Source organism: Sphingomicrobium aquimarinum, assembly GCF_039655735.1.
GTDB lineage: Bacteria > Pseudomonadota > Alphaproteobacteria > Sphingomonadales > Sphingomonadaceae > Sphingomicrobium > Sphingomicrobium aquimarinum.
In genome coordinates this window covers 57,672-509,103 of the sequence record NZ_JBBYXH010000002.1, presented here as the reverse complement: position 1 = coordinate 509,103, position 451,432 = coordinate 57,672, and the positions used below count along the sequence as shown (strand labels likewise).

The following is a 451,432-nucleotide window of genomic DNA, read 5'->3' as shown; positions in this document are numbered from 1 at the left end:
TCTTCTACGTCGACCCCGCCATCCTCGAGGACGAGGACACCGCCTTCATCGACGAGATCACGCTTTCCTATACGTTTTTCCCGGTGGAAAAATGAGAACGCTCGGGCTAAGCCCCGCGCAAAGATAACCCACGAGGACGTTTCATGGCCGGCCAAGTCAATCACGACTATCACATCCTTCCCCCCAGCATCTGGCCGCTGGTGGGTGCCTTTTCCGCCATGTTCATGCTCGGCGGCGCCGTCTTGTGGATGAACGACCTGGCGTACGGTTCGCTCGTCTTCGGCGCCGGCTTCCTCGGCGTGCTCTTCACCTTCTTCTCCTGGTGGTCGGATGTCGTGAAGGAAGCCAATACGGGCGATCACACGCCCGTGGTGCAGCTTCACCACCGCTACGGGATGATCCTGTTCATCGCGTCGGAAGTCATGTTCTTCGTCGCCTGGTTCTGGGCCTATTTCAACGCCTCGCTCTTTCCGCCCGCCGTCGACGGGATCGGCGGCATGTGGCCGCCCGAGGGGATGACGCTGATCGATCCATGGGGCTATCCGCTGCTCAACACGCTGATCCTGCTCTGCTCGGGCACGACCGTGACCTGGGCGCACCATGCGCTGATCCACGGCGACCGCGAAGGTCTCAAGAAGGGCCTGCTCGCCACGATCGCGCTCGGCATCCTGTTCAGCTGCATCCAGGCGTATGAATATATCCATGCGCCGTTCAACTTCTCGACCGAGGACGGCGGCAACATCTACGGTTCGACCTTTTACATGGCGACCGGTTTCCACGGCTTCCACGTCATCGTCGGCACGATCTTCCTGATCGTCTGCTACCTGCGCGCGGTGAAGGGCGACTTCACGCCCAAGCAGCATTTCGGCTTCGAGGCCGCCGCCTGGTACTGGCACTTCGTCGACGTCGTGTGGCTGTTCCTCTTCGCTACCATCTATGTCTGGGGCGGCTGGGGCGCCACCTATCACTAGGCACCAATCGCCCGGGCTGGCCGCGGCCAGCCTCGGCGGCCTGTGTCCGCGCTGCGGCGCCAAGACGCTGTTCGACGGTCCGGTGAAGCTCAGCGACACCTGCGCGTCATGCGATCTCGACATCGCCCGCTACAATGTCGGCGACGGTCCCGCGGCGTTCCTCATTCTCATCATCGGCACCATCGTCGGCGTCGGCGCGATCTGGCTCGAGCTGGCGGCGGAGCCCCATTGGACGGTGCATCTCGTCTGGGTGCCGATCCTCGTCGCACTGACGCTGCTCGGGCTGCGTATCGGGAAGGCTGCCTTGCTCTACCAGGAGGTCGTCCACGACGCGCGCGAAGGCGGGCGGGCGCGATGAACAAGCTCGTCATCGGCGGGATCGTCACCGCGCTGGCCGTCGCCACGATGATCGGCCTCGGCATATGGCAGCTCGGCCGCGCGGCGGAAAAGGATGCGCGCATTGCCTCCTATGAGGCAGCGGCGGGCAAGGATGCGGTGGCCTATCCGACCATCGTGCCCGAGGAGCCGCCGCTGTTCCGCCGCTCCGGCCTGACCTGCCTCGAGGTCACCGGCTGGCGGCACCAGGCCGGCGCCAATCGCAGCGGCACGTCCGGCTATGCCCATGTCGCCGACTGCCGCACGAGTGTCGAAGGCCCCGGCGCGGCGGTCGAGATCGGCTGGAGCCGCGAACCCGTGGCCGGCACCGACTGGGAGGGCGGCACGATCGAAGGGGTCATCGGTCCCGACGAGAAATACGGTTTTCGCCTCGTCGCCGACGAAGGGCAGGCCGGGCTCGAAGCGAGCGCCCCGCCCTCGCCCGACGCGATCCGCAACAATTCGCGCAGTTACGCCTTCCAGTGGTTCGCCTTCGCTGCCATCGCGGCGATCATTTTCATGCTGGCCGCGCGCAAGGCACGGCGGGAAGCGGCATGAGCGACCTTCTCACCCTCGTGACCGAGCCGTGGGACGATTACGCGCTGATCGACTGCGGCGATGGACGCAAATACGAACGCTTCGGCCCCATTCGCACCGTGCGCCCCGAACCGCAGGCCATGTGGGCGCCCGCATCCAAGGACTGGGACGCGCACGCCGAGTTCGTCCCCGCGAGCGATGCCGACGGCAAGGGTCAGTGGCAGCAGTATCGCGACGTCCCCGAAACCTGGGAATTGTCGCGCGGCGCGGTGAAATTCAACGCGCAGCTCACCCCCTTCCGCCACCTCGCCTTCTTCCCCGACATGGCGCCACAATGGGATTTCGCACGCGCGCGGCTCGGGGAGGGCTCCAGCGCGATGAACCTGTTCGGCTACACGGGCGTGGGATCGTTGCAGATGAGCGATGCCGGGGCCGGGGTCGTCCACGTCGACGCTAGCAAGAAGTCGGTCGAGGGCGCGCGCGAGAATGCGGCGTTATCGGACATGGCGGATCGGCCGATCCGCTGGCTGGTCGAGGATGCCGGCAAGTTCGCCGCCCGCGAAGTCCGGCGCGAGCGTCGCTACGACGGCATCATGCTCGACCCCCCCAAATTCGGGCGCGGCCCCAAGGGAGAGCGGTGGGAAATCGAGACCGGGCTGGCCCCGCTGGTCGCCGACTGCGCGGCCTTGCTCGATGCGAACAGCCGTTTCTGCATCCTGACCGTCTATGCGGTGCGGATGAGCGCGCTCTCGATCGGCGAACTCTTGCGCCAAGCCACCGCGCATCTGCCCGGCACCGTCGAGATCGGCGAGATGGGCGTGCGTGAGGAAGCGCGTGGACTGATACTTCCCACTGCCATCTTCGCGCGCTGGGTGAACGACCCCGCCTAGCTCCGCTGGCGCAAGGCGGCCCCGACGATGAAGGGGCTGATGACGCCCAGGAACAGGCTGACTGCACCGAGCAGGGCCAAGGCGCCGGCCTCGCCGCGCGCAGCCGACACGCCGAAGATGAGGACGGGAACCGCAAGCGGCAGCATCAGCAACCCGCCGAGCGAGGCGGCGCGTTCGAGGTTCGCCGCGATGGCGGCGATCGCCACCGTGAGCCCCGCCAGCGCGGGCGTCGCGATGAACAATGCCAGCGCGATCTGCGCAACGTTGTCGCCCGATAGCGCGAGCAGTGCACTCGCGGGCAGCAGCGCCACCATCAGCGGCGGCCCGAAGCTCAACCAATGCGCGATGCCCTTGGTGAGGCCGATCCACTCGGGCGACACCCCGCGCAGCAGCAACTGGTCGATCGTGCCGTCGACAAGGTCGGGCTGGACCAAGCGGTCGATGGGGAGCAGCGAGGCCAGCAACGCAGCGATCATGATCATGCCCGGCCCCACGCGTTCGAGCAGGACCGCGTCGGGGCCGGTCGCGAAGGGCACCAGCATGATCGTCATCAGGAAGAAGATGATCGGCAGCCAAAGCGCGCGCCCTGCCCAGCGCTTGAGGTCGCGCATGATCAGCGCGCCGGTCATTCGCCGAGTTCCAGCTCGCGCCATTCGCCCTCGAGCGGCTGGTGCGAGGCGGCGAGCACCGCGCCACCACGCGCACGATGCTCTGCGATCAGTCGGTTAAGGCGCCCCCGCGAGATCGTATCAAGACCGTCGGCGGGTTCGTCGAGCAGCCACAGGGAGGCCCCGCTCGCCGCCAGCCGGGCGATCCCCGCACGGCGCCGCTGGCCGGTCGATAGGAAGCCCACGGGCACGTCGTCGAGATCCGTCAGTCCGAGTGCGTCCATCGCGCCAGAAAGCGCCTCCATCCGTCCGTCGAGCCGAGCCCAGAAGGCCAATGCTTCGCCGAGCGGCTTGTCTGCGTCGAGGGCCAAGCGTTCGTCGGCCAGCGCGCGCTCCCGGCTGACGACCGTGCCCGCGCGCGGCGCGAGCAGGCCGGCGGCAACCCTCAGCAGGGAGGATTTTCCGGCCCCATTGCGGCCCGTGACCCGCATCGCCTCACCCGGTGCCAGCTCGAAGCTGAGCTTTTCGAACAGAGTTCGCCCGCCGCGCTGACAGGTCACGGCGTCGAATCGCAAATGCGGAATCACGCCAGGTCTTCCAGCATGTGCATATCGTCGTCGGACAGGCCGAAATGGTGGCCGATCTCGTGGACGAGGACATGATGGACCAGATGCTCGAGCGTCTCGTCGCCCCGTTCGCACCATTCCAGGAGGATCGGCAGTCGGAACAGGCGCACCTTGTCGGGCATGGTGCCCGAATGCTCGACGCTGCGCTCGGTGAGCGGCAGCCCTTCGTAGAGGCCGGTCAGCTCGTAGGGTTCTTCCATCCCCATGAGCCGCAGCGTCTCTGCATCGGCGAAATCTTCGACCAACAGGACGATGTCGCCGAGATGCTGGCGGAATTCGGCGGGCAACCGCTCTAGTGCCGCTTGCGCGAGCGCTTCCATTTCTTCCCCTGTGGGAGCGATGCCGATCGTGCGCGTCATGGCTCTCGCGCTTAGTCGAGCCGATGGCTTGCGCCAAGGGCGGCTTGCCGCTACGCCCGCGCCTTCGCGGAGCGGTGGCCGAGTGGTCGAAGGCGCACGCCTGGAAAGTGTGTATACGGTAACCCCGTATCGTGGGTTCGAATCCCACCCGCTCCGCCACTTTCACGACCCCGGGATCGCATCGATGGACATTCTTCTGGCAAGCGGCTTCGGCGACCTACTCGAGCGCACCGCCTCCACCCCCAGGGTTCAGTCGATTCTCCAGTTGAGCCTGGCGCCCGTGTTCCTGCTGGCGGCCATCGGCGCTTTTCTCAACGTCATGAACATCAGGCTCACCTGGCTGGTCGAACGCATCAACATCCTCGAAGCGGCGCATGAGCGCGACGGCGCGGAGGGCGACGCGCACGGTCTCCCCGTGCTGCGGCGGCGCCAGCGCTACGCCCACCATGCCGTCAACCTGTCGACCGCCGCCGCGCTGATGATCTGCGCCACCGTGGGGCTGTTGTTCGTCAGCGCCTTCATCCGCACCGCGCTCGGAACGCTCGTCGCCATGTCGTGGATTGGCGCCATGGCGTTGATCTTCGCCGCGCTCACCTTCTTCCTTCGCGAGACCTCGCTGGCGACGCGCAACCTTGCCGACACGCGGCGCCTTTCACAGCGAATCAGCGAACAGGAAGGCGATAGCGAGGACAGCTAGCCGAGCGGTGACGCTTTCAAAGCGTCGGCGTGGAGGCTATCGCTCGCTCCCGCAGCATGAATCGTCCTTTTCTCTCCCGCGACCGTCACTGGTCCCCCAGCCGCTGGCGCAAACGCGATGCGCACCAGCTTCCTTCCTACGAGGAGTCCGCCGTGCTGGAAGCGGTGGAGCGCCGCCTTTCCGACGCCGCGCCGGTCGTTCGGACCGAAGAGATCGACGCACTCCGGGACTCCCTGGCAGCCGTTTGCCGGGGCGAGGCCTTCCTGCTGCAGGGCGGCGACTGCGCGGAAAATTTCGACGATGCCATCGCCAGTCGCGTCGCGGCCTTGGCGCGGCTGTTCGACGCGATGGCGGTCGGCATCGAGACGGCCACGGGCCGCGAAGTCCTGCGTCTCGCGAGGATAGGCGGACAGTTCGCCAAGCCCAGATCGGACGCGACCGAAACGCGCGGCCGGGTAACGCTTCCGGCCTATCGCGGCGACATCGTCAACGCGCAGGGCTTTTCCGCGGCCGAACGACGCCACGATCCGGCGCGGATGACCCAGGCGCATGTCCAGTCGGTCGGGACAGCCGCGACCTTGCGGGCCGCGCGGCATCACCTTCCGCCCATCTACACCAGCCACGAGGGGCTGTTGCTCCATTACGAACAGGCGCTCACCCGGCAGGCGTCCGACGGAGCCTGGTGGGCCACGAGCGGCCACCTGTTGTGGCTCGGCGACCGGACGCGGCAACTGGACGGTGCGCACGTCGACTATCTCTCTGGCATCGCCAATCCGGTCGGCGTCAAATGCGGGCCGAGCATGACGGGCACCGAACTCGGCGCGCTGTGCGATCGGCTCGATCCCGCCGATACGCCGGGCAAGCTCGTCTTGATCGTCCGGATGGGGGCGGATGCGGTCGAAGACCGGCTCCCGCCACTTCTTTGCGCGGTCGGCGACCGCAAGCTGGTCTGGATCGTCGACCCCATGCACGGCAACACGGTCAAACAGGGCGGACGCAAGGTGCGGCACTACGATTCCATCCGCGCCGAAACCCGCGCCTTCATGGCGATATTGCATGATGCGGGGATGACGCCCGGCGGCGTGCATCTCGAAATGAGCCCCGACCCCGTCACCGAATGTATCGGCGGGGGTGGCCCCGAGACACTGGAAGCACTCGACCGCGCGTATCGCACCGCCTGTGACCCGCGGCTCAACGGCGAACAGGCGCTGCGCCTCATCGCCGACATGGAGGGCCACTGGTGAGCCGCCTCGAAGCCCGCCCTTCGCCCGGTTTCGGTGGCGATGCCGACTTGCCCGGCGACAAGTCCATCAGCCACCGGGCGCTGATCCTCTCGGCCATGGCCGATGGAACCTCGCGGATCACCGGCCTCCTCGAGGCGGAGGACGTGCGCGCCACGCGGGCAGCGGTGGAGGCTTTCGGCGCCACGATCGTCGAAGACGGGCCGGACCTGCTCGTCACGGGAGGCCCGTGGCGGTCGCCCGGTGCGCCGATCGATTGCGGCAACAGCGGGACATCGGCACGGTTGCTGATGGGTGCGGCGGCGGGATGCGAGGGACTGGAAGCGCGCTTCGTCGGCGATGAAAGCCTGTCGCGACGTCCCATGGCCCGCGTGACCACCCCCTTGTCGCGGATGGGCGCGCGGTTCGAGGGCGGCGATACGCTGCCTCTCACCCTCCACGGCGCCGCGCTCGGCGGGATCGACTATGAGAGTCCCGTCGCTTCCGCGCAGGTCAAGTCGGCGATCCTTCTCGCGGGGCTGCGCACCGATGCGCCCGTGCGGGTGATCGAACCTGCCCCGAGCCGCGATCATAGCGAAGTGATGCTCGCGCAGTTCGGCGTGGAAGGCGCGGCGGAAACGGTCGGCGAGGGTGTCGCGGTGAGCCTGGGCAGCCAGCGACGACTGACGGCGACCGATGTCGCGGTGCCGGGCGATCCTTCGTCCGCCGCCTTTCTCTGGGCGGCAGCGGCGATGATCGAGGGGGCGCGGGTGACGACGCACGCTACCCTCGTGAATGCGACGCGTACGGGCTTTCTCGAAGCGCTCGAGGCGATGGGGGCCGACGTGCAGTTGTCGAACCCGCGCGTGCAGAGCGGCGAACCCGTCGCCGACGTGACGGTCGCGCACCGGCGGCTCGAGCCTCTTCACCTCGAGGCGGCGCGCGTCCCGTCGCTCATCGACGAAGTTCCGATCCTCGCCTGCGTGGCAGCGATGGCGGACGGGGAAAGCGTCTTCGAGGGGATCGGCGATCTCAAGCATAAGGAAAGTGACCGGATCGGTTCGACGGCTGCTGGGCTCGTCGCCAACGGGGTGAGCGTCTTCCCCGATGCCGATCGCCTCACGATCCTCGGGCGGGGCAGGGTCGCGGGAGGCGGCGAGGTCATCTGCCATCACGATCACCGCATCGCCATGGCCTTCCTCACGCTCGGCCTTGCCGCACGGGCCGCAATCCGCATCGACGACGCCGGCCCCATCGCCACCAGTTTCCCGTCCTTCGTCGCGATCATGCGCAGCCTCGGCGCCGATATCGGAGAGCCCCAGTGAGCATCAACCGGTTCGGTCATCTCCTCACCCTGACGACATGGGGAGAAAGTCACGGCCCCGCCATCGGCGGTGTCCTCGACGGCGGCCCGCCGGGGATCGCCTTGTCCGAAGCGGACATCCAACCGTTCCTCGATGCGCGCCGCCCGGGGACGGGCCGGAACGTCTCGCCGCGGCAGGAACCGGACCAGGTGCGCCTTCTCTCGGGTCTCTACGAAGGACTGACGACCGGGACGCCCATCTCCCTCATCATCGACAATGTCGACGCGCGTTCGAAGGACTATCCCTCCGACGCTCCCTATCGCCCCGGTCACGCCGACTATGGCTATGACGTCAAATATGGGCGGCGCGATCCGCGCGGCGGGGGTCGCGCGTCGGCCCGCGAGACGGCCGTACGGGTCGCCGCCGGCGCCATCGCCCGCAAGATCCTCGGCAGTGTCGCGATCGAGGCGCGTGTCGTTGCCATCGGCGGACAGCGTGACAGTTCCAGATGGGACGCAATGCTCGACCAGGCGCGAACCGATGGGGATAGTCTCGGTGCGCTCGTCGAATGCGTCGCGCGCCATGTGCCTGCGGGTCTCGGCGCGCCTGTCTACGCCAAGCTCGACGCCGAACTGGCGGGGGCGATGATGTCGATCCCTGCGGTCAAGGGCGTGGAAATCGGCGAAGGCATGGCGGCGGCCGGGCTCAAGGGAAGCGAAAACGCCGACGCGATGCGCCGCGATGGCAGCGGCGTCCGGTTCGGGACCAACCACTCGGGCGGCATCGCCGGCGGCATCTCGACGGGGCAGGAGATCGTCGTTCGCGCCGCCTTCAAGCCGACGAGCTCGATCCGGACGCCCGTGCCGAGCGTCCGCCCCGACGGAAGCGAGGCCGACGCCGTCACCAAGGGTCGCCACGATCCGTGCGTCGGCATCCGCGGCGCGCCTGTGATGGAAGCGATGATGGCGCTGGTGCTGGCCGATCATCTGCTGCTCGACCGCGCCCAGACCGGCGCCGCGCGCTAGTCCTCGCGCGAGGCGATCGCGCGGCGCGCCATCGGCATCGTCAGGAGCGTCGAACCGACCGCCATCAGCAGGAGCGCCGTAAAGGCCGTCGAACTGATGACCATCCGGTCGAGCAGGATGTTGGCGAAGATGATCATGATCAGCGCCTTGGTCTGAAGCAGCCAGCCGACCAGCCGCGCCTCTCCTTTCGCCCATCGTCCGATCCGCGCGGCGAGCTCGACGCCCGCGCGCTTCCCGGCGACCCCCGCAAGAAGCAGCAGCGCGGCGACACCGATCACATCGAGCCCGCCCATCTCCCAGCGCGTGCGCAGGCCGGTGGACAGGAAGAATACCGGCATCAGCCACAAGAGGATGCGATCGCGCGCCTGGTCGATGGCGGGAAAGCCGAAGCGCTCCCCGTCCAGCACCGCCCCCGCGAGAAAGGCGCCGACCATATAGTGAAGATGCGCCCAGTCCGCGCCCAAGGCGACGAGGAGCAACCAGCCCAGCGCCAGCGGCCAGCGCGCCGCCTCGTCGCAGCGCGCAAGAAGCCGCCGGGCCGCGAGGCTGGCGCCGACCAGCGCCACCGCGAAAACGAGTTGTCTCCCGAGCATCTCGCCATCGACCAGGATGAGCGCCAGCGCGATCCAGACGAGAATATCGTCGAGACTGGCGTAGCGCAGCACCCGCTGCCCCAGATGGGTCCGCAGGATTTTCAGCCGTTCGAGGAACAGGACGAGGATCGGCAGCGCGGTGACGCTCGCGGCGAGGCCGATCCCGAGCACGAACTGCCAGCGCACCGTGCCCGCTCCCATCCAGACGGGATCGCGCATCGACAGGAGCGCGACCAGCGCTCCGAGCGCCAGCGGCGCGGCCAGTGCGCAGGCCGCGGTCACGGCGCTGTCGCGCCGCTCGCGCCATGCATGACCGATATCGAGCTCGAGCCCCGCGACGAAGACGAACAGCATCACTGCCCAGGCCGCGATACCGCCCAGCGCCTGTTCGACCGCCGGCGTGAACAAGGCTGCGTGCGCCCCCGGGTACGCGGCCCCGAGTACGGCCGGGCCGGCGAGGACGCCACCGACGATCTGCACGACCACCAGCGGCACGATCCGGTCGCCGCCCATGGCCCGCCACGCAAGCCACGGCAGCGTGAAGATCGCGAGCATGACGACGAGAAAGGGCGTGACCCCGCTCATCGGTTCAGCCCGATCGCCCTAGTGGCATTTGAAGCGGTCGAAGGGTTCGAGGCATTGCTGGCACTGCCACTGCGCCTTGCAGGGCGTCGAGCCGAAACGGCTGATCTCCTTCGTGTCCGCCGAGCCGCAATTGGGGCATTCGGCGGTCTCCGCGCGGCTCGGCGGGGCGATCCCGTAGGCGCGCAGTTTCTCCTTCGCCTCGTCGGTCATGAGATCGGTCGTCCAGGGGGGGAACAGCTTATTGACGATTCCGACATCTCGGTAGCCGCTGGCGTCCAACGCCGCGCGGATGGAATTCTCGATCTCGACGGTCGCGGGGCACCCCGAATAGGTCGGGGTGATGATGACCGCCGGCCCCGAGGCGCCCTCCTCCAGCCCGCGCACGATCCCGAGATCGACGACGGAGACCACGGGGATCTCGGGGTCGGGAACCTCGGCCAATACCGCCATGATGCCGGCTTCGTCGATCACACGCGCTCCATCGCGAGCGCGATTCCCTGTCCGACGCCGATGCACATGGTCGCGAGCGCGCGCGCATGGCCCTCGCGCTGCATTTCCTCGACCGCGGTCAACGCGAGGCGCGTTCCGCTCATGCCGAGCGGATGACCGAGCGCGATCGCACCGCCGTTGGGATTGACCTGCGGCGCGTCGTCGGGAAGCCCCAGTTCGCGCAGCACGGGAAGCGCCTGCGCGGCAAAAGCCTCGTTCAATTCGATGGTGCCGAAATCGTCGATCTTGAGGCCGAGGCGCTCCATCAGCTTCGCGCTGGCGGGCGCGGGGCCGATGCCCATGATGCGGGGCGGAACGCCGGCCGCGGCGCCGCCCAGGACCCGCGCGCGGGGCGTCAGGCCATGGCGCTTCACCGCATCTTCCGAGGCAAGGATCATGGCACCCGCACCGTCGTTGACGCCGCTGGCATTTCCGGCGGTGACCGTGCCGCCTTCGCGGACGATCGGGCGCAGCTTCGCCAATGTTTCGAGGTCGGAGAGGCGCAGATGCTCGTCTTGCTCGAACAGGATGGGATCCCCCTTGCGCTGCGGGATCGACACCGGGACGATCTCCCCCGCCAGCCGTCCGCTCTCCTGCGCCCGCGCGGCGCGGACCTGGCTCTCGTGCGCGAAGCGGTCCTGGTCCTCGCGGCTGACGTTATAGGCTTCGGCGACATTCTCGGCGGTCTCGGGCATCGAATCGATCCCGAAATCGGCCTTGAGCTTGGGATTCACGAAGCGCCAGCCGATGGTCGTGTCGTAGACTTGGTTGTTGCGATCGAAGGCCTGGTTCGCCTTGGGCATGACGAACGGCGCGCGGGTCATGCTCTCGACGCCCGCGGCGATCACGAGATCGGCCTCGCCCGCCTTGATCGCGCGCGCGGCCATGGCGATGCAGTCGAGGCCCGAGCCGCACAGGCGATTGACGGTGGTGCCGGGCGCGCTTTCGCCGAGACCCGCGAGCAGCGCGGCCATGCGCGCGACGTTGCGATTGTCCTCGCCCGCCTGGTTGGCGCAGCCCATGATCACATCGTCGAGCGCGTCCCAGTCGACGCCGGGATTGCGCTCGCGGAGCGCCGCCAACGGAATGGCGGCAAGATCGTCCGCACGGACGGGCGACAGGGTCCCGCCGAAGCGGCCGATGGGGGTGCGGATGGCATCGCAGATATAAGCGTCGCGCATGAAATCTCCTTTGCGTCTTCAACTGGCCTTCCCGCGCGGCGGTTGCAACCCGCAGGCCCGCCCATCGGTTGAGCGGGCATGACGACACATGCCTGGACACGCGAGGGCGATGCCCTCACCCGCCATCTCGAGTTCGACGATTTCAGCGAAGCGTTCGGTTTCCTCGCGCGGGTCGCATTGCTCGCCGAGGCCCATGAGCATCATCCCGAGATCCGCAACGTCTACAACAAAGTGGACCTGACGCTCACCACCCATGACGAAGGCAACAAAGTGACGGATAAGGACGAGAAGCTGGCGGCTGCGATCGACGCGCTGCTGTCCTGATCCATATTGGTCATTGAATCTTCATCCAAACCCGCTAGCGTAGACGCCATGACCCAGACGACCGCCCTCATTCGCAAAGCCTATCGCGTCATGACGCGCGGCTACGCCTATGGGCGCGCGGTGGATCGGGGATAGAAGCACCTTCTAACAAAACCAACCCGAACCACCGCCCGCCCGGCCACCGCCCGGCGGGTTTTTTATTGCCTGCAAACGACCCACACCAAGGAGACCGACATGTTGGAGACCAAGATCGCCGCCCCCGCCCCGTCCGCGGATTGGCGCGACTATCTTGTCGACGAGCAATGGACGCGTTTCACCCGCGCCGATCATGCGACGTGGGACCGGCTCTACGCCCGCCAGGTCGCGCTCTTGGCGGACAAGGTGGTCTCGCCCTTCCTTGCGGGGCTCAAGCGCCTCGGTCTCCACGAACCCGGCGTCCCGCGGCTCGAGCGACTCTCGGAGCGTCTTCACCATGCGACCGGCTGGCGGCTCGTCGCGGTCGCGGGGATCGTGCCCGACGCGGCCTTTTTCGCGATGCTGCGCGACCGCGTGTTCCCGATCGGCAATTTCATCCGCGACGGCGGCAATCTCGACTATCTCGAAGAGCCCGACTGCTTTCACGACATCTTCGGCCATGTCCCCGTGCTCGCGCACGAGCCGATGGCGCGACTGATGGAAGAACTGGGGCGCCTCGGCGTCACGGCCTGCGCCAACGGCGACACCGACATCATCAGCCGCATCTACTGGCACACGGTAGAATTCGGCCTGGCCCGCGAGGACGGCGAAACGAAGATCTGGGGCGCGGGCCTCGCCTCCAGCTTCGGGGAAGCACAGTTCAGCCTCGACGCCGACGTGCCGCGCCCGCGCTTCACGGTGGATGACGCCGCCGCGACGCCCTATCGCTCGGACCGCTTCCAGCCGCTCTATTTCGTCTCGGACAGCCTCGAAGCTTCGTCCGACGCGCTCGCCGCCTTGACGCCCGCGCGGCTTGCGAGCCTTGGCGATGGGCAAGGGCGCGGCTACAGCGCGGAGGATGAGCGACTGGCAGCAGTATGAACCCGGCGACGATCCGCGTGTCCTTCGCAACGCCTTCGGTGCATTCGCCACGGGCGTCACGGTCGTCACCTGCGCCGATGCGGACGGCACGCCCCACGGGTTGACCGCCAACAGCGTCACCAGCGTCAGTCTCGACCCGCCGCTGATGCTCGTCTGCCTCGCCAAGGCTGCGACCAGCGCCGAGCCGCTGACGAAGGCGGCGCATTTCGCCTTCAACATTCTTACCACCGAGCAGCGGCCCGCCTCGATCACCTTCTCGACGCGGGTCGAGGATCGGTTCGGCCAGACGAAATGGGAGCAGGGGCAGCACGGCGCGCCGCTTCTCGTGGGCAGCCTTGCCCATTTCGAATGCGCGCGCCACGCCGTCCACGACGGGGGCGATCACTGGATCCTCGTTGGCGAGATCGAACGGGCGCGGTTCGAGGAGGGGCATGATCCGCTCCTCTATTTCCGGGGCAAATACCGGCGCCTGCACTTCGATTAAGTTCATGGCTCTACTGATTAAATAATCGTTAACCATGATGGAACTAACAGAAGTTTACCTCCGTTAGGGGCCATGCGCTGCCAGTCGGCGGCGCGGCGTTTTCCGTTTCGAACGGAAAGACCGGGCCAACGGGGTGGCTCATCGCTCCGTTGCTCGGATTCCGGCAATCGCCGGACGTCTCGATCGAACGGAGACAGCTTCATGAAAATGTTCAAGACCGCGCACCTTCTGGCACTGATGACGGGCGTCGCGACCTTCACGCTCGCCGCCCCCGCGCAGGCGCAGGAATGCCTGCTCGACACCGAAGACGACGATAGCGCGACCCCTGCCGATACCGACGCCGATGCCGAGGCCGTCGGCGACGAGGAAGCGCTTGCTTGCGGCGCCGACGCCAGCGCGACCGGCGACGACGCCATCGCGATCGGTCATCGCGCGACGGCGGACGGCGGCGACGCCATCGCGATCGGCGGCAATCGGGCCTTCGTCGATGCCGACAACAATGGCATTGCCGACGTCAACGAGGACGATGATCCCGACAACGACGTATCCGACACCATGGCGATCGGCCCCTCGACCACGGCGGTCGGCGGGCAGGCGCAGGCCATGGGGCCCGGTGCCACGGCCTTCGGTTGGCGCTCGGTCGCCGATGCCGAACGCGCGACCGCGCTCGGCCATCTCGCCAACGCCAATGGCGTCCGCAGCCTCGCGATCGGCGAAGCCGCGGTTGCCTCGAGCGACAATTCCACTGCCATCGGCAACGAAGCGATGGCCGACGGGATCGACGCCCTCGCCGTCGGCGACAATGCCAGCGCGATGGGCAACTCCACCACGGCCGTCGGCGGCGAAAGCGTCGCGATGGGGCCCGGCGCCAGCGCGTTCGGCTGGCGCTCGGTAGCGGACGCGGAACGCGCGACCGCGCTCGGACATCTCGCCAATGCGAACGGCGTGCGCTCGGTCGCCATCGGTGAAGCCGCCAGTGCCACCGAGACCAACGCCATCGCGATCGGCAATCTCGCGCAGGCCAATGGCGGCGACGCGATCGCCATCGGCGGCAACCGCGACTTCGTCGATGCCGACGGCAACGGAATCGCCGACGTCAACGAGGACGACGATCCCGACAACGACATCACCAACACCATCGCCAGCGGCCCTTCCACGACGGTCGTGGGCGGTCAGGCCATGGCGATGGGTCCCGGCGCGACCGCTTACGGTTGGCGCTCGGTCGCCGATGCCGAACGGGCCACCGCCCTGGGTCACCTCGCCGATGCCAGTGGCGTGCGCTCGGTCGCGGTCGGTGAGGCTGCCAATGCGTCGGGCAACACCGCCGTTGCGGTCGGCAACCTCTCGGTCGCCAGCGCCGACAATAGCGTCGCGCTCGGGAACGGCTCGGTCGCCAATCGCGCCGACACCGTCTCGGTCGGATCGGCGGGCAATCTCCGCCAGATCACCAATGTCGCCGCAGGCACGCAGGACACCGACGCGGTGAACCTCGCGCAGCTCAACCAGGCGATCGCCGATGCCGGTTTTGCCGGATCGATGCAGATCGATCAGAACACCGGCGAGCTCGTCTATTTCGAGGTCAACAGCACCGGTGATGCCGCCGACGCGCAGGGCGCCGAAGCGGTCGCGATCGGTGGCGATTCCGTCGCCAATGGCGTCGACGCGATCGCGATCGGTTCCGAAGCGAATGCGCAGGGCAATTCGACCGTGGCGCTGGGCGGCGAGTCCGACGCGACGACGCCGGGGGCGACCGCGCTCGGCTGGCAGAGCCAGGCCACCGGCGCGATGGCGACTGCCGTCGGCCACCAGACCACGGCCAGCGGCGCGCAGAGCTTCGCCGGTGCCGAAGACGCGGTGGCCAGCGGCGACCAGTCGGTCGCGCTCGGCAACCTGTCCAACGCGAGCGGCGACAATGCCATCGCCATCGGCAACATGGCTACCGCTTCGGGCGGGGATGCCATCGCCATCGGCGGCAATCGCAACTTCGTCGATCTCGACGGCAACGGCGTTGCCGACGTCAACGAGGATGCGGATCTCACCAACGACATCTCGAACACGGTCGCCAACGGCCCCTCGACCACCGCGGTCGGCGGGCAGGCGATCGCCGACGGACCGGGCGCCACGGCCTACGGCTGGCGCGCCGTTGCGGACGCCGAGCGGGCAACGGCTCTGGGTCACCTCGCCAATGCGAACGGCGTGCGTTCGGTCGCGGTCGGCGAGGCGGCGGAAGCATCGGGTGACGGTGCGGTCGCGATGGGCAACCAGGCGGTTGCCAGTGGTACGAACAGCGTCGCCATCGGGAACGGCGCCACCGCAACCAACGATGGCCAGGTCGTGATCGCCGGGCTCGGCACGTCGACGCAGAGCCAGGTCGGACCGCTCAATATCGTGACGGCCGACAATAACGGCACGTTGGGCGTGAGCGCGCTCGACCTCACCGGGTTCGCGCGGCAGACCGACGTGACCGCCAATGCCATGGCGATCATGGATAATGCCAATGCGATCGGCGGACTGCAGTCGGGGCTTGCCGCGCTGCAGAACGATTTCGCGAGCGTTGCCAACCTGGCCGAGGAAAACCGCGAGGGCATCCTCAATGCCAATGCGGGCATCGCGCTGGCGATGTCGATGGAATCGCCGATGCTCTACGAGGGCACCAGCTTCGGCCTGTCGGGCGGGGTCGGCTATTTCGACAATGAAGTCGCGGCCAGCGTCGCCTTCGCCGCGCGCGCGAGCCAGAACAGCTCGTTCAACGCCGGTGTCGGCGTGACGGGCCGTGAAGGCAAGGTCGGCGCCCGCGCCGGCTTCCAGATTGCCTGGTAGTTCTCCCGTTCGATCGACCAGGTAGAAGGGTCGGGCGCCTCCTCCGGCGCCCGGCCCTTCGCTTTTCCGGAACCCGCCGCGCCGACTTCCGGTTGACCTCCCATGAAGCTCCTCGATCCCCAGTCCTTCGACGCCCCCGATCCGCCCGCACCTGCCGATCCCGTCGGTCAGTTGCGGCTCCGCTTCAAGGGCGACCCCGAGGAGGACGGCGATCATCCCGTCTTCGACCTGTCCGCCTGCGCGACGCACGGCCGCGCGATCTTCGTGGCGGGCGATGAATGTCATTCGGTGGAACGCCTGATCCTCGGCGATGAGGGCGAAGCAAGCGACCATCGCCGCTTCGAGCTCAGCGACTATCTCGACCTGTTTCGCGGTGGCGAGGAGATGGATATCGAAGGGCTCGCCGTTGCCGATGACTGGCTCTGGGTCTGCGGCAGCCACAGCCGCACGCGGCCCGACCCTAGGGACGACAGCGACGACGACGGGCGCATCGACATCGTCAAGGTCGGCGACCTCAAGGATACCCGCGCGCGCTGCGTGCTGGCGCGCATCCCGCTCGTCGCCGACATGGACGGCCACGCCAAACCCGTCCGCAACGACGGCGATCGACGGGCCGGCCTCATCAAACAGAAGGGCGGAGAGGGCTCCAAGCTGCGCCGCCTGTTATGCGAAAATGCCTTGCTCGGCCCCTCCTGCGCGATGGCGGCCAAGGAAGGCGGCCTCGATATCGAGGGCATCGCGGCCGCGGGCGAGGACCGGGTCGCGCTGGGACTGCGCGGTCCCGTCATCCAGACCTATGGCGTGCTCGTCGAACCCGACTTCAAGTTCAAGAAATCGGGCCGCCTCCACTTGCACCAGCCGCTGCGCATCCGGCTCGTCGAACTGGGGGGCCTCGGCGTGCGAGACCTGTGTGTGCGCGGCAAGGATCTCTATCTGCTCGCCGGACCGGTGGGCGATCTCGACGGGCGCTGCGTGCTCTACCGCTGGGAAGGATGGGCCGACTGCCCACCCGAGCATGACGAGAAACTGCGCGTCCACTGCCCCGAGCGTCTGTTCGACATTCCCGTGAAGGTCGGTGCCGACCATCCCGAGGGCATCGACTGGATCGGCGATCCGGAGGACGGCCGCCTGCTCGTCGTCTACGACAGTCCCGCCAAGGGGCGGCTCGATCTATCGCAGGCTACCATCATCGCCGACGTCTTCGAGGTCTAGCGCCCGAGGCCGTACCCCGCCGCGCAGGCGCCGAGCGACAGGAAGATCGACGCGGCGACATAGGCCAGCGCCGTCCCCGCCTCGCCGCGCTGCCACAATGTCAGCGTATCGAGGCTGAAAGCGGAAAAGGTCGTGAACCCGCCGAGCAGTCCGGTCACGAAGAACAGTCGCGCGGTCTGGCCGATACCGTCGAGCGCCCCGATCGCCAGCCCGATGGCGAGGCTCCCGACGACGTTGACCGCCAGCGTCCCGAACGGAAACCCCGAGCCGAACCAGGCGAGCGTCCACTTGCCGACACCGTAGCGCAGCAATGCCCCCAGCCCGCCGCCGAGAAAGACGGCCAGCGCGTGACTCAATGCACGGCGCTTTCGTCGGGCCCCGCAGCTGCGGCGGCATCGTGCGCGGCGCCATGTCCGAACAGCTTGGTGATCACGAAGGCAAGGATCGCGCCCCACACGAGCCCGACCAGTGCCGCGCCCAGCGTGTGCATGATCCACGAACCGACCGCATTGTCGCCCGCCACCGCTTCCGCCGCCGCCTCGTTCCAATAGTAGAGAAATTCCAGCACGTGCAGCTCGTGGAATCCGTGCAGCATGATCGACCCGCCGACCCACAGCATGGCGGCGGTCCCGACGATGGTCAGGGTCTTCAAAAGCTTCGGCACGAAATTCACGAGCCCGCGTCCGAAGGAAGCCATTCGGCCACCACGTTTCGCCAGCGCGAGCCCGATGTCGTCGAGTTTGACGATCAATCCGACCGTTCCATACACGAACACGGTGACGGCGACCGCGACGATCGCCAATGCGCCCGCCTGCATCCAGATGCTCTCGAGCTGCCCATCCGACGTCAATTCGTTGAGGGTGATCGCCATGATCTCCGCGGACAGGATGAAGTCCGTCCGCACCGCGCTCGCCACCTGCCGCTTCTCGAGTTCGGCGGGAGTTTCGACCGCCGCCAACTGCTTCTCGCCGTGGTGGTCGCCCGACACCCACTCGATGATCTTCTCCGCGCCCTCGAAGGCGAGATAGGATCCGCCGAGCATCAGGATCGGCACGATCAGAAACGGTGCGAACTGACTCAGCAGCAGCGCCGCGGGAAGCAGGAACAAGAGCTTGTTCCGCAGGCTCCCCAATGTGATCTTCCAGATGATGGGCAGCTCGCGGCTGGGGTCGAGCCCGGTGACGTAGGACGGCGTCACTGCCGCATCGTCGATCACCACGCCAGCCGTCTTGCCGCCCGCGCGTCCGGCCGCAGCCGCAACGTCGTCGACGCTGGCGGCAGCGGTGCGCGCGATCATCGCAACGTCATCCAATAGTGCGACCAGTCCTGACGGCATGAAAAACTTCCCTTGTGTGTTCGGTGAGGCGACTAACGCCGTTCGATCGTGATCCGATCCGCTTCGAGACCGTCCGCGAGCAGCGCCAACGCCGCGGCCGACTTGTCGACATAGGCATCGAGGAAGGCAATCGAGGCGGCAAGGACCGGTTCGGTCAAACTCTCGTCGAGAAACCGCGGTAGGCTATGTTCGCCGTCCTCGACCACGAGAAGATATTTGTCGCCCGCCACAGACCGGTCGAAGGCCAGCCGGTGCGCTTCCCACTGTGCGAAGGTCTGTCCGCCGACGTCCTTTGTCCCCGTGACCATCATCAGCGGCAGATCGATCGTTGTGTAGCTCGTGTCCGAAACGAGCATGGGGACGTTCCCCGGCGATGAGTAGGTCAGCACGGCGTCGATGTCCGGCCCCGGGATCGGCCCGAATGCCCAGCTGCCCTCAGCATGCGTCAGTGCGACGAAACTACCGAAGCTGTGGCCCGACAGGACGACGGGCATCTCGGGCATCTGAGCCTCGAACCAGTCGCGCAGCGCCACGGTCGCAGCCATGCGATCGGTGATGATCGCCTGTGCGCCGGTCATGCCGCTGAAGTTTTCCTGCGAATAATCGGCATGCTGGCGGCTATCGAGCGTGACGGGCGCGTAGACGGCATAGCCCGCTGCCGAGAGGCCCTCCAGAAGGGTCGAATAGTTCGAAGGACTGCCGCCCCAACCCGATCCGTAAAGAATGACACCCTTGGGCGTGTCCCCCGACGCATCCCAGATCTCGACCTTGCTCGCGCCGTTGGTCGTCTCCAGTTCCATCGAGCGATCCTGTGCCGCGGCGGGTACCGCCGCGATCAGCGTTGCCGCCACTCCGATGATCCAACGTGTCAGCACCGTTCTTACCCCCAACCGTTCACTTCGAGACACTGTGAGGCGGCCACGCCATCCTGCCAAGCTCTTTCTCGCTCTTGCGCCTCTTGCAATGCGGCGGGCGATCCGCGAGGGAAAGCGCCATGCTTTCCATGGACTTCATCAAGGCCAACCGCCCCGCCGTGCGCGACGCGATCGCGGCCAAGAATGTCGAGCTCGACCTCGACCGCCTGTTCGCGCTCGACGCCGAGATCCGCGCCGCCAAGACCGAGATCGACCAGTTGCGCGCCGAGCGCAATCGCATCTCTGGAATGTTCAAGGACGCCGCGCCGGAAGAGAAAGCCGAGCTGGGCGCCAAGGCGAAGGCCGCCGGCAAGCGCGCGGGCGACCTTGAAGGCGGCCTGAGCGACAAGCAGGCCGAGTTCCGCGCCATGATGCTGCGGATGCCCAACGTCCCGTACGAGGGCGCGCCCGTGGGGCCGGACGAGAACAGCAATGTCGTGATCCGCACCGAGGGCACCCCGCGAAGCTTCGACTTCACCCCGCTTGACCATGTCGAACTCCTCGAGAAGAACGACTGGGCCGACCTGTCGCGCATCACGCAGGTGTCGGGCAGCCGCACCTACTGCCTCAAGGGCCGGCTCGCGCTCCTCGAGCAGAAATTGATGGCCTGGGCGCTCGAAGAAATCATGGGCAACGGCTTTACGCCCATCACCCTGCCCGCCATCGCGCGCGAGGATGCCTTCGAGCGACAGGGCCAGTTCCCCGGCCACCGCGAAGAAACCTACGAGCTCGAGAAGGACGACCTGTTCCTCGCCGGGACCGCCGAAGTCGCCCTGACGGGCCTTCACTCGGGCGAGATCCTCGAGGCCGAACAGCTGCCCATCCTTTACGCCGGCTACAGTCCCTGCTTTCGCCGCGAAGCGGGCAGCGCGGGGCGCGACGTGCGCGGGCTGTTGCGCGTCCACCAGTTCGTCAAGGTCGAGCAATATGTCATTTGCGAGGCCGACGATGCGGTCAGCGCCGACTGGCACCAGCGCCTGCTGGGCGCGGCCGAGAAGCTCCTTCAGGCGATGGACGTGCCCTACCAGGTCATCGAGACGTCGACGGGCGACATGGGGCTCGGCAAATATCGCATGAACGATATCGAGAGCTGGGTGCCGTCCTTGAACAAGTATCGCGAAACGCACAGCTGCTCGACGCTCCACGACTGGCAGGCCCGCCGCGCCAACCTTCGCTACCGCAACGCCGAAGGTAAGGTCGTGTTCGCGCACACGCTCAACAATACCGCGCTGGCGAGCCCGCGCATCCTCGTGCCGCTGCTGGAAAATCATCAGACCGAGGACGGGCGCGTCAAGCTGCCCGAAGGCATCCGACACCTCCTCAATGGCGACGAATATCTCTGATCCGCTCGAGCGCGTGCCCGGCTTGGGGCGCAAGCTCGTCGAGGTCGTGCACAATTTCGCCCGCCTTCCGCATCGCATCGGCCATCTCGATGGGCGTGGCCCCGAGGACGGGCCACCCGCGCTGGTCATTCCCGGCTTCCTCACCACCGATCGCACCACGCTGACGCTGCGCCGCGGGCTCGCCGACGCAGGCTGGCGCGTGCACGGCTGGGGGCAGGGCCGCAACGAAGGCGCCTATGCCGAGGTCCTCGACGATATGAACGCGCGGCTCGATGCCATCCGCCATGGCGACAAGGCGCTGCTCGTCGGCTGGAGCCTCGGCGGCGTCATTGCGCGCGAGCTCGCACGGGCGCATCCCGACAAGGTTCGCGCCGTCGTCACGCTTGCCTCGCCCTTCTCGGGGGACCGCAAGGCCAACAATGTGTGGAAATATTACGAGAAGATCGCCGGTCACCCGGTCGACGATCCGCCCGTTGCGCAAATTTCCGACAAGCCCCCCGTTCCAACGCTCGCGCTCTATGCCGAAAACGACGGCCTGCTCGCGCAAGGCTGCCAGCGGGGCGGGGCGGGGGAAAGCGACCGACGCGTCGGCATTCCCTGTGGGCATTTCCGTATCGGCATGTCGCGCGGGATGGTGCGCCGCGTCGTGGCCGAAATCGGTGATTTCGTCGACGCCACCTAACGCTTCATCGGAACTTCAGTCTCGTTTCGCCATTCTTCCAGTGAAGATGGAAGCCGCCAACGCCTTGCCCAGCGATACGCTCTCCGAACTGGCCCCGACGGGCTGGGACAGGGTGCGCGAGATTGCCTGGCAGTTGCCGCGTCTGGCGGGGTTTCGCGGACCCGACGGTGCCGACGGCCCCGAGGACGGGCCGCCCGCGCTCGTCATTCCCGGCTTCCTCACCTCCGATCGCGGCACCCACCTCATCCGCCACGCGCTCGGTCGCTACGGCTGGCGCGCGCATCCTTGGCAACTGGGGACGAACAAGGGTGCCTATGCGGGCCTGATCGATGCGCTGGAAGAGCGGATCGACGCTATCGGCGAGGGCAAGCAGGTTCTCGTCGTCGGCTGGAGCCTCGGCGGTCTCTACGCGCGCGAACTGGCGCGCCGCTGCCCCGGCAAGGTGCGCGCGGTGGTCACGCTCGCGTCGCCCTTTTGCGGGGACCTCAAGACGAACAATTCGGCGCGCTGGGTCTATGAGTGGGTGGCCGGCCATGACGTCCACGAGCCGCCCTTCCCGCGCTTCGAGGAAAAGCCGCCCGTCCCCACCATCGCGTTCTGGAGCCGAAAGGACGGCGTCGTCGCGCCGGGCGCGGCGTGCGGCAAGGGCGAGATCCATTGCGACCGTGCGGTCGAGATCGACACCCAGCACATGGGGTTCGCCGTGTGGCGGCCCGCGCTCAGTCGCATTGCGCGCAACATCAATCGCTTCGTTGCCGAAGCCGAGGGCCAGTCGCCGACGATGGACTGGCGCGAACGCCGCCGCGCCAGGCGGCACAACCGCAAGGAGCGCCGGGCGGCGATCCGCGCGGCGAGTTGAGCCGAGTCGGGGGCGTCCAGGCCGCTCTCCAGCCCTGCCGATCCGCGATTCTTGACTCCGGCCCCGGACTCGCGCGAATAAGAACAAACGAAGAACAAAGTGATTGCGAGTCGTGTGGCGAACAGGTTTCCCCTGCGCCCCGACGACCGCTCCGTGGCGCCGTGCGAACGGTCCGCGGGCGATGTCGTGCGGGCTGTCGAACCGTCCTTCCCCAAGCGGGATGACGGCGAGGGGGAGGCGCGCTCGCAAGGAATGCCGGGACGCGGGCCGCTGCTGCCGTCATCGCCCACGCTCGCCGAACTCTTCGCCGTCCATCCGCGCGATGCGGGCTGGACCCGTCTGCTGGCCGCCGCTCTCCCCCGGGCGGGGCCCGTGCTGTGGGTCCAGGAACGGATGGCGATCCTCGAGGCCGGGCGCATCCATCCCCCCGGCCTCGGGGACTTTCCCTCGATCATCCATGTCACCGTGCCCGACACCCCGCGGCTGCTCTGGGTCATGGAGGAGGGCCTCCGATGCAAAGGACTAGCCGCCGTGATCGGCGAAGCATGGGGCGCGCATGCGCGGATGGATTTCACCGCCACGCGCCGTCTCGCCTTCGCGTCCGAACGCCAAGGCGTGCCCTGCTGGCTCGTCCGGCTGGGCGCGGGGCAGGCCAACCTCTCGGGCGCGCGCTGGCGCTGGCGGGTGGAAAGCCTGCCGAGCCTCGCCCATCCCTTCGACCCCAAGGCACCGGGCACCAGCCGACTGACGCTCGACCGGTTTCGTGCGCGCGGCCATCCGCCGGGCGTGGAGGAATGGGCCGATGAGCGCGCGGCCTATCCGTCGCCGGATCGTGTCGATCTGGCTCCCGCGCCTGTCGATCGAGCGATGGGAGAAGCTTGATGTCGAGCGCGATCCCGACGCGCGCGTGGCGCTGACCCGCGAAGGCAGCCACGGGTTGCTCGTCCATGCGGTCAGCGATCCTGCCGCCGCGATCGGAATCCGCGCGGGCATGCGCCTCACCGATGCGCGCGCGCTCGATCCGGCGCTCGACGCCGTACCGTGCGATCACGAAGGCGACGCGGCGCTGATGAAGCGGCTGGTGCGCTGGGCGGGCCGCTGGTCGCCGACGGTCGAGCAGGACGGGCCCGCCTCGCTTCGCCTCGACGCGACCGGCGCCGCGCACCTGTTCGGCGGCGAGGAGATGATGCTCGACGATGTGGAGCGGCGGCTGGACGCGATGGGCCTCACCGCCCGCACCGCCGTCGCCGATACCGCGCTCGCCGCCTGGGCGCTGGCGCATTACGGGACCGGAAGTTCCCGCGAGGGGTCGGGCCCGAATTCCCGCGAGGGGTCGGGCCAGTATCCCCGCAAGGGGTCGGGGAGGGGCGAACTTGGCTCGGCACAGCTCGGCGCTCCTCCCCGCAACACGATCGAACGCAAGCTCGCCTCGGGCGCGCTGGCCGCGCAGCTTGCCCCGCTACCCGTTGCCGCGCTGCGCCTCTCGCCCGCCGTCGTGCAGACGCTGAACCGCCTCGGCCTCAAGACCATCGCCAGCCTGTCGGGGATCGAGCGCCGCAGCCTCGCGCGCCGATTCCGCAGCCCCGACAACCCGTTGGACGCGCTCGACCGCGCCCTGGGCCGCGCCGAGGAGCCGCTCACAGCCACGCGCGACACGCCCCCACCCCGCGCGCTCCTCAAGCTGAAGGAGCCGGTCGCCGATCCGTCGGCCGCGAGCCAAGCCCTCGACCTGCTTGTCCCCAACCTCGCCCGCAAGCTGGAGGCGGAACGCCTTGGCCTGCGCGGAATCGAGCTGGCCGGCTATCGCGTCGACGGGTCGGTCGCCGCCATCCGCGCCGGCACCGCGCTCGCCACGCGCGAGTCCAAGCACCTCCACCGCCTGCTCGCCGAGAAGACGGGCGAGATGAACCCCGAGTTCGGCTTCGACGCCTTCACCCTCACCGCGCTGGCACCCGAACGCCTCGACGCCGCACAGGATGCGCTCGACGGCGGCGAACCCACGGGCGTCGCGGTCGGACGGCTTGTCGATCGCATCGCCACCAAACTGGGCTCCCACGCGGTCACCCGCCCGCGCCGCCGGGCCAGCCACATGCCCGAACGCTCGTCCGGCTGGCAGTCGGCGCTCGCCGACGCGCAAGGTGAGGAGGCTATCCCTGTCCAGGCCCCCCGCCCCGAGCGCCTGCTCGACACGCCCGAGGCGATCAGCGTCCTCTACGCCACTCCCGAAGGCCTGCCCCGCCGCTTCGTCTGGCGCCGCGCGGTCCACGACATCAAGCGCGTGCAGGGCCCCGAACGGATCGCGCCCGAATGGTGGCGTGAATATCGCCCCGCGCGGCTGCGCGACTATTATCGCGTCGAGGACCAGGCCGGCCGAGGCTACTGGATTTTTCGCGAGGGCCTCTTCGGCGATGGGCGCGGTGGCGAACCGCAATGGTACATTCACGGCCTGTTCGGGTGACTCATGCCTGACGCCAGTCCCGCCTCCTTTTCCAAAAAACGCCTGCTCGCGGGCGATGGCCCCGTCGTGGCCGTGCCGCCTGCCGATTATGTCGAGATGGCCGTCACCACCCCCTTCACCTTCCTCACTGGCGCCTCCGATGCGATCGAACTCGTGCTCACCGCATTGGAGAAAGGGATGCACGCCATCGGGGTCGCCGATCGCGATACGCTCGCGGGCGTGGTGCGGGTGCATAGTGCAGCCAAGGCAGCCGGGCTGAAGCCGCTGATCGGGTCCCGACTGACCTTCGATCGCCCGCCCTCGCTGGTCGAAAAACCCGCCGCCAACTGCAATCGGCCGGACAGCGACCCGGCGCGCTTCGAACTTCTCGCCTACCCGCTCACCCGCGAGGGTTATGCGAACCTCTCGGTGCTCCTCAGCCTCGGCAAGATGCGCAGCGAGAAAGGGGAATGCGACCTCACGCTCGCCGAAATCGCCGATCATGCCGCCGACATCGCCTTCATCGCCATGCCGGGGGAGGATCTGGACGCCTTCGAACAGACCCTGCCGACCCTCGTCTCCCGCTTACCGAGTATGAACCATATCGGTGCATCCTATCTCTATCGGGGTGACGATGTGGCGCGCATCGAGCGATTGGATCGCCTTGCCCGCGCCCATGGCCTCTCGATCCTTGCGACCAACGACGTGCATTATCATGCGCCGGAGAAACGCCCGCTGCAGGACGTCATGACCTGCATCCGCGACAAGGTGACGCTCGAAACCGCGGGCTGGCGGCTGCACGCCAATGCCGAGCGTCACCTCAAGAGCCCGGGCGAGATGAAGGCGCTGTTCGAGCGCTGGCCGCACGCCATTGCCGCTACCCGCATTTTCGCCGACGCGATCCGCTTCAGCCTCGACGAACTCAAATATGAATATCCGCAGGAAACCTGCCCCGGCGGGCGCACGCCGCAGCAGCACCTCGTCCATCTGGCTTGGAAAGGCGCGAGCGATCGCTGGCCCGAGGGCGTGCCCGTCCGCGTCATCAAACAGATGGAGAAGGAACTGGCGCTGATCGAAAAGCTCGACTTCGCGCGCTACTTCCTGACCGTTCACGACATCGTCGCCTACGCACGCGGGCTCGACCCGCCGATCCTGTGCCAGGGCCGCGGGTCGGCCGCCAACAGCGCCGTCTGCTATTGCCTCGGCATCACCGCGGTCGATCCTTCGACTACCGACCTCCTGTTCGAACGGTTCATTTCCGAAGAGCGCAAGGAGCCGCCCGATATCGACGTCGATTTCGAGCATGAGCGGCGCGAGGAGGTGATCCAGCACATCTACGCCAAATATGGCCGCGAGCGCGCCGGCATCGCCGCGACCGTCATCCACTACCGCCCGCGCATGGCGATCCGCGAGGTCGGCAAGGTGATGGGCTGGTCCGAAGACGTGTGCGCCGCCATCGCCGCCACCTTCTGGGGGTCGATGGAAAGCGAGATGCGCGAGGAGCGCGTCGCCGAAGCGGGCCTCGACCTCAGCGACCCGCACCTGAAGCGCACCGTCCACCTCGCCGAACAGTTGATCGGCATGCCGCGCCATCTCTCGCAGCATGTCGGCGGGTTCATCCTCACCGAGCGCCCGCTGACCGAGACCGTGCCGATCGGCAATGGCGCGATGCCCGACCGTACCTTCATCGAGTGGGACAAGGACGACATCGAGGAGCTGGGCATCCTCAAGATCGACGTGCTGGCGCTCGGCATGCTGACCTGCTGCCGCAAGGCCTTCGACCTCATCGAAGCGCATCACGGCGAGAAGTGGGACCTCGCGACGCTGCCCAAGGAAGAGCCCGGCGTCTACGACATGCTGTGCGAGGGGGACTCATTAGGCGTCTTCCAGGTCGAGAGCCGCGCGCAGATGAACATGCTGCCACGCCTGCGTCCCCGCGAATTCTACGATCTCGTCATCGAGGTCGCGATCGTCCGCCCAGGTCCCATCCAGGGCGACATGGTCCACCCGTTCCTCAAGCGCCGACAGGGCAAGGAGCCGGTCTGCTACCCCTGCCCCGACCCCGATCATGGCGAACCCGACGAACTGGAGCGTATCCTCCGCCGCACGCTGGGCGTCCCCGTCTTCCAGGAACAGGCGATGAAGATCGCGCTCGATGCAGCCAAGTTCTCGAGCGCGGAGGCCAACCAGCTCAGGAAGGCGATGGCGACCTTCCGTAGCCGCGGCACCATCGACCTGCTTCAGGACAAGATGGTCGGGCGCATGGTGGAGCGCGGTTACGATCCCGAGTTCGCCGAGCGCTGCTTCCACCAGATCCGCGGCTTTGGCGAATATGGCTTTCCCGAAAGCCATGCGGCCAGTTTCGCGTTGCTCGTCTACGTATCGAGCTGGCTCAAATGGCGCTACCCCGCCGCCTTCGCCGCCGCCTTGCTCAACAGCCAGCCGATGGGCTTCTACGCCCCCGCGCAGATCGTCCGCGATGCCAAGGAGCATGGGGTCGAGGTGCGCCCCGTCGACGTCAACCATTCGCATTGGGACTGTACGCTCGAGCCGACCGACGCCGAGCCGGTCGCGCAGCGCCGTAGCTGGGGTTCGACCGCGCTCCCGGCTGACGCCTGGGCGCCCGACAGCCTGCCCCCGCCCAGCCCGCGTATGGCGCTGCGACTCGGACTGCGCCAGATCGACGGGATGCGTTTGGACGACGCCACCCGCATCGTCGCCGCCCGCGCGTCGGTGCCTTACGAAAGCGTGGAAGACGTCAAACGCCGCGCGGGCGTCGGGGTCGCCGCCGTCGAACGGCTCGCCGAAGCCGATGCCTTCCGCTCGATCAAACTCGATCGCCGCGCCGCGCTTTGGGACGCCAAGGCACTGAAGGGCGCGCCTGCACTGCCGTTGTTCGAAGCCGCCGACGCGCGCGACGAGGGCTGGGAAGTCGAGCAGGTCCGCCTGCCGCAGATGCCTTTGTCCGAACAGGTCGTCACCGACTATCAGACCACGCGCCTCAGCCTGAAGGCACACCCGATGAGCTTCCTTCGCCAACATTATGCCGCGATGGGCTGCGTGACCGCGGGCGAGCTCCGCTCGATGCGCTACGGACGCCGCGTCCGCCTCGCCGGCCTCGTCCTCATCCGCCAGCGCCCCGGCAGCGCCAAGGGCGTGTGTTTCACCACCATCGAGGACGAGACGGGCGTCGCCAACCTCGTCATCTGGCCCGACGCCTTCGAGGCCTACCGCCCCATCGTCATGGGCGCGCGGCTCCTGAACGTCACCGGCATCGTCCAGCACGACGATGCGGTCGTCCACGTCATCGCGGCGAAACTGGAAGACGATACCGCCTTGCTCTCCAGCCTCTCCGACCGCCTCCTCGCCCCGGCGGCCGGACGCGGCGACGGTGGCGGGGCGTGGGCACCGCACGGCGGGCGCGGCGACGAGGTGGCAGGCGGCGGCAGCGGGACGATGCCCGAACTGCATCAGGGCCGGACGACGGGCGTCCATCCGCGCAACGTCGACTGCATCCCCAAGGGCCGCAACTTCCGTTGATAACGGGCGTGGTTACGCAACGTTAACCCCAGCCGTCTAAATCGCGTTACCGAGACACTCGTTTACGTGCCGGAGAGGACGAAGAATGACCCGACTGAAGACGATGCTCGCCGACACGCGCGGCGCCACCGCGATCGAATATGCGATACTGGCCTCGCTCATCGCGGTCGCCTGTGTCGGCGCCTTCATGACGCTGCGCGAAGCCAACGGCGAGCAGTTCAACGAGATCGAAAACAGCATGTAAAATCGAAGCGGGGCCGGACTTTCCTCCGACCCCGCCCATGCAGATTGCTCGTTCCTAGTGGCCGACGCCCGGCGGCGGCCCGCGGTCGATCGTGCCGTCGTCGCCTTCCTTGACGATCTTCTTCAGCTCGTGCGTCGGTCCCGCATCGCGTTGGCCCTTGGCGAGTTTGAAGACGACGCCAGACAGCAGCGCCAGCGCCAGAAGGTTCGGCAGCGCCATCGCGGCATTCGAGATGTCGCCCATGCGCCAGACCAGCTCGAGATCCACGCTCGCGCCGACGAAGATGACCACGCACCAGAGCAGACGCCACAGGAAGTGCAGCACCTTCTCGCCCTTCACGCTCGCGCCCGGGGTGCGGTCGTAGATGAAGGTGATCGCGCGCTCGCCGTAATAGCTCCACGTCAGGAGCGTCGTGAAAACGAACAGGATCAGCGCGACCGACACGATGAAGGTACCGATCGGAATGCCGAGAATGGGCAGCGGGAACGCCGCGCCATAGGCCGCCGAGGTCATCTCGAAGCCGTTGAGACCCGACTGCCAGGCGTGCCGCACGGGCTCGCCGTTATAGTCGAAGTCCCCCGCTACGGTGAGAATGACGAGCGCGGTCATGGTGCAGATGACGATCGTGTCGATGAACGTGCCGAGCATCGCCATGCGGCCCTGCTGTTCGGGATCGTCGGTCTGCGCGACCGCGTGCGCGATCGGGGTCGAACCCTGCCCGGCCTCGTTCGAGAAGAGGCCGCGCGCCGCACCGGCCCGGATCGCGATGATGATCATCGCGCCGAGGAAGCCGCCCGAGGCGGCCTGCGGACTGAAGGCGCCACCGAAGATGCGACCGAAGGTTTCCCCGAGATCGCCAAAGTTGAGGATGAGGGCGAGCAGCGCGAGCAGGATGTAGGCCACCGCCATGAAGGGAACGACCTTTTCCGCGACCGAGCCGATCGACTTGATGCCGCCGACGATGACCGCGAACACCGCAACCGCGACGATGATGCCCGAAAGCCATTCCTCGAAGCCGAACAATTCGCCGAAGCTGTCGGCGATCGAGTTGGACTGGATCGAATTGCCGGTAACGACCGCGCTGAACAGCGTGCCGATGCAGAAGAGGATCGCGAGCCACGTCCACTTGGGACCCAGCCCCATCATGATGTAGCTCATCGGCCCGCCGCGATAGGTACCGCCCGCCGATTTCTCGCGGTAGCGGATAGCCAGCGACCCTTCCGCGAAGGCCAGCGCCATGCCGATCAACGCGGTGATCCACATCCAGAAGATGGCGCCGGGCCCGCCCAATGTGATCGCCGTGGCGACCCCCGCCAGGTTGCCCGTGCCGACCTGGCCCGAGAGCGCCGTCGACAAGGCCGCGAAGGGCGAGATCTCGCCCGCGCCTGAACTCTTGCGCCCCGCGAACAGCCCCGAAAAGGCGCTGCCGAGCTGGCGAAGCGGATAGAATTTGAGCCCGACCATGATCCACAGGCCGACGCCGAAGAGGATCAGCACCATCGGCGGGAGCGGAATGACCTGGTCGCCGTTCCACACCCCTCCCCAGATAAAGCCGGAGATATTGTCGATCGTTTCGAAATTCATGGTTCAGCGCCCCCCAGGCACAGCGAAATGGATGGAGGGCGAGACTAGCGGCACATCGTCGAAGCGCAACCCGCCTCGCGGCCGCGCACGAAAAAGGGCCACCGTCTCCGATGGCCCTCCTTCCTATTGCCGTCGCGACGAGGTTCAGGCGTACTTCTTGTACCGCAGGTCGAAGCGGTCGGCGTCCATGACCTTCGTCCACGCGGCGACGAAGTCCTTCACGAATTTCTCCTCGTTGCCCTTCTCGGCATAGACTTCGGCGATCGCGCGTAGCTGCGAGTTCGAGCCGAACACGAGGTCGGTGCGCGTGGCGCGCCACTTCTCGGTGCCCTGATTGCGGCACTTGCCGACGAATTCCTCGTCGCCGCTCTCGTCGACCACTTCCCAGATCGTGCCCATTTCCAGCAGATTGACGAAGAAGTCGTTGGTCAGCACGCCCGGACGGTCGGTGAGGACGCCGATGCGGTTGCCATGCTCGGAATGTTCGCTGACCGCGCCCAGCGCACGCATACCGCCCAGCAGCACCGTCATTTCGGGCAGCGACAGGTCGAGCAGATGCGCCCGGTCGATCAGCATGTCCTCGGTCTTCACGCTGGCCTTGGTCTTCAGATAGTTGCGGAAACCGTCGGCGAACGGTTCCAGCGGCTCGAAGCTCTCGGCATCGGTGTCCGCGTCGGTCGCGTCGCCGCGGCCCGTCGTCACGTCGACATCGACCTTGAAACCACCGTCGGCGGCTGCTTTCTCGATCGCCGCCGCGCCAGCCAGCACGATCGCGTCGGCCATCGACAGGCTGCCGCGCATCTCGTCGAGCCTGGCGAGCACGCCCGACAGTTCCTCGGGGTCGTTGACCGCCCAATCCTTCTGCGGAGCGAGCCGGACGCGCGCGCCGTTGGCGCCGCCGCGATGATCGGACTTGCGATAGGTGCTGGCCGAGGCCCAGGCCGCCTTGACGACCTCGGGAACGGTCATGCCGCTCGCCTTCACCTTGTCCTTGAACGCCTTGACCGTGGAGGCCGAGGCTTCCTTGCCCTCGGGAACATGGTCCTGCCAGATCAGCGTTTCCGACGGCACTTCCGGGCCGAGGTAGCGAGCCTTGGGCCCCATGTCGCGGTGGGTCAGCTTGAACCACGCGCGGGCGAAGGCATCGTCGAGCGCGGCCTGATCGTCACGGAAACGCTCCGAAATCTTGCGATAGTCGGGGTCACGCTTCAGCGCCATGTCGGCCGTCGTCATGATCGTCGGCACCTTCTTGGACGGATCGCGCGCGTCGGGGGCCATGTCGGCTTCCTCCGGGTCGATCGGGGTCCACTGGTTGGCACCTGCGGGCGACTTGGTCAGCTCATATTCGTACTTGAAGAGCAGGCGGAAATAATCGTTGCCCCACTCGGTCGGATTGGGAGTCCACGCGCCCTCGATCCCCGAGGTGGTGATGTGACCCTTGCCGATCTCTTCGGGATCGGTGAGCCAGCCGAAGCCCATCGAATGCAGGTTCTCGCCTTCGGGCGCCTTGCCGAACGTGTCGGCGGGCGCGGCGCCGTGGCACTTGCCGAAGGCGTGGCCGCCCGCGGTGAGCGCGACGGTTTCCTCGTCGTTCATCGCCATGCGGCTGAAGGTCTCGCGCATGTCGCGCGCCATGCCTTCGGGATCGTGCGGATTGCCGCCCGGGCCTTCGGGATTGACGTAGATGAGGCCCATCTGGATCGCGGCGAGCGGATTATCGAGCGCCTTGCCTTCGTCGGGGTTGATACGCGTCGGCACGCCTTCGTCGACCCACTGCTCTTCGGTGCCCCAGTAGACAAGTTCAGGTTCGAACACGTCGGCGCGGCCGCCGCCGAAGCCGAACACGGGCCCGCCCATGTCCTCGATCGCGATGTTGCCGGTGAGCACGAAGAGGTCGGCCCAGCTGATATGCTTGCCGTACTTCTGCTTGATCGGCCACAGAAGGCGCCGCGCCTTGTCGAGGTTGCCGTTGTCGGGCCACGAGTTGAGCGGGGCGAAGCGCTGCTGGCCGGAGGACGCACCGCCGCGCCCGTCGCCGGTGCGATAGGTGCCCGCCGCGTGCCACGCCATGCGGATGAAGAAGGGTCCGTAATGGCCATAATCGGCGGGCCACCACTCCTGGCTGTCGGTCATCAGCGCCTTGATGTCGGCCTTCAGCGCCTTGTAGTCCAGTTTCAGGAAGGCGGCGGGATAGTCATAGTCTTCGCCCATCGGGTTGGCGGCCTTGCCGTCCTCGGTGAGGATTTCCAGGTTGAGCTGGTCGGGCCACCAGTCGCGGTTCGTGCGTCCGAGCAGCGAACGCATCTCGCGGTCGCCATGCATGGGGCAGCCGCCCCCGATCTTGCCTTTTTCGATGTCCATGAAGGGACTCCTCTCGCGTTTATGGGAAACTCGTATGCTCCCAATGATGCGGGACGCGGCCCCGTTCCGTCCAACGCTTTGCGTTCATGAGTTCAATCGACTGGGTCAATCGAAGAGCGCGCCGACCGTTGGCCCCATCGATCACTCGGTCGCGAAAATCCGGTCCGCGCTGGCAAAGGCCTTGAATTCCAGCGCGTTGCCCGCCGGATCGCGCACGAACATGGTGCGCTGTTCGCCGGGTTGCCCCTCGAACCGCGTGCGCGGCTCGATCAGGAAGCGCGCGCCTTCCTTCTTCAACCGTGCCGCCAGCGTGTCGAAGGCGTCGAAATCGAGCACCAGCCCGAAATGAAAGATCGGCACTGCGTCGCCATCGACGTCATTACGCGCCTGTCGGTCATCGAAATCGGGATCCAGATGCGCGACGATCTGATGGCCGAACAGGTCGAAGTCGATCCACGTCGCGCTCGATCGCCCTTCGCGAAGGCCGAGCACGCCGCCGTAGAAGCTGCGCGCGGCCTCGAGGTCGTCGACCGGAAAAGCGAGATGAAACGGCGGCGGTGCACCCGCGCTCACGCGGGTTCTTCCACCTTCAGCGCGCCGCGCTTGATCTGGTCGCGCTCCATGCTTTCGAACAACGCCTTGAAATTGCCCTCGCCGAAGCCCTCGTCACCCTTGCGCTGGATGAATTCGAAGAACACCGGCCCGATCTTGGCTTCGGCAAAGATCTGGAGGAGCAGCCGGGGTGCGCCGTCCTCGATCGTCCCGTCGAGAAGGATGCCGCGCGCTTCCAGTTCGCCGACCGGTTCGCCATGGTCGGGCAGCCGTTCATCGAGCATCTCATAATAGGTCTTGGGCGGCGCAGTCATGAAGGGGACGCCCGTTTCCTTCAGCTTGTCCCACGCGGCGTAAAGGTCATCGCAGATAAGTGCGATATGCTGGATGCCCTCGCCGTTGAACTGCTTGAGATATTCCTCGATCTGGCCCTTCCCGCCGTCGCCTTCTTCGTTCAAGGGGATGCGGATCTTGCCGTCGGGCGCGGTCAGTGCCTTGCTGGTCAGCCCGGTATATTCGCCCTTGATGTCGAAGTAGCGGATTTCCTGGAAGTTGAAGAGCTTCTCGTAATAGTCCGCCCAATAGGACATCCGTCCGTTGTAGACGTTGTGCGTGAGGTGATCGATCCGCTGGAAGCCGGCACCTTCGGGGTTTCGATCGACACCTTCCAGATATTCGAAATCGATGTCGTAGATCGTGAGGCCCTCGCCCGCCTCGTCCTGATAGCGATCGATGAGGTAGATATAGCTCCCGCCGATGCCCTTGATGGCGGGGATGACCAGTTCCATCGGCCCCGCATCGGTCGGTACCGGCTGCGCGCCCTTCTCCATCAGATGATCCCACGCCGCGGCCGCGTCGCGCACGCGAAAGCCCATGCCGCACGCGCCCGCGCCATGCTCCTGCGCGAAATACCATGCCGGGCTTTCGGGCTCGTAATTGGTGATGAGGTTGATGCCCCCCTGCCGCCACAACTGCACGTCCTTGGAACGGTGGTCGGCGACGTGGGTGAAGCCCATCGCTTCGAACACCGGCTCGAGCATACCCTTCTCGGGCGCGGTGAACTCCACGAATTCGAAGCCGTCGAGGCCAGCGGGATTGTCGAACAGGTCGGGCATGATGAACCTCTGGGTAGGAGTGAATGTGGTCGCGCGGGTATCGCCCCTTTCTAGCACAGGGCGCCGCGCCCTACCAAGCAACGCATGTGCCGGTAAAGGGTTCGCGCTGCCGTGCTGCGGCACCCTTTACCGGATAGCAACGAGAGCGCGGTATCGCACGTCCCACCCTTCGCTTTTGGAGCCTGTCGGATGTCGATCAAGTCTGCGTTTGTCTGCCTTTCCTGTCTCGTTCTCGCCGCGTGCGGCGGCGAGGGCTCGAGCCCGCCGCCTGCTTCGGGAGGGACACCGCCCGCAACGCCGACACCCACCCCGCCGCCGACCCACTCCTCGTCGATCGTACCGATCTCCTATGAGGAGGGGTTCGAATATGAATCGCTCTTCGCGATTGCCGCGACCAGCACCGAATATTCGCTCGACGGCCGCGTCCATGTCGAAAGCCGCAACCATGGCTGGGCGGACGACCCCGTCATCGGCTTTGAACCGTCGCCCGAAGCCGCCTCCTGGGCCGGCCCGGGTGGAAGCCTCGACTTCGGCGCCGCGGAACGGCTGACGACCTCGCCGATGCGCATCTACATGGGGCAGGGCGAGCGGGCCGGATACAGCTACTCGCTCGGTCATCACGAGGGCGCGGGCGCGCTCCGATACGTCAGTCTGGCATGGCTCAAGCAGCCCGCGACGCCAGCCCCTGACCGCGGCGGTGAAACCCGCCAGACGGTTACCGCCGCCTTCGGCGCGATCAGCGACGATACGCGCAGCCTGACCTCGACGCTGCGCTACGATGCGACCGCCTATATCGGCGGCGGCACCACCTTCACCTCGAGCCGCCTTTCCGCGCGCGCGGCCACCGTGTCGGTCGCCGCCGGGAGCGACGGCGTGAGCGGAACGATCGTCCTCAGCCGCGTCGAGAACGGCGCGGAACGCGAGCATGCGCGCCTCCAGCTGAAGGGAACGCTCTCCACCGGCACCAACAGGATCAGCGGCACGATCGTCGATGCATCGACCGGCTATGCAGGCACGTTCGAAGGCGCGCTTTTCGGCCCCGAGCGCAACGAAATCGCGCTGGCACTGCTGTTTTCCCGCGATGGCGACGCGGCCGACTATCACGGCTTCTACCTCGCCCCGCAGAACTGACGCGAAAGGGTGGCAGCCTTCCTTCGACCCGCCTACCATCAGCGGCGAAGAAGGAGAGATGCTTTGGCCGAGGCCTATATCGTCGCCGCGAGGCGGACCGCGGGCGCGAAGAAGAACGGCGCGCTGCGCGACTGGCACCCCGCCGATCTCGGCGCCGCCATCCTCGATGCGCTGGTCGCCGACAGCGGGGTCGATCCCGCCGCGATCGAGGACGTCATCATGGGCTGCGTCAGCCAGGCGGGCGAACAGAGTTTCCACATCGGGCGTAGCTGCGTGCTCGCCTCTTCGCTCCCGCAATCGGTCCCCGCCGTCACCATCGACCGGCAATGCGGCTCCTCGCAGCAATCGCTCCATTTCGCCGCGCAGGCCGTGATGAGCGGGACGCAGGACATGGTCATTGCGGCGGGCGTGGAAAGCATGACCCGCGTTCCGATGGGCACCCCCTTCATGGCCCCCGCGAAGGCCGGGCTCTCCTCAGACCCCTTCAGCCCCGCGATCAAGGAGCGCTTCGGTGTCCAGCAATTCTCGCAGTTCAGCGGCGCGCAGATGATCGCCGACCGCTACGCCATGACCCGCGAACAGCTTGACGCGTTCGCGCTCGAAAGCCACCGCAAGGCCGCCGCCGCCACCGAGGCGGGCGCGTTCGACGAGGAGATCCTCCCCCTCGACGGCCTCGACAAGGAAGGGAATAGCGTCCGCCACCACCGCGACGAAGGCATTCGCGCCAACGCGAGCATGGAGGGCCTCGCAGGACTCGATCCGCTCGCGCCGAACGGCGTCATCACCGCGGGCAACGCCAGCCAGATCTGCGACGGCGCCTCGGGCGTGCTGGTCGTGTCCGAACGCGCGTTGAAGGACCACGGTCTGACCCCGCTCGCCCGCATCGACGCGCTCGCCGTTACGGCGGGCGATCCCGTCATCATGCTGATGGAGCCGATCCCCGCCACGGCGAACGTGCTGGAGCGCGCGGGCCGCAGCCATGCGGACATCGACCTTTATGAAGTCAACGAAGCCTTCGCCCCCGTCCCGCTCGCGTGGCTGGCCGAAACCGAGGCCGACCCCGCCAAGCTCAACGTGCGCGGCGGGGCGATCGCCTTGGGCCACCCCCTGGGCGCCAGCGGCACCAAGCTGATGACCACCCTCGTCCACGCGCTGCGCCAGCGCGGCGAACGCTTCGGCCTCCAGACCATGTGCGAAGGCGGCGGCATCGCCAACGCGACCATCGTCGAGGCGCTCTGACTAGAGCCGAAAGCCCTTCCGAACCTCGTCGATGAGCGCGGCGGGGCTTTCGTCCTCGGTGCTTTCCTTGCGAGCGATGAAGGGGGTTTCGCGCACATGCAGCCCCTCGCTCGCGCATTTCAGCATGAAATCGGCGAGGTCGGCGCGGGGGGTGCGGAAGGCGCTCTCCGGCAGATCGTCCAGCCCGACGCGATAGTCGCCGGTGTGCGGGCGATCGAGCAGCCAGCCGGGCCGCACGGCGGTCCAGTCCAGGTCGTCGGCGACGCGCAGGACGCGCTCCATCTCCCCCATCTGACGGAACTGGCGGCGCAGCGGCATGATCGCGGCCTTGAACCAGTCGGGGATCGAAACGTCCTTGTCGACGAAGGCGGCGCTGATCACCACCAGCCGCTTGACCCCCGCCTTGCGCATCCCCTGCACGATCCGCACTGCGCCCTCGGTAAAGAGCGGCGGCGGGTCGGCGAGACTGCGGGGATCCCGCGGCAACCCGACCGCGCTTACCACCGCATCGCTGCCCTCTACGACATCGGCCAGATCATCTTCCAGGAGATTGGCATGCCGCGCCTCGAACGCGGGGTGATCGCAAAAGCCTTCCGGAAAGTCCCGCTCTGCCCCGCGCACCTCGTGCCCCGCTGCCAGCGCCTGGTCGAGCAGCAGTTTTCCCGTCTCGCCCGTGGCGCCGAACAGCGTGAGCTTCATCGTGCTACTGCCGCTCGAACGCGGCGGTGATCATCAGGTCGACTTCGTCCGAAATCGCCGGAAGCGCATAATTCACCCCGAAGTCGGACCGCTTGATGCGCGCACGGCCGGTAAAGCCGATGGTCTGCGCTTCGTTCATCGGATTGGCACCCGCTCCCGTGAAGTCGGCCGCGATCGCCACGGGGGCGCTGTGGCCGAGCATCGTCAGCGTTCCGTGGATGGTCGCGCTGTTGGGACCCGTGCGGCGAACCGCGTTCGAGACGAAATGCGCGTTGCCCGGGTTCGCTCCGAAGAAATCGGGCGCGGCCCCATCCTCGCCGTCGCGCAGCAGATGGTCGCGTAACCCTTCGCTGACGACCGCGACCGACCCGATGGGAATTCGCACGTCGAGCTCGGCGGCTTCGATGTTCGCCGGATCGATCTCGAGCGTGCCCTCGACATCGCCGAAGCTGCCCCAATAGGGATTGAAGCCGAAATGGCTGACCGACCATTGGACGAGCGTATGCGACGGATCGGTCGCATAGCTGCCTGCGGCGACCGCGCTCGCGTCTTGCGTCCCCGGCGCGCCCTGCGGCTGGGCCGTCAGCGGTACGGCCGCCAGTGCGCAGGCGGCTAGAGCGGCGGTGAAAAGCGGTTTGGCGTGCATGGATCGTCCCCTTGGTGGCTTGTGATACGATCACAAACCATTGGAGGCACCAAAGGGTCAACCCGTCACAAAGTGAACATCGGGGGCGGTGCGGTGTGGATCTGGTAGCCGACGAGCAGACTTCCCGCGGCAATTGCGATGCCATAGGGCAATGTCTTCTGCTTCATCAGCGGGACCTTCTCGGCGCCGTTCTCGCCGGCGCCGCGATTGCGCATCATCTTCAAAGGCAACCAGACGAGCAGCAACGCCGCGCCCGCCAGCACGATCGCGATCAGCAGCCGGGGAACGTCGCTCGCGGCGAACCAGAAGGCGCTGGCCGCGATCAGCTTCACGTCGCCGCCCCCGAGGATTCCCGCCGAGAAAAGAGCGGTTCCGAGGATGAGGAACGCCACCAATATCCCGATATTCTGGAGAAGGTCGGCATCAATCCCGATCGCAAGCGCCGTGGCGACGCCGGCGACGAGCAGCCCCAGAACGATGAAGTTCGAGATCTTGTTGGTGAGCATGTCCTGCATCGCCGCCAGAAACATCAGCGCCGCGAACAGTCCGAACGACCACAGGGGCCCCGCAACGAGGCTCATCGACGCGCCTCGACGGCCTCGAGGTTATGTGCGGCTCGTTCGTAATAGACGGGCCGCGCCGCAATGGCTCGCGTAAAGGCCGCGACCGCACGCTTGGTATCGCCGCGCACCGCCGCCGCGACGCCCGCGTCGTTGAGGCGGGCGGCAAAGTCGGCATCGGTCTCGCCGCCCGTCCGGAGCGGGAGGTCGGCGGCGGTCAGATGGTCGAGCATCGCGAGATTGGCCCGTGCGCGCGCATGGGTGGGATCGAGCTGTAAAGCTCTCCCGAGCGGTGCGCGGGCGTCGGCCCAGCGTCCTTCGAGCATCAACGACCAGCCCAGATTGGCGACCGGAGTGGCGCTCGACGGCGCTAGCGCCGAAGCGCGCGCATAATGCTCCCGCGCCTCCGCGAACCGCCCTTGCCGATCGGCCACGACCCCTGCGGCGTTGAAGGTCACCCAACTGGCACCCGGCACCCGCACCGCGCGGGCCAGCAGCGGGCCTGCATCGTTCATCCGGTCGGCCTTGAGCGCACTTAGCGCCGCCCGTTCGAGCATTACGCGATTGTCGGGGAAGGTCAGCAGCTGGTGATGATAATAAGCGAAAGCCTGCGCATAGTCGCCGCGCAGGAAGGCGACGTCCGCAGCCAGTGCCTGCACCGCCGCCGTGTCCGCGCCTTGCGTCGCGGCCCGGCGCATCAGCAGGTCGGCCTGCTCCACGCGCCCCGCGTCGAGCGCGATGTGCGCCTCGTCGAGCGTGCGTTCCGGCGCGGGCTGGAACAGCAGCATGGTCATCAGCGCGGACAGAATCATTCGGCGAGCGCCGCGATGCCGCGCATCGCCCCCATCGGCAAGATGCGCGGCGCCGACCCGGCCCGCGAGGCTTGGGCGAATGCTTTCAATTGCGCGCGCGTCCCCAGTCCCTCGTCGGCCAGCAGGTCGATCAGCATGTCGTCGAGCAGGAAGGTTTCGACGAGCCGTTCAAGATCGATGCGCGCCTGTTGCTCGTCGGCTTCCGCACCAACTTGCGCAAACGCCGCCGGCAGCGTGACCGTCGTCGGAGCATCCAGAACCGCCGCCGTGTCGATCCGCGTCGCCTCCGCGATCAACTCCGGAGCCCGGTCCGACAAGCTGCCGCGATCGATCGGGGCGCGTTCGATCGACGGCACGGGAACGACCGTGATATCCGGGCGCGCGGTCTCGGGTGCCAGCGTCGCGAGACGCAGCGGCCGGTCGTCGAGCCGTTCGCGATCGAGCGGCACGGGAGGCGCGGGCGCATTGATCGCGACCTTCTCGAGCGTGATCGCATCATCCTCGAGCCGCTCGGCGCGCGCCGCAAGGCGAACCGGCTGGTCGGCCAGCGCAGCACGGTCGATCCGTAGCTCCTGCACCGCCGGAACTGCCGGCGATGGCGACGCCGATGCGACGTCTGGCGCCGGAGTGGTGCGCGGTGCCGCGTCGGCCTGTTCCCAGGCCGGCGCGTTCGTGGTGCGCAACAGGACCTCGCCGCGCGCCATGCGCTCGAGCCGGGGACCCCGCTCGCGCGTATCGGGTGCAGACCGCCTGACGGTCACCGCGCGCGCGCGCGCTGCCCGTTCGCTTTCGACAAGCGCCGCCTCGACATGGACGCGCAGCTCATCCGCCGCGTCGTTCTCCCGCGCGTACTCCTCGGCGTCGAGCAGGGCCTGCCGCCGCTCCGACTCCGAGAGCACCGCCCGGGCCTCGGCATGTCGTCCCTGCCGCGCCAGCGCGCCCGACAGGGCGACGTAGAGGTCGGGCCGGTGCGGGGCGAGCGCCAATGCCTGTTCGTAGTTGAGGGTCGCAAGGTCGCCGCGCCCGAGCCGGTCGTACGAGGAGGCAAGCATCACGTAGACGTCGGGATTTTCGGGATCGTAGCGCCGCGCTTTGCGGAACGCCTCGATCGCGAGCCCGATATTGCCGAGCCGCAGCATGGCATTGCCTTCTGCCAGCCGCTCGTTGACGGGCAGCCGCGCATCGCTGATCGGTCGTTCGATCATGCGCACGTCGGGTCCGGCTGTCGTGCAGGCGGCGAGCCCCGCGCCCAGCATCGCGATCGTCAGTTTCGAGGTTCGTGTCGTCATGATCCTCTCCTCTTGCTTCTCATCCCAGTGCCGGCACGATGCTGCGAATGACGCGGATGACCGCAGGGATCATCAAGACGCCGATCATCGAGGGCAGCATGCAGCCCACCAGCGGCATCGACAGCAGCACCGGAACGCGGTGCGCCCGCTCTTCCGCGCGCAACCGCCGCTTCTCACGCATTTCGGCAGCATAGGTCCGCAGCGTCGCGGCGATCGAGGAGCCCAGCTTGGTCGACTGGACGAGCAGGGTCGCGAAGGCGCGGATGTCGTCGACGCCCGAGCGATCCGCCAGCCGCCGCAATGCATCCTCGCGGCTCCGACCCGCTCGCATCTCGAGCGTCACCATGGCGAACTGTTCGGCCAGCAGCGGGTGCGAACGGGCCATTTCCATGCCGACGCGGTTGAACGCGCTTTCTAGCCCCAGCCCCGCCTCGACGCACACCAGCATGAGGTCGAGCGCGTCGGGAAAGCCGTTGAGCAACTGCTCGCGTCTCCGGTCGCCCTTGATGGTGACGACGAGGCTCGGGACGTAAAGGCCGAGCAGCGCCGAGATGATGCCCGCGAAATAGAGTTTGATCAGGCTGTCCTGACCCGAGGCCCAGGCCAGGATGATGACGAGCGCGGGCAGGCCGAGCACCAGCACGAAGCGCAGCAGCGTATAGACGCGCGGCGCGACCGGGGAGGTGTAGCCCGCGGCGATCAGGCGCTTGCGTAGCGTGGCGCTGCGCGTATCGACCAGCGACAGGCCCGCTTTCTCGATCCGGTTGACGATATCGACCCAGCGGCCCTGCGCCGCATCGGCGCGAAGGTTGGCGGCGGTCCGTCCCTTCTCGGCAGTTCCGTGCGGGGTCAGCCGCTCCTTGACCGCCTGTCGCTGCGACACGCGCCCACTGACGATCATCGTGACGATGACGACCGCGAGGAAGACCAGCGCGAGGATGAGATATCGCGCGAGATCGTTGTTGGCGAGCAGTTCGAGCATGATGACGTCCCCCCTCGCTCCTCAGACCTTGATGTCGATGATCTTGCGCATGATCCATACGCCCAGCATCCACAGGACGGTCAGCGCGACGAAGCCCGGAACGAAGATCGGATCTTCGGCCACTTCGAGATAGAAAACGGGCTGGATCATGAAGATCAGCATGAAGGCACCGACGGGCAGCGCCGACAGGATCAGCGCCGTCATCCGCCCTTCCGACGACAGGGCGCGCACCTTGAGGAACAAGGCGTGGCGATCGCGAATCACCTTGCTGAGATTTTCGAGAATCTCGACCAGGTTGCCCCCCGTCTCCTGCTGGATCGACAGGCTCACCACGAACATCCGCATGTCCTCGAGGTCCCAGCGGTCCGCGCAATCGTCGAGGGCATCGCGCAGGTCGCGGCCATAGGTGACCTCGTCGACGATCAGGCCGAATTCGCTCCCCAGCGGGTCGGTCATTTCCTGCGGGAGCAGTTCGAGCGCGGCCGCGATGGGATGGCCTGCACGAAGCCCGCGCACGAAGATGTCGAGGGCGACGGGGAATTGCTCCTCCATCTTCTTGCGACGTCCGCGGGCGCGAAAGCGCAGGATGAACAATGGCAGTACCACGCCGAACGCCAGCGCCACGCCGAGAAACAGGACGATGCGCCCGAAGACCATGTCGATCCCGAAACTGAACCCCGCGAACAGCAGCAGCAGGAACAAGACGATCGGCAGCGCCAGCATCAACATGACGAGTTGCGCAGGAGAGGACCGCAGTCCCGCCTGATACATCAGCTTTGCCAGTTGCTGCGCCGGGCGGGCGAGAAACGTCGGGAGGTCGGCGAAGCTGTTGTTCTGGTCGCGCCGCAGGATCACCGCGGCTTCCTCGCGGCTCATCCCGCGTTCGATCAGTTCGAGCCGCTTGTTGATCGCCTGTCCCGCACCCCGCTGGCGCGCGACGATACGCGCGATATATTCGGCGAGGATGAAGGTCGCGCCGAAGATGAAGACGAGGACGATCGCCTTCAGGATGGCGGGCGCCATCATTCGAACGACCTGTCGGGACGAAAGAGGTCGCTCGAGAGGTTGACGCCATAGGCCGAGGCGACGTCGAGAAAGCGCGGCAGCACGCCCGTCGCCTCGAAATGACCCTCGACCATGCCGTCCTCGGCAACGCCCGTCTTCTTGAAGCGGAAGATCTCCTGCATCTGGATGATCTCGCCTTCCATGCCGGTGATCTCGGCCACGCTGGTGAGGCGGCGTCGACCGTCCGAAAGGCGCGAGACCTGGACGATCATATTGACGGCCGAAGCGATCTGCGCACGGCTCGATCGCTCGGGAATGTCGATCCCGCTCATGCCGATCATCTGCTCCAGGCGCGAAATGCTGTCGCGCGGCGTGTTGGCGTGGATCGTGGTCATCGACCCGTCGTGGCCCGTGTTCATCGCCTGGAGCATGTCGAACGCCTCGCCGGCGCGCACCTCGCCCACGATGATGCGGTCGGGCCGCATGCGCAGCGCGTTCTTCACGAGGTCGCGCGCCGCGATTTCGCCGCGACCTTCGATATTGGGCGGGCGCGTTTCGAGCCGTGCGACATGGTCCTGCTGCAATTGCAGTTCGGCACTGTCCTCGATGGTCACGATCCGCTCGCTGGCGTCGATCGACCGCGACAAGGCGTTGAGCATGGTCGTCTTGCCCGAGCCCGTGCCCCCCGAGATGATGATGTTGCGCCGCGCGACCACCGCCGCCTGCAAGACTTCGGCGACTTCGGCCGGCAGCGACCCGATCTCGACCAGTCGATCGAGACCGATCGGCACCTTGGCGAACTTGCGGATGGACAATAGCGCCCCGTCCAATGCCAGCGGCGGGACGACGGCATTGACGCGGCTTCCGTCGGCAAGACGCGCATCGACCATCGGTGAACTTTCATCGATCCGACGACCGACCGCCGAGACGATCTTCTGGATGATCCGCACCAGATGCGCTTCGTCCTTGAAATGCACCGGCGAGGGTTCGAGCTTGCCGTAGCGCTCGACGAAGACATTGTCCGCGCCGTTCACCAGGATATCGGTAATCGACGTGTCCTTGAGCAGCGGCTCCAGCGGCCCCAATCCCAGCAGTTCGTCGAGGACGTCGTCGGTCAGCGCCAGCCGCTCGGCATTGTTGAGCGCGTGGCTCTGCTTGGCGAGTTCCTCGGCAACGATCGCGCCGATCTCGTCCTTGACCTGCTCGCGGCTCATCGTATCGAGCGCGGCGAGGTTGATGAGGTCGAGCAGCCGCTGATGCAGTTCGACCTTCAGCTCGATGGTCTTGTCCCGTACATTCGCCGCAGCGTCCCCAGCCTGGAGAAGCTTGCGTGTCTCGTCGGACGAGGCGTCGGCCGCGATCTCCGGTGCCGGCGCGTCCGCATCGGCGCGCGGCGGGTCCTCGGGATAGCTCTTCTTGATGTTCCACATCGCGCTCAGCCCTCCCGCACCAGAATGTCGGCGAGGCTGTCGCTCATCTTGTCGAGATCCTTGCCGAGCGTCGAGCGTCTGCGCACGTCGCGCATCGGGATGCCCTGCTCGATCGTCTCCTTCATCGTCTCGTCCTCACGGTGGAGGAGATAGTCCGCCGGACGGCCGAGGACGCGCTCGAGGTCCGACTGGTCGACCAGCTTGAACAAGCCCTTCTCGAACCGGTTGACCACGACGCGAAGATCGAGCGATCCCAGATCCTGGCTGTGGATGAGATCCAGCTGCCGCCGCGCGCGATTGAGGCTCGACACGTTCAATTCGGTCATTAGGAGGACGAGATCGGCGCGAGCGAGGAGCGATAGCGACCAGTCGGTCCAGTTGGACGGAAGGTCGAGGAAGACCGTCCCGAACTCGCGCATCGCCAGTTGCGCAAGCATCAGCGCACGTTCGGGCGAGAGCGTATCGAGCGGCGTGATGTCGCGCGGCGCGGCGATGACCTGGAGGCCGCTCGCGTGACGCTTCGCGATCGTGCGCAGCAGGTCGCCATCCGCGCGCGCGCCCGCAGCGATGAGATCGGTGATCGTCAGTTTGGGGCTCAGCCCGAGCTGGAATGCCGCATCGCCGAATTGCAGGTCGAAATCGATCAGACAGGCATCGAGACCTTCGGCGGCGCGCCTTTCCGCATAACGCGTCGCGAGTTGCGTCGTCAGTGCCGTGGCGCCGATCCCGCCTTCGCTGCGAATGGTGCAGACCAATCGTGCGGCACGGCCTGCCCGCTGCTCGCGCGCCGCTTCATGCGCGGTGCGGACAGGCGCGAGGCTTCGTTCCAGGTCGGCCTTGTCGAGCGGCAGCGGCACGACGTCGTGGGCCCCGGCACGATGCAGTTCGCGCACGCGCGCCAGCGGCGGCTCGTACATCGCCGCCAACAGCGCGCGATCGGTCGAAGCGGCGAGCTTCTCGAAGGCCCGCACACCCGCATCATCGTCGGGATTGATCTGGATGACCGCCGCGACCGCGCCCGCCAGATGCTCGGGAGCGAGCTGTTCGATGGTCTCGATCGAAAAGAGCTCGACCGGAAACCCTGCAAGACGCCCGCTCCCGACCTCGCCCGCCGCTTCCCCGGGGTCGAACAGATACAGTTGGACCGCATTGCCCGTCACGGTCGAGCGGAAGCCGTTGTCATCGGTCTGGTGCGGGTCCAATTTACTCACGTCCGTTCCGTTTCGATCAGTTCGACTGCGCGCCGACCATGTCCTCGGCGGTCACGGTCGAGTTCAGGTTGGGAAGGGTTAACGTTCCCAGGCCGAAGAAGGTCAGCGGCCTGAACGAAATACCCGTCAACTCCACCGTAACGGCGGGCGAGACGTCGGCGCCGTGCGGATTGCCTGCATAGCCCAAACCCGACCCGGAATAACGTATGATAACATTGCTGTCCGAAATCGGGGCATAGAGGTTCGTCATGCGCCCAACCACCGTATCGAAAGCAGTGTCGTCATAGGTGCCTGCGGTCGGGCAGGGCCCGGTCTGGCAACTGCATTGCGTGGTGTCGCACCGAACCGTCCCCAGCGCCTCCTTGGGAATACGATCGCCTTGGAACAGCGTCCGCGTCGTCCCGCCGCTGTCGGTGTAGGTCTTGCCGAGATACGATCCCGCCAGCCCCGGCTCGACGAGATTGGTCACCGCCGCCACGCGCGCGCCGACCTGCGTCGCCTTGCGCGCCTCGTTGATCTCGAAGAACATGCGGCCGCTATCGATCATCCCGAACAGGAGCAGCAGCAGCAAAGGCAGGACGAGCGCGAATTCGGCCGCCCCTGCCCCACGCCGATCGGCCAGCATATGGAGAAATGCGCGCGCCATCTAAAAACCGATCACCAGCGCTTCCTGCTCGGCCCGCAGCGTGAGGCTGAGGACGGTCGAGCCGGTCATCGCACCGAGGATGCTCCGATAGGGCACGCTCGCATCGATGTTGACGACCGGCGCGCCCGTCGGACTGGTCTTGTAGATTCCGCCGATCGCGACCGTTGCCCCGGTGGTGGCGTCGGGAGTGACGCTCGTCGTGCAACTGTGCGTCACGTTGATGTAGGCGGCCTGATCGTCATATTTGGGCAGCAGGTCGACGGTTCCCGACACGGTCCCCGTCCGGACCACCTTTTGCGTAGTGGTGACGAGTGTTGCATTGGTCGAGCCTGCACAGGGGAAATTGGCGAGGTCGGTGCGCGCCGCGAAGCGTGCGCCATCGCGCACCGATTCCACCAGCCGGTGCTCGCTGTAGACATAGTTGCCCATCTCGATCGAGACGAACAGCAGCGTCAGCAGCAACGGCAGCGACAACGCCATCTCGGCTCCGGCGCTGCCGCGAATGTCGCGGATCAAGGCGGCGACCCTTGTCATCGGATCAGCACCGGAACCTGGCGCACCGTCGACTGGAGCTGCGCCGAGCCCGCACCCGCGGGCCCGATCAGCTCCATGTAGATGCTGTCCTTGACCTCGCCATTATATTCGGCGGGCTGAAGATCGACGACCGGCTCGACGAGGAACATGTCGACGAACTCGCCAATCACGACGTTGGTCGAACTTCCCGACAGTGCCGCGCAATTGTTGACCACGGCGACGGTCAGGACGCGGCGGTCGAGGCCGGGTGCCGGCGTTCCGATCGAACAGCTGTTGGCGCCCAGCGCGGTCGGCGTCTTGCCCGCCAGTCCGGTGACGGTGAGCTTGCCCTGCTCCCACATGTAGGTCTGGTAACGTGTGATGTTCGAGGGCGGCGTGCTGATGCCGTGGACATGGTTGAAATAGTCGACGCGTCCCCAGTTGGCGTTGCCGACCTTGCCGTTGTACCCCGACGGGCAGGACGCGCCGTAGCTGTTGTAATGGCAAAGATCGCGCGGATAGCCCATCTTGCCGATCGACGCATATTTCGACGTATCGTGCGTGGCGCCGCCCGTGGTGATGTTCGAGTGCAGCTTGGGCCAGTAGGGGCTCGCGGGAAGGTCGAACCCGTTGTTGCTGTTGCCCGGCGACAGTCCGCACTTCTTGTTCGATCCACCGAGCGTGCTGTTGACCAGCCCCATCCGCCAGTTGGTCGCCGCGGGGCAGTTGCCATTCTTGCACTGGTCGAGATCGCCCCCCGCCGCCGTCAGCGAGAAGTCATAGATGCCGAAACGCGTATTGATGGCGTCGTAGAGGCCCTGCGGGTTGCCCGTGTTGGGGCGCTGGTTGAGATCCTTGAGACATTCGAAATCGAGCTGCTGATAGGCGAGCGCCTGCTTCAGCTGCTTGTTCGATCCGTCCCCGATCTCGAGAAAGCCGAAATCGCCCGGCGCCCAGGCGGTGACGTTGCCCGCGCAATGCAAATCGAGCGAGCCGTCGCCGTTGGTGTCGATCCAATATTGATCGTTCGTCCCGTCGCCATCGCTGTCGTAGTTGAATTTCTTCGATCCGCTCCCGGCGCCCTGACACTCCTTGGTGTTGCCGTGCCCCGTCACGCGAAAGCCCGTTCCGACCGGCACCGAGGCGGTCAGCTTGTCGGTCGCGGTCGGGCTCGCCTTGGGATTGCAGATCATGAGCGGCGGCGCGTTGCAGATCGCGCTTTGCAGGCTCGCGACCGCGGCGGCCTTGATATCGCCGCTGTTGAGCGCGCCGACCACCGGCGTGAGCGCGAAGTTCACGCGCCGCGCATCGACATAGACTTCGACCACATTGGCGTTTTCATCGCTCGTCGCGGCCGAGCCGTAGGTGTCGGTCGTCTGGTTGTAGCTCTGGTAGAAACGGATATCGCCCGTTGCGTCGCAGGTCACCTCGTTGGCGACGTCGATCTTGTATCCGCCACCGTCGTTTGCGAGCCGCGTTCCGTTGTCGAGAAGCGCCACCGCCGCTGCCGCCGCGCGCTGGCAGGCGCCCGTGCCGCCATCCAATTGGCTGGCCGCAGCGAGCGCGGCCTGGTCGGCGGCATTCTGGAGTTCGCTGTCGAGCGTCGCCATACGCGAATAGTCGAAGGCGATGCCCGCGACCCCAACCAGCGCGAACAGGCTGATTCCGATCAGCGGCGCCACCGCGCCGTCAGTGGATCGAAACAGTTCCTGTCCGAACATCCTTCATCTCCTAGCGAGGTGTACCGCCGCCGCTGCCGGTTCCAAGACCACTTCCGCCCGACGCACCGCCGCCGGCACCCGTCGAGACGGTGCGCCGTTCGACGCGGCCCTCGCGATGCGCTGCGGCCGCTTCCGCCGCCACTTCGGCATTGTCGCCGGGCTGGGCGCCGTCCTCGGGATAGACGGGATCGGGGTTTTCGGTCTGGACCGCCTTGTTCCAGGCGACCGCTTCGCCGAACTGGTGGTTGACCGGCGCGCAGGCCGACAGCCCGATGACGGCCAGCCCCGCAATGGCGATGTTCCTAATAGTCATGCCCCACCTCCAGTTCGATCGCGTTCGTGTCGACCATCGCCATCCCGCCGCTCGCCGCACCGCCGCCCGAAGGCGCGCTGCCGCGATAATCGGGCGAGGCGGGCGTCGGGCGCTCGCCGATCGGGTTCCACACCGGCGTTACCGGCGCCCCGGGCAAGGGCACGGGTGCCGTCGCGCTGTCGGTCCGTCCCAGCAGGAACAGGTCGATCTCGTCGGGCGGCCCCGCATAATCGGTCGGATAGCGATAGCTCCCCGCCGGTTGCGGCCGCACCAGCCGCGGCGTCACGACGATCACCAGTTCGGTGTCGTTGCGCTGGAAGCGGGTCGAGCGGAACAGCGTCCCGATGATCGGCAGGCTGCCGAGAATGGGGAATTGCTGCACCGTCGTCTGGAAGTCGGATCGCAGCAGCCCCGCCAGCGCGAAGCTCTCGCCGTCGCGCAGTTCGACGACGCTTTCCGCGCGCCGCGTCGAGAGGCCGGGCACCGTGATGCCGCCGATGGTCACCGAGGCGGTGGGGTCGATCGAGCTGACTTCGGGCGCCACCACGAGGTTGATGACCCCGTCCGCCAGCACCGTCGGCGTGAAGGCGAGGCTCACCCCGAAGGTCTTGAATTCCACGGTGATGGCGCCGCCGTCGCTGTCGCTGCCCTGCTGGGCGACCGGAATGGGAAACTCGCCGCCCGCAAGGAAGGTCGCGGGCTCGCCCGACAGCGTCACCAGCGTCGGCTCGGCGAGCGTCGTCACCAGCCCCTTGCTCTCGAGCGCGTCGAGGATCGAGGTGATCTGCGCGCCGAACAGCGCGAAGCTGCCCGTAAAGGTGCCGAAGCTGCCCACCACTTCGCCGATCGTGGTGACGATGCCGTCGTCGCCCTGGCTGACGCCCGCACCGGCGCCGAAGGCCGAGCTGAAATCGCTGTTATTGACGAACAGGCCGGACCCCAGCTCCTTCAGCGCGCCGCGGCTCACCTCGGAGAAGGTCACCTCGAGCATCACCTGCTGTGAGGAGCCGACCGACATCATGTTGATGACATTGCCCTCGCCCGCATAGACCGCCGCCAGCCGCATCGCGCGGTCGGCCGCGACCGAGGAGGAGACGATGCCGTCGAGGACGATATTGTTGCCGACCATCCGCGCGCCGATCGCGTCGGCGCCGAGGCTCTGCGACAGCTCGCGCCGCAGCGAGATGACATCGGGCCCCACCGACACGTCGATGACGGCGATCAGCCGGTCGCGCGCATCGTAGAGCGTCAGGCTCGTCGTCCCCATCTGGCGGCCGAGCACGTAGAGGCTCTGGTCCGACAGCGGGAGCACGTCGGCGATCTCGGGATTGCCGACCAAAGCGCGCGCGAAGGGGCGGTCGAGCCGCAGCACCTCGCTCTTGTTCATCGCGACATCGAGGTTGCCCGCATGGACATCCTCGCCCGATGTATAGACCTGCGCGGCGGCGGGTGCGGCCATCGCGGCCCCCGTCAGCGCCAGCGCGCTTGCCGTCAGTGCGGCCTTCATCCTGCTAGCGATCATAGTCCCCCACCTCGTAGCTCTGCGATTCCATGCCCCGTGTGACTTCGACCTGCGGCTTGGGCGGCGGTGGCGGCGGGCTGGGGCGCGCGGGCGCGCTCGCCGTCCGGTTGACGCGCCGCTGGGGACGCGTGACCCGGGCCGCGGCGCGCGTCGGTTCGCCCGCTTCGCTGCGCCGTGTCACCATCTCGCCGGTCATTTCGTAGCGAAGGTCATCGAGGCTGATGGTCCGCAGCATCCCGCTGTCATTCTCCATCCCAGGCTTACGCAGCACGAGGCTGAGGCTGCCGAGCGACTGGCCGAGCGCCAGCTTCTGCGCCTCGATCGGCGTCACTTCCAGCGTCGTGGTCGAGCTGACCGCAGGCTGGTCGTTTCCGCCCTGCGCATCCTGGTCCATCGCGATCACGCGGATGTTCTGGAGCAGCAAGTCAGTAATCTGTTCGGTCTGCGTGTCGTTCGAGCGGGTGACGAGAACGTCGACCGTGTCGTTGGGCTTGATGAAGCCCGCCACGCCCGAGACGGCGTTGATCTGGACGGTCGCCGCGCGCATCCCGTCGGTCAGCGTCGCGGCTAGCGAAGCGCCTTCGCCTTCGCCCGTGATGTCGCTGGCGAGGAGCGGCTGGTTGACCTGGATGGTGCGCAGCGCATGGCGCGTCTGCCCATCGGGAAAGAGCAGATCCTCGCTCGCGAACGAGCCGGGCGGCAGGCTGTCGGTCGGGAAAGAGGCGAAGCGGATGCGGTCGGGCGTGATTTCCTGCCCGTAGGCGAGCGGCACGGCGGCCACCGCGACCTGCGTCATCGCGACATCGGAGCGATCGATCGCCCCCTCGCGCGCAGTGAAATAGCTGTTGGCAAGATAGACCGCGACGAGCCCTAGGACGAGCGCGATGGCAATGGCGATAACCGATTGTCTTCTCACGTCGATACCCCCGGAATATGCGTTACGCGGTCGTTATATCACCATTATGGTGTTTGACCTAATTTCATTTCGTCTGGAATCTCAAGATGAGGCTCCGAGACGAAACGGGCGGCTCACACCCGAAGGCACGAACCGCCCGATCCGATTAAAGCGATCGTGCAATTAGCAGGAAACGCCGTCGGTCTCGATGCAGTTGGCGGCATCGTTCATCGCGTTTCCAACAGCGCCGCCGAGCGCGATTGCGGCGACAGCGATCGCCGAACCGACGATGGCGAGAATGAGCGCATATTCGGCCGCCGAGGCGCCGGCTTCGTCGCGAAGCATGTTAATGAAATTGGTCATGTTCAGTCCCCTAATGTCTCCGGCACCCCCCATTGTGGAAATGCCTTCCAATGGCCGAAGAGCGAGACAGGGGACTGAGCGAAAAGACTTTTCCGACAACCCCTTGCGCAAAAGCATTCGCGCTCCGGATGTCCATAAGAATGCCCGCTATTAACTTTGCGTCAACTAGATTTATTGAAGTTGCGTTATACGACCTACCATCGCGGGAGGTTCATAAACCGCTGGAATCTAACGATTTTAGCCGTTTCAGGAGAGGGCTCATAAAATTTGGCCAGTCGCTTTTTGTCCTGATGTGGAACAAATACAACGATTTATATGACCTAGATTAGGCTTCATCGCAGCGCGAATCGGGGAATCGATGCGTCGAGCTTCAGGCTTGGAGAAGCGAATCAGGCGGGCAAACGATGCCGGTAGGTCACGTTCACGCGGGTCGAGAGCAATAGGTAGGGCGTCCACAGCGCCACGCTGATCAGCACCTTCTTCACATTGGCATCGAGCATCGGCAGCAGCGCCTCGCCGACACCGGGCGGCAGCGGGTTCGCCGACACCATCGCCGCGATCACCAATTGCATCGTCAGGTCGATTGCCCACACTGTCACGAGGATGCGCGGGAATAGCGGCACCTTGCGGAGCGCCGCCACGAAGGCGATCACGTAGAGCGAGGACAGCAGCACGACGTCGAGCGTCATCATGAAATGCAGGGTCGCCAGCCACGCGGGCAGTGCGCCGCTGACCGCAGGGATGGCGAGGAAATATTCGCCCGCGCGGAACGGCAGGTTCATCAACATTCCGACGAGCAGGCTGACCATCAGCCCCGTCGGCCCGTAAAGCGTATGCGCGCGGGCTTCTGCGGCCTCCACGGTGCGCCACTTGCCGGCCCGCGCGAACCGAATCGCCGGCTGCGGCAGGGGGTTGCCGTCGCGGAACCAGTGCAGCGCCAGCGCCATCGAGGCGAGCGGTGCGCCGATCACCAGGAAGTAGGGCGTCAGCGTCTTGAGTTCGATCGTAGAGCCGCCCACCGGCCCGACCGCGAGACGCGCCGCCGTCCCCAGCATGGCGATCGCCACCCACGCCAGCATCACCGTCCCCAGATTGTCGCGCAGCGCGGCATGCAGGGCCGCAGCGCGGAGCGACAGTCGATGGAAATGGGCTGCAAACATGAAGGTTCGTCCTCGTGGCTACGCGACTGCGATATCGCGCAATGGTTAACGCCACCTAAAGTCGAACGGTCACCTGCTCGGTTGGTTGCTCCGGAACGGCGCAATCAGACGGCGCTTGGCGCGGACCCCTCCAGCGGTTAACTTCGCGCAAAACAGATAAGCGGAGCGCAAGTATGGACAGTCACGGATCAAGCGCCTCGCAGGGCGCCCCTCCCACCCGCATCGGCACCGTAGCCGACGTCGCGGGTGCCTCCTCCTCGATCCATCTCGATGCCGCCGCGATCGCGCGATTGAAGGAGCATGGCGATCCCGCCATCGCCCGCGCGGGCCAGGTCGGCGCCCAGGTGAAGATGCGCGTCGGCAAGGACTGGGTCGTCGCCAACGTGCGTGCGCTTCACGCCGACGCCGACGACCGGCTCGTCGCCGAGATCGATTTCGTCGGCGAGGGCAAGTCGGGCGACGGTGGCACGCTCGAACGCTTCCAGCAGGGCGTGACCTTGTACCCCATGCCGGGCGATGCGGTGCACGCCGTCTCCACCGACGACATGCGCGCTATCTACGCGCCCGACACGCGCACCCACGTGTCGGTCGGCACCGTCTACCCGACCAGCGAGATCCGCGGCACGCTCACCGTCGACCCGATGCTCGGCAAGCATTTCGCCATCCTCGGCTCGACTGGAACGGGAAAGTCCACCGCCACCGCGATGATCCTCCACCGCATCTCCGACCTCGCCCCCAAGGGCCATATCGTGATGATCGACCCCCACGGCGAATATGGGGCCGCCTTCGGGTCGAACGCCGCCTTGTTCAACGTCGACAATCTGCAACTGCCCTATTGGCTGATGAATCTCATCGAACATGGCGAGGTGCTGCTCACGAGCGAGGGAAGTGAGCGGATGCGCGATCTCGACATCCTCGCCAAGTGCGTGCTCGAGGCCCGCGTCCGCAACGCGCGCGCCAAGGGACAGAATACCCAGCGCATCACCGCCGACAGCCCCGTCCCCTACCTGCTCTCCGACCTCCACCAGATCCTGATGGACGAGATGGGGCGTCTCGACCGGCCGGGCGATGCGGCACCATACAAGCGCATCATCAAGAAGCTGGACGAGCTGCGGCTCAACCCGCGCTACCAGTTCCTGTTCGCGGGCATGATGGTCGAGGACAATATGGGCGAGGTGCTGCGCCTCCTGTTCCGCCTCCCCGCCGAGGGCAAGCCGCTATCGATCATCGACGTCTCGGGCGTGCCGTCCGATGTCGTCCACACCGTCGTCTCCATGCTCGGCCGCCTCGCGCTCGACTATGCGGTCTGGAGCCGCGCGGAAGACCAGCACCCCTTGCTCTTCATCTGCGAGGAAGCGCATCGCTACATCCCCAAGGACGAGCATCAGAACGAAGGGCAGGCGGTGCGCCGCGTGCTCGAGCGCATCGCCAAGGAAGGTCGCAAATATGGCGTCAGCCTCGGCCTCGTGACCCAGCGCCCGTCCGACCTTGCCGAGGGCGTGCTCTCGCAGTGCGGAACGATCATCGCGATGCGATTGAACAACCACCGCGACCAGGCGGTCGTCGCCGCCGCCATCCCCGAAGGCGCCAAGGGCTTCGTCGATGCGATCCCCGCGCTGCGCAACCGCGAGGCGGTCATGAGCGGCGAAGGCGTCGCCATCCCCGTGCGCGTGCGTTTCGACACGCTCGAGGAAGAAAAACGCCCGTCCTCGGAAGATCCTGAGTTCGCCAAACTCTGGCAGCGTGAGGGCGGCGAGGTGGAGATGATCGACCGGACGATCGCCCGCTGGCGCGACGCCAGCTAAAAGCGCTAGGCTGCGCGGGCTGTCAGGAGAGCCCGTAATGTCCACCACCGTCCCGCCCCCGTCGATCCACCCCGACACGCACGCGCGCGCCGAGGATTACGACCGGCTCTACCGCCGCTCGGTCGAGGAACCCGATGCCTTCTGGCTCGAGCAGTCCGAGCGGCTGGACTGGGCGAAAGCGCCCACGCAAGCCGGGGACTGGTCGTTCGATCCGGTGGAGATTCGCTGGTATGCGGACGGGCGGCTCAACCTTTGTCACAATGCCGTCGATCGTCATGTCGAGGCAGGGCATGGGGATGAGATCGCCTTCATCCTAGAACCCGACGACCCGTCGCAGCCCGCGCGCCACGTCAGCTACGCAGAGCTCCAGCGCGAAGTGGTCGCGATGGCCAATGCGCTCAAAGCCGTCGGCGTGCGCAAGGGCGACCGGGTCACGCTCTACATGCCGATGATCCTCGAAGGCGCGACCGCGATGCTCGCCTGCGCCCGTCTGGGCGCGGTCCATTCGGTCGTGTTCGGCGGCTTCTCGCCCGAGGCCCTCGCTGGTCGGCTACGCGATTGCGACAGCCGGTTCGTCATCACCGCCGACGAGGGGCGGCGCGGCGGAAAGACGGTTCCGCTGAAGTCCAATGTCGATGCCGCCTGCAGGCTCGACGGCGTCACCGTCGACGCCGTCCTCGTCGTCAAAAGCACCGGCGGCGCGGCCGACTGGACCGAGGGCCGCGACCATTGGCTGGACGATGTGCGGAGCGATGCGGACTGCCCCTGCGAGGAGATGGCGGCCGAGGATCCGCTGTTCATCCTCTACACCTCGGGCTCCACGGGAAAGCCCAAGGGCGTCGTCCACACCACCGGCGGCTATGGTGTCTGGGCCGCGGCGACCTTCCATTACACCTTCGACTATCAGCCGGGCGAAACCTATTGGTGCACTGCCGATATCGGCTGGGTGACGGGCCACAGCTACATCGTCTACGGTCCGCTTCTCAATCGCGCGACCAGTCTCCTGTTCGAAGGCGTGCCGACCTGGCCCGACGCAGGTCGCTTCTGGCAGATCGTCGAGCGCCATCAGGTCGCAAGTTTCTATACCGCACCCACCGCCATCCGCGCCTTGATGCGCGAAGGCGATGCGTTCGTGACCGCGCACGACCGTTCCTCGCTCCGCATCCTCGGCACGGTCGGCGAACCCATCAATCCCGAAGCCTGGCGTTGGTATTATGAGATCGTCGGCGAGCGGCGCTGCGCGATCGTCGACACCTGGTGGCAGACCGAGACCGGGGGTCACATGATCACGACGCTCCCCGGCGCGCACGCCATGAAGCCCGGCAGCGCTGGCCTGCCCTTCTTCGGGATCCAGCCGGCGCTGAAGGATGCCGACGGCAACACGCTCGAGGGCGCGGCCGAAGGCAATCTCGTCGTTACCGCCAGCTGGCCCGGGCAGGCGCGCACCGTTTACGGCGATCACGAACGCTTCGTGCAGACCTATTTCAGCGCCTATCCCGGCACCTATTTCACGGGTGACGGATGCCGCCGTGACGCGGACGGCTATTACTGGATCACCGGCCGCGTGGACGATGTGATCAATGTTTCAGGCCACCGCTTGGGCACCGCCGAAGTCGAAAGCGCGCTGGTTTCGCACTCGCAGGTCGCCGAGGCCGCGGTCGTCGGCTTCCCGCACGATATCAAGGGGCAGGGCATCTACTGCTATGTCACGCTTATCGCCGACGCCGAGCCAAGCGACGCGCTCGCCGCCGAGCTTCGCGCGCATGTCCGCAGCGAAATCGGACCGATCGCGACCCCGGACAGGATTCACTTCACCCCGGCGCTTCCCAAGACGCGGTCGGGCAAGATCATGCGACGCATCTTGCGCAAGATCGCCGGGGGCGAACCCGACCAGTTGGGAGACACCTCGACGCTCGCCGATCCCGACGTCGTGAAACGACTGATCGAGGGCCACGCGCGGCTCTAGGCGTCGTCGTCCGCGACCAGGAAGCAGGACGCTCCCGCGTTGGGAACCAGATCGAGCGGGCCCTCGAGGCGCATTTCCTCGCCGTCGATGACGATGTGCATTCTGCCCCGGCCCTCGACGCGGACGCGGGGGAGTTCCTCCCGGCGGAGCGCTCCATCCTCGAGCAGCAGGCCACCGAGCCACGACCAGGCAAGACGGAGCGCATGAAAGACACCGCCTTTGCGAACCGGGTCGACTGCGAGCAGGTCGCCGCTCTCGGCATGAACCATCACCGCACTCAGCTTCGCATCGTCCGTGTCAATCCGGACGTCCGCCGCGAACATCAGCTTCCAGACCAACCTCAGCGCGCGCCAGGCACGGCGGAAGTCCCCGTCGCGAACGCCTTCGCGCACGCTGACGAGATGCGCCGCGGGGCCGGCGATGATGCGCGCGTAGGAACGATGCTCCCCGACCGAAACATAGGGTAGCGCCGTCCGCTTGGGGCGGGCGAGCACGCGGTCGAGCACCGCGAGCGCGTCGGTGTCGCCGTGCAGCTTCTTGGGAACGAGGTTCATCGTTCCGCCAGGCAGCGCGAGAATAGCGCCGCCCCATTCGGAGAGCGCGCTTGCCGCACAGGTGATGGTGCCGTCTCCGCCATAGGCGATGAGAACCTCGGCATCGGCAGCCTCGAGCTCGTCGATCTCGGGAATGGGTTCGCGGGGAAAATCGGTCTCGCCCACGATACGCGCCCCAACGCTAGCAATCCGCTCTCGGAAGGCGGCTACCAGCGCCTCGTCGGTCGAATGCGATGCCTGGTTATAGACCAGCCAGAAGGCGGTCGGGGAGAGGTCGGTCTGCGCGTTCATCTGTCCAGCCACTGCGGCGAGAAGCGCCGTCGAGGGTTCAACGATCTTGTTGCACCAAGGGTGCATGTTGCGCAGATGGCGTAGCGGTTGCGCGTCGCCAGAGCCCGCATCTCAGGGGTAGAATGGGAACGCGTGTGGCGCGAGGGATGGAGATAAATCGCCCGGCTCTTCGGGTTTGCGACGCAAGCCCTTCGAAAGCGCGACAATAAAAAAGGCGCCCCGAAGGACGCCTCTTGTAAATCTGTTGGTGGTTGCGGGGGTTGGATTTGAACCAACGACCTTCAGGTTATGAGCCTGACGAGCTACCGGACTGCTCCACCCCGCGTCACCGGCGGATCCCTGTAGAGGACCCGAAATGAAAAAGCCGCCGCTCAGGGAACCCCGGCAGCGGCTTTTCATGAATTGTGAATGGGCACTTCATACGGCGATCGCAAAGCCTGGCGACGACCTACTCTTCCGCAGCTTAAGCTGAAGTACCATCGGCGCTGTCCGGTTTCACGTCCGAGTTCGGGATGGGATCGGGTGGGTCACGGACGCTATGGTCACCAAGCTATGGGATCGTCGTATGAAGTATTCCAGAAATCGAAGGGCGTTATCTTGCTGAGATATACCGCATCATGATCAATCCAAAGGACTGTCGATGATGGTGGGACTCTCAAGCGCGAAATGAGTAATTAGGACCGGTTAGCTCCACGCATTACTGCGCTTCCACACCCGGCCTATCAACGTGGTGGTCTTCCACGACTCTATGATACCTTATCTCAAGGGAGGCTTCCCGCTTAGATGCTTTCAGCGGTTATCCCGTCCATGCATAGCTACCCTGCTGCACCGTTGGCACGATGACAGGTCCACCAGAGGCATGTTCACCCCGGTCCTCTCGTACTAGGGGCAACTCCTTTCAAGTATCGACGCCCACGGCAGATAGGGACCAAACTGTCTCGCGACGTTCTGAACCCAGCTCACGTACCACTTTAATTGGCGAACAGCCAAACCCTTGGGACCTGCTCCAGCCCCAGGATGTGATGAGCCGACATCGAGGTGCCAAACAACCCCGTCGATATGAGCTCTTGGGGGTTATCAGCCTGTTATCCCCGGCGTACCTTTTATCCGTTGAGCGATGGCCCTTCCACGAGGGACCACCGGATCACTATGACCGACTTTCGTCTCTGCTCGACCTGTCAGTCTCGCAGTCAGGCAGGCTTATGCCATTGCACTCTTGCAGACGGTTTCCAACCGTCCTGAGCCTACCATCGCGCGCCTCCGTTACTCTTTAGGAGGCGACCGCCCCAGTCAAACTACCCGCCACAGAGGGTCCCTGATCCGGATAACGGATCGAGGTTAGACTGTAGAAAACATCAGGGTGGTATTTCACCAATGGCTCACATCCAGCTGGCGCCGAATGATCAAAGCCTCCCACCTATCCTACACAAATGTTTCCCACAGCCACTCTGAAGCTGCAGTAAAGGTGCACGGGGTCTTTCCGTCTAACCGCGGGTACTCCGCATCTTCACGGAGAATTCAATTTCGCTGAGCAGGTGTTGGAGACAGTGGGGAAGTCGTTACGCCATTCGTGCAGGTCGGAACTTACCCGACAAGGAATTTCGCTACCTTAGGACCGTTATAGTTACGGCCGCCGTTTACTTGGGCTTCAATTCGGAGCTTGCACTCCTCCTTTTAACCTTCAAGCACCGGGCAGGCGTCAGACCCTATACGTCGTCTTGAAGCCGACTTAGCAGAGCCCTGTGTTTTTGATAAACAGTCGCTACCCCCTGGCCTGTGCCCCCTGAAAAGACTTGCGTCGATCCAGGGCCTCCTTCTTCCGAAGGTACGGAGGCAATTTGCCGAGTTCCTTCAACACCCTTCTCTCAAGCGCCTTGGTATACTCTACCTGCCCACCTGTGTCGGTTTCGGGTACGGTCTTAATGGAGAGGCTATTTCCTGGCACAACTTGGCTGCCCTTCCAATCCGATAAGGAAGAACAACGTCCGCCATGCGTCACACATCTCCAGGTACAGGAATATTAACCTGTTTCCCATCGACTACCCCCTTCGGGCTCGTCTTAGGGGCCGACTCACCCTGCGTTGATTAGCATTGCGCAGGAACCCTTGGGCTTTCGGCGAGAGGGCATCTAACCCTCTTTATCGCTACTCATGTCAGCATTCGCACTTCTGATATCTCCACCGTCGGTTACCCTTCGGCTTCACAGACTTACAGAACGCTCCGCTACCGCTCGTGATAAATCACGAACCCTAAGCTTCGGTGCATCACTTTAGCCCCGATACATCTTCGCCGCAGGAACCCTTAATTAGACCAGTGAGCTGTTACGCTTTCTTTAAAGGATGGCTGCTTCTAAGCCAACCTCCTGGTTGTTTTGGGATTCCCACATGCTTTCCCACTTAGTGATGACTTGGGGACCTTAGCTGTAGGTTAGGGCTGTTTCCCTTTTGACGACGGACCTTAGCACCCGCCGTCTGTCTCCCGGACTATACTCTCAGGTATTCGGAGTTTGGTTAGAATTGGTACCACTCGCGCAGCCCGCATCCATCCAGTGCTCTACCCCCTGAGGAAACCATCCGAGGCACTACCTCAATAGTTTTCGCGGAGAACCAGCTATTTCCCGGCTTGATTGGCCTTTCACCCCTAGACACAGCTCATCCGAGCATTTTTCAACATACAACGGTTCGGTCCTCCAGTGCGTGTTACCGCACCTTCAACCTGGCCATGTCTAGATCGCCGGGGTTCGGGTCTACTGCATCGAACTTATTCGCCCTATTCAGACTCGCTTTCGCTTCGCCTACACCTAACGGCTTAAGCTTGCTCGATACAGTAAGTCACTGACCCATTATGCAAGAGGTACGCGGTCAGACCATAAAGATCCTCCCACTGCTTGTAGGCAACCGGTTTCAGGTACTGTTTCACTCCCCTAATCGGGGTGCTTTTCACCTTTCCCTCACGGTACTTGTTCGCTATCGGTCATGTACGAGTATTTAGGCTTCGAGGGTGGTCCCCCGATATTCAGACAGGATTACACGTGTCCCGCCCTACTCAAGTCCATTAAGATCATTTTCGCATACGGGGCTATCACCCACTCTGGCGGATCTTTCCAAATCCTTCTGCTAATTCACTTAATGGCACTGGCCTGGTCCGCGTTCGCTCGCCACTACTAACGGAATCTCGGTTGATGTCTTTTCCACCGGGTACTTAGATGTTTCAGTTCTCCGGGTTTGCTTCACCAAAGCTATATATTCACTAAGGTGATAACTTTCCCATTTATCTTCGAGCGACCACGAGGGTCGAAAGAAAATAAATGGTGAAGTTGGGTTTCCCCATTCGGAAATCTGCGGGTCAAGGGTTGCTCACACCTCACCGCAGCTTATCGCAGCGTGCCACGTCCTTCATCGCCTGTACATGCCAAGGCATCCACCAATTGCCCTTACCTCACGCTTGAGAATCCACACCACCATCGACAGGCCTTTTGCATAACAAGGCGTCGATTGAAGTCGGCGGTGCGGTATAAATCTGACCACCCCTCAAACTCGGCGGGGATGGTCAGCTCAGCTAGATAATCAATTAATGTTGTGTACGAACATTCTCAAAGAGAATGCCGTCCACGGCATCGATTTCTAGAACCCATTCACAATGTCAAAGACGGTGCGCAAACCGCACCTACCGGCTAGGCCGGATTTCGGATCTTCATAACGGAACTGTCTGGCAATCACTGGTGGAGCCTATCGGGATCGAACCGATGACCCCCTGCTTGCAAAGCAGGTGCTCTCCCAGCTGAGCTAAGGCCCCTGACCAGAAATTGCTGGTAGGTCCGAGTGGATTTGAACCACCGACCTCACCCTTATCAGGGGTGCGCTCTAACCAACTGAGCTACGGACCTATACCAGTCCTGACCGGCATTGAAGCCGCAGGCGGCGTAAGCCAGCTCAGGCAAACTCCCCCGAAGGGAAGCGTTCCGAAATGAAGGGACATGAGGACGGCGGCAATGTTCTTTGGACAGGAGGAGAGTAGCGTGAGCTAACTCTACCGCCATGATCCTTAGAAAGGAGGTGATCCAGCCGCAGGTTCCCCTACGGCTACCTTGTTACGACTTCACCCCAGTCGCTGATCCCACCGTGGCTGGCTGCCTCCTAAAAGGTTAGCGCACCATCTTCGGGTGAAACCAACTCCCATGGTGTGACGGGCGGTGTGTACAAGGCCTGGGAACGTATTCACCGTGGCATGCTGATCCACGATTACTAGCGATTCCGCCTTCATGCTCTCGAGTTGCAGAGAACAATCCGAACTGAGACGGTTTTTGGGGATTTGCTCACTCTCGCGAGTTTGCTGCCCATTGTCACCGCCATTGTAGCACGTGTGTAGCCCAGCGCGTAAGGGCCATGAGGACTTGACGTCATCCCCACCTTCCTCCGGCTTATCACCGGCAGTTCCTCTAGAGTACCCAACTGAATGCTGGTAACTAAAGGCGAGGGTTGCGCTCGTTGCGGGACTTAACCCAACATCTCACGACACGAGCTGACGACAGCCATGCAGCACCTGTCACTCTGCCCCGAAGGGAGGAAACTGTCTCCAGTAACCGTCAGAGGATGTCAAACGCTGGTAAGGTTCTGCGCGTTGCTTCGAATTAAACCACATGCTCCACCGCTTGTGCAGGCCCCCGTCAATTTCTTTGAGTTTTAACCTTGCGGCCGTACTCCCCAGGCGGAGAACTTAATGCGTTAGCTGCGCCACCGAAACCCTATGGGCCCCGACAGCTAGTTCTCATCGTTTACGGCATGGACTACCAGGGTATCTAATCCTGTTTGCTCCCCATGCTTTCGCACCTCAGCGTCAGTACTTGTCCAGTGAGTCGCCTTCGCCACTGGTGTTCTTCCGAATATCTACGAATTCCACCTCTACACTCGGAATTCCACTCACCTCTCCAAGACTCTAGCGATCCAGTTTCAAAGGCAGTTCCGGGGTTGAGCCCCGGGATTTCACCTCTGACTTGGAAAGCCGCCTACGCGCGCTTTACGCCCAGTAATTCCGAACAACGCTAGCTCCCTCCGTATTACCGCGGCTGCTGGCACGGAGTTAGCCGGAGCTTATTCTCCAGGTACTGTCATTATCATCCCTGGTAAAAGAGCTTTACAACCCTAAGGCCTTCATCACTCACGCGGCATTGCTGGATCAGGCTTTCGCCCATTGTCCAATATTCCCCACTGCTGCCTCCCGTAGGAGTCTGGGCCGTGTCTCAGTCCCAGTGTGGCTGATCATCCTCTCAGACCAGCTATGGATCGTCGCCTTGGTAGGCCTTTACCCCACCAACAAGCTAATCCAACGCGGGCACATCCAAGGGCGATAAATCTTTGGACCGAAGTCATTATGCGGTATTAGCAGTCATTTCTAACTGTTGTTCCGCACCCCAGGGCAGTTTCCCACGCGTTACGCACCCGTCCGCCACTCACCCCGAAGGGTTCGTTCGACTTGCATGTGTTAGGCATGCCGCCAGCGTTCGTTCTGAGCCAGAATCAAACTCTCAAGTTGATGACCGATCGACAAGGCCGGGGGAATAACCCGACCAGTGCGACCGGCTGACTAGGAGCCGTTCCTGCACAAAAATCACAATCTGGTGTGTTTGCGTTTTTGGACATGCGTACCATTGATCCAACGAGGTCGAAGAACCCCGAAGGTGGCACCCAATTGGAACGGCTTATTATTTACCGACAGACCCGAACCTAGTGTTCCGGATGCCGGGCCGCCGCCCGCATGTCCCTTCATTCTAACCGACAATGTCAAAGAGCAAAAACGCTTTCCTGCCCGGTGCTTGTGGTACCGGGCGTCGTGTTACCGACTAGAGAGAAGCGCCGCGGTGGCGGTCCCGAGTGGGCGCCGCCGCTGCTGTGAGGAGGCATATATGTGGGACCTCCAAATCCGTCAACGGCTTTTTTGAAAAAAGGTGGCAATTTCTTGACTGATCGCCCCGTCGACGAGAATTTATCTAGCAAATCCGCCATTACTGCGACCTGAACAAAGTGGGCGCCGTCGAGCCCGCGAGGTCCCGTTTCGAATGTCTCTCAAGTGCCCCAACCGCAGAATCGGTTCAGAATCATCTTTCGGAGAGGTGATTCCCGGCGTGAATCGAGGCGCAATGCAGCGAAGACGGCGTCGGAAATGATGATTCCGACCGGTTCGGCGAACAATGATTCCCGCCGCCGATATGATCTCGCGCAAGGCATCACCGCATAGTCCCTATATATAAGGTATTGGCGTAGCAGCGCTTGGCGGGGGATCCGCAGGCTTGTCAGCGATGCACTCAAACGCCATCTCGGCCTTCATGCCCGCACCCGAACCCGAATTGACCGCACACCGTTTCAAACGGCTGCGCCGCACGCTCAAGCGGATGGCGCTTCTCAGTCTCGCGATCGGCGTGGCAGCCGTGGCTTATGTCGTCTCGATCGACGCATCGCCTTCGATCCATCTCGTCATCGCGACCTTCATCCTGGCGGGCGGGACCATGCTGACCGCGACCTTCCTGATGACGCTTCTCTATTTCAGCGCGCAGGCCGGCTACGACGCCGACGCCCATGACGCCAATCCCCTTCACGCCGACAAGGACAGCGAGCTTCCATGAACACCGACGATCTCTCTCCCATTCTGCGGGTCGTTCCGCGACCGAGCGACATCAACGCCAACGGCCATATCTTCGGGGGCTGGGTGCTGAGCCAGATGGACATCGCGGGCGGCATCGTCGCGGCGCGGCGTGCTGGCGGGCAGGTAGCGACCGTGGCAATCGATTCGATGGAGTTCATCGCCCCCATTCTTCTTCACGACCTCATCAGCGTCTACGCACGGGTCGAACGCGTCGGGCGCAGCTCGATGGCCATCCGTATCGAGGTCGTCGCCACGCGCGAGGGCGGGAAACAAGAGGTAAAGGTCACCGAGGCGATCTTCACGTTCGTCGCCATCGACGAGGACGCCAAGCCAAGGGCGATCGGGCCCGAATAGGCCGCTTCCGGACTTCTCTCCGTTCGTCAATGACTTGAGGGCGCGCTGTCATCGTGCCGTCATTGCCCGGACGGTTCGCGGTCATCGAAACGGCACGTTCCCGTCGCCAAATCTTCGCGCGCCGGTCACCCGCACCACATCATCGCGTCAATTGCACCGCCTAGGTCGGAGTGGAGACCGGGGGGACGGGTCCACTGCGTGACCGCTCCTCGTGACGACCATTCGAGACCTGAGCGGAGACTTCCCGATGACCAATCTCAAGATCCTTCGTAACACCCTTTTCCTGACGGCAGCGGCCGGCGCCCTCGGCGCTTGCGGTGCCGACGACGTCGCCTCGCCCGGTGAAGGCGTGATCGTCGTTCCGACGCCCGTCCCCACCCCGACCCCGACCCCCACGCCGACCCCGACCCCCACGCCGACCCCCACGGGCGGCCCGGCGGCGAGCTGCCCGATGGGCACCGCCAACGTCGGCACGATCGACGTGCTCGGCAATTCCGACGACGAGCGCCGCGTCTGCCAGATCGCGGGCACCATCACGAGCAACCTCTTCCTCGAGAACCTCGACGGCGTCATTTATTCACTGTCGGGCAAGGTCCAGGTCGGCACCGATGCTGGCGGCGACGCCAACGCCCCCACCGGCACCTCGGCCACGCTCACGATCGAGCGCGGCGTCACCATCTTCGGAGCCTCGGGCGCCGACTTCCTCGCCGTGAACCGCGGCTCGCAGCTCGTGGTCGACGGCCGCGCCGATGCCCCTGTGGTCATGACCAGCCGCGCCAATATCGTCGGCGGCAGCGACAACATCTCCGAAAGCTCGACCGGCCAGTGGGGCGGCGTCGTCATCCTCGGCCGCGCGCCGATCGGCGATTGCTTCACGGGTACGCCCGCCAACCCCGCGACCTGTCAGTCGCCCGTCGAAGGCACCGCCGGCTCGACCTACGGCGGCAACGCCCCCAACGATAATTCGGGCCGTATCGAATATCTTCAGATCCGCTACGCGGGCTTCGAGGTCGACACCGACAACGAACTGAACGGCCTCACGTTGGCGGGCGTCGGCTCGGGCACGATCGTCGATCATGTCCAGGTCCACAACAATTCGGACGATGGCATCGAATGGTTCGGCGGACGCGTGAACAACTACCACCTCGTCCTCACCGGCAACGAAGACGAAGCGATCGATTACGACAGCGGCTACCAGGGCCTAACCCAGTTCGTCATCATCGACAATTCATCGGGCCGCGGCGACAAGCTCATCGAGATCGACAGCTCGGACAAGCCGATCGACAACACGCCGGCGACCGACGTCGAAATCCTCAACATGACGGCCTATACGACCCAGTCGGGCAAGGTCATCAACCCGCGCGCCGGCGCCGACATGTCGATCTACAATTCGGTCATCGTCACCGGCGGCGACGTGTGCATCGACATCGACAATGCCGAAACCCTCGCCAACATGACCGACGAGGAAGCCACGCCTTTCCGTTCGGTCGCGCTCGACTGCGGCGTTCCGGCGTGGGCCGAGAGCAACGGCGGCGTCACCGGCGCCCAGATCGCGGCGCTGTTCGATGCCAACAGCGACACGGATTTCGACAACAGCCTCGCAGCGAACTTCATCAACGGCAGTGCCGAAATGGCGCTTACCGCGACCACCGATTATTCGGCGCTCGACAATGCCGGCGCGGCCATCACCGCCAATTATGTCGGCGCGGTCGAAGATGGCAACGACACGTGGTGGCAGGGCTGGACCTGCGGCCTTCAGGGGCAGCCGAGCTGTCTCGATGTCCCGGCCGCGGGCGACGGCAACAGCTAAGGCCCGCCTCTTCACGACCTTTCGGGGAGCGGCGGCATGGGCTGCCGCTCCCTCTTTTCCTTCACACCGACCGATGGAAGACTTTCCGATGACCAAGCTCAAGACGCTCGCCGCGCTCCTTGCGACTACCGCGATCTTCGGCCCCGCGCAGGCGTTCGCGCAGGATACCGCGCCGCCCGCCTCGCCCTCGGCGAGCCAGGTCGGCGATCCGCAGGACGAGAATCAGGAGCAGGATACGCTCGAAGCCGCCAATCCCGGCGCCGACGACCAACCCCCCGAACAGTCGGTCGAAATCTCGGGGCCGGGCGCCGATAGCGACGAGCCGATCGTCATCCGCGGCACCTACATCCCGAGCCCGGTCCGCGCGACACCCGAGGTCGTGTCGGTGCTGTCGGCCGAAGACATCGCCCGCACCGGCGACGGCGACATCGCGGGCGCGCTCCAGCGTGTGACCGGCCTCTCGGTCGTCGGCGGCCGGTTCGTCTATGTCCGCGGGCTTGGCGAGCGCTACAGTTCGGCGCTGCTCAACGGCGCGCCCCTGCCCAGCCCCGAGCCGCTGCGCCGCGTCGTCCCGCTCGATCTCTTCCCGACCTCGATCGTCGCCTCGACCGTGGTCCAGAAGAGCTATTCGGCCAATTTTCCCGGTGAGTTCGGCGGCGGTGTCATCAACCTCACCACGCGTTCGGCGCCCAGGGAAGGCTTTCTCTCGGTCGGCGGCGGCCTCGGCTTCAACAGCGAAACGAGCCTCAACCTAGGCTACACTTACTTCGGATCAGACACGGATTTTTTGGGATTCGACGACGGCAATCGTGACGCCCCGCTCCTGTTTCGCGAGGCACTCGATAGCGGCAACCGGATCATTCAAGGTGCCGACTACAGCCGCCAGCAGATCGCCGACATCACGTCGAGCCTCGACAATGCCTCGACCTCCCTCATCCAGAAAACCTACGACGTCCCCGTCAACTGGTCCGCGGACATCGGAGCGGGCGAAACCTTCGAACTGGGCGCGCTCGATCTCGGCGTGATCGCGGTCGGCGGCATCTCCAACAGCTGGCGCACCCGTTCGGGGCAGCAGCAGGCCGGCACACGCAGCGGCGACAACAGCCTCGTCGCCTCGAGCGATTTCGATTATCTTTCCACGCAGAACCGCGTCGTCGTGAACGGCATGGCCAGCACGGTCTTCAAGCTCGACGACCAGACGCTCCGCCTCACCGGCCTCTACATCCGCGACGTGCTCAAGGAAGCGCGCGCGTCGATCGGTAACAATTTCGATTCGGTCCAGCCCTCCGCGCTGCGTCCCGACGAGACGATCCAGACGGGGAGCACCAACTGGTTCGAGCGCGAACTGTATGACGCGCAGGCCGTCGCCGAATTCGAGTTCGGCGACTTCAATCTCGACCTGCGCGGCTCCTATGCCAAGACCCGCCGCGATGCGCCCTACGAGCGTAGCTACAGCTACCTCTTCGACGACGGCATCGAGGATTACGTCAACGACCTGCGCTCGCCCGCGCAGAACGCGACCGTTTCCTTCTCCGAGCTCGACGACGAATTGTGGTACGGCGCGATCGACGCGGCCTACTATGTCGATGTCGGCGTCCCGGTGACGCTCTCGGCGGGCTATGCGCACAGCGACAACAGCCGTGCCGCCATCCGCCGCGACTTCCAGTTTCGCCCCAACGCGACCCTGCCTTTCGCGGTCGCGCAGGAGCGCATCGACTATCTTTTGAGCGATTATAACGTGAACACGTACGACATCCTGCTGCGCGAGACGACGGGCGGCTTGGGATCGGCAGCCTATGAGGCTGCGCTGGTGGTCGACGGCGTCTACGGCATGCTCGAGATCGAGCCGACGCGCGACATCCTCGTCAACATCGGTGTCCGCTACGAGGACGCCGAACAGTCGTTGACCCCGCAGATCCTCTTCGGTCAGCCCGCAGCAGACCAGACGCAAATCCTGGCCGACTATCTGCTCCCCGCCGGCACGCTCACGTGGAACTTCGCCGACGACATGCAACTGCGCATCGGCGCGTCCAAGACGATCGCCCGTCCCCAGTTCCGCGAACTGGCGCCGCAGCCCTATGTCGATTTCGAGACGCAGCGGACCTTCTTCGGAAACCCCTATCTGACCGACAGCAAGATCCTGAACCTCGATGCGCGCTACGAATATTATTTCGGTCGTGACGAGATCTTCAGTCTCGCAGGCTTCTACAAGAAGCTCGACAACCCCATCGAGACGATCGCGGCCAATGTCGGCTCCTCGCTCATCTCGACGTTCGCCAACGCGCCGGGGGCCGAACTGTACGGCGCCGAGGTCGAGTTCCGCAAATATCTCCCCTTCTACGACATGGGGGTCGAGAGCGGCTTGCTTACCGACCGGCGCGTGACCTTCATCGCAAACTATACCTACACCCAGTCGGAACTCTTCTTCGACGAAGGCGAGACCACCGTGCTCTTCTCGAGCCCCACGCCGCTGCCGGTCGAGCAGATTTTCGACACCACGCAGACCTTGGGCCTCACCGGCCAGTCTGAGCATGTCGCCAATCTCCAGTTCGGCTTCGAGCATGAGGACCGCCTCTCGCAGCAGACGCTCATTCTCGCCTACGCATCGGACCGCTCGACCAACCGCGGCCCCAACCGGACCCCCGATTTCATCGAGGAACCGGGCCTGCAACTCGACGTCGTCCTGCGCGAGGGCGTGGACGTGGGCGGCACCGAACTCGAGATCAAGGCGGAGGGTCGCAACCTGCTCGACACCGACTACAAGGAAGCGCAGAGCTTGGGCGACAGCGAGCTGATCATTCTCGATTACGAGCGCGGTCGCACCTTCAATCTCTCGGCGACGCTCACCTTCTGACGATCGTCCGACATTTCACGATGGCAAGAGGCCGACGCTCTCTCGAGACAGGGCGTCGGTCTCTTGGCTTTCACAAAAGCGTCAAAAACAGGTCTTGAGATCGTAATCGATCCCGCCCATCCTGCTGGAAGGGAAGGGAAAACGCCATTTTCGGACGAGTGATTCTCCGGCTGCGTCGTTCGCGGCGCGATCGTTTGGCCTTCGCCGAACTGCATCTTCTCGCGCGCGCCATCCTTCTGGCCGTTCTTGCCGCCTTCGTCGCGCGCTTCGTCTGGGTGCTCGTCACGCCCGTCGGCCCGCTGGGGGACTGGCGTGCCGCGACGCCGCGCTATCTCAACCAGTCCGCTCAGAGCGAACTTCTCACCCGCTACGACCCCTTCCCCGCCGCGCAGGCGAGCGCCACCAGCGTTGTCGGCGGCGAAGCGATCACCGACCTCGATCTCGAGCTGTTCGGCACGCGCGAGAATCGCGGGTCGGGCGTGGGCAGCGCGATCATCGCGGGCAGCGACGACAAGCAGGCCAGCTTTGCGGTCGGCGAGGAAGTCGCGCCCGGCGTCATCCTTGCAGGCGTCGCCTTCGACTATGTGGTGCTCGAGCGCGGTGGCATCCGCGAGCGGCTCTATATGGAGGGCGCCGCCCCGACCGAAGGCGTTCAGCCCGACGGCGCGGGGCCGGCGGATACGCCCACACCCACGGCGTCGATGCCCGACCTCGACTTCCAGCCGCGCTCGTCGGGGGGCAAGATCACCGGGATCCGGCTCCCGGTGAGCGCGGAACCCGCCGTCATGGCCACCTTCGGCCTCCAGCAGGGCGACGTGATCGTCGAAGTCAACGGCGTTCCCGTCGACAGCCAGGCCGACATCGCCCAGTTCAAGTCCGCGCTGAAACCCGGCGCATCGCTTTCCGTCACGGTCGAGCGCGGCGCCAATCGGCTGCCCATCGCGATCCGTCTCTAGAGCTTACTCCAGCAGGTTCCGCATCCCCATGAAGAAATCTCTCCTTCTCCTCTCGGCCGCGATGCTGATGACCGCGCAGCCCGCCGCCGCGCAATATATGCTCAACTTTCGCGATGCCGACGTGCGCGCCTTCGTCGACGATGCCGCGCGCGTGACGGGGCTGACCTTCGTGGTCGACAGCCGCGTCAACCAGAATATCAGCGTCGTCTCCAATCGTTCGCTCAATCGCAGCGAATATTTCGAGGTGTTCCTCTCGACGCTTCGCGCCAACGGGCTCGTCGCGATCCCCATCTCGGGGGGCTATCGTATCCAGCCCTCACAGGGCGCCGCCACCCAGCCCTCGCGCACCGGCCTTCGCGGCGCGGCGCAGAACGAGTTCGTCACCGAAATCTTCCGCCTGCGCACGGTCGATGCCGCGGGGGCGCTCGAAACGTTGCGCCCGCTGGTGAGCGCGGAAGGCTCGATCACCGCCAACCGCAACGCCAATTCGATCGTCGTCGCCGACTTTGCCGACAATGTCGCACGCATCCGTGGCCTCATCGGCCGCATCGACAGCGACAATGCCGCGACCGACATCGTCTATCTCGAGAATGCCGGTGCGCGCGAAGTCGCCGAAGCCTTGTCTGGTCTCAACGGGCAGGGCGATACGATCGCCGCGCCGGTGGCGGTCAGCGCCATCGACAGCGCCAACGGCCTGGCCTTGCGCGGCCCCGCCCCCGCGGTCGCGCAATATGCCCGTCTCGCGCGCGAACTGGACGCGCAGGCGGCTGGCGGGAGCGACATCCGCGTCTACTTCCTCGAACATGCCGACGCCGAGGCGATGCTCCCCGTCATCCAGCAACTGCTCGGCCAGCCCGTCACGCTCGAGAGCGATGCACCGGCCTTCATCACGAGCCAGGAAGGCGAAGGCACCGGCGCCGGCCCGACGCCCCAGCCCGTCAACCGCGGCATCCCCGGTGCGACCAACACCAATCATGGCAACGGCATCGCCCGTTTCGGTCCCGCGGTCGTCACCCGCTACACCGGCACCAACGCCATCATTGTCGCTGCCAATTCGAGCGTCCAACGCCAGATCGGCGAGATCATCCGTCAGCTCGACACCCGCCGCGAACAGGTGCTCGTCGAAGCGATCATCGTGGAGATCGGGGACAATGCGGCACGGCAGCTGTCCACCCAGTTCCTGCTGGCGGGTGAGAATACCCCGATCCTCGGCACCACCTATTCCAACGCCCAGCCCAACATCGTCGCCATCGGTGGGGCGGTCGCCAATTACGAACTCGGACGCCAGACCAGCGTCTCCGACGACGGCGTCGTCACGACGACCTACGACAGCCCCTTGGGCGACGGAATCGTCGACGCCGCCGCCCAGTCGGTCCTCGCGACGCGCGGCGGGATTGCGGGCGGGGTCATCAACCTTGCCGGCAACGCGTTGTTCGGCGCGATCATCAATGCGGTCGAGGCGGACAATGAGAGCAACCTCCTCTCCACCCCCTCGATCATGACTCTCGACAATCAGGAGGCGAACCTCCTCGTCGGGCAGGAAGTGCCGATCACGACGGGCGAAGCGCTCTCGAGCAATTTCGACAACGCCTTTCGCACCGTCCAGCGCCAGAACGTCGGCATCCAGCTCGACGTCAAGCCGCAGGTCAACTCGTCGGGCTCGATCAAGCTCTTCATCCGGCAGGAAGTCAGCTCGGTCGCCGGCCCGGTCGCCAGCGGCTCATCGGACCTCGTCATCAACAAGCGCGAGTTCAAGAACGTCATCACCGTCGACGACGGCGAAATCGTCGCCATCGGCGGTCTGCTCGATGACAACGAGCGCAACACGATCGAGAAGATTCCGCTCCTGGGCGACATCCCCGTGCTCGGCGAACTGTTCAAGTCGCGCTCGCGTTCACGCTCCAAGACCAACCTCATGGTCTTCATCCGCCCCACGATCATCCGCGACCGCGCCGATGCGCAGGCGATGACCGCGCGGCGCTACAATTACATGCGCGCCGCGCAATGGGCCAACGATCCCAAGGTCGAACCGTCGCTCGACAGTCTGGTGCGCGATTATCTTGGCGCACGCCCGCCGGTCGCCGCCCCGCTCGCGCCCGGCGACGTATACTACCGTCCCCCCGCACTGGTCGAACCCGTCGCGGTCCCGCCCGCTTATGACGAGGGAGACGCGCAATGATGATCGTTCGGCGCGACAATCGCGCTCCGGTGGAGGACGAACAGCACAAGCTCCCCGACGACCTCGGCCCCGCACCCGGCGACCTCGCGCTCGACGAGCCGCGCCCGACCATACCGATGGCCGACATCATAGACATCCCCTACGCCTTCGCGAGGGCGCACGGCGTGGTCATCCGTCCCGACAGCGGCGACGACCTCACCGTCGCGATCAAGGAGGGGTCCGACCCCTCGATCCTCGTCGAAGTGCGCCGCTACCTCGCCCGGCCTTTCGCGATCGATTTCGTGGAGGACGGCGAGTTCGATCGGCTGCTGCATGGCCGCTACGCTGGCGCGACCGCGGACGGCATCGACACGATCGGCGCGGGCGACGAACTCGACGCACTCGCGAGCGGAATCCCCAGCGCCGAAGACCTGCTCGACACGTCCGACGATGCCCCCGCGATCCGCCTTATCAACGGCATCATCGCCGAAGCGGTGCGCCTCGGCGTGTCCGACATCCATATCGAGCCCTACGAAAGCGGCCTCGTGGTGCGTCTGCGCCGCGACGGCGTGCTCAAGGAGCATCTGCGCATGCCCGCGCACGCCGCCCCCGTGGTGGTCAGCCGTATCAAGGTCATGGCCCGCCTCGACATCGCCGAACGCCGCGTCCCGCAGGACGGCCGCATTGCGTTGAAACTGGGTGGGCGCCAGCTGGACGTGCGCGTCTCGACACTTCCCGGCCGCGCGGGTGAGCGCGTCGTCATGCGTATCCTCGACAAGGAAAGCGCGGGCCTTTCGATCGAGCTGCTCGGCATCCACGGCGCCGCCGACGAGGTACTTCGCGAAGCACTCTCCGAACCCAACGGCATCATCCTCGTCACCGGCCCCACCGGCTCGGGCAAGACCACCACGCTTTACGCCTGCCTCCAGCATCTGAACGACGGCCAGCGCAACCTGCTCACCGTCGAGGACCCGGTCGAATATTCGATCGACGGGATCGGCCAGACGCAGGTCGACGCCAAGGTCGGCATGAGCTTCGCCGCGGGACTGCGCGCCATCCTCCGCCAAGATCCCGATATCGTCATGGTGGGCGAAATCCGCGACAAGGAAACCGCCGACATCGCCGTGCAGGCCTCGTTGACCGGCCACCTCGTCCTCTCGACGGTCCACACAAATGACGCCGTGGGTGCGATCACCCGCCTTCGCGACATGCGCATCGAACCTTTCCTTATCGCCTCGACGCTGCGCGCCGTCGTCGCCCAGCGCCTCGTCCGGCGTCTGTGCATGAACTGCCGCGAAGCCGTCCCCGCCGACCGCTCGGTCGCGGCATTGCTGGGATTCGACGAGGGCGAAACCGTCTACCGCGCGCAAGGCTGCGCCGAATGTTCGAACACCGGCTTCAAGGGCCGCATCGGCGTGTTCGAGGCGATCAAGGTCGATTCCACCATTCGCCGCCTGATCGCCGACGGAGGCGACGAAGCCGTCATCGCGCGCCACGCCTTCCTCAACCACCCCAATCTGGGTTCCGCCGCCAGAAGCCTCGTCCGCTCCGGCGAGACGACGCCCGAAGAAGCGATCCGCATCGCGCGAAGCCAGGACGGGGAAGGAGCGGGCGAAGCCGCCTGATGCCGTCCGATTTCGCCTATGTGGCGGTCGACGCCAAGGGCCGCGAGAAGCGCGGGACCGTTCGCGCGTCCGACAAAGAGGCGGCGCGCGCCAGTCTCCAGCGTCGCCGCCTCGTCCCCGTCACGCTGACGCGGGGCGGCACAAAGGCTCCGTCATCCGACGGCATTGCATCGAGATCGATCAGCCTCTCGCGCGAGCCGAAGTTCAACGCCAAGCAGCGCGTCCTCTTCACCCGTCAGCTCGCAACCCTCATCAAGGTTTCCCCCATCGAAGAAGCGCTCCGCACCATCGCGCGGCAGACCGACAAGGACGGTGTGAAGGCGATCGTCACCCGGGTCGCCGACCGCGTGGTCGAGGGCCGCCGCCTCGCCGATGCGCTGGGGCAAGAACCCAAGAGCTTCGACGGTCTCTATCGCGCGATGATCGCGGCCGGCGAAAGCTCGGGCACGCTGTCGGACCAGCTCGACCGCCTCGCCGCGCTTCAGGAGCGACAGGCCGAAATGCGCTCCAAGCTCATCAGCGCCTTGGCGTATCCCGCCGTCCTCACGATCGTCGCGATTGGCGTCGTCGCCGCGCTGATGATCGCGGTCGTCCCCAAGGTCGTCGAACAGTTCGACGATGTCGGCCAGCAGCTCCCGCTCCTCACCCGCGTCGTCATCGGCATCAGCGATTTTCTCGCCAGCTTCTGGATCGCCATCATCCTGTTCTTGGGCGCGGCGGTGTTGCTCGTCATCGCGGCGCTTCGGAACGAGCAATTCCGCCTCAAATTCGACGGCGCGATCCTTCGCCTGCCCTTCTTCGGGCGCCTGCTGCGCGACCTCAATGCCGCGCGGATGGCGCGGACGCTTGCCACGATGGTCGCCGCCCGCCTGCCGCTCGTCGAAGGGTTACGCCTTACCGCGCGCACCATTTCCAACCGCAAGCTCGCCGCCGCGACCGCGCAGATGGAAGCCGACGTCCGCGGCGGGGGAAGCCTGTCGGGCGCGCTACGCCGCACGCAGATGTTTCCGCCGCTCCTCGTCCACCTCACCGCATCGGGGGAAAGCGCGGGCCAACTCGGCCCCATGCTCGGCCAGGCCGCCGACTATCTCGAGCGCGAGTTCGACACCTTTACCACCAGCGCACTGGCCTTGCTCGAACCGGCGATCATCATCATCATGGGCGCGATCGTGGCCGCCATCGTGCTCGCCATCCTCATGCCCATCCTGCAACTGCAAACCCTGATTGGAACCTGACGTGACGACACCGCCTGAGAAACGCCGCAAGAACGGCTTCACGCTCATCGAACTGATGGTCGTCATCGTCATCATCGGCCTGCTCGGTACGGTGGTCATGCTCAACGTCCTTCCCGCGCAGGATCGCGCGCAGCGCACCGCCGCGCAGGCCAATATCGCGCAGCTCGAAAATGCGATGGAGCAATATCGCATCGACAATTTCACCTATCCGCCCACGATCGAGGCGCTGCGCACCCCGCCCGCGGGCCTCGCGCAGCCCGACCGCTATCGGCCGGGGGGCTACGTGCGCGACATTCCCGAGGATCCGTGGGGCAATCCTTTCCAGATCCAGGCTCCGGGCCGCGACGGGCGCCCGTTCGACATCTACAGTTTCGGCGCCGACGGCCAGCCGGGCGGCGAAGGCGAGAATGCGGACATCTACGCGGGCGAATGATCCGCGAACACGAGGCTTCACCCTCGTCGAGCTGATGGTCGTGCTGGTGGTGATGGCGATCGCCGCCACCGCCGTCGTGCTGACCTTTCGCCCCGCCGACAAGGCACGCGAGGAAGCCGTCATGCTCGCCGGACGGATCGCCGCACTGCGCGACGAAGCGGTCATGCGCGCACGCCCCACGGGCATCTGGGTGACGCCTTCGGGTTTCACCTTCGAACAATATGCGAACCGCGAATGGCAGCCCTTGTCGGGCCAGCGCTTCGACGGACGCAGCGCGTTCCGTTCGGGCGTGACGGCGCGCGGCAGCCGCACCGGTATCCGGTTCGACAATCTGGGCCTTCCCTCGGGCCCACAGGTCATCACGCTGGATGACGATAATGGCCGCACCGCCACGATCACCGTCGCCGCCAATGGCGCGGTCGAGGCACGCTGATGCGCACCCGCGGTTTCACGCTCATCGAGATGCTCGTAGCCTTGAGCGTCTTCTCGATCGCCGCGCTCGCGCTCCTGCGCATCGACGCCTACGCCGTCGGCACCGCGTCGAACCTGCGCGAGAACGGCATGGCGCGGCTCGTCGCCAGCAACGAAGCCGCGCTCATCGCCTCCTCCCCCGCCGCGCCCAACCGCGGTTCGGAGACGAAAACCGTCGTCAACGGCGGTCAGCAGTTCGCCGTCATCACCCAGACCGATCCCACCGACGATGCGCGCTTCCTGACCGTCGTCATCACCGTGCGTCCGCTGCCGTCGGGGCCCTCGCAGCGACTCGTCACCGTCAAGCGGATCGAGCCATGAGGCAGCGCGGCTTCACCCTCATCGAGATGCTCGTCGGCCTCTCCATCTTCGCCCTGCTCGCGAGCGCAGGTGTCGGCCTGCTCGCCGCCAGCGCCGACACGCAGGCCGCCGTGGACACCTCGCTCGGCGAACAGGCCCAGATCGAGCGTATCGCCCGTCTTCTCGAGGCCGACCTCGCCCAGGTCTCCGACCGTCCGACCAAGGATTCGGGCGGCGAGGAGCGCCCAGCCTTCCTCGGGACCGCATCCTCGATGCAGTTCGTCCGCACCGGCGTGGTCTCGCTTGACGACGCCCAGCGTAGCAACCTGCGCCGCATCGGCTGGGGCGTCGAGGACGGCGCGCTGGTACGCACCACCTTCGCCGAGATCGACGGCAGCGATGCCCGCCTTCCCGATGCGCGCCTCGTCGATCCTGTCGGAAGCGTAACGCTCGCCTATCGCGCCGCCAGCGGCGACTGGCTCGAAGTCTGGCCCGACGGTTCGGGCGAGCCACTCCCCCGCGCCGTCCGCCTCAAGGTATCGGCGGAACGGATCCCGCCGACCGAACTCATCTACGCGCTGCCGCAACTGTCCTTTGCCGTGCGGGCAACACCATGAAGGAGCGCGGCACCGCCCTCCTGTCGGTCCTGCTGATCGTTGCCGTCATGGCCGCGATCGCCGCCACCGCCTTGGATCGTCTCAGCTTGTCGACCCGCCTCGCGGGCAATGCCGCGGTCGCCACGCAAGGTCGCCATTGGCTCGCCATGGCCGAGGAGTTGGCGCAGGCCCGCATCGCCGATGCCGCCGAGCTTTCGGGCGCCGACCAGGCCGCACTGCTGGGCGTCGAACGCTCGATCACCCTTCCCGACGGCCAGACGGTGACCGCGCGCCTCGACGACGCGACCAACTGTTTCAACGTCAACAGCCTGGTCGTGCGCCGTCAGACGGGTGTATTGCAGAGCCAGTCGCGCCGCGTTTTCCAGCTGCGCGACCTGTTGGGATTGCTCGGTGTCGACGCGGGCCGTGCCCAGCAGATCGCCGACAGCGCAGGCGATGCGATCGACGATGATTCCAATCCGCGTCCCATCGGCTCGGAACGCCTCGCCTCGGGAGCACCCGTTCCCGACCGCCTGCTGACCAGCGCCGACGAACTGTCGGCCATCAACGGCATGGATGCGCAAATCTGGGCCTCGATCAGTCCTTATCTGTGCGCCCTTCCCTCGACCGAACCCACCTCGATCAACGTGGAGACGCTGAGCCCTGAACGCGCTGCGCTTATCGCGATGCTCGCTCCCGAGACGATCAGTCTGGAGGCCGCACGCGCACAACTGGCCGCGCGCCCCGCACAAGGCTATGGCTCGGTGGCGGAATTCTGGAATATGGGTCCGCTTCGCGATTTCGAACCGTCGGGATTGCGCGACAATCAGATCACGGTCGAAACGCGGTTCTTCCGGCTGACGACCAGAGTGGGCGAGGGGGATAGCGAATTGCGTTCAGAAACGCTCTTCTCGGTCGAGGACGGCCACCCGCGCCTCCACGCCCGTCGCTGGGGGAGCGCCGGATGATGCGCGCGCTGTTCGTCCTTTTGCCCGACCGCCCCGATGTCTCGGCCCTCAGCTGTCCGTGGTGGGAAGTGGCCGAGGGCAGCATCCTGGCGCACGGCCTCGACGGGGCATGGCTCGCCCGTGCCTTCGACACGCGCGAACCGGTGGTGACGGTGGGGCTCGTCGGCCCCGAACAGGTCCGTCTCGAACGCCGTGACGCGGCGGCACTCGCTTCCCCGCAGGAACGGGGCGTCGCTCGTATCGAAGTGCAGCAACAGGCGCTCGGGCCCGAGCCCCATGTCGCGGTCGCACGCGACGAGATGAACGGCTGGCTCGCGACCGTCGATGCGGCAGCCATGCGGCGCTGGCTCGACTATGGCCGCGCGCAGGAGATCGAGTTCGACCAGCTTGTCCCGCTCGCCAGCCTGCTTCCTGCCGACGGAAAGTGGCATGAAGCGCGGATCGGCCCGACGACCGTCATCTCGCGTGACGGCATGGCGCTCGTCGACGGCGATCCGTTGGTCGACGCCCTCGTCGGCGACGAATTTGTCGACACGCTCGATCATGACACGCTGATGGCGCGGCTCGCCGCCGCCGTCCCCGTCCCGCCAATCGACCTGCGACAGGGCATTTTCGCACGCGCGCGCCGATGGGCGCCGGATCCGCGCCGCCTCAAGGAATTTGCCGTCGTCGTCGGACTGATCCTCCTCTTCGCGTTGTTCATTCCCATCGCCAAGGCGGTGCGCTGGGACAGCGAGAGCGACCGTCTCGACCGCGAGACCGCCGCCATCGCAACCGCGGCGCTCGGCCAGCCTGTGGAGGCCGAGGGCGCCGAGGCGGCTCTCCTTGCCGCGATGGGTAGCGGGGCGACGGGCCGCGGGGCAGGCCAGCTTCTCGCAAGTCTCTTCGCCGAGATGGAAGCCGAAAGCTCGGTCGAGGCCGCCATGCTCGGCTGGGACGGCTCGGGCGCCCTCGCCGCCCGTCTCGTCGCCAACGATGTCGAGGCGATCAATCGCCTGCTCCTCGGCCTGCAGCGCCGTGGCTGGAGCGTCAGCGCAACGCCGCTCGCCGATGGGCAGGGCCGTGCCATGGTCGACCTTCGTCTGTCGGGGAATTCCGCATGAACGCGGTGCGCGACTGGGTGCGCGGGCGGACGCGCCGTGAGCAGATTCTCCTCGGCGTGATGGCGCTTCTGGCCGTGCCCATCATCGTCTGGTTCCTCATCATCGCACCCGCAATCGGCTGGCACGACGAGGCAAGGAACGATTATGTCGAGGCGAGCGACCGTTATGGCCGCGTGAAGGCGCTTGCCGAACAGATGGCCGGCGAGACGGGCGGCACGACCGCGCGGATCGAGGGTCCGCTCGACCAGTTCGTCGCCGCGTCGGCGGACCAGGCAGGCTTCGCGCTGACCGCAAACGTCGCACAGGGGCCCGAACGCGCCAATATCTCGATCGCGCAGGCCCGCTCGGCCGCGGCGCTCGCCTGGTTCGACCAGCTCCGCGCGGCAGGGATCCGCATCGAAGCCCTGCAGATGACCGACAATGGCGAGGGCGGGGTCGCGCTCGAGCTGACCCTCGCAAAGGCAAGCCCATGACCCGCCGCTGGATCGTCTGGACCCTCGCCGCCTTCCTGATCGCGCTGCTGCTGCTCTTTCCGCTGCGGATCGCGATCGACATGGCGCTCGGGCGCGATGCACTGCTGTCGGCGCGGCAGGTCGGCGGAACCGTCTGGTCGGGCCGCATCGGCAACGCGATGCTTGGCGAGGAACGGCTCGGGACCTTCGATGTCGCGCTCGCGCCGCTGCCGCTGGTCATCGGCCGCACCGAGGTTCATGTCGTCCGGCTGGAAGACCCCGACGGCCCCTTGGAAGGCCGTTTCTTCCTGTCGGGCCCGAGCGAAGGGGTCGCCAGCCTCAATGGCCGCGTCAACATCTCGGGTCTCGTCGCTCCGCTGCCGATCGACGCGCTTTATTTCGACAATGTCGACGCCTTGTTCGACGGCACCGCGTGCAAGCGTGGGACGGGAACGATCAACGCGATCCCGGCGGTCGCGGTGCGGTATTTCTCAGGGGAGATCAGCGGCCCCGTTACCTGCGGCGAGGACGGCCGCATCCATGCGCTCCTCGAAGGACCGCGGGGCGGCCAGCGCGTCGATCTTGCGGTGGATGCGCTGGGCAATGTCGAGGCCACGCTCGTGATCGAGGGTGCCTCGCCGGTGATCGGCGATCTTCTGCGAGGTGCAGGCTTCGCGCCCGATGGCGACCGTTACACGCTCACGAGTCGCGGCCGCCTACGCTGATGGCGGCACCCTGGGTCTGGAGTATCGGCGGCGGGATCCTCGGGCTTATCGTCGGCAGCTTTCTCGCGACGATCACGGTCCGCTGGCCGCAGGGCAGAAGCGTCGTCGCAGGCAGATCGCGCTGCGACACTTGCGGCACCACCATCGCCTCGCGCGACCTCGTCCCCGTCCTCAGTCATATCCTTCTGCGGGGACGATGTCGCTCGTGCGATGCCGCGATCGGGAGCGACCATCTGCGCATCGAACTGGCGAGCGGCGCGATCGGCGCCCTGTCGCTGGCGATTCTTCCCGGCGCCGCGGGCGTCGCACTGGCGTTGATGGGATGGCTGCTGCTCGCAAGCGGATGGATCGACGCGCGGCACCTGATGCTCCCCGACAGCCTGACGCTCGCCCTTGCCATCCTCGGGCTCGGCGTCGGAGGACTCGTCACGGGCGCGAGCCTCGAGGCCCGAATGATCGGCGGGGTGGCAGCGTACGGGACGCTCGAAGCGATCCGCCTTCTCTATCTTCGCCTGCGTGGCCAAGACGGCATGGGCGGCGGGGATCCCAAACTTCTCGGCGCTATCGGGCTATGGACCGGCTGGACGACGCTTCCGTTCGTCCTGCTCGCCGCCAGCCTCGCGCTCCTCGCAATCGCACTGGCCACCGGACGCGCAAGCGAGCGCGCGCACGAATATCCTCTCGGCACCGCTCTTGCAGCCGCGGGCTATGGTGTCGCCGCCGCGATGGCAGCGCACCTCGTCTAGGCCGCGTCGGCCTCGTCGCCCGAGATTGCGGGCGGGAGCGCGTCTGCGATCGAATCCCCGTCTTCCTTCTTGGGACGTCCGCGCTTGCGCGGCTTGGGAGCATCGTTCGCGCCGTCCTTGCCGTCGGCCTCCGCCTTGGGCTTGCGCTGGCGCTTGGGCTTGGGCTTGTCTTCGGCCTGCGCTTCGTCGTCGCGGTCGTTGTCCTGCTCGTCCCGCTCGTCCCGATCATCGTCGCGCTGCGATTTCTTGCGCGGCTTTGGCTGCTGGTTCTGCCGTTCGTCCTTCTGCGCATTATGCTCCTCGAGCACGCGGAAATAATGGTCGGCATATTGCAGGTAATATTCGGCCTGGACGCGGTCGCCCTGCATCTGCGCATCGCGCGCAAGGCCTTTGTACTTCTCGAGAAGCTGAGCGGCATTGCCGCGATTGGGCTGGCCACGGTTCTGGTTTCCGCCGCGCTGGCCGCCGCGTCCGCGACGCCGGTTCTGTCGATTGTTGATCAAAAATCTAAGTCCCTTGTTCAACTGTAGCGCCGGCCAACACAAGGCGGCACCGGGGTCCGGGACGGGGCAAGGGGGCCCGCGGCCCGTGTCGAAAATGTCTCTCCGCTGCCGTTTCGATCGAACCGTGCCGAATGAGGGCGCGGCGAGAAGGACATGCGGCGGGAGGGTGAAACCGGGAAGTGTTGCGGGACCGAAATCCGATGCGTCCCCCGTTTCCCCACCAGATGTAGCGAAGCGCGGCGCCGATTCCAACCTTTTTTAAGACCTGCCGTCCGCGACGTGCGAAACGGCCCGGTCGCGGCCCGCCAGATCGCGGTGCACGCGCGGGTGCATTCCCGCCTCCTCGAAAAGCGCCGCGACGTCCGCCGCCTGCCGATGGCCGATCTCGACGATTGCCAGACCGCCACGCACCAGAAGCGACGGCAGCCGAGGCACCAGCCGGCGATAATCGTCCAGACCGTCGGCGCCGGCGATCAGCGCTTCGCGCGGTTCGTGCGCCGCGACATCGCGCGACAAATCGGGATCGGCCTCCGCGATGTAGGGGGGATTGGAGAGAACCAGATCGAACGTTTCGTCGATTCCTTCCGCCCAGTCGCCCTGCACCAGCGCCGCCCGCGCCGCCATGCCCAGCCGCTCCGCATTGCGACGCGCATAGCGTAAGGCCGCCCCGGACGCGTCCACCCCGACGCCCGTCGCCTCCGGCCATTCGTCCAGCGCCGCCAGAAGCAATGTCCCCGGCCCCGTGCCGAGATCGAGCACGCGTGTCGGCGCTCGCTCGGCGAAATGGGTCGCCGCCGCATCGAGGAGCGTCTCGCTATCGGGACGCGGGATCAGCACGCCCGGCCCCACCTCCAGATCGATCGTCCAGAAGCCTCGGCGCCCGGTAATATAGGCAATGGGCTCTCCGCCGGCGCGCCGCTCGATGAGGGTCTCGAAAGTTTCGGGAAGGGCGCGCGCGGTATCGAGCAACCACGCCTCGCGTTCGATGCTGAGGCAATGCGACGCCAAGAGTTCGGCATCGAGCCGCGGCGTGTCGCTGGTGCTCGCCAGCCGCGCCGTCGCCCGCGCCAGTCGCGCGGCGCTCACGCTTCCTCTTCGAGCCCCGCCAGCCGCTCGGCCTCGTCCTCGGCAATCAGCGCCTCGATGAGTTCCGACAGCGCGACCCCCTCGAGCACCGCATCGAGCTTGTGCAGCGTAAGGTTGATCCGATGGTCGGTCACGCGCCCTTGCGGGAAATTGTAGGTGCGGATGCGCTCGGATCGGTCGCCCGAGCCGACCATCGACTTGCGTGCGCCCGAACGCTCGGCGTCGGCGATCGCGCGCTCATGCTCGTAAAGGCGCGTCCGCAGCACCTTCATCGCCTTGGCCTTGTTCTTGTGCTGCGATTTCTCGTCCTGCTGGCTGACGACGATCCCGGTCGGAATATGCGTGATGCGGACCGCCGAATCGGTCGTGTTGACCGACTGACCGCCAGGGCCAGAGGAGCGGAAGACGTCGATGCGCAAGTCCTTCTCGTCGATCTGTACGTCGACTTCCTCGGCCTCGGGGAGCACCGCGACCGTTGCCGCCGACGTATGGATCCGCCCGCCGCTTTCGGTCGCGGGCACGCGCTGCACGCGGTGCACCCCGCTCTCGAACTTCAGCTTGGCAAACACGCTGTTGCCCTTCACGGAGGCGACCGCTTCCTTGTAGCCGCCGACATCGGACGCGCTGGCGCTGATCAATTCGACCTTCCAGCCCTGCTCCTCGGCGAACCGCTGGTACATGCGCAACAGATCGCCCGCGAACAGCGCCGCCTCGTCGCCGCCCGTACCGGCGCGCACTTCGATCATCGCAGGCTTCTCGTCGGCCTTGTCCTTGGGCAGCAGCGCCACCGCCATGCGCCGTTCGACTTCGGGCAGCGCCTTGTTGATCGCCTGCAATTCCTCCTCGGCCATCTCGCGCATCTCGGGGTCGGCGAGCATGTCGGACAGGTCCGCCTTCTCGGTGCGCAGCCGCCGCAGTTCAGCAGCATTTTCGGCGATCGGCTCGATTTCGGCATATTCCTTCGACAGTTTGACGAAGTCCTGCGGGTCGAGATCGCCCGCGCTCATGCGCGTCTGGAGATCGTCCTTCTTGGCGAGAATCGCGTCGACGCGCTCGGGGGAGATGGTGGCCATCGTCTATTCCTCCTCGTCGCTGCCGAGGACGGCGCGCATCTGGCGATCCACCGCCAGTTCGGTCAGCCGCTCGACGGCCGCGGCGGGCGCCAAGGCCATCTGTTCACCCGTCGCCAGCACCTTCACCTGCAGTTCGCCCGCATCGATCTCCTCGTCGCCGATGATGATCGCCGCCAGTGCGCCCGCCTCGTCGGCGCGTCCCATGCGCTTGCCGATCTTGCCGCTCGCATACAGGTCGCCAGCGAGGCCCGCTTTGCGAAGGGCCGTCACGACCGCGACCGCCAAACCCTGCGCTTTGTCACCCATCGGGAGCACCGCGGCATCGATCTTCCGCGTCGCATCGCCGTCGAGCAACATCGCCAGCCGCTCGATACCGGCCGCCCAGCCAACCGCAGGCGTCGCCGGCCCGCCCAACTGCTCGATCAATCCGTCGTAGCGGCCGCCCGCAAGGACCGTGCCCTGCGCGCCCAGCTGGTCGGTGACGAATTCGAACGCCGTGTGTCGATAATAGTCGAGCCCGCGCACCAGATGCGGGTCGAGCTCGTAGGCGACGCCTGCCGCATCCAGCCCCGCCTTCACGCGGCCGAAGAAATCCTCCGCCTCGCCCGACAAGTGCATCTTCGGCGCGCTGTCGGCGAACGGGCGGTCGCGTGGGTCCTTGCTGTCCAGGATGCGCAGCGGATTGCGCTCGAGCCGGTCCTGCGAATCCTCGCTCAGGTCCTCACGATGCGCGCTGAAATGCTCGACCAGCGCCGCACGCCATCTGTCGCGGCTTTCCGCATCGCCCAATGTATTCAGCTTCAGCCGAACCTCGCCGATGCCCAATTCTTCCAGCAGCTGCGACCCCATCGCCAGCAGTTCGACATCGGCCAGCGGATCGGCGCTTCCGATGATTTCGGCGTCGAGCTGGTGGAACTGGCGATAGCGCCCCTTCTGCGGCCGCTCGTAGCGGAACGCCGCGCCATGGGTCGCGACCTTCATCGGCGCATGTTGCTGCCAGCCCTCGGACAGATAGGCCCGCGCGATTCCGGCGGTGAATTCGGGCCGAAGCGTGACCGAGCCCTCGCTCCGGCTCTCGAACGACCACATTTCCTTGGAAACGACATCGCTCGTCTCGCCCATCGTCCGCGCGAACACGCCCGTCGCCTCGAACATCGGCACTTCCACGCGGCTGAAATTGTAGAGGCGCCGCACCCTGTCGAAGGTCTCGACGACATGGTGGAAGCGCTCGGCCTCCTCGCCGAACAGGCTCTGCGTGCCCTTGATGGGTCGTAACTTGCTCATGGCCTGAGCGGTTAGTCGCTAAGCCCCGCGCTTTGAAGCCCTTTTCACCTTGGCCCGCCGCGCCCCCGGCGCTAAGGCGCGCGCCATGAACATCGAGCTTATCCCCGTTGGCGACAACCCGCCCGAAGAACTCAACGTCTTCATCGAAGTCCCGATCGGCGGCGAACCCGTCAAATATGAATTCGACAAGAAGTCCGGCGCGATGGTCGTCGACCGCATCCTGCACACGCCGATGCGCTACCCGACCAATTATGGCTTCATCCCGCAGACGCTCTGCGACGACGGCGATCCGTTGGACTGCCTCGTCATGACCCGCTGGTCGCTCTTGCCCGGCACCGTCATCGCTGCGCGCCCCGTCGGCGTCCTGCATCTGGAAGACGAGGCCGGGGGTGACGAGAAGCTCCTCGCCGTGCCCGTCACCCGCGTGTCGCCTTATTACGACAAGGTCGAGAACTACACCGACCTGCCGCACATCGTGACCGAGCAGATCGAACATTTCTTTACCCACTACAAGGATCTCGAAAAGGAGAAGTGGGTGCGGATCGGCCGCTGGGGCGGCCGCGACGATGCCTATCAGGTGGTCCGCGACGCGATCGAGCGGGTAAAGCGCTAGCCTCCGCGTGCGCGTTGGAACTGCTGGCGCAGGAAACGCGGCGGCACGAACAGCTTGCGGATTTCCAGCTTGATGACCCGCCCCTCGGGACGGAGCAGCGCCGACTGGTAGTTGGGCGGCGTGAAGCCGTCCTGGTCGGTCACCCGCGGGCGCTCGTTCAGCACATTGTCGATGCCCAGCTGGAGCGAGGTGCCCAGCAGCCAAGGCTGACGGCTGAGCAGGTCGGGCTGTTCGCCGAGGTTGGCATAGAGATTGATGTCGAACGTACCGTAATCGTCGAAATCGAGGCGCCCGACGCCGGTGTCGACGCTGGTCGCCGACTGCCAGTCGACATTCACCCGCGCGCCCCAGCCGTTGTTGAAGAGCCCGAAGCGGCCTTCCAGCTTGTGGCGCGAGCGACCGCCGAGCCCGCCTGCGGCATCGCCATCCAGATAATCGAGCAGGGGTCCGCCCTCGGCGATCAGCAAATCGTCCTTGAAGGTGATCTCGTGCGTGACCGAGGCCCAGAGGCGCCCGCCGCGCGGACCCTGCGATCCGCCGAAGCCCCGCGGACCACCACCGCCCCGCTGCCCTTGCCGACCTTGCTGCTGGCCTTGAGGCTGTCCCTGCGCCTGCTCCTGGTTTTGCTGCTGGCCCTGCTGATTCTGGGCCTGCTGATTTTGGGCCTGCTGCTGTCCTTCGGCCTGCGGCTGTCCCTGCCCGGCGGCCTGCTGTCCAGATGCGGGCGGGCCCTGCCGTCCCTCACCCAGCCCACGCTCGCCGCCAGCCTGCGCCTGCCGTTGCTGGCGGAACCGGTCGCGGAAACGCTGGATCGTCTCCGCGCTCGGCGGTTTGGGCGCGATCGAATGGCGCAACGTAAAGCCGTAGCGCAGCGAATCCCGGCTCGCGCGCGCGTAATTCGTCGGCGTGAAATCGGCCGCGACAAGCTGGCCAAGATCGTCGCGCACGAAGCGGTCGGGGAACGCAGCTTCGATCTCGGGCGAAACCGACGGGAAGCCACCTTGCTGGTTCTCGATCCGGGCCGATACGAAATCAGCGCGCAGGTCGATCCCCAGATCGTCATTATCGATCGGCAATTCCCAGTTGGCGCCAAGACTCCACAGTGCGCGCGTATCGGCGAGAAGGTCGGGATTGCCGCCCGTCGTGACCGGAATGAACACGGTGTCACCGGTGGTGAAGTCGAAGACGCGCGCCAGCGGCTCAACCGTGCGCGGATCGCCAAGCTGCGACAGCGACGGCGCACCCTCTTCGCGCGTGTAATTGCCGCGCAGCGAAAAACGCCGTGTCGGACGCCAGTTCAGCCCCGCGTTGAGCACGGTGAGCGTGCCGAAGTCGGAAAGGTCCTCGACCTCGCCCGCAAGGCTCGCGCCGAGATCGCCGATGGCGCTTTCCTCGAGCAGCGGAATATCGAGATTCGCGGTCGCGAACAGGCGCGTCCGATCGAGGAACACCTCCTCGAGCGCGCCGCCGAAATTGTCGCGGCTGTCGATCGAGAGATAGTTCACCCCGCCTCGCAACGTCGTGCGTAGGTCGCCTGCCGGAAGCTCGAGCAGCGATCCGTTGAGCTGCCCGTCGAGCACCGCCTGCAGGCTCGTCGACAGCGCCTCGTCGCGCGGGCGCAGATCGAAGGCCAGCGGCCCGAACGGATCGAAGGTCGCGTCGAGCGCGTCGATCCGGTCCTGGAAGACGTCGATCACGGCGCCGCGATCGGTGCGCGTGCGCGTTTCGGAGACGTCGAGTGTGCCGTTCGACGACCAGAGCCAGTCGCCGGGCGCTGAGTTGACGATAAAGGCCAACGCTCCCGAACGTGTGCGCCGGTCGCGCTGCAACACGCCGAAATCGGTGTCGCGGATGATCTCGAAGGCCGTCCCGTCGGCGAACGGGCTGTCGGCGGGGACGTCGAAGCGCGCTACCGCGGGCCCGTTGAGACTCTGGCCGACCTGCTCCTGCACTTCGGCGTTGATGGTCGCCGTCGCGCTGCCCAAGGGACGCTTGATGACGGTGCCGAGCTGCAATTGTTCGCTGCTGCCGACCAGCGTGCGGAACGGGCGCGGGTCGATATCGCCTTCCAGCGCCTCGATCGGCTGGAGCGCTACGTCACGCTCGTCCTCGGTGATCGCGCCGTCCGTTTCATAGTCGAAATTGAAGGTCGTGCGCTTGCCGGGTGACAACATCAGCCGATCGACCTCGAATTCGCCGCCCGCACGACCACCATCGGTCGGCGCGCGTGCCTCCATCTCGATGGTGGTGGAGAAGAAATTCTCTCGCAGCACGAAATTCACGACCCGTTGGTCGGCGCGGTAGCCGTAGGACAGCGCCACTTCCTCGGGCAACACCTCGACACGCTCGATCGCCTCGCTCGGCAGGTCGCGCAATTCGCGGAAACCCGAAATCCGTCGTCCGTCAACCAGCAACACGGGTCGGCCGCCCCCGCGCCCGCGGTTGGAGCCGATCTCGGGAGCGAGCGCCTCGAGCAGTTCGGACACGTTGCGCGCGCCCGTTGCGCTGATGTCGCGCGCATCGAGCGTGGTAATCGGCTCGACATCGCCGATCACCTGCCCGCGCAGCTGTCCCGTGATGACGATGGTGTCCTCGTCCGCCGGGACGTCCTCGACGGGCGCTTCCTGCTCGGGTTGGGGCTGAGCTGCCTGCGGCTCCGGCTGCGGCTGGTCGGCCACGGCGGGCGCCTCCTGCATCAGCATCGCGGCGATCGCGCCGAGCGCGGTCTGGGTCAGGAACATTGGGGGCAATCCTATTCGATGGGGAGCATGGCGTCTGGTCTTTTGCCGCGCGGCCTGCAATCGTCCCCTTGTAACGTTATGTCGTTGGGGTTGGTGCCATGCAGCAAAAGACACTTCTCGCCGCTTTGTCGTGCGGACTTCTACTAACGGCCTGCGCATCGGATGAACGACCGATGGTCGAACGGCAGGTCGTCGCTCCAGCAGGCGACGGCGCGATCGCTGCGGTGTCGGGCGCGCTGGCCCGCATCGAAGCGCGCGATGCCGACTTGCAGGCCGTGCTGGCGATCGACCCTACCGCAATGGACCAGGCCCGTGCCATCGAGGCTCGCCGTGCCGACGCTCCGCTCCGCGGCGCTGCCGTGCTTCTCAAGGACAATATCGAGGCTGCGGGCCCCTTGCCGACCACCGCGGGCAGCCTCGCGCTCGCGGGGAACGTGGCCGGACGCGATGCCCCGCTCGTCAGCGGGCTTCGTGAGGCGGGCGCCGTCATTCTCGGTAAGACGAACCTGTCGGAATGGGCGAACTTCCGCAGCGAGAATTCGAACTCGGGCTGGTCGGGCGTCGGCGGTCAGACCTTCAACCCCTGGGCCATGGACCGCAGCCCTTGCGGCTCGTCCTCCGGCTCGGGTGCTGCGGTCGCGGCGGGCTATACCGATTATGCCGTCGGCACCGAGACCAATGGCTCGATCACCTGCCCCGCCGCCATGAACGGGATCGTCGGTTTCAAGCCTTCGGTGGGCATGATCAGCCGCACCCATGTCGTGCCGATCAGCATCACGCAGGATACCGCCGGCCCGATGACGCGCACGGTGCGCCAGGCCGCACAGATGATGGACGCCATGGCCGGAAGCGACCCGGCCGACCCCGCCACCGCGCCCTCCGACCGCTACAAGGGCACATTCGTCCCCGCGCTCGCGGGCGCGAGCCTAGCGGGCAAAGGACTCGGCGTGCTCGAATTTGCGACCGGCTTCGGCACCGACGCGGCGTTCGCACAGGCCAAGGCCTTGCTCGAAGCACAGGGCGCGATTCTCGTCAGCATCGAGGAAATCGGCGCGGAAGAACTGGAAGGCAGCACCAGCTACGATATTCTGCTCGCCGAGTTTCGCGACGGCATCAACAGCTACCTCGCCTCGACCGACGCCCGCCAAGTGCCGACCCGCACGCTCGCCGATCTCATTGCCTTCAATGCCGCCAACGGTCGCGAACTGTCGATCTTCGACCAGTCGATCTTCGAGAAATCCGAGGCGACGCGGCTCGACGAGGCCTATCGCGACAAGGTCAAGGCCAACCTCGAATGGTCGGGCAAGAACGGCATCGACCGGTTGCTCGCCGCGAACGACCTCGACGCGCTCATCTTTCCGACAACTGCGCCCGCGATGCTCATCGACCATGTCCACGGCGACTCATGGCATGGCGGCGGCGCCGGCTATCTGGCGGCATGGGCAGGCTACCCGCATCTTACCGTCCCGATGGGGCTGGTGAAGGGCCTGCCTGTCGGGCTCTCCTTCGTCGGCACCAAGTGGGACGACCCCGCGATCCTTGCGCTCGGCGCAGCCTATGAAGCCGCGCGTGGCCCCTTCGCCGAGCCGACGTTCGCGCCGTCGAGCTTCGAGCTCGCGCCGATCGCGCCCAGCCTCGAGCCGGCGCGCTAGGTCTCGATCATCTCGTGTCCCGCCGGTGCGGGGCGCGAGGCGAGCCAGACGCCGAGGATGATGGCCGCTCCGCCCGCGACGGTCCAGCCCAGCGGGATTTCGCCAAAGAGGACGAAGCCGAACAGCGCTGCCCAGAGAAAGCCCGCATATTCGCTCGCGCTCAGATAGCTCGCGCTTGCCCGTCGATAGGCCCAGGCGAGCAGGATCGACCCCACCACCCCCGTCACCGCGCTTGTCGCGATCGCGACTTCGGTCCCTTGCGGATAGGTCACGCCCCCGCGCAGCCCGCCGATCGCCCAGAAGCCCGCCGCCATGAAGGCGTAGAGGAAAAAGCCGACTTCGACGGGGTCCGCCTCCTGCGCCTGCCGCCGCATGAGAATGATGTTGATGCTGTAGAAGAGCGCCGAACCGAGGATCATCGTCGCGCCCCAGAAGGCTTGCGGCCCCATGTCCGCTTGCGATTGGCCGAAGAAGATCGCGAGCGTTCCCGAAAAGGCGACGAGACTTCCCACGACGCTACCGCGACCGACCTCTTCGCCGAGGAAGAGCCGCGCCCAGAATAGCGCGAACAGCGGCGCGAGGAACGCGAGCGCGATGGCCTGCGCCATGGGAACGCGCTCCAGCCCGGAGAAGAACAGAAGCGCCATCGGGACGCCGATCGCGGCGCGCATGAGATGCAGCTTCATCGCCGCGCGCGTCGGTGCCTGTTTTCTGCCGAACAGGTAGATCGCCCCCGCGAGCGGTAGCGAGGCGAGCAGCCGCCAGCACAGGGCATCGAACGCCCCGACATCGAGGCTGATGGTCTTGACCGCGCCGTCCATGCCCGCAAGGCAGCCCACGCCGAGCACGGCGATGATGAAAGCGATCGGCGGATTGGCGGCGCGGGACATGGCGCGCGGGCTTTGCCGCAAATGACGTCGTCGCGCCAGCTAGCGCAGCACCATTTTCTCGCCGTCCATCTCGATCTTCCCGGCGCGCGTGAGGAAGCTCTGGCCCAAGAGGTTCATCGTCGCTCCCTCGATCACCACCGCATCGACGTCACGCACGTTCTTCGGGCCGACCCGCACTTCTGGAAGGACGACCATCTGCCCGCGCACATGGCCCGAGACCTGCCGCCCGACGATCCGATACTGCGAGGGATTGAGCGCGATGCCGATTGCGCGTGCGTCCTTCTCGGTAAGCGCGATGCCCGTCGCGCCCGTATCGACGAGGAAGCGCACGCTCGCGGCGCCGATCTGCGCATCGGTATAGAAATGCCCGCCCGCACCGCGGTCGAAGGTGACGGGGCCGGTCGAATAGGCCGTGCTCGCGCCCGCCGAGGACGTTTCCTTGGCCTCGGCGCGCGCCGCAGCCCATGCATCGACGACTTCCACGTCCGCCGCTTCTTCTTCGCCTGCTCCCAGCTCGACCTCGCGCGCGCCGAACGCGACCATCAGCGCAAAGAGGATAACGAGGACGGAAAAGCCTTTCATCATCGCGCGTCCTACGCGGTGGGGCGTGAAGAAATGCTAAAAGCGCGCGTTCTCGTCCGCCATGGCGATCATCGAGGCCGCGTGGCGATCGGCGACCCTGCGCGCATCGTCGCCATAACCCCCACCCAGCGCACTGGCGACAGGGATGCCCCGTCGCCGCGCCGCATTCACGACGAAGCGGTCGCGCGCCTCCAATCCCCGGTCGCTGAGCGCCAGCCGGCCGAGCTTGTCCTGTTCGTGCGGGTCGACGCCCGCCTGATACAGCAGGAGATCGGGCCTGAAGGTGTCGAGGATGGGTTCGAGTTCGCGCTCCAGCGTTTCCAGAAAGGCACCGTCGCCCGTGCCGTCGGCCAGCCCGACGTCGCGATCGCTGGCGGCCTTTCGCACCGGAAAGTTCTTCTCGGCGTGCATCGAAAAGGTGAAGATATCGGGCCGGCCGGCGGTAAGGCTTGCGGTCCCGTCACCCTGGTGCACGTCGAGATCGACGATCAGCACGCGGTCGGCATCGCCTTCGGCGATCAGCCTGTTGGAGGCCACCGCGAGATCGTTGAAGACGCAGTAGCCGGCGCCCGTATCCCAGAGCGCGTGGTGCGAACCCGCCGCGCTGTTCGCGGCATAGCCATGGTCCATCGCGAGTTTCGCCGCGGCCCAGGTGCCGCCATTGGTGTGCGTGACCCGGTCGCGGATCCGCGCCGTTACCGGAAAACCGATCCGCCGCTCCTTGTCGCGTGGAACGCGAACCTCGAACACTTCCGCCACGTAGGCAGGATCATGCACCGCCTCCAGCCACGCGCGCGTCATGGCGGGAGGGGCATGCTCGGTCATGGCGACGCCGCTTTCGCGCAGCGCCACCATGACAAGCTGATACTTGTCGAACCGGAACGTCCCCCGCTCGGGCTTTGGCTGCATATAGTCGACATGATGGACGACGTGCAGCAGGGCGGTTCGCCTTAGACGGGCTTGTCGGCGAGCGCGACCAGCTCGGCGTAGATCGCGTCACCCGAACGCTTCTCGGCATTGCGCCACGACTTCGCGCTCTCGCCGTTGACCAGCGTGCCGTCGGGCGTGAGCACCAGCAGGTTCGGGAGACCCGCGACGCTGTCGAGGCCGTACCGCTCGGCGATATCCAGATTGCGACCGCGACCGTGACCCGGCGCGCCGATATCCACGAACACCAGCTCGTACTTGTCCTCGATCAGCGCCTGGAAGCGCGGACTTTCGAGCCAGCCGGCCAGCGCACGGCTGTCGGAGCACCAGTTGGCCCCCATGGCGAGCAACACGCGCTTGCCCGACGCCTGCGCGCGCGCCAACGCCGCTTCGACATCGGCCGAGGCATCCGCGGATTCTTCGTACATCGCCGCCGAGGGCGCCGAAGCGGAGGACACACCGCTCCCCGCGCCACCACATCCCGCGAGCGCGAGCGCGCCTGCAATTCCGATCACGATACGCTTCATGATTTCATCTCCTCGACGCTGGTTTTTCCTCAGTGCGCGGGAACGAAGGCTTCCGCCTCGCCCGCCTCGATCTTCGCCGCCTTTTCCTCGACCAGCTTCACGATATGATCGACCATGCTCTCGTTCTCGATGTGATGGTCCTTGACGCCGGAGAGATAGACCATGTGACTGCCGTTGCCGCCACCGGTCACTCCGATGTCGGTCTCGCGCGCCTCGCCCGGCCCGTTGACCACGCAGCCCAGCACCGACAGGCTCATCGGGGTCTTGATATGCTGCAGGCGGCTTTCCAGTGTCTGAACCGTGCGGATGACGTCGAAGCCCTGCCGCGCACAGCTCGGGCAGCTCACCACCCGCACGCCGCGGCTGCGCAGCCCCAGCGACTTCAAGATCTCGAAACCCACCCGAACCTCTTCCTCGGGCTCGGCCGACAACGACACGCGGATCGTGTCGCCGATTCCCGCCCAGAGCAGCGAGCCGATGCCGAGCGCCGATTTGACCGTGCCGCCGATCAGCCCGCCCGCCTCGGTGATGCCGAGGTGCAACGGGCAGTCGACTTGGCTGCCCAGTTCCGAATAGGCCGCCACCGCGAGCATCAGGTCCGACGCCTTCACCGCCACCTTGAACTCGTGGAAATCATGGTCCTGCAGAATCTTGATATGGTCCATCGCGCTCTCGACCAGCGCTTCGGGACAAGGCTCGCCATATTTTTCGAGCAGATGTTTCTCGAGGCTTCCCGCATTGACGCCGATGCGGATCGCGCAGCCGTTGGCCTTGGCCGCGCGGATGACTTCTTTCACCCGCTCGTCCGAGCCGATGTTTCCGGGATTGATGCGCAGGCACGCCGCCCCCGCATCGGCCGCTTCGAGCGCGCGCTTGTAGTGAAAATGGATGTCGGCGACGATCGGCACCTCGGCGGCCCTGACGATTTCGGTCATGGCCGCGGTCGAATCGGTATCGGGACAGCTCACTCGGATAATGTCGGCCCCCGCTTCCTCGCAGCGGCGGATCTGGTCGATTGTCGCCTTGGCGTCGGAGGTCGGCGTGTTGGTCATGGTCTGCACCGAAATCGGCGCATCGCCCCCGACGGGGACCTTGCCGACCATGATCTGTCGGGACTGTCGGCGCTCGATCTGGCGCCACGGACGAAGTGAGGACATGGGGATGATATAGACGTCCTCGCGTGGCAGTCCAATGACGCTTGCCAATCCTTGCACGCAATGCGCATTTTAGGGCGCATGGACGCAACCGATCATCGCGACGATCAGGACGGGCCGCTGCTGTTCGGGCGCGTGCTCGATGGCAAGGGCGGCGGTCGTCCCGTGCGCTGGGAAGAGGCGAAGACCTGGGTCCCCGAGCACGCGGGCGAGGTGTTGTGGCTGCACATCTGTCGCACGCACGAGGAGGCAGAGCCCTGGCTCGAGAAGACGCTGGGCCTGCCCGAACCCGTCGCCGAAATGCTCACCGACGACGGTAACCGTCCACGCGCCTATCGCGACGGCAACCAGCTCGTGGCGGTGCTTCGCGGAATCAATTTCAATCCGGGTGCCGAGCCCGAGGACATGATCTCGATGCAGCTCTGGTCCGACGGCAGCCGCCTCGTCACACTCCGCCGCGAACCCCTGCAGACCCCGCGCGACGTCCTCGCCGAAGTCGATTCGGGGAGCGGCCCGACCGACGCGGGCGCGCTCGTCACCGAACTCGTCGAACAGATCATCGCCCGGATGAACAAGTCGATCGTGGACATGAACGACGTGATCGATCACCTCGAGGATGCCGATATCGACGACGAACGCGATGTGATCCTGGCGCGCACCAGCGCCATCCGCCGCAATTGCCTTGCCTTGAAGCGCCACATGGGCCCGCAGCATGGCGCCCTCGAGGCGATCGCCAAGGCCTCCCTCCCCTGGTTCGAGGAGCATGATCGCCGCGAGATCGCCGAGACGATCGAGCGCCTGCGCCGCTATCTCGACGATATCGACGTCTCGATGGAATCGGCCGTCGTGCTGCAGGACGAACTGCGCGCCCGCGCGCTCGCCAGCAGCGACAAGACCAACTACCTCCTCACCCTCGTCGCCTCGATCTTCCTGCCGCTAGGCTTCCTCACCGGCCTTCTCGGCATCAACGTCGGCGGCATTCCGGGTACCAACGACATCCACGCCTTCTGGATCGTCGTGATTACCTGCGGCGCGCTGCTCGTCGTGCAAATCGCGCTGTTCCTCGTCTGGCGATGGTGGTCGCAGCGCCGCTGAGGGACCTATCGCCCCGCCCGCCCCGTTCACTGCCTCGAACCACTCATTCAATTTCGGGGAGAAACCATCATGCCCACCGTCCTTATCACCGGCGCCAGCCGCGGCATCGGCCGCGAACTGGCCGAACAATATAGCGCCGACGGCTGGGACGTGATCGCGACCGCGCGGGACCAGGGCGACATCGCCGACCTCAACCTGCTCGACAACGTCCGCGCCCACCGCCTCGACGTGGCGGACTCGGGCGAGGTCGACCGCTTCCTCGCCGAAATCGGCGATGACCCCATCGACGTTTTCATCAACAATGCCGGGATCTACGGTCCGCGCCAGCCCGAACGCGACGGCTGGCTGAACCTGTTTGAGATCAACGTTATCGCCCCGACCCTGCTCGCCCAGCGTCTGAAGGACCGCGTCGCCGCTTCCGACAAGAAGACGATGGCGGTCCTCACCAGCAAGATGGGCTCGATCGCCGACAACGGTTCGGGCGGATCGATCCCCTATCGCTCGTCCAAGGCCGCGGTGAACGCCGCGTGGAAGAGCCTCGCCATCGACATGAAGGACGAGGATATCGCCGTCGTCATGCTCCATCCCGGCTGGGTGCAGACCGACATGGGCGGCCAGAATGCGCTGATCGACACCGAGACGAGCGTCAGCGGCCTCCGCGAGCGCATCGAGGAGACGAGTGTGGAGAACACGGGCCGCTTCGTCGCGTACGACGGCGAGGATATTCCCTGGTAACGGTCATGACTGGCTTTCATCGGCAGGCGCGCTAGGCTGCGATCCATGATCCGCACCCTTCTCGCGCTCGCTGCGCTCCTCGCCCATCCCGCTGCCGCACCGTCGACGGCCGTCGCCCAGGACAGTGCTCGCGAGTGGAGCCTCGTCATCCACGGCGGCGCAGGCACTATCCGGCGCGAGAGCATGACGCCCGAAATGGACGCCGAAATCCGCGCCAAGCTCGCCGAGGCGCTCGCGGCGGGAAGTGCGGTGCTCGAAGCGGGCGGCGAGAGCATCGATGCGGTGCAGGCCGCGATTATGGTGCTGGAGGACGATGCGAACTTCAACGCCGGCAAGGGCGCGGTCTTCACCTGGGAAGGCACCAACAGCCTCGACGCCTCGATCATGCGCGGTGACACGCTCGCGGCCGGCGCGGTCGCGGGCGTCTCGACTACGAAGAATCCCATCCTCGCTGCGCGCGCGGTGATGGAAGATAGCCCCCATGTTCTGCTCTCGGGCGAAGGTGCCGACCGATTCGCCACCGAGCGCGGCATCGAGCAGGTCGATCCTGCCTATTTCGCCACCCCCGAACGCCGCAACGCGCTCGAGCGCTTCAAGGCGGCCACCATGGAGCGCGAAAAGGTCAGCCAGCTCGAGATCGACCACAAGTTCGGCACCGTCGGCGCCGTCGCAATGGACAAGAACGGCGTCATTGCCGCGGGCACCTCGACCGGCGGCATGACCGGTAAGCGCTGGGGCCGGATCGGCGATGCGCCGATCATCGGCGCTGGTACCTATGCCACCGATCGCTGCGGCGTCTCGGCCACCGGGACGGGCGAATATTTCATCCGCCTTGCCGTCGCGCACATGATCTGCTCCGAAATGCAGGCGACGCGGCGCATCATGTCGGTCGAGGCCGGCAATGCCACCGGTCCCTGCCCCGCCGACGCCGTCTGCAAGACCGAAGATGCACGCCTCGCCCTCGAAACCGTGCAGGCGATCGCCGACAGCGCAATCACGCAGGTCCGCGACCTCGGTGGCTCGGGCGGCGTCATCTACCTCGGCACCGACGGCACGCCCGGCTGGAGCTTCGACACCCCTGGCATGTACCGCGGCAGCGCCACCAGCGAAGGTCAGCGCCGCGTCGCCATCTACGGCGACGAGGACTAGCGCGTCTTCACGAAGGCTGCGATCGCGTCGGCAATCGCCGGGTCGATCTTCAAATGCGCATCGGCATAGGTCGCTACGTTCGTCATCCGATCCGCACCCGCCGCGACCGGCTTGAATGCATGGTTCACGCCCGGAAGATCCACACGCGTCGCCCCGGGTTGTCCCGCACTGAGCGCGTCGGCGTCGGCTTCCACGACCTGGATGTCCTCATCGAAGCTGAGAATCAGCATCGGCACGGAGATCTGCCCCGCCAAGTCGGCTGGATCGGTGTTGCCGACATCGATCAGATAGGGCTGCACACCGGGATTGAACATCGCGCGCAAGGGGGGCGCGAGCGTTTCGACGTCGAAGGTCTTGCCAGCGCGAAGGCTTTCCAGCCCGTCTCCGACCGGGCCCATCATCGCGGGGGGAAGCTGCGCCGACAATTGCTCCTCGAGCACGTCGAGCAGGGGACGCCCCGGTGTCGCGAGCAGCAAGACGCCGCACAGGCCCTCCGGGTTTCGCGCCGCTTCGGTCAGTGCCACCACTCCGCCTTCGGAATGGCCGGCGAGCCACACGCACTCGCGCCCCTGCTCGCGCAGCAGGTCGACGAACCCGCGCGCGTCATCGGCATAGGCGCCTAGCGTCACGGCATTGCCATCTGTGATCGCCGCACTCGATCCGAACATGCCGCGCTTGTCATAACGCAGCACGGCGATGCCCTGTTCGTTGAGCGCCTCGGCGAGCTGGACGAACACGCCGCCCGTCAAACCCATGGGATTGTCGCCGTTCCGGTCGGTCGGTCCCGAGCCGGGGATGAGGATCATTGCGGCCCCGTCGGCGGGTCCGCTCAGCGTGCCAACGACCGGCCCTTCCGGCCCGGCGATCTGCACCTCTACCGGCTCGCTCGCCGCCATCGCCATTCCCACCATCGCTGCCATCATCACCATGTCTCGTCCTCCTTGCCCCAACGCCATTTCCAACCGCCGCTTGTCGTCTTCCATGCAATCACCATGAACGCGACCACCCAGGGTACGAACAGGGCGGCGAAGAGCAGCGGATCACGGTCAGCCAGCAGCACTCCCATCGCTATCGCCCCACCGATGAATATCACCGTTACAAGCCAGCCCTGCCACGTGCGCGGCGGCCCCGAGCCGAAACCGTATCGCTTGGCATAGAACCAACCCTCGTCCGGTCCGGGGCTCATCGCGCGAGCGCCGCAGCGAAAAGGCCGGCAATCAGGATGAGGCCGAACAATCCGACCATCAGTCGCTTCTTGGCGGGGCTGAAATCGCGCGCCATCCGGTTCATCATCATCCGTCATTCTCCTTCTTGGGCGGTCGCCCGCGTTTCACGGGCTTGGGCGGCTCCAGCGTGACGCCGCGCGCCTTCAACGCCTCGCGCAGCAGGATCTCGATCTCGGCGTTGGCCGAACGCAACTCCGTCGCCGCAAGCCGCTCGATCGCCGCGTAGAGCGCGGGATCGAGACGAAGCGGAAAGGCCTTGCGCTTGGATGCCATCGAACGGGGTTCCCGAACCCTAGCTGTACAGGCTGCCGGCGTTGACCACCGGCTGCGTATCGCGTTCGCCGCACAGCACGACCATCAGGTTCGAGACCATCGCCGCGCGCCGCTCGTCGTCCAGCTCGACCACGTCCTTGGCCGACAATTCCTCCAAGGCCATCTCGACCATGCCGACCGCACCATGCACGAGAGTCTGCCGCGCCGCGACCACGGCCTGGGCCTGCTGGCGCCGCAGCATCGCCGAGGCGATCTCTTGCGCATAGGCCAGATGGGTGAAGCCGCATTCGTCGACGGTAATGCCCGCGACCATCAGCCGCTCGCGCACTTCCTTCAAGAGTTCGAGACCGACTTCCTCCAGATGCCCGCGCAGCGTGATATCGTCGGTGTCGAAATCGTCATAGGGGTGGCGCGAGGCGACCGTGCGGATCGCGACTTCCACCTGCACGCGCACGAATTCCTTGTAATCGTCGACGTCGAACACCGCCTGCGCCGTATCGACCACGCGCCACACGACCTGCGCCGCCATCTCGATCGGGTTGCCCCGCGAATCGTTGACCTTGATCCGGTCCGAGATGAAGTTGTTCGCCCGCACCGACACCTTGTGCTTGCCGAGCCACGGCCAAACCCAGCGCAACCCGTCGGTGCGGTCGGTACCCTTGTAGGTGCCGAAAAGCGTAATGACCGACGCCTGGTTGGGCTGCAGCATGTAGAAGCCGATCGCGACCGCGATGAACAGGATCGGGAAGACGACGAGCCCGATGTGGGTCATCAAGTTGCCGCCCCAGCCGACCACCTGGCTTACCGCCCAGGCCTCCGCGGCGGCCAGTGCCAGCAGAACGATCAACACCGGATATCCGCTAAATGTCGATGCGCTGCGCTCATCGCTCGCAACCAGCCGCCCTTCTTCCATATGTGCCATCAGAATCTCCTTTTTTCTGATATCATTTTTATATCGGTTCGATATGGTCGTCAAGATCTGCGCTTTACGAAAAGCGGGGCGAGCGCCTAGTCCGGTCCGCATGTGGAAACTCATGATACACGGCGGCTCGGGCGCCATGCGACCCGGCCATCTCGATCCTGCTCAGGAAAAGGCCGCGCGTGCCGGACTCGCCGACGCAATCGGCGCGGGCGAAGCAATCCTCTCGAAAGGCGGCAGCGCGATCGACGCGGTCGAAGCCGCCGCGCGCGTGCTGGAAGAAGATGCCGCGTTCAATGCGGGCCACGGCAGCGTGCTCGCCGCCGATGGCCATGTCGAGTGCGACGCCGCCATCATGGAAGGCGCCAAACGGCGGGCTGGCGCGGTCGCAGGCCTGCGCTCGACCCGCGCGCCCATCAGCGCCGCGCGCAAGGTGATGGAGGACAGCCCGCACGTCCTCATCGCCAAGGCAGGCGCCGACGAGTTCGCACGCGAGGCTGGGCTCGAGCAGGTGGCCAACAGCTTTTTCGTGACCGCCGAACGCCGTCGCCAATTGGACGAACTGCTCGCCAAGGGCCACGACGCCTTCGATGCGGAGATCAAATATGGCACAATCGGTGCGGTCGCGCTCGACGAGCGGGGCCATGTCGCCGCCGCCACGTCGACCGGGGGGCTGACCGCCAAGCGCTGGGGCCGCATCGGCGATTCGCCGCTGATCGGCGCGGGCACCTATGCGGACGACCGCGCCGCGGCCGTCTCCGCGACTGGATTGGGCGAGGTCTTCATCCGCGCCTGCGCTGCGCACGAAATCTGCGCCCGCATGCGCTTTTGCGGCCACGGACTGCAACAGGCACTCGACGACGTCCTCACTGAGATCGGCACGATGGGCGGCACAGGCGGCCTTATCGCCGTCGCACCGACGGGCGAGGCGGCGTGGAGCTTCACCACACCCGGCATGTACCGCGCCCGCGCGGGCAGTGACGAAGAACGCGAAGTGTCGGTGTTCGGCGAGGAGTGAAGCTCAGCCCTGCTTGTAGGGCAGGGCCTCGCGCGCCCACTCCATCTCCCGCGCCACCGCCTCGCGTTCGCCGTCGAGGAAGCGCGCCACCGCGTCCCTGAACCCCGGATCGGGCAGATAATGCGCGCTGTACGTCCGCACCGGCTCATACCCCCGCATGAGCTTGTGCTCACCCTGAGCGCCAGCCTGCACGGTGCGGAAACCGTGCGCGATCGCCCAGTCCATCGCGCGATAATAGCTCAGCTCGAAGTGCAGCCCCGGCCGATCGATCAACGTTCCCCAGTAGCGACCGTAAAGCGTATCGCCGCCGACCAGATTGAGCGCGCCCGCTACCGGAACGCCATCTTCTTTCGCCAGAAATAGAAGCAACCGGTCGGCCAGCGCCGCCACCATCCCGTCGAAGAATTCCCGGGTCAGATAGGGATGCCCCCATTTGCGCGTGCCCGTGTCCTGATAGAAGGCCCACATCGCCTCGGTCGCTTCGTCGTCGATCGCCTCGCCCCGCAGCGCGACGACCTCGAGCCCCTCCACCGCCCGCGCGCGCTCCTTGCGGATCGCCTTTCTCTTCCGGCTCGAGAGGGCGTTCAGGAATGCGTCGAAGTCCCCATAGTCGCGGTTGAACCAGTGGAACTGCAGCCCCTCGCGGATCAGCCAGCCGCGCGCCTCGAAGGCCGACCGATCCGCATCGTCGATGAAGGTCGCGTGCGCGCCGGACAAGCCATTCTGCCGCGTCACGGCTTCCAGCGCCGCGATCAGCGTCGCCTTGTCCTCGCCGAGGAGCCGCGGCCCCGGGCAGGGGGTGAAGGGCGAGGCGACCTGCAATTTGGGATAATAGGCCCCGCCCGCCCGCTCGTAGGCATCCGCCCAGCCATGATCGAACACATATTCGCCCTGGCTGTGCGATTTGAGATAGGTCGGCGCGACCGCGATCAGCGCGCCGTCGCGCTCGACGCTGATATGCAGCGGCGACCAGCCGGCCTCGTCGCCGACGCTGTCCGATGCTTCCAGCAGTCTCAGAAAGTCATAGGAAACGCACGGATCGGTGCCCGCCAGCGCATCCCACGTTTCGCGGTCGAACGTGCCAATCTCGGTGACGAGCCGGGCAATGGGATCGGAGGCGCTCTGGTCCATCGCTCCTATGTGGGGCGTGGATCGACCCGCCTCAAGCGCGCCCTCTAGTCGCGGACCTTCACGATGGCGTCGATTTCCACCGCCACGCCGAGCGGAAGCGTATTGACGCCCACCGCCGAGCGCGCGTGGCGCCCCGCTTCGCCGAAGACGTCCTGCATGAGGTCGCTGGCGCCGTTGATCACCTTGGGCTGGTCGGTGAAGTCGGGCGTCGAGTTCACGAACCCTCCGAGCTTCACGATCTTCTCGACCCGCTCGAGATCGCCGAGCGCCGCCTTCATCTGCGTGATCAGCATGATCCCGCAGCGGCGCGCCGCCGCCTGTCCACGCTCGACATTATAGTCCTCGCCCAGACACCCGACGATCAGGTCGCCATTCTCCTCCATCGAGATTTGACCCGAGATGTGCAGGAAACCACCGCTCTCCACGTAGGGCAGATAGCTGGCGACAGGTTTGGCGGGAGCGGGCAGCTTGATGCCGAGCTCGGCGAGGCGTTTGTCGATACTCATGGCGCGAACGATTAGGCGTTGCAGCCGCGGGCGGTCAAGATTGCCGCGCGACCGCGAAGCCCGCGAAACTCTGCCGCGTCGGCATCAGCTCGAGGCGATTGATGTTCACATGGGGCGGCAGCATCGCCACCCAGCGGATCGCCTCGGCGATGTCGCCCGCCGTCATCGGCTCCATGTCGGCATAGAGCTGGTCCGACGCCTCGCGGTCGCCACCGTTACGCACGAGCGTGAATTCGGTCTCGACCATTCCGGGTTCGATGCTGGTCACGCGCACCCCCGTCCCGGCAAGATCGCTCCGCAGCGACAGCCCGAACTGCGTCAGGAAGGCCTTGGTCGCTCCATAGACCGCACCACCGCGATAGGGGTAACTGCCCGCGACGCTCGACAGGTTGATGAGGGCCCCCTTCCGCTCGGTGAGCGTCGGCAGCAGCGCTCGCGTGATTGCGATCAGTCCGTCCATGTTGGTGTGCATCGCATTGAGTTGCGCCTCGAGGTCGGCGTCCTGGAAATCATCCATCGGCGGCGCGAGGCCGGCGTTGTTGAGCAGCAGGTCGACGCCTTTCCATTCTTCCGGCAACTGACGCACGATCCGCTGCAGATCCTCGATATCGCGCATGTCGCCGATGATGGCGTGGAATGCCTCGCCAAGCTCCTCGCGAAGCGCCTCCAGCCGGTCCTTGCGCCGCCCGAGCCCGATGACGCGCCAACCTTCGGCGGCGAGCACACGCGCGGTCTCCGCACCGATCCCGGCCGTCGCGCCCGTGATGAATGCCGTCTTGGTCATGAGATACTCCATTGTTCGAGGATCCAATCGGTCGCGACGCCCCAGTCGTCGATGCGCACATGCGCGTGCTCGGCAGGCGGAATAGCGGGCGCCATCCGCGGTTCGGCGACCATGTGCAGGCGCTTCACCTCGGGCGCGTGCTTCGCGACCGAGGCGTGCTGGTTGGGGAGATCATCGACGAAGACCACGCTGCTGGCGTCGTGCCGTTCGATGAGGTCGACCGCCCTGGGGCCCTTGCCGCCGCTGTTGCAGACGACCTCGTAGTCGAGCCCCAGGCCGCGCAACTGGTTCACGCGCATCCGGTGCGCCGCTTCGTTGATGTTGGTGAGAATGACGATGTCGCCGTGCGCCCCCAGCCGTTCCAGCGCTTCCGCCGCGCCCGGGACCAGCGTCTGGCGATGCATCTCGCCCATGAAGAAGTCGCCCAGCAGCGGCCACACATGCTCGCGGGGGACGAGTTCGCCATTGTCGGTAAAGGTCAGCGCCTTTTCGAACTCGCCCGTCTCGAAGGCGAAATCGATGCCGCGCGCTTCGCCCAACCAGTCCTGGAAATGCGCGACCATGTGCAGCAGCACTTCGTCGCAGTCGCAGATCAGCAGCGGGCGGCTCATCGCTCCAGTATCTCTCGCGCTGCCACAAGCCGCTCGGGACGGACCGATATCGCTTCGGCTACGGCGATCAGATCAGGCTCGTGCGCCTCGAGAAACGACAACATCGCCGCCAGTACAGGCGGCGTATCGGCCCGTTCGCGCAAATCGCTCGGGGTCAGTCCCGTCGTCGCCAGCAACCGCTCGGCGCGGCGCTCGTCTGCCAGCGTCGCCGCCAGCGCTTGCAGCCCCAAAAGCTGCGCATCGGTTTGATTTTGTTCGCCCATCGCCTATGGCCTAAGCTCTGACGTCACACGGGGGTTCCACATCATGGCCAAGATCATGGTCGTCGAGGATAATGCCCTCAACATCAAACTGTTCTGCGACCTGTTGAAAGCGCACGGCCACGACACGCGCGGCGTCACCGACAGCCGCGAGGCGATGGATACCGCGCGCGCGTTGGAGCCCGATCTCGTCATCACCGACATTCAGCTGCCATACCTCGACGGCATGGAACTGATGCGTCAGCTGCGGGCGGACGAAAAGCTCTGCCGCGTTCCGATCATGGCAGTCACCGCCTATGCCGCCGAGGGAGATGACGAACGGATCCGGCAGGCGGGCGCGCAGGCCTACGTTTCCAAGCCGATCTCGGTCGCGCGCTTCGCGCAAACGGTCGATGAATTGCTCGCCGCCGGCCCCGTCGACGCGGAGACGCAGGCCGAAACGCAAAACGGGGCCGTAAACGACCCCGCGTGAAGCGTCACCAAAAGCCTCGAAAAAGGCTTACTTGATCTTGGCTTCCTTGAACTCGACATGCTTGCGCGCGATCGGATCGTACTTGCGAAAGGTCATCTTCTCGGTGATGTTCCGCGGGTTCTTCTTCGTGACGTAGAAGAAGCCGGTGTCGGCGCTGCTGACGAGCTTGATCTTGACGGTTGCGGGCTTCGCCATGGTTCTGGGTTTCCGTATCGAATCGGGTGAAAACAAAAGGGCAGCGTCAACCGCCGCCCCGGATCGCGCGCTTCCTGCCGAGGAGGCCGCCATTTGTCAAGTGAGCGAGCCGATCACATCGAGCGAAAAGGTTCGCAGAACCAATGGATGCGCCTGCCGTTGGGATGGCAAGCCGACAATGGAGATACGATCATGGCCAACGAAAAGCTCGCCACCCCCACCGACCTCAAGTCCAACGACATCAAGGACGTCGCCTCGGGTCTCAACAAGGTGCTGGCCGACAGTCTCGCGCTTTACATGAAGACCAAGAATTTCCACTGGCACGTCTCGGGGCCGCATTTTCGCGACTATCATCTGATGTTCGACGAGCAGGCCGCACAAATCCTCGGCACGACCGATGCCATCGCCGAGCGGGCGCGCAAGATCGGCAAGACCACGCTGCGCTCGATCGGCGACATCTCGCGCCACCAGTCGATCGAGGATAACGACAAGGACTATGTCGCTCCTGCCGCGATGCTCAAGGAATTGCGCGACGACAATCTCTCGCTCGTCGAGACGCTGCGGGTGTTGAAAGACCTTGCCGACGACGCCAAGGACAATGCCACCAGCGCCATCGTGGATGAATGGACCGACGCCGCCGAAGAGCGCGCCTGGTTCCTCTTCGAAGCCGCGCAGAAGGGGTGATGGAGACATTGGCGCGCATAGACGGTTGAGACGTCATGCGCGCTTTCTCCCAGCTTCTCGACGATCTCACCTACACGCGCTCGCGCAACGCCAAGCTGCGGCGGATCGGGGATTATCTCAAGAGCGCTCCCGATCCCGATCGCGGCATCGCACTGGCAGCGTTGACGGGCACGCTCGATATTCCGCACGTCAAACCCGCGGCGGTGCGAGCGCTCGCCGAAGAGCGGATCGACCCCATCCTGTACAAGATGAGCCGCGACTATGTTGGCGATTCGGCGGAGACCATCTCGCTGCTCTGGCCCGACGCCGCCGACGGCTGCCCCGACATCGACGATGGCACCGTGGGCATTGCCGAGGCGGTCGAGCGACTGACCGGCGCAAAGAAGGCCGACGCCCCACTCGTCCTAGCCGACATGCTCGACCATCTCGATGCCTCGGGTCGTTACGCGCTCTTGAAGCTGGCGAGCGGCGCGCTGCGCGTCGGTATTTCCGCCCGCCTCGCCAAGGTCGCTTTCGCCGAAAGCTTCGCGCTCGATGTGGATGCGGTCGAAGAGGTCTGGCACGCGATGGCGCCGCCGTTCACAGAGCTGTTCGACTGGGCCGAGGGTCGGAGCGAAGCGCCCGATGTCGCGGACCTGCCCGTCTTTCGCCCCTTCATGCTCGCCCATCCCCTCGAAGATGACGAGACCGTCGATCTTGCGGACTATGCCGCCGAATGGAAATGGGACGGCATCCGCGTCCAGCTCGTCCGCGCGGGCGGCGAGACCCGGCTCTACAGCCGCACCGGCGACGATATCGGAGCGAGCTTCCCCGACGTGTGCGAAGCGTTCGACGTCGAAGGGGTCGTCGATGGCGAATTGCTCGTCCGGGGAAAGGACCAGGGGGGGCAGGCGGGCAGCTTCAGCCGCCTCCAGCAGCGGCTCGGTCGCAAGACCGTCAGCGCCAAGATGCAGCGCGACAGTCCCGCCTTCGTGCGACTCTATGACATCCTCATCGACGGGCGCGAGGACGTTCGTGCCCTGGGATGGCAGGACCGCCGAAAAATACTCGAGAATTTCCTGCCCCGCCTCGATCCCAACCGCTTCGATCTCAGCGAACGCGTCGAGGCCGACAGCTTCGACGCGCTCGGCGAGCTGCGCGAAGAAGCGCGCGAAAGCGGCGTCGAGGGCCTCATGCTCAAGCGCAAGGATTCGCCCTACGTCGCGGGCCGCAAGGTGGGCCTGTGGTACAAGTGGAAACGCGATCCGCTCACCGCCGACTGCGTCATGATGTACGCGCAGCGCGGCTCGGGAAAGCGCTCGAGCTTCTTCTCCGACTATACCTTCGGCTGCTGGACCGAGGACGAGCAGTTGCTCCCCGTCGGAAAGGCCTATTTCGGCTTTACCGACGAGGAATTGAAATGGCTCGACAAGTTCGTGCGCAACAATACCGTTAACCGCTTCGGGCCCGTGCGCGAGGTGGAGAAGACACTGGTGCTCGAGGTCGCGTTCGATTCGATCCACAAGTCCGCGCGCCACAAGTCCGGGCTCGCCATGCGTTTTCCGCGCATCGCCCGCATCCGCGACGACAAGCCCGCACATGAGGCCGACACGATCGCAGGACTTGAGAAACTGGTGACATGAGCGACGGCACGAAGCTGATGCTCGCCGCCCTGCTGGGGTGGGCGGGATGCCTTGCCGGGCTCGTGATCTCGGATGCCATCCAACTGCGGCACGTGCTGATGGCCCCCTCCATCGCATTGCTGGTCGCAGCCCTGCTCGCCACGCTATTCTATCTGCTCTTGTCCCGGTGGATCGGCACATCGTGGGTGCGCCTTTTCCTCCCCCTTTTCGTAGCGATGATCGCGCTGGGCCTCTTATCGGGCAAGATCCTGTGGAAAGGAGCGCCCCCCGGTGCCTGGGAGACGCTCCTCGTCTATTCCTTCGGCGCCGCCTTCGGTGCGGCGACGGGTTTCTGGGCAGGTCTTATACTGACGCGTTTCGAGCCTAGCGGATTGCGCTAGCGCGCACCCGCGGCGGGAGCCCCGTCGGCGCCGCTGGCCGCGATCCGGTTCAGCCGCGCGCCCGCGGTGCGGAACGTCTCGGTGCAGGACTGGAAGACGGGCTGGATGTCCTTGCCAGCGAATTCGTTCGAGATCGCGCTCCCGGCTTTGCGGATGGCATCGTCCGAAACCGACCGCGCATCGATACGACCGATGTAGAAGGTCGACAGCGGCATCAGTTGCCCAGCCTTGTCGGTATTCTGCTGCACCGCGGCCGAAATGACCGAGACGCAGGCGACGTCATAGTCGAGCGTGTCGTCCTTGGGGACGACGGCGGGGGTGGCAGCGGCCTGGACGGCCATTGCGAGCGTAAGCGTGAACATCAAAAAACCTCGTGATTGAAAGGAGTTGCCGGGCGGGATCCGCCCATTCGGTGGACCGCCGCCCTAACATGAGAGGTGGGGGACCGATCAACCCCACTGCGACGCACGGTGGTTCGCGAGCGCCGGACTCGCCCGGGTTTGGGGGTCGAGATGTGCGAACGCCGCCGACACTCCGAAGAGCGTCGACGGCGTCACATGTCACGCCGGAGCGTCAGGTCGTCAGCTGGCGGGCTTGAGATTGACCGCCGCATATTTGCCGCGACGATCGACCTCGAGGTCGAAGTCGAAACGGTCGCCCTCGTTGATCGACTGGAGGCCCGCACGCTCGACCGCACTGATGTGCACGAACGCATCGGGCTGGCCGTCGTCACGCTGGATGAAGCCGAAGCCCTTCATGGAGTTGAAGAACTTGACGGTGCCGCTGGCACTTTCGCCCGTCAGCTCACGGCTGTTGCCGCCACCGGCAGGGCCGCGCTCTGCCGCGCCGCCGCCACGTTCGACCGCCATCGGCTCGCCCTCGATGACGAGGTTGGTCGCGCTGACTTTGCCGCCGCGATCGACGAGCGTGAATTCCAGCGGCTGGCCGTCGGCGAGGTCGGACAGACCCGCCTGTTCGACCGCACTGATGTGGACGAACACGTCCTCGCCGCCGTCGTCACGGACGATGAATCCGAAGCCCTTTTGCGGATTGAAGAATTTGACGACGCCCTTGCCTTCGCCGACGACCTGCGGGGGCATGCCCCCACCGCCGCCACCGCGATAGCCACCGCCGCCACCGCCGCCGCCGCGATAGCCACCGCCACCGCCGCCGCCGCCGTAGCCGCCGCGATCACCGCCGCCGCCATAACCGCCGCCACCGCCACGGTTCTGGTAGCCACCGCCACCACCGCCGCCATAGCCGCCACGGTCTCCGCCGCCGCCGCTGCGATCGCCGCCGCCACCGCCACCGCGATAGTTGCCGCCACCATAGCCGCCGCCTGCATTGCGATCGTCGAATTCACGACCCGCGAACGGATCGCCTTCGCCGAACATATTGTCTCGTTTGTCGCGGCCGCGCCCGCCGCGATCGCCTTTACGCCCTCTATCGTAACCCATGCCCGTCCAGACTCTTCATCACGCCCCGTATTCACATCCAAAGGGCCAGCCTCACACCGGGCGAGCGAAACCGACCTGGCGCATGGAATCGGCCCATACGCGCTTGCCCCTATATACCATCTTTCGGCCCGCTCCTATAGATTCCTAGAAAATCCGCGATATTCACGCTCTGGCCAGCCTGCACGGCTATCGCTAGAAGCGCGGCAGCCCCTCTGGAGCCTCACGAGAAGGAATTGATATGGCAGTGCATTTCCACGAGGAGGACCTGCCGTCGGACGTGGTCTTCGCCGACGGTCCGATCGCGGTCGATACCGAAGCGATGGGCCTTCATCCGGGGCGCGACCGTCTTTGTCTCGTGCAATTGTCGGACGGTGGCCCCGACGAACATCTCGTCCGATTCTCGCCCGACAGCGACTATGCCGCACCCAACCTCAAGGCGCTGCTCGCCGACGAGAACCGCCTCAAGCTCTATCATTTCGCGCGCTTCGACATCGGCATCATGGCGGCCTATCTCGGGATAATGGCCGCGCCGCTCTATTGCACGCGCACCGCGAGTCGCCTGATCCGTACCTATACCGATCGCCACGGGCTCAAGGAGCTGGTCAAGGAAGTGCTCGGAATCGACATTTCCAAGCAGCAGCAGTCGAGCGACTGGGGCGGCCCCGAACTCAACGACGCGCAACGCGAATATGCCGCGAGCGACGTACGCTACCTCCATCGCCTTAAGGAAGAACTCGACAAGCGGCTCGAGCGCGAACAGCGCGTGGCCCTGGCCGAGGGCATCTTCGACTTCCTCCCCACGCGCGCCTTGCTCGATCTCGAAGGCTGGGAGGACGTCGACCTCCTCGCGCACAGCTAGGCGGTGAGCCGCGCCGCCCGCCAGCAGCGCGCCACCAAGCGCGCGTGGGCCGAGCCGGGCGGCAGCCACGACAGGCTCGTGCGCATCGCCAAATGGCTGGTGCCCGCCGCCTTCATCGGGGTGTTCGCCTGGTTGACGGTCATTCCGTTTCTCGCGCGCGATGACGACAGCTTCATCCTCGACAAGACCGAGGTCGACCAGGCCGAGGAGCGGATGCGTGTCGAAGAAGCGCGCTATCGCGGCGAGGACGATCAGGGCCGCGACTTCCTGATCGTCGCCGAGGAAGCGGTGCAGGAAACGAGCCGCGTCCCGATCGTCGTCATCCGCGGCATGGCTGCAAGGCTGCTGACCGATGATGGTCCCGTTACCGTCGTGGCCCCCCGGGGGCGCTACGATATCGACGAGAAACTGATAGAGGTCATCGGCCCCTTGGAGCTTCGCGGCCCCGACGGTTACCGGCTCGACACGAGCGACGTGACCGTCGATCTCGACACCAACACGCTCACCGCGACGGGCGGCGTCGAGGGTGCGATGGCCTTGGGCACCTTCCGCGCCGGACGGCTCGACGCCGATCTCGACGCGCGCACCATAACCCTTTCGGGCCGTGCGAACTTGAATATCCGGCAGGGAGCCGTCAGATGAGCAATATGCGTGCCAAACCGCTTCTCGCCTTCGCGGCCCTGATCGGGATCGCCGGAACCGCCTCCGCGCAGCAGAGCCGCGGCAACCCGAGCGCGCTTGCGGGGCACGATATCGGCGCGCCCGTCGATGTCGCCGCCGACCGCATCGAAGTGCAGGACCGCGAGGACCGAGCCCTGTTCGTCGGCAATGTGGTCGTCCGTCAGGCGAATTTGACGCTCAATACCGCGCGGCTGCGCATCGCCTATGCCTCCACGGGGGGGCTCGACATCCAGCGGCTCGACGCTTCGGGCGGCGTGACCCTCACCTCGCCGAGCGAAACCGCGCGCGGTGATTATGCGATCTACGATCTCGACGGCGGCATCATCACGCTCGTCGGCGATGTCGAGCTGCGCCAGGGCCCGAACCAGATCAACGGCTCGCGCCTCACCATCGATCTCGACAACGGGCGCGCGGTCATCGACGGCGGGCCCCGCGGGGTCGATCAGTCGGGCGGACGCGTCACCGGGCGCTTCACGGTCCCCTCTCGCGACTGATGGCGGAAGCGGACACCGATACCCGCACCGACCTGTCGGACATCCCCGACGAGGTCGCCTATCGGGGTCTACAGGTCCAGTCGATCGCCAAGAGCTACGACAAGAATGTCGTGTTGAAAGACGTGTCGATGGCGGTCGCGCGCGGCGAAGTCGTCGGGCTGCTGGGCCCCAACGGCGCGGGCAAGACGACGAGCTTCTATTCGGTCATGGGCCTCGTCAAACCCGATGCCGGCCGCATCATCCTCGACGGCAACGACATCACCGGCCTGCCCATGTATCGCCGCGCGATCCTCGGGCTTGGCTACCTGCCCCAGGAGACGTCGATCTTCCGTGGCCTGTCCGTCGAGCAGAATATCGAAGCCGTCCTCGAAATCTCCGAACCCAACCGTCAGGCCCGTGCCGAGCGGCTCGAACGATTGCTCGACGAATTCGGCCTCACCCGCCTGCGCACCAGCCCCGCCATGGCGCTGTCGGGCGGCGAGCGGCGCCGCTGCGAAATCGCCCGCGCATTGGCCGCAAGCCCGTCGATCATGCTGCTGGACGAGCCGTTCGCGGGTATCGACCCCCTGTCGATTTCGGACATCCGCGATCTCATCATCGATCTGAAGCAGCGCGACATCGGCGTGCTGATCACCGACCATAATGTCCGCGAAACGCTGGAGATCGTGGATCGCGCCTGCATCATCTACGACGGGCAGGTGCTCTTCCAGGGTACGCCGCAGGCGCTCGTTGCCGATGCCGAAGTCCGGCGGCTCTACCTCGGCGAAAGTTTCGCGCTCTAAGGCCCCGTATCATGGCCCTCAGTCCCGCCCTCCACATCCGCCAATCGCAGCAGCTGGTCATGACCCAGCAACTGCAGCAGGCCATCAAGCTTTTGGCGCTGTCGAGTCTGGAGGTCGAAGCGGTCGTTGCAGAAGAACTGGCGAAGAACCCACTCCTCGAGAGCGGCGACGACGAAGCGGCGCCTTCCGCTTCCGACCACGAGGCAGACGGCTTCGATGCCCCCGATCCCGCCGGTGCCGACGAGCGCATCGGGGACGACAGCGCGCTGGACTATGACAGCGCCGAAGCCGCACGCGATACCGACAGCCTCCCCGATCTGCCGATGGGCGAGGCAGGCGAGGCGTTCGATTTCGATCGGCTCGAGCACAAGCCGCACAGCCTCAAGGAGCATCTGCTCGACCAGCTCGCCGGCACTCCCGGAACGCTGGGCGCGGCGGCCGAAGCGATCGTCCATTCGCTCGCCGACACGGGCTATCTCGAACGCTCGCTCGCCGAGATGGCCGACGTGCTCGGTGCGCCGGTCGAGGAGATGGAAGCCGCCTTGCTCCTCGTGCAGGACTGCGACCCGGCGGGCGTGGGCGCGCGGTCGCTGGCCGAGTGTCTCGCGCTACAGGCCAAGGCCGCCGACCGCTACGATCCCGCGATGGCGCGACTGATCGAGAATCTCGGACTGCTCGCCAAGGGCCGGATGAAAGACCTCCTGCGCATCTGCAAGGTGGACGAGGACGACCTGGCCGACATGGTCGCCGAACTGCGCGCCTACGATCCCAAGCCCGGCTGCCAGTTTCTCGACGCGCACGCCGCCGAGATCGTCCCCGATATTCTCATCCGCGAGGGCAAGGAGGGCTGGGACGTGACGCTCAACCCCGACGCGCTTCCCCGCGTTCTCGTCAACCGCGCCTATCATGCCGAATTGAAGGCAGGCGCAGATGACAAGGCTTCGAGGAAATGGCTCGCCGAACATCTCCAGAGCGCCAACTGGCTGGTGAAGGCGCTCGACCAGCGGGCGCAGACCATTCTCAGGACGGCCATCGAGATCGTCCGCCAGCAGGAAGGCTTCTTCCGCGACGGCGTTTCGGCGCTGAAACCGCTTACCCTCGCGCAGGTCGCGGAAAAGGTCGACGTCCACGAAAGCACGATCAGCCGCGTGACGACGCAGAAGTATCTCTTCTGCGAACGCGGACTGTTCGAATTGAAATATTTCTTCGGCTCGGGCGTCGGGTCGGCCGATAGCGACGAGGGCGCCAGCGCTCGCGCGGTCAAGGCGGCGATCAAGAAACTGATCGACGAGGAAGACAAGATCCTCTCCGACGATGCGCTGGTCACCGCGCTCCGCGAGCAGGGCTACGATCTCGCCCGCCGCACGGTCGCGAAATATCGCGAGGCCATGGGCATCGGCTCCAGCGTCCAGCGCCGCCGCCAGCGCAAGATGGAGATGGGGCGCTAGAAGCGCACCTCGGCCCACACCGGGAAATGATCGCTCGCCGACTTCGCCAGCGCCGTCTGGTGAACGCCTGAATCCGCGATGGCCAGACGCTTGTCGACGAAGATCTTGTCGAGCGGCGCCAGCGGGCGGCGGGTATGATAGCTCGGCCCGCAGGCTGCGCAGGCAAAATCTTCATCGAACGCGTCGAGGGTGTTGGGCGAGGCGCGCCACTCGTTGGTGTCCGCCGCAACGATCGTCGGCATATCCGTGCCCAGGGCCTGCACGGTTCGCAGGATCTCTTCCACCTGCCGCCGCCGATAGAGCCCCGACAAATCGAGATGCGTCCCGATGATCCGCACCCGCGTTTCGCCCATCTGCACTTCGGCAACGATCGCGCCACGCGGTTCGAGCTGCGGCAGATCGACGCATAGCGCGTTGGTGACGTGAACCGGATCGCGCACGAGAATGGCATTGCCGTGCCACCCGAGGTTGCGCGTATCGAGCGTGTCGAGAAAGCGGCGCGTAAGCGCATGGTCGGGGACCAGGTCGAGAAGCTTTTCGTGACTCTGCCCCGTCGGCACCAGTCGCCAGCCGTGCGCCGCGAGCATTTCGGGCGGGATCGCTCCGCCGCGGGTTCCGACGCGCTTGTCGGCTTCCTGCAGCACCGCGACCTGCGCCTTTGCCTCATCGAGAACGTCGAGGATGCGCTCGGGTTTGCGCCGCCGGTCGGTGCCGATGGCCTTGCGGATATTGTAGGAGACGACACGCAGCGACATGGGGCGCGACCCTAGGCGCTGTCCGCTCGCTTGGCCATTGCAGACGTATGCAGTCTTGCCGTCGACACTCCGGCACTCTCTACTCGCATCGGGCGACAGGAGAGAGAGCCGCGATGAAGAGATGGGCGCCGACGATGCTCGCGCTGCTGCTGGTGATGACGGGCGGCTGCACCACCCCTCGCGTCGCCGAGGCCCCGCCGGCGCTCGGATTGCCGCAAGCGGTCATCCTTCCGCATCCCGAGATGGCCGAAGCCCATTGGCTGGCTCCCGACCTCTTCGCTTGGGACGCGCCCGCTGACGACGTCGTCTTGGTCGCGGACGGGCAGCGTCATACGCTTAAGAGCGCGGGCGAACTCGGCGGCGATCTTGCCGCGTCCAGTCCGCATCTCGCCGGGGTTCGCTTGTGGCGGGCGGAAGATATCGACGCTCCTACCGCCGCTCGTCTGCTACGCGGCCAGGCCTTCGTCGAGGCACGCCGCGGCGACGGCTCCCTTGCCGCGACCGGCCTCCAGGTGGGGGCTGTCCTCGATGCGCTCTATGCGGATACGGCACGCGACCGTCCCCTTGGAGCCAGCGTCGCTGCCGACGGGCGTGTCACGCTCGCGCTGTGGGCGCCGACCGCGCGCTCGGTGTCGCTCCAATTGTTCGATGCTTCCGAAGGCGGCGAAGTCGAGACGCTCGACATGGCCCGCGATCCCGCGACCGGGATCTGGATCGTCACGGGCCCGGCCGACTGGAACCGCCGCTATTATCTCTACGAGGTCGAGCTATTCGTTCCGCAAACAGGCCGCATCGAAACCAATCACCTTACCGATCCCTATTCTCTCAATCTTGCCCCTGACAGTACCCGCTCGCAGATCGTCGATCTCGACGATCCCGATCTCAAGCCCGTAGGATGGGACGACCTCGCGCGTGACCTTGCGGAGACTCCCGTCGACCGTTCGGTCTACGAACTGCACGTTCGCGATTTCTCGATGCAGGCCGAAGAGGCCGCGTCCAATGCGCGCGGCGGCTATCTTGCCTTCGCCGACCCTAGGCTGCCCGGCAGCCGTCACCTTGCAGCGCTCGCCCGGGCGGGCCTCAGCGACGTGCACCTGCTCCCCGTCAACGATTGCGCGACGATCCTCGAAAAGCGCGACGATCGCGAGGAGCCTTCAGGCTTGGAGGCTCTACCGCCGAACAGCGAGGAACAGCAGGCGCGCATCGCCGCCGTCACCGCGCGCGACGGGTTCAACTGGTGCTACGACCCGTGGCACTTCCTCGTCCCCGAAGGGAGCTACGCGTCCTCGCCCGACGGGACGGCCCGCATTCTCGAATTCCGACAGATGGTGATGGCACTCGATGCCATGGGGCTCGGCACCGTGCTCGACGTCGTCTTCAATCACACGACCCGGCACGGCCAGGACGCGAAGTCCGTCCTCGATCGCATCGTACCCGGCTACTACCACCGTCTCGATGTGCAAGGGAAGGTCGCCACCTCGACCTGCTGTTCCAACACCGCGACCGAGCGCGTCATGATGGAAAAGCTGATGCTCGACGCACTCGAAACGTGGGCGCGCGACTACAAGGTGTCGGGCTTCCGTTTCGACCTCATGGGCCATCACAGCCGCGCCAACATCCTGGCAGCGCGCGATCGCCTGTCGCGTCTCACGCTCGCTGAGAACCAGGTCGATGGGCGCGACCTGCTGATCTACGGCGAGGGATGGAATTTCGGCGAAGTCGCCGACGATGCGCGGTTCGTGCAGGCGACGCAGTTGCGGATGGCCGGTACGGGCATCGGCACTTTCAACGACCGTTTCCGCGATGCGCTGCGCGGCGGTGGATGCTGCGACAAGGGATCCGCGCTCGCCGAGGCACAGGGGGTCGCGACCGGGCTTCACACCGCCCCGAATGCCGTCAATGGTGGCAAGAACACGCGCGCCCGTGCGCTCGAGCTGTCCGATCATCTTCGCGCGGGCCTCGCTGGGAGCCTCGCCAACTTCACGTTCGCAACCGCCGACGGCTCCGTCCGTGCGGCGCGCGCGCTCGACTATGGCGGGCAGCCCGTCGGCTATACCGCCGCTCCGTCGGAAAGCGTCAATTATGCCGCCGCGCACGACAATCCGACGCTCTTCGACATCGGCGTGTACAAACTCCCGCGCGACCTCACCAAGGACGAGCGCGTGCGCTGGCAGAACATGGCGACGAGCTTCGTGCTGCTGGCGCAAGGCATGCCCTTCATCCACGCGGGGCAAGACCTGCTGCGCACCAAGAGCCTCGATCACAACAGTTACGATTCGGGCGACTGGTTCAACGCCATCGACTTTTCCGGCCAGCGCCACGGCTGGGGTCGCGGCCTTCCGCCAGAGCGCGACAACAAGGAAGATTGGCCCGAAGCGCGGACGCTGCTGGCCAGAGATGCTTTCGCGATGGAACCCGAGCATATCGCCAGAACCGCCGCGCATCTGCGCGAGCTCTTTAAGATCAGGATGGAGTCCGGCCTGTTCCGCCTGGCTGATGCTGAGGCAGTGCAGCGCAATCTCCGCTTTCTCGCGGCCGGCGCCGACCAGCAGCCGGGCCTGATCGCGATGGCACTGGGCGAGGCGGGCGCGGAACAACGCCTCGTCATCTTCAACGCGACCCCCGAGCGCCGCACCATCCCGATCGCCGACGCCCGGCGCTGGGAGCTCCACCCCGTCCAACGCGCGAGCGACGACCAAATGCTATCGGCGACCGCGATCAATGCGGGTTCGATCGAAGTGCCGGGCGTGACGACTGCGGTGTTCGTAAGGCGTTAGCCCTTCAGCTGATCCATTGGATGTTGGAGCGCTCGATCCGCCAGCCGGTGAGCGTGCGCTGCATCGTCACATTCGTCCCGCCCGCGCCCATGTTCGCGACGTAGAAGCTGACGCTCGCGAAACAGCCGCGCCCCTCCTGGCAGTCGAAATCGCCCACGGTGAGAATCTCACCACTGCCCTCGACCGCGTCGCTGCGCACGAGACTGTCGTCGTCGATCCGGCAGGCGGAAGTGGGCAGTACCGTCTCCTCCCACTCCTCATCGAGCAGCGCCACGATGTTGGCAGGCGGGTCGTCCGTGCGCCCGTCGCGATTCAACGCGAGGCAGAAAAAGGCTTCCGGCCCGCCTTTCTCGATCGTGCGCGCCTCCTCGTAGAAAAGCGGCAAGGCGCGGCGTTCCAATGCCTCGACCGACGTGTCGCCGACGCATCCGCTGAGCGGCAGCGCGAGGAGCAGCGGCAGCCGCGTCACACGTCCAAATTCGCCACGTTCAGGGCATTGTCCTGGATGAATTCGCGGCGCGGTTCAACAACGTCGCCCATCAGGCGGGTGAAGATTTCGTCGGCCACGTCGGCCTGGTCGACCGCTACCTGCAGGAGCGCGCGATTGTCGGGGTCGAGCGTGGTTTCCCACAGTTGGTCGGCGTTCATTTCGCCCAGCCCCTTGTAGCGCTGGATCGCCAGACCCTTGCGACCCGCGCCCAGCACCGCATCGAGCAGCGCCGTTGGGCGATCGATCAGCGTTACCTTGCCGCTATCCTCCTCGCCCGCTTTCTTGAGCGTGGCAGGCGTCTGGTAGGTGGCGACCATTTCGCCCGCGAGCTTGTGCAGTTTGCGCGCTTCGGCCGAATTGAGGAAGTTGGCATTGACGCGCACGGCATCGGTCACTCCGCGCCAGTCGCGTCTTAGGATGAGGTCGTCGCCGTCGATCTCGCTCGACCATTCGGCTTCCCCATCGATCAACTGCATCCGCCCCGCGGCACGCCCGGCCGCGTCGGCCAGGCTCTCGCCCGACAGGTCGGGATCGAGCGCGCCGGCTAGCGCAAGCGTTTCGATGATTTCGGGTTCGTAGCGGCGCGGCGCGTAGCCCAAAAGCGTGCGCATGCGCCGCGCCTGCGTGACCAGATCGTGCAGGCCGGGACCCGTATGCTGGCCGTCGGATGCATCGAGCACGAGACCCTCGATGCCCGCATTGACGAGATATTCGTCGAGCGCCGCATCATCCTTGAGATAGACTTCGCTTTTGCCGCGCCCGACTTTGTAAAGCGGCGGCTGTGCGATGTAGAGATTTCCCGCTTCCACCAGCTCGGGCATCTGGCGGTAGAAGAAGGTCAGCAGCAGGGTGCGGATATGCGCGCCGTCGACGTCAGCGTCGGTCATGATCACGATCTTGTGATAGCGCAGTTTCTCGAGGTTGAAGTCTTCGCGCCCGATCCCTGTTCCCAAGGCCTGGATCAGCGTGCCGATCTCCTTCGAGGACAACATGCGGTCGAACCGCGCGCGCTCGACGTTCAGGATCTTGCCCTTCAACGGCAGGATCGCCTGCGTCTTGCGGTCGCGGCCCTGCTTGGCTGAGCCACCGGCCGAATCGCCCTCGACGAGAAACAGTTCGGACTTGGACGGATCCTTTTCCTGACAGTCCGCCAGCTTGCCCGGCAGGCTCGCCACCGTCATCGCGCCCTTGCGGGTCATTTCGCGCGCACGCTTCGCGGCCTCGCGCGCGGCGGCAGCGTCGATCACCTTCTGGATGATTGCCTTGGCGGGCTCGGGATTTTCCTCGAGCCATTCGCGAAGCTTGTCGCTCATCAGGCTTTCGAGGGGCTGACGCACTTCCGAGCTGACGAGCTTGTCCTTGGTCTGCGATCCGAACTTGGGATCGGGCAGCTTGACCGAGACGATCGCGGTCAGCCCCTCGCGCATGTCGTCGCCCGTCAGGCTGACCTTCTGCTTCTTCAACAGCCCCGTCTGCTCGGAATAGCCATTGAGCGTGCGCGTCAGCGCCGAGCGAAAGGCGGCAAGGTGGGTGCCGCCGTCGCGCTGGGGAATGTTGTTCGTGAAGGCGAGGACATTCTCATAGTAACTGTCGTTCCATTCGAGCGCGACTTCGATGCCGATATCGTCGCGCTGGCCGGTGATGGCGATCGGTTCGATCAGCGCGGTCTTGGCGCGGTCGAGATACTCGACGAAGGCGGCGATCCCGCCCTCGTAATACATCTCGACTTCCTTGCGCTCGTCGTGTCGCTCGTCGGCGAGCAGGATCCGCACGCCCGAGTTTAGGAAGGCGAGTTCGCGAAAGCGGTGCTCGAGCCGATCGAAGTCGAACTCCGTCGTCTTGAACGTCTCTCCCGACGGCAGGAAGGTGACCTTGGTGCCCTTCTTGTTCTCGGCATCGCCCACCACGCGCAAGCTCTCGACCGCATTGCCATGCTCGAAGCGCATCCAATGCTCCTTGCCGTCGCGCCAGACGGTCAATTCGAGCCATTCCGACAAGGCATTGACGACCGAAACACCCACCCCGTGGAGCCCGCCCGACACCTTGTAGGCGTTCTCGTCGCTGGTGTTCTCGAACTTTCCGCCTGCATGCAGCTGGGTCATGATGACCTCGGCGGCGCTGACGCCTTCTTCCTTGTGCATGTCGACGGGAATGCCGCGGCCATTGTCCTCGACACTCACCGACCCGTCCGCATTGAGCGTGATCAAGACCCGGTCGCAATGCCCCGCCAGCGCCTCGTCGATGGCATTGTCCGACACCTCGAAGACCATGTGATGAAGCCCCGACCCGTCGTCGGTATCGCCGATATACATGCCCGGCCGCTTTCGGACCGCGTCGAGGCCTTTGAGCACCTTGATGCTGTCGGCGCCGTAAGCGGATTGGTTCTGTTCGTTAGCCATATGGATTTCGTTTGTTTTTCAATGAGATGAGAGAGGCCGGAGAGGGCACGATCGTGCCGTGTCGATATGGGGATCGGTGGCCGGGATTTCCATCCACGATATATGGCAGAATCGAGCCCTCCGGCCAAGGCTTTTGGCCCCTTTTCGCCGGCTTTTGTCCGCGAAAAAAGGGCGCAATGCGGCCAATCCTCATCCGGCGCGTTAATGGCGACGAGAAAGGGGGCAACAAACGATGCCACAATGGCGCTTCTTCATCGCCCGGCTGGGCCGACGCATTTGGTTTCGTGCCGCACTGATCGGCGCTTTGTCGGTGCTGCTCGCGCTGATGGCCCCGTTCATCGCGCCGCTCATTCCCTACGAATTCGGCAAGATCGGGTCGAGCGCGGTCGACAATATCCTGACCGTCCTCGCCTCCTCGATGCTCGCGGTGACGACCTTCTCGCTGACCGCCATGGTGACCGCCTTCTCGGGCGCCAGCCAGTCGGGAACGCCGCGCGCCACCGAACTGCTGGTCGAGGACGCTGCCGCGCAGAACGCGCTCTCGACCTTCCTGGGGGCCTTCCTCTTCTCCATCGTGGGCATCATCGCGCTCAAGACCGGCTTCTACGGCGTCCAGGGTCGCGCCGTCCTCCTCATCGGTACCATCGGCGTCATCATCTGGATCGTCGTGGTGCTGCTCCACTGGATCGGCCAGCTCACCCACTTCGGCCGGATGGCCGACACGATCGAGCGCGTCGAGGACAAGGCACGCCACGCGCTCGACCTTTATAAGGGCCCGCTCGACATCGAGGGAAAGAGCAATCGCCACCCGCCTTCCGATGCCGTCATGAGCGTCTGCCCCTCGCGCACCGGCTATGTTGCGCACGTCGATCGCAAGCGTCTCAGTGAAATCGCGGATAAATGCGACATCGACGTCCATCTCGTGGCCCCCTCGGGGACCTTCGTCGATCGCACGCGCGCGCTGGTCTGGCTCGAAAGCGAGCCCAGCGACGAAGAGGAATGCAAGGAGATCGCCGACAAGCTGCGGAGCCGCTTTACCGTGTCGGATGCACGCGACTTCGATCAGGATCCGCGCTTCGGGGTGGTCGTGCTCGGGGAGATCGCAAGCCGTGCGCTGTCGCCGGCCGTCAACGACCCCGGCACGGCCATCTCGGTCCTGTCGTCGGGCTTGCGCGTATTCGACACGTTCATCGACCACCTGAATGCCGACGACGATGAAGAGACGGCGGTGGAGCGCGGCCTCGACCGGCTCGTCGAACCGGGCCTCAGCCTCGAGGAAATGGTCCGCGACCTCATCGTGCCGATCGCCCGCGACGGTGCCGCGCTGGTCGAGGTGCATTTGCGGGTGCAGGAGGTTCTCGGCGCCGTTCACGCGCGGCTGGACGGACGGACCGATGCCTTTCGCAACATCGCACGCGAGGCATTCGACCGGTCGATGAAAGCCCTCGACGACGAAATCGACGAGCAGCGGTTGCGCGACGCGCACGAGCGCGCGTTCGGCGACACTAATCCCGCAGGACCGTTCCACCGCGCACGGTAAAGCGCGCCGCCTCCTCGCCGATGGCGTCGAACAGCGCGGCCTCGGTGCCAGTCAGGAAGACCTGCCCCCGACCCGAGAGGCGCGCGAACAAGGTCGCGCGTCGCTCGGGATCGAGATGCGCCGCGACCTCGTCGAACAGGAGGATCGGCGCCATGGCCCGCCGTTCCTCGACCAGCGCGGCGTGTGCCAGCACGATGCCCAGCAACAGGGCTTTCTGCTCGCCGGTCGAACATTGCGCGGCGGGTTCGTTCTTGGCGGCGTAGGCAACCGAAAGATCGACGCGGTGCGGACCGACGAGCGTGCGACCCGCCCGGGCATCGCGCTGGCGTCCATCGCGAAGCGAGGGCCGCAGCGCCGTGCCATCGAACCCGTCGAGCGCCAGCGCCGCACGGGGGAAATCGGGATCATCCTGCTGGGCTTGCGACAGGGCGTCGACCGTCCGAAGGCGCGCATCGTGAAGCGCGTGACCCGCCTCGGCCATACGCGCTTCGATGGCCTCCAGCCACCGCGCGTCGGGCGCTGCCTCCTCCGACAACAGCCGGTTGCGCTCGCGCATCGCCTGTTCGTAAGCGGTCGCGATCCGCCCGTGGCCCGGCTCCAGCGCCAGCGTCAGCCGGTCGAGAAACGCGCGCCGTCCGCTCGCGCCCTCGAGGAACAACCGATCCATCGCGGGGGTCAGCCACAGGATCGCAAGGCGTTCGGCGAGCGCGGAAGCGGGGGCATTGGCCTCGTTGATCCGCACGATCCGCCGGTCGGGATTGGCAGCCTGTGTTCCCACGCCGACCTGCGTGCCGTCGTCGAGGCGCGCCGCGATCGCAAAGCCGCCCGTCCCGCCGTCGCGCGCCATGGTCGACAAGGCCGCCCGCCGCATCCCCCGCCCTGGGGCGAGCAGCGAAACGGCTTCCAGAATATTGGTTTTGCCCGCGCCGTTGGGGCCGGTGAGAATGGTGAATCCTCGCGCGGGCTCGAGCAGGGTGTCAGCGTGGTTGCGAAAGTCGGTGAGTGCGAGGCGGGTGATCATCCGATGCACCATCGCGAGGCGGCGCGGCACGGCCCGCGCCGTCGGTCCTGCCGATCGATGAGCGCAGGCCGTCCGGTCTGTGCTGTATCTTCGCTCAAGCCGAGCTTGCTTCGCGTCGCCTGCCTTGAGCTCGGCAGCTTAGACTCGCATCGGCATGACGACGTAGAGCGCGGGGCTCTGGTCGTTTTCGCGCAGCAGCGTCGGCGCAGCCGCATCGGCGAAATGCACCTCGACCGTGTCGCCTTCGATCTCGTGAAGAATGTCCATGAGGAAGCGCGAGTTGAAGCCGATCTCGAGCCTGTCGGCGCGATAGTCGGCGGGCACTTCCTCGGTCGCGACGCCATTTTCGGGACTGGTCACCGACAGCGTCAGCTTGTCATCCTCGACCGCCAGCTTGACCGCACGGGTCTTCTCGTTGGCGATGGTCGCGACGCGATCGACGCCCGAGAGGAAGCTCTTGGGATCGATCTTCATCAGCTTGTCGTTCGCGGTCGGAATGACGCGATTATAGTCGGGGAACTTGCCGTCGATAAGCTTGCTGGTGAGCGTCGCCGATCCAAGGCCGAAGCGGATCTTGCTGTCCGACAGCGAGACTTCGACGCTGCCCTCGACCTCGTCCAGGAGCTTGCGCAGTTCGGCGACGCACTTCTTCGGCACGATGATGTCGGGCATGCCGTCCGCACCGTCGGGCTTGTCGACCGTCACGCGCGCGAGACGATTACCGTCGGTCGCTGCGGCTTTGAGCTTGTCGCCGTCGACGTGAAAGAAGATGCCCATGAGATAATAGCGCGTTTCCTCGGTCGAGATTGCGAAGCGCGTCTTGTCGATGATCTGGCGGAGCGTCGCGCCCGGGAGTTCAAACCGGGTCGGCAGTTCGCCTTCGGCGATGACCGGGAAGTCGTCGCGCGGCAGCGTCTGGAGATTGAAGCGCGCACGGCCTGCAACGACCTGCATCTTCCCGTCGGCGGCGGTCAGCTCGACCTGCGCGCCGTCGGGCAGCTTGCGGACGATGTCGAACAGGGTGTGCGCGGGCACGGTGGTCGCGCCCGACTGGCTTACGCTCGCCTCGACGGTCTCGTCGACCTGCAAGTCGAGGTCGGTGGCCATCAGCCGCAGGCCGCCACCCTCGTCAGCCTGCAACAGCACGTTGGAGAGGATGGGGATGGTGTTGCGTCGCTCCACCACCGATTGAACATGGCTGAGGCTCTTCAGGAGAACCGCCCGTTCCAACGTCGCTTTCATCGCGTAACCGCCCCCGAATTCTGGTCGAAAAAAGAAGTGAGCCACAGGTTATAACGAGGCCGCGCGCGCACGCTAGTGCAAATCCTGCGCGTTCTCGGCGAGTCTCCCCAGTTGCGGGCTTCGGCCGGTCGATATTGGAGCCGCCATGGCGTGATCGATCCCGCGCCCACCCAGCAGCGCCATTGCCGTCCCAAGTCCGGCATGGCGCAAGGCAGGCCGCGCGATGCCGGGCACATGATCACGCCTGTCGCAAGACGACCGGGTCGCTCCCGAGCAGATCCTCGATGGCGGCCAGCGTTGCGATGGCGAGTGTGTCGAGACGGTCGAGCAGGCCCGGCAGGCTGACAGGCTCGTCCTCGCTCTCGATCCTTGCGGCCAATGTGCAAACGGCGCTCGCCCCCGCACTGGCGGCTGCACCCTTGAGGCTATGCGCCTCTGCGCGCACGCGATCGGTGTCCCGCTCGTCGAAGGCCGCGCGCAGTTGGTCGGGACGCAACTCGAGCTCGACCTTGAGAAGTCCGATCAGATTTTCGAAACGCGCTGCGCCGAGGACGCTCCGCAATTCATCGATGCGGTCTTGGTCGAAGAGGACAGCGTCTTCCTCGGCTGCGTCCCCGGCGTCCGAGGCCGCTCCACGATAGGGACGAACTGATTCCGCGCCCTCCGTTCTCGCGCGGTCTTCCGCCCGGGAAGGCGACGTCAGTTCAACCAGGGTGCGCGCCAGCCGCCCGCTATCGACGGGTTTTGTCAAAAAGGCATCGAGCCCTGCGCTTTCGTAGAATCGCCGCCGCTCGGTCGACGCGTCCGCCGTCAGTGCAATAATCGGCACACGTTTTCCCTCCCCCGCATCCCGGCGGATCTGACGGCTTGCCGCGACTCCGTCCATCTCCGGCATCTGCATGTCGAGAATGACCGCGTCATAAGCATCACGCCGCGATGCCCGCACCGCCGCGCTTCCGTCCCTCACGGCCTTCACGCGGTGGCCGAGTGTCTCGAGCATGGTCACCAGCATGTTGCGGTTGAGGGGATTGTCTTCGGCCACCAGCAGATCGAGCGAACGGCCATCGCGATTGTCATGCATTTTCGGGCTGCTACTCTCCAGCGAAACGGGAAGGTCGGCGACCGGAAGCAACAGTTCGAAAGCGTAGACGATCCCGCCTCCCAACGCGCTGGTGGCCGACAGTTCACCGCCCATCGCCGACACGATCCGGCTGGCGATCGCGAGACCGAGCCGCCCCCTCCCGGGGGTCCCGCAATCCGCCGACTCTTGCGAGGAGAATGCGTCGAAAAGACCGCAAAGCTCCTCGTCTTTCATGGCCGAACCCCGCTCGCGGATTTCGACGCGCCATCGCTGCAGATCGATCCGCGAGCGCACGTCGAGCGTGACCTGTACCAGGCCCGCCGGCGAACGGTCGACAGCATGCGCGAGCAGATTGCCGATTGCCTGCCGTAGTCGAACGGGATCGCCTCGCACGGCCACCGGCGCGCCGATCGCCTCCTCGACCTTGAGGCACACCCCCTTCTGCCGAGCTTTCGGTTCGACGATCGACACCGCCTCGGCCACGACGTCCTCGAAACGGAAGCCGCACGAGCTAAGGTGCAGCTGGTCCTGATCGAGGGCGGTGAGATCTTCGAGGTCTTCCAGCAGCGCCGCCAGATGCTCGGCGCGCCGTTTGAGCAAACCATGGTTGTCGTCTCGCTCTTCGGGATCGTCGGTCGCACGGAGACGATCGACCGTCAGGATCAGATCGTCGAGCGGCGTACGGATCTCCTCGACGAGACTCACGAAAAAAGCGGTTTGCGCGTCTACCGCCGCGCGCGCTTCGTCGCGGGTGCGGACAAGCTCGGCATGGGCTTCGGCAGCCCTGGTCTCGTCATGAACGATACCGTGATAGCCGGTGACGGTGCCACTACGGTCGCGTTCCGCCTGCATTCCGATGCGCAATTGGCGGTCGCCCGGCCCGGGCGCTTCGAGATGGATCGTGCAATCGATCGCAGCGCGCCGAAGTCGCGTTTCCCGAAGCGCCGCGAGGAGTTTCCTGCGATCGCTTGCGCTCAGCTTTCGCAACAGGTCGCGCGATCGGAGCGGGCGGCCCGGGATGCTACCACTCATCCGGAAAAGACCGTGACCGTGGTCGAACCCGCTGTCTTCGATGGACAGACGCCAGTGCGCGATCTGTGCCATCTCTTCGGCAAGCGCGAGATAGCGGTTGCTCTCGCGCAGCTTGGCGGTGCTTTCGAACACGATCTGCTCGGCAAGCTGGCGGCGATGGATGTTGCGCACCGTCGCAATCACCTCGCGCGGTTCACCGCTCTCCTCGAACACAGGCTGGAATGTCGCCTCGAGCCAGACCCAGTCACCGCTCGCCCGTCGCTGGCGAAACCGCAATTCGGGAAGTTCTCCTCCGATCGGGAGTTCGCCGAGCAGCCGCTCGAACATGGTCCAGTCACCGGGATGCACGCTTTGTCGCAGGCTACGACCGACGAACGCGGCGGGCGGAGCGCCGAGGACGCGTTTCACCGCGCTCGAGACGAACAGCGGCACGCCATCGAGGGAAAGCCGCATGATGATGTCGCGCGTATTCTCGGCGACCAGACGATAAAGCGCCTCGCTGCGGGCGACCGCCTCCGCGCTGCGTTCGTCTTTCGTCTGATCCGTCAGCGCGACCAGATAGCCGGTGCATCGGTCGTCGGCGATCAACGGGTCGATCCGCGCCCGATAGCGGCGCGCGGCGCCACGGGCATCCGCGCGCACGAAGCATGCTACGGCCTGCTTCGTCGCGCGAACGCGCGCGAAGGCGCGATCGAACTGTTCGGCATCTTCAAGTTCCAGCCGTTCGGGCCAGCGCGCCAGTCGCTCGCTACCGATCGCCCCACCCGCCAGCGCGACGAAGGCGGCGTTTGCCCATCGAGGAATACCCTCCAGATCGCAACGCAGCAGCGCGATCTCGCAGGGCTCGGCGATACGGTCGAGCGTCATATGGAGCGTCGCTGCATCGCGGATCGCGGCGCGTGCACGCGACCGGTAATAGAAAGCGCCGCCGCAAGCGACGAAAAGGACGACGGCCAATCCCGACGCGCCGAAAAGCGGGTCGATACCAAAAAGCGCGTTGGCAAGTTCTTCGATCAGGCCAAGGCTGAAGCCATCGCTGCCTGATCCCGAAGATCCGTAGCGTTCAAGAGAAGCGCCATATCGAATGTCCAACGAACCCAAGAGCCGTCTCCTCCACGTTCAGGGGAGAGACGATCATAGCGCGTTTGGCCCTCGGCAGTGCGCGCAATCCCCTCCGTTCTGGAGGGAATTGCGCGTCTAGTTCAGCCTGTAACCAGCAGTCCGTCGATGCGGTGGAGGGCGCCATTCTCGAGCGTCTGTTCGCCCGGAACCAACCGCACTGCCTCCCCGCCGTCGACCGCAACCATCAGCCCGCCCTCACCCGAGGTTACCGTCAGGTTCGAACCGCCGTAGGTGGGCAGTTCGAGGCTCGCACCTTCCTCGCGATCGAGCGCCGCCTGGATGTCCTCGGCCAGAATGGTGCCCGGCAAAATGTGCATCGTGAGGATCGAAGCCAGTTCCTCGCCGTCCTCGGGCAGTTCCTCGGGGAAGGCGTCGTCGGGCGGGAGGAGCACCGTATAGGGCTCGGGCCCCTCGAACAGCGTCGCCAGCCCCGCCTTTTCGAGAGCGGCGGCAAAACGGCTGTCGGCGGGGATCGCGCCCGTCAGCGTGGTCGTCTCGACCTCGGCCTCGGTGACGCTTTCCTCTTCGCCCGCGTCGTTATTGCAGGCGGCCAGCGAAAGCCCCGCCGCGGTCGCGAGGAGCAGGGGAGTAGAAAGTAGCTTCATTAGACGATCGCCTTGATGATTTCGGTGACGAGCATGGTGGTGGGGTCGGCCCGGTAGATATAGCCGTCGCTGTAGCGATAGTAATTGTCCGGGCTGTCGTAATATTGGCTGCGATAGCGCGAGGGCACGTTGTAGACCGAGTAGGTGCTCGGCAGCGGCTGGCCCACCGCTACGTCTCCCGTCAGCAGCGACACGACCGACTGGATAAGCTGCGTCTGCGGATCGATCCGATAGATCGCGCCGTCGCCGTAGCGATAGTAGGGATCGTCGTAATAGCCGCGATACTGATACGGCAGATTGTAGCTGTCGTAGGCCTGCGGATAGCGTGATCCGACGGGATAGTAATAGCCCCGACGATCGTAGAGCGGAATGAGGCCGTCGATGAGGTCGCCCGCGCCGATCCGGTAGAGGAAATCGTCCCCGATCCGGTAGCGATAGTCGTTATCGCGGCCGTACCAGTCGCGATAGGCACCGAAGAGTTCGCGATCCGCATAGCGCGTCTCGAACCGCTGGCCGGTCAGCTTCTGCGCCTGTCCCGGCGGCAGGCAGCCATTGTTCTTCTTGGCGAGGCCCGGCGGACAGTCGCTCCGGTAATTGCTGTCGTAGCGGTCGCCGTAGCGATAGATCGGGATGTCGCGGTTGACGACGCGCTCGACGATGCGGTCGTTGCCGCCGCCCCGCCGATCGCGATAGACCTCGCGCACATCCTGACGCCGCTCGCGCGCATTGTTCTGGACACGCTCGCGCTTTTCCTGGCCGCGCGCGCGCATTTCCTGTCGTGCGTCCTGCCGCTGCGCCTTGACGGCCTTGCGGACATCCTGGCCGGCATTGCCGTTGCCGCGCCCGTTGCCGTTACCGTTTCCGTTGCCGCGCGCTTTCTGGCCACCATTGCCGTTGCCGCGCTCGGACTTCTCGGGCTTGCCCTTGCCTTCCGGCTGGGCGAGCGCGGGGGTCGAAATCGCGAGCGCCGCAACGCCCGCCGCCAATACGATACTCTTCATGGCATCTGTCTCCTTCAAGCGGGTTCAACCGCGTGAGGAGCCATCCGGTTCCTTGATCTGCGTCAGGCGGGAAGCGCTGTATCGTCGACCCAGTCGCGTGAGATCCGGCGCGAGGCCATCCACATGAGCGCCGCCGCAACGAAGTAGAAGAGAAGCACCACGAGCGCGGCATAGCGCAGCGAATGGGCGCCATAGGTCTCGCGCAGTGCGTCCGAGATCGCGCCGATCAACAGCGGCCCCACGCCGAGGCCGATGAGATTGTTGATCAGGAGAAACGCCCCGCTCGCGGTCGCGCGCAACGGCTGCGCCACGATGTGCTGGATCGCGGTGGTCACCGGCCCGAGCCAGAGAATGTTGAGCGCATTGGGAATGAGCAGCAGACACCAGATCAGCGTCAGATTCTCGCTCAGCAATCCCAGGGCATAGAGCGGCGCGGTAATCAGCCAGGCGATCGCCGGCAGCTTGGCGTACCACGCCTTGTCGCGCTGTCCGAGCCGGTCGGCCAACCAGCCGCCGAGGAACACGCCCGCGGTGCCACCGACGAGCAACAGCGAGCCCATGAACTGGCCCGCGCCGATCAGGCTCATGTCGAACGAGCGGATAAGCACACTCGGAATCCAGATCGCGAGCCCGTACCCGCACAGGCTCGACAGCGAGGCGCCGAACGCCAGCAACCAGAAGGTCGACTTGCGCGCGATCAGCGGAAAGACGCCCATCAGTTCGCCGAACGTCGATTTCTGGCCGCCGACGCGCGGCGGATCCTTCACTACCAGCTTGAAGATCGGCGCGAAGACGATGCCCGCGATCCCCATGACGATGAACGCCGTCTGCCAGTTGACCGCTTCGGCGATATAGGCGCCGAAGATGGTACCCGCCCCCAGGCCCACCGGCACTCCCAGCGAGAAGATCGCCAGCGCCCGCGCACGGCGTTGCGGCGGGAAATAATCGGCGATCAGTGCATAGGACGGTGCCACGCCGCCTGCCTCGCCGATACCCACGCCGAGCCGATAGAGAAAAAGCTGCGAGAAATTGGTCGCCGTCCCGCACAAGGCGGTAAAGCCCGACCAGACCGTCAGCGCACCCGCAATCACGCCCGAGCGGCTCGTGCGGTCCGCCAGCATCGCGAGCGGGATGCCGAGGAAGCTGTAGAGTAGCGCGAAGGCCAACCCGCCGACCGCACCGAATTCAGCGTCGCTGAGCCCGAGGTCGTCCTTGATCGGCTGGGCAAGGATGCCGAGGATCTGCCGGTCGAGGAAGTTGAAGATGTAGGCGATGAGCAGCATGCCCAAAACGACGTTGGCGCTCGGCCCTGATCTTCTGTCGACCGCTTCACTCATCACGCATCCCCTCCCCAAAAACGACGGGCCGCGCGCCTCGATCTGGGAGACGGCGGCCCGCTACTCTAAGCCCATGGTGGCTAGAAGCGATAGCCCACCGTTGCCATGACCTGACGCGGATTGCCGTAATAGGCCGTCAGCGTCCCCTCGGTGCCCAGCGTCGGGATGTAATTGCCCGCCGCATTACCGAGCAATTCGCCCGTATCGGGATCCTGCGCGAGGAAGTTGTAGCCCGAGACGATATAGCGCTCGTCGGTGAGGTTCTTGCCGTAGACACCGAGCGTCCAGTTGCCGCCCGGCAGCTCGTAGGTGACCCCCGCATCCCACAGCGCGAAGCCCTCCTGATCGAGCGGCGAGGCCAGCTCGAACTGCTGGCTGTCGCCGCGGTAGGAGACCGTCGTGTTGGCAATCAGTTCGCCATCGCCGATCGGCTGAAAGTAGGTCAGCGTCCCGCTCGCAGTCATGTCGGGCGTGTTCTGGATGGTCCGGTTGTCGGCCACGTCGATGCCGCGCGCATCGATATATTCGAGGAAGTCCGCATCGAGCAGGCCCAGCGACCAGCCGAAATTCAGGCGGCTCGTCGTACGGTCGCCGAACAGCGTCGCATTGCCCTCGAATTCCAACCCGCGGATGCGCGCTTCGGCGGCATTGGTCGTGATGCCGATGAAGTTCTGATTGCCGAGCGCATCGGTCACCCCGATCGACCCGGGAATCTGGATGTCGTTGTAATCGGCCTGGAACACCGCGATCGCCGCATAGACACGATCGTCGGCGAAGGAGCCCTTCCAACCCAGTTCGTAGCTTGTCACTTCTTCCGGCGAAAAGGCGAAGAAGTCATAGACTTCCGCACCGCTCACCGTGCCGTCGCCATCGAGGTCGGGCGCGGCGCTCGACTGACCACGCGGGTCGAACCCGCCGCCCTTGAAGCCCTGCGAATAGCTCGCATAGAAATTGTGGTTGTCGTTGGGCTTGAAGCTGATCGAGGCACGCGGCGTGAACGCCGTATCGGTGCGCTCGCCGGTAAAGTCCGAGGTCGTCGCGAAGACGATCCCGGCGCCGCCGAAGATCGGCGAACCGCCACCCAGATAGGTTTCGCGGAACACCGTGCTGTCGCGGCTGTCGTCGGTGTAGCGTGCACCCACCGACAGCGCGAGCTGCTCGGTGATGTCGAAGGTTACGTCGCCGAAGACCGCCCAGGTCTTGGTGCCGACCTCGCCCTGCGTCAGCGCGGTGAGACCGTTCAATGCCGTGAACAGCCGCACGTCGAAGACCGTGTAGGCATCGGCATCGAGATAGTAGCCGCCGATGAGGCCGTTGATGCGATCGCTCTCGAACAGCAGCTGCAATTCCTGGCTCAGCTGCTCGTTCTCGTAAATCGCGGGGACGTCGAGATCGACCGCGGGCAGGGTATCGAAGTCGATGGGCGTGTAGCTCACATCCTCACGCCATGCGCTGATCGAACGGAACGTGAGATTTTCCGACAGCGGAATTTCGAGGTTCCCCGACACGCCCTGCGCCGACACTTCCTGCAACGGATCGGTCAGGCCGCCGCGGCTGTCGTAGACGTCGTCGAGCAGCGGAGCGCCCGACACGAGGCCCGGGATGAGCCGCGAGCCCCCGCGCGCATTGCTGTCGTCGTTGGTGTAATCATAGGCGATGCGCAGCAGGAAATCATATTCGCGCCCGAACTCGGCGCTCGCGCGAATGGCGGCGATCTCCTTGTTGTAATTCTCCTCGCCCGTGGTGAGGTTGGTGCCGAAGCCGTCGTTCTGCAAGACGGCGGTGCCGAAGCCGAAACGCGCCCCTTCGGTGCCGTAGCTGAACTTGCCGACGAGGTCGGTCTGCCCATAGGTGCCGATCGTCGCGCGCGCCGAGAGGGCCGGCCCCTCGGGCAGCCGCTTGGTGACATATTTGACCGCGCCGCCGATCGTGTTGCGGCCGTAGAGCGTACCCTGCGGGCCGCGCAGCACCTCGATCCGCTCGACGTCGTAGATGTCGAGCACCGCTCCCTGGGGGCGGTTGAGGTAGACGTCGTCGAGATAGATGCCGACGCCCTGCTCGAAACCGGCGACCGGATCCTGCTGGCCGACGCCGCGGATGAAGGCCGAGAGCGTCGAGTTGGTCCCGCGCGAGGCTTCCAGCGTCACGTTCGGTGTCGTGTCGGCAATGTCGGTGATATCGAGCGCCGCCTCGCGCTCGAGCGTCTCGCCCGTATAGGCGGTGACGGCCAGCGGCACGTCCTGCAGGCTCTCGGCGCGGCGGCGCGCGGTGATGACGATGGCGCCGCCATCCTCGTCCTCGTTGGCGACCGGTGCCCCGTCGGCATCCTCGTCGGGCTGGCCCGACTGCTGCGCCTGCGCCGGCATCGCCAGCATCGCCAAGCCCGCGGCGCCCGCAAACAGCCCCGCACGAATCGTCGTGATCATCGTCATCTCAAGGTTCCTCCCCTGTTTTCTCCTCGTCCGCGGCCTGACTTCCACGAACGACATGCAGCCCTCCTTACTGAAAGTTGAACCATCTTTCAACTTCGGTTATGCGGACGGTATGGGGGAGCGAGAAAAGCACATGGCCGAAGGCGCATCATCGGGGCGGAGCCACGGCTCCGCGGGTCCCAAGACCCCGCGGACCGCACGCGGCCAGCGCACCCGCGCCAAGATCCTCGACGCGGCACGAATCGAGTTCGGACAAACGGGCTTTTCCGAAACCTCGATCGTCGCGATCACGGCCCGCGCCGAGGTCGCGCTCGGCACCTTCTACACCTATTTCGACAGCAAGGAGGAAGTGTTCGCCGCCTTGGTGGCGGACATGTCGCAGCGTGTCGCGGACGCGGTGGCACCTGCGATCGCAGGCCTCGACGACGCCCTCCGGCGCGAGGAAGTCGCGCTCCATGCTTTCCTCGATTTCGCGGGCGAACATGCCGAGGTCTATCGCATCATCGACGAGGCCGAATTCGTCGACCCCGACGGCTTCGAGCGTCACTACCGGGGGACGGCCGCGCGCCTTCGTGACCGTTTGTCGGGCGGTGGGGGGATCGCGCCGGCGGACAGCGATATCGAGGCCGAAATCCGCGCCTGGGCGGTGATGGGAATGTACGTATTCCTCGGTCTTCGGTTCAGCGTCTGGGAGCGCGAGGACCCGGCCAAGGTCGCCGCGATCGCCCGGTCGCTCATCGCGGACGGGCTCCGGAAAGGCTAGAGCGCCCGCACGAGCGCGACGAACGCGTTGATATCGTCGGCGTCATGATAGAGGCCAAGGCCGACCCGCAGTACATCGCCCCGCACGTCGGTCAGGCACTGCTCGTCCTTGAGGGCCGCGCTCCATTCGGCGGCCTTCTCGTGCCGAAAGCCGAGAAAGCGCGCATGGTCCGACGAACCGAGCGGATTCAGCAGCTCGGCCGCACCCAATACGGTGCCGTCCAGGGCTTCGACGAGTTGTTGCTGCAAGCCATCGACCTCAGCCGAAATGGTTGCGGTATCGAGCCCCTCGTCGGCCAGCATCGCGCGAATCGCGTTCCAGCGGTAGAGCGCGCTCGGGTCGAAGGTCGCCCCCATGAAGCGCATCGCGTCGCGCGCATAGCCGACCATCCCGGGCGGCAGGTCGAGATCCTCGAACTCGGCGAACCAGCCGGTGACCGGCGGGCGCTCGCCGAAACCCGGCGGGCAGGACATGAAGCCCATTCCCTCGCCCGCCATCGCATATTTATAGCCGCCACCGAGGAAGAAGGCCTTGTCCGACCAGGCAGCCGGAAACGGCGCATCGAGCGCCATGAAGCTGTGATAGCCATCGATCACCACCCACGGACCCTCGGGGTCCGCAAGGGCGACGATGTCGTCCAGCCCCGTCACGACGCGCCCCGACCCGAACAGTACCTGGCTGCACATGATGAGGTCGAAATCGCCTGATCGCGCCCGTTCGAGGAACCGCTCGGCGAACGTGCCGAACGGATCGACCGCGACCGTCTCCAGCACGATCTGCTCGGCTTCGATCCAGCGCAGGAACTGCCGCCGCGCGCTATGGAATTCGCCGTCGCTCGCGAGGATGCGCAAGGGCCCGCCGGCGGGACGCGGACAGGCCGCGCCGAGCCGGACGATGAAGTCGTGCGTATTGGCGGCAAAGACGATGCGGTCGTGCGCCTCGCGGCCCATGCCGAGTTCCGCCGCGACATGGCCGGCGGCCTCGGGCCACACCTCCCCCATGACGCGTGCCCACTTGGAATCGGCCAAGCGTGCCGCGTCGGCCCAGCATTCGACCTGCCCCTCGAAGCTCGCGTCGGGCCACAGATGATGGCTGTGCGCCGCCATGTGCAGACGCCCCGGCGCGGCGGTCAGGCTTCGCGAGAAAAGGCGTTTATGGCTCACAGGCTCGTCCTCAACGACCAGAGGGCGGGAAAGGCGCGCTTCTCCAGCGTCGAGCGGAGATAGGCCGACCCCGACGATCCGCCGGACCCCTTTCGCCCGCCGATGACCCGCTCGACCGTGATGACATGCTTGTGCCGCCACATGGCGAGCGCATCGTCGAGATCGACCAGTTTCTCGGCAAGGCCGTAGAGCCCCGAATACGCCGCGGGATCGCGATAGATCTGCGTCCAGCTCGCCTCGACGGCGGCATCGTCCGACACGTCGAAGCCCGCCCGTCCGAGCGCTGCGACTGCCTCGTCCCACAGGCTCGGCGCCTCGAGCGCCCGCTCGAGCTTCGCCCGCTCCGCGCTGCCATCCTCGTAGTTCGACAGGAAGCGCTCGTCCTTCAATCCCAAGCGATACTCGACCGCGCGGAACTGCGCCGACTGGAAGCCGGAGGCCGACCCGAACACATGGCGGAACTTGAGGTAATCGGAGGGTGTCAACGTCGTGAGGATGTCCCACGACAGGGTCATCACCGTCTGGATCCGGCTGACCCGCGACAAGGCCTTGTGGACGAACATGAAGGCATCGGCGCGCAGCTGTTCGCACGCATAATCGAGCTCGTAGAGGATTTCCTTGAGCCACAATTCCTTGGTCTGGTGGATGACGATGAAGAGCATCTCGTCATGCACGTCGCTGTGCGGCTTCTGGCTCGCCAACAGGGCATCGAGCCCCAGATAGTCGGCGTAGGTCTGGTCTTCGGGGATGGCGGTCATGCGGGGCTGGCTACTATGTCGCCCCGCCGCCGTCCATCGCTGCCATGCTTATTGCTGCGGCGGCTGCTGTCCCATCCCGCCCTGGCTGACCGAGCCGATGTTGCCGAACAGCTCCTCGAAGAAGCTCCGCTGGCGGCCGAGCGTCGGCGTCACGTCGCCTTCGGGATCGATCGAGGCGACGCGCTCCTCCCCGGTTTCGGTCACGGCGGCGACATTGCCCGCTTCGTCGAACGAGACGCGGATGACGCGGGTGTCGGTCAGGCGCGGCTGGCGAAAGGCGAACGTCGAGGTGCGGCGGCTGACATAATACCAGTCCCCTTCCTCGAACTGGCTCGTGAAGGTCGGCTCGCCGAGGGTGGCGCGCACCGAGTCGCGGTTGTCCACGCCGGGGGCGAGCGATTGGGTCAGTTCCTGATTGTAGACATAGCCCTCGTTGTCGCGGATGCCCGCACAGGCCGAAAGGCTGCTGCCGACGAGGGCGAGAATGGCGATACGGCGAAACACTGTCATCGAGCGGGCAACCTTCTTATTCTGGAACCGCGAACCCTTGCGGGCCGCACATGCGCGGGACTATGCGGCTAGAGAAGAAAGCGCGCAAGCCTTGTCGCCCCCTGCGACGCGATGGATGAGCGCGTGCTGAACCGGATCAGGAGCCGGATATGAAAAAGCTGCTCGACCTTTTTCGCGCCCCTCCCGGGGCTGCCACCCAGAGCCTCTACGCGGCGCTCGTCCGCGAGGCGCGCGACAAGCATTGGTATGTCGAGGGCAAGGTACCCGACGACATGGACGGGCGTTTCGCGCTCCTGTCGAGTATCGTGGCATTGACGATCCTGCGCCTCGAAGAAGGCAGCGAGGAAGCGGTTCGCGCCAGCGTGTCGCTCACCGAAGGGTTCATCGCCGACATGGATGCGCAGATGCGCGAGATCGGCTTCGACACGACGATCGGCAAACAGGTCCGGGGCCTCGTCGGCGCGCTGGCCGCGCGGGTCGACCGCTGGCGGCGCGCCAAGGAGGACGGATCGAGCGACGCCTGGACGGCGGCGACGCGCTTCAGCGTCTATCGCGACGGCGACATCGAGGAACCGGTGCTGACCTATGCCGCCGAACAGATGCGCCGTTTTTCCGAACGGATTGCGGGCGAATCCGATGCGCTTTTGCTGCGAGGTGACCTGTGAGCGATCCGCTCGCCCCGGTCTCGATCGCGACGATCCAGGATGGTCAAAGCGTGGCACTGCGTGGCGACGAGGCGCTGCGCCAGAAGATCGCTCAGCGGCTCGGGCTGCTGTCGCTCTCCCGCTTCGAGGCCGATGCAACGCTCGAACGCGACGGCGATACGATCGCCGCCAAGGGCACCGTCCGAGCCGAGCTCGAACAGGCCTGCACCGCGACCGGCGATCCCATCGAAGAGCGCGTGGACGAGCCTTTCTCGCTACGCTTCGCGCCGCAACCCGAGCATGGCGAGGACGAGGAAATCGAACTTGCGTCGGACGATCTCGACACGATCTTCCACGACGGGCGGCAGATCGGCTTGGGCGACGCCATCATCGACACGCTCGCGCTTGCCCTCGACCCCTATCCGCGCGTCGAAGACGCCGACGAGCGGCTGCGGGCGGCAGGCGTCCTCACCGAGGAAGAGGCCGGTGCCTTCGGCGCGCTCGCCGAACTCAAGAAAAAGATGGAAGGCGGAGGCTAGCCCCGCCCTTGCGACCTAGAAGGGCACGTCGTCGTCGAGGTCGTTGTCGAAGGTCGCAGGTTGCGGGCGCGACTGGGGGGCGTTGCCGCCACCATAGCCGCCGCCGCTCTGCCCGCCGCTGCCGCCATAGCCGCCCTGGCTTCCCCCACCATAATCGCCGCCGCCGCCGCCGTCGCGGCTATCGAGCAGCACCAGTTCGCCGCGATAGCGCTGCAGCACGATCTCGGTCGTGTACCGATCGTTGCCCGTCTGGTCCTGCCACTTGCGGGTCTGGATCTGACCTTCGAGATAGACCTTCGAGCCCTTGCGCAGATAATTCTTGGCCACGCGGCCCAGATTCTCGTTCCAGATCACGACCTGGTGCCACTCGGTGCGCTCCTGTCGATTGCCGTCCTTGTCCTTCCAGCTTTCGCTCGTGGCGACGCGAAGGTTCACGACCTCGCCGCCATTGTTGAGGGAGCGGGCTTCGGGGTCGGCCCCGAGATTACCCACCAGGATCACCTTGTTGACGCCGGCCATCGATTTTCTCCTCTGATGCGATTTTGACACGGGGATAGAACGGCTGGGACGCATTGGAAACCCGCCATGCCGACATGGCCCATGCGACGGCTTTTCAAGGTCCGCTTCATCGGCCATGGCGCGCACCGTGACATCCTTTCTTACTCTCTCATCCGCAGTGCTCGTGGCCGCATGCGTCCTGCCCACGCCCGTCGCTGCGCAGGACGCCGACGCTGCGCGTGGCGCGCGAATCTACACTCCTGCCGACCTTGCCCGCTACGCACCGCAGACCGCGCTCGACATGGTCCGCCGCATCCCGGGCTTCTCGCTGGAAAGCGGCGATCAGGGCAGCCGCGGTCTGGGGCAGGCCAGCCAGAACGTGCTCGTCAACGGTCAGCGCATCTCGGGCAAGACCAACGACGCCATCTCGACCCTGTCGCGGATCGACGCGGACCAGGTCGTTCGCATCGAGATCCTCGACGGGGCGACGCTCGACGTCCCCGGCCTGTCGGGCGAAGTCGCCAACGTCGTCTACGAGGGTGGCGGCGTCAGCGGGACGTGGCGCTATCAGGCGACGTTGCGCGAACGCATCGCTGACAATTTCATCGACGGGTCGGCGACCCTGTCGGGCGGCGATGTTGCCGAGCGCTGGTCGCTGGCCGCCGAAACCAATCGCCGTCGGCAGGGTAATTTCGGCCCCGAGCTGCTCTTCTCGCCCGACGGCACCTTGCTCGTCAGCCGCGAGGAAGTCGCGCGTTACGACAGTTTCCGCCCGCGGGTGTCGGGAAGCTACACGCGCCGTTTCGCGGACGGCAGCGACCTCTCGCTGAGCGGCGCGGGCGGGCTGGGCGTCCAGCGCAACCGCACCGACGGCACCATCGCCCCCGTCGAGGGCGACGCCTTAAATGAGCGCTTCGAGGGCAGCGAGGACGAATGGAACCTCGAAGTGGGCGCAGACTATGCCTTCGACCTCGGTGCCGGTCGCCTCAAGCTCATCGGGCTCCAGCGATTCGAACATTCTCCCACCAGCGACCTGTTCGGCGTGATCGGCGCGGACTTCGCGCGGTTCGAACGGGTCGTGGACGAAAGCGAGAGCATCGCGCGCGGGGAATATGGCTGGGCGACCGGCGGGGCGGACTGGGGGCTTTCGCTCGAAGGGGCCTTCAACCAACTCGACTCCGAAGGGGTGTTCATCGACCTTCCCGTCGATGGCCCCGAAATGGCGACGGACTTTGCGCCCAACACGATTGCCGAGCAGCGGGCCGAGGCGATCGTCAGCTTCTCGCGCCCGCTCGGCCCCCGCGTGTCGCTTCAGGCCAACGCGGGCGGCGAAGTATCGCGGATCGTCGCCGACGGCGGGGAAGCACGGACCTATGCGAACCCCAAGGGCTCTGCGGCGCTGAGCTGGCGCGCGAGCGACAGGCTGACGGTCGACGCCTCGGTCGAACGCGTGGTCGACCAACTCAATTTCTTCGATTTCCTCGCCACCGTCGATATCCAGAACGACGCCGATCGCGCGCGTAACGATGCCATCCGTCCGCCGACGCGCTGGGTTGGCCGCGTGCAGGGAATCGTCAAGCTGGGCGCATGGGGAAGCGTGACGCCCTTTCTCGCCGGGCAACGGATCGAGGGCATCATCGAAGCCATTCCCATCGATGACGACCGCGAAGCGCTCGGCAATGCGGGCAACGCCACCCGCTGGAGCGCGGGCGGGGAAGGAACGCTGCTGCTGGCGCCACTGGGACTGCCTGGCGCACGGCTCGATTTCGACGTTTCGTTCGGCGACAGCCGCTTCGTCGACCCGCTGCTGCTGACCCCCCGCGCGCTCGGCGGACAGACCTATTCGCGGTTCAATTTCGACTTCCGCCACGACCTGCCCGGCACGGCCATCGCCTACGGCGGCAGCTTCTATGCCGAGGACGAGGAAGGCAATTACCGGCTCGACCAGTTCACCAACCGCTTCAATGCCGGGCCGCGCGTTTCCATCTTCGCCGAGCATAAGAACCTGTGGCGCGGCATGCAGGCCAACCTCGAGATCTCGAACCTCCTGCAGACCAACGACCGGTTCGACCGGATCGCCTACGTCGATCGGCGCGACGGCCCGATCGCCTTCATCGAACGGCAGGATCGCGCGTTCGGCCGCGTGGTACGCTTCACGCTGTCGGGCAGCTTCTAACCCCTTCCCCGCCGCCAATTGTCGTCAATCCGTGCCGTTCGTCGAAACGCGATGGCGGATTGTCGGAGGCTCGGCGATTACTGTTGTAATTGGTTAAAACAGCAGGATCCCGATCATGCGCTTCACCACCGTTTCCTTGCTCGCCCTCGGCGCCAGCCTCGCCGTTCCGACGACCGCCCATGCGCAACAGGGCGACGAGCCGAGCGCGGTCGCCACCGATGGCGATGCCGCGAAGAGCGCGCGCGTCTACACGCTCGACGACCTCAAGCAATATGCGCCGCAAACCGCGCTCGACATGGTCCAGAGCATTCCGGGCTTCAATCTCAGCGGTGGCAACCAGGGGCGCGGACTGGGGCAGGCGAACCAGAACGTGCTGGTTAACGGCGAGCGCGTTTCGGGCAAGTCCAACGACGCGTTCGACGCGCTGAGCCGCATTGCCGCCGACAAGGTCGTTCGAATCGAGATCGTCGACGGAGCGACGCTCGACGTTCCCGGCCTGTCGGGCGAAGTGGCCAATGTCGTCTACGAAGCCGGCTCCATCAGCGGGACCTTCAATCACAATATCCAGCTGCGCCCGGGTCTCGAAGATACCTGGTTCAACTCCAACGCCAGCGTCTCGGGCGGGGGGAGCAACGACAATTGGTCGGTGAGCCTTGCCACCAATCATTTCCGCAACGGACACTGGGGCCCCGAAACGGTGTATTCCGCCGCCGGAGACCTGTTGGTCACGCGCGAGGAATATGGCCGCTACAATGGCGACCAGCCGCGCTTGACGGGGGCCTACGGGCGCACCGCCTCCAACGGTAACGTGCTCAATCTCAATTTTGCCGCCCAGATGGTCGACTTCCGTTCGAGCGTGGATGGCGACGTTCTCACCGCCGACGGGATCACCAGCCGGGAAGTCTTCCGCGGCGGTAGTGATGGTTGGAACGCGGAGGGCGGACTCGACTATGCCTTCGACCTCGGCGGCGGACGCCTCAAGCTGATCGGGCTGCAGCGTCTCGACCATTCGCCGAACTACAGCGAGTTCGGTGTCGTGGGCAGCGACTTCCAGCGCTACGAGCAGGTGACCGACCAGAGCGAGAGTATCCTGCGCTCCGAATATGGCTGGAAGATGGGCAAGAGCGACATGGAGATCGCGGTGGAGGGCGCCTATAACAGCCTCGAATCCTCCGCCGTCCTGTTCCGCCGCCCCGTCGGCGCGCCCGAACAGCAGATCGGCCTTCCCGACAACCGCATCGAGGAACTGCGCACCGACGCGATTGCGAGCCTTTCGCGTCCGCTTTCCGACACGCTGTCGTTACAGCTCAACGCGGGCGCGGAATATAGCCGGATCACGGCTGGCGATGCCGAATCGCGCGGCTACTTCCGTCCCAAGGGGTCCGCGGCGCTCAACTGGCGCGCGAGCGACACGCTGACGGTGAATGCCCAGCTCGAGCGGATCGTCGACCAGCTCGACTTCTACGACTTCCTCGCGTCCATCGACGTGCAGGACAACAACGATCGCGAAAGCACGTCCGACCTCGTCCCCTCGCAGCGTTGGCGCGCTCGGCTCGAAGCGGTCAAGAAGCTGGGGCCATGGGGGTCGCTCACCACCTACATTCAGGGCGAGCGGATCGAGGACGTCATCGATTTCGTGCCCGTCGATGAATTTTCCGAGGCGCTCGGCAACACCGGGGACGCGACCGCCTGGATCGTCGGCGCGGACGGCACGCTTCTGCTCGCGCCGCTTGGCGTCAAGGGCGGTCGGCTCGACATTCATGCCCATACGGGGAATTCGAGCTATACCGACCCGCTGCTGCTCACGCGTCGCCCCCTCAACCATCAGGAATATACCCACGCCCGCGTCCAGTTCCGGCATGACATTCCGGGCAGCATGATCGCTTACGGGGCGTCAGTGAACGTTTTCCACGTCAACGGCAGCTACCAGCTCGATCAATATTCGCGCGGCTATCAGAGCCAGCCCAACGGCGAGGTGTATGTCGAGCACAAGGACCTGCTCGGCCTGCAGGTCCGCGCGGGGGTCGCCAACCTGTTCGACACGCGCGATGCCTACGAACGCATCGTCTACGTCGATCGCCGCGACGGACCGATCGCGTTCATCGAGGAACGCGCCCGCGAATATGGGCGCATCGTCTATTTCAACTTTTCAGGGAAATTCTAGGGAGGGTCAGCCGAGGCCGAAGGCAACCGCGGTCCAGTAGGTCGCGCCGGCCGCGACATAGGCGATCGCGAACAGGTAGCCGACCATGAAGAGCGGCCATTTCCACCCGTTGGTCTCGCGCCGCGTGACCGCGATCGTCGAAACGCACTGGGGCGCGAAGACGAACCAGGCGAGGAAGGCCAGCGCGGTCGCGAGGCTCCAGCGGCCCGCGATCCGTTCTTCCAGTGTCTGCAACCCCTGATCGTCTTCGGCATCGAGTGCGTAGACCGTACCGATCGCCGCGACCGCGACTTCGCGTGCCGCCATCGCGGGCAGGAGCGCGAGACTGATGTCGCGGTTGAACCCGATCGGCTCGACCACGACTTCGATCCCGCTCGCGATATGCCCCGCGATCGAGGCCTCGACCTGGCTCTCGCCGGGGCCCGCCTTGGGATAGCTCGCCAGGGCCCACAGGATAACGGTCGTCGCGGCGATGATGGTGCCCGCACGCTTGAGGAAGATCCACGCCCGCTGCCAGAGACCGATCAGGACGTCGTCCAGTCGCGGCATCTGATATTTGGGCAGCTCCATCATGAAGTTGCCGCCCTCGCCCTTCACGACGCTGCGGCGAAGGACCGCCGCGACCGCCATCGCGCCGAGAACGCCGGCGAGATAAAGACCGAACAGCACCAGCCCCTGCAGCCCGATCGCGGGCGCCACGAGCGTGTCGGGAATGAAGGCGGCGATGATCAGCGTGTAGACCGGTAGCCGCGCCGAACAGGTCATCAGCGGGGCGATCAGGATGGTCGTCAGCCGGTCCTTGGAATCCTCGATGGTGCGGGTCGCCATGATGCCCGGCACCGCGCAGGCGAAGCTCGAGAGAAGCGGAATGAAGGAGGAGCCGTTGAGCCCCACCTTGCTCATCAGCCGGTCCATCAAAAAGGCGGCGCGCGCCATGTAGCCCGACATTTCGAGCATCAGGATGAAAAGGAACAAGAGGATGATCTGCGGCAGGAAGACGACGACCGAGCCGACGCCCGCGAACAGTCCGTCGACGATCGCCGAGCGCAGGATGCCGTCGGGGAGCGCGGTGCCGACCCAGGTGCCGGCCGCGACCACAAGGCCTTCGAGAAGATCGGCAGGCGGGCCCGCCCAGGCGAAAACGGCCTGGAACATCACGAACAGGATCGCCGCGAGGATGGCAGGCCCGATGATCGGGTGAAGGAACAGCCCGTCGAGCCGATGCGACCAGACGCGGGTCGGCGTTTCGGACACGATCGCGGCCATCGCGATCTCGCGTGCGCGGTTCTGCAAGGACAGCGGATCGGTTTCTGGGGCGTCCCATTCCTTGGGGCGCGGAGCATCGGCAGCGCGTCGCAGCGCTTCCTTGACCTCGGCGATCCCGCGCCGGCGAACCGCGACGGTCTCGATGACCGGCACGCCCAGTTCGCGTTCGAGCGCGGCGGCGTCGAGTTCGAGCCCGTCGCGCTTCGCGAGGTCCATCATGTTGAGCGCGACGACCGTCGGCAGCCCAAGGTCGATCAGCTGGAGCGTGAAACGAAGGTGATTGTCGAGGTTGGCGGCATCCACGACCACGAGAAGCGCGTCGGGCTTGCGCTCGTATTCGCCCTCGCCGAGCACGACGCTGCGCGTGACGAGTTCGTCGGGACTGCTGCCGTCCAGCGAGTAGGTGCCGGGAAGATCGACCAGTTCGGCGAGGCTCCCGTTTTCGAAACTGAAGCGTCCCGCATGCCGCTCGACGGTCACGCCGGGATAGTTGCCGACCTTCTGTCGCGCGCCGGTGAGCGCATTGAACAAGGCGCTCTTGCCGGCATTGGGGTTGCCGACGACTGCAATCAGCGGTGCCTGGTTCACGCCGCTTGGCGCACTTTCACCCGCACGGCGGCGGCATGGGCGCGGCGGATCGCAACGGTCATCCGCCCGACCTTCACGGCCAGCGGGTCGGCGCCGAAAGGCGCACGGTGGAGCGGGCAGACGGTGACGCCGGCATCGAACCCGAAGTTCCGCAGCCGCGCTGCGTCACGGGGCGACAGCGTCTCCCAGTCGATACCCGCCACTTCCGCCGAAGCGCCGGTCGTCATCTGGTCGAGCGTGGTCATGGGGTCGTGCTTGCTCATTATTGCGACTGATTATCAATAAAAAGAAGCCGACGCGAGTCTTTTATCGGATCAGGCGGCGGGCGGGTAGCGAAGACGCCCCAGAAAGCGCGACATGCTGAACCGGCGCGTCGGGTCGCCCCGCAGCTTCGCCTTCACTTTTTCGATCTGCATGACATCATCGATACGGCGGTCGAGGAACGCGGCGGTGTCGCTCCAGCCATCGCTGTCATCGTCAAGCCACGCGTAAAGGGTGGAAGCATAGACGCCGATGAGGGTCGCACGCTTGGTATAATGGTTGAAGTCGGTCGCGGTATCGCCCGCGAGCCGCCACATCAGGTCCGCCGTGTTCCACGCGGTCTTCGCCGCGAGCGGCACGTTCTTGGGCAGGCTGAGGATCGACAGACCCGTCCGCACCGCCTCGCGCGCCGGCCCTGCAATCTCGAGGCGCGCCCAGACCAGCGCGCGGATGCGTTCGCGGATCTTCATCGTCGCGATTCTCTCGGGCGGGAAGGCGGCGACCATCGCCGCATCGACCCCCTCGATCCACGCGGCGACCATCTTCGCCGGATCGTCGGGAAAGGCGAGCCGCGCAACGTCGCGGTCGATATCGAGCTGGTCGGCGGCGGCGAGCACCGCTTCCTCGCCCCATCCGTCGAACACGGCATTCTCCGCCACCGCGAGGGAGAGCTTCAGGCGAGTCGCGTCGAGCGGGGTCATCTCGGTCATGGGGATGAATGTGGGACGATCGGTTGTTCTTCGCAACCGCCATCCCCAGTTGGCGTTCACCCCTCGCCCCTCCACGAAAGGATCCCATGCCCGACCTGTTCGACCCCATCGACCTCGGCGCGATTGCCGCGCCCAACCGCATCGCCATGGCCCCGCTCACCCGCGGCCGCGCCAGCGAAGACGGCGTTCACGGCCCGCTCGCGGTGGAATATTATCGCCAGCGCGCCGAAGCGGGACTGATCATTTCGGAAGCCACCGGGATTTCGAAGGAAGGGCTCGGTTGGCCCTATGCGCCGGGGCTGTGGACCGACGCGCAGGTCGAAGGGTGGAAGCCCGTCACCGAAGCGGTGCATCAGGCAGGCGGGCGGATCGTCGCGCAGCTGTGGCACATGGGCCGCCTCGTCCACCCCGACATGGGCGGCGGGGCGCCGGTTTCCGCGAGCGCCACCACCGCGCCGCAGCAGCTCCACACCTTCACGGGCAAGCAGGATGCCGTCGAGGCGCGGGCGCTACCGATCGACGAAATTCCCCGCGTCGTCGCCGACTATGTCCACGCCGCCGCCAACGCCGTCCGCGCGGGCTTCGACGGCATACAGGTTCACGGCGCGAACGGGTATCTCATCGACCAGTTCATCCGCGACGGCGCCAACCATCGCGACGACGATTATGGCGGCTCGGCCGAAAACCGCTGCCGCCTGATGCGCGAGGTCTGTGAGGCGATCGGCGGCGAAATCGGCATGGATCGCACGGCCATTCGTCTTTCCCCGATCGGCCCCGTCCAGGGCGTCGATGACAGCAGTCCCGAAGACACGTTCGTCACCGCCGCACGGATCCTCGGCGAGATCGGCGTTCCCTGGATCGAGATGCGCGAGCCGGGCGAGAATTCGTCCTTCGCTCCCGCCGACCATGCCCGTGTCAGCCCCGCGATGCGCAAGGTCTACCCGGGCAAGATCGGGCTCAACAGCGATCTCGACAGGGCCTCGGGGCAGAAGCTGCTCGACCAGGGCATCGCCGATTTCGTCGCCTTCGGCCGACCCTTCATCGCCAACCCCGACCTCGTCCGCCGGATGCGCGAGGATGCGCCGATGAACGAGCCCGACCGTTCGACGTTCTATACCCGAGGGCCGCAAGGCTATGTCGATTACCCGCAACTGGAAGAGACGCGCGCATGAGCGAGACGAAGAGCAGCAAATGGAAATGGATCGCCGGCGGTGGTCTCGTCGCGGGTCTCGCGATCGCGGGGGGCCTTCGATATTACCTGCGCGAGCGGGCGACGCCCGAACCCGATTTCCTCACCTATGAAGAAGAAGGCCGCTTCGCCCTTCGCGACTATCTCGATTTCTGGGTCGCCGAGACGGTTGCCTACGGCGAACGGCGCGAGGCGATCCGCTCGGGCTTCCGGATTCTCGCCGACTATATCTTCGGGCGCAGCCATGAAGGCGATACGATCCCGATGACGTCGCCCGTGCTCGAGCAGGCCGACGGTGAAGACCGCTGGCGCGTGCGGTTCGTCATGCCCGAGGGCGAAAGCGCGGACACGCTGCCCGCTCCGCCATCGGGCGTGAAGCTCCATCACGTGACAGGTCGGCGCTACGGCATCATCCGATTTGCGGGCGCACCGGGCGACTATGATCTGGAAACCGAGGAACTGGCGTTGCGCGGATGGCTCCGCGAGAAGGGCGAAGAGATCGACGGCGAGCCGATCTATGCCTTTTACAACAGCCCCGCCATCCCCGGGCCGCTGCGCCGCAACGAGATCTGGCTCCCGGTCGTGCTGGAAGCGCCGGTCGGATACTGATCCGCGCGGACGTCAGCCGAACCGCTTCACCAGGTCCATCATCGCGATCGCCGCGCGGGCGGCCTCGCCGCCCTTGTCCTTGCGCGCGGGGTCGGCGCGCGCTTCGGCCTGGTCGCGGTTCTCGACCGTGAGGATCGCGTTTCCGATGGCGAGGCCGTCCATGGTCAGCGCCATCAGTCCACGCGCGCTTTCGCCTGCGACGATCTCGAAATGGTAGGTCTCGCCGCGGATCACCACGCCGACCGCGACATAGCCGTCATAGGCACCCGACTGGCTTGCCAGCGCCACCGCTCCGGGCAGTTCGAGCGCACCCGGGACCGTGATGGTTTCATGCTCGAGCCCCGCCGCGTCGAGCGCAGCGCGAACACCCGCAAGAAGCATGTCGTTGAGGTCTTCGTAGAAGCGCGCTTCGACAATCAGCACCTTGGCCATCAGGCGTCTCCCGTCTCGATCGCGCGTTCCTCGACGATCCTCAGCCCATAGGCATCGAGCGCGACCGGCGAATGGCGCGTGTTGGTCAACAGGATCATATCGCTGATCCCCAGGGCCGCGAGGATCTGCGCACCGACACCGTAGCTGCGAAGCCCGTCCTTGTTCTTGGGCGGACGACCCGAGCGAAGATCGGTCGCGCGGCTGAGACTCCCCGGCGCGGCGGCGTGCAGGGCCACGAGAACGCCGCGCCCTTCGCCCTCGATCATCCGCATGGCCCCGTGAAGAAGGCCCGCGCGCTCGCCCGCTTCCCCCAGCACGTCGGCGAAAAGGTCTAGGCTGTGCATGCGCACCAGCGTCGGCTCTTCGGGATCGACGCTCCCGTGCACCAAGGCCAGCTGCTCCTCGCCGCTGGCCTTGTCGCGGAAGACGCGTGCGCGCCACGTCGCTCCCGTACCGCTCTGAAAGCTGCTGTCCGAGACTTCCTCGACCATATGGTCGCGGTGAAGGCGGTAGGCGATGAGATCGCGGATCGTCCCGATCTTGAGGCCATGCTCGGCGGCATAGTCGATGAGATCGTCGAGGCGGGCCATCGACCCGTCTTCGCGCATGATCTCGCAAATCACGCCCGAGGGATTGAGCCCCGCGAGGCGCGACACGTCGACCGCGGCCTCGGTATGGCCGGCACGGACCAGCGTCCCCCCCGGCTGCGCGGTGAGCGGGAAAACATGGCCGGGCGAGACGAGGTCATCCGAGCTTTTGGACGCGTCGATGGCGACCGCGATCGTGCGCGCCCGGTCGGCGGCGGAAATGCCCGTCGTCACGCCCTCGCGCGCCTCGATCGATACGGTAAAGGCCGTCTGCATGCTCTCGCGGTTGACCCGCGCCATCGGCTCGAGACCCAGCTGATCGACGCGTTCCTTGGTGAGCGCGAGACAGATCAGCCCGCGCCCGTGCCGCGCCATGAAGTTGATCGCATCGGGCGTCGCCATCTGCGCGGGAATGACGAGATCGCCTTCGTTCTCGCGATCGTCATCGTCGACGAGAATGAACATCCGGCCGTTGCGCGCCTCGTCGATAATGGTTTCGGCATCGACCAGCACGTCGGCCCGCCCCAGCACACGTTCGAGCCGCGACAAGGTATCGGCCGTGGGATTCCATTCCTCGGTGCCGAGCTTGCGCAGGCTGTTGGGGTGAAGCCCCGCCGCGCGCGCGAGGCCGGAGCGGGTCATCTTGCCGTTGTCGACAAGCGATGTGATGCGTTCGAGAATTTCGGTAGCCATGCGGGCGGCGTATCACACTGAAATGTGAGGCCGCAACCGCAAAGCTCACATTCTGCTGGCGAGCATCCGTTCGAGATAGCGCGCCAGAACGTCGATCTCCACATTCAGCATCCGGCCTTCTTCGATGGTCGCAAAGGTCGTCTTCTCGGCGGTATGCGGAATGAGATTGACGGTGAAACGCGTCGCGTCGTCGCCATCCTCGACGCTGTTGACGGTCAGCGAGACGCCGTCGAGCGTGACCGATCCCTTCGGCGCCAGTCCGCCGCCGAGCGCCCGCGGAACGGCGATGGTCACGACCTTGGAGCCGCCCACCTCCTCGACCGAAAGTACCTCCGCAACCGCGTCGACATGACCGGTCACGATATGGCCGCCCAGTTCGTCGCCCATGCGGAGCGCCCGCTCGAGGTTGAGGCGCGCCCCTTCCTCCCACAGGCCCGCCGCGGTGCGCGAGACGCTTTCCTCGCTGACGTCGACCGCGAACCAGTCGTCGCCCTTGTCGACGACGGTCAGGCAGGCGCCCGAGCAAGCGATCGACGCGCCCATCGCGACCGTGTCCATGTCATAGTCGCATTCGATGACCAGCCGCCGGTCGCCGCGCTGCTCGACCTGGCGGACGGTGCCGATGTCGGTGATGATGCCGGTGAACATGCAGGCGCTCCTATCGTTCGCGGATGCGCTCGTAGACTTCGAGCCGATCGATGCCAAGGCTCTCCCCGCGCGCCCACTCCCATTGCCCATGCGCGTCCGCGACCGCGTCCAGCCCGATATAGCCGACCGACGAGCGGCCATCGCCGATGAGGATGGGCGCCCGGTAGATCATCAGCCGGTCGACGAGATCGGCTTTGAGGAACGCGCTCGCCGCGCCCGATCCGCCCTCGACGAGCAGGTCGTTGGCGGCAAGACCGGAGACCTCCTGCGGGTCGCGCAGGATCGTCCAGCCCGCGATCGGGTCGGCGGTCGAACTCAGCAACAGGCGCTGGGGGCTGCGATCCTCTAGCCCCGGCAGCCGCACGTCGAGCCGTGGATCGTCGGCTTCGTAGGTGCCGCGTCCCACGAGGATCATGTCGCTAGCCGCACGAAGCCGGTGGACATGCGCGCGGGCCGCTTCGCCAGTCAGCCATTTCGATTCGCCCGACGGCAGCGCGATCTTGCCGTCGATCGACAGCGCGAGCTTGAGCGTGATGCGCGGACGCCCGAGCGCGAGACGCGTGAAGAACCCGCCAAGGCTTTCCGTGGCCGCCTCAGCCTTGCGACCGACCTTCACCTTGATGCCGGCGGCTCGCAAGTGCGCGATGCCCTGGCCGGCGGTGCGCGGGTCCGGATCGCGGCAGGCGATGAGGACGCGGCCGATCCCTGCCTCGACGATGAGGTTCGCGCAGGTCGGCCCGCGCTCACTGGGATGGGCGCATGGCTCCAATGTCGAGACGAGCGTCGCGCCCGCCGACGCACTGCCTGCTTTTCCAAGCGCCACCGCCTCGGCGTGCGGGCGCCCGCCGGGCTGCGTCGCGCCCTCGCCGATGCGCTCGCCGTCCTTGATGATCACGCAGCCGACTGCGGGATTGGGCGCGGTGGTGCCGCGCGCCTCTTCCCCCAACTCGATCGCGCGCGCCATCGCGCGCGCGGGAGTCCAGCGCTCGCTCAGAGACCCGCCCTTTCGAGGGCGTCGTCCACCTTCTTGAACTGTTCTTGGCGTTCCTTCGCACGCGCCTCGATCGCTTCCTGATCGGCTTTCTGCCGGGCCACGATCTCCTCGTCGGTGCGATCGCTTTCATAAAGTTCGACATAGGTCACCGAACGCCCCGGCGAGGTGTTCACCTTGCTGTCGACCATGATGATGACGACGATACTGCCCGTGACGAGCAGCGCGAGCGTGGCACCGATGACGTGATCGCGGTCGGCGCGGCGGACGAAGGCGCCGAAGTCGCGGATCGCCCCCAAGGGACTGAAAGCGCGGAAGAAAGACATGGATCGAAGATAGGGGCCGACGCGCCAATACGCCAGCCCCTACGATCCGCTACTGCAATTCAAAGCGCAGCGTGACGGTGAGGCTGGTGGCAACGGCCTTGCCGTCCCTCGTCGCGGGCTCATAGCGCCAGACGCGCTTCAGATGCTTCTCCGCCGCCGCGACGAAGCGCGGATCGGCATCGTTGAGCGGAGTAACCGCGACCACGCGCCCGCGCGCATCCACCTCCAGCCGCAACCTCAGCGCGGCTTCCTCCCCGCGCCGCTGAAGGGCGGCCGGGTAAGGCGGCTTGAGGTCCGCACCCGACGTGATCAGGCTTGCCGATGTGGGGGCGATCGGCGGGGCCGCCTCGACGGCCGGGCTGCCCGGTTGGGGCGCCGGCACGCGGGGGGCGGGAACGGGGTTGATCGGAACGTCAGGCGCCTCGAATGTCGGCGCTATCGGGCCATTGAAGGTCGGCACCTCGATGCGCGGGGTCGGCACCGTATATTCGGGCTGTGGGGCCGGCGGGGGAGGCGTCTCGCTCGGCGGCGACGGTTCGACGGGCTCGGGAGGCACTGGCGGAAGGGGTACGTTCGTCACGACGGTCGGCGGCGTCTTGGCCGGCATCACCAATTCGGACCGCATCGTCAGCACGGCGGCGAGCGCGACGCCGTGGAGCGCGACCACGACCGCAAGCGCCTTGGGCGACAGGGAATTGGCGGGACGCGGGGCGTAATTCAGCATAACACGACTCCTGCTTGGGACTGTCATGTTACAACATTACATTCTTAATGCAAGTTGGTGGCTGTGCAGTCGCAGCATTCGCCAGACCGACCGCAGTGCTAGCCCGCGAGCCGCGCCAAGGCGCGCTCCTTCTCGATCAACGGGAGAAGTGCCGCCATCTCGGGGCCCGAGGTGCGGCCAGTAAGCGCCAGACGCAGCGGGAGAAACAGCGCCTTACCCTTGCGTCCCGTCCGATCCTTGAGCGTGGAGGTCAGTTCCGACCATGTGTCCGCCGTCCAGGGAAGCGCGCCGGCGAGCTCGGCGGCCTCGGCGAGATACGCCTCGTCCTCCGGCGGGAAATCTGGGCGCTCGATCGAGCCGGCCAGCACCTCGGCCCACGCCTCGACATCGCCGAGACGTTCGATATTGCCGCGCAGCACGTCCCAACGCGCGGCGTCGATCGTGTCGGGCAACCGGTCCTTCACCGCCTCATGGTCCATCGCATGAAGGAGTCGTGCGTTCACATGTCCGACCTCTTCCCAGGAGAAACGCGCGGGCGCCCGTCCGAACGTCGACAGGTCGAACCCTTCCGCCAGCCCCTCGAGCGTCTCGACCGCCTCGACGGGTTGCGACGTCCCGATCCGCGCAAGGACGGACAGGAGCGCCATGGGCTCGATTCCCCGCTCCGCGAGCCCGCCGACGCCCTCGGCGCCGTCACGTTTGGAAAGCTTTCCGCCTTCCGCGACGATCAAGGCGGTGTGCGCTAGGGACGGGCGGTCCGCGCCCAGCGCATCGAACATCTGCAGTTGGATTGCCGAATTGGTGACATGGTCCTCGCCCCGCACGACATGGGTGATGCCAAGCTCGGCATCGTCGATCGTCGAGGGCAGCATGTAGAGCCACGATCCGTCGGCCCGCCGAATCACGGGATCGGAAAGCTTCGGCGGCTCGAAATGCTGCGGTCCGCGCACGCCGTCGTCCCATTCGATCGCCGCCGAATGGTCCAGACGGAAGCGCCAGTGCGGTGCGCGGCCTTCGACCGGCGCATTCTCTGCCTCCGGACGCTCGTAGATCGGCGGCAACCCGCGCCCCAGGAGCACCTTTCGCCGAAGCTCCAGCTCCTCCGGGGTCTCGTAGCAGGCGTAGATCCGCCCTTCTTCCCGCAGCCGCTCGAACGCAGCCTCGTACCGGTCGAACCGGTCCGACTGGCGGACCTCCTCGTCGGGCGCGAGACCGAGCATGGCCAGATCGTCGCGAATGCCTTGCGCAAAGGCCTCGGTGGAGCGCTCGCGATCGGTATCATCGAGCCGCAGCAGGAAGGTGCCGCCCCCCTTTCTGGCCAGCAGGAAGTTCTGCAGCGCGGTACGGATATTGCCGACATGCAGCCGGCCCGTCGGGGAGGGGGCGAAGCGGGTCTTCATGATGTCGGCGCGCTACTGCGCTGCGCCGCCCGAACGGCCGATCAGCAAATTGCCGCCGGGCCCCGAGAAGCTGAGGGCTTCCTCGCCGCGGGTGACGATGACGTTCAGCTGCGGGATCGCCTCGTCGAGCTGCTGCTCGCCGCCCGACAGGCCGCGCGGGCAGGCCGTACCGCTGAGCTTCTCGGGCGCGATGATGTTGCCCGTGCGGTTGAGCGCGTAGACATAATCGATGCACTGCGAGGTAAGCTGCATCCGGCCCTCGGGGAAGGTGACCGTGATGGGGTGCGTCGACAGGTTGGTCTGACCGTTGAAATTGCTGATCGACCAGCTGCCCGAGAGGTCGAGCTCGGGACGCGCTGCCGTCTCGGCGTCGACATTCTCGCCGGCATTCTCGTCGAGCGCGGCGGGATCCTGCAGGTCGGGATCTTCCGGCGCGGAACTGTCGGCACAGGCGGCCAGCGCCAGCGGCATCGCGATCATCAAGGCAAATCGTTTCATTTTCCGGTCCTGAAAGTGTTGGTGATGGGATAACGGCGGTCGCGGCCGAAATTGCGCTGGCCGATCTTCACCCCGATGGGGGCCTGGCGGCGCTTGTACTCGGAATGCAGGATGAGTTTTTCGATCTCGGCGACGAGTTTCTCGTCCGCGCCCGTCTTGCGTGCGGTCTTGGCCACGGCATTCTCGTCCTCAATGAGGCTCTCGAGAATTCGGTCGAGCAGCTTGTAGGGCGGCAGGCTGTCCTCGTCCTTCTGGTCATGACGCAGCTCGGCACTGGGGGGCTTGGTGATGATGCGCATCGGCATCACCGCGCCGTCCGGCCCCTTCGCCCGCCGGGGCTTGTGCCGGTTGCGCCAGCGCGCGAGCGTGAAGCACGTCGTCTTGTAGGCGTCCTTCAGCACATTGTAGCCGCCCGCCATGTCGCCGTAGAGCGTCGCATAGCCGACGCTCATCTCGCTCTTGTTGCCCGTGGTCAGCAGCATCGGTCCGAACTTGTTCGACAGCGCCATCAGAATCACCATCCGCAGCCGCGACTGGATATTCTCCTCGGTCGTATCCGCCGGGTGGCCCTCGAAATGCTCGTTCAGGATCGACGTCATGGCGTCGGTCCCCTCGCCGATGGGAATGATGTCGTAGCGGCAGCCGAGCATCTCGGCGCATTGCTTGGCATCCTCCAGACTGTCGTCGGACGTATATTGGCTCGGCAGCATGACGCACCAGACACGGTCCGCACCCAGCGCATCGACCGCGATCGCCGCGGTCAGCGCGCTATCGATCCCGCCCGACAGGCCGATGAGCACGCTCTTGAAGCCGTTGCCGTCGACATATTCCTGCAGCCCCTCCATCATCGCGTGATAGATGTCCTCGGGGAACGGATCGAGCGCGGCTTTCTCGCCGTCGGCGCAGACCCAGCCGTCCTCGGTCTTCTCCCATTCGGTAACGACAATCGTCTCGTTCCAGTCGGGAAGCTGGATGGGGATCGCGCCGCCCGTATTGACGACGAAGCTCGAGCCGTCGAACGCCAGCTCGTCCTGCCCGCCGACGCGGTTGAGGTAGACGAGCGGCAATCCCGTCTCGCTCATCCGCTCGCGCACCATCTTCGTGCGCGTCTCGTCCTTGTCGAGTTCGTAGGGGCTGCCGTTCATCACCAAGAGGATTTCCGCGCCCTCGTCGGAGAGATGATGGCAAACGCGCTCCTGCCAGATGTCCTCGCAGATCGGCAGGCCGAGCTTGATCCCGTTCCATTCGACCGGGTCGGGCAGCGGCCCCGCATCGAAAATCCTATGCTCGTCGAAGGTGCCGTAATTGGGTAGTTCGTGCTTGGCGCGCCACGCGGAGATTCCGCCTTTCTCGGCCAAAAACACCGCATTGTAGACGCTGCCGTCATGCGCATGGATCCCACCGAAGATGATCGGCGGGCCGCCGTCCGAGGTCGCATCGGCGACATCCTCGTTCGCTTCCATCGCGCGGCGCACGAAACTCGGCTTCAGCGTCAGGTCCTCGGTCGGGTAGCCGGTCACCTGCATTTCGGGGAACATCACGATATCCGCCCCCGCCTCGGCAGCGCGCCGGCGCCACTCGAGCATACGTTCGACGTTACCGGCGATATCGCCGACCTTCTGGTTCATCTGGCAAAGCGCGAGGCGGAATTTCATGGACATCCGTTAGCTATCGCTTCGAGTGGCCACAAGGTTGCGCTCGTCGCGCACGCGCCGCTAAAGGAAACGCAGATATTGCATCACAGGGGACCCCACGCGCCATGAAGCTGCTCACCGGCAATTCCAATCCGCCGCTCGCCAAGGCCGTGGCCGACTATCTCGAGATCCCGCTGGTCGACGCCAGCGTCAAGCGGTTCGCCGACGAGGAAATCTTCGTCGAGGTTCACGAGAATGTGCGCGGGCAGGACATGTTCGTGCTCCAGTCGACGAGCTACCCCGCCAACGATCACATGATGGAACTGCTCATCATGATCGACGCGCTGCGCCGCGCGTCGGCCAGCCGCATCACCGCGGTCGTCCCTTACTTCGGCTACGCGCGGCAGGACCGCAAACCCGGCCCGCGCACCCCGATTTCCGCCAAGCTGGTTGCCAATCTCATCGCCGAAGCCGGCGCCGACCGCGTGCTGACGATGGATCTGCATGCGGGGCAGATCCAGGGCTTCTTCGACATCCCGACCGACAACCTCTGGGCCGCGCCGGTCATGGCGGCCGACATCCAGGCGCGCTACGGCGACAAGAAGATCGCGGTCGTCTCGCCCGACGTCGGCGGCGTCGTGCGCGCGCGCAGCCTCGCCAAGCGCCTCGACAACGCCCCGCTCGCCATCGTCGACAAGCGCCGCGAGCGCGCGGGCGAAAGCGAAGTCATGAACATTATCGGCGATGTCGAGGGCCATGCCTGCGTGCTCATCGACGATATCGTCGATTCGGGCGGTACGCTCTGCAACGCTGCCGCCGCCTTGAAGGAACAGGGCGCAACCGACGTGATGGCTTATTGCTCCCACGGCGTGCTCTCGGGCGCGGCGGGCGCCAAGATCAAGGCGAGCGTCCTCAACGAATTGGTCGTGACCGACTCGATCCACCATGAAAATCTCGAGGATGACGAAAAGATTCGCAAGCTGACCATCGCTCCCTTGTTCGGCGAGGCGATCAGCCGGATCGCGGACGAGAGCTCGGTTTCCAGCCTCTTCGACTAGGCGCCATCGATGGTCGCCGTTGTCCTGCTGGCGCTCGGGCTCGCGATGGATGCCTTCGCGGCGTCGATCGCTCGGGGCGCCGGGGGAATTTCCCGGCGCGACGGCGTCCTGCTCGCGCTTGCCTTCGGACTGTTTCAGGGCCTGATGCCGTTGATCGGACTTCTCCTCGGCGACGCCTTCGCGGGGACGATCGAAGCGTTCGACCATTGGATCGCCTTTTTCCTCCTCGGTTTCATCGGCATCCAGATGATCCGCGAGGGGCTCGACCCCGCCGAGGCCGTCGAACCGTCCAGGCGCCTGACCCTCGGTGCCATTGTGACGTTGGCGGTCGCGACCAGCATCGACGCCGCGGTGGCCGGTTTGACATTGCGTTTCTTCGATCCCGCGATCGGCACCAGCCTGCTCCTGATCGGCGGCGTGACCTTTGTCCTGTCGATCGTCGGCTTCACGCTTGGCGCACGGCTGGGCATGCGGATCGGCAAACGCGCCGAAATGGCGGGCGGGACGGTCCTCGTCCTCCTCGGCGCGAAGATTCTCGCCGAGCATACGGGACTGCTCGCCGCTTGAGTTCGCGTGCCTTCACCTCTATAGGCGCACACGACTTTTCCGAATCGTTGGAAAATCCGACCGGTCCGGCCACCAAGGCTGCCGCGGCTGGTCGCAATCGTCGCTGCGTTGACGCGCAGCTTCAATAGGAGACGAAAATGCCGAAGATGAAGACCAAGAGCGGCGTCAAGAAACGCTTCAAGATGACCGCTTCGGGCAAGGTCAAGCACGGTGTCGCGGGCAAGCGCCACCGCCTGATCAGCCACAACGCCAAATATATCCGCCAGCAGCGCGGCACCAAGGTCCTCCCGGACTGCGACGCCAAGCGCCTCAAGCAGTGGGCGCCCTACGGCCTCTAAGATTCAGGGAGTTTAGACTATGCCTCGCATCAAACGCGGCGTGACCACGCGCGCCAAGCACAAGCGGATCCTCGACCAGGCGAAGGGCTATTACGGCCGTCGCAAGAACACCATCCGCATCGCCCGTCAGGCCGTCGAAAAGGCCGGCCAGTACGCCTACCGCGACCGCAAGGTAAAGAAGCGCAGCTTCCGCGCGCTCTGGATCCAGCGCATCAACGCGGCGGTCCGCCAGGAAGGCCTCACCTACGGCAAGTTCATGCACGGGCTGAAGCTCGCGGGCGTGGACCTCGACCGAAAGGTTCTCGCCGACATCGCCATGCACGAGCCGGAAGCATTCTCGGGCATCGTCGCGCAGGCGAAGAAGGCACTGCCGGAAGAAGCCACCGCTTAGGCCTCGCGCATCTGCAGGTGACCTGAAAAAGGGGCGTCGGGGGCAACTCCGGCGCCCCTTTTCATGACCGGGCCCCCGAAGCTCTCTTCTTGCAAAATCGCCCGCCCTGCGGCACCGCCCCTCGCGAACTGAAGGACGAATAATGGCAAGCGCTGACGAACTCCAAACGCTCTATACCGACAGGGTTTCATCCGCCGGCGACCTCGCCGCGCTCGATGCCGTGCGCGTTGAGGCGCTGGGCAAGCAGGGGCAGATCACCGGCCTGTTGAAAACACTCGGCAAGATGTCGCCCGACGAGCGCAAGGTCGAGGGCCCCAGGATCCACGCCGCACGCGAAGCGGTGCAGGGCGCCATCGATGCGCGCAAGGCCGCGATCGAAGCCGATGCGCTCGAAGCGCGGCTCGCCACCGAGAAGATGGACCTCTCGCTTCCGGTCGATGCCGCCCCGCAGGGAAGCGTGCATCCGGTCAGCCAGGTCATGGACGAACTCGCCGAAATCTTCGCGGATCTGGGCTTCCAGGTCGCCGAAGGCCCCGAGATCGAGGACGACTGGCACAATTTCGGCGCGCTCAACATTCCCGAGGCCCATCCCGCTCGCGCCATGCAGGATACCTTCTACGTGCGGACCGAGGGCGATGAGGCACCGCCGGTGCTGCGCACGCACACCTCGCCGGTGCAGATCCGCACGATGATGCGCGAAAAACCGCCGCTCCGCATCATCGCGCCGGGCCGCGTCTACCGCTCGGACAGCGATGCGACCCATACCCCCATGTTCCATCAGGTCGAGGGGCTCGTCATCGACCGGAACATCCACATGGGGCATCTCAAGTGGACGCTCGAGACGTTTCTCAAGGCCTTCTTCGAGCGCGACGACGTCGTGCTGCGGCTGCGCCCGTCCTACTTCCCCTTCACCGAGCCCTCCGCCGAGGTCGATGTCGGCTGGTCCGAAGTGAAGGGCCGCCGCGTGGTCGGCGGGGCCGAAGGCTGGATGGAAGTGCTCGGGTCGGGCATGGTCCACCCCAAGGTCATCGCCAATTGCGGACTGGATCCCGACGAATGGCAGGGTTTCGCCTTCGGCTGCGGGATCGACCGTCTCGCGATGCTCAAATATGGCATGGATGACCTGCGCGCCTTCTTCGACGGCGATCTTCGCTGGCTGCGGCATTACGGATTCGGGATGCTCGACACCCCCACGCTTTCGGCAGGAGTCGGCGCATGAAGTTCACCCTGTCGTGGTTGAAGGACCATCTCGATACGACGGCGTCGGTCGAGGAGATCGCCGAGAAGCTGACCGCCATCGGGCTGGAGATCGAGGACATCGTCAACCCGGGCGATGCGCTGCGACCGTTCAAGGTCGCGAAGGTCGTCGACGCACGTCCGCATCCCGATGCCGACAAGCTGCAGGTGTTGACCGTCGATGACGGCATCGAAAAGAAGCAGGTCGTGTGCGGCGCGCCCAATGCGCGCGCGGGCATGAAGGGCGTGTTCGGCGGGCCGGGCACCTATGTGCCGGGCCCCGACTTCACGCTCGGCGAGGCGACCATCCGCGGGGTCGAAAGCTTCGGCATGATGTGCTCGGCGCGCGAACTGCAGGTCGGCGAGGGCCATGACGGCATCATCGAACTGCCCGAGGACGCGCCCGTCGGCACCAGCTATGCCGATTATGCCGATCTCGACGACCCCGTCTTCGACGTATTCGTGACGCCCAACCGGCAGGACTGCATGGGCGTGCATGGCATCGCGCGCGATCTCGCCGCCGCGGGGCTCGGAACGTTGAAGCCGCTCGATGTGCCGTCGATCGAGGGCAGCTTCGATCCCGCCATCGCCGTCCATATCGAGGACGAGGAAGGGTGCCCCGCGCTCTACGGTCGCACGTTCCGCGGCCTCAAGAACCCCGCCAGTCCCGACTGGATGCAGCGGCGTCTCAAGGCCATCGGGCAGAACCGGATCAGCGCGCTCGTCGACATCACCAATTATGCGATGATCGATCTCGGGCGCCCCAGCCACGTCTATGATCTTGCCAAGGTGAAGGGCGACCTCATCGTCCGCCGCGCCGCCAACGGCGAGGAATTCGAGGCGCTCAATGACAAGACCTATCCACTGACCGGCCGCATGACGGTGATCGCCGACGATGAAGGCGTACATGATCTTGGCGGCGTCATGGGCGGCAATCGTACGGGTGTCGACGACGACACGACCGACAGCTTCCTCGAAGTCGCTTATTTCGAACCCGAGCGGATCGCCAAGACGGGCCAGAAACTCGGCCTCGTCAGCGACGCGCGCAGCCGCTTCGAGCGGGGCGTCGACCCCGCCTTTCTCGAAGACGGCGAAGCGATCATTTCCAAGATGATCCTCGACATCTGCGGCGGTGAAGTCAGTCACCCGGTCCGCGCGGGCCAGCCGCCCCTCGAACCGCGCTCCATCGCGTTCGACTGGAACCGCACGGCTGCGCTCGGCGGCGTCGGTATCGCGCACGACGAACAGGCCGCTATCCTCGAGCGCCTCGGCTTCGGCGTGGACGGCGATACCGTGACCATTCCGAGCTGGCGGCAGGACGTGGAAGGCGCCGCCGACCTCGTCGAGGAAGTCACCCGAATTCACGGCTTCGAGGACATTCCCTCGACCGCACTGCCGCGGCCCGATGGCGTGGCTCCCCCCGTCGCGACCCGCACGCAGAAGGCCGAACGACGCCTGCGACGTGCCGCTGCCGCGCGCGGCATGAACGAAGCGATCACCTGGTCCTTCATCAGCGAAGCGCAGGCCGAGCCCTTCGGAGCCGGTGCGCACGTCCTCGCCAACCCGATCAGCGAGGACATGAAGGTCATGCGCCCCTCGCTGCTCCCCGGTCTCGCTGCCGCCGCGCGCCGCAACCTCGATCGCGGCGCGGACAGCGTCCGCCTGTTCGAAGTCGGCCGCCGCTATCTCGCCGACGGCGAGCGCGCCACCGCGACCGTCCTGCTCATCGGCGACAAGGCGCCGCGGAACTGGTCCGACGGCAAGGCGAAGCCGTTCACGCCCTACGACGCCAAGGCCGAGGCCATCGCGCTGCTGGACGCCGCGGGCGCCCCGACCGGCAACCTCACGCTCTTCGCCGGCGCGGGGGATGACTGGCACCCCGGGCGCAGCGCCGCCCTCGGGCTCGGTCCCAAGAAGATTCTCGCGCGTTTCGGCGAATTGCACCCGAGCCTTGCCAAGGCGCTCGATCTGCCCGCTCAGGCGATCGCCGCCGAACTCTATCTCGATGCCATCCCCGAACCGCGCTCGTCCGAGCGGGCCCGGGTGGCCTATGCGCCGCCGCCGCTGATGGCGGTCAAGCGCGACTTCGCCTTCCTGGTCCCCGAAACGCTCGCTGCCGCCGATCTGGAACGCGCAGTCGGCGGCGCGGACAAGAAGCATATCGTCGCGACGCGTGTCTTCGATCGCTTCGAGGGCAAGGACGGCCTCAGCCTCGCGGTCGAAGTGACGCTTCAGCCGAAAGACGAGAGTTTCACCGAAGAGCAGCTTGGCGAGATCGCGCAGAAGATCATCGCGGCGGCCGAAGCCAAAGGCGCGCGGCTGCGCGGCTAGGCGTCGATCGGCGGCGAGGAGCACGCGAAGCGGTTGATGGCCGCATGAACCAGCTCCTCGACCTCCTCGCGGCTCAGACCCGCCGGGATGGGCTCGCCGACGTGGAAGCGGATGACGCCTGCCTTCTTGACGAAGCCCTTCGGCCACAGGTGCGCACTGTCATGCGCGATCGGAATGACCGGAAGCTTGAGCGCGCGATAGAGGCCCGCAAAGCCGGGGCGCAGCGGCGGGGCCGCGCCTTCCGGGACGCGCGTTCCTTCGGGGAAAATGACGATGGGGCGACCGTCGGCCTTGGCGCGCTTGCCCTTCGACATCATGTCGCGCAGCGCCCTTGCACCCGCCGAACGATCGACGCCGATGACCCCGTAGATGCGCGTCACCCAGCCCCAGATGGGCAAATCCACCAGTTCCTTCTTCATCACCACGATCGGCGTATGGGCAAAGCGCAGCGTATCGACCGCCTCGACCATCGCATGATGCTTCACCGCGACGATATAGGCCCCCTCCGGCACCTCGCGGTTCCACTCGAAGCGGATGCGCAGGACATGATGGACCAGCCAATGGTGGAAACGCGCCCAGAAATGCACGACGCTGCGGATGGGCGCACGGCCGAAGGGCGCGACCAGCAGTCCCGTCAGGCACACGAGCAGCGTGCCGGGGTAGAACAAGAGCGCGAAGAGGGCCGAGCGCAGTGCGTTCATATGCCCAGCAGCAGCCCGATGCGGCGCAGCACATATTTGTTATATTCGCCGAACAGCGTCATCAGCCCCGGCGAGGTCGGCACCGCGTCGAAGATGATGGGAAAGTCCTCGCCCAGTTCCTCGCGGAATTCGAAGGTCGCGCGGCGCATGTGCCAGTCACTGGTCACCAGCCGCACCGCATCGAACTCGTTTTCGGCCAGCCATGCTTTCGCCTCGACCGCATTGGAGCGCGTATCGACCGAATCCGATCCGATGGTCACGCAGCAGTCGTAGAGCCGCTCGGTGCCGCCCACCACTTCGACCAGATCTTCCGCGCGAACCGCAGGGTCGGCGCCCGAGATCAGCAGCCGCTCGGCCTTGCCCTCTCCAAGTCGCTGGAGTGCCTGCTCGATCCGCCCGCTCTCGCCCGTCAGCACAACCATGGCGGGAGTCTCGGCAGCATCGGCGGGCGCAGGCTCGCCGAGATCGACCGAGAACAAAGCGAAGCCGAGTGCGTACAGGCCGACGACGAAGAAGAAAAGGCGAACGATCATAGAGCGGCTCGCAAATCGCGCAGGATCGTCGCGCGCGCAACTACAAATGCCATTCCCGCGGCGAGCAGCGGCAGGAGAGCGAGGAGCGCCAATTCACCGATGCCGATCAGACGCGCGTTGCCCGACAGGAAGTCGAGACTGTCGCCGCCGGTGGTGGCCAGCACCAGGAGGAGCGCGATCGCGAGTGCCGTTCCGAAGCTGCCGCCGACGAGGGCGTCGCGCGCGATCGCGGGGGTGAAGTTCTGCGCGATCTGGGTGTCGCTCGCGCCCATGCCGTGGAGGATCGAGATCGTCGATCGGTTTGCGGCGATCGCGGCACGGGTCGCAAGGATGATGCTCGCCGCGGCGGCAAGCGCGATTCCGAGCACGAGACCCAGGCCGACCAGCGCGACGGTGGCGAGCGCGTTCAGCACGGGGGCGAGCACCGAGCGGTTCGAAACGAGCCGGGCGTCCGGAAAGGCGTCGGTCAGCGCGGCGCGCAAGGCCGGGGCCGCGCGCTCGGAACCGAGTTCCACTTCGACGAGCGCGGGGAGTGGCAGGTCGGCACGGCGCGCTGCGGGGCCCATCCACCGTTCCATCGTCGCGCGGGTTTCCGATGGCGGCACCGCGCGCACCGCGTCCACGCCATCGGCCTGCGCCACGAAGTCGGCAAGGCGGTCGGTCTGCTCGATCCCGCCCGGCAACTGCACCATGTGCCGCGCCGCGGCCGCCTGCGCGACCGAGCGGTTGCCGTTCCAGACCATCAGGCCCGCCGCCGCGGTAATCGTCATCACGAACAGCATGATCGCCAGCAGGTACGCGCTCGCGCCCTGCGCGCGCCGCTTGATCAGCGTTCGCCGCCGCGCGATCACGAGAGGCCCTCGCGCCGACCCGGCGGATAGCGCAGCGCACCGGTAGGGTCCCTGAGCGTTCCGCCGTCGAGGCGCAGCAGGGCCGCACCCTGCGTCTGCTTGATAAGCGAGAGATCGTGCGTGGCGATGAAAATCGTGGTCCCGAGCCGGTTCATTCCGGAAAACAGCTTCATCAGTCGCGCCGCCATGTCCGCATCGACATTGCCGGTCGGTTCATCGGCGATGAGGAGATCGGGTTTGGCGATCACCGCCCGGGCGATCGCGACGCGCTGCTGTTCGCCGCCCGACAGGGTCGGCGGCCGTGCGGATGCGCGCGCCGACAAGCCCACCCAGTCGAGCATTTCGTTGACCGGCTCGGCCACCGCCTCCTCGTCGTGGCCCGCGATCCGCAGCGGCATCGCGACATTGTCGAAGGCGCTCAACTCCTCGATCAGCCGAAAGTCCTGATACACGATCCCGATCCGCCGCCGTAGCGCCGGAAGCGCGTCGCGCGGCAGGCTCTGGATATCCTCGCCGAACAGCCGGATCCGTCCGCGGGTCGGCGACTGGGCGAGATAGAGCAGCTTGAGAAGCGATGTCTTTCCGGCGCCCGAGGGGCCGGTGAGGAAGTAGAATCCCCCTTCGGCGAGCGCGAAATCGAGGTCGTGAAGCACCTCGGCACCCGTGCCGTAGCGCAGACCCACGCGTTCGAACGCTGCGATCATCGCGCGCCCGTTCCGACTTGCGCGATCCGCCTTGCATTCCCGCCAAAACTTGCCATTGCGGTCATGTTGCGGTTTATGCCGGGAATGTCGAGCGACAAAAGCATGATCCTGACCTGTCCGTCCTGCGCCACGCGCTACAACGTCAAACCGGACGCCGTGCCGCCCGAAGGCCGCACCGTGCGCTGCGCCGCCTGCGGCAACAAATGGCACGCGACCCCCGAAGACGCGCCGCCGTCCGACCCGGCGGAAGCGCGGGATGCATCCGTGGCACCGCCCGCGGATCCCCCGGCGCCCGCGCCCTCGGACGGCCCCGTGCCCTACCGAGCGGACGAGCCGCCTTCGGTTGCCGACGAACCTTCGGTGACGCCGCCACCGCCACCTGCCTATGACGCCGACGTGACATCGCCAGTCGAGACACCCGTCGCGCATGAACCCGACCCCCAGCCGGTGGTCGCCGCACCGCCCGAGCCCGAGGTTGCCGAAGAGGCTGCGCTCCAGTCCGAAGAGCAGGAACAGGCGATCGCCGAGGAGGCGACCGACCAACCCTTCCACGACGCGCCGACCACCGACATGGGCTTTACCGGCCTCGACGAGGATTTCATCCACGACGAGGATGGCGAAACACCCAAGCGGCGTGGCTGGCTGTGGCTGCTTCTTTTCATCCTGATCGTCGCGGCTGCGGTTGCCGCCTTCGCCTTCCTCGCCCCGCCCGACCTTCGTGATCGCCTCGGCCTTTCCGGCGCCAGCGCCGCTGCAAACGAAAGCCCGCTCCAGATCATGCTCGAACGGCAGGACCAGTCGGCGCTGGCCAGCGGAAACGAACTCTTCACCGTCAGTGGACGCGTCATCAATCCGACCGAGGAGGAACTCGACGTCCCGCCCATTCGCGCCGAACTGCTCGACGCGGCAGGCGCCGTCGTTCACCAGTGGACGATCGCCCCGCCAGCCCCCAGCCTCGGCCCGGGCGAGAGCGCGAGCTTCAACAGTGCCGAAGCCGACATCCCCGACAATGCCGAGGAATTGCAGCTCACCATCGCGGGTTGAAATTCTCCGTTGCCAGCCTCGGGAACGCTTGCTAGAGGGCGCGCCTTACCAGCATGGCCCTCTCGGGGTCATGACCCTCGGGTGCGGTCGTGGCGGAACTGGTAGACGCGCAACGTTGAGGTCGTTGTGGCCGAAAGGCCGTGGAAGTTCGAGTCTTCTCGACCGCACCATTTTCCCTCCTTTTTGAAGGCACTGGAAGACGGTCGCCGCGCGTCCTATATCGGGACGCATGTCGAACCGTCACCTTACCGACGCCGAATGGCGCGATCGCCTCACCCCCGAACAATATCGCATCCTGCGCGAAGCCGGCACCGAGCCGCCCTTCTCGGGTGCGCTCAACAGCGAGAAACGCCCGGGCGAGTTTCATTGCGCGGCGTGCGGCGAACTTCTGTTCCAGTCCGACGACAAATACGACAGCGGCTCCGGCTGGCCGAGCTTCACCGCGCCTGCGGAAGGCGAGGCGATCGACGAACATACCGACACCAGCCACGGCATGAAACGCGTGGAAATCCGCTGTTCATCCTGCGGCAGTCATCTTGGCCATGTCTTTCCCGACGGGCCGGGGCCCTCCGGCCTTCGCTACTGCGTCAATTCCGCCAGTCTCGAGTTCGAGCCCAACGCGGACGACCAGGACGCGTGAACGCGCTTGCCGGGAAGGGCGCACGGCCCTAACCGATAAGGTCACATGAGCGTCCAGCCCCGTAAAATCTTCGTCGGCCTGTTCAAATGGGGCCTCATTCTCGCCGGGGTCGGGCTCGTCGGCCTCGTGGTCGCGGTGCTCCTCGCCATGTCGTCGCTCCCCTCGTTCGAGCAATTGCGAACGCGCGGCGATCTCGGGCAGACGATCCGCGTACGGGCGGCGGATGACAGCATTCTCGTCTCGATGGGTCCCAGTTTCGGACGCTGGCTGACCTACGACCAGATCCCCTCGACGATGACCGACGCGATGATCGCGGTGGAAGATCGCCGTTTCCGGTCGCACCCGGGCGTCGATCCGGTCGGCATCATGCGGGGCATGGCGATCTCGATCCGCGAGGGCAATGGCCCCGGCGGGGCGCGCGGGGTCTCGACCATCTCGCAGCAGGTCGCGCGCAACATTTTCCTCACCCCCGACCGCAGCTTCATTCGCAAGGTACGCGAAGGCATCATCGCGCTCGCGCTGGAGCGTAAATTTTCCAAGAACGAGATCCTCGAGATCTACCTCAACCGCGTCTATTTCGGCGGCGGCGCCTACGGCATCGATGCGGCGAGCAACACCTTCTTCGGGCATGACGCGACGACGCTTTCGCTCGGCGAGGCTGCGATCATCGCGGGCCTGGTGAAGGCCCCCTCCAACTACTCGCCGACGGCCGACATCGAAGCCGCGCGCGATCGTGCCGACGTCGTTCTCGATCTGATGGTGCGCCACGGCTATCTCTCCGCTCAGGAAGCGCAGCTCGTCGACCCCGCCGAAATCAAGCTCGAGAAGCGCGCGGGCGCCAACAGTGCGCGCTATTTCACCGATTGGGCCCTGCCGCAGCTCGACACGCTCATCAGCGAAACCTCGGAGGCCATCGACGTTTATACGACGCTCGATCCCGACATGCAGGCTGCCGCTTCGGACGCCATCAACGCCCATGCCCCCGCGGGGGCGCAAGGGGCGCTCGTCGCCATCGACCGCGACGGCGCGGTGCGCGCGATGGTCGGCGGCAAGGATTATGTCGAATCGATCTACAATCGCGCCACGGTCGCGCGTCGCCAGCCGGGCAGCGCCTTCAAGCTGTTCGTCTATCTGACCGCGCTCGAGCAGGGACTGCGACCCGACGATATCGTCGTCGACGAACCGATCACCATCGATGGATGGACCCCGCGCAACTCCAACCGCAATTTCCTCGGCGCGATCACGCTGCGCGAAGCTTTTGCGCGATCGGTCAATACGATCAGCGCGCAGATCGGGGCCGAGATGGGCTTCACGACCATCGCCAACATGGCCAACCGCTTCGGCATCGACGACCGGATCGATCCATACCCCTCGATGGTCCTCGGCAGTCACGAAGTGCGGCTGATCGACATGACGCGCGCCTATTCCGCGGTCGCGCGCGGCGGCATCTCGCGCCCGCCCTATGCCATCACCAAGGTCGTGACGGCAGAAGGACGGCTGCTCTATTCGCATCAGCCCAGCGCCCCGCGCGTCCTCGTCAATCCGTTCGTGGCGCAGGAAATGACCGACATGCTGCAGACCGCCGTCCAGTCGGGCACCGGCCGCGCCGCGCAGATCGGTCGCCCGGTCGCGGGCAAGACCGGCACCACCAATTCGAACAAGGACGGCTGGTTCATCGGCTTCTCTTCGGGTCTCACGACGGGCGTGTGGATGGGCGCGGACGACAATGCTCGCGTCGCGGGCCTCCAGGGCGGCACCGCGCCCGCGCGCGCTTTCTCGGATTTCATGAAGAAAGCCGTCGCCAACCGGCCCGTCGAGCAGTTCGATACCGGTAGCGAGCTTCCCGAGTGGCAGATGGAGCCGGACGAGGAAGTGTGGATGGAGGGCGACCCGCTGCTCGATCCCTATGGCGAACCCATTACCGAGCCGCTCGACCCGCTTGCGCCGCGGCCGGACGGGGGCGACCCTGCCGCGCCCGATCAAAACTGGCTCGACCAGGTCCTCCAGCGCCAGCGCACCGAGCGCGAGGCGGATCGTGCGGCGCAGCAGGAACGCCAGCGCCAGCAACAACAGCAGGAACGACGCCCGCCGACCCCGGGCCGTGACGATCCCGGCGCGGTTCGCGTGGAACCGCTCGATCCACGCCGCCAGCAACCGACCCCGCCGCGCACGCCGCCGCCGCGACCGAGCGACGGATCAACGCCCGATCCGCTGCAGCCTCGGCCCTAGCGCGTTCAATTCTTTCGAAAGCGCGCGCACGTCGCCCTCGACCAACGCCGCTTCAAGCGCCCGGAACGCGGGTCCATGGTTCATATGCACGCGGTGCGCGACTTCGTGCGCCACGACGTAGCGCCGCACCGCATCGGGCGCGCACACGAGGCGCCATGAAAAGCGCAGCCGCCCGTCCGCCGAACAGCTTCCCCAGCGCGAGCGGGCATCGCCGACCGCCACGCCCCTGACCGGCACGCCCGCCAGTGCCGCGAAATGCGCGCTCTCGTCGGACAGAAGCCGAAGCGCTTCGGCACGAAGCCACTGTGCATACCGTCGCGGTGCGGTCTCGACGGGCCCGCCGGTCACGAGACGATCGCCCTCCAGCCGCACGCGCCGGGGCGCGTCGACTTGCCATTCCAGCAGCAGGCTTCGTCCTCTGAACGGGATCGTCGCTCCGGGCGTCAGGGGAACGGTCTCGGCGCGTCGTGAGCGCTGCCGCTCGACCCATTCGCCCTGCGTGGCCGCCCATCGAAGGCCCGCACGCTCGCTGGCGCGCTTGGGGAGGGTCAGTCGCAGCCGGTCGCGTACCGGATCGTAGCGGAGCAGAAACCGCCGCGCCCGTGCATGCCGCACGACGTCGATGTCGGGAAAATGCTCAGAGTTCACGGTCGACGAGATGATCTTCGATATTGCCGGCCTCGTCCTCGCTGATCGTCCAGCCGACAATCGACTGCCCCGCCTCGATCACGCTCGCCGCCCTCCCCGTCAGCAACGGGTGCCAGGCGGGTAGCGGCGCGTCCTCAGCCCGCAACCGATAGGCACAGGTCGCCGGCAGCCAGCGCGTCGCCTCGACCGCATCGGGTTTGAGCGCAAGGCAGTCGGGCACCTTGGCCTTTCGTCCCGCATAGTCGCTGCATCGCGCGGTCTGGAGATCCAGCAGGCGACACGCGACATCGGTGGCATAATAGTCGCCCGTGTCGGCATCTTCGGCCTTGTGCAGGCAGCAGCGCCCGCATCCGTCGCACAGCGCCTCCCATTGCCCGGCGTCGAGCGAGGCTAGCGGCTTTTCCCAGAACGGACGATCATCGGGCATCTTCAAGCAGGATTCAGCGCTCGTCGCCGAGGCTCGGGTCGAGCTCGGCCGCCAGCCGCCGCGCCGCGCGCCGCGCGAAACGGGCGCTCTCGGCCTTGCGGCGTGCGGGGGCGAGGGCGACTTCCTTCGCCTCGCGCACGCAGGCGGCATCGTACCGGTCGGCGACGATCAGCCCCGCCTCGCCCGGAGCGAAAGCCTCGCCCTCGCAAATCCGCGCGAGGTCGGGCGTCACCGCCCAATAGAAGCGGTCGCAATAGTCGAGATAGTCGCGCCATTTGCCGTCGCCCATGAGATCGGCACGCGACACCTTGATCTCGACGATCACCAGCTTGCCTTTGGTATCGAGGCCCATCAGGTCGGCGCGCCGGTGATTGGGCAGCGGAACCTCGCAGATGACGAACAATTGCTGGCGCGCGAACAGACGCGTGACGCCGCGCGCCACGTCGAGCGCCACCGCAGGCGAATCGGCAAGACAGGTCATGCGCGCGACCCTAGCAGCGCCGGAACAAAAGGCGAATGGTTGCCCGAATCCTATTGATAGAAAATATGATTTCCGATCGCGCCCATGCGCTTGAGCCGCCAGCGCGGGTTGACGTGCTTGGCGTGGAAGAAGAGGGCGCCTTCGAGATCGGTCTCGTGATGATCGGCATCGACGATCCGCGCGATCGCGACCGCGGTGCGCCAGGCCTTGCTTGCCCGCCGCGGCTCGGGAATCCGGCCACTGCGCACGAAGCTGAACTGGCGGTGCTGCTTCACGACCCCGCAATAGCTGTCGGGAAACTTCCGGCTTGCGGCGCGGTTGGCGATGACCTCGCCCACGGCAAGCTGACCCCGGAGCGGCTCGCCCCGCGTTTCGAAATAGATCGCGCGCGCAAGGCAATCCATCTGCGCGTTGCGCGGCTCGCTACCTTTGAAACGATCGACAAGAGCGGCGAGCGACAGGCCGCCGAGCGCTTCCTCCGTCTCGGCCGCGGCAATCTCTTCCTCGATTTCCTCCGCGATCGTGGTGACGGGATCGAGTGTCGCGGGATCCTCGCCCGTGAGCAATTCCCCCTGGTCCAGAAGCGAGTCGACCGCAGGCACCGCGACGCGCGGCATCGCACCGAGCGGCATGTCGGCATCGCCTGCCCCCACGGTACTGCTCATGGTCACCGCATCCTGTGCCGGTGCCACCGCATTCGTCGTCGACACCGCCAGCGCGAACAGCGCCGCCTTGATGATGATGCTCATCGTGATTTCATCCCCCTCGACGACATCCCGTTCGACCCACCGGCGCGCAAAAGTTGCGCCAAGATGCTTGCCAAAAGGTTACCCTCTCCCTGAGCGGCCGATCGTTACGGGTCCGCTCCTCGTCGGCAGGGCTTTTAACCCAGAACAGCTATTTTAGGAAATTTCGAGGATTTCTGCGGCGTATCGGGTCGGATCAGCGAGGTCGAGCTCCACCACCCACAAGTCCGGATCGATCGCGCGGCGTTTCGCGATCGTCTCGTCGACCGCCCCCGGACGGTCGGGATCCGCGCTCGCCAGAATGCGCCACCGACGCTGGCCTGCCGCCGTATATTCGCGCCCGACGAGCGCCTTCGTCACGCCGCGCTCGCACAACAGCAGGAAGATATCGCCGCGATCGCGGTCGCCCTTGGACAAGAGCATCGCGCTGCCGCCCGTCGCTTCCGCCGCGCGCATCAGGGCGCGCACTTCGAGTTCTGCAGGCAGCGTGTCGCTCACGCCGTGTAGCCGTCGAGCCCCGCCAGGGGGATGTGCGAGCGCATGAAGGTTCCCGTGCCGCGCGCATATTCCTCGCCTTCGGAATCGAGAATGCGCGCATCGGCCACCAGCACACGGCGCCGTCCCGAGATCCATCGCCCTTCGGCGAGTGCGGGACCCGCTTTCATCGGCCGGGTGAAATGGAGGTTGAACGCCGTCGTCAGCAGAAACCGATCCGACACGAGCGTATTGGCCGCAAAGAAGGCCGCGTCGTCGAGCATCTTGAAATAGACCGACCCGTGCGCCGCGCCCGCCGCGTGGAAGAAACCCCGCTCTACCTCGAACTCGAGACGCGACACGCCTTCCTCGGGCAAGGTCAGACGGCTCGCGTAGCGCCCCTGGATCGGGGCGGCGGCGTAAAGCGATTCGAGCCCGCGCAGATGCGCAGCCATGCCCGCGGGAGCGCCTTCAGGCGGCGGTGCGCTCATCGCAGCTCGTCAGGACTGCCACGAAGGCGTCTGCGTCGCGCGCGCCGCGCAGTTGGTCGACACTCGAGGCATCGCGCACCGCGCGGCTGATCGCGGCGAGTGCGCGAAGATGATCGGCGCCGCGCTCGGGCGGCGACAGGAGCATGAAGACGAGGTCGACCGGCATCTTGTCGATGGCTTCGAAATCCACGGGCTTGTCGAGCCGAAACACGAGGCCGAAAACGCTCGTCAGGCCGGCAATCTTGCCGTGCGGGATCGCGATGCCGCCTCCGAACCCCGTCGAACCCAGACGTTCGCGCTCGAGAATGGCGTCGATCACCTGCGACGGCTCGATGCCGAGCTTGAGGCCCGCAATCTGTGCCATCTGCTGGAGCAGCGCACGCTTGTCGCGGACCTGCTCTTCGAGCCGGACGCTGGAGGTATCGATCAACTCACCAAGATTCATGACGCACTTTCAAGACACGCCGCACGTGCCTTTTCCTTGTTCTTACAACGGACCGGCGGGTCTTACCCCTTGCCAGGCTCCACCCAGCCGATGGTCTGGTCGTCGCGCCGATAGACCATATTGAGCTGACCTGTCTGCCCGTTTCTGAACATCAGCGCGTTGGCGTTGCGCAGATCGAGCATCATGACGGCATCGCCCACACTCGCTTCGGGAATGTCGGTGTGCGTTTCGGCGATGATGGGCGGTGCGGTGGGCGCGGGGGCCTCATCGCTCTCGGGGGACATTTCGAGCACGCGATAGTCGGCTTCGGCGGGCAGTTCGTCCATGGGCTCGGAGCGGTGCTCCTTGAGCCGCGCGGCGTAGCGCTTGAGCTGCCGTTCGATCTTGTCCGCCGCACCTTCGAAGGCGACGTGCGCATCGGCGGCGCGGTTGGAGGCCTTGAGGACATGGCCGTTGGTCACGGGCGCCACGATGTCGCAGCGGAACTGGTCGTGGGGAGAGCGGCCGAACGTCACGCTGGCCGATACGGCGCGCGAGAAATATTTGCTCGTCATCGCCTCCAGTCGATCGCTGACGTGCGTACGAAGGGCCTCGCCGGTATCGACCTGGTGACCTGCGACACGGATGTCCATGCCTCTCTCCTTGCTGTGAACCTTTGGTGCGATCCGATATGGGGAGCGGATCGGCGCGATGCTAGGCGGCGGTCTGACGATTGTTCCAGATCGGGTCCTGCATCTTTGCGATGAAGATACGATGGCGCTCGCGCTCTTGTTCCGTCGGTTTATCGAAGCGCGGGGTCCGCCCCGAAGCGACGGGCGCGGGCGATGCGACCGCCACCGCCGTGCGCGAGGCCTCCGCTTCCGCCCGGGCGCCCAGCGACAGGCCGATCTGCCGACCGCCGGTCAGTTCGATATAGACCTGCGCGAGCAGCTGCGCGTCGAGCAAGGCGCCATGCTTGACGCGCATGGTGCGATCCACGCCGAACCGGCTGCACAGCGCATCGAGGCTGTGCTTCGCCCCCGGGAATTTCTGCCGCGCGATCGCGACCGTATCGATCATCCGCGTCAGGCACACGCCATCGCGGCTGCAAAAACCCAATTCGTGATTGAGGAAGCCGAAATCGAAGCTGGCGTTGTGCGCGACCAATTTGTCCCCGCCGAGGAAGTCGAGCAGCTCTTCGGCCTTGTCGCGGAACAGCGGCTTGTCGGACAGGAAGATGTCGGACAGGCCGTGCACCGCTTCGGCCTCGCTCGGCATCGTGCGTTCGGGGTTGAAATAGGCATGGTAGGTGCGCCCCGTCTCGACGCGGTCGATCATCTCGACACAGCCGATTTCCACCATGCGATCGCCATTGGCGGGCGAGAGGCCCGTCGTCTCGGTATCGAAAATGATTTCCCGCATGGCGGAATCTATGCGCCGTTCGGCAGGTCGAGGCAAGCAAGGATGCGCTCCACCTGCGCCTCGGTTTCTTCGAGTGAAATACCCGTATCGATGACGAAATCCGCTTTCTCGCGCTTGTCGGCATCGGGCATCTGCCGCGCCAGGATGGATCGGAATTTCTCTTCGCTCATTCCCGGCCGCGCAAGGACACGCCGGTGCTGCTCGTCCGCGCTCGCACTGACCACGATGACATGGTCGAAATTCTCCTCGCCATGCGTTTCGAACAACAAGGGAATGTCGAACAGCAGCGCCGCGGCCGCCCCGTTCTCGAGAATGAAGCGCGTGCGCTCATGATGGACGGCGGGATGGACGAGGCCCTCGAGGCTTTTCAGCTCCGAGGAATCGCCGAGCACCGCTGCCGAGAGTGCATCGCGGTCGACCGCGCCGTCGCGCGTGGTGCCGGGAAAGCGCTTCTCGATCTCGGCGACGAGCCGACCGCCCGGTCCCTGCAATTCACGCACCACCGCATCGGCATCGAACACGGGAATTCCGCGATCCGCGAACATCTGCGCCACGGTCGACTTGCCCATGCCGATCGATCCGGTGATGGCGAGCGTCTTCATCCCCGCAGCATAGCAAAAAGTTCATCGTCGCGCGCTCTTTTCGGCGGCTGACCGAAAAACAGCTCGAAGCTTGCCGCGGCCTGCTCGACGAGCATGTCGATCCCGTCAACGATCCCCAAGCCGCGGGCCTTGGCATTGCGGAGCAGTTCGGTCTCGACGGGCGCCGACACCATGTCGAAGACCCAACCGTCCGCATCGATCTGGGACACGTCGCACGACAGGCATTCGTTGCCGACCATTCCCAGGGGCGTCGCATTGACGATCCCGCTCCCGTCGGGCGGCTCGTCGAGCCCGACCGGCGCGTGCGCCAGTCCGAATTCGACGGCCAGCTTCACCGCTTTTTGCCGATTGCGCGCATGGATGACGACGCCCGGATGGTCGAGCGCCCGTGTCGCCACCAGAACCGCGCGCGCCGCCCCGCCCGTGCCCAATAGGTGGATGCGCTCCATCGGGCGTCCGCCCTCGTGAAGCCGCGCCAGCAGCAACATGACCGCACCGACGTCGCTATTGCCCGCGATCAGCTTGGCGTCCTGCGGCAGGATCATGTTCGCCGCGCCCGCCGCCACCGCGCGGTCGGTCGCCCCGTCCGCCAGCCGGATCGCCTCGAGCTTCAGCGGCATCGTGACATTGCATCCGCGCCAGTCGGGATCCTTGCGGCGCGCGTCGAGATAGGCGGCCAATCCCTTCTCTTCGACGCGCGTGCGGCGATAATCGGCCTCGATCCCCGCTTCCTTGAGCCAGAAGGAATGAATGATGGGCGACTTGGATTGTTCGATCGGGTCACCGATCACTTCGGCATAGGGGCTCACGGCGCCAATCCCCGTTCGCGCAGCGCGCCGAGAAGCGGCAGGAGCGGCATTCCGAGGATCGTGAAGTGGCTCCCTTCGACCTTCTCGAAGAGCGACACGCCACGACCTTCCATCCTGAAGACGCCCACGCAATAGCCGACCTCGGGCCATTCGGCATCGAGATAGGCCGAAATGAAAGCGTCATCCAATGCGCGCACCGTCAGTCGCGCGGTTTCGGCATGCGTCCAGACGATCCCGCGTTCGGCTGTCAGCACGACGGCGCTCGTCAATTCCATGGTCTTGCCCGAAAAGAAGCGCAGATGCTCGGCCGCCTGAACGCGGTCTTCGGGCTTGTCGAAGCGGCGTCCGTCGACCTCCAGAACACTGTCGCCGCCGATCACCGTGTCTCCGGCGCGGGCCGGGACCGCCAGCGCCTTGCCTTTTGCCAGCGCCAGCGCCAGCGACGGCGCATCGCCTAAATGGCCGGCCTTCACCGGTCCTTCCTCATAGGTCGGCGACCGCGCTTCGAAGGCGACGCCCGCCGCCTCGAGCATGGTCGCGCGGATCGGGCTGGACGAGCCGAGGATCAGCATGCCTGGAATATCCCTGTGGAAAAGACTGTGGGACGGACTAGCGCAACGTCGGGGATCACGAAACCTCTCCAATCCGTCCCCGGATCGGGAGAAGAAGCTCCCCGTTCCGTCCACAGCCGGGCCATGCGCCAATGAATCCTGTGGAAAACGGGAGTCCGCTATGGCGACTCGCCCGATCCGCGTCGTCAACGGGATTCTGAGTCTGTTGGCAAAGCGGGAAGTTCGTGCCACTCCCCGCGACCAAGCGCCCTACTACTCCAAGAATCTATTCATTATATAATATAAGAAAGAAGAAGAGCGACGATGCCCGAGGGTTCGAACCGTCCTTTGCTCAGCGTGCTCCGAGGTGAGCGGATCGACCCCGTTCCCGCCTGGATGATGCGCCAGGCCGGCCGCTATCTCCCCGAATATCGCGAGTTGCGTGCCGAAAAGGGCGGGTTCCTCGACATGGCCTACGACCCCGAGGCCGCCACCGAGATCACGCTCCAGCCGCTGCGCCGCTTTGCCTTCGATGCCGCGATCCTCTTTTCCGACATCCTCATCGTTCCCCATGCGCTGGGCCAGGACCTGACCTTCATCGCGGGCGAGGGTCCACGCCTGTCACCACCGCTCACCGACGCGCGGCTGGAAGATTTCACGCCGGCGCCCGAGCATTTCGACCCGATCTACGAAACCGTGCGCCGCGTGCGGGCCGCGCTCGACGACGACAAGACGCTGCTGGGCTTCGCGGGGAGCCCCTGGACGGTCGCCACCTACATGGTCGCGGGGCAGGGCTCCAAGGATCAGGCCGCCGCGCGCAAAATGGCCTATGGCGAACCCGATCGCTTCGGCGCGCTCATCCAGGCCATCATCGACAGCACGATCACCTATCTTTGTGGACAGATCGAGGCGGGCGCCGATGCGGTGCAGCTCTTCGACAGCTGGGCCGGCAGCCTCTCGCCGCAGCAATTCGACCGTTGGGTCATCGCGCCCAACGCGGCGATCGTGAAGGGCGTCAAGGCGCGCCACCCCGAGACGCCGATCATCGGTTTTCCCAAGGGCGCAGGCGACAAGCTGCCGAAATATGCGCGCAAGACGGGCGTCGATGCCGTGGGTGTCGATGAAACGGTCACCCCCGAATGGGCGCACGAAGTGTTGCCCGCCGGCATGCCCGTCCAGGGCAATCTCGATCCCATGCTGCTGATCGGCGGCGGGGAGCCCCTGCTCGAGGCCGTCGACCGCATCCTCGCGGCGTTCAAGGACCGCCCGCATATCTTCAACCTCGGCCACGGGATCGACAAGACGACGCCCATCCCCCATGTGGAGGCCATGATCGCGCGGGTGAAAGGCTGATGGAAAATCTCGTCGGTTGGCTCGGCGCGGCCGCCATCTGGGTCAAGGCCGCGCACGTCATCTTCGTCATCTTCTGGATCGCGGGGCTGTTCATCCTCCCCCGCTATTTCGTCCACCATCACGAGACGACGCCCGGCTCGGCCGAGGATCGCGCGTGGATCGAGCGCGAGGACCGCGCCTATACGATCATCCTCACTCCGGCGATGCTCATCACCTGGGCACTGGGCCTCAGTCTCGCATTCAACGGCGGCTATTTCCTCGCCGGCTGGTTTCACGCCAAGTTGCTGCTCGTCCTTCTGCTGACGGGCTATCAGGGCTGGGTCGGCGCCTTCCGCCGCAAGCTCGCCAAGGGCAAGCGCCCGTTCGAGGGCAAGACGCTCCGGATGCTCAACGAGGTGCCGGGCCTTTTCACGATCCTGATCGTCATCCTCGCGGTCGTGCGGCCGTTCTAGCGACCCGCCGCAGCGTGGTTGACAGCTTCGAAGCCTGGACCTACCTCCGCGGATCGTAGGCGTATGGTGACGCGTTCATCGAACTACCACCGCGCTATTTGCGATCCGCCCTGGCGTCCTGCCCTCGCGGATCGGGTTTCCCAGACCCCTCATTACGAAGACATTTTTCCATGATGCACCTGCAAGAACTCAAAGACAAAGCCCCCGCTGAACTGGTCGCCATGGCCGAGGAACTCGGCGTCGAGGGCGCCTCCACGCTGCGCAAGCAGGATCTGATGTTCTCGATCCTGAAAGAACATGCCGAAGAGGGCGAGCAGATCATGGGCATGGGCACGATCGAAGTGCTCAACGACGGCTTCGGCTTCCTGCGCAGCCCCGAGGCGAACTTCCTTGCCGGTCCCGACGACATCTACGTCGCGCCCAACATCGTGCGGAAGATGAACCTGCGCACCGGCGACACCGTCGAGGGCGAGATCCGCAGCCCGCAGGACGGCGAGCGCTATTTCGCGCTGACCAAGGTCACGCAGATCAATTTCGACGAGCCCGATGCGGTGCGTCATCGCGTCAATTTCGACAATCTGACGCCGCTCTATCCCGACGAGAAGCTGACCCTCGACAGCGCCGACCCGACGGTCAAGGACAAGTCGGCGCGCGTCATCGACATCGTCTCGCCCTTGGGCAAGGGACAGCGCGCGCTGATCGTCGCGCCGCCGCGCACGGGTAAGACCGTTCTGCTTCAGAATATCGCCAAGGCGATTACCGACAATCATCCCGAAGTCTTCCTTCTCGTCCTGCTCATCGACGAGCGCCCCGAGGAAGTGACCGACATGCAGCGCAGCGTGAAGGGCGAGGTCGTCTCCTCGACCTTCGACGAACCCGCCTCGCGCCACGTCCAGGTCGCCGAAATGGTAATCGAGAAGGCCAAGCGCCTCGTCGAGCACAAGAAGGATGTCGTCATCCTCCTCGATTCGATCACGCGCCTCGGCCGCGCCTACAACACCGTGGTGCCCTCGTCGGGCAAGGTGCTGACCGGCGGCGTCGATGCGAACGCCCTCCAGCGTCCCAAGCGCTTCTTCGGCGCCGCACGCAACATCGAGGAAGGCGGATCGCTCTCGATCATCGCGACCGCGCTGATCGACACCGGCTCCAAGATGGACGAGGTGATCTTCGAGGAATTCAAGGGCACCGGGAACAGCGAAATCGTTCTCGACCGCAAGGTTTCGGACAAGCGCATCTTCCCGTCGCTGGACGTCGGGAAGTCGGGTACCCGCAAGGAGGAGCTGCTCGTCGATCAGGCGACGCTCTCCAAGATGTGGGTGCTGCGCCGCATCCTCATGCAGATGGGCACGGTCGATGCCATGCAGTTCCTTCTCGACAAGATGAAGGACGCCAAGTCCAACGAAGACTTCTTCGCGAGCATGAACCAGTAGGGACCGCGACACGATGACCGACTTGCTAATGATGCTGGCCGCCGCCACGACCGACGGGCTCTCGCTCGGCGGGCCGGCGGATATCTGGGCCGCGATCGTCAAGGATTTCTCCAACATCACCGAGCCGGCCGCGATGGCGGCCTTTTTCCAGGTGTTGGCGATCGACCTCGTGCTGGCGGGCGACAATGCCATCGTCGTCGGCGCGCTAGCGGCGGGACTGCCGCCCGAGCAGCGCAAGAAGGTCATCATCATCGGCGTGCTCGCCGCGCTCGTGCTGCGCATCGCTTTCGCGCTCGTCGTGGTACAACTCCTTCAAATCGTTGGACTAATCTTTGCCGGGGGCCTGCTGCTCCTGTGGGTTTCCTGGAAGATGTGGCGCGAACTGCATCATTCGGGCGAAAGTGCGGGGAGCCCCGAGATCGAGGGCGACGAGCATTCGGGCGTCAAGCCGGTCAAGAGCTTCGCGGCAGCGGCCTGGGCGGTCGCGGTGGCCGACGTCTCGATGAGCCTCGACAATGTGCTCGCGGTCGCGGGTGCGGCCAAGGAGCATCCGGGAATCCTCATCGTCGGCCTCGTCCTGTCGGTCGCGCTGATGGGCGTCGCGGCCAACATCATCGCCAAATATATCGAGCGCTATCGCTGGATCGCCTACATCGGCTTGGTGGTGATCCTCTATGTCGCGGGCAGCATGATCTACGACGGTATCGTCGATCCCAATGTCGGGGTCGGCCAACTGTTCGGATAGGATTCGCCAGGTGAGCGCGTCGACGATCGTCGCGCTGTCCTCGGGCGCGCTCCCGTCCGCGATCGCCATCCTTCGCCTCTCGGGACCTTCGGCCCGCGCGGCTGCGGGCCGACTGTGCGCGCTCCCCGACGTCGGAGAGGCGCGGGTCCGAAAACTGTTGGATCCCGTGGACGGCGCGCTGATAGACGAAGCGCTCGTCCTGCGCTTCGATGCCCCCGCGAGCGCCACCGGCGAGGATGTGGTGGAGATCCACGCGCATGGCAGCATTGCGATCGTCGATCATCTGATCGCGACGCTGACGGCCATGCCTGATGTCCGGCTTGCCGAAGCAGGGGAGTTCACTCGCCGCGGCCTCCTGAATGGCAAGATGAACCTCATCGAGGCCGAAGCGCTCTCGGACCTGCTCGCGGCCGAGACTGAAGAGCAGCGGCGGCAGGCGATCGGTCAATGGTGCGGAGGCCTTACCGCCGCGCTTGAGGAATTTTCAGAAGCGCTCCTCGAACTTTCGGCGCGGGCGGAAGCGGCGATCGACTATGTCGACGATGAAGAGGAAACCGGTCAGACCGACGGCGTTCTGGCCGGGACGAGGGCGCTTCTCGCCCAAGCGCACGAATTGGCAGCACTTCCGTCGCGGCGGCCACTGCACGAGGGCATCCGTGTCGTTCTGGCCGGGTCTCCTAACAAGGGAAAATCCAGTCTTTTCAACCGGTTGGTAGCACGTGATCGTGCCATCGTTCATGCCGCTGCGGGCACCACGCGCGACGTCATCGAGCAACCCGTGCGATTGGATGGCCGCGCCTATATCTTTATCGATACGGCAGGTCTTCGAGAAGGCGAGGGTGATGTCGAACAGGAGGGAATCGCGCGCAGCCATGCGGCAATGCAGTCGGCTGACATTCTCCTTTGGTTCGATGACCCGGCAGACGCGCCCGCACATCCCCGGCGTATCGATGTTCGGGCCAAGGCCGATCTTCACAGCGATCATGACGATGGGAGCGGGATCGCGGTATCGTCTGTAACGAGGGATGGTGTGAATGCGCTTGTCGCCGCCATCCATCAACAGGCGGACACGCTTCTTCCGAAGCCACACGAGGCCGTTCTGAATGCGCGGCAGCGACAGGAAATCGTGCATATCATCACGATATTGGAGGAAGCGCATCACGATCTACCGATCCTGGCCTCTCAACTGTCTCAGATCCGACCGATTCTTCTGAGATTGATCGGGCAGGGCACGCTCGACGACGTTCTGGACCGAATTTTCGCGAATTTCTGTCTCGGGAAGTGATGTTCCACGTGAAACATGTTGAATTGGTGCCGAGCCGGACCCATTAGCATGGAATGTACGACGTTCTCGTTATCGGTGCCGGTCATGCGGGGATCGAAGCCGCTTTAGCCGCGGACAGGCTCGGTGCGCGAACGCTTCTCGTCACCTTCGCGGATGCAAACGTCGGCGTCATGTCGTGCAATCCCTCGATCGGGGGTGTCGGGAAGGGTCATCTCACGCGTGAAGTCGACGTATTCGAAGGCGCACAGGCGTGGGCCTCCGATCGCGCCGCGATCCATTACCGGCTCCTCAACAGAAGCAAGGGCGCGGCCGTTCAGGGACCGCGCATCCAGGCAGATCGCGGCCTGTTTTCGCGTGCCATTCGCGAACGGCTCCAGTCCTCGACGGTCGAGACGCATTTCGGAGAAGTGACGGCGCTCACACTCCGATGTGGGAAAGTTGAGGGCGTCGAACTCGCCGACACCACCAAAATCGCCTGCAAGACGCTTGTCGTGGCGACCGGAACGTTCCTCGGTGGGCGTATCTTCCGGGGGCGCGATTCCGCCTTGGGCGGTCGCATGGCGGAGCGTGCTGCGACACAGCTAGGGAAGCAATTTATCGATCTGGGTCTTGTCGCCGGACGACTGAAGACGGGCACACCGCCGCGTCTCGACAGACGAACGATCGATTGGGGCAAGCTTCAGCCTCAGCCTTCCGACGTTGAATCATGGCGGTTCTCGGTTCAGCCCTCTGGCGAACGCCTCCCGCAGGTCGATTGCGCCATTACGCGGACCAATCCCCGCACCCATGAGGTCATTGCCGATCATGCCGACGAAAGCCCGCTCTACAGCGGGGTGATCGATGGGCGCGGTCCGCGCTATTGTCCCTCGATCGAGGACAAGGTGCGACGCTTTGCCGATCGCGACGCGCACCAGATCTTTCTCGAGCCCGAGGGTCTCGCCACCGATCTTGTTTATCCCAGCGGGATTTCGACGTCCTTATCGCTCGATACCCAGATCAAGATGATGCGAACCATCGTCGGACTCGAGCGGGTCGAGATCGCTCAGCCGGGCTACGCGGTCGAGTATGCCTATTGTGATCCACGACAGCTGCGCTCAACGCTCGAGCATCGCAATGTCGAAGGGCTCTTTCTGGCGGGCCAGGTCAACGGCACGACGGGTTATGAGGAAGCCGCCGCGCTTGGTCTGGTGGCAGGGTTGAATGCGGCCGCCAAATCTTCCGACAAGGATCCTTTCCTGTTCGATCGGCGCGAAAGTTATATCGGCGTGATGGTCGACGATTTGACGCTTCATGGCGTGAGTGAGCCCTATCGCATGTTGACGGCCCGTGCCGAACGCCGTCTCCACCTCAGGGCAGACAATGCGATCGAGCGCCTCGCTCCGCCCGCCTATCGCGCTGGCGTCTCGGCACCGCATCGTCAGCGCCTCGAAGATCACTTGGCAGCCAAGGAAGCGCTGAAGCGCGGCCTCAACGTTCCGGTTGAGGGTGAACGGTTCGGTGTGGACGCAGCACCCAAGCCCATGCGGGAGTGGCTCGCGCGATCGGATACGCGCGAGACCGCGAGCCGCGAGCTCGGAACGTCGCTCGCAGCGGCCGAGGTCGCGAACGATGTCTATTACGAGCCCTATCTGGAACGCGAACGTCTCGAGTGGGAGGCCGTTATGCAAAGCGATGCGGTCGCCATCGACGAGAATTTCGATTTTCGCAGCGTCGCAGGCCTTTCGAACGAGATGCGAGAGCGCCTGGAGCAAAGTCGGCCGGAAACGCTAGCGCAAGCGCGGCGGCTCCCCGGTCTTACGCCCACGGCGCTTACAGCGCTCCATTTTGCGCTCCGCCATGCATAAGGCACGATTGGAAGAGAGCGTAGGAGAGGCTGTTTCACGTGAAACAATGGACGCCATCGTTGAGTACAGACGATTGTTGCTTGAAGAGAATGCGCGCCAGAACCTCATTTCCAGAGAGAGTTCCGAACATATCGACGAACGCCATCTCATCGATAGCGCACAACTTCTTCGTTTCTTCCCCGACGCGTCGACATGGGTGGACATCGGTTCAGGTCCTGGGCTGCCGGGCCTCGTCATCGCGATCCTGACGTCGGCGCACGTCGCGTTGGTCGAGCCGCGGCCCCGACGCACCCAATTTCTCGAAACGACGATCGAACAGCTTCGCCTTTCCCATCGGGTCAACGTCGTCACCGCCAAGGCCGCCGCTGTTACAGGGACATTCGATGCCATCACCGGGCGTGCCGTAGCCTCGCTCGACAAATTTCTCGCGCTTTCCCATCATCTATCCACAGAAAAGACGCGGTGGGTGCTTCCGAAAGGACGAAACGCGGCGCGAGAACTGGAACAAGCGCGCATATCTTGGCACATTGGTGGGCGGATCGAGCCGAGCTTGACCGATTCCGAGGCCGGAATCGTCATCATCGATCGCGCGGAGCGGAGGGGAAGAGCATGATCACGATCGCCGTAGCCAACCAGAAGGGCGGGGTGGGCAAGACAACCACCGCGATCAATCTCGCCACCGCGCTCGCGGCAATCGGATGGCGCGTCCTGCTCATCGACTTCGATCCGCAGGGGAACGCCAGCACGGGCCTCGGCGTATCGGCAAATGATCGCTCTTCATCGAGCTACGATCTGCTCGTCGATGGCACCGACCTGGCCGACGCTGCAGTCGCGACCAAGGTCCCACGGCTCGACATCGTTCCGGCCACTGTCGATCTTTCGGGTGCGGAGATCGAGCTTGTCGACCGCCCCGACAGAGCGCGGCTGCTATCGCAGTCGCTCGCCAAGCGTGCCGATCGATGGGACATCTGCCTCATCGACTGCCCTCCCTCGCTGGGGCTTCTGACCGTCAACGCACTCGTTGCGGCACGCCATTTGATCGTGCCGCTCCAGTGCGAGTTCTTTGCGTTGGAGGGGCTCTCGCAGTTGCTGAAGACGGTCGAGCGCGTGCGGGGAAATTTCAATCCCGAGCTGTCCATCCTCGGTATCGCGCTCACCATGTACGACCGCCGCAACAAACTGTCGCTCAACGTCGCCGAGGACGTGCGGGCCTGTCTTGGGGATCAGGTCCTGAATACGATCGTGCCGCGTAACGTGCGTGTGTCCGAGGCGCCCAGTCACGGCCTTCCCGCGCTGGTGTACGACCTGAAATGCCCTGGATCCGCTGCCTACCTGTCGCTCGCGCGAGAGGTGATCGATCGGCTTCCGATGCCGGCGGAGGCAGCCTGATGGCGCGCCCCGGGCTCGGCCGCGGCCTTTCGGCTCTTCTGGAGGATGGGGATTCCACGACGGCGTCGACGGGCGGCGTGCGGACCATCCCGATCGATCGCATCGCGCCCAATCCCGACCAGCCGCGACGCCATTTCGACGAAGACGCGCTCGAGGAACTGGCGCAGTCGATCGCCCAACGGGGTGTGCTGCAGCCGATCCTCGTCCGCAATCACGAAGGCACGTTTCAGATCATCGCGGGCGAGCGCCGGTGGCGCGCCGCGCAAAAGGCCCAGCTCCATGAAATCCCGGCCATCATCCGCCACAGCGACGATGGCAATACCGCGGAACTGGCGCTCATCGAGAATATCCAGCGCGAGGATCTCAACGCTCTCGAAGAAGCGCGCGCCTATCGTGCCTTGTCCGAAAACTACGGGCATAATCAATCGGATATCGCGCGTATCGTGGGAAAATCGCGCAGCCATGTCGCCAACCTCATCCGCCTTCTCGATCTTCCCGAAGACGTGCAGGCGATGCTGGCGGGGGGCCAGCTGAGTATGGGTCATGCCCGGGCGCTGCTCGGTGCCGATGACGCCACGGCGCTTGCAAAACAGGTCGTCGCCGAGGGTCTTTCGGTTCGCGAGGTCGAGAAGCTCGTCAAGAAAGGCGGGGCTTCTGGCACCCGATCGCGGAACGGCAAGTCGGCGGCCGGAACGCAAAGCGATCCGGATATCCTGGCGTTGCAGCGCCAACTCGGCGACGTCCTGGGTCTGAAAGTCGTGATCTCCAATTCAGGCGACACGTCCGGTACCATGACCCTTTCCTATCGCACGCTCGACCAGCTCGACATGATCTGCCAGCGGTTGACCGGCGAGCGGATCTAGGCCTTTCGCGCGCCAATCCGCGCGATCGCAAGCAATTCCTCTCCCAGTGCCGCTTTTCGCGCGGCCGGATTGAGCATCGCCGCGCGTTCGGCCGCGGCGACGCGTTCGGCCAACCGCGCAAGGCGCGGGCCGGACCAGATCTTGAGGAGACGGGGGACGATGGCCCGATCCTTTCCGTACAAGGCCCGTCCCATCGAGGCGACGACGCCTTCGGCACTCTCCCCGCGGGCGACGCGCGCGCCGAGCGGCGCAAGCATCTGAATCCGGCGCTGCAGCGCGCGCAGCACGGTGGTCGCCTCGGTGCCCTGGGGCGAGAGCGTGCCAAATGCGGTCTCGAGCGTACTCACGTCGCCGAGCAGCGCGGCATCCCCGAGACCGAACCATTCGGTATCGCCATAGTCCGCGCCGATCGCATCAAGCTGTTCGTGGGTGATCGCGTGTTCCTCGCCAGCGTAGAGCTGCAGTTTCTCGATCTCCTGCCGCGCGATGTCACGGTTGAGGTCACAGCTTTCCGCGAGCCGCGCCGCGACGCCTTCCGCTGCGACAAGGCCCCGCTGTTGCAATTGCGTCTCGATATCAGCCGTCAGCGATCGCAGGTCGGGGGGATAGCTGACGACCGCTACCGCCGCCTTGTCCGCTTCGACGCGCTTCAGGAGCTTGCTCGCCTTGGTCAAGGTCCCCGCGATGGCGATGACGGGAAAATCGGTCGTCGCCGTGCCGAGCAACGCTTCGGCGGCCCCGAGAAAGTCGTTTCCGACCGGTTCCACCCAGATCAGTTTGCCGTCCCCGAACAACCCGGCACCGGCCGCCTCGTCGACGATCCGACCCGGATCGCTTTTGAGGGCCGAGGGCTCCAGACGCGTCCTCTCTCCGCCCAGATGCTCGGCGAGCCTGGTCGCGAGCGCATGGCTGCCGGCCGTATCGGCGCCGTAGAACAGGTAGAGCCGCAGTGGATCGGAGCGACCCAGAAACTTGGAAAAACTGTCGCCCTTCGCCTTCACTGTGTGGGCTGATCTGTGAAGTACAGTGCCAGACGCGCGACGATGTCGTCGGCGACTTCGGCGGAAAGCCGCTCGAGCGCGCTCTGCTCGGCAGCGACGGTCGCATAGGGACTGGAGGTGATGTCGATGCCGGCATCGAAGCCCGCGGTGGCATCGACGAGCGTCTGCCCCGACGCGATCTCGACGAGTTGATAGCGCGCCCGCAAGGTCCGCCGCTCGCGCGTTGCCCCGGCATCGCCGCGCAGGCCGAAGCGGGTGATGTCGTCATCGAGCCGGATATCGAGCCGGTAGCGCGGATCGCTTGCCGCGCCCGGCTCCGCCAGTCGGTCGACGAGCGCGTTACGCAGCAGCCAGCCCGATTGCTCGTCGATCGGCGCTACGACGATTTGCGCCAGCGCAGCCTTGGTCGGATGATCGCCGCTCGTTCCGTAGAGCGGTCGCAGGCCGCAGCCCGACAGCGCCGCCGCCGCGAGAAGCAGGGCGACCCGCGCCATCATGCGACGATGTTCACCAGCCGGTCGGGCACGACGATCACCTTCTTGGGGGACGCGCCCTGGAGCTGGGCTTGGATCTTGTCGAGCGCGAGCGCATCGGCTTCGACCTGATCCTTCGGGGCCCCACGCGGAACAACCATCTTGTCGCGCAGCTTGCCGTTGACCTGCACCACGATCGTCACCTCGTCTTCGACGAGCTTTTCCGCATCGAGCGCGGGCCAGGGCGCGGTCGCCAACAGGCTCATCCCGCCGCGCGCCGCATGGGCTTCTTCCGCAAGGTGCGGCGCCATCGGGGCGGCGAGGCGCAGGAGCGTGTCGATGACGTCATCGCGCGTGGCGGATTTCGGGGCTTTCTCGATCGCGTTGACAAGTTCGTAGAGGGCGGCGACCGCCTTGTTGAACTGGAGGCCCTCGATCGCGTCCGTCACCGTCTTGATCGCGATGTGACGCTTGCGGTCGAGATCCTTGTCATCGCCTGCCCCGCCAGCGTCTTCGCGTGCGAGCTTCCAGACGCGCTGGACGAACCGGGCCGCCCCCTCGATCCCGCCCTCGGACCATTCGAGGTCGCGTTCGGGCGGCGAGTCGGAGAGCATGAACCAGCGCACCGCATCGACGCCGTAGCGCTCGATCATCGGATCGGGATCGACGACGTTGCGCTTGGACTTGGACATCTTCTCCACACGCCCGCGCTCGATACCCGAGCCGGTGGCCCGCTCGACCATCGCGCCGTCTTCCCCGACACCGATCTCGTCGGGGCCGAGCCAGCGCCCGTCGAGGGATTTGTAGGTCTCGTGCGTCACCATGCCCTGGGTGAACAGGCCCGCGAAGGGTTCGGGGACGTCGAGCGCGCCGACATGGCTCAGCGCGCGACTGATGAAGCGGGCGTAGAGCAAGTGAAGAATCGCATGTTCGACGCCGCCGATATATTGATCGACCGGGAGCCAGTGATTGGCGACCGCAGGGTCGAACGGCTGGCCGTCGGGCTGGCTGGCGAAGCGCAGATAATACCAGCTGGAATCGACGAAGGTGTCGAGCGTGTCGGTCTCGCGGCGGGCGGGCCCGTCGCATTTCGAGCACGTCGCGCGCTGCCACTCGGCATGGCGGTCGAGCGGATTGCCGGGGGTATCGAAGGTCACGTCTTCGGGAAGAACGATCGGCAGGTCGCTCTTGGGAACGCCGACCGGCCCGCACTTCTCGCAATGGACGATGGGAATGGGCGTGCCCCAGTAGCGCTGGCGCGAAACGCCCCAGTCGCGCAGGCGATAGACGGTCTGGCCCTCGCCCCAGCCTTCGGCCTCGGCCCGCTCGACGACCGCGGCTTTCGCGGCGCCCGTGTCCATGCCGTCGAGGAAGCGCGAGTTGACCGCGACCCCGGCATCGGTGTCGGCGCCATCGCCGACGGGTTTGTCGGCGTCTTCGAGGGAGGGGGCGACGACGCGGTTGATCGGCAGATCGTATTTGGTGGCGAACTCATGGTCGCGCTGGTCGTGCGCGGGGACCCCGAAGACGGCGCCGGTGCCATACTCCATGAGGACGAAATTGGCGATATAGACGGGAAGCTCCCACTCGGAATCGAGCGGATGAATGGCCTTCAGGCCCGTGTCGTAACCGCGCTTTTCCGCCGTTTCGATGTCGGCTGCGCTCGTGCCGCCGCGCTTCAGTTCGGCGATGAAGTCGGCGGCGCTATCGTCCTTCTCCGCGACCGCCTGCGCAAGCGGATGGTCGGCCGCGATGGCGACGAAGCTCGCGCCGAAAATGGTGTCGGGCCGGGTGGTGAAGACGGTGACCTTGTTCTCGCCGCCTTCGCCGTCCGCCAAGTCGAAGGCGAACTGCAGACCCTGGCTCTTGCCGATCCAGTTTTCCTGCATCAGCCGCACCTTGTCAGGCCAGCGGTCGAGGCTGCCGAGGCCTTCGAGCAATTCGTCGGCGAAGTGCGTGATCTTCAGGAACCACTGCGACAGTTTCTTGCGCTCGACGGGCGCACCCGAGCGCCAGCCCTTGCCGTCGATGACCTGCTCGTTGGCCAGCACCGTCATGTCGACGGGGTCCCAGTTGACCTCGCTCTCCTTGCGATAGACGAGCCCCGCTTCGAGCAGGTCGAGGAACAGCGCCTGTTCGTGACCGTAATAATCGGGCTCGCAGGTGGCCAGCTCGCGCGACCAATCGAGGCCGAAGCCCAGGCGCTTCAGCTGCGCCTTCATCGTCTCGATATTCTGACGGGTCCAGTCGCCGGGATGGACCTTGCGCTCCATCGCGGCATTTTCCGCCGGCATCCCAAAGGCGTCCCAGCCCATCGGATGAAGGACTTCGAACCCGCGCATCTTTTTGTAGCGCGCGAGCACGTCGCCCATCGTGTAGTTGCGCACATGGCCCATGTGGATGCGCCCCGAAGGGTAGGGGAACATCTCGAGGATATAGGCCTTGGGCCGCTCCGACGCGTCGTCGGCGCGGAACACGCCTTCCTCGTCCCAGCGTGCCTGCCAGCGCCGCTCGGCTTGACCCGGGTCGAAACGATCCATGGTCGCTTATCCGGTCGGCGCGATCGTGGTGCGGCGGATGTCGCGCGCACGGGTCAGGATGACATCTTCGAGCTTCTGGACCGTTGCGGCTTCGACGGGTTGGTCGACCCAGGCACCGTTCTGGTTGACCTGGCGCACGGCGGTGACGCGGATCGCGTCGGCCCGCAGGCTCGCATCGAGAATGGCGGCGGTGATCTTCATCCGCTCGCCCGGCGCCTGCGGACTGGCGAACCAATCGGTCAGCACCACGCCGTTCGTGGCATCGGCCTGAAGCAGCGGCGCGAAGCCGAGCGTGTCGAGCGCGGCCTGATAGAGATAGGAATTGACGCCGATCTGCGTCATCTGCGCGGGCGCGGTGCGTACCGGCGCCATGGTCTGGCGTCCGCCGCAGGCGACGAGCCCGAGCGCACAGGTCGAAACGAGAAGGATACGAGCGTTCATCACGGGGGGGCCCTTGCGATTAGTCTTGCCAGAAAAACGGTTGCGCCAACGCCTAAACGGTGGCGCGCGCAAAGAAAAGCCGCATCGTGGCTGAACGCGCGCTGTAGGCGTTTGTGTGATCGAGGCCACAGCTATGGCGTAAACGACTCAGTCAGGTTGGAACCTTCACGCTCGTGACGCTATATTCCAAGGCAAGCAGGAGTTGCGAGCAGTGTCAGGGGACGAGTCGAAACGGGGTGAAATGCGAGGCGCGTCGCGTCGCGCGCTCCTCGTGGCGCCCCTCGGTCTCGGCATTGCGTTGGCGACCGCTTCGCTTCCTGCCTCCGCTTTCGATGGCGTTCCCACCAGCGTCGTCTCGACCTCCGCACCGCCCACCACCGTCACCGGCAAGCCGCGTGGCTTCACGCCCGCCAAAGGCGATCCCCGCCTTGCGGCCAGCGTTGCGAAACGGTCCTCGGGCGAGCGGTTGAGCTTCACCGCTACCGGCGTCGAGAAAGCGCAAAAGAACGATGTGCGCGTCGCGGCGCATTCCAATATCACGCCGGCACGCACCAGCACCGATCGGCGCGTCGCCGATGTCGTCGACTCCTCGCGGCGCACGAGCGTGGTGCAGAGCGATTACAATCTCGGCGTCGATGTCGGCTGGAAGCGTCTCGGCGTCAGTGGCGAAGTGCGCAAGCGCGAAGGCATCGGGGGGAGTGCGCCGCTGGTCGAACGCGAAGGCGGCTCGGTCGGCATGAGCTACGACCTCGGCCGGGTTCGCCCGCAGGTCTCGGTTTCGGCCGACCGCGAAACGAGCCGGATCTCGCCCGCGCTCGAGGAAAAGGAAAATGTCTCGCTCGACGTCGGCACCGCGCTCAAGGTCGGGCGTAACGTCGCGATTACGGGCGGGGTGCGCTATCGCGTGGACCGCGAGCGACTGGCGGAGCCTGGCGCAGAGGCGTCGCGGATCGACAGCCAGGCCGTCTATGTCGGCACGAAGCTGAAGTTCTAACGCGTCGGGTCCGGCGCGAGAAACGCGTCGATGCCGGCCCATCCGGCAAAAACCTTCCGGTCCAGCCTTTCGAAACTTTGCGCATTCATGCCGCCAAGGGCAATGCGGGGCGCCGCGCATCGCCGCGCGAGGCGTTCGGCACGATCGATTCCGAGCGCTGTGGCGCCCGGATGCGATGATGTCGCGAATACGGGAGAGACGAAGACGAGCGCCGCGCCGCGCGCGTTGGCAGCGTTCGCTTCGTCGGCATCGTGCACCGGCAGCGAGATGGGAAGTCGGGTCGGGCCCGACGGGCGGTGCACCATGTCCGCGCCCAACGCCTCCGCAAGAGCGACATCTCCCGCCACCGCGACCCGCAATCCGCGCTGCCGCGCTGCCGCTACGACTTTTCCGCCGAGTGCCGCCCGATCGGGGAAAGCGTCATGCCGGAACAGGACGCCGCCCCCCTCCGGGACGCGGGCGATCGCGTCGAACAGCGCCTCGCCCATCCGCTCGTCGGTCATCAACCAGGGGGGATGGTATCGCGCCATGGCGATCCGTATAGCGCGGGGCATGACCGCACTGGAAGATGTGAAGAGACGTATCGCGAAGGCGATGACGACCGCCGGCCGGTCCGATCCGCCGGTGCTGATCGCGGTGTCGAAGAAGCAGGGCAGCGACGCCATCCGGCCTCTGCTCGAAGCGGGCCACCGGGATTTCGGGGAAAACCGTGTCGAGGAAGCCGCGGAGAAATGGCCCGCGTTACGCGCGGACTTTCCCGACGTGCGCCTGCACATGGTCGGGCAACTGCAATCGAAGAAAGCGGGCGATGCGATGGCGTTGTTCGACGCGATCCATTCGCTCGACCGCGAATCCTTGCTCAAGGCACTCGTGAAGGAACGGGACAAGGGCGCGACCTGTCCCGACCTGTTCGTGCAGGTCGACCTGCAGGGCGAAGAGCAGAAGGGCGGCATCGCCCCCGACGCGCTCGGCGCGTTTCTCGGCGAGGTCCGGGAAAAGTCTGCGCCGCTCAAGGGGTTGATGTGCCTACCACCCGTCGATCTCGAGGCCTCGCCCTTCTTCGCGCTGCTCGCGGAGCTTGGCCGACGTCATGACGTCAACGGACTGTCGATGGGCATGTCGGGCGATTACGAGGAAGCAGTGATGCTGGGGGCGACCCATGTCCGGGTCGGTACGGCGCTGTTCGGAGCGCGCTCCTAGTCGAGGTGGCCGGACCGCTTCTTCTTGGTTTCGATATAATGCGCGTTGTGCGGGTTGGTCGGAAGCCGGTGCGGCACGCGCTCGACCGCGATCCCCTCCGCTTCCAGTCCCTCCACCTTGCGGGGGTTGTTGGTCATCAGGCGGACGGCATCGATCTTGAGGGCGCGGAGCATGGCCGCCGCGAGGCCGAAGTCGCGTTCGTCGTCCGCAAAGCCCAGGCGCCGGTTGGCATCGACGGTGTCGAGCCCGCGATCCTGAAGGGCGTAGGCCCGCAGCTTGTTGGCGATGCCGATCCCGCGCCCTTCCTGGCGTAGATACAGGAGCAGGCCGCCGCCATCGGCTTCGATGGCATGGATGGCGGCGTGCAGCTGCGGACCGCAGTCGCACTTGAGGCTGCCGAAGACATCGCCGGTGAGACATTCGTCATGGACCCTGATCAGCGGCGCGCGGCCGCCGAACCCGCCACCGACCAACAGCGCGACGTGCGCGTCGCCCGCCGCCGCATCGCGAAAGGCGATCATCTGGGCGCTCGCAGCGTCGCCGATCGGGAGAGTCGCGCGGCTGACTTCAACGAGCGTACGACGCGCGTTCTCGATATCATCGCCGGACACGACTAGGGCATCGGTTTCCACGATGAAGGCCGCGGGGAGCAGGCCGGCGAGGGTCAGCAATCGGAGCGCTGCAGCGTCGCCTTTGCCGGAGGGGAGGGCCTCGAGCGGCCCGATGGGACCGCGCGCGAAATCTTCCGAGGGATCCGCGAGCCGCACGGCGGCGGCGCGATCGAGCCATGGCGCGCGGGCGATCCGCGCGGGCTCACGTCGGTCGGCCGCTGCGCGTGCATTACCAAGCCCGAGGGCGGCGGCACGATTGCCACTCGCGAGAAGCGGAGCGGTGCCGCCCGTGTCGAGAAGGTCGAGCATCGCGTCGGTTGCGGTTTCGATCGGCAGGATCGCGGGGCCCCCCGCGATGCGAACGGGTCGCCCGGCGCGCACGGCGGCGACGGCGCGGGCGACGGGGGCGGTCACGAGCAGTCGACCTCGACCAGCAGCGGCACATGATCGGACGGCTTCTCCCAACCCCGACAGGGTTCGAGCACCGTATGGCTCTTCACGCGCTCCTCGAGCGCGGGGCTGCACCACATATGGTCGAGCCGGCGCCCGCGGTCGTTCTTGGTAAAGTCGGGCGAGCGATAGCTCCACCATGTATAGCAGCGCTCGGGAGCGGGAATGAACTTGCGCCCCAGATCCACCCAGTCGTGGCTGTCCTGGAAGCGCTTCAGGGTCTCGACCTCGACGGGCGTATGGCTGACGACCTTGAGCAGTGCCTTGTGGCTCCAGACGTCACATTCGAGCGGTGCCACATTGAAGTCACCGACGATCAAAGTCGGCTCAGCCAACTTTTGACCCCACGCCGTCATCCGGTCGAGGAAGTCGAGTTTCTGGCCGAATTTCGGATTGACGTCGCGGTCCGGGACGTCGCCGCCCGCGGGGACGTAGACATTCTCGAGCCGGAACAGCCCCGCCACGCGAACCCCGATATGGCGCGCTTCGCCATTGTCCTGCCAGTCGTGGCGAAGGTCCTCCTCGAGCGGCATCTTCGAGATGGTCGCCACTCCGTGGTGCATCTTCTGTCCGTTGAGCGCGATATGCTTGTAGCCGCGCTCCTCGAAGAATTTTCGCGGGAAATGGTCGTTGTGGGCCTTGGTTTCCTGAAGGCACAGGATGTCGGGATCGGCTTCGTCGAGGAAGCGCGAGACGAGATCGGGGCGCGCGCGGACCGAGTTGATGTTCCAGCTTGCGATGGTGAGCGAAGTCATGCTGTTCCGTAATCGATGATGGGGATTGCGGCGTGGTGTAGCCGCCGCCCGCCCCCCGCGCCAAGAGGCCAAAATAAAGGCCCCCGCTCCGGGGGCGTGGAGCGAGGGCCGACCAAGCGTTCGTCACGCAAGGCGATAGAAGCGATCCCGGGTAACAGGGGGAAACCCCGGCGGTCTCCTATCTATGAGTCGTTGTAGGCCTTCGAGGCTTGCAGCAACATGAACAGTTTTAATTCGGAACGATATTATTTCACGTCGCGATAGGCGAATTTGGTGTCGGGGATCGACACGTTGTAGCGCTGGCCCGACAGCTTGATCGCCGTCTTCTTGTTCTGCGCATCGATCGCGGTCCAGCCTTCCAGCCGCAGGCCGCCCGGATAGGCGCTGTTCTTGGTGAAGGCCATGATGAGCGTGCCGAACTCGGGGCGACGCGCATCGCGGGCCCGCACGATGACGACCCGGTCGTCCTTCGAGGGCACGATCCGCGCGATCCGCTCGAGGTTGGGATTGTTCTCGAGCAGCACCGACAGCGGCGAATCCTTGATGTCCCAGCTCGACTTCTGTCCGACTTCATAATCGAGGAAATGCAGCTTGGTGCCATCCGAGACCATCAGCATATTGGCATTCTTGCCATAGTCGAAGCGCACCTTGCCCGGACGCTTGATCGACAGCGTGCCGTTGATCGAGCGGTTCTTGCCGTCGGTCTGGGTGAACGTGGCGCTCAGCGAACGGGTTGCCGACAGATGCTTTTCGACCTGGTCGATCGAGGGCTTCTTCTGCGCCGCGGCGGGGGCCGCGATGACGGCGGTCGCCGCGAGGGCGGCGGGAATGGCAAAACGATAGGACATGACTGTCTCCGATAACTTCTTTGAGCCTCTCATTAGGCGTTCGTCATTGAATACGCCTTGAACATGGAGGTTCCCCGCCGTTCAGCGTGCCGCGCCGGAGCGAGCGTCAGACGGGGTTGCCCTCGCGGTCGATCAGCACGTCGCGGCGGCCGACATGGTCGGGCGGCCCGACGAGCCCTTCGTCCTCCATCCGCTCGATCAGGCGCGCGGCGGTATTGTAGCCGACGCGAAGCTGGCGCTGGAGGTAGCTCGTCGAGGCTTTCTGGCTGGTCGCGACGATCTGGATTGCCTGCGCGAACTGCTGCGCTTCGGGATCATCGTCTCCCGGTGCGCCGTCGAGCGAGAAGCCGCCGTCCTCGGGTTCCTCGGTCACGGCCTGGATATAATCGGGCTGACCCTGCGCGCGCCAATGATCGGCGACCTTGCGCACTTCCTCGTCCGACACGAACGGACCGTGGACACGAATGATCTTCTTGCCGCCCGGCATGTAGAGCATGTCGCCCTTGCCTAGGAGCTGTTCGGCCCCCTGCTCGCCGAGGATGGTGCGCGAATCGATCTTGCTGGTGACCGCGAAGCTGATCCGGGTCGGCAGGTTGGCCTTGATGACACCGGTGATGACATCGACCGACGGGCGCTGCGTCGCCATGATGAGATGGATTCCCGCCGCACGCGCCTTTTGCGCGAGCCGCTGGATAAGGAATTCGACTTCCTTGCCCGCCGTCATCATGAGGTCGGCGAGTTCGTCGACCACCACCACGATCTGCGGCAGCGGCTCGTAGTCCAGCTCCTCGGTCTCGTAGGTCGGCTGGCCGGTCTCGGCGTCGTAGCCCGTCTGCACGCGGCGTCCCAGCGGATTGCCCTTTGCCTTGGCCTCGACGACCTTCTTGTTGAACCCCGACAGCTGGCGCACCCCGACGCTCGCCATCATCCGGTAGCGCTCCTCCATCTGCTCGACCGTCCACTTCAAGGCGCGGATCGCCTTGGGCGGCTCGGTCACCACGGGCGAGAGGAGGTGCGGGATATCGTCGTAGATGCTGAGTTCGAGCATCTTGGGGTCGATCATGATCAAGCGGCACTCGTCGGGCGAGAGCTTGTAGAGCAGGCTCATGATCATTGCGTTGAGGCCCACCGACTTGCCCGACCCGGTGGTGCCCGCCACCAGCAAGTGCGGCATCGGTGCGAGGTCGGCGATGATCGGCGCGCCCGAGATATCCTTGCCGAGGATGAGCGGCAGGCTCATCGCGCTGTCGTCGAATTCTTCCGAGCCGAGCAGTTCGCGCATGTTGACGAAATCGCGCTCGGTGTTGGGCAGTTCGATCCCGATCACGCTGCGACCCGGAATGGTGGCGACGCGCGCCGACAAGGCGCTCATGTTGCGCGCGATATCGTCGGCGAGCTGGATGATGCGGCTCGCCTTGATGCCGGAGGCCGGTTCCAGCTCGTACATGGTTACGACGGGGCCGGGCTTCACCTCGACGATGTCGCCGCGCACCGAGAAATCCTCGAGCACGCTTTCTAGGAGGCGTGCGTTGCGCTCGAGCGCGGCCTTGTCGATGGTTGCATTGATCTCTTCGCCCGGGGGCACGAGCAGGTCGAGCGCGGGCAATTCGTAATCGTCGCCGAGGCGCAGGCTCTGCTGCTTTTGTTGCGCGGGTCGCTTCGATTTCTTCGGATCGGCGGCGACCACGCGGCGCGCCGGTTCCGCCACCGCAACTTCGCGGGGCGGGGCGGCGGGGCGGGGTTCATCCTTGTCCTTCGCCTTGCGGCGCAGATTGCGCTCCGCTTTGGGCGCCCGTTCGCGGCGTTCCATCTTGGGTTTGAGCTTGGCGAGGCTCTCGCGTTCCTCGGGACGCAGCGCGAGCGCGATGGCGAACAGCGCGAGACCCGCGATTACCGCGATGGCCACGACCGACAGCCGCACGGGCCCCTCGATACCGGGATCGTTGATGAGGCCGATCGCGGCGGAGGCCGCGCCGCTGCCGCCCAGCCCCAGCAGGCCGCCATATCCGGCCGGCAGACCGATGCCTGCGCTATCGGTCGCGAGCGCCAGCCCGCTACCGACAAGGAAGAGGCTCGCGAGCGTCAGCCCGACGCTGCGCCAGGCGCTCCCGGTTTCCGCGAGCCGGAGGTGCCGCCAGCCCGCGACGAGCAGCAGCGGCACCAACAGCCATGCGGCCACGCCAAACAGCTGGAAGAGGAGATCGCTCGCATAAGCGCCAGCCATGCCGAGCCAGTTGGTCGGCGCGCCCCCGGCGGCCGTCGAAAGCGACGGATCGGTGAGGTCGTGACTGCCCAGCGCGAGCGCAAGCATGACCGCGCCCGCGGCCAGCGCCGCCCCACCAAGCCGTCGCATGGTGCGATTGGTGAAGGTGGCGATCGTCTCGCCCCAGCCCTCGCCGGTCTTCGTCCGTGTCGTCGCGCGTGTCGCCATCCTTGGCCCTTCCCCTTGCCCGTTCCCCTTTTGGCCCCGTGCCTATGGATCGGTCAACGCACTATCGGCGCGCGGCACAATTGCGTATCAGTCTTCTCATGAGCGAAATCGTCATCCTCGGCGGCGGCCTCGTCGGCCTCGCCTTCGCCGCCGCGCTCGACGAAGCGGGGCTCGGCTGCACCGTCATCGACCCCGCCGACCCCCAGACGCGGCTGACGGGCGCCTATGACGGGCGCGCCAGTGCGCTGTCGTCCTCTTCCAAGCGCATGTTCGATACGGTCGGCATCAGCGCGCATTTCCCGCAGCCCGGTAGTCCCATCGCACGCATCGAGGTGGCCGACGGGCTCGAGCCTGGCGGCCTCACCTTCGACCCAGAGGATGCGGACGAGCCCTTGGGGTGGATGCACGAGAACCGGCACCTGCGTTCCGCGCTCCTCGAACGGGCGAAGGCGGGCAAGCACATCGACCTTCGCTACGGGCGCAAAGCGACGAAGGTCGAGCGCGAGGAATCGGGCGTGCGCCTGACGCTCGACGATGGCGAGACGCTGGAGGCGCGGCTGCTGGTCGCCGCCGATGGCCGGAGTTCGCCGATGCGCGAGGCGGCGGGCATCCGCACCGCGCAATGGCGCTACGACCATGCCGCGATCGTCTCGATACTGGCCCATGAACGGCCGCACGAGGATGTCGCCTACGAGATCTTCTATCCCGCCGGCCCCTTCGCGCTGCTGCCGATGCTCGACGACGGCGATACGCATCGCTCCGCGATCGTCTGGTCGGTGAAGGCCAAGGACCGCGCCGGGATGCTCGCGCTGTCGGACGAAGATTTCGCCGCCGAGGCGCAGGCCGCGATGGGCGGTTTTCTGGGCAAGATCGAGATGCTCGCGCCGCGTTCTTCCTATCCGCTGGGCTTCCACCATACGGTGCGGATCACCGACACGCGGCTCGCGCTGATCGGCGATGCGGCGCACGGCATCCATCCGATCGCGGGGCAGGGCGTCAATCTGGGCTATCGCGACGCGGCCGCGCTCGCGCAGGTGCTGGTCCAGGGGCGGCGCAAGGGGTTGGACGTCGGAGATGCGCAATTGCTGGATCGCTATTCGCAGTGGCGCAGCCTCGACACGCTGATGGTGGCGATGGCGACCGACAGCCTGACGCGGCTCTACGGCCTGCCCGGACGGCCGGCGTCGGCGGTACGGCGGTTCGGCATGGCGGTGATCGACCGGCTGGGGCCGGTGAAGCAGCGTCTCATGGACGAAGCGCGCGGCACGTCGGGCGATCTGCCGCTCCTGCTGCGTGGACTGCCGATCTAGGCCTTACTGCAACGTCTGGTCGGCCTCGGGTCCACCGGGCGCGATTCGCTGGAACTGCATCAACTGGACGAGGAGGTCGGCGCGCGGGGCGAGGTCGCGCTCTTCGAGCAGCGCCTGTTTCGATGAAATGTCGAAAGGCGCGATCTGCGCGATGGCGTTGACGAGCGTTTCGTCGTCGACCCGCGACACCGCATCCCAGTCGACCTCGAGATCAAGCGCCGCGCCGAACTTGCGCGCTTCTTCCTCGACCGACTGGCGACGGGCGGGCCCCAGCGGATCGGGAAAGGCGCCATCGTCGAAATCGGCAAGATCGACGTCGGCTTGGCGATAATGCGTGTCGACCTGCGCCTCGCGGATCATGCGGAATCGGTCGACGCCTTCCAACACGATATTGAAGCGCCCGTCGTCCAATTCCTCGAGCGACACGATCTCGCCGATGCAGCCGACCTTGTGGAGCGCGCTCTCGTCCTGCGAACGGAGCGGCTGGATCATCGCGATCTGGCCCTCGCCCGCGACGGCGTCGCGCACCATGTCGCGATAGCGCGCCTCGAAGATGTGCAGCGGCAATTGCGCGCGGGGAAAGAGGATCGCGCCGGGAAGCGGGAAAATGGGAACGCGGACGGGCCGTGCGCCCATCATGTGAAGAGTACCGCCGATAGTCGCCGTCGCTGGGTGCGCGACCAGTCGTCTTCCAGCCCCGCCGCCTCGATCAATTCGAGAAAGGTCGTGCGCGCCTTGCCGTCATCCCATTCGCGATCCGCTCCGATGATGTGCAGGAGTTGGTCCGCGGCCGCGTCGCGCTCCCCCGCCGCCATCGCAGCCTCGGCAAGCTTGTAACGGGCGTCATGGTCGTCGGGATTGGCTTCGAGGCGCGCGACATAAGGCGAGGTGTCCACCGCTTCAGTGCCCATGCCGGCCATCTTCACCTGGGCACTGGCCTGTGCGATCGCGGGATCGGCGGCGAGCTTCTCGTCGATGCCATCGAGGAGAGCCTGCGCTTCTTCCTGCTTTCCGGTGAGCAGCAAGGCGCGAGCCAACCCACTGATAACCTTGGGATTTTCGGGATCCATCTCGCGCAGCTGCGTGAACAGGATCTGCGCCCGCTCGCCATCGCCGCTCTCGAGCACCTGCTCGCCCATCTCGATCAGCGGCCCGACTTCCTGCTCGGTCTGCTGAGCCTCTCCGTCGAGCGGCAGCTGGCGGACGAGCTGGTCGAGCGCCTGCGAAAGCTGACCCGGCGTGCGGTAGGGCGTGAGGTCGGCGGCGGGCTGGCCCTGGAAGATCGCATAGACCGTTGGCACCGACTGGATGCGGAACTGCGCTGCGATGAACTTTTCCTCGTCCACATCGAGCTTCTCGAGGATCACGCCCTTGTCGGCATAGTCCGCCGCGACCTGTTCGAGGATCGGCGAGAGCTGCTTGCAGGGCCCGCACCAGCTGGCGGTGAACTGCAGGATGACGAGCTTGGTCATCGAAGGCTGGATGATCCGCTGCTCGAACGATTCGAGCGCCTTGCGGTCGTCTTCGGTCATGCTGAGGCTGGCCATGCGCGTCCTGTTTCTCGTTGATCGGTCGATGGGGTTCGATCCGATATATGGGGGCCGCCACGCGCGCTCGCAACCGGGGCGGGAAAAGGGGTTGCAGTCCGGGGCGGCCACGGCTATCTGCCCCTCCACCCGGTCGGGATGCGCTGCCAAGCGCGTGAGTCCCGACCCGCCAGTGAGCGGGCGTAGCTCAGGGGTAGAGCATCACCTTGCCAAGGTGAGGGTCGGGCGTTCGAATCGCCTCGCCCGCTCCATTTTTCCCGCAGTCGGTTCGTGCCATACGGCCCCGCCGGACATCGCCGACGCGCGCCTCACTCCGTCAGGCGCTCGACGCTTTCCAGCAGCACATCGTCGAGCGTATCACCGTGGAGAACGCTGACATCGCCCGTCGATTCGAGCACGGCGGCCTGCACCTTCTTCAGATCGAGCACGTTCGCCTCGCGCAGCTTTGCGATCATGTCGTCGCGCGAGACGCGCGTGCGGTCGAGCGCTTCGTCGATGAAGGCGCCGTTGCGCATGAGCAGGACGGGCGCATTGCCGATCGCATCCTCGAAGGCGTCGCTCGACTTGCGTATGCGCGAGATGAGGAACTGGACGATGAAGAGGCTGGCGATCGCGACCAGCGCCTGACCGAAGCCTTCCCATCCGGTCGCCTGCGCCGCGCCGGCGAGCAACGAGCCCACCGCAACGGTCATCACGAAGTCGAAACTGGTCATCTTGGAGAAGCTGCGCAGACCGAGCACGCGGACGCACAAGGTCACGTAGACGAGCGCGATGCCCGCGAGGAGAAGACCGCGCAGCACGGTGTCGATGACGGTATCGGGATGGAACATGGCGCTTCAATGTTCCACGAACGCCGAAAGCTCCCGAGCCTCAGCGCCGCGTCGCCGCCTTCAGCGACGAGACGAGATCGCGCACGGCAGCAGCCTTGTCGCTCGCCTCTTGCGCGGCCGCGACGATGGCGCTGCCCGAAATGACCCCGGCCGCGCCCGCGGCCAGCCCGGTGCGGACGTGGTCGGGCGTCGAAATCCCGAATCCGAGGACGGGCGGCGGGGCGCCATGGGCGCGGAGCGCGGCGAACAGGTCGCCATGATCGAGGCTCATGTCCGATTGCTGGCCGGTCACGCCCGCGCGCGCCACGCAATAGGTGTAGCCCGAGCCGAGGGCCGAAATCCGTTCGATCGCGACGGGGCTCGCGTTGGGAGCCGCGATCAGGACCGGATCGATCCCCGCCTCGCGGCACGCCTGAACGTAGGGCGGGGCTTCGAGCGAGGGAACGTCCGCGACCAGCAGGCTGTCCGCTCCGGCCTCTGCCGCAGCCCGCGCGAACGCATCGCGCCCTCTGGCCGCGACGAGATTGGCGTAGGTGAGGATCCCGATGGGGACATCGGGCGCGGCTGCGCGCACGCGGGCAATGAGGTCGAAGCCGTCGCCTGGGCGCACGCCCGCGGCCAGCGCGCGCTGGCTGGCGGCCTGGATGACGGGTCCGTCGGCAACGGGGTCGGAGAAAGGAATGCCCACTTCGAGCATGTCCGCCCCGCCTTCAACGCAGGCCATCAGCAGCGCGTAGCTCGTCTCGATGTCCGGATCGCCCAGCGTCAGAAAGGCCCCGAACGCGCCCTCGTCGTTCCGCTCGCACCGCGCGAACATCGCACCGTAGCGCTGCGTGCTCACGATAACAGCTCCCGGGCCTGGCCCAGATCCTTGTCTCCGCGCCCCGACAGGTTGACGAGGATGACGCGCTCCTCGCCAGCTCGCTGCGCCGCCTCGACCTGTTTGAAGGCGTGGGCGAGCGCGTGCGCGGTCTCGAGGGCGGGGATGATGCCTTCGGTGCGCGAGAGGCGTTGGAACGCAGCGAGCGCCTCGGCATCGGTCGCGCCGACATAGCGCGCGCGGCCGGTCGCCATCAGAAAAGCATGCTCGGGGCCGACGGCGGGATAATCGAGCCCCGCCGAAACCGACCAGCTCTCGCCGACCTGCCCGTCCTCGTCCTGCATCAGATAGGTTTCCGCGCCGTGGAGAATGCCGCGGCGGCCCTTCTGGAGCGTGGCGCCATGTTCGCCGCTGTCCATGCCCTTGCCCGCCGCCTCGACGCCGATGAGCGCGACGACCGCATCTTCGACGAAATCGTGGAAGATACCGATCGCGTTGGAGCCGCCGCCGACGCAGGCGATGACCTCGTCCGGCAATCGCCCTTCGACCTCGAGCAATTGGTCGCGCGCCTCGCGGCCGATCACACGCTGGAAGTCGCGCACCATCTGCGGGAAGGGGTGCGGCCCCGCGACCGTGCCCAGCAGGTAATGGGTGTCGGCGAAGCTGGCGGTCCAGTCGCGCAGGGCTTCGTTGACCGCGTCCTTCAAGGTCCGGCTTCCGATTTCGACGGGAATGACCTTCGCCCCCATCAATTCCATGCGGAAGACATTGGGCTTCTGCCGCTCTGCGTCGAGCGCACCCATGTAGATCTTGGTTTCCATCCCGAACAAAGCGCCCGCGATGGCGGTGGCGACGCCGTGCTGGCCGGCCCCCGTCTCCGCGATCAGCTTGGTCTTGCCCATCCGCTTGGCGAGCAGCGCCTGCGCGATGACCTGGTTGGTCTTGTGCGCGCCGCCGTGCAGCAGGTCCTCGCGCTTCAAGTAAAGCCGGACCTTGTCGTCGCCGATATTGCGACAGCGCGTCAGGCTAGTGGGGCGCCCCGCATAGGTGCGCAGCAGGTGATCGAGTTCCGCGAGGAACGCCTCGTCCTCGATGGCGTCGAGATAGGCGGCTTCCAGTTGTTCGATCGCGGGGACGAGGATTTCGGGGACATAGGACCCGCCAAATTCGCCGAAACGGCCTGGTTGTTTCATGGATTAGCTCCGGCGGCTGGGGTGGCGAAGGGTGGCGAAGAGGGCGGCGACCTTGTCGGGGTCCTTGGTGCCGGGCTCGGCCTCGACCCCCGAGCACAGGTCGAGGCCATAGGCGCCGATGCGGGCGGCGTCGCCCACATTGTCGGGCGTGATGCCGCCGGCGAGGAGGGCGGTGGCGAGATCGTCGCGCTTTTTCAGCAGCGACCAGTCGAAGGGTTCGCCCGTGCCGCCCGACCGTCCCGCGCGGCTGGTGTCGAACACCATCCGGTCGGCGGCAGGATTTGAGGGGCCGATCGCACCGCCCTCGACCGGCGCGAGGGCCCAGATCTCGGTACCCGGCTTGAGGCTCTGACGGAGGCCTTCGATGCGCTGGGCATCGCTCGCCTCGTGCAACTGGACGACGTCGAGCCGCAGCGTGCGGGCGGTGTCGGCGATGGTTGCATCCTCGACATCGCGGAAGACGCCGACCGCGCGCATGCCGAACTCGCGCGCCATCATGACCAGCGTCCGCGCCCGCTCGACGCCCAGATAGCGCGGCGTACCCGGAGCGAAGATGAAGCCGACATGGGTCGCGCCCGCCCGCGCGGCGAGCGCGACATCGGCGACGCGGGTCATACCGCAAAGCTTGGTGACGCCATGCACCAGTTCGCGTGCGGAAAAGGCGATATCGTCCGCGGCCATCAGGTGCGAACCGACCAGGAAGCCTTCGACCTTCGGCGCGAGCCGCGCGGCGTCGGCGTGACCCGCGATGCCGCTCTCGCTGATGAGCGTCACGTGATCGGGGACGTGCGGCGCCAAGCGCTCGGTGACGGCGAGATCGGTCTTCAGCGTCTTGAGATCGCGATTGTTGATGCCGATCAGCGCGGCGTCGAGTGACAAAGCGCGCTCCAGTTCGGCCTCGTCGTGCACTTCCACCAGCACGTCCATCGCGAAGGTGCGCGCGCGCTCGATGACCGCTTTCGCCTCGGTATCGTCGAGGACCGACAGCATGGCCAGGACGGCATCGGCGCCGATCGAGCGGGCTTCGTCCACCTGCACGGGGTCGACGATGAAATCCTTGGCGAGGATCGGGCCGCCATAGTCGCGGCGAAGATCGGCGAGCAGTTCGGGCGAACCGCCGAAATCGGGGCCGTCGGTCAGGATGCTCAAGGCATCGGCGATCGGCCGGTAGGCGGTCAGCGCCTGCGACGGCGAGTGGCGGGCGACATGGCCCGAGGGGCTTTTCGGCTTCACTTCCATGATGAAGCGTGCGCCGGGCCGGCGGAGCGCGCCGATCAGGCTGCGACGCGTCGGCTGGGCGCGCGGCGGCTTCGCAAGCCGCGCGGCGACCTCGCCACGCTTGCGCTCGACGATGCGGGCGAGAACGTCAGCCATTGCTTGCCTCCACATAGGCGGCAAGCGTCTTGGCCGCACTGCCGTCGTCGATCGCTTTGCCCGCCGCAGCCACGCCGTCGCGCAGGCTGTCGGCGCGGCCCGCCGTGTGGAGCAGTGCGCCTGCATTGAGCGCCACCATATCGCGTTCGGCACGATTGCCCTCGCCATCGAAGATGGCGCGAAGACGCTTCGCATTCTCCTCCGCATCGCCGCCGACGAGCGCCTTGAGCGGTGCGGGTTCGACGCCCGCGTCCTCGGGCGCGATCGTCACTTCCTCGAGCGTGTCGTCGACGACCCGGATCGCGCGGCTGTCCCCGTGCAGCGCCAGTTCGTCGAGCCCGGCGCCGTGAACGACCAACGCGCGCCGCACGCCGGTCGCCTGCAACGTCTTCGCGATGCGCCGCAGCAACGTGGGGTCGGCAACCCCGAGGAGCTGAACGGGCGGGCGCGCGGGATTCACGCATGGACCCAAGAGGTTCATCACCGTACGGACGCCCAGTTGCCGCCGCACGGGCCCCGCATGGCGCATGCCGGGATGGTAGGCCGGCGCATAGAGAAAGCAGAAGCCCGTCGCATCCATCAGCGCGCGCGCTTCGGCGGCGGGCATGTCGATCCGCGCGCCCAGCGCTTCCAGCACGTCCGCCGAGCCGCATTTGGAGCTGACCGACCGGTTGCCGTGCTTGGCGACGGGCAGTCCGCAAGCGGCGGCGACGAAGGCTGCGGCGGTAGAGATGTTGATGATCCCCGAGGAATCCCCTCCCGTTCCGCAGCAGTCGGCAAACAGCGTATCCGGCGAAGGGAAATTCTCGGCCGCTTCCGCCAGCGCGCGCGCCGCGCCGATCATCTCCTCGGGCGTTTCGCCCTTCATGCGCAGCGCTACCAGAACGCTGGCGATTTCGGCTTCGGACAGCCGCCCGAGCACCAGGCGCTCGAACAGGTGCTGCGCATCCTCGCTCGGCAGGTCCTCGCCGGACAGGAGCTTGGGTAGCGGATTGGGAACGGGGCCGTGGTCGGCGGGCAGGGTCTGGATCATGGGTTCACGATGTCCTGTCAGGCGGCGCGGCGGTGGCGGGCGGACGCGGCGTCCGCCCACGTAAGAAGATTGGCGATCAGTATGTCGCCGCGCGGAGTGAGAATGGATTCGGGATGGAATTGCAACCCGAGCTGAAGCCCGTGGTCGTCGCGCACCGCCATCGCGAAGTTTTCATGTGTCGAATCGACGGTGAAATTGTGTGGGACGCTGTCGGTCGGCGTGGCGAGCGAATGGTAGCGGCCGATGGCGAGGGGGCTGGGCAGTCCGGCGAAGATGCCGTCACCCGGATGGTCGAGCCGCGTCACCTTGGCATGGTGCGGCTCGGGCGCGCGGACGACCGTACCGCCTGCCGCTTCGACGATCGCCTGGTGCCCGAGGCAGATGCCGATGAGCGGCACGCGCCTGCGCGCTGCGGCGCAAATGGCGAGGCAGGACCCCGCATCGGTCGGTGCGCCCGGGCCGGGTGACAGCAGGATCGCGCCATCGCCCGCGCGCTCGATGGCGGCCTCGGCGGCGATGCTGTTGCGCACGACGCTCACCTGCGCCCCTGCGACGGCGAAGGCATCGACGAGGTTGAAGGTGAAGCTGTCGCGATTGTCGATGACGAGGAGCGTCATGCCGCGGCACCCAAGGCTTCGAGGACGGCGCTGGCCTTGGCGCGGGTTTCGGCGGCTTCGGCGGCAGGGTCGCTGTCGGCCACCACCCCCGCACCCGCGCGCACTTCGGCCTCCCCGTCGCGAACGAGGGCAGAGCGAATCACGACCGCACTGTCGAAGGCGCCGCGAACCGTCAGGACGCCGATCGCGCCGCCATAGGGGCCGCGGGCGCTGGTCTCATGGGCGCGGATCAGTTCGATGGCACGCAGTTTGGGGGCGCCCGAGAGGGTGCCGACGTTGAGGCAGGCGCGGAGGGCGTGGATGGCATCGAGATGGGGCGCAAGTTCCCCTTCCACCGTCGACACGAGATGCATGACCCGCGCGAACCGCTCGACGCGCATCAGGCTGGTGACGCGGCGCGTCCCGGGCGTCGAGACGCGCGCGACGTCATTGCGGGCGAGATCGACGAGCATGAGATGCTCGGCGGTTTCCTTGGTGTCGAGCCGGAGGTCGGCTTCGAGGCGGTCGTCGGCGTCGTGGGTCGCGCCGCGCGGGCGCGTGCCCGCGATGGGGCTGACCGAGACGACGCGGCGGTCGCGGCCAGGGCGAACTTCGACGGCCGTTTCGGGTGAGGCGCCGAACAGGGTGCCGTGCGGCGTCTCGGCGAAGAAGGTGTAGGCACTAGGGTCGAGCGCGCAGAGGCGGCGGAAGGCGGCAAGCGCGTCGTCGCACGGCAGCGAGAAACTGCGGCTGGGCACGACCTGGAAGATGTCGCCCGCCGCGATATTCTCCTGCAGGGCGCGGACGGTGGCGGCGAACGCCTCGTCCGACGCATCGCTGGTCGCGATGGCGGGTTCGGCGGCGGCGATGTCGGGCGCGCGCGCCTGTTCGATCCGGTTGGCGAGCCGAGCCAGCCGTTCCGCTGCGAGATGCGCGAGACGGTGCGCCCGAGCCTCGTCGTCCGACCCGGCGGCCAGCGCGATCAGCCGTGCCGCTCCGCCGGGTTCGACGACGACCATCGTCTCCGCCAATGTTGCGAGCAGGTCGGGAAAGGCTCCTTCGGCGCGTGCGGGGAGGTCTTCGGCCATGTCGACATGATCGAAGCCGACGAGCGTGAACAGCGCGCCGGCATAGGGATCATCGTCTTCGGCCGCGCCCAGCGCCGCGAGCGCGCGCAGCAGGTCGAGCGGCGAGGGTGTGCGCATTCGTTCCTCATCGTCGTCGCTGTCGGGGAGCCGGAAGGAATAGGCGAGGCGATCTCCCGTTCGCGTGCCGTTCGGCAGATTTGCGTCGCGGGACAGCCGCTCTATAAGGGCCTCGCCATTCTCGCTCGTCGCGCGCACCGCCGCGTCATTTTCCCGCGCTTCCAATGTCAACGCCGCGTCGACAAGGATGAGAGCCGTGCCGCCGGTGCGACGGAAAAAATGGCGCGCCGCCCCTTCGCCGTGCAGCGCGGCGAAGAGGGTGACGGGATCGTGCGCACCGGCGAGGCGGCGGACGAGGATATGGGGATCCGTCCTCACAGCTCGCGGCCCAGGGCGCCCAGCAGCGCCGACAATTGCGCGCCCAGCGCCTCCATCTGTTCGGGGTAGAGCGACTGCGGGCCGTCCGACAACGCGCTCGCGGGGTCATGGTGCACCTCGACCATCACCCCGTCGGCACCCGCCGCCGCCGCCGCCAGCGCCATTGGCGTCACGAGGCTGCGCTTGCCGGTCCCGTGGCTGGGGTCGACGATCACGGGGAGGTGCGTCTTTTCCTTCAGGAGCGGGATGGCGGCGAGATCGAGGGTGTTGCGCGTCGCCGTCTCGAAGGTGCGGATGCCGCGCTCGCACAGGATCACGTCCTCGTTGCCGCCGGCGAGGATATATTCCGCCGCCATGAGCAGATCGTCGATCTTGGCGGCCATGCCGCGTTTGAGCATGACGGGCTTGTTCGCCTTGCCGACGGCCTTGAGCAATTCGAAATTCTGCATGTTGCGGGTGCCGATCTGGATGGCATCGGCATGTTCGCACAGGATGTCGAGATCGGCCGTATCGACCAGTTCGGTGACGATCGGCATATCCAGTTCGGCGCCGATCTTCGCGAGGAGTTCGAGCCCCTCGGGGCCCTTGCCCTGGAAGCTGTAGGGCGAAGTGCGCGGCTTGTACGCCCCGCCGCGCAGGACACGGGCGCCGGCATTCCTGGCCGCGGTGGCGCTTTTGCGCAACTGCTCCTCGCTCTCGACAGCGCAGGGGCCACCGATAAGGGCGAAGCGCCCGCCCCCGATCGTGACGTCACCGATCGCAACGCGGCTGTCATGCGGATGGAGGTCGCGCGCGGCGAGCTTGTAAGGGGCAAGGATCGGCTTGACGCTCTCGACCGAGGGCTCGGCCTCGAGATTGAGTTCGGCGAGGATGCGCTCATCGCCCAGCGCGCCCAGCACGACGCGCTCGGCACCGGGCATGTGAAGCGGCTTCAAGCCTTTTTCCTCGATCCGTCCCAAGAGGCGGTCGATCGTTTCCTGTTGGGCGTCGGGTTTCATTACGATGATCATGTCGGTCGGGTCTCTTGTCGTTCTTGAAAGCAGAAGGAAGAGAGCGGACCGTCAGATCTGGTCATGAAAAAGCCCGCTCGATGGCGGGCTGAAGGTTCACATCATGCGTGAAGCAGCGCCGCCGTCAGGACGTGCGCCACCACCAACGATTGCCGTCGGCGAGAATCGGAAGGGATGCAGTGCGAACCATGGCCTATAGCAGAACGTCCTTTTCCCTACCCGTCAAGCGGCTTCTTTCGCCGGATAGCCGATGAACCTCCGCGATGCTCGTGGCGAGAATGAACCCTGTAGAGCGACGGGGGTTGCAAAGCCGGACGGATCGACTACATGCCGGTTTCAACGTTTTAGCACGCTGTAACAAAATGAGTGAAGATGGCGGAAATGGTGGACATGATTGCGCGGGAATCGCGCGCGGAAGCCATAGCGCGCCTCGCGGTCGCCTTGGCGAAGCTGGATGATGCGGGAGACGTCGCGGCGCTGCTCGACGATCTCGCCACGCCCGCCGAACTGACCGCGATGGCCGAGCGATGGCACGTCGCGCGGCTCCTGGCGGAAGGATCGCTGACCTATCGGCAGATCCATGACGTCACGGGCGTGTCCACCACCACCATCACCCGCGTCGCGCGCTTCCTGAAAGGCGGCGATGCGGGCGGCTACCGATTGACGCTGGAGAAACTTGGAATGACGGAGCGCAGCCGATGACCACGACCATAAAGCGCCTGCGGATGGCGGTGCAGAAATCGGGGCGGCTCGCCGAAGCCTCCAATGCGCTGCTGAAATCGGCGGGGATCAAGGTGCGCTCGTCCAAGGGACAGCTGACCGCGCGCGCGATGAATTTCCCGCTCGACCTCATGCTGGTGCGTGACGACGACATTCCGACGCTCGTCGGCGACGGGGTCTGCGATCTCGGTATCGTCGGACTGAACGTGCTCGAGGAATATCGCCTCGATCCGTCGAACGAGGACGTCGATGTGCTCGCACGGCTGGGCTTCGGTGGCTGCTCGCTCAAGATCGCGGTGCCGGTCGAGGAGCAATTCGAGATCGCCGACCTCGAAGGCAAGCGGATCGCCACCAGCTATCCCTTGCTGGCGCGCAAGTTCTGCGACGATCAGGGGATCGATGCCGAGGTCGTGACGATGCATGGCGCGGTCGAACTCGCGCCCCGCCTCGGGATCGCCGACTACGTCTGCGACCTCGTCTCGACGGGGCAGACGCTGGAGGCCAACGGTCTTCGCCCCGTCCACACTATCCTCGAATCGGAATCGGTACTGGTCCGTACCCGCGCCGATATGGGCATCGAAAAGGCCGAACGTGCCGACGCGTTGACGACGCGGATCGATGGCGTCATCGCGACCCATGACAGCAAATATGTCGTCCTCAACGCGCCCGAGAGCGCGCTGGAGGCGATCACGCAGATCCTTCCCGGCGCTGAAGCCCCGACGGTAATGCCGCTTCTCGGTCGCGAGGGCCAAGTGGCAGTGCAGGCAGTCTGTCAGGAATCGGTGTTCTGGGAGACACTGGAAGCGCTGAAACAGGCCGGCGCGCACGACATTCTGGTGATGCCGATCGAAAAGATGATGCTCTGATGGACGGGGTGTTCGACTGGAAAGCGGCCGATGACGACGGCCGTCGTGCCGCACTGGCCCGACCGGCCATGCGCGAGGACGAACGGCTGCGCGACGCGGTCGCCGAGACGGTCTCGAGCGTCCGCGCGGGCGGCTGGGATGCGCTGTGCGAAATCGCGCTCCGGATCGACGGGCGGCGGCCCGAGCGGGTCGCGGTCTCCGACGCGGCCCGCGATGCGCGCGCGACGCTGCCCGCCGAGGCGGTGAGCGCGATGGAGCTTGCCCGCGATCACATCATCACCTTCCACGAAGCCAGCCGCCCCGCCGACGTGAAAGTCGAGACCGCGCCGGGTCTGACGGTCGAGAAGCGCTGGACGCCGCTCGGCAGCGCGGGCCTCTATGTCCCCGGCGGCAAGGCGCCTCTATTCTCGACGCTGATGATGCTCGCCATTCCCGCGCGGGTCGCCGGGGTCGAGCGGTTGACGGTCGTCACGCCCCCGCGCCTCGATGGCGAATTGGATCCGGCCATCGCGCTTGCTGCCGATTTGTGCGGGATTGAGGCGATCTGGACAGTGGGAGGCGCGCAGGCGATCGCCGCGCTCGCCTTCGGTGCGGGCGACATCGAGCCGGTCGCGCGCATCTGCGGTCCCGGCAACGCCTGGGTCGCCGCCGCCAAGTCGCTGGTGTCGAGCCTTCCGGGCGGTCCGGGGATCGATCTTCCCGCGGGGCCGAGCGAACTGATGGTCATCGCCGACGATGCTGCCGATCCCGCACGTGTCGCCGCCGACCTGCTCAGCCAGGCGGAGCATGACCTCGACGCTCAGGCATTGCTGGTGTCGCCCTCGAGTGACGTCATCGAGGCGGTCCTTGTCGAAGTGGCCTCACAGAAGAAGGCGATGGGTGGCGATTTCGCCGACGTGCGCGCGATCCGGTGCAGCGATCTCGAGGAAGCTGCCGCGATCGCCAATCGCTACGCGCCCGAGCATCTTTCGCTTGCCGTCGAGGGCGCGGCCTCGCTGACCAGCCGAATCACTGATGCCGGCGCCGTCTTCGTCGGCGGCGCGATGGCCGAGACGTTCGGCGACTATCTGGCGGGGTCGAGCCATGTCCTGCCCACCGACGGTGCGGCGCGCTACACGGGCGGCGTCACGGTCCACAGCTTCATGAAAGCCGTCAGCTTCCAGACGATCAGCGATGATGCGGCCGAGCGCCTCGCGCCTGCCGCCGCCGCACTCGCGCGCCTCGAAGGGCTGGAAGCGCACGCCCGCGCGGCCGATGCAAGGCTAACGCGCGCCAAGGAGGCCGCAGAATGAGCGCCGCCGATCTCGTCGCCCGCCTTTTGAGGCCCGATCTCAAGGACTTGCCTCCGGTCGACCTCGCAGGCGCGCCGGTGCCCGGAACCGCGCGGCTCGACGCCAACGAGAATCCGTTCGAACCGCTCGCGGGCGGCAAGGCCATCAATCGGTACCCCGAGCCGCAGCCCGCGGCGCTGAGGCGGCGGATGGCGGACCTCTACGGCGTCGGGTCCGACCAGCTGTGGGTGAGCCGCGGCAGCGACGATGCGATCGATCTTCTGTCGCGCGCCTTCCTGCGACCCGGCGAGGACCGGATCGTCGTCGTCGAACCGACCTTTTCGGCCTATGCGCAATTCGCGCGGATCCAGGGCGCAAACGTCGATGCGGCGAGGCTAGTCGAGAACTTCGCGTTCGACAAGGACGCCGTGCTGAACGTCTGCCGCGACGGCATCGCACCCAAGCTGCTCTACCTTTGCACGCCCAACAATCCGACCGGGACGCCTGTCGATCCGCAGCACGTTCGGGACCTCGCCGCGGCACTGCCCGAGACGTTGGTCGTGGCGGACGAGGCTTATGGCGAGTTTTCGGATATGCCGAGCCTTGCGGGCGAGGTCGGCGCCATTTCCAACCTCGTCGTGCTGCGCACGCTCTCCAAGGCGTACGGGCTGGCGGGCGCGCGGATCGGTTGCGCGATCGCGGACCCGGCGATCATCGACTGGCTGGCGCGCGTCTCGCCGCCCTATCCGCTGCCCGGCCCATCGATCGAGGCGGCGCTCGGCGCGCTGGCGCCCGAGCGGATGCCGCTTCACCGCGCGCGGGTCGAGCGGTTGCTGGCCGACCGTGCCATGCTGGCCGAAAAGCTTCGTGGAGTGGACGAAATCGAGGCGCTTTACGAGGGGGGTAATTATCTGTTCCTCGTCGTCACGGATCCCGAAGATCTGGCGAAGCGCCTTGCCGCAGCGGCGGTCAAGGTTCGGTTCCGCCCGAGAGCCGCGCCCGGTGGCGTGCGCGTCACGGTCGGGACCGACAGCGAGAATGCGGCACTGCTGGCGGTCTTCGGCGTCGACGACGTCCCCGCCACCGCCCGCCGTGCCGCCATTACGCGCGACACGAAAGAAACGCGTATCGCGGTCGAGGTCGATCTGGATACGGAAACGCCGTCGCGGCACATCGACACGGGGATCGGTTTCTTCGACCATATGCTCGACCAGGTCGCCAGCCACGGCGGGTTCGGCCTCCAGCTCGCCTGCACGGGCGACACGCACATCGACCTGCATCACACGATCGAGGATGTCGCGCTCGCGCTGGGCGCGGCGCTCGACAAGGCGCTCGGCGACCGGGCGGGGATCGGCCGCTTCGGCTTCGCGCTGCCGATGGACGAGACGAGCGCCGAAGTGCTCGTCGACCTGTCGGGGCGACCTTATGCCAAGTTCGATGGCAGCTTCGAGGCGGCGCATCTGGGCGATTATCCGACCGAAATGACGCCCCACGTCTTCCGCAGCTTTGCCGACAGCATGCGCGCGGCGATCCACGTGCGGGTCGAGGGCGAGAACGACCATCACAAGACCGAAGGCGCCTTCAAGGCGTTCGGCCGGGCGTTGCGGCAGGGGCTCGCGACGGGCGGTGGCGGGGGCATTCCCTCGACGAAAGGCAGCCTGTGACCGCGCTCGCGCTGATCGATCTCGGCTACGGCAACGTGGAGTCGGTGCGGCTCGGCTTCGCGCGGCTGGGTGCCGAGGCGGAGCGCACGTCGGACCCTTCTGTCATCTCGGCGGCGGACAAGGTGATCCTTCCGGGGGTCGGCCATGCGGGCTATGCGATGGATCGGCTTGTGGAGGCCGGACTGGATGACGTCATCCGGAACCGTGTTGGCCTTACGCTTGGGATCTGCGTCGGGATGCAGCTCTTGTTCGAAAGCTCCGAGGAAGCCGATCGACCCCTTTTGGGCCTGCTACCCGGCCGCGTCCGCGCGTTGGAGGCGGCCCCCGGCCAGCCCGTCCCGCACATGGGCTGGACGCAGCTCGAAGACTGCAAGCCCGCGCTCGGGGTCGCGGACGGCGACCATGTCTATTTCGCGCACAGCTATGCCTGTCCGTCGAGCGCAGCGGATGCCGCCTGCGCCTCCTACGGGCGGCAGTTTCCCGCCGTCGTGCGCGAGGCGAATTTCTGGGGGGTGCAGTTCCACCCCGAACGCTCGTCCACGCCGGGCGCACACTTCCTGAAGGCCTTTCTGACCGCATGAAACTCATCCCCGCGCTCGACCTCATGGACAACAAGCCGGTACGGCTTTCGCAGGGCGATTTCGACCGGCGCACCGATTATGGTGCGACGCCGGCGGAAGCGCTCGTGAGATTCCGCGAGGCAGGGGCAGAGATGGCGCATGTCGTCGATCTCGACGGCACGCGGGACAAACTGCCACGCCAGCACGATTTCATCGCCACGCTGACGGACGCGATCCCGCTCCAGGTGGCGGGCGGCGTGCGCGGCGGCGCGCATGTGAAGCAATTGCTCGATGGCGGCGCGAAGCGCGTGGTCATCGGCAGCCTCGCGGTCAACGAGCCCGACCAGTTCGCGGCTGTCCTCGAGACTTATGGCCCCGACGCGATCACGCTGGCGCTCGACGTTAATCTGAAAGACGGCATTCCGATGGTCGCGCGGCACGGCTGGGCGGAGGACAGCGGTCAGTCGCTCACGCAAGTGCTGAGCCGTTTCCCGACGATCCGCCACCTGCTCGTCACCGACATCGCCAAGGACGGTATGATGGAAGGGCCGAACGTCGCTCTCTATCGCGAGCTTGCGCGCAGCTGCCCGGACAAGGAGGTGCAGGCCTCGGGCGGCGTCGCGCGGCTCGAGGACCTCGACGCGCTCCGCGACGCGGGTGCGGCGGCGGCAATCGTCGGCAAGGCGATCTGGGAAGGCGCGTTCACCGTCGCCGAAGGAGTGGCCCGTGCCCGCGGCTAGAATCATCCCCTGTCTCGACGTGGCCGACGGCAAGGTCGTCAAGGGCGTCCAGTTTCGCGACCATCGCGTGATCGGCGACATCGTCGAGAATGCCGAGCGCTACGCCGCCGAGGGCGCGGACGAGCTCGTCTTCTATGACATCACCGCGAGCGCCGACGGGCGCAGCGTCGATGTCGACTGGGTGCACAAGGTCACTGCCGTCATCGATATCCCCTTCAGCGTGGCGGGCGGCATCACGAGCGTCGAAACGGCGGCGGCGGTGCTGGGTGCGGGAGCCGACAAGGTCAGCGTCAATTCACCCGCGCTGCGCGATCCTGAACTGATCGGACGTCTCGCCGAGGCGTTCGGGCGGCAATGCGTCGTGCTCGGCATCGACAGCTTCACCGATGAAGACGGTGTGCTGCGCGTCAAGGCGCTCACCGGTCGACCGGACAAGATGCAGGACGCGCAGTGCGAGACGGTTGCCTGGGCGCGCGAAGCAGTGGCGCTCGGTGCAGGAGAGATCGTGCTCAACGCGATGAACCGCGACGGGGTGCGCAAGGGCTACGACCTCGAGCAGCTGGGAGCGCTGTGCGCCGCCGTCGATGTGCCCGTGATCGCCTCGGGCGGCGCGGGGGCGGTGGAGCATTTCCGCGAGGCCTTTGAGGTCGGTTGTTCGGGCGCGCTGGCAGCGAGCGTCTTCCACGACCGGCGGATCGCCATTCAGGACCTGAAGGACTATCTGGCGGGCGAAGGCCTGGAGGTGCGGCGATGAGCATGGATATAGAGACCCTGGCGTGGGACAAGATGGACGGGCTGCTCCCCGCGATCGTGCAGGAAGCCGACGGTGGACGGGTGCGGATGCTCGGCTACATGAACCGCGCCGCGCTCGAGACGACGCTGGAGACGGGTGACGTCACCTTCTTCTCGCGCTCCAAACAGCGTTTGTGGGTGAAGGGCGAGACGACCGGCAACACGCTCAAGGTCGTTTCGGTCCATGGCGATTGCGACGATGACGCCATCCTCATCCTCGCCGAACCGCAAGGACCGACCTGCCACAGGGGCGATGACAGCTGTTTCGCCATCGAGACTGCACCGCATTTTCTAGCGCAGCTCGAAGCGGTCATCGCCGAACGCGGTTCGGCCGATCCGGAGGATAGCTACACCGCGAGGCTGATGAACAAGGGCATCAAGCGGATCGCGCAGAAGGTCGGTGAAGAGGGCGTCGAGACGGCGCTGGCGGCGACGGTCGGCGATCGCGAAGAGCTGACCAACGAGGCCGCAGACCTGCTTTACCACCTGCTGGTGCTGCTCCGCGCGAGCGATCTCACGCTCGCCCACGTCACGGACGAGTTGAAGCGCCGCCACGGCTGACCTACGGCGCGACGATGGAACGGTTCGACGTCATCGTCATGGGGGCAGGCGCCGCGGGGCTGATGGCGGCGTTCGTCGCGGGGCAGCGCGGGCGGCGCGTGCTGCTGATCGACCATAATGATGCGCCGGGCGCCAAGATTCTCATCTCGGGCGGCGGGCGTTGCAACTTCACCAACGTGCATACCGATCCGCGCAATTATCTCAGCCAGAACCCGCATTTCGCCAAGTCGGCGCTGCGCCGCTACACGCCGTCGGATTTCATGGCGCTGGTAAATCGTCACGGGATCGACTGGCACGAGAAGACGCTGGGCCAGCTCTTCTGCGACGGTTCGGCCAAGCAGATCGTCGGGATGCTGATGGAGGAATGTCGCGCGGGGGGCGTGACCTTCGCGTTCGGCGAACAGGCATTGATCGAGCGCGAGGGTGAAGCCTTCGTCGCGCGGTTCGGCACACGGCGGGCGGGCGCGCCCAGCCTCGTGCTCGCGACGGGCGGTCTGTCGATTCCCAAACTGGGCGCCAGCAGCTTTGCCTATGATCTCGCGCGCGCGTGGGGTTTGAAGATCGTCGAGCCCCGCCCCGCTCTCGTGCCGTTGACGCTGTCGGGCGAGGAAGCGCTGTTTCGTGAATTGTCGGGCGTCGCGGCCCCCGTCGAGATGCGCGCAGAGCAGGGACCGGTCTTTGCCGAAGCCGCGCTTTTCACGCATCGCGGCCTGTCGGGACCGGCGGTGCTTCAGGCGTCGAGCTATTGGCGAAACGGGCAGGCGGTGTTCGTCGATTTCTTCCCCGGCATGGCGGAAGGATGGCTCCGCGATGCCAAGCGATCGGCGCCCAACCGGCAGGTCGGACACGTCTTCGGCGAAGCGCTTCCCGAGCGACTCGCCAAACGGCTGGAGGAACGCCTCAGACTATGGGGACCGCTGCAGCAGCACGGCGATGCGGCGCTGCGCGAAGCCGAGGAGCAGTTGGCGGGTTGGCGCTTCGTGCCCTCGGGAAGCGAAGGGTTCGCCAAGGCCGAGGTCACCGTCGGCGGCATCTCGACCGACGAATTGTCGTCGAAGACGATGGAAGCGAAGCGGGTGCCGGGCCTGTTCTGCATCGGCGAGGCGGTCGATGTGACCGGCTGGCTCGGCGGCTATAATTTCCAGTGGGCTTGGGCGTCGGGCATGGCGGCCGGCCAGGTGGCCTAAGACAAAGTGTCGACGGCCTCTCGGTAGAGCGCCTCGCTCGCCGCGGCGATGACGTCACCGCCCGACAGATCCTCACCCCCCGACCAGTTCCCGATATGCCCGCCCGCGCCGCGCACGACCGCGACGAGCGCATCGTAATCGTGGCGCTTGAGTCCGGCGTCGAAGGCCAGATCGAGCTCGCCGCTCGCGACCTTGGCAAAGGCCATCGCATCGAGGCTGTAGCGAATGAGGCGCGCCGCCTCGCGAAGCCGCTCGAAGCGCGGTTTGTGCGAAGGGTCGAACAGATAGGGATCGACCGTCGAGATCTTGGCATCGGCAAGCGTTTCGCACCCGCTGGTTTGCACAGGGGTTCCGTTGAGCGCCGTCCTGCCATCCACCGCGATCGTCAGCGCGTCCAAGTCGGGAAGGTCGATCATTCCCGCGACATGCACGCCCTCCTCGATCACGCCGACGAGCACTGCCCAGCTCGGCAACCCGCAGATGAAGGCGCGGGTGCCGTCGATCGGGTCGAGGCTCCAGACGCGGCCCGCGCCCTCGCGCGTCCAGCCATATTCCTCGCCCCAGATGGCATCGTCGGGGAAATGCGCCTCGATCTGCGTCCGCAGCACCCGCTCGGCGGCGCGGTCGGCCTCGGTAACGGGATCGAACCCGGCGGCTTCCTTATTGTCGGGGGTGATGTCCGCGACGCCCGCGATGGTGCGGCGCGCTGCGGTGCTCAACGCCTGGAAGAACGCGGGCTCGACAGTCACCGGCCCCTGGCCTCGCGGTACCATTTGGTGATGATATATTTGGTGCCCTTGCGCACCTTCATCCCCTGGTGGAGCGTGAAGTCGTTGGGCTGGCCGTCGGGCTTGAGGTTGTTCCAGATCAGCAATTTGCCCGTCTCGGGCTGGATCGTCTTGTTCAGCGTCTTGAAGCGCGTCGCCCCTCCGGCCTCGGGCTCGTTCAGGAACAGCATGGCGGTATAGGTTCGCTGGCCCTTGTCGGCGGTGTGGCGATAATAATCGGCGGTGCCGGGATTGAAGGTGTCGGTGTGGGGCTTGAACTCCTGGCCCACGGCATAGCGCTGGCCCTGGATCTCCTCGCCGAACCGATCGTCGATTCCCACGAGGTCGGACAGGCGCGCATTCACGCGGCCTACGAGAGCATTGCTCTCGTCGAGATCGCAGGTTTCGCTCGTCCGGTAGGCGTCGTCCTTGCCGTCATGATCGGCGATTTCGCTCGGACGTCGCTTCTCGTCGATCAGGGCGCAGATTTCGGCGCATTCCTCGCCGGAGAGGAACTCGCGGACGATGAAAATCTCTGCCTTCGGCGTGGGGACCTTCTGGACGCCATCGGTGCTGGCGAGCCGCTGTGCAGTCGTGCCGTCAGACGATGTTCCCTTGGCGCTCATGATGTTCGATCACCATCCGTGTTACATCGCGCATCAATTCCTGCGCATCGCCATTCGTAGCATTGGGACAGGTCATGAAGGCAAGCGCATATCGCGATCCGTCGGGCGCGGTCAGGATGCCGACATCGTTCAATCCGCCGACGCGGCCCTGGAAATTCTGTCCGGTGCCGGTCTTGTGCGCCCATTCCCAACCCGGCCGCAGTCCGCCCTTGACGCGCAGGCGCCCGGTGCTCGTGAGGCCCATGGTGGTGAGGAACTTGGCGGTCGAGGCGGGCGAGAGAAGCTCGCCGCGCTCGAGGCGCGACAAGGCACGGGCGATCGCCATCGGCGCCGCGCCGTCGTACGGATCCTCGATATAGCGGTCCATCGCCGCCTTGCGTGCGGTGGCGGGCAGCGCCGAACGGGCGCGGTTGAAGCCGTTGTTGTAGGCATAGCTCTGGTTCCAGCTCAGCCCCGCGATCTGCGCCTGCATCTTGCGCTCGCCCTCGCCGAAACGGATCGATCCCAACGACTTGTCGCGGATCATCGCCCGCACGGCGTCGGGGCCGCCGACCGTCCAGAGGACCTTGTCGTTCGCATGATTGTCCGACTTCGTCAGCGCGTCGTACATCAGCGTGTCGAGGCTGCGCGTGTAGCCGCCCGCCATGATCTTGGACGCGGTTGCGCCCGACCAGAGCGTGACGTCATCGCGCGAGAAGTTGACCCGCTGCGTAAGCGAGAGCTTGCCGCGATCGACCTGGTCGAGCAGCGTCATCTGCACCCACAACTTGCTGACGGACTGTTGCGGGAAGAGGCGTTCGGTCTGCCAGCCCGCTTCCCAACCCTCGTCGATCGACTTGACCGCGAGTCCGCTCGCCCCGTTGAACCCACGGACGCGCTCGAGGATCTTCTCGTTGAGCGCGGCGACGTGGGCCGGCTGTGCACTGCGGATCTCGGGGAGGGTGATCTGGAAGCTGTTGACGTCCTGTCGCGGTGCGATCCCGCGATCGTTGTCGGCAGCCGTCGGGTCGAGCGCCACGGTGCGCGGCGCCTGCTGCACGTCGCCCCGCTCGTCGCCGACCAGCTGTGCACTGGCCACCGAAGACAAGATGAACGCGCTTCCAAGCGCCAATTTACCGAGCGTCGTCGTCATAACAGACTTTTCCCCTAACCCCTTAATTTGCTTTGGACTTTACCTAGCAAAGCCTTGCTTAACGCGCCCTGTATTCGAGCGGAATCACTCTGTGCCGCGACTGGTCGCAATATCGGCACGGCTCATCACAGTTGAAGTCGGTTTTCGCGAAGGTCGGCGCCTTCTTTCGGTCGCCCAACGAAGAGGAAGCTGTGCCTCGTTATCGTGGATCTTGTACGAGCCGGCGAACCGCGCGCAGCAGGCTTCGGTCTGTCGGATCGTTCGCGATCTCCACCGATGCCCATCCCTCGCCGACATCGCTGGCTGCTTCCTCGCTGATCGCGACGACCGCGATAGCGGCGCGTTCGTACCCCCGCTCATCGACGAGGGTGGCAAAACGACGACCCGCGCGGGGCGAGTGAATGCAGGCGATCGCGCCTTCGACCGCAGAAAAACCCTTGGGCTCCTCGCGCGCGACGCTGGTGTAGACGGTTACCGGGACGATCGTCTGGGTCGCGTCTTCGGGCATCCGTCGATGTCGGCCCGAAAGATGGAGGAGTCGTGCGTCGGAGGGCAGTATCGCAAGTAGGTCGTCGACCCCGCCCTCGCCGACCTCGCCGACCATCATTCCCGCAGCCCGCGCCGCCGCCGCCGTCGATTCGCCGACGGCATGGACCGGAAGGTCGCGAAGCGCCGCGAGCCCTTCGCCACCGTGCCGCGCCGCATTGGCGCTGGTCATCAGGATCGCGTCGAACCGGTCGGGTTCGGGCGGCGTCCAGTCGGCCGGCCGGACCTTGAAGAGCGGCACGGCGTGAACGTTTTCCAGCCCCATGTCGGCAGCGCGGCTGGCAGAGAGACTGGCGCCCGGTTCGGGCCGCAGGATCACGATCGGGCGCGTCATGCGTCGAAGAGCCCGGCAATGGAGGACGGGGCGCCCGCGAGCATCGCGCGTGCGAGATCGGCGGCATCGCCAGTCGCGCCGCGCGACAACGCCCTGCGTTCGCAAATCCGCTCGGACCCGTCTTCGCTGTAGAGCTCGGCCTTGAAATCGAATCCGTCGCCATCGGGCGATGCATGGGCTGCGACGGGCGAATGGCAGTCGCCGCCGAGCGCGGCGGTGAAGGCGCGTTCGAGCGCGATGGCGGCGGATGTTGGGGCATCGTCGATGCCGGCGAGGAGAGCCGCGGTCTCCTCGTCGTCGGCCCGACAATCGATCCCGATTGCTCCCTGAGACGGGGCGGGCAGCAGCGTATCGGTCGAAACCGGAGCGCCCTTGTCGCTCATTCCCAAACGGTTGAGACCCGCCATTGCGAGCAGGGTGGCATCGACCTTCCCTTCCCCGACCGCGGCCAGGCGGGTCGCCACATTGCCGCGTAGCAGTGTCGTCTGGAGGTCGGGGCGGAGCGAGCGCACCTGCGCGGCGCGGCGGGGGCTGGCGGTGCCGATGATCGCGCCCTGCTTGAGATCGTCGAGCGACTCTGCGCCGATGAGGCAGTCGCGCACGTCCTCGCGGGGGAGCGTCGCTGCGATGCGGACGCCGTCCGGCCGCTCGCTCTCGACGTCCTTCATGCTGTTGACGCTGATCTGCGTATCCCCCGCCAGCAGGGCGCGGTCGAGTTCCTTGGTCCACACCGCCTTGCCGCCCATCTCGGTGAGCGGCGCGGTGCGGTTGCGGTCGCCGCGGGTCGAGATGGTGACGATCTCGACCTGTTCGGGCGCCCAGCCGTGCGCCGCCAGCAGCGCGGACTTGACCATTTCGGCCTGGATGAGGGCGAGCGGGGAACCGCGCGTGCCGATGCGGAGGGTCATGGATTGGGGGCATGGCAAAGCGCAGCGCCGCGCACAAGTGCTGGCCTTTTGGGGTGGGCCGAGGGTAGAGCCTTGACGCAATGGCCGTGATCCTCGCCCTCGAAAGCTCCTGTGACGACAGCGCCGCCGCGCTCGTCTCGTCCGACCGGCAGATCCTCGCGCAGGCGATCGTCGGCCAGGCCGACCGCCACCGCCCCTTCGGCGGGGTGGTGCCCGAGATTGCGGCGCGCGCGCACGTCGAGATTCTGCCGGGGCTGGTGAGGCAGGTGCTGCACGAGGCCGACATGACGGTGGGAGAGGTCGATGCGATCGCCGCCACCGCGGGTCCCGGGCTGGTCGGCGGCGTGATGGTCGGACTGCTTGCGGGCAAGGGGCTGGCGCTGTCGGCGAACAAGCCGCTCGTCGCGGTCAACCATCTCGAGGGCCATGCCCTCAGCCCGCGTCTCACCGATGCCGAGCTTCGATTTCCCTATCTCCTGCTGCTGACGAGCGGCGGGCATTGCCAGCTTCTGGAAGTGCGCGGGGTCGGCGACTACCGGCGGCTCGCGACCACGATCGACGATGCGGCGGGCGAGGCGTTCGACAAGTCGGCGAAACTGCTGGGCCTTGGCTACCCCGGCGGTCCGGCGGTCGAGCGGCTGGCGAAAGACGGCGATCCCGAAGCGATCGCCTTTCCGCGGCCGCTGGTCGGCTCGGGCGAACCGCATTTTTCCTTTGCGGGCCTCAAGAGCGCCGTCCAGCGCGCGGTGCAGGCCGGCGCGCATGACGCCGCCGATATCGCCGCCAGTTTCCAGCAGGCCGTCGTCGATTGTCTCGTGGACCGTACCCGTCTCGCCCTCGAGGAGAGTGACGCACCGAGCCTCGTCGTCGCGGGCGGGGTCGCGGCGAATGCGTCGGTTCGTGCGGCGCTGCAGGCGCTGGCGCAGAAGAACGGGCGGCATTTCTCCGTGCCGCCGATGTGGCTGTGCACCGACAATGCCGCGATGATCGGATGGGCAGGTGCGGAACGGTTCGCCGCGGGCCTGACCGACGATCTCGACGTGCCGGCGCGCGCGCGCTGGCCGTTGGACGATACTGCCGACAAGGTGCGCGGAGCAGGGGTGAAGGCATGATCGAGAAAATCGCCGTGATCGGGGCGGGCGCCTGGGGCACCGCGCTGGCGCAGGTCGCCGCGACGGGGGGACGCGAGGTGCTGCTCTGGGCGCTGGAAGAAGACGTCGCCCGCGCGATCAATCGGATCCACCAGAATCCCGTGTATCTTAAAGATATTGCGCTCCATGAGAATATCCGCGCGACCGCCAATTTCAGCGAGTTGAGCGAGGCGGACGCCTGGCTGGTGGTGACGCCCGCGCAGCATATGCGTGCCGTGCTCGGACGCGCGCCCTGCCCGGGAATGCCGCTGGTGCTCTGTTCCAAGGGCATCGAGGAGAAGTCGGGCGAACTCCTGCACCATGTGGCGAAGGACGTGTGCGGCACATCGCCCGTGGCAGTGCTGTCGGGGCCGTGTTTCGCCCACGAGGTGGCGCAAGGGCTGCCGACCGCCGCGACGCTGGCGTGCGAGGACGAGGCGCTGGGAAGCGCCCTCCACGACCGCCTCTCGCTCCCGCAGTTCCGCCTTTACTGGAGCGACGACGTTGCCGGCGCCGAGGTTGGCGGTGCAATAAAGAACGTGCTCGCGATCGCCTGTGGGATCGTCGAGGGCAAGCAATTGGGACAGAATGCGCGCGCGGCACTGATCGCCCGGGGGTTTGCCGAGATGAAACGCTTCGGCGCAGCGGTCGGCGCGCGCGAGGAGACGCTGGCCGGTCTATCGGGCCTCGGCGATCTGGTGCTGACCTGTTCCTCGACGTCGAGCCGGAATTTCTCGCTCGGCAAGGCCATTGGCGAAGGCGAACGGGCCGAGACGCTGATGGCCGACCGCACGACGGTGGCGGAGGGGGCGTTCACGGCGCCCGTGCTGGCGCGCATTGCGAAGGAGCGGGGGATCGACATGCCGATCGTCGATGTCGTCGCGGGATTGCTGGCGGGGGACTTCAGCGTGGACGAGGCGCTCGCGAACCTGCTCAGCCGTCCGCCCCGGGCGGAGACGGTCTAGGCGATCTATTATGGCTATAGGGGTCGGGGCGGCCCGACCCCGTCAGTCGGGTTCGCAAGGGCGACCCGCTGGCCGTTGCTCGCTGTCTCTCTCGCAACGTCGCTCGCTCCGCTCCACTCCTGTTGCGTTCGGCAGCTCGCTTAAAAATCCCAGGCGATGCCTTTTCGCTCCCAGTCGCCGTAGCGCGTGGGGTCGGGCTTGTCCTTTTCGCCGACGGGGCCGTCGGGCGTCTCGACAGGTTCCGGCTCGGGAACGGGCGGCGAGGGAGCGAGATGTTCGGGCGGGTCGAGTTTCTTGGGGCGTTTCATCCTTCGGAGATGGGCGCTAGGGGGAGACATGCCAAGACCTGCCAACGACGGTACTGCCAGCCGCCTCGCCGCGCTGAAGATTCTCGACGCCGTGCTGCGCCGCGACGAAACGATCGAGGCCGCCGCGCGCCATGCGGCGCGTGGCCTGCCGCCGAGCGACGCGGGGCTCGCGATGGCGATCGCGGGCGAAACGCTGCGCCGCCTTCCCGATCTCGACGCGCTCATCGACGGCGTGATGGAGCGCCCGCTTGCCGACGACGCGAAGGCGCGGATGGTGCTGCGGATGGCGCTTGCGCAGCGGATCGCGCTCCGAACCCCCGATCATGCCGTGGTGGCGACCGCGCTGCCGTTGGTCGAGGGCGGACCGCGGCGGCTGGTGCACGGCGTCCTGTCGCGATTGCTCAAGTCCGACCTTCCGACGCTCGATGCGCCGCATCTGCCGGAAACCATCGCGGAGCGCTGGTCGCATTGGGGGCACGACGTCATCGCGGCGGCGCGAACGATGCTCGGCCAGCGCCCGCCGCTCGACATCAGCCTGAAGAACGAAGACGTTGCCGCCCCCGAAGGCGCGACGCTGGCCGCACGGCACCGCCGCGTGACGTCGGATGCGAGCGTGACCGATCTCGACGGCTTTTCGGTCGGTGGCTGGTGGGTGCAGGACTTGGCCGCCTCGATCCCAGCCCGTCTCATTCCCGCTGAGGCGCGACGGGTGCTCGACGCGTGCGCTGCCCCGGGTGGCAAGACGCTCCAGCTCGCGGCGGCAGGCCATGACGTCACCGCGCTCGATCTGTCGGCAAAGCGACTGCGACTGGTGACGGAAAATCTCGAGCGCACCGGCCTGTCGGCACGGATCGTCGCGCACGATCTTCGCCACCATAAGGACGATGCGTTCGACGCGGTGCTGCTCGATGCGCCCTGCTCGGCGACCGGCACCTTCCGGCGCCACCCCGAGACGCTCTACCGTGCCCGCCCGCGGATCATCGAGGAAATGGCGTCGCTGCAGGCCGCCCTCCTCGACGCATCTGCCCGGCTGACGCGGCCCGGCGGTACGCTCGTCTACGCGACCTGCTCGCTGGAGCGCGAAGAGGGCGAGGCGCAGATCGAGGCCTTCCTCGAGCGCACGCCTGGCTGGCGCATCGAGCCGGCGGAGGTTTCGATCGACGGCATCGTGCCACACGAACGCGGCTGGCTGCGGATCCTTCCAGGCGACCTCGCCGGGGCGGGCGGGGTCGACGGTTTCTTCATCGCATCGCTTGTCCGCGCGGGCGATTGACGGCACAAGGGCACGCGTCATGACGATCATCTCCCCAAGCATCCTGTCGGCCGATTTCGCCAAATTGGGCGAGGAAGTGCGGGCCATCGACAACGCGGGCGCGGACTGGATCCATGTCGATGTCATGGACGGGCATTTCGTGCCCAACATCACCATCGGCCCGGCGGTCGTGAAGGCGCTGCGCCCGCACACCGACAAGCCGTTCGACGTCCATCTGATGATCGCGCCCGTCGACCCTTATCTCGAAGCGTTCGCCGAGGCGGGCGCGGACATCATCACCATCCATCCCGAAGCCGGCGCGCACACGCACCGGACGCTCCAGCGGATCCGCTCGCTCGGCAAGAAGGCCGGCATCGTCGTCAACCCGGGAACGGGCATCGAGGCGATCGATTATCTCACCGACCTGGCCGACCTCGTCCTCGTGATGAGCGTCAATCCGGGTTTCGGCGGGCAGAAGTTCATCACCGACCAGCTGCGCAAGGTCGAGGCCATCGCAAACCTCAAGGAACAGCGCGGTCTCGACTTCCACATCGAGGTCGACGGGGGGGTCGATCCCGACACCGCACCCCGCTGCGTCGATGCGGGCGCGACGGCGCTGGTCGCGGGAACGGCGGTCTTCCGCGGCGGGCCCGACCATTATGCCGACAATATCGCGGCGCTGAAAAACGGGCGATGAGCAAGGGCCACGGCGGACTCTCCAAGAAGCTGATCGGCCGCCTGCTCAAACAGTCGGGAAAGCCGCTACGCATTTCCGCCGTTCCGCGCGATCATGTCGAGGGCGACCGCGAGGCGGGCGAATTGCTGTTGAAGGGCGTGCTCACCTATCGCGGCGAGAGGATGAAGCTCGCCAACCTCGATTTCGCCGATCATAGCATCGAGCGGCCCATCGTCCGTTATCTGCACAGCTTTGCTTGGTTGCGCGACGTGGCGGCCGCTACCGGGCGTGAACAGGGCGCCAAACTGGGCGAGGCGGTGGCGCGTCGCTGGTTGGCGCGCCACGGCGAAAAGCCCGACGCCGCCTGGGCGCCCGCGCTGCTTGGCGAACGACTGCTGTTCCTCATCGCCTACGCCCCGTTCGTGCTTTCGACGAACGACCCCGACTATCGCCGCGTGCTGCTCAACGTCATGGCGCGCGGTGCCCGAACGCTGGATGCCGAAGCCGACAAGGCGACACCGGGGCTCGAGCGCATCACGGCATGGGCCGGGCTGACGGTTGCCAGCCTGACGCTGTCGGGCAATGTGCCGCGCATCGCCAAGGGCGAAGCGGGCCTCACACGGGCGCTGGCGCAGGGACAGCATGACGACGGCGGACTGATGGCGCGCCGACCGTGGGAGCAGGCGCTGCTGGTCGACCGTCTGGGGCTGACGCGAGCGGCCTATTTCGCGGCCAAGCAATCGCTCCCCGATGCGGTCGAGGAAGCGACCACCGCCGCACTCGCCGCACTGCACGGCGTTCGCCATGGCGACGGAGGGCTTTCGGGCTGGCAGGGCGGCAATCCGGGCGATCCCGTTCATCTCAATGCCCTTGTCGAGGGGTGCGGGGTGCGCGCCCGTCCGCTTCGCGAGCCGCGCGGCTGGGGATACCACCGGCTCTCCGCGCTCGGCACCGTCGTCCAGATCGATGCCGCCCCCCCGCCGACGGGCCCGTACGCCGATGCCTCCCACGCGGGCACCCTCGGGATCGAACTTTCCGACGGCGACCAGCGGATCGTCATGAGCTGCGGCGGCGATGGCCGCTCGGGTCGCTTGCCCACGAGCCTTGCCCAAGCCTTGCGCGCGACGGCGGCCCATTCGACGCTCGTTCTGGAAGATGCCGATAGCAGCATTATCGATACGGCCGGCAAGCTGAAGACGGATATCCGCGATATCGACGTCGCGCGCCGGGAAAAGGACGGCGCGAGCCAGATCGAGGCCGGTCATGAGGGCTATGCGAAACGTTTCGGCCTGTCGCACCGCCGCACCGTGAAATTGAGCGATACCGGCAAACAGGTCGACGGCATGGACGTGCTCGAACCCGTGGGTCGTCGGTTGCGCCGTCCCGAACGCGCCTTCGCGCTGCGGTTTCACCTTGCCCCCGGGATCGAAGTGACGCCGACCGCCGACGGGCTCGGCGCGCTGCTGCGCTGTCCCGCCGCGCCGCCTTGGCAGTTTCGCTGCGATGGCGCGACGCTGGGGATCGAGGAAAGCCTCGTCGTGAATGGCGTAGGCCGCCCCTTGAAGACACAACAGCTTGTCATCGCGGGCGCAGCGGGCAAGGAGGGCGCGCACGTCCACTGGCACTTCCGCCGTTCAAGCTAGGAGTTGTTCTTCCCCATGGCCGACCACAAGCCGATCGCCCGCGCATTGCTGTCCGTTTCCGACAAGGCGGGGCTCGAGCCGCTGGCCGCCGCGCTCGCGAAACATGGGGCGGAGCTGGTGTCCACGGGTGGCACGGCCAAGGCGCTGCGCGCGCCTGGTCACGAAGTACGCGACGTTTCCGACCTGACGGGTTTTCCCGAAATGATGGACGGGCGCGTCAAGACGCTCCACCCCACGGTCCATGGCGGCATCCTCGCGCGGCGCGACAAGGACGATCATCTCGCCGCGATGGAGGCGCATGAGATCGGCCCCATCGATATGGTGGTGATCAACCTCTATCCCTTCGAGGCGACCGTGGCGAAGGGCGCGGACCGCGAGACCATCATCGAGAATATCGACATCGGCGGTCCCGCGATGGTGCGTTCGGCAGCCAAGAACCATGCGAGCGTGGCGGTGGTGACCGACCCCGACGACTATGATGCCGTCATCGGCGAAATCGAATCGCACGGCGGCCTGACGCAGGAGTTCCGCACCATGCTCGCCGCCAAGGCCTATGCGCTGACGGCGAGCTACGATGCGGCCATCTCGAGCTGGTTCGCGGATGTCGATCTGAACGAGGCCTATCCCGACACGCGGGTGATCGCGTTGAAGAAGGCGGACGAACTTCGCTACGGCGAAAACCCGCATCAGAAGGCGGCGCTCTACATTCCGCAACGCGCCGAAGCGGGCCTCGCGGGTGCCGAACAGGTGCAGGGCAAGGCCCTGTCCTACAACAATCTCAACGATGCCGATGCGGCCTACAATCTCATCAGCGAGTTGCGCGACGGGGCGCCCGCGTGCGTGATCGTCAAGCATGCCAACCCATGCGGCGTTGCACGCGCAGCGAGTCTCGAGCAGGCGTGGACCGACGCACTCCAGTGCGACAGCGTCAGCGCGTTCGGCGGCATCGTGGCGGTCAACCGTCCCCTCGACGGCGCGACCGCGCGCGCGATCGCCGACATTTTCACCGAAGTCGTGGTCGCACCCGACGCGGACGATGAAGCGCGGGCGGTCTTCGCCAAGAAGAAGAACCTTCGCCTGCTGCTCGTCGGCGAGCTGCCCGATGCGGGACGAGCGGGGCAGATGCTCAAGCCTGTTGCGGGCGGGATGCTCGTCCAGGATCGCGATATCGGACGCATCACCAAGGATGATCTTACCGTCGTGACCAAGCGCGCGCCGACACCGCAGGAACTGGACGACTGCCTGTTCGCCTGGACGGTCGCCAAGCATGTGAAATCCAATTCGATCGTCTACGCCAAGGACGGAGCGACCGCGGGGATCGGCGCGGGACAGATGAACCGCCGCGATTCGGCGCGGATCGCGGCGATGAAGGCCAAGGAGGCCGCCGAAACGCATGGGTTCGGCGAGCCGCGCACAGTCGGTAGCGCGGTGGCCTCGGACGCCTTTTTCCCCTTCGCCGACGGCCTGCTGTCGGCCGCGGAAGCGGGTGCGAGCGCGGTCATCCAGCCGGGCGGCTCGATCCGCGACGATGACGTCATCGCCGCTGCCGACGACGCCGGTCTCGCGATGGTCTTCACCGGGATGCGGCATTTCAATCATTGAAGACCCAAGCGCAGCGACGCTGGCCTGAAAGGCCGCCGGAGCAGCGCGTAGAGGGGCTGAAATGCGGACGGCCTGCGCGGCTTGGCGCGACAGGACCGACGGCGCGGGCCGCCCCGCGCCGCTACGCCGCCGTCTAGTGCGCCACGGGGGTCGGGGCGGCCCGCCCCCGTCGGTCGGGTTCGCATTGCGACCCGCCGTCCGTCAGGGTCGCGCCCTCTTCGTGCTACTCCGGCGGGACCTGCGGCCCCGGCGTCGCTGCACTCGGGCGCTCCTTCTTCATCTTGAACAGCTCGCGGTCCTCGGGTCCGAACCCCCAGCGCCAGATGACGAAGCCGAAGACGGCAAGGATGGCGGGAACGCCGATGATCAGCTGTCCCCAGTCGCGGAGCTGGACGATGAGGAGGCCCACCGGCACGGTCGCGAGCGCTGCCCAGATCATCGGCCAACGCCAACCGGAAACGGGCGCGTTGACGATGCCCGACAACAGCCACGCCTTGGCGAGCGCAGCGAAGCCGAGGGCCACGCCCAGTCCGACCGCCGCCCCTGCGGCCTGAATTTCGGGCGGATAGCCGAAGGAGCGCAGGACCAGGATCGCTGCCACACCCGCGCCAACCTCGATGGCGAGCATGATGAATCCGATGATCATGTTGCGGTGGCGCGCGAGATAGATGAGCGCCGCGTCCGATACCGCCGCCATTGCCGCCACCACTTCTGCAGCCAGCAGAACGCCGAGGATGACATAGCCCGAGCCGAACTCTTCGCCGACGAGGTTCATGACGGCCATCGCCGGGATACCGAGCGCCAGTCCGATCCCCGCCTGCGCGGCGATGATCCAGAAGCCTACCTGACGAACCTGCTGCGCGACGGCACCGTAATTCTTTGCTTCGACATTCTGGCTGATGACGGGGCCCATGATCGGTTCGAAACTGGTCTTCAGCTTGCTCGGAAGCGAGGCGACCTGCTGGGCGGCCCAGTAGATTCCGTAGATCGCTTCGGAGAAGAAGAAGCCCAGCAGGAAGAGGTCGAGGCGGCGGCTGGCCCATTCGGTCGCGTCGGCGGCGGCGACGGGTAGATTACGCCATGCCATGCTCGCGAGTTTCGAGGGGTGCGGGCGCCAGTGGGAACGGGGAAGGCCGTAGCTGCGCACGAACGGCCAGAGCGCGGTGACGAGCGCACCGATCATCGAGGCGACATAGGCGACGATGAGTCCGTCGTCGGTGTTCACGAACGCCCATCCCAGCGCGACGAGCGAAATGGTCCACGGTTCGACGATGGCGCGGCTGCGCACCGTGGCGGCGATGTTGTGGCGATAATTGCAGGCCGCGAGCGAAATTTCGGTCCAGGCCAGTGCCAGCACCGTCAGCGGAAGCCATTTCTCGAGGCCGCGCGGTGCGTCGCCCTTGAACATGATCTCGGGGACGAGAAACAGGATCGTCATGGCGACGAGGCTGCCGAGCATAGCGACGACCAGCCCGTCCCAGACGATGTCGGCGTGATCGTCCGGGTCCTTGGCCTTGGACAACTGCTGCGCCAGGCCGCGCTTGAGGCCCAATGTCGAGAGTTGCGCGGCGAACTCGACGACGATCAAAGCGAAGGCGAAGCGCCCCATGCTTTCCGCGCCGTAGAACCGCCCCGCGATGAAGAGGAAGGGGATCCGCGCCAGCAATCGCAGCACGAAGCCGAAGAAGTTGATCCGTCCGCCCCGCGCTAGCGCAGCGAGATCGCCCTTCCCTCCGTCCGCAGCCGGTGCGCTGTTGCTAGCGGATTTGCCCCCCGTTCCGCCCATCAGTGCGCCGCGCCCCAGTTCGGCCCCCAGCCGACCTCGACATCCAATGGCACGTCGAGCGCGAGCGCGGGCCTCGCCGCCTGTTCCATCACCGGCTTGATGACGGCGGCGGCCGCTTCTTCCTTCCCCTCCGGGACCTCGAAGAGCAGTTCGTCGTGCACTTGGAGCAGCATCTTCACGTCCGACAGGCCCGCGTCGGCCAGCGCCGCGTCCATGCGCGCCATGGCCCGCTTGATGAGGTCGGCGCTCGTCCCCTGGATCGGCGCGTTGACCGCTGCGCGCTCGGCGCCCGCGCGAACGTTGGGCATCTTCGACTTGATGTTCGGGAAATGCGTCTTGCGCCCGAACAGCGTCGTGGTGAACCCGCGCTCCTTGGCGTCGGCAAGCGTGCGCGCGATGAAGTTCTGGATTTCGGGGAAGCTCGCGAAATAGGCGTCGATGATGCTCTTGGCTTCGTCGCGCTCGATGTCGAGACGATTGGCGAGCCCGAACGCGCTGATCCCGTAGAGGATCGCGAAATTGACCGTCTTGGCCTTGCCGCGCGTGTCCTTGTTGACCTCGCCGAACAATTCGGTGGCGGTGCGGTCGTGGATGTCCTCTCCCTTCTGGAAGGCGTCCTTCAGCGCGGGCACGTCGGCCATCTCGGCGGCGAGCCGCAGCTCGATCTGGCTATAGTCGGCGGAGAGCAGCACGTGCCCCGGCTCGGCGATGAAACAGTCGCGGATCTTCGCGCCGATGGGGGTGCGGATGGGAATGTTCTGGAGGTTGGGGTCGTTCGACGACAGCCGCCCCGTTTGCGCGCCCGAGAGGCTGTAGGTCGTGTGGACGCGGCCGGTGACGCCATTGATCTGCGCCTGCAGCGCGTCCGTGTAGGTATTCTTGAGCTTGGTCAGCTGGCGCCATTCGAGCACGAGGCTCGCAACCTCGAAGCCCTCGCGGTCCAATCGCTCCAGCTCGTTCTGATCGGTCGAATAGGTCCCCGACTTACCCTTGCGCCCGCCGCTCGCACCCAGTTTCTCGAACAGGATCGCGCCCAGTTGCTTGGGGCTCCCGATGGTGAATTCTTCTCCCGCCCGCTCGAAAATCTCCTTTTCGAGCCGCTCGATGTCTTCCGCGAACTGCTTCGAGAGCGCTGCGAGCGCCTCGCGATCGACCTTGATGCCCCGACGCTCCATCCCCGAGAGGGCCGCTGGCATCGGGCGGTCGACCCGCTCGTAGACATTGGTCGCGCGTTCAGGCGCGAGGCGCGGTTTCAGGCGCTTCCACAGGCGCAGGGCGATGTCGGCATCCTCGGCCGCATATTCGGTCGCCTTGTCGAGCGGCACTTCGTTGAAGCCGATCTGCTTCTTGCCCGTGCCGCAGAGCTCCTTGAACGTGATGCACGTGTGTCCGAGCGCGGACTTGGCCAGCGCGTCCAGCCCGTGCGCGGCAAGACCACGCCCCGCATCGAGATCGAAGCTCATGACCAGCGTGTCGTCGTAGGGCGCGACCCTGATCCCTTCGCGCGCCATCATCGCGAGGTCATATTTGATATTGTGACCGATCTTGAGGATCGCATCATCCTCGAGCACCGGCTTGAGGGCCGCGAGCACGTCCTCTTTCGAGAGTTGCTCGGGCCGTTCGCCGAGAAGATCCTCGCTGCCATGCCCGAGGGGAATGTAGCAGGCGACATCGTCCCCGACCGCGAGGCTGAGGCCGACGAGATTGCCGGTCACGCAGTCGAGACAATCGGTCTCGGTATCGAAGCCGACGTACCCGACGTGCCGGATCGCCTGCACCCAGCGCTCGAGATCGGTCGCATCGGTGATGGTTTCGTATTTCGAGCGGTCGACGCTGATCTCGACCGGTTCGGGCGGCTCCGCGGGTCCTGCCTCGCCGCCGCCGATACCGGTCTCTCCGGCGACACCGCGCTCGGCGGACGTTTTAGAGCCGCCACCCATCCGGTCGAGCAGGCGCCGGAAGCCCTGCTTCTCGAGAAAGGCGCGAAGCGGATCGGCAGGGATGCCGTCCAGCTTCAGCTCTTCGAGCGGCTGCGGCAGCGCAACGTCGCATTTCAGCTCGACCAGCTGGCGTGACAGCCGCGCATTGGCTTCATGCTCGGTGAGATTGCGCTTCAAGGCAGGCTTGGTAATCTTGTCGAGGTTCGAGAGAATGCCCTCGAGGTCGCCATATTCCTCGAGCAGCTGCGCGGCAGTCTTGGGCCCCACGCCCGGCACGCCCGGGACATTGTCGATCTTGTCGCCCATCAACGCCAGCATGTCGCCGACCTTGTCGGGCCCCACGCCGAACTTCTCGACGACCTCGGGCGCGCGGATGCGCTTGTCCTTCATCGTGTCGAGCATGTCGACGTCCGCGCCATTCTCGCGCGTCTCGATCAACTGCATCAGATCCTTGTCGGAGCTGACGATCGTGACCTTCCACCCCTCGTCGGCGGCGGCCTTGGTGTAGCAGCCGATGATATCGTCGGCCTCCAGCCCCTCTTCCTCGATGCAGGGCAGCGAAAAAGCGCGCGTCGCCTCGCGCACCAGCGGGAACTGGGGCACGAGATCCTCGGGCGGCGGCGGGCGGTTGGCCTTATATTCGTCGTACATCTCGTTGCGGAACGTCTTGCTCGACGCATCGAAGATTACCGCGAGGTGGCTCGGGCCGTCCTCCTGATTGAGCTGGTCGGCCAGCTTCCACAGCATCGCGGTATAGCCATAGACCGCGCCCGCGGGCGTTCCCTCCTTGTTGGTAAGGGGGGGAAGCACATGATAGGCGCGAAAGATGTAGCTCGAGCCATCGACGAGATAGAGGTGGGGCTGGTCGGCCATCGGGGGGTTCTAGCAGCAAGTGCGGCGGTTGCCATGCTCTTGTGACTGGCCGATAGACCGATGCCATGATCGATCCGACGCTCCTTCTCGCCGCCGCTGCCGAAGGCGAGCATGCCCCCGTCGATTTCACGACATTGGGCCTCGTCATCTTCATCGCGACCCTGGTGGCGATCGCGACGCGGCGGATCGGCCTGCCCTATTCGGTGGGGCTCGTCATCGCGGGCTTCGGCATTGCCCTCACGCCCATCGGCGTCGATTTGCAGCTGACGCCGGCGCTGGTGTTCGAGCTGTTGCTGCCGCCCTTGTTGTTCGAGGCGGCGATCCAGATCCCGTGGAAGAATTTGCGACGCGAGCTTCCGCTGCTTCTCAGCCTTGTCACGGTAGGCGTCGTTGCCGCCGCGACCTTGGTGGCGATCGGGATGCATTATCTGGTCGGCTGGGGATGGCTCGGTGCGGCCTTTTTCGGCGTGCTCATCGCCGCGACGGATCCGGTCAGCGTCATCGCGACCTTCAAGGAGAACAAGGTCGACCACCGGCTGCATCTTCTCGTCGAGAGCGAAAGCCTGCTCAATGACGGGGTCGCCGCGGTTCTGTTCGCGCTCCTGGTCGGCGTCGCGATCGCCGGCGGGACGGAAGGGATCGGCGTCGGCACGGTCGCGCTCGACGTCGCGCGCATCGCGGGCGGCGGGGTGATCGTCGGGCTGATCGTCGCGGGGGCGCTCCTGCTCATCGCGGGCCGCACCGAAGACAAGCTCGTCGAAATCTCGCTGACCATGCTTGCCGCCTACGGCAGCTTCCTTGCCGCCGAGCATCTCGGCATGTCGGGCGTGCTGGCGACGGTGGCGGCGGGCATCATGGTCGGCAACGTCGGCTGGCTCGGCTCGATTTCGGACGAAGGCCGTGGCGCGGTCCTGAGCTTCTGGGACTATGCCGCCTTCCTCGCCAACAGCTTTGTCTTCATCCTCATCGGCGACGGTGAAGCGAGCCCGACATTGATCGCCGCCATCCCCATTGCCGTCGTCGCGACGCTCCTCTCGCTCGCGGGCCGCGCGGTGGCGATCTATCCGCTCACCTTGGGCTGGGCGAAGACCAAGCTGGCGATGCCGTGGAAATACAAGCACGTCATGTTCTGGGGCGGGCTTCGCGGCGCGCTCAGCCTCGCGCTGGCGTTGTCGATCCCCGCCGTCGTGCCCGAGCGTTCGGCGATCATCTCGGCGGCGTTCCTCGTCGTCGCCTTCTCGATCTTCGTCCAAGGCATCACCATGCCGATGCTGCTCAATCGCCTCGACCTCATCCGGGGCGAAGGTGAGGGCGACGATTGCGAGCGCACCGAGGACGAAGGCGCGCGGGAGAACTGGCACGTCTAACCGTTCGGCGTAAATCGGGCTGATCGATGTTGGATCGCTGCAACCCGGCGCGCGCCTATCTGTTGGGGCGGTGTAGGCGTCCGAGCGAGTGTGTCCGTGAATCAATTTCATCTTTTCTATTTCGAAGGCAGCAAGCTGGTCGACGGCGAGACGATCGCCTCGCGCGACCTGCTGGAGGCCATCGACCGCGCCCATCAGGATCGCGGTGACCTGAGGGTCGAAATCCGCGCCGCCAACGGATGGACGGGCAGCATGGGACTGCCCCCGATGCACGACGCGATCGACGACGACAGGGATCGTCGCCGGATTTGACCGCGATCAAAGCGGTCCGCGAAAGGCCATGGGACAAAAGGGTATCACGCAAGGAGATGCCCGATGTCCAAACCGATCAAAGCCCAAGACCTTCACGCCGCCGAGCGCGTCGCCGCGCCCCATCTCAAGCCGAACCTCCGCCAGGATATCGAGGATCGCAACTTCGGCCTTCCGGTCGCGATTCATGCGACCTTCTTCGGCCTGTTCCTCGCTTATCTCGGGGTGATGTTCGCGGGCTTCTACGAGCCGCAGATGATCCTGCCGATGGCGATCTTCGTGATCTTCACCGTCGGCTTCTACGTCGTGCCGATGATGTGGACCGGGATGGCGCCGGGCAACGAGACCCGCGCGCTCAGCATGGAAGAGCTGTTCGCCCGCGGGATCCGGATCGAAACCGGCGTGTGCAAGGGCCGAGATGCGATGGTCCAGGCGCTCATCCTGCCCGTTCTCATCCTCGGCTGGGGCATCGCCGTGGTGAGCATCGCCGCCTTCGTCTGAGAGGCCTAGCCTTCGGCAAGCGCGGTGAGCCGCGCGGGATCCTTCACCAGGATCCCGCGCGCGCCGCTTTTCTCGATAAGGCCGTCCTTCTCCAGCCTCGTCAGCTGGCGCGAGACGGTCTCGATGGTAAGCCCCAGCAGCTGCCCCATCTCGCCGCGCGTCAACGGTAGGTCGAACCGCTCGGCGGCGTGGCAGGGCGAATGGCTCGCCGCCTTGGCCAACGCGACCAGCAGGTTCGCGACCTTGGCCTGTGCGCCTCTCTTCGCATCCAGCGCGATTTGCGTGCGCGCCTCGTACAGGTCCTGCGCGGAGCGACGTAGGAGCGCTTTTGCGAGCGCGGGATGCCGCTCCATCGCGGCTTCGTAATCGCTTCGGGCAAACAGGCAGAGGCTGCTGTCGGTCAAGGCGACGACGTCATGATGCAATACGGGCGCGAACATCTCGCCCGCGAAACCTGCCGGGTGAACGAGCGACAGGATGCGCTCGGCGCCGTCCGGCTCGCTGCGTGTGATCTTGAGCAATCCAGACGTCAGCGTGGCGCAGCGATCATTGTCGTCGCCGGCATGGAAGACGGTTTCGCCGCGCTCGAACGTCCGATGCCGCCCTGCCCGCGCGAGCTGCTTCCGCTCCGCATCCGACAGCGCCGAACAGGCGGCACTGTCGCGGACGGGGCAATGGGCGCAGTCCAGCTTCACGGCGCCAGCACCGTATCCTTCGCGATCTCGTCGGTCTCGGGATAATCGAGCGTGTAGTGCAGCCCGCGGCTCTCGTGGCGTTTCAATGCGCAGCGGACGATGAGGTCGGCGACTTCGACGAGGTTGCGGAGCTCGATTAGGTCGGGGGTGACGCGGAAACTGCCGTAATAATCCTCGACCTCCTTGCGCAGCAGGTCGATGCGGTGCTTGGCGCGCTCCAATCGCTTGGTGGTGCGCACGATGCCGACGAAATTCCACATGAAGCGGCGGATTTCTCCCCACACCTGCTTGATCACGACTTCCTCGTCGCTGTCGGTGACGCGGCTGGCGTCCCATGGGCGAATGGCGATCGGCTCGGGAAGCGTGTCCCAGCACTTCTTGATATGGTTCGCCGCCGCATCGCCGAACACGAAACATTCGAGCAAGGAGTTGCTCGCAAGGCGGTTGGCGCCGTGCAGCCCGCTCATCGTCACCTCGCCTGCCGCGTAGAGACCCGGCGCATCGGTGCGGCCATGCGCGTCCACGATCACGCCGCCACAGGTGTAATGCTGCGCAGGCACCACGGGGATGGGTTCGGTCGTAATGTCGATGCCGAGCCCGATCAGCTTCTCGTAGATGGTCGGGAAATGCTCCTTCACGAAGGTCTCGCCACGGTGCGAGATATCAAGATGCACGAAATCCAAGCCGTCGCGCTTGATTTCGGCATCGATCGCGCGGGCGACGATGTCGCGCGGGGCCAGCTCCAATCGCTCGTCGTAATATTTCATGAAGCGCTTGCCGGTCTGCGGGTTGGTCAACACCCCGCCCTCGCCGCGCACCGCCTCGGTAATGAGGAAATTCTTGACCTCGAGATTATAGAGGCACGTGGGGTGGAACTGCATGAATTCCATGTTGGAAATCCGGCACCCCGCGCGCCACGCCATCGCGATTCCGTCGCCCGTCGCCCCGCGTGGCGCGGTCGAAAAGAGATAGGCGCGCCCGGCCCCGCCCGCCGCCAGCACGGTCGCGCGCGCGGTCAGCGTCTCGACGGCGTCCTTGGTCCGGTCGAGCGCGTAGACCCCCCGCACCGTGCCGTCGGTCGAGAATTCCTCCGCATTGCGTCCGGTCACGAAGTCGATCGCCGCCATGTGCGGGAGAAGCGTGATATTGTCGTGCTGCACCGCCGCTTTCTCGAGCGCCTCGGCGACCGCCCAGCCGGTCGCGTCGTGAACATGGACGATGCGTCGGTGCGAGTGCCCGCCCTCGCGCGTCAGGTGCCAGTCGCCGTCGTCGGCGAGGTTGAACGGCACTCCCAGTTCGGCGAGCCTTGCGATCGCGGCGGGCGCGCGTTCCACCACCATCTCGACGATCTCGGGATCGTTGAGCCCCGCGCCCGCGATGATCGTGTCGCGGATATGGTTGTCGAAGCTGTCGCCATCTTCCAGCACCGCGGCGATACCGCCCTGCGCCCATTCGGTCGCCCCACCGCCCAGCGCGCCCTTGGCGAGCACGCCGACATTGAAACGTTCGGCAAGATTGAGCGCGGCGGTCAGTCCCGCCGCGCCGGTGCCGACGACTAGGACATCGAAATGTTCGCTCATGCCGCCGGGTCTCGCGTCAGGCTCAGGAACACGTCTTCAAGATCGGGCTCCCGCGTGCGCACATCGACGATGTCGAACCCGTCGCGCGCGAGAATGCGAAGGACTTCACCCGCATTGATGCGGTCCTTGGCGTAGGTGATCGCGAGCGCGTCCTCCCCGATCCGCTCGATCTTCGCGAAGCGTTCGTCCGCAGGCAACGTCTGGACGGGTGTGTCGAACGTCACGAGCACTTCCTTGTCCTGCGCGCGAGAAACCAATTCGCCGGTCGGCTCGTCGGCAATCAGCTTGCCGTGATTGATGATCGCGATGCGGTCGCACAACTCTTCGGCCTCTTCGAGATAGTGTGTCGTCAGCACCACCGTGACGCCGCGCTTGTTGAGATCGCGCACCGTGCTCCACAATTGCTGGCGCAGGTCGATGTCGACCCCCGCCGTCGGTTCGTCGAGGATGAGGATGGGGGGTGAGTGGACCATCGCCTTGGCAACGAGCAATCGGCGCTTCATCCCGCCCGACAGCGTGCGCGCATAGGCTTCCGCCTTGTCGGTGAGGCTGACGGATTCAAGGATCTCGGCGGTGCGACGCTGATCCTTGGGGACGCCCCACAAGCCCGCCTGGTTTTCCAGCGCCTCGCGCGGGGTGAAGAAAGGGTCGAAGAGAATTTCCTGCGGGACGATGCCGATCGCCCGCTTGGCGTTGCGATGATCCTCGTCGATGTCGAAGCCCCACACCGAGACGGTTCCGCTCGTCTTGTTCACGAGCCCTGCGATGATGTTGATCATCGTCGACTTGCCGGCCCCGTTCGGTCCCAGGAGGCCGAAGATCTGGCCTTGCGGGATGTCGAGGCTGACGTCGTCGAGAGCCAGCTTGCCGCCGGCGTAGGTCTTGGACAGGTTGCGGATCGAAATGGCAGGCGGTTCGGTCATCGGCCTTCCGATAGACAAAGGCGGCGCGATACACCATTGCTTTTGCTGTATTAGAGTAATACATCAGCAAGACACCTACTCTGCAACGCGGGAGAGATCAGATGCTATTTGCGGTCGCACTGAGTTTGCAAGCCACGGCATTGCCGGCCCCGACTCCCCTCGATATCGCCTTGGAGAAGCTCCTTCCGGCGCGGGTCATCGCGGGCGAAGAGGGCGATACGCGTTCACTCTATGAGCTGATGGCCGAACATCACGTTCCCGCTGTTTCGATCGCGCTGGTCGACGACAATCGCATCGTCGCGGCGCGCAGCTTCGGCTGGGCGGATCCGCAAGCGCGAGTCCCGGCCCATCTCGATACGCGGTTTCAGGCTGCCAGCATTTCCAAGTCGGTCGCGGCCTACGCGCTTATGGCGCTGGCCGAGAAAGGGGCGGTGGATGTCGATGTCCCGGTCGATTCCATGCTGACGACGTGGCAGTTACCCGCCGGCGAACACGACGCGCCGACGCTTCGCACCCTGCTCTCCCACCGTGCGGGGACCAATGTGAGCGGGTTCAGGGGATATGCGAAGGGCGAGGTACTTCCCTCGGCCGTTGGCGTCCTTGCGGGCGAAGGAAACAGCGATGCTGTTTCCGTGACGATGCCGCCGGGATCGTTTCGCTATTCGGGCGGTGGCTACACGATCGCCCAACAGGCGGTGGAAGACCATATTAATGTGCTCTTCGAGACACTCATGGCGCAGAATGTTCTGGGCCCGCTCGAGATGATTCATTCGACGTACGAGCAGCCGGCGTTCGATGCAGGGCCAAGTTTCGCCCGTGCGCATGATTCCGCGGGGCGAGCAATCGAGGGTGGTTACCATGTCTATCCCGAGTTGGCCGCAGCAGGGCTGTGGTCCACTCCCAGCGACCTTGCGAAGTTTCTGATCGCGGCAAACGAGACGCTTTCCGGTGCCGACGCGGGTCCGGTGAGCACCGATGGGCTGAGGGCGATGACCGCACCTCCGGCGACACCGCCTCTCTACGGGCTCGGCTTTACCCTGCGAGGCGAGGGAGAGGATTTCCATTTCGGCCACAGCGGTTCCAACGTCGGGTTCAAGTCGCTCATGCTGAGTTTTCCGGAACGGGGCGAGGCGCTGGTCATCATGGCAAATGGCGAACAGGGACGTGAATTGCTGGTGCCGATCGTCAATGCCGTTTCGGCCCAGATGGGCTGGGGTGGGTACGACACCGAGGTGCTAGTGCCCGCACCGGCCGACACCACGGGTTTCGCCGCGATTGCCGGGCGCTATCGCATGGGGGAGGACGTCTACGTCTTCGAGATGAAGGACGGCGCCGTTCGGATGACCGGACCCGATGGCAAGTCAGAGCGGGTCACGCTGCTCGCGGATGGGCGCCTCTATCTGCATGGTCAGGATGCATTGCCGGAGGTCGTCCGAAACCCCTCCGGAACGGTCACCGGTCTGCGCTTCCAAGGACAGGACATTCCGAAGATCGATTGAGATAAACTCGGACTTGCGCAGCGTTGCCGCATTGATAGCGGCGCTCCATTTCCTTATCTCGTGCGCATGACCAACATCCCCCCGCCAGAGACGGTTCGAGTCGACACGCTCAAGGTCCATTGCGACGGCGCGACCGAGATTTCGCCCTCGCTCGGCCACCCGCGCGTCTATTATCACATCGACGACGACGGCTATGTCGAGTGCAAATATTGCGACAAGCGCTTCGTGTTGATCGGCGGCCCCGCCGACGATACCGCGCAAGAGACGGCGGCGTGATCGCGGGTCCGCGGGGCTTTCTCTATCGCGACGGCATGCTCGATCCCGACGGCGCGGCCGCGGCGGCGCGCCGGCATTTGTCGGGGCATGACGATGGCGAACTCTATCTCCAGTATCGCGCGGCCGAGACGATCGCCTTCGACGACGGACGATTGAAGGCGGCCGATTATTCGACCGATGCGGGCTTCGGCCTGCGCGGCGTGAGCGGCGAGATGACCGGCTTTGCCCATGCCAACGAATTGAGCGTTGCGGCGATCGACCGCGCCGCCGAGACGCTGCGGCTTCTAGACCCGGCCGAACAGCGCGCCGCGGCGTCGCCCGTGCGAACCAATGCGCGTCTCTACACCGACGAGGATCCGCTGGCGCTCGTTCCGTTCGAGAAGAAGCTGGCGCTCATCCAGGAAATCGAGGCCGAGGCGCGTGCACGCGATCCGCGCATCGACCAGGTCAGTGTCATCCTTTCGGGCACGTGGAGCGTCGTCGAGATCGTGCGCGCCGACGGCTTCGTCGCGACCGACATCCGCCCGCTCGTGCGCCTCAACGTCAGCGTCGTGATGGCCGATGGCGACCGGCGCGAGAGCGGCAGTTTCGGTTATGGCGGGCGCTATCTCTACGACCGATTGTTCGACGAAAAAGCCTGGAAGCGCGCGGTCGACGAAGCCGTGCGCCACGCCGACGTCAACATGCGTTCGGTCGCCGCGCCCGCTGGCGACATGCCCGTGTTGCTCGGCAACGGCTGGTGCGGCGTGCTCCTTCACGAAGCCGTCGGCCACGGGCTCGAGGGCGACTTCAACCGCAAGGGCCAGTCAACCTTCTCGGGCCGCATCGGCGAACAGGTTGCGGCCAAGGGCGTCACTGTCATCGACGAGGGCAATATCGCCGACCGGCGCGGCAGCTTGACGATCGACGACGAGGGCACGCCGACGCAGCGCAACGTGCTCATCGAGGACGGCATTCTCAAAGGCTATATGCAGGACCGGCTGAATGCCCGCCTGATGGGTGTCGAGCCGACCGGCAACGGCCGCCGCGAGAGTTTCGCGCATGCGCCGATGCCGCGGATGACCAATACCTTCATGCTCGGCGGCGACGAGGAGCCTGAGGCCCTTCTGGAGCGTGTCGACAAGGGCATCTACGCCAAGAGCTTCGGCGGCGGCTCGGTCGATATCGTCTCGGGCAAGTTCGTCTTCTCCTGCACCGAGGCCTACAAGATCGAGAAAGGAAAGCTCGGCGATCCCATCAAGGGCGCGACGCTGATCGGCGACGGGCCGACGGTCATGCAGCGGATCACGGGCATCGCCAACGATCCGGCATTGGACGAGGGCGTCGGTGTCTGCGGCAAGGCGGGCCAGGGTGTTCCGGCCGGCGTCGGTCAGCCCTCGACCCTCGTCAGCGCCATCACCGTCGGCGGAACGGAAGCCGCCTGATGTCGCTCGCTGAGGCGGGTCGCTTCCCGACATTGGTCGAGGCCGAGCTTGCCAAGCACCGGCTCGAACATGCCAACATCCCGAGCTTCATTTTCGACGAGGGGCTCAACAGCGTCTTCGGGGGCGGCGGCATGGTCTGGGTGCGGCTCATGGTGTCGCTCGAAGAGCAGGAAGCCGCCGTCGCTGTCCTCGCGCGCGAGGCCGACGCCTAGGCGTCGGCAAGGGCTGTCAGCAGTCCCGTCCCGTAGCGTTCGAGCTTTTTCTCGCCCACGCCCTCGATCCGTGCGAGCGCCGACAGCGTGTCGGGCCGCGTCGCCGCCACCGCGCGCAAGGTGCTGTCGTGGAAAACGACATAGGGCGGCACGCCCTGCTCCTTTGCCACGTCGCGGCGCCATTCGCGTAATGCATCGAAGACCGGATCGGGCGGAAAATCCTCGGCAGCACGGCGGGTGCGTCCGGTGCGCTTGGGCGGCACCGCGATCACCAGCTCCCGCTCGCCCTTGAGGATCGGTTTGGCACCGGGACCGAAGCTCAGCCCCCCATAGGCGTCGGCACGCAACGCGTCGCGGGCGATGAGCGCGCGGGAGACGGGCTGGACGAGCGCGAGCTCGTCCGCATCCATGATCCCGAACACCGACAGCGCATGATGGCCGTTCGAGCGCACCTTTTCGTTGTCGTCGCCCGCCAGGACTTGCTTGAGATATCCGACCCCGAAGCGCATCTCCGTGCGGAAGGCCGCGGAGAGCAGCTTTTGCGCCACCACCGTCACGTCGATGGTTTTAGGCGGATCGAGGCAATTGTCGCAATTGCCGCAGGTTTCGGGCGGGTCTTCGCCGAAATAGCGCAGCAGGATCGCGCGGCGGCAGGTCGCGGCTTCGACGAAGGCCGCCAGCGCGTTCAGCCGTTCGCGCTCGCCCGCGCGGCGTCCGGGTTCGACCTCGGCCTCGATCCGCTGCCGTGCCCGCGCGAAATCCTCTGCGCTCCAGAAGAGCCAGGCCTCTGCCGGTTCGCCGTCGCGCCCGGCGCGGCCCGTTTCCTGGTAATAGGCCTCGATCGATTTGGGCGTCGCGGCATGGGCGACGAAACGCACGTCGGGCTTGTCGATGCCCATGCCGAACGCGATCGTCGCGGCCATGACCATGTCCTCGCTTTGCACGAAGGCGGACTGGTTGCCCGACCGCATATCGGGCTCCATCCCGGCATGGTAATGTGCCGCGGGGCGACCCGTCTCGCGAAGGCTTGCCGCCACCGCTTCGGTCTTCGCACGGCTGGGGCAGTAGACGATGCCGGGGCCCGGATGCGCCTTGGCGAGCCGCTTGAGCTGCGTCGGCAGGCCCGAGCGCGGCACGACATGATAACGGATGTTGGGCCGGTCGAACCCCGCGACGATCATGCCTTCTTCGGGAATGCCGAGCTGAGCGAGGATGTCGACGCGCGTCCGGCGATCCGCAGTTGCGGTCAACGCGAGGCGCGGCGCGGCGAAATGGTCGAGCAGCGGGCGGAGCAATCGGTAGTCGGGACGAAAATCATGGCCCCATTCGGATACGCAATGCGCCTCGTCGATCGCGAACAGACTGATCCGCGCACGCTCGAGCATCTGGCCGAAGCGATCGGTGGTGGCGCGCTCGGGCGCCACGTACAGCAGATCGAGCTTGCCCGCCTCCAGCGCGCGCTCGACTGCAACCCGGTCGCGCGTCGCACTGGTCAGCGCGGCGGCGGCGATGCCGTTGGCACTGGCCGATCGCACCTGGTCTTCCATGAGCGCGATGAGCGGCGAGATGACGATCGCGGTGCCGTCCTTGGCGACCGCCGGAAGCTGGTAGCACAGCGACTTGCCCGCGCCCGTCGGCATCACCGCGAGGACATTGTCGCCCGCCATCACGCGCGCGACGACATCTTCCTGCACGCCGCGAAAGGCGGAGAAGCCGAAGGTCTCGCGAAGGATCCGGTGCGTGTCGTTCACCCGCGTGTCGCTAGCGGGTGCTTCGATGCCTCACAACAGGTGCTCGATGGGATCGAGCGAATAGCCAGCCGCCTCGGCGCTGTTCCTCAGTTCCGCCACGTCGCGACCCGCCTCATGTTCGGCTGCTGCCCACAGCAGCGTGGAGCGGGTGCCGGACCGGCAGAAGGCGAAGGTCTTCTTGCCCTTTGCGCGATCGAGCGCGGCGCGTTCGGCCTCGATGTCCGCAGGGCCCATGCCCCGCCCGAGCGGGACGTGCGCATAGTCGAGGCCCGCCTCGCGCGCGGCCGCTTCGATCGCTTCGTCCGAAGGTTGCCCCTCTTCCTCGCCGTCGGGGCGATTGTTGATGATCATCTCGAAGCCTGCCTCCTGTAGCGCGTTCACATCGGACGGCTTGATCTGCGGGCCGACATGGAAGTCGTCGTCGAGTGCGTTGGTCGTGAGTGCCATCGGGCGGTGTCCTTGTGATCTGGTATCGCTTGCCTGTCCTAACGCGAGGACAAGCCGCTTGTCTCCACCGCTTCGTGCCGCCACACTCGCGCCGATGAGCGTGAACGTGGACATGGGGGCGGATCCGTCGGGCCGAACGGTCGAGCTGGACCTTGGCGAACTGCTGGCGACGCGGCTACTGGTCCAGGGGAATTCGGGGAGCGGAAAATCGCACCTCTTGCGCCGCCTGCTCGAGAAAAGCGCGGGCGAAGTGCAGCAGGTCATCGTCGATCCCGAAGGCGAATTCGTCACGCTCGCCGACCGCTACGGCCATGTGGCGATCGAGGCGTCGGACCATAGCGACGGCGAGATCGCCAAGCTCGCCGCGCGCATCCGCGAACATCGCCTGAGCGTCGTCCTCAGCCTCGAGGGGCTGGAGAACGACGGCCAGATGCGCTGCGCCGCAAGTTTCCTCAACGCCTTGTTCGACGCTCCGCGCGAGCATTGGTATCCCGCGCTCGTCATCGTCGACGAGGCACAGATGTTCGCGCCCACCGGGGGCGGCGAAGTGCCCGAGGACGTGCGACGCGCGAGCCTAGGCGCGATGACCAATCTGATGTGCCGGGGCCGCAAGCGCGGGCTGGCGGGCATCATCGCGACGCAGCGGCTCGCCAAGCTCGCCAAGAATGTCGCGGCCGAAGCCTCCAACTTCCTCATGGGTCGCACCTTCCTCGACATCGACATGGCGCGCGCGGCCGACCTGCTCGGCATGGAGCGGCGGCAGGCCGAACAGATCCGCGATCTCGAACGCGGCCAGTTCCTGGGGCTCGGCCCGGCCATCGCGCGGCGGCCCGTCAAGGTGATGATCGGCGCGGTCGAAACGGGCCCGCGCGAGGGGACGCCGGGTCTCGTTCCGCTGCCGCAGGCCGCTGCGGATCCGCAGGCGCTGCTGTTCGACGGTCTTGCCGACGCGCCCGAGCCCGCGCCGGCGCCCAAGCCCGAGCCCAAGCCGTTGCCGTCCGAGCGAATGATGGCCGAGCTCGCCGAAGCCGCGCTGACGCGTCGTGGGCCGAGCGAGCCCGATACGCCAGCCCCCGCTCCTGAGGACATCGCGCCCGTGATCGAGCGCGCGCTCGCCGCCATCGTCGAGGAAGAAGCGGGACGCCCGCGGGCCACGCCCGTCGCCTACCAGGATTTCCTGACGCGCTGCCGGATGGAAGGGGTGCGCCTGCCCCCGCTCGATCTGGCCGCCTTCGCGCGCCGCCTTGCCGCCGCGCGCGCGGGCATCCTTGCCGATCCCGCCGAGGAATGGGGCGCGGCGATGGATGCGGCCGCCGACCTGCCCGACGACATGCTCGCGCCGTTTCTCCTGATCGCCAAGGCCGCGCGCGACGGCGCGCCCTGCCCCGACGAGGATATGATCGCCGCCATCTACGGCACCGCCAGCCTGTCGCGCGCGCGTCGCCTCATCGACTATATCGAGGAGAAGGAGTTGATCGTGACCCGCACCGACATGGGTGGCAAACGCTCGATCACGCTCCCTGCGCTCGGCTGGACGACGGCGGCCGCCTAGAAGGCCGAGCGATACCGCAGCGCGACCCCCCGGTCGTCGGGCATCGCGGCGATATGTCCCGGCTCCCGGCGCCAGTAGAGGTTCGCATCGAGCCTGCCGGGGCCGACGCGCGTTCCGTAGGCCGCTTCGACGTCGATCTCGCGTCCTTCGGGCGCCAGCGAGACGAGCCGGGTCCCGAGGTCCGCCGTCATCGTCGCATAATCGAAGGCCACGGGCGCCTCGACGAACAGGCCGCCGCTCGTGACGCGGAGCGGTTGTGAGACGCGCAGCGACAAGGGCCCGTTCGTGAGGGCGAGCGACCATCGTTCGCTTGCCAGGCGCGTCTGCGCGACCATGCCGTTGCCCGACATCCGGCTCCAGCCCTGCTGCCAGTTGGCAGCGAGGGTCCAGGGGCCGTGCTCGATCGCTGCGTCGAGATCGAGGAAATGGCTCGTCGCGCCCTCGTTCGAGAAGGCGAGCGAGCCGCCGAGGATCGAGGAATCCTCGTCGAGCCGCGTCAGTCCTGCGCCATAGGACAGCGCGCCGGTCTCGCCCGAAGCCCCCACCCGGATGCGTCGATAGTCGTCACGATCGCCCGCACTCCATGCATCGAGCGGTCTCGCGACCATGCCCGTTTCGACGCCGGCCTGGAACGCCATCCCGGCCATCTCGTGCGCGATCGATGCGGATGTCTCGCCGTAGGATGTGAACCCTTTTGTCTGCGCCCCCGTCTCGAGGAGGAAGCGTGCCGAGCGCGCCGTCGGCGAGGGCGCGATGCTGTCGAGGCCCTGTCCCGCACCGAATGCGATGCGGGTGGAGGGAGCGAGTGCGACATCGAGGCTCGCCGCGACCAGCCTTGGTGCCGGGCCATCGGCCAGCGAGGAGCGGTCGTCGCTGGTGACCAGTCCCATCCGGTGGCCGCCGAGATGTGCCGACCGACCTTGAATTCCTTCCTGCGCCAGCGCGCGCAAGGGCGCTGCCTGCCCCGCCCGGCGCTCGAACCCACCGAGATCGGCGCTGAAGGCGCGATCGTATCGGTCGGTGATGGCGACGCCCTCGATCCGTCCGGTCGCATCGCCCATCGCCGCCGACGCGATCCCCCCGAACAGGCCCTCGGTCGCCATGTCCGAGCCGGCAAGCACGGTCGATCCCAAGGGCTGGAAGGCGCGTTCGATATTGAGGATGCCGCGCCCGTAGATCTCGTCGGTGCCGGGCGCGCCGGCATCATCGGCGCTTTCGAACAGGATCGAGACGATGTCCGCGCCGCTGAGGTTCGGGAAGGCGCCCGCAAGCAATGTGGCCGCGCCCGTGATGATGGGAGCGGACAGCGACGTGCCGTTGGCCGTGCGTAGCCGCCCGTCGTTGCCGTAGGTATCCACCCCGACGCCAAGCGCCATCAGGTAATTGTCCTTCGAAACGCCCGCGAGGTTGGAAAAGGGCGCGGGCGTGCCGTTGGCGTTGAGCGCCCCCGCGATGATCGTCACCGTCGGCGCGAGGTCGGCCATGCCCTGCGCCATCGCGTGCGGGCTCGACAAGCGGTCGTTGCCCGCTGAAATCACCACCACCATGCCCGCCGCCTCGGCCGCTTCGGCAGTGGGGATCATCCGGACGGGGAAGCGCTCCTCCCCCAGCGAGAAATTCATCACCCGCGCCCCGAGGTCGATCGCTTCCTGCATGCCGACGCGGTAGCGCTCGAAGCTCTCCTGCCACTCAACCTCGTTGCAATAGCTGTCGAGGCAATAGTCGCCATAATCATAATAGACGATGTCCGCATCCGGGGCGACGCCGACGATCCCGCGCCCGTCGTCCGCCGCGCCGATCACCGCGGCGACCAGCGTTCCATGGTCGGAGAACTGGTCGGGCGTGTCGCTGCCCCACAGCGCTCGCGATTGCGGCGCGAGTCGATCCTCGAAGACACGATCGTCGGCATCGGGACCCGTTCCGCTGCGATCGTCGAGATTGGAAAGATATGCGAGCGCGCCGGTTTCCATCACGGCGACCAGCACGCCTTCACCGGTGTGGCCCATCGCATGGGCGACATTCGCCTTGGAAGACATCACCCCGTTGGAGCGCGCGGTCTCGGCATCGAGTTCTGCCTGCGTCGGGATATCGCGCGGAGGCGTGACGGGCGGCGGCGCGGATACGGGAGGCGGCGCGGAATTGACCCCGCCACCACCGCCGCAGGCCGCGAGCGCGGCGGCGCTCGTCGATACCATGACCGTCCGGAAAAAAGTTCGTGCCTTCAACGCCATACCAAGGCTCCTCCCGACCGAGACGATGGCGCAGGCATGTTTTTTGTCAAGCGCGTCGCAAGCCTCGCCTAACGACGCCACGCCTAGTCGGCAGCGTCTTCGAGTAGCCGCTCGGCCTTCTGACGCGCCCAGAGGTCGGCGTAGAGGCCGCCTCTCGCGAGCAGCTCGGCGTGCGTCCCACGCTCGGCGACGCGACCCTCGTCGAGCACGACGATCTGGTCGGCGTCGACGACGGTCGAAAGCCGGTGCGCGATCATGATCGTGGTGCGGCGGCGCATCACCTTGTCGAGCGTCGTCTGGATGTCCTGCTCGGTCGCGCTGTCGAGCGCGCTGGTCGCTTCGTCGAGCAGCAGGATGGGCGGGTCCTTCAGCAGCGTCCTCGCGATCGCCACCCGCTGCTTCTCGCCGCCCGACAGCTTGAGCCCGCGTTCGCCAACCGTCGTGTCGTAGCCGTCGGACAATCCGTCGATGAAGCGATGGATGGCAGCCGCCCTCGCCGCTTCCTCGATTTCGGGCGCGCTCGCCCCGGCATCGCCATAGCCGATATTGTAGCCGATCGTGTCGTTGAAGAGCACGGTGTCCTGCGGGACGATGCCGATGGCGGCGCGAAGGCTTTGCTGGGTGACATGGGCAATGTCGTCGCCGTCGATCGTGATGCGTCCCTGCTGGGGCTCGTAGAAACGGTAGAGCAGCCGCGCCAGCGTCGACTTGCCAGCCCCAGAGGGGCCGACGACGGCGAGGCTCGTTCCCGCCGGCACGTCGAGCGAGATCCCGCGCAGGATCTCGCGCTCGCCGTCATAGGAAAAATGCACGTCCTCGAAGCGGACGTGCCCGTCGCCGACGACAAGCGCATGGGCGCCCGGGCGGTCGACCACCTCGGCCGGCGTGTCGAGCAGCTGGAACATGTCTTCCATGTCGACGAGGCCCTGCCGGATCGAGCGATAGACCCAGCCGAGCATGTTGAGCGGACGGTAGAGCTGCATCAGCAAGGAATTGACGAGCACCACGTCGCCCGGCGTGAAGCGCCCCGCGCTCCAGCCCCAGACGGTATAGGCCATCGCGCCGCCCATCATCAGCCCGGTCAGCACCGCTTGTCCCGAGTTCAAGAGCGCAAGGCTCGTCTCGTTCTTGACCGCGGCGTCCGAATAGGTGTCGATCGCCTCGTCGTAGCGCTTGGCTTCGCGCTCTTCGGCGCCGAAATATTTGACCGTCTCGTAATTCAGCAGGCTGTCGACCGCCGCCTGGTTGGCGCGTTGGTCGACGCGATTCATCTCGCGGCGGATATGGTTGCGCCAGTCGGTCACCTTGCGGGTGAAAAGAATGTAGGTGACGACCATCACCAGCGTCGCTGCCGTCAGGCCGATCCCGAAATTGACCGTGAAGATGATGGCAATGCCGACCAGCTCGATCGCGGTCGGCGCGATATTGAAGAGCAGGAAATAGAGCATGGAATCGATGCTCTTGGTGCCACGCTCGACCAGGCGGATGATACTGCCCGTGCGCCGCTCGAGGTGGAAACGCAGGCCGAGGCGATGGAGGTGGCGGAAGAGTTTCTGCGTCAGCCGCCGCGCGGCGTCCTGCCCGACCCGTTCGAAGATGGCGTTGCGCACATTGTCGATGACCGTTCCGAGCATCTGCAGCGTGGCATAGGCCGCGACCGTTCCGAGGATGATCGCGACGAGCGCATCGCCGCTATCACCGCTCGCCATCCGGTCGACGATATTCTTGTAGAGAAACGGCACCGAAAGGGCGATGCCCTTGCTGACGAGCACGAGCAGCAGCGAGATGACGACGCGCGCCCGCATGGCGGGCGCGTGACGCGGCCACAACATCGGCAAAAAGCGCAGGAGGATACGGAAGTCCCCGTCGCCTTTCGAGGAAGAGCCGTCGCTAGGTGGAGCCATTCCCTGTAGATAGGCACCATTGATGACATCGACAACGCAACGGCTCATCGCATTTTCGTTACGCTAACGTATTCCTTGGAACAACAGCCCACCGATCGCAGTTTTCCGTTCAAGTTCGTTAATCATTCAAGAGACTTGCAATGGAACCCGTCAGCTTCGCCATCCTACTGTTCGCCTGTGCCGACGGGGGCAATGCCTGCACCGCCGTGCGCGCCGAACCGATGACGTTTGACAGCGTCGCGTCGTGTGAAGCAAAGCTCGACGAGGTGCTGATGCGTTCCGACGACATCGACGCTCCCTGGATCGAGGGCGAGTGCCGTGCGGTCGCCAAACTACCGGCCAAGCTGCGCGGACCGTTGGCAAAACCCGCCAACTAATCGCGGGATTTTTCACCAAGGGCGCATCCATCGGGTGCAGCCATACTGAAATCATTGGACTTTTTCATTTGGCACACCTCCTGCAATGTAGGGGGTGAGCTTGCTTTTGAGCTCGCCAAAAAGGGAAAAGAACAATGCAACGCCTCTCTCGCGATAACCTCGTCGTCTCGATCTTCGGCGCCATCCTGTCGGCCAGCCTCTTCATCGGTGCTGCCGTCTCGGGCGCACCGATCGCCTAGACGCGATGCCCTCGTCCCAACTTCAAATTCTTCGAAAAGGACCATCAATGGATCGCAAGTTTCTCGTCAAACCCACGCAGGGCAAGCTGATGGGCGTTTCCGCCGGCATGGCCGACTATTTCAACGTCGATGTCACGCTCGTTCGCCTCGGATGGGTCGCCGGTTTCTTCATCAGCGCCGGTACCGCGCTCATCCTGTATCTGCTCACGGGTCTCGTCGCCGACAGCGCGCGGTAAGCGGCGGCTGACCCACCATGCCCCTGGCCAACCACGGCCAGGGATGCGACGAGGCCCGTCCGGTTCTTCCGGCGGGCCTTTTGTCGTCTCCTACAGCCCGTAGGTGATCGACAGGATGATCGAAAGGCTGATGACCATCAGAACGACGAGCGGGATGCCGGTCTTCAAATAGTCGTTAAACTTATAGTCGCCCTCGGCCATGATCAGCATGTTGGTCTGATAGGCGATCGGCGTCGCGTAGCACAGGTTGCAGCCGAACAGCACGGCAAGCACCAGCGGCTCGACCGGTAACCCCAGTTGGCCCGCGAGACTGAACGCAATCGGCGTGCCGACGGCCGCCGCCGTCGCGTTGGAGGCGAAGTTCGTGAGAAGCGTCACGAACAGCATGATCAGCGCGAGGACCAGAGAGCCCGACAGATCGGCCATTGCGAGCGCGAGCGTTTCGCCGAGATATTGCGCCGCGCCGCTCTCGAGGACGAGCCGCCCGATCGCGATCGAGGCGGCGACGAGAACGATCACCTTTGCCGACAGGGCGCGCCCCACTTTATCGAAATGCACGCAGCCGGTGACGAACATCGCGATCGCGCCCGCGAGCGCGGAGATGGCGATGGGGACGATGCCGAAGCTGGCGAGGATGACCGCGGTGCCCATGATGGCGATGGCGGTCCAGGCCTTGCGTCGGCGGGGCAAGGGCCGGGCGCCGTCGAGCATCAGCATGGCCTCGGCGCTCGCGAAATCCTGAAGCGCCTGCTCGCGCCCGAGAACGAGCAGGATGTCGCCCTCCGCCAACCGTGCTTCGGCGGACAATTCACGCGGGGCGGCGAACCCGCGCGAGGGCGCTTGCGCGACGCCGAGGATCGCGACGCCCTTGATGCCGGCGGTCTGTAACGTGCGTCCGACCAGACGGCTGTCGGCGCTGATCGCCATTTCCGCTTCGACCAGATCCTGCCCCAGCGAGGCGCTTTCCTTCTGCAACCGCTCGACCAGCCAGCGCGGTGCGGTCGAGGCGCCGAGGCGACGGGCGACTTCGCGAAGGCTGTCGGCAGTCGCGAAGGCGGTGAGGCGCTGGCCGGGTTCGAGTTTCGCAGGTTCGCGCACGAAGGAGAAGGTATCGGGCAGTTTGTCGCGGAACGCGTCGACCCCCAGTCCCAGCCAGCCCGAAGTCATGCCCACCCGAAGCGTGGCGATGAACTTGCGTGGTTCGTGACCCGCCTCGGGGCTGTTGTCGGGCAGCAGCCGCGGCATCACCAGCCAGATGTAGGGCAGGCAGACGACCGCGGCCATCAGCACGATGGGGGTGAAATGAAAGATTGGCATCTCGGGCATGCCGAGATCGGCGGCGATCGAGACGACGAGGAGGTTGGTCGACGTTCCGATCGTCGTCGCCATCCCGCCGATGAGGATCGCGGCGTTCAAGGGAATGAGCGTCTTCGATGCGGGCATTGCCCCGCCATGCGCGAGCTGGACCATGATCGGGATGAGGAGGACGAGGACGGGCGTGTCGTTGACGACCATCGACGCCGCCATCGCGAGCACCAGCGTTACGAGGAGCCCGAGCCAGTTGTTGATCCGCCAGATCCCCGCCAATGTGCGCGCGGCAGGCTCGAGCGCTCCGGTGACGACCAGGCCCCGCCCCATGACCATCAGCGCGGAAATGGTGATGAGCGCGGTATGGCCGAAACCGCCGAACGCAAGGTCGATCCCGTCCTTGGGTGCGGTTCCCGGAATGGGAAAGAGATAGAGCAGCAGCGCGATCGCGCCGATCGTCGCCAGGCTGATGATCTCGATCCGAAACCGGTTGCTCGCAAAGGCCACGAACATGGCACAGGCCACCAGCATGGCGAGCGCGGCGTGAAGGGTGGGAAGGGTCAGTTCAAGGCTCCGGGCGGCAGCATGGAGCGATGGTAGGCGGGAGCAGCCCTCGAAACCAGCCCTTTCGCCGTGCGCGGCCTCTGGCGCCGTCCGGAAAAAGGCGTAAGATCAAGGCAACCATCGTGATCGCGAGCGGTTGACCGGATAACTGGAATTAAAGGGCATCACTCATGCATCGTGAAGGCGAAGAAGTTCATGTCACCGAAGAAGAAGCGACCGGCGCGGTCAAACCGCATATCGGGCGCTGGGTGCTGGGCATTTCGCTCGTCCTGATCGTTATCGCCATGACACTCGTCTGGGTCATTCCGGCCCTGTCCACCTAAGCACGATCGGCCGCGGCGTGACGAGCGCCGCTACCGGACGGGAAGTAGCGCCGTCATGCTGCGGATCGGAATCATCACCGGCCTGCTCGAGGAGGCAGAGCGCTTTCGCCCCGGTTCCGGCCGTTCCCGACATGATCTCCCCTTCTATTGTCGCCAGGGCGATGACGGCTGGCTGCTCGCCTGTGCGGGCATAGGAAAGGTCAATGGCACCATCGCCGCGATGCATCTCGTGGCGGAAGGATGCCGCCTGCTCGTCAGCATGGGTGTCGCGGGCCGGATCGGTCAGGGAAGCGAGAACTGTTATCGCCTCGATCGTGCCTACCAGCACGATTATGGGCGCTTCGATGCCGATCGTTTCGTGACCTATCGTGCGGGCAGCCTGCCCTTCGGCGACGCCTTGCCGCAAAGTTTCAACGCGGTTCCCGATGTGGGTCTCGACCTCCCTTCCGCAACGATCCTGACGGGCGATGCCTTCATCGCCGACGAAGGAAAGGCCAGCGCCATCGCCGAGCAGTTCGGTGCCGAACTCGTCGACATGGAAACGGGCGCGATTGCGCAGGTCGCCGACATGCACCGCATCGGCTGGGCAGGCGTTCGCGCGATCAGCGACAAGGCCGACCAGACCGGCGTCGGCGCCTTCAAAGACAATCTTCAGATTGCGGCGATGGAAGCAGCCAGACATGTCGACCGGCTTGTCGACCTGGTGCATCGCCAGCAGCACTGAATCGCCGCCCGTACTCCTAAAAAGCAAAAACGCCACCGATCCCTTTGGCAGGATCGGTGGCGCTCACATCGGGGCGCGGCTGTTGAGCGGGCGCCGCGCTCCGAATGTTTCGTCCGGGCGTTAGGCGGCCGGCATCAGGACCGTGTCGATCGCGTGGATCACACCGTTCGACGCCTCGACGTCGGTGGAAGTCACGGTCGCGCTGTTACCATTGGCGTCGGTCAGCATGACGTTGCCGCCTTCGATCGTCGCGGTCAGCGTGCCGCCCGAAACGGTCGTCAGGTCGAGGCTGCCACCGGCGTCCTCGATCTGCCTGGTGAGATCGGCTGCCATCACGTTACCTTCGACCACGTGATAGGACAGGACATTCGAAAGCTGCTCGCGCTGGCCTTCGCTCATCAGGTTCTCGAGCGTGGCGCTGTCGACCTTTTCAAACGCGGCGTTGGTGGGGGCGAAGACCGTGTAGGGACCTTCACCGCCGAGCGTCGATGCGAGGTCGGCCGTTGTCACCGCGCCAACGAGGGTCGAAAAGTTGCTGTCGCCCTGCGCGACTTCGACGATCGTGCCGCCAGCGGCCATGTCGTCATCGGCGGCCATCGTATCGTCGGCCATCATCGCCGTATCGTCTTCAGGTTCGACCGTCGTATCGCCGTCGCCGCAGGCCGAAAGGGCCAAAGCAGCACTCGAAATAGTCGCAAGAATGATCTTTTTCATCGATTTTCTCCGTCTTTACGGGGGTTTGCATTTGCCCAGTCAACAAGGGAACTGGTGCGCATGTTCCGCCGCCCCCGACTTTGGGAGAGGGGTTGAATTGATGAAACGACCCGAATCCGCCGACGAGGCGAGGCATTTCCCCGCCTCGTCGAATGCGATCAGTAGCTTTCTTCGGCGTCGACCGAATCGTCAAGACCGACATCGGTATCGTTAGGGTTCGTGCCGCCTTCATTGGCTTCGCCACTGTCGGGCCCGGGCATCGGACCGTCGCTCACCGAGTCGCCCGCGTCTGAGCCCAGCGTCGAGGGAGCGCCGGTCGTGCCGTCGGTTCCGATCGAATCGGTCGAACCGTCGACACTCGGGGATTCGCCCAGATCGACGGGCTCGCCGTTGGCATCCACGTCGGCAGTCGTGTCGATTGCCGTGTCGCTGTCGCCGCAGGCGCCCAGTGCCAGCGCCGCCGCGAAAGGAAGGATCAATGCTTTCATGTTCGTTCTCCTCATGATCGGCGATACAAACCTGCGGCTTGCGATTCCGGTTCCCGCACGAGACTTGTCAAACCGCCGCCGTCGCTGGAGAGAGAGACATGGTCGAGCCACCCGAGAACAGAAGAACGTCGTTTCTCGCCCGCCTTCTCAAATGGGGTGTGATGCGTTGGTGGAAGATCAATGGCTGGCGGGTCACGGAGTCGCTGCCCGACGAGCGCAAGTTCGTGATCGCCGGCGCGCCGCACACGTCCAATTACGATTTTTTCGTCTTTCTCGGCGTCGTCGATGCCTTCGGGCTGACGCCGCGTTTTATCGGCAAGCACAGCCTGTTCAGCTGGCCGATGGGTGATTTCATGCGTGCCATGGGTGGCGTTCCCGTCGACCGTCGCCGAAAGGGCGTCGGCATGGTCGAGCAAGTGGCCCGTAAGATCGAGGAGGCCGACGCGTTCGCGCTCGTGATCGCGATCGAGGGAACGCGCGGCGCCACCACCGAATGGCGCAGTGGGTTCTATCGCATCGCGCAGGAAGCGGGGGTGCCGATCGTCTGTGCCGGCCCCGACTATGAGCTCAAGCTCGGCATCATAGGGCCGACGATCTGGCCGACGGGCGACATGGAAAAGGACATGGAACCCGCGATGCGCTTTTTCAAAAGTCTCGCGCCGCGCCATCCCGACCAGGCGCTTTTCCCCGACGGCTCGGGGCTTGATCGTCAGGCGCAGGAAGCGCGCCAGCGCGCTATGCTGTCGGCAGGCACCGGGGGCAGCACGCCCGTCGAATAGCTTCCATAAGCCGCGGCGAACCCCTGTTCGAGCATCGTCTCGAAATTCTCGGGCACCGGCCCGCGACCGGCAATGCTCGGCATCCCGGAATTCGCATCGGCGACGAGCGCGACCGCAAGGTCGCCGCTACCGATCGTCAAGCGCTCCTCGCTCGTGATCGGCGCGACATTCTCGAGCCGCACGATCAGCCGGTCGCCGACACAGGTCAGGAGCACGATAGGGTCGTCCCGCTCTTCCGCATAAGACAGACGCGCGCCGCGCGCCGACGTGTCGATCTGCCAGTCGGTGGTGGCGGCGAGCGGGGATAGCGGCGGAACATTATTCTCGTCGCTCGTATCGCCCTCCACTTGCGCGGCGGCCGGAGCGCCGCTGTCCGCATCTGTGTCTCGCGATGCGTCTCCGCCACAACCCGCCAGCAACGCGGCCATCAGAAGGATGGCGACTGGTGCTTTGGGAACGGTCATGTCATCCTCCGGTCTATCGACTCCGCACGCATCCTAGAGAGATGGTACGCGGGGCGACAGTGGGAGAGTGAGATGGGTTCGACGAAACGGTGGATGATCGGCGGATTGGCGGCGGCATTGCTCGCGTTTCCCGCTTCCGCGCAGCTGGCCGCGGGTGCCAAGGCGCCCGATTTCAAGACCATGGGTGCGATCGGGGGCGAGACCTTCCGTCTGCACCTTGCCGAACAGCTCGAGAAGGGACCTGTTGTCCTCTATTTCTTTCCCAAGGCTTTCACGAGCGGATGCACGCTGGAAAGCAAGGCGTTCGCCGACGCGATGCCGGACTTCGAGGCCGCGGGCGCGACGGTTATCGGCCTGTCGAGCGACGACATCGAGACGCTGTCGCGTTTCTCGACCGAAGTCTGCCGCTCCAAGGTCCCGATGGCGCACGCCTCGGGCGAACTGCTGGAAGCCTATGACGTCGAGCTTGCGGGGGTGAGCGCGCTGCGCCCGACCGCCAACCGGACGTCCTATGTCATTTCGGCGGACGGCACGGTGGCGATGGTCCATTCGAAAATGGACTATAAGGAGCATGTCGCGAAGACCCTCGAGGCCGTGCGGCGGATGGCGCGGGGCTGATCTGTCGGCTGGAGGACTGTGGCGAGACAAGCACGGTTCATCATCAATTCCATATTTATGGCGCTAACGTCTTGTGCATTAAGGCGAAAATACGCTTCATTCAGGGCAACCAGACGAATCCAGACAAAGGTGTAGACGTATGAGAACGAGCAAGCTTACGGGAACGTTGATCATGGCCGCGATGCTGGCGAGCTGCGGGAGCAGCAGTTCGGCGCCGCCGATCGTCAACAATCCGACCCCGACTCCCACGCCTACGCCGACCCCTACGCCCACGCCCACGGGCGCCTGCTCGCTCAGCCAGCGTCAGGACTGGGCGCTCGACCAGCTCCAGCAATTCTATCTCTTCTCCGACCAGCTGGCGACGAACGTCAACAAGGCGGACTATGACGATCTCCAGTCGTACATCAACGCGCTGGTCCAGCCGCTGGCCGACCAGGGCGTCGATCGCGGCTTCACCTATGTGACCTCGATCGAAGAGGAAAACGAGTTCATTCAGAACGCCACCAGCGAGGATTATGGCTGGCGTCCGGTGCTGTTCAGCGACGACACGCTGGGCATCCGCGACATCTACGAAAACTCGCCCTCGGACGGCATCGGGATGCGCCGCGGCGACTTCATCGTTCGCATCGGTCCCAACTCGGGCGACCTTCGCACGCCGGGCGCGTGGATCGACGCGGCGAACGGTAGCACCAGCATTCTGTCCGATCTCCTCTTCCCGTCGGAGAACGGCGAGCAGGTCACGGTCGAGATCGATCCCAACAATGGTGGCGCGAACTATACCCGCACCATCACGGCGGCCGAATATCAGTTGCTGCCCGTCTCGCCGCGCTTCGGCGTGTCGGTTCGCGGCAATACCGGCTATCTCAACCTGCGGACCTTCTTCGCGCAGACCGCGGCGGAAGATCTCAACAACGCCTTCACGACTTTCCGCTCGCTGGGCGTCCAGAACGTCATCGTCGATCTTCGCTACAATGGCGGCGGTCTCGTGAGCGTCGCCGAGCAGCTCGGCGATCTCCTCGGACGCGATCATGTCGGGCAGGTCTTCAGCGTCACCGAGTTCAATGCCCAGAACTCGGGATCGAACGACACCGAATATTTCGAAGCGCGGAGCCAGGCGATCGCGCCGATGAAGATCGCCTTCATCACGACGCGCAGCAGCGCCTCGGCGTCCGAACTGGTCGCCAACTCGATGGTGCCCTATTTCGGCGAGAATACCGCGCTCATCGGCACCAACACGTTCGGCAAGCCGGTCGGGCAGATCGCCCGCGACCGGGCGGAGTGCGACGACCGTCTTCGCGTCCTCGCGTTCCGGACCGTCAATGCCGACGGCTACGGCGGCTATTACAATGGCCTCGCCGCCTACTTCAACGCCAACGCCGATACCTGCGCGGCGACCGACGATATCCTCGACCAGATGGGATCGATCGACGAGCGCATGACCGCACAGGCCTACGACTGGGTCGGCGGCGCCGTCTGCTCGCCCATCTCGACGGGTGGCGCGCTCTCGACGCAGCGTCTCAACCGCATGGAAGTGCCGCTGATGCCGACCAATCCGTCGGTCTCGGCGCGCGTCACGCTCGGGCAGCTCTAGGCCAGCGCCTCGAGTTCGAAAGAAAAGAGCCCCCGGAAGCACGGCGCTTCCGGGGGCTTTTTCGTGCGCGGATCAGTTGCCGCGGAATACGCTCTTCAAGTTCATGAACTCGTGCAGTCCGAAGCGCGCCAATTCGCGGCCATGCCCCGAATTCTTGACCCCGCCAAAAGGGGCCTCCGGGGCCGAGGCGGTCATCTGGTTGATGGCGGTCATCCCTGCATCGAGCCCGATGATGAAGCGCTCCGCTTCCGCCTCGTCCTGCGTGAAGACGGCCGACCCGAGGCCATAAGGCGTGATGTTGGCGATCCGCAGCGCGTCGTCCACGTCCTTCGCTTCGAACAGCATCGCGACGGGGCCGAACAGTTCCTCGTCCTGCATCGGGCCATCGGGTTCGAGGCCCGTCAACACGCCAGCCGACAGGAAGGCACCCGGCCCGTCGATCTTCTCGCCGCCGACGAGATGCCCGCCCGCTTCCATCGCCTTGTCAAGCTGCTCGAGGACCGTGTCGCGCTGCTCCTCGCTCGACATCGGACCGATGTCGCTCTCCTCGTCGAACGGGTCGCCCGCCTTCACCGCAAGCATCGCCTCGATGAACCGACCTTCGAACTCCTCGAAGATGTCGCGGTGCACGATCATCCGTTTGCCGCAGATACAAGACTGGCCCGCATTCTGGATACGTGCCTTGACGGCCGTTTCGACGGCCTTGTCCATATCGGCCGACGGCATCACGATGAAGGGATCGGAGCCGCCGAGCTCCAGCACGACCTTCTTGAGGCATGCGCCTGCTTTCTCGGCCACCGCGCGCCCGGCGGGCTCGCTTCCCGTCAACGTGACCGCACGCACGCGGTCGTCCTCGATGATTCCGCCGACGGCCTTGGAGCCGATCACGAGATTCTGGAACAGCCCGTCTGGACCGCCGGCCTCGGTCACGATCCGCTCGATGGCCTTGCCCACCCCTTGGACGTTGCTGGCATGTTTGAGCAGGCCCACATTTCCTGCCAACACCGTCGGGGTGAGGAAGCGAACGACCTGCCAATAGGGAAAATTCCACGGCATGACCGCGAGCACGGGCCCGATCGGCAACCAGCGCAACTCGCCTTTGCCACCGGGGATCTTCTCGGGCTCGAGCATCGCGGGTCCGTGCTCGGCGAAATAGCGCAGCGCACTCGCGCATTTCTCGACTTCGCCGCGGCTTTCCTTGAGGGTCTTCCCCATCTCGCGCGTGGCGATCTCGGCGAGCGCATCGCGTTCGCGCTCGAACCCGTCGGCGATCGCGGACAAGAGGTCGGTGCGTTCATCGAGGCTGGTCTGCCGCCAGTGCGCGGCCGTGTCGTGCGCCTTGGCGAGCGCCGCCTCGATGCCTGCTTCATCGAGCGCATCGTGGGTCTCGATCGTCTCGCCTGTAGCGGGGTTCGTACTCGTCAGCATGTCTGTCTCCTTCGCACGGGCGAACGAGACACAGGGCACTCTCGTTCCTGTCAGTCGCGGTCCATGTCGGCCGCGGACTCGAGGCTCTTGTCCATCGCGCTGGCAACGCGGCGGCGCATGCTCCGCGCCTTGCGGGCATTATCGGTGCCGTAAAGCGCCTTCAGGAACGCAAAGTCCCAGTCGGTCATGGTCAGCGGCACGGTATCGTCGAGTCCGGCGTTCATCAGCTTGAGGATCGTCGGAGAGGCCAGCTCGTCGACCGCATCCGGATCGAGCGGCGCGAGCGCACGCATCGCCACATGATCGGCGAGCTGGCGGACGTCGAGGCCGGCAAGTTTCGCTTTGTCCACCACCACCACAGCGCCGCGCGCGCTTGGCAGCATCGAGGTGCGCATCCGGGTCGCGTCGGTGCTGGCAACCGAATAGACCCCGCTCTGCACGTCCTGTTGGACGGGCATCATATTGTTATCGAGCATCATGATGAGCTGCCATGACAGCACCGGCGCGTCGTCCTCGAACAGCGCTTCCTTCTCCTTGCGGTCGAGGTTCCAGAAGATGTCGGGTTTCTTGCGCTTCCAATAGTCGAGCACGGCTTCCCGGTCGTCGGTCACGACGACGAGAAGGTTGGCGGTGCATGTGGCGTCAGCCGCGCCGAGACCGATGGCATCGGCAACGGTGCGCAATCGCGCCTCCACGTCGCCCGCCGGTTCCGGGTCGAGCCCGACGACCAGGGGGCACAAGGCTTCGTGGAACTGCGGCACTTGGCCCTCGAACGTACTGTCGGTGAGGGCGTCCACCATCTGCGATATCTGCTGGCGCTGCTTCTCGAGACGCTGCGCCCTGATGACGATTGCCTCCTGGTCGGACGGCGGCGGGGCGGCGACCTGCGGCTGGGCAGCGAGGGCAATCGAAGCGAGAAGCGACGTAAACATGTGATCAGCCTAGAAGCAAATCCCGCGCTGTTCCAATGTCTTTCGACCAATGGTGGTCGAGGATGGACAGCCGTCTCGTCCGCTGTCATCCTCGGCCTCATGCCGCGCGAACACAAGACTTTCTCGACCTTCTGGCCCTTCTACCTGCGCGAACACAGCAAGCCGACGACGCGCGCGCTTCATTACATCGGCACCAGTCTTGTCGTTGCCATCGCGATCTATGCCCTCGTGACGGGGCGCTGGCTGCTGTTGGCCGCGCTTCCGGTGGCGGGCTATTTCTTCGCCTGGGTGGCGCATTTCGGGGTCGAGAAGAACCGACCCGCGACCTTCACCTATCCGCTCTGGTCGCTCGGCGCGGATTTCAAGATGTGGTGGCTTTGGCTGACGGGACGCCTCGGTCCCGAGCTCGACCGGGCGGGTGTCGCGCGCTAGCCGCGCAGCCGCTCGAACATCCGGGCGAAGAAGCCCTTGGGTTTCTCGGGCGGTGCCGTCGGCGCAACATCTTCGATCACGACGGGTTCCTCGACTGCCTCCGCTGGATTCTCATCGGCCTCGCTCGTGGCGATGCGCTGACGCAGGCTTGCGCCGCTCTCCATGTCGGCGAGGGGATCGTGCTTGGGCACCCATTCGCCCATCGTCAGCGTGGCGACCGGAGCGACACCGTCCTTCTTCTCGACAACCACTTGCTTGGCGCTGCCGAGGATGGTCGCGCAATCGGTATTGAGCCCAAACGTCCCCGCGAGGAGGCGCACCCCTTCGGGAAGACCGTGTGTTTCGACTTCGCGCTGGAGGGCCTGGAGATAGCGGATGCAGCGTAGCCAGCAGCCCAGTTGATATTCGACATAACCGCCCGGCGCGCGACCTTCCACGCCGTCGCGACCATCGCGCAGGAAATGCACGTGCTTGCACTGGATGAGCGCGGTGTTGAGCGCAGCGAACCCTTCGATCGAAACGTAGAATTCGACATCCTCTTCCTCGCCCGCCCAGCCAGGGCAGTCTTCCTCGCACGCGGCAAGCAGTTCGGTGTCCGAACGCGCGGAAAAGTCGTAGACATCGTCCGAATAGAGCTGGAACACGAGCATGGGTTCATGCTCCTTGGTGAGGTCGAACACGAGGTCGGGTTCGTTTCCGAGCCCCGCCGTGATCGCGCTGATGTCGGGCCCTTCGAATTCGGCAATGATCTCGGCAAGATCTTCCCATCCCTCGATCAGGATGTCCGCGAGCTTCAGCGCCTTGGCGCGATTCGCGATGCGCCCGTCGAAGGGCGCGAGCCCCTGCTCGACGACCTCTGCCGCTTCGTCGAGCTTGCCCGCCGCGCAGAGCGAACGCACATGATCAAGGAAGGCGCGCTCGCCTTCGGGGCTGAGGAACGTGACCTGCAGCGGGTGCGGGGTCTCGGGCTCCTTGTAGGAGCGCAGCCCCTCGGTACCCGTATCGGGAATGTGCACGAATCCCGGATGATGCGCCGCATTGGCGACGTCCGCATCCTCGACCCGCAATCTGTCCTCGCGCCCCATGCACGCTCCCGCTTCTGCCCACTCGTATAAGCGGTGCGTAAAGCCATGAGGTTAAGAAGTGGTTGGGACGTCGTCGCATCCGCGGCTCACTAGGGCGCAGGCGGTGGAACGGGCGGTGGCGATGGGGCGTCGGTCGCCTATCCAACAACCGTCAGGAGTATGCGCCATGTCCGCCCCCAAAAATCTTGAAGACTGCCTTGTCCACGAACTGAAGGACAATTGGTCCGCCAACGACCAGATGCGCCGCATTCTCGTCGACATGGCCCACGCTGCCAGCGACGCAAAACTGAAGGAGCGGCTGCAGGAAACGATCGACGGCATTCCCGATAACAATGACGTGATCGAGAATATCCTGTCCGACATGGGTCAAAGCGGGAAGGAGCATTGCAAGGGCATGGAAGGCCTCGTCGCGGAAGCGAAGAAGCATGCCATCGATGCCGACATTTCGGATACGGACGTGCGCGACGTCATCATCGTCGCCCAATATCAGCGGATGGCCCATTACGGCATCTGCGGGTTCGGCACCGCGAAGGCTTTTGCCGAGGCGCTCGGAAAGAGCGACGTGGCCGCCAAACTCGACGAACTCACCGCCAGTATCTACCGCGCCGACGAGAATATGACCGACCTCGCCGAACGGTCGGTGAACCTTCAGGCCAAGCAGGGCGCCGACGCGTGACCCCTGCCGGAGAATAGTGGTCAAAGGGCGGTCTTCGGATCGCCCTTTTTCGTTTCCGGGTGCAACGTCCCCGAAGGCGGAGGCGTTCGACCTTGCGAACCTTATCAAGGAGAAGAGAATGGCACAGTCCGATCTGAAAACCGCTGTTTCGGCGATGAAAGGCATCGATATCGCGATGCTCGTGACCAAGACGAAGGACGGTGCCATCGCCGCACGTCCGATGTCGAATAACAAGGACGTTTCGAGCGAGGACGGCACCAGCTATCATTTCAGCACCGACGACGGGCGGATCGACGACGATCTCAAGCGCGACGACCAGTGCGGCGCCACCTATGCGGGCGATGAAACCTATGTCGCCGTCCAGGGCCGCGGCAAATTGCATCGCGACAAGGCGTTGCTCGAGAAGCACTGGGTCCCCGATCTTGAGAAATGGTTCGAGGACGGCCTCGATACCGATGGCCTGATCCTCATCGAAGTGTCGCCGGAGCGTATCGCTTACTGGAAAGGTCGCGAAGAAGGGGAGTGGGTCGCGTGACGGTCAATAAAGCATCGGCCCGCTACGAGGGGCTCGGCAAGGACGGCAAGGGCCATATCTGGACCGAGAGCGGCGCGCTCGACGCGCAGCCCTACGGCTTCAACACGCGCTTCGAGGATGCTCCGGGGACCAATCCGGAAGAACTGATCGGTGCGGCGCATGCGAGCTGCTTCACCATGGCCACGAGCTTCGGATTGGCAAAGGCGGGCTATGAAGACGGCCAGCTCGATACGCGCTGCGAAGTGACGCTGGAAAAGGATGGCGAGGGGTTCACGGTAACGAAGTCGGCGCTGTTCCTCACCGGAAAGGTGCCGGATATCGACCATGAGGAATTCGAGAAGATCGCCGACGAAGCGAAGCGGAACTGTCCGCTGTCCAAGCTGCTCGACTGCGAGATCACGCTCGATATCACGTTGAAAAGCTAGCGGCTGAGGCGGCGACGGTTGGCGCGGACGCGGGGTGTTGCGACATCCAGCGCCGCGTCGGCGATGCCGGTCCAGCTCGGTTCGCTCCACATCCGCAACCACAGGGCACTCGAGGCGGCCATCTTCTCGCTGATCATGCGCTGCGCCTCGCGGTCGGCGAGCTTGCCGCCCTGCATCATCCGCAGCGAGCGCAGGCCGACGACCTGCGCGGCTTCCATGCCGAGCCACCAGCTGCGGGTCATCAGGGCGAAGGGCTTTTCGTCGTTACGGCGGGACATGGACTGACTTTCTGATTGTTGCACTGCACCAACGCAGCGCGACTTGCGTCGGGCCCGTCAGGCGTCGCGATTCTTTTCGGCACGCATCGCGGCACGCTCTTCGCGCATCTCCGCGGCCTGGAGATGAATTGCCTGGCTCGACAGGCGGATCTCGCGGCTCTGCTGGAAATAGCCGAGAACGAGCCAGAGGAAGGCGAGCGGGCTCGAGACGCCGCCGAGAAAGTCGCCGAGTTCGTTCAAGGCGAGGTCGGCGGGGTTCTGGCCCTGCGCCCAGAGATAGAGAATGAGGCCGACAACGTAGACGGCGGTGAGCGCCAGACCGATCTGCGGCAGGCGGCGGCGATGTTTGTGATCGTCGAGGATCGCGGCTGACGACGTGCTTCGCGTCATGGACGCAAAGCCCGCCGGAAAAGACTTTTCCCGAGGGAAAGGGGCGGAAGAGGACGGTGGCCGCGGTGCCAGCCGGAGGCGCTGTTCTCGCGGGGGCGCATGGAGATGGATCGGGCGAGGGAAGCGACCATGCGGGCGGTCATGCCACAGTTGGGGCCTGTAGGACAGCGTGGGCGCAGCGGCCGACGCACGAAAAAAGGGCGCGGCGTCCGTCCCGTGAAGGAAGGAGCGCCACGCCCTCTTTTTTCAAACGCTTAAGAGCGCTTAGTCGGCCATCGACAGGTTGACGGCGCTTTCCTTGCCGTTGCGACCCGTCTCGAGCTCGTAGTTCACCTTGTCGCCTTCGCGAAGGTCGCGCAGGCCGGCGGACTGGACCGCGGTGATGTGGACGAACGCGTCGCCACCGCCATTTTCAGGCGTGATGAAGCCGTAGCCCTTGTCGCTGTTGAAGAATTTTACGGTTCCGGTGTTCGACATAATCGTGTTCCTTTCAAAGAACGAGAGTTGCCCGGGCCGCGAAGGTGCGGCGCCGAGGATGCGTGTTCGTGTCGTTTGAAGGGAAGTCGCGGTCTGTTTTAACGCCGGGGTGCTGGGCACAAGCGGCGGCAGGCAAAGTACGAAGTCCGTCGCAAATTTCGACGTCAGCAAGGGCCTTGTAACACACAACGCCCGAATGACCTAATCCTCATTTGCACCCTGTGCGGCGGGGTCGTTGGCGGCGCGCGCCTGCTGGGCCAGCGCCAGCGCCAGATCGGTGTAGCGATAGGGGCCGACCCGATATTCGAGAATTTCGTGCGTGACGATGGGAGGAAGCGCCGAGCGATCCGCGATCGCGGCGATGGCGGCGTCGCCCGTATCGTCCGCGCTGCCGGCCTCGGGATAGCGGGGCGCGCTCTTGGCGTGGCGGAGGGTCGCGATCCGCTCGGCACAGTCGGCGACGGTGTCGAGATGCGCGCTGCGTTCGGCGCCATCGTCGGCCAGATCGGCCTTCATCAGCGCGATCTGCTGGCTGTGCAAAAGTTCGTTGAGGTCCATTCGCTCGGGAATTCCTTGTTGTGGGGGGTGTGGGGACGGCGGACAGCAGACGACCCGGAAGCCGCCACAAGGGCGAGCTCCCGGGCCCGGCAGGCGGTCAAGCGTTATGCGTTGCGCTGCTCGCCGCCGCTATCCTGGCGCTCGAGCTTCACGGCCTGGTCCTTGCCGTCGACCTGGCTCTTCTCGAAGCTGTAGCGCTGGGTGGGCTTGGGATCCTGCTTGGGATCGACCAATCCGTCCTTCTTGAACATCAGCGAGTCGCCGCCCTTTTCGGGAGCGATGGTGCCGGTGCCCTGTTTGCCGTCGTAATTCTTGATGAGGCCATAATTCGCCATGGGAGAGGTACCTTTCGTTGGGCGCAGACGGCCAGGATCGGCCGCGGATGCGCCGGCTAGAAGGCGGAATGGAAAGAAGAGGGGGGCGAAAAAGGTGCTGGCCCCGCAACCGTCGATCACGACTGGTAGCTTGACCTCAAGATGGGGGGTCGCGGGGCGATTACAACGAAAGGGCGCGAATATATGTGGGGGCGAGCGGGGGCGCCGGAGAGGCCGCGCGAGGATGGATCGCGCGCTCTCCGGTCCTGCCGCAGGACCGATCGGCTAGCCGATCGTGTCGGGTTCGGGCTGGCGACGGTCCAGCTTGCCGAAGTGGCTGGTGAGCAGCCGGTCCATCTTCTCGCCGGCTTCGAAGGCGACGCCATCGACACTGCCGCCGCTGGCGGTGACGGCCTGCGGCTGTTGGCCCTCGATGCGGGCTTCGAGGCTGGCGGTGTAGCGGTCCTCGGTTTCCTCGCGGACGTGGACGATCAGGCGGGTCAGCTGGTCGGCGTGGCGCGCGAGGGTGGAGCGCAGGCCCGTCTCGATGCGGTCGGCGAGCTCGGCGGTGCCGTCGATATTGTTATCGGTGTTGAACTGGAAATCCATGACTCTTGTCTCCTGATACGCGGTCGGGGTCGACCTTCTGCGCAAGAGACGCGCGAGCGGCGGGGGAAGTTCACAAAGTTCACGCTACGTGGAGGGCTTGGCGGGGCGGTTGCCGGCTGGCGTGAGGTCGGGCGTGTTGCGGGTGGCGATGGGCGGCAAGGGCGCGCGCTCGACGCCGTCGGCGTCGGCCATCGCATCGAGCTCGGCGCGAACCGCCAGTTCCTCGGCGAGCTGGGTGGCGCCGTCCTCGTTCTGGCGGAAGGCCATGGTATCGAGCCATTTGCCGTAGCGTATGGGGTCGCGGTAGCGCAGGACGAACATGGTCAGCCGCTCGTCGTAATAGGTGCGCTCGCCGATCTGCTCGCCCTGGTAGAAGACGGGGCGGGTGACGCCGTTGAGGGCTCGCGAGAAAGCGGCGTCGGAGAGGCGGCGGACGGCATAGTCCAGCGCGGCGTCCCACGCGCGGCGGAAATGGTCGGCATCGGGGCGGCGCCGCAGCGCATAGGCGGCGCGCGGGCTCATGCCGACACGCGCACAGGCCTCGCTCACCACCCCGCATTCGGCGAGCGCGACGAGAAAGTCCTTTTGGCGTGTGGGCGTCCAGCCATCGTGGCGGGCGCGGGTGGGCACGGGCGCGACGTCGTCCCATTCGGACGCGTCGGCGGCGGGATCGAGGAGATGCTTGGGCTTCATCCCCGATGATATTTCAGAAAAAAGGGAAGTAGGAAAGTTTTGCAGCGCCGAGCGGTAGGAAAGCGGAGCGAAGCGAGCGTCCTACCGTGAGAGACGCGCAAAACCGGCCGGGCTGCGGCGCTGGCTAGCGCCGACAGCTTCGACGGCGCGAGGCCGCCCTCGCGCCCATCTGAAATGGCTCAGGGTTGAGAGTTTCGACTGACAAAAGGCGATTAATACTGCGCCAGCCAAAGGGTTTTGGACTGGATGCCTTGATCGGGTCTCGACACCCCACTACATTCCAAGAGCTTACACTAGGTGAAGGTTTTCCATAAGTGTCTTTGCTACAGCAAATCCAATCGGACCTTCTCGACACCGAAAAAGAATTGGCTCCGATACTTCTAAAGTTTAAGTTCTTGGCCTCTAGGCTTAATAGTTCGCCGCTTGAAAAATGGATTATGTATGAACTAGAGGGCTATCCGGAAGGCACAGACCTACCGCCTTATAGGATTTTCGAAGTTGTATACCGGGCGACGTTTTCGGGGCCATTTGGAGCCGGTATACAGAACGCCCCGATCCCTCCCTATCTGATTTCGCAGCATGCGGGGGAATCTTGGACAAATTATGAGATGCGGCAAAGCATTGCGGCAGTCGATGAACTCGCACGCTCTGGTTCGAGCGGATCCCTACATATAAATGCGTCGAATCTCATCCTCCTCTTACAGGGGAAAGTCTATGAAGGTTACGCCTGCAACGACGTGACTGGCACTGTTTCGATCTCGCAACTGACCGAGCTAAAAATGCCGTCAGAGCGCGGTTGTTGGATCTGACCCTCGAACTAGAAAAAATTCCCGAAGCTGCGAAGGTATCCGTAGCGGGGAGTAGCGAAGGTGACGAATCAACATCTTCTCAAGTCACTCAGATCTTCCATCAGACGATCCATGGGTCTATGCAAAACGTCGCAAACACGGGACGCGTCGGCGACATCCACCAAAATGTACACACAGGTAATGCAGACGAATTGGTAAAACTTCTTGTCAGCGCAGGAATTTCCGACGATGACGCCAAGGACTTCGCAAACATTCTGGCATCCGAAGAGCCTGATGATAGGCGTGAGCCATTCGGGAAGAAAGCGAAGGCTTGGATAGCAAAGTCTATTGGCAAGGCTGCGGATGGTACTTGGAAAGTCGGTATAGGCGCAGCCACAGAAATCCTAAGCAAAGGCGCATTGGAATTTTACGGCCTTTCGTAGGTGTCACCGATCTTGACCGCTCACATTAATTTCACTTCTTTGGACCTATTTTTGCCTGTCGTTCAAATGGCATAAGTCCGTCCGCCTCATAAGCTGCCATATTCTCTACTCGGCGTCTTTCCATAAGGTCTTGCACCTCGCGAGCTCGTGCAAAGTCAGTCTCGCTGAGATCCGCCGTCATCGCATCTTCATACCAAGACAACATAGCTTTCTGGACACCAAGGAAAGAGAAATCGTTCTGAAATCCACGTCTCATTACGAAGTTTAATAGCTGAGCGCTATTTCGGGGAAGTTCTTTTCCATCTAGTGCCCGTTTGAATAACCAAAGGATCAAGTCTATGACTTGAATGCCCGGGCTGTCAGCCGCTGCGCATATCTCAAACCTTGAGTTCTTCACCAACTGGATCTTACGGGTCTCGCCAGGTAACGAAATCTCGCCTGGAAGGGCATTCGAGTATAACTCATGCCATTCAGCCAGGGTCGCTTCAAATTGGGCCTGTCGATCATGGCGTATCACGCGGACGTCTCTCTTCCACTTCGAAGAAACACTTTCCAACGCATCAAGCAAATTGGTGAATCCAACCATATTTGGCATATGGCCGTTTTTCGCCTGCCTGCGAGCTTGATAAAAGTCCAAACCTTCAGGATGGTCTCGAGACCAAGTTAGGCCATCCGATATGACTTTGCGGGAACGCTCGTCGGGTAACCTATCGATGCGGTCGAGAATGGCTTGGCAAATGGCAGGAATCCGCGCTCTTGCACGGGCTTCTGACTTTTCCATCAGCATTGCCCAAAAAAGGCGAGCGACTTCGTCATCGATGAGAGAAGCAACTTTGAAGGCAAGCAAAATGCGGAGCGGTCTTACGTTGTATGTGTGCCATGGAACTGCAGGATTCTCACCACTATCGAAAAAGGTGTCAAAAATCTTAGTCGCGAGGAGATACTTTTTCTCCACTCGGGAAAGCACAAATCTACAGTCGGACCTCTTCAACAATCTTAATACTGGAAGGGCGATATCTTCAACGACGCCTAGGCCAATCACTGAGGCGTGAATTTCGTCCACGCCAGCGCCCCGGAGAATTTTTGAAAAGGGTCTGTGTTGAGATCTGTCGAAATCGGTTTTGGTGACGAGAGCTGCTGTCAGGTATACCGGCTGGTATTGATCAAAGATGTTGCCGCCAGTGTTACCTGTTTCATCCACGAAAGCGTACATTTTGGTGCTATAGAGTTATTGTGGTCCAAGGTAAATCAAATTGAACGTAGTAAGGTATTGACATTACTCCCCTTCCTCCAAATACAATTTCTCCCCCTTAGCCCGGTACAATTCGCTCATCTCCTCCATCCCCTCGCGGTTCTCCGCCGCTTCAGCGGCGTCGGTCTCGCGCTTGATGTCGTGGGATTTGAGGTAGCTTTCGCCTTCCTGCTTCGCGGCGAACTCGCGCACTTCCTGCGTGATCTTCATCGAGCAGAACTTGGGCCCGCACATCGAGCAGAAGTGGGCGGTCTTGGCGCCTTCGGCGGGAAGGGTCTGGTCGTGATATTGCTCGGCGGTGTCGGGGTCCAAGCTCAGGTTGAACTGGTCGCGCCAGCGGAATTCGAAGCGGGCCTTCGATAGCGCGTCGTCGCGGACCTGCGCGGCGGGATGGCCCTTGGCGAGATCGGCGGCGTGGGCGGCGAGCTTGTAGGTGACGACGCCGACCTTGACGTCGTCGCGGTCGGGGAGGCCCAGATGCTCCTTGGGCGTGACGTAGCAGAGCATCGCGGTGCCGTACCAGCCGATCTGCGCGGCGCCGATGGCCGAGGTGATGTGGTCGTAGCCGGGCGCGATGTCGGTGGTGAGCGGCCCCAGCGTGTAGAAGGGGGCTTCGCCGCAGGCTTCCAGCTGCTTGGTCATATTCTCGCGGATCTTGTGCATCGGCACGTGGCCGGGGCCCTCGATCATGACCTGGCAGTCGTGCTCCCACGCGATCTTAGTGAGTTCGCCCAGCGTGTAGAGCTCGGCGAACTGGGCCTCGTCATTGGCGTCGGCGATGGAGCCGGGGCGCAGGCCGTCGCCGAGGCTGAAGGCGACGTCATAGGCCTTCATGATCTCGCAGATTTCCTCGAAGCGGGTGTAGAGGAAGCTCTCCTCGTGGTGGGCGAGGCACCATTTGGCCATGATCGAGCCGCCGCGGCTGACGATGCCGGTGACGCGCTTGGCGGTCATGGGGACGTAGGGGAGGCGGACGCCCGCGTGGATGGTGAAATAGTCGACGCCCTGCTCGGCCTGTTCGATGAGCGTGTCGGCGAAGATTTCCCAGGTGAGGTCCTCGGCGATGCCGCCGACTTTTTCCAGCGCCTGGTAGATGGGGACGGTGCCGATGGGCACGGGCGAGTTGCGGAGGATCCATTCGCGCGTGTCGTGGATGTTGCGGCCGGTGGAGAGGTCCATGACCGTGTCGGCGCCCCAACGGGTGGCCCAGACCATCTTGTCGACTTCGGACGCGACGTCGGAGGCGACGGCGCTGTTGCCGATGTTGGCGTTGATCTTGACGAGGAAGTTGCGGCCGATCGCCATCGGCTCGGTCTCGGGGTGGTTGATGTTGTTGGGGATGATGGCGCGGCCACGGGCGATTTCGTCGCGGACGAACTCGGCGGTGATATGGTCGGGGATGGCGGCGCCGAAGCTTTCGCCGTCGCGGGGGCGGTTCAGCGCCTCGGCGCGGCCCAGGTTTTCGCGGATGGCGACATATTCCATCTCGGGGGTGATGATGCCTTGTCTGGCATAGTGCATCTGGGTGACGTTGTGGCCCGGCTTGGCGCGCAGCACCTGGCTGCGGACGTTGGGGAAGGGGTCGACGCCGCCGGAGCGGTCGGGGCCTAGCTGGCCGTTATCCTCGGGCTTGACCTGGCGCTGGGTCTTTTCCTCGACGTCGCCGCGATTCCGAATCCAATCGCGGCGGAGCTCGGGGAGGCCCGACATGATGTCGATGGTGGCGTTCTCGTCGGTATAGGGGCCCGAGGGGTCGTAGACGGGGACGGGGGGTTCGCCCGAGGACGGCTCGAGATGGACTTCGCGCATGGCGACGCGGATGCCGTTGGGGCCTTCGACGTAGATCTTCTTCGAGCCGCGGATGGGGCCGGTGGTGACTTCCAGAGCGCCGCCGCGCTGGTCGCCGGCACCGGTGGCGGGGAGGTTGGGATCGCGGTCGGCCATGTGTTCGTCTCCAAATAAATTCGGAGTGGACACGGGCGAGGGGACGCGCGCTCCACTCCCTACGGCTGTTTCCAGCATCAGGTTCGACGGGTCGGTGGACTTGAACCACCCTCTCAGCCTCATGGCTCCCCGGGGATGAAAGCGACGGTAGAGAGGCGCGCGGGCTTGTGCAATGGTGCGCGCCATGGATTTGCCCGAACCCAAGATCGATGTGCGCGTGGTGGGGCGCGACCGCGAGCCCGTGGTGGTGATCGACGGCTTCTCGGGGCGGGCGGCGGAATTGCGCGCGGCCGGGGAGCGGCTTGCCTATGCGCCGATGGGGGCGAGCTACCCCGGCGTGCGGGCGCAGACGGGGTCCGAACTCATCGATGCGCGGGCGGATTTGCTGGTCGCGGTGGTGCGCAAGGTGTTCGGCGCGCGGCGGGGCTTCCGCTTGCAGGGCTGTGCCTATTCGCTTGTGACGCATGCGCCCGCCGACCTTTACCCGTTGCAGCGGATCCCGCATTACGATGTAGCGCAGGCCGACATGGTGGCGGGAATGTTCTATTTTTCCGACGCGGACGGGGGAACGGCCTTCTATCGGCACCGCGCGACGGGATACGAGGCGATCACGCCCGAGCGCGAGCCGCATTACAATAGTGCCTTGAAAGAGGAAGTTGCGGCGAAGGGCTTGCCGGACGCACGCTACATGGCGGGCGACGATGCGCGCTTCGAGCAGATCGGCGCGGTGGAGGCGAAGCCGGACCGGTTCGCGCTCTATCGCGGCCGGCTGCTGCACAGCGGCATCATCCCGGCGCCCGATGCGCTGAGCGAGGATCCGGGACGGGGTCGGCTCACGTTGAACAGTTTCATGATGCTGGGTTGATCGCGGCGGGGTTGCCGTTACGCATAAGGGAACATTCCCTTTCAGGACCGAGCCCATGAGCGAGAATCCCATCCCCGCCTACGAGCACGAGCGCGCCAAGCGGAACGCCTTCTCGCGTTTCCTCGACGGGGTCGAATGGCTGGGCAATCTCCTGCCGCACCCGGTGACACTCTTCGCGCTACTGGCGCTTGCGATCGTGCTGCTATCGGGCCTGCTCGCCGCGATGGGGGTGGCGGTGGTCGATCCGCGGCCCGCGGGGGCCAACGGCGTCGCCGAGGACGGCATGATCCGAGCCGTCAGCCTGATGGACGGCGACGGCATCCGGCGCATCTTCACGGGGCTGGTCGACAATTTCACGGGCTTCGCGCCGCTGGGCGTGGTGCTGGTGGCGATGCTGGGTGTCGGCGTCGCCGAGCATTCGGGCATGTTGTCGGCGGCGGTCCGCAGCCTCGTGCTGGGCGCGCCGCCCAAGCTGGTGACGGTTGCGATCGTGTTCGCGGGGATCATCTCGAATACCGCGAGCGAGGTCGGCTATGTCGTGCTGATCCCGCTCGGCGGAGCGATCTACTATGCGCTGGGGCGGCACCCCTTGGCGGGGATGGCGGCGGCGTTCGCGGGCGTGTCGGGCGGCTATAGCGCGAACCTGCTCATCGGGACGGTCGATCCGCTGCTGGCGGGCATCACCGAGGAAGCCGCGCAGCTGATCGACGGCGACTATAGCGTGCTGGCGACCGCCAACTGGTATTTCATGTTCGCCTCGACCTTCCTCATCACCGCGATCGGCAGCGCGGTCAGCATCTATATCGTCGAGCCGCAGCTCGGGAAATATGATGCCTCGAAGGCCGACGAGGGCATCCTCGACGATCAGATGATGGAAGAACTCAAGCCCAACGAGCGCAAGGGCCTCAAATGGGCGGGGATCGCGTTCCTGGCGATGCTGGCGTTCATGGCGCTCACCCTGTTTCCCGAAGGCGCGATCTTCCGAAACCCGGAAACGGGCGACCGGATGGACAGCCCCTTCTTCGACGGGTTCGTGGTCTGGATCTTCCTGTTCTTCATCGTGATCGGCTATGCCTACGGGCGCGCCGCGGGGACGATGAAAACCGACCGCGACGTGATCGACGCCATGGCCAAGGCGCTATCGAGCCTCGGGCTCTACATCGTGCTGGTGTTCTTCGCGGCGCAGTTCGTCGCCTTCTTCGGCTGGACCAACTTGGGCGCGATCACCGCGGTGACGGGAGCGAACTTCCTCGTCGAGACGGGGATGACGGGGCCTGCGGTGTTCTTCCTGTTCATCCTGCTGTGCGCGATGATCAACCTGTCGCTGGGGTCGGCGAGCGCGCAATGGGCGGTGACCGCGCCCATCTTCGTACCGATGCTGATGCTGATCGGCTATGCGCCCGAGGCGATCCAGGCAGCCTACCGCATCGGGGATTCGACGACCAACATCATCACTCCAATGATGAGCTATTTCGGGCTGATCCTCGCTTGGGCGACCCGCTATCAGAAGGACCTCGGTGTCGGCACGCTCATCGCGATGATGCTGCCCTACTCGATGTTCTTCCTCGTGGCGTGGAGCCTGTTCTTCTACCTGTGGACCTTCATCCTCGGGCTGCCGGTGGGGCCGGGAAGCCCGACCTTCTATACGCCCTAGTGGCCCCCTTCACATCGCGGGGCCAATCGTTACGGTGCCGCGCGACCCTGCCAATCTGACGGAGAGATACCTTGCAGCATTTCAAATGGACCGCCGCCGCCGCGCTCGGCGCGATGATCGTCGCGAGCCCCGCGCTCGCCCGCCCGATGACGCCCGAGGATGTGGCGCGCATCAAGAGCGTGGGCTCGATGGCGGTGTCGGACGACGGAAAAGTCGCTTTCTCGACCGGCGGGCGCCCCGACATCCTCGGCGGCGAGGACAATGGCAGCTACGTCGGCCAGATCATGATCGCCACCGCGCCGGGACAGGCGACGACCTACATTCCCCAGGGCGTGAGCGCGGGCAGCCTCGCCTTCTCGCCGGACGAAGACTGGCTCGGCTTCACCCACCGCGCGAGTGGCGAGAAGACGGCCGTGTGGGCGATCCCCGTCGGTGGCGGTGCGATGCAGAAGATCGCGGCCGTCGAGGGCGCCGACGTGCGCTCCTTCGTCTGGGGCGCGGGCAACACGGTGATGATGCTGGTCGGCAGTGAAACGGACGCCCAGCGCGCCAAGGAATCCAAGGCAGGCTTCGATGCCATCGTCTACGAGGAAGAAGCCGAACTCAATCGCGTCTTCCGCGCCAATGTCGGCGATGCGATGGACATGAATCCCGTTGAATATGACGTTCCGGGCTATGTCAGCGAACTGGATGTCAGCGAGAACGGACGCTACGCGCTCATCGCGACCGCGCCTACGCCCAACGTCGACGACAGCTATACCAAGAAGCGGATCAACATCATCGACATGAGCACGGGCCGTGTGTCGGCGGTGGTCGAGACGCCGGGCAAGGTCGGCGATGTCGAATTCTCGCCCGACAGCCGCCAATTGTCGATGATCGCGGGGGTCGACATGAACGATCCCGCCGATACGACCCTGCATCTCGTCGACGTGGCGAGCGGCGACTATCGCGCGCTCAACGCGGGCGCGGCGGAAGCGGCCGTCGATGCGGCCTGGCTCGACAACGGCCAGCTTGCGGCGGTCATCCACAAGGGTGTGAACAGCGCCGTGCGCATCTATAATGCCAACGGCAGCGTCAATCGCGAGATCGAGGCGCCGGGACTGGCGATCAGTGGAATCGAGACGGCGGGCAACACGATCGTCGTGCGCGCGTCGTCGCCCACGCATCCGAACGAATTGTTCAGCCTGACGCGCAACAGCTTCACGCGCTGGACCAATTCGAACGACTGGCTGGGCGAGATCACCTTCGGCGAACAGCGGCCTTATCGCTATACGGCGCGCGACGGCCAGGAAATCGAGGGTGTGCTGGTCATGCCGGTGGGCGGTGCGCCGGCGGGCGGTGCGCCGCTGATCCTCGACGTGCACGGCGGGCCCGAAGCGCATGAGTCGAACGGTTGGGTGACCAATTATTCGGGCCCCGGACAGGTCGCGGCGGGCAAGGGCTATGCGGTGTTCCTGCCCAACTATCGCGGCTCGACGGGCTACGGCACCGCGTTCAGCAAGCAGCACCAGGGCAATTACACCGACCCCGAATTCACCGACCTCGTCGACGCCAAGCGCGCGCTGGTCGCGGACGGGGTCGCCGACGGCGACCGCACCGGCATCACCGGGGGCAGCTACGGCGGCTATGCGAGCGCATGGGGCGCAACGCACGACAGCGCCGAATATGCGGCCAGCGTCATGTTCGTCGGCATCTCGAACCAGGTCTCCAAGTTCGGCACGACCGACATTCCCTACGAGATGTACAACGTCCACAGCCGCAAATGGCCGTGGGACGACTGGACGGGGCTGCTCGAGGTCTCGCCCGTCTATCATGTCGACAAGGCGAACACGCCCATTCTCATCATGCACGGTGCGGAAGATACGCGTGTCGACCCGAGCCAGAGCTTCGAGCTCTATCGCTCGATCAAGGTGCGCAAGCCCGACGTGCCGCTGCGCATGGTGCTGTTCCCCGGCGAGGGCCATGGCAACAGCCGCGCGGCCGCGCAGTACGACTACAACCTGCGCATGATGCGCTGGTTCGACACCTATCTGATGACGGGCGATCGCCGCGCGGCGGTGCCGCCGAGCCGCGTGACCCTGCCCGATTCGATCTTCGAATAGGCACATGGCGCGTTGAACGCGAAAGGGCGCCTCCTTGCGGGGGCGCCCTTTTTCGTCGGCCGTCGGTTTCGGTTGGCGCGGGCGCCTATTTGTCGATCCGCGAGAGGATCAGGCGGCGCATTTCGGCGCGGCTCAGCTTGCCGTTCTTGTCGCGGTCCTGCTCGGCGAGAACGGCGTCGATGCGCTCGTCCATCGTGCCCTGACTCAATTCCTTGTCGCGCACGACGAGGCTCGCCATGCGCAGCGTCTTGGCCATTTCCGCGCGGGTCAGCTGACCGTCGCCGTCGCTGTCCGAGCGATCGAACAGCATGTCGCCCATCCTGAGCGCACGCTGCTGCTGCGCTGTGGGTTGGACGTCGGTCGTGACGACCGGCTGCGCGGTGCTGGCGGCGAGGAGAAGGGTAACGGAGAGCATGGCACGGGCCTTTCGGTTCGATCGATCTTTCCATGATAGTAGCGATCCCACGCTGACTGGAAGCTGTATCGGCCGCCAAAGCATCATTCACTTTCCCGAACGGAAAGTTATCGCTTGCCAATCCGGAAAGTGATGGGTAACGCTTTCCACATTGGAAAGTGAGGTGTGCGATGGATGGTTCGATGAAGTGGCTGGTCGTTCTTCTGGTCCTGCTGGCCGCGCTCGGGTGGATGACGGTGCGCGACAAGCAGGATTATGCGCGCTTCAAGGCCGCCGGGACTACGCGCCAACGGCGACGCTTCTATGCGCGGTGGATCGTCACCTGCTGGCTGGTCTTCGGGATCGGCGGCCTGGCGCTTCTCATGGCGCTCGGACAAAGTGATGCGTTGAGCACGTTCCCCACGCCCTTTGCCACGCTCGGACTGCAGGAGGCCAGCGCGGCGGCGGCGGACACGTCGGACATCTGGACCCTCGTCGGGATGGCAGCGGGCTTCGCGGTCGGCGCCCTGATCGCCGCTGCGATCTGGCGGATGCGGATCCGCAAGATGCGCCAGCCCGTGGTCGGTGACATCGAACCCCTGCTGCCGCGCGAGGCCGGCGAATATCCCTATACGGGAGCCTTGTCCGTGACGGCGGGGGTGACCGAGGAACTGTTCTTCCGCCTCGCGCTGCCGCTCCTCGCCTTCAAGGCGACGGGCTCGGTTCTTCTCGCTCTCGGGATCGCGGGCGCGGCATTCGGGCTGATGCACTGGTACCAGGGATGGGCTGGCGTGGTGGCGACAACGCTCGTCGGCGCGTTCCTGACGTACCTCTATCTCTCGAGCGGATCGTTGGTGAAACCGATCATCGTCCATATAGTGATCGACCTGATGGCGCTGGTAATCCGTCCGGCGGTGGCCACGCGCTTCGCAAGCCCGCCGACCGACCCCGCCTCTTCCGAGGCCCTCAAGGAAGGAGTGTGACATGGAAAACGACGATGCACGTGCTGCTCTCGATCTCGTTTCGCGCAGCGATCGCAAGATGGTCGGCCAGACCGGCTGGCCGTTGTGGCGCCACGCTGCTTTCGGCCTGGTGCAGGCGCTCTTCGTCCTCGCCTGGGGACTGCCCGTCGCCGCGATGGCCGCGACGATCGTAGTCGCCATCGCCGCGACGTCGTGGATCGTCCATGATGATCGTCGGCGGTATGGCATGTTCGTCGATGGATGGTCCTCGTCTGCCGCACGGCCCGCAACGTGGGCGAGCGTCGCGCTGTTCGTGGGCGCGCTCGCAATCCTGTTCGCTGCGGGAGACGGCCCCAACCACTGGTCGCCGATCGTGCCGATCGTGACCGCGGTGGTCTTCGTCGGATCGACCCTCCTGAGTATCTGGTGGCAGAAGCTCTACCATGCCGACATGGCGCGCGCGCGGTCCGATGGCTGAGCTGGATCTCCATCTCCACGCGCCGGCGCGACTGCAGATCGCCGCCGTGCTCGCGCGAGTCAGCGACATCGAGTTCGCGCGGCTCGCGGAGATCGTCGAGGTCAGCGATTCGGTGATGAGCAAGCATCTCGCGGCCTTGTCGGGCGCGGGGTACGTCAGTTTGCGTAAAGCCAAGGCCGACGGCAGGCAGCGCACCTGGGCGGCCTTCACGCCGACGGGGCGCAAGGCGTTCGCCGCGCATATGGCGGCGTTGGAAGAACTGGTCGCGAGCGCACGCCGCGCGGCGGAATGAACCCGCCTAGAAGGTGTAACCGATCCCGCCGCCGGTGATCCACTGGCCGGCCGAACCGGCCTGGCTGACGATGGGGCTGTCGGCGAAATCCCCCAGAAGCTGACTGCGCGAGACGAGGCCGAAGACGCCCCATCCGCGGCGGATGTCGCCCGAGAGCGAATAGGCGCCGACGAGATTGATCGAATAGCTCTTCACGCCGCCGTCCGCGTCATACGCCGGCAATGCGGGCACGAGGGTCGGACCGAGGGCGGGGACGTCGAAATAGGTGTCGGCGAAGCCGTCGCCGACGATGTCCATGCTGGCGCCGAGCGAGACGAAACTGCGGATCGACAAAGGGGTCGAGAAGTCCACCGACGGGGTGATGATCGTACTGCCGTGCGCGCCGTTGATGTCTTGGACGACGCTGACTTGCGCGGTGAGCGTGTCGTAGGGGTTTGTCAGTTGCTTGAACTGTACGCCCGCGAAACCGCCGACCTCGATGGCGGTTTCGGTCTCGGGGAGTTGGGCGACCAGCGGGTCCTTCACATTGTCGCCGCGCCCGAAGCGCACGCCCGCGATGGGGCCGGCGGTGAAGCCGATCTTGCCCGACGTATTGGGAAGCACGTCGGCATAGAGCTTGAGCCCCCGCGACTGGATCGAGATGTCGCCGATCTGCGCGCGGAAGGCGGCGCCGGGAATGATGCGGTAATCGTCCGAGCCCTCGTAATCGGGCAGATAGACGATGCCCGCACCGATCGTCACGCTGTCGCCGAAGCCCTCGGTCGCTTCGGGCGGCGGGCCCGACGGGGGACCGGCCTCCTGCTGAGCGACGGCAAGACCGGGCGCGACAACAATAGCCAGCGCGGCGACGAAAAGGCGTTTCATGTGGTCTATCCCCGAATGGTCCGGGGGTGAAGCGTTCTACACGAGCGATGGGTTCCCCCGACGTGCCGAACGCTGGCGGATCAGTCGCCGGTGCCGGGTTCGGGCGAGAAATATTTCTCGAACTTGTCTTCCTCGCCCTTGTGCTTGTCGGCATCGGCGGGCGGATCCTTGGCGACCGTGATGTTGGGCCATTCCTCGGAGAATTTGGCGTTGATCTCGAGGAATTTCTCCTGGCCGGCCTCGGTATCGGGCAGGATCGCCTCGGCGGGACATTCGGGTTCGCACACGCCGCAATCGATACATTCGTTGGGATTGATGACGAGCATGTTCTCGCCCTCGTAGAAACAGTCGACCGGGCAGACCTCGACGCAGGTCATATATTTGCATTTGATGCAGGCCTCGGTGACGACGTAGGTCATGTGTTTCTTCCCTGAAACTTGAATGGTTGGCGATTGGCTAGACGCGGCTCCAATGCGTCGTCAACGGACAAGTTTCTCCTGCGATTGGTTCGCATTTTCATCTAGCAATCGATAGTGCGCGCGGGCTTCGGCCGGGGGGCCCCGCCGCTCGGGCAGATCGAGAATTTCGAGGACGCGGACCTCGCCGCGCAAGGGAAAGGTCAGCACCGATCCGGCGGCGACGCAGTGACTGGGCTTGAGGATGCGCTCGCGGTCGATGCGCAGGCGTCCTTCGGCGACGAGGCGCTGCGCGGCGCCGCGCGTCTTCACGAGCCGTAAGCGGCACAGCAGCGTGTCGATGCGGAGCTGGTCGTCCTTCAGCGTTTGAAGTCCTTGAGCGCGTCGGCAAAGGCGTTGCCGGGTCTGGGGGCGCGGACGCGTCGCTTGGGGTCGGCGCGCCGCTTTTTCCTGCGGTGCCCCTTCCATTCGTAGCCCGCCTTGCCCGGCGCGAAGCCGATATCGCGCATGAGGAGGGCGACGTGCCGGTCGTCGAGCCCGATCGAGGTGGCGAGCGCGACGTCGAGCGGATCGCTCCCCGACGCCTTGGCCTTCATCGCGAAGGCGGCGAGGCGGTCGGCCATGTCGATGCGGATCCACTGGTCGTCGAGGCGGCGGAAGGCCAAACGGGCGCCTGCCGGATCGACCGTCTCCTTGAGGATGGCGGCACCGGGCGGCGGAATGTCGGGGAGCGGAATGCCCTCGCGGACGGCGAACAGAAGGCCGCGCCATTGCTGGGCGGCGGGCTTCAGCAGCGTCGCGATGAACACGTCGAGGGGGCCGAGGCGGACGCGAAGCTTGTGAAGTTGCGAGCGGTCGGGCTTCTCCAGATTGGAGATCGCGCCCGCGAGCGCCTTGCGCGGCATCACCCCGCCCGCATCGGCGAGCATGGCGGCGATGGCGCGGACATTGCCTGCGATCTTGGAATCCGACGCGGCGTCCGCGAGCTGGCGGAGCGGGCCGAGATGGCGCTCGATCTGGCGGTCAACCCAGCTTTCGAGCCGGGCGCGAAGCGCGGCGCGCTGGGGAGCCGAGAGCCGGTCGAGCGCGCGCACGGTGCGCACGGCGGGTTCGGTGAGCGAGCGGCCGGGCGCGAGCCTTGCGAGAAGGACGCCATCCCAGCCGACGCCGATCCGGCCATTCTCCTCGACCAGGGTGAAAGCGGTGTCGGGGGCGTCGATGAGCTTTTGCGCGCGGCGGGAGAGCTCTTCGCCCAAGCGCCGTTCGGCGGCGGCGAGCAGCAGGCGTTTCTCGCCCGCCTTGGCAGTGGGGTCGACGATGAACTCGAAGCCCGCAAGGTGCCCGATCGGCTCGGGGCCCACCGACACTTCGCCGTCGGCCGCGACGGTGACGGGTAGCGCGTCGGCCCCTTTGGCGCCGATGTCGCGGACGAGCAGCGACGTGCGGCGATCGACGAAGCGCTGGGTCAGCGCATTGTGGAGCGCATCGGACAGGCGGGCCTCGACCTCGCGGGTCCGCTCTGCCCAGCGCGAGGGATTGTCGAGCCAGTCGGACCGCTGCGCGATGTAGGCCCATGAGCGGATGCCCGCGAGGCGGTCGGCGAGCGCTTCGATATCGCCCTGGACACGGTCGAGGCGATTGACCTCGGCATTGAACCAGTCCTGGCTGATATGCCCGCCTTCACCGATATAGCTGTAGATGCGGCGGACCATGCGCGCGTGGTGCTGGGGACCGACCTTGCGGAAGTCGGGCAGGCCGCAGCAGGACCAGAGTCGCTTGACGCAGGCGCCCGATGCAGAGGCGATCGCGGGGTCCTCGGCGAGTTGCTTCAGGACGGCGAGGTCGATCGACAGCGGGGCAGAGCGGAGCATGCCCTCGTCGGGCTTGATCTCGAGGCTGGCGATCAGCGCGGGGACATCGGTGAAATCGAGGTCGGGATTGCGCCAGTAGACATTGTCGAGCGGGCGGAAGTGGTGCCCTTCGATCGCGTGGATTTCCTCGTCGGTGAATTCGGGAGCGCTCTCGCCGCCCAGCGACAGGGTGCCGAAGCTGCCGTCGGTCTGGTGGCGGCCCGCGCGACCCGCGATCTGCGCCATTTCGGGGATGTGGAGGCGGCGCGTGCGGCGGCCGTCGAACTTGGTGAGGCCCGCGAAAGCGACGTGCTTCACGTCCATGTTGAGGCCCATGCCGATGGCGTCGGTGGCGACGAGATAGTCGACCTCGCCGCGCTGGAAGAGTTCGACCTGCGCGTTGCGGGTGGCGGGCGAGAGCGCGCCCATGACGACCGCGGCACCGCCCTTGAAGCGGCGGAGCATCTCGGCGAGCGCGTAGACCTGCTCGGCGGAGAAGGCGACGATGGCGGCGCGGGGCGGCAGGCGGTTCAATTTCGTGGTGCCCGCATAGGTCAATGTCGAGAAACGGGGGCGGGTGACGATCTCGGCCTCCGGCACGAGTTCGCGTACGATGGGACGCAATGTTTCGGAGCCGAGGATGAGCGTTTCCTCGCGTCCGCGCGCATGGAGCATGCGGTCGGTGAAGACATGGCCGCGTTCGGGGTCGATGCCGAGCTGCGCCTCGTCGATGGCGGCGAAGGCGAAGTCGCGCGGCAAGTCGCCGGGGTCCCCGGGGAGCGCTTCGGCGTTCGGAATGGGCATCGATTCCGCCGTACACAAAACGTAGCGCGCCTGCGGCGGGACGATGCGCTCCTCGCCGGTGACCAGCGCCACCGATTTCTCGCCCTTCAGCTTGACCACGCGGTCGTAGACCTCGCGGGCGAGAAGACGCAGCGGAAAGCCGATCACGCCGGAGGAATGGGCGCACATCCGCTCGATCGCCAAGTGGGTCTTGCCGGTATTGGTGGGCCCGAGGATGGCCCGTACGAGGCCGCTGTCGGCGCGGGTCATGGACATGATGTTAGGGCAGCGGGGCGGCGATGCAAGTCTGTCGTTTCCGAGCCACGCGACGGCCATCCCTTTGACATTTACACTTTTTAACCATCTCATCGGCTATAGGGGACGCCAAGGACTCGCGCGCATGCGACGCGCCGAGTCGGGGAAGGATGATCGTGAAGCTCAGACCGCTGGAAATCTCGGGACGCGTGCGGGTGACCGCAGGGGTGTCGCTGGGCGCCATCGGGCTGGCAGCGCTGGTCGGCGTCGCGCCGATCTCGACCGCGTTCGCGGGGAGCGATCCGGTGTTGCCGGGGTCCGACATGGCCGCCGAGCTGGGCGCGGCGGGTGTGAGCGCGGGGACGAGCGGTCGCCTCTCGGGACGGCGGATGGCGCCCGATGCGAGCGTCCATCACCTGGCCTACGTTCCCGAACGACCGTTCCGCGAACTGGTCGCACGGGTCGGCGAGGATGGCGGGCTCGAGAAGAGCTTGCGCCGCGCCGGCGTGTCGGCGGGCGATGCGCAAGCGGCGAGCGCGGCGGTCAAGGCCGCGAGCGGCGTTGCGGTGCCTGCGGGTACGAGCGTCTCGGTGCGGCTGGGCGAGGCGGGGGCCAATGGTGGTCGCCCGCTGACGCATTTGAAGCTGCGCGCGCGGTTCGATCTCGACGTCTCGCTGGAGCGCGAGGGCAATCGGTTCCTCGTGACGCGCCAACCGATCGCGGTGCGCGCCGACCCCAAGCGGATCCGCGGGCGCGCCGGCAGCGGCCTCTACTGGGCGATGCGCTCGGCCGGTATCAGCGCGCGCGCGGCGCAAGATTATCTCAAGGCGATTTCTTCCAAGGCTGACGTCGGTGATGTCGGGCCGGGCGACTGGTTCGATGTCGTCATCGAACATCGGCGCAGCGCCGCCGGCGAGGAAGCGGCGGGGCCGTTGCTCTACGCGGCGCTCGACCGCGCGTCGGGCGACGATGTAACGCTGATGAACTGGACGGTGCGCGGCAAGGCCGACTGGCTCGACGCGACCGCGATGGACGGCGAGGCCGAAGGCATGATGTGGCCCGTGGCGGCGCGCATCAGCTCGGGTTTCGGCATGCGGCGCCACCCCATCCTTCGCTACAAGCGGTTGCACGCGGGCATCGATTTCGCGGCGGGCCATGGCACGCCGATCGTCGCCGCCGCCGATGGACGCGTCGCGCGCGCCGGCTGGGCAGGCGGATACGGCAAGCAGGTGCGGCTCGCCCACGAGGACGGCCTGTCCACGAGCTATAGCCACATGTCGGGAATTGCGGTCGCGCCGGGCACGATGGTGCGACAGGGCGAGGTCATCGGCTATGTCGGCTCGACCGGCCTGTCGACGGGCGCGCACCTCCACTACGAGGTCCGCCAGAACGGCCAGCCGATCGATCCCAACAACGTGCGGATGGTCCGCCGGCCCCTGCTGGACGCTGCGGAAATGAAGCGCTTCGAGGCGCGGCTCGAACAGTATCGAAAGCTGCCGACGGCCTGAGGCGCGTCGCTCCTACGTAGAATCCGGAATGACCGTCCGTGTGCGCCTGCGCTCTGCGGCGCCGAGCGGCGTCAGGCGTTGACGGTGCTCGAGGGGACGCCGAGAGGCGCATCGGCCGGCTGGGACTCCGCCTTCGCCTTGACGACCGCGGGGTTCAGCTTGCCACCGGGCAGACGGTGCCACCAGTAGGTGAAAGGCGCGAACCACCATTGACGGAAGGTCGGTTCGGGAAAGTCCTTGACGCCGACGGGCGGACGATATTCGTCGTCATGCCAGTAGACGGTGCCGAACATCACGTCCCAGACGGTGAACATGGCGCCGAAATTCTTGTCGAAATGTTCTTCTTCCATCGAATGATGGACCCGGTGGAAGCCCGGCCCGATGACGATCCAGCGCAGCGGCCCCATGTCGAAGGTGACATTGGAATGGGTGAAGGCCGCATGCAGCTGGCGGATCGCGATGATCCACCACAACAGGCCCGCCGACCCTTCGATGAAAGCGAGCGGGAGCGCGACGATGATCCCGTTCTGGATGGGCGCGGTCCAGTGGTTGTGATTGTTGATCGCGGACAGATAGGTCGGCGCATGGTGCGGCGCGTGGAACGGCCACAGATAGTAGCTGTGGACGATACGGTGCGACCAATAGGCGACGAAATCCTTCCACAGGATGGTGCCGAGGACGACGAAGGGTCCCATCCAGGCGAACAGGTCGACGACCGGAGTGATCCCGATCGAACGGTAGAAGTCCACGAAGGCCGTGCCGACCAGCATGAAGCCCGCCATCTGCACGAGCTGGAAGGGCACGCCCGCGAGACGGCGCTTCATCGGCATGTCTTCGCGCCCGAACCGCATCTCCACGATCGTGAGGAAGAGCAGCATCAGGAACAGGACAAGGCCCGAGTTGAACACCCGGTGCAGGAAATCGAGAGCGCCTTCGATCAGCATGACTCTACCTGTGGAGAGGAAGGGTTAAGACTTACTTGCCGTGACCGCGCCAGCGTTTGACGACGCGGCCGATGATGCCTTCCTCATCGCCTGTCTCGCGCCACATTTCGGCGAAGCTGGGGTCCGAGGAGGCCGGGCGTTTTTCCGCTTCGAGCGTGTCGAAGGACACGCGGATCGGGATATTCACGCCCTCGCCGCAGACGATGACTTCTCGGTTGCGGAGCGCGGGAATCGCATCGAGGAAGCCGCGCGCGCCTTCGGGCATGGCCGCGCGCACCATGTCCTGGTCGCGCTCGTTGTTGAGACGCATCGAGAGGATGGTGCCGCACTGCGAGAGCACGCCTTCGGCAAGGTCGGACGGGCGCTGGGTGATGAGCCCCAGCGACACGCCATATTTACGCCCTTCCTTGGCGATCCGCTCGAGGATGCGGCGGACCGACTGGCCCTTGCCGCCCTTGTCGTCCTTGGGGACGTAACGGTGCGCTTCCTCGCAGACGAGGAGCAGCGGGCGGAGCGCCTCGGTACGGCTCCAGATGGCATAGTCGAACACCATGCGCGCCAGCACCGAAACCACCGTCGAGGTCACTTCGGACGGGACGCCCGACACGTCGATGATACTGATCGGGCGACCGTTGGCGGGCAGGCGGAACATCTTGGCGATGAACTGCGGCATGGTGTCGGACACCATCATGCCCGAGAACATGAAGGTGAAGCGCGGGTCGGAGCGCAGTTCGTCGAGCTTGTTCTTGATGCGCTTGTAGGGCGTTGCCTCGCCTGCGCGATCGAGGTTGCCCATTTCGGCGACGATGATTTGGTTGAGGTCGGTCAGGAGATAGGGGATGGGGCTGTCGACCGTGACCTTGCCATATTCGGCGGCGAGCTTGTTGCGGCTGCGCGCTTCGAGGAGGCACTTTGCGAGAATGTCCTCGTCGCGCTGGCGCTCCGCGCCGTCGGAGGTGAGGAGCACTTCGCAATGCTCCTCGAAATTCATCAGCCAGTAGGGCAGCTGGAGATTGTCGACGTTGAAGATCTCGCCGTAGTTCTTGAAGGCCGCCGAATATTCGCCGTGCGGGTCGATCATGACGATGTGACCTTCGGGGGAAAGCTCCGAGATACGGTGCAGGATGAGCGCGACCGAGGTCGATTTGCCGGTGCCGGTCGAGCCGAGAATCGCGAAATGCTTGCTGAGCATGGGATCGACGTAGAGCGCGCCGCGAATGTCGTCGGTCGGGTAGACGGTGCCGATCTCGATGTGCGGACGGCTGTCGGCGGCGAACACGCTCTTGAGGTCGGCGGTGGTGACGGGAAACACTTCGGCGCCGGGAATCGGGAAGCGGGTGACGCCGCGCTTGAAGCTCGACAGGCGGCCGCCTTCCTCGCGCTTGCCCTCACCGAGGAAATCGACCTTTGCGATGACCTTGTTGCCCTCGCCCGCGCGCATTTCGCGCACGTTGGCGATCAGCCAGTTTTTGCCCTGCGCCATCTTCACCTGGCTACCGACCTGGCCCGACAGGCGCAGCGCGGGATCCTCTTCCTCGGCAAGTTCGTGGAGCCGCTCGATATCGATGGTGATGGCCGAGCCCGAGCCGGCGATCTCGGTGACCCGTCCGATCGGGGCGGAGTCGAAGGGTGCGGCTTCGGGCGAAGGCGTATCGCCGTCCGCATAGGTCTTCAGTTCCGAGAGGAAGGCGTTGAGGTTGGGTTGGTCGGTCATGGCCGCTTTCGCTTGTCAAAGAGGTGCTGTTCAGCCTCTCCTGTCGCAAAAAGCGGTTAACGATCGATTATGGTTGGCTCCATTTTACGAGCGGCGCGCGAAGACGAAGGCGGCGAACCAGCCGAGAAACAGCGAGATGGCAACGGCGGCGAGGCCATATTCCCACTGGCGCCGTTCGGCGGCGAGCGCGACGAAGCGCTCGAAGCCGGTCTTGCCGATGGCGACGTCGCGGGTCGCGACCGCTAGCACGCGGCCATCGGCGATCAGGAAGGTCTCGGCGGTATAGTCGCCCACGGGAACGCGGCTGGGGATGGCGATGCGGGCACGGTAGAGCACGCCGTCGGTAACCTCGATGCCGTCCGGATATTCGGCGTAGAGCTGCGCTTCCTTCATGCGTTCGATGAAGCCCTGCTCGATGCGACGCTCGCCTGCGGGATCCTGCCCGGCGCCGGGCGAGAGCTGGAGATTGGCGAGGCCCAATTCGTAGATGGCGGCGGTGCGCTCGTCGACGAGGCGGCCCAAGGGCGCGCTGCTGGCGACGGCGTAGAAGCCGGGGGCGGAACGAAACAACTGCGAATCGGCATTGACCCAGACGCCGGCGACCTTCTGCTTCTCGCGCACGAGGATGCTGTCGGCGGGGCCGCGCAGGACGACCGCGACATCGGCGCCGCCGGCCGGCATGTCGCCGGGGTAGATGATCGCGCCGAACAGAAGCAATTCCTCCCCCGTGAAGCTGGTCTGGATCTCGACGCGGCGCGAGGAAACGTCGGGAACGAGCGTCGGCGCGGCGCCAACGAAGAGAAGCCAGAGCGCGACGAGGGCGGCGATGCGCGTCACAGGATGGTGACCGTGAAAATGTCGTCGGGGCGGTAGGTGAGGCCGAGGAACATCCGCAGCGCCACCGCCATGATGATGAGCGCGAGCGCAAGGCGCAGATAGTCGGGCTTCACCTTCTGCGCGATGACCGCGCCATATTGGGCGCCGATGACACTGCCGAGCAGGAGCAGGATGGCGAGGACGATGTCGACCGCCTGCGTGGTGAGCGAATGAATGAGCGTCGTGACCGCGCTGACCGCGAGGATCATCACGAGGCTGGTGCCGACGACGACGCGCGCGGCCATGCCGAGGATGTAGATCATCGCGGGGATGACGATGAACCCGCCGCCGACGCCCAAAAGCACCGTCAGCACCCCCGCCCCGTAGCCGACGAGCGCAGGGGCGATGGGGCTGATGTAAAGACCCGATGCATAGAAGCGCCAGCGCCCGGGAAGCGCGGCGATCCAGCGGCGGTGGCGGCGTCGCGGGCCTTTGCGCGTCGGCGGGTCGATCCATCCCAGCGCGACCGCAGCGTCGCGAAGCATGAGGCTGCCGATGCCGCCCAACAGGAGGACGTAGAGAAAGCCGATGACCAGATCGACCTGCCCAGAGGCCTGGAGAAGGCGGAAGATGACGACGCCCGAGAGGCTGCCGAGAATGCCGCCGACGATCATCACGCCCGCCATGTGGAAATCGACCCCGCCGCGGCGCATGTGCGCGGCCGCGCCCGAAACCGACGTGCCGGTGACCTGCGTGGTGGCAGAGGCGACCGCCACGGTGGGCGGGACCCCGTAGAAGATGAGCAGCGGCGTCGTCAGGAACCCGCCGCCGACGCCGAACAGGCCCGACAGGACGCCCACCAGCCCGCCCAGCGCCACGATGACGAGCGCGTTGACGGCCATTTCGGCGACGGGGAGGTAGATGTCCATTCCATCGCCAGCCGTAGCGCTGCAGTGCAGCGAAATGAAGGCAGGAAGGCCCTCTTTGGACTAGAAATCGGCAGCCACGGTCACGGTGGCGCCGGTGTCGGGCGCGGCATTGCCGGTGAGGCGGTAACGATAGTCGGCGTGGACGCGGACGGGGCCGAGCGGAACCGACACGCGGGGACCGATATCGAGACGCGAAACGCCCGGTTGTGCCGCGCCCCAGACGCCCGCGCCGCCCGATAGCGAACGCCACAGCGGACGGGTGGCGGTGGCCGCGCCGTCGATGAACCATTGCGGGTTCTCGATCCCGACGGCGCCGCCTTGCGCATAGGCATCGAGGCGAAACGCGCCGAGCGATCGGTCGTAGAGGCCGGTTTCAGCGAAAGCGGCGAAGGCCGAGCGGGCAGCGGCGCCCGCCCCGATGGCCTCGCGCCGTTCGATGGTGAAGGCGAGCGGCGCGTCGGGCGAAGGTCGGTAGCGCAATCCGAAGGCGACCTCGTCGCCGCGTACCGACCCGACGGCGCTCGAAGCGCGGGCGGAAAGGCCCCAGTTCTCGCTGTGATTGTAGAGCAAACGTGCGCCGATCTGGTCGCCGCCGAGCATCGAGCCGGGGGCGAGGCCGGGCGCCGCTTCCGCGCCGCCCAGTGCCTCGCGGAGGAACGCCCACGCCGAAAGCTGCCAGCGGTCGGCGCTTCGCGAGGGCGCGGCGCCGGGGGCGGCGATCGGCGGGGGGACGGTCGGCGCGGCGGCAGTACGCGGCGCTGCGCGCGCGATCGTGTCGGCGTAGACGGGCGTTCCGTCGGCGAGCGAATAGCCGATGAGGGGCGCGCTCGGCGCGGTCGCCTGCGCCATCACGGGATAGGGAATGCGCTGCGGGACGTAACGCGGGACGGGCACGTCGATCACCTGTCGGCGGTAGCGAGGTTGCGGCGGCGGAGCGGCAGCCCATCGCGGCATGGCGGGCCATTTTCCGACGGCAGGCGGGGCCGAGCCGTAGGGCATCAGGATGCCATAGGGAGTCAGGATCGCACCAGCGGGCCATCCGGCCTGCGTCATGATCGGGGCCCCATCGGCGGATGTCGCGGCGGGGTCGGCGGCATCCTGTGGGATGGAGACGCGGGGAGCGTCCAGCGCGGCATCGACGACGCGCGTCTCGTCGCCATCGTCCGGGCCGTCGAGCCAGCTGGCGTCGACGACCTGCGGCCCCACGAAACGCACGCCTGCCCATCCGACCATCACGAAGGCGAGGAAGCGGACCGCGGGGCTCATGCCTGGTGCTCCGCGGGAAAGACATGGTCGGTCTTGTCCCACTGCAGCGGGCGGCGGCCGACATGAAGACGCAGCGCGCGCCACGAGGCGAAGATGGCGATGACGTTGCCGACGACCAGACGTGGGATCGAGAGCAGCCCCTGCATCGGGCCGTAGGTCATCGTGGTGAAAAGCGCGCGCATGAGAACGCGCCAGGTGAGGAGCACGGCGTTCGCGACCAGCAAGCTGCCGAGCACCGGGCTGACTTCCGGCATGACCGGCGCGCCGAGCTTGGCGGCGATCCACAGCTGGGTCCAGAGGAGCAGTGCGGCATAGCCGGTCAGCAGCAGGAGCGCGGCGAGCGGTCCGCGACGGTCGCGCAGCCGCATCCACCGCTCTCCCCAGCCACCCTGCCAGCCGAGCCGATCCCATCCGGCAAAGGCGATGCCGCCGATCCAGCGCGCCTTCTGGCGCACGGCGGCGTTGAAGGTGCCGGGAAAGTGGCCGCGGCTGGCGACCATGTCGCCGGATCCGGGAATGGCGGGGATCCGCACGAAGATGGTGCGCTCGCCCGTCTGCCCGATGCGCAGGCCCAGTTCGTAATCCTCGGTCTGGCTGTCGGCGTCGAACGGCTTGCCCTGTTGGCGCGCGGCGATCTTGCCGAGGGGGTCGCGCCCGATCGCGCAGGCGACGCCCGCCAGCGGCACGGCGGCCCCCACAGCCTCGCGCACGACCAATTCCTTGCCATGGCTCTCGGCGAATTCGTCGCAATAATGGCCGCCGATGAACGTCGAACGCGGATCGAGGAGCGGAACGACGGGAAGTTGCACCGCGCCCGCTTTCTCGATGAGCATGTCGAACAAGGGCAGCTCGAAGGGGTGCACGAGATCCTCGGCGTCGTGGAGGATGACCGCTTTGGCGCTCTTGCCGCGCTCGCGTTCTTCCTCGAGCAGCGCGAGATAGAGGTGGTTGAGGCAGTCCGCCTTGGTCGTCGGCCCGTCGTGAGGAAGTTCGACGGGGATCACGCGATAATCCTCGACGCTCGCGATGGCCCGGGCGGTCCGCGGATCGTTGGGATAATAGCCCACGAACAGGCGATAGTCGCGCTTGCCCCAGCGCGAGAGCGTGGAGGCGAGCATGTCGGCGATGACGCGATGCTCGTCCCAGGCCGGAATGAAGACGGCAAGCCAGCCGGGCTCGCGCGCCGGAGTCATGCGGTCCCCGAACGCGCGCGGATAGCGGCGGTAGACCGTGGCGTAGCGCCACAGGCGGCGGGTGAAATAAAGGATGTCGACGACGAAATCGTCGATCGCGAAAAGGAAGAAGCCGACCGCGGCAAAGAGCGCGAGCTCCTGCGCGATGGTCGGCAGGACGCCGCTCACACTCATGACTGGATACCCCGGACCACTACGCGCCTCCCCCAAGGCCGTTTTTCCGAGCAAGGCGAGTGATGCCAGCGGCTGAATGCGAATGCAACCGAAACGGATGAACAACCTGTGCCGCAGCGGGATTCTTGCGGTGAAGATCGCGCTAACCTAGCGTGGCGCGCATGTTGACCCTGACGACCGCGCTGCTGCTGCTGGCGAGCCAACCCGTCCACCTCGGGGGCGACGAGCGCTGGGCGGCGTTCCGCCTGGCCGACGGGCGGTGCGAGGCCCGTGGCCGGGCGTGGCGGGTGCTGCCCGACAGTCAGCGCCATCGCCAGCCGATGATGCGGTTCACATTCCGCGAGGCGCGAGCCCCCTATCTGCACGTCGGGCTGCGACGGCAGGTACGCGAGGGCGCGGCGGTGACCTTGGCGGTCGACGATACGCCTTTCGTCCTCGAAGGCGAGGGTTACGACGCCTTCGCCGACCCGAAGACGACGCGTGCGATCGTCGCGGCGCTCCGGACGGGCGCGAAGATGCGGGTGACGGCGCGCTCGGCGACGGGCGCGCGCTTCACCGATTATTACCCGCTGGGCGGTGTGCAGGCGGGGATCGACGCGGCGGCAGCGGGATGCGCCGGACGTCGGACGCGTTAGGGCTGGAAAAAGCGACCTCCATCAACTAGATGGCCGATCACTCATGAGCGCCGATACAAATCTGATGCCGATCGCCGGCAACGTCGATCCCGTGGTTGCGGGAGGCCGCGATGCGCCCGACTTCGGCGGCAGGACCAATCTTGTCGGGATGTCCAAGGACACGCTGCGCACGACGCTGACCGAAGCGGGGATGGCGGAGAAGCAGGCGAAGCTGCGTTCCAAGCAGATCTGGCACTGGATCTACAACCGCGGCGCGACGCGCTTCGACGAGATGACCGACATCGCCAAGGCGCAGCGCCCCTGGCTCGAGGAGCGGTTCACCATCCGCCGCCCCGAGGTCGTCGAGGAGCAGGTCTCCACCGACGGCACGCGCAAATGGTTGCTGCGCACGCACGACGGCCATGATTTCGAGATGGTCTTCATCCCCGACGCCGACCGCGGGACGCTCTGCGTGTCGAGCCAGGTGGGATGCACCCTCAATTGCCGTTTTTGCCACACGGGCACGATGCGGCTGGTGCGCAACCTCGAACCCTACGAGATCGTCGGGCAGGTGATGCTCGCGCGCGATACGCTTGGCGAATGGCCGAGCCGTCCCGACGGTCGCCTGCTGACCAACATCGTCATGATGGGCATGGGCGAACCGCTCTACAATTTCGACAATGTCGGGCAGGCGCTGAAGATCGTCATGGACGGCGACGGGTTGGGCCTGTCGAAGCGGCGGATCACGCTGTCGACGTCGGGCGTGGTGCCGATGATCGAGCGCTGCGGCGAAGAGATCGGCGTCAATCTCGCGGTCTCGCTCCACGCGGTCACCAAGGAGATCCGCGACGAGATCGTGCCCTTGAACCGGAAGTATGGGATTGAGGAACTGCTCGAGGCTTGCGCGGCCTATCCCGGCGCCAACAATGCGCGGCGGATCACGTTCGAATATGTGATGCTCAAGGACAAGAACGATAGCGACGAGGATGCGCACGAGCTTGTCCGGCTCTTGAAGCACTACAAGCTCCCCGCGAAGGTGAATCTCATCCCCTTCAACCCCTGGGAGGGTGCGCCGTACGAATGTTCGACGCCCGAACGGGTCAAGCGGTTCAGCGATATCGTGTTCGAAGGCGGCATTTCCGCACCCGTGCGTACGCCGCGCGGTCAGGATATCGACGCGGCCTGCGGGCAATTGAAGACGGCGGCCGAGAAGAAATCGCGCGCCCAGCGCGACCGCGAGGCGGCGGCCGAAGCCTAAGCGGCTTCGTACAGCGCGAGAATCGAGACGCCAAAGGGCATGGGGACGCGGCCGATCCAGGCACGTTCGGCCCCGAAGATCCGGCGCAGAAGGCCGTTGACGGGTGCGGGCGGGACGGCGTCGTCGGCGCTCTCGCTCTTCGTCACCTTGCCGACGAGCCGCGCGGCGGCGATCGGCGGGAAGAGGTGGCTGTTGAAATAGGTGGCATGGACCGGGCGCCAGCCATGCTGGGTCGCCAGGCCGTCGAGGCGGCTGCGGGTATAGCGGCGGAAATGGTGGTGCGCCGCGTCGTGGTGCGACCACATCCATTGATAGGCAGGTACCGTCAGCAGCAGCTTGCCGCCGGGTTTGAGGACGCGGTGCAGGCCGTCGAGCGCGCTCGCGTCGTCCTCGACATGTTCGAGCACGTCGAGCAGCGCGACCATGTCGTAGGCACCGTCGTCGATGCCCGAAAGTTCGGGTAGCGCGGCGTCGGCGACGGGGGCGCCGAGGCGCTGGCTGGCGAGGACGCGCGCGGGCTCGTCGAGTTCGACCGCGTCGATACGACCGTGCTTTTGCAGCATCGGGAAATTGTGGCCGGTGCCCGCGCCGACCTCGAGGATGCGGGCGTCCTTCGGGAGTGCGGCGCGGCGGGCGATGAAAGTATCGAGGATGTCGCGGCGCGCCTCGAACCACCAATGGTCCTGGTCGGTCGCGGCCATGCGGTCGAAAACGGCGCGGTCCATGTGGCTATTCCCCCAGTTTCTCGGCGACGATATAGAGCGGGCGCTGTTTGGTTTCGGTGAGGATTCGCCCGACATATTCGCCGAGCACGCCCAGCGAGATGAGCTGGATCGACCCGAGGAACAGGACCGCGACCATGATGCTCGCATAACCCGGCACGTCGACCCCGGTGATGAGCGTTTCGGCAACGATGAAGGCCGCAAAGACCAGCGTGCCGAGCGCGACCAAAGCGCCGATATAGGACCAGACCCGCAAGGGCACGGTCGAGGCCGAGGTGATGCCGTCCAAGGCGAGCGTCCAAAGCTTCCAGAACCCGAATTTGGTGGTGCCGTGCGCGCGCTCCTCGCGTCGATAGCTGACGGTCGCCTGGTTGAAGCCCGCCCAGCCGAACAGGCCCTTCATGAAGCGGTTGCGCTCGGGCATCGCGCGCAGCACGTCGACAACCTTGCGATCGAGCAGGCGAAAATCGCCCGCATGTTCGGGGATCTTGTCCTTCGAGAGCGCATTGTGGGTGCGGTAGTAGGCACCGGCGGTGGCGCGCTTGAGAAAGCCGTCACTGGCGCGATTTTCGCGCACGCCGACGACCACGTCATGGCCTTCGCGCCACTTGGCGATCATCTTGGGGATGGCCGAAGGCGGGTCCTGCATGTCCACGTCGTAGGGAATGACAGCCTCGCCCGAGGCATGGTCGATGCCCGCCGAGAGTGCGGCTTCCTTTCCGAAATTGCGGCTGAAGGAGATGGCGCGGATGCGCGGGTCGGCGGCGTGCGCGGCGCGGATGATGGCCATGGTCGCATCGCTCGACCCATCGTCGACGAACAGGATCTCGAAGCTCCTCGCCACCGGGTCGTCCATCGCTTCCAGCAGCGGAACGATGGTCTGGAGGAAGGCCGGAATGGCGTCCTCCTCGTTCATCACGGGGAGCAGCAGCGTCAGCTGGGGGCGCTCGATCATGGTCATGTCGTTCATGCATACACCCATTTGCGGTGGAGGGCGAAGGTCAGCCACGGGGTGACGAAGAGGAAGGGCAGCGTCGGCCACCAGGTGGGGCCGCCGAGCTCCTTGACGAGCAGCCAGACCCAGAACTGGTTGAGGGCGAAGCCGAGGATGTTGACGGTGAAGAAGCGCGCGTTGCGCACGCCCGGCCGGTCGCGTTCACCGTGACCCTTGAAGCTGAAGCGTCCATGGACGGCATAGGAGAGGAAATTGAAGACGACGAACACGACGCCAAGCGCCAGGTTGGGGTCCATCCAATGCGCGAGGATCCAGTAGGCGAGGCTGAAGAGAGCGGTAATCCCGAAACCGGCCACGGCATAGCGCAGGATCTGCGTCAGCACGTTGCGGCGGTCGGGGCTCAGCGCCTCCCATCGCTCGATCATCGCTGCCCCCATCGCTGTTCCCACCCTTCGATTGCCCTTACGCCATCGCTTGTGCTTCGAACATGGTAAACAGTGCGTAAAGAGAAGGGCGCCGGCGCGCATGATACGCCGACGCCCCCGATCTTCGCTCTATTCGGCTGCTCAGCTCGTGCCGAGCTCGCGTGTCAGGCGCGGGGCGGGGTAGATGACTTCGAGCGCTTCCTGGATGGCAGCGGCCGAGACGGTGATCATGCGGTTGTTCTCCGCATCGAACCCGAAACTGCCCGCCGTGGTATGGATGTTGCCGTCGAACGCCGCGCCGATGACGGTGCCCGCGCGATCGAGCACGGGCGAACCCGAGTTGCCTCCGATGATGTCGTTGTTGGACACGAAATTATAGATCTTGCCCATGTCGATCTTGTCGCGCTTGGCGATGAACTGGCTGGGAAGATCGTAGGGCTCGGCACCGGTGGCGCGATCGAAGGTGCCGCCGAAGACGGTCCGGGTCGGCTGCTTGACGCCGCGTTCGGTCCAACTCTGGACCGAGCCGTAATTGATCCGCAGCGTGAAGGTGGCGTCGGGATAGAGGCTGTCGCCGAACGCAGCGAAGCGCGCATCGGCAAGCCGCGACGCGGGGTCGGCGAGGCGGCCCGCATATTCGGCCGCGCGTTCGGCGTTGATTTCCTGTGCGCGGTCGTAAAGCCGCAGCGCATATTGGATCATCGGATCGTCCGAAGCCTCGACGGCCTCGAGACCGCCTTCGTAAAGCGCGAGGCGCACGGCGGGATCGGTCAGCGACGTGCCGCGCACGGTCCGCTCGGCGAGCCCTTCGGGGCTTTCGTTGCCGAGCAGCAGCTTGGTGTGCGGATCGTCGGTGCCGAGATATTCGCGCGCCTTGGACAGCGACCATTCCATCAGCAGTTCGTCGAGCCACAGGTGGACGTTGAGCGGTGCCTGCGCGCCGGCGCGGCCCTGATCGGTCGGCGCGACGCCCGACTTTGCGGAGGCGACAATCGCGGTGGCGATGCCCATCAGCGTACCCGAGGGCGTGTCGTAGGCATAGCGAAGACCGTTGGCGCGGTCCCACTCCAGTGCGGTTTCGATCTCGCTCCACGGATCGCCGATCGCGTCGTTATCGGCGACGCCCTGGCGAAGGGCATTCTCCTGGTCGACGAGAGTCTGGAAGAAGGGCCGGTTGTTGAGCGCGCGCTGGCGACCGAACTGCACCTTGAGGCTGTTCTCGATGCCGCTCAGCGTGTCTGCGCCTTCACGCGCACGCTCCTCGTCCTCGTCCATCGCGGCGATCAGGCGGCCGCGCAGTTCCGACAGGGTCGCGATCTGCCGGGGAAGCTGGAAGTCGCGGATATGCTCCAGCTGGGAAACCGTCAGGAGGCGCTGGGTCGAGCCGGGATTGCCGACGACCATCGTGATCTCGCCATCGGCGATATCGGTGCGCGGGTTGAAGGTCAGATGATCGGGCGTGCTCGCGGGCTTGCCGTTATCGTAAGCGCGCAGGAAGGCGCCATCGAGCGAATAGCGCGGGAAATTGAAATTGTCGGGATCGCCGCCGAACTGCGCGGCCTGCGCTTCGGGCGCCCAGGCGATGCGCACGTCGTCGTAGCGGCGATAGGTGTAGAGGCTGTAGCGACCGCCGTTGTAGAGGCTGACGACCTGGCAGCTCATGCCCTCGCCGGTGCAGCCCTCGCCCGACTGCAGCGCATCGACGATTTCGCGGCGTGCGGTGATGGCCTCGGCACCGTCGAGACCGTCGACCGCGCCGCGCACCTCGTCGGTGACGTCGCGGATGGCGGTGACGACGTCGGCGCGCTGGCCCTCGCACTTCAACTCCTCTTCCATCGTCGCGACGTTGAAGCCGTCGGCAAGGAAGTCCTTCTCGTCCGAGGAAAGCGCGGCGAGGCACGAGGCCACGCAGTGGTGGTTGGTGAGGATGAGGCCCGCGTCCGAGACGAAGCTGGCCGAGCATCCGTTGAGACGCACCGCACCCGCACGCACGTCATCGAGCCATGCCTGGTCGGGCGCCCAACCGTAGATGGCGCGCATCGCGGCCGCGGGGAAGGCGTCGAAAGTCCACATCCCTTCCTCGACCGCATTGACGCTCGAGGGCAGGGTGACCGCGCCGGCGATCAGGAGGGCTTTGAGGGTTCGCATACTAGTCTCCGAAGGTAGGAACGAGGTTCGATGCGGGTTTTGAACCTCCAGTGCCGTCTGCACAAGGGGGAGGACTTGCGCCGCGAGGACCAAGTGCGCATGAGAACGGCGACACGGGGCGGGGACGCGGAGACGATGGTCGAACGGTTGAATGCGATGCTCGAGCGACGCTGGATCGCGGTCCTGTTCTTCGTGTGGCTCCTGTTCGCCAATATCGCGATCTTCAGCGGAATGCAGGGGATCGTCGAATTCCAGCTGCGTGACACCGACGACAATCTGCGTATGGCGCAGGTGCGCGACTGGCTCGGCGGACAGGGCTGGTTCGACCTCAGGCAATACCGGATGCTCAGCCCCGAGGGCGCGGATATCCACTGGTCGCGGATCGTCGACTTGCCCATCGCTGGCCTCATCCTGCTGTTCGAACCCTTCGTCGGGATGGCGACGGCGGAGCGGTTCGCCGGGGTGATCGCCCCGCTGCTCGCCATGTTCGTGGCGCTCATCGGTATGGGGCTCGTCGTCCGGCGCGTGGTGGGGCCGAAGATGGCGCCGCTTATGGCCATCGCCTTCATCTTCTCCGCGAGCCTCGCCTTCAATTTCTGGCCCCTGCGGCTCGACCATCACAATTGGCAGCTGGCGGCGCTCTCGTTCGTGCTGGCGGGGGCGGTCGACCCCGAGCGGCGCCGGGGCGGGCTGGTGACGGGGTTCGCCAGCGCGACGAGCCTCGCCATCGGGCTCGAAATGCTCATCCCATTGGCGCTGGTGGGCGCGGGACTGGTGCTCGGCTGGGTGTGGCGCGCCGAGGAAGCGCGGCGCCTGGGTGCCTATGGCGCCAGTCTCGCGCTGGGGTGCGGGGTGGGCTTCCTCCTGTTCGCGTCCGAGGCGAACCGCGCGATGCTGTGCGACGCGCTGACTCCGGTCTGGACGGTCGACATGCTGCTGGCGGGTGCGCTTGCGGTGCTACTGGCGTGGCGCACCCCGCAAGGCGCCGCCGCGCGGTTCGCGTGGGCGGCGGGTGCCGGCATCCTTTTGGCGGCGGTGCACGCGTTGGCGTTTCCGCAATGCCTGTCCCGGCTCGAGGGCGTCGATCCGCGGGTTGCCGAAATGTGGCTGTCGCGCGTGACCGAAGCGCAGGGCCTGATGGAGCATGGCCCGGGGTTCCGGGTAAAGTCGTTGGGGCCGGTGCTGACGGGCCTCGTCGGCTATGTCCTCTGGTGGCGCGCCAACGGCGCCGAGGGCGAGACGCGCCGACAGGTCCTGTTGCTGGGGATCCCCGCACTGGTGATGGGCGCGCTTCTCTTCTGGCAGGTCCGGGCGGGCGCGGCGGCGCAACTGCTGGCACTGCCGGGATCGATGATGCTGCTCGCGCTGCTCTTTCCCAAGGCGCGGGCGTCGGGTTCGCTGCTGGTGCGCGTGCTGGGCGCAGTCGGGGTCGCACTGGTCGCGCTCAACGTCCTGTGGCTCCCATTGGCGACCAAGATGCCCAAGAATGCGACCGAACGTGCCAAGGCCGAATTGCGCGCCGAATTGGGTAACGAGCCGCGCCTCGAATGCCGCGACGACTATGTCCTCTCGCAGCTCGATGCGCTGCCGGCGACGACGATTTTCTCGCACATCGACCTCGCCCCGCGGCTGCTGGTGACGACGCATCACCGCACGATCGTGGGCCCCTATCACCGTAACGACGCCGCCATCGGCTATGTGCTTTCGGTGCTTCAGGCGCCGCCACAGGAGGATGCGGCGGCGGCGCGCACCGTGCGCGCGCTGGGCGCGACCAAGGTCATGATCTGTGCCGAACCGCGGCCCGAGGGACAGGCCGAGGGCGACGATCTGGAAGCGCGGCTTTATCGCGGCGAGGTGCCGGACTGGCTGGAACGCGACGATGCCCCGTGGCTGAAGGGTCTGCCTATCCGCTTATATTCAGTTCGCTGATGAGACTTTGCGTGATGCCGTCGATGACGAACTGGGCGGCGAGTGCGGCGAGGATGACGCCCAAGAGCCGCGTGATCATCGCTTCGACCTTGGCGCCCATGAGGTTCATCAGCGGCCCGGCGGTCAACAGCGCGACGAGCGTGATGAGGATGACGAGCGTCATCGCGGCAAGCACGACGACCACGTCCTGAACCCCGGTGGCATTGGCCATGAAGAGCAGCATGGCGGCGATGGTGCCGGGACCGGCGATCATCGGGATCGCCATGGGGAAGATCGACACGTCTTCGGCCTCGGGCGTGCCTTCGATCTCGTCGGCGCGCTTCTCGCGGCGCTCGGTGCGCTTTTCGAACACCATGTCGAGAGCGATGATGAACAGCATGATCCCGCCCGCGATGCGGAAGGCGGCGAGGCTGATTCCGAGCGCGGACAGCAAGGCTTCGCCAAGGAAGGCGAAGAAGATGAGGATGCACCAGGCGACGATGACGGCGCGAAAGGCCATCCGGCGGCGCTGCGCTGCGGTGGCGTCGCGGGTCAGGCCGGCGAAGATCGGCGCGTTGCCCGGCGGATCGATGATCACGAAGAGCGTCACGAAGGCCGAGCCGAAGAGCGCGAAGAGTTCGTTCATAGCTGCGGCGGCTCCAGTCCTTCGCGCGCGTGCGCGGCGCGCAGCGTATTGGCGAGCAGCATGGCGATGGTCATGGGGCCGACGCCGCCCGGCACGGGGGTGATGGCGGCAGCGTTCTCGGCAGCCTCCTCGGTCGCGACGTCGCCGACGAGACGGGATTTTCCGCCCGGCTCCGTCGGGTCGAGGCGATTGATGCCGACGTCGATGACGGTCGCGCCGGGTTTGATCCAGTCGCCCTTCACCATCTCCGCGCGACCGACCGCGGCGATGAGGATGTCGGCGGTGCGGGCCAGCGCAGGCAGATCCTTCGTGCGGCTGTGCGCGATGGTGACGGTCGCGTTTTCGCCGAGCAGTAACTGCGCCATCGGCTTGCCGACGATGTTGGAGCGGCCGATGACGACGGCGTGCAGGCCGGACAGGTCGCCGTGGCGTTCCTTGAGAAGGTGGAGGCAGCCGTAGGGCGTGCAGGGCACGAGCGCGTCCTTGCCGACCGCAAGGCGCCCTGCGTTGACGACATGAAAGCCGTCGACGTCCTTGGCGGGGTCGATCGTGTCGAGCACTTCGGCTTCGTCGAGGCCGTCGGGCAGCGGAAGCTGGACGAGGATGCCGTCGACGGCATCGTCGGCATTCAGATGGTCGACGAGGGCGATGAGGTCGGCCTGGCGCGTGTCCGCAGGGAGACGATGGAGTTCGCCTTCCATCCCCGCCTCGCGCGTCGCCTTCTCCTTCGAGCGGACGTAGACCTGGCTGGCGGGATCCTCGCCGACGAGGACGACATGAAGGCCGGGCGCGCGGCCGGCTTTCGCACGGAAGGCGGCGACGGCTTCACCAACGCGCGCGCGAACCTTGGCGGCTTCGGCCTTGCCGTCGATCAGGGCCGCGCTCATCGGGTGATCGTCGGGCCGATTTCGAGCAGGATCCCCGGCAGGACCATGTCGCGCAAGACGATGATGCCGAAGATGACCACCATCGGCGACAGGTCAATGCCACCGAAGTCGGGCAGCAGCTTGCGGATTGGCCGATAGATGGGGTGCGTGACGCGCTCGAGGAATTCGACGATGCTGGCGACCGTGCGGTTGTACGGGTCGAGCACCCGGAAGACGAACAGCCACGAAATGACGACCTGCGCGATGATGATCCAGAAAAGGATCGTAAGCGCGTAGGAGATGATGTTGAGAAGAGCGGCGATCATGGGGCCGATGTAGCGACGGCGTCCGAACCCCGCAACACAGCGTTTAAGGCGCGAAGCGCGGGGGCTGGGCCTGGGCGAGGATGAACGCGAAGTCGTCGTCGGCATCGGTCCATTCGGCGACCGGCGTCCAACCGCCCGCGAGCAACAGCGTGCGTGCGCCCCGGGGGCCGTATTTATGGCTGTTTTCGGTGTGGATCGTGTCGCCCGCGTCGAAGTGGAACGTCTCGCCCGCAATGCTGAAGTCGACCGCCTCGCCGGCGACGAGGTGCATTTCGATGCGGCCGAGCATCTCGTTCCAGCGCGCTTCATGATGGAAGGCATCTTCCGGGATGGTGCCGTCCAGTTCGCGATTGATGCGCGTGATCAGGTTCATGTCGAAGGCGGCCGTGACCCCCTCGCGGTCGTCATAGGCTGCTTTCAGGCGATCGAGGTCCTTGATCCGGTCCATTCCGATGAGGAGCTGGCTGTCGGCGTGCAGGATGTCGCGGAACGTGCGCAGGAGATCTGCGGCGCTGCGGGGCACGAAATTGCCGATCGTCGAGCCGGGGAAGAAGCCGACGCGGTGCAAGCCGTCGATGGCGCTTGGAAGGTCGAAGGGCTTGGTGAAATCGGCCTCGACGGGATCGACGGCAAGACCGGGATAATCGGTTTCGAGCTTCTTCGCGCTGTCACGCAGATAATCGCCCGAAATGTCGATGGGGACGTAATGGTCGGGCTGGAGCGCCTCGATCATCAGCGGGGTCTTGGTGACGCTACCCGCGCCGAATTCGATCAGCGCGCCGCCGGTGCCGACCTTGGCCGCGATGTCGGCGGCATTGTCGCGCATGATCTGCGTCTCGCGCTGGGTCGGGTAATATTCGTCGAGCCGCGTGATATCGTCGAACAGTTCCGACCCGCGCCGGTCGTAAAGCCAGCGGGCGGGAATGGCGGGCTGCGGTTCGCGCAGACCGCGGAGCACGTCTTCGCGGAAGGCGGGATCGACGGTACGCACCGCCTCAGTCGTTTCGGGCAAGACGCACTCCGGTAAATTGCCAGCGTTGGGCCGGGTAGAAAAAATTGCGATAGGTGGCACGGCTGTGACCGCGCGGGGTGGCGCAGGACGCACCCTTCAGGACGAACTGCCCGCACATGAACTTGCCGTTATATTCGCCGACCGTGCCGGGCTCGGGCTCGAAACCCGGGTAGGAGAGATAGGCGGACTGGGTCCATTGCCAGCAGTCGCCGAAGGGCTCGTGCCCGCCCGCAGGCATCACCGCCTTGGCGATGTCGAGCTGGTTGCCGCGGGTGGGGTCGGCGTCGGCATAGGCATGTTCCCATTCGGCCTCGGTCGGCAGGCGATGGCCGGCCCAGCGGGCATAGGCGTCGGCCTCGAAATAATTGACATGGGTCACGGGCCGCGAGGGCTCGATCGGGCGGCGTCCGGCAAGGGTGAACCGCGACCATTGGTTGTCGAGCAGCCGCCAGTAGAGCGGGCTTTCGACCTTGTTCTCGCACACCCAAGCCCAGCCGTCGGCAAGCCAGAGCGAAGGCGTGGAATAGCCGCCGTCCTGCATGAACGCAGCCCATTCGCCCTGCGTCACCAGCCGGTCGGCGATGGCGTAGGTATTGAGCAGCACGTCGTGCCGCGGACGCTCGCAGTCGAAGCTGAAGCCCGAGCCGTCGGCGCCGATCGCGACGCGGCCGCCCGCATGCGACGTCCACGTCAGCTCCGGCGTGGACGCCGAGGCGACAGGGCCGCCGCGCATGTAAGCGGGATCGAGCGGATTGGCTTCGAGGGTGGCGAGGATGTCGGTGAGGAACAGCTCCTGATGTTGCTGCTCGTGCTGGATGCCAAGCTCGATGAACGCCTTGACCTCGGGGGCGAGGTCGGGGAGCGCGTCGAGCAGCGCGGCGTCGACATGCTTGCGATAGTTCCGGATCTCGTCGAGCGAGGGGCGCGAGACCATGCCGCGTCGGGCGCGGTCATGGCGTTCGCCCTCGCCCTCGTAATAGCTGTTGAAGAGGAACGGCCATTTGGCGTCGTAAAGGTCGTAACCCTTGACGTGGTCGCGAAGGATGAAGGTTTCGAAAAACCAGCTGGTGTGCGCGAGATGCCATTTTGACGGGCTGGCATCCTCGTGCGGCTGGAGCGTCGCGTCGGCGTCGGACAACGGCGATGCAAGGTCGAGCGTCAGGCTGCGGGTTGCCGCATAGCGTTTGCCGAGATCCGGCCTGGGGTGCTCGTCCGATCGGGCCACGTTCATCACCTTAACATCATTTGTGGCGGCGATGCTATGCGGGCGTCACCAATCTGGATTAGCGGGTGGCGCCGGGCTGCCACTTGATCTCGCCCGACCCCTTCACCGCACACCAACGCGCGGCGACGAAAAGATGGTCCGACAGGCGGTTGAGATAGGCGAGCGCATCGGCATTGATTCGCTCTTCGCTCGCGAGCGCGGCAGCGTGGCGCTCGGCGCGGCGCACGACGGCGCGGGCGAGGTAGAGCTGGGCGGTCGCAGCATCGCCGCCGGGGAGGACGAAGCTGTCGAGCGCGGGGAGGTCGGTGTTGTAGCGGTCGATCTCCTGCTCGAGCCGCTCGACCTGTTCGGGCTGGATACGCAGCGCGCCGTCGATGCCCTCGGGGGTGGCGAGGTCGGCGCCGAGGTCGAACAGTTCGTTCTGGATACGGCGGAGTGCATCGAACAGGTCGCCGTCGTCGAGCACGGCGATGGCGACGCCGATCGCGCTGTTGGCTTCGTCGACATCGCCGATGGCGGTCATGCGAGGACCATGTTTGGGCACGCGGCTGCCATCGACGAGGCCGGACGTGCCATCATCGCCGGTGCGGGTGTAGATCTTGTTGAGTTTGACCATGTGGCCGGTTGTGAACGCGTGCCTAGCGGGTCGCAAGCAGGATGAGCATGATCACCATGATCGCGGCGCCCTGATAGAGCACGCGCTTGCGCATGTAATCCTGCTGCTTGGCGCCCGTCATGTCCTTGCCCGAGGCCATGGCGATGACACCGCGCACCAACACATAGGCGGTGGCGGCCATGAGCGCGACGAGCGCGAGGATGAGGAGCGTGGTCATGAGATGGATGTAGGATCGGCGAGGGCAAAACCCAAGGGCAGTCTTTGGGCCATGAGGTCGGCGAAGAGCGCAGGGCCGTCGACACCCTCTTCGCGCATGGCGGCGAGCGTGGGGGCGAGGTCCCGCTTGGCGAGGCGTTTGCCGGTTTCGTCGACGACGATCGGGTGGTGCAGATAGGCGGGTTCGGGCAGGCCGAGCAGCAGTTGCAGCACGCGCTGGATCGGCGTCGATTGGGCGAGGTCCGCCGAGCGGGTTACGAGCGTTACGCCCTGCGCGGCATCGTCGAGGACGCAGGCGAGATGGTAGGCGGCGGGCGCATCCTTTCGGGCCAGCACCGCATCGCCGATGGCGTCATAGTCGGCGAACTGGATGCCAGTCGCGATATCATCCCAGGCGGGGAGCGTTCCGATACGCTCCAATGCCTTTTCCGCATCGAGACGCCAGCTGTGCGGCTCGGCCTCGCGGCGTGCAGGCTCGTCGGGCAGGTCGCGGCAGGTGCCGGGATAATGCGCGCCGGGGTCGCCGTGCGGCGCGGCCTGTGCCGCCTCGATATCCTTGCGGGTGCAGAAGCAGGGATAGAGCAGGCCGCGACGTTTCAGTTTCTCCAGCGCGGCGAGATGGGCGTCGGTGCGCATCGATGCCGTCATGACGTCACCATCGAACGTCACGCCCAGCCATGCCATATCCTCGTGGATCGCTTCGACATATTCGGGGCGGCAGCGGCCGGGATCGAGATCGTCGATGCGCAGGCGGATTTCGCCTTCCACGGCGCGTGCGGCGGCGACCCCGCGGGCGAGGCTGTAAGCATGGCCGAGATGCAATAGCCCCGTCGGCGAGGGGGCGAAGCGCGTGACGATCAAGGCGCGCACCTGTTGCAAAAGTGACTCTTGTCAGATTCTGAAGATTCTGGTGTCATCATCCTGACTCGTGCGGTTGGCATCGGACGGGGGACAGACGGAAAGACGGGCTGCGGCTGCCGGTCTCCCGCAAGGTGAGTGCGATGCGCCAGGGAGGCGGCGGCGGACCCGTTGGGGACCGAGCCGAGGAGATCCTTGTCGTGGTTGAAGTGCATCCGGAAGTTTCGCGCCATCCTGATCATTGTCCGGCGCTGGTGCTGAACGCCGACTATACGCCCTTGTCATATTATCCCTTAAGCCTGTGGCCGTGGCAGACTGCCGTCAAGGCGATGTTTCTCGAACGCGTCGATGTGGTCGATCACTACGACAGGACGGTGCACAGCCCGAGCTGCGACATCAAGTTGCCGAGCGTCATCGCGCTGAGGCAATATGTGCGGCCCAACGAATATCCGGCCTTCACCCGGTTCAACCTGTTCCTGCGCGACCGCTTCTCCTGCGTCTATTGCGGGACGCACAAGGAACTGACCTTCGACCATGTCATTCCGCGCCGCTTGGGGGGCGTCACCAGCTGGGAGAATGTCGCGACGGCCTGCGCGCCGTGCAATCTCAAGAAGGGCGGGCGCACGCCCAAGCAGGCGAGCATGCCGCTTCACGGGGGCGACCCCATCCGCCCGACGAGCTGGCAATTGCAGGAATATGGCCGCGCTTTCCCGCCCAACTATCTGCACGAAAGCTGGCGCGATTATCTGTACTGGGATGTCGAGCTGGAGGCTTGATGGGCCGCCCGATATTTACGTTCAGCGGCATGATCGCTGGATCGGGTCTCGCGATTGGTCGCATGAAAGACTTATGACGTTGGCTTGTCTCGATTTTCGGCCTTTTCGGTTATTACGGCCATCAACCACAATTCCATCGTGAAAAACATAGCGATGAAGAAACTGGCTGTATCGCGTAAGTAGGCGTCGAAGAGCAAGACCGACACCATATTGAGAAATAAGAAAACGATACCTACCGGAATCCCAACCCTCTTTTTGTCCCGATGATAAGAGGCCATGATAAAGCAAACGGGAGAGAAAACGGCACAAAAGACGAAGAAAGCCATATTGAAGTCATAGAAGAAGAATAGAAAGATAGCCGGAACAAAGGCTGTCACTGTAGCAAGCAATATCGAAATATTATCATTTCGATCCATTTCTTCATCTGATTTCATCATTGTCCCGTGCGTGTGCTCTCATAGCTTGTGGAAACTAAACCGTTGGCGATCATCGAGCGGGTGGCGAGGAGCAGTGGACGATCGTCAGAACACGTCAAAGCATTAGGAATGGTCGAGCCATTCCTTTAGCACCGGCGCGACGTCCGCATCGGCCATGCCGAGCGCGAGGTTGGCGAGGACGAAGCCTTCCTTGTTGCCGCAATCGTGGCGGACGGCGTCGACGGCGAGGGCGTGGAAAGGTTGTTCGTCGATGAGCTTGGCCATCGCGTCGGTGAGCTGAATCTCGCCGCCCGCGCCTTTCTCGTGCGCGCCCAATTTGTCCATCACTTCGGGCTGGAGGATGTAGCGGCCGACGATGCCGAGCGTCGAGGGCGCGTCGGCGGGGGCGGGCTTTTCGACCATGCCCTTCACCTGCGTCGCCTTGCCGCGCGTCTCGCCGGGATCGACGATGCCGTAGCTCGACGTCCGCTCGCGCGGGACGTCCTGCGCGCAGACGATGTTGCCGCCATATTGGTCGTAGGCATCGACCATCTGCTTGAGCGCGCCCGGCTGACCGACCATGAGGTCGTCGGGGAGGAGTACGGCGAAGGGCTCGTCCTTCACGATGTGACGCGCGCACCAGATGGCGTGGCCGAGGCCCAGCGGTTCCTGCTGGCGGACGGTCACCAGTTCGCCGAACCCCGCGCGGCTGGTGCCGAGGACGGCCTTGTCCTTGCCCTTGTCGTCGAGCGTGCGCTCCAGTTCGTAGGCCATGTCGAAATAGTCGACGAGGCTCGACTTGCCGCGTCCGGTGACGAAAACGAGCCGGTCGATTCCCGCCTCGCGCGCCTCGTCCACGGCATATTGGATGAGCGGGCGATCCACGATCGTCAGCATTTCCTTGGGCATCGTCTTGGTCGCGGGCAGCAGGCGCGTGCCGAGGCCGGCGACGGGGAAGATGGCGGTGCGGACGGGCTTCATGGGGGTCATTCTCCGTCGTCGTCGAGTTCGACATCGGGTCCGGGGATGTCGGATACGTCGACGTCCTCGCTTTCGACATCGGTGGGATCGGGTTGCGGTGCCGCCCCGCCCTCGGGCGGAGGCAGGTCGAACGGGTCGGGCTGCCGCGGGGTCGAACGCGTGACGATCTCGTCGATCCGCTCGGGCCGCGCGGCGGGAGGCGGGATCAACAGGTCGTCGGCGTCGGGCGTGGTGCGCGCAAGCACGGGGCGCGGCGGCAGGTCGGCACCGGTCGCGGGCTTCAGCGGCCCCGCATCGCCGCAGGCGGCAAGCGCGAACAGGGGAAGAGCGAGGAGCCAGCGTGTCATGCAAGACCGAATGCCGCATTGCAGGCGCGATGCCAACCGCTTAACCCCCTGATCCATGATACGCACCTTGACGATCGCCTGCGCCGCCCTGTTCCTCGCCGCGTGCGGCAACGAGGCATCCGCGCCCGTCACCGACGAACCGGTCGTCGCCGAAGCGGGCGGCCTCGACCGCAGTCATGCCGGTGCGATGATGCCCGACATCGAGATGACGTCGGGCGAGGGCGAAGTCGTCCGGCTGGCGGACTATGCCGACGGCCAGCCGCTGCTCGTCAATCTCTGGGCGAGCTGGTGCGCGCCCTGCGTCGAGGAACTGCCGACGCTGGTCGAACTCTCGACCTTGGAATCGGCGGGTATCCCCAATGTGCTCACGCTGAGCCAGGACATGGCGCCGGCCGCCTCGGTGCGCGCCTTCCTCGAAGAGCAGGGGCTCGGCGACGTCGAGCCGTGGCAGGACGCGAAGATGGCCTTTTCCGACGCGCTGCCGGTCAATGTGATGCCGACGACGATCCTCTACGATGCCGAGGGCCGCGAAGTGTGGCGCTATCTCGGCGACCGCGATTGGTCCGACGCCGAGGCGATCGCGCTGGTCGGCGAGGCGTTCTGAGCCTTAGTCCCGCAATAATTCGTTGATGCTCGTCTTCGAGCGCGTGCGCTCGTCGACCGTCTTGACGATCACCGCGCAGGCGAGGCCCGGCTGGCCGTCGCGGCCGGGCATGGTGCCGGGGACGACGACCGAATAGGCAGGCACGCGGCCGTAGTGGACGGCGCCCGTATGGCGGTCGACGATCTTGGTCGAGGCGGACAGGAACACGCCCATCGAGAGCACCGCGCCCTTCTCGACGATGACGCCCTCGGCGACTTCGGAGCGCGCGCCGATGAAGCAATCGTCCTCGATGATGGTCGGTTCGGCCTGCAGCGGCTCGAGCACGCCGCCGATGCCCGCACCGCCCGACAAATGGACGTTCTTTCCGATCTGCGCGCAGGAGCCCACCGTCGCCCAGGTGTCGATCATCGCGCCTTCGCCGACATAGGCGCCGATATTGACGAAGCTCGGCATCAGCACCGCGCCCTTGGCGACATGCGCGCCGCGACGGACGATGGCGCCGGGAACGGAACGGAAGCCCGCGCTCTTGTACTGCTCCTCGCCCCAACCGAGGAACTTGCTCTCGACCTTGTCCCACCAGGGTGCGCCGCCGGGACCGCCCTCGATCGTGGTCATGGGGTTGAGGCGGAAGGACAGCAGCACCGCTTTCTTGAGCCACTGGTTGACCTGCCAGCCATCGCCCGTGGGTTCGGCAACGCGTTCTTCGCCGCTGTCGAGCTTGAGGATGGCTTCGCGAACGGCTTCGGCGAGATCGGTATCGCTCGCCGAGACGCTGTCGCGGCGGTCCCAGCCGGCTTCGATGGTGGATTGCAGCTTGCTCATGTCTCGTCCTCGAACAAAGTTTCCAGCCAGTCGCCCACATCGGTGATGCGAAGATCGACATGCGCGGTGTCGGGTGCCTCTACCGCCTGTTCGGAGCCGTTGTCGACCCAGACGGTCGCGAAGCCCAGTTCCTTGGCGGGTTTCAGATTCTTCGCCATGTCCTCGACCATCAGCGCGCGGGCGGGATCGATATCGAACTGATCGATCAGGCAATCATAGCCGTAGCGTTCGGGCTTGGGGCGATAGGCGCAGGCGTGGATGTCATGGACGTGGACGAAGTGACTTCCGAGCCCGATTCGTTCGAGCACCCGCCGGGCGTAGGGCGCGTCGCCGTTGGTATAGACGAAGGCACGGCCCGGGAGCCGCGCAATGCCTTCGGCAATCCGTGGGTCGGGGGTCAGCGCCTCCATCGGAATGTCGTGGACGTCTTCAAGGAAGTGATGCGGATCGACGTCGTGATGCTCGATCAGGCCCGCGAGCGTGGTGCCATGGCGATGGAAATAGTCTTTCTGCACCTGGCGCGCCTGCGCCGAATCGACGCCGAGCAGCCGGGCGATATAGGCGGTCATCCGCTCGTCGACATGGGCGAACAGCCCGCTCGAGGCGGGGTAGAGCGTATTGTCGAGATCGAAGATCCAGTCGCGGATGGGGGAGACGTCGAGCGGGGTCACGCTCAGAGAGGTAGCGCTCGCGGGGCCCTTCAGCAACGAGCAAGCTAGACCTGCTTATAAAAGTCCCACGTTATCAGTGCGTTGATGTGGGGATGCTATGCAAAAGGCCAAGGCGGGACGGGGTGCGATGGTGAGTATTGGCGCATTGGCGCTGATGCTCGGGGCGTGCGGTGGCGGGGGGAGCACTGCCACGCGTCCCGCGCCGACCCCGCCGCCACCGACGGGCACCAATCCGACGCCGACACCCACCCCGACGCCTACACCCACCCCTACCCCGACGCCGACCAGCGCTCGGGTGAATTACGACACCGGCGAGTATCGCAATTCGGCAGGCGCCGTTTCGGCGCAGGCGGTTTCTGCCTATGATACGGAAGCGAGCGGGCAGGGCATCGGGATCGCGATCGTCGATACCGGAATCAATCCCGACCTTCCCGATTTCGCGGGCCGTGTATCGAGTGCGAGTGCCGACACGGCGGGCGTGCGGGGGATCCGCGACGAAGACGGGCACGGCACCGCGGTCGCCGCCGTCGCGGCCGCTGCGCGTGACGGACGCGAGACCATGGGCGTGGCCTATGCGGCGACCGTGATCGCCTATCGCGCCGACGATCCCGGCAGCTGCGCGAGCGAGGATGGTTGCTCCTTCTACGACGATGCGATCGCGCGCGGGATCGATGGCGCGGTGCAGGCCGGAGCACGGGTCATCAACCTGTCGCTCGGCGGCGAGGGCGCCGGCCGGCGAGTGACCGAAGCGGTACGCCGTGCTTCGGCTGCGGGTGTGGTGACGATCGTGTCGGCGGGCAACGACGGGGTCGACATTCCCGACGGTTTTGCGCGCGATATCCTGACGAGTGCGCCCGGCATGGTCATCATCGCGGGCGCGCTCGGCGGAAGCACGGGGAGCGACAGCGTGCTCGCCAGCTTCTCCAATCGCGCGGGCGGGGGAATGGCCGACCATTATCTGGCGGCATATGGCCGACGGATGGCCGCTCCCGATCATACCGGGCAGCGCTATCTCTGGTCGGGAACGAGTTTTTCCGCGCCGGTGATCGCCGGCGCGGCAGCCTTGCTCGCCGATGCCTTTCCGAACCTGACGGGCAACGAAATCGTCGAACTGCTACTGACCACCGGCGACGATCTGGGGGCGGCGGGGGTCGACGCGCAGTTCGGGCGTGGGCGGCTCAACCTCGCGCGCGCCTTCGCGCCGCGCGGCACGACCTCGCTCGCGGGCACCGAGATCGCGATCTCGACGCTCTCGAACGGCACGCTTCCCGCCGCCGCGGGTGACGCGGGCGCTGGCGCGGGGCAGACCGCTCTGTTCACCGACAGCTATGATCGCGCTTATCAGCTCGATGTATCGAAGACCCTTGGCGCAGCACAGGGCGACCGTCCGATGCAGCGCGCTTTTGCGGGGAACGTCCAACGCCACGCCGTCGATGCAGGCCCGGTTGCGGTCGCGATGACGGTTGCGGCCGATGCGCCGCAGTCGTTGCGCCTGAGCGAGGAAGCGCTGCCCCAGGCCCGCATCATGGCCAGCCGCATCGTCGCGCAGATCGGCGATAGTACCGCGGTCGCACTGGGGTTTTCCGAAGGCGCCGAAGCGATGCGCGCGCAGCTGGCGGCGCATGATGATGGCGGGTTTCTCGCCGCGCGCGGCCGCGACCTCGGTTTCGCCGCCAATGTCGGGACCAGCGCCGCAGTGCGCCGCGACTTGGGAGCGGTCGGGCTGACCCTGTCGGCGGAGACCGGATCGGTGTTCGAGCCCATGGTCCTGTCTCCCTTCGAAGATGCGCCCGACGGCTCCTACCGCGCGCTTGCGGCGGGCATCGACGGTTCGCTCGGCAAGGCGGGCGAGGCGCAGTTCACCCTGACGCAGCTCGACGAGCGGGAAACCTTGTTGGGTGGCAGGCTCGCGCCGGCGCTGGGCGGCGGCTCGGGAGCGACCACGCGTTTCCTCGATTTACGTTGGCAGAAGGATCTCGGCGCGGGTTGGTCATTGGGACTCGATGCGCGGCGCGGATGGACCGATTTTTCGGGCGGTGCCTTCACCAGCAGTGCCTATGCGGTCGATGTCGCGACGCGTTCGCTGTTTTCCGTGGGAGACCGGATGGCGCTGCGGTTCTCGCAGCCGCTGCGCATCGAGAGCGGCGGGCTCGCGCTCGATCTCGCCACGGGCTGGGACCCGGCGACCGAGACGGCCACGTTCGGGCGCCAGCATTTCGCGCTCGCGCCGTCAGGGCGGGAGCGGGTGGCGGAGCTGGCCTATTGGACGCGGCTCGGCGCAGGCAATGTCGGCGCCAACCTTTACCGTCGTATCGATCCCGGGCACGTAGCCTCCGCGCCGGCCGATACGGGCGTGCGGGTCAGCTACGGACTGAAATTCTAGGACGAGGGACGCGTGCCGGTCAGACGGTGAAACTCTCGCCGCAGCCGCAGGCGCCCTTGGAATTGGGATTGTCGAAGACGAAGCCCGCAGCGAAATCGTCTTCCTTCCAGTCCATGATGCTGCCGACGAGATAGAGCACGCTCGCGCCATCGACGTAGAAGATGCCGCCGGGGGTCTCGATCTTTTCGTCGAAGGCCGATTCTTCCGCGACATAGTCGACCGAATAGGCGAGGCCCGAGCAGCCGCGACGCGGGGTCGAGAGCTTGACACCGATGGCGTCGTCGGGGGCCTTGCCCATCAGATCGGCGATGCGCTGCTCGGCAGCGGGCGTCAGCGTGATGGCGGCGGGGCGGGTCTTTACGTCGGTCATAATTTCTTCTGCCAGAATAATGCCCGGCCCATTGCAGGGTCGAGCTCATAATCTCCATAGCCTTGCGCGGCGTAGAGGCCCTTCGCGCTCTCGTTGCCGTTGAGCACCTCGAGCGTGACCTTGCAGGCATTGCGGCGGCGCGCTTCGGCATGGATCGCGTCGAACAACGCCTTGCCCACGCCCTCGCCTCGCCTGTCTTCGCGCACGACCATGTCGTGAATGTTGACGAGGGGCCGGGCGGCGAACGTCGAAAAGGTGGTGAAGCAGTTTGCGAGGCCGATCGCCTCCTCACCCTCGAACGCGAGAACCGAAAAAGCGCCCTCGGTGGCGCGAAGCCCATCGATGAGGTTCGCACGGGCGTGATCGGACAGGGGTTCGCCCCCGCCCATCGGGTCGCGCGCATAATGGTCGAGCAGGGAGACGAGCGTGTCGGCATCGCCCGCATCGGCATAATCGGCGAGACGCGTGGTGACGGCCATCACAGCATCCCCAATTCAAGACGCGCTTCGTCGCTCATTTTGCTGGGGTCCCAGGGCGGGTCCCAGACGAGCTTCACTTCGGCGTCACGCACGCCGGGGACCGAGAGGGTGCGGACCTCGACTTCGCCCGGCATCGATTCGGCGACGGGGCAATTGGGCGTGGTCAGCGTCATGGTGACGGTCGCATCGCCCTCGTCGGTGACCTCGACGTCATAGATGAGCCCGAGGTTGTAGATGTCGACGGGGATCTCGGGATCGTAGATCGACTGAAGCATCTCGACGATCGCGCCCTTCACGTCTTCCGACGGTTCCTCCGCAGGCTTGTCGCCTCCCGCCAGAAAACCTTCGAGATAGTCGCGCTTGCGTTCGAGCTTCGCCGCGGCGGTCTCCTCGTCGAGCACCTCTCCTACGCGGGCGCGCGGCGGCATGTCGACGGCGTCGACTTCCTCGATCTCGATCTTGCGTTCGTCGGTCATCCGAAAATCCGTTTTACCTTGTTCAATCCTTCGAGCAGCGCCGCGACGTCGCTCATGTCATTATGCGCTGCGAAGCTGGCCCGCACCGTTGCGGGCACGTCCCACCAGTCCATCAGCGGCTGGCAGCAATGGTGGCCTGCGCGGACCGCGACGCCCGCATCGTCCAATATGGTAGCGACGTCGTGCGGATGCACCCCCTCGACGTTGAAGCTCACGATGCCGGCGCCGTCGGTCGGCCCGTAGAGATGCACGTCGTTCATCGCGCCCAGTTCCTCGCGCGCGAAGGCGACGAGGCCGGCCTCGTGCGCGTGGATGGCGTCGAGACCGGTGTCGGTCACCCAGTCGCACGCGGCGTGGAGGCCGACCGCGCCGACGATATGCGGCGTCCCCGCTTCGAACCGCGTGGGCGCGGGGGCGTAGGTCGTACCGTCCTCGAAGGACACGCGGTCGATCATCGAGCCGCCACCCTGATAGGGGGGCATGGCATCGAGAATGTCCCCGCGCGTCCACAGCGCGCCGATGCCGGTGGGTCCGTAGAGCTTGTGGCCGGAGAAAGCGTAGAAGTCGCAGTTCAGCGCAGCCACGTCGATCGTGAGGCGCGGGGCTGCCTGGCATCCGTCAAGCAACAGCTTGGCGCCGACATCGTGCGCCATGGAGGCGACGGCGTGCGCATCGAGGATCGCGCCGGAGACATTCGAGAGGTGCGACAAGGCGACCAGCTTCACGCGTCCGTCGAGCTTGGCGCGCAGGTCGTCAATGTCGATGCGGCCATCGTCGGTGAGGCTTGCGACGCGGATGTCAGCGCCGAAGTGTTCGGCGAGCATCTGCCAGGGGACGATGTTGCTATGGTGCTCCAACCGCGAAAGGAGAATAACGTCGCCCTCGCCGATATTCTTCTCCCCCCAGGTGGCGGCGACGAGGTTGATCGCCTCGGTCGCGCCGCGGGTGAAGACGAGTTCGTCCGGCTTGCCGCCGATATATTTTGATACCGCCTCGCGCGCCGCCTCGTAGGCACGGGTCATGTTGGCGCTGCGATCGTAGACCCCGCGATGCACGGTGGCATAATCGGCGCCATAGGCGTTGGCGATAGCATCGATAACCGCCTGCGGCTTCTGCGCGGTCGCGGCGCTGTCGAGATAGTGCCAGTCGCCGACACCGGGAAATTGGCTCCGCACGTCGAGCGCGTTCAGGGCGGTGGGGGCGTTCACAGCGTCAGGGCGCGCAGTTTCTCGCGCGCCACTCCGGCGATTTCGCTGTCGGGCCCAAGGTCGTCCCACAGACTGCCGACGAACCCTTCCAGCAACAAGGCCTTGGCCTCCTTGGGGGGAAGACCGCGCGCGGCGGCATAGTAGAGCTGTTGCTGGTCGAGTTCACCGACCGTCGCACCATGTTCGCACTCGACATCGTCGGCGTAGATTTCAAGCTCGGGCTTGGCATTGGCGGTGGCAGTACGCGAAAGCAGCATGGCCTTGATGTCCTGCTCGCTCTTCGTACGCTGGCCCTCTCGCGCCACGGCGACCTGGCCGAGATAGGATGCGGTAGCCGTGTCGCCGAGGACGCTGCGGACGGTCTGCGACGAGGTGGCTTCGGGTTCGATATGGCGCACGGTCGTGACGACTTCGAGCGTTGCCTCGCCCGCGCCCAGACTGGCGATGTCGCAGCCGAAATGCGCGCCTTCGTGGAGCGTGACATCAAGTTCAACACGTCCGTAGCGATCCGCAGCATTGAGCGCGAACAGGCGCATTTCGGCTCCCGCCTCGAGCACGATGCGCGCACGCTTCACGTCGATCGCTTCGCCCGACGGCATCCAGATTTGCTGCACCTTTTGCTGCGCAGCAATTTCGATGCTTTCGGGCGCGGCGAGGTCTTGCCAGACTTCGCCCAGCGCAGCGATATCGGCGTAGCGATAGGCCTCGTCGGCGCGGGAGGGGAGCCGTGCCGTCATCTAGGCGAGCACCTCGGCATAACCTTCGGCTTCGAGCTCTTGCGCGAGTTCGGGGCCGCCCGTCTTGACGATCTTACCCGCCGACAGGATGTGGACCTTGTCGGGTTTCACATAGTCGAGCAGGCGCTGGTAATGGGTGATGAGCAGCACGCCCTTGTCGGGCGCGCGCATGATGCGATTGATGCCTTCGCCGACGGCTTTCAATGCATCGATGTCGAGCCCGCTGTCGGTCTCGTCGAGCACGGCGAAACGGGGCTGCATGATCCCCATCTGGACCATCTCGGCGCGCTTCTTCTCGCCACCCGAAAAGCCGACGTTGACGGGGCGCTTGAGCATCTCGGCGTCGAGGCCGAGCGCCTCGGCCTGCGCTTTCGCGCGCTTGATGAAGTCGGCGCCCGACAACTCGGACTCGCCGCGAGTGCGGCGCTGGGCGTTCAGACTCTCGCGCAGGAACTGGAGCATCGATACGCCGGGAATCTCGACCGGATACTGGAAGCCGAGGAACAGCCCGTGCGCGGCGCGCTCGTGCGGATCCATGTCGAGCAAATCCTCGCCGTCGAGGCTCGCGGTGCCGCCGGTCACGTCGTAATTAGGGCGACCGCCCAACGCGTAGGCGAGCGTCGACTTGCCCGCGCCGTTGGGGCCCATGATGGCGTGCACCTCGCCCGCCGGAACGGTGAGGTCGAGGCCGCGCACGATCGGCTTGTCGGCGACGGAAACTTGGAGATTTGAAATCTGGAGCATGGAGTCTTTCGCGGTCATTCGATGGGGCCGTCGTACGGCACGTATGGACGGTAAAGGTCGGCGTGTGCCTCTGCGCGCTTCGGGCCGGTGCAATCGGGGATCGCCTCGTGGAAGCGGCGGCGCACGTCTTCGGCCTCGCCGGTGAGGACGTGATAGTCCACGGCATAGGTCATGTCCTCGCCCGCTTCGGCGCGCGCGACATAGTCCTCGATGCGGGCGACGGCGGCGTCATATTCGCGTTGGAACGCTTGCTCGATGGCGCGACAACTGCCGGGCTCGGCAGCGGCCGGGGCGCAGGCGGTCGCGGCGAAAACTGCAGACAGGGCGAAGAGAGGGGGGGTCATCCCACACTCCCCTCGAGGCTCAGCGCGAGGAGCTTCTGCGCTTCGACGGCGAACTCCATCGGGAGCTCTTTGAGCACTTCCTTCGCGAAGCCGTTGACGATCAGCGCCACCGCCGCTTCCTCGTCGAGGCCGCGCGACTGGGCGTAGTACATCTGATCTTCGGAAATCTTGCTGGTCGTCGCTTCATGCTCGACCTGCGCTGTCGGATTGCGGACCTCGATATAGGGCACGGTATGCGCGCCGCACTGGCTTCCCAGCAACAGGCTGTCGCACTGGGTGAAATTGCGAACGTTTTCCGCCTTGGGCATCACGCGCACGAGGCCGCGATAGGTATTGTCGCTGCGCCCCGCGCTGATGCCCTTGGAGATGATCGTCGAACGCGAGCCCGACCCGATGTGCACCATCTTGGTGCCCGTATCGGCCTGCTGGAAATTGTTGGTGAGGGCGACCGAATAGAATTCGCCGACCGTGTCCGCGCCTTTCAAAATGCAGCTTGGGTATTTCCAGGTGATCGCGCTGCCGGTCTCGACCTGCGTCCAACTGACTTTCGAGCGGTCGCCCGCGCAGAGCGCGCGCTTGGTGACGAAATTGTAGATGCCGCCCTTGCCGTTCTTGTCGCCCGGATACCAGTTTTGGACGGTGGAGTATTTCACCTCCGCATCCTCGTGCGCGTAGATCTCGACCACGGCGGCGTGGAGCTGGTTCTCGTCGCGCATCGGCGCGGTGCAGCCTTCGAGATAGCTCACATAGCTGCCCTTTTCGGCAACGATCAGCGTGCGTTCGAACTGGCCGGTATTCTCCGCATTGATACGGAAATAGGTCGACAGCTCCATCGGGCAGCGGGTGCCCTCGGGGATGTAGACGAAGGTACCGTCGGAAAAGACCGCGCTGTTGAGGCAGGCGAAATAATTGTCGCGCTGCGGCACGACCGAGCCGATATATTTCTTCACCAGCTCCGGATGCTCCTTGATGGCCTCCGAAATGCTCATGAAGATGACGCCGGCCTTGGTCAGCTCCTCGCGGAAGGTCGTGGCGACCGACACGCTGTCGAACACCGCATCGACCGCGACCTTGCGCGCGCCCTCGACATTGGCGAGCACCTTCTGCTCCTCGATCGGAATGCCCAGCTTTTCATAGGTGCGGCGGATTTCCGGATCGAGTTCGTCGAGCGATTCCAGCGTCGGCTTTTTCTTCGGCTCGGCGTAATAATAGGCGTCCTGATAATCGATCGGCGGGATCGTGAGCTTGGCCCAGTCGACCTCCTCCATCTCGAGCCAGGCGCGGTAGGCCTTCAGGCGCCAGTCGAGCATCCACTGGGGCTCGCCCTTCTTGGCGGAGATGAAGCGGACGGTGTCTTCGTTCAGACCCTTGGGCGCGAAGTCCTGCTCGATATCGGTGGAGAAGCCCCACTCATATTCCTTGTCGAGCGCCTCGCGGGCCTCGGGGTTCATCTGCTCGCGGGAGGTGAGGGTGCGGGTATCGGTCATTGGGTTAGTTCCTGCAGCGAGACCGCGCCGAGCGCGCCCCGCACTTTCTGTCCGACCAACCCCATGTGCGGCTTGATCCTGCAATTGGCGTCGAGGGCGCAGTCCGAACTGCCGTCGCTGCACTGGGTCATGGCGATGGGCCCTTCGACCGCCTCGATAATGTCGGCGAGGCTGATGTCCTCGATCGGGCGGGACAGCGAATAGCCGCCGTTCGCGCCGCGCTGGCCCGTGATGAGATCGGCGCGTGCGAGCATCTGCATCAGTTTCTGTGCGGTCGCCTGCGGGACGCCCGTCTCGGCCGCCAGCGCAGCCGCCGACCAACGCGCCTCGGGGGCACGGGCGGCGGCGGTCATCATGACCACGGCATAGTCGGCAAGGTGGGTGAGGCGCATCGCTCTTTCTAATCGGACGGTTTCGTTCCGATTGGCGAGATGGCGGTGCGCCCGCCCTTTTTCAACCGATTTCCGCCACTTGCGAGTCGTTAGCAACTGGCGCGGCGGGTCATCCTCGCTTCGCGGCGATATAGGCGAGGATATTGTCTTCGAGCATGTCGAGTGGCACCGGTCCGGGGACGAGCACGGCGTCGTGGAACTCGCCCCAGTCGAAGTCGTCACCGAGTTCGTCCATCGCCCGTTGGCGCAGCTCCATGATCTTGAGCTTGCCGATCATGTAGGCCGTGGCCTGCCCCGGCAGCACGGCATAGCGCTCGATGGCCTTGCGGATGTCGGCCTCGGGGTTGGGCGTATTCTCCTGGAGATAGGCCATGGCCTCCTCGCGGCTCCAGCGCTTGTAATGGAGGCCGGTGTCGACGACCAGTCTCGCCGCGCGCCACAATTCCATGCCAAGGCGACCGAAGTCGGAATAGGGGTCGGTGTAGAAGCCCATGTCCTTGCCGAGCTCTTCGGAATAAAGGCCCCAGCCTTCGGTATAGGCGGTCTGCCCGCCGAAACGGCGGAAGGCGGGAAGGCCGTCCAATCCGGTCTGGATCGAACGCTGGAGATGGTGGCCGGGATTACCTTCGTGATAGGCGAGCGCCTCCAGTTCGTTGAGGCTCATGGCGTCCAGCTCGTAGAGATTGACGTAATAGGTGCCGGGTCGCGAGCCGTCGGGCGCGGGTGAATTGTAAAAGGCCTTGCCGGCACTCTTCTCGCGGAAGGCCTCGACGGGTTTGACCGTGAGCGGATCGTCCGGGAGCACGCCGAAATAGTCGGGGAGCGCGGGGTTCATCTTCGCGTAGACCGCATCCACCTTGGCGAGATATTCCTCGCGGCTTCTGGCGTAGAAGCGCGGGTCGGTGCGCGTGAATTCGAAAAAGTCCTGGAGGCTGCCCTCGAACCCGACCTCGTCCATGATGTCGCGCATCAGCGCATGGATCCGCGCGACATTGTCGAGGCCGAGCTGGTGGACCTCGTCGGGGCTCATGTCGCTATTGGTATAGTTGGCGAGCTGGGCGGCGTAATAATCGGCGCCGTTCGGCAGTCTCCAGACGCCGTCGTCGGTGGGGGCCATGGCTTGCTGGCGGACCATCTCGCGGCGCAGCTGCTCGTAGGCGATCTTGGCGTTGGCGTTCCACGCATAATCGGCGCGGGTCTTGAGGTCCCGCTTGGCGGCGGCGTCGAGGTCGAGCGCGTCGACCTTGCCGCGGAAATCTTCGAGCACCGCATTGTCGAGGCCTTGGGCGAGAAGATTGTCGATATCGGCGATGACATAAGGGTAGACCCAATCAGGCGGCATGATGCCGTTCGCGGCGCGCTCGGACGACTGGCGCGTATAGTCCTCGAGCACGCGGCCCATGTCCGAGATGCGCGCGATATAGGCCTCGGCGTGCGATGGCTGCGAGACGCGGTGGATGTTGATGAGGAAGGCCGGCAGCCCCGATTGCTGGCCGAACATCTGGTTGAAGAGGAAGCCGTGACGGCTGAACGGCTGCAGCCGCTCTTCCATCGCGAGATCGCGCAGGAAGAGATCGTAGCTGATGCGGTCCTGCATATTGAGCGAAGCGCGATCGAATTGCGCCTTCATCGCGTTGGCGGTGTCCTGCATGAGGCGCAGCTGCGCGATGTCGTTGGCTTCCGAAACATCGCCCCAGGTGCCGTAATCCTCGTCGATGATGCCGCGATAGGCTTTCGACGTCGGCGAGAATTCGAGTTGCATGGCATCGTAATTTTCGAACAGCGCTGCAAGCCGCGCGTTCGGCGCCGGCTCGGCGCCGGTGGCGGAGGAGACTTGCCCTGCTTCGGGCGTCGCGCAGGCGGCGGTGGTGGCAAGCAGCGCGGCGGCAAGCGTCAGGCGGATCATGCGGTCAAACTCCTGTTCGGACGAATCGATTGACGGCGAACTTGCCGACATCGACGTGCCCGCGCTAGTGCTTGCTCCATGTTGTACCCACTGATGCGGCCGCTCCTCTTTGCCGCCGACGCCGAGACCGCACACCGCGCCACGATCAAGGCGCTGTCGCATGTTCCGCCGCTGCCGAAGCCACGCTTCGCGCCGAGCCTGGCGCAGGAGGTGGCGGGCCTGCGCTTCCCCTCACCGATCGGGCTGGCGGCGGGGTTCGACAAGAACGGCGAAGCGCATCGCGCGATGCTGGGACTGGGGTTCGGGTTCGTCGAGATCGGAACGGTCACGCCGATGCCGCAGGAGGGCAATCCGCGCCCGCGGCTCTATCGACTGAAGGAAGACCGCGCCGTCATCAACCGCATGGGCTTCAACAACGACGGGCAGGACGTCGTGCGCAAGCGGATCGCGGGGCGGGACCGGTCGCGCGGGATCGTCGGCATCAACATCGGCGCGAACAAGACGAGCGAGGATCGCATCGCGGACTATCGGCGCGGGATGGTCTCGATGGCGCCCTATGCCGACTATATCACCATCAACATTTCCTCGCCCAACACGCCCGGCCTCCGGCAGTTGCAGGACCCCAAGCCGCTGCGTGCCTTATTGAAGACCGTGCGCGACATGCGCGAGGAAGGCGGACCACCGATCTTCCTGAAGGTCGCGCCCGATCTCGAGGAGGGCGACGTCGAAGCGATCTCGAAGGTCGCCGTATCGAAGGCGCATAAGGTCGATGCGCTGATCATCGCCAACACCACCATCGAGCGTCCCGACACGCTCCGGTCGGTGTTCGCGGTGCAGGAAGGCGGGCTGTCGGGCGCGCCGCTCGGCGACAAGGCGCTGGAGGCGCTCCGGGCGTTCCGCAAGGCGACCAAGGGGAAGCTGCCGTTGATCGCGGCGGGCGGGATCGGCACCCTCGACGATGTCTGGACGCGGATGCGTGCAGGGGCGAGCCTCGTTCAGCTCTATTCGGCGCTCGTCTACGAGGGTCCGGGCCTCGCGCGACGGCTGGCGAAGGGGCTGGCCGAGCGGCTCGAGGCCGAGGGCGTGGGCAACATTGCCGAAATCGTCGGAAGCGAGTAGCCCCACCGTCATGCTGCGCACCATTTTCGCTTTCGCCACGCTCTCGCTGACCGCGTGCGCCACCACCCCGACGGCAACGCCTTCTTCTCAACCGCCATCGGCGGTCGTGACCGGGGCCGTCTCTTCCGCCGAACCGCGCGCCACGGCGGCGGGCGAGGCGATGTTGGCGCAGGGTGGAAGCGCGACCGACGCCGCGATCGCGGTGATGCTCGCGCTCACCGTCGTCGAGCCGCAGTCGAGCGGGATCGGCGGCGGCGGTTTCATGCTGCACAGCGCCGCCAACGGACCCGTCACCAGCTACGACGGCCGCGAGACCGCGCCGATGGCAGCGGACGAGAACTGGTTCCTTGGCGAGGACGGCGAGACCCTTGGCTTTCGCGAGGTCGTGCCGGGCGGCAAGAGCGTCGGCGTTCCGGGCAATATCGCGCTCGCGGCGATGGTTCACGAGCGTCACGGACGGCTCGACTGGGCGGCGCTTTTCGAGCCTGCGATCCGGCTGGCGCGCGAAGGGTGGCCGATGACCGAACGGCTGCGCAGCACGTTGGAAGGCTCGCCGACGGCACCGCTGACCGCGGCGGCGCGCGACCTGTATTATGACGGCGAGGCGCCCAAGCCGGTCGGTACGCGCCTGACCAATCCGCGTCTGGCAGCAACATTGGAACGGCTCGCGGAACTGGGCCCCGAAGCCTTTTACGCGGGCCGCAATGCCGAGGACCTGCGCGATGCGGTGGCGATGGCACCGGTCGCGCCCGCAGACATGACGCTCGCCGATATCGAAGCCTATCGCGCCAAGGAGCGGCTGCCCGTCTGCGGCACCTACCGCCACCATGAAATCTGCTCGATGGGCCCGCCATCCTCGGGCGCGACGACGGTGTTGCAGATCCTCGGACTTCTCGAGCGGTTCGACATCGGATCGATGGGCCCCGACGACCCCGACTTCTGGCATCTGTTCGCCGAAGCGACGCGGCTCGCCTTCGCCGATCGCGGTGCCTATCTCGGCGATCACGATTTCGTTCCCGTCCCCGTGCCCGGCCTGTTCGACAAGGCTTATCTCGCCGAACGGTCGCAGTCGATCTCGCTGACGTCCGCGATGGACGAAGCGCGCGCGGGCTACCCGCCGGGCAATGTCGCGACCGCTTTCGGCCAGGAGCCGCGCGAAAGCGGGACCAGCCATTTCGCCATTGCCGACGATGCGGGCAATGTCGTCAGCTATACCTCGACGATCGAGAGCGCCTTCGGGTCGGGACTGATGGTCGGCGGCTATTTCCTCAACAACGAACTGACCGATTTCAGCTTCGATCCCGTCGGCCCCGGTGGCGTGCTCGCGGCCAATCGCGTCCAGCCGGGCAAGCGCCCGCGCTCCTCGATGAGCCCCGCGATCGTCTTCGGTCCCGACGGGGAGGCGCTGCTCGGAGTCGGCGCGGCAGGTGGCGCAACCATCATCGCGCAGACCGCCAAGACCATCATCGCGGTCATCGATTTCGAAATGGATGCGCGGCAGGCGATCGCGCTTCGCAATGTCTATGCGCCGGGCGGGACCGTGCTGGTCGAGGAAGGCGAGGGAGCCGACGCGCTTGCCGCCGCGCTCACCGCGCGCGGCCACGGGAATGTGCGCGTCACGAGCCCGCGTTTCAAAGCGAATGCGGTGCACAAGATCGGCGGGCGCTGGATCGCCGCCTTCGATCCGCGCACCGAAAAGGATGTGAGAGGAGTGGCATTGCCATGACCGCAAGGACCCAGCTCGAACATTTTCCCAACCTGGTGACGATGTTCTTCACCCGCGCGCGCGAGCGGGGGGACCGGCCGTTCCTGTGGTCCAAGAAAGACGGCGCGTGGACCTCCATCAGCTGGAGCGAAGCGGCGCAGAAGGTGGCGGGGCTGGCGCAGGGCTTGCGCGACCTCGGCGTCGAGCCGGGCGACCGCGTCATGCTGGTAAGTGAAAACCGCCCCGAATGGCTGCTGTCCGACCTCGGCATCATGGCGGCGGGGGCGATCACGGTCCCGACCTACACGACCAATACGACGCGCGATCACCAGCACATCCTCGGCAATTCGGACGCCAAGGCGGTGATCGTCTCCAACCAGAAACTTGCCGAGCCGCTCATTCCCGCAGTGCTGTTCCAGAGCGACTGCCATCACATCATCTCGATTGACGACATCATCACCGGTCAGTCGCCCGACGTCGCGCGCTTCCACCATTGGAACGACATCGTCTCGACCGCCGCTTCGGTGGAGAAGTTCGAGAACGAGGCGCAGGCCAAGGGCCGGGACGATCTCGCCTGCATCATCTATACGAGCGGCACCGGCGGCGCGCCGCGCGGGGTGATGCAGCATCACGGCATGGTGCTGCATAATGTCGAGGGCTGCGTCGACGTCATCGCCAACGATTTCGGCTGGGACGAGGAAGAGCGTTTTCTATCCTTCCTGCCCGCCAGCCACGCCTATGAGCATACCGGCGGACAGCATTTTCCCGTGGGGCTGGGCGGACAGATTTTCTACGCCGAAAGTCTCGAAAAGCTGGCCGCTAACATCGAGGAGACCCGCCCGACGATCATGGTCGTCGTGCCGCGCCTGTTCGAGATGCTGCGCGCCAAGATGCTCAAGACCATCGAGAAGGAAGGCGGGCTGCCCAAATTCCTGCTCGACAAGGCGGTCGCGATCGCAACGCGGCGCTACGAGGGCAAATATGGCCCCGGCGATTTCGTGATGGACAAGGTCGTCGGGATGACGCTGCGCAAGAAGGTGCGTGCCAAGTTCGGCGGACACAACAAAGCGATGGTGTCGGGCGGCGCGCCGCTCACGCCCGACGTCGGGCTGTTCTTCCAGGCGATGGGGATCACGCTGCTGCAGGGGTACGGCCAGACCGAGAGTGGCCCCGTCATCAGCTGTAACCGTCCGCGTGCGGGCGTGCGCATGGAGACGGTCGGGCCGCCCCTCAAGAATACCGAAGTGCGCATTGCCGAGGACGGCGAAATCTGCGTGCGCGGCGAGCTCGTCATGAAGGGGTATTGGCGCAACAAGGACGATACCGAAAAGGTCATCGACAAGGACGGCTGGCTGTTGACGGGCGACGTCGGGCATCTCGACGGCAAGGGCCGGATCGTCATTACCGATCGCAAGAAGGACCTCATCGTTCTCGACAAGGGCGACAATGTCGCGCCGCAGCGGGTCGAGGGGCTCCTCACGCTTCAGAACGAAATCGGGCAGGCGATGGTCTATGGCGACAATCGCCCCTATATCGTCGCGCTCCTGGTCCCCGACGCCGAGGCGACGCGCGGGATGGACGACAAGCAGATCCACGCGGCGCTGAGCGCGGCGGTCGACCGCGTCAATGCGGACCTCAATGTGATCGAGAAGGTGCGGCGGTTCATCATCGCCGACGAACCCTTCAGCGTCGAGAACGAGATGCTCACGCCCAAGCAGAGCATCCGTCGCCACAAGATCCGGGCCGCGTATGACGAGCGGCTTGGCGCGCTCTACAGACGGTGAGCCGCCCTCTTAGCTCGAATGGTCGGCGACGATGCGCCAGCCCCCTTCTTCGCGCGCGAAGACGAGGCTGGTAAAGCCTGTGGCCGGTTCTTTTGTGGCGTCGGGATAGGTGAGGACATAGCGCGCGATGAAAAGCGCATGCTCCGGACCCAGCGCACGCACATCTTCGGTTTCGAAGGACAGCGTGCCGCGTTCGGCGGGATCGGGGTCGCTCCAGTCATAGGCCTCGCGGTAGCGCGCCTCCATCGCCGAGCGACCGCGCACAAGCCCCGAGGAGCCGACGAAACTGGTTTCGGGCGCGTCGGAATAGATGGCGAGGAAGCGCTCCATGTCGCCCTCGTTCCATCCGGCCGCGCTGTCGGCCATCACGGCTTCGATCTGTGCGCGGATGTCCTCGACCGACTGGGGCGCGGTCTGTTCGTCCACCGAAGGAGGCGCGTCGCTGGGAGGCGCGGATTCACAGGCGGTCGCGAAAAGCAGGATCGCGATGGCGGGAACCGCGCCCGCCCGCACTGTCAACATGACTAGCTGCCGGCCCGTTCGTAGGGGACGAAGGACTCGATGCCACAGGCACCCGTCTGCATCCCGGTGCTGGTATCGATCGACGTCACGATGTCGGAATCGCAGACCTGACCTCCAAAGGTTTCGAAAACGAGCACCTCGCCATGCCGTTCGAGCGCTGGACAGCGGTTCGAGAAGGTCGCAACCACCCGTTTGGCACCATCGCGGTAGAGTACGGTGCGATCGTCGATGACGGTCTGGCGCTGCGTCAGTCGCAGGTCGAGGCAGCGGTCAGGTTCGCCGACCACATATCCCGCCAACTCCTCGTCGAGCTTCATGCGATCCTCGGGCGCCATCGCATAGTCGTCGGCCGGCGTCGCGGCGCAGCCTGCCAGAAGGATGGCGGGAATTAAGGCGAATGCGCGCATGACAGGCTCCTCGAAAGATCGGTCCAGGCTAGAAACGATCCTTTGCCTCTCGAAGTTGCCCTAGCATGAACGAATCGCGCGCGCGGACGAACAGGTTGGTCGCCTTTTCCTCGCCGATCGTGGTCGGAACCGTGCGCCGGGAGGCTGCGCGGGCCGTCCGCACTTTCTCCATGCGATCGAGGATCGCAGGGTCGTCAGGCTCCATCGACAATGCGAACGTCCCGTTCGCCTCGGTATATTCGTGGGCGCAATAGACCTTGGTGTCGTCGGGCAGCGCGGCGAAGCGCTGGAGCGAGGCGTGCATGTCCTCGGGGCTTCCTTCGAACAATTTGCCGCAACCCATGGCGAACAGGGTGTCGCCGCAAAAGAGCAACCCGTCTTGGGCAAAATAGAAGGCGATATGGCCTGCGGTGTGACCCGGAACGTGCCAGACTTCGCCGGTCGCATCGCCGAGCTTCACATCGTCGCCGTCGTCCACGGCCTCGTCGATCCCGGGGATTTTCGCCGCTTCGGGTTTCGGCCCGACGATCGTGCAGCCCGCTTTGTCCTTCACGGCAAGATTACCGCCCGTGTGGTCGGGGTGCCAGTGGGTGTTGAGGACGTGGGTGATCGGCCAACCGAGCGCATCGGCGGCCTCGAGGCAGGCCGCGCCGTCGCCCGGATCGACCACCGCCACCGTCTCGCCGATCTTCGCGAGCCAGTGATAATTATCGCTAAAGGCAGGCACGCAGGCGATTTCGAACCGCCCGACGCGATCGATCTCGTAACCGGCGCGCGTTTCTACCATGTGCCGTCGTTCTCCATCGACGCCCACGGCTCGCGCGGCTCCTGCGCGCCAGACTTGTTGAGCAACTCGATCGAAATGCCGTCGGGCGTCTTCACGAAGGCCATGCGTCCGTCGCGGGGCGGACGGTTGATGGTGACGCCATGGTCGCGGAGCGTCTCGCAGGTCGCGTAGATATCGTCGACATGGAAAGCGAGGTGCCCGAAATTGCGCCCGCCTTCGAGCCCTTCGGGTTCGCCATCCCAATTGTGCGTCAGCTCGACTTCGGCTTCTTCGCCCGGAACGCCCAGAAAGACGAGCGTGAAGCGTCCCGCCTCGACGTCGCGGCGGCGACGCTCCTCAAGGCCGAGGAGCTTGAAGAAATCGACCGTCGCGTCGGGATCGGCGACGCGGAGCATGGCGTGGAGATAAGCGGTCATTGCGGCGTCAACGCATCGAGGGCCCTGGCGGCTGCACGGCCCGCCGGATGGTAGGGCATCGCGATGACGGCGTCGGTGAAGGCCTTGCGCGCGCCGGGTAAATCCTCCGCCGCGAGGGCGATCTGCCCCGACAGGAGCAACAGTTCGGGGCTGTCCTTGGCGCGCACGAGACCCGCATCGACCCGGGTCCGCGCCGCGTCCAACTGCTGGCTCTGGAGCGCCATCGCCGCGCCCGTCAGCCAGTAATAGGGATCTTCGGAAACGGTCTCGCCCGCCGCAAGCCACGCGGTATCGGCCTCGTCCTTGCGATCGAGTCGGTAGAGCGCCTGCGCCCGGTCGAGATGCGTCCAACCCTGCTGGAGCGGGGTGAGTGCATTCAGTGCCAAGGCATTGGCGGCGGTCGCCTGTGCGTCGTCCAGCTTCCCGGCCACCGCGAACAAGGGAGCGGCAGCGGCAAGCGCGCGCGCCTTGCTCGCGGGGTCGTCCACCGACTGGGCCAGCGTCACGAACTGTGCGGCCGCCAGTGCATGGTCCCCCGCCTCGATCGCCAGCTTGGCGTTGCATTCCATCTGCGCGGGCGTGTCGCCTGTCGTGCAAGGCATGGGCGGTGCGTCCTGGATGGCGAGAAGGGCGAGGAAGGAAAGGATCATTGCTGCGTCACCAATCGGTCGAGGGCATGAAGGTCGGCAAGGATGGCGCCGATCTCGTGCGGTTCGGAAAGGCGATGTCCGCTATTCTTGATGAGGCGAAGCTGAACGTCGGGACTGGTCAGTCGCTGGAGTGCGGCGGCCGAAATGCGCGCGGGCACATCGGCATCGCCTTCGCCGTGAATGAAGCGAACGGGGCCGCGATAATCGATCGGCCCGTTCAGCACCTTGAGCCTTTCACCCGACACCCAGAAGCCCTTGTGCGTGACCTGGACGCTGTCGTCGTACCGGCTGGGTCGCTCGATCTTTCCGTCGGTGGCGAGAAGTCGCTTTTCCTCTTCCGAGTAGCCCCAGTCGGTAAAATCGGGCGCGGATGCGAGGCCGAGAAGGGCGGCGACACGATCGGGCCGACGGGTCGCGGCAAGGAGAGCCAACCAACCGCCCATCGAGGACCCGACGAGAATGACAGGGCCCTTGGCGACATGGTCGATCATCGCCAGCACGTCCTCGAGCCAGCGTTCGAGCGTGCCGTCGGCGAAGTCGCCGCCGGACGACCCCGTGCCCGAATAATCGAAGCGCAGGCACCCGCGCCCGCCGTCCGCCGCATAGGAATCGATCGCGGTCGCCTTGCCGCCCTCCATGTCCGAGGCATAGCCCGGCAGGAAGAGGTAGGTGACGCCTTTGCCTTCGCGGTGGCGGTAGGCGATGGAGCGACCGTCATGGTCGAGATGCTGGATGGGGGGCTGGTCTGTCATGCCCCCCACCTAGGGCGTCGTCGGGCCGCTTTGAAGAGCGTCAGTCGCCGCTGAGCGCCTTCAATTCGGCGAGGAACACGTCGGGCCGGTCGAGTTGGACGAAGTGGCGGCTGTTATCGACGGGGACCATCCGCACGTTCGGCACGGCCGCCCAGTCGGTCGCGTAACGCTCGACCGCCATCTGCCCCAGCGGCTCTTCGACGAAATGAATGACCGTGACGGGCATCTGGAGTGTCGCAACCTCCTGCCGCAGATCGCGCATCATGTCTTCGTGGATCAGCCGCGCAACCACGAGCGGTTCGGCCTTCAGGCTCCAGTTGGCGATCTTGACCCGGGTCGCTTCGTCGACAGACATGCCTGTCGCCCCGTCGCCGCTGGTCGTGCCCTGCTCGCCCATCGCGCGCATGGCGTCGGCCTGGGCGATGATCATGTCGCGCATGCTGTCGGCTTGCGACCCGATCGTTTCCAGCGTCTGGTCGGCGCCGAAGACGGTGCCGAAAAAGGGCAGCGAATCGAGAATCAGCAGGTTCTTCGCCTGGGCGTCATGATCGAGGCCGAACTGGGCCGCGACAAGGCCGCCGAGGCTATGGCCGACGATGGTCGCGGGCTCGAGGCCGCGCGCCGCGAGATCCGACGAGAGGTCGGAAACGATGCCGTCCAACGCGCCTTCCGCTTCGTTTGCCGTGCCGCGCTCGCCGTCGAAGCCGCGGACCTCGACGGTGAGGAGGCGGTGCGTGTCGCGAAGCGCGGCGACCGTATCGTCCCACACTTCGTCGGGGGTGCTCATCCCGGGGATCAGCACGACGACCGGGCCCGCATCGCCATAGAGCGTGGTGCGGATATGGTCGTGGAGCACGACGTCCTGCGCGGCGGCGGGCGCGGCAGCGGACAAAGGGGTGGCGATCGCCGCAAGCGCGGCGGCAAGGAACATCATCGATTTCATGGACCTATCCTTTCGGGTCGAAAATATCCTCGATCTTCAGCGCGAAGATCTCGGCGATGGTGAAGGCGAGTGGGAGCGAGGGGTCGTACTTGCCCGTCTCGATGGCGTTGACGCTCTGGCGGCTGACGCCGAGTTTGTCGGCAAGCGTCTGCTGCGACCAGTCGCGCTCCGCGCGTAGAACCTTGAGACGGTTTTTCATCGCAGCGTGGTGCCCCAGGTGCCGTAGGTAATGCGGTTGGCGATCTGCCCGACGAACAGGCCCGCGAAGAACACCACCGGCCACCAATAGGCATCGACCCGATCGACGATGCCGAAGTCGCTGAGGAAACCGTGCATCGCCGCCGCGCCCAGCGCGATGCCCGTCGCGATGAGCGTCTGGCGGACCATCAGCAGCTTCAAGAACTCGTCCTTCATCTCGACGATCAGCGCGCCGATGACCAGGAAGACGGCGGTGATGCAGAGTCCGCAAACGAGCGCGATGGGAAAGGCGGCGGCGTCGGACAGCAGCCCCTCGCGCATCGCCAGCTGGCCGCCGACGAGCGCGAGGATATAGACCGTCATGACCGCGAGAAGGCGCACCGTGTAGCGCTTCATCGGTCCCTTGTTGGGATGATCGGCCATGGTTCAGCAACCGCCGTTGGCGCGGCGGGCACAGCCTTTGGGATCAGCCACGCCCATGGCGATTAAGGCGCAGAACACGATCCAGAAGCTCGCGCCGTCCCATTCGCTCAGCATCGAGATGGTGGCGAGGGCGATCAGTGCGAATGCCCAGAACAGTGGCCGGATCTTGGATCGAAGCATTGGTCAAACTCCCTTTTCATAATGTAAAGCGACTTTGACATCCGATTCGGTGATTGTCAAGCGACATTGACAAGATGACAAGCAAGGTTGAATTCTCCTTTTGGTTGAAGCTCTTGCTGCGCTGCACTAGGAAACCGGCATGACCGAACTGTCGAAAATCTCCCTGCCCGACGGCAGCGTGAAGGAAATGAAGCCCGGCGCGACCCCTTATGACGTCGCCGCCGAGATCGGCCCCGGGCTGGCCAAGGCGGCAATCGCCGCGCGCGTGGACGGCGAGGTCCGCGATCTCAAGCGTCCGTTCGAGGGCGATGCGCAGCTCGAGCTGATCACGAAGCGCGACGAGACCGATGCGCTCGAACTGGTGCGCCACGACTTCGCGCATATTCTCGCCGAGGCGGTGCAGAACATGTACCCCGGCACGCAGATCACCTTCGGCCCCGCGACGGACGACGGATTCTACTACGATTTCGCTCCCGCCCCCGGTCGCGGCATGTTCACCGAGGAGGACCTTCCCGCGATCGAGGAAGAGATGCGGGCCATCATCAAGGCCGATAAACCGCTGATCCGTGAAGTGTGGGACCGCGAGAAGGTGCGCCAGTTCTTCATTGACCATGGCGAGGCGTTCAAGGCCGAGTGGGTGATGGAGCTGCCCGAGAACGAGCCCATCACCATGTACAAGACGGGCGAAGGCGAGGCCGACTGGATCGACCTGTGCCGCGGACCGCATTTGCCGAGCACCGGCTATCTCGACCCCAAGGCGTTCAAGCTCACCCGCGTGTCGGGTGCCTATTGGCGCGGCGACCAGTCGAACCCGATGCTTTCGCGCATCTATGGCACCGCCTGGCTCGACAAGAAGCAGCTCGCCGCGCACCTCCACCGTCTCGAGGAAGCCGCCAAGCGCGACCATCGCAAGCTGGGCGCGGAGATGGACCTGTTCCACCTGCAGCAGGAGGCGCACGGCAGCGTCTTCTGGCACCCGCAGGGCTACAAGATCTGGCGCGAGCTGGAGGCCTACATGCGCCGCGCGATCGACGCGGGCGGCTATGACGAGATCAAGACCCCGCAGCTGATGGACGTCCGCCAGTGGACCCAGTCGGGCCACTGGGGGAAATATGCGGAGAACATGTTCGCGGTCCCCGACATCGTGCCCGACGTGGAGAGCGAGGAGGAGGCCGCTGCGCCTGACGTCGCTGCAGATGCCGACTGGATGGCGATCAAGCCGATGAACTGCCCGGCGCACGTGCTCGTCTTCAAGCAGGGCATCACCAGCTACAAGGAGCTGCCGATCCGGCTCTACGAGAACGGCTGCTGCCACCGCAACGAGCCGCACGGCGCGCTGCACGGGCTGATGCGCGTGCGCCAGTTCACGCAGGACGACGCGCACATTTTCTGTACGCAGGAACAGGTGGTCGAGGAGATCCAGAAGTTCTGCACGCTGGCCGACCGCATCTACAAGGACTTCGGCTACACCTATGCCGTCAAGCTCGCGACGCGCCCCGAAAAGCGCTTCGGCAGCGACGAGATGTGGGATCGCTCGGAGCAGGAAATGCGCGACGCGGTGAAGGCCGCGGGCATGGACAATGACGACTATGGCTGGGAGGAACTCCCGGGCGAGGGCGCCTTCTACGCCCCCAAGCTCGAGTGGCACCTGACCGACGCGATCGGGCGTACCTGGCAGGTCGGAACGATCCAGTCTGACCGCGTGCTGCCCGAGCGGCTGGACGCGAGCTACATCGGCGAGGACGGCGAGCGGCACCGCCCGGTGATGCTCCACCGCGCCATCTTCGGCAGCTACGAGCGCTTCATCGGCATGCTCATCGAGCATTATGCGGGCCGGATGCCCGTATGGCTGAGCCCCACGCAGGCGGTCGTCACCACGATCGTGTCGGACGCCGACGGCTTCGCGCGCGATGTCGCGGCGCGGCTCGAGGCCGAGGGGCTGCGGGTCGAGGCCGATCTTCGCAACGAGAAGATCAACTACAAGGTGCGCGAGCACAGCTTGAAAAAGGTCCCCGTGATCGCGGTGGTCGGCAAGCGCGAGGCCGAGGAAGGCACGGTCGCCGTGCGGCGCCTCGGCTCGGGCGACCAGCAGGTGATGGCATTGGATGACTTCGTCGCGATGATGAAGGACGAGGCGACCCCGCCGGACTTGCGCTGACGGGGACGGCATCCCCTTATAACATGTTAACCAATTTTTCGGGGTCGCCGATCTAAGTCGTGATTCAATTGACGTCGCCACTCGGGGCGATGCATGAATCACGGGGTAGGCGGGTGAGTGTCTTCGACAAGATTTCGGGCCAGGCGCGGCTGACCTTTTCGCGCGTGTCGCGCGGGGAGTTCTCGCTGGTCCGCGCGATCGTGATCACAATTCTCATCATGGCCGCGATCATCATCGGGCTGGCGGTGTCGAGCTTTACCACATCGATCCATGATCGCAGCGCTGCGTCCGATCTCAAGCGCGCGAACATACTCACCTCCGAGGTCAACGCGGCCAGCGAGCATTGGGCGACCTCGCGCGGCCTCACCTACATTGCGTTGAAGGATGCCAAACCCGTCACAACCGAGCGGCTGAAGACGATACTGGCCGAGCGGCGTGCGGGCGATGCTTCGATGGCCGAAGCGCTCTCGCATTTCGAACCCCAGACTGCCGAAGAGCGCGCCCTCGCGAAGGATTTCGAGATTGCGCGACAGGATTATGAAACCATGGTCGCGCTGGCCGGGAAGGCGGTTCAGGCACCGGTTGCCGAGCGTGACCCCGGCCTCGCGGTCCGCTTCCTCGCCGCCGCGACCAATCGGATCATGACCGCGCAGGCACTGCGATTCGCGGTCGCCACGCAGGCGCAATCTTCTGCCGACATCGCGAACCTCATGATGCTCAAGCATCTCGCATGGGAGATGAGCGAATATTCGGGGAGGGAACGCGCGCTCGTTGGCGGGCAGATTGCAAGCGGCCAACCCATCGACCCGACGCAGCGCTCGGTCATCATCGAGAATCGTGGCCGCGTCCTCGCAGCCTGGGAAACGGTCGATACGCTGAACGCGCAGGGTGCCAATGCGCGCTCGATCGATGCAGCGATCGACGCGGCCTCCGGCAACTATTTCGACGACTATGACGCGGTCCGTCAGGCGGTCTACGCCGCGAGTGATGCGCGCACTCCCTATCCGATGACCGCATACGAATGGTTCGATCGGTCGACCGAGGCGATCGACGGACTGCTCGCGATTACCGCGGCTGCCGACGCGGTCACGACCCGGACCGTGGATGAACGCCACACCGCCGCCGGCTGGTCGATCGCGATGCAGGCAGCGTTGATGCTCGCTGCGATCGCGGCGGTGGCGGGGCTGATCTGGGTGGTGCTTCGCCACGTCCAGCGACCGATGAGCGAATTGATGGGGGCGACCGAGCGGATCAGTCGCGGCAAGTTCGATGCGCGGCTACCGACCGATGCGCGCAGTCTCGAGGTGGCACAGATCGCGCAGACGCTGACCAAGTTCGGCGACGCCGTTGCCGAGCGCGAGCGGTTCGAGCGGGACAAGATGGCGGCAGAGCGCCGCGACCGCGAGGCGCGCGAGGCGGCACTCGAGGCTGATCGCAGGATGGTGGAGGAGCGCGAGCAGCGCGCTCGCCATCTCGCCAACACCGGTAACGAATTCACGCGCCGGATGCACCAGACGGTCTCGACGCTCGCGGCGGCGGCGGACCAGCTTTCCGCGACCGCCGACCTGATGCTCGAGCAACTCGGCAATACCACGCAGGAACTGTCCGCGGTCGCACGCGAGACGGGAACGGCATCGGCCCATGTGCGCGAGGCGGCGGCAGCGGCCGACCAGATCCGCCTCGCGATCGACGATATCGCGCGGCAGGTCGAGGACCAGCGCGGCTCCGCGGTCGAGGCGGCGGATCGTTCGACGCAAACGGCGGGCGAAGTGCAGCGGCTATCGGACAGTACCAGGAACGTGGGCGAGATGGTCGGCATGATCGACGATGTCGCCAAGAAAACGGGCCTGCTCGCGCTCAACGCCACCATCGAAGCGGCGCGCGCGGGCGAAGCCGGGCGCGGATTCGCGGTCGTGGCGGGCGAGGTGAAAAGCCTTTCCGAACAGACCGCCGATGCAACGTCGAACGCCGGCAGCACGGTCGGCCAGATGAGCAGTGCGATCGACAGTTCGGTGGCGGGGTTCCGCGAGGTCGACGCGGCCATTCAGCGGATCAGCCAGGCAGCCACCGCGATCGCGGCATCGGTGCGCCAGCAGACGCAGGCGACCAGCGCGCTGAGCCAGGGCGTCGAGGGCGCGGCAAGCGTGGCGGACGACGTGGCGCGGCGGGCGCGAACGGTCGACGAAGGGGCGGGCTCGGTGCTTGCAGCCGCCACGCAGGTCAAGTCGGCGAGCGGCGAATTGGCGAAACTCGCCGACGCGGTGCGTGTCGACGTCGAACATTTTCTGAACGACCTCCAAGCGGCCTGATCGCACAGGCCGAGGGAACCCCAATGCGCGGCGGGCCTTTATTTCTGGGCCCGGCATGCCTATCTCGCTGCCTTGCAACGCCAAGAAACGACTCAAGAGGAGATTTCGCTATACGACCCCCTATTTCGCGACGCGGGATGTCGCCGCCACCACCGTCCGGCCCCCGCTACGACAATTTCATCCAGGCACAGAAGGTGCGGGTGATCGACGAGAACGGTGACAATCTGGGTGTCATGTATACGCGCGAGGCGATGGAGCAGGCCAATGACATCGGCCTCAATCTCGTCGAGATCTCTCCCAACGCCGATCCGCCCGTCGCCAAGTTCCTCGATATCGGGCGCCACAAATATGAGGCGCAGAAAAAGGCCAATGCCAAACGCAAGGCCCAGAAGACGCAGGAGATCAAGGAGATCAAGATGCGTCCCAATATCGACGATCACGACTATCAGGTGAAGATGAAGAAGGTCGTCCAGTTCATCGAGAACGGCGACAAGGTGAAACTTACCATCCGCTTCCGCGGCCGCGAAATGGCGCACAACAATCTCGGCATGGCCGTGCTCAACCGTGTCGAGGAAGATACGGCCGAAATCGCCAAGGTCGAACAGCGTCCGCGCATGGAAGGCCGTCAAATGCTGATGGTCGTCGCGCCGAAGTAACGACCAACTTCAGTATAGTATAAGCAACCTATCGTGCAGTGCAGCGTAAATGCTGCGCTGCACGATGTTGCATTGATGCAATAGAATTGCCCGTCTCGGTCGCTTTTTGACACCGAAGTCAGCAAAATCACGCCAAAGCGCTTTCCGCCTTCACGCTCCTACAGTAGTCCGGGTGAATATTTCATACCTGACTGGGGAGCTCCTTATGCGCAAATCTATGCTTTTGGCATCGGCCGGGATGTTCGCGATCGCGACACCCGCCTATGCGCAACAGACCGATACCGACGACGGGTCGGCACAGGCCACCGACGGCGCCACTGCCGAAGCGGGCGCGGTCGAGGACGACAGTCTTCAGGACGACCAGAACCAGGACACGTCCGCCATCATCATCACCGCGACGCGTCGTAACGAAGCGCTCTCGGACGTGCCGCTCGCCGTTTCGGCGGTGACCGCCGAGGTGCTCGAAAATTCGGGCGCCAGCGACATTCGCCAGCTCCAGCAGGTCTCGCCCTCGCTGCTCGTGTCCTCGACCACGTCCGAAGCGGGCGCGGGCGTCGCGCGTATCCGCGGCGTCGGAACGGTCGGCGACAACCCCGGCCTCGAAAGCTCGGTCGCGGTCTTCATCGACGGCGTCTACCGCAGCCGTACCGGCACCGGTCTCACCGAACTGGGGCAGATCGACCGCGTCGAAGTGCTGCGCGGTCCGCAGGGCACGCTGTTCGGGCGCAACGCCTCGGCAGGCCTCATCTCGATCATCACCGCGCAGCCGAGCTTCGAGCCGGAATTCTTCGTCGAAGGGACGATCGGCAACTATAATCTACGCCGCGGCGAAGTCTCGCTGACGGGACCGATCGGCGACACGCTCGCGGCGCGCCTCGACGGCGTCTATCTCGAGCGCGACGGCTTCCTCGAAGACGTCATCTCGGGTCGCTCGCTCAACGATCGCCAGCGCTACCTCGTGCGCGGTCAGCTTCTCTGGGAGCCGTCCGCAGATGTGTCGGTGCGCCTCATCGGTGACTATGCCAATCGCGACGAGGAATGCTGCGGCGCGACCTATCTGCCCGCGCGCGACTTCATCGCGGGTGTCGGCGAAGCGCCCTCGACCTTCAAGGCGCTGCTCAACGGCCTCGGCGGCATCATCAACGACGACACCTTCGTTCGCGAAGTCGCGATCACGCCGGGTCGCTCCTATCGGTCGGACGTCGAGGATTATGGTGTCTCGGGCGAGATCGTCTGGGATCTGGGCGGGATCGAACTGACCAGCATCACCGCCTATCGTCAGAACGATTATATCCGCGGCCAGGATGCCGACTTCAACAATCTCGACATCCTCTATCGCGACGATGACGGTAGCGCGAACACCAAGTTCGAGACCTTTACGCAGGAGTTGCGCTTCCAGGGTGAAGCCGGTCCGCTCGACTGGCTGGTCGGCGGTTTCTTCTCCAAGGAAACGCTCACCGTCAACGACAACCTCACGGTCGGCGAAGACTATGGCAAATATGCCAACTGCCTCGTTGCGCTGAACTTCATCGGCGCGGGCTCGCCCTCGGGCCTGCTCAATCCGCAGAACGACACCTGCTTCAACCCCGCCGTCGCAGGCGGCGTGCGGCAGGCGCTGGCAGGCCAGCTCCAGCAGGCGCTGCTCGCGGGCGCACCGCAGGCGACCATCACGGGCATTGTCTCGAACATTACCGCGCTGAGCGCCTTCGCGCGCCTCGGGGCGATCGATCTCGGCATTGGTCCGGCAGGTCAGCTTCCGAACTTCGGCGCGCCGATCTTCGCGGACAGCGGGTTCACGAACCTCGCGCTCGGGGGAACGGGCCAGCCGCTCGGGTTCAACATCAACGTCGACGACAATTACGTCCAGGACGGCACCAACTTCGCGATCTTCACGCACAATATCTTCGCGCTCACCGATGCGATCGATATCACCGTGGGGCTGCGCTACACGCACGACGAGAAGGAGCTGGCGGTCGATCTCAACGACAATAACGCACTCTGTTCCTTCTATTCGGTCGCCGCGCCGGCGCTGCAGACGCTGCCGTGCCTCGTGCCCTCGACGCCGGGCGGCAATTTCACCGGCACCGACAAACGCACCGAGGATCAGCTGTCGGGTACGGCGATCCTGTCGGCCAAGCTGACCGACGATATCCTCACCTATGCGAGCTACTCGCGCGGCTACAAGGCCGGGGGCTTCAACCTCGACCGCACGCCGCTGCCGCGTGCAGGCGGTAACGGGGCGATCATTGCAGGATCGAGCCTGACCGCCCTGCAGTTCGAGCCGGAAATCAACAACGCCTTCGAGCTCGGCATGAAGTATGACGGTCGCGGGATCGACATCAACATCGCCGCCTTCCACCAGGTGTTCGAAAGCTTCCAGCTCAACCAGTTCAACGGCCTCGCCTTCGAGGTCGAGAACATCAACGGCTGCTCGGAGCTCGACGTGCCCAACGGCGATGCCGATGCCAGCCCGACGACCGGCAATTGCGTCGGCGACCTCAAGGGTGGTGTCCGCTCGGCGGGGATCGAGTTCGAAATGTTCTCGCAGCCGCTGCCGAACGTGAACTTCAACCTCGGCGGCACCTATGCCGACACCGCCTATCGCAGCGAACTGGTCGGCGCGGACGGCGAGGCCATCTCGCCGCAGCTCTTCCAGCTCAACGATCGCTACATTTCTAATGCCAACGAGCTGACCGTAACCGGTTCGCTCGGCTGGACGCCGCCGATCGGCGACAGCGGCCTGAAGGCACTGTTCTACATCGACGGTCGCTACATGAGCGAGTTCAACACCGGTTCGGATCTCGATATCGAGAAGCTGCAGGACGACTATATGGTGTTCAACGCCCGTGTCGGTCTGCGTGGACCGCAGAATAGCTGGGCGGTCGAGTTCTGGGGCCAGAACATCACCGACGAGGACTATCTGCAAGTGGCCTTCGATGCGCCGCTGCAAGGCATCGGAACGGGCCTCGCCACCAACACCGCGCGGGGCGTTACCGAAGGTCTCTACCCGGTCGCGAACCAGCTGTTCGGCGCCTTTCTTGCCGAGCCGCGCACCTATGGCCTGACCATCAGCGGGACGCTGGGTGCCCGGCGCGAGCGGATGCCGGATGTGGCCCCGCCGCCTCCGCCGCCGCCGCCCCCGCCGCCGCCTGCGACGATCACCTGTCCCGACGGCACGGTAATTCTGGCGAGCGAGGAATGCCCGCCGCCGCCGCCGCCGCCGCCCCCGCCGCCGCCGCCGCCCGAACCCGAGCGCGGCTAGGCGAAAGGGGCCGAACGGCTCCCCGTCAGAGAGAGAGGAAGGGCTCCGCGATCATGTCGCGGGGCCCTTTTCCTTGAGAGCTGTCAGGCGGCGACGGTATCGGTGGCCGCTTCAAGCAAGGCGGCACGAAGCGTTTCGATCACGGTGGTCGTGAGTTTGCGGCCATGTCCGTCGGTAAGATAAAACGTGTCGATCGCCCGCTCGCCGTAGGTGGTGACGTGCGCCGAATGAACCGTCGCGCCTGCCAGATGAATGGCGTGGGCAAGCCGCGCGAGCAGGCCCTGGCGGTCGCGGGCATTGACCTCGACGACGGTCATCCGTGTCGACGCGGTCTGGCTGACCATGACGCCGGGCGGGACGTCGAAGGCCTCTTCGCGCGCGCTCAACGCTTCGCGTTCGGGAGGTTCGGGTACCGTCTCGGCATCGAGTGCCGCGTAGATCGACGCACGCAGGCGCTCGCGGCGACGGGCGTCGTCGTAGGGCTGTCCCTGCGCATCGGTCACGAGCAGATTGTCGAGCGCCATTCCGTCGCTGGTCGTATGGACGCGTGCATCGATGATCGATCCGCCACCCGCGCTGACGCCGATGCAGATTCGCGCGAACAGGCCGGGCGCGTCGGGCGCGAAGATGCTGACGCGCGTCGCGTCGCTGTCGGGATCGCGCTTGAGCTGCACCGACGGCTCGGCCGCGCCGATGACGCTTTCCGCTTCGGCCATCTGCCGGGCATTGGCGCGCTGCCAGCCGAGCGGTTCGGCAAGCCAGTAGCTGTCGCCGAGCCGTTTGTGGTGCGCGGCGATTGCGTTGCGCGGCCATTTCAGCGTGTCGGCGAGTTCGCCCTTGCGTCGTTCGACGACCTCGGCGCGGCCCTTCTCCTTGTGACCGAGCCGAAGTTTCTCCTCGGCGGCTTCATAGAGCGTGCGCAGGAGCCGCCGCTTCCAGTCGGTCCAGGTCCCGGGGCCGACGGCGCGGATGTCGACGACGGTGAGGATGAGCAGCATCTTCAGTCGCTCGGCGCTCTTCACCTGCGCGCAGAAGTCGGCGATCGTGGTCGGGTCCGCAAGATCGCGCTTGAAGGCGGTCGCGCTCATCAGCAGATGGTGCCGCACCAGCCAGGCGACGAGATGCGTCTCGTTGGGATCGAGTCCGAAGCGCGGACCCAGTTCGAGTGCGATGTCGGCGCCCAGTTCGCTGTGATCGCCGCCGCGGCCCTTGGCGATATCGTGCAGCAGGACCGCGACATAGAGCGCGCGCCGCGAGGCGAGCTGGGGGAGGAGCTTGGTCGCGAGCGGATGGTTGTCCGCAAGTTCGCCGCGGTCGATTGCGGCGGTCAGGCCGATCGCGCGGATGGTATGCTCGTCGACCGTGTAGTGATGATACATGTCGAACTGCATCTGCGCGACGACCTTGCCGAAATCGGGGACGAAGCGCCCGAACACCTCGGCTTCGTTCATCCAGCGTAGCACCGTGTCGGTCGCGTCGCGTCCGGTCAGCGTGTCGAGGAAGATGGCGTTGGCGAGCGGATCGTCGCGGACCTCGTCGACGCGGCGCGCCGCTCTGGCGGCGGCCCGCATCGCGTCGGGGTGAATCTCCAACCCTTCGCGTTGCGCGGTGCGGAAAAGCTGGAGGAGGCGAATGGGGTCGTCCTCGAGCCATTGCTGCGACTTGATCGTGAGGCGACCGCGATCGAGCGGGAAGCCGTCGATGGCCTGCTCGCGGCGGAACACGGACGCCAGTGCGAAGCGCCGCCCTTCCTCGGCGAGTTGTGCATCGAGCTGGGCGAGGAAGACGCCGGTGAGGTCGCCGACCGCTTTGGCATTCAAGAAGTAGAAATGCATGAACCGCTCGACCGCCGACTTTCCGGGACGATCGGCATAGTTCATCGCCTCGGCGATTTCCTTCTGGTGGTCGAAGCCCAAGCGGTCCTCGGCGCGGCCGGCGGCGCGGTGGAGGTGGCAGCGGACCGACCATAAGAAGCGCTCGGCGCGCTCGAAGCGGCGGAATTCCTCGGCATCGAACAGCCCTTTGGCGACGAGATCGGCGGGCTTGTCCACGCCGTGCACATATTTTCCGATCCAGTATAGCGTGTGGAGGTCGCGCAAACCGCCTTTGCCGTCCTTGACGTTGGGCTCGACCAGATAGCGGCTGTCGCCCATCCGCTCGTGGCGCGCGTCGCGTTCGGCGAGCTTGGCGGCGACGAAGTCGCGGGGAGAGCCGCGCCGGACGTGCTGCTCGAACCCGGCCTGCATCTCGTCGAAGAGGGCGCGGTCTCCCCACAGGTAGCGGGCCTCTAGCGTGGCGGTGCGGATCGCCATGTCCTCGCCCGCGAGGCGGACGAGTTGGGCCGGTGTCCGGACCGAATGCCCGACGGTAATGCCCATGTCCCAGAAGAGGTAGAGCATGCCCTCGACCGCCTGCTCGATCCACGCGCTGCGCGTTTCGGGAACGAGAACCATGAGGTCGAGGTCGCTGTGCGGCGCCACTTCCCCGCGCCCCGTGCCGCCTATACCGACGAGTGACAGTCGCTCGGCGGCGCTGGGATTGGGATTGGGGAAGAGGCGCGTCGTGACGACATCGTGGACGAGGCGTACGATCTGGTCGGCGAGGAAGGCGTAGGCGGCGGCGTGGACGCGCCCGCGGTTGGGTTCGGCTGCGAGGCGGCGGGCAATTTCGGTGAGGCCGTCTTCGCGCGCCTGCTTCAGAATGGCGAGAGCGGTGTCGCGACCGTCTTCGCCATAGCAGAGCGCGGCGAGCCGGTCGGAAAGTGCGCGGCGGTCGATGATCGCGCGGCGATCCTCGACCAGTTTAGCGCGCAGGGGAGGCGTCACGCCTCGTCTCCCAGCGCCTTCAGCCGGTAAAGCGCGTCGAGCGCCTCGCGCGGCGTCAATGCATCGGGATCGATCGCGGCAAGCGCCTCGGCGAGCGGATCGCCGGCCTCTTCGTCAGCCGCGGCAGCGAAGAGCGGCAGGCTGTCCAGCCCTGCGGCAATGCCGCCCGTCTCGCTGCGTCCGGCCTCCAGACGCGCGAGGATATCCTTGGCGCGCTTCAGCAATTTGGGCGGCATGCCGGCAAGTTTGGCAACCGCGATCCCGTAGCTCTTGTCCGCAGCCCCCGCCACGACTTCGTGGAGAAGCACCAGATCGCCCTTCCATTCGCGCGCGCGGACATGATGGAGCGAAACCCTGTCAAGCCGCGCGGCGAGGCGGGTGAGTTCATGATAATGCGTGGCGAACAGGGTGCGCGCCCCGATATCGTCGTGGCAGGCCTCGGTCACAGCCCAGGCGATGGCGAGGCCGTCGTAGGTCGAGGTGCCGCGCCCGATCTCGTCGAGAATGACGAGGCTGTTCTTCGTCGCCTGCGCGAGAATGGCGGCGGTCTCGACCATTTCGACCATGAAGGTAGAGCGACCGCGCGCGAGATTGTCCGAAGCGCCCACTCGGCTGAAAAGCTTGTCGACGAGGCCGATCTTCGCGCGCGTGGCAGGAACGTAGCCGCCGGCCTGCGCCAGCAGGGCGATGAGCGCCGTCTGGCGCAAAAAGGTCGACTTGCCGCCCATGTTGGGGCCGGTGATGAGCCAGAGCCGGTCGTTGGGACCCAACTGGCAGTCGTTCGCGATGAATCGCTCGCCGGTGGCAGCGAGCGCAGCCTCGACGACGGGGTGGCGTCCTCCCTCGATCTCGAGGCAGGGCTGCTCGGTCAAGCTGGGGAGCGTCCACCCGCCCTCGACCGCGCGCGAGGCCTGGCCGGCGGCGACGTCGATACGGGCGAGCGCATCGGCAGTGCGGGTGAGCGCGGGCGCGGCGGCGGTCGCGGCCTCGACGAGGCTCGCGAGATGATCGGCTTCCAAGGCCAACGCACGGTCGCCCGCTTCGCCGAGCGCGGTGGCCTTTTCGTGCAACTCGGGACTGTTGAAGCGCACCGCATTGGCCATGGTCTGCCGGTGGGTGAAGCCCGACCCTTCCTGCATCAGCGCCGCGGCGGCCTTGGCGGGGACCTCGATATGATAGCCCAGCACATTGTTGTGCTTGATCTTGAGTGCGGCGATACCGGTCTGCGCGCGATAGTCGGCTTCGAGCGCGGCGATGGCCTGCCGACCGCCCTTGGCGGTTTCGCGCAGGCGGTCGAGCGCCTCGTCGAAGCCGGGTGCGATGTAGCCGCCCTTTGCCGTCTCGATCGGTGGCGTCTCGACGAGCGCTTCGCCCAGAAGGCCGATCAATTGCGCATGGCCCGTCAGGCGGGGGAGGAGATGGTCGAGCAGGTCGGGACGGTCGTCGTCCGCGCCCAGGCGCGCGTGCAGGTCGGCGGCCCCCGTCAAGGCGTCGCGCAGCTGACCGAGATCGCGCGGGCTGCCGCGTCCGGCCACGAGGCGCCCGAGCGCGCGGGCGAGGTCGGGCAAGGCCTTCAATGCGCCGCGCACTTCCTCGCGGCGGAGCTGGTCGCGCTCGAAATGCTGGACGAGCGCGAGGCGGGCGCGGATCGGCTGCAGCGTCGCGAGCGGCGCGGCGATATCGGCGGCGAGCTGACGACGGCCGCCGGGCGTGACGCAGCGATCAATGGCGGCAATGAGACTGGTGGCCGTGCCGCCGTCGGCACCGCGCAGCAGTTCGAGGCTCGACCGGGTCGCGGGGTCGATCGCCATCAGGCTCGAGCGCTCGATGCGGCGCGGCGCTGCGAGATGGGTCGCGGCGTCCTTTTGCGTCGCGTCGAGGTAGGCGAGCAGGCCGCCCGCTGCGGCGCACTCGGCGCGTGTTGGATTGCCGAAGCCCGCAAGATCGGCGACACCGAAGCGCGTTTTGAGCGCCCGCTCTCCCTCCGCACTGTCGAACCCGCCCGCGCCCTTGCCGGTGGTGAGGCCCGGGATGGGCTCTTCGGCAATGACTTCGGCGGCCTCGAGCCGCGCCAGCTCCGACGGCAGCGCCCCCGTGTCGCAGGCAATGAGCTCGAAGCGCCCGGTGGAAATGTCGGCCGCGGCAATCGCGAACTCGTCGCCCGCACGGCCGACGGCGGCGAGCCAGTTGGCCGAGTGGCTATCGAGCAAGGTCTCTTCGGTGAGCGTGCCGGGCGTGACGACCCGCACGATTCCGCGCGCGACCAACGCCTTTGACCCGCGCGCCTTTTTCGCTTCAGCGGGGCTTTCCGTCTGCTCGGCGATCGCGACGCGATGCCCCGCCTTGATGAGCCGGGCGAGATAATTCTCCGCCGCATGGACGGGGACGCCGCACATCGGGACGGGCTGCCCGCGGTCCTCGCCGCGCTTGGTCAGCGCTATGTCGAGGCAGGCCGCCGCGACTTTCGCATCCTCGAAGAACAGCTCGAAGAAGTCGCCCATACGGAAGAACAGGAGCGCGTCCCCGGCCTGCGCCTTGAGGTCGTGGAACTGCTGCATCACCGGGGTGCTTTGGGGGGCGGAATCGTCGCGGGCCATGATTGTGTTTCACGCTAGCGGGTTCGGGGCCGCGTTTCCATTAAGTCCGTGACTTGAACCGAAGCGCTTCGCTATGCGCTTCAATCTCAAGGAGAGACCATCGATGAGTGAAGCGAACGTCAAGTTCTCGCGCGAGGAAGCGCTTGAGTTCCACAGCCGCGGGCGGCCCGGCAAGATCGAAATCAAGGCGTCGAAGCCGATGGCGACACAGCGTGATCTGGCGCTGGCCTATTCGCCGGGCGTCGCGGTGCCGGTCGAGGAAATCGCCGCCGATCCCGGCAAGGCGTACGAGCTCACCGCCAAGGGCAATCTCGTCGCGGTCATCTCCAACGGTTCGGCGATCTTGGGGCTCGGCAATCTGGGCGCGCTCGCGTCCAAGCCCGTGATGGAAGGCAAGGCGGTGCTCTTCAAGCGCTTCGCCGACGTCGATTCGATTGACATCGAACTCGATACGCAGGATTGCGACCGCTTCATCGATGCGGTCGAATTGATGGGACCGAGCTTCGGCGGCATCAATCTGGAAGATATCGGCGCGCCCGACTGTTTCGTGATCGAACAGACGCTCAAGGAGCGGATGAATATTCCGGTCTTCCACGACGACCAGCATGGGACCGCAATCATCACCGCGGCGGGGCTCATCAATGCCGCGCACCTGACCGGACGCTCGATGGCGAGCCTCAAGGTCGTCGTGAACGGCGCCGGCGCGGCTGCGATTGCCTGTTCGGATCTCATCAAATGCATGGGCGTCAAAGCCGAGAATGTTCTGATGTGCGACCGCACCGGCGTGATTCACCAGGACCGCGACGATCTCGACCAGTGGAAGTCGGCGCAGGCGGTCAAGACCGACCGGCGCACGCTCGTCGATGCGCTGCAGGGCGCGGACGTGTTCCTCGGACTGTCGGCGGGCAACGTGCTCGACGGCGACATGATCATGGGCATGGCGAAGGATCCGATCATCTTCGCGATGGCCAATCCCACGCCGGAGATTTCGCCTCCTGTCGCCAAGGAGGCGCGTCCCGATGCCATCATCGCGACGGGGCGCTCGGACTATCCCAATCAGGTCAACAACGTGCTGGGTTTCCCCTTCATCTTCCGCGGCGCGCTCGACTGCCGCGCGACGGCGGTCAACGACGAGATGAAGATCGCGGCGGCCCGCGCGCTCGCCGAACTGGCGCGCGAGGCGGTGCCCGAGGAAGTGGCGGCTGCCTATGGCGGCGCGGCCAAGAGCTTCGGGCCCGACTATATCATTCCCGCGCCCTTCGACCCGCGGCTGATCGAGATCGTTCCGGCGGCGGTTGCAAGGGCGGCGGCGGAAACGGGCGTCGCCCAAAAGCCGATCGAGGATTACGAGACCTATCGCGCCGAACTGCGCGCGCGGCTCGATCCGACCAGCTCGGTGCTCACGCTCGCGTTCGAAGCGGCCAAGCGCAATCCAAAGCGCGTGCTGTTCGCCGAGGGCGAGGAGGAAAATGTCCTGCGCGCTGCGATCGCCTTCAGGGACGGAGGCTACGGCACGCCGGTGCTCGTGGGGCGCGAGACGACCTACGACCGGTTGGCCGAGATGGGGGTCGACGATCCGGAAAGTTTCGAGGTCTTGAACTCGCGCAATTCGCCGCTGGTGGAGAAAGCGGTCGATTTCATCTACGAGAAGCACCAGCGAAGCGGGATGCTGCGCCGCCAAGTGGAGCGGATGGTCAACCAGGACCGCAACTACTTCTCCGCCGCGATGCTCGCGCTGGGCGAGGCCGATGCAATGATCACGGGGACGACGCGTCCCTTCTCGACCAGTCTGGCGCAGGTCCGAACGGTCATCGACGAGGATCTTGGCGCAGAGCCCTTCGGTATCAATATCGTCGCCAAGCAGGGACAGACGGTGCTGATCGCCGATACGAGCGTCACCGAACGCCCGACGGCAGAACAGCTCGCGGCGATCGCGATTCGCTCGGCGGCCTTCGCCCGGCGGATGGGCACCGAGCCTCGCGTGGCGTTCATCTCCTATACGACCTTTGGCAATCCGCCGGGCCACCATGTCGAGCATCTTCGCGATGCCGTCAAAGTGCTCGACCGGATGACGACGGACTTCGAATATGAGGGAGAAATGGGGCCCGATACCGCGCTCAACTATGACGCACAGCGGGCCTATTATCCCTTCTCGCGGCTGACGGGGCCTGCGAACATCCTGATCATGCCCGGCCTGCAGTCGGCGAGTATCTCGACCAAGCTTCTCAAAGCCATCGGCGGGGAAAGCGTCCTCGGGCCCTATCTGATGGGGATGAGCCTGCCGGTTCAGATCGCCCCGATGACGGCGACTTCGAGCGACCTCGTCTCGCTGGCCGTACTTGCCTCGGGCGGTGCCGACGCGCTGCGCCGCAATTCGGCCGCGCGCGGCGCGACCAGCGTCGGGATCGGTTAGACCCGTTCGGCCGAGCTGATCGAATCGCTGGCGCGCAGCGCTGCGATCATCGCGTGCAGATGCGCGAGGTCGTGGAGTTCGGTGTCGACGTCGAACGTATGGAAGCTGCCATCGCGGTGGACGAGCCCGAGGTTGACGATGTTGGCACGCTTGGAACCGAAAATCCCCGCCATCTCGCCCAGCGCGCCCGCGACATTGTGCAGGATGACTCGGATCCGCGCGGTACCGCCGTCCGACTGGTCGCCCCACGCAAGGTCGAGCCAGTCGACGTCGTCGCTTTGCAATAGCGTCTCGCAGCCGATGACATGCACCTCGATCATGTCGTCCTCGCGCCGGACGCCGACGATGCGGTCGCCCGGAATGGGGTGGCAGCATTCGGCCAGTTCGAAAGCGACGCCGGGGGTAAGACCCTTGATGGAGATGGCGTTGCGCTGCTCGGGGCCGCGCTGATCGTCGTCGTCGAGACCCGCCGTCGAGCCGGGCACCAGCGCCTCCATCACCGCCGCATCCGAGATGCGCTTCTTGGCGATGGCCTCCATCAGCTCGGCCTCGTCTTCCATCTTGAGACGTTTGGCTGCGCGCTTGGTCGCGCCGCTGCGCGGCGCGTTGGGCAGGCGCTCCAGAATCTCGGCAAAGATCTTGGTGCCGAGTTCGATCGTCTCCTCGCGCTCCTTGTGGCGCACGAAGCGGCGGATGGCGGCCCGCGCCTTGCCGGTGACCACGAAGTGCAGCCACGAGGGCTGGGGCTGCTGGGCGTCGGACGCGAGAATCTCGACCTGGTCGCCATTGTCGAGCTGGGTACGCAGCGGCACGACGCGGCCGTTGACCTTGGCGCCGACCGTCTGGTCGCCGAGGTCGGTATGGACGGCGTAAGCGAAATCGACCGAGGTCGCGCCTTTGGGAAGCTGGATCAGCTCACCCTTGGGCGTAAAGGCGAAGATGCGGTCCTGGTACATCGCCATGCGCGTATGCTCGAGCAGCTCCTCGGGGCCGTCGGCATGGTCGAGGATTTCGACGAGGTCGTTGATCCACGGCACGTTGATGTCGGCGACTTGCGCGCCGTCCTTGTAGGCCCAGTGTGCCGCCAGTCCGCGCTCCGCCTGGAAATGCATCTCGCGCGTACGAATCTGGATCTCGATGCGCATATTGCTGTCGTGGATGACCGACGTGTGGAGCGAGCGGTAGCCGTTGCGCTTGGGCGTCGAGATGAAATCCTTGTAGCGCCCGGGCACCATTGGCCAGCGCTGGTGAATGAGGCCGAGCGCGCGATAGACGTCGTCGGCGTCCTCGACGATGACGCGAAAGGCCATCACGTCGGAAAGCTGCTCGAAGCTGATGTGCCGCTCGGCCATCTTCTTCCAGATCGAATAGGGATGCTTCTCGCGTCCCGTGACCTCGGCCTCGAGGCCATGGTCCTTGAGGTGCAGTTCGAGGTTCAGTCCGATGCGGCTGACAACGTCGCCGCCCTTGTTGTTGAGCTGCTCTAGGCGACGGATGATCGAAGCATAGGCGTCGGGTTCGAGGTGCTGGAAGGCGAGCGTCTGCATCTCCTTCATCATCTCGTACATACCGATCCGCTCGGCGAGCGGGGCATAGATGTCCATCGTCTCCTTGGCGATGCGCCGGCGTTTGTCCTCCTTGGAGATGTGGTGCAGCGTGCGCATGTTGTGGAGGCGGTCGGCGAGTTTGACGAGCAGGACGCGGATGTCGCCCGACAGAGCGAGCAGGAACTTGCGCAGATTCTCCGCGGCGCGCTCGCTCTCGCTCATCGCTTCGACCTTGGAGAGCTTCGTCACGCCATCGACAAGCCGCGCGACCTCGCTGCCGAAGAGATTCTCGATCTGCTCGGGCGTGGCGACCGTATCCTCGATCGTGTCGTGGAGGATCGCGGTGACGATGGTCTCGCTGTCGAGATTGAGATCCGTGAGAATGCCCGCGACTTCGATGGGATGCGAGAAATAGGGATCGCCCGAGGCGCGCAACTGGGCGCCATGCGCCTTCATCGAGAACACATAGGCGCGGTTGATGAGCGCCTCGTCGGCATCGGGATCGTAGGCCCGGACCTTCTCGACGAGTTCATATTGTCTCAGCACATCTGCAAAATGGGACCGGGGGGAGGGTTTTTGCAAGTGCGAAAGGACTTTGATTTACCTATATTTTCATTACGGCCCTGTCCTTTCGTCCATGATGCGCTTATGACAATCTCTTACGCGAACGGGACGGCACCTGCGTCAGGCGAGTGTCGATGACATCAGCGGAGACGACATCTTGAGTGGCGTGACACCGGATATCGAAGCTTTCAAAGCCGCCGCGCTTCAATGCCCGCTGCCGCCGGCGATCGAACTGATCGGCGAGAAATGGGCGTTTCTCATTCTTCGCAGCGCGTTGAACGGCCTATCGCATTTCGAGCAATTCCAGGCGGGACTGGGAATCGCGCGCAATATTCTTTCGGACCGCTTGTCCAAGCTGGTGTCCGGCGGAATCCTCGACCGCCAGCCCGATCCCGACGACGGACGCAAGGTCGTCTACAAGCTCACCGAGAAAGGTGCCGGACTGCTTCCGGTCGTGGTCGCACTGCGTCAATGGGGCGAGCGGTGGGGCCATGGTTGTGCCGAGATCCAGCTGGCCGACGCGCGCGACGGGGAGCCTGTCCGCTCGGTCGCGGTGATGTCCGCCGACGGGCGCGAGCTCGGTCTTCAGGACCTCATGTGGGTGGACACCAAGACGGGTGCCAGCCTGCGCCGCACCGACAAGGTGACGCTGTAAGCTTGGCACAGAAAAGGGCGGCCCGCTTCCGGACCGCCCTCACTATGCGAAAAATTGAGAGTGCTTAGTCGGCCGTGCCGGGGCTCGGACGCGGCGGCGCCGACGCCGTGAGCCGCAGTGCTTCAGCCTGATCGGTGAGGCTCGACATTTCGTCGATGTCGTCATCGTCATCAACCTGCACCTTCTGGTGCCCCGAGACGAGGCTTTCTTCCAGATGCTTGGGCTTGACCGTCGTCTCCGCAATCTCGCGCAGCGCGACGACCGGATTCTTGTCGCGGTCGCGGTCGATGGTGAGGTCCGCGCCGCCCGAAATCTGGCGTGCACGCTCGGCGGCCAGGAGAACGAGATCGAACCGGTTGTCGACCTTGTCGACGCAATCTTCGACGGTAACGCGCGCCATGAGCGGCTATCCTTCTTTTCAAAAAGGGGAAAATCTTCGAACGCGCGAGATAGGGACGCAAGCGCGAAGAGTCAAATATGACCCGTAGGCTTGCGACACCGCGCGGGCGGGGCCATCAGGCTCGTCATGGAGCGCGAAATCAGCTTTGTCGTCGACGACAACCGCATGGCGCTCGTCGCGTCGGGCGAGCAGCGCCGCTCGCTGATCGTCCAGTGGGTCGATGACGCGAAGGACACGCTCGACCTCCTCTTCTACGACATGGCGGACGATGATTGCGGCACCGAAATACGCGACGCGCTCGTGCGCGCGGCGGCGCGCGGGGTCGCGGTGCGGCTCATCATCGACGGGTTCGGGCTGCGCGACATCGACGACGTGGACGCCTTCTTCGCGCCCTTGCGAAACGAGGGGGGCGAGGCCTTCGCGTTCAACGCACGGGTCGGGCGACGCTATCTCATCCGCAACCACCAGAAAATCCTCATTGCCGACGGCGGGCGGGCGATCATCGGCGGGGCGAACCTGGCCAAAGACTATCTCGGCGACCATGAGAATGCATGGCGCGACCTGTGGTTGACGATCGAGGGGGACGCGGTCGCCGCGCTGGCGCATTATTTCGAGGAAGTGCGCAAATGGATGAAGCACGGCAAGGCGCATCTGCGCACGCTGTCCGACATCATCGCCGAGGCCAGTACCACCAAGGGGGCGCTGCAATGGCAGTTTTCCGGCCCGTGGCCGCGTCATACGCCGTGGCCGGGAGGAATGATCCGCGACCTGTGGAGCGCCAAGCGGATCGACCTCGTCGCCGCCTATTTCTCTCCTTCCTCGGCGATGCTGCGGCGGCTCGAGCGGGTGTCGAGGGCAGGCGGCACGGTACGGCTGCTGACACCGGCAAAGTCGGACAACAACGCCACGATCGCGGCGGCGCGGCACAGCTATCACCAGTTGCTCGATGCGGGCGTCGAAATCTTCGAATATGAGAAAACCAAGATGCACTCCAAGCTCATCGTGATCGACGATGCGGTGCATATCGGCAGCTCGAACTTCGATTTCCGGAGCCTGTTCCTCAACATGGAAGTGATGCTGCGGATCGAGGATGCGGACGCGGCCCGGCTGATGCGCGAATGGATCGACCACGAGCTCACCGACAGCCGCGCGATCACCAAGGAAGTTCACAAGAAGCGCGACACCTTCTGGCGTCGCACGATCTGGGCGCTCTCCAACTTCCTCGTCACGACGATGGACTATACCGTCAGCCGGCGGCTGAACCTGCCATTAGGCGGCGACGACTGATGAACGCGGCGACGCCGTTCGGACGGGTCGCGGGTAGCGCGCTCACGACACGCCAGTTCGTCCTGCTCTATGCCGCGATGCTCATCGCGGCGGCGGGCAATACCGCGTTGCAGTCCGTGATGCCCGCGATCGGCCGCGCGATCGGGATCGCCGATGTGGTCGTGGCGCTGACCTTTACCGTGTCGGCGGCGATGTGGGTGCTGTTCGCGCCGCGCTGGGCGACGCTGAGCGATACGCGCGGGCGCAAGCCGCTCATCCAACTGGGCGTGGGTGCGGGGTTCACCTTGTCGACGCTCCTGTGTGGAATCGTCCTGTGGGCGGGGCTCGAGGGGTGGATGAGCCCGATGCTGACTTTTGCCGTCTTTGCCGTGGCGCGCGCGCTGTACGGGATTTTCGGCTGTGCGACGCCGAGCGCGACGCAGGCCTATCTGGCGAGCCGGACACGCCGATCGGCGCGCGTCGGCGCGATTGCCAACCTGTCCTCGAGCTTCTCGCTGGGGACGATCGTCGGGCCGGCGCTCGCGCCGCTGTTCGTGCTCCCCGTCCTCGGTTTGTCGGGACCCTTGTTCGTCTTTGCGGGGTTGGGATTGATCGTCCTGCTCGCCGTCGGCGCGCTGCTTCCGAACGATCTCGGGCCGCGGCGCGGGCGCGGCGCGGCGATGAGCTACCCGAGCCTCGCCACCGCGCCGACGGGCGCGAGCGTGCGCGCCGCCACCAGTCCGCGCGCCAAGATGAAGTGGCGCGACCCGCGCATCCGTGGCTGGATCACGGCAGGCGTCCTGACCAATCATTCGATGGCCGGCATCCTCACGATCATGGGTTTTTTCACGATCGACCGGCTGGGGCTGGAGCCGGTAGGATCGGAGCAGTCGATCGCGCTGGTGATGCTGGCGGGGGCCGCGGCGACGCTGGCGGCCCAATGGGGTCTCATTCCCCGGCTCGCGCTGGGCCCGCGCCAGTTGATCGTCTGGGGATCGCTAATCGCCGCGGTCGGCACCATCGGGACGATGCTGGCGACGAGCCTTTACGGGATCGTCCTTGGCTTCGCGCTCGCCAACATCGGCTTCGGCTTCACCCGCCCGGGTTTTACCGCGGGGGCCAGTCTTGCCGTCCGTCTCGACGAACAGGGCGGGGTCGCGGGCATCGTGACGAGCGCCAACGGGCTGGCGTTCGTCGCCGCGCCGACGATCGGCATCCTGCTCTACGAGGTCGCGGACTGGCTGCCGTTCGTGGCGGCGGCGGGGCTCCTCGTAGTCATGGCGATCTGGAGCCGCCGCCTCTAGCCTTTCACTCTTCCTCGCCGTCGTCGTAGCCGCCTTTTCCGCCTTCACGCGGCTCGAGCATTCCGGGCGAGATGAAACCGATGGTAGGCTGCGGCTTCAAGGCATCCTGCTTCAGGTTCTCGCGAATTTTCTTGTACTGCTCGAGCATCTTGGTCGTCACCGAGGCGCGCGTTTCCTTCAGGGCTTCCTCGAAGTCCGCCATCGAGACCTCGGCCTTGTCCATGTCACGCCGCATGGCGGTCAGGCCCGCGCGACGGGTCAGATCTTCCAGATCGGCGCCGGTAAAGCGCTTTGTGCGCGTCGCCAGTGCCTCGAGATCGACATCGCTTGAGAGCGGCATGCCTTCGGTGTGGATTTTCAGGATTTGCAGCCGCCCCTCCTTTGCGGGAGGGCCGACGTAGATCAGCTCGTCGAACCGGCCGGGACGGAGCAGTGCGGGGTCGATGAGATTGGGCCGATTGGTCGCGCCGATGACCACGACATTGTTCATCTCCTCGAGCCCGTCCATTTCGGACAGGATCGTGTTGACGACACGCTCGGTGACCTGCGGCTCGCCATTCGATCCGCCACGTGCGGGGACGAGGCTGTCGAGTTCGTCGATGAAAATGACGGTGGGGGCCACCTGACGGGCGCGGGCGAAGAGGCGGGCGATCTGCTGCTCGCTTTCGCCATACCACTTGCTCAGGAGGTCGCTCGACTTGGTGGCGATGAAATTGGCTTCCGATTCTCGCGCCGTCGCCTTGGCGAGGAGCGTCTTCCCGGTGCCCGGCGGGCCATAGAGCAGGAAACCCCGCGCAGGACGGATGCCGAGACGACGGAAGGCGTCGGGATGGCGCAGCGGCAATTCCACGCCTTCCTTCAGCTTGTCGCGCGACTCGTCGAGCCCGCCGATGTCGTCCCAGCCGATGTTGGGCATCTGGACCATCACTTCGCGCATCGCCGAGGGCTGGACGCGCTTCAAGGCTTCGCGGAAGTCGTCGGCAGTGACCGCAAGGGTTTCGAGAATCTCGTCGGGGATCGTCTCCTCGTCGAGATTGAGGCGCGGCATGATGCGGCGGACCGATTCCAGCGCGGCTTCGCGCGTGAGGCTGGCGATGTCGGCGCCGACGAAGCCGTAGGTGCGCCTGGCGAGCCGGTCGAGATCGACGTCCTCGTCCAGGGGCATGCCGCGAGTGTGGATGCCGAAGATCTCGCGGCGACCGGTTTCGTCGGGGACACCGATCACGATTTCGCGGTCGAAGCGTCCGGGGCGGCGCAGTGCCGGGTCGATCGCATCGGGTCGATTGGTCGCCGCGATGACAACGAGATTGGCGCGCGGCTCGAGCCCGTCCATCAACGTCAGGAGCTGGGCGACGAGGCGCTTCTCGGCCTCGCCCTGCACCTTGTCGCGCTTGGGCGCGATCGAATCGATTTCGTCGATGAAGACGATGCTCGGTGCGGCTTTCGAGGCATTCTCGAACAGTTCGCGCAGCTTCTTTTCCGATTCGCCATAGGCAGAACCCATCACTTCGGGACCGGCGATATGGAAGAATTCGGCATCGCTCTCGTTGGCGACGGCGCGCGCGAGCATGGTCTTGCCGGTGCCGGGCGGGCCGTGGAGCAGCACGCCCTTGGGCGGATCGACGCCCAGGCGTTGGAACAGTTCGGGATGGCGCAGCGGCAGTTCGACCATCTCGCGCAGCGCGTCGATGGTGGGGGTCATGCCGCCCAGATCGTCGTAGGTGACCGCGGGCCGCTCGCCGTCGCGTACCTTCTCGCCCGGCGCGACCAGTTCGATCTCGGTCTCGGCGTCGATATGGACGATGCCGTCGGGCTTGGTGCCGACGACCTTCAACCGGATTTCCTGGAGCGCGAAGGCGGGTGCCTGAAGCATCTGGCGCACGGCCTCTGGCATATCGGTGTTGATGCGCTGATGTCCCGCGGTGGCGACGAGGTCGCCCTTCACGATCGGCGCGCCGAAGAAACTGCGCTTCAATGCGTCGGTCGAGCCCTGCAGGCGCACGCCCTTCTGGGCGGGCGCGAAGGTGACCTTGCGTGCGGGCTGTGACTTGGTCTTTTCGACGCTCACGAAATCGCCAGCGCCGATGCCGGCGTTGGACCGCTGGAGGCCGTCGAGGCGGACGATGTCGAGGCCCTTGTCGTCCTTGTAGGGGCGGATCGCGCGGGCGGGCGTCATCCGCTTGCCCGTGATCGCGATGACGTCGCCGTCCTTGAGCCCCAGTGCCTCCATGACGCTGACGGGCAGGCGGGCAAGTCCGCGTCCGCTGTCGGCGGGGGGAAGGCTGGCAACCTGGACACGGTTGGATTTGGTTTTGGTATCGGCCTCGGCCAAGATGAACTCCTCGTGCGTTTCCCGTCCAATGCATGGGGACAGGGTCGAGGTTCACGTGGGAACGGCGCGGCGATAAAAAAAGGGACCCGACCGCCGTGAAGCAATCGGGCCCCGTCAGGAGAGGATGTCGAACCGTAGTTCGACAAAACCTTTATCGCACTGCACAACAAATTGTGCAAGCGCGAAATGAACCGCGTTATTTCTTCAACAGGTTGACGGCGCGGCGGACCACGCCACGGGGCAGAAAACGGCTGGAACTGGCGGAAATCTTATTCACCGCGCCGGGCACCACGACGGCCTTGTTGGCATCGAGACCCGCGATCCCCGCGTCGACCACCTCGCGCGCGCCCTTCGAAACGCTGTCCATCGCGCGCTGCATCATCTTGGAAGCCTCGAACCCCGCCACCTCGCCGAATTCGGTCCGAGTCGGGCCGGGGCACAGACAGCTGACCTTGATGCCCTCATCGCGGACTTCCTCGTGCAACGCTTCTGAAAAGCTCAGCACATAGGCCTTGGTGGCGAAATAGACCGCCATGCCGGGCCCCGGCTGGAAGGCCGCGACCGAGGCCACGTTGAGGATCTCGCCCGCTCCGGCTTCCAGCATCGAGGGAAGGACCGCATGCGCCAACTCGGTCAGCACGCCGCAATTGAGGTCGATCATCGAGCGCTGCTGAGCGCCTTCCAATTCAGCGAAGCGACCGACGAGGCCGAACCCTGCATTGTTGATGAGTCGCGCGACCGTCTCGCCCTGGGCGGTGCAGTCGGCCATCAGCGCGGCGGCGGCCCCGGGCCCGGACAGATCCATCGCGACCGCCCGGGCATTCCCCAGCTCGCTCGCCAGTTCCTCGATCCGATCCTTGCGGCGCGCCACGAGCACGAGCCGGTCGCCCCGCCCGGCATAGCGCCGCGCGAATTCGGCGCCGAGACCGGCCGACGCGCCGGTGACGAGCGTGACCGGCGTCATCCTTAGCTGACGGTCGCCTTTTCGATCTTGCCGGGATTGGGGACGGGTTCACCCGTCGGCAGCTGGTCGACATATTCCATGCCGCTCTCGACCTCGCCCCAGACGGTGTACTGGTTGTCGAGGAAGCTCGCATCGTCGAAGCAGATGAAGAACTGGCTGTTGGCCGAGTTGGGGTCGGGCGTGCGCGCCATCGAGCAGGTACCGCGCTTGTGCGGATGGCTCGAGAATTCGGCCTTCAGGTCGGGCAGATCGCTGCCGCCCGTGCCCTGGCCCGTCGGATCGCCACCCTGCGCCATGAAGCCCGGAATGACGCGGTGGAACACGACGCCGTCGTAGAAGCCGTCCTTGGCAAGGCTGGTGATCCGCTCGACATGGTTGGGGGCGAGATCGGGCAGCAGTTTGATGACGACGTCGCCGCCGGTCGAAAGGGTAAGGGTAAGCGTATCGGCCATGAAGGCGGCTCCTGCAGATGTCCTGAAGTGAAAAACGGTTCAGGAGCGCATGTAGGGGCCGCCCGTGCGAATGGCTAGTCCGCGTCCCCCGCTTGCCCCTCGGCGTTGGCCAGCGCCACCCAATCGCGGACGTCCTTCAGATACCGGTCGAGCGTTGCGCGATCATCGAGGTGCCCGTCGAAAATGACCGCCGCGATCGCGTCGCTATGGTCGATGTCTTCGAGCGGATTGGCGGTGAGCAGCAGGAGGTCGGCGAGTTTGCCCGCACGGACCCCGCCGAAATCGTCCGATCGACCGAGATAGTCGGCCGGCACGGTGGTCGCGGCGCGCAGCACGTCCATTTCGGACAAGCCAGCGGCGACGAGGTGGCGCATCTCGTCATGCACCGAAAAACCCGGAAAGGTCATGGTGTCGTTGGCGTCGGTGCCGACCATGACCTTCACGCCGGCATCGTGCGCGATCTTGGTAGTGCGCAGGCCGAGGGCGAAGAAGTCGGCGAGGTCGGCCTTGCGCTCGGCTGACACGGATGCGGTGCGCTCGATATCGCCCTGCCAATGCTCGAGTTGCATGGCGGGAAGATACTGGCGGCGTGCGTCCTCGACATATGCCGCCTCGCCCGCGCGCACGTCGAACTCGCGGGTGATGTGCGTGGGGACGTAGTAGGTTCCGTTGGCGGCCATCGCGGTGACTTGCGCAGCGCAGGTCCCGGCATCGAACGTATCGCGCGCTCTTGCAGGCAGGACCGAGCGATCGGGCCAGTCGCCTTCGCCCCTGAGCGCAGCACCAACGGCGGCGCGGAAGGTTGCACCGTGGGTCGAGCAGTCGAGCGGCAAGTCGCGCGCATGTTCGACCGATGTGAGGCCGAGCGCGGAAAGCTCGCCGATCGAGAACATCAGCGGGACGTGGCCGCCGACCACGATTTCCGCCGCGTTGGCGGCTTCGAGGAGGCCGCGGACGGCGTCGGGGGTCATCTCCTCGCTGATCTTGATGAGTTCGGCCCCGCGTTCGGCAAGCCAAGCGACGCTGGCCGCCGCCTCATCGGCGTCGGTTGGCGTATAGTAGGCAACCGCATCGTCGGCATCCTCGGGCCGGTTGGAGCTGACCTTGGACGAGGAGAGCTGGAGGAGTCTCGGTCCGACGAGATCCCCCGCCTCGATCGCCGCCCGCGAGGTCTGCATCGCATCGAGGCACATCGTGAGGCCGCCCTCGCCGCCCTTGCAGTCGCTGCCCATCTCGCGCGCGCCCGTGACGCCATTGGCACGCATCAGCTTGAGGCTGGAACGGTGGACGGGCGCGAAGCTCGAATGGGTGTGCATGTCGAACAGGCCGGGCATGAGATAATGGCCGCTCGCCACGACCGTTCGCTCGGCAGCGATCGCAATGCTTTCGTGCGGCACGACGGCAATGATCCGGTCGCCATCGATCAGTACGTCCTGGCCTGCGGTGACGGTGCGGCGCTCGGGATCGATGACCGTCACGTCCTCGATGAGCAGCGAGGCACGCACGGGCGCTTGAGCCACGGCGGCTGGCGTCGCGGTCTGACAGGCGGCAAGTGCCGGCGTGAGCATCGCGGCTGCGGCAATCATGGTCGGTTTCATCGTCTTTTATCCCCGTTCGAATGCATAGGATGCTTACTGTATTATATCACTAACACAGAAGGCGCAAGTGTTGTTGCTTGGTTGCCCGCACGCGCATAGGAGGGGGCGGCTGGCGGAAAGGAGGGCGAGAATGAGCGACGATACGACCCTTCTGGAGGAAGATCTGGTCCACGACGCCGAGGACCGGCTGCGCCCCGATTTCGTCCGCGAGGTCGTTGCAGACGTCCGCGAGGGCCGCATCGAGGATGCGTGCGCGCTGGTCGCCGAACTGCACCCGGCCGACCGCGCCGACCTCATCGAACTGGCCGAACCCGAGGACCGCCCTGCGCTGATCGGCGCGCTGGGAAGCCTCCTCGACGCCGACGTCTATGCCGAGATGAACGAGCATGTCCGCGAGCTCGTGGTCGAGGAAATGGACCCGGGCCAAGCCGCCGAACTGACCGGCGACATGGACACCGACGATGCGGTCGCGCTGCTCGAGGATCTCGACGAGTCCGACCAGCGAGCGATCCTCGACGCGATGGAGCCCGACGACCGTGCGGCGGTCGAGGAGGCGCTGACCTTTCCCGAGGAAAGCGCGGGCCGCATCATGCAGCGCGACCTCATCGCGGTGCCCGAACATTGGGAGATCGGGCAGGTCATCGATTACCTTCGCTCGGGCGGGGACGAACTGACCGACGATTTCTGGGAGGTCTTCGTCGTCGGCCCCGCGCATCGCCCGGTCGGAACCGTCCGGCTGTCGACCTTGCTCCGCACGCAGCGCGGGACGCCGGTCACCGCCATCATGCAGGAAGAGCAGACGTTGATCCCGGTCGACATGGACCAGGAAGAAGTGGCGCTGCGCTTCCAGAAATATGCGCTCATCTCGGCGGCGGTGGTCGATGCCTCGGGGCGGCTCGTCGGCATGATCACGGTCGACGACATCGTCCATATCATCGAGGAAGAAGCCAGCGAGGATGCGCTGCTCCTGTCGGGCGCGGGCGAGGGCGACATCAACGAGCCGGTGCGCGAGGCGTATCGCGACCGCGTGCGCTGGCTGATCGCCAATCTCGGCACCGCCATGCTCGCGACCTTCGTCATCGCGCAGTTCGAAGATACGATCGCGCGGCTCGCCATTCTCGCCGCTCTGATGCCGATCGTCGCGGCTTTGGGCGGCAATGCGGGGACGCAGGCGCTTGCCGTCACGGTGCGCGCCATCGCCACCAATCAGCTGACCGGCTCGAACCGGATGCGCGCGATCCGCCGCGAGGGGCTGGTCGCGATGTTGAACGGGCTGACGATCGCCGCCATTCTGGGTGTAGGCGTCGGCTTGGTGCTCGACCCGATGATCGGCGCGGTGATTTCGGTGGCGATCCTGTTCAACATCATGGTCGCGGGTCTGGCGGGGGTGCTGGTGCCCGTAGTTCTCGACCGCTTCGGCGCCGACCCGGCGGTCGCGAGTTCGGTGTTCGTGACGACCGTCACCGATACGTTCGGCTTTCTCGCCTTTCTCGGCCTTGCGAGCGCGGTACTGCTCTAGCCGCTTGAAAATCCCTGACTTTCGCGCCACTTAATGTGCCGTGCCGGTCCATCTCACCAAGGTTGCCTATGGCGTGAAGACGCTGCCGACGCTGGAAAAGCGGATGGCGACGCGCGCGCGTGATGGCGAGGTGCGGATCGTCACCAAACGCCGACCCGTACGCCACGCCGAAGTCTTGGACGGCGGGCGGCTGCACTGGATCGTCAAGCACCGCATCGTCGCGCGCTCCAAGGTGCTGCGGTTCGAGGAACGCTCCGACGGGCGCTGGGATATCGTCATCTCGGAAAAGCTCGAGGGCTGCGGCGCGATCCCCAAGCGCGCGCACCAGGGGTGGCGCTATCTCGAGGACAAGGATGCGCCCGGAACCGACGACGACGGCTCGGGCCTCGCCGATCTCCCGCCGCGGCTTTACGGCAAACTGGCCGCGCTGGCGCTGGTCTAGGGCCGGCAGCCGAGGATCGTCGGCGATCCGGCGGCCGTGACCGTGCAGGCGGGTTGTCCCGCAAACCGCACTTCGCCCGGCCCGACCATGTCTAGCTTCACGGCGCGCGAGGTGCCGAGTTCGGCATAGCCGGGCCCATCGATACCGACCTTAAGGTCGCGCACGTCGAGATCGCTGCCGCGCAGTGCCGACACCCCGCGCAGGACGATCGTCCCGTCTTCCGCGCTGCCTGCAATCTGTGCACTGGCCGCGCCGTTGAGCATGAGGTCGAAGCGGTCGACGTCGAGCTGTCCGATCCGCACCGCGCCCGACCCTTGCACCGACACGCCCAGCTCGAAGCCGTCGACCGCTTCGATGTCGAGCGCGCCCGCACCGTTCACATAGGCCTGTGTGATGTCGTAGGTGCCGATCTCGATGCTGACCGCGCCGCGATCCTCGCCCGGATAGCCGCCCCAGGCGCTGCCCGATTGGCGGATGACGAGTGTCTTGCCGTTGACGCTGACCGAAAGGCTGTCGAGCGCGGCGGGGCTGCCCTTGGCAAGGGCGAAGGGCGAGCGTCCCGTGGTGAGTTTGACGGCGAACCCGCCATCCACGCGCACCTTGTCGAATTCGGTGACGGTGTAGCGCCGCTCGTTCTGGCTGCCGCCGAACTGGGCGTGGGCGGGCGAGGCGAAGGCGACGAGCGCCAGCAGAAGGGCGATGATTCTCATAGGAGAGAAGCATCGCTCCATATGGTTAATTTTTGAAGTAGGCGCGTGGTCTCAGGAGCAATTGACGTCGCCCGAGCCGACCTTGGACACGGTGCACTTGGCGCCGCCGGTGATATCCACATCGCCCGATCCCGCGATCGAGATCGCGACACTCCGCGACACATTGGCGGCGACATCGCCCGAACCGGCGATCGAGACGTCGGCCTCCTGCGCGTTCAACTCTGGATTCTCGAAGCTGCCGGAGCCGGCGATCTCGATCGAAAAGCGCTCGGCGGTGCCATTGGCGCGGATGTCGCCGGAACCGGCGATGTCGAAGTCGGCCGCGGCGACCTTCAGGTTCTGGATCCGCAGGTCGCCCGATCCGGCCACGTCGCCGTCGAAACTGTCGCCCGTCACCTGATCGATCTGGATGAAGCCCGATCCGGCGATCGACGCGCCTTGGAGCGAAGGCGAGGTGATCCGGATTAGCGTCGACGCATCGCCGTCCCAGCGGATCGACGAGCCGTCATTCTTGCGCGGGCGGATACGAAGCCGTCCGTCCTCGACCGAAAAGTCGGTATATTGAATGACGTTGGCGGGTCCCTCCGCCTCGATCGCGATCTCTTTTCCCGGCATGACGACCACCTCGTAAGGCCCGGCGACGGCGAGGCGCGTGAAATCGTCGACTTGCACGGACTGCGTCACGTCCTCGCCGACTTTCATGTCGACATTATCGTTCGAAACGACGCCGATGCAGCTCGAAATGGCTCCGGCCAGGAGTGGAATGGCAGCAGTAGCGACTTTGATCATCGAAGCGTCCCCTGTTACTGTATTGCACGACTAATACGCGTAATGGGGCGGGAAATCAAGATGGGATATCGACCAACGCCGACTGCGGGCCAGTCTGAACTGCGAGGCTTGTAAAGACGCTGCGTTCGAAGGGTTGGGCGCCCAGAGTGCTCAGCGCGATACGGCGAGCGACGGTGCGGTAAGAAGAAGGTCGCCGCGGATCGGCGTGCCCGAGCCGACCCATCGTTCGCCCGAAAAATATCCCTCGAATTGCACCGGCAATCCCTCTCCCGCGCCGTAGGCGGCCGCGGTTGAGAGGTGGTAGTGGAGATGGGGAAGATCGCTGCGCCCGCTGTTGCCACATTCGCCCAGCATCTGCCCGGCGGCGACCGTGTCGCCCGCCGCGACGGCTACGCTGCCCGACTTGAAGTGAGCGAGCATCGAATATTCCCCGTCGCCATGATCGATGATCACATGGTTGCCGGCGGGCTCATCGTCGTTGCGCTTGCCCGGAACATTGTCCTCGATCCCGTCGATCGCGATCGACACCGTTCCACCGGCGGGGGCAACGATCGGAACCCCGAAGCAGTAATGGTCCGAGTTGGTCGCGCCTTCCCCGGCGAACACCTCGCCCGCTCGAGAGACGACGAAATCATGGGCGTAACGCTGCTCGGGCGATGGCGCATGCTTGTTGTAGACCGGGTGCTCGCCTCCCCACGCGACGTACCAGCGATCGCCTTGCGCCAACGTGCCGAGCGGCAGGCGGTAGCGATTGGCGAGCGGACCAGCCTCGCCGGTAGCGGCGAGCGTTGGCGTGGGCTTGATCGACATGGCGACGATCCGCCCGTCGCGACCGAACACGTAACGCCAGGTCACGGAATCGACCTTGGAAAAGCGACTGACGCGATAGAAATCGACATTTCCCGCCTCGCGAAAGGCGGTTTCGAACAGCACTTCGCGTTCGCTCCCGAGCTGTTCGTCGAACTTTTCGGCAAATCCTCGCAGTGCCGTGCGACCGCCGATCGCGGAAAGAAACTCTTCGGTCATGGCCTGTTCGAGACAGTCCGTCGTTCCGGCGAGAAGCTCGGCGGTGTAGGCGTGGACACGCGCTTCGATCGGTGCCTCGGGACAGGCCATTCCCATCAGGGCAAGAGAGAGCAAAGTCATCGTCACACCTTCGCGAGAGATGAAGCAGACGATAGCATAGCCCCTTGTCCCGAGGTTTCAACGTCGGGTCATTGCCGCGAACAAAAAGGCCCGACCATCGCTGGCCGGGCCTCCTTGGTGATGGGATGGGAAGAAGGATTAGGCTTCAGAGGAAGCGTCGAGCGTTCCCCGGACGCTCTTAGGCTTCCTCTTTCTCCGCGTTCCAGATCTTGGCGGCGGCATCGAGGACCTTGAGGATCTTCTTCAAGGCGGTCGGCTCGTCGGTCTTTTCCATCGCAGCCAGCTCGCGCGCGAGGCGCGAAGAGGCGGCTTCGAAGATCTGGCGCTCCGAATAGCTCTGCTCGGGCTGGTCGTCGGCGCGGAAGAGGTCGCGGGTCACTTCGGCGATCAGGATGAGGTCGCCCGAATTGATCTTGGCTTCATATTCCTGCGCGCGGCGCGACCACATGGTGCGCTTGACCTTGGGCTTGGACTTCAACGTTTCCATCGCGTCCTTCATGGCCTTGTCGCTCGACAGCTTGCGCATGCCGGTGCTCTCGGCCTTGCCGACGGGAACGCGCAGCGTCATCTTTTCCTTCTCGAACCGCAGCACGTAGAGTTCGAGCTGCGCGCCCGCGATCTCGGTCGACTGGATTTCGGTCACTTTCCCAACGCCATGCTTGGGATAGACGACATAGTCGCCGACATCGAAAAGAAGAGCTTTGCTCGCCATATGGTGGGTCTCCGGGCTGTATCGCTTGGGCCAAAAATATCGAACCGCCCCCGAACGGGTTCGTCTGTGCCAAGCGGGTTGGTGTTCCTATGAAAGCGCCGCCGCGATGGTCGCGACGGCTTTGCGTAACAATTATATAACAGAAATGTCAGTCGAATGCCAGTCCCAGTTGCTTTGGGCCACTGTCCTCGTCTTCCACGGGCGACGACAGCCCCAGGCCGAGTAGGCGGACCCCTTTTGCCAATGGAAACAATGGCATCAGCAGCGAACGACCCGCCGCGTGAAAGGTTTCCGCCTCGCGCACCGGCCCCCCGAAGCTCTTCGCGCGGGTGATGATTTCGAAATCGGCATATTTGACCTTCAGCGTCACCGTTCGCCCGATGAATCTGGCGCGGTCGATTCGCTCCCAGGCGATCCCGCTGACCCGGTCGAGCTCGGCGAGCAATTCGGCCCGGTCGCGCACGTCGGCGCCGAACGTCCGCTCGGCGCTGCAGCTCTTGCGTACGCGCTCCGAGCGGACCGGGCGCTCGTCGATCCCCCGTGCGATGCGATAATACCAGTCGGCGCTGGAGCCGAAACGCGCGCGCAACTCCTCGATCTTCCATGAGGCAAGATCGGCCCCCGTGTGGATGCCGAGCCTGTTCATGCGCTCGGCGGTCTTCGGCCCCACGCCGTGAAAGCGCTTGACGGGGAGGCTCTGGACGAAGGCGGGTCCCTTCGAGGGCGGGATGACGCACAGCCCGTCGGGCTTGTTCTGGTCCGATGCGAGCTTGGCGATGAACTTGCAGTAGGACACGCCCGCCGATGCCGTGAGGTCGGTTTCCTCCCTGATGCGGCGCCGGATGTCCTCGGCGATGGCGCGACCGCTGCCGAGCCCCTTGGGATCGTCGGTGACGTCGAGATAGGCTTCGTCGAGCGACAGCGGCTGGACCTCTGCGGCGTGGATGGCGAAGATGGCGCGGATCTGCTGCGACACCTCGCGATAGACGTCGAAGCGGGATTTCACGAAGATGAGATCGGGGCATTTGCGCTTCGCCGTGACCGACGGCATTGCCGAGCGCACGCCATATTTGCGTGCCTCGTAGCTGGCCGCCGCGACCACGCCGCGCCCCGTCGATCCGCCGACCGCGACGGGCTTGCCGCGCAAGGCAGGATCGTCGCGCTGCTCGACGCTGGCGAAGAAGGCATCCATGTCGACATGGATGATCTTGCGCCCGTCGGCGCCCGGTTCGGGCAGGTCGGTGGGATCAAAGGCGGTCGGGGGAATCACGGCGTTGGCCCTTCTAGCGGGTTTTCGCGGGGGCCGTGATATGCTTTAGGCGCGAGCGAGTCTTTCATCCGAACAAGCGCAGGAATGCCGATCTCATGAACATTCACGAATATCAGGCCAAGACCGTCCTCAAGGAATATGGCGCGCCGGTGCCCGACGGTCATCCCGCGATGAGCGTCGCCGAGGCGGTCGAGGCCGCCAAGCGCCTTCCGGGGCCCCTCTGGATCGTCAAGGCGCAGATCCATGCGGGTGGACGCGGCAAGGGCCATTTCAAGGAACTGCCCGAAGGCTCCAAGGGTGGCGTGCGGCTGGCGCGCAGCCTCGAGGAAGTCGAAGCGGCGGCCAAGGAGATGCTCGGCAATACGCTCGTGACGGTGCAGACGGGCGACGAGGGCAAAGAAGTCCAGCGGCTCTACGTCACCGACGGGGTCGATATCGACAAGGAATTCTACCTCGCGATGCTCGTGGACCGTGCGAGCGGAAAGCTCGCGATCGTCGCCAGCCCCGAGGGCGGCATGGACATCGAGCAGGTCGCCCACGACACGCCCGAAAAGGTGCATACCATCCTCGTCGACCCGGCCACCGGCCTGATGCCGCATCACGGCCGCTCGGTCGCCGCCGCGCTGGGGCTCGAAGGCGGGCTCGCCAAGCAGGCCGCCAGGGTCACTGCAGCGCTCTACAAGGCGTTTCTCGGCACCGATGCCAGCCAGATCGAGATCAACCCGCTCGCCGTCTCGGGCGAGGATCTGCTGGTGCTCGACGCCAAGGTCGGCTTCGACGGCAATGCGATGTTCCGCCACAAGGACATTGAGGAACTGCGCGACCTTACCGAGGAAGACCCGATGGAGGTCGAGGCGTCGAAGTACGACCTCGCCTACATCAAACTGGATGGCGACATCGGCTGCATGGTCAATGGCGCGGGCCTCGCCATGGCGACGATGGACATCATCAAGCTGAACGGCGCCTTCCCCGCCAACTTCCTCGACGTCGGCGGCGGCGCATCGAAGGAAAAGGTCACCGCGGCCTTCAAGATCATCTTGTCGGACCCGGCGGTGAAGGGCGTGCTCGTCAACATCTTCGGCGGTATCATGCGCTGCGACACGATCGCCGAGGGCATCGTCGCGGCGGCCAAGGAAGTCGAACTCGACGTGCCGCTGGTCGTCCGTCTCGAAGGCACCAAGGTCGCCGAGGGTAAGGAAGTGCTGGCGAATTCGGGGCTCCCGATCATCGCCGCCGACGATCTCGGCGATGCCGCCAAGAAGATCGTCGCGCAGGTCAAAGAGGCCGCATGAGCGAACGTTACGAGGGAAGCTGCCGGTGCGGCGCGGTTCGCTTCGCCGCCACCGGTAGCCCCCTCGTGACGATGGCCTGCCATTGCCGCGGCTGTCAGCAGATGACCGGCGGGGCCTTCTCGCTCAGCAGCCTCTATCCTTGGGACAAAGTCGAGGTTCTGGAGGGCCAAACCGTGCGCGGCGGGCTGGGAACCGGCCCCGACCACCAGCATTGCGCGAAATGCCACAGTTGGCTCTGGACCACGCCCGACGGCCTCGAGGGCTATGCGAACGTCCGCTCGAGCCAGTTCGACGATGCTGCGGCCCACCGTCCGTTTATCGAGGTTCACCTGTCAGAGGCGCTCCCCGGAGCCACGGGGGTGGCGCAAAAGGCATTCGACGGGGTCCCCGACGCCGAGACGTTCCCGAAACTGTTCGCTGCCTACGCCGAGTGGGACGAGCGGGCCTAGCCTCCACCGCCCATCAGCAGTTGGCTCAATCCGAAGCCCACCGCCGCAAGCCCCACGGTCACGCTGACGAGCAACAGGATTCCGTCGCGCACCAAGAGCGCGAGGCCGATGAAGACGATCGCCAGCATAGGGCCGGCGCTGGCAAATGGCAGGAATTCGAGCGGCGGGACGGCGAAGCACAAAAGCAGGATTACGACGGCCGCAAGCTTGATGAAGACGCCGCGGGTCAGCTTGCGCAGCCTCTTGTGGAACCATGAGTCCATGCGTTCGGCGATCGGCTCTACCTTCTCGGCGGCCTTCTTGAGCTTGTCGCCGTTGACCTCGCGATTCTCGATCACGCCGGGTATCCAGATATGATCGCGCCCGAGCAGCATCTGCACCGCGAAGATAGCGATGGTGATAGCGAGGAAGGTCGGGACACCGGGGATCGCGCCGATCGGCGAGAGTTCGAGCAGTGCGGGGACGATCATGAACGGCGCGTAGGTACGCGTCCCGAACGCATCGGCCATGTCACCGACCGACACCTCGCCCTTTTCCTCGCCGACTTTCTCGAGACAATCGAGAATGTCCGCGATCGAATGGACTTCGTAGTCGCCGCTGCCTTTGTGCGTGCTCATGAAGGCCTCAACGGCGCGCCGGGTGATTCGTTGCGGCTCCGTGCCGCTACGGAACTTTGGCGGTTTGACGCGCGCTTCTGGGACAAGCATATCGCGCCCGAGAAAATCAATTCAGGAGAGCAAGCCCCATGAAGCTGCTGGTCGCCGTCAAACGGGTGATCGACTATAATGTCAAACCGCGCATCAAGCCCGATGGCAGCGGAGTCGATCTCGCCAACGTCAAGATGAGCATGAACCCCTTCGACGAAATCGCCGTCGAGGAAGCCGTCCGGTTGAAAGAAGCCGGGACCGCCGAGGAGATCGTCGCGGTCTCGGTCGGCCCGGCCAAGGCGCAGGAGACGCTCCGCACCGCGCTGGCGATGGGTGCCGACCGCGCCATCCTGGTACAGACCGACGAGGACGTCGAGCCGCTGGGCGTCGCCAAGCTGCTCGAGAAAATCGTGGCCGAAGAGAGCCCCGACATGGTCATCCTCGGCAAGCAGGCGATCGACGACGACACCAACGCGACGGGCCAGATGCTCGCCGCGTTGCTCGAGTGGCCGCAGGGCACATTCGCGAGCAAGGTCGAGCCGTCCGACGGCAAGATCGCCGTCACGCGTGAGGTCGATGGCGGGCTCGAGACGGTCAGCCTGTCGCTGCCGGCGGTGGTCACGACCGATCTTCGCCTGAACGAGCCGCGCTACGCCTCGTTGCCCAACATCATGAAGGCCAAGAAGAAGCCGCTCGATACCAAGTCGCCCGACGATTACGGCGTCGATGTCGGTCGCCGCCTCACCATCACCAAGGTTGCCGAACCGCCCAAGCGCGAGGCGGGCGAGAAGGTCGAGAGCGTCGATGCGATCGTCGCCAAACTGAAAGAAATGGGGGTCGCGTAATGAAGACGCTTGTTTATGTCGAACATGACGGTGCCGCCGTTTCGGACGCCACGCTGAGCGCGATAACCGCTGCCAAGAAGCTGGGCGATGTCGATCTGCTCGTTCTCGGCGAAGGGGTGAGCGGGATCGGCGATGCCGCGTCGAAGATCGACGGGGTGGGCACTGTCCATGTCGCCGAGGGCGCGCATCTCAAGCACCAGCTGGCCGAGGAAGTCACGCCGGTGATCGTTTCGGCGATGGAGGGCTACGATGCCTTTCTCGCGGCCGCGACCACCACAGGCAAGAATATCGCGCCGCGCGTCGCCGCCAAGCTCGATGTGTCGCCGATCAGCGATATCATCTCGGTCGAAGGCGAGAGCAGCTTCACTCGGCCCATCTACGCAGGCAACGCCATCGCGACCGTCGAAAGCGCGGACGCCAAGAAGGTCATCACCGTGCGCGGCACGTCCTTTGAAAAGGCTGCGGCGGAAGGCGGCTCTGGCAGTGTCTCCGCACTCGATGTCGGTGGTGCCGCAGGCAAATCCGATTTCGTCTCGGCCACCGAGAGCGAGGGCGATCGTCCCGATCTCACCAGCGCAGGCGTCGTCGTCTCGGGCGGACGTGCATTCGGCTCGGCGGAGAAATTCCACGAGTTGCTCGACCCGCTCGCCGACAAACTGGACGCCGCCATCGGTGCCAGCCGCGCGGCGGTCGATGCGGGCTACGCGCCCAACGACTATCAGGTCGGCCAGACGGGCAAGATCGTGGCGCCCGAAGTGTATATCGCGATCGGTATCTCGGGCGCGATCCAGCACCTGGCCGGGATGAAGGACAGCAAGGTCATCATCGCTATCAACAAGGACGAGGAAGCCCCGATCTTCCAGGTCGCGGACGTCGGCTATGTCGGCGACCTCTTCGAGGCGGTACCGGAGCTAACCAGCAAGCTCTAGGGTGACGAACCTGATCGAAGGGCGGCGGGGCAGCGCGCTCCGCCGTCCTTTTTTTTGTCCGAAGGGCACGCATCGCCGCGGCAGATTGCGGTCGTCGCGAGGGATCCCCTGCGTTAGGGTGTGCGGATGACCACGATGAAGGACATGATTGCCGACGCGTTGCTCGAGGGCGCGAGCGAGACGGAACTTCGCGACCGGTTGATCGCGGACGGCGCCTCGCCGGCGAAGGCCGACTATGAGTTGAAGCGGCTGGAGAAGGATTCCTATGCCCATGCGCTCATCAAGGCATCGCGCCGGTTGGCCAAGCGCGACTGGACGCTGCGGCTCTACGGAAAGCTCGCGGCACAGCGCTCGGGCGACCTCTCCATCGCGCAAGAGGAGTGCATCGATCCGCAGCATTTTCTCGATGCCTATTACCTCGCCAACCGGCCGGTGAAGCTGACGGGGCTGGTCGATCGCTGGGACGCGCTTGGGACGTGGGATCTCGACTATCTCGATAAGCTTGTCGGCGACCGCATGGTCGAGGTGCAGGAGAAGCGCGAGAGCGCGGCAGATTACGAGATTGCCAAGGATCGCCACCGGCGGATCGTGCCGATGCGCGAGATCACTGAGCGCCTACGTGCGCTGGGTGACGAGCCGAGCAACGACTTTTACGTCACCGCCTATAACGACAGCACGAACAAGCAGACTCTTGCCCCGCTATGGAAGGATCTCGGCCCCGTTTCCATCCTGTCGGCAGGTGGCGGCAACGAGGGTTTCTTCTGGATGGGACCCAAGGGCACGCTGACGCCCTTCCATCACGACCTCACCAACAATCTGCTGGTGCAGGTCAAGGGCCGCAAGCGGGTTCGCATGGTGCCGAGCTGGGAAGTCGGACGGATGAAGAATTTCATCCATTGCTTCTCCGGTCGCGACCCGAGCCACTGGTCGACGGCGGCGGACAATCCCTCGCTCCCGCCGATGCTCGAGACGGTCATCGGTCCGGGCGAGGCGATCTTCCTGCCGATCGGCTGGTGGCATCATGTAGAGGCGCTCGACGCCTCCATGTCGATGAGCTTCACCAACTTCGCCGCGGACAATGACTTTCTTGCGGGCTATCCGGCGGACACGCGCTTCTAGCTCGCCCGTTCCTTCAATTCATCGTCTGCCACGAAGACATCGTCCGCACGGTCGATCTCGTCGCTCGTGCTTGGAGTGGGCGGCGTGAAGCGCAGGATCGAATAGCCCAGCAACGCGCTCAACAGCGAACCTGCCAGCGTCCCGATCTTCGCAGCGTCGACCATCTCCGGATTGTCCGGGAAGGCGAGCTTGCCGATGAACAGGCTCATCGTGAACCCGATCCCGCACAGCGCCGCAGCCCCGTAGATCTGTGCCCAGCGCGTGCCGCGGGGGCGCGACGCGAGGCCGGCCTTGCAAGCGCCGTAGATCGCGCCGAACACACCGATCTGCTTGCCGATGAACAGCCCCAGCATGACGCCCAACTCGACGGGCGAGAAGATCGCGCCGAAATTGCTCGGCAGCTTCACGCCCGCGGCGACGAAACCGAAGATGGGGACGATGACGAACATGACCCACGGGTGGATGTCATGCTCCAGCTGGCGCAGCGGCGACTTCTTCTCGCCCCGGCCCAGCGGGATGGTCAGCGCGGCGATGACGCCTGCGATGGTGGCGTGGACGCCGCTGGCGAGCACGAGATACCAGAGGATCGCGAAGCCGATGAGATACCAGATCAGCCGCCGCACACCGTAAAGCGCCATCACCGACATGATCAGCGTGACGCCCAGCGCGCCGCCCAGCGCCCAAGTGTTGAGGTCGGCGGTATAGAACACCGCAATGATAATGACGGCGCCGATATCGTCGACGATCGCGATGGTGACGAGCAGCAGCTTGATCGAGGCGGGCGCGAACCGCCCGAGGATCGCGAGCACGCCGATCGCGAAGGCGATATCGGTGGCGGCGGGGATCGCCCAGCCGTTGATACGCTCCGGATCGAAGCCGACGACGAAGGCGTAGACGAGCGCGGGGATCGCCATCCCGCCGATGGCCGCAATGATCGGCAGGCGGCGGGCCTGGCTGTCGGCCAGTCGTCCTTCGAACCACTCGCGCTTCACCTCCAACCCGACGAGCAGGAAGAAGACCGCCATCAGGCCGTCGATTACCCAATATTCCACACTGAAGACGCCGAACCGCGGCCATTCCGGTCCGAACTTGAATTCGAGGAAATGCTGGTAGGTCTCGGCCAGAGGCGAGTTGGCCGCGATGAGCGCGAGTGCCGCGGCGGCGATCAACGCCACTCCGGCGCGCTTCTCTTCCTGCTGAACCTGCTGCGGGGTCTTTGCCATGCGGGGGGTGATAGCCAGAGGTTGCAGGGCAAGTCGACCCGTTTTTCCCCAAAAAAACACGTTCGCCGGCGTAACATTCGGCGTTCGTACGCGTAGGCCACAGTGATTGAGGCGAGGAAGGACAAGGCAATGACCCGATTGAGCGAGCAACAGGCGACCATCTGCGAGGCCTCCGAGGTTGACTTCACGGGGCTGAAGGCGGTGCTCGTCAACGCGAGCCTGAAGCCTCCCGGCGAGGATAGCCACACCGACACGCTCCTCGACGTGGTCGACGAGATTTTCACCCGCGGCGGTGTCGGCATCGATCGCCTGCGACTGTCGGACCATCTGCTGGCGCCCGGCGTCTATCCGGACATGACCGAGCATGGATGGGAGCGCGACGACTGGCCGAAGATCTGCGACCGCGTTCTCGATGCCGACATCCTCGTGCTTGGAACGCCGATCTGGCTGGGCGAGAAATCATCGCTGGCGCAAGGCTTCATCGAGAAACTGTACGCCCATTCGGGGCAGACCAACGACAAGGGCCAGTACCGCTTCTACGGGAAGGTCGGCGGGTGCGTCGTGACCGGCAACGAGGACGGCATCAAACATGTCGCGGCCGGATGCCTCTACGCCATGAGCCATGTCGGCTACACCATCCCCCCGCAGGCCGACTGCGGGTGGATCGGCGAGGCTGGCCCCGGACCGAGCTATGGCGATGAAAAGAAGAACGGGAACGGGCGGGTCGGCTTCGACAATGTCTTCACGCAGCGCAATACGACCTTCATGGCCTTCAATCTCCTGCATTTCGCGAAGATGCTGAAGGACCAGGGCGGGGTGCCAGCGGTGGGGAATGTGCGCACCGAGTGGGACGACGGCTCGAAACCCGGATGGCCCAATCCGGAATATCGCAGGGACGATTCGGAGGAATAGGCCGAAACCTAGAGCGCTTCTCACCAGAAGCGACTTCCCGGCACCCCCTTGAACGGGCCGGCGAGATCAGCGGTGATCCAGCCGCCGTAGAACCCGCCGGGTTGCGGCGTGACCTGTTCGCCATCCACCAGGACGGTGTCGAAGGGCGCCGCGTAAAAGGCGATATGGTCTTTCAACGCCGCGAACGACGCAGAGGGATCGGGATAGCCCCACCCGGCCCTCTCGAAGCGTTCATCGCCGATCAGCACGTCCCAGTAGCGCGCCTGCCCTTTCCACTCGCACAAGGACCGTCCCTTGCCGTGTTCGAGCAGCGCCATGTCGATATCGTCCGGCGGAAGATAATAGGTGGGCGGGTGGCTCGTTTCCAATGTTCGTACGGCTCGCCGCGTGTCGGCAAGCGTCACGCCGCGATGCGCGATGCGGATATGGCGCGACGTGGGTTCGGCGATGGCGGGACGCGGATAGTCCCAGACACTCTCCTGGCCGGGGCGCACAGGGTCGGGACGCGGGCGCACTAGTCGAGGACCTCGCCCAAGGCCTCGCCGAGGCGGTCGCCCGAAACGAAGCCATTCTCGACCCGCGGCCCGAGCATCCAGTCGCCGCAGACGCCGAGCCGCTTCTCGCCGTCGATCAGGAAATCGCGATCCGCGCTTCCCGACCGGGCGTAGCGCCAGCGGTGCGCGGCAAGATATTCGGGGCGCGCGGCGGCGCCTGTCCGTTCGCGGAATACCGCCATCAGCGTTTCTGCGACGTCGGCTGGATCGTCCTCGAGATGGGCCTCGCTCCAGTCCGGACCGGCCTGCACGACCCAGCACTCTTCCTCCCCGCGACCGGGCTTTGCATTGTTGCGCGCTGCCCAGCCGATCGGCCCGGCATCGCGCAGGATGTCACCGTGCGGGAGGGGCTCGGCAAAGGCGGCCATCACGGTCCAGCAGGGCGAGGAGTTCGTGCGCCGCGCACAGTCCGCGAAGTTGGGCGCATGGTCTTCGAGAAGAGGGGCGGCCTGTTCGGCAGGAACGGCGACGACGAGCGCATCGAAGGGGGCGCCTGCGATTCCATCGCCGACGAGATGCCATGAAGCGCCGCGCCGTTCCACGGCATCGACTTTCGTCTCGAAACGGACATCGGCACGTTCGGCGAGCGCTTTGACGGGGGCATTCATCGACGGCGTGCCGACGAAGGCCTCGCTTCCCGCGGCTGGCCAGCGTGCGGCAACCCCCTCGCGCTCCCACTCTTTTACAACCGCTCGGAAGCGGTCGTCGCGCGCGGTGAAATATTGCGCGCCATGATCGAAGTGCAGCGTCGTATCGCCGCGCGGGACCCGGCGCGTCGCCATCCGCCCACCGGGACCGCGCCCCTTGTCGAACAATTGGACGTCGTGCCGGGCGAGGGCGCGCCCACAGGCCAGTCCGGCGATCCCCGCGCCGACGATGGCGACGCGCATCTAGGCGCTGCGAACGGCGTCGTAGAGCGCGATCTTGCGTCCGTAAGCACGTTCGGCGGCGGCCTGGGCGTAGGCGGGGCTGTCGAGAACCGTCCAGCCATGATCGCCCGCATAGACCTCGATTTCGGCGGGCCGACCGGCTGCTTGGGCGGCGGCGCGGAGCGCACGCTTGGCGTCGGGGCTTTCGGCGTCGTCATCCTGCGCGATCGCGAAGAGGAAGCGCGCCTGCGTCTCATCGAGCTGCCGGTGGGGACTGTCGGCTGCGTCGGTGACGAGACCGCCGCCGTGGAAACTGGCTGCGGCACGGACGCGGTCGGGCCGCGCGACGGCGGAGCGGACGGTGAAGGGGCCGCCCATGCAATAGCCTTCGGTCACGATCCCGATATCGCTATCGACCTGCGCCTGCGCATCGAGCCAATCGACGAGGGCATTGGTGTCGGAGCGCAGGGCCTCGGGCGTCAGCTTGTCGCGCCACGGGCCGACAAGTTCGAAACCGTTGCGTTCCCGGAAGGTCGCGAAATCGGCGAACTGGGGTGCCTTCGTGTCACGGTAATAGGGATTGGCGACAAGCACCGCACGTCCGGTGGACGCGGTTCGCCGCGCCATCACCTCGAAGGCGGGACGCAGCGATGCGATGTCGGGCCACACGATGACCGCTTGGCTTTCGACACCCGACGGCGCGACGAAAAAGGCATCCATCACCCCATCGGGGGTCGTGATCGACACGTTGCGTTCCGAAAGCCCGGACCGCCCCGGCCGGCCGCCGACATTGCTGCATGCGGCCAGCGTGGTCGCCAATCCGAGAGCGGCGAAGCGACGTCGGCTGAGATTGAGTAGCTCGGTATCGAGGAAGGAATCTTTTTCGCACATCGCGCATCTCCTGCTGGCCAGTGCTTCGCAAGCGAGCGAGCGGAGCGTCCTGTTCCCTCCGTTTCCCGCAGTCGCACCACAACCGCATAAATATGCTGTTTAGTGCATAACTATTGAACTTGCGTGCGGGGTTATGCATATGGCGCGCCATGACGATCTATCGGACCATGATTCTCGGAGCGAGTGGCTTTGTCGGAGGCGAATTGTGTCGCCTGCTCGCGGGCCACCCTGCGATGGAGGCATCGATCCTCGTCGGGCAAGGCGACGTGGGCCGTGCGCTGGGCGAGGTGCATCCGCATCTCGCGGCGCACGGCGCAGCCGTGATCGAACCCTACGACCCATTGCGGCTTGCCGACGTCGACGTCGTGTTTGCGGCATTGCCGCACGGCGCTACGCAGGATCTCGCCGAGACAATATTGGACGCGGGCGTGACCTTCGTCGACCTGGGCGCCGACTTTCGCCTCGACAGCGCGCAGGAATTCCAGCGCTGGTATGGCGAGGCGCATCGCGCTTCCGACCTGCTCGGCCGCTTCGCCTACGGCATTCCGGAGCTCCACCGCGACGCGATCGGCAAGAGCAAGGCGGTCGCGGCCGCAGGCTGTTATGCCACGGCGGCGATCCTCACCCTGGCGCCATTGGTCCGGGCCGGATTGCTGGAGCCGGGGAGCCTGACGGTCGACGGGCTGTCGGGGGTTTCGGGGGCGGGCAAGTCCCCGTCCGCGACGACCCATTTCAACCATGTCCACGCTTCGGTGCGCGCCTATGGCCTTCTCACCCACCGTCATACCGCCGAAATGCAGATGGCGCTCGGACAGGAGCTGCTGTTCACGCCGCATCTCGTCCCGATGGATCGCGGCATCCTCGTCACCTGCCATGCGATGGCGGCGACAACGGGTGACCCGCTCGACGTGCTGCGCGCGGCCTACGCGGACGAACCGTTCATCCACGTCACGGAAGAGCCGCCGTCCACCAAAGCGGTCATGGGAAGCAACCTGGCGCATGTGACCGCGCGGCGCTGCGAGCGGACCGGCCGCATTCTCGCGCTCGGCGCCATCGACAATCTCGTGAAAGGAGCCGCCGGACAGATGATCCAATGCGCCAACCTCATGCTCGGGCTCGACGAAGCCACGGGCCTTCCGCGTGAAGGAATGTGGCCATGAGCGTCACCGCAGCGCCCGGGTTCGTGACGGGCGGGATGCATTGCGGCGTCAAGCAGCGCCGCCGCGACCTGGCGATCATCGCCACCGACGATGGTCGACCCGTCGCTGCCGCGGGGGTCTTCACGCGCAACAAGTTCGTCGCGCCGCCCGTCACCTTTTCGCGCAAGCAACTTTCGGACAATGGCGGCATGGCCAGCGCGATCGTAGTCAATTCAGGCAATGCCAATGCCGGCACGGGGGACAAGGGTCTTGCCGACGCCAAGGCCATGGCCTCCGCGACCGCACAGGCTCTGGGCACCGACGCCGCGCACTGCCTTGTCTGCTCGACGGGGATCATCGGCACGCCCTTGCCGATGGCGAAGATCGAGGCGGGCATCGGCGCGCTGGCTCCCTCGCTGTCGAAGAACGCCCATCTCAAGGCGGCAAGCGCGATCCTCACCACCGACCATGTGCCCAAGGAAGCGGTCGTCGAGGGGTCCAATTTCACGCTCGGCGGCATGGCGAAAGGATGCGGCATGATCGCGCCCGACATGGCGACGATGCTGGCCTTTCTCACGACCGATGCGGAACTGTCGCCCGACGAGATGACCGCGATGCTGCGCCAAGCGGCAGATGCGAGCTTCAATCGCCTCAATGTCGACGGGGCGACCTCGACCAATGATACGGTCCTCATGCTCGCCAACGGCCGCGCGGGGCCGGTCGACAAGGCCGAGTTCCAGGCGGCGCTGACCGAGCTGTGCAACCAACTCACGCTGCTGATGGCGCGCGATGCCGAGGGGGTCACGAAGATCGTCCACCTGACGGTCGAAGGCGCGGCGAGCGAGGAGGACGCGCGGCGCTGCGCCAAGGCCATCGCCGAGAACAATCTCGTCAAGTGCAGCTGGCATGGCGCCGACCCGTATTGGGGCCGGATTCTCGCCGCCGCGGGAAGCTGCGGCGTTGCGATCGATATCGAACGCTCGCGCGTGGCCTATGGCGGTACCGCGGTTGCCGAAGCGGGCATCGAGGTGCCGCACGATGGCGGCGCCGTGCTCGCGCACATGCAGCAGGACGAGGTGGAGATCCTGCTCGACATGGGCGTCGGCAGCGCGTCGACGACGACGATCGGAATCGATCTCGGCCCGGGCTACATCAAGGAAAATGTGGTGACGTCATGAGCGGAATTGCGACCGGCAGTCACCGGATCGGCGGACGCACGCCGGCCGATACCGCCACGATCCTCGTCGAGGCGCTGCCCTACGTGAAGGGGTTCGCGGGGAAGACGATCGTCGTCAAGCTGGGGGGCAACGCCATCGACGCCGAGGTCGACAAGGCGCTCGCGCAGGACATCCTGCTGCTCCGCCAGGTTGGCGTGCGCTGCATCGTGGTTCACGGCGGCGGGCCGCAGATCGACGAGACGCTGCGCGCCTTCCGCATCGAGCGGAAGTTCTCGGGCGGGCTGCGGGTCACCGATGCTGAAACGCTGCAGGCGGTGCGCATGACGCTGGTCGGCAAGGTCAATCGCGATCTCGTCGCCAAGTTCAATGTCGAGGCCAACGACGACCCCGTGGCGGTCGGCGTGTCCGGAGAGGACGGCGGCCTGCTCGTCGCCCGGCAGATGGATCCGGCGCTCGGCTTCGTTGGCACGGTCGAGCATGTGCGCGCCTCGTTGCTGACCCGCCTTCTCGACGAAGGGCTCGTCCCCATCGTATCGACGGTCGGTGCGGATCGAAGCGGCCAGCCGTTCAATATCAATGCCGATGCCGCTGCCTGCGCTATCGCGGCGGCGGTCGATGCGGAGAAGATCGTCTATCTCACCGCCGCCCCCGGTCTTTTGCGCGATGCCGACGACGCTGGAAGCCTGATCGAGCGGCTCACGCCGGACGAGGCGCGGGCGATGTTGGGGTCGGGCGGCGTTGGCGAAGGGATGATCCCCAAGCTGACCGCCTGCATCGACGCGGTGGAGGGCGGTGTGCCCCGTGCGCATATTCTCGACGGGCGGATCGCCCACTCGCTGCTCATCGAAATGCTGACCGACGAGGGGATCGGCACGATGATTTCAAAGGAAGGAATGGCGCGATGCTGACGCTGGCCGAACTGTCCGCCGACGATCTGCGGGCCATCCTCGAGCGCGCGCGCGGGGATGTGGGGCGACCGCTCGAGGGCAAGGGCGCGGCGCTTCTTTTCGAGAAGCCCTCGGCGCGTACGCGGCACTCGATGGAGATGGCGGTCGTCGATCTGGGCGGACACCCCGTCACGGTCCGCGCCGACGAGGTCGGCATCGGCGGCCGCGAGAGCGTCGAGGACGTTGCACGCACGTTCGCCTGCTATCACGCGCTCATCGCGGCGCGGGTGAAGGACCATGGCGTGCTCGAGGCGATGCAGGCCGCGGTGCCCGATACGCCGGTCGTCAATATGCTGTCCGACATCGCGCACCCGCTTCAAGGGCTCGCAGACCTGCTCACGATCAAGGAACTGACGGGATCGGTCGAAGGCAAGACGATCGCCTTCGTCGGCGATGGAAACAATGTCGCCCGCAGCCTTGCCGAAGGAGCCTCCAAATTGGGCGCGACCTTCCGCCTCGCCGCACCCGAGGGTTACGGTTTCGATGCCGAGACCGCAGCGCTGGAAGGCGTCGAGGCGCATCACGATCCCGCGGACGCGGTAGCGGGCGCCGAGATCGTCTACACCGACGTCTGGGTGTCGATGGGCCAGGACGAGGAAGGTGCGGCGCGTCTTGCCGCCTTCGCCCCCTTCGCGGTCGACGATGCGCTGATGGCCCGCGCCAGACCCGACGCGCACTTTCTCCATTGCCTGCCCGCCATTCGCGGACAGGAAGTGACCGCATCCGTGATCGACGGGCCGCAAAGCGCGGTGTGGCGACAGGCCGAGAACCGCCGTCACAGCGCCCGGGCGGCCTTGTCGTGGATTTTGGAGTACCGCAAATGAGCAAACTTTCCGATCGACGCCGGGCGCTCGAGACGATGCTGCGCGAAGGCGGCGTCGCCAGTCAGGAGGAACTGGTGGAGCGGCTCGCCGATGCGGGGCATCCGACGACGCAGGCGACCGTCAGCCGCGATCTCGACGCCATCGGTGCGGTGAAGGGCCGCAAGGACGGCAAAACCGCTTACCTGCTGCCCGACCAGCTTTCCGAGCTCGATGCGCGCACCAATGATCTCGACCGGATTCTCTCCGAGTGGGTCGTGCGCGCCGAGGCGACCGGGTTCATGGTCGTCGTCCGCTCGAAGCCGGGCTCGGCCCATGTCGTCGGCGCGGCGCTCGATGCCGCCGACCTTCCCGGCGTCGTCGGCACGATCGCCGGCGACGACACGCTCTTCGTGGCGGTGCGCGACGGACATAGTCCCAACGCGCTCGCCGCCGCCCTTTCCAAAGGAACCACGCCGTGACCCATCCCCCCAAGAAGATCGTCCTCGCCTATTCGGGCGGCCTCGATACCTCGATCATGCTCAAATGGCTGCAGACCGAATATGACGCCGAAGTGGTGACCTTCACCGCCGACCTCGGGCAGGGCGGCGAGGTCGAGGAAGCACGACGGAAAGCCGAACTTCTGGGCATCAGCCCCGAGAATATCTTCATCGAGGATCTGCGCGAGGAATTCGTGCGCGACTTCGTCTTTCCGATGTTCCGCGCCAATGCACTGTACGAGGGTCAGTATCTGCTCGGCACCTCGATCGCGCGGCCGCTGATTTCGAAGTGGCAGGTCGATATCGCAGCACGCGTTGGCGCGGATGCGGTCTGTCACGGCGCGACCGGCAAGGGCAATGACCAGGTGCGCTTCGAACTCGGCTATTATGCGCTCGATCCCGACATCAAGGTGATCGCGCCGTGGCGCGACTGGGAGTTCAGGTCGCGCGGCGATCTTCTGGGCTTCGCCGAAGCGCACCAGATCCCGATCGCCAAGGACAAGCGCGGCGAGGCGCCCTTCTCGATCGACGCGAACCTGCTGCACTCCTCGTCCGAGGGCCGCGTGCTCGAGGATCCCGCGGTCGACGCGCCCGACTATGTTTTCCAGCGCACCGTCAGCCCCGAAGAGGCGCCCGACACGCCGACGCTCGTGACGATCGGGTTCGAACGGGGCGACCCCGTGTCGGTCGACGGCGAGACGCTGTCGCCCGCGACGCTGCTCGCAAAGCTCAACGAACTGGGCGGCGCGAACGGCATCGGGCGGCTCGATCTGGTCGAGAACCGCCAGGTGGGCATGAAGTCGCGCGGCATCTACGAGACGCCTGGCGGCACCGTGCTGCTTGCCGCGCGGCGAGGGATGGAGAGCCTGACGCTGGATGCAGGAGCGATGCATCTCAAGGACGAACTCATGCCGCGCTACGCCAAGCTGGTCTACGACGGCTTCTGGTTCGCGCCCGAACGCGAGATGTTGCAGGCGGCGATCGATGCCAGCCAGGGACCGGTGACGGGCGAGGTGACGGTCAAGCTCTACAAGGGCAACGCGACCGTGGTCGGGCGCACCAGCCCCTATTCGCTTTACGACGAGGATCTGGTCACCTTCGAGGAAGGGTCGGGCAGCTACGACCAGAAGGATGCCGAGGGCTTCATCAAGTTGCGCGCCCTGCGGCTGCGCACGGTGGCCAAACAGCGCGAGGCGATGGACGCATGAGCGAGGGCGCAAATCCGATGTGGGGCGGCCGGTTCGACGGCGCGCCCGACAAGGTGATGGAGGCCATCAACGCGTCGATCGGCTTCGACAAGCATCTCTGGCGGCAGGACATCCGCGCGAGCAAGGCGCATGTCGCGATGCTGGGCGCTCAAGGCATTATCGCTGAAGACGAAGCGGCGCGCATTGCGGACGGGCTCGACGCGGTCGCGGCCGAATATGAAGCGGACGGGGTGGCCGAAAATCCGGCGCTCGAGGACATTCACATGCATGTCGAGGCGCGGCTCGCCGAGATCATCGGCCCCGCTGCGGGACGGCTCCACACTGCCCGCTCGCGCAACGACCAGGTCGCCACCGACTTCCGCCTGTTCGTGCGCGAGGCCTGTGCGGAAGCCGACGCGATGCTGTGCGCATTCCAGCACGCGCTGCTCGACCGCGCCGAGGAGCATTGCGACACGATCATGCCGGGCTTCACCCACCTTCAGTCGGGACAGCCCGTGACGCTGGGGCACCATCTCATGGCCTATGTCGAGATGGCGGGACGGGACCGCTCGCGCTTCCGCGACGCGGCCATGCGGATGAACGAATGTCCTTTGGGCGCCGCCGCGCTCGCCGGCACATCCTTCCCCATCGACCGCGAGGCGACGGCGCAGGCGCTCGGCTTCGATCGCCCGATGCGCAATTCGATCGACGCGGTCAGCGATCGCGACTTCGCGCTCGACTATCTCATGGCCGCGACCGCTTCGGCGCTGCACCTCTCACGGCTGGCGGAAGAGATCGTCATCTGGGCGAGCCAGCCCTTCGGTTTCGTCAAATTGCCCGACGCCTGGTCGACGGGGAGTTCGATCATGCCGCAGAAACGCAATCCCGATGCCGCCGAACTCGTGCGCGGCCATTCGGGGAGGGTGCTGGGAGCGCTGGTGGCCTTCGCCACGATGCTCAAGGGTCTCCCGCTCGCCTATGCAAAGGACCTGCAGGACGACAAGCCGCCCGTTCTGGAAGTGCGGGGCCTGCTGACACTGTCGCTGAAGGCGATGACCGGCATGATGGAGACGCTCGTCTTCGTGCCCGAACGTCTGCGCGCTGCGGCGGGCGCGGGTCATCCGACCGCAACCGACCTTGCCGACTGGCTCGTGCGCGAAAAAGAGGTGCCGTTCCGCGAGGCGCATCACGTCGCGGGCGCGGTCGTGGCGCTGGCCGAGCGGCGCGGGGTGGACCTGGCCGACCTCGACGCCGCAGCGCTTGCCGATGTGGATGCGCGACTGACGGCCGACGTCAGGACCGTGCTCGGACTCGATGCCTCGGTCGCCGCGCGCACGAGCTTCGGAGGCACCGCGCCCGAACGCGTGCGCGCGGCGATCGCCGAGGCGCGTTCGAGGCTCGAAGACTGATGGGGGGAAGTGGTGCCCAGGGACGGGATCGAACCGCCGACACTGCGATTTTCAGTCGCATGCTCTACCAACTGAGCTACCTGGGCATCTGACGCCGCTCGGGAAGAGCGGTCCAGCGAGTGGGCCGTCTAGCTATCCTCAGGAGGACTGTCCAGCCCTTCTTCGACGATGCTGGGGCCGGGAATGCGATAGCCGTCGCCGAGCCACGCCAACAGGTCGCGATCCTTGCAGCCGCGGCTGCAGAACGGGCGATGTTCGGGGTCGGTCGTCTTCTTGCAGACGGGACAGGTCGAAGGCTTAGCCGGCATACCCGCCCGACATGGCGAGGCCCGGGTCCGCCTTCAAGGTCACACCGCCGCCCGTCTTGCGGGAAAGCGCGTCGATCCAGTGGTGACGGGCCTCGAGAGCCGCAATGACGGCGGGGTGGGCGTGGAGCGTGGCGGGGCCCACGTGGGACGCGGCGCGCCGAAGCATCGCGCGGGCTTCGAACGCGGCGCGGTCGTTTGCGAGGTCGATCAGGCTGGCGCGCGTTTTGGGCCGCACGACCTGCACGAAGCCATAGCCGTTCATCTGCGTGCGCTCGCATCCGTCCGGCAGATAGCTGTCGAGGATCGACCCGATTTTCTGCCGTGCGGTCTTGCCCTCGAGGCTCGGGAAATCGATCCCGATCGCGCCGCCGAGGTCGAGGCGGCGGATGGCGGTGGCGGTGGCCCAGGCGGCCATTTGCGCGAGCTTGTCGGGAACGAGCCAGCCGTCCACGTCGATCATGGTCATGGCGGCAGTCGGTTCGATGCGGAGCTGGCCTCCATCGAAATCGACGAGGCCGGTGCGGGCCTCTTCGAGCAGCTCGTCCCAGCCGTGAATGACGCTCTCCACGCCCTCGGCGAGCGGGGGGGCGTCCATTGCATCCTCGTCGGTCTGGACGGCAAGCGCGCGCTTCCAGGGTTCGGTGCCGATGCTTTCACGCGTGACGCGGATTCGCATGGTGGCACCCTCGGAGATGCCGCTGGCACCGCGTGGAAGGAGGAATTGTTCTCCCTTCGCCTCGACTGTCACACGCGGTGCGATGGCGAGCAGTTTGGCATCGAGGACGGTGCCGGCTGGCGTAACGCCGTCGCGTCGGACTCGGGCTTCCACGATGGCGCCGGAGGCATCGAGCCGTGCGGCGCGCGTTTCGCCGATGCCGTGTTCGAGGATCCAGTCGCTCACGGCAGATCGTATCCGGCGGCCTTCAGCATATGTCGCACTTCACCGACCGGAAGGCCGACGACGTTGGAATGGCTGCCGTGAATGAAGCGGACATAGACCTCGCCATAGCCCTGCAGGCCATAACCGCCGGCCTTGCCCATCCATTCCTCGGGCATCGCGGCGTAAGCCTCGATCTCCTCGCGGGACAGGCGCTTTATGACGACGATGGTTTCGACGGTGCGCTCCCATATGCGGCCGTCGGGATGGACGAGACAGGTGCCGGTATAGACGCGATGGCGGCGGCCCGAGAGCAATTCGAGGCATTCGCGCAGGGTCGCCTCGTCCTCCGCCTTGGGGAGAATGCGCCGACCGACCGCGACGACCGTATCGCCCGCCAGCACGAGTGCATCGGGATGCCGCGCCGCGACCGCCGCCGCTTTTTCGCTCGCGAGGCGCTGCGCGTGCGGTTTGGGCAGTTCGCCGGGCTGCGGCTCCTCGTCGATATCGGCGGGATCGACAACGTCTGGCGCGGCATGGATGCGCGCGAGCAGGTCGCGGCGGCGCGGGCTGGCCGAGGCGAGGACGAGTTTCATCACGGGGGGCGTTGGCCCTATTTGAAGCGGTAGGTGATGCGGCCCTTGGTAAGGTCGTAGGGCGTCAGTTCGACGAGCACTTCGTCGCCGGTTAGGACGCGGATGCGGTTCTTGCGCATCTTGCCCGCGGTGTGACCGAGGATCTCGTGGCCGTTCTCCAGCTCGACGCGGAACATCGCATTCGGCAGCAGCTCGACCACCCGTCCACGCATCTCGAGAAGTTCTTCTTTGGCCAAGAATGATCCTTTCATGGTGTCTGAGTGAAAAGCGCCTTTAGCGGCAAAGGCGCTGAAATGAAAGCGGGAGCGTGGTTTCGCGCCACGCCCCCGCTCTTCTACAGATGGTGTCCCGATTGGACTAGATCAAGCCATGTCCCGCGCCCGCAAGCGCTGCGAGCAGCAGGATCGCGACGATGTTGGTGATCTTGATCATCGGATTGACGGCCGGACCCGCGGTGTCCTTGTAGGGATCGCCGACCGTGTCGCCGGTGACGGCAGCATGGTGCGCGTCCGAACCCTTGCCGCCGTGATTACCGTCCTCGATATACTTCTTGGCATTGTCCCATGCGCCGCCGCCCGAGGTCATCGAGAGAGCGACGAACAGGCCCGACACGATCACGCCGAGAAGCAGGGCGCCCAGCGCCGCAAAGCCGTTCTCCTGGCCCGCGACGGCGGTGATCGCGAAGTAGATCACGACGGGTGCCAACACCGGAAGCAGCGAGGGGAGCACCATTTCCTTGATCGCCGCCTTGGTGACGAGATCGACCGTGCGCGCATAATCGGGGCGCTCGGAGCCATCCATGATGCCCGGCTTGTCCTTGAATTGCTGGCGGACGTCGACGACGACATCACCCGCCGCACGTCCGACCGCGGTCATGCCCATCGCGCCGAACAGGTACGGCAGCAAGGCCCCTAGCAGCAGTCCGACGATGACGTACGGATTCTCGAGACTGAAATCGACGTCCGAGCCCGGGAAATATTTCCGAAGATCGGTCGTGTAGGCGGCGAACAGGACGAGTGCGGCAAGCGCGGCCGAGCCGATGGCATAGCCCTTAGTGACGGCCTTGGTCGTGTTACCGACCGCGTCGAGAAGATCGGTTTTCTCGCGCACGCTTTCATCGAGCCCCGACATTTCGGCGATGCCGCCGGCATTGTCGGTGACGGGACCGTAGGCGTCCAATGCGACGACCATGCCCGCAAGGCTCAGCATCGCGGTTGCCGCATAGGCGAGGCCCATGAGCCCGGCGAGCTGGAAGCTGGCGATGATCCCGATGACGAACAGGATCGTGGGCAGCGCGGTCGCCTCGAGGCTGATCGCGAGACCCTGGATGACGTTGGTGCCGTGACCCGTTTCCGACGCCTTGGCGATCGACTTCACCGGGCGGTAGTTGGTGCCGGTGTAATATTCGGTGATCCAGATGATGAGCCCCGTCACCGCCAGACCGATCATCGAGCAGAGGAACAGGTCCATGCCGGTGAAGGCGGCGAGGGTCGTCGTGCCTTCCTCGGCGATCGGCGCGCCGGGATCGACGTCGGTGATGACCCCGCCGATCTGGGCACTCATGTCGCCCAATGCATATTGGATCGCGAGATAGATAAGCGGAATGGCGAGGATCGCCGAAACGAGGAAGCCCTTGTACATCGCCGCCATCACGTTCGACGAACCGCTGCCGAGGCGGACGAAATAGGTGCCGATGATGCTGGTGACGATGCACGCGCCGCCGATCAGCAACGGGAGCGCCATCAGCGGCACCAGAAGGTCGCCCACGACGCCGCCGAGCAGCAGCGCGGTCAGAACCATCGTGATGCCAACGGTGACGACATAGGTTTCGAACAGATCGGCCGCCATGCCCGCGCAGTCGCCGACATTGTCGCCGACGTTGTCCGCGATCACGGCAGGGTTGCGGGGATCGTCCTCGGGAATGCCCGCTTCGACCTTGCCGACGAGGTCGGCGCCGACGTCGGCCGCCTTGGTGAAGATGCCGCCCCCGAGACGCGCGAAGATCGACACGAGCGACGCCCCGAGCGCAAGTGCGGTGAGGCCGATGACGACGGTGGAGCTGTCCGCTTCCAGACCGGCGGGGCCGATGAGATAGGCGAAGAAGCCGGCGATCGCGAGCAATGCGAGGCCGACCACCAGGAGGCCCGTGACCGCGCCCGAGCGGAACGCCATCGTCAGGCCGGCCTGGAGACTGTTGGAGGCGGCGTGGGCGGTGCGCACGTTGGCTCCCACCGAAACGTTCATGCCGATAAAGCCTGCAAGGCCGGAAAGAACCGCGCCGATGATGAAGCCGATCGCGGCGACGACGCCGAGGAACAGGAGAACCAGCACGGCGACGATCACGCCCACGATGGTGATCGCGGTATACTGGCGCTTGAGGTAGGCCTTGGCGCCTTCCTGGATGGCGCCCGCCACCTCGATCATGCGATCATTGCCCGCCGGTGCGCTCAGCACCTGGCGACTGGTCAGGATGCCATAGAGGCAAGCGAACACCCCGCAGGCGAGCGCGATCAGAACCAAATTCATGCTTTTTGTCCCCCAACTGACGTGACCCGGAGAGGTCCCCGTTTTAAATCAGGGCAACAGGTGTAACGGGAAGTTCGGCAGGCGCAAGCGGCTAGACGAGCAGCAGTGCGGCGAGGCTCCCCGAGAGGAGGCCCGCGATCCCGATGACGGCGCGGCGAAGATCAAGTGCCGTGATGTTCATGGCCGAGCCTTTCGGGCAGATCGACCGGCACGTCGCCATCGAAGAGGGCAAGGCCGGTGCCGGACGCCAATCGCCCGACGGTGGCCATGATGGTGCGAGGCGGTAAACAAAGTCTTAAGGCTTCGACGCCCTGCTCGGGAAGCGCGGCGAGCAGCGCATAATCGTCGCCCGCCGTGGCGGCGAAAAGGCGCGCGTCGCGGCCGCGGCCACGCGCTTCGACGAACGCGCGGCTCAAGGGAACGCTCGCCAGGTCGATTTCGGCGGCCAGTCCGGAGGCCGCGGCGAGCCGGCGGGCATCGAGGAGCAGGCCGTCGGACACATCCATCATGGCATTGACGCGTGCCGCGATGGCGCCGCCTGCGGCCAGTTGGGGGACGGGTCGGTGGTAGATGTCGACGAGCGCGCCCGAGGCGCCTGCGTCGGCGACGAGTTGTGCCAGCCCGGCCATCGCATCGCCCAGAGTCCCCACGACCACGAGATGATCTCCCGCTTTGGCGCCGTCGCGTCGCGGGGCATCCGTCCGGCGACCGATGACGGTCATGCCGAGGACGCGCGGCGCGCCCGGAGGCAAAGCGATCGTGTCCCCGCCCAAGAGCGGAAGTCCATAGCTTTCCCCCGCCGCCGCGACGCCCGAAAGGAACCGCTCTTCCCACTCCCCAGCCTGCATCTTGTCGGGCGTGTCGCCGATGGTGAGCGAGAGGAGCGCTCCGACGGGTTCGGCGCCTTTTCCTGCAAGATCGGACAGGTTTACCGCAGCGAGCTTCCAGCCCACGCTCTCGGGAGGGTCCTCGGGGCGGTAATGGACGCCTTGCGCGATCGTGTCATGGCTGAGGACAAGGTCACCCAGATGCGCGGCGTCGTCGGCGAGTCCTGCCGCCGCCGGATGCGTGGCCATGGCGCGCAGATGCTCGATCAGGCGGGCTTCGAGGCTCTTCGAAGGTGGCGCGAACTTTGTCATGGTCGCGGCCAATCTTGCACGGCGATCCGCCGATGCCAATCGCCGCGCCTTCGACCGGCTTGCCTAAGCCGCGCCGCGCGCATCCTTGGCGATGGCGTCGAGGAGGCCGTTGACGAAACCCTTTTCCTTCTTGTCGTAGAAGGCGTCGGCGACGTCGAGATATTCGTCGATCACGGTGGCGCGCGGGACGTCGGGACGGGCGATCAGTTCGTAGGTCCCGGCGCGCAGGATAGCGCGCATCGGCTTGTCCAGCCGCTCCATCTTCCAGCCTTCCGCAAGTTTCGCGGCGATCCGCTCGTCCACATCGGCGGCGCGGGCGATGACCCCCGCGACGAGATCGTCGAAGAAGAGCACTTCGGCCTCGACATAGGTCTCGCCCTCGATGGTCGCGCCGAGGCGATGCTCGTGAAACTCGTGGATGAGCTGCGCGGTGGGCGTGCCTTCCATGTCGCGCTGGTAGAGCGCCTGGACGGCGGCGAGGCGCGCGGCGGAACGGGAGTTGGAACGGCTGGTCATGGGGTGCGCATGTGCGACCAAGCGCGTATGTAATCAACCCCGAACGAAAGCCGACACGATGACCACGCCAGCCGCCGCCTTCGCCAACCAGGTCGACTATTGTCGTGCCAACGGGGCACCGCTGACGGCGGCGATCGTCAAGGCGATCTGGGCACGCGTCGCACCCGGAAGTGCGCTGGGGCGGGCGTTGCACGAATGGCCGGGCGATCCGCTGGCCGACGTGCTGCCGCTGCGGGTGGCGGCGGGGGTGCGCGCGTTGCACCTGTCGGGCGCGGCGAGCGAACTGGCCCCGCTCTACCGCGGCGAATTGACGCGGGACGCGCTGTCCGATGCGATCGCCTCGGTGCTCGTCGATCATGAGGCTGCGATCCTGCCGTGGCTGAATGGACCGCCACAGACCAACGAGGCGGGACGCTCGGCGGGGCTGATGGCGGGACTGTTGTGGTTGTCGGCGAACGGGTTCGGCGAGCGGTTCGAACTGATCGAGATCGGTTCGAGCGCGGGGATCAACCTGATGATGGACCGCTTCGGCTTCGATCTCGGCGGCGTTCGGGTGGGTGACCCCGAAAGCCCGGTGCAGATCGCGCCGCGCTGGGAGGGCGCTCCGCCGCCCGACGCGCCGGTCGGGATCGTATCGCTCGTCGGGTGCGACCGCGATCCGATCGATCTGGCGAGCGCGGCGGGAAGGGTGCGGTTGGCCGCCTATGTCTGGCCCGAGATGAAAGCGCGGCTGACGCTGCTCGAGCAGGCATGTGCGCTCGCGGACGCAAGGGCGCCAAGAGTGGCCGAGGCCGATGCGGCGGATTTCGTCGAGGCGCAGCTTTCGCAACCCCAGGCGTCCGGCGTGACCCGCGTGCTGATGCACAGCCTCGTGTGGCAATATCTACCAGACGCAACACAGGATCGCATCCACAGCGCGATGGACGCAGCGGGTGCGAAGGCCGATTCGGAGCGACCGCTGGCGTGGCTGTCGCTGGAGGGCGATCGCACCTTGTTGCAGCACCGGCTGCATGTGAGGGCGTGGCCGGGCGGGGATAGGGTGGAACTGGCGCGGGCCCATGCGCACGGGGCTTGGGTGGAGTGGCGGATCTAGGCACCGCGCTCGGATCGGACAGGGCTCCGGCTTTCGCTAGGCACGTCAGGGGGCGAGGAAGTCGCGAAGGGCGGCGGCGACGGGTTCGGGCTTTTCCCACGGCACGAAATGGCCCGCGCCCTCGACGCGCTCGATGGTGAGGTCGTCGATGAGCGTGTCGAGGCCGTCCAGCTGGCAGGGTAGGAGCGCCTTGTCCTTCAATCCCCAGACGATCAGTGTCGGGATGCGGATGGTGGGCACGCCGTTCAGGACCCAGTCGGGATAGGCGACGCCGCGTTCGTCCGGTTCGGGAACGAGGATCGGGCTGGCGCGATACCAGGCGAGCATGCCCTCGAGCGCGCCGTCCTCGGACCATTGGTCGATGGTGATCTTGCGCTCGTCTGCGGCGATCGCATTGAGATCGACATGGGGGGTAAAGCTTTTGTCGAAGAAGGTCTCCATCCCCATCGCGCGGATCTGCTCTTCCATGCCGGTTTCGCGGAAGCGGCGCATATACTGGCTGGCCTCGCGTTGATCCGGATCGTCGATGAGGGTGCGCTGGAAGACGAGCGGATGGGGCGAATTGATCGCGACGAGCTTCCCGATATGGGGCCCGCCGCGGAGCGCCGCTGCCCACGCGACCGCGCCGCCCCAGTCGTGGCCGACCAGGCTGAAGCGGTCGTGACCGAAATGATCGGCGAGCTGGAGCAGGTCGGCGATCGGCTTGTCGGTACGATAATCTTCGATATCGGCGGGCTTGTCCGACCCGCCGAACCCGCGCTGGTCGGGCATGACAAGGCGGAACGCGTCTTCCAGCAGCGGCACGAGCGCGCGCCAGGTGCGATGCGATTCGGGGAAGCCGTGAAGCAGGTAGACGGGCGGCGCATCTTTGGGACCGGCGGTCGCGACGTTCAACGTGATGCCGTCGGGCAGCGTTACGTGCTGTGTCTTCAAAGCTCTCCGACCAGCAGCGCTTTGGGCTCGTCCGGATGCATGGGCGGCCCCGGGACGGGCTGATAATAATGCATCATCAGGACAGGTGAGGCCGGAGACGGCGCGGGCATATAGCGCAACACCCATTGCGGCGAGACCATCGTGTCTTCGATCGTCATGTCGGCGACCACCAACTTGTAGAAGGCTCCGTTTCGATCCCCATAGGGTTCGAGCTTCCACGCATCGTCGAGATCGATGCTCTTCAGCGTCTCGTGGACGTCGTCGCCGCATTTGCCCTGTTTGGTATCATCACGACAATAGAGTCCGGCAGCCGGCGCGCCGGTCTTCCGCGCGCGGATGTCACCGATCTCGGCCAGAACGCGCCGTGCATTGGCGAGATCTGCCGCGCTGTCGACGCGCACCCAGCCCTCGGTCCCCCCGCAAGCATCGCCCGGTCGGAAACTCAGCTCGGACCGGACGCGGTGCAGTTTCACGGCGTCGCCGGTTCGGTCGCTGCCGTCGAAGCTGGCCACATAGCTGCGACGCACGCATTGCCCCTCGGCATCGGCGACGCCTTCTTCGGCAAGCAGGATCGTCGAGATGCGGCCGTCGCTCCTGAAATTGATGCGATGTCCGGACATGGGGCCGTGGTCGTCAACGAGGATCGTATTGGCGAGTTCGCTACTGTCCATCGCGCGGGCTTGATCGGCGGTCAGTTCGACGTCGGGGCCGGCGAGCGAGGCGGCAATGAGGAATGCGAACGTCAACATAGTGCGGGCTCCTACGATCGCGTGATACCCTGTTACACGGCAGGCCGCGTGTCAAACCGTTACGGATAGCTGACCGTCTTGGGGACGTCCGGGATGGGAATCCGTGCGTCCGCGTCGCCCGGGACGATCGGAAAGCGCTGTTCCTTCCAGTCATGCTTGGCCTGGTTGATCCGATCGCGGCTCGACGACACGAAATTCCACCAGACATGACGCTTGGTCGCGAAGGCTTCGCCGCCCAGCAACATCGCGCGGCCCTTGCCCTTCAGCGTCATCGCTTCGCCGGGCGCGAGAACGTACAGCGTGAACGGCTCGAGCGGCTGGTCGTCGAGCCGGACGGTGCCTTCGGTCACCAGCACCGCGCGCTCGTCGGCCTCGGCGTCGATCGGGATCGCGCCGTTGTCGAGGAGGATGTCGGCGTAGATGGTAGGGCTGTGCTGGAGCGTTCCGGCGGTCTTTCCCCAAAGGCTTCCCATGAGCACCCGTGCGGAAGCGCCGCCGTCCTCGACCAGCGGCAGTGCGTCGCCACCGACATGGTCGAAGGCGGGATCGATCTCTTCCTTGTCCTCGGGCAGCGCGAGCCAGGTCTGCATGCCGTAGAGCCTCGGCCCGTCGGCGCGCTCCTCATCCGGGCTGCGCTCGGAATGGACGATGCCCTTGCCCGCGGTCATCAGGTTGATCGCGCCCGGGCGGATTACCTGGCTGGTGCCGAGGCTGTCGCGGTGGTGGATCGCGCCTTCGAAAAGATAGGTGACAGTGGCGAGATTGATGTGCGGATGGGGCCGCACGTCCATGCCCTGTCCGGTCTCCATCTGCGCGGGGCCGAATTCGTCGACGAAGATGAAGGGTCCGACCATGCTGCGCGCCTTGGAGGGCAGGACCCGGCGCACCTTGAACGCGCCGAGGTCGTGAACGGTGGGGGTGATGTCGATCAGACCGGTCATGCGCCGTCGAGCTCCGGATAGTGACGGAAGATACCGTCTTCGTTGAAGGGAATGCGGCGATCGCTGTCCAGATAGGAGGCGATCCCGTCGAGCTGCGCCACCGCATCGCGGCAGGCGATCAACCGCGGATAGTCGCCTTCGAGCGACGCCATCCGCTTCGGAAAAGCGTAGCGCAGCCCCTCGACGAGCTGGAAAAGCGAGGTGTCGACGTGGGTCCAGTCTTCGCCTCCCGCGAAAGGACCCGCGTCGCGCGCCGACAGCGCGTCTTCGAAATAGGTGAAATATTTGGGCATCCGGTCGTCACGGAATTCCTTCGCGGCGCGCTCCGCCTCGGGTTCCTGGTCCTTGTAATAGGCGCCCTGCGCGACCGGGTGATGCGTGTCGTGCGCTTCGGCGACCACGTCGGTGATCGTCAACTGCACCTGCATCAGCGCGGACCCCTCGTGCGCATCCTTGCCGCCGAACCCGTGCTTCCCCGCGAGATAGGCGAGGATATGCGCGGTCTGGCTGACGACATGATCGCCGTCGACGAGATAGGGCGGCGCGTACGGGCGAAAACCCGACCGTGCCTCCATGTCTTCCACGAGCGCCTGCGCGTCGGTCTCGCGGGCGCGGTCGCGATAGTCCTGCCCGGCCGCTTCGAGCGCCAGCCGGACGAATTCGCCGCGGCCCTGGATCGAGGGCCAGTACCACAGATCGTAGCTCATGATCGTGCTTCTCCGGGTGTTTGCGCCTTGATGGCAAGCGCATGGATGGGATTGTCCATGAGGTCGCCCAATGCCTTGTAGACCATCCGCTGGCGCGCGACGCGGCTTTGGTCCTCGAATTGCGCCGAGACGATGTGCAGGCTCCAGTGCGTCTCGCCCGAGCCGTCATCGCCGGCGTGACCGGCATGCTTGGCGCTGTCGTTGTCGAGCCTGAGCGTCTCGGGTTGGAGCGCATTACGCAGGCGGCGAATGATTTCGGCTGAGGTGGTGCTGTCGTCGGTCATGGCAACCATACGCGCGGGCTAGGCTTCCGGCTCCCCGGGCGTGGTGCGGAGCGCCAACCATGCCCGTGCCGAACGCAGCGGGCGACTGCGCCAGATGACGAACAGAAGGGCGACCAGCAGCGCCCATGGTAACAGCGCGGCGGCTGCCGTCAGGACGATCCGAACCAGCGCGACCGTTGAAGCGACCAGCGCATGCCACGCCTGCTCGAGCGGGTTGTCGCCACCGAACCCCGGAACGCCGACATCGCCATAATAGGCAAAGCGCATCGGGGTGACGGCGAGACGCGCGCGCGCTTCGTCAGCTTGGATTGCGCTGGACCGGGCACGGTCGCGCAGTTCGGCGAGGCGGATGCGCAGACGGGCGGCTTCCTCGTCGGAGAGATTTTGCGCGGCGGAGAGCTGTGCCTCGATCGTCTCGATTTCGCTGCGGGCAGAGGATGCGTCGCGCGTCCCGCCCTCGATCAGCGACGACATGTCCTCGCCGTCGAATTGCATGCGCGCCAGCGCGCCCTCGGCCTCCTCCACGGCTTTGGTGGCATCCTTGCCGAAGACGCGCGCGATGCGCGGGTCGATGCGGATCTCCAGATTGGCGACGACCTCTTCGTCTGGGGTGATGCGATAGTCGAAGCCAGAGATGCGGCAGCGCGCGAGGCCAAGCTTCTCGCAGGCGGCGGCATGCGTTTCCTGGACGGCCGCGATGGCATCGTCGTCGAGCCGGTAATCGTAGGCGAAGGACATCGCGACATCGGGGGCCGCCTCGGGAGCGATATCGGGACCCGCCATGCTGTCGGCGGTATCATATTCTGCGCTACACGCGGACAGGGCAACCAGACCCGCGCAAACGGGCAACCACACATAATTTCGCATCAAAGCCTCCACTCTTCGTTGCGAAGACCCAATGCCGGGTGCAGATGAAACGTTCCATAGATGCGACGAGCCGTTGGTGCTGGAAAGTCGGGTAGGCGCGACTTATCTTATCACTTCATGGCTTCACGACAGACCAAATGGCACGGGCGCGTCGAGGATGCGCAGGAAGAATGCGCGCATCCCGGGTGCCGCGAGGCAGGGGAATTCCGGGCGCCGGTGACGTTCGGCGATTTCGATGGGCCGGGGCAATATCGCTTCCTGTGCCTTGAACATGTGCGCGAGCATAATGCGCGCTACGACTATTTCGCCGGCATGAGCGCCGAGGAAATCGAGGAGGAATGTTCGCCCATTCCGCGCCGCGAGCCCGGGGGAAAGCGGTTCGCCTTCCAGGCGGCAGGCGATCCAGGCCCACGCTGGGCCGACTTCGACGATCCGCTCGACGCGATCGCCGCGCGTTTTCGCGGCGGCGCGACGATGCGTGCCGCCAAGGCGCGATCGCGGTTCGGCGCCTCCGAGCAGGAGGCGCTGCACGTGCTGGGGTTGGGACACGATGCCACGATCGCCGACGTTCGCGCGGCCTATAAGAAACTGGTGCGTGCCTATCATCCCGACCGCAATGGTGGGGACCGGCGGCACGAGGCCCGGCTACGCGCGGTCATCGATGCCTACGACCGGCTGAAAGACGCGGACGCCTTCAGGGCCTAGTCGTCCACTGGCTCCAGCGCGAACGCCACCGTCACGCCGACGCGGCTCTGGTTCATGCCGGGCTGGAAGGGCGCAGTGCGGGTGACGGGCGGCGGGGCGGCGGCCGAAGTCTCCACCGCGACCGCATCGACCGGATAGGGACCATCGCCATAGCCCGCGCCGCCGTCGCGGATGGTGAGGATGCGGGTGACGCGCAGGCCTGCCGCTTCGGCGTAGGCGTCGGCGCGCAGGCGGGCATTCTCGTAGGCGTCGGCATAAGCGGCCTTGGTGGCGGCTTCCGGGTCGGACTGGGTCAGTTGCGGACCCGAGACGAGGTTGCCGCCCGCGTCGGTGACCGCGGTGACGGCCTCGCCCGCACGCTCGACGTCGCTCATGCGGATTTCGAGGATGTTGTAGGCGCGGTAGCGGCCGCGTTCGGGGCCATAGTCGATGCGCCCGACCGACAGGTTGCGGGTCTGCATCTTGTCTTCCGGAATGTCGAAATCGGCTAGGGCTGCCATCAGCTCCTGCATCTTCTGCGCATTGGCAGCATTGGCCGCCTTCGCCGAGCCCGCCATCGTCTCGACACCCACCGAGAAGCGCGCTTCGTCGGGGCGGTTCTCGGCTTGGCCGGTGGCCGAGACCGTCAGCAACGTCTCCTCACGATCGACCCCGCGCGGGTCGTCGGGCGATTGCTGGCAAGCAGCGAGGGCGAGAAGGGGGAGGGCAGACAACGAACGCATGGACGAAACTCCTGATGTGATAGTGTCACATCAGGAACGAGAGCAGCGTAAAGTCAACGGTTTTTCGCCGAACGCCTACCAGTGGCCGCGCGCCATCAAGTCCTGCCGAGGCCGCTCGCGCTCGCTCGTGGCCTGCTCGGCGATTGCCTGCGTGACGACCGGACCGACCGGCTCGTAGGTGGCGATGACGGTGTTCCCGGAGACGCGGTCTGCAATTTTGCGAAGCGTGCGGGCGGGGGTGCCGTCGCCGAACATGCGCTTGCCAGAGCCGAGCAGGATGGGGAAGGTCATGACGATCAGCCGATCGATCAGGTCGCGCTCCAGAAGTTGCGGATAGAGCGTGCTCGACCCCTGAATGATGATGTCGGGCCCGTCGCCGGCCTTGATGTCGGCGATGTCGTCGATCGAGACCTTGCGGCTGTTCTGCCATTCGAGCGGTGAGTCCGAGCCGGTCACGACATATTTGGTGCAGCGGTCGAAGGCGTCGCGCATGTCCGCCATCTCGTCGGGCGCATAAGGCCAGTAGGCGGCAAAGATGTCGTAGGTGCGGCGCCCCAAGAGCAGGTCGTAGTCGCGGCCGAACAGCTCGTCGAGTTCGGCCCCGAACCCCTCGTCGGCGAGCGGCGCCACCCAGCCCCCATGGTCGAAGCCCTGCGTCGGGTCCTCGGTGGGCCCGCCGGGGGCCTGCATGATGCCGTCGAGCGAGACGAACGCCGCGCCGATGATCGTGCGCATCAGAAGCTCGCTCCGTCGACCTTGTTGATCCTTAGCGCATCGAGATCGCATTCCATGACGCAGCGCATGTTCACCGCGACCATCTCGTTGCCCTCGCCATCGGTCCCGTGACCGAACGGATTACAGCCGCAATGGGCGCAGAACTGGTGGTGGATGGCGTGTCGGTTGAACGTATAGTCCGACACGGCGTCGGGCTCCCCCTCTACCTCCGCCTGGTCGGCGGCCACGAAATGCAGCAGGTGGCCCTTGCGCCGACAGATCGAGCAATTGCAACTCATCGCCTCACTCGGCATCTCGCCCTCGATGGTCGCCTTGACCTTGCCGCAATGGCAACTTGTCTCGAATGCCATGTCCTATTCCGCTCCTTCGACCGCCGCTTCGATCGTCGCGAGGTCAATTCGTACCATCGGCATCATCGCCTCGAACGCCGCTTTCGCTTGCGGTCCGCCCGCCGCCAGCGCCTCATTCAGCACCCGCGGCGTAATCTGCCAGCTATAACCGTACGGATCGGTAATCCAGCCGCACTGCACTTCGCTGCCACCTGCCGCCAGGATCGCGTCCCAAATGCGGTCCGTTTCCGCCTGATCCGCGGTCTCGACCATGAAACTCACCGCCATCGACGGCTTGAAGTCCACCTCGCCGCCGTTGAGCAGCTGGAAATCGCGTCCACAGATGACGAGGTCGATCAAGATCGGGTCGCCCTCCTTGCCGTTCGGGTAGTCGCTCGGCGCCGGTATAGGCTCAGACAAACTGCTATCCGGGAACGTCTCGACATAGAATCGCGCTGCCGCCTCGATGTCTTTCTCGAACCACAGAACCGTGCGAAGCTTCTTGTCCATCTCCGCTTCTCCTACTTGCGCGGGCCGAGGATCGAGACCATCGCGCCCTGAGGATCCATTGCTTGGAAGACATATTCGCCGCCGGGGATGTCCATCGGGCCGTTGATGATCTGTCCGCCCTTGTCGGCGACGTACGTGGCGGCCGCATCGATGTCGGGCACGCGGAAATAATAGGCCCAGAGCGAAACGGGCATGTCGTCGGGCTTCTTCATCATCGCGCCGAACATGAAGTCGCGGTCCGCGCCGTTGCGGTACATCTGGTAGGTGCCCATCGGGCCCATCTCCATCGCGTCGGCCTTCTCCCACCCGAACAGCGCGGAATAGAAAGCGTGCGCGGCTTCGGGGTCGGCGGTGACGAGCTCGTTCCACGCGCAATGGCCGACGCACGGTTCGGTCGCGGCGAAGGCGGTGCTGCCTTCGTCCGAATTGCCGCGCATGACATAGAAGGGCGCGCCCTGCGGGTCGGCGCAGAAGGCGAAGCGGCCGACGTCCGGAATGTCGTCGGGACCCATCAGCACTTTGCCGCCGAGATCGGCGACCTTGGCGGCGGCCGCGTCGACATCGTCGACTGCGATATAGCCGGACCAGAGCGGGCGGGCGCCGCCTTCGATCATCTCTGATGTCAGCGCCATCAGGCCGCCGACCTCGGGCCGTCCCATGCCGAACATGCGATAGTCCATCCCCGGCTGGCCGCTATCGCTGAACGTCCAGCCAACAAGCCCTTCGTAGAAGGCCTGTGCCGCGTCGGCGTCGCTGGTCAGCAGTTCGTACCAGATGAAATCTCCATGCGTATCGAGCGCCATCTTTTGTCTCCCCTCAGGCCTCTTTCCACACGATCGGCTCGAAGCCGCCGTAGACCATGCGCTTGCCGTCGAAGGGCATGTCGCCGAAGTCGGCCATGCGCGGGTCTTCCATCATCTTCGTCTCGGCGGCCTTGGCGGTGTCCTTGTCCTTCCAGGTCACCCAGCTGAAGACAATCTTTTCGCCCTCCTCGGCTTTGACCGATCGGCGGAAGTCGGTGGTGTGGCCGTCCTGAACGTCGGCCTCCCAGCACTCGACCTGGCTCAGCGCGCCGAAGTCCTTCGCCAGTTCCCAGAATTTCTCGGCGGTCTCGATATAGGCCTGCTTGTTGTCGGCGGGCACGGCGAGGACGAATCCGGTCACGTAGGTCATGCGTCTGCTCCTTCAGGGGTGGGCGTGTCGGCCGTCGCGGCGGGGTCCATGAAGAGGGTTTCCCAGATGTGGCCGTCCGGGTCCTCGAACGCGCCGCCGAACATCGGGCCCTGCGCCTCGACCTTTCGGGTTTCGGTGCCGCCCGCTTCGACCGCGCGGCGGTGGACGTCCTCGACCGCTTCCTTGCTGTCGAACGAAACGCACAGAAGCGCGCCGCTGGTCGTCTTCGCGTCGATGATCTTCTTGTCGGTGAAGGTCGAATAGAAGCCATGATCGAGCAGCATCACCCAGATGGTGTCGGACCATTGCATCCCCGAAGCCTGTTCGTTGGAGAAGGTCTCGTTCTTTTCGAACCCGATCGCCTCGTAGAAGCGGGTAGCGGCGGCGACGTTGGCAACCGGCAGGTTGATGTAGATCATCTTGGCCATGGGCATTCCTTTCGTTCGAGTCGGGCAATGGGATAAAGTCCGTAGTTGTAAATTACAACCATGATGTTACATTAGGTAACGATGAAGCGACCGGACGAGACGAGACGCCGATATGACGACGCCTGCGGGACAGCGCATGCGCTCGAACTGCTGGGCGAGCGCTGGACCTTGCTGGTGCTGCGCGAACTGATGCTGGGACCGCGGCGCTTCTCGGAGCTGCGCGCCGACCTGCCGGGGATTTCCGCGCGTGTGCTGACGCAGCGGCTGGAAGAGATGGAGGCGAAGGGGCTGGTGGCGCGCCGGATGCTGCCGCCTCCCGTCAACGCACAGGTCTATGACGCCACCGACTGGGGACGCGAGGCCGAGCCGATCCTGCAGGAGATGGGTCGCTGGGCCGCGCGGAGCCCGGGGCACGATCCGCGATTGCCGATCAGCGCGGTGTCGGTGCTACTGAGTTTCCGGACCATGCTCGATGGCGCTCGGGCAAGCGAACGGGACATGGTGCTGCAGTTCGTGCTGTCGGGACGGCCTTATATCGGGCGGCTGGATAAGGGCCGTCTCGTGATCGATCCCGGCGAGGCCGATGCGGCAGACGTGACGATCCGCGCTGCGCCCGAAGCCCTGGTCGCGGTTGCCTATGGCGGCGCGCCCTTTTCGCTCATCGAAATAGAAGGCGATGTCGAAGCGGCCGCCCGTTTCCTCTCCCTCTTCTCGCTGCCCGAGAAAGTGGCGGCGCCCGCCTAAAGTCCGCCATTGAGGCTTTGGGCGCTTGCCCTTAAGTCGGTCGCCATGAACGATCCTGCAAACGCCTCCTTCGACAACGACGACGCCACCATCCTGCCCGCGCCCGATACCGAGGTCAGCGCGCGCGAGGTTTTCGGGGTCGACAGCGACATGATGGTCCCGGCCTTTTCCAAGGCCGACCGCCGCGTGCCCGATGCGGATCCGGCCTATGTCTTCGATCCCGATACGACGATGGCGATCCTCGCAGGCTTCGCGCACGACCGGCGCGTGATGGTGCAGGGCTATCACGGGACGGGAAAATCGACGCATATCGAGCAGGTCGCGGCGCGCCTCAACTGGCCGCTTATCCGCATCAACCTCGATGCGCATATCAGCCGCATCGACCTCGTCGGGCGCGACGCGATCGTGCTCGAGGACGGCCAGCAGGTTACCAAGTTCAAGGAAGGCCTGCTGCCGTGGTGCCTGCAGCATCCCGTTGCGCTCGTGTTCGATGAATATGACGCCGGTCGGCCCGACGTGATGTTCGTCATCCAGCGTGTGCTGGAGACCGAAGGCAAGCTAACGCTGCTCGACCAGAACCGGGTGATCCAGCCCAACCCGAACTTCCGCCTGTTCGCGACCACGAACACGGTCGGCCTCGGGGATACGACGGGCCTCTATCATGGCACGCAGGCCATCAACCAGGGCCAGATGGACCGCTGGAACATCGTGACGACCCTGAACTACTTGCCCGCCGAGACCGAGGCGCGGATCGTGCTCGCCAAGTCGGGCGAATATGACAAGCCCGAAGGCAAGAAGACCGTCGAGCAGATGATCAAGGTCGCCGACCTGTCGCGTCAGGGTTTCATCAACGGTGATATCTCGACCGTCATGAGCCCGCGCACGGTGATCAGCTGGGCGCAGAACGCGCTGATCTTCGGCGATGTCGGCTATGCCTTCCGCGTCTCGTTCCTCAACAAGTGCGACGAGAGCGAGCGGCCGGTGATCGCCGAATATTATCAGCGCGTCTTTGGCGACGATCTGCCCGAGAGCGTGGCGAGCCGCGCCTGACGTGGGCGCGCCCGACAATCTCGACGATTTCCGCCGTGCGCTGACGGGCGCGGCGCGGGCGCTGGCGCGCGACGAGGCGCTCGAGGTGAATTTCGCGGAGAGCGGGCGTGGCCCGAGCGAAGGACGCGTCCCCTCGCCGGGACCGGATCTGGCGCCGGGGCCTGTCGCCGAGGCGCGCGGAGCGGCCGATGCCTTGGCCTTGAGGGCGCGTCTGCATGATGCGGGCACGCACGCGGCGCGGGCGCCGGCGGATGTCGAGGCGCGGGCGATCTACGATGCGCTGGAGACGGCCCGCGTCGAGGCGCTGGGGGCGAGCGAGTTTCCGGGCGTTGCGGCCAACCTCGATGCGCATGGCATTGCGCGGGTGCGGGCGAGTGCCCTGATGCGGGCCCGTTCGGCCGAGGAAGTCCCCCTGGAGGTAGCACTGGGTCTGATCGCGCGCGAGCGGCTGACCGGCAAGCCCTCCCCCGATGTCGCCGTCAAGAAACTCGACCTCGTACGCGACATGATCGAACAGAAGGCAGGCAAGCGGCTGAACGCTTTGGGCGCGGACCTGAGCGACCAGCACGCCTTCGCGCAGACCATCCGGCGCATCCTCGAGGATCTCGACTTCCAGCTCGATGACGACGATGGCGAGGCGGAAGACCCCGAGGAAGAAGACGAGGACAGCGATCCGCAGGGCGACGACAGCCAGGACGAGGGCGACGAGGAGGACGATGCCGGCGACGACGACGGCGATCCCGAACAGCGTCCGCAGGAGGACGACGGCGCCGAAGACGGCAATGCCGAGATGGACGAGAGCGATCTGCCCGAAGACATGGGCGAGGACGCCGAGCAGGGAGAGGCGCCGCGGCAGGGACGGCGTCCCGATTGGGCCGAAGCGCCGCGCGAAGGCTATCGGGTCTTCACCACGGCGCATGACGAGATCGTCCATGCGGAGGAGCTTTGCGACGCCGAGGAGCTGGATCGCTTGCGTGCCTATCTCGACAACCAGATGGCGGGGCTGGCCGGAGTCGTGACGCGACTCGCCAACCGCCTGCAGCGGCGACTGATGGCGCAGCAGGCCCGTAGTTGGGCGTTCGACCAGGAAGAGGGGCTGCTCGACGCGGCACGGCTGGCGCGCGTGGTGGTGAGCCCGACGCACAACCTGTCCTACAAGATCGAGCGCGAGACGGACTTCAAGGATACGGTCGTAAGCCTCTTGATCGACAATTCGGGCTCGATGCGCGGGCGGCCGATCTCGATCGCCGCGATCTGCGCGGACATTCTCGCGCGTACGCTCGAACGCTGCGGAGTGAAGTCGGAGATCCTCGGCTTCACGACCCGCGCCTGGAAGGGTGGCCTTAGCCGCGAGGATTGGCGCGCAGCGGGTTGTCCGCCGGGGCCGGGGCGGCTCAATGACCTCAGGCATATCGTCTACAAGCAGGCCGACGAACCCTATCGCCACGCGCGCCGGCCCTTGGGCCTGATGATGCGCGAAGGATTACTCAAGGAGAATATCGACGGCGAGGCGCTGGTCTGGGCCCACCAGCGGCTGATCGCGCGTCCCGAGGAGCGGCGGATTCTCATGGTGATCTCCGACGGCGCACCCGTTGACGATTCGACCGGTTCGGCCAATTCCGGGACCTATCTCGAAAGCCATCTGCGGCAGGTGATCGACTGGATCGAAACCCGCTCGCCGGTCGAGTTGTCGGCGATCGGCATCGGTCACGATGTCACGCGCTATTACGAACGGGCAGTCACGATCATGGATGCCGAACAGCTGGGAGGCGCGCTCATCGAGCAACTCGCCGGATTATTCGACTTCGAGATGCGCGGATAAAAATAGGCCCGGCGCGGATTGCTCCGAACCGGGCCCCCCTCGTTACGCGACGCGAGGGTTTTCATGGACAAGGGAAAAGGGGAAAACCTTGTCGTTGGAAGTAGTTATAGGTGATTCGCCTGTACGAAGGGCTGAATAGTCAATGCAGCTAGCGTTCAGGATTTTCGGGGTGACGGCACTGGCGTCGTGCGTCCTGTTCGCGGATTCCATGACGAAGCGTCTGCCGCTGCCGCGCGACATGACGGGTTCGCACGAGATGCGGATCGTGCCCGCAAGAATCGACGGCAGCGATCTTCCGCGGGGCTGGACGCTCAAGGGCGCCTGGCGCGTAGCCGAGCGTCACGTGCAATTCCGCGGGATCTCGGGACTGGATTTTCGCGGCGACTGGATGATCGCCGTGACCGACAACGGATTGGCGCTCGGTTTTCCGGCTCCGACAGGGCCGGGGCGAATTCCCGTCCGCACGCGGATCGCGAGTGAGGACTCGCGGCTCTTCGATGCGGAGAGCGTCGTGGCGCGCGATGGCGCCTTGTGGATCGCCTACGAGATGCGTCCACGCCTCGTGCGGATCGTGCGCGACGAAGAGCGCGAATGGCCGCTCCCCGGATTTTCCGATGACAATGAAGGCGCGGAAGCCATGTTCGACGGCCAGCGCGGACTGACGCTGCTGGGCGAGGACGGGACGACCGCGGCGCGTTTTGATCGCGCGACGGGAAAAGTGTCAGGCGTCGCGTTCGAGGGTGCGACATGGTCGCCGACGGGCGCGGCGGCATGGCCCGGCAGGCCCGGCGGCCTGTTGCTCCAGCGCCGGCTCGGACTGCGCGGATTCGAAGCCGGGATCGCCAGCATCGAGGAAGGCGCCGAAGGGATCCGTGTAGGACCGATGCGGCGGCTCGGCATTGCGTGGAACGACAATGCGGAAGGCATTGCCATCCGCCCGCGCACAGGCGGCGGCTACGAGGTCTGGATCGTGACTGACGACAATAACCGTGCGCCGCAGCGCACGATCTTCGTTCAGTACGAGCTGGAAGAAGACGCCTGGCCGTTCACGGCCGGAGCGGACGCGGAAGACTAGGCTTCGGCTTCCTGGCTCTTCTTGGCCTTGGCAATCTCGCGCTTGAGCTTGGCTGCCTTGTCCGAGAGCTTCTCGGCTTTGGTCTTCATCAGCCAGTTGTCGAGCCCGCCATTATGTTCGACCGAGCGAAGGCCCGCGGTCGAGACACGCAGCTTCACGCGGCGGTCGAGCGTCTCGCTCAGCAACGTGACGTTCTGCAGGTTGGGCAGGAATACCCGCTTGGTCTTGTTGTTGGCGTGGCTAACATTGTTGCCCACCAGCCGGCCCTTGCCGGTCAGTTCGCAGATGCGCGACATCGTCTTTTCCCGTCAATTGAAGCGGTGGCCCATTCACGTGGGCCTTCAAAGCGCGACCCGTTAGCGCGGCGTACCGTGAAGGTCAACCGACTTGGCGAAACGAGACGCTTGTGTCGGAAACCCGACAGTCCCTTTCGCGTTGGGTCATCAAATGGTTCGAAACAACGAGGTTTTGTCGTGCGCGCTTTGGTTGCCACCGCTGTCGTCATCCTGATTGCCCTGCTTGCGGCGATCGGTCTGGGTGCGTTCAATCAAGGCACGGACAGTACGAAGGAAGCCGAGTTCGAGGATGGTCGCATCGACATTGAACTGATTGGCGGCAAGGGTCCGGGCTTCGATGTCGAGACCGGAAGCGCCGCGCCCGGCGAGCGCGAACGACAGCCGGGGGCGGAGCCTTCGGGAAGGCAGGCCGCAGCGGACGATCAATCTTCAAGCGATCAATTTGAAAGCGGCGAAACGGCCGAGGGGTCCGGGCCGCGCGCGCAGCAGCCGCGCGATAGCATGGCGGCCCCTGTCCCCGCGCAGCCCTGAAGGCTTTCCCAACGCAATGACAGCCGCGCGATCCGCCGCTAAAGCGCGGGACATGTCTTCCTTTCCTCTCCCACCTCCCATGAAACGGGCCTTGGAACTGGCCGAAGCGGCGGGGGCACAGGGCGACGTGCCCGTTGGCGCAGTAGTGACGGATAAGACCGGCGCGGTCATCGGCGAAGGCGCCAACCACCGGCAATCGAACGATCCGACGGCGCATGCCGAGGTGCTGGCGCTTCGAGCAGCTGGGAGCCGGCGCGGGAGCGCCCGACTGGACGGCTGTAGCTTATGGGTGACGCTCGAGCCTTGTGCGATGTGCGCCGGTGCGATCGCGCTGGCCCGGATCGAGACGATCTGCTTTGGAGCGGAGGACCCCAAGGGTGGGGCGGTCGTCAACGGACCACGGCTGTTCGCGCAGCCGACCTGTCATCATCGTCCGGAAGTGATGGGCGGTCTGGGCGATGCGCAGAGTGCCGCCTTGCTGCGAGCCTTTTTCGCTGCACGCCGATAAAAAAAGCCCCCGATCCCGAGCGAGCGGGACCGGAGGCTTCATCCAATCAGTTGGCTTCGGGGCTTTAGTAACCCGCGGCCTGGACGTCGTTTTGCGTGATGGGGACGACCTTGATTTCCACACGGCGGTTCTGCGCGCGGCCTTCAGCGGTGTCGTTGGACGCGATCGGCTGCGATTCGCCGTAACCCTGCGTCGCGACGCGGGCGCTGTTCACACCGCGGCTCGACAGGTAGCTGGCGACCGCCTGGGCGCGGCGCTCGGACAGCGTCTGGTTGTAGCTGTCGGCACCGGTCGAATCGGTGTGGCCGAGCACGTCGATATAGGTCGAATCGTAAGTCGCCATCGTCTGCGCGAGTTCATCGAGCGTCGCGCGGAAGCCCGGCTGGATCGTGTAGCTGTCGACCGGGAAGGTCACATTCGACGGCATGCGCAGCAGAAGTTCATCGCCCTGACGGATGACGTCGACGCCCGTGCCTTCGGTGGCGCGGCGCATCTCTTCCTGCTGCCTGTCCATATAGGCACCGATGGCACCACCGGCGACCGCACCGACGCCCGCGCCGATGATCTTGGCGGTACGATCGTTACGCCCACCGAGAATATCGCCGAGCAGATAGCCAAGTACACCGCCGGCGCCGGCGCCGACGATGCCTTCAGTGGAATTGACGTTGTCGCCCGTGATGCCGGTCGAGCAGGCGGTGGTCGTACCGAAAGCGGCGACCACGGCGAGAGCGGTCATCTTTTTCTTGAAACTGGTCATTGGGAATATCCCTTCGAGTAATTCACATCGGCGCATCAAACGCGCAGAAGCACGGAAGTTCCGTTCAACGCCCCTGGGTGATCGTTTCGAAACCGCAACTGAACGCATTGACTTGTCGGACCGGCGCAAAACGTCCAAAGGCTCTACATTCCGCCATGGACCTCGACCCCTTTCCTTTTCTCGACCTTCTGTTTCTCGTCGGCCTCGTCATGCTGAACGGCGTGTTGGCGATGAGCGAGCTCGCGATCGTGTCGGCGCGTCCTGCGCGACTTCGCTCGATGGCGGAGAACGGCTCCAAGGGTGCCCAAGGCGCGATCAAGCTGGCGAGCGAGCCGGGACGCTTCCTGTCGACTGTGCAGATCGGGATTACGTTGATCGGCATTCTGGCAGGTGCCTATTCGGGCGCGACCTTCGGCGAGCCTGTCGCGCAGCGGCTGGAACTGTTGGGACTGGGCGCGGAGACGGCAGACACGTTGGGCGTGGGGCTGGTGATCATCGTGACGACCTATCTCAGTCTCGTGGTCGGCGAATTGGTGCCCAAGCAGCTCGCGCTGCGTAACCCCGAGCCGGTGGCGGCCTTTCTCGCGCGGCCGATGCAATTCCTCTCGCGATTGACGGCCCCTCTCGTGTGGCTGCTCGACCAGACGAGCGCGGCGATATTCCGACTGTTCCGAATGAACCGCGAGAACGACCAGGTCGTCACGGCGGAAGAATTGCACATAGTCGTGGCCGAAGCGCAGTCGGCGGGCGTGCTCGAAGAGAGCGAGCGGGCGATTATTTCCTCGGTCGTTCGGCTGGCGGATCGGCCAGTGCGCGAGATCATGACGCCGCGGACCGAAATCGACTGGTTCGAGGTCAGCGCTACCCCCGAGGACATCCGCGCCAAGCTCGCAACGACGCCGCACAGCCGTATTCCGGTGGTACGCGGCTCGGTTGACGATATTGTCGGCGTCGTGTCGGCGCGCGACCTGCTCGATGCGATGCTCGACGGTCGGGGGCTGGACCTCGAAGAGCTGGCGCGGCCGGCCCCGGTCATTCCCGACCTCATGGACGCGATGGACGCGCTCGACGTGCTGCGCGATGCGGACGTGCCGCTGGCGCTCGTCCACGACGAATATGGGCATCTCGACGGGATCGTGACGCCGGGATCGATCCTGACCGCGCTGGCGGGCACGTTCCGCAACGACGAGGACGAACCCGAGCCGGTCAAGAAGCGCGATGCAGGCGGCTGGTTCGTATCGGGCGCCGCCAACGTGGAATCGCTGGCCGACAATCTCGGACTCAGGCTTGAGGATGACCGCGACTATTCTACCGCGGCGGGGCTGGCGTTGGCCGTGCTGCGGCGGTTGCCGACCGAAGGCGAAAAATTCGCCTATCAGGGTTGGATCTTCGAGGTCGTCGACATGGACGGCCACAAGATCGACAAGCTGATCGCGCGGCCGTCCAAGAAGAAGCGTCGCAAGGCGACGGACGCGTAAGCCTAGCCCAGCTTGCCGAACTTGGCTTCGTAACCGTCGGTGTCGCCGCGCGCGAGATAGTCGGCCTGTTCGACCACGCGATCGCGCTCGAGGCGGCCCTTGAAGCTGCCGAGCCTGGCATCGAGCGCGGTGAGCTGTTCGGGAGTGAGCCTGGCGATTTGGTCGTACCGAACGATGCCCAGCCCGTTGAGCGTCTGCGCCAATTTGGGGCCGACGCCCTTCAGGCGCTTGAGATTGTCGGGTTCGCCCGTCGCGCCCGGTAATTCCTCGTGAACCTCGGCCTGCATGAACTGGCCGATTTCGTCCGAGAAGCCGGCAGCGCCCGCATCGACGACGCTATCGCCTTCGTGGCTGCGCGCGTCGGCGATCCCCGACATGTGCGGGCGGGTGGGCGTCTCGTCCTCGCTCAGGCGCACCGACTGCTTCGGGCGGAAGATGAGAAAGGCAGCGATGAGACCGATGACCAGCGCTACGACGAGCACCGGCCAGTAAAGGGTGAGCAGTTCCTGCATGAGCGTGAGTTGTCCCTGTTGGAAAGGCGTTAGAGATTGAAGCGATCGGGCTCGCGCCGCCGGTGGAAGGCGAAGTAGCCGAACAGCAGCCCGACACCGAAGGCGGCGAGACCCGCCAGTTCGACCTCGACGATCATCGGCAACAGCGGCGCGCCCTCAACGTCGTTGCCATCCTGCGAGATCCATTGGACGTCGCCGACCGAATCGAGGCCCGAGAAGATGCGCTTGAGTTCGGGGCGCTGGAAGTCGTCGGCCTCGCCCGCGAGCCAGAGGCGACGGGTCAGCGGGCCGCGCTGCATGAAGGGGGTGATTTCCTCCATCTCGTAATATTCGAGATTGGCGCGGACGAGCTGTTCGGTATCGAGCGTATAGCGCACCGCCGCGCCGCCGACCGGGCCGTGCCAAAGCGCGGCGGACAGGACGACGAGCGCGACCGAGAGGAGGAGGACGATGCGCGATTTCATTGCGCTTGGCTTGGCACGGCTCCCAGTTCGTTCGCAAGGCCTACGAGCATCAGGAATTGCTGGCGGTAGAGATCGGCGCCCGCCGAGGGGCGGGCCAACGCTTCGATCTCGGGATAGGAAAAGCGCGCCAGCATCTCGTCACCGCGCAATTTCTGGCCGAAAGCCGCAACCGCCGCCTGGAAGGCGAAATCGCCTTTCGTCGCGGTCGCGCGGGCGAGGGCAGCGGCGGGGACCACCTCTTCGACCAGAATCGACTCATTCGCTCCCGGAAGCTTGTAGCGAAGCTTCACCATTGCCGCTTCGTCGAGCCGACCGGATGGCGCTTCGCCGTCCTGATAGCGAAGTTCGGGGAGCCAGCCCTTGGTGCCCGCTGGAATGACCTCGTAGAGCGCGGTAACCTGGTGGCCGGCACCGATCTCGCCCGCATCGACCGCGTCATTGTCGAAATCCTCGTCGGCAAGCTTGCGATTCTCGTAGCCGATGAGACGATATTCGCTGATGACCGCAGGATTGAATTCGACCTGGATCTTCACATCCGAGGCGATGGTGAGGAGAGTCGCCGACATTTCGCTGGCCAGCACTTTGCGGGCCTCCGAAGCGCTGTCGATATAGGCGTAATTGCCATTCCCGATATCGGCGAGCTGCTCCATCAGCGCATCGTTGATATTGCCGGTGCCGAAGCCCAGCGTGGTCAGCGAAATCCCCGTTTCGCGCGCACGGGCGATCCGGTCTTTCAGCGCTTCGCGATTCGTGAGACCGACGTTGAAGTCGCCATCGGTGGCGAGGATGACGCGGTTGATACCGCCGTCGATATAGGCGGCCTGTGCGGTGGCATAGGCGAGTTCGAGCCCGGCCGCGCCGGCGGTCGAGCCGCCCGCCCGAAGCCTGCTCAAGGCAGCGAGGATCTCGCCGCGCTGATTGGTCGGTTCGAGGACGAGGCCCGAGGCTCCGGCGTAGACGACGATCGACACCTTGTCGGCGGGATTGAGCCGGTTGGTGAGGGTCTTCATCGCGGTCTTGACGAGCGGAAGCTTGTCGGCGCTGTTCATCGACCCCGAAACGTCGAGCAGGAAGACGAGATTCGCCGGCGGTCGATCGGCGGCGGGCACGTCGTATCCACGGATGCCGATGCGCAGCAGGCGCGACGAGGCATTCCAGGGCGTCCGCGCGAAGTCGGTCGTAACGCTGAACGGGCGGCTCGCGTCTTGCGGCAGCGGATAGTCGTAGCGGAAATAATTGAGGAATTCCTCGGTCCGCACCGCGTCCGATCGCGGCATCTCTCCATCTTCCAGCATCCGGCGCGCGTTGGCGTAGGCCGCCGTGTCGACGTCGATCGAGAAGGTAGACAGCGGCGTCGTGATCGAACGCTGGACGTCCGACACTTCCTCGCCTTCATAGGTTTCCCGATCCTGCGACCGGATGGAGTAGGACGTGGGAGCCTGGACGTAGCGGGTGCTAGCGACAGCGATCGCCTCCGACGCGCTATCCCGCTGGGGCGCTGGGGGTGGCGGGGGAGGCGGCGGTGGCGGCGGTGGCGGCGGAGGGGGAGGCGGGCATTGCTCGCTCGCGAGGATGACCGTGCCGTCAGGGCATTGGGTCGTCGCGACCTCGGGTTGCTCGGGCATCGGTGGCGTTTGCGTCTCGACGCGGCGTTCGCTCGCGCATCCTGCGAGAAGGCTGGCGGTCGCAACTGCGGCGATGAGGTTCCGGATACGCAACGTCGTTTCTCCCGCTGAATGTAATTCTGTTACATCATCGTTCGAACCGGGCGTCAAGTTTCGGTACGGTTCCGTTCCAGTTCGCGCCACCCGATGTCGCCGCGGAAGAAGCCGTCCTCGAAGTCGATCGTATCGACCGCGCGATAGGCGGCTTCACGCGCGGCGGCGATGTCGACGCCGGCGCCGGTGACGCCGAGCACGCGCCCACCGTTGGCGATGATCTCGCCATCCTCGCGGCGCGCGGTGCCTGCATGGAAGACGATCGCTCCCTCTTCCTCCGCCTCCTCGAGGCAGCCGATCCAGCCGCCCTTGGCAGCGCTGCCCGGATAGCCCTTCGCACAATAGACGACGGTCATGACGACGGCCTGCTCGAGCCCCAGCGGATCGGCGGCCGCGAGCCCGCCCTTGGCGACGGCATAGAGCGTCAGCGCCAGATCGCCCGCGATGCGCGGCATGATCGCTTGGCATTCGGGGTCGCCGAAGCGCACGTTATACTCGATGAGCTTGGGGCCCTCGGCAGTGAGCATCAGCCCTGCATAGAGGACGCCACGATAGGGCGTGCCCGCGTCGGCGAGCGCCTTGGCGGTCGGCAGCACGATCTCGTCCATCGCCTGAAGCGCAAGCGCGTCGGTGAGCACGGGCGCGGGGCTGTAGGCGCCCATGCCGCCCGTATTGGGACCGATATCGCCTTCGCCGACCTGCTTGTGATCCTGCGCCGAGGCGAGAAAGCGCGCTTCGGTGCCGTCGACGAGCGCGAACAGGCTGGCTTCCTCGCCGTGGAGGAATTCCTCGATGACGAGCGGCGCGTCGCCGGCCTCGCGCACGGCGGCCTCGGCTTCCTCATGCGTGAAGGCGACCGTGACGCCCTTTCCCGCGGCGAGCCCGTCGGCCTTGACGACGACGGGGAGGCCGAAATCTCCGAGCGCGGCAAGGCCTCGGTCGACGCCTTGCGTTTCCACATAACGCGCGGTGGGGACGCCGGCCTGGTCGCACAGGCGCTTGGTGAAGCCCTTGGAGCCTTCCAGTTTCGCCGGGGCCTTGTCGGGGCCGAAGCAGGCAATGCCCGCAGCGTTGAGCATGTCGGCGAGACCGGCGACCAGCGGGGCTTCGGGGCCGACGACGACAAGGTCGCTGCCGAGGTCCTTCGCCAGCGCCAGTGTTGCGTCGAGGTCGGCGAGATCGAGGTCGTGCATCGCGTCCGCCCAGCGTTCCATGCCGGGGTTGCCGGGCGCGACATCGAGCCGTTCGCAGCTTGGACATTGCGAAAGCCGCCACGCCAGCGCATCCTCGCGTCCGCCCGAGCCCAACAACAGGATTTTCATGACCGACCCCTCCTCGACTTCTTCCAGCCTGTTAGCGAGCGTGGCGCAGGGCGACAATGCGCCCGCGCAAAGCGTCAGCGAATTGTCGGGCGCGCTGAAGCGAACCGTCGAGGACCGCTTCGGCAATGTGCGGGTGCGCGGCGAGATTTCAGGCTGGAAGCGCGCAGCCTCGGGGCACTGCTATTTCACGCTGAAGGACGACAAGGCCTGCATCGACAGCGTGCTGTGGAAGGGCAGCGCGGCGCGCCTTGCCTTTGCGCCCGAAGACGGCGTCGAAGTGATCGCCGCGGGCAAGCTCACCACCTATCCCGGGCGCAGCAAATATCAGGTCGTCGTCGAAACGCTCGAACTGGCGGGCGAGGGCGCGCTGATGGCGCTGCTCGACAAGCGCAGGAAAGCGCTGGCGGCCGAGGGCCTGTTCGCGCCAGAGCGCAAGCGGGCGTTACCCTATCTGCCGCGCGTCATCGGCGTGGTGACGAGCCCGACCGGCGCGGTCATCCGCGACATCCTGCACCGCCTCGAGGATCGCTGCCCGACCCATGTGATCGTCTGGCCCGTGCAAGTGCAGGGCGAGCGGGCGGCGGCGCAGGCGGCCGAGGCGATCCGCGGGTTCGACGCATTGGCGCCCGGGGGGCCCGTCCCGCGACCCGATCTGTTGATCGTCGCGCGTGGGGGCGGCTCGATCGAGGACCTGTGGGGCTTCAACGAGGAAGTGGCGGTGCGCGCGGCGGCGGACTGCTCGATCCCGCTCATCAGTGCCGTCGGGCACGAGACCGACACGACGCTGATCGACCATGCTGCCGACCGGCGCGCGCCTACGCCCACTGCGGCGGCCGAGATGGCGGTGCCGGTGCTTGCCGATCTACGGCGCTACGTCGGGGACCTTGCGATGCGGACCGCGGACAGGTTGCACGAGCGGCTGCGCGACCGCGACGATCGGTTGCGCCTGCTGGGCGAGCGGCTTCCCGCACCCGCGCGGCTGCTTGAAACGGTCGAACGGCGGGTCGCGGACGCCGGTCGCGGCCTGCCGCGCGGCCTGACGCTGCGTGTCGGTGAGGCCGGTGCGCGGCTGGGTGCCATCGAGGGCAGGCTGACCGCGCGACTGCTCGAACAGCCGGCCTCGGTGATGGCCGAGCGTCTCGATCGTGCGGCCCGCGCCTCGGTCCGTGCCCTCCAACAGCGTAGTGCGCTCGAGGAAAATCGCCTCGTCGAGCGATCCGCTCGCGCACGCAGGGGCCTTGGCCAGCGCGTCGACATCGCGAGAGAGCGTTACCGCCCGCTCGGATTACGGCTGGATGTCCGGATGCTGGATCGGAAACTGGCGGAACACCAACAGGCTTTCGAGGCGGCTTGGGCGCGCGCCCTCATGGCGCATCCCGACAAGCCGCTCGAACGCGGCTATGCCCGCGTGACCGGCGCTCTGGGCGACACCGTGCCAAGCGCACGGCAGGCGCGGAGCGAGCCCCGACTGACCCTCCACTTCGTCGACGGAAGCCTCGACGTCGCGCCCGGCGGATCCGCCGGTCGCGGCCGTGTTGCCAGAAAGCCCGCCTCTGCCTATTCGGGCAATCGCCAGGGCGACCTCTTCGGGTCGAAGGGCGACGACGAGGAGAATGGGTGAGATGTTGATGGGTGGCGGAGGGCGCGAAGCCCGAATCCAGTACGGCGACGGGACGTTTCGGCTGATTGCCCATGGCGATCATGTCCGCTGCGCGGTCACCGGAACGGCCATTCCCCTAGCCGAGCTCAAATACTGGTCGGTCGAGCGCCAGGAAGCCTATGTCGATGCGGCCGCCAGTCTTTCGGCGGAAAAGCGCGCCGGAGGGCTTTCCTGAGGCCGTTTCGCGTCTGTGACACTTGCGACACAGTGTGATCGCAAACGACGCGCGTCGCCCATGTGACACTTTACAGACATGGGTCTCCCCCTCTTAAAGCCGGGGTCTACGTGGGTGCGCGCGAGTGTGCTTGCGGGGGAATTTGGGGACCAAGTTTTCTAAAAGCTTTCATAACGGAGAATTTTTCACATGAAGAAAGCAACTTTGCGCGCAGCGGCTTCGGCCTTTGCGATTGTCGGAGCCGCTGCAGGGACCGCCTTTATCGGCGCCGCACCGGCGATTGCACAGGATCTCACCAGTGCCCAGCTCTCGGGCCAGGTTACCGATGACAATGGCAATGCCGTTTCGGGTGCCGAAGTCATGCTCGTTTCCGAATCCACCGGCCAGCGTCGCTCGACCACGACCGGTTCGAGCGGCAACTATCGCTTCGGTTCGGTCGCTCCGGGGACCTACAACCTCATCGTGATGCGCGATGGTGCCGAAGTGTACCGCGCTGAAGATTTCCGCCTTCTGGGTTCGCAGAATGCCGAAGGTAATGTCGTTCTTTCGAGCGACGAAGGAATCGTCATCGTCGGCCAGAACCTCTTCATCAACGACTTCGAAGGCACGACCATCGGCCTCAACGTTGACGTGGAAGAGCTGACCAAGCGCGTTCCGCTTCCCCGCGACCTTACATCGGTCGTGCTGCTCGCTCCGGGCACCACGCAGGGCGACAGCGCGTTCGGCAACCTCGCCTCGATCGGCGGTTCGTCGGTGGCGGAGAACGCCTATTACGTGAACGGCCTCAACATCACCAACTTCGACAACTATCTCGGTTCGGCCCGCGTGCCGTTCGACTTCTACCGCTCGGTGGAAGCGAAGACCGGGGGCTATCCGGCCGAGTTCGGTCGTGCGACGGGTGGTATCGTCAACGCCGTCACCAAGTCGGGTTCGAACGAATTCTTCGGTGCGGTTCACCTCGACTGGTCGCCGGACTTCCTCCGTTCGACCGCGAAGGATTTCCAGACCTGCCAGTATAACGACGTCAACGGCGACGGCGCGGATCCCACCGATCCGATCAGCTGCCAGTTCTCGTCGAACCAGGCGGCCGATGAAGCGGACAGCTACTCGGCAGTTATCGAAGCCGGCCTTCCGATCATCCGCGATCGCCTTTTCGTCTACGGCCTCCTCGAGCTTCGCGAGAGCGACAGCTTCAACGTCAGCCGCACGACGGGTCTCGCCACGCGCAACCTGCAGGACGATCCGTTCTACGGCATCAAGGTCGATGCCTATCCGATCGACAGCCAGCACCTCGAATTCACGCTGTTCGACACGCGTCGTCAGACGGAAATCCAGACCGCTGACTACACCGAGGTTGGCAACGAGTATAACGTCGGTACCTTTGCCGATACCGGCCTCGCGAACTTCGGCGGCGTTTCCTACGTCGGTAAGTATACCGGCAACTTCACCAACTGGCTGACCGTTTCTGCGGCCTACGGTAAGATGGAAGATCGCTTCGACAACGTCGCGCTCGGTTCGGCGGCGCAGCTGCCTTACACGGTGAACTTCTCGGGTACGACGGTCGACGGCACGCCCAACGGCGCGTTCCTGAACGGACAGACGACGCTCAGCGTTTCGCCGACCTATGAGACCGAGCGCGAGTTCTACCGCGGTGACGTCGATCTGTATGTCGACGTTCTCGGCGAGCATCACATCCGTGGTGGTTTCGAGGTCGAAGAAACCGCGCTTGCGCGTGGTACCGTCCGCAGCGGCGCGCCCTTCCTGAACGGTAACGGCCTGATTTCCGACGCGGCGTTCGACGCCAACGCGGGTAGCGCGGGTTATGCCATCATTCTTCGTCCGTCCATCGGCGGCCGCGGCGTGGCGGAGCTCAACTACTTCAACTCGGGTGGTGTGTTCGAAGGTCGTAACCTGGCCTTCTACATCCAGGACGAATGGCGCCCGACCGAGCGTCTGACCCTCAACCTCGGCCTGCGTCGCGACGACTTCAAGCTGTTCAATGCGCAGGGTGACAACTTCCTCAGCCTCGAGGACAATTACGCACCGCGTCTCGGCTTCACCTACGACCTGTGGGATGACGAGCAGGGCAAGCTGTACGGCTTCTTCGGTCAGTACTTCCTGCCGGTCGCGTCGAACACCGCCTTCCGTGGTGCCGGTGCCGAATACTACATTCGCGAGCGTTTCTTCTACGATACGTTCGACAATAACGGCATCCCGAACTTCCAGGAGCAGCTGACGGCTGCGGACAACGCTTCGTACGACGATGCCTGCCCGTTCGGTCTGACGCCCTTCTCCTCGGGTTCGAACTGTAACGTGACGGGTGACGGCTCGGTGCCGTCGAGCGAAGAGTTCTTCGCGTCGAACCTCGAGGCGACCAAGCAGTCCGAATATATCGTCGGTTACGAGCATGACTTCGGTGGGTTCACCGCCGGTCTCGCTTACATCCACCGCAACCTCGACCGCACCGCGGAAGATGCTGCGATCGATGCCGCGGCGAACCGCTACTGCGAGAGCCTTGGCTTCTCGGCTGCGGAATGCTCGAGCGTCTGGACGGGTTACCACCAGTACGTGACGTTCAACATCGGTTCGGAAGCGACCTTCCGCCTGCTCGGCGATGAGCTTTGCGACGACGATCCGCGCCTGTGCGACGTCGTGACCTTCAGCGCCGACGAGCTTGGTCTCCCGGCGGCTGAGCGTACCTATGACGCGCTCGAGTTCACCTTCAACCGTCCGTGGGATGGTGTGTGGAGCCTTCGCGGCAGCTACACCCTGTCGCGCAGCTACGGTAACTCGGAAGGTTATGTGCAGTCGGACTTCGGTCAGGACGATGCCGGCATCACGCAGGACTTCGACCAGCCGGGCTTCACCGACTACGCAACTGGCCGTCTGCCGAACGATCGTACCCACCGCATCAAGCTCTTCGGCGCCTTCTCGCCGCTGGAAGGCCTGGTGTTCGGTTCGAACCTCTCGATCGACAGCCCGCGTCCGCTGAGCTGCTTCGGCTTCCACCCGACCGACGTGTTCGCGAACGGTTACGGTGCGGCGTCGCACTACTGCAACCTGCAGCCCGCTCCGCGTGGCGAAGGTTCGGAAACCGATTGGGTTGCGACGGTCGATCTCTCGACGCGTTACAACATCGACTTCGGTCAGGACCGCCTGGTGTCGTTCACGGTCGACGTGTTCAACATCTTCAACACGCAGGCTGTGACGCAGCGTAACGAGTTCGGCGATCAGTCCGAGTTGACCTTCAACGCGGCTGGCGCTCCGACCTCGGTCCTGGCGAACCCGAACTACGACCTGCCTTCGGGCTATCAGGCTCCGCGTTCGCTCCGTCTGGGTCTTGACATCGAGTTCTAAGTCGCTCGGGTCGAACCGACAAAGAAAGAGAGGCGGGCCTGACGGCTCGCCTCTTTTTTTGCGCACGTCGCAGACAGCCGACAGAAGCGTCCGAGAGCTGACGCACCGCGGGCATCCTTATTCCTATGAAGAAATGGAATGGCCCGACGCTGTTCAAGGTGGCTGGTCTGGTGAAGACACGCACTTAAAACGAGATCACCATGCCAGCAAAGCTCGAGTGGGGGTGCGTGCCAAACCGCCGGCGGTCGATGACGCCAGGCGGATGCTTGAGCATTGCCTTGAACCAACCGGTGCGCGCGCGGTCGCACCCGACGGCGAGACCGGTTCAGCCGTCGTATACGGCGTCGAACGCTTCCAGATAGGCGTCAATGTCGCTCGATTGTCGGACAGCGCGCTCGTGGATCGGAGCGCGGACCTGCGAAACGCTCGCGGTCCGAACGGATCGCTCGGTTCGATGCGGGTGCAACATCGCATCCTCGAACCCCAGGCCGTAGAAAGCGGCAAGGTCGCGGATGTGCGTCTCTGGTTGTTTGACGAGCTCCTCGTACTGGAGGGTGCGGATCCGATCCGGAAAAAGCGCCGTCCAATGTTCGTGCAGCCGGTCCTGCATCCGGTAGAAATGCCCGATGTCGCCAAGGTCCCACGAGAAGGGCAAGGCTCCGGTGAAATAGTTGCGATACGTCGACCAGGCCGCGTCGCGTGGATTGCGCTTCATCCAGACCATGCGTGCGTCGGGCAGCATGTGGAGGAGCAAACCTGTATTATTCGACTGTAGCAGCGTCTTGTCGACGATCAGGCCGTCCGCGCCGAACCGTTGCTCGAGTAACTGTTCGTACTTGGCTGCGAGCGTACCCCACGGGTCACTGGATCCTGCCCTCTGCTCATAGGATCTGGCCAGATCGATCCGCGGACCACCTAACGGGAGCAATGCGGCATCGATAAGGCTGATTTCCCCGCCATCTTCGACCGCGGAATGCGAAGTCAGGATCTGTTCGACCAGCGTGGACCCGGAGCGGGGGACGCCATTGACGAACAGGGCTCGCGAGCCTTCGTATCGGGATGGCATCAGTGAGGAGAGCGCCGCCGCGTCGAAATCGCTGATGATCGTGTCGACTTGCCGTTCGATCGCAGCCCTATCGTAGGTTTCGCTGCGACGGCGGATCGACGCGCCCGCCCGATAATGCTTCATCGCGCGGTCGACCTCGCCGCTGTCGAGATAGGCTTTTCCGAGGGCATAGCGATATCGGGCCGCAGCATCGTCCGGAAGATCCCTGGCCGCAGCGAGATCCTTTTCCATCGCCGAGATGTCGGGGTCATCCGGGCCAAAAGACTTGATCATGGAGAGCGCGAACCAACTGGTGGGCGCGAACCCCGGAGCTGCAATTGCAGCACGAAAATGCTCTTCGGCCGCTCGATTGTCGCCGCGTCCCGCGGCGATCGTTCCCAGCAGGTGCTGGATACTTGCCTGGTTTCGCGTTGCCGGGCTCAGATGCTTCGCTTCGCGCTCGACCTCGTCTTCGCGCCCAAGTGTTGCGAGCATGTCCCAGTAAAACAAGATGCGCTGCAGGGTTTGGGGCTGGGTCGCGGCAAAGCGGCGCGCTGCCTCGATGGCGAGCCGTGTCTCGCCGATCTTGCGAGCGACCATGGCGACGCTTCGCCAACGGTCGCCGGTTTCGGGCCCCTCACGAAGTTCCTGTGCAAAAAGCGCCAGAGCAGAATCGCGATCGCCGGCTTGCAGCGCGTCGATCGCCTGCACCAAGAGAGGTTTTTCGTTCATGACGCTCGGCCTTAGGCCGCTTCACCGCTGTTGCCAAATGTCAGCTGCCCATCGCCCTCGTCGACCGTCACCGTCATGCCGTCGCGGATGCGACCGGCGAGGATTTCATCGGCGAGCGGATCCTGCACATACTTCTGGACGGCGCGTTTCAGGGGCCGCGCGCCGTACACCGGATCGTAGCCGACCCGTCCCAGCCACGCGAGCGCGGCATCGGTCAGTTCGATGCGGATCTTCTTGTCATCGAGCAGTTTCTGCAGACGCTTGAGCTGGATCTCGACGATCGGCGCCATATGGCTCTGGCTCAGGCGATGGAACAGGATGATCTCGTCGAGACGGTTCAGGAATTCGGGACGAAAGTGACCGCGGACGACTTCCATCACCTGATCCTCGACGACCTTGGGATCGGCATTTTCATCCTGTTGCGCGAGATACTGGCTGCCGAGGTTGGACGTGAGGATGATGATCGTGTTGGTGAAGTCCACGGTGCGGCCTTGCCCGTCCGTGAGCCGCCCGTCGTCGAGGACCTGCAACAGCAGGTTGAAAACGTCGGCATGCGCTTTCTCGACCTCGTCGAACAGCACGACCTGGTAAGGACGGCGGCGCACGGCTTCGGTGAGTTTGCCACCTTCCTCGTAGCCGACGTAGCCCGGAGGGGCGCCGACGAGGCGGGCGACCGAATGCTTCTCCATGAACTCGCTCATGTCGATGCGAACCATCGCTTGGGCGTCGTCGAAGAGGAATTCGGCTAGCGCCTTGGTGAGCTCGGTCTTGCCGACGCCCGTCGGGCCGAGAAACAGGAAGCTGCCCAGCGGGCGGCCCGGATCCTGGAGACCGGCACGGCTGCGGCGTACGGCCTTCGAGACGGCGACCACGGCTTCCTTCTGGCCGATGACGCGCTTTCCGAGCAGCTCTTCCATCTGCATGAGCTTCTCGCGCTCGCCCTCCATCATTTTTTCGATGGGGACGCCGGTCCAACGGGAGACGACCGATGCGATATCCTCGTCGGTCACCTCCTCGCGAAGCATCGCGCCTTCGGTCGCCTTGCCCGCTTCCTCGAGCTTCTTTTCGAGCTCGGGAATCCGGCCGTACTGAAGCTCGCCCGCCTTGGCGAGGTCACCCGAGCGCTGTGCCTGTTCGAGCTCGATCCGCGCGGCATCCAGATCGGCCTTGAGGTCGCCCTCGGCGTCGATCTTCTCTTTCTCCGCCTGCCAGCGCTGGGTCAGTTCGGCGGACTGCTCCTCAAGGTCGCCGAGCTCCTTGCTCAGCCGCTCGAGGCGCTCTTTCGAGCCGGCATCGCTTTCCTTCGACAGCGCCTCGCGTTCGATCTTCAACTGGATGATGCGCCGATCGAGGGCCTCGATCTCCTCGGGCTTGCTCTCGACTTCCATGCGGATGCGGCTTGCGGCCTCGTCCATGAGGTCGATCGCCTTGTCGGGCAGGAAGCGGTCGGTGATGTAGCGATTGGAGAGCGTGGCGGCAGCGACCAGGGCGGCATCGGTGATGCGCACGCCGTGATGAAGCTCGTACTTCTCCTTGAGGCCGCGCAGGATCGAGATCGTGTCGGGGACCGTCGGTTCCTCGATCATGACGGGCTGGAAGCGCCGTTCGAGCGCGGCGTCCTTTTCAACATAGGTGCGATATTCATCGAGCGTGGTGGCGCCGATGACGTGCAGTTCGCCGCGCGACAGGGCGGGCTTGAGAAGGTTGCCTGCATCCATCGCGCCGTCGGTTTTCCCCGCGCCGACGAGCTGATGCATCTCGTCGATGAAGAGGATGATCTGTCCGTCGGACTGCTTCACTTCGTCGATGACGCCTTTGAGGCGCTCCTCGAACTCGCCGCGATATTTGGCGCCCGCGATGAGCGAGCCCATGTCGAGACTGACGAGCGTGCGGTCCTTGAGGCCCTCGGGCACGTCACCGTTGGCGATACGAAGGGCGAGCCCTTCCGCGATGGCCGTTTTCCCGACGCCGGGTTCGCCGATAAGGACGGGATTGTTCTTCGTGCGGCGCGCCAGCACCTGCACGGTGCGGCGGATTTCCTCGTCGCGCCCGATCACGGGATCGAGCTTGCCGGCGCGTGCCTTTTCGGTGAGGTCGACGGCATATTTCTTGAGCGCGTCGTAGCGATCCTCGGCATTCTGCGTATCGGCGGTCCGTCCGCCGCGGAGGTCCTCAATCGCGGCATTGATCTTCTGCGGCGTGACGCCGGCCTGCTTGAGCGCCTCGCCGACATCATCCTTGCCCATCGCGGCGGCGAGCAGGATCCGCTCGACGGTAACATAGCTGTCGCCGGCTTTCTCCGCGATTTCCTGCGCGCGGTCCAACAGCCGCATGGTATTGCCGTCCACGCCGGGTGCCTGGCTTGCGCCGCCACCGGTGACGCTCGGCTGCTTGGCGACGAGGGTATCGACGTTGGAACGGGCGGCCTTGGCATCGCCCCCGGCCTTCGCGATGAGTCCGGCGGCCATGCCCTGCTCGTCGTCGAGCAGCGCTTTCACGAAATGCGCGGGCGTGATGCGCTGATGATTTTCGCGCACGGCGATGGTCTGCGCCGCCTGCAGGAAGCCGCGCGCACGTTCGGTCAGTTTTTCAAGGTCCATGAAAGCCCCTCGTGTCTCCAAGTTTCACACCGAATGTGGTGTGTTGTTCGAGCAACACAAGGGGCTTGCGGACGAGGCCCGATTTTTAGCGCGTGGCCTTCGGAGCCTGCGGCGCGAAGCGGGTACCGAAATAGCTGTCCGCATACCAGCGGGGGCGCTCGTCGGTATCGGCGATGGTTCGCGCGATGCGATAATTGACGAGCGAGAATTTCGCGCCCGCGTTCCAGTCGATCGGGAGCGAAAGATCGTCGCTCGGGCGGTGGTAATGGTTCTCGAGGAAATCCTCGACCACGCCTTCCGCCGAAGGAACAGCGGCCGGATCGAGATAGACCGAAGGGACGCCCGCCTTCACGAAGGCATAATGGTCCGAACGGATGAAGAAATTCTCCTCGGGCATCGGATCCTCGATGCGGCTGACACCGAGGCTGGAGATGGCGTCCTCGACCGCCGCGCCCATGGTCGAATGCTGCGCGCCGAATGCGACCACGCGGTCGAAGTCCGACAGGATCACGGGCATATCGAGATTGACGAGGCCGACGATCTCGCGACCGCCGAGCATTGCGGGGTTCCGGGCGAGCCATTCGGCCCCCATGAGCCCTTTTTCCTCGGCCGTGAGCGCGACGAACATCACGGTGCGGCGCGGCGCCTTGCCGCTGGCGCGGAAGGCTTCGGCAGCTTCGAGCAGCGAGGCGATTCCCGCGGCATTGTCGAGCGCGCCATTGTAGATGACGTCGTCATCGCCCTCGGTTTTCGACGGGAACTGGCCGCCGCCGCCGCCGTGGTCGTCGCGCATCCCGACATGGTCGAGATGGGCGGTCAGCATCACGACCTCGTTTTTGAGAACGGGATCGCTGCCCTCGATCATGCCGATCACGTTGGCGCTGCTGAATGCCGGCTCGCTGACGATCGTCCGTTCCATGCCGATCGATTTGCCAAGATCGAAAGCGGCCACCCGTTCGCCCTTGTTGATGCGATCGCGCACGCTCTGCCAGCGGAGCGACGCCTTGTCGAAGAGCATCGGAGCGGACTGGTCACGCACGATGCCCGCGATCCGCATGCCGTGGGTTTCGGTCAGCGCGCTCCCATCCGGATTGAGCGTCACCAGCGAGGGACGGTAGGTCGTCTGGGTGAATTCCGTCCACGGAAAACGCGCGAACACCGCTTCGGGAAGGATGTTGATGATTCCGACCGCGCCCTGCTCGACCGCCATTTCCGCAACCGAACCGCCCATCACCGAGGCGACTTCGGACGGAAGACCATCGAAGGCATCGGCCGAAGGAGAGCCGTACAGCACCACGACCTTTCCGCGCGCATCCACGCCGGCATAGTCGTCGATCCCATATTGGGGGGCGTGAATGCCCGAACCGACGAATACCATCGGCGCCGGTTCGGCGCGGGTGCCCGAGTGACCTTCGAGCCGGCCGACGATGACGCCGTCGCCCTGTGCCACCCGCTTGCCGTCGAGCAGGAAAGCGGGCGCGGGGTCTTTCGCTACCGTGTAGTTGGCAAAGGAAATGTCCTGCATATAGTCGCCGTCGATATCGCCGGGTGCGAGCCCGAGGCTGCTCATCTGCGTGGCGACATAGTTGGCGGCGATGTCGAAGCCGCGCGTTCCCGCTTCGCGGCCCTCGAGCGCGTCGTCGGCGAGGAACTCCACATGCGCGCGGAAGCGATCGGCCGAACTGCCGGACGAGGCCGCCGGCGCAGATTGGGCGACGGGCGCGACGGGAGCGGTTGCGCAGGCTGCAAGCGGAAGCAGCAGGCTGGCGAGGAGCAGGGGTTTCTTCATCATCGGCGACACTTTCGGACGGCTGTTCACGCCGTCGCTTTTAGACGCGCATCGCGCGATGCAAAGTCGAACCTTCCCCCGTTCATCGAAAAGGCCCCTGCAGCCTATTCCTGCTCGTGACGTGCCGCGGCGCGGCGGGCGAGCGCGATGCGGCACTGGTCGCCGCCCTCGGCGGCGTCGACCCCCCAGATACGGTATTTCCAACTGTCGACGTGAAAGCGGATCCCCGAATAGAAGCCGAAGCCCGCATCGTACTGACCGCCGTAGCGCGCATGCATGGTGCAAAGGCGATTCATGAGATCGCCGCGCTGGAGCGGATAGCGAGGCACCATGTCGAGCGCGCTGTTGCTACGATGCACCGAGCGCGCAGAGCCGTCAGCGCAGCTGTTGAGGTAGGGGTTGCGATAGGCCGACAGCACTTCGATTTCGCCCACCGCTGGTTTGACGGCCTCGCGCGTGTAGCGCAGCGTGTCGACGATGCCCGGCCACAATGCGGCAGGGGGAATCTCGAAGGCGGGCTGGCCGCACTTGTTCCAGTCGCTGGCGGTGCGGGTCAGCTGCCAGGCCGGTACGACGTCGGCGACGCCCGACTCGCGCAGGTAGCCGGCATAGGCATCGAAGCGGGCCCGATTGGTCGGATCGGCGGCGATCCAGGCGCGGAAACCCGGCTCGTCCTGTCCCGGCTCGATATAGTCGGCCGCCGTGTCGGGCAGCAGCGGCTGGAGTGCGAGCACGGAGAAGAGGAGCGCGGTGAACAGGTGCATGGGCTTTCGACGTATGAGACTTGCAAAGGGTCCAAAGCGCGTCCAGCCTTGAGGCATGATGAACCAGGACATGGACGTCGATATCCCGCACCAGTTGGGGCGCGAGGAGGCCAAGCGGCGGATCGCCGGGAACACCCACAAGCTTGCCGACAAGATTCCGGGAGGCGTCGCGGAAGTGCACGAGGCGTGGGACGGGGACGTGCTGACCCTGACCGTCGGCGCGATGGGGCAGCAGGTGATCGCCACGATCACGGTGATGGACGCGCTGGTGCGCTGCCACATGGAGTTGCCGCCGATGCTGGCGATGTTCAAGGGCGCGATCGAGAATGCGTTCCGCAAGCATGGTGACGAACTGCTGCTGGAGGACCGGTCCAAGGGTTGACGGGAGGCTGAGGCCAATGCGCCATTTCGCGATTGTCGGATCGGGGCCTGCAGGCTTCTACACTGCCGAAGCGCTGTCGAAAGCCTATGGCGATGCAGCGCGGATCGACATCATCGATCGGCTGCCCGTGCCCTACGGCCTCATCCGCTTCGGCGTTGCGCCCGACCATCAGTCGATCAAGAAGGTGTCGCTTCGCTACGACAAGGTCGCCGACGCGGACAATGTGCGCTTCATCGGCAACGTGTCGATCGGCGATGGCGTTTCGGTGTCCGAATTGCGCGAACTCTACGATGCGGTGGTGATGGCGACGGGGGCACCTAACGACCGGACTTTGGGTATTGCGGGGGAAGAATTGGAGGGCGTCGTCGGCTCGGCGGCGTTCGTCGGCTGGTATAACGGTCACCCCGATCATGCCGATCTCGATCCGCCGTTGGATGGAAGCGACGTGGTCATCGTCGGCAACGGCAACGTCGCGCTCGACGTGGCGCGGATCCTCGCGAAGACGCCCGAGGAACTGGGCGCGTCCGATATCGTGCGCCATGCTTTCGACGCGCTGGCGGGAAGTGGGGTCGGGCGAATTACCATCCTCGGGCGGCGCGGACCGCACCAGATCGCGATGACGCCCAAGGAATTGTCCGAACTCGGACAGTTAGCCCGGGCGCGGCCGGTCGTGGACGCCGATGACCTGCCTACCCTCGCCGAAGAGGAGGCGCTCGAGGATCGCGGGCTGGCGAAGTCTGCGGGCCTCATCCGCGGCTATGCGGCGCTGGAGAGCGAGAAGGAGATCGAGATCGTCTTCGACTTCTTCGCGCGGCCGGTGCGGATCGAAGGCGAGGGTCACGTCGAGCGGGTTATCGTCGAGCGGACGGCGCTCGATGCCGAGGGTCGCGCGCGCGGCACTGGGGAGGAATATGCGGTCCCCGCCAGCCTCGTCGTGACCTGTATCGGCTATGCCAGCCCGCCGATCGCCGGGGTGGCCTACGATTCCGGCGGCGGGCGCTTCGCCAACGACGGTGGGCAGATCGAGGACGGCCTCTACGCCGTCGGCTGGGCGCGGCGCGGGCCGACGGGAACGATCGGCACCAATCGTCCCGACGGCTACGAAGTGGCGGCCACCATCGAGGAGGCAATGCCTCCGGGCAGCGATGGCGGGCGGAAAGGCGGTGCGGGTCTCGACGATCTGTTTGAGGCGCGCGACGTCCATGCGACCTGCTTTTCGGATTGGCGTGCGATCGAGCAGGCCGAAGTGGCCGCCGCCCGCGAAGGCTCTCCGCGCGAGAAATTCGTCTCGATCCGCGACATGCTCAAAGTGCTCGGCTGAACCCTCCGACGCCGCTTTCTTCGCTTGCATCCGACACGGGCGGGGGCTAGGGGACGCATCGCCCTTGCCCCTCCTGTTCAACGCCGAGCAGACGTCGGGGAGTAGCTCAGCCTGGTAGAGCACTGTCTTCGGGAGGCAGGGGCCGGAGGTTCGAATCCTCTCTCCCCGACCATTTTATCGCGAAAGCGACGGATTTCCGCCTTTTAGCGTGAGTCGCCGACAGCACCGATCACATCAACGGTGCACATACTGGCGACACATGCGGGAAGGTGAAACCGATGTGCCGCATCCCCCACGTATACCGCCGCGACGGACGATATGTCTTTCGCCGCCGCGTTCATTTCCGAAATATTATCTCTAAGCCGGTAGCGCTCGCCCTGCAGACGGCCGATCCCACCCTCGCGCGCGAGCGCGCGGCTTTCCTCTCGGCGCGTTTTGCGGTTGTAAAGGCGAGCGTACACCTGATGATCGAGACCGGACGTCCACTTAATAAAGCTGAGATCGAGGCTCTTTTTCGGGAAGAGCTCGAGGACGAACTCCGCGCCCATGTCCAACATGCCTTTGAGAACGGTGAATGGTCATCTGAAGCACTACAGATCGCCGCCGACACCGTGCAATGCTACAGGCTGCTCAGCCAGTCCGGTCGGCACGACGAAGAGCTGTTAGCCTATGCTAGGGAAATGATTTCCGACGAGGCGGTTGCCGAGCGATTGGCCGCCATTGGCGCCCCCATCGACTCCGGCAACCTCGCCGCCGCTCGAACGCACCTAATCCGGGCCCGTGCCGCCGCCTGCACGCGAGTTCAGAGGCTTTTCGATGACGATATCATGGACGCACCGGACCCGGTGCGAGCGATGATGCAGGACCTTGGCGAGCCGTCAGAAGCACTGTCCGGGCAAGTTGGCCTGACTCCGGCTGTGCCCGCCATGCTTAACGAGGCTACGGCGGCTCCCGAAAGTCAGTTCCTCATCTACGATAGTCGCCGCTTCGGGGACGCCATCGAAGACGTGATCGTCGAACTTCGGTCCGAGGGAAAATGGAAGGGTGACTTAGGCCAGCAGCGTCGCATCATGCAGGTGTTCGCCTGGATCACGGGCAATCGCGAACTTGGATCCTACGACCATCGCGACGTGGCCAATTTCAAGAAGGGATTGCAGCGCCTGCCGAAGACGTTTCGCTACGGCACGCTGTCGAAGGGGGCGATGTCACGACCATATGACGAGGTCGTGTCCGAGCTTCCGCCGGTCGCCCCCGATCAGCAGCGGAACAATAAAACGATCAACCGCGATCTCAGCACGATGAGCACGGTAGCTAATCACCTTGCGCAGACCGCTTGGAAGCCGCGCGTTCCCGGCGCGAAGATCATGGATTTCGCAGAGGCTACGATCGCGATCAAAGAAAGCGACAGTACTGTCCTACGACCGCCCTGGACGACTGCGCATCTCAAGTGCCTATTTGCTTCGCCGATTTATACTGGAGGTGGGGCAGGCAAGCGGCGCCTGAAAACCGAGAAGGTATCCAAGCGGGTGTGGCACGACGCCGCCTATTTCGCGCCGCTGCTGTGGTATTACCACCACGCGTGCCGCGAGGAGATTTGCGGATTGGAGGTGGCCGATGTCACGATTGATCACCCGGTTCCCCACTTCCACATCCGCGACAACCTCACGCGTGGGCGAGACGGCGAGAAGGCGGGCGAGAAACGCGCGGCACGAAAGCGGGTGTTGCCAATTCACCCCGAACTCATTCGCCTAGGCTTCCTTGACTACGTCAACGCCATCGACGTCGAGGGCCATGCCGCGCTTTTTCCCGAGCTCTACCTCTTTAAGGCAAAGCGCGGCGGGGCTCAGTTTTACGATCGGGCATGGCGGTTCATGGTCGAATGGATAGCGGACCAAATGCCCTTGCCAGTCAACGACGCGGGTAAGGTTCCAGACATTCATTCGATCCGTTCGCTGGGTTCCTCGTTCTACGAAGTGGATCGGGTCAACGAGATCGTACGAGCCGACGTCATGGGGCACGCGCGCCAAGGCACCAACGCCAAGCATTACTCGAAGCGAATGCAAACCGAGGGTCTCGACGTGGTGCTGTCGGAGAGGCTGAAATTCATAACGGACTACGTGCCGATCATCACGAGCGAGGTTCCGCGCAAGCCCATACGGCTTCTCCCGATCGGACAGCGGACGCGTGTTGGGTCGGGTCGATACCGTCGCATTCGGAGTGATGCCGGTTCCCGCAGAACCACATCGTAGCTTACGCTCACCTAGGCTTGCTCGGGCTTTCCGCACATCGATATCCATCGCTTCGAAAAGTCCTGCCACTCGTCAAAGAGCAATTGCTGGCCCATGTCGCAGAAGACTTCGTCGTCATACGCACCGAATCCGCTCGCTGATTGGGTCCTGGCGAGCGTGACGAGGTGAACGTGCGGCTGGGCGCGGGACACGGCTTCGCCTGGTACGTGAAGTACGACGAGCGTGGATAATCGCCGTGCGCGAGCCAAGCGCTCTAGCGCAAAGGCATAGCTCATGTCGAACATGTCGTGCCGCGCATGGTCGACCGAAAAACGCAGCGTCAGCACGAGCAGCGCTCCCGTTTCGCACGGGGGAAGCTCGCTTTCGTACCGGGTGAACAGCAGTGCCGGGTCACTCCAAACGTCGGCCACCCCGGGCGCAAGAGCGACAGCGGCATCGGCCGCCGTCGACGGCCATAGGCCACGTGAACGGGGCTCGTCGAGTTGAGGTTCACACGGATTGAGCTTGGCGAAGGCGAAGCCGGGGATGCTATTCGCTTCACCGCGAATGCTCGTTCGCAAGAGTCCGAACGAGAAGCCGTCCATTGGTCCAAGCGGATCGGTGAACATCATGTCCATGGCCTCGGACGGACTGATCCAATGAGGTCTTTGGCTCAACGTGACGCCTCCATGTAGCTGGAGAGAAATTCGGTCGCGAGTTCAAATCCAAGGCTTGCTTCGGCGGGAGCGTGGAAAGGCTCAGGATTCAGTCGGAGGGGTGTCTTGCCAAGGTCGATCGCGACCTCACCGGCGCCCAGTTCGGAAATGCCGATCAGCCACAAGACACCAAGCGACGATGCCCAGAAACGGCAGGGCCCATACCAACGAATTCCCCCAGCACGCATTAGCGCTAGATGGGCGATGGCAGGCGAGACGGGTTCATCGCTTGCCACGACCACCACGGCATCGCATCGGGCTTCGGCCAAGGTCTGGTTGATTGCCCGGACAGGGACCATAGTCGCCGCCACGAGCAGCGCGTCGCGGCGTTTTTCGAAACCAAGACAGGTTAATCCTTCGGCATCCAGTTCACATCTGGGTCTGCAATTCCAACCCGCCAACTTCTCCACCGCGCGCGCAGCGAGGATGGCTCGCTCATCGCACGACCCATTTCCAACTTGTTTCATTAGTAGCACTCCGACCGGTACGGTCGCTGAAGCCGCGTACGGCCCTTTTTCATCCAATCGCTTCAGCCGAATGGCTAACGGTGCGTCTTGAAACTTCTGCCACCTACATCGTGTTGCGTCAGCCAGCGCTACATCGATTGCTATGCTAGCCTAGATAGCTCCGAATATCCTTCTCACTTGGTTCCTCGTCTGTGAGCGCGGGCATTTCCGTTTAGAATTGCAAATCGCGGCTCACTCGCGCCGAATGAGGCCTCGAAAATGGAGGTTTGCGTGGGATCGAGTTGTCAGAAATGGGAGGAATCCGAACAGTCGCTGACGGCAGCATTGCGCCCCATCTCAGTCGCTCGAGAGGTCGGCGGTAAGGCCTGAAAGCGGTCGTTCGCTCTAATTTGTAGGAATGCCATCGCCACGCCACCTTCGCTCTCAGCCCAATAAGCGATCCGCCCGAGAGCAATGATATAAGAACTAATGGTTTTCACGGTCTTCAAAATTAGAGAGAGAATTAACGGCGACTGTCCATTGTAAAACGTCAAGTTGTCAGTTTAGGCAGCGGACTGCAACGGGCACCGCAATCCGCTACTGACCGCGGAAATTCAGGTTTGCTTGCGGTCGGCAATTTTCAGAGGGCGTTACTAATGAGGGCTTTGGGGGATCAATTAAAGGACCTTGGTCTAATCAATCACCACGAACTCCTTCGGCGAAATCTTACGAAGTCCGGAAGACAGAGTTCCTCTCGCGACAGAGATGTCACGTCGCAGATGATCCTCGAACTGCCATCGTTAGGGCGAGTTACCCGGATCGAAAAGGAGCGGGGATTCGGGTTCGTGGCCCCTTATGGTGGTGGGAGGGAACTGTTCTTTCATCTCAAAGCCTATGCTGGTCGCCGCGGCGGCGAAGAAGCGCTTCCCCCGCCCAACACGAAGCTACTCTACATCACTGGGAGCGACTGGCGCAGACGATCACGCAAGGAAGTGGTGCGCTGGCGCCGTTTAGCCGAAGTCCCAGTTCTGGCCGACGATCGGACTACCGATCAGGAAATGTACGATGTCCTGCGTCGGGAATACCTGAGGTCGATTACTTGGGATGGGATGTGGAGCTTATTGCGCGCGGATTGGTACTGCCGGCAATGGGGAAACGATGCGCCCGCAGATCTCGATGACCCCGAGCTAGAGGCCGCGTGGAAGGCACGCCTCCGCGACATCGATGTCAATCAGTTAGCCGATGGTAAGTTTTGGGACAGGCTTTCCCATTGCCGATACGAATTTGCAGCCCGGCTTCATCCTAGCCATCCGCGCCGCAATTTTGACCTCGATCTGTTTGAACCTCGCCAGTTGGCCGCCTTGGGCTCACCCGATCCATCCTTGATGCAAAATGCGGACGAGGCCCTGAAGGTCAGGCTCTTGGAATGGCATCTTCGGCGAAAGGATGACGACGACGCTGAAGATGACTGGCGTCCATGGTTTCAAGGTACCGAAAATGTTGAACGGGAGTTAGCCGCCAAGCTTCTCGGTGAACGGTTTGACTCAGACCTTTTCGTCGATGATTGGCTCGCAAGGCTTGCTGGCAACGAGTTGTTGTCGCCCACTGATGTGGTCCGATGGGCAGAGCAAAGTCCAGCCACTGCTCTTACATTGTTTGGTTACCTGCCTGAGGAATTAAAGGAGGCCTATTTCGCAGATTGGCGCGCAGAGCCCAAATCACTCGTTGCATCAGCCCCATATCGGTCTCGTCTCGTCACTGTTCTGACCAGTGAAGCCCTCGCAATCGATCTAGAAACAGATGGCGAGTCCATATGGGAAGTAGGTTGCGCTCGAGGGAGTCTGGTGCGGCGACTCTGTGATCGTGGATCCGAAGAGGAGCTTGCCGCCGCGATGGCTGAGCTCGGGGCCCAAGTACGTGCAGCACCACTGCTCGTTGGGCATAACTTCCTGGCTTGGGACTGGCCGGTCCTCCAACGGTTCATCAGCCCCGCTTCTCCGCCTCTGATATGGGACACGTTGCTCATACAGTTTTTTCTGACGCCCCAAGCGCAATCCCATGCCCTCGGTGGCGACCATCACGCTGATGGCGACGCTCAGGCAACGAGGAAGTTGTTTGAGAAGCAGATCGCGAAATTCTCTCCGGAATTCGCTCGATCGATACTGGTCGGCGAGTTCGGCGATGCAGGGAAAATCATTGAGGCTATGCCCGCAGCATTGTCTGATCCTCTCGAATATGCGCAAGAAATGCCGTCGGACATTGCCGCGCATTCAAATCCGCAAGAGCTTTTGATTTTTCCGCGAGAGCAGCTGCGTAAATTCGACTGGGTGCCGAATGTGACGGTGGTTCCTGCTGACCCCGTCGATGGGCTTCCACCGGAGCTGCGACAGATTGATGTCGAAGCACTCGAACGGTATGTTCAAGAAGAAAACCCTCATCAACCAGCGGCCAAGGTGGTTGTTGCTGTTGCCCGCATGGCTGCGGATCTCGGTATCGCCATCAGGCGCAATATGATCCCCTTTTGGTTGCTGGAAGGGGAGCCGGCTTTGGCCTCGGCGATTGATCGTGCTGCCGTAATACCCCGGGTCGAAGGTGGCTGGCGCGTAGCGCTGATGCCCTCTCGTCCGGAATGGTGGCGCGATGCCGATCATGGAAACTTTTGTCTGGCAGCAGGCGGAAAGGCCGTCCTTGTCCTTCGTCGCCAACATGGATCGCCGATGGGCATCAGCCAAAAATTGCAGGATGGCCGGTCAGCGTCATTGATCCGTCTGAAAAGCCAAGAAGGCATGACCGACTGGCAAAGGGTTGATCGGGCGGCTCACATTCTTGAGCCTCGCGGCGGACTAATAGGTTTCACCACCTGCCGACTCCCGGATGAGTTGAAGCGTCTTCCTGGCGCCGTTGGTTCAGCTCCTTCTGCCAAGATTAAACTGGCGACAAGGCGCCATCATGTCCTGCACCCTGGAGCGATGGATCAACTCGGCTACTGGACGGAAGTGCTGCGCACATTTCGTGAACTATCTCAGCGCGATGATCGAGCTACACCACTGCTGATCATTTGCAGTTCGGTCAGTCCTACACTGGTCAGAATGCTTGAAGTGGCTCTCGCCGAGCTTGGCTTGGGTGAAGTGCGTCCAGACCATAGGAGCAAACGCGAGCACTTGCTACGTGCTTCTCGTCGTGGCTACGCCGTGGTGGACATCCTGCACAACTGGTCCAGTTGGCATGGCCTGGCCCAAAGTGCAGACATCGTCCTTCAACCGGTTCTTGAAGCCCTGCCACTAGAAGAATGGTTCGCGTGCTCTGAAGCCAACGGGGATGGCTCCGAACAGTCGCCGCTGCCAAGTGATAAAGCCGGTAAGGTAGGAGATTCAGCCCAAATCCGAAGTTTCGAAACGGGTGCAATTCTCGAAGCGATGCCATCATTGGTGACAGAATATCTGCCCGGTTGGATTGCCGACAATGTGCCCCTTGATGGCACGTTGCCCGCAATCCTCATCGATCCCCGCTTATCGAGTATCGGCCGTGAAACAAGAGCACATGTAGACGTGCTTCCCCTCCGCGGATCGGAGCTTTCTGAGGGTGAACTCCAACGATTGGACGTCGTGCTATCGCACTTCAAACTTATTCGAGAGGTAGCGCCAACCGATTTCGCATCGATGGAACGCTTCTTCGTTGAGAATTGGAATTCCACAGGTGGCACGTCTAGGCGCGTTGAAGGTTTCAAAGAATCGCAGCGATCGGCAATGGAAGCGATTTGTGAGCGAGCCAGCAATGTGCTCGTCTCGCTCCCGACCGGCGAAGGGAAATCCGTCTTGTTCCAAGTGCCAGCGCTTAGCCGCGGCTTGAGGAACCGGCGTCTCACGCTGGTCATTTCTCCGCTGAAGGCACTCATGCGCGATCAGGTCGAAGGACTCCGCGACCTAGGCTTTGCAGAATCGGCAGATTTCTTGAGCGGTGACCGCCCGAAACACGAAATCGAAGAGGTCTTTCAGGGCGTCCTCGATCATAGGATAGTGCTCTTGTACGTGGCACCCGAGCGCCTTAGAAGCGCCGCCTTCCTTGACGTTCTCGACAAGCGAATGCGCTCGGATGGCGGCTTGGATCACGTGGTGATCGATGAAGCGCATTGCGTAAACCAGTGGGGCTTCGAATTCAGACCCGATTACTTTTTTGCAACAGACATTTTGCTGCGGAAATGCCGTGAAAAAGTAGGTTCTGAACCTACACCATTCATCTTACTGTCCGCGACGATTACGGCATCTGACAAGGAACGACTGGAAGCCATCGTATCGGGTACTAAGGACGGTCAAAGGTTGCCAATGCTGGTTCGGCCCGAAACCTTTGCCCACCCGATCAGGTCTCACATCTCAATCCTGCCGCGGAGGGTTCGTGGCAGAATTGGTCAAAACGATCTCGAGAGAGAAATGGCAGAACGTCTGCCACTCATCGAGAAGGCTATTTCCGACGCCAAACAGAACCGGCTGAACACCGGGCAGCGAAGCGCTGTCATTGTGTTCGTTCCCACCAGGCTCCTCGCGGAAGACCTTGCCAGGCGATTGTCAGATGACAGCGGAACGGACGCTGAATTCTACCATGCTGGGCTTGATGCTGCGACAAAGGAAGAGGTTTACGCCGATTTCCGCGATGGTGAGATCGATGTGCTCGTTGCCACAAAGGCGTTCGGGATGGGAATGGATATTCCCGATATTCATTGGGTCGTCCACTTGTCACCGCCTGGCTATCTGGAAGACTATCTTCAGGAAGTCGGCCGGATCGGCCGTGGCGAAGCCGAGCGCGAGCAGGCAAGGCTAACCAATCTCAGCGCGCTGCTTCCCTTCTCGAACGAGGATTTCGAACACATACGAGACCTTCGCGCCCGTAATACTCTCAGGGCGCAGGACATTGATGACGTGTTTTGGGAGATCCGAGGCAAGGCTCATAGCGTCGATGGACAGTTGCTCGCAATAGTTCCCGCAGAAGGCTATCAACCGCTCGAAACTGAAGCAGAGAGACGAGCGGCAGCCACGAAGTTGCGGATGGCCATTTATTGGCTGGAACGTGCCGGGCGACTCACGCTATCCGGCTCGCTCCCGGACATTCTAACAATCGAAATCTCTCCTCGGACCCTTGAAAGGATTTCGCAAGAGGAGGGGGCGCTTGGCGAATTGGCTCAGGTGCTACTCGACCTCGAGGACGCCGACGAAGAAAGATTAAATGTCGGTGGAAAGACCAAAAGCCGCGGACGGCAGGCGAGTCAAAATAGCCTACTCGTTCGGCTGGTCGAGGGCTTCGCAGATATTGTCGGCCTAGTCTTCAACAGTAGCCCCGTCCAAAGTAAAATCGACCCGTTCGCAAATCCCACGAGCGAGTCTAAGGGGCGACCAGCGACAGTCACGGATCAATCGAGGCGAACAGCGGTCGTAAACCTTTCCCAGATCAGATTTCGCCTGCGACCGATGGATTCAGATGACGATGTCTTGGCTGGCTTGGCTGATCTCGAAAAGCGCGGCGGGGTCTCGCTTAATCGTGAAATCGAGTTCTCTCTCAGGCGGTTGGCAAAGGAGGAGCGAGACGACAACATTCGAACGCTTTTCCGCTTCGTCGATGACGCCGCGAAGCGATTGCTGGGCAAGCTTTCCAAGAATGCCAGCGTCGAATTCCACCCATTCGAATTGGTGGAGGTCGAATCTTTCATTCGGACGGTCGCTGTAGAACGGCCCGCCCAACAGGGGAGTCCAGAACGCGAGGCGGAATCAAAAACGCTAGCCGAGACTGACGACGAAGCCATTCGACGCCGGCGCAGATATGAACGCGCCTTTATCAATGGGTTTCGGACTTTGGTCCGATCGTCTGGTGTCCGCCTGCGACAAATCGCGAACGCCGACGAGACAGTTTCTTGGGAAGCTAAGCTCGCCACTTCCGAAGGCCGAAATGCCGACTTACGCCGTAAGGCACTGGTTCGCGGCGCTCAATCGGTATTTGACCTCCTAAAAAGGTCAGATGAACGAATTGCCGTATCCAGACTCATTGAAAGGGTTCGAGGCGCGGGTTTTGGTAAGAAATTCCGCGAGCATGATCTGAAGAAAACGGCTGGCCTTCTGGCGACGATGAATCTCGTCGGCATGAGCGTTGATATCGTCCAGTTTTCGCACGTCGTGCTGCTTGACGAAACCGAGCCCCACGATGAGGAACTGTGGAACGAGCTCGCTGAAGTCAATGATTTCTCCGAAGCGCGCAACCTTGCGATGGAACTGTTTGCGAATGCGCGGGCAGATGCCCAAGAGGCATTCATTACTGGCTATTTTTCGCAATCTGACGCGAATGGTTTGAAGGATTTTCTTGAGACTCAGCTAGGCGAAATCGAGGAAATCGATGAGCAGGAGGATTCTCCGAACAACTCACGCATTATTGTCGAAATGCAGGAGAAGTTGCGGGCCACCAAAGCAGTAGAATTCTTCGAGAAATTCGAGACTTCCGAAGAGCGTGCGCAGTGGGAAGCCGTGCGCCATCCGTACAACCAGCATTTGCTGGTCAACGCGGGGCCAGGCGCGGGCAAGACTTTCGTGCTGGTAGGACGTATCGTTCACCTCATCCGCGAGCAGCACATTCATCCGTCTCAAATCGTCGTGCTGGCATTCAATCGTGCGGTGGTCTTCGAAATCAAACGTAGGATCCGCGATCTCTTCAAGTCACTTGGCTATGCCGCCTACGCATCTAGACTTCGCGTTTCGACCATTCACGCATTCGCCATGCGACACCTGGCCAAGGATGGCTGGGAGGGCGAAGACTCCATGATGGGAGAGGCTCTTTCCGAGTTTGCTCGGCGCATGGATAAGGATGCAGGGTTTCGTCGCGCAGTTGCCGGTGACGTTCGCTGTATCTTGGTGGATGAATTTCAGGATCTAACTGACGAAGTCTATGCAATTCTACGTGCACTACACCAAGGCAGCGAGTCTCGTGCCGGTATCATGGTGATCGGAGACGATGACCAGGATATTTTGAGGTGGCAGCGCCCGGAGAGGAATTTTTCTGAATCCTACTTTGACCGTTTCGTAGAGGATTTTGGTGGCGACAGCCTCAAACAGCTCGTGCTGTCGGTAAACTTCCGTTCGGGAAAGGAAATCGTTCAAAAGAGTCAGGCGATGATAGCCGAGTTCTTTGACCGATCGCCGCGCTCCCACCGCCTGAAGAATTCCACCCTCGTAACGCGGGAAGACGCACCCGCTGGATCAGAGTGCCAACGCTTTGATTGGCGTGGGAAATCTTTCGATAACGCTGTCAATGAAGTACTTAAAATATGGAACCAGATAGGCGGTCGTTCAGGGGAGACGGTCGCTATCCTCTGTCGCTCCAACGCCGATGTTGCTCAAGTCCATCGGCTGCTCGAACCCCACATATCCGGAATAACAGTCCAAGGAACGGCAAACCTGCGCGTCGCCAATCTTCGTCACATTGGTCTCTGGCTCGATTTTCTTCGAGATGAAGCTGCTAAGTCGGATCGAGCGCTTTCGGCGCAATTGGCTGAAAAACTTGTCGACGATTTCATCCGCCACATGAACATCCCCGAGGCCAACGCATCCGGGGGAGATATTGTCAGCTTGGCCAGCCTTTGGGACTTATGCTGCCAAGAGCAGGCCTTTCCACACATATCATCGCTCATCCGCTTCGTTGAAGAGTTACGCAGCGATGACCTAGGCCGGCTTATGGGAACAAGCGTGACGGCTTCGACCGTAGTCGTATCGACCATCCACAAGGTAAAAGGCCTTGAGTTCGATAGCGTAGTAATTCTCCCATCAAACCTTTCATTCGGAAAGAGCCGCCATGGCCGGTATGCCGACTTGGAAGGGGACGCCGCCGAAGAAGCCCGTCTCCTCTACGTCGCAATGACGAGAGCCAAACGAAACTTGTGGCAGTTTGTTGGAGATCGCGAGTATAGCTGGGCAAGGAGGTTGCCCCTTCCATACGACGGCCACCAAACTGACGGATGTGTGCTCATTGGCTCTCCTGAGGATGTAGGGCTGGGTTGGGCACTGCGACGAAGCGGCTTCAATCCTGAGCCTGAGCAATGCCAGAGTTATATCGAGCGCGAAGTCAAAGTGGGCGATCCAGTGCTACTCGGCGGACAAGGACAAGGTGCAAACAAGGCGCTGCTACATCGAAGCGCTTCGGGCAAACTGCGTCAGATCGGATTTCTGGCGAAAAAGCATGGTGCCGGAACCAAGAATTCTGATCTTCGTGTTAGCGCAGTGATTAGATTTCATCCTAATGAGACAAACGATGATGATCTAGGGGACGTCGTGATCCAACGCGGGTGGGGATACGTCGTATTGGTGTCTGGGCGAATTCGGTGACGTGATGACGACTTGTTTCGTCCGGAAAGGGCATTGCTAAGTACTTGTTTGCACTGTTAAAGGTAATAGGAAGTGATAGAGCTTCGAGCCTAGTCTTAGATGCCTCGGATTTGACGGAGCGCACCAAAATCTGCCGTCCATGGGCTTGATCGTTGCCTTGGGGCGACAGCATCGGAATTGTCGGTGAAACCCCTCGCCCGTCGTGCTTCCTACCCGAAAGCAGACTGTCTCCTTCCGGCCCAGTTCGGGTCTTATGGTAGCGCCAGTGATTGGCGGCGATCGACCGAGGCCTATCACTATCAGCTGCGTTCCGCGTCGAGGTATGAGCGAACAATTTGGAGATCGCTTACGTGACCCCCGAGCATTAGATCGAGGGCGCTGCCGCCATCGAATAAAGGCGCGCTATTCGGTTTGCGTATCCAAGCGTTCGCTCGCTCGGGCAGCGGATGAAGAATATTGATCGCCTTGAAGATACCCAAAACGTAGGAAATTCGTTTGAGGGCGTGGTCGGGCAAGTGCGGGACGTGGCCGCTCTTCCACTCCTTAAGGGTAGGGCGTGCGTCAAGGCCGAGAATAGTCATCTGCTCTTGGTCGGAAAGCGCCCAAACCTTGGCGATGTTGAAAAAGGCTCGAAGCGCCACTTCGCTCGTTTCGCGAGGGTCGACCTTGCTACACGCTTCATCAACCATTCTTTCTTCCTTTTCACACGCGATATGAGCCATTGGCTTACCAGTCTCGCTCAACGCTATCGTTTATTTCCGCCCTCTGGCCATACGCCGCTTGGAGCAGGCGATGACCGTATCCCAATCCACCTCATACTCGATCTCGTTGGTGCTGGACGACAGCATATGGGCGTCAATATTGGCATGAACTGCGGCGCGGGTGCTGGGCAGACGTGTCTCCACTGTCATGTGCATCTGATCCCTCGACGGAGCGGATGCATTGCGGAGCCTTGTGAGGGTGCGAGCGCCGTCATTCCTTAAAAGAAGCAGTGCTAAAGGTCGGTTCTTGGGCCTCTAGTGGACGTCGTCGGCTGACCTCGGCCATGAGGCCGGATTACCGGATCTCGGGTTGCAAACCAGCCAGGCCGCTACCGATCTAAAATATATCACACCGGGCGATGCCAACGGTCCATTGGCTGGACGGGAGACATACAGCGGCGCGAATTAATCCGGCTCGGTCAGTTTGGCGCGGCTGTCTCCGTGTAAGGGGTATCTAAAGATTTCGATGTTTGAAGAACCTCGCTCTGTCCGGGCGAGGAGTTTTGTGAGTGGCGTATTTGGGTCCAGCCGAGCGTTCAGCGTCGAACCAGGAAGAGCCGACGCGATGGTATCACGAAGTATTCAACGGGTACGCGCACACCACGTCACGAGGAAACCAATTTCTCGCAACGGACTGGGGCCGGCTCACTGCGATCGACGTTCAAGCAATCAAGAATAGCGTTCTCCGCCGGTTGAATGAGAATGATGACCTTACCGACGCCGAGGCCATTCTACTTCTTCTTGGAATATTGACGACCGGTAGGTCGTCATCCGACTGGTTAGCTTCACAGGTGGTCTCTGCCTTCTCTGGGAAGGGCTTGGAGGTCATGCTACGGCAAGATGACGCCCAATGGCGCTGGTTGCTCCCCGTCGGCTCTGGTCAAAATGAGGCTCCGCAGTCATCCGATCTTTTGATCTGCCCTTATCCGCACGTGGAACTGGCATGCGTTTCACTCATGAGATCTGCTTTAGAGGCCTGCTACCAGAGAAGGTTCAAAAGCCTCACACCGCCGCCAAAGCCTTATTCGTTGTTTTCCTCTTGGTCGTCATCACTGAATGACCGGGACAAGCGCGAGCACGACGTACGTAGGCGTGCAGTAGAGATCATTCGAGAGCGTGCTGGCGCTCGATCTTCGACGCTGACACTCCAGAGCCTAGAGCGTTGGTTTTGGGCGGCGGCGGCGCAAACGGAAGCTGGAGATCCCACGTCATCGTGCCGAATGACTGGGAGGGAAGAAAACCCATATCGGGCGCAATCATACTACGGCGTGGTGTCGAGAACGGCGGCAAGTAACCTTCAACTCCGCACATTGATGTTGTTCGGCCTTGCTGAGAAGAAAAATAAAGCGCCACCCTCAGAAGGCTATATAGGCAGCCGAAGGTCGCCCAGTGACGCCATGATCAGTCGCTTCGCTGCTCATTCCCGTAAGTCGGTCCGCGCGGCGCGTCGATCGAGAGACGAAAGGAAGCTGCATAACGCGCTGACGCTCCACACAGCTGCCGTCATCATGCTTTCAACCGGTCTTCGCCCGGCGCGCAAAGCGCATGTTCAGATGCGGATGGACCTCGATGTCGCACTGGTATTTGACAAAATTGTTGGAGATGAAAGGGTCAGGCCAGTCCCAATTAACCAGTTATGCAAAGAACAAATAGGCCTCTACGCTGCTCATCTTATCGCGGGCGGATTGGCGCGGAGACCAACTGCCACATGCAGCGCTCCGACTGAACTCCCATTTATTGTCATCGATCGTCGCGGAAGGCACCGCACCACAACCCTGGCGGCCTGCTGGCGTCTTGCTCTGCGGTCCTTCAGCACCAATCTGCCATCCAACTTACAGCGCCATTTCCTTCGCACGATAATGGTCGGGTCAGCTAGCGCCGACTCAATCGACGCGATGCTCGGTCACTGGGTGGTGGGAACCGAGCCATGGGGCCGATACTCTGGCCTAGACCCGTTCATATACGCCGAAGACGTCCGGCCGCTCGTTGATCGCGCTCTAAACAAGGCGGGATGGAAGGCTGAGCATGGCCTTCATTCCAAAAAGTCGGCCCTATCCTTCCGCGCAGTAGTTGCAATTGGAATGCCTCCGGAGCCCTCTCCACGGGAGCCGGCTAGTGGGCTTCAAGCCGAGCCATCTCCTTTCAACACCCTGTTGAGGGGAAATCTTCACGAACCCGTTATTTCGAGATTGTCCGACTACCTTTGCGTCCCGCTCGATTGTTCCCGTGCAGCGCTCGGCCAAATTCTAGCTTCTGCAATAATCAATGGCGCCCTCCTTGATCGGAATTGGTTCGGTCCGTTACTTCGCAGCGTGATGGCAATGCCGCTCAGTCGATCTCGTCTGTGCGTAGAGATGGAGGCTGCCGATCCGGAGGATAAGCGGCACGTTTACGCCTACCCACGGCGATGGTTTTGCGATCCAACTACCGACCTACTTATTCGTCGCTGGCGAGTAGACCACGCAGCCTCTCGAACCGGTTGGTCGCCATCGCCCAACGAATGTTTTGCTGCCTTTCTCCTGAGCATGAATAACTCGTCACAAGGAGAAACTCTCGATCAACTGGTACACGAAGCCGCCTTGCGTTGGCGACTTGCGCTGCCCGGACTTTTGGTCAGTCACGCTGTGGGTGATGGGCCTGCGCTCTCGCTGCCGCCGACGACATGGGACAGAGTCAGTTCCGGACGACCGATCGCAGCGACGAAGCCTTTGGCCAAACCCACCACCCGAGGAAGGCCAAACCGCACCGGCTATCCTGAAGTTTACCGATCGCTCATCTGTGCGCTGAAGGGCACCGAGCCAAAAAAGCAAATAGCCGAAATCCTAGATTGCATTTCTAAGCAAGATGACACGCTTGTCGCACATCTCGTCCGATGGGCGAACCTTGCAATTCTTCCGCGGGGAAAGACTTCGAACGGCAGGCGCGAATGGGGTCAAAAAGCACCGTATTCCGCACGTGGCACGATCGCCGGCTACGCAACCAAGCTCGCTGACCTTCTCTCCGAGAACTTGGAAACAAATCTAGGTGGTATCGATGCCGCAGAGCTCGACTCCTTTTACCGGCGCGGCTTCGAAAAAATCGGTGATCGCAACAAGGCGCTCAATGCGGTTTCCTCCTTTCAAGCATATCTATGCGCTTTGAACCCGGAACTCGACGTGGGCGACACCTATGACGAGTTGCGCGAGGAAGGGCGCGTTTCCGTCAACATGGTGTCCAGCGCTGATTACCTTCGCGCTTTGGAGCAATTGCCCGGCAATGGTCGCGAAGACCGATTACTTCGTCTCATCCTTACACTCGCTTTTCGGGCGGGCCTCCGACTGAACGAGATTCTCGGCCTTAGGCACGTCGACATTGCGTACACGGACAGTCCTTCGGGCGCTCCTCTGATGGAACTGTACGTCCGGCCATACGGATGGCGCGCCCTGAAAACGAAGCAAAGCCGACGCATGGTTCCTCTTGATGTTCTTTTGACGCCTCACGAACTCAACGAGTTGCGTACATGGTGTGAGGATTACGAGGCCGAAGCTCGGAATCGCCCGCTGGGCTTGTTGTTCACTCACGCCGGTGGTGGCGCTGGCGAACTTATCTCGCGAACGGTTAGGCCCAGACTGGAAAAGGCGCTTATCCGGGCGACGGGAGACAAGGGGATGAGTTTCGAGCACCTGCGGCATTCCTTCGCTACGCAACTGCTTGCTTGTCTATTGTTGCCCAAGGACGGAAGCTACTTATCAATCCCAGCAGGTCTAGACGATGACAGCATCTCAGAGGCCCGCCGAGAACGCATTATCGCGAGAGTATCCGGCAGTGCGCGTCCGGGCCGCAGCGCGATGCACATCGTCAGCCAGCTCTGCGGCCACGGGCCTGTGACGACCACTCTTCGCTGGTATAGCCATATGCTCGATTGGTCGCTGGGCGCATTTGTAAATCGAAAATGCCTGCAGCCGCGCCTTACAAGACAATTGGCATTGAGCGCTTTGAAGCGAACTCAAGAAGGGTACCGCGCGGAATCGTTATCGAGAGCCGATCATCGCTTTCGAAGATCAATCTCGCAACGTGACCACTTGCGAGGCGAGTGGGAAAACTATCGCACGCCCAACCTGACGCCACAGGTGGATTGGGCCAATGACGATATCCCGCTAATGGCTGTCCATCGCAGCATTCAGCGCGGCCTTGACCGTCAGTGTGCAGACGACTTCATACCGAGGTCTCGCCCATTGAGACGCCGGAAAGCGCTCGTGTCGGACGCGGCGGGCGACACTCTCCCGCCTTGGAGATCGATACGCGAGGCGGTGATCGCACTACGCGCCGGCTCGGATGCAGATGAGCAGGCAGCGTTACTTGGTGCGACCAAGGAGGAAGTCATTCGCTATCGCGAGATTGCCGACGTCATCGCTGGGCCCCGACGGCGAGGGGAAAAGCATATGCGCTTCGAGCCGAAGATGTCCTCCAGCAAAAGAGCCGTTTTCGACGTCGAGGACTGGCGCAACATATTTCCTCAGGAGCCTCGCGGTCGAGACGCGTTGGACGTTGTCGATCACATTTGGCGAAATGCGCAGCGTGTTCATACTCACGCTCATGTGCGCTGGGCGCTCGAGGAATTCTGCCGCTATCATAGCGTAGATAACGGCGTCACGACGTTCATGAAACGGAAGGATGCAACAAGGTTTTGGCGCGGCATGGCTATGCTGGGCTTCGCGGAGAACATGAGCGTGCGCCCACTCGGCAGCAAGTCGTGCTGTGACCAACTCCGCTGGCAGCTGACAAGGGGATTGCCGAAAGCGCTTCGTCCACCCGAGCCGACCACTCGCAGCAGTCGAGATGTGCCTTTTCCGCGCTCTATAGCGATACAGATTGGCGTACCCCGTCTGCCCGGTCGACGCTTCGAAGATCCAGTCAAGACGAACAATCACACCCGATCTGCTGTCCGGTTTGCGATCACGATGGTAGCCATTGCCACATTGGACGACGTGAGAGAGCCGCCTCGTCGTACCGGTCGCAGGCCGGGTTATGGCGGCTACTTTTGACTTGTTACGATATGAGTTGCTGTCTCCGTGCACGGGGTGGGAGCGATTCTATCCTCTTGGGCGAGTGTTTTTTGTCCGGGTCGCCAATCCATGATCATGGCAGCGATAGAAAATCATCTCGACGATAGGCATGGACCATCTCTGCCAGTTCTATCGGTTGCAGAACCTCGACGCTCGTTCCCCACGAATAGAGGTGCCAAGCCATCTCAAGATGACCCGACGCGGTGAAACGAACAATCAGGGACCCATCCTCACAACGTTCGGAAATTTGCGTGGGATGGAACAAGAAGCGGCTAGCGCGATCCGCCGCATGGGGCTTAAATCGCCAAACTACTTCGCCAAACTCCTCATCATTGTGGAATGAGCCGAAAGCGCGGCTGGCGTGAACGCGGAGATCGAAATCGTCAGGATATTGAAAACTGGTGGCGAGCACTTCTGCCTCGCTGATGTCCTCGACACGGTAGTGGCGAAAGCGTCCATCCTTTTTCGCCAGATCGCGCCCTACCAGATAGCGCCGCGCGCCCAATAAGAGTCCAAGTGGCTCAACTGTGCGCAAACTTGCCTTTGTTTCGCCGCGGCTACGGTAGGAAAGACGCAGATGAAATGGGCCTTTGAGAGCCTGTGAGATCGCGTGATCGACCTCCGCTGCCAGCGCAGGCTGAGGGCCAGGGCGAGCGGCATAACCGAGAGCCTCGAGCAACGCTTCCTCGTCAACAGCTAGTCGCGAGCCGCTTTCCGGCGGGATTAGCGCTCTAACCTTGCGATCGAGCCCGCCAAGCTGCTCGGCCTCCGCAACAAGGCCGGTTCGGCGAAGTTCACCCACCGCCGTCGACATGGCGGCAAGCTCATCGGCAGACGGTGACAGTAATTGCGCGATCGCTCGTGCCGGAACGCGCCAGTAGTGACGCTGATCTCCGTCATCGATCCGGTGTTCGGTGGCGGGGAATGCCGCTTCAAGGGCGCTGATCATCCGCTGCGCAGTCCGTCGCACGCAATCGAACTCGGCTTCAATGTCAGCGAGACAAACCCCGCGCCGTGACGTGGCCATCATGGCGAGGCGGAGCAGGTCGACAGCCTTGGAAAACGACATAGCACTCCCCGGGGTGACAGTTTTTGTCGCCCGCGTCCTTCATAAACAAATTGCTCGTAGACGAAAGGACTCGACATGGCATTTACCCACCACGCACAGGCCCGCCTCCAGCAGCGCGGCATTCCCATCGAAGCTGTCGATGCGCTGCTCGCCTATGGCAACAGCCGCAGGCACCACGGCGCCGATGTCTATTACCTCGATCAGCAGGCGCGTTCGCGCGTGAAGGCGGGGCTTGACGCCCAACTTTTCAATCGCATCGAGAAGGCCCTGGATTCCTATCTAGTCGTGGGCGACGACGGCGCGGTCATCACCGCCGCACACCGTCTCAAGCGGCTCAAGTTCTGAAGGGTGCACACCATGGCCAACATGCCGAACCATTTCAGAAAACGCCGCATTCTTGTCAGCAATTTGGGGGCGCCGTACTGTCCGGCCCTTACCCGAAAAGTGGAGCAATCCTGAACATGCGTACGCACCATTCCCGATTGCTTCACTCTGCCTCGGACCTCAACGCTTTCCTTGGCTGCGCACACGCCGCGGCGCTCAATCTCAGAAAGCTGCAGGCGCCTGACTCGCTGCCAGAACGGGCCGAAGACGATGAGACTATGGTTCTCATTCAGGATGCCGGTCACGCCCATGAAGCAGACTATCTGGCGTCACTGCGCGAGTCCGGTGGCGTGACCGAGATTTCGGGCGAAGGAACGCTGGAGGAGCGTGCAGAGGCGACCATTGCCGCCATGCAGGCAGGGGCGCCCTTCATCTATCAGGCAACCTTTCTAGATCCACCCTGGCACGGCTTTGCCGACTTCCTTCGACGCGTCGATTTCGACACCGACCTTGGCAACTGGGGCTATGAAGTCATCGACACCAAGCTGGCCCGGTCACCTGACCCCAAGCATGTGATCCAGCTAGCACTCTATTCGAAAATGATCGGGAGGGTGCAGGCAGAGCCACCACACGCAATGCACCTGGTCCTTGGCGACGGCACGGAAGCGAGCTTCCGCCGCGTCGAATTTGAGCACTTCGTCAACGCGGCAAGCGACCGCTATCTCACCTTCCTCGCCGAGGGTGCAGAAGGCTCGCGCCCCGAACCCTGCAAGGCCTGTTCGCTCTGCGGCTGGCGCGACGTCTGTGCCGCCCAATGGGAGGAGGAGGACCACCTCCACCAGGTGGCAGGCATTCAGTCGACGCAGATCGACAAGTTGCGCGCAGCTGGCGTCAACACCGTTGCGGACCTTGGCGCCCTCCCGGCAGGCACGCAGATTCCCCGGTTGGCTCCGCGCACCTTCGAGCGCCTGCGGGCGCAGGCAGCCCTGCAGGTTGCGCGGCGGACGGGCGAGCCCAGGCCCGAACCGCTGCCGATCGAACCGGGGCGAGGGTTTGCCCGTATGCCCGCGCCGAGCCCAAACGACCTCTTCTTCGACCTCGAAGGCGATCCGCTCCATCCCGATGGCCTCGAGTATCTCTGGGGCGTTCACTATCGTGACCCCTCGGGCGAACCCCTCTTCCGCCATGCTTGGGGGCATGACCGTGCAGCCGAGCGGGCCGCCTTTGAGAGCATAGTCGATTTCTTCACTGAACACTGCGCTCGGCACCCTGACGCGCACATCTATCACTACGCGCCCTACGAAGTGACGGTGCTGCGCCGCCTTTCAACCGCCTTTGCCAGCCGTGAGGCGGCGGTCGACAATCTCCTGCGCGGCGAGAAGCTGGTCGATCTCTATTCGATCGTTCGCGGCGCCATCCGGACTTCCGAGCCGGATCTCAGCCTCAAGACGCTCGAGATCTTCTTTGCCGAAATGCGCGGCGAGGATGTCCAGAAGGCCGACCAGTCAATCGTCCACTATCACCGCTGGCGCGAGACCGGCGAACAGGCACTGCTCGACGGCATTCTGGCCTACAACAAGGTCGACTGCGAGAACACCGAAGGCCTGCGCGACTGGCTGCTGACGCTCCGGCCCGACCTTCCTTGGTGGACCAAGACAGGTCCCGAGCCATCCCCTGAAAAGAGCGAGGAGGCTCAGCGCCGCGAAGAACGGCTTGATGCGCTGCGCCGGGCAATCACGGCAGGCTCCGCGCCGCCATCCGATCGTGCGCGCGAACTTACCTCGCATCTCATCGACTTTCACACCCGCGCGAAGAAACCCGAGCAATGGGCCATCTTCGATCGCTGCGAGCGAGAGGAAGACGAACTGGTCGATGACGGCGAGTGCATCGGTGCAATCTCGCCCGCGAGCGAGGACTGGCTGCGCCCAGAAAAGCAGTCGATCGTCGCGACCTACCGGTTCCCTGCGCAAGACACCAAGCTGCGCGAAGGCAAGGAGGCGCTCCATGCGCCGACCCGCGAGCGGCTCGGAACCATATTCGCAATCGACCGCGACCAGGGCATCGTCGAGGTCAAGCGCGGCAAGAAGGCAGGCAGCGACTTCCCGACTGGCGGGTCACTCATTCCCGGCTGGCCGCTCGACACCACGCAGCTTGAGCTCGCAGTCGAACGCGTCGCCGAGGCCTGGGCCTCGCAAAACCCTGCTAGCCCGAGTGCGCCACGCTACCGGGCGCTTTCCGACATTGTCGAGCGAACCGGTCCTCGCCTGCTCGACTGGCAGGGCGGGACGCTTGTCAGGGACAACGAGACATTGGTCGAGGCCGCAATCGCACGCGCCTTGGCGCTCGATCATTCTGCGCTCTTCATCCAGGGCCCTCCGGGGACCGGCAAGACCTACACCAGCGCCCACATGATCCTCTCGCTAATCGCGGCTGGCAAGAAGGTCGGGGTTTCCTCGAACAGCCACAAGGCGATCAACAATCTCCTCGGGAAGACCGAGGAGATCGGCGAAAAGGAAGGCGTCCACGTGTTCGGCGCCAAGAAGGTCTCGCCCGGCGATCCGGACAGCTACCTCAACGGCAAGATGATCTATGACCTCGCCGACAATGGCGATGTCGAAGATGGCGGTTATGACCTTGTCGGGGGCACTGCCTGGCTCTTCGCCCGCCCCGCCTTCGATCAGCATTTCGACTATCTCGTCATCGACGAGGCCGGGCAGGTCTCACTCGGGCATCTGCTCGCCATGGGTTCGGCGGCGAAGAACATCATTCTCGTCGGAGACCAGATGCAGCTTGGCCAGCCGATCCAGGGCGCCCACCCGGGCGAAAGCGGCCTCTCCGCACTCGACTATCTGCTCGAGGGCGCGGCAACGATCGCGCCAGAGAGAGGTATTCTCCTCGATACGAGCTGGCGCATGAACCCCTCGATCGGAAGCTTCATCTCGCGAGCCGTCTATGATGGCCGCCTCAAGTCCCATCCCGCCTGCGAGCAACAGACCTTGCTCCTCGGTGACGCAGCGGACCCCACCCTACCACAGCACGGGATCCACATGATTCCGATGGACCACACCGGCTGCAGACAGGTCAGTGAAGCAGAGGTCGCCAAGACAGTGGAGCTGGTCGATGCGCTGCTCGGCGCCCGCTTCATCGATTTCAATGGCAAGGAAGGGACGATCGGTCTCGACAACATCCTCGTCGTTGCACCCTTCAACATCCAGGTGAATGCGCTCAAGGACGCGCTTCCCGAGGGGGCCAGAGTCGGTACGGTCGACAAGTTCCAGGGACAGGAGGCCGAGATTGTCATCGTCAGCATGACGACCTCATCGCCCGACGATCTCCCGCGCCACGTCGACTTCTTCTATTCGAAGAACAGGCTCAATGTGGCGGTCAGCCGCGCACGGGCGCTCGCAATCGTCCTTGCCAATCCGAAACTGCTCGAGCTCGAGGCGACCACAGTCGAACACCTGAAGCTCGTCAATACGCTCGCCTGGCTCAATAACGAGGCAAGTAATTGAAGAAGCGACTGGATCGAAGCGGAGAAATTTGGAAGATGCGCGCGGGGGTATTTCGCCGGTGACCGAAGACAAGTTCAGAGAATGGATGGCGAGCGAGGGGCTGGTAGCCAGCTCGATTTCGACGCGGATCTCCGATTTGCGGCGGGTCGAGAAGCACTTCGGCGACCTCGACGCAGCCTTTGACAGGGATGGCTGCGTCAGCATCTTTGAGCAGCTTACTTATACCGCAGCCGATCAGGCCGCGGGCAAGCCCAACCCTTCCGGGATCGAGATCGAAGGCAATCTCTACGATGGCCTGTCGGGCTACAAGTCTTCGCTGACCGCTTATGTCCGCTTCAGGAATAGCGAGAAAAACACCGGAGCCATGAGCCAGGCGGAACGGATTCGCCAGCATGTGGCCGCCAATTATGCGACCCCGGCCCGCCGGAGAGGCGAAGATCAGTTCTCGGTGATTTCAGGGGACATCCACCGCGACCTTGGGCTCGCCAATGCCATGCCAGCCGTTTGCAGCGCGCTCGACAGCCGCAAGTTTGCCGAGCTGATCGACGGAGAGTTGATCGACCGGGTTGGGCCTGCCAATTCCTCGACTGTCCGCTTTACCTTCAGGCTCAATGCCGAAGGGGCTTTCGATATCGCCGCCGCCGAACGAGAATTGAAGCGACGCTACGGTGAAGAGATCCCGACCATCAAGGATACGGGCAACCGCTATGTAACGAGCTTTGCCTTGCCCGATGAGCGCCAGGTCGCGCTCGAAAAGGAAGGTCAGTCGGTCCGGATCTGGATCGAGGGCAGCAGGGACAATCCACCGCCTGCAGGTTCCCCGGACTACTACGCCCCCGAACAGGGACGACAATCCAATCTCCCCAGCCGCCTCAAGCACATGCCGCCCGGCGGCGCGAAGCCGCGCGAGGTCATCAAGATCACCTTTGCCGATTTTGCGAGCTTCAACGGCGTGCTCGACTGGTACGAGGCGCAAGGGACAAACCCAGGCACGCTGACCCGCGCGGCGGTCCTCGCCGCGATCCGCGAGTGCGAAGAGCTCGGGACCGACCCGTTCCTCGACAAGCATGGCTTCAGGCCCCCCAGAACCTACTGGATTGCCGAGGAGGGCAAGTTCTACCCCTGCAAGGCCATCGCCAATGTCGCGCTACGCGCCGTCGAGGGAGCCGATACCCAGACCCGTGATGCTACCCGTTCGCGCGAGCTCATATCGCGTCTGGGATTCAGGGTCGTCGACAGCCTTGATGAAAGGCTCGATGCAGCCGAGCTCGAGCGCCTCAAGCAGCGCTTTCTCAGCAAGTTTCCTGATTTTGAGCCGGCCGGTTTTACGGCGAGCGAAGGCGGATATTTCGATGAGGAGCGAGCATACAAGGAATCCCTGCTTGAAAAGGCGCAAGTAGCGCTGGACGATGAATCCTTGGCTGAAGAAGAGCTGGGCGGGCGCTTCCTTGATATTCTGACCGGTCCGCACTCGGGGCTGCTAGGCTGGCGCACCGATGCCCGGATGAGGAGCCTTCGCGCCAGTCACCCGGGGATCCTCGAAACTGAAGCTGGAAGCCTGATCCTTTCCGATGTCGACCCAGCCGTTGCCCTCGATCGCTTCGTCAAGGCCACTTGGCCAATCCTGAGCGAGGGACAGGACAAGAGCCAGCCCTACAGCGAGAGCCGCAATATCCCCTCGATGCTGCTGGCTCTTGCGCATCCGACAGAAGCGATGGGGATCAACACGGATCCCCTCTGGCGCGCAGGCAAGGCGCTGACGGGCAAGTCTCCCTTCGGAAACAATCCCCTCAACGAGGACGAATATGCAGCGGTCCTCGCCCTTGCCCAGACACTCTTCGAGAAATTCGGGGAATGGGGCTGGCAGCCGCGCGATCTCTGGGATGTTCAGGGATTCATCTGGGTCGTCAGGGAAACCCAGGACGCAGCCCAGCCCGACAATGATTCAGATCACAACGAGACCAAGCCCATGCCCAGACCCACCAATCTCATTCTCTACGGCCCTCCCGGGACCGGAAAGACCTACCGGACCGCAAAGGAAGCCGTAGCGCTCTGCGATGGCTCTGCTCCCGATGACCGATCCGAACTGAAGGCGCGCTACGATACGCTCGTCGAGGCGGGGCAGATCGGCTTTGTCACCTTCCACCAGTCATACGCCTATGAGGACTTCGTCGAGGGCCTGCGCCCAGAGACAGGAAGCGATGAAGGCGAAGAAGAAGCATCAAGCGCTGGCTTCCGGCTCGAGGCGCGACACGGCATCTTCCGCGAAATCTGCGCAATCGCTCAGGACGCAAGAAGGAATGTCGGACGCGGTGGCGGCTTCGACCTCGAAGGGCGCAAGTTCTTCAAGATGTCGCTCGGACGCGCGGGAAGCGAGGATTACATCTACGACGACGCCATCGAGGGGAATTACATCGTTCTCGGCTGGGGCGGCGAAGTCGACTGGTCGGATCCGAAGTTCGAAAGCTGGCCGCAGTTGCTCGAGCGCTGGCGGGAAGAGAACCCCGAGGCAACGGGCAACGATCCCAATGTCGTTCAGATGTGGCCGTTCCGCAGCTCGATGGCGGTTGGCGATCTGGTTATCGTCTCGGCAGGTAACCGCCATTTCCGGGCAATCGGCGAAGTGGTCGGTCCCTATGAATTCAAGCCTACCGATGTGCGGGAGTACAATCACCGCCGCTCGGTTCGCTGGCTCATGGTGGCCGACGAGCCGCTCCCCGTAGAGATGATTTACGGCAAGAACTTCATGATGCAGTCCTGCTATCAGCTGAAGAGCAATCGCGTGAAGCTCGAGGCGCTCTCGCGCCTGCTGCCTGGCAACGCTCCGGCTTCCGATGGCTCTCCCGACCAGTTCGTCCTCATCATCGACGAGATCAACCGCGCCAATATCTCCAAGGTCTTCGGCGAGCTGATCACGCTCATCGAGGAAGACAAGCGCATCGGCGGGACCAACCAGACGACTGTCAAGCTTCCCTATTCCGGTGATGTCTTCGGGGTGCCCGACAACCTCCACATCATCGGCACCATGAACACCGCCGACCGCTCGATCGCGCTCCTCGATACCGCGCTTCGCCGCCGGTTCACCTTCCGCGAGCTCATGCCCGAGCCTGAACTGCTCGAGGAGGCCGCCGAACGGACAGGCGTGCCCCTGGTTGGGCTGCTGCGCCGACTCAACGAGCGGATCGAATATCTCTTCGACCGCGAGCATCAGATCGGCCACGCCTATTTCATGAGCTGCCGGACGATCGAAGACGTCCACGAGACGATGCGGCACCGCGTCATCCCGCTCCTCGCCGAATATTTCTACGAGGACTGGAACAAGGTCGCGCTCGTGCTTGGCGATGCCGAAGGAGCAGGACGCTTTCTTACCCGCACCCAGCTGACTCCACCGGCTGGTATTCAGTCAGACGGCTTCAGCGAGGATCGCTGGCGTTGGCAGGTTCGCGATCACTTCGACGACAGTGCCTACGACGCCTTTGCATGATCAGCCGGACAGTCCTTGAATGGCGCAAGATCCGCTACGGTGAAGGGCCCGAGGAGATACCCGAATGGGCCGCTGACCGGATCGCCGCCGTGGCGCGCGCCAATCCGCTGGGCGGCGAGGAAGGCGCCCGCATCCTGCAACATGGCCGGAATGCTCTGCGCGCGCAGCAGGTTGTCGGCGTCATCGCCGCACAGGATTGCACCCTCGAAATCCTTCCCAAGATCGACGGGCTTGGCGATGGCGACAGCGCGGCAGGCCAGGCCCATATCCGGCGCAATCTCGTGCACATGCTTGCCGTTGCGCTCGATCTCGATATCGCCGCAGGCCAGATGGCGCGGCTCGGCTGGCAGGATGAGAACCTGCTCGAGGTCCTAATTCGCCTCTTCTGTGACAGACTTTTCGAAGCCGTCCATCTTGGCCTACCTCGGCGCTACGTCGCCATGGAAGAAGACATTCCTACGCTGCGCGGACGGCTCGATGTCATCCGGCAGTTCTCCACGCTAGCGGCAAGCCCCGACCGGCTGGCATGCCGCTTCGATGAATTGTCGAGCGACATTCCGCTCAACCAGATCATGAAGGCCGCCGTTGCCCGCCTGCTGAAGCTCTCGCGTTCTCCACACAATCAGCGCAGGCTGCGCGAACTTTCGTTCGCCTTTGCTGAAGTGAGCGACGTGCCGGTTCAGTGGCTGCGCTGGAACAGCGTGATCCTCGACCGCACCAATGCCCGCTGGAAGGATCTTCTCGAGCTCGCCCGACTTCTCCTCGGCGAGCGCTTCCAGACGACCACCAGCGGACGTGGACAAGGCTTCTCGCTATTGTTCGAAATGAACACCCTGTTTGAGGAGTTCATTGGGCGAACGCTCAGGCGCGCACTCGTCGGCACAGGTCTACAGGTCGATCTCCAGGGCGGAAGGCTGCATTGCCTTGCCGAGCTCGGCGACGATCATACGCCGACCGGTCGACGCCGCTTCATGACAAAGCCAGACATCATCATTCGCCGAGGGCCCAAGCGGGTGATGATCATCGACACCAAGTGGAAGCGCCTCGCGCCTTCAATCGACGATCCCAAGCAGGGCGTGAGCCAGTCAGACGTCTACCAGATGATGGCCTACGGCAGGATTTACCAGTGTCCCGATCTGATGTTGCTCTACCCCCACCACGATGACCTGAAGTCTTTCGCAGGCTTTCAAAGTCAGCACTCTGTTGTGGGCAGCGAGGATAAACTGTCGGCAGCGACCCTGAACTTGTCGGATCTCAAGACGGCCGCATTGCAGGCCGGAAACCTCATCAGGCCGCAGAACCAATTTGAAGCAGGAGCAATTCCAAGCTTGATTTTTCAGACACATAGAAGCCAGTTACCTGGCTGAACGGGGTAAGGTTTCGACTTTCAGGGCGCCAGTCTTGAAGCCTTTATTAAATTGAGGGACAAATGAACGAGATTCTCGAGCAAATACTCGATCTGTTTCTGGGCGTGCTTGACTTTGTGTACGGTGAACGCTGGGTCGCACCATTCGTCCTGCTGCCGATCATGTTCGCCGCCGCCTTTATCGTCAGGCAGCGAGCAAAGAAGAAAGTGGTCCCCTACCTTGCTGCTGCACGGGAACGGATCGACGCTCTGCAATCGGCTCTCGGGACTGATCGGGATCCCGACGCCGAAAGGCGAACCTTCGCCGAAAACTACATCGAGGTCTCAGGCGCGATGGGGGGCGAGCAGGAAGGCGCGCATAACCTCGTTCAGGCCTGGCGCGAATTTCAGGAATCCATGGTCGATGAGAGCGCCTCACCCGTGCGCAATACTAATCGTCCAAGCGCTTTCTTCAACCGCGCAGCGCCAAAGCTGACCGTCCTGCATTTCGCCTCGAATATCTTCGTTGGCGTTGGACTTATCCTGACCTTCCTCGGGCTGATCGTCGCACTCAACACTGCAGCGCAGAACATGGGTGAGGACATCACGGCTGCGAAACTCTCCCTTGAGCACCTTCTTACCGTCGCTGGCGCCAAGTTCTTTACCTCGGTCGCAGGTCTTGGCGCCTCGATCTGGCTGCGCTTCACCGAATACAGTCTCAGCAAGAAGATCCGCCGCGATACTGATCTGATCTGCGAGTTACTCGAGCGCGGCCTGCTTTACGTCTCTCCGCAGAGACTCGCCGTCGAACAGCTGGACGTCCTTCGCGAGCAGCGCGATCAGCTGAAGTTCTTCAACACCGACGTCGCCCTGCAGCTCTCCGAACGGATCGGCGCTCAGTTCACTCAGGCGATTGCTCCGGTCGCCGCCTCGCTGACCGAGCTCAACGACAACATGACCTCGGTTACGCAGGGCATTGGCGCTGGAGCCCGCGAGGCCATCGAAAAGGTGAGCGGCGAGCAATTGCGCGGCCTAAGCGAGACATTGGGAGAACTCCGAGGCAAGCTCGATGCGATCGGACAAACGGTTGGCAACAGCGGCGCAGACGCTGCCAATCAGATCCGCCTGGCAGGCGAAGACTTCTCCAAGGCCGCCTCCGATATCCGTGAGGCCTTCGACCGGCTTGCAGGCCAGGTCGACAGCATGGGTGCACGGATCACCGAACAGAGTGATGCGGCGCAAGCCGCTCAACAAAAGGCACTCGCAGACATCCTGGCAGGAATCGAGGATGCACAGGCTCGCTCCAATACCATGCTGACTACGATGCTGACGACGCTTCAGACGGCAGGAAGTGAAGCAGCCGGATCAATTCAGCAGGAAGTGGAGAAGACGCTCAAGAGCGGTGTCGAGGCAAGCGGAGAAACCTTCCGCAAGGCTGTCGAAGCCTCGAGCGGTGAGCTGCGGGACACCACGAAAAAGCTCAGCGATGCAGTGGGAGAGGCAGCACAACAGGTCGAACGCGCCAGTGTCGGTTTCAGCCAGTCTAGCGAGAAGGCTGCGCAGACCGCAGAAGCCATGCGCAATGTCACTGACAGCGCTAGAACGGTCGCGACATCGATGAGCGATGCGGCGCAGGGCTTTGCCAGTGCCGCAGGACCGGTTGCCGAAGCTGCGCGCTCCGTTAGCCAGGCAGCAGGCCGCGTTGCCGATACCGTTGAAGCTGATCGGGCGGCCGCAATGGCAGCGCTCACCGAGATGCGCTCGCTTGCCGACTCCATCCGCTCAACCCAGCAATCAGCGGAAACCGCCTGGAGCGATTATCGCGCCCGCTTCGAAGGTGTCGATCAGGCGCTTTCCAAGGCGACCGAGAAGCTTGCAGAAACACTCGGCGACAGTCTGACGCAGTTCCGCAAGTTCGCGCAGGAAACCGATCGCGAAATGGCTGCCGCTGTGAGCCGCCTGAGCAATACGCTCACACAGATCGAGGAATATGCCGAGTCCCTCGATGATTTCGTCGAGGAAACGCGGACCATTCGGGAAGCCGCTGAATGATCTTCGAGGAAGCTCACGACCACGCCGTCGAAGAGGAAAACTACTTCGTATCCATGACCGACCTCATGGTGGGCCTGGTGTTCGTGTTCATCATCCTCCTGATGTACTTCGCACTCCAGTTTCAGGAAGTCACCGAGGAGCTCACCGGCGCAAACCAGACGCGCACCGAGATTCTCGAGCAGCTCCAGGAAACCCTCAAGGAAAGAGGTGTCGAGGTTGTCATCGATCGCGAGAACGGAATTCTGCGTCTACCCGATTCCATTCTCTTCGACAGCGGACAGAGCCAGCTCAAGCCGGAAGGGAGGACCAATGTCGTCTATCTTGCCGACGCGCTCCGTGACGTGCTCCCCTGTTACAGTCAGGGGATCCCGCGAAGTGAAACTTGCCCGGACAGCCAGCATCTCATCGAATCTGTGTACATTGAGGGGCATACCGATAGCGACCGCTACGGTGGGTCAGGTGCGCTGCGCGACAATTGGGACCTTTCGGTGGTTCGGGCGACAAACACTTTTCGTGCGTTGGCGGAATTCGAACCCGATCTAGTCGGTCTTTGCGCTCCCAAACAGGAGCGCTGCGAGCCCATTCTCAGCGTGAGCGGATATGGACCTCAGCGTCCTGTGCCAGGATCGCAGGGAAGCGACGAGGCAAGCAAGCAACAGAACCGCCGGATCGACCTTCGCCTCATCATGATGGCACCCGACTCAGGCGAAGCGAGGCAAACCCTTGAGGACAGGCTGACCGACGAATGAGCCACCTCGCCAATCTTGTCGCTGACCCTAAACTACTCGTCGCACGAATGCGCGTTGGCACTACCGAGCCCGAAGAACTGCGTCGCACTGTGGCGCTCATCGAACAGAACGGCAGCACCGGCGCAGGGGAAATCGAAGAAGTTGGGGAACTGCAGCAACGGATCGCGCAATGGGCAGCCAATTCCTCCTCGGCAACCTTGTCTCGAAGAGATCTCCGGAACGGGTGCCAGGCAGTGCTGCATCCCCCGTATCCCCCTGCGGAAGATGAGGCAGTCATCGATCGATTGCTGAGTGAGGTCGAACGCAACCGGCGGCGCGCCGCATTCTTCGCAGTCATCGATGCCTATCTCGATGGCTTCGACAACGAGAGCCCGACTCTTGCCTCGCTCGCCAGCCGGCTCGAGGCCCTCGCCTCGAGGTGGCCTTGGCGCGAAAACGACAGCTGGCCTGAAAGGATCTCGAGCTTCTCCCTTCTCGACCCCGCTCGAGCACCTGAAGTTCTTGCACGCCGAGTCCTTGCCAGCGGAGAGGATCCTTTCAGGGTCTTGCAGGAATCCGGTCTCGACACGGCAGGACGCCGTTTTGGCGGTCTTGCCGAAGCAGCCTTCAGGTTCGCCTGTCATCTCGTCATGCGGATGACGGGGCAGGAGGCGGTTTCAGGCCAGCGAACGCTGATCGATTGGGCGCGAAACGAGGCCGGCGATTTCGGCTATCAGCGAGCCTGGCCTGATTTTGTCGAAGCCAGCCTCGCGCCCTGGGAAATCGAAGAGCCAAGCGAAGCCCACAAATCAGTCCTCCTCGATATGCTCGAGCGCTTCGGAGGCGGCGATCCGCGCGCCAAGCCAGAACGCTGGCGCACCGTCATGGACCGGGCACCGGGCGCCTACGCCGTTCTCATGCGCTGGCTGACCCGCGCCTCGGTCCTTCAGTTTCTCGATATCGTCGATCGGCTCATGCCCGACCGCGCATCAAGGCTCATGTGGGCATATCGCCGCGCATTCTGGATGTCCTATCTGCTCAGCGATGGCTCGGCGCCAGGTATCGATGCTGCCTGGGTGGCCTTTGGCGACGAAGGCGCGCGGCTGGCCCGAAAGACAGCACGCGAGACCGGTGACAAGTCCTTTAACGCCTTCGGTAAGCAGAACGACAAGTCACCGCAGCACGCTGCCCTCATCCTCCAGATGGGCGACCTCACAATCGTCGACTGGAGTCACTCGGCCAAATACCAGGTCTGGAAGCGAGGCGACAAAGGCACACCCCAGCTCTTCAAGGACCGGTATCGATCTGGCGAACTGTACAGTGCACCGATCCAGGAGAGCCATGTCTCCCCCAGGACCTTCAGCTGGCAAAAGTCGCTCGCCCGGATAATCGAGGGACGCAATTTCTATTCACCAAAGCCAGCGTGGAGACCGCGCGGTGTTTAAGAACCCCTTTCGCAAGAGTGAGCAGGCGCGTTTCGTGTGGCGTGAGGACGGCGACGAGCTTGTCGTGTCGCTCGAGCAAGGTGACAAGCAGATCCCCTCTGCAGACTGGCCCACGACCCGCCCAGACGTTTCAGGAGCGATCGCATCGCTGCTGTCGGAATTCGCTCAGGAGGACGGGACAGCACCAGGAGCCCAGCTAACGAATGCCGATCTGAGGCTCTCCCCGCGTGCCGTGGCCTCGCTCAATGCGAACACGGCAGCCCTTCTGGGCCTGCCGCCGCCAACGCCGCTGGCACTCGATTTGCGCGCGCAGAACCGGATCGACCAGGATGATTTCAGGCTGGCGGTCCGATGGGTCCGCCCCGGCGGACAACCTGTTCGCGCCAAGCCGCGAGGTGCGCTACTTCTGACCGAGAGCGGACCACGCCGCATTCCAGAGCCCCTCTGGTCTCTCCATG

The 451,432-nt window shown here is 65.1% G+C and carries 433 protein-coding genes, 8 tRNA genes and 3 rRNA genes (2 of these 444 only partly in view); 191 read left to right on the top strand and 253 right to left on the bottom strand.

The features are described 5' to 3' along the window. The 5 genes in view from WJS89_RS08675 to WJS89_RS08655 are tightly spaced (at most 48 nt apart) and all read left to right on the top strand, a layout consistent with a single transcriptional unit that may run on beyond the window. Positions 1-95 carry the 3' portion of a cytochrome c oxidase assembly protein gene (locus WJS89_RS08675; protein WP_346340542.1) on the top strand. 436 nt of this gene lie to the left of the window's left edge, so the window shows 95 of its 531 coding nt (coding positions 437-531); its start codon lies off the left edge, out of view; the stop codon is at positions 93-95. 48 nt (positions 96-143) lie between these two features. Next, the gene (locus WJS89_RS08670; RefSeq protein ID WP_346340541.1) at positions 144-971 is read left to right on the top strand and encodes a cytochrome c oxidase subunit 3; all 828 of its coding nucleotides are present in this window, start codon (positions 144-146) and stop codon (positions 969-971) included. Beyond that, positions 937-1,329: a DUF983 domain-containing protein gene (locus WJS89_RS08665; RefSeq protein WP_346340540.1), complete on the top strand. Its 393-nt coding sequence runs from the start codon at positions 937-939 to the stop codon at positions 1,327-1,329. The genes WJS89_RS08670 and WJS89_RS08665 overlap by 35 nt, the downstream gene beginning before the upstream one ends. Continuing rightward, positions 1,326-1,904, top strand: a complete 579-nt coding sequence (locus WJS89_RS08660; RefSeq protein ID WP_346340539.1) for an SURF1 family cytochrome oxidase biogenesis protein — start codon at positions 1,326-1,328, stop codon at positions 1,902-1,904. Before WJS89_RS08665 ends, WJS89_RS08660 begins: the two co-directional genes overlap by 4 nt. After that, positions 1,901-2,773 (top strand): class I SAM-dependent rRNA methyltransferase, encoded by an 873-nt coding sequence (locus WJS89_RS08655; protein WP_346340538.1) that lies wholly within the window; start codon positions 1,901-1,903, stop codon positions 2,771-2,773. The genes WJS89_RS08660 and WJS89_RS08655 overlap by 4 nt, the downstream gene beginning before the upstream one ends. On the opposite strand, the gene WJS89_RS08650 is transcribed toward WJS89_RS08655, so the two are convergent. From WJS89_RS08650 to WJS89_RS08640, 3 genes are read right to left on the bottom strand one after another with little or no spacing between them, the layout of a single operon-like run. Then, entirely contained in the window at positions 2,770-3,402 is a 633-nt protein-coding gene (locus WJS89_RS08650) for a heme exporter protein CcmB (protein WP_346340537.1), read from the bottom strand. The genes WJS89_RS08655 and WJS89_RS08650 overlap by 4 nt on opposite strands. Continuing rightward, the gene (ccmA, locus tag WJS89_RS08645) at positions 3,399-3,941 is read right to left on the bottom strand and encodes a heme ABC exporter ATP-binding protein CcmA (protein ID WP_346340536.1); all 543 of its coding nucleotides are present in this window, start codon (positions 3,939-3,941) and stop codon (positions 3,399-3,401) included. The genes WJS89_RS08650 and ccmA overlap by 4 nt, the downstream gene beginning before the upstream one ends. A gap of 23 nt (positions 3,942-3,964) precedes the next feature. Further along, positions 3,965-4,366, bottom strand: coding sequence for a metallopeptidase family protein (locus tag WJS89_RS08640; RefSeq protein WP_346340535.1), 402 nt, complete (start codon positions 4,364-4,366; stop codon positions 3,965-3,967). A 68-nt stretch (positions 4,367-4,434) separates the two neighbouring features. On the opposite strand from WJS89_RS08640, the gene WJS89_RS08635 reads away from it, so the two are divergent. The 5 genes from WJS89_RS08635 to WJS89_RS08615 all read left to right on the top strand — a co-directional run bounded on the left by WJS89_RS08635 (position 4,435) and on the right by WJS89_RS08615 (position 8,612). Beyond that, a tRNA-Ser gene (locus WJS89_RS08635) sits at positions 4,435-4,525 on the top strand. 25 nt (positions 4,526-4,550) lie between these two features. Beyond that, positions 4,551-5,063 carry a DUF2721 domain-containing protein gene (locus tag WJS89_RS08630; RefSeq protein ID WP_346340534.1) on the top strand — a complete coding sequence of 171 codons (513 nt, stop codon included), beginning with the start codon at positions 4,551-4,553 and terminating at the stop codon, positions 5,061-5,063. Positions 5,064-5,119: 56 nt separating this feature from the next. Continuing rightward, positions 5,120-6,307, top strand: coding sequence for a 3-deoxy-7-phosphoheptulonate synthase (locus tag WJS89_RS08625; RefSeq protein WP_346340533.1), 1,188 nt, complete (start codon positions 5,120-5,122; stop codon positions 6,305-6,307). Then, positions 6,304-7,608 carry a 3-phosphoshikimate 1-carboxyvinyltransferase gene (gene aroA, locus WJS89_RS08620; protein ID WP_346340532.1) on the top strand — a complete coding sequence of 435 codons (1,305 nt, stop codon included), beginning with the start codon at positions 6,304-6,306 and terminating at the stop codon, positions 7,606-7,608. The genes WJS89_RS08625 and aroA overlap by 4 nt, the downstream gene beginning before the upstream one ends. After that, positions 7,605-8,612, top strand: coding sequence for a chorismate synthase (locus WJS89_RS08615; RefSeq protein ID WP_346340531.1), 1,008 nt, complete (start codon positions 7,605-7,607; stop codon positions 8,610-8,612). Before aroA ends, WJS89_RS08615 begins: the two co-directional genes overlap by 4 nt. Here WJS89_RS08615 and WJS89_RS08610 read toward each other — a convergent pair. Genes WJS89_RS08610 through pcaF form a run of 3 tightly spaced genes read right to left on the bottom strand, consistent with a single transcriptional unit; the run spans position 8,609 to position 11,460 of the window. After that, positions 8,609-9,790 (bottom strand): cation:proton antiporter, encoded by a 1,182-nt coding sequence (locus WJS89_RS08610; protein WP_346340530.1) that lies wholly within the window; start codon positions 9,788-9,790, stop codon positions 8,609-8,611. The two genes, WJS89_RS08615 and WJS89_RS08610, sit on opposite strands and share 4 nt — an antisense overlap. Before the next feature lie 18 nt (positions 9,791-9,808). After that, positions 9,809-10,261: a 1,2-phenylacetyl-CoA epoxidase subunit PaaD gene (paaD, locus tag WJS89_RS08605; RefSeq protein WP_346340529.1), complete on the bottom strand. Its 453-nt coding sequence runs from the start codon at positions 10,259-10,261 to the stop codon at positions 9,809-9,811. Next, a complete protein-coding gene (gene pcaF / locus WJS89_RS08600) occupies positions 10,258-11,460 on the bottom strand; it encodes a 3-oxoadipyl-CoA thiolase (RefSeq protein ID WP_346340528.1) in 1,203 nt (400 codons plus the stop codon). The genes paaD and pcaF overlap by 4 nt, the downstream gene beginning before the upstream one ends. A 78-nt stretch (positions 11,461-11,538) precedes the next feature. Here pcaF and WJS89_RS08595 point away from each other — a divergent pair, with 78 nt between their 5' ends. From WJS89_RS08595 to WJS89_RS08575, 5 genes are all read left to right on the top strand, one after another. Continuing rightward, the gene (locus tag WJS89_RS08595) at positions 11,539-11,784 is read left to right on the top strand and encodes a 4a-hydroxytetrahydrobiopterin dehydratase (RefSeq protein ID WP_346340527.1); all 246 of its coding nucleotides are present in this window, start codon (positions 11,539-11,541) and stop codon (positions 11,782-11,784) included. A gap of 234 nt (positions 11,785-12,018) precedes the next feature. Beyond that, a complete protein-coding gene (locus tag WJS89_RS08590) occupies positions 12,019-12,840 on the top strand; it encodes a phenylalanine 4-monooxygenase (protein ID WP_346340526.1) in 822 nt (273 codons plus the stop codon). Further along, on the top strand, positions 12,818-13,324 hold the full coding sequence (locus tag WJS89_RS08585; RefSeq protein ID WP_346340525.1) for a flavin reductase family protein: 507 nt from the start codon (positions 12,818-12,820) through the stop codon (positions 13,322-13,324). Before WJS89_RS08590 ends, WJS89_RS08585 begins: the two co-directional genes overlap by 23 nt. A 201-nt stretch (positions 13,325-13,525) precedes the next feature. Further along, on the top strand, positions 13,526-16,144 hold the full coding sequence (locus tag WJS89_RS08580) for a YadA-like family protein (protein WP_346340524.1): 2,619 nt from the start codon (positions 13,526-13,528) through the stop codon (positions 16,142-16,144). A gap of 102 nt (positions 16,145-16,246) precedes the next feature. Continuing rightward, a complete protein-coding gene (locus tag WJS89_RS08575; RefSeq protein WP_346340523.1) occupies positions 16,247-17,356 on the top strand; it encodes a DUF3616 domain-containing protein in 1,110 nt (369 codons plus the stop codon). Here WJS89_RS08575 and crcB read toward each other — a convergent pair. Genes crcB through WJS89_RS08560 form a run of 3 tightly spaced genes read right to left on the bottom strand, consistent with a single transcriptional unit; the run spans position 17,353 to position 19,567 of the window. Continuing rightward, a complete protein-coding gene (crcB, locus tag WJS89_RS08570; protein ID WP_346340522.1) occupies positions 17,353-17,712 on the bottom strand; it encodes a fluoride efflux transporter CrcB in 360 nt (119 codons plus the stop codon). The genes WJS89_RS08575 and crcB overlap by 4 nt on opposite strands. Continuing rightward, the gene (locus WJS89_RS08565; protein ID WP_346340521.1) at positions 17,709-18,692 is read right to left on the bottom strand and encodes a DUF808 domain-containing protein; all 984 of its coding nucleotides are present in this window, start codon (positions 18,690-18,692) and stop codon (positions 17,709-17,711) included. Before WJS89_RS08565 ends, crcB begins: the two co-directional genes overlap by 4 nt. Positions 18,693-18,724: 32 nt before the next feature. Further along, the gene (locus WJS89_RS08560; protein ID WP_346340520.1) at positions 18,725-19,567 is read right to left on the bottom strand and encodes an alpha/beta fold hydrolase; all 843 of its coding nucleotides are present in this window, start codon (positions 19,565-19,567) and stop codon (positions 18,725-18,727) included. 119 nt (positions 19,568-19,686) lie between these two features. Here WJS89_RS08560 and serS point away from each other — a divergent pair, with 119 nt between their 5' ends. From serS to WJS89_RS08525, 7 genes are all read left to right on the top strand, one after another. Continuing rightward, entirely contained in the window at positions 19,687-20,949 is a 1,263-nt protein-coding gene (gene serS / locus WJS89_RS08555; RefSeq protein ID WP_346340519.1) for a serine--tRNA ligase, read from the top strand. Further along, entirely contained in the window at positions 20,930-21,631 is a 702-nt protein-coding gene (locus tag WJS89_RS08550; protein ID WP_346340518.1) for an alpha/beta hydrolase, read from the top strand. The genes serS and WJS89_RS08550 overlap by 20 nt, the downstream gene beginning before the upstream one ends. A 46-nt stretch (positions 21,632-21,677) precedes the next feature. Continuing rightward, positions 21,678-22,490 (top strand): esterase/lipase family protein, encoded by an 813-nt coding sequence (locus WJS89_RS08545; RefSeq protein WP_346341195.1) that lies wholly within the window; start codon positions 21,678-21,680, stop codon positions 22,488-22,490. 114 nt (positions 22,491-22,604) lie between these two features. After that, on the top strand, positions 22,605-23,372 hold the full coding sequence (locus WJS89_RS08540) for an ImuA family protein (protein ID WP_346340517.1): 768 nt from the start codon (positions 22,605-22,607) through the stop codon (positions 23,370-23,372). Continuing rightward, a complete protein-coding gene (locus WJS89_RS08535; protein WP_346340516.1) occupies positions 23,293-24,948 on the top strand; it encodes a DUF6504 family protein in 1,656 nt (551 codons plus the stop codon). The genes WJS89_RS08540 and WJS89_RS08535 overlap by 80 nt, the downstream gene beginning before the upstream one ends. A gap of 3 nt (positions 24,949-24,951) precedes the next feature. Continuing rightward, positions 24,952-28,467 carry an error-prone DNA polymerase gene (locus WJS89_RS08530; protein WP_346340515.1) on the top strand — a complete coding sequence of 1,172 codons (3,516 nt, stop codon included), beginning with the start codon at positions 24,952-24,954 and terminating at the stop codon, positions 28,465-28,467. A gap of 85 nt (positions 28,468-28,552) precedes the next feature. Beyond that, positions 28,553-28,711, top strand: a complete 159-nt coding sequence (locus WJS89_RS08525; RefSeq protein WP_346340514.1) for a Flp family type IVb pilin — start codon at positions 28,553-28,555, stop codon at positions 28,709-28,711. 54 nt (positions 28,712-28,765) lie between these two features. On the opposite strand, the gene WJS89_RS08520 is transcribed toward WJS89_RS08525, so the two are convergent. The 4 genes from WJS89_RS08520 to hppD form a co-directional block, all read right to left on the bottom strand. Next, positions 28,766-30,295, bottom strand: a complete 1,530-nt coding sequence (locus WJS89_RS08520; RefSeq protein WP_346340513.1) for an alanine/glycine:cation symporter family protein — start codon at positions 30,293-30,295, stop codon at positions 28,766-28,768. 144 nt (positions 30,296-30,439) lie between these two features. Then, entirely contained in the window at positions 30,440-32,656 is a 2,217-nt protein-coding gene (gene katG / locus WJS89_RS08515; protein WP_346340512.1) for a catalase/peroxidase HPI, read from the bottom strand. A 141-nt stretch (positions 32,657-32,797) separates the two neighbouring features. Next, complete coding sequence (locus tag WJS89_RS08510) at positions 32,798-33,229, bottom strand: VOC family protein (protein ID WP_346340511.1); 432 nt, start codon at positions 33,227-33,229, stop codon at positions 32,798-32,800. Continuing rightward, on the bottom strand, positions 33,226-34,323 hold the full coding sequence (gene hppD, locus WJS89_RS08505) for a 4-hydroxyphenylpyruvate dioxygenase (RefSeq protein WP_346340510.1): 1,098 nt from the start codon (positions 34,321-34,323) through the stop codon (positions 33,226-33,228). Before hppD ends, WJS89_RS08510 begins: the two co-directional genes overlap by 4 nt. A 189-nt stretch (positions 34,324-34,512) precedes the next feature. Between hppD and WJS89_RS08500 the strand changes: the two genes are divergently transcribed. Beyond that, positions 34,513-35,454 (top strand): hypothetical protein, encoded by a 942-nt coding sequence (locus WJS89_RS08500; RefSeq protein WP_346340509.1) that lies wholly within the window; start codon positions 34,513-34,515, stop codon positions 35,452-35,454. A gap of 63 nt (positions 35,455-35,517) precedes the next feature. Continuing rightward, complete coding sequence (locus WJS89_RS08495) at positions 35,518-36,693, top strand: acetyl-CoA C-acetyltransferase (protein WP_346340508.1); 1,176 nt, start codon at positions 35,518-35,520, stop codon at positions 36,691-36,693. On the opposite strand, the gene WJS89_RS08490 is transcribed toward WJS89_RS08495, so the two are convergent. The 17 genes from WJS89_RS08490 to WJS89_RS08410 form a co-directional block, all read right to left on the bottom strand. Beyond that, positions 36,694-37,392, bottom strand: a complete 699-nt coding sequence (locus WJS89_RS08490; protein WP_346340507.1) for an NAD(P)-dependent oxidoreductase — start codon at positions 37,390-37,392, stop codon at positions 36,694-36,696. Between the two features lie 4 nt (positions 37,393-37,396). Continuing rightward, positions 37,397-38,038: a YceI family protein gene (locus WJS89_RS08485; RefSeq protein ID WP_346340506.1), complete on the bottom strand. Its 642-nt coding sequence runs from the start codon at positions 38,036-38,038 to the stop codon at positions 37,397-37,399. A 65-nt stretch (positions 38,039-38,103) separates the two neighbouring features. Beyond that, a complete protein-coding gene (locus tag WJS89_RS08480) occupies positions 38,104-38,619 on the bottom strand; it encodes an A24 family peptidase (RefSeq protein ID WP_346340505.1) in 516 nt (171 codons plus the stop codon). Further along, positions 38,616-39,410: a tetratricopeptide repeat protein gene (locus tag WJS89_RS08475; RefSeq protein ID WP_346340504.1), complete on the bottom strand. Its 795-nt coding sequence runs from the start codon at positions 39,408-39,410 to the stop codon at positions 38,616-38,618. Before WJS89_RS08475 ends, WJS89_RS08480 begins: the two co-directional genes overlap by 4 nt. Continuing rightward, positions 39,407-40,699, bottom strand: coding sequence for a tetratricopeptide repeat protein (locus WJS89_RS08470; protein ID WP_346340503.1), 1,293 nt, complete (start codon positions 40,697-40,699; stop codon positions 39,407-39,409). Before WJS89_RS08470 ends, WJS89_RS08475 begins: the two co-directional genes overlap by 4 nt. Positions 40,700-40,718: 19 nt before the next feature. Continuing rightward, positions 40,719-41,681, bottom strand: coding sequence for a type II secretion system F family protein (locus WJS89_RS08465; RefSeq protein ID WP_346340502.1), 963 nt, complete (start codon positions 41,679-41,681; stop codon positions 40,719-40,721). Between the two features lie 21 nt (positions 41,682-41,702). Next, entirely contained in the window at positions 41,703-42,707 is a 1,005-nt protein-coding gene (locus WJS89_RS08460; protein WP_346340501.1) for a type II secretion system F family protein, read from the bottom strand. Then, positions 42,704-44,116, bottom strand: a complete 1,413-nt coding sequence (locus WJS89_RS08455; protein WP_346340500.1) for a TadA family conjugal transfer-associated ATPase — start codon at positions 44,114-44,116, stop codon at positions 42,704-42,706. Before WJS89_RS08455 ends, WJS89_RS08460 begins: the two co-directional genes overlap by 4 nt. Before the next feature lie 5 nt (positions 44,117-44,121). Continuing rightward, complete coding sequence (locus WJS89_RS08450) at positions 44,122-45,327, bottom strand: CpaE/TadZ family protein (protein ID WP_346340499.1); 1,206 nt, start codon at positions 45,325-45,327, stop codon at positions 44,122-44,124. Positions 45,328-45,343: 16 nt separating this feature from the next. Next, positions 45,344-45,973, bottom strand: a complete 630-nt coding sequence (locus tag WJS89_RS08445) for a TadE/TadG family type IV pilus assembly protein (protein ID WP_346340498.1) — start codon at positions 45,971-45,973, stop codon at positions 45,344-45,346. Then, positions 45,974-46,507 carry a TadE/TadG family type IV pilus assembly protein gene (locus tag WJS89_RS08440; protein ID WP_346340497.1) on the bottom strand — a complete coding sequence of 178 codons (534 nt, stop codon included), beginning with the start codon at positions 46,505-46,507 and terminating at the stop codon, positions 45,974-45,976. It abuts the gene before it with no gap. Next, entirely contained in the window at positions 46,504-48,207 is a 1,704-nt protein-coding gene (locus WJS89_RS08435; RefSeq protein ID WP_346340496.1) for a pilus assembly protein TadG-related protein, read from the bottom strand. Before WJS89_RS08435 ends, WJS89_RS08440 begins: the two co-directional genes overlap by 4 nt. A gap of 10 nt (positions 48,208-48,217) precedes the next feature. After that, positions 48,218-48,520, bottom strand: coding sequence for a hypothetical protein (locus WJS89_RS08430; RefSeq protein ID WP_346340495.1), 303 nt, complete (start codon positions 48,518-48,520; stop codon positions 48,218-48,220). Beyond that, positions 48,510-50,042 carry a type II and III secretion system protein family protein gene (locus WJS89_RS08425; RefSeq protein ID WP_346340494.1) on the bottom strand — a complete coding sequence of 511 codons (1,533 nt, stop codon included), beginning with the start codon at positions 50,040-50,042 and terminating at the stop codon, positions 48,510-48,512. Before WJS89_RS08425 ends, WJS89_RS08430 begins: the two co-directional genes overlap by 11 nt. Beyond that, positions 50,032-50,958 (bottom strand): Flp pilus assembly protein CpaB, encoded by a 927-nt coding sequence (cpaB, locus tag WJS89_RS08420; RefSeq protein ID WP_346340493.1) that lies wholly within the window; start codon positions 50,956-50,958, stop codon positions 50,032-50,034. The genes WJS89_RS08425 and cpaB overlap by 11 nt, the downstream gene beginning before the upstream one ends. A 162-nt stretch (positions 50,959-51,120) precedes the next feature. Continuing rightward, positions 51,121-51,300 (bottom strand): Flp family type IVb pilin, encoded by a 180-nt coding sequence (locus tag WJS89_RS08415; RefSeq protein WP_346340492.1) that lies wholly within the window; start codon positions 51,298-51,300, stop codon positions 51,121-51,123. Between the two features lie 389 nt (positions 51,301-51,689). After that, positions 51,690-52,460 carry a DUF2569 domain-containing protein gene (locus WJS89_RS08410; RefSeq protein ID WP_346340491.1) on the bottom strand — a complete coding sequence of 257 codons (771 nt, stop codon included), beginning with the start codon at positions 52,458-52,460 and terminating at the stop codon, positions 51,690-51,692. A 173-nt stretch (positions 52,461-52,633) separates the two neighbouring features. On the opposite strand from WJS89_RS08410, the gene WJS89_RS08405 reads away from it, so the two are divergent. Both WJS89_RS08405 and acs read left to right on the top strand, forming a co-directional pair. After that, a complete protein-coding gene (locus WJS89_RS08405) occupies positions 52,634-54,265 on the top strand; it encodes an ATP-binding protein (protein ID WP_346340490.1) in 1,632 nt (543 codons plus the stop codon). A 37-nt stretch (positions 54,266-54,302) separates the two neighbouring features. Continuing rightward, positions 54,303-56,231 carry an acetate--CoA ligase gene (gene acs / locus WJS89_RS08400; protein ID WP_346340489.1) on the top strand — a complete coding sequence of 643 codons (1,929 nt, stop codon included), beginning with the start codon at positions 54,303-54,305 and terminating at the stop codon, positions 56,229-56,231. Here acs and WJS89_RS08395 read toward each other — a convergent pair. From WJS89_RS08395 to WJS89_RS08365, 7 genes are all read right to left on the bottom strand, one after another. Continuing rightward, complete coding sequence (locus WJS89_RS08395; RefSeq protein ID WP_346340488.1) at positions 56,228-57,142, bottom strand: diacylglycerol/lipid kinase family protein; 915 nt, start codon at positions 57,140-57,142, stop codon at positions 56,228-56,230. The two genes, acs and WJS89_RS08395, sit on opposite strands and share 4 nt — an antisense overlap. 182 nt (positions 57,143-57,324) lie before the next feature. Continuing rightward, a tRNA-Met gene (locus WJS89_RS08390) sits at positions 57,325-57,401 on the bottom strand. A gap of 110 nt (positions 57,402-57,511) precedes the next feature. After that, positions 57,512-57,626, bottom strand: a 5S ribosomal RNA gene (rrf, locus tag WJS89_RS08385). A 104-nt stretch (positions 57,627-57,730) separates the two neighbouring features. Then, positions 57,731-60,523, bottom strand: a 23S ribosomal RNA gene (locus tag WJS89_RS08380). A gap of 272 nt (positions 60,524-60,795) precedes the next feature. Then, positions 60,796-60,871, bottom strand: a tRNA-Ala gene (locus tag WJS89_RS08375). A gap of 14 nt (positions 60,872-60,885) precedes the next feature. Further along, positions 60,886-60,962: transfer RNA gene (locus tag WJS89_RS08370), tRNA-Ile, on the bottom strand. A gap of 162 nt (positions 60,963-61,124) precedes the next feature. Then, positions 61,125-62,608: ribosomal RNA gene (locus tag WJS89_RS08365) — 16S ribosomal RNA — on the bottom strand. The 16S, 23S and 5S rRNA genes sit together here with 3 tRNA genes alongside, the layout of an rRNA operon. A 790-nt stretch (positions 62,609-63,398) precedes the next feature. Between WJS89_RS08365 and WJS89_RS08360 the strand changes: the two genes are divergently transcribed. From WJS89_RS08360 to WJS89_RS08280, 17 genes are all read left to right on the top strand, one after another. Further along, positions 63,399-63,695: a hypothetical protein gene (locus WJS89_RS08360; protein WP_346340487.1), complete on the top strand. Its 297-nt coding sequence runs from the start codon at positions 63,399-63,401 to the stop codon at positions 63,693-63,695. Continuing rightward, positions 63,692-64,069, top strand: a complete 378-nt coding sequence (locus WJS89_RS08355) for an acyl-CoA thioesterase (RefSeq protein ID WP_346340486.1) — start codon at positions 63,692-63,694, stop codon at positions 64,067-64,069. Before WJS89_RS08360 ends, WJS89_RS08355 begins: the two co-directional genes overlap by 4 nt. 247 nt (positions 64,070-64,316) lie before the next feature. Next, a complete protein-coding gene (locus WJS89_RS08350) occupies positions 64,317-65,879 on the top strand; it encodes a hypothetical protein (protein ID WP_346340485.1) in 1,563 nt (520 codons plus the stop codon). A gap of 88 nt (positions 65,880-65,967) precedes the next feature. After that, positions 65,968-68,733: a TonB-dependent receptor domain-containing protein gene (locus tag WJS89_RS08345; protein WP_346340484.1), complete on the top strand. Its 2,766-nt coding sequence runs from the start codon at positions 65,968-65,970 to the stop codon at positions 68,731-68,733. 194 nt (positions 68,734-68,927) lie between these two features. Then, on the top strand, positions 68,928-69,689 hold the full coding sequence (locus WJS89_RS08340) for a type II secretion system protein N (protein WP_346340483.1): 762 nt from the start codon (positions 68,928-68,930) through the stop codon (positions 69,687-69,689). Positions 69,690-69,717: 28 nt separating this feature from the next. Continuing rightward, positions 69,718-71,868 carry a type II secretion system secretin GspD gene (gspD, locus tag WJS89_RS08335; RefSeq protein WP_346340482.1) on the top strand — a complete coding sequence of 717 codons (2,151 nt, stop codon included), beginning with the start codon at positions 69,718-69,720 and terminating at the stop codon, positions 71,866-71,868. 116 nt (positions 71,869-71,984) lie between these two features. Next, positions 71,985-73,472, top strand: a complete 1,488-nt coding sequence (locus tag WJS89_RS08330; RefSeq protein ID WP_346341194.1) for a GspE/PulE family protein — start codon at positions 71,985-71,987, stop codon at positions 73,470-73,472. After that, positions 73,472-74,707, top strand: coding sequence for a type II secretion system inner membrane protein GspF (gene gspF, locus WJS89_RS08325; RefSeq protein WP_346340481.1), 1,236 nt, complete (start codon positions 73,472-73,474; stop codon positions 74,705-74,707). Before WJS89_RS08330 ends, gspF begins: the two co-directional genes overlap by 1 nt. Before the next feature lies 1 nt (position 74,708). After that, the gene (gene gspG / locus WJS89_RS08320) at positions 74,709-75,140 is read left to right on the top strand and encodes a type II secretion system major pseudopilin GspG (RefSeq protein ID WP_346340480.1); all 432 of its coding nucleotides are present in this window, start codon (positions 74,709-74,711) and stop codon (positions 75,138-75,140) included. Next, entirely contained in the window at positions 75,115-75,573 is a 459-nt protein-coding gene (locus WJS89_RS08315; protein ID WP_346340479.1) for a GspH/FimT family pseudopilin, read from the top strand. Before gspG ends, WJS89_RS08315 begins: the two co-directional genes overlap by 26 nt. Next, complete coding sequence (gspI, locus tag WJS89_RS08310; RefSeq protein ID WP_346340478.1) at positions 75,573-75,932, top strand: type II secretion system minor pseudopilin GspI; 360 nt, start codon at positions 75,573-75,575, stop codon at positions 75,930-75,932. The genes WJS89_RS08315 and gspI overlap by 1 nt, the downstream gene beginning before the upstream one ends. After that, positions 75,929-76,528 carry a type II secretion system minor pseudopilin GspJ gene (gspJ, locus tag WJS89_RS08305; RefSeq protein WP_346340477.1) on the top strand — a complete coding sequence of 200 codons (600 nt, stop codon included), beginning with the start codon at positions 75,929-75,931 and terminating at the stop codon, positions 76,526-76,528. Before gspI ends, gspJ begins: the two co-directional genes overlap by 4 nt. Continuing rightward, positions 76,525-77,475 (top strand): type II secretion system minor pseudopilin GspK, encoded by a 951-nt coding sequence (gene gspK, locus WJS89_RS08300; protein ID WP_346340476.1) that lies wholly within the window; start codon positions 76,525-76,527, stop codon positions 77,473-77,475. The genes gspJ and gspK overlap by 4 nt, the downstream gene beginning before the upstream one ends. Beyond that, on the top strand, positions 77,472-78,578 hold the full coding sequence (locus WJS89_RS08295; RefSeq protein WP_346340475.1) for a type II secretion system protein L: 1,107 nt from the start codon (positions 77,472-77,474) through the stop codon (positions 78,576-78,578). The genes gspK and WJS89_RS08295 overlap by 4 nt, the downstream gene beginning before the upstream one ends. Beyond that, on the top strand, positions 78,575-79,051 hold the full coding sequence (locus WJS89_RS08290; RefSeq protein WP_346340474.1) for a type II secretion system protein M: 477 nt from the start codon (positions 78,575-78,577) through the stop codon (positions 79,049-79,051). The genes WJS89_RS08295 and WJS89_RS08290 overlap by 4 nt, the downstream gene beginning before the upstream one ends. Beyond that, positions 79,048-79,755 carry a type II secretion system protein N gene (gene gspN, locus WJS89_RS08285; RefSeq protein WP_346340473.1) on the top strand — a complete coding sequence of 236 codons (708 nt, stop codon included), beginning with the start codon at positions 79,048-79,050 and terminating at the stop codon, positions 79,753-79,755. The genes WJS89_RS08290 and gspN overlap by 4 nt, the downstream gene beginning before the upstream one ends. Further along, positions 79,755-80,501, top strand: a complete 747-nt coding sequence (locus WJS89_RS08280; protein WP_346340472.1) for a prepilin peptidase — start codon at positions 79,755-79,757, stop codon at positions 80,499-80,501. The genes gspN and WJS89_RS08280 overlap by 1 nt, the downstream gene beginning before the upstream one ends. Here the strand turns inward: WJS89_RS08280 and WJS89_RS08275 are convergent. The 4 genes from WJS89_RS08275 to hisS all read right to left on the bottom strand — a co-directional run bounded on the left by WJS89_RS08275 (position 80,498) and on the right by hisS (position 84,447). Further along, a complete protein-coding gene (locus tag WJS89_RS08275; protein ID WP_346340471.1) occupies positions 80,498-81,004 on the bottom strand; it encodes a DUF4167 domain-containing protein in 507 nt (168 codons plus the stop codon). The genes WJS89_RS08280 and WJS89_RS08275 overlap by 4 nt on opposite strands. Before the next feature lie 258 nt (positions 81,005-81,262). Then, positions 81,263-82,090, bottom strand: a complete 828-nt coding sequence (gene prmC, locus WJS89_RS08270) for a peptide chain release factor N(5)-glutamine methyltransferase (RefSeq protein WP_346340470.1) — start codon at positions 82,088-82,090, stop codon at positions 81,263-81,265. Then, positions 82,087-83,163: a peptide chain release factor 1 gene (prfA, locus tag WJS89_RS08265; protein ID WP_346340469.1), complete on the bottom strand. Its 1,077-nt coding sequence runs from the start codon at positions 83,161-83,163 to the stop codon at positions 82,087-82,089. The genes prmC and prfA overlap by 4 nt, the downstream gene beginning before the upstream one ends. A gap of 3 nt (positions 83,164-83,166) precedes the next feature. Further along, positions 83,167-84,447: a histidine--tRNA ligase gene (gene hisS / locus WJS89_RS08260; protein WP_346340468.1), complete on the bottom strand. Its 1,281-nt coding sequence runs from the start codon at positions 84,445-84,447 to the stop codon at positions 83,167-83,169. Between the two features lie 85 nt (positions 84,448-84,532). Here hisS and ppa point away from each other — a divergent pair, with 85 nt between their 5' ends. Continuing rightward, positions 84,533-85,060, top strand: a complete 528-nt coding sequence (gene ppa / locus WJS89_RS08255) for an inorganic diphosphatase (RefSeq protein WP_346340467.1) — start codon at positions 84,533-84,535, stop codon at positions 85,058-85,060. On the opposite strand, the gene WJS89_RS08250 is transcribed toward ppa, so the two are convergent. Continuing rightward, a complete protein-coding gene (locus WJS89_RS08250) occupies positions 85,057-87,801 on the bottom strand; it encodes a TonB-dependent receptor plug domain-containing protein (RefSeq protein WP_346340466.1) in 2,745 nt (914 codons plus the stop codon). The two genes, ppa and WJS89_RS08250, sit on opposite strands and share 4 nt — an antisense overlap. A 98-nt stretch (positions 87,802-87,899) precedes the next feature. On the opposite strand from WJS89_RS08250, the gene WJS89_RS08245 reads away from it, so the two are divergent. Next, positions 87,900-89,453 carry an amidase gene (locus tag WJS89_RS08245; protein ID WP_346340465.1) on the top strand — a complete coding sequence of 518 codons (1,554 nt, stop codon included), beginning with the start codon at positions 87,900-87,902 and terminating at the stop codon, positions 89,451-89,453. On the opposite strand, the gene WJS89_RS08240 is transcribed toward WJS89_RS08245, so the two are convergent. The 5 genes from WJS89_RS08240 to ispG are packed head-to-tail and all read right to left on the bottom strand — an operon-like array spanning position 89,450 to position 93,536. Next, positions 89,450-90,343 (bottom strand): DMT family transporter, encoded by an 894-nt coding sequence (locus WJS89_RS08240; RefSeq protein ID WP_346340464.1) that lies wholly within the window; start codon positions 90,341-90,343, stop codon positions 89,450-89,452. The genes WJS89_RS08245 and WJS89_RS08240 overlap by 4 nt on opposite strands. Positions 90,344-90,382: 39 nt before the next feature. Then, positions 90,383-90,928: a retropepsin-like aspartic protease family protein gene (locus WJS89_RS08235; RefSeq protein ID WP_346340463.1), complete on the bottom strand. Its 546-nt coding sequence runs from the start codon at positions 90,926-90,928 to the stop codon at positions 90,383-90,385. Positions 90,929-90,961: 33 nt separating this feature from the next. Next, a complete protein-coding gene (locus WJS89_RS08230) occupies positions 90,962-91,834 on the bottom strand; it encodes a histone deacetylase family protein (protein ID WP_346340462.1) in 873 nt (290 codons plus the stop codon). A 41-nt stretch (positions 91,835-91,875) separates the two neighbouring features. Next, positions 91,876-92,379, bottom strand: a complete 504-nt coding sequence (locus WJS89_RS08225; protein ID WP_346340461.1) for a thioredoxin family protein — start codon at positions 92,377-92,379, stop codon at positions 91,876-91,878. Positions 92,380-92,408: 29 nt separating this feature from the next. Continuing rightward, a complete protein-coding gene (gene ispG / locus WJS89_RS08220; RefSeq protein WP_346340460.1) occupies positions 92,409-93,536 on the bottom strand; it encodes a flavodoxin-dependent (E)-4-hydroxy-3-methylbut-2-enyl-diphosphate synthase in 1,128 nt (375 codons plus the stop codon). Positions 93,537-93,614: 78 nt separating this feature from the next. Between ispG and WJS89_RS08215 the strand changes: the two genes are divergently transcribed. The 3 genes from WJS89_RS08215 to WJS89_RS08205 all read left to right on the top strand — a co-directional run bounded on the left by WJS89_RS08215 (position 93,615) and on the right by WJS89_RS08205 (position 96,512). After that, positions 93,615-94,628 (top strand): zinc transporter ZntB, encoded by a 1,014-nt coding sequence (locus tag WJS89_RS08215; RefSeq protein WP_346340459.1) that lies wholly within the window; start codon positions 93,615-93,617, stop codon positions 94,626-94,628. Positions 94,629-94,697: 69 nt separating this feature from the next. Then, positions 94,698-95,363, top strand: coding sequence for an SDR family oxidoreductase (locus tag WJS89_RS08210; RefSeq protein WP_346340458.1), 666 nt, complete (start codon positions 94,698-94,700; stop codon positions 95,361-95,363). Between the two features lie 45 nt (positions 95,364-95,408). Beyond that, the gene (locus WJS89_RS08205) at positions 95,409-96,512 is read left to right on the top strand and encodes an isoaspartyl peptidase/L-asparaginase family protein (protein ID WP_346340457.1); all 1,104 of its coding nucleotides are present in this window, start codon (positions 95,409-95,411) and stop codon (positions 96,510-96,512) included. Here the strand turns inward: WJS89_RS08205 and WJS89_RS08200 are convergent. The 4 genes from WJS89_RS08200 to WJS89_RS08185 all read right to left on the bottom strand — a co-directional run bounded on the left by WJS89_RS08200 (position 96,509) and on the right by WJS89_RS08185 (position 98,933). Next, positions 96,509-97,441, bottom strand: a complete 933-nt coding sequence (locus WJS89_RS08200; protein ID WP_346340456.1) for an alpha/beta hydrolase — start codon at positions 97,439-97,441, stop codon at positions 96,509-96,511. The genes WJS89_RS08205 and WJS89_RS08200 overlap by 4 nt on opposite strands. Beyond that, positions 97,435-97,698 carry a hypothetical protein gene (locus WJS89_RS08195; protein ID WP_346340455.1) on the bottom strand — a complete coding sequence of 88 codons (264 nt, stop codon included), beginning with the start codon at positions 97,696-97,698 and terminating at the stop codon, positions 97,435-97,437. Before WJS89_RS08195 ends, WJS89_RS08200 begins: the two co-directional genes overlap by 7 nt. Positions 97,699-97,804: 106 nt before the next feature. Beyond that, a complete protein-coding gene (locus WJS89_RS08190) occupies positions 97,805-98,011 on the bottom strand; it encodes a type II toxin-antitoxin system antitoxin (protein WP_346340454.1) in 207 nt (68 codons plus the stop codon). Positions 98,012-98,030: 19 nt separating this feature from the next. Then, positions 98,031-98,933, bottom strand: coding sequence for an SPFH domain-containing protein (locus WJS89_RS08185; protein ID WP_431993918.1), 903 nt, complete (start codon positions 98,931-98,933; stop codon positions 98,031-98,033). A gap of 100 nt (positions 98,934-99,033) precedes the next feature. Between WJS89_RS08185 and WJS89_RS08180 the strand changes: the two genes are divergently transcribed. Beyond that, entirely contained in the window at positions 99,034-99,948 is a 915-nt protein-coding gene (locus WJS89_RS08180; protein WP_346340453.1) for an isoaspartyl peptidase/L-asparaginase family protein, read from the top strand. Positions 99,949-99,951: 3 nt separating this feature from the next. On the opposite strand, the gene WJS89_RS08175 is transcribed toward WJS89_RS08180, so the two are convergent. The 5 genes from WJS89_RS08175 to WJS89_RS08155 are packed head-to-tail and all read right to left on the bottom strand — an operon-like array spanning position 99,952 to position 103,243. After that, complete coding sequence (locus tag WJS89_RS08175; protein WP_346340452.1) at positions 99,952-101,079, bottom strand: GNAT family N-acetyltransferase; 1,128 nt, start codon at positions 101,077-101,079, stop codon at positions 99,952-99,954. 44 nt (positions 101,080-101,123) lie between these two features. Continuing rightward, positions 101,124-101,585, bottom strand: coding sequence for a RidA family protein (locus WJS89_RS08170; protein ID WP_346340451.1), 462 nt, complete (start codon positions 101,583-101,585; stop codon positions 101,124-101,126). A gap of 34 nt (positions 101,586-101,619) precedes the next feature. Beyond that, entirely contained in the window at positions 101,620-102,369 is a 750-nt protein-coding gene (locus WJS89_RS08165; RefSeq protein WP_346340450.1) for an SDR family NAD(P)-dependent oxidoreductase, read from the bottom strand. Continuing rightward, positions 102,366-102,980, bottom strand: coding sequence for an HAD family hydrolase (locus WJS89_RS08160; protein ID WP_346340449.1), 615 nt, complete (start codon positions 102,978-102,980; stop codon positions 102,366-102,368). The genes WJS89_RS08165 and WJS89_RS08160 overlap by 4 nt, the downstream gene beginning before the upstream one ends. After that, positions 102,977-103,243, bottom strand: a complete 267-nt coding sequence (locus WJS89_RS08155; RefSeq protein ID WP_346340447.1) for a DUF3572 family protein — start codon at positions 103,241-103,243, stop codon at positions 102,977-102,979. The genes WJS89_RS08160 and WJS89_RS08155 overlap by 4 nt, the downstream gene beginning before the upstream one ends. A gap of 43 nt (positions 103,244-103,286) precedes the next feature. Between WJS89_RS08155 and WJS89_RS08150 the strand changes: the two genes are divergently transcribed. Further along, positions 103,287-103,712: a response regulator gene (locus WJS89_RS08150; RefSeq protein WP_346340446.1), complete on the top strand. Its 426-nt coding sequence runs from the start codon at positions 103,287-103,289 to the stop codon at positions 103,710-103,712. Between the two features lie 27 nt (positions 103,713-103,739). Here WJS89_RS08150 and rpmG read toward each other — a convergent pair whose 3' ends face one another. Further along, positions 103,740-103,907 (bottom strand): 50S ribosomal protein L33, encoded by a 168-nt coding sequence (gene rpmG, locus WJS89_RS08145; RefSeq protein WP_346340445.1) that lies wholly within the window; start codon positions 103,905-103,907, stop codon positions 103,740-103,742. Between the two features lie 192 nt (positions 103,908-104,099). Here rpmG and WJS89_RS08140 point away from each other — a divergent pair, with 192 nt between their 5' ends. From WJS89_RS08140 to WJS89_RS08130, 3 genes are read left to right on the top strand one after another with little or no spacing between them, the layout of a single operon-like run. Further along, positions 104,100-104,591 (top strand): Dps family protein, encoded by a 492-nt coding sequence (locus tag WJS89_RS08140; protein ID WP_346340444.1) that lies wholly within the window; start codon positions 104,100-104,102, stop codon positions 104,589-104,591. A gap of 35 nt (positions 104,592-104,626) precedes the next feature. Next, positions 104,627-106,213 carry a cisplatin damage response ATP-dependent DNA ligase gene (locus tag WJS89_RS08135; RefSeq protein ID WP_346340443.1) on the top strand — a complete coding sequence of 529 codons (1,587 nt, stop codon included), beginning with the start codon at positions 104,627-104,629 and terminating at the stop codon, positions 106,211-106,213. Beyond that, the gene (locus WJS89_RS08130) at positions 106,210-106,593 is read left to right on the top strand and encodes a hypothetical protein (protein ID WP_346340442.1); all 384 of its coding nucleotides are present in this window, start codon (positions 106,210-106,212) and stop codon (positions 106,591-106,593) included. The genes WJS89_RS08135 and WJS89_RS08130 overlap by 4 nt, the downstream gene beginning before the upstream one ends. On the opposite strand, the gene WJS89_RS08125 is transcribed toward WJS89_RS08130, so the two are convergent. Then, positions 106,590-106,955 (bottom strand): hypothetical protein, encoded by a 366-nt coding sequence (locus WJS89_RS08125; protein ID WP_346340441.1) that lies wholly within the window; start codon positions 106,953-106,955, stop codon positions 106,590-106,592. The two genes, WJS89_RS08130 and WJS89_RS08125, sit on opposite strands and share 4 nt — an antisense overlap. Before the next feature lie 219 nt (positions 106,956-107,174). Further along, the gene (locus tag WJS89_RS08120; protein WP_346340440.1) at positions 107,175-108,050 is read right to left on the bottom strand and encodes a cold-shock protein; all 876 of its coding nucleotides are present in this window, start codon (positions 108,048-108,050) and stop codon (positions 107,175-107,177) included. A gap of 238 nt (positions 108,051-108,288) precedes the next feature. On the opposite strand from WJS89_RS08120, the gene WJS89_RS08115 reads away from it, so the two are divergent. From WJS89_RS08115 to rpoN, 5 genes are read left to right on the top strand one after another with little or no spacing between them, the layout of a single operon-like run. Further along, entirely contained in the window at positions 108,289-108,909 is a 621-nt protein-coding gene (locus WJS89_RS08115; protein WP_346340439.1) for a ribonuclease D, read from the top strand. Positions 108,910-108,912: 3 nt separating this feature from the next. Continuing rightward, a complete protein-coding gene (gene lptC / locus WJS89_RS08110; protein WP_346340438.1) occupies positions 108,913-109,551 on the top strand; it encodes an LPS export ABC transporter periplasmic protein LptC in 639 nt (212 codons plus the stop codon). Then, complete coding sequence (locus WJS89_RS08105; protein ID WP_346340437.1) at positions 109,548-110,084, top strand: LptA/OstA family protein; 537 nt, start codon at positions 109,548-109,550, stop codon at positions 110,082-110,084. The genes lptC and WJS89_RS08105 overlap by 4 nt, the downstream gene beginning before the upstream one ends. Continuing rightward, positions 110,084-110,866 carry an LPS export ABC transporter ATP-binding protein gene (lptB, locus tag WJS89_RS08100; protein ID WP_346340436.1) on the top strand — a complete coding sequence of 261 codons (783 nt, stop codon included), beginning with the start codon at positions 110,084-110,086 and terminating at the stop codon, positions 110,864-110,866. The genes WJS89_RS08105 and lptB overlap by 1 nt, the downstream gene beginning before the upstream one ends. An 11-nt stretch (positions 110,867-110,877) precedes the next feature. Next, positions 110,878-112,314, top strand: a complete 1,437-nt coding sequence (gene rpoN, locus WJS89_RS08095; protein ID WP_346340435.1) for an RNA polymerase factor sigma-54 — start codon at positions 110,878-110,880, stop codon at positions 112,312-112,314. Here the strand turns inward: rpoN and WJS89_RS08090 are convergent. Beyond that, positions 112,311-113,069: an endonuclease/exonuclease/phosphatase family protein gene (locus tag WJS89_RS08090; protein WP_346340434.1), complete on the bottom strand. Its 759-nt coding sequence runs from the start codon at positions 113,067-113,069 to the stop codon at positions 112,311-112,313. The genes rpoN and WJS89_RS08090 overlap by 4 nt on opposite strands. A 113-nt stretch (positions 113,070-113,182) precedes the next feature. Here WJS89_RS08090 and pulA point away from each other — a divergent pair, with 113 nt between their 5' ends. Next, positions 113,183-115,846 carry a pullulanase-type alpha-1,6-glucosidase gene (gene pulA / locus WJS89_RS08085; protein WP_346340433.1) on the top strand — a complete coding sequence of 888 codons (2,664 nt, stop codon included), beginning with the start codon at positions 113,183-113,185 and terminating at the stop codon, positions 115,844-115,846. A gap of 4 nt (positions 115,847-115,850) precedes the next feature. On the opposite strand, the gene WJS89_RS08080 is transcribed toward pulA, so the two are convergent. After that, positions 115,851-116,315 (bottom strand): hypothetical protein, encoded by a 465-nt coding sequence (locus tag WJS89_RS08080; protein ID WP_346340432.1) that lies wholly within the window; start codon positions 116,313-116,315, stop codon positions 115,851-115,853. Then, on the bottom strand, positions 116,312-118,735 hold the full coding sequence (gyrB, locus tag WJS89_RS08075; protein ID WP_346340431.1) for a DNA topoisomerase (ATP-hydrolyzing) subunit B: 2,424 nt from the start codon (positions 118,733-118,735) through the stop codon (positions 116,312-116,314). Before gyrB ends, WJS89_RS08080 begins: the two co-directional genes overlap by 4 nt. Positions 118,736-118,967: 232 nt before the next feature. Here gyrB and WJS89_RS08070 point away from each other — a divergent pair, with 232 nt between their 5' ends. Beyond that, positions 118,968-120,275: a DUF2254 domain-containing protein gene (locus WJS89_RS08070; protein WP_346340430.1), complete on the top strand. Its 1,308-nt coding sequence runs from the start codon at positions 118,968-118,970 to the stop codon at positions 120,273-120,275. Here the strand turns inward: WJS89_RS08070 and recF are convergent. The 7 genes from recF to WJS89_RS08035 all read right to left on the bottom strand — a co-directional run bounded on the left by recF (position 120,241) and on the right by WJS89_RS08035 (position 131,148). Beyond that, positions 120,241-121,296, bottom strand: coding sequence for a DNA replication/repair protein RecF (gene recF, locus WJS89_RS08065; protein ID WP_346341192.1), 1,056 nt, complete (start codon positions 121,294-121,296; stop codon positions 120,241-120,243). The two genes, WJS89_RS08070 and recF, sit on opposite strands and share 35 nt — an antisense overlap. A 138-nt stretch (positions 121,297-121,434) precedes the next feature. After that, positions 121,435-122,538: a DNA polymerase III subunit beta gene (gene dnaN, locus WJS89_RS08060; protein WP_346340429.1), complete on the bottom strand. Its 1,104-nt coding sequence runs from the start codon at positions 122,536-122,538 to the stop codon at positions 121,435-121,437. Positions 122,539-122,776: 238 nt separating this feature from the next. Then, positions 122,777-125,608, bottom strand: coding sequence for a response regulator (locus WJS89_RS08055; RefSeq protein WP_346340428.1), 2,832 nt, complete (start codon positions 125,606-125,608; stop codon positions 122,777-122,779). 245 nt (positions 125,609-125,853) lie between these two features. Next, positions 125,854-126,378, bottom strand: coding sequence for a fasciclin domain-containing protein (locus WJS89_RS08050; protein ID WP_346340427.1), 525 nt, complete (start codon positions 126,376-126,378; stop codon positions 125,854-125,856). After that, a complete protein-coding gene (locus WJS89_RS08045) occupies positions 126,378-127,379 on the bottom strand; it encodes a hypothetical protein (RefSeq protein ID WP_346340426.1) in 1,002 nt (333 codons plus the stop codon). Before WJS89_RS08045 ends, WJS89_RS08050 begins: the two co-directional genes overlap by 1 nt. 62 nt (positions 127,380-127,441) lie before the next feature. Continuing rightward, on the bottom strand, positions 127,442-128,716 hold the full coding sequence (locus tag WJS89_RS08040; protein WP_346340425.1) for a spinster family MFS transporter: 1,275 nt from the start codon (positions 128,714-128,716) through the stop codon (positions 127,442-127,444). Between the two features lie 80 nt (positions 128,717-128,796). Next, positions 128,797-131,148: a TonB-dependent receptor gene (locus tag WJS89_RS08035; RefSeq protein WP_346340424.1), complete on the bottom strand. Its 2,352-nt coding sequence runs from the start codon at positions 131,146-131,148 to the stop codon at positions 128,797-128,799. Between the two features lie 133 nt (positions 131,149-131,281). On the opposite strand from WJS89_RS08035, the gene WJS89_RS08030 reads away from it, so the two are divergent. Continuing rightward, positions 131,282-131,911: a TetR/AcrR family transcriptional regulator gene (locus WJS89_RS08030; RefSeq protein WP_346340423.1), complete on the top strand. Its 630-nt coding sequence runs from the start codon at positions 131,282-131,284 to the stop codon at positions 131,909-131,911. Here WJS89_RS08030 and WJS89_RS08025 read toward each other — a convergent pair. The 3 genes from WJS89_RS08025 to WJS89_RS08015 are packed head-to-tail and all read right to left on the bottom strand — an operon-like array spanning position 131,908 to position 134,342. Continuing rightward, positions 131,908-133,074, bottom strand: coding sequence for an aminotransferase class V-fold PLP-dependent enzyme (locus WJS89_RS08025; RefSeq protein ID WP_346340422.1), 1,167 nt, complete (start codon positions 133,072-133,074; stop codon positions 131,908-131,910). The two genes, WJS89_RS08030 and WJS89_RS08025, sit on opposite strands and share 4 nt — an antisense overlap. Beyond that, positions 133,071-133,832 carry a tryptophan 2,3-dioxygenase gene (locus WJS89_RS08020; protein ID WP_346340421.1) on the bottom strand — a complete coding sequence of 254 codons (762 nt, stop codon included), beginning with the start codon at positions 133,830-133,832 and terminating at the stop codon, positions 133,071-133,073. Before WJS89_RS08020 ends, WJS89_RS08025 begins: the two co-directional genes overlap by 4 nt. Before the next feature lie 48 nt (positions 133,833-133,880). Beyond that, positions 133,881-134,342, bottom strand: a complete 462-nt coding sequence (locus WJS89_RS08015; RefSeq protein ID WP_346340420.1) for an outer membrane protein assembly factor BamE — start codon at positions 134,340-134,342, stop codon at positions 133,881-133,883. 149 nt (positions 134,343-134,491) lie between these two features. Here WJS89_RS08015 and WJS89_RS08010 point away from each other — a divergent pair, with 149 nt between their 5' ends. After that, the gene (locus WJS89_RS08010) at positions 134,492-135,007 is read left to right on the top strand and encodes a ubiquinol-cytochrome C chaperone family protein (protein WP_346340419.1); all 516 of its coding nucleotides are present in this window, start codon (positions 134,492-134,494) and stop codon (positions 135,005-135,007) included. Continuing rightward, positions 135,004-135,525 (top strand): YceD family protein, encoded by a 522-nt coding sequence (locus tag WJS89_RS08005; RefSeq protein ID WP_346340418.1) that lies wholly within the window; start codon positions 135,004-135,006, stop codon positions 135,523-135,525. The genes WJS89_RS08010 and WJS89_RS08005 overlap by 4 nt, the downstream gene beginning before the upstream one ends. Positions 135,526-135,540: 15 nt before the next feature. Here the strand turns inward: WJS89_RS08005 and ssb are convergent, their stop codons facing one another. Then, positions 135,541-136,044, bottom strand: a complete 504-nt coding sequence (ssb, locus tag WJS89_RS08000) for a single-stranded DNA-binding protein (protein WP_346340417.1) — start codon at positions 136,042-136,044, stop codon at positions 135,541-135,543. A gap of 163 nt (positions 136,045-136,207) precedes the next feature. Between ssb and WJS89_RS07995 the strand changes: the two genes are divergently transcribed. Continuing rightward, positions 136,208-138,199 (top strand): TonB-dependent receptor plug domain-containing protein, encoded by a 1,992-nt coding sequence (locus WJS89_RS07995; RefSeq protein ID WP_346340416.1) that lies wholly within the window; start codon positions 136,208-136,210, stop codon positions 138,197-138,199. 115 nt (positions 138,200-138,314) lie between these two features. Continuing rightward, a complete protein-coding gene (locus tag WJS89_RS07990) occupies positions 138,315-140,363 on the top strand; it encodes a TonB-dependent receptor plug domain-containing protein (RefSeq protein WP_346340415.1) in 2,049 nt (682 codons plus the stop codon). A gap of 6 nt (positions 140,364-140,369) precedes the next feature. Here the strand turns inward: WJS89_RS07990 and feoB are convergent, their stop codons facing one another. The 3 genes from feoB to WJS89_RS07975 are packed head-to-tail and all read right to left on the bottom strand — an operon-like array spanning position 140,370 to position 143,188. Continuing rightward, positions 140,370-142,217, bottom strand: coding sequence for a ferrous iron transporter B (gene feoB, locus WJS89_RS07985; RefSeq protein WP_346340414.1), 1,848 nt, complete (start codon positions 142,215-142,217; stop codon positions 140,370-140,372). After that, positions 142,214-142,480 carry a FeoA family protein gene (locus WJS89_RS07980; protein ID WP_346340413.1) on the bottom strand — a complete coding sequence of 89 codons (267 nt, stop codon included), beginning with the start codon at positions 142,478-142,480 and terminating at the stop codon, positions 142,214-142,216. The genes feoB and WJS89_RS07980 overlap by 4 nt, the downstream gene beginning before the upstream one ends. A 51-nt stretch (positions 142,481-142,531) precedes the next feature. Further along, the gene (locus WJS89_RS07975) at positions 142,532-143,188 is read right to left on the bottom strand and encodes a COQ9 family protein (protein WP_346340412.1); all 657 of its coding nucleotides are present in this window, start codon (positions 143,186-143,188) and stop codon (positions 142,532-142,534) included. Positions 143,189-143,274: 86 nt separating this feature from the next. On the opposite strand from WJS89_RS07975, the gene WJS89_RS07970 reads away from it, so the two are divergent. After that, positions 143,275-144,360, top strand: a complete 1,086-nt coding sequence (locus WJS89_RS07970; protein ID WP_346340411.1) for an alkene reductase — start codon at positions 143,275-143,277, stop codon at positions 144,358-144,360. Then, positions 144,357-144,986 carry an SOUL family heme-binding protein gene (locus tag WJS89_RS07965; protein ID WP_346340410.1) on the top strand — a complete coding sequence of 210 codons (630 nt, stop codon included), beginning with the start codon at positions 144,357-144,359 and terminating at the stop codon, positions 144,984-144,986. The genes WJS89_RS07970 and WJS89_RS07965 overlap by 4 nt, the downstream gene beginning before the upstream one ends. 12 nt (positions 144,987-144,998) lie before the next feature. Here the strand turns inward: WJS89_RS07965 and ribH are convergent, their stop codons facing one another. From ribH to WJS89_RS07920, 9 genes are all read right to left on the bottom strand, one after another. Continuing rightward, positions 144,999-145,418 carry a 6,7-dimethyl-8-ribityllumazine synthase gene (gene ribH, locus WJS89_RS07960; protein ID WP_346340409.1) on the bottom strand — a complete coding sequence of 140 codons (420 nt, stop codon included), beginning with the start codon at positions 145,416-145,418 and terminating at the stop codon, positions 144,999-145,001. Beyond that, positions 145,418-146,698, bottom strand: a complete 1,281-nt coding sequence (ribB, locus tag WJS89_RS07955) for a 3,4-dihydroxy-2-butanone-4-phosphate synthase (protein ID WP_346340408.1) — start codon at positions 146,696-146,698, stop codon at positions 145,418-145,420. Before ribB ends, ribH begins: the two co-directional genes overlap by 1 nt. Positions 146,699-146,743: 45 nt before the next feature. Beyond that, the gene (locus WJS89_RS07950; RefSeq protein WP_346340407.1) at positions 146,744-147,346 is read right to left on the bottom strand and encodes a riboflavin synthase; all 603 of its coding nucleotides are present in this window, start codon (positions 147,344-147,346) and stop codon (positions 146,744-146,746) included. Between the two features lie 10 nt (positions 147,347-147,356). Further along, positions 147,357-148,310, bottom strand: a complete 954-nt coding sequence (ribD, locus tag WJS89_RS07945) for a bifunctional diaminohydroxyphosphoribosylaminopyrimidine deaminase/5-amino-6-(5-phosphoribosylamino)uracil reductase RibD (protein ID WP_346340406.1) — start codon at positions 148,308-148,310, stop codon at positions 147,357-147,359. A gap of 26 nt (positions 148,311-148,336) precedes the next feature. After that, a complete protein-coding gene (locus WJS89_RS07940; RefSeq protein WP_346340405.1) occupies positions 148,337-148,663 on the bottom strand; it encodes a hypothetical protein in 327 nt (108 codons plus the stop codon). A gap of 49 nt (positions 148,664-148,712) precedes the next feature. Beyond that, positions 148,713-149,387, bottom strand: a complete 675-nt coding sequence (locus tag WJS89_RS07935; RefSeq protein WP_346340404.1) for an energy transducer TonB — start codon at positions 149,385-149,387, stop codon at positions 148,713-148,715. Between the two features lie 98 nt (positions 149,388-149,485). Then, the gene (locus tag WJS89_RS07930; RefSeq protein ID WP_346341191.1) at positions 149,486-150,790 is read right to left on the bottom strand and encodes a glutamate--tRNA ligase; all 1,305 of its coding nucleotides are present in this window, start codon (positions 150,788-150,790) and stop codon (positions 149,486-149,488) included. 9 nt (positions 150,791-150,799) lie between these two features. Beyond that, positions 150,800-151,285, bottom strand: a complete 486-nt coding sequence (locus WJS89_RS07925) for a hypothetical protein (protein ID WP_346340403.1) — start codon at positions 151,283-151,285, stop codon at positions 150,800-150,802. Then, a complete protein-coding gene (locus tag WJS89_RS07920) occupies positions 151,282-152,946 on the bottom strand; it encodes an NAD+ synthase (RefSeq protein ID WP_346340402.1) in 1,665 nt (554 codons plus the stop codon). Before WJS89_RS07920 ends, WJS89_RS07925 begins: the two co-directional genes overlap by 4 nt. Positions 152,947-153,044: 98 nt before the next feature. Here WJS89_RS07920 and WJS89_RS07915 point away from each other — a divergent pair, with 98 nt between their 5' ends. The 6 genes from WJS89_RS07915 (at position 153,045) to pheT (ending at position 158,840) form a co-directional block, all read left to right on the top strand. Further along, complete coding sequence (locus tag WJS89_RS07915; protein WP_346340401.1) at positions 153,045-153,977, top strand: ribose-phosphate pyrophosphokinase; 933 nt, start codon at positions 153,045-153,047, stop codon at positions 153,975-153,977. 9 nt (positions 153,978-153,986) lie between these two features. Next, positions 153,987-154,544 (top strand): manganese efflux pump MntP, encoded by a 558-nt coding sequence (locus WJS89_RS07910; RefSeq protein WP_346340400.1) that lies wholly within the window; start codon positions 153,987-153,989, stop codon positions 154,542-154,544. A gap of 137 nt (positions 154,545-154,681) precedes the next feature. Continuing rightward, a complete protein-coding gene (rpmI, locus tag WJS89_RS07905; protein WP_346340399.1) occupies positions 154,682-154,882 on the top strand; it encodes a 50S ribosomal protein L35 in 201 nt (66 codons plus the stop codon). Positions 154,883-154,901: 19 nt separating this feature from the next. Next, positions 154,902-155,273, top strand: coding sequence for a 50S ribosomal protein L20 (gene rplT / locus WJS89_RS07900; protein ID WP_346340398.1), 372 nt, complete (start codon positions 154,902-154,904; stop codon positions 155,271-155,273). Between the two features lie 142 nt (positions 155,274-155,415). Continuing rightward, positions 155,416-156,492 carry a phenylalanine--tRNA ligase subunit alpha gene (pheS, locus tag WJS89_RS07895; RefSeq protein WP_346340397.1) on the top strand — a complete coding sequence of 359 codons (1,077 nt, stop codon included), beginning with the start codon at positions 155,416-155,418 and terminating at the stop codon, positions 156,490-156,492. After that, positions 156,489-158,840 (top strand): phenylalanine--tRNA ligase subunit beta, encoded by a 2,352-nt coding sequence (pheT, locus tag WJS89_RS07890; protein ID WP_346340396.1) that lies wholly within the window; start codon positions 156,489-156,491, stop codon positions 158,838-158,840. Before pheS ends, pheT begins: the two co-directional genes overlap by 4 nt. Here pheT and WJS89_RS07885 read toward each other — a convergent pair. From WJS89_RS07885 to ftsE, 4 genes are read right to left on the bottom strand one after another with little or no spacing between them, the layout of a single operon-like run. Further along, positions 158,837-159,541, bottom strand: a complete 705-nt coding sequence (locus WJS89_RS07885; RefSeq protein ID WP_346340395.1) for a lysophospholipid acyltransferase family protein — start codon at positions 159,539-159,541, stop codon at positions 158,837-158,839. The two genes, pheT and WJS89_RS07885, sit on opposite strands and share 4 nt — an antisense overlap. Then, on the bottom strand, positions 159,538-160,074 hold the full coding sequence (locus WJS89_RS07880; protein ID WP_346340394.1) for a YdcF family protein: 537 nt from the start codon (positions 160,072-160,074) through the stop codon (positions 159,538-159,540). The genes WJS89_RS07885 and WJS89_RS07880 overlap by 4 nt, the downstream gene beginning before the upstream one ends. Then, positions 160,071-160,925, bottom strand: coding sequence for a cell division FtsX domain-containing protein (locus WJS89_RS07875; protein ID WP_346340393.1), 855 nt, complete (start codon positions 160,923-160,925; stop codon positions 160,071-160,073). Before WJS89_RS07875 ends, WJS89_RS07880 begins: the two co-directional genes overlap by 4 nt. After that, positions 160,922-161,629 (bottom strand): cell division ATP-binding protein FtsE, encoded by a 708-nt coding sequence (gene ftsE / locus WJS89_RS07870; RefSeq protein WP_346340392.1) that lies wholly within the window; start codon positions 161,627-161,629, stop codon positions 160,922-160,924. The genes WJS89_RS07875 and ftsE overlap by 4 nt, the downstream gene beginning before the upstream one ends. 84 nt (positions 161,630-161,713) lie before the next feature. Between ftsE and WJS89_RS07865 the strand changes: the two genes are divergently transcribed. The 4 genes from WJS89_RS07865 (at position 161,714) to WJS89_RS07850 (ending at position 165,542) form a co-directional block, all read left to right on the top strand. Further along, the gene (locus tag WJS89_RS07865) at positions 161,714-162,673 is read left to right on the top strand and encodes a zinc-ribbon domain-containing protein (RefSeq protein WP_346340391.1); all 960 of its coding nucleotides are present in this window, start codon (positions 161,714-161,716) and stop codon (positions 162,671-162,673) included. 83 nt (positions 162,674-162,756) lie between these two features. Next, positions 162,757-162,843 (top strand) — tRNA-Leu (locus WJS89_RS07860). A 59-nt stretch (positions 162,844-162,902) separates the two neighbouring features. Next, positions 162,903-163,313, top strand: a complete 411-nt coding sequence (msrB, locus tag WJS89_RS07855) for a peptide-methionine (R)-S-oxide reductase MsrB (protein WP_346340390.1) — start codon at positions 162,903-162,905, stop codon at positions 163,311-163,313. A gap of 45 nt (positions 163,314-163,358) precedes the next feature. Beyond that, positions 163,359-165,542: a transglycosylase domain-containing protein gene (locus tag WJS89_RS07850; protein ID WP_346340389.1), complete on the top strand. Its 2,184-nt coding sequence runs from the start codon at positions 163,359-163,361 to the stop codon at positions 165,540-165,542. Here the strand turns inward: WJS89_RS07850 and WJS89_RS07845 are convergent. The 12 genes from WJS89_RS07845 to WJS89_RS07790 all read right to left on the bottom strand — a co-directional run bounded on the left by WJS89_RS07845 (position 165,510) and on the right by WJS89_RS07790 (position 172,638). Continuing rightward, complete coding sequence (locus WJS89_RS07845) at positions 165,510-166,190, bottom strand: M48 family metallopeptidase (protein ID WP_346340388.1); 681 nt, start codon at positions 166,188-166,190, stop codon at positions 165,510-165,512. The genes WJS89_RS07850 and WJS89_RS07845 overlap by 33 nt on opposite strands. Continuing rightward, positions 166,180-166,617 carry a YcgN family cysteine cluster protein gene (locus tag WJS89_RS07840; protein ID WP_346341190.1) on the bottom strand — a complete coding sequence of 146 codons (438 nt, stop codon included), beginning with the start codon at positions 166,615-166,617 and terminating at the stop codon, positions 166,180-166,182. The genes WJS89_RS07845 and WJS89_RS07840 overlap by 11 nt, the downstream gene beginning before the upstream one ends. Positions 166,618-166,630: 13 nt before the next feature. Further along, positions 166,631-167,098: an MmcB family DNA repair protein gene (locus WJS89_RS07835; RefSeq protein WP_346340387.1), complete on the bottom strand. Its 468-nt coding sequence runs from the start codon at positions 167,096-167,098 to the stop codon at positions 166,631-166,633. Between the two features lie 50 nt (positions 167,099-167,148). Continuing rightward, positions 167,149-167,847 (bottom strand): cell wall hydrolase, encoded by a 699-nt coding sequence (locus tag WJS89_RS07830; RefSeq protein ID WP_346340386.1) that lies wholly within the window; start codon positions 167,845-167,847, stop codon positions 167,149-167,151. 153 nt (positions 167,848-168,000) lie between these two features. Further along, positions 168,001-168,342, bottom strand: a complete 342-nt coding sequence (locus WJS89_RS07825; RefSeq protein WP_346340385.1) for a DUF1491 family protein — start codon at positions 168,340-168,342, stop codon at positions 168,001-168,003. Continuing rightward, positions 168,339-168,809, bottom strand: a complete 471-nt coding sequence (locus tag WJS89_RS07820) for a PaaI family thioesterase (protein ID WP_346340384.1) — start codon at positions 168,807-168,809, stop codon at positions 168,339-168,341. The genes WJS89_RS07825 and WJS89_RS07820 overlap by 4 nt, the downstream gene beginning before the upstream one ends. Continuing rightward, complete coding sequence (locus tag WJS89_RS07815; protein ID WP_346340383.1) at positions 168,790-169,239, bottom strand: PTS sugar transporter subunit IIA; 450 nt, start codon at positions 169,237-169,239, stop codon at positions 168,790-168,792. The genes WJS89_RS07820 and WJS89_RS07815 overlap by 20 nt, the downstream gene beginning before the upstream one ends. 77 nt (positions 169,240-169,316) lie before the next feature. Further along, a complete protein-coding gene (gene hpf / locus WJS89_RS07810; protein WP_346340382.1) occupies positions 169,317-169,886 on the bottom strand; it encodes a ribosome hibernation-promoting factor, HPF/YfiA family in 570 nt (189 codons plus the stop codon). Between the two features lie 61 nt (positions 169,887-169,947). Next, entirely contained in the window at positions 169,948-170,655 is a 708-nt protein-coding gene (gene dnaQ / locus WJS89_RS07805) for a DNA polymerase III subunit epsilon (protein ID WP_346340381.1), read from the bottom strand. 8 nt (positions 170,656-170,663) lie between these two features. After that, positions 170,664-171,257, bottom strand: coding sequence for a dephospho-CoA kinase (gene coaE, locus WJS89_RS07800; RefSeq protein ID WP_346340380.1), 594 nt, complete (start codon positions 171,255-171,257; stop codon positions 170,664-170,666). Continuing rightward, entirely contained in the window at positions 171,254-172,066 is an 813-nt protein-coding gene (locus WJS89_RS07795; RefSeq protein ID WP_346340379.1) for a shikimate dehydrogenase family protein, read from the bottom strand. Before WJS89_RS07795 ends, coaE begins: the two co-directional genes overlap by 4 nt. Further along, positions 172,063-172,638, bottom strand: coding sequence for a Maf family protein (locus WJS89_RS07790; protein WP_346340378.1), 576 nt, complete (start codon positions 172,636-172,638; stop codon positions 172,063-172,065). Before WJS89_RS07790 ends, WJS89_RS07795 begins: the two co-directional genes overlap by 4 nt. A gap of 303 nt (positions 172,639-172,941) precedes the next feature. On the opposite strand from WJS89_RS07790, the gene hemE reads away from it, so the two are divergent. From hemE to WJS89_RS07745, 9 genes are all read left to right on the top strand, one after another. Next, a complete protein-coding gene (gene hemE / locus WJS89_RS07785; protein WP_346340377.1) occupies positions 172,942-173,970 on the top strand; it encodes a uroporphyrinogen decarboxylase in 1,029 nt (342 codons plus the stop codon). Then, positions 173,970-174,422 carry a CopD family protein gene (locus tag WJS89_RS07780; RefSeq protein ID WP_346340376.1) on the top strand — a complete coding sequence of 151 codons (453 nt, stop codon included), beginning with the start codon at positions 173,970-173,972 and terminating at the stop codon, positions 174,420-174,422. Before hemE ends, WJS89_RS07780 begins: the two co-directional genes overlap by 1 nt. Before the next feature lie 173 nt (positions 174,423-174,595). Further along, positions 174,596-175,852, top strand: coding sequence for a transcription termination factor Rho (gene rho, locus WJS89_RS07775; protein WP_346341189.1), 1,257 nt, complete (start codon positions 174,596-174,598; stop codon positions 175,850-175,852). A gap of 13 nt (positions 175,853-175,865) precedes the next feature. Further along, positions 175,866-176,597: a TerC family protein gene (locus WJS89_RS07770; RefSeq protein ID WP_346340375.1), complete on the top strand. Its 732-nt coding sequence runs from the start codon at positions 175,866-175,868 to the stop codon at positions 176,595-176,597. A gap of 10 nt (positions 176,598-176,607) precedes the next feature. Next, complete coding sequence (gene mnmE / locus WJS89_RS07765; RefSeq protein WP_346340374.1) at positions 176,608-177,882, top strand: tRNA uridine-5-carboxymethylaminomethyl(34) synthesis GTPase MnmE; 1,275 nt, start codon at positions 176,608-176,610, stop codon at positions 177,880-177,882. A 53-nt stretch (positions 177,883-177,935) separates the two neighbouring features. Further along, complete coding sequence (gene mnmG, locus WJS89_RS07760) at positions 177,936-179,726, top strand: tRNA uridine-5-carboxymethylaminomethyl(34) synthesis enzyme MnmG (RefSeq protein WP_346340373.1); 1,791 nt, start codon at positions 177,936-177,938, stop codon at positions 179,724-179,726. Between the two features lie 46 nt (positions 179,727-179,772). Further along, on the top strand, positions 179,773-180,339 hold the full coding sequence (gene rsmG, locus WJS89_RS07755; protein WP_346340372.1) for a 16S rRNA (guanine(527)-N(7))-methyltransferase RsmG: 567 nt from the start codon (positions 179,773-179,775) through the stop codon (positions 180,337-180,339). Further along, entirely contained in the window at positions 180,336-181,115 is a 780-nt protein-coding gene (locus WJS89_RS07750; RefSeq protein ID WP_346340371.1) for a ParA family protein, read from the top strand. The genes rsmG and WJS89_RS07750 overlap by 4 nt, the downstream gene beginning before the upstream one ends. Continuing rightward, positions 181,115-181,978: a ParB/RepB/Spo0J family partition protein gene (locus WJS89_RS07745; protein ID WP_346340370.1), complete on the top strand. Its 864-nt coding sequence runs from the start codon at positions 181,115-181,117 to the stop codon at positions 181,976-181,978. The genes WJS89_RS07750 and WJS89_RS07745 overlap by 1 nt, the downstream gene beginning before the upstream one ends. On the opposite strand, the gene holA is transcribed toward WJS89_RS07745, so the two are convergent. From holA to WJS89_RS07725, 4 genes are read right to left on the bottom strand one after another with little or no spacing between them, the layout of a single operon-like run. Continuing rightward, complete coding sequence (holA, locus tag WJS89_RS07740) at positions 181,975-182,979, bottom strand: DNA polymerase III subunit delta (protein ID WP_346340369.1); 1,005 nt, start codon at positions 182,977-182,979, stop codon at positions 181,975-181,977. The genes WJS89_RS07745 and holA overlap by 4 nt on opposite strands. Then, entirely contained in the window at positions 182,976-183,476 is a 501-nt protein-coding gene (lptE, locus tag WJS89_RS07735) for an LPS assembly lipoprotein LptE (protein ID WP_346340368.1), read from the bottom strand. Before lptE ends, holA begins: the two co-directional genes overlap by 4 nt. Beyond that, entirely contained in the window at positions 183,473-185,992 is a 2,520-nt protein-coding gene (gene leuS, locus WJS89_RS07730; protein WP_346340367.1) for a leucine--tRNA ligase, read from the bottom strand. Before leuS ends, lptE begins: the two co-directional genes overlap by 4 nt. A 6-nt stretch (positions 185,993-185,998) precedes the next feature. Next, positions 185,999-186,433: a DUF3576 domain-containing protein gene (locus WJS89_RS07725; RefSeq protein ID WP_346340366.1), complete on the bottom strand. Its 435-nt coding sequence runs from the start codon at positions 186,431-186,433 to the stop codon at positions 185,999-186,001. A 271-nt stretch (positions 186,434-186,704) separates the two neighbouring features. Between WJS89_RS07725 and WJS89_RS07720 the strand changes: the two genes are divergently transcribed. Then, positions 186,705-187,427, top strand: a complete 723-nt coding sequence (locus WJS89_RS07720; RefSeq protein WP_346340365.1) for a hypothetical protein — start codon at positions 186,705-186,707, stop codon at positions 187,425-187,427. Here the strand turns inward: WJS89_RS07720 and WJS89_RS07715 are convergent. Beyond that, the gene (locus WJS89_RS07715) at positions 187,424-187,930 is read right to left on the bottom strand and encodes a thiamine phosphate synthase (protein ID WP_346340364.1); all 507 of its coding nucleotides are present in this window, start codon (positions 187,928-187,930) and stop codon (positions 187,424-187,426) included. The two genes, WJS89_RS07720 and WJS89_RS07715, sit on opposite strands and share 4 nt — an antisense overlap. A gap of 25 nt (positions 187,931-187,955) precedes the next feature. Here WJS89_RS07715 and WJS89_RS07710 point away from each other — a divergent pair, with 25 nt between their 5' ends. Next, positions 187,956-188,627 carry a YggS family pyridoxal phosphate-dependent enzyme gene (locus WJS89_RS07710; RefSeq protein ID WP_346340363.1) on the top strand — a complete coding sequence of 224 codons (672 nt, stop codon included), beginning with the start codon at positions 187,956-187,958 and terminating at the stop codon, positions 188,625-188,627. Here the strand turns inward: WJS89_RS07710 and ribA are convergent. The 4 genes from ribA to WJS89_RS07690 all read right to left on the bottom strand — a co-directional run bounded on the left by ribA (position 188,624) and on the right by WJS89_RS07690 (position 193,722). Beyond that, positions 188,624-189,652 carry a GTP cyclohydrolase II gene (gene ribA / locus WJS89_RS07705; protein WP_346340362.1) on the bottom strand — a complete coding sequence of 343 codons (1,029 nt, stop codon included), beginning with the start codon at positions 189,650-189,652 and terminating at the stop codon, positions 188,624-188,626. The two genes, WJS89_RS07710 and ribA, sit on opposite strands and share 4 nt — an antisense overlap. Further along, entirely contained in the window at positions 189,649-190,443 is a 795-nt protein-coding gene (gene xth, locus WJS89_RS07700) for an exodeoxyribonuclease III (protein WP_346340361.1), read from the bottom strand. Before xth ends, ribA begins: the two co-directional genes overlap by 4 nt. 245 nt (positions 190,444-190,688) lie before the next feature. Continuing rightward, on the bottom strand, positions 190,689-191,291 hold the full coding sequence (locus WJS89_RS07695) for a LolA family protein (RefSeq protein ID WP_346340360.1): 603 nt from the start codon (positions 191,289-191,291) through the stop codon (positions 190,689-190,691). 106 nt (positions 191,292-191,397) lie between these two features. Further along, a complete protein-coding gene (locus tag WJS89_RS07690; RefSeq protein WP_431993887.1) occupies positions 191,398-193,722 on the bottom strand; it encodes a DNA translocase FtsK in 2,325 nt (774 codons plus the stop codon). 98 nt (positions 193,723-193,820) lie between these two features. Here WJS89_RS07690 and WJS89_RS07685 point away from each other — a divergent pair, with 98 nt between their 5' ends. Continuing rightward, entirely contained in the window at positions 193,821-195,032 is a 1,212-nt protein-coding gene (locus WJS89_RS07685; RefSeq protein ID WP_346340359.1) for a UbiH/UbiF/VisC/COQ6 family ubiquinone biosynthesis hydroxylase, read from the top strand. A gap of 3 nt (positions 195,033-195,035) precedes the next feature. Here the strand turns inward: WJS89_RS07685 and WJS89_RS07680 are convergent, their stop codons facing one another. Together WJS89_RS07680 and WJS89_RS07675 are read right to left on the bottom strand one after the other, a co-directional pair. Continuing rightward, positions 195,036-195,671, bottom strand: coding sequence for an LON peptidase substrate-binding domain-containing protein (locus WJS89_RS07680; RefSeq protein ID WP_346340358.1), 636 nt, complete (start codon positions 195,669-195,671; stop codon positions 195,036-195,038). After that, entirely contained in the window at positions 195,668-196,579 is a 912-nt protein-coding gene (locus tag WJS89_RS07675) for a tetratricopeptide repeat protein (protein ID WP_346340357.1), read from the bottom strand. Before WJS89_RS07675 ends, WJS89_RS07680 begins: the two co-directional genes overlap by 4 nt. 176 nt (positions 196,580-196,755) lie before the next feature. Between WJS89_RS07675 and WJS89_RS07670 the strand changes: the two genes are divergently transcribed. Next, positions 196,756-196,830: transfer RNA gene (locus WJS89_RS07670), tRNA-Gly, on the top strand. Positions 196,831-196,887: 57 nt separating this feature from the next. On the opposite strand, the gene WJS89_RS07665 is transcribed toward WJS89_RS07670, so the two are convergent. The 8 genes from WJS89_RS07665 to aroF are packed head-to-tail and all read right to left on the bottom strand — an operon-like array spanning position 196,888 to position 204,958. Further along, complete coding sequence (locus WJS89_RS07665) at positions 196,888-197,409, bottom strand: DUF421 domain-containing protein (RefSeq protein ID WP_346340356.1); 522 nt, start codon at positions 197,407-197,409, stop codon at positions 196,888-196,890. Between the two features lie 40 nt (positions 197,410-197,449). Then, the gene (gene trpA / locus WJS89_RS07660; protein ID WP_346340355.1) at positions 197,450-198,250 is read right to left on the bottom strand and encodes a tryptophan synthase subunit alpha; all 801 of its coding nucleotides are present in this window, start codon (positions 198,248-198,250) and stop codon (positions 197,450-197,452) included. Beyond that, positions 198,247-199,422: a tryptophan synthase subunit beta gene (gene trpB / locus WJS89_RS07655; RefSeq protein WP_346340354.1), complete on the bottom strand. Its 1,176-nt coding sequence runs from the start codon at positions 199,420-199,422 to the stop codon at positions 198,247-198,249. Before trpB ends, trpA begins: the two co-directional genes overlap by 4 nt. 3 nt (positions 199,423-199,425) lie before the next feature. Continuing rightward, on the bottom strand, positions 199,426-200,796 hold the full coding sequence (trpCF, locus tag WJS89_RS07650) for a bifunctional indole-3-glycerol-phosphate synthase TrpC/phosphoribosylanthranilate isomerase TrpF (protein WP_346340353.1): 1,371 nt from the start codon (positions 200,794-200,796) through the stop codon (positions 199,426-199,428). After that, positions 200,789-201,829 (bottom strand): anthranilate phosphoribosyltransferase, encoded by a 1,041-nt coding sequence (gene trpD, locus WJS89_RS07645; protein WP_346340352.1) that lies wholly within the window; start codon positions 201,827-201,829, stop codon positions 200,789-200,791. The genes trpCF and trpD overlap by 8 nt, the downstream gene beginning before the upstream one ends. A gap of 17 nt (positions 201,830-201,846) precedes the next feature. Continuing rightward, positions 201,847-202,446, bottom strand: coding sequence for an anthranilate synthase component II (locus WJS89_RS07640; RefSeq protein ID WP_346340351.1), 600 nt, complete (start codon positions 202,444-202,446; stop codon positions 201,847-201,849). Beyond that, the gene (locus WJS89_RS07635; protein WP_346340350.1) at positions 202,443-203,948 is read right to left on the bottom strand and encodes a chorismate-binding protein; all 1,506 of its coding nucleotides are present in this window, start codon (positions 203,946-203,948) and stop codon (positions 202,443-202,445) included. The genes WJS89_RS07640 and WJS89_RS07635 overlap by 4 nt, the downstream gene beginning before the upstream one ends. After that, positions 203,945-204,958: a 3-deoxy-7-phosphoheptulonate synthase gene (aroF, locus tag WJS89_RS07630; protein WP_346340349.1), complete on the bottom strand. Its 1,014-nt coding sequence runs from the start codon at positions 204,956-204,958 to the stop codon at positions 203,945-203,947. Before aroF ends, WJS89_RS07635 begins: the two co-directional genes overlap by 4 nt. A 372-nt stretch (positions 204,959-205,330) precedes the next feature. Here aroF and WJS89_RS07625 point away from each other — a divergent pair, with 372 nt between their 5' ends. Genes WJS89_RS07625 through WJS89_RS07585 form a run of 9 tightly spaced genes read left to right on the top strand, consistent with a single transcriptional unit; the run spans position 205,331 to position 213,319 of the window. Further along, a complete protein-coding gene (locus WJS89_RS07625) occupies positions 205,331-205,660 on the top strand; it encodes a YerC/YecD family TrpR-related protein (RefSeq protein WP_346341187.1) in 330 nt (109 codons plus the stop codon). Beyond that, positions 205,657-206,544, top strand: coding sequence for an ATP phosphoribosyltransferase (gene hisG / locus WJS89_RS07620; protein ID WP_346340348.1), 888 nt, complete (start codon positions 205,657-205,659; stop codon positions 206,542-206,544). Before WJS89_RS07625 ends, hisG begins: the two co-directional genes overlap by 4 nt. Then, on the top strand, positions 206,544-207,836 hold the full coding sequence (gene hisD / locus WJS89_RS07615; RefSeq protein WP_346340347.1) for a histidinol dehydrogenase: 1,293 nt from the start codon (positions 206,544-206,546) through the stop codon (positions 207,834-207,836). The genes hisG and hisD overlap by 1 nt, the downstream gene beginning before the upstream one ends. Next, positions 207,833-209,479, top strand: a complete 1,647-nt coding sequence (hisC, locus tag WJS89_RS07610; RefSeq protein ID WP_346340346.1) for a histidinol-phosphate transaminase — start codon at positions 207,833-207,835, stop codon at positions 209,477-209,479. Before hisD ends, hisC begins: the two co-directional genes overlap by 4 nt. After that, positions 209,476-210,060, top strand: coding sequence for an imidazole glycerol phosphate synthase subunit HisH (hisH, locus tag WJS89_RS07605; protein WP_346340345.1), 585 nt, complete (start codon positions 209,476-209,478; stop codon positions 210,058-210,060). Before hisC ends, hisH begins: the two co-directional genes overlap by 4 nt. Further along, positions 210,057-210,779: a 1-(5-phosphoribosyl)-5-[(5-phosphoribosylamino)methylideneamino]imidazole-4-carboxamide isomerase gene (locus WJS89_RS07600; protein ID WP_346340344.1), complete on the top strand. Its 723-nt coding sequence runs from the start codon at positions 210,057-210,059 to the stop codon at positions 210,777-210,779. The genes hisH and WJS89_RS07600 overlap by 4 nt, the downstream gene beginning before the upstream one ends. Further along, a complete protein-coding gene (gene hisF / locus WJS89_RS07595) occupies positions 210,766-211,533 on the top strand; it encodes an imidazole glycerol phosphate synthase subunit HisF (protein ID WP_346340343.1) in 768 nt (255 codons plus the stop codon). The genes WJS89_RS07600 and hisF overlap by 14 nt, the downstream gene beginning before the upstream one ends. Further along, positions 211,530-212,132 carry a bifunctional phosphoribosyl-AMP cyclohydrolase/phosphoribosyl-ATP diphosphatase HisIE gene (gene hisIE / locus WJS89_RS07590; RefSeq protein ID WP_346340342.1) on the top strand — a complete coding sequence of 201 codons (603 nt, stop codon included), beginning with the start codon at positions 211,530-211,532 and terminating at the stop codon, positions 212,130-212,132. The genes hisF and hisIE overlap by 4 nt, the downstream gene beginning before the upstream one ends. 14 nt (positions 212,133-212,146) lie before the next feature. Next, complete coding sequence (locus WJS89_RS07585; protein WP_346340341.1) at positions 212,147-213,319, top strand: BaiN/RdsA family NAD(P)/FAD-dependent oxidoreductase; 1,173 nt, start codon at positions 212,147-212,149, stop codon at positions 213,317-213,319. Here WJS89_RS07585 and WJS89_RS07580 read toward each other — a convergent pair. The 5 genes from WJS89_RS07580 to hemC all read right to left on the bottom strand — a co-directional run bounded on the left by WJS89_RS07580 (position 213,316) and on the right by hemC (position 217,632). Beyond that, the gene (locus WJS89_RS07580) at positions 213,316-214,092 is read right to left on the bottom strand and encodes an inositol monophosphatase family protein (RefSeq protein WP_346340340.1); all 777 of its coding nucleotides are present in this window, start codon (positions 214,090-214,092) and stop codon (positions 213,316-213,318) included. The two genes, WJS89_RS07585 and WJS89_RS07580, sit on opposite strands and share 4 nt — an antisense overlap. Further along, positions 214,065-214,712 carry a prolyl hydroxylase family protein gene (locus WJS89_RS07575; protein WP_346340339.1) on the bottom strand — a complete coding sequence of 216 codons (648 nt, stop codon included), beginning with the start codon at positions 214,710-214,712 and terminating at the stop codon, positions 214,065-214,067. Before WJS89_RS07575 ends, WJS89_RS07580 begins: the two co-directional genes overlap by 28 nt. Next, complete coding sequence (locus WJS89_RS07570) at positions 214,687-215,844, bottom strand: serine hydrolase (protein WP_346340338.1); 1,158 nt, start codon at positions 215,842-215,844, stop codon at positions 214,687-214,689. The genes WJS89_RS07575 and WJS89_RS07570 overlap by 26 nt, the downstream gene beginning before the upstream one ends. Positions 215,845-216,043: 199 nt before the next feature. Beyond that, positions 216,044-216,724, bottom strand: coding sequence for a uroporphyrinogen-III synthase (locus tag WJS89_RS07565; RefSeq protein ID WP_346340337.1), 681 nt, complete (start codon positions 216,722-216,724; stop codon positions 216,044-216,046). Beyond that, entirely contained in the window at positions 216,721-217,632 is a 912-nt protein-coding gene (gene hemC, locus WJS89_RS07560; RefSeq protein WP_346340336.1) for a hydroxymethylbilane synthase, read from the bottom strand. The genes WJS89_RS07565 and hemC overlap by 4 nt, the downstream gene beginning before the upstream one ends. Before the next feature lie 80 nt (positions 217,633-217,712). On the opposite strand from hemC, the gene tsaD reads away from it, so the two are divergent. Continuing rightward, on the top strand, positions 217,713-218,744 hold the full coding sequence (gene tsaD / locus WJS89_RS07555; RefSeq protein ID WP_346340335.1) for a tRNA (adenosine(37)-N6)-threonylcarbamoyltransferase complex transferase subunit TsaD: 1,032 nt from the start codon (positions 217,713-217,715) through the stop codon (positions 218,742-218,744). Further along, entirely contained in the window at positions 218,741-219,727 is a 987-nt protein-coding gene (locus tag WJS89_RS07550) for an NAD(P)H-dependent glycerol-3-phosphate dehydrogenase (protein WP_346340334.1), read from the top strand. The genes tsaD and WJS89_RS07550 overlap by 4 nt, the downstream gene beginning before the upstream one ends. Positions 219,728-219,867: 140 nt before the next feature. On the opposite strand, the gene WJS89_RS07545 is transcribed toward WJS89_RS07550, so the two are convergent. Then, complete coding sequence (locus tag WJS89_RS07545) at positions 219,868-220,035, bottom strand: DUF1674 domain-containing protein (RefSeq protein ID WP_346340333.1); 168 nt, start codon at positions 220,033-220,035, stop codon at positions 219,868-219,870. Positions 220,036-220,063: 28 nt separating this feature from the next. Here WJS89_RS07545 and WJS89_RS07540 point away from each other — a divergent pair, with 28 nt between their 5' ends. Genes WJS89_RS07540 through purH form a run of 4 tightly spaced genes read left to right on the top strand, consistent with a single transcriptional unit; the run spans position 220,064 to position 225,208 of the window. Then, the gene (locus WJS89_RS07540) at positions 220,064-221,308 is read left to right on the top strand and encodes an RsmB/NOP family class I SAM-dependent RNA methyltransferase (RefSeq protein WP_346340332.1); all 1,245 of its coding nucleotides are present in this window, start codon (positions 220,064-220,066) and stop codon (positions 221,306-221,308) included. Positions 221,309-221,327: 19 nt separating this feature from the next. Further along, entirely contained in the window at positions 221,328-221,984 is a 657-nt protein-coding gene (gene rpe, locus WJS89_RS07535; protein WP_346340331.1) for a ribulose-phosphate 3-epimerase, read from the top strand. Next, the gene (locus tag WJS89_RS07530; protein WP_346340330.1) at positions 221,981-223,606 is read left to right on the top strand and encodes a heparinase II/III family protein; all 1,626 of its coding nucleotides are present in this window, start codon (positions 221,981-221,983) and stop codon (positions 223,604-223,606) included. Before rpe ends, WJS89_RS07530 begins: the two co-directional genes overlap by 4 nt. Positions 223,607-223,621: 15 nt before the next feature. Beyond that, positions 223,622-225,208, top strand: a complete 1,587-nt coding sequence (gene purH / locus WJS89_RS07525) for a bifunctional phosphoribosylaminoimidazolecarboxamide formyltransferase/IMP cyclohydrolase (RefSeq protein ID WP_346340329.1) — start codon at positions 223,622-223,624, stop codon at positions 225,206-225,208. A 223-nt stretch (positions 225,209-225,431) separates the two neighbouring features. Here the strand turns inward: purH and WJS89_RS07520 are convergent, their stop codons facing one another. Further along, entirely contained in the window at positions 225,432-226,994 is a 1,563-nt protein-coding gene (locus WJS89_RS07520) for a lipopolysaccharide biosynthesis protein (protein WP_346340328.1), read from the bottom strand. Continuing rightward, positions 226,994-229,807, bottom strand: a complete 2,814-nt coding sequence (gene polA, locus WJS89_RS07515; RefSeq protein WP_346340327.1) for a DNA polymerase I — start codon at positions 229,805-229,807, stop codon at positions 226,994-226,996. Before polA ends, WJS89_RS07520 begins: the two co-directional genes overlap by 1 nt. Before the next feature lie 65 nt (positions 229,808-229,872). Between polA and WJS89_RS07510 the strand changes: the two genes are divergently transcribed. From WJS89_RS07510 to WJS89_RS07500, 3 genes are all read left to right on the top strand, one after another. Beyond that, positions 229,873-231,174 (top strand): cation:proton antiporter, encoded by a 1,302-nt coding sequence (locus WJS89_RS07510; RefSeq protein ID WP_346340326.1) that lies wholly within the window; start codon positions 229,873-229,875, stop codon positions 231,172-231,174. A gap of 96 nt (positions 231,175-231,270) precedes the next feature. Further along, entirely contained in the window at positions 231,271-231,486 is a 216-nt protein-coding gene (locus WJS89_RS07505) for a hypothetical protein (protein WP_346340325.1), read from the top strand. A gap of 63 nt (positions 231,487-231,549) precedes the next feature. Further along, entirely contained in the window at positions 231,550-231,984 is a 435-nt protein-coding gene (locus WJS89_RS07500) for a hypothetical protein (protein ID WP_346340324.1), read from the top strand. Between the two features lie 5 nt (positions 231,985-231,989). On the opposite strand, the gene WJS89_RS07495 is transcribed toward WJS89_RS07500, so the two are convergent. The 3 genes from WJS89_RS07495 to WJS89_RS07485 are packed head-to-tail and all read right to left on the bottom strand — an operon-like array spanning position 231,990 to position 235,182. Further along, positions 231,990-232,679: a Crp/Fnr family transcriptional regulator gene (locus WJS89_RS07495; protein WP_346340323.1), complete on the bottom strand. Its 690-nt coding sequence runs from the start codon at positions 232,677-232,679 to the stop codon at positions 231,990-231,992. Continuing rightward, entirely contained in the window at positions 232,676-234,259 is a 1,584-nt protein-coding gene (gene nadB, locus WJS89_RS07490; RefSeq protein ID WP_346340322.1) for an L-aspartate oxidase, read from the bottom strand. Before nadB ends, WJS89_RS07495 begins: the two co-directional genes overlap by 4 nt. Further along, on the bottom strand, positions 234,256-235,182 hold the full coding sequence (locus WJS89_RS07485) for an ABC transporter ATP-binding protein (protein ID WP_346340321.1): 927 nt from the start codon (positions 235,180-235,182) through the stop codon (positions 234,256-234,258). Before WJS89_RS07485 ends, nadB begins: the two co-directional genes overlap by 4 nt. A 170-nt stretch (positions 235,183-235,352) precedes the next feature. On the opposite strand from WJS89_RS07485, the gene WJS89_RS07480 reads away from it, so the two are divergent. The 4 genes from WJS89_RS07480 (at position 235,353) to WJS89_RS07465 (ending at position 238,593) form a co-directional block, all read left to right on the top strand. Then, positions 235,353-236,681, top strand: a complete 1,329-nt coding sequence (locus WJS89_RS07480) for a serine hydrolase domain-containing protein (protein ID WP_346340320.1) — start codon at positions 235,353-235,355, stop codon at positions 236,679-236,681. A gap of 66 nt (positions 236,682-236,747) precedes the next feature. Beyond that, complete coding sequence (locus WJS89_RS07475) at positions 236,748-236,957, top strand: zinc-finger domain-containing protein (RefSeq protein WP_346340319.1); 210 nt, start codon at positions 236,748-236,750, stop codon at positions 236,955-236,957. Between the two features lie 35 nt (positions 236,958-236,992). Further along, positions 236,993-238,381: a metalloprotease TldD gene (tldD, locus tag WJS89_RS07470; protein WP_346341186.1), complete on the top strand. Its 1,389-nt coding sequence runs from the start codon at positions 236,993-236,995 to the stop codon at positions 238,379-238,381. Continuing rightward, positions 238,381-238,593 (top strand): putative signal transducing protein, encoded by a 213-nt coding sequence (locus WJS89_RS07465; protein ID WP_346340318.1) that lies wholly within the window; start codon positions 238,381-238,383, stop codon positions 238,591-238,593. The genes tldD and WJS89_RS07465 overlap by 1 nt, the downstream gene beginning before the upstream one ends. Here WJS89_RS07465 and recQ read toward each other — a convergent pair. Both recQ and WJS89_RS07455 read right to left on the bottom strand, forming a co-directional pair. Then, entirely contained in the window at positions 238,590-240,344 is a 1,755-nt protein-coding gene (recQ, locus tag WJS89_RS07460; RefSeq protein WP_346340317.1) for a DNA helicase RecQ, read from the bottom strand. The two genes, WJS89_RS07465 and recQ, sit on opposite strands and share 4 nt — an antisense overlap. Positions 240,345-240,374: 30 nt before the next feature. Further along, a complete protein-coding gene (locus WJS89_RS07455; RefSeq protein ID WP_346340316.1) occupies positions 240,375-240,791 on the bottom strand; it encodes a protein tyrosine phosphatase family protein in 417 nt (138 codons plus the stop codon). Positions 240,792-240,885: 94 nt separating this feature from the next. On the opposite strand from WJS89_RS07455, the gene WJS89_RS07450 reads away from it, so the two are divergent. Continuing rightward, on the top strand, positions 240,886-242,343 hold the full coding sequence (locus WJS89_RS07450; RefSeq protein ID WP_346340315.1) for a helicase HerA domain-containing protein: 1,458 nt from the start codon (positions 240,886-240,888) through the stop codon (positions 242,341-242,343). Here the strand turns inward: WJS89_RS07450 and WJS89_RS07445 are convergent. Both WJS89_RS07445 and WJS89_RS07440 read right to left on the bottom strand, forming a co-directional pair. Next, the gene (locus WJS89_RS07445; protein WP_346340314.1) at positions 242,340-244,538 is read right to left on the bottom strand and encodes a S8 family peptidase; all 2,199 of its coding nucleotides are present in this window, start codon (positions 244,536-244,538) and stop codon (positions 242,340-242,342) included. The genes WJS89_RS07450 and WJS89_RS07445 overlap by 4 nt on opposite strands. Positions 244,539-244,657: 119 nt before the next feature. Then, positions 244,658-246,478 (bottom strand): ABCB family ABC transporter ATP-binding protein/permease, encoded by a 1,821-nt coding sequence (locus WJS89_RS07440; protein ID WP_346341185.1) that lies wholly within the window; start codon positions 246,476-246,478, stop codon positions 244,658-244,660. A 140-nt stretch (positions 246,479-246,618) separates the two neighbouring features. Between WJS89_RS07440 and WJS89_RS07435 the strand changes: the two genes are divergently transcribed. Together WJS89_RS07435 and WJS89_RS07430 are read left to right on the top strand one after the other, a co-directional pair. Next, entirely contained in the window at positions 246,619-246,855 is a 237-nt protein-coding gene (locus WJS89_RS07435) for a hypothetical protein (RefSeq protein ID WP_346340313.1), read from the top strand. Positions 246,856-247,141: 286 nt separating this feature from the next. Continuing rightward, the gene (locus WJS89_RS07430; RefSeq protein ID WP_346340312.1) at positions 247,142-247,330 is read left to right on the top strand and encodes a PspC domain-containing protein; all 189 of its coding nucleotides are present in this window, start codon (positions 247,142-247,144) and stop codon (positions 247,328-247,330) included. Positions 247,331-247,420: 90 nt separating this feature from the next. Here the strand turns inward: WJS89_RS07430 and WJS89_RS07425 are convergent, their stop codons facing one another. Further along, positions 247,421-249,169 carry an SLC13 family permease gene (locus WJS89_RS07425; RefSeq protein WP_346340311.1) on the bottom strand — a complete coding sequence of 583 codons (1,749 nt, stop codon included), beginning with the start codon at positions 249,167-249,169 and terminating at the stop codon, positions 247,421-247,423. 203 nt (positions 249,170-249,372) lie between these two features. Between WJS89_RS07425 and WJS89_RS07420 the strand changes: the two genes are divergently transcribed. Both WJS89_RS07420 and WJS89_RS07415 read left to right on the top strand, forming a co-directional pair. Then, on the top strand, positions 249,373-249,525 hold the full coding sequence (locus WJS89_RS07420; protein WP_346340310.1) for a hypothetical protein: 153 nt from the start codon (positions 249,373-249,375) through the stop codon (positions 249,523-249,525). A 55-nt stretch (positions 249,526-249,580) separates the two neighbouring features. Next, positions 249,581-250,249, top strand: coding sequence for a 5'-methylthioadenosine/S-adenosylhomocysteine nucleosidase family protein (locus tag WJS89_RS07415; RefSeq protein WP_346340309.1), 669 nt, complete (start codon positions 249,581-249,583; stop codon positions 250,247-250,249). A 120-nt stretch (positions 250,250-250,369) separates the two neighbouring features. On the opposite strand, the gene WJS89_RS07410 is transcribed toward WJS89_RS07415, so the two are convergent. Further along, a complete protein-coding gene (locus WJS89_RS07410) occupies positions 250,370-250,963 on the bottom strand; it encodes a fasciclin domain-containing protein (RefSeq protein WP_346340308.1) in 594 nt (197 codons plus the stop codon). 158 nt (positions 250,964-251,121) lie between these two features. After that, on the bottom strand, positions 251,122-251,451 hold the full coding sequence (locus tag WJS89_RS07405; protein ID WP_346340307.1) for a hypothetical protein: 330 nt from the start codon (positions 251,449-251,451) through the stop codon (positions 251,122-251,124). A 98-nt stretch (positions 251,452-251,549) separates the two neighbouring features. Here WJS89_RS07405 and WJS89_RS07400 point away from each other — a divergent pair, with 98 nt between their 5' ends. Continuing rightward, positions 251,550-252,230, top strand: a complete 681-nt coding sequence (locus WJS89_RS07400) for a 1-acyl-sn-glycerol-3-phosphate acyltransferase (protein ID WP_346340306.1) — start codon at positions 251,550-251,552, stop codon at positions 252,228-252,230. Here WJS89_RS07400 and WJS89_RS07395 read toward each other — a convergent pair. Next, the gene (locus WJS89_RS07395; RefSeq protein WP_346340305.1) at positions 252,161-252,694 is read right to left on the bottom strand and encodes a hypothetical protein; all 534 of its coding nucleotides are present in this window, start codon (positions 252,692-252,694) and stop codon (positions 252,161-252,163) included. The two genes, WJS89_RS07400 and WJS89_RS07395, sit on opposite strands and share 70 nt — an antisense overlap. Before the next feature lie 72 nt (positions 252,695-252,766). Here WJS89_RS07395 and WJS89_RS07390 point away from each other — a divergent pair, with 72 nt between their 5' ends. Next, complete coding sequence (locus WJS89_RS07390) at positions 252,767-253,312, top strand: peroxiredoxin (protein ID WP_346340304.1); 546 nt, start codon at positions 252,767-252,769, stop codon at positions 253,310-253,312. A gap of 139 nt (positions 253,313-253,451) precedes the next feature. Beyond that, positions 253,452-254,903 carry a S41 family peptidase gene (locus WJS89_RS07385; protein WP_346340303.1) on the top strand — a complete coding sequence of 484 codons (1,452 nt, stop codon included), beginning with the start codon at positions 253,452-253,454 and terminating at the stop codon, positions 254,901-254,903. Between the two features lie 72 nt (positions 254,904-254,975). Here WJS89_RS07385 and WJS89_RS07380 read toward each other — a convergent pair whose 3' ends face one another. Further along, positions 254,976-256,331 carry an NAD-dependent succinate-semialdehyde dehydrogenase gene (locus WJS89_RS07380; protein ID WP_346340302.1) on the bottom strand — a complete coding sequence of 452 codons (1,356 nt, stop codon included), beginning with the start codon at positions 256,329-256,331 and terminating at the stop codon, positions 254,976-254,978. A gap of 50 nt (positions 256,332-256,381) precedes the next feature. After that, positions 256,382-257,263 carry a hypothetical protein gene (locus WJS89_RS07375; RefSeq protein WP_346340301.1) on the bottom strand — a complete coding sequence of 294 codons (882 nt, stop codon included), beginning with the start codon at positions 257,261-257,263 and terminating at the stop codon, positions 256,382-256,384. 99 nt (positions 257,264-257,362) lie between these two features. On the opposite strand from WJS89_RS07375, the gene WJS89_RS07370 reads away from it, so the two are divergent. Continuing rightward, positions 257,363-257,695 (top strand): Mpo1-like protein, encoded by a 333-nt coding sequence (locus tag WJS89_RS07370; RefSeq protein WP_346340300.1) that lies wholly within the window; start codon positions 257,363-257,365, stop codon positions 257,693-257,695. Here the strand turns inward: WJS89_RS07370 and WJS89_RS07365 are convergent. Beyond that, complete coding sequence (locus tag WJS89_RS07365; protein WP_346340299.1) at positions 257,692-258,780, bottom strand: Rossmann-fold NAD(P)-binding domain-containing protein; 1,089 nt, start codon at positions 258,778-258,780, stop codon at positions 257,692-257,694. The two genes, WJS89_RS07370 and WJS89_RS07365, sit on opposite strands and share 4 nt — an antisense overlap. Positions 258,781-258,946: 166 nt before the next feature. Here WJS89_RS07365 and WJS89_RS07360 point away from each other — a divergent pair, with 166 nt between their 5' ends. The 3 genes from WJS89_RS07360 (at position 258,947) to WJS89_RS07350 (ending at position 260,416) form a co-directional block, all read left to right on the top strand. Further along, entirely contained in the window at positions 258,947-259,456 is a 510-nt protein-coding gene (locus WJS89_RS07360; protein ID WP_346340298.1) for a YciE/YciF ferroxidase family protein, read from the top strand. 118 nt (positions 259,457-259,574) lie between these two features. Then, a complete protein-coding gene (locus tag WJS89_RS07355; protein ID WP_346340297.1) occupies positions 259,575-259,991 on the top strand; it encodes a pyridoxamine 5'-phosphate oxidase family protein in 417 nt (138 codons plus the stop codon). Then, positions 259,988-260,416, top strand: coding sequence for an OsmC family protein (locus tag WJS89_RS07350; RefSeq protein ID WP_346340296.1), 429 nt, complete (start codon positions 259,988-259,990; stop codon positions 260,414-260,416). The genes WJS89_RS07355 and WJS89_RS07350 overlap by 4 nt, the downstream gene beginning before the upstream one ends. Here WJS89_RS07350 and WJS89_RS07345 read toward each other — a convergent pair. The 7 genes from WJS89_RS07345 to WJS89_RS07315 form a co-directional block, all read right to left on the bottom strand. Further along, a complete protein-coding gene (locus WJS89_RS07345; protein ID WP_346340295.1) occupies positions 260,413-260,694 on the bottom strand; it encodes a hypothetical protein in 282 nt (93 codons plus the stop codon). The genes WJS89_RS07350 and WJS89_RS07345 overlap by 4 nt on opposite strands. Before the next feature lie 57 nt (positions 260,695-260,751). Then, positions 260,752-261,084: a hypothetical protein gene (locus tag WJS89_RS07340; protein WP_346340294.1), complete on the bottom strand. Its 333-nt coding sequence runs from the start codon at positions 261,082-261,084 to the stop codon at positions 260,752-260,754. 264 nt (positions 261,085-261,348) lie between these two features. Continuing rightward, a complete protein-coding gene (locus WJS89_RS07335) occupies positions 261,349-261,561 on the bottom strand; it encodes a cold-shock protein (protein ID WP_346340293.1) in 213 nt (70 codons plus the stop codon). A gap of 201 nt (positions 261,562-261,762) precedes the next feature. Then, entirely contained in the window at positions 261,763-262,119 is a 357-nt protein-coding gene (locus tag WJS89_RS07330; protein WP_346340292.1) for a hypothetical protein, read from the bottom strand. Positions 262,120-262,223: 104 nt separating this feature from the next. After that, positions 262,224-262,454, bottom strand: coding sequence for a cold-shock protein (locus tag WJS89_RS07325; RefSeq protein ID WP_346340291.1), 231 nt, complete (start codon positions 262,452-262,454; stop codon positions 262,224-262,226). Between the two features lie 264 nt (positions 262,455-262,718). Beyond that, positions 262,719-263,042 carry an HPF/RaiA family ribosome-associated protein gene (locus WJS89_RS07320; protein ID WP_346340290.1) on the bottom strand — a complete coding sequence of 108 codons (324 nt, stop codon included), beginning with the start codon at positions 263,040-263,042 and terminating at the stop codon, positions 262,719-262,721. 84 nt (positions 263,043-263,126) lie between these two features. Beyond that, the gene (locus WJS89_RS07315) at positions 263,127-263,735 is read right to left on the bottom strand and encodes a hypothetical protein (protein ID WP_346340289.1); all 609 of its coding nucleotides are present in this window, start codon (positions 263,733-263,735) and stop codon (positions 263,127-263,129) included. Between the two features lie 314 nt (positions 263,736-264,049). Between WJS89_RS07315 and WJS89_RS12450 the strand changes: the two genes are divergently transcribed. Continuing rightward, positions 264,050-264,544, top strand: a complete 495-nt coding sequence (locus WJS89_RS12450; RefSeq protein WP_431993863.1) for an AbiTii domain-containing protein — start codon at positions 264,050-264,052, stop codon at positions 264,542-264,544. Further along, complete coding sequence (locus WJS89_RS07310) at positions 264,532-264,966, top strand: hypothetical protein (protein ID WP_346340288.1); 435 nt, start codon at positions 264,532-264,534, stop codon at positions 264,964-264,966. The genes WJS89_RS12450 and WJS89_RS07310 overlap by 13 nt, the downstream gene beginning before the upstream one ends. Before the next feature lie 31 nt (positions 264,967-264,997). Here the strand turns inward: WJS89_RS07310 and WJS89_RS07305 are convergent, their stop codons facing one another. Together WJS89_RS07305 and thiC are read right to left on the bottom strand one after the other, a co-directional pair. Continuing rightward, positions 264,998-266,179, bottom strand: a complete 1,182-nt coding sequence (locus WJS89_RS07305; RefSeq protein WP_346340287.1) for a DUF3800 domain-containing protein — start codon at positions 266,177-266,179, stop codon at positions 264,998-265,000. 63 nt (positions 266,180-266,242) lie between these two features. Beyond that, positions 266,243-268,162 (bottom strand): phosphomethylpyrimidine synthase ThiC, encoded by a 1,920-nt coding sequence (gene thiC, locus WJS89_RS07300; protein WP_346340286.1) that lies wholly within the window; start codon positions 268,160-268,162, stop codon positions 266,243-266,245. 184 nt (positions 268,163-268,346) lie between these two features. Here thiC and WJS89_RS07295 point away from each other — a divergent pair, with 184 nt between their 5' ends. The 3 genes from WJS89_RS07295 to WJS89_RS07285 all read left to right on the top strand — a co-directional run bounded on the left by WJS89_RS07295 (position 268,347) and on the right by WJS89_RS07285 (position 272,783). After that, positions 268,347-269,027 (top strand): DUF6445 family protein, encoded by a 681-nt coding sequence (locus WJS89_RS07295; RefSeq protein WP_346340285.1) that lies wholly within the window; start codon positions 268,347-268,349, stop codon positions 269,025-269,027. Between the two features lie 55 nt (positions 269,028-269,082). Next, positions 269,083-270,681 (top strand): AbgT family transporter, encoded by a 1,599-nt coding sequence (locus WJS89_RS07290; RefSeq protein WP_346340284.1) that lies wholly within the window; start codon positions 269,083-269,085, stop codon positions 270,679-270,681. A gap of 71 nt (positions 270,682-270,752) precedes the next feature. Next, positions 270,753-272,783: an alpha/beta hydrolase family protein gene (locus tag WJS89_RS07285; RefSeq protein WP_346340283.1), complete on the top strand. Its 2,031-nt coding sequence runs from the start codon at positions 270,753-270,755 to the stop codon at positions 272,781-272,783. Between the two features lie 85 nt (positions 272,784-272,868). Here WJS89_RS07285 and WJS89_RS07280 read toward each other — a convergent pair whose 3' ends face one another. Beyond that, positions 272,869-273,198 (bottom strand): EF-hand domain-containing protein, encoded by a 330-nt coding sequence (locus WJS89_RS07280; protein ID WP_346340282.1) that lies wholly within the window; start codon positions 273,196-273,198, stop codon positions 272,869-272,871. Positions 273,199-273,368: 170 nt separating this feature from the next. Here WJS89_RS07280 and WJS89_RS07275 point away from each other — a divergent pair, with 170 nt between their 5' ends. From WJS89_RS07275 to WJS89_RS07265, 3 genes are read left to right on the top strand one after another with little or no spacing between them, the layout of a single operon-like run. Next, positions 273,369-274,160 carry a CPBP family intramembrane glutamic endopeptidase gene (locus tag WJS89_RS07275; RefSeq protein WP_346340281.1) on the top strand — a complete coding sequence of 264 codons (792 nt, stop codon included), beginning with the start codon at positions 273,369-273,371 and terminating at the stop codon, positions 274,158-274,160. A 1-nt stretch (position 274,161) separates the two neighbouring features. After that, positions 274,162-274,617, top strand: a complete 456-nt coding sequence (locus WJS89_RS07270; RefSeq protein WP_346340280.1) for a hypothetical protein — start codon at positions 274,162-274,164, stop codon at positions 274,615-274,617. Continuing rightward, a complete protein-coding gene (locus WJS89_RS07265) occupies positions 274,610-274,909 on the top strand; it encodes a transcriptional regulator (protein ID WP_346340279.1) in 300 nt (99 codons plus the stop codon). The genes WJS89_RS07270 and WJS89_RS07265 overlap by 8 nt, the downstream gene beginning before the upstream one ends. A gap of 6 nt (positions 274,910-274,915) precedes the next feature. Here WJS89_RS07265 and WJS89_RS07260 read toward each other — a convergent pair whose 3' ends face one another. From WJS89_RS07260 to WJS89_RS07245, 4 genes are all read right to left on the bottom strand, one after another. After that, positions 274,916-275,773: a MipA/OmpV family protein gene (locus WJS89_RS07260; protein ID WP_346340278.1), complete on the bottom strand. Its 858-nt coding sequence runs from the start codon at positions 275,771-275,773 to the stop codon at positions 274,916-274,918. An 80-nt stretch (positions 275,774-275,853) separates the two neighbouring features. Next, a complete protein-coding gene (fdxA, locus tag WJS89_RS07255; protein ID WP_346340277.1) occupies positions 275,854-276,192 on the bottom strand; it encodes a ferredoxin FdxA in 339 nt (112 codons plus the stop codon). Between the two features lie 60 nt (positions 276,193-276,252). Beyond that, complete coding sequence (locus tag WJS89_RS07250; protein WP_431993857.1) at positions 276,253-276,501, bottom strand: RNA-binding S4 domain-containing protein; 249 nt, start codon at positions 276,499-276,501, stop codon at positions 276,253-276,255. A 47-nt stretch (positions 276,502-276,548) separates the two neighbouring features. Beyond that, the gene (locus WJS89_RS07245; RefSeq protein WP_346340276.1) at positions 276,549-279,092 is read right to left on the bottom strand and encodes a helicase-related protein; all 2,544 of its coding nucleotides are present in this window, start codon (positions 279,090-279,092) and stop codon (positions 276,549-276,551) included. A 161-nt stretch (positions 279,093-279,253) separates the two neighbouring features. Between WJS89_RS07245 and WJS89_RS07240 the strand changes: the two genes are divergently transcribed. Continuing rightward, positions 279,254-280,585 (top strand): M23 family metallopeptidase, encoded by a 1,332-nt coding sequence (locus WJS89_RS07240; protein ID WP_346340275.1) that lies wholly within the window; start codon positions 279,254-279,256, stop codon positions 280,583-280,585. 71 nt (positions 280,586-280,656) lie between these two features. On the opposite strand, the gene WJS89_RS07235 is transcribed toward WJS89_RS07240, so the two are convergent. The 6 genes from WJS89_RS07235 to WJS89_RS07210 all read right to left on the bottom strand — a co-directional run bounded on the left by WJS89_RS07235 (position 280,657) and on the right by WJS89_RS07210 (position 287,621). Continuing rightward, positions 280,657-281,529, bottom strand: a complete 873-nt coding sequence (locus WJS89_RS07235) for a sterol desaturase family protein (protein WP_346340274.1) — start codon at positions 281,527-281,529, stop codon at positions 280,657-280,659. A 31-nt stretch (positions 281,530-281,560) separates the two neighbouring features. Continuing rightward, complete coding sequence (locus WJS89_RS07230) at positions 281,561-283,243, bottom strand: ATP-binding protein (RefSeq protein WP_346340273.1); 1,683 nt, start codon at positions 283,241-283,243, stop codon at positions 281,561-281,563. Between the two features lie 84 nt (positions 283,244-283,327). After that, complete coding sequence (locus WJS89_RS07225) at positions 283,328-284,080, bottom strand: TIGR02186 family protein (RefSeq protein ID WP_346340272.1); 753 nt, start codon at positions 284,078-284,080, stop codon at positions 283,328-283,330. Beyond that, positions 284,077-284,988, bottom strand: coding sequence for a sulfite exporter TauE/SafE family protein (locus WJS89_RS07220; RefSeq protein WP_346340271.1), 912 nt, complete (start codon positions 284,986-284,988; stop codon positions 284,077-284,079). Before WJS89_RS07220 ends, WJS89_RS07225 begins: the two co-directional genes overlap by 4 nt. A gap of 60 nt (positions 284,989-285,048) precedes the next feature. Beyond that, on the bottom strand, positions 285,049-286,254 hold the full coding sequence (locus WJS89_RS07215) for a hypothetical protein (protein WP_346340270.1): 1,206 nt from the start codon (positions 286,252-286,254) through the stop codon (positions 285,049-285,051). Next, positions 286,251-287,621 (bottom strand): glycosyl transferase family protein, encoded by a 1,371-nt coding sequence (locus WJS89_RS07210; RefSeq protein ID WP_346340269.1) that lies wholly within the window; start codon positions 287,619-287,621, stop codon positions 286,251-286,253. The genes WJS89_RS07215 and WJS89_RS07210 overlap by 4 nt, the downstream gene beginning before the upstream one ends. Positions 287,622-287,782: 161 nt before the next feature. Here WJS89_RS07210 and WJS89_RS07205 point away from each other — a divergent pair, with 161 nt between their 5' ends. Both WJS89_RS07205 and rlmN read left to right on the top strand, forming a co-directional pair. Beyond that, positions 287,783-288,256, top strand: coding sequence for an invasion associated locus B family protein (locus WJS89_RS07205; protein WP_346340268.1), 474 nt, complete (start codon positions 287,783-287,785; stop codon positions 288,254-288,256). A 43-nt stretch (positions 288,257-288,299) separates the two neighbouring features. After that, the gene (rlmN, locus tag WJS89_RS07200; protein WP_346340267.1) at positions 288,300-289,493 is read left to right on the top strand and encodes a dual-specificity RNA methyltransferase RlmN; all 1,194 of its coding nucleotides are present in this window, start codon (positions 288,300-288,302) and stop codon (positions 289,491-289,493) included. Here rlmN and WJS89_RS07195 read toward each other — a convergent pair. The 4 genes from WJS89_RS07195 to WJS89_RS07180 all read right to left on the bottom strand — a co-directional run bounded on the left by WJS89_RS07195 (position 289,490) and on the right by WJS89_RS07180 (position 293,743). Beyond that, the gene (locus WJS89_RS07195) at positions 289,490-290,218 is read right to left on the bottom strand and encodes a class I SAM-dependent methyltransferase (RefSeq protein ID WP_346340266.1); all 729 of its coding nucleotides are present in this window, start codon (positions 290,216-290,218) and stop codon (positions 289,490-289,492) included. The two genes, rlmN and WJS89_RS07195, sit on opposite strands and share 4 nt — an antisense overlap. 4 nt (positions 290,219-290,222) lie before the next feature. Further along, positions 290,223-291,185, bottom strand: a complete 963-nt coding sequence (locus WJS89_RS07190) for a glycosyltransferase family 2 protein (protein ID WP_346340265.1) — start codon at positions 291,183-291,185, stop codon at positions 290,223-290,225. Further along, positions 291,182-291,607: a GtrA family protein gene (locus WJS89_RS07185; protein ID WP_346340264.1), complete on the bottom strand. Its 426-nt coding sequence runs from the start codon at positions 291,605-291,607 to the stop codon at positions 291,182-291,184. Before WJS89_RS07185 ends, WJS89_RS07190 begins: the two co-directional genes overlap by 4 nt. A 129-nt stretch (positions 291,608-291,736) precedes the next feature. Further along, complete coding sequence (locus WJS89_RS07180; RefSeq protein ID WP_346340263.1) at positions 291,737-293,743, bottom strand: S46 family peptidase; 2,007 nt, start codon at positions 293,741-293,743, stop codon at positions 291,737-291,739. A gap of 99 nt (positions 293,744-293,842) precedes the next feature. On the opposite strand from WJS89_RS07180, the gene WJS89_RS07175 reads away from it, so the two are divergent. Continuing rightward, the gene (locus tag WJS89_RS07175; RefSeq protein WP_346340262.1) at positions 293,843-295,672 is read left to right on the top strand and encodes an AcrB/AcrD/AcrF family protein; all 1,830 of its coding nucleotides are present in this window, start codon (positions 293,843-293,845) and stop codon (positions 295,670-295,672) included. Here WJS89_RS07175 and WJS89_RS07170 read toward each other — a convergent pair. Genes WJS89_RS07170 through gluQRS form a run of 8 tightly spaced genes read right to left on the bottom strand, consistent with a single transcriptional unit; the run spans position 295,647 to position 301,428 of the window. Further along, complete coding sequence (locus WJS89_RS07170) at positions 295,647-296,297, bottom strand: MarC family protein (RefSeq protein ID WP_346340261.1); 651 nt, start codon at positions 296,295-296,297, stop codon at positions 295,647-295,649. The two genes, WJS89_RS07175 and WJS89_RS07170, sit on opposite strands and share 26 nt — an antisense overlap. Beyond that, positions 296,294-297,184, bottom strand: a complete 891-nt coding sequence (folD, locus tag WJS89_RS07165; RefSeq protein WP_346340260.1) for a bifunctional methylenetetrahydrofolate dehydrogenase/methenyltetrahydrofolate cyclohydrolase FolD — start codon at positions 297,182-297,184, stop codon at positions 296,294-296,296. The genes WJS89_RS07170 and folD overlap by 4 nt, the downstream gene beginning before the upstream one ends. Then, on the bottom strand, positions 297,181-297,489 hold the full coding sequence (locus tag WJS89_RS07160) for a YggT family protein (protein WP_346340259.1): 309 nt from the start codon (positions 297,487-297,489) through the stop codon (positions 297,181-297,183). The genes folD and WJS89_RS07160 overlap by 4 nt, the downstream gene beginning before the upstream one ends. 43 nt (positions 297,490-297,532) lie before the next feature. Then, positions 297,533-298,501, bottom strand: coding sequence for an L-histidine N(alpha)-methyltransferase (egtD, locus tag WJS89_RS07155; protein WP_346340258.1), 969 nt, complete (start codon positions 298,499-298,501; stop codon positions 297,533-297,535). After that, positions 298,485-299,732 carry an ergothioneine biosynthesis protein EgtB gene (egtB, locus tag WJS89_RS07150; protein WP_431993848.1) on the bottom strand — a complete coding sequence of 416 codons (1,248 nt, stop codon included), beginning with the start codon at positions 299,730-299,732 and terminating at the stop codon, positions 298,485-298,487. Before egtB ends, egtD begins: the two co-directional genes overlap by 17 nt. Before the next feature lie 52 nt (positions 299,733-299,784). Beyond that, positions 299,785-300,342, bottom strand: a complete 558-nt coding sequence (locus WJS89_RS07145) for a cob(I)yrinic acid a,c-diamide adenosyltransferase (protein WP_346340256.1) — start codon at positions 300,340-300,342, stop codon at positions 299,785-299,787. A 22-nt stretch (positions 300,343-300,364) separates the two neighbouring features. After that, positions 300,365-300,559 carry an HIG1 domain-containing protein gene (locus WJS89_RS07140; protein WP_346340255.1) on the bottom strand — a complete coding sequence of 65 codons (195 nt, stop codon included), beginning with the start codon at positions 300,557-300,559 and terminating at the stop codon, positions 300,365-300,367. Next, entirely contained in the window at positions 300,556-301,428 is an 873-nt protein-coding gene (gluQRS, locus tag WJS89_RS07135; protein WP_346340254.1) for a tRNA glutamyl-Q(34) synthetase GluQRS, read from the bottom strand. Before gluQRS ends, WJS89_RS07140 begins: the two co-directional genes overlap by 4 nt. Before the next feature lie 131 nt (positions 301,429-301,559). Here gluQRS and WJS89_RS07130 point away from each other — a divergent pair, with 131 nt between their 5' ends. Continuing rightward, the gene (locus WJS89_RS07130; RefSeq protein WP_346340253.1) at positions 301,560-302,192 is read left to right on the top strand and encodes an HNH endonuclease; all 633 of its coding nucleotides are present in this window, start codon (positions 301,560-301,562) and stop codon (positions 302,190-302,192) included. 71 nt (positions 302,193-302,263) lie between these two features. Here the strand turns inward: WJS89_RS07130 and WJS89_RS07125 are convergent, their stop codons facing one another. From WJS89_RS07125 to WJS89_RS07115, 3 genes are all read right to left on the bottom strand, one after another. Further along, a complete protein-coding gene (locus WJS89_RS07125) occupies positions 302,264-302,629 on the bottom strand; it encodes a hypothetical protein (protein WP_346340252.1) in 366 nt (121 codons plus the stop codon). Positions 302,630-302,731: 102 nt separating this feature from the next. Next, positions 302,732-303,589 carry a UTP--glucose-1-phosphate uridylyltransferase gene (locus tag WJS89_RS07120; protein ID WP_346341183.1) on the bottom strand — a complete coding sequence of 286 codons (858 nt, stop codon included), beginning with the start codon at positions 303,587-303,589 and terminating at the stop codon, positions 302,732-302,734. A gap of 5 nt (positions 303,590-303,594) precedes the next feature. Continuing rightward, complete coding sequence (locus WJS89_RS07115) at positions 303,595-303,936, bottom strand: hypothetical protein (protein WP_346340251.1); 342 nt, start codon at positions 303,934-303,936, stop codon at positions 303,595-303,597. Positions 303,937-303,991: 55 nt separating this feature from the next. Here WJS89_RS07115 and WJS89_RS07110 point away from each other — a divergent pair, with 55 nt between their 5' ends. Beyond that, on the top strand, positions 303,992-304,540 hold the full coding sequence (locus WJS89_RS07110) for a TlpA family protein disulfide reductase (RefSeq protein ID WP_346340250.1): 549 nt from the start codon (positions 303,992-303,994) through the stop codon (positions 304,538-304,540). A gap of 3 nt (positions 304,541-304,543) precedes the next feature. Here the strand turns inward: WJS89_RS07110 and dapD are convergent, their stop codons facing one another. Continuing rightward, positions 304,544-305,362 (bottom strand): 2,3,4,5-tetrahydropyridine-2,6-dicarboxylate N-succinyltransferase, encoded by an 819-nt coding sequence (gene dapD / locus WJS89_RS07105; protein ID WP_346340249.1) that lies wholly within the window; start codon positions 305,360-305,362, stop codon positions 304,544-304,546. Then, positions 305,359-306,033, bottom strand: a complete 675-nt coding sequence (locus WJS89_RS07100) for a pyrimidine 5'-nucleotidase (protein ID WP_346340248.1) — start codon at positions 306,031-306,033, stop codon at positions 305,359-305,361. The genes dapD and WJS89_RS07100 overlap by 4 nt, the downstream gene beginning before the upstream one ends. 127 nt (positions 306,034-306,160) lie before the next feature. On the opposite strand from WJS89_RS07100, the gene WJS89_RS07095 reads away from it, so the two are divergent. Then, positions 306,161-308,416 (top strand): S8 family serine peptidase, encoded by a 2,256-nt coding sequence (locus WJS89_RS07095; RefSeq protein ID WP_346340247.1) that lies wholly within the window; start codon positions 306,161-306,163, stop codon positions 308,414-308,416. A gap of 19 nt (positions 308,417-308,435) precedes the next feature. Here the strand turns inward: WJS89_RS07095 and WJS89_RS07090 are convergent, their stop codons facing one another. The 10 genes from WJS89_RS07090 to WJS89_RS07045 all read right to left on the bottom strand — a co-directional run bounded on the left by WJS89_RS07090 (position 308,436) and on the right by WJS89_RS07045 (position 316,559). Continuing rightward, positions 308,436-308,786, bottom strand: a complete 351-nt coding sequence (locus WJS89_RS07090; protein WP_346340246.1) for a HesB/IscA family protein — start codon at positions 308,784-308,786, stop codon at positions 308,436-308,438. Further along, complete coding sequence (locus tag WJS89_RS07085) at positions 308,783-309,265, bottom strand: GNAT family N-acetyltransferase (protein ID WP_346340245.1); 483 nt, start codon at positions 309,263-309,265, stop codon at positions 308,783-308,785. Before WJS89_RS07085 ends, WJS89_RS07090 begins: the two co-directional genes overlap by 4 nt. Next, positions 309,265-309,741: an SUF system Fe-S cluster assembly protein gene (locus tag WJS89_RS07080; protein ID WP_346340244.1), complete on the bottom strand. Its 477-nt coding sequence runs from the start codon at positions 309,739-309,741 to the stop codon at positions 309,265-309,267. Before WJS89_RS07080 ends, WJS89_RS07085 begins: the two co-directional genes overlap by 1 nt. Further along, positions 309,738-310,949, bottom strand: coding sequence for a SufS family cysteine desulfurase (locus WJS89_RS07075; RefSeq protein ID WP_346340243.1), 1,212 nt, complete (start codon positions 310,947-310,949; stop codon positions 309,738-309,740). The genes WJS89_RS07080 and WJS89_RS07075 overlap by 4 nt, the downstream gene beginning before the upstream one ends. After that, positions 310,946-311,686 carry a SufB/SufD family protein gene (locus tag WJS89_RS07070; protein ID WP_346340242.1) on the bottom strand — a complete coding sequence of 247 codons (741 nt, stop codon included), beginning with the start codon at positions 311,684-311,686 and terminating at the stop codon, positions 310,946-310,948. Before WJS89_RS07070 ends, WJS89_RS07075 begins: the two co-directional genes overlap by 4 nt. Beyond that, positions 311,687-312,430, bottom strand: coding sequence for a Fe-S cluster assembly ATPase SufC (gene sufC, locus WJS89_RS07065; protein ID WP_346341182.1), 744 nt, complete (start codon positions 312,428-312,430; stop codon positions 311,687-311,689). It abuts the gene before it with no gap. A gap of 14 nt (positions 312,431-312,444) precedes the next feature. Beyond that, positions 312,445-312,774, bottom strand: coding sequence for a hypothetical protein (locus WJS89_RS07060; protein ID WP_346340241.1), 330 nt, complete (start codon positions 312,772-312,774; stop codon positions 312,445-312,447). Next, positions 312,771-314,225, bottom strand: coding sequence for a Fe-S cluster assembly protein SufB (gene sufB / locus WJS89_RS07055; RefSeq protein WP_346341181.1), 1,455 nt, complete (start codon positions 314,223-314,225; stop codon positions 312,771-312,773). Before sufB ends, WJS89_RS07060 begins: the two co-directional genes overlap by 4 nt. Before the next feature lie 32 nt (positions 314,226-314,257). Then, complete coding sequence (locus tag WJS89_RS07050; RefSeq protein ID WP_346340240.1) at positions 314,258-314,653, bottom strand: SUF system Fe-S cluster assembly regulator; 396 nt, start codon at positions 314,651-314,653, stop codon at positions 314,258-314,260. A 109-nt stretch (positions 314,654-314,762) separates the two neighbouring features. After that, positions 314,763-316,559: a DUF885 domain-containing protein gene (locus tag WJS89_RS07045; RefSeq protein WP_346340239.1), complete on the bottom strand. Its 1,797-nt coding sequence runs from the start codon at positions 316,557-316,559 to the stop codon at positions 314,763-314,765. Between the two features lie 78 nt (positions 316,560-316,637). On the opposite strand from WJS89_RS07045, the gene WJS89_RS07040 reads away from it, so the two are divergent. From WJS89_RS07040 to WJS89_RS07030, 3 genes are read left to right on the top strand one after another with little or no spacing between them, the layout of a single operon-like run. Next, positions 316,638-317,678: a quinone-dependent dihydroorotate dehydrogenase gene (locus WJS89_RS07040; protein ID WP_346340238.1), complete on the top strand. Its 1,041-nt coding sequence runs from the start codon at positions 316,638-316,640 to the stop codon at positions 317,676-317,678. 10 nt (positions 317,679-317,688) lie between these two features. After that, on the top strand, positions 317,689-319,404 hold the full coding sequence (ggt, locus tag WJS89_RS07035; RefSeq protein WP_346340237.1) for a gamma-glutamyltransferase: 1,716 nt from the start codon (positions 317,689-317,691) through the stop codon (positions 319,402-319,404). Next, on the top strand, positions 319,401-321,167 hold the full coding sequence (locus tag WJS89_RS07030) for an AMP-dependent synthetase/ligase (RefSeq protein ID WP_346340236.1): 1,767 nt from the start codon (positions 319,401-319,403) through the stop codon (positions 321,165-321,167). Before ggt ends, WJS89_RS07030 begins: the two co-directional genes overlap by 4 nt. A 9-nt stretch (positions 321,168-321,176) precedes the next feature. On the opposite strand, the gene WJS89_RS07025 is transcribed toward WJS89_RS07030, so the two are convergent. Genes WJS89_RS07025 through WJS89_RS06980 form a run of 10 tightly spaced genes read right to left on the bottom strand, consistent with a single transcriptional unit; the run spans position 321,177 to position 326,445 of the window. After that, a complete protein-coding gene (locus WJS89_RS07025) occupies positions 321,177-321,689 on the bottom strand; it encodes a YybH family protein (protein ID WP_346340235.1) in 513 nt (170 codons plus the stop codon). A gap of 2 nt (positions 321,690-321,691) precedes the next feature. Then, positions 321,692-322,096, bottom strand: a complete 405-nt coding sequence (locus tag WJS89_RS07020) for a hypothetical protein (RefSeq protein ID WP_346340234.1) — start codon at positions 322,094-322,096, stop codon at positions 321,692-321,694. 28 nt (positions 322,097-322,124) lie between these two features. Then, positions 322,125-322,883 carry a hydroxyacylglutathione hydrolase gene (gene gloB, locus WJS89_RS07015; RefSeq protein WP_346340233.1) on the bottom strand — a complete coding sequence of 253 codons (759 nt, stop codon included), beginning with the start codon at positions 322,881-322,883 and terminating at the stop codon, positions 322,125-322,127. Next, a complete protein-coding gene (locus WJS89_RS07010; protein WP_346340232.1) occupies positions 322,877-323,299 on the bottom strand; it encodes a VOC family protein in 423 nt (140 codons plus the stop codon). The genes gloB and WJS89_RS07010 overlap by 7 nt, the downstream gene beginning before the upstream one ends. Then, entirely contained in the window at positions 323,296-323,949 is a 654-nt protein-coding gene (locus tag WJS89_RS07005) for a tetratricopeptide repeat protein (protein WP_346340231.1), read from the bottom strand. The genes WJS89_RS07010 and WJS89_RS07005 overlap by 4 nt, the downstream gene beginning before the upstream one ends. Continuing rightward, a complete protein-coding gene (locus tag WJS89_RS07000; protein WP_346340230.1) occupies positions 323,946-324,701 on the bottom strand; it encodes an alpha/beta fold hydrolase in 756 nt (251 codons plus the stop codon). The genes WJS89_RS07005 and WJS89_RS07000 overlap by 4 nt, the downstream gene beginning before the upstream one ends. Before the next feature lie 40 nt (positions 324,702-324,741). Next, a complete protein-coding gene (locus WJS89_RS06995) occupies positions 324,742-325,644 on the bottom strand; it encodes an alpha/beta fold hydrolase (RefSeq protein ID WP_346340229.1) in 903 nt (300 codons plus the stop codon). Between the two features lie 4 nt (positions 325,645-325,648). Next, on the bottom strand, positions 325,649-325,843 hold the full coding sequence (locus WJS89_RS06990) for a helix-turn-helix transcriptional regulator (RefSeq protein WP_346340228.1): 195 nt from the start codon (positions 325,841-325,843) through the stop codon (positions 325,649-325,651). Then, entirely contained in the window at positions 325,840-326,265 is a 426-nt protein-coding gene (locus tag WJS89_RS06985; protein WP_346340227.1) for a hypothetical protein, read from the bottom strand. The genes WJS89_RS06990 and WJS89_RS06985 overlap by 4 nt, the downstream gene beginning before the upstream one ends. 3 nt (positions 326,266-326,268) lie before the next feature. Beyond that, the gene (locus tag WJS89_RS06980) at positions 326,269-326,445 is read right to left on the bottom strand and encodes a hypothetical protein (protein ID WP_346340226.1); all 177 of its coding nucleotides are present in this window, start codon (positions 326,443-326,445) and stop codon (positions 326,269-326,271) included. A gap of 139 nt (positions 326,446-326,584) precedes the next feature. Between WJS89_RS06980 and thrS the strand changes: the two genes are divergently transcribed. The 4 genes from thrS to WJS89_RS06960 all read left to right on the top strand — a co-directional run bounded on the left by thrS (position 326,585) and on the right by WJS89_RS06960 (position 334,830). Next, positions 326,585-328,603, top strand: coding sequence for a threonine--tRNA ligase (thrS, locus tag WJS89_RS06975; RefSeq protein ID WP_346340225.1), 2,019 nt, complete (start codon positions 326,585-326,587; stop codon positions 328,601-328,603). 113 nt (positions 328,604-328,716) lie between these two features. Further along, positions 328,717-330,912 (top strand): methyl-accepting chemotaxis protein, encoded by a 2,196-nt coding sequence (locus WJS89_RS06970; RefSeq protein WP_346340224.1) that lies wholly within the window; start codon positions 328,717-328,719, stop codon positions 330,910-330,912. Positions 330,913-331,049: 137 nt separating this feature from the next. After that, complete coding sequence (infC, locus tag WJS89_RS06965) at positions 331,050-331,568, top strand: translation initiation factor IF-3 (RefSeq protein ID WP_346340223.1); 519 nt, start codon at positions 331,050-331,052, stop codon at positions 331,566-331,568. A gap of 217 nt (positions 331,569-331,785) precedes the next feature. After that, positions 331,786-334,830, top strand: a complete 3,045-nt coding sequence (locus WJS89_RS06960; protein WP_346340222.1) for a TonB-dependent receptor — start codon at positions 331,786-331,788, stop codon at positions 334,828-334,830. Positions 334,831-334,913: 83 nt separating this feature from the next. Here the strand turns inward: WJS89_RS06960 and WJS89_RS06955 are convergent, their stop codons facing one another. Continuing rightward, entirely contained in the window at positions 334,914-337,655 is a 2,742-nt protein-coding gene (locus WJS89_RS06955) for a [protein-PII] uridylyltransferase (RefSeq protein ID WP_346340221.1), read from the bottom strand. Beyond that, a complete protein-coding gene (gene mutS, locus WJS89_RS06950; protein WP_346340220.1) occupies positions 337,652-340,252 on the bottom strand; it encodes a DNA mismatch repair protein MutS in 2,601 nt (866 codons plus the stop codon). The genes WJS89_RS06955 and mutS overlap by 4 nt, the downstream gene beginning before the upstream one ends. Positions 340,253-340,355: 103 nt before the next feature. Between mutS and WJS89_RS06945 the strand changes: the two genes are divergently transcribed. Further along, entirely contained in the window at positions 340,356-342,665 is a 2,310-nt protein-coding gene (locus tag WJS89_RS06945) for an NADP-dependent malic enzyme (protein ID WP_346340219.1), read from the top strand. Here the strand turns inward: WJS89_RS06945 and WJS89_RS06940 are convergent. Continuing rightward, positions 342,662-344,758, bottom strand: coding sequence for a RelA/SpoT family protein (locus WJS89_RS06940; RefSeq protein ID WP_346340218.1), 2,097 nt, complete (start codon positions 344,756-344,758; stop codon positions 342,662-342,664). The two genes, WJS89_RS06945 and WJS89_RS06940, sit on opposite strands and share 4 nt — an antisense overlap. A gap of 175 nt (positions 344,759-344,933) precedes the next feature. Between WJS89_RS06940 and WJS89_RS06935 the strand changes: the two genes are divergently transcribed. Further along, positions 344,934-345,431, top strand: coding sequence for a winged helix-turn-helix transcriptional regulator (locus WJS89_RS06935; RefSeq protein ID WP_431993835.1), 498 nt, complete (start codon positions 344,934-344,936; stop codon positions 345,429-345,431). Between the two features lie 64 nt (positions 345,432-345,495). On the opposite strand, the gene rpoZ is transcribed toward WJS89_RS06935, so the two are convergent. Then, entirely contained in the window at positions 345,496-345,831 is a 336-nt protein-coding gene (rpoZ, locus tag WJS89_RS06930; RefSeq protein ID WP_346340217.1) for a DNA-directed RNA polymerase subunit omega, read from the bottom strand. A 126-nt stretch (positions 345,832-345,957) separates the two neighbouring features. Between rpoZ and WJS89_RS06925 the strand changes: the two genes are divergently transcribed. Further along, the gene (locus WJS89_RS06925) at positions 345,958-347,118 is read left to right on the top strand and encodes a phospholipase D-like domain-containing protein (RefSeq protein ID WP_346340216.1); all 1,161 of its coding nucleotides are present in this window, start codon (positions 345,958-345,960) and stop codon (positions 347,116-347,118) included. Then, positions 347,118-348,401, top strand: coding sequence for an MFS transporter (locus WJS89_RS06920; RefSeq protein ID WP_346340215.1), 1,284 nt, complete (start codon positions 347,118-347,120; stop codon positions 348,399-348,401). Before WJS89_RS06925 ends, WJS89_RS06920 begins: the two co-directional genes overlap by 1 nt. Before the next feature lie 4 nt (positions 348,402-348,405). Here WJS89_RS06920 and WJS89_RS06915 read toward each other — a convergent pair whose 3' ends face one another. The 4 genes from WJS89_RS06915 to WJS89_RS06900 form a co-directional block, all read right to left on the bottom strand. Further along, positions 348,406-350,733 (bottom strand): CDC48 family AAA ATPase, encoded by a 2,328-nt coding sequence (locus WJS89_RS06915; RefSeq protein WP_346340214.1) that lies wholly within the window; start codon positions 350,731-350,733, stop codon positions 348,406-348,408. 196 nt (positions 350,734-350,929) lie between these two features. Further along, positions 350,930-351,697 carry an SDR family NAD(P)-dependent oxidoreductase gene (locus tag WJS89_RS06910; protein WP_346340213.1) on the bottom strand — a complete coding sequence of 256 codons (768 nt, stop codon included), beginning with the start codon at positions 351,695-351,697 and terminating at the stop codon, positions 350,930-350,932. 2 nt (positions 351,698-351,699) lie between these two features. Next, positions 351,700-352,149, bottom strand: coding sequence for a peptidylprolyl isomerase (locus tag WJS89_RS06905; RefSeq protein ID WP_346340212.1), 450 nt, complete (start codon positions 352,147-352,149; stop codon positions 351,700-351,702). Positions 352,150-352,223: 74 nt separating this feature from the next. Further along, the gene (locus WJS89_RS06900) at positions 352,224-353,747 is read right to left on the bottom strand and encodes an amidohydrolase family protein (protein ID WP_346340211.1); all 1,524 of its coding nucleotides are present in this window, start codon (positions 353,745-353,747) and stop codon (positions 352,224-352,226) included. Positions 353,748-353,877: 130 nt separating this feature from the next. On the opposite strand from WJS89_RS06900, the gene mgtE reads away from it, so the two are divergent. Beyond that, positions 353,878-355,266, top strand: a complete 1,389-nt coding sequence (mgtE, locus tag WJS89_RS06895; RefSeq protein ID WP_346340210.1) for a magnesium transporter — start codon at positions 353,878-353,880, stop codon at positions 355,264-355,266. Between the two features lie 40 nt (positions 355,267-355,306). Next, positions 355,307-355,708 (top strand): DUF1489 family protein, encoded by a 402-nt coding sequence (locus tag WJS89_RS06890; protein ID WP_346340209.1) that lies wholly within the window; start codon positions 355,307-355,309, stop codon positions 355,706-355,708. Here WJS89_RS06890 and WJS89_RS06885 read toward each other — a convergent pair. The 5 genes from WJS89_RS06885 to dinB all read right to left on the bottom strand — a co-directional run bounded on the left by WJS89_RS06885 (position 355,705) and on the right by dinB (position 360,335). Further along, positions 355,705-356,418: a GIN domain-containing protein gene (locus tag WJS89_RS06885; protein ID WP_346340208.1), complete on the bottom strand. Its 714-nt coding sequence runs from the start codon at positions 356,416-356,418 to the stop codon at positions 355,705-355,707. The two genes, WJS89_RS06890 and WJS89_RS06885, sit on opposite strands and share 4 nt — an antisense overlap. A gap of 51 nt (positions 356,419-356,469) precedes the next feature. Next, entirely contained in the window at positions 356,470-357,207 is a 738-nt protein-coding gene (locus WJS89_RS06880) for a head GIN domain-containing protein (RefSeq protein WP_346340207.1), read from the bottom strand. Between the two features lie 150 nt (positions 357,208-357,357). After that, positions 357,358-358,353: a M23 family metallopeptidase gene (locus WJS89_RS06875; protein WP_346340206.1), complete on the bottom strand. Its 996-nt coding sequence runs from the start codon at positions 358,351-358,353 to the stop codon at positions 357,358-357,360. 178 nt (positions 358,354-358,531) lie between these two features. Next, the gene (locus WJS89_RS06870; protein WP_346340205.1) at positions 358,532-359,065 is read right to left on the bottom strand and encodes a CarD family transcriptional regulator; all 534 of its coding nucleotides are present in this window, start codon (positions 359,063-359,065) and stop codon (positions 358,532-358,534) included. A gap of 148 nt (positions 359,066-359,213) precedes the next feature. Beyond that, complete coding sequence (gene dinB, locus WJS89_RS06865) at positions 359,214-360,335, bottom strand: DNA polymerase IV (RefSeq protein ID WP_346340204.1); 1,122 nt, start codon at positions 360,333-360,335, stop codon at positions 359,214-359,216. A gap of 95 nt (positions 360,336-360,430) precedes the next feature. Here dinB and sucC point away from each other — a divergent pair, with 95 nt between their 5' ends. Together sucC and WJS89_RS06855 are read left to right on the top strand one after the other, a co-directional pair. After that, positions 360,431-361,627: an ADP-forming succinate--CoA ligase subunit beta gene (gene sucC, locus WJS89_RS06860; protein ID WP_346340203.1), complete on the top strand. Its 1,197-nt coding sequence runs from the start codon at positions 360,431-360,433 to the stop codon at positions 361,625-361,627. Continuing rightward, a complete protein-coding gene (locus WJS89_RS06855) occupies positions 361,624-362,076 on the top strand; it encodes a GFA family protein (RefSeq protein WP_346340202.1) in 453 nt (150 codons plus the stop codon). The genes sucC and WJS89_RS06855 overlap by 4 nt, the downstream gene beginning before the upstream one ends. Here WJS89_RS06855 and WJS89_RS06850 read toward each other — a convergent pair. After that, positions 362,073-362,693 (bottom strand): exopolysaccharide biosynthesis protein, encoded by a 621-nt coding sequence (locus tag WJS89_RS06850; protein WP_346340201.1) that lies wholly within the window; start codon positions 362,691-362,693, stop codon positions 362,073-362,075. The genes WJS89_RS06855 and WJS89_RS06850 overlap by 4 nt on opposite strands. A gap of 128 nt (positions 362,694-362,821) precedes the next feature. Between WJS89_RS06850 and WJS89_RS06845 the strand changes: the two genes are divergently transcribed. The 3 genes from WJS89_RS06845 to WJS89_RS06835 all read left to right on the top strand — a co-directional run bounded on the left by WJS89_RS06845 (position 362,822) and on the right by WJS89_RS06835 (position 365,616). Continuing rightward, positions 362,822-363,568 (top strand): electron transfer flavoprotein subunit beta/FixA family protein, encoded by a 747-nt coding sequence (locus WJS89_RS06845; protein WP_346340200.1) that lies wholly within the window; start codon positions 362,822-362,824, stop codon positions 363,566-363,568. Next, on the top strand, positions 363,568-364,497 hold the full coding sequence (locus WJS89_RS06840) for an electron transfer flavoprotein subunit alpha/FixB family protein (protein ID WP_346340199.1): 930 nt from the start codon (positions 363,568-363,570) through the stop codon (positions 364,495-364,497). The genes WJS89_RS06845 and WJS89_RS06840 overlap by 1 nt, the downstream gene beginning before the upstream one ends. A 126-nt stretch (positions 364,498-364,623) precedes the next feature. Beyond that, positions 364,624-365,616: a cupin-like domain-containing protein gene (locus WJS89_RS06835; protein ID WP_346340198.1), complete on the top strand. Its 993-nt coding sequence runs from the start codon at positions 364,624-364,626 to the stop codon at positions 365,614-365,616. On the opposite strand, the gene nhaA is transcribed toward WJS89_RS06835, so the two are convergent. Next, complete coding sequence (gene nhaA, locus WJS89_RS06830; protein ID WP_346340197.1) at positions 365,613-366,839, bottom strand: Na+/H+ antiporter NhaA; 1,227 nt, start codon at positions 366,837-366,839, stop codon at positions 365,613-365,615. The two genes, WJS89_RS06835 and nhaA, sit on opposite strands and share 4 nt — an antisense overlap. A gap of 129 nt (positions 366,840-366,968) precedes the next feature. Here nhaA and WJS89_RS06825 point away from each other — a divergent pair, with 129 nt between their 5' ends. Then, a complete protein-coding gene (locus tag WJS89_RS06825) occupies positions 366,969-367,751 on the top strand; it encodes a flavodoxin family protein (protein WP_346340196.1) in 783 nt (260 codons plus the stop codon). A 20-nt stretch (positions 367,752-367,771) separates the two neighbouring features. On the opposite strand, the gene WJS89_RS06820 is transcribed toward WJS89_RS06825, so the two are convergent. The 3 genes from WJS89_RS06820 to WJS89_RS06810 are packed head-to-tail and all read right to left on the bottom strand — an operon-like array spanning position 367,772 to position 370,065. Further along, entirely contained in the window at positions 367,772-368,266 is a 495-nt protein-coding gene (locus WJS89_RS06820) for a DUF427 domain-containing protein (RefSeq protein ID WP_346340195.1), read from the bottom strand. After that, complete coding sequence (locus WJS89_RS06815) at positions 368,266-369,195, bottom strand: NAD(P)/FAD-dependent oxidoreductase (RefSeq protein WP_346340194.1); 930 nt, start codon at positions 369,193-369,195, stop codon at positions 368,266-368,268. The genes WJS89_RS06820 and WJS89_RS06815 overlap by 1 nt, the downstream gene beginning before the upstream one ends. Beyond that, the gene (locus WJS89_RS06810) at positions 369,196-370,065 is read right to left on the bottom strand and encodes a dienelactone hydrolase family protein (protein ID WP_346340193.1); all 870 of its coding nucleotides are present in this window, start codon (positions 370,063-370,065) and stop codon (positions 369,196-369,198) included. Between the two features lie 149 nt (positions 370,066-370,214). On the opposite strand from WJS89_RS06810, the gene argC reads away from it, so the two are divergent. From argC to argH, 7 genes are read left to right on the top strand one after another with little or no spacing between them, the layout of a single operon-like run. Beyond that, a complete protein-coding gene (argC, locus tag WJS89_RS06805) occupies positions 370,215-371,225 on the top strand; it encodes an N-acetyl-gamma-glutamyl-phosphate reductase (RefSeq protein WP_346340192.1) in 1,011 nt (336 codons plus the stop codon). After that, positions 371,222-372,382, top strand: a complete 1,161-nt coding sequence (gene argJ, locus WJS89_RS06800) for a bifunctional glutamate N-acetyltransferase/amino-acid acetyltransferase ArgJ (protein WP_346340191.1) — start codon at positions 371,222-371,224, stop codon at positions 372,380-372,382. The genes argC and argJ overlap by 4 nt, the downstream gene beginning before the upstream one ends. Beyond that, entirely contained in the window at positions 372,379-373,290 is a 912-nt protein-coding gene (gene argB / locus WJS89_RS06795; protein ID WP_346340190.1) for an acetylglutamate kinase, read from the top strand. The genes argJ and argB overlap by 4 nt, the downstream gene beginning before the upstream one ends. Next, a complete protein-coding gene (gene argF / locus WJS89_RS06790) occupies positions 373,284-374,153 on the top strand; it encodes an ornithine carbamoyltransferase (protein WP_346340189.1) in 870 nt (289 codons plus the stop codon). Before argB ends, argF begins: the two co-directional genes overlap by 7 nt. Continuing rightward, positions 374,150-374,611, top strand: coding sequence for an arginine repressor (locus tag WJS89_RS06785; protein WP_346340188.1), 462 nt, complete (start codon positions 374,150-374,152; stop codon positions 374,609-374,611). The genes argF and WJS89_RS06785 overlap by 4 nt, the downstream gene beginning before the upstream one ends. After that, positions 374,608-375,837, top strand: coding sequence for an argininosuccinate synthase (locus WJS89_RS06780; protein ID WP_346340187.1), 1,230 nt, complete (start codon positions 374,608-374,610; stop codon positions 375,835-375,837). The genes WJS89_RS06785 and WJS89_RS06780 overlap by 4 nt, the downstream gene beginning before the upstream one ends. 17 nt (positions 375,838-375,854) lie before the next feature. After that, positions 375,855-377,225 (top strand): argininosuccinate lyase, encoded by a 1,371-nt coding sequence (gene argH / locus WJS89_RS06775; protein WP_346341179.1) that lies wholly within the window; start codon positions 375,855-375,857, stop codon positions 377,223-377,225. Positions 377,226-377,235: 10 nt separating this feature from the next. On the opposite strand, the gene WJS89_RS06770 is transcribed toward argH, so the two are convergent. From WJS89_RS06770 to nusB, 8 genes are all read right to left on the bottom strand, one after another. Beyond that, positions 377,236-377,311 (bottom strand) — tRNA-Phe (locus WJS89_RS06770). A 42-nt stretch (positions 377,312-377,353) separates the two neighbouring features. Continuing rightward, positions 377,354-377,533, bottom strand: coding sequence for a DNA gyrase inhibitor YacG (locus WJS89_RS06765; RefSeq protein WP_346340186.1), 180 nt, complete (start codon positions 377,531-377,533; stop codon positions 377,354-377,356). Then, positions 377,523-378,434: a ribonuclease E/G gene (locus WJS89_RS06760; protein ID WP_346340185.1), complete on the bottom strand. Its 912-nt coding sequence runs from the start codon at positions 378,432-378,434 to the stop codon at positions 377,523-377,525. The genes WJS89_RS06765 and WJS89_RS06760 overlap by 11 nt, the downstream gene beginning before the upstream one ends. Continuing rightward, the gene (locus WJS89_RS06755) at positions 378,431-379,006 is read right to left on the bottom strand and encodes a Maf family protein (RefSeq protein ID WP_346341178.1); all 576 of its coding nucleotides are present in this window, start codon (positions 379,004-379,006) and stop codon (positions 378,431-378,433) included. The genes WJS89_RS06760 and WJS89_RS06755 overlap by 4 nt, the downstream gene beginning before the upstream one ends. A 17-nt stretch (positions 379,007-379,023) precedes the next feature. Then, positions 379,024-379,242, bottom strand: coding sequence for a translation initiation factor IF-1 (gene infA, locus WJS89_RS06750; protein ID WP_147042814.1), 219 nt, complete (start codon positions 379,240-379,242; stop codon positions 379,024-379,026). A gap of 121 nt (positions 379,243-379,363) precedes the next feature. After that, positions 379,364-381,532 (bottom strand): sodium-translocating pyrophosphatase, encoded by a 2,169-nt coding sequence (locus WJS89_RS06745; protein ID WP_346340184.1) that lies wholly within the window; start codon positions 381,530-381,532, stop codon positions 379,364-379,366. 161 nt (positions 381,533-381,693) lie between these two features. Continuing rightward, a complete protein-coding gene (gene thiL, locus WJS89_RS06740) occupies positions 381,694-382,671 on the bottom strand; it encodes a thiamine-phosphate kinase (protein ID WP_346340183.1) in 978 nt (325 codons plus the stop codon). 63 nt (positions 382,672-382,734) lie between these two features. Next, entirely contained in the window at positions 382,735-383,187 is a 453-nt protein-coding gene (gene nusB / locus WJS89_RS06735) for a transcription antitermination factor NusB (protein WP_346340182.1), read from the bottom strand. Positions 383,188-383,245: 58 nt separating this feature from the next. Between nusB and WJS89_RS06730 the strand changes: the two genes are divergently transcribed. Beyond that, positions 383,246-384,280, top strand: a complete 1,035-nt coding sequence (locus tag WJS89_RS06730; protein WP_346340181.1) for a DUF2332 domain-containing protein — start codon at positions 383,246-383,248, stop codon at positions 384,278-384,280. 45 nt (positions 384,281-384,325) lie between these two features. Here WJS89_RS06730 and WJS89_RS06725 read toward each other — a convergent pair whose 3' ends face one another. Genes WJS89_RS06725 through WJS89_RS06700 form a run of 6 tightly spaced genes read right to left on the bottom strand, consistent with a single transcriptional unit; the run spans position 384,326 to position 388,761 of the window. Further along, complete coding sequence (locus WJS89_RS06725; RefSeq protein ID WP_346340180.1) at positions 384,326-385,213, bottom strand: alpha/beta fold hydrolase; 888 nt, start codon at positions 385,211-385,213, stop codon at positions 384,326-384,328. Further along, positions 385,210-385,962 (bottom strand): hypothetical protein, encoded by a 753-nt coding sequence (locus WJS89_RS06720; RefSeq protein WP_346340179.1) that lies wholly within the window; start codon positions 385,960-385,962, stop codon positions 385,210-385,212. The genes WJS89_RS06725 and WJS89_RS06720 overlap by 4 nt, the downstream gene beginning before the upstream one ends. A 59-nt stretch (positions 385,963-386,021) precedes the next feature. Beyond that, positions 386,022-386,903, bottom strand: coding sequence for a pirin family protein (locus WJS89_RS06715; protein ID WP_346340178.1), 882 nt, complete (start codon positions 386,901-386,903; stop codon positions 386,022-386,024). Continuing rightward, positions 386,900-387,610 carry a glutathione S-transferase gene (locus WJS89_RS06710; RefSeq protein ID WP_346340177.1) on the bottom strand — a complete coding sequence of 237 codons (711 nt, stop codon included), beginning with the start codon at positions 387,608-387,610 and terminating at the stop codon, positions 386,900-386,902. Before WJS89_RS06710 ends, WJS89_RS06715 begins: the two co-directional genes overlap by 4 nt. After that, complete coding sequence (locus tag WJS89_RS06705; protein ID WP_346340176.1) at positions 387,607-387,894, bottom strand: BolA family protein; 288 nt, start codon at positions 387,892-387,894, stop codon at positions 387,607-387,609. The genes WJS89_RS06710 and WJS89_RS06705 overlap by 4 nt, the downstream gene beginning before the upstream one ends. 18 nt (positions 387,895-387,912) lie before the next feature. Then, positions 387,913-388,761 (bottom strand): DUF4349 domain-containing protein, encoded by an 849-nt coding sequence (locus tag WJS89_RS06700; protein WP_346340175.1) that lies wholly within the window; start codon positions 388,759-388,761, stop codon positions 387,913-387,915. Between the two features lie 117 nt (positions 388,762-388,878). Between WJS89_RS06700 and WJS89_RS06695 the strand changes: the two genes are divergently transcribed. Next, positions 388,879-389,466: a J domain-containing protein gene (locus tag WJS89_RS06695; protein WP_346340174.1), complete on the top strand. Its 588-nt coding sequence runs from the start codon at positions 388,879-388,881 to the stop codon at positions 389,464-389,466. On the opposite strand, the gene WJS89_RS06690 is transcribed toward WJS89_RS06695, so the two are convergent. The 7 genes from WJS89_RS06690 to WJS89_RS06660 form a co-directional block, all read right to left on the bottom strand. Then, positions 389,463-390,188, bottom strand: a complete 726-nt coding sequence (locus WJS89_RS06690; RefSeq protein ID WP_346340173.1) for an SIMPL domain-containing protein — start codon at positions 390,186-390,188, stop codon at positions 389,463-389,465. The two genes, WJS89_RS06695 and WJS89_RS06690, sit on opposite strands and share 4 nt — an antisense overlap. Before the next feature lie 75 nt (positions 390,189-390,263). Then, positions 390,264-390,923: a dihydrofolate reductase family protein gene (locus tag WJS89_RS06685; RefSeq protein ID WP_346340172.1), complete on the bottom strand. Its 660-nt coding sequence runs from the start codon at positions 390,921-390,923 to the stop codon at positions 390,264-390,266. Further along, entirely contained in the window at positions 390,923-391,273 is a 351-nt protein-coding gene (locus WJS89_RS06680) for a GFA family protein (protein WP_346340171.1), read from the bottom strand. The genes WJS89_RS06685 and WJS89_RS06680 overlap by 1 nt, the downstream gene beginning before the upstream one ends. 3 nt (positions 391,274-391,276) lie before the next feature. Then, on the bottom strand, positions 391,277-391,762 hold the full coding sequence (locus WJS89_RS06675; RefSeq protein ID WP_346340170.1) for a VOC family protein: 486 nt from the start codon (positions 391,760-391,762) through the stop codon (positions 391,277-391,279). Between the two features lie 11 nt (positions 391,763-391,773). Beyond that, positions 391,774-392,565 carry a VOC family protein gene (locus WJS89_RS06670; protein WP_346340169.1) on the bottom strand — a complete coding sequence of 264 codons (792 nt, stop codon included), beginning with the start codon at positions 392,563-392,565 and terminating at the stop codon, positions 391,774-391,776. Between the two features lie 13 nt (positions 392,566-392,578). Then, entirely contained in the window at positions 392,579-392,935 is a 357-nt protein-coding gene (locus tag WJS89_RS06665) for a DUF1428 domain-containing protein (RefSeq protein ID WP_346340168.1), read from the bottom strand. Next, complete coding sequence (locus tag WJS89_RS06660) at positions 392,932-393,363, bottom strand: VOC family protein (protein ID WP_346340167.1); 432 nt, start codon at positions 393,361-393,363, stop codon at positions 392,932-392,934. Before WJS89_RS06660 ends, WJS89_RS06665 begins: the two co-directional genes overlap by 4 nt. A gap of 81 nt (positions 393,364-393,444) precedes the next feature. Here WJS89_RS06660 and WJS89_RS06655 point away from each other — a divergent pair, with 81 nt between their 5' ends. The 4 genes from WJS89_RS06655 (at position 393,445) to WJS89_RS06640 (ending at position 398,054) form a co-directional block, all read left to right on the top strand. Then, positions 393,445-394,107, top strand: a complete 663-nt coding sequence (locus WJS89_RS06655; RefSeq protein WP_346340166.1) for a winged helix-turn-helix transcriptional regulator — start codon at positions 393,445-393,447, stop codon at positions 394,105-394,107. A 45-nt stretch (positions 394,108-394,152) separates the two neighbouring features. Then, complete coding sequence (gene cobS / locus WJS89_RS06650) at positions 394,153-395,157, top strand: cobaltochelatase subunit CobS (protein ID WP_346340165.1); 1,005 nt, start codon at positions 394,153-394,155, stop codon at positions 395,155-395,157. Position 395,158: 1 nt separating this feature from the next. Continuing rightward, positions 395,159-396,979, top strand: a complete 1,821-nt coding sequence (cobT, locus tag WJS89_RS06645; protein WP_346340164.1) for a cobaltochelatase subunit CobT — start codon at positions 395,159-395,161, stop codon at positions 396,977-396,979. A gap of 208 nt (positions 396,980-397,187) precedes the next feature. Continuing rightward, positions 397,188-398,054, top strand: coding sequence for an esterase-like activity of phytase family protein (locus WJS89_RS06640; protein WP_346340163.1), 867 nt, complete (start codon positions 397,188-397,190; stop codon positions 398,052-398,054). On the opposite strand, the gene rpmB is transcribed toward WJS89_RS06640, so the two are convergent. Next, entirely contained in the window at positions 398,051-398,350 is a 300-nt protein-coding gene (rpmB, locus tag WJS89_RS06635) for a 50S ribosomal protein L28 (RefSeq protein ID WP_346340162.1), read from the bottom strand. The two genes, WJS89_RS06640 and rpmB, sit on opposite strands and share 4 nt — an antisense overlap. A gap of 147 nt (positions 398,351-398,497) precedes the next feature. Further along, complete coding sequence (locus WJS89_RS06630; RefSeq protein ID WP_346340161.1) at positions 398,498-398,776, bottom strand: hypothetical protein; 279 nt, start codon at positions 398,774-398,776, stop codon at positions 398,498-398,500. A gap of 184 nt (positions 398,777-398,960) precedes the next feature. Here WJS89_RS06630 and WJS89_RS06625 point away from each other — a divergent pair, with 184 nt between their 5' ends. Continuing rightward, positions 398,961-399,389 carry a nucleoside deaminase gene (locus tag WJS89_RS06625; RefSeq protein WP_431993817.1) on the top strand — a complete coding sequence of 143 codons (429 nt, stop codon included), beginning with the start codon at positions 398,961-398,963 and terminating at the stop codon, positions 399,387-399,389. A gap of 64 nt (positions 399,390-399,453) precedes the next feature. On the opposite strand, the gene WJS89_RS06620 is transcribed toward WJS89_RS06625, so the two are convergent. Next, positions 399,454-400,146 (bottom strand): YiaD family glycine zipper/OmpA-like lipoprotein, encoded by a 693-nt coding sequence (locus WJS89_RS06620; RefSeq protein WP_346340159.1) that lies wholly within the window; start codon positions 400,144-400,146, stop codon positions 399,454-399,456. 155 nt (positions 400,147-400,301) lie between these two features. On the opposite strand from WJS89_RS06620, the gene WJS89_RS06615 reads away from it, so the two are divergent. Beyond that, positions 400,302-401,624 carry a hemolysin family protein gene (locus WJS89_RS06615; protein WP_346340158.1) on the top strand — a complete coding sequence of 441 codons (1,323 nt, stop codon included), beginning with the start codon at positions 400,302-400,304 and terminating at the stop codon, positions 401,622-401,624. Between the two features lie 2 nt (positions 401,625-401,626). Here the strand turns inward: WJS89_RS06615 and WJS89_RS06610 are convergent, their stop codons facing one another. The 4 genes from WJS89_RS06610 to purD are packed head-to-tail and all read right to left on the bottom strand — an operon-like array spanning position 401,627 to position 405,640. Beyond that, positions 401,627-402,136, bottom strand: a complete 510-nt coding sequence (locus tag WJS89_RS06610; protein WP_346340157.1) for a helix-hairpin-helix domain-containing protein — start codon at positions 402,134-402,136, stop codon at positions 401,627-401,629. A gap of 29 nt (positions 402,137-402,165) precedes the next feature. Beyond that, on the bottom strand, positions 402,166-402,600 hold the full coding sequence (locus WJS89_RS06605) for a hypothetical protein (protein WP_346340156.1): 435 nt from the start codon (positions 402,598-402,600) through the stop codon (positions 402,166-402,168). Further along, complete coding sequence (locus WJS89_RS06600) at positions 402,597-404,318, bottom strand: vWA domain-containing protein (RefSeq protein ID WP_346340155.1); 1,722 nt, start codon at positions 404,316-404,318, stop codon at positions 402,597-402,599. The genes WJS89_RS06605 and WJS89_RS06600 overlap by 4 nt, the downstream gene beginning before the upstream one ends. Before the next feature lie 53 nt (positions 404,319-404,371). Continuing rightward, a complete protein-coding gene (purD, locus tag WJS89_RS06595) occupies positions 404,372-405,640 on the bottom strand; it encodes a phosphoribosylamine--glycine ligase (RefSeq protein ID WP_346340154.1) in 1,269 nt (422 codons plus the stop codon). On the opposite strand from purD, the gene xseA reads away from it, so the two are divergent. The 3 genes from xseA (at position 405,639) to WJS89_RS06580 (ending at position 410,832) form a co-directional block, all read left to right on the top strand. Then, positions 405,639-407,261: an exodeoxyribonuclease VII large subunit gene (gene xseA, locus WJS89_RS06590; RefSeq protein ID WP_346340153.1), complete on the top strand. Its 1,623-nt coding sequence runs from the start codon at positions 405,639-405,641 to the stop codon at positions 407,259-407,261. The genes purD and xseA overlap by 2 nt on opposite strands. Beyond that, positions 407,254-407,475: a DUF2093 domain-containing protein gene (locus WJS89_RS06585; RefSeq protein WP_431993813.1), complete on the top strand. Its 222-nt coding sequence runs from the start codon at positions 407,254-407,256 to the stop codon at positions 407,473-407,475. Before xseA ends, WJS89_RS06585 begins: the two co-directional genes overlap by 8 nt. A gap of 189 nt (positions 407,476-407,664) precedes the next feature. Continuing rightward, complete coding sequence (locus tag WJS89_RS06580) at positions 407,665-410,832, top strand: TonB-dependent receptor (protein ID WP_346340152.1); 3,168 nt, start codon at positions 407,665-407,667, stop codon at positions 410,830-410,832. A 325-nt stretch (positions 410,833-411,157) separates the two neighbouring features. Here WJS89_RS06580 and WJS89_RS06575 read toward each other — a convergent pair whose 3' ends face one another. From WJS89_RS06575 to WJS89_RS06560, 4 genes are all read right to left on the bottom strand, one after another. Then, positions 411,158-412,609 (bottom strand): tetratricopeptide repeat-containing sulfotransferase family protein, encoded by a 1,452-nt coding sequence (locus WJS89_RS06575; protein WP_346340151.1) that lies wholly within the window; start codon positions 412,607-412,609, stop codon positions 411,158-411,160. 11 nt (positions 412,610-412,620) lie between these two features. After that, on the bottom strand, positions 412,621-415,209 hold the full coding sequence (clpB, locus tag WJS89_RS06570; RefSeq protein ID WP_346340150.1) for an ATP-dependent chaperone ClpB: 2,589 nt from the start codon (positions 415,207-415,209) through the stop codon (positions 412,621-412,623). Between the two features lie 85 nt (positions 415,210-415,294). Next, positions 415,295-417,001, bottom strand: coding sequence for a M20/M25/M40 family metallo-hydrolase (locus WJS89_RS06565; RefSeq protein ID WP_346340149.1), 1,707 nt, complete (start codon positions 416,999-417,001; stop codon positions 415,295-415,297). Positions 417,002-417,102: 101 nt separating this feature from the next. Beyond that, entirely contained in the window at positions 417,103-417,762 is a 660-nt protein-coding gene (locus WJS89_RS06560) for a hypothetical protein (RefSeq protein ID WP_346340148.1), read from the bottom strand. Positions 417,763-417,817: 55 nt separating this feature from the next. Between WJS89_RS06560 and WJS89_RS06555 the strand changes: the two genes are divergently transcribed. The 4 genes from WJS89_RS06555 (at position 417,818) to WJS89_RS06540 (ending at position 421,714) form a co-directional block, all read left to right on the top strand. Then, a complete protein-coding gene (locus WJS89_RS06555) occupies positions 417,818-418,144 on the top strand; it encodes a polyhydroxyalkanoic acid system family protein (RefSeq protein ID WP_346340147.1) in 327 nt (108 codons plus the stop codon). Positions 418,145-418,160: 16 nt separating this feature from the next. After that, positions 418,161-419,465: an FAD-dependent oxidoreductase gene (locus WJS89_RS06550; RefSeq protein WP_346340146.1), complete on the top strand. Its 1,305-nt coding sequence runs from the start codon at positions 418,161-418,163 to the stop codon at positions 419,463-419,465. Positions 419,466-419,560: 95 nt separating this feature from the next. Then, positions 419,561-419,637, top strand: a tRNA-Pro gene (locus WJS89_RS06545). Between the two features lie 106 nt (positions 419,638-419,743). Beyond that, positions 419,744-421,714 (top strand): hypothetical protein, encoded by a 1,971-nt coding sequence (locus WJS89_RS06540; RefSeq protein ID WP_346340145.1) that lies wholly within the window; start codon positions 419,744-419,746, stop codon positions 421,712-421,714. 11 nt (positions 421,715-421,725) lie between these two features. Here WJS89_RS06540 and WJS89_RS06535 read toward each other — a convergent pair whose 3' ends face one another. Beyond that, complete coding sequence (locus tag WJS89_RS06535; protein WP_346340144.1) at positions 421,726-422,370, bottom strand: hypothetical protein; 645 nt, start codon at positions 422,368-422,370, stop codon at positions 421,726-421,728. Beyond that, positions 422,367-422,876: a hypothetical protein gene (locus tag WJS89_RS06530; protein WP_346340143.1), complete on the bottom strand. Its 510-nt coding sequence runs from the start codon at positions 422,874-422,876 to the stop codon at positions 422,367-422,369. Before WJS89_RS06530 ends, WJS89_RS06535 begins: the two co-directional genes overlap by 4 nt. 758 nt (positions 422,877-423,634) lie before the next feature. Between WJS89_RS06530 and WJS89_RS06525 the strand changes: the two genes are divergently transcribed. After that, positions 423,635-431,209: a UvrD-helicase domain-containing protein gene (locus WJS89_RS06525; RefSeq protein WP_346340142.1), complete on the top strand. Its 7,575-nt coding sequence runs from the start codon at positions 423,635-423,637 to the stop codon at positions 431,207-431,209. A 299-nt stretch (positions 431,210-431,508) separates the two neighbouring features. On the opposite strand, the gene WJS89_RS06520 is transcribed toward WJS89_RS06525, so the two are convergent. Further along, positions 431,509-431,898 (bottom strand): MbcA/ParS/Xre antitoxin family protein, encoded by a 390-nt coding sequence (locus WJS89_RS06520; protein WP_346340141.1) that lies wholly within the window; start codon positions 431,896-431,898, stop codon positions 431,509-431,511. Positions 431,899-431,922: 24 nt separating this feature from the next. Between WJS89_RS06520 and WJS89_RS12445 the strand changes: the two genes are divergently transcribed. Both WJS89_RS12445 and WJS89_RS06515 read left to right on the top strand, forming a co-directional pair. After that, positions 431,923-432,192: an HIT domain-containing protein gene (locus WJS89_RS12445; RefSeq protein WP_431993807.1), complete on the top strand. Its 270-nt coding sequence runs from the start codon at positions 431,923-431,925 to the stop codon at positions 432,190-432,192. Positions 432,193-434,324: 2,132 nt separating this feature from the next. Then, positions 434,325-436,994 (top strand): tyrosine-type recombinase/integrase, encoded by a 2,670-nt coding sequence (locus tag WJS89_RS06515; RefSeq protein ID WP_346340140.1) that lies wholly within the window; start codon positions 434,325-434,327, stop codon positions 436,992-436,994. A gap of 94 nt (positions 436,995-437,088) precedes the next feature. On the opposite strand, the gene WJS89_RS06510 is transcribed toward WJS89_RS06515, so the two are convergent. Then, on the bottom strand, positions 437,089-438,084 hold the full coding sequence (locus tag WJS89_RS06510) for a helix-turn-helix transcriptional regulator (protein WP_346340139.1): 996 nt from the start codon (positions 438,082-438,084) through the stop codon (positions 437,089-437,091). A 75-nt stretch (positions 438,085-438,159) separates the two neighbouring features. Here WJS89_RS06510 and WJS89_RS06505 point away from each other — a divergent pair, with 75 nt between their 5' ends. The 8 genes from WJS89_RS06505 to WJS89_RS06470 all read left to right on the top strand — a co-directional run. Next, positions 438,160-438,429, top strand: coding sequence for a hypothetical protein (locus tag WJS89_RS06505; protein WP_346340138.1), 270 nt, complete (start codon positions 438,160-438,162; stop codon positions 438,427-438,429). A gap of 116 nt (positions 438,430-438,545) precedes the next feature. Then, a complete protein-coding gene (locus WJS89_RS06500) occupies positions 438,546-441,920 on the top strand; it encodes a TM0106 family RecB-like putative nuclease (protein ID WP_346340137.1) in 3,375 nt (1,124 codons plus the stop codon). Positions 441,921-441,978: 58 nt separating this feature from the next. Next, positions 441,979-445,404 (top strand): ScoMcrA-related endonuclease, encoded by a 3,426-nt coding sequence (locus WJS89_RS06495; RefSeq protein WP_346340136.1) that lies wholly within the window; start codon positions 441,979-441,981, stop codon positions 445,402-445,404. Further along, the gene (locus tag WJS89_RS06490; protein WP_346340135.1) at positions 445,401-446,771 is read left to right on the top strand and encodes an McrC family protein; all 1,371 of its coding nucleotides are present in this window, start codon (positions 445,401-445,403) and stop codon (positions 446,769-446,771) included. The genes WJS89_RS06495 and WJS89_RS06490 overlap by 4 nt, the downstream gene beginning before the upstream one ends. Positions 446,772-446,833: 62 nt before the next feature. Next, positions 446,834-448,801 (top strand): anti-phage ZorAB system protein ZorA, encoded by a 1,968-nt coding sequence (gene zorA / locus WJS89_RS06485; protein ID WP_346340134.1) that lies wholly within the window; start codon positions 446,834-446,836, stop codon positions 448,799-448,801. Then, positions 448,798-449,550 (top strand): OmpA/MotB family protein, encoded by a 753-nt coding sequence (locus WJS89_RS06480; RefSeq protein ID WP_346340133.1) that lies wholly within the window; start codon positions 448,798-448,800, stop codon positions 449,548-449,550. The genes zorA and WJS89_RS06480 overlap by 4 nt, the downstream gene beginning before the upstream one ends. Further along, positions 449,547-450,974 (top strand): EH signature domain-containing protein, encoded by a 1,428-nt coding sequence (locus WJS89_RS06475; RefSeq protein WP_346340132.1) that lies wholly within the window; start codon positions 449,547-449,549, stop codon positions 450,972-450,974. The genes WJS89_RS06480 and WJS89_RS06475 overlap by 4 nt, the downstream gene beginning before the upstream one ends. Then, positions 450,967-451,432 carry the 5' portion of a DEAD/DEAH box helicase gene (locus WJS89_RS06470; protein WP_346340131.1) on the top strand. Its footprint extends 3,293 nt past the window's final position, so 466 of the gene's 3,759 nt are visible here — the first part of the coding sequence; the start codon lies at positions 450,967-450,969; the stop codon falls past the right edge of the window. Before WJS89_RS06475 ends, WJS89_RS06470 begins: the two co-directional genes overlap by 8 nt.

Coding starts and splice junctions, on each gene's coding strand:
- mnmG (WP_346340373.1), top strand. CDS start 177,936: ATGTACGACGTTCTCGTTATCGGTGCCGGTCATGCGGGGATCGAAGCC.
- WJS89_RS07580 (WP_346340340.1), bottom strand. CDS start 214,092: ATGGTACCGCGAGGCCAGGGGCCGGTGACTGTCGAGCCCGCGTTCTTC.
- WJS89_RS08290 (WP_346340474.1), top strand. CDS start 78,575: ATGAACGCGGTGCGCGACTGGGTGCGCGGGCGGACGCGCCGTGAGCAG.
- WJS89_RS06945 (WP_346340219.1), top strand. CDS start 340,356: ATGAGTGAAGCGAACGTCAAGTTCTCGCGCGAGGAAGCGCTTGAGTTC.
- ribD (WP_346340406.1), bottom strand. CDS start 148,310: ATGGCGCGCGCGATCGAGTTGGGGGAAGAGGCGCGCGGCACCACCGCG.
- WJS89_RS06835 (WP_346340198.1), top strand. CDS start 364,624: ATGACCACGATGAAGGACATGATTGCCGACGCGTTGCTCGAGGGCGCG.
- WJS89_RS06565 (WP_346340149.1), bottom strand. CDS start 417,001: ATGATGAAGAAACCCCTGCTCCTCGCCAGCCTGCTGCTTCCGCTTGCA.
- WJS89_RS07465 (WP_346340318.1), top strand. CDS start 238,381: ATGTCGCTCGCTGAGGCGGGTCGCTTCCCGACATTGGTCGAGGCCGAG.
- WJS89_RS06715 (WP_346340178.1), bottom strand. CDS start 386,903: ATGACCGGTCTGATCGACATCACCCCCACCGTTCACGACCTCGGCGCG.
- WJS89_RS07600 (WP_346340344.1), top strand. CDS start 210,057: ATGAAACTCATCCCCGCGCTCGACCTCATGGACAACAAGCCGGTACGG.
- WJS89_RS07220 (WP_346340271.1), bottom strand. CDS start 284,988: ATGGACATCTACCTCCCCGTCGCCGAAATGGCCGTCAACGCGCTCGTC.
- WJS89_RS08545 (WP_346341195.1), top strand. CDS start 21,678: ATGGAAGCCGCCAACGCCTTGCCCAGCGATACGCTCTCCGAACTGGCC.
- WJS89_RS07125 (WP_346340252.1), bottom strand. CDS start 302,629: ATGATGAAATCAGATGAAGAAATGGATCGAAATGATAATATTTCGATA.
- pheS (WP_346340397.1), top strand. CDS start 155,416: ATGGCAAGCGCTGACGAACTCCAAACGCTCTATACCGACAGGGTTTCA.
- WJS89_RS06785 (WP_346340188.1), top strand. CDS start 374,150: ATGAGCAAACTTTCCGATCGACGCCGGGCGCTCGAGACGATGCTGCGC.
- WJS89_RS06995 (WP_346340229.1), bottom strand. CDS start 325,644: ATGAAATCGATGATGTTCCTTGCCGCCGCGCTTGCGGCGATCGCCACC.
- WJS89_RS08350 (WP_346340485.1), top strand. CDS start 64,317: ATGACCAATCTCAAGATCCTTCGTAACACCCTTTTCCTGACGGCAGCG.
- WJS89_RS07750 (WP_346340371.1), top strand. CDS start 180,336: ATGATCACGATCGCCGTAGCCAACCAGAAGGGCGGGGTGGGCAAGACA.
- WJS89_RS07585 (WP_346340341.1), top strand. CDS start 212,147: ATGGAACGGTTCGACGTCATCGTCATGGGGGCAGGCGCCGCGGGGCTG.
- WJS89_RS07010 (WP_346340232.1), bottom strand. CDS start 323,299: ATGACCGCTTATCTCCACGCCATGCTCCGCGTCGCCGATCCCGACGCG.
- WJS89_RS07710 (WP_346340363.1), top strand. CDS start 187,956: ATGGCGATCCGTATAGCGCGGGGCATGACCGCACTGGAAGATGTGAAG.
- WJS89_RS07060 (WP_346340241.1), bottom strand. CDS start 312,774: ATGACCCCCCCTCTCTTCGCCCTGTCTGCAGTTTTCGCCGCGACCGCC.
- WJS89_RS07520 (WP_346340328.1), bottom strand. CDS start 226,994: ATGGGCGGAACGGGGGGCAAATCCGCTAGCAACAGCGCACCGGCTGCG.
- ppa (WP_346340467.1), top strand. CDS start 84,533: ATGAACATCGAGCTTATCCCCGTTGGCGACAACCCGCCCGAAGAACTC.
- WJS89_RS08490 (WP_346340507.1), bottom strand. CDS start 37,392: ATGAAGCTCACGCTGTTCGGCGCCACGGGCGAGACGGGAAAACTGCTG.
- acs (WP_346340489.1), top strand. CDS start 54,303: ATGTCCACCACCGTCCCGCCCCCGTCGATCCACCCCGACACGCACGCG.
- hisD (WP_346340347.1), top strand. CDS start 206,544: ATGGACGGGGTGTTCGACTGGAAAGCGGCCGATGACGACGGCCGTCGT.
- WJS89_RS07045 (WP_346340239.1), bottom strand. CDS start 316,559: ATGATCCGCCTGACGCTTGCCGCCGCGCTGCTTGCCACCACCGCCGCC.
- WJS89_RS08395 (WP_346340488.1), bottom strand. CDS start 57,142: ATGCACCCTTGGTGCAACAAGATCGTTGAACCCTCGACGGCGCTTCTC.
- WJS89_RS08580 (WP_346340524.1), top strand. CDS start 13,526: ATGAAAATGTTCAAGACCGCGCACCTTCTGGCACTGATGACGGGCGTC.
- WJS89_RS08175 (WP_346340452.1), bottom strand. CDS start 101,079: ATGGACCAGAGCGCCTCCGATCCCATTGCCCGGCTCGTCACCGAGATT.
- msrB (WP_346340390.1), top strand. CDS start 162,903: ATGTCGAACCGTCACCTTACCGACGCCGAATGGCGCGATCGCCTCACC.
- WJS89_RS06510 (WP_346340139.1), bottom strand. CDS start 438,084: ATGTCGTTTTCCAAGGCTGTCGACCTGCTCCGCCTCGCCATGATGGCC.
- nusB (WP_346340182.1), bottom strand. CDS start 383,187: ATGACCAGCCGTTCCAACTCCCGTTCCGCCGCGCGCCTCGCCGCCGTC.
- WJS89_RS06690 (WP_346340173.1), bottom strand. CDS start 390,188: ATGCGTTCGTTGTCTGCCCTCCCCCTTCTCGCCCTCGCTGCTTGCCAG.
- purH (WP_346340329.1), top strand. CDS start 223,622: ATGGCCGACCACAAGCCGATCGCCCGCGCATTGCTGTCCGTTTCCGAC.
- WJS89_RS08595 (WP_346340527.1), top strand. CDS start 11,539: ATGACGACACATGCCTGGACACGCGAGGGCGATGCCCTCACCCGCCAT.
- WJS89_RS07265 (WP_346340279.1), top strand. CDS start 274,610: ATGGCTGAGCTGGATCTCCATCTCCACGCGCCGGCGCGACTGCAGATC.
- WJS89_RS08415 (WP_346340492.1), bottom strand. CDS start 51,300: ATGACCAATTTCATTAACATGCTTCGCGACGAAGCCGGCGCCTCGGCG.
- WJS89_RS08670 (WP_346340541.1), top strand. CDS start 144: ATGGCCGGCCAAGTCAATCACGACTATCACATCCTTCCCCCCAGCATC.
- WJS89_RS07695 (WP_346340360.1), bottom strand. CDS start 191,291: ATGTCCTATCGTTTTGCCATTCCCGCCGCCCTCGCGGCGACCGCCGTC.
- WJS89_RS08230 (WP_346340462.1), bottom strand. CDS start 91,834: ATGCAGCCAAAGCCCGAGCGGGGGACGTTCCGGTTCGACAAGTATCAG.
- WJS89_RS06505 (WP_346340138.1), top strand. CDS start 438,160: ATGGCATTTACCCACCACGCACAGGCCCGCCTCCAGCAGCGCGGCATT.
- leuS (WP_346340367.1), bottom strand. CDS start 185,992: ATGGATCGTTTCGACCCGGGTCAAGCCGAGCGGCGCTGGCAGGCACGC.
- WJS89_RS07940 (WP_346340405.1), bottom strand. CDS start 148,663: ATGTCTTTCTTCCGCGCTTTCAGTCCCTTGGGGGCGATCCGCGACTTC.
- WJS89_RS08105 (WP_346340437.1), top strand. CDS start 109,548: ATGAGCAATATGCGTGCCAAACCGCTTCTCGCCTTCGCGGCCCTGATC.
- WJS89_RS07835 (WP_346340387.1), bottom strand. CDS start 167,098: ATGACCTGTCTTGCCGATTCGCCTGCGGTGGCGCTCGACGTGGCGCGC.
- WJS89_RS06980 (WP_346340226.1), bottom strand. CDS start 326,445: ATGCTTCGATCCAAGATCCGGCCACTGTTCTGGGCATTCGCACTGATC.
- WJS89_RS07625 (WP_346341187.1), top strand. CDS start 205,331: ATGGCGGAAATGGTGGACATGATTGCGCGGGAATCGCGCGCGGAAGCC.
- WJS89_RS07885 (WP_346340395.1), bottom strand. CDS start 159,541: ATGAACGCACTGCGCTCGGCCCTCTTCGCGCTCTTGTTCTACCCCGGC.
- WJS89_RS08245 (WP_346340465.1), top strand. CDS start 87,900: ATGCAGCAAAAGACACTTCTCGCCGCTTTGTCGTGCGGACTTCTACTA.
- WJS89_RS08150 (WP_346340446.1), top strand. CDS start 103,287: ATGGCCAAGATCATGGTCGTCGAGGATAATGCCCTCAACATCAAACTG.
- WJS89_RS07120 (WP_346341183.1), bottom strand. CDS start 303,589: ATGAAGCCCGTCCGCACCGCCATCTTCCCCGTCGCCGGCCTCGGCACG.
- WJS89_RS06825 (WP_346340196.1), top strand. CDS start 366,969: ATGACCCGATTGAGCGAGCAACAGGCGACCATCTGCGAGGCCTCCGAG.
- polA (WP_346340327.1), bottom strand. CDS start 229,807: ATGGCCGACCAGCCCCACCTCTATCTCGTCGATGGCTCGAGCTACATC.
- ssb (WP_346340417.1), bottom strand. CDS start 136,044: ATGGCCGGCGTCAACAAGGTGATCCTGGTGGGTAATCTCGGGGCCGAC.
- WJS89_RS07455 (WP_346340316.1), bottom strand. CDS start 240,791: ATGGCACTCACGACCAACGCACTCGACGACGACTTCCATGTCGGCCCG.
- tldD (WP_346341186.1), top strand. CDS start 236,993: ATGCTCGATCCCGACGGCGCGGCCGCGGCGGCGCGCCGGCATTTGTCG.
- WJS89_RS07415 (WP_346340309.1), top strand. CDS start 249,581: ATGCTGCGGATCGGAATCATCACCGGCCTGCTCGAGGAGGCAGAGCGC.
- gspF (WP_346340481.1), top strand. CDS start 73,472: ATGCCGTCCGATTTCGCCTATGTGGCGGTCGACGCCAAGGGCCGCGAG.
- trpB (WP_346340354.1), bottom strand. CDS start 199,422: ATGAAACAACCAGGCCGTTTCGGCGAATTTGGCGGGTCCTATGTCCCC.
- WJS89_RS07290 (WP_346340284.1), top strand. CDS start 269,083: ATGAGCGAGAATCCCATCCCCGCCTACGAGCACGAGCGCGCCAAGCGG.
- dapD (WP_346340249.1), bottom strand. CDS start 305,362: ATGAGCAAGCTGCAATCCACCATCGAAGCCGGCTGGGACCGCCGCGAC.
- WJS89_RS07950 (WP_346340407.1), bottom strand. CDS start 147,346: ATGTTCACCGGCATCATCACCGACATCGGCACCGTCCGCCAGGTCGAG.
- rpoN (WP_346340435.1), top strand. CDS start 110,878: ATGGCCCTCAGTCCCGCCCTCCACATCCGCCAATCGCAGCAGCTGGTC.
- WJS89_RS07405 (WP_346340307.1), bottom strand. CDS start 251,451: ATGAAAGCATTGATCCTTCCTTTCGCGGCGGCGCTGGCACTGGGCGCC.
- rsmG (WP_346340372.1), top strand. CDS start 179,773: ATGGACGCCATCGTTGAGTACAGACGATTGTTGCTTGAAGAGAATGCG.
- WJS89_RS08225 (WP_346340461.1), bottom strand. CDS start 92,379: ATGAAGCGTATCGTGATCGGAATTGCAGGCGCGCTCGCGCTCGCGGGA.
- WJS89_RS08610 (WP_346340530.1), bottom strand. CDS start 9,790: ATGAGCGGGGTCACGCCCTTTCTCGTCGTCATGCTCGCGATCTTCACG.
- WJS89_RS06515 (WP_346340140.1), top strand. CDS start 434,325: ATGGAGGCTGCCGATCCGGAGGATAAGCGGCACGTTTACGCCTACCCA.
- WJS89_RS06925 (WP_346340216.1), top strand. CDS start 345,958: ATGGAGCGCGAAATCAGCTTTGTCGTCGACGACAACCGCATGGCGCTC.
- WJS89_RS08430 (WP_346340495.1), bottom strand. CDS start 48,520: ATGACTATTAGGAACATCGCCATTGCGGGGCTGGCCGTCATCGGGCTG.
- WJS89_RS07345 (WP_346340295.1), bottom strand. CDS start 260,694: ATGTCCCGCCGTAACGACGAAAAGCCCTTCGCCCTGATGACCCGCAGC.
- rplT (WP_346340398.1), top strand. CDS start 154,902: ATGCCTCGCATCAAACGCGGCGTGACCACGCGCGCCAAGCACAAGCGG.
- WJS89_RS07575 (WP_346340339.1), bottom strand. CDS start 214,712: ATGAGCGCCAAGGGAACATCGTCTGACGGCACGACTGCACAGCGGCTC.
- WJS89_RS08020 (WP_346340421.1), bottom strand. CDS start 133,832: ATGACCGCCATCCCCGAAGACCAGACCTACGCCGACTATCTGGGGCTC.
- WJS89_RS08250 (WP_346340466.1), bottom strand. CDS start 87,801: ATGTTCCTGACCCAGACCGCGCTCGGCGCGATCGCCGCGATGCTGATG.
- rlmN (WP_346340267.1), top strand. CDS start 288,300: ATGAGCGCCGATACAAATCTGATGCCGATCGCCGGCAACGTCGATCCC.
- WJS89_RS08155 (WP_346340447.1), bottom strand. CDS start 103,243: ATGGGCGAACAAAATCAAACCGATGCGCAGCTTTTGGGGCTGCAAGCG.
- argC (WP_346340192.1), top strand. CDS start 370,215: ATGACGATCTATCGGACCATGATTCTCGGAGCGAGTGGCTTTGTCGGA.
- hppD (WP_346340510.1), bottom strand. CDS start 34,323: ATGCCCGACCTGTTCGACAATCCCGCTGGCCTCGACGGCTTCGAATTC.
- WJS89_RS06555 (WP_346340147.1), top strand. CDS start 417,818: ATGATGAACCAGGACATGGACGTCGATATCCCGCACCAGTTGGGGCGC.
- WJS89_RS07970 (WP_346340411.1), top strand. CDS start 143,275: ATGCCCGACCTGTTCGACCCCATCGACCTCGGCGCGATTGCCGCGCCC.
- WJS89_RS06475 (WP_346340132.1), top strand. CDS start 449,547: ATGAGCCACCTCGCCAATCTTGTCGCTGACCCTAAACTACTCGTCGCA.
- WJS89_RS08130 (WP_346340442.1), top strand. CDS start 106,210: ATGAGCGACGGCACGAAGCTGATGCTCGCCGCCCTGCTGGGGTGGGCG.
- WJS89_RS08435 (WP_346340496.1), bottom strand. CDS start 48,207: ATGTTCGGACAGGAACTGTTTCGATCCACTGACGGCGCGGTGGCGCCG.
- WJS89_RS08045 (WP_346340426.1), bottom strand. CDS start 127,379: ATGAAGAGTATCGTATTGGCGGCGGGCGTTGCGGCGCTCGCGATTTCG.
- WJS89_RS08480 (WP_346340505.1), bottom strand. CDS start 38,619: ATGAGCCTCGTTGCGGGGCCCCTGTGGTCGTTCGGACTGTTCGCGGCG.
- WJS89_RS07305 (WP_346340287.1), bottom strand. CDS start 266,179: ATGTACGCTTTCGTGGATGAAACAGGTAACACTGGCGGCAACATCTTT.
- aroF (WP_346340349.1), bottom strand. CDS start 204,958: ATGATCATCGTAATGAAACCCGACGCCCAACAGGAAACGATCGACCGC.
- WJS89_RS07570 (WP_346340338.1), bottom strand. CDS start 215,844: ATGACGACGACGCTCGGTAAATTGGCGCTTGGAAGCGCGTTCATCTTG.
- WJS89_RS08485 (WP_346340506.1), bottom strand. CDS start 38,038: ATGCACGCCAAACCGCTTTTCACCGCCGCTCTAGCCGCCTGCGCACTG.
- gyrB (WP_346340431.1), bottom strand. CDS start 118,735: ATGGCTAACGAACAGAACCAATCCGCTTACGGCGCCGACAGCATCAAG.
- WJS89_RS07540 (WP_346340332.1), top strand. CDS start 220,064: ATGCCAAGACCTGCCAACGACGGTACTGCCAGCCGCCTCGCCGCGCTG.
- nadB (WP_346340322.1), bottom strand. CDS start 234,259: ATGAGCGAACATTTCGATGTCCTAGTCGTCGGCACCGGCGCGGCGGGA.
- WJS89_RS07830 (WP_346340386.1), bottom strand. CDS start 167,847: ATGAGCATCATCATCAAGGCGGCGCTGTTCGCGCTGGCGGTGTCGACG.
- WJS89_RS08165 (WP_346340450.1), bottom strand. CDS start 102,369: ATGACCAAGACGGCATTCATCACGGGCGCGACGGCCGGGATCGGTGCG.
- WJS89_RS07440 (WP_346341185.1), bottom strand. CDS start 246,478: ATGGCTCCACCTAGCGACGGCTCTTCCTCGAAAGGCGACGGGGACTTC.
- WJS89_RS08235 (WP_346340463.1), bottom strand. CDS start 90,928: ATGATGAAAGGCTTTTCCGTCCTCGTTATCCTCTTTGCGCTGATGGTC.
- WJS89_RS07080 (WP_346340244.1), bottom strand. CDS start 309,741: ATGACCGACGAACGCAAGATCGAGATCGAGGAAGTCGACGCCGTCGAC.
- rpmI (WP_346340399.1), top strand. CDS start 154,682: ATGCCGAAGATGAAGACCAAGAGCGGCGTCAAGAAACGCTTCAAGATG.
- WJS89_RS08195 (WP_346340455.1), bottom strand. CDS start 97,698: ATGAGCCCCGGACCGGACGAGGGTTGGTTCTATGCCAAGCGATACGGT.
- WJS89_RS08405 (WP_346340490.1), top strand. CDS start 52,634: ATGGACAGTCACGGATCAAGCGCCTCGCAGGGCGCCCCTCCCACCCGC.
- WJS89_RS06885 (WP_346340208.1), bottom strand. CDS start 356,418: ATGAGAATCATCGCCCTTCTGCTGGCGCTCGTCGCCTTCGCCTCGCCC.
- ggt (WP_346340237.1), top strand. CDS start 317,689: ATGCTGCGCACCATTTTCGCTTTCGCCACGCTCTCGCTGACCGCGTGC.
- WJS89_RS07370 (WP_346340300.1), top strand. CDS start 257,363: ATGCCGCGCGAACACAAGACTTTCTCGACCTTCTGGCCCTTCTACCTG.
- WJS89_RS08035 (WP_346340424.1), bottom strand. CDS start 131,148: ATGACGATGATCACGACGATTCGTGCGGGGCTGTTTGCGGGCGCCGCG.
- WJS89_RS07840 (WP_346341190.1), bottom strand. CDS start 166,617: ATGCCCGATGATCGTCCGTTCTGGGAAAAGCCGCTAGCCTCGCTCGAC.
- xseA (WP_346340153.1), top strand. CDS start 405,639: ATGACCGACCCCTCCTCGACTTCTTCCAGCCTGTTAGCGAGCGTGGCG.
- WJS89_RS07665 (WP_346340356.1), bottom strand. CDS start 197,409: ATGTTCCATCCCGATACCGTCATCGACACCGTGCTGCGCGGTCTTCTC.
- WJS89_RS07170 (WP_346340261.1), bottom strand. CDS start 296,297: ATGAACGAACTCTTCGCGCTCTTCGGCTCGGCCTTCGTGACGCTCTTC.
- sufC (WP_346341182.1), bottom strand. CDS start 312,430: ATGCTCCAGATTTCAAATCTCCAAGTTTCCGTCGCCGACAAGCCGATC.
- WJS89_RS07130 (WP_346340253.1), top strand. CDS start 301,560: ATGCGCCAGGGAGGCGGCGGCGGACCCGTTGGGGACCGAGCCGAGGAG.
- WJS89_RS07395 (WP_346340305.1), bottom strand. CDS start 252,694: ATGACCGTTCCCAAAGCACCAGTCGCCATCCTTCTGATGGCCGCGTTG.
- lptB (WP_346340436.1), top strand. CDS start 110,084: ATGGCGGAAGCGGACACCGATACCCGCACCGACCTGTCGGACATCCCC.
- WJS89_RS07330 (WP_346340292.1), bottom strand. CDS start 262,119: ATGGACCTCAACGAACTTTTGCACAGCCAGCAGATCGCGCTGATGAAG.
- WJS89_RS06765 (WP_346340186.1), bottom strand. CDS start 377,533: ATGCCGGCTAAGCCTTCGACCTGTCCCGTCTGCAAGAAGACGACCGAC.
- WJS89_RS07725 (WP_346340366.1), bottom strand. CDS start 186,433: ATGAACGCTCGTATCCTTCTCGTTTCGACCTGTGCGCTCGGGCTCGTC.
- WJS89_RS06665 (WP_346340168.1), bottom strand. CDS start 392,935: ATGACCTACGTGACCGGATTCGTCCTCGCCGTGCCCGCCGACAACAAG.
- WJS89_RS07215 (WP_346340270.1), bottom strand. CDS start 286,254: ATGAGCCCCGCGGTCCGCTTCCTCGCCTTCGTGATGGTCGGATGGGCA.
- WJS89_RS08535 (WP_346340516.1), top strand. CDS start 23,293: ATGAGCGCGCGGCCTATCCGTCGCCGGATCGTGTCGATCTGGCTCCCG.
- WJS89_RS06675 (WP_346340170.1), bottom strand. CDS start 391,762: ATGGACAAGAAGCTTCGCACGGTTCTGTGGTTCGAGAAAGACATCGAG.
- WJS89_RS08010 (WP_346340419.1), top strand. CDS start 134,492: ATGAAAAAGCTGCTCGACCTTTTTCGCGCCCCTCCCGGGGCTGCCACC.
- WJS89_RS08455 (WP_346340500.1), bottom strand. CDS start 44,116: ATGTGGAACATCAAGAAGAGCTATCCCGAGGACCCGCCGCGCGCCGAT.
- WJS89_RS07270 (WP_346340280.1), top strand. CDS start 274,162: ATGGAAAACGACGATGCACGTGCTGCTCTCGATCTCGTTTCGCGCAGC.
- WJS89_RS07410 (WP_346340308.1), bottom strand. CDS start 250,963: ATGAAAAAGATCATTCTTGCGACTATTTCGAGTGCTGCTTTGGCCCTT.
- cobS (WP_346340165.1), top strand. CDS start 394,153: ATGAACGATCCTGCAAACGCCTCCTTCGACAACGACGACGCCACCATC.
- WJS89_RS06530 (WP_346340143.1), bottom strand. CDS start 422,876: ATGAAACAAGTTGGAAATGGGTCGTGCGATGAGCGAGCCATCCTCGCT.
- WJS89_RS07030 (WP_346340236.1), top strand. CDS start 319,401: ATGACCGCAAGGACCCAGCTCGAACATTTTCCCAACCTGGTGACGATG.
- infC (WP_346340223.1), top strand. CDS start 331,050: ATGTCGCCGCCACCACCGTCCGGCCCCCGCTACGACAATTTCATCCAG.
- WJS89_RS07050 (WP_346340240.1), bottom strand. CDS start 314,653: ATGCGCCTCACCCACCTTGCCGACTATGCCGTGGTCATGATGACCGCC.
- WJS89_RS07510 (WP_346340326.1), top strand. CDS start 229,873: ATGATCGATCCGACGCTCCTTCTCGCCGCCGCTGCCGAAGGCGAGCAT.
- WJS89_RS06480 (WP_346340133.1), top strand. CDS start 448,798: ATGATCTTCGAGGAAGCTCACGACCACGCCGTCGAAGAGGAAAACTAC.
- WJS89_RS07770 (WP_346340375.1), top strand. CDS start 175,866: ATGACCGACTTGCTAATGATGCTGGCCGCCGCCACGACCGACGGGCTC.
- WJS89_RS07780 (WP_346340376.1), top strand. CDS start 173,970: ATGGAAAATCTCGTCGGTTGGCTCGGCGCGGCCGCCATCTGGGTCAAG.
- WJS89_RS06920 (WP_346340215.1), top strand. CDS start 347,118: ATGAACGCGGCGACGCCGTTCGGACGGGTCGCGGGTAGCGCGCTCACG.
- WJS89_RS08585 (WP_346340525.1), top strand. CDS start 12,818: ATGAGCGACTGGCAGCAGTATGAACCCGGCGACGATCCGCGTGTCCTT.
- nhaA (WP_346340197.1), bottom strand. CDS start 366,839: ATGGCAAAGACCCCGCAGCAGGTTCAGCAGGAAGAGAAGCGCGCCGGA.
- argF (WP_346340189.1), top strand. CDS start 373,284: ATGCTGACGCTGGCCGAACTGTCCGCCGACGATCTGCGGGCCATCCTC.
- WJS89_RS07110 (WP_346340250.1), top strand. CDS start 303,992: ATGATACGCACCTTGACGATCGCCTGCGCCGCCCTGTTCCTCGCCGCG.
- WJS89_RS07980 (WP_346340413.1), bottom strand. CDS start 142,480: ATGAGCAAGCACGACCCCATGACCACGCTCGACCAGATGACGACCGGC.
- WJS89_RS08330 (WP_346341194.1), top strand. CDS start 71,985: ATGGCCGACATCATAGACATCCCCTACGCCTTCGCGAGGGCGCACGGC.
- WJS89_RS06500 (WP_346340137.1), top strand. CDS start 438,546: ATGCGTACGCACCATTCCCGATTGCTTCACTCTGCCTCGGACCTCAAC.
- WJS89_RS08550 (WP_346340518.1), top strand. CDS start 20,930: ATGGCGACGAATATCTCTGATCCGCTCGAGCGCGTGCCCGGCTTGGGG.
- WJS89_RS08040 (WP_346340425.1), bottom strand. CDS start 128,716: ATGAGTGAAGCGGTCGACAGAAGATCAGGGCCGAGCGCCAACGTCGTT.
- WJS89_RS07090 (WP_346340246.1), bottom strand. CDS start 308,786: ATGACCGACGTAAAGACCCGCCCCGCCGCCATCACGCTGACGCCCGCT.
- WJS89_RS07430 (WP_346340312.1), top strand. CDS start 247,142: ATGGATCGCAAGTTTCTCGTCAAACCCACGCAGGGCAAGCTGATGGGC.
- WJS89_RS07020 (WP_346340234.1), bottom strand. CDS start 322,096: ATGCGCGCATTCGCCTTAATTCCCGCCATCCTTCTGGCAGGCTGCGCC.
- WJS89_RS06850 (WP_346340201.1), bottom strand. CDS start 362,693: ATGAGCACGCACAAAGGCAGCGGCGACTACGAAGTCCATTCGATCGCG.
- gspJ (WP_346340477.1), top strand. CDS start 75,929: ATGAGGCAGCGCGGCTTCACCCTCATCGAGATGCTCGTCGGCCTCTCC.
- argH (WP_346341179.1), top strand. CDS start 375,855: ATGTGGGGCGGCCGGTTCGACGGCGCGCCCGACAAGGTGATGGAGGCC.
- WJS89_RS08205 (WP_346340457.1), top strand. CDS start 95,409: ATGATCCGCACCCTTCTCGCGCTCGCTGCGCTCCTCGCCCATCCCGCT.
- mutS (WP_346340220.1), bottom strand. CDS start 340,252: ATGGCCCGCGACGATTCCGCCCCCCAAAGCACCCCGGTGATGCAGCAG.
- WJS89_RS08360 (WP_346340487.1), top strand. CDS start 63,399: ATGCCCGCACCCGAACCCGAATTGACCGCACACCGTTTCAAACGGCTG.
- WJS89_RS06585 (WP_431993813.1), top strand. CDS start 407,254: ATGGGTGAGATGTTGATGGGTGGCGGAGGGCGCGAAGCCCGAATCCAG.
- WJS89_RS07390 (WP_346340304.1), top strand. CDS start 252,767: ATGGGTTCGACGAAACGGTGGATGATCGGCGGATTGGCGGCGGCATTG.
- WJS89_RS07145 (WP_346340256.1), bottom strand. CDS start 300,342: ATGGTCAAACTCAACAAGATCTACACCCGCACCGGCGATGATGGCACG.
- WJS89_RS06745 (WP_346340184.1), bottom strand. CDS start 381,532: ATGAATTTGGTTCTGATCGCGCTCGCCTGCGGGGTGTTCGCTTGCCTC.
- WJS89_RS07160 (WP_346340259.1), bottom strand. CDS start 297,489: ATGATCGCCGCTCTTCTCAACATCATCTCCTACGCGCTTACGATCCTT.
- WJS89_RS07140 (WP_346340255.1), bottom strand. CDS start 300,559: ATGACCACGCTCCTCATCCTCGCGCTCGTCGCGCTCATGGCCGCCACC.
- thrS (WP_346340225.1), top strand. CDS start 326,585: ATGACCGAACTGTCGAAAATCTCCCTGCCCGACGGCAGCGTGAAGGAA.
- dnaN (WP_346340429.1), bottom strand. CDS start 122,538: ATGAAAGCGACGTTGGAACGGGCGGTTCTCCTGAAGAGCCTCAGCCAT.
- WJS89_RS06640 (WP_346340163.1), top strand. CDS start 397,188: ATGACGAAGCGTCTGCCGCTGCCGCGCGACATGACGGGTTCGCACGAG.
- WJS89_RS07915 (WP_346340401.1), top strand. CDS start 153,045: ATGAAGCTGCTCACCGGCAATTCCAATCCGCCGCTCGCCAAGGCCGTG.
- WJS89_RS08090 (WP_346340434.1), bottom strand. CDS start 113,069: ATGTCGCTGCGTGTCGTCTCCTACAATATCCGCAAGGCCATCGGCACC.
- WJS89_RS06845 (WP_346340200.1), top strand. CDS start 362,822: ATGAAGCTGCTGGTCGCCGTCAAACGGGTGATCGACTATAATGTCAAA.
- WJS89_RS07865 (WP_346340391.1), top strand. CDS start 161,714: ATGTCGAGCGACAAAAGCATGATCCTGACCTGTCCGTCCTGCGCCACG.
- WJS89_RS07380 (WP_346340302.1), bottom strand. CDS start 256,331: ATGCTGACGAGTACGAACCCCGCTACAGGCGAGACGATCGAGACCCAC.
- hemC (WP_346340336.1), bottom strand. CDS start 217,632: ATGACCCTCCGCATCGGCACGCGCGGTTCCCCGCTCGCCCTCATCCAG.
- dnaQ (WP_346340381.1), bottom strand. CDS start 170,655: ATGCGGGAAATCATTTTCGATACCGAGACGACGGGCCTCTCGCCCGCC.
- WJS89_RS07475 (WP_346340319.1), top strand. CDS start 236,748: ATGACCAACATCCCCCCGCCAGAGACGGTTCGAGTCGACACGCTCAAG.
- thiC (WP_346340286.1), bottom strand. CDS start 268,162: ATGGCCGACCGCGATCCCAACCTCCCCGCCACCGGTGCCGGCGACCAG.
- WJS89_RS06625 (WP_431993817.1), top strand. CDS start 398,961: ATGAAACGGGCCTTGGAACTGGCCGAAGCGGCGGGGGCACAGGGCGAC.
- WJS89_RS06680 (WP_346340171.1), bottom strand. CDS start 391,273: ATGGCATTCGAGACAAGTTGCCATTGCGGCAAGGTCAAGGCGACCATC.
- WJS89_RS08135 (WP_346340443.1), top strand. CDS start 104,627: ATGCGCGCTTTCTCCCAGCTTCTCGACGATCTCACCTACACGCGCTCG.
- tsaD (WP_346340335.1), top strand. CDS start 217,713: ATGGCCGTGATCCTCGCCCTCGAAAGCTCCTGTGACGACAGCGCCGCC.
- WJS89_RS08445 (WP_346340498.1), bottom strand. CDS start 45,973: ATGGCGCGCGCATTTCTCCATATGCTGGCCGATCGGCGTGGGGCAGGG.
- WJS89_RS07685 (WP_346340359.1), top strand. CDS start 193,821: ATGAGCGAAATCGTCATCCTCGGCGGCGGCCTCGTCGGCCTCGCCTTC.
- zorA (WP_346340134.1), top strand. CDS start 446,834: ATGAACGAGATTCTCGAGCAAATACTCGATCTGTTTCTGGGCGTGCTT.
- WJS89_RS08640 (WP_346340535.1), bottom strand. CDS start 4,366: ATGACGCGCACGATCGGCATCGCTCCCACAGGGGAAGAAATGGAAGCG.
- WJS89_RS07000 (WP_346340230.1), bottom strand. CDS start 324,701: ATGACAGACCAGCCCCCCATCCAGCATCTCGACCATGACGGTCGCTCC.
- purD (WP_346340154.1), bottom strand. CDS start 405,640: ATGAAAATCCTGTTGTTGGGCTCGGGCGGACGCGAGGATGCGCTGGCG.
- ribH (WP_346340409.1), bottom strand. CDS start 145,418: ATGGCCAAGGTGCTGATTGTCGAAGCGCGCTTCTACGAAGACCTCAAC.
- WJS89_RS07910 (WP_346340400.1), top strand. CDS start 153,987: ATGGTCGCCGTTGTCCTGCTGGCGCTCGGGCTCGCGATGGATGCCTTC.
- WJS89_RS08650 (WP_346340537.1), bottom strand. CDS start 3,402: ATGACCGGCGCGCTGATCATGCGCGACCTCAAGCGCTGGGCAGGGCGC.
- xth (WP_346340361.1), bottom strand. CDS start 190,443: ATGACTTCGCTCACCATCGCAAGCTGGAACATCAACTCGGTCCGCGCG.
- ftsE (WP_346340392.1), bottom strand. CDS start 161,629: ATGATCGCAGCGTTCGAACGCGTGGGTCTGCGCTACGGCACGGGTGCC.
- WJS89_RS07990 (WP_346340415.1), top strand. CDS start 138,315: ATGCGCTTCACCACCGTTTCCTTGCTCGCCCTCGGCGCCAGCCTCGCC.
- WJS89_RS07920 (WP_346340402.1), bottom strand. CDS start 152,946: ATGTCCATGAAATTCCGCCTCGCGCTTTGCCAGATGAACCAGAAGGTC.
- WJS89_RS08210 (WP_346340458.1), top strand. CDS start 94,698: ATGCCCACCGTCCTTATCACCGGCGCCAGCCGCGGCATCGGCCGCGAA.
- WJS89_RS08030 (WP_346340423.1), top strand. CDS start 131,282: ATGGCCGAAGGCGCATCATCGGGGCGGAGCCACGGCTCCGCGGGTCCC.
- WJS89_RS07975 (WP_346340412.1), bottom strand. CDS start 143,188: ATGACCGAGATGACCCCGCTCGACGCGACTCGCCTGAAGCTCTCCCTC.
- WJS89_RS08345 (WP_346340484.1), top strand. CDS start 65,968: ATGACCAAGCTCAAGACGCTCGCCGCGCTCCTTGCGACTACCGCGATC.
- WJS89_RS08115 (WP_346340439.1), top strand. CDS start 108,289: ATGGCAGTGCATTTCCACGAGGAGGACCTGCCGTCGGACGTGGTCTTC.
- WJS89_RS06610 (WP_346340157.1), bottom strand. CDS start 402,136: ATGCAGGAACTGCTCACCCTTTACTGGCCGGTGCTCGTCGTAGCGCTG.
- WJS89_RS08140 (WP_346340444.1), top strand. CDS start 104,100: ATGGCCAACGAAAAGCTCGCCACCCCCACCGACCTCAAGTCCAACGAC.
- lptE (WP_346340368.1), bottom strand. CDS start 183,476: ATGATGGCGCGGGTCGCCCTGCTTCTCGCGGCGGCGGCGCTGTCGGGC.
- WJS89_RS06660 (WP_346340167.1), bottom strand. CDS start 393,363: ATGGCCAAGATGATCTACATCAACCTGCCGGTTGCCAACGTCGCCGCC.
- WJS89_RS08475 (WP_346340504.1), bottom strand. CDS start 39,410: ATGATTCTGTCCGCGCTGATGACCATGCTGCTGTTCCAGCCCGCGCCG.
- WJS89_RS07435 (WP_346340313.1), top strand. CDS start 246,619: ATGGAACCCGTCAGCTTCGCCATCCTACTGTTCGCCTGTGCCGACGGG.
- WJS89_RS06875 (WP_346340206.1), bottom strand. CDS start 358,353: ATGACTTTGCTCTCTCTTGCCCTGATGGGAATGGCCTGTCCCGAGGCA.
- folD (WP_346340260.1), bottom strand. CDS start 297,184: ATGAGCGCGGCCCTGATCGACGGCAAGGCCGAAGCCGCCAAGGTTCGC.
- WJS89_RS08015 (WP_346340420.1), bottom strand. CDS start 134,342: ATGACAGTGTTTCGCCGTATCGCCATTCTCGCCCTCGTCGGCAGCAGC.
- WJS89_RS07040 (WP_346340238.1), top strand. CDS start 316,638: ATGTTGTACCCACTGATGCGGCCGCTCCTCTTTGCCGCCGACGCCGAG.
- hisS (WP_346340468.1), bottom strand. CDS start 84,447: ATGAGCAAGTTACGACCCATCAAGGGCACGCAGAGCCTGTTCGGCGAG.
- WJS89_RS06810 (WP_346340193.1), bottom strand. CDS start 370,065: ATGTGCGAAAAAGATTCCTTCCTCGATACCGAGCTACTCAATCTCAGC.
- WJS89_RS07235 (WP_346340274.1), bottom strand. CDS start 281,529: ATGCTGATCGAAGGCGCTCTCGATTTCCTGCACCGGGTGTTCAACTCG.
- WJS89_RS08630 (WP_346340534.1), top strand. CDS start 4,551: ATGGACATTCTTCTGGCAAGCGGCTTCGGCGACCTACTCGAGCGCACC.
- WJS89_RS08470 (WP_346340503.1), bottom strand. CDS start 40,699: ATGACGACACGAACCTCGAAACTGACGATCGCGATGCTGGGCGCGGGG.
- WJS89_RS07675 (WP_346340357.1), bottom strand. CDS start 196,579: ATGGCCAGCCTCAGCATGACCGAAGACGACCGCAAGGCGCTCGAATCG.
- WJS89_RS07820 (WP_346340384.1), bottom strand. CDS start 168,809: ATGAGCGCACCGCCGCCTGAAGGCGCTCCCGCGGGCATGGCTGCGCAT.
- WJS89_RS07230 (WP_346340273.1), bottom strand. CDS start 283,243: ATGACCGACCAACCCAACCTCAACGCCTTCCTCTCGGAACTGAAGACC.
- WJS89_RS06575 (WP_346340151.1), bottom strand. CDS start 412,609: ATGAACGAAAAACCTCTCTTGGTGCAGGCGATCGACGCGCTGCAAGCC.
- WJS89_RS06720 (WP_346340179.1), bottom strand. CDS start 385,962: ATGTTGACGTTCGCATTCCTCATTGCCGCCTCGCTCGCCGGCCCCGAC.
- WJS89_RS07275 (WP_346340281.1), top strand. CDS start 273,369: ATGGATGGTTCGATGAAGTGGCTGGTCGTTCTTCTGGTCCTGCTGGCC.
- hpf (WP_346340382.1), bottom strand. CDS start 169,886: ATGGACATCCGTGTCGCAGGTCACCAGGTCGATACCGGCGAGGCCCTT.
- WJS89_RS08160 (WP_346340449.1), bottom strand. CDS start 102,980: ATGAGCCGCCCGCTGCTGATCTGCGACTGCGACGAAGTGCTGCTGCAC.
- WJS89_RS06710 (WP_346340177.1), bottom strand. CDS start 387,610: ATGAGCTACGATCTGTGGTACTGGCCCTCGATCCAGGGCCGCGGCGAA.
- WJS89_RS08050 (WP_346340427.1), bottom strand. CDS start 126,378: ATGAAGCTACTTTCTACTCCCCTGCTCCTCGCGACCGCGGCGGGGCTT.
- WJS89_RS08295 (WP_346340475.1), top strand. CDS start 77,472: ATGATGCGCGCGCTGTTCGTCCTTTTGCCCGACCGCCCCGATGTCTCG.
- WJS89_RS08180 (WP_346340453.1), top strand. CDS start 99,034: ATGTGGAAACTCATGATACACGGCGGCTCGGGCGCCATGCGACCCGGC.
- rpmB (WP_346340162.1), bottom strand. CDS start 398,350: ATGTCGCGCATCTGCGAACTGACCGGCAAGGGCCGGCTGGTGGGCAAC.
- katG (WP_346340512.1), bottom strand. CDS start 32,656: ATGGACATCGAAAAAGGCAAGATCGGGGGCGGCTGCCCCATGCATGGC.
- WJS89_RS06910 (WP_346340213.1), bottom strand. CDS start 351,697: ATGACGCCGGTCACGCTCGTCACCGGCGCGTCGGCCGGTCTCGGCGCC.
- WJS89_RS08200 (WP_346340456.1), bottom strand. CDS start 97,441: ATGGTGATGATGGCAGCGATGGTGGGAATGGCGATGGCGGCGAGCGAG.
- hisC (WP_346340346.1), top strand. CDS start 207,833: ATGAGCGCCGCCGATCTCGTCGCCCGCCTTTTGAGGCCCGATCTCAAG.
- WJS89_RS07360 (WP_346340298.1), top strand. CDS start 258,947: ATGTCCGCCCCCAAAAATCTTGAAGACTGCCTTGTCCACGAACTGAAG.
- WJS89_RS07925 (WP_346340403.1), bottom strand. CDS start 151,285: ATGAAACGATTTGCCTTGATGATCGCGATGCCGCTGGCGCTGGCCGCC.
- hemE (WP_346340377.1), top strand. CDS start 172,942: ATGCCCGAGGGTTCGAACCGTCCTTTGCTCAGCGTGCTCCGAGGTGAG.
- WJS89_RS08170 (WP_346340451.1), bottom strand. CDS start 101,585: ATGAGTATCGACAAACGCCTCGCCGAGCTCGGCATCAAGCTGCCCGCT.
- WJS89_RS08660 (WP_346340539.1), top strand. CDS start 1,326: ATGAACAAGCTCGTCATCGGCGGGATCGTCACCGCGCTGGCCGTCGCC.
- WJS89_RS06620 (WP_346340159.1), bottom strand. CDS start 400,146: ATGACCAGTTTCAAGAAAAAGATGACCGCTCTCGCCGTGGTCGCCGCT.
- WJS89_RS06695 (WP_346340174.1), top strand. CDS start 388,879: ATGGCTTCACGACAGACCAAATGGCACGGGCGCGTCGAGGATGCGCAG.
- WJS89_RS07280 (WP_346340282.1), bottom strand. CDS start 273,198: ATGCTCTCCGTTACCCTTCTCCTCGCCGCCAGCACCGCGCAGCCGGTC.
- WJS89_RS06990 (WP_346340228.1), bottom strand. CDS start 325,843: ATGAAAAACCGTCTCAAGGTTCTACGCGCGGAGCGCGACTGGTCGCAG.
- WJS89_RS07115 (WP_346340251.1), bottom strand. CDS start 303,936: ATGACACGCTGGCTCCTCGCTCTTCCCCTGTTCGCGCTTGCCGCCTGC.
- WJS89_RS06855 (WP_346340202.1), top strand. CDS start 361,624: ATGAGCGAACGTTACGAGGGAAGCTGCCGGTGCGGCGCGGTTCGCTTC.
- WJS89_RS07205 (WP_346340268.1), top strand. CDS start 287,783: ATGTTGACCCTGACGACCGCGCTGCTGCTGCTGGCGAGCCAACCCGTC.
- WJS89_RS06700 (WP_346340175.1), bottom strand. CDS start 388,761: ATGCGAAATTATGTGTGGTTGCCCGTTTGCGCGGGTCTGGTTGCCCTG.
- WJS89_RS07420 (WP_346340310.1), top strand. CDS start 249,373: ATGCATCGTGAAGGCGAAGAAGTTCATGTCACCGAAGAAGAAGCGACC.
- WJS89_RS06520 (WP_346340141.1), bottom strand. CDS start 431,898: ATGGTTGATGAAGCGTGTAGCAAGGTCGACCCTCGCGAAACGAGCGAA.
- WJS89_RS08070 (WP_346340430.1), top strand. CDS start 118,968: ATGCCACAATGGCGCTTCTTCATCGCCCGGCTGGGCCGACGCATTTGG.
- rpoZ (WP_346340217.1), bottom strand. CDS start 345,831: ATGGCGCGCGTTACCGTCGAAGATTGCGTCGACAAGGTCGACAACCGG.
- WJS89_RS07565 (WP_346340337.1), bottom strand. CDS start 216,724: ATGACGCGCCCGATCGTGATCCTGCGGCCCGAACCGGGCGCCAGTCTC.
- WJS89_RS07935 (WP_346340404.1), bottom strand. CDS start 149,387: ATGCTGAATTACGCCCCGCGTCCCGCCAATTCCCTGTCGCCCAAGGCG.
- WJS89_RS08240 (WP_346340464.1), bottom strand. CDS start 90,343: ATGTCCCGCGCCGCCAATCCGCCGATCGCTTTCATCATCGCCGTGCTC.
- WJS89_RS07500 (WP_346340324.1), top strand. CDS start 231,550: ATGTCCAAACCGATCAAAGCCCAAGACCTTCACGCCGCCGAGCGCGTC.
- WJS89_RS07295 (WP_346340285.1), top strand. CDS start 268,347: ATGGATTTGCCCGAACCCAAGATCGATGTGCGCGTGGTGGGGCGCGAC.
- WJS89_RS07550 (WP_346340334.1), top strand. CDS start 218,741: ATGATCGAGAAAATCGCCGTGATCGGGGCGGGCGCCTGGGGCACCGCG.
- WJS89_RS07095 (WP_346340247.1), top strand. CDS start 306,161: ATGGTGAGTATTGGCGCATTGGCGCTGATGCTCGGGGCGTGCGGTGGC.
- WJS89_RS07375 (WP_346340301.1), bottom strand. CDS start 257,263: ATGTTTACGTCGCTTCTCGCTTCGATTGCCCTCGCTGCCCAGCCGCAG.
- WJS89_RS07245 (WP_346340276.1), bottom strand. CDS start 279,092: ATGACCCGCGCCGACAGCGGCCTCGTACGGGCCATCCTCGGGCCCACC.
- WJS89_RS06730 (WP_346340181.1), top strand. CDS start 383,246: ATGACCACGCCAGCCGCCGCCTTCGCCAACCAGGTCGACTATTGTCGT.
- mgtE (WP_346340210.1), top strand. CDS start 353,878: ATGAGCGACGATACGACCCTTCTGGAGGAAGATCTGGTCCACGACGCC.
- gspK (WP_346340476.1), top strand. CDS start 76,525: ATGAAGGAGCGCGGCACCGCCCTCCTGTCGGTCCTGCTGATCGTTGCC.
- prfA (WP_346340469.1), bottom strand. CDS start 83,163: ATGGCCACCATCTCCCCCGAGCGCGTCGACGCGATTCTCGCCAAGAAG.
- WJS89_RS08500 (WP_346340509.1), top strand. CDS start 34,513: ATGTCGATCAAGTCTGCGTTTGTCTGCCTTTCCTGTCTCGTTCTCGCC.
- WJS89_RS06490 (WP_346340135.1), top strand. CDS start 445,401: ATGATCAGCCGGACAGTCCTTGAATGGCGCAAGATCCGCTACGGTGAA.
- WJS89_RS07325 (WP_346340291.1), bottom strand. CDS start 262,454: ATGGCGAATTATGGCCTCATCAAGAATTACGACGGCAAACAGGGCACC.
- WJS89_RS06580 (WP_346340152.1), top strand. CDS start 407,665: ATGAAGAAAGCAACTTTGCGCGCAGCGGCTTCGGCCTTTGCGATTGTC.
- WJS89_RS06540 (WP_346340145.1), top strand. CDS start 419,744: ATGTGCCGCATCCCCCACGTATACCGCCGCGACGGACGATATGTCTTT.
- pheT (WP_346340396.1), top strand. CDS start 156,489: ATGAAGTTCACCCTGTCGTGGTTGAAGGACCATCTCGATACGACGGCG.
- egtB (WP_431993848.1), bottom strand. CDS start 299,732: ATGAACGTGGCCCGATCGGACGAGCACCCCAGGCCGGATCTCGGCAAA.
- ribB (WP_346340408.1), bottom strand. CDS start 146,698: ATGGCTACCGAAATTCTCGAACGCATCACATCGCTTGTCGACAACGGC.
- WJS89_RS08525 (WP_346340514.1), top strand. CDS start 28,553: ATGACCCGACTGAAGACGATGCTCGCCGACACGCGCGGCGCCACCGCG.
- WJS89_RS07320 (WP_346340290.1), bottom strand. CDS start 263,042: ATGGATTTCCAGTTCAACACCGATAACAATATCGACGGCACCGCCGAG.
- WJS89_RS08185 (WP_431993918.1), bottom strand. CDS start 98,933: ATGGCACATATGGAAGAAGGGCGGCTGGTTGCGAGCGATGAGCGCAGC.
- WJS89_RS08440 (WP_346340497.1), bottom strand. CDS start 46,507: ATGACAAGGGTCGCCGCCTTGATCCGCGACATTCGCGGCAGCGCCGGA.
- WJS89_RS07195 (WP_346340266.1), bottom strand. CDS start 290,218: ATGGACCGCGCCGTTTTCGACCGCATGGCCGCGACCGACCAGGACCAT.
- WJS89_RS06870 (WP_346340205.1), bottom strand. CDS start 359,065: ATGGCGAGCAAAGCTCTTCTTTTCGATGTCGGCGACTATGTCGTCTAT.
- WJS89_RS07880 (WP_346340394.1), bottom strand. CDS start 160,074: ATGATCGTTCGCCTTTTCTTCTTCGTCGTCGGCCTGTACGCACTCGGC.
- WJS89_RS07005 (WP_346340231.1), bottom strand. CDS start 323,949: ATGATCCTTTCCTTCCTCGCCCTTCTCGCCATCCAGGACGCACCGCCC.
- WJS89_RS07190 (WP_346340265.1), bottom strand. CDS start 291,185: ATGAACGACATGACCATGATCGAGCGCCCCCAGCTGACGCTGCTGCTC.
- pcaF (WP_346340528.1), bottom strand. CDS start 11,460: ATGCGCGACGCTTATATCTGCGATGCCATCCGCACCCCCATCGGCCGC.
- WJS89_RS08120 (WP_346340440.1), bottom strand. CDS start 108,050: ATGGGTTACGATAGAGGGCGTAAAGGCGATCGCGGCGGGCGCGGCCGC.
- WJS89_RS07530 (WP_346340330.1), top strand. CDS start 221,981: ATGAGCAAGGGCCACGGCGGACTCTCCAAGAAGCTGATCGGCCGCCTG.
- WJS89_RS06670 (WP_346340169.1), bottom strand. CDS start 392,565: ATGGCGCTCGATACGCATGGAGATTTCATCTGGTACGAACTGCTGACC.
- WJS89_RS08655 (WP_346340538.1), top strand. CDS start 1,901: ATGAGCGACCTTCTCACCCTCGTGACCGAGCCGTGGGACGATTACGCG.
- WJS89_RS07450 (WP_346340315.1), top strand. CDS start 240,886: ATGAGCGTGAACGTGGACATGGGGGCGGATCCGTCGGGCCGAACGGTC.
- WJS89_RS08190 (WP_346340454.1), bottom strand. CDS start 98,011: ATGGCATCCAAGCGCAAGGCCTTTCCGCTTCGTCTCGATCCCGCGCTC.
- WJS89_RS08465 (WP_346340502.1), bottom strand. CDS start 41,681: ATGCTCGAACTGCTCGCCAACAACGATCTCGCGCGATATCTCATCCTC.
- rpmG (WP_346340445.1), bottom strand. CDS start 103,907: ATGGCGAAGCCCGCAACCGTCAAGATCAAGCTCGTCAGCAGCGCCGAC.
- rpe (WP_346340331.1), top strand. CDS start 221,328: ATGACGATCATCTCCCCAAGCATCCTGTCGGCCGATTTCGCCAAATTG.
- WJS89_RS08215 (WP_346340459.1), top strand. CDS start 93,615: ATGGACGCAACCGATCATCGCGACGATCAGGACGGGCCGCTGCTGTTC.
- sufB (WP_346341181.1), bottom strand. CDS start 314,225: ATGAACCCCGAGGCCCGCGAGGCGCTCGACAAGGAATATGAGTGGGGC.
- WJS89_RS06605 (WP_346340156.1), bottom strand. CDS start 402,600: ATGAAATCGCGCATCGTCCTCCTCCTCTCGGTCGCGCTCGTCGTCCTG.
- fdxA (WP_346340277.1), bottom strand. CDS start 276,192: ATGACCTACGTCGTCACCGAGGCCTGCATCAAATGCAAATATATGACC.
- WJS89_RS07715 (WP_346340364.1), bottom strand. CDS start 187,930: ATGACCGACGAGCGGATGGGCGAGGCGCTGTTCGACGCGATCGCCCGC.
- WJS89_RS06985 (WP_346340227.1), bottom strand. CDS start 326,265: ATGGCCGATCATCCCAACAAGGGACCGATGAAGCGCTACACGGTGCGC.
- WJS89_RS07965 (WP_346340410.1), top strand. CDS start 144,357: ATGAGCGAGACGAAGAGCAGCAAATGGAAATGGATCGCCGGCGGTGGT.
- WJS89_RS07385 (WP_346340303.1), top strand. CDS start 253,452: ATGAGAACGAGCAAGCTTACGGGAACGTTGATCATGGCCGCGATGCTG.
- WJS89_RS07210 (WP_346340269.1), bottom strand. CDS start 287,621: ATGAGTGTGAGCGGCGTCCTGCCGACCATCGCGCAGGAGCTCGCGCTC.
- WJS89_RS06705 (WP_346340176.1), bottom strand. CDS start 387,894: ATGACCGACGACAGCACCACCTCAGCCGAAATCATTCGCCGCCTGCGT.
- argJ (WP_346340191.1), top strand. CDS start 371,222: ATGAGCGTCACCGCAGCGCCCGGGTTCGTGACGGGCGGGATGCATTGC.
- WJS89_RS08575 (WP_346340523.1), top strand. CDS start 16,247: ATGAAGCTCCTCGATCCCCAGTCCTTCGACGCCCCCGATCCGCCCGCA.
- ispG (WP_346340460.1), bottom strand. CDS start 93,536: ATGTCCTCACTTCGTCCGTGGCGCCAGATCGAGCGCCGACAGTCCCGA.
- WJS89_RS08355 (WP_346340486.1), top strand. CDS start 63,692: ATGAACACCGACGATCTCTCTCCCATTCTGCGGGTCGTTCCGCGACCG.
- WJS89_RS06615 (WP_346340158.1), top strand. CDS start 400,302: ATGGACCTCGACCCCTTTCCTTTTCTCGACCTTCTGTTTCTCGTCGGC.
- WJS89_RS07355 (WP_346340297.1), top strand. CDS start 259,575: ATGGCACAGTCCGATCTGAAAACCGCTGTTTCGGCGATGAAAGGCATC.
- WJS89_RS07425 (WP_346340311.1), bottom strand. CDS start 249,169: ATGCTGGTGGCCTGTGCCATGTTCGTGGCCTTTGCGAGCAACCGGTTT.
- recF (WP_346341192.1), bottom strand. CDS start 121,296: ATGATCACCCGCCTCGCACTCACCGACTTTCGCAACCACGCTGACACC.
- coaE (WP_346340380.1), bottom strand. CDS start 171,257: ATGAAGACGCTCGCCATCACCGGATCGATCGGCATGGGCAAGTCGACC.
- WJS89_RS07485 (WP_346340321.1), bottom strand. CDS start 235,182: ATGACCGAACCGCCTGCCATTTCGATCCGCAACCTGTCCAAGACCTAC.
- WJS89_RS07175 (WP_346340262.1), top strand. CDS start 293,843: ATGAGAACGGCGACACGGGGCGGGGACGCGGAGACGATGGTCGAACGG.
- WJS89_RS06685 (WP_346340172.1), bottom strand. CDS start 390,923: ATGCGCACGATCATCGGCGCGGCGTTCGTCTCGCTCGACGGCATCATG.
- WJS89_RS07070 (WP_346340242.1), bottom strand. CDS start 311,686: ATGACGGCACGGCTCCCCTCCCGCGCCGACGAGGCCTATCGCTACGCC.
- WJS89_RS07025 (WP_346340235.1), bottom strand. CDS start 321,689: ATGTTGACAGTGCGGGCGGGCGCGGTTCCCGCCATCGCGATCCTGCTT.
- WJS89_RS08520 (WP_346340513.1), bottom strand. CDS start 30,295: ATGAATTTCGAAACGATCGACAATATCTCCGGCTTTATCTGGGGAGGG.
- WJS89_RS08410 (WP_346340491.1), bottom strand. CDS start 52,460: ATGTTTGCAGCCCATTTCCATCGACTGTCGCTCCGCGCTGCGGCCCTG.
- sucC (WP_346340203.1), top strand. CDS start 360,431: ATGAACATTCACGAATATCAGGCCAAGACCGTCCTCAAGGAATATGGC.
- trpD (WP_346340352.1), bottom strand. CDS start 201,829: ATGATCCAGACCCTGCCCGCCGACCACGGCCCCGTTCCCAATCCGCTA.
- WJS89_RS07790 (WP_346340378.1), bottom strand. CDS start 172,638: ATGCTGATCCTCGGCTCGTCCAGCCCGATCCGCGCGACCATGCTCGAG.
- WJS89_RS08590 (WP_346340526.1), top strand. CDS start 12,019: ATGTTGGAGACCAAGATCGCCGCCCCCGCCCCGTCCGCGGATTGGCGC.
- gloB (WP_346340233.1), bottom strand. CDS start 322,883: ATGGTAGAAACGCGCGCCGGTTACGAGATCGATCGCGTCGGGCGGTTC.
- thiL (WP_346340183.1), bottom strand. CDS start 382,671: ATGACAAAGTTCGCGCCACCTTCGAAGAGCCTCGAAGCCCGCCTGATC.
- WJS89_RS07745 (WP_346340370.1), top strand. CDS start 181,115: ATGGCGCGCCCCGGGCTCGGCCGCGGCCTTTCGGCTCTTCTGGAGGAT.
- WJS89_RS06900 (WP_346340211.1), bottom strand. CDS start 353,747: ATGAAACCGACCATGATTGCCGCAGCCGCGATGCTCACGCCGGCACTT.
- WJS89_RS07335 (WP_346340293.1), bottom strand. CDS start 261,561: ATGTCGAACACCGGAACCGTAAAATTCTTCAACAGCGACAAGGGCTAC.
- WJS89_RS08625 (WP_346340533.1), top strand. CDS start 5,120: ATGAATCGTCCTTTTCTCTCCCGCGACCGTCACTGGTCCCCCAGCCGC.
- clpB (WP_346340150.1), bottom strand. CDS start 415,209: ATGGACCTTGAAAAACTGACCGAACGTGCGCGCGGCTTCCTGCAGGCG.
- hisG (WP_346340348.1), top strand. CDS start 205,657: ATGACCACGACCATAAAGCGCCTGCGGATGGCGGTGCAGAAATCGGGG.
- WJS89_RS06905 (WP_346340212.1), bottom strand. CDS start 352,149: ATGGCCGATACGCTTACCCTTACCCTTTCGACCGGCGGCGACGTCGTC.
- serS (WP_346340519.1), top strand. CDS start 19,687: ATGCTTTCCATGGACTTCATCAAGGCCAACCGCCCCGCCGTGCGCGAC.
- WJS89_RS06815 (WP_346340194.1), bottom strand. CDS start 369,195: ATGCGCGTCGCCATCGTCGGCGCGGGGATCGCCGGACTGGCCTGTGGG.
- WJS89_RS08315 (WP_346340479.1), top strand. CDS start 75,115: ATGCGGACATCTACGCGGGCGAATGATCCGCGAACACGAGGCTTCACC.
- gspI (WP_346340478.1), top strand. CDS start 75,573: ATGCGCACCCGCGGTTTCACGCTCATCGAGATGCTCGTAGCCTTGAGC.
- WJS89_RS07850 (WP_346340389.1), top strand. CDS start 163,359: ATGAGCGTCCAGCCCCGTAAAATCTTCGTCGGCCTGTTCAAATGGGGC.
- WJS89_RS06550 (WP_346340146.1), top strand. CDS start 418,161: ATGCGCCATTTCGCGATTGTCGGATCGGGGCCTGCAGGCTTCTACACT.
- WJS89_RS08530 (WP_346340515.1), top strand. CDS start 24,952: ATGCCTGACGCCAGTCCCGCCTCCTTTTCCAAAAAACGCCTGCTCGCG.
- WJS89_RS06525 (WP_346340142.1), top strand. CDS start 423,635: ATGATCCTCGAACTGCCATCGTTAGGGCGAGTTACCCGGATCGAAAAG.
- WJS89_RS07340 (WP_346340294.1), bottom strand. CDS start 261,084: ATGACGCGAAGCACGTCGTCAGCCGCGATCCTCGACGATCACAAACAT.
- hisIE (WP_346340342.1), top strand. CDS start 211,530: ATGAGCATGGATATAGAGACCCTGGCGTGGGACAAGATGGACGGGCTG.
- WJS89_RS08665 (WP_346340540.1), top strand. CDS start 937: ATGTCTGGGGCGGCTGGGGCGCCACCTATCACTAGGCACCAATCGCCC.
- WJS89_RS08125 (WP_346340441.1), bottom strand. CDS start 106,955: ATGTTCACGCTTACGCTCGCAATGGCCGTCCAGGCCGCTGCCACCCCC.
- WJS89_RS06960 (WP_346340222.1), top strand. CDS start 331,786: ATGCTTTTGGCATCGGCCGGGATGTTCGCGATCGCGACACCCGCCTAT.
- WJS89_RS07680 (WP_346340358.1), bottom strand. CDS start 195,671: ATGATGGGCGCACGGCCCGTCCGCGTTCCCATTTTCCCGCTTCCCGGC.
- pulA (WP_346340433.1), top strand. CDS start 113,183: ATGAAGAGATGGGCGCCGACGATGCTCGCGCTGCTGCTGGTGATGACG.
- WJS89_RS08280 (WP_346340472.1), top strand. CDS start 79,755: ATGGCGGCACCCTGGGTCTGGAGTATCGGCGGCGGGATCCTCGGGCTT.
- WJS89_RS06880 (WP_346340207.1), bottom strand. CDS start 357,207: ATGATCAAAGTCGCTACTGCTGCCATTCCACTCCTGGCCGGAGCCATT.
- WJS89_RS12445 (WP_431993807.1), top strand. CDS start 431,923: ATGAGCCATTGGCTTACCAGTCTCGCTCAACGCTATCGTTTATTTCCG.
- WJS89_RS07085 (WP_346340245.1), bottom strand. CDS start 309,265: ATGGCCGTCACCACGCGTCTCGCCGATTATGCCGATGCGGGCGATGCC.
- WJS89_RS07445 (WP_346340314.1), bottom strand. CDS start 244,538: ATGGTATCGACGAGCGCCGCCGCGCTCGCGGCCTGCGGCGGTGGTGGC.
- argB (WP_346340190.1), top strand. CDS start 372,379: ATGAGCGGAATTGCGACCGGCAGTCACCGGATCGGCGGACGCACGCCG.
- WJS89_RS08460 (WP_346340501.1), bottom strand. CDS start 42,707: ATGATGGCGCCCGCCATCCTGAAGGCGATCGTCCTCGTCTTCATCTTC.
- WJS89_RS07180 (WP_346340263.1), bottom strand. CDS start 293,743: ATGCGAACCCTCAAAGCCCTCCTGATCGCCGGCGCGGTCACCCTGCCC.
- WJS89_RS07640 (WP_346340351.1), bottom strand. CDS start 202,446: ATGACGCTCCTCGTCATCGACAATCGCGACAGCTTCACCTTCAACCTC.
- WJS89_RS06560 (WP_346340148.1), bottom strand. CDS start 417,762: ATGCACCTGTTCACCGCGCTCCTCTTCTCCGTGCTCGCACTCCAGCCG.
- WJS89_RS07400 (WP_346340306.1), top strand. CDS start 251,550: ATGGTCGAGCCACCCGAGAACAGAAGAACGTCGTTTCTCGCCCGCCTT.
- WJS89_RS07260 (WP_346340278.1), bottom strand. CDS start 275,773: ATGAAACGCCTTTTCGTCGCCGCGCTGGCTATTGTTGTCGCGCCCGGT.
- WJS89_RS07185 (WP_346340264.1), bottom strand. CDS start 291,607: ATGGGGGCAGCGATGATCGAGCGATGGGAGGCGCTGAGCCCCGACCGC.
- WJS89_RS06655 (WP_346340166.1), top strand. CDS start 393,445: ATGAAGCGACCGGACGAGACGAGACGCCGATATGACGACGCCTGCGGG.
- WJS89_RS07690 (WP_431993887.1), bottom strand. CDS start 193,722: ATGGCGACACGCGCGACGACACGGACGAAGACCGGCGAGGGCTGGGGC.
- WJS89_RS06840 (WP_346340199.1), top strand. CDS start 363,568: ATGAAGACGCTTGTTTATGTCGAACATGACGGTGCCGCCGTTTCGGAC.
- WJS89_RS07545 (WP_346340333.1), bottom strand. CDS start 220,035: ATGAAACGCCCCAAGAAACTCGACCCGCCCGAACATCTCGCTCCCTCG.
- WJS89_RS07315 (WP_346340289.1), bottom strand. CDS start 263,735: ATGAAGCCCAAGCATCTCCTCGATCCCGCCGCCGACGCGTCCGAATGG.
- gspN (WP_346340473.1), top strand. CDS start 79,048: ATGACCCGCCGCTGGATCGTCTGGACCCTCGCCGCCTTCCTGATCGCG.
- WJS89_RS08565 (WP_346340521.1), bottom strand. CDS start 18,692: ATGCCGTCAGGACTGGTCGCACTATTGGATGACGTTGCGATGATCGCG.
- gspD (WP_346340482.1), top strand. CDS start 69,718: ATGAAGAAATCTCTCCTTCTCCTCTCGGCCGCGATGCTGATGACCGCG.
- WJS89_RS07365 (WP_346340299.1), bottom strand. CDS start 258,780: ATGGGGCGCGAGGACAGATTGCGGGTCGAGGATGCGGACGTCGCCAAT.
- rho (WP_346341189.1), top strand. CDS start 174,596: ATGCACCTGCAAGAACTCAAAGACAAAGCCCCCGCTGAACTGGTCGCC.
- WJS89_RS08425 (WP_346340494.1), bottom strand. CDS start 50,042: ATGATCGCTAGCAGGATGAAGGCCGCACTGACGGCAAGCGCGCTGGCG.
- trpCF (WP_346340353.1), bottom strand. CDS start 200,796: ATGGCTGACGTTCTCGCCCGCATCGTCGAGCGCAAGCGTGGCGAGGTC.
- WJS89_RS06755 (WP_346341178.1), bottom strand. CDS start 379,006: ATGAAACTCGTCCTCGCCTCGGCCAGCCCGCGCCGCCGCGACCTGCTC.